Genomic DNA, 451,298 nt, shown 5'->3' with positions numbered 1-451,298 from the left:
GGCACGCGCACCTTCGCGGTGCAGATGCGCGACGTTTTCGTGCCGGACTCGTCGATCATCGCCGATCCGTGCGATGCCTACATCAAGAAGATCCGCGCCGGTTTCGTGCTGTTGCAGGCCGGCATGGCCTTCGGTCTCATCCGCGATTGCATCAACCTGATGCAGCAGGTGAAGGGCCCGCTCGGCCATGTGAACAAATATCTCGACGCGCAACCCGAGCACATTGCCGAACAGCTCGCGGCGATGGAGAGCGCGGTGACGGCCCTGTGCGCCACGCCGTTCGAAACCGATCCCGGCTATTGGCGCGCTGTGATCGAGGCGCGGCTCGCCGCCGGTGAAGCCTCGGTCGCGGCGGCGCATGCCGCGATGCTCCATTGCGGCGCGCGCGGCTATGTCACGACCGGCGCGGCGCAGCGCCGCCTGCGCGAAGCCTACTTCGTCGCCATCGTCACGCCGGCCACCAAGCAGCTCAAGAAGATGCTCGCCGACATGGCGCACTGACGAGGAGCATTGAACGCGTCGAAACGGAAAGGAGAAGCACAGCGGCCCAACGTCAGGCTGGCCCCCTGCGGTCCAAGATGATCACGCCGGGAAGCGTCGAACATCCAGTAGGAGCGACCCATGACTGAGAAAGTGCTCGTTACGCCCTCCGAACTCTCGTCCATGCTGCCCTCGGACGACATCGTCCTGATCGATACGCGCGATCCGGCGACTTATGCCGCCGGCCATCTCCCTGGCGCCGTCAATATCCACGACATCTTCACCTATCTCGCCACCTCGACGCCCGATGGCGTCGCCGCCATGCGCGAGAAGTTCGCCGCCATCTTCGGCGCGGCCGGTCTGTCGGGCAAAGAGACCGCGGTGGTCTACGAGCAGTCGATGAACTCCGGCTTCGGCCAATCGTGTCGCGGCTACGTGCTACTCACCTATCTCGGCTATCCCAAAGTGGCGATCCTGCACGGCGGTTACGCCGCCTGGACGGCTGCCGGCCTGCCGACCACGACCGACGTGCCGGCGCCCGCAGCCGCGAGCTTCGATATCGATCCCAAGGCGGCTTCGATCCTCGTCGATCTGCACGGCATGAAGGCCGCGGTCGCCGATCCCAACATCGTCAAACTCGACACCCGCGACGTCGACGAATGGATCGCCGACTCGTCTTCGCCCTACGGCAAGGACTTTTGCCCGCGCAAAGGCCGCATCCCCGGCGCCGTTTGGATCGAATGGTACCGCATGATGAAGCCGACTTCGGCCGGCCCGATGTTCAAGTCGGCGCCGGAAATCCTTGCTGAATGCGCCAGCGTCGGCGTCACGCCCGATACGCCGGTCGTGCTCTATTGCTTCAAAGGCGCGCGGGCTTCCAACACCTTGGTGGCGCTCAAGGAGGCGGGCATCAAGAACGTCAGCCTCTACTTCGGCTCCTGGAACGAATGGTCGCGCGATCCGTCATTGCCGATCGAGGAGGGGCTGCCTTACAGCGCGGGTCCGTCAGCGGTCGCCGCAGCATAACGGTTCGGGCGCCGGAGTTCGCTTCGGCGTCCGCAAATTCGTCTCGCCAAGCTTATCGTGCCGCCGCATTGCGCGGCGGCACGATGCCGAGGGACTTGATGCGCGAGGCCAGCGTCGTCGGCTTGACGTCGAGCAGTTCGGCGGCGCCGCCCGGCCCGAACACCTTGCCGCCGCAAGCTCCGAGCGCTGCTATGATATTGGCGCGGTCGCGCTCGCGCCGTTCGTCGTCCGTCAGCAAGGTCGGTTTGACGGCGCTCGTGGCGGTCGGCCGCAACGCCCCGGCGCGTGCCGTGCCGACTGCAGCCTTGCCTCCGTCCGGCAGGTCGATCCGCAATCGCCCCGACCGTGCCAAGATGGCGCCACGCTCGATGACGTTTTCCAATTCGCGCACATTGCCGGGCCAGTCGTATTGGGTCAGCTTGCGGGCATCCGCTTCGGTCAGCCGCAAGTCGCCGGTCTTGAGCTTGCGCACCTCGCTACGGACGAAATGCTGCGCCAGAAGCGGGATGTCGTCGCGCCGTTCGCGTAACGGCGCCGAATGAATCGGGAAGACGTCGAGGCGGAAATAGAGATCCTCGCGGAAACGGCCGCGCCGCACCTCTTCCTTGAGTTCACGGTTGGTCGCGGCGATGACGCGGACATCGACCGAGCGGGTGCGCTCCTCGCCGACCCGTTCGAAGCTGCCTTCCTGCAATACGCGCAGCAGCTTGCCTTGCAGTTCGAGCGGAATTTCGCCGACTTCGTCCAGGAATAATGTGCCGCCGTCGGCAAGCTCGAAGCGGCCGACACGGTCGCGCAGCGCGCCGGTGAAAGCGCCTTTGACGTGCCCGAAGAATTCGCTCTCGAAGAGCTCGCGCGGGATCGCCGCGCAATTGACGCGGATGAGCGGCCGGTCGCTACGCCGGCTCGCTTCGTGGATGGCGCGTGCGATCAACTCCTTACCGGTGCCGGATTCGCCGGTGATCAGCACGCTCGCGTCGGTCGGCGCCACCAGTTCGACCTGGCGCAGGATTTTCTGGATTGCCGCCGAGCGGCCGATGATGCCGTGATGATTGCCTTCGAGGCGGATTTCCTCTTGCAGATAGGCGTTTTCGAGTTCGAGCCGCTTGCGGAGGCCATCCATCTCCTCGTGCGCCGCGCGCAACTTCTCATCGGCCTCGCGCCGCTGCGTCACATCGCGAAACACGATCACGGCGCCGACCACGACGCCGCGGTCGCGGATCGGCGTCGATGTATACTCGACAAAGAACGACGAGCCGTCGCGCCGCCAGAACACTTCGTCGACGACATTGTGCACGGCGCCATCGCGGAAGGCCGCATAAATCGGGCAGTGCACTTCCGGATAATGCGAGCCGTCGGGCCGGCTGTGATGCACGATCGAATGCATATCGCGGCCGACGAGGTCTTCGGCCTTCCAGCCGAGCATGCGTTCGGCCGCCGGGTTGACGAAGGTCGTCTTGCCCTCGGCATTGACGCCATAGATGCCTTCGCCGGCGGCGCGGAGGATCAATTGGTTCTCACGCTCGATGTCGCGGAAGACGCGTTCGATGCGCTGCCATTCCGCGATGCCGCCGCGCACGAAGGTTTCCGCCTCCGTGTCGATGGCGCGGCGCTCGCGCGTCGCGAGATCGCCGAGCGTGAACAGGAGCAAGGGACCGGTTTTCCCAGGCAACATGCTGCCGGCGATCTCCAGCGCAATCTCGCGCCCGGAGGCATGACAGGCGGTGAGCGACCGGGTCCAATAGTGGCCTTTGGCCATGACCGCCTGGGAGAAGACGATGAGCGCCGGCCGCTGATCGGGAAAGAGAGCGCTGGCGGCGAAGCGCGCGAGTTCGCTGCGCTCGTGGCCAAGCAGACGGCAGGCGGCCGGGTTGGCATCGCGGATGCGATCGGTGTGCGCCTCGACGACGACCATGGGCTCGCTGCCGCATTCGAAGACAGGACCGTAGACGGTATTGCCGCATATTTCGGCACCGGTAGGAGGCGCTGGCAGCGTCATGAGTGCATCCGCTTCGTCGCTCATACGAGAATTCGTAGGATGCGGTACGAGATTACGTCGACGATGAAATCTCGTAGCGTCCCTTCCAATCTCTTCAGCAAAATCAATGCCGAAACGCGGGGCTTCCTGGTGCAAATCGGTCGCAGGCGCGCTGGCACGCTTGTTGCTGAACTCCCTTTGCCGCGAACAGCACGGCCATTTGGCCGCGAGGGGGAGCTTCGATGTCCATTTTCGACAATCCGTTCGATCCGAAGCGCATGACGGGAGGCTGCACCTGCGGCCACCATGCCGATCAGGCCCAGCACGAGCGCGAGGCGCAGCTCGAGCTCCAGCAGACCTTGGCCAGCGAGGAGAAGCGTTACGAGAACGTCGTCGCCTCGGCGGTCCTCAAGGCCGTCATTCCGGATGCGCCGACTCGGCGCGCCTTCCTGCACTCGGTCGGCGCCTCGACGGCGCTTGCCGCGCTGTCGCAGTTCTTCCCGCTGAAGACCGCGACCGAAGCCTTTGCCCAAGGCGGCCCGCTGGAGAAGAAGGACCTGAAGGTCGGCTTCATCCCGATCACCTGCGCGACGCCGATCATCATGGCCAAGCCAATGGGCTTCTACGAAAAGCAGGGGCTCAATGTCGACGTCGTCAAGACCGCGGGCTGGGCGGTGGTCCGCGACAAGACGCTGAACAAGGAATACGACGCCGCGCACATGCTTTCGCCGATGCCAGTTGCGATCTCGCTCGGCCTCGGTTCGACGCCGCAGCCCTTCGTCGTGCCGGCGATCGAGAACATCAACGGCCAGGGCATCACCCTGGCGATGAAGCACAAGGACAAGCGCGACCCGAAGGAATGGAAAGGCATGAAGTTCGCCATTCCGTTCGACTATTCGATGCACAATTATCTGCTGCGCTATTATCTCGCCGAGCACGGGCTCGATCCGGATACCGACGTGCAATTGCGCTCGGTGCCGCCGCCGGAGATGGTCGCGAATCTGCGCGCCGACAACATCGACGGCTTTCTTGCGCCCGACAACATCTGCCAGCGCGCGATCTATGACGGCGTCGGCTACCTGCACATCCTGTCGAAGGAGATCTGGGACGGGCATCCCTGCTGCGCCTTCGCGGCCTCGAAGGAGTTCATCGCCACGGCACCGAACACCTTCGCGGCGCTCTCGCGCGCTATCGTCGACGCCACCGCCTACAGCTCCAAGGCGGAGAACCGCAAGCAGATCGCGGAAGCGATCGCACCGGCCAACTACATCAACGCGCCGGTGACTGTGCTTGAGCAGGTGCTGACCGGGACCTACGCCGACGGGCTCGGCGGCATCAAGAAGGACCCCAAGCGCGTCGATTTCGATCCGTTCCCGTGGCAGTCCTTCGCAGTGTGGATGCTGACGCAGATGAAGCGCTGGGGCCAGGTCAAGGGCGATGTCGACTACAAGGGCGTGGCCGAGCAGGTGTTCCTGGCGACCGATATGCAGAAGCAGATGAAGGAGATGGGCCTGACGCCGCCGACCGCGACGTCGAAGACTTTCGTCGTCATGGGCAAGACCTTCGACCCGGCCAAGCCCGAGGAGTATCTCGCGTCGTTCAAGATCAAGAAGGCGGCGTGATGCAGAAGGCTGTTGTGGTCTCTTTCCCTCCCCCCGCGAGCACCTGCGAGCGGCGGGGAGGGTCGACGCCGAAGGCGTCGGGGTGGGCGGGCTTCGGTGAGGCGGCTCGCCACCCCCGACCCCTCCCCATCGCTTCGCTCCGCTCCGCGGGGGGAGGGGAGAAGAACCGCCAATGACCCTCTCGCTTTCCCTTCGCGCGGCGATCGTCTCGATTGCGCTGTTCGTTGCCTTCATTCTCGTCTGGCAGGTTGCGGTCAGCGGCAGCGGTCCGGCGGCCAACATGGATCCGGAATACGCCAAGCTGATGGGGGCGACCGCGACGCAGGGCAAATCGGCCATGCCGGGTCCGTTCGACGTCGGAGCGAAGCTCTGGGAGCAGCTGAAGAACCCCTTCTACGACAAGGGGCCGAACGACAAGGGGCTTGGCATCCAGCTTGGCTATTCCATCGCACGCGTTCTCGCCGGCTATCTGCTGGCGGTGCTGTTTGCCATTCCCGTCGGCTTCATGATCGGCATGTCGCCGCTGATGAGCCGCGCGCTCGATCCGTTCATCCAGATATTGAAGCCGATCTCGCCACTCGCGTGGATGCCGCTCGCGCTCTACACCATCAAGGATTCGAGCCTGTCGGCGATCTTCGTCATCTTCATCTGCTCGTTGTGGCCGACCTTGATCAACACGGCTTTCGGCGTCGCCAATGTGCGCAAGGAGTGGCTCAACGTCGCCAAGACGCTCGAAGTCGGTACGTTCCGCCAGGCCTTCACGGTGATCCTGCCCGCGGCCGCGCCGACCATCCTCACCGGCATGCGCATCTCCATCGGCATCGCCTGGCTGGTGATCGTCGCCGCCGAGATGTTGGTCGGTGGAACGGGCATTGGCTACTACGTTTGGAACGAATGGAATAATCTTTCTATTAGTAGTGTGATAGTGGCGATCGTGACGATCGGCGTGGTCGGCATGCTGCTCGACCTGATGCTGGCGCGGCTGACGCGGCTCGTGACCTTCCCGGAGTGAACGCATGACCGACAAGTTCATCTCCATCGAGGGCATCGCGCGGCGCTATCCCAAGGCCGGCGGCGGCGACACCACCATCTTCGAGAACCTGTGGCTCAGCATGGCGCGCGGCGAGTTCGTCTGCGTCATCGGCCACTCCGGCTGCGGCAAGACCACCGTGCTCAACATCCTCGCCGGCCTCGACGCGCCGTCCGAGGGCGCCGTCATCGTCGACAACCAGGCGATCGCCGGCCCGAGCCTCGACCGCGCCGTCATCTTCCAGAGCCACGCGCTGTTGCCGTGGCGCACCGTGCTCGGCAACGTCGCCTACGCCGTCGCCTCCAAGCACCGCCGCTGGAGCGCCGCGCAAATCAACGCCCACGCGCAGCGCTTCATCGACGTCGTCGGCCTCACCGGCGCCGAGCACAAGCGCCCGGCCGAACTCTCCGGCGGCATGAAGCAGCGCGTCGGCATCGCGCGCGCGCTGTCGATCGAGCCGAAGATCATGCTGATGGACGAGCCGTTCTCCGCGCTCGACGCGCTGACGCGCGGCACCTTGCAGGACGAGGTGCGCCGCATCTGCCTCGAAACCGGCCAGACCGTGTTCATGATCACGCACGACGTCGACGAGGCGATCTATCTCGCCGACAAGGTGGTGCTGATGACCAACGGCCCCGGCGCGGTGATCGCCGAGATCGTCGACAACCCGCTGCCCAAGACGCGCGCCCGCGCCGACGTGCACAAGCATCCGCTCTATTACGCCGTGCGCAACCACATCATCGACTTCCTGGTCGCGCGCTCTAAGAGCTTCGACAAAGGCGCGGCCTACGATCCGCGGAACGTGCCCGTGGTGCGCCCGGGCGCGGCACCCGCCGACGTTTCACCGTTCGTCCCCGCGGACGCGGGGACCCAGAGCAACACGGATCGCGCCTCTGGCCCTGGGTTCCCGCTTGCGCGGGAACGAACGGGGTGAGGCTTTGCCCGACGACGAACGTTCACCTTCCCTTGTCACAACGCCGGAGACTCCCATGAAGCGCGAAGACCTCACCGAAAAGCTGCTCGACATCAAGCGCGAGAAGGGCTGGAGCTGGAAGCACATCTGCGAGACGATCGGCGGCATGTCGCCGGTGTTGATCGTCGGCGCGATCCTCGGCCAGCACAAGCTGACCAAGCCGCAGGCGGCGAACGCGGCCAAGCTGTTCGGCCTGAGCAAGAGCGAGGAGGCGATGATCAACGAGGTGCCGATGCGCGGCACCGCGACGCCGATGCCGCCGACCGATCCCTTGATCTACCGCCTCTACGAGCTGGTGCTGGTCAACGGCCCGGCGATGAAGCTGCTGATCGAGGAGGAGTTCGGCGACGGCATCATGTCGGCGATCGACTTCGACATGACCATCGACCGCCAGCCGGACCCGAAGGGCGACCGCGTCAAGCTCGGCATGACCGGCAAATTCCTGCCGTTCAAGTACTACGGCGCGACCGGCAACCAGCAGGCCTATGGGTTCAAGGAGGAGTAGGGGGCTTCCCCGCGCCGCTCGCGCTCTTCACCCTCCCCCTTGTGGGGAGGGTCGCTCACCGAGCGTCGCGAGGTGAGCGGGGTGGGGTAGCAGCGGTGATGCGCTTGTCGCTGCCGCACTCTCGGCGTCATGCCCGGGCTTGTCCCGGGCATCCACGTCTTACAAACCTCTGACCTCGGCGCGGCTCACTCCGCCGCGTGACGGCGCTGCTCGCGCAGGTCCAGCAGTCGGTGAAAAGCGAGCACGCAGACCACAGCAAAGCCGATCATCACGAACGGCCACACCATCGCGAAGATTCCGAATTCTGTCATTCGCGCAATCTCCCGAGCATCGCCAATGCCGACATGTGTAGGCTTACGCCCACGGTGCCACAAGCAAACGCGAGCACCGACACATAAAAAGCTCCAACCGGCAATGACGACAGACCATAAAGCCATGCTGCCGCAGGAGCGAACGCGCCCGCCGCGATCAGCGCCGTGGCGATCGTATTCAGCCAGGAGGCAGTGAGTTTGGTGCGCTCATTGTGAACCAGGAACATGGCAACAACTCAACGATGAGAACGTATCATGAACAATGTTGTCGAAGTTGTCAATGTCCGCGCGTGCTATCGTTGCTGGCCCAAGTTGAAGAGAGCGAGCATGTCAGAGCGGAAGCGCGTCCGACTGTTTCGTGACGGCCGCAACCAGGCGGTCCGTATCCCGGCGGAATTCGAACTACCGGGCGATGAAGCGATCATGTTTGTCGCCGCCGCACTCTCGGCGTCATGCCCGGGCTTGTCCCGGGCATCCACGTCTTGCTGTCTCGAAGACAAGGACGTTTTGCGCGAAGCTTCACTGCTTAAAGCAATGTTCCCGATGCCATTGCAAGAAATGGGGATGCGGACGTTCAGACGTCCGCTGAGGGGCAAACGCGTAACCGCTCTTGTTGATAAGAGCTCGAATGCTATCGGGATCGTTAGCCTGCCGCGAAACGAGAATTTGCAGATCGTCAGCGAGGCTAATCAGCCCTCGGTCGAACATCCAATGCACGGTGCCTGAAAGTGCAATTCCGTTGCTGACGATATCGGGACCGTGGGCTTCAACGGGGCGGATATGCGCTGCCGCGACCTCCGCCCGGCCTCGGCCGTTTATGAGTTTGAGGCCGCTGACGGCGCAACGTTCTGGGTAGGCCCGCAATACGGTCCGGCGAAATATCCGATCGCGCACGATTCGTGACACAGTAAAACTCGTGCGATCGCGGCTCTGCTCGAACTCGAACGGCCTTTGTTCTTCCTGGAGATCGAGCATCGGAGGTGCTTCGCCGACGCGCGGGAGCATAGGCTCGCTGTCGTTCAGGCCCAAGGCGATGATACGATTAAAATCGCTTGGTGAGATTGGCCGGACGGCTGATTGCGCGCGGCCGGAAATCCTTCCTTCTTCGTTTAGAACACCTCGCTCATTCACCACGCCAGATGCGTCGGTGAATGGGACGGGGGTCGCGAAGTCGAGGCAGCTGCCGGGTTCGATGAGTGCGAGGTACATACCGGCCGTTGCCGGATCGGGAATGACCTGCTGGACTTTCGCAATGGCAAAGTAGCCCCGCGTATCGGCCACCTTGCGAGGCTCATAATATATGATCCAATCGCCGACGCAGGCTTGAACACGGCCGAGATATTGACTGGGAAATTGATAACGCTCAGCGGGACTGTCGTTGTAGATCGAATCTGACCGGTGAATTAAAACCCCGTAACCCATGCGCAGTTTATAACCCGGATATCGCAGTCACCCAGTATAGCTGCCGGCTTTCGTTTTTCTTGAAGTTAAGTTGGGCTAACTTCGATCCGTTTTAGCTCGCGCTTCGTCATTCCCTCCCCGAGGGTGATGCGCCACTTTGCGAAACCCGCACTCATGCCATTTGCGCAGGGCGGCAAACCATTGACAATAGAGACATTGAGTAGGCCGGAAAAGTCGCCGTCGGATTTTGCCATAACATCAAGCTGTGTGCCTCGCCGGAGCAGTATCCCTGCCGCAGCGCTATCAACGACGCTTTCTTCATCAACTTCGACTGTCACATTCGGAATCAAAATGCCGCGCCATGAAGTGCTGCCTTCGCATTTGAAACCTGAAAATTGGAATTGCCCATCAAGGCATATGGCGTAAGGGGAGCCGGAAGCGCGTGTAATCAGCATTGCATATTCGTAGGAGTTTCTGGGCCATACAAGTGTCAGTTCTGCCGCGGCGTCTCCGATATAGCCGACAGAAAACTCCGCTGGCGAAAGCATGATTTTATCCCCCCTGTATTCGTTCGATTAGCATCGACCAATACGCTTCGGACGCGCCTTCCTGAGAGAGCTTGGCGCGGTCGCCGCCTGCGCGGGCTATCGTCATGCCGAGCGGGCGGAGGTACATAGCTTGATCGTCAGAATCGACGCTAAGTAGTTCGTTATATCCGTTGCCCATTTCCGACGAAGAATAGGCTATGCCCGAGGCGAACTGGTCACCTAAAAAAACTGTGCACTGCGCAACGGACTTTCCGTTCTTGTATATCTTCGCAGAAAAGCGGTTTGCGTCGATCCGACGAAAGCTGCCCTCGATTCCTGGATTGCGCTGCGACAACTCGGTCAGTGAATTCTCGAAGAACTTCGCCATAAACTCGAAACAATCAATTTTGAAGGCATCTCGGTCGCGCTCGCTAAACTGTTTTGCGACGCGTAGATTGCTGGAGCGGGGAGCGCTATCGATCTTCGGAGCCGGAGCCCCAACTGATCCTGGCGCTTTGTCTCTCGTGATCGTCCCGCGGGGTGCTAGTCGTTCGGCAACTGCGCGCACAGCCTTGGCAACTTCCAATAGGGCTTGGTCGCGGTCTGGAAATTGCGTTATCGGGCGGCCGTCGGGTGGCGTCGCATTTAGCTTTCCGAATGGTGCTCCGTGCCAATCACAGGCTCGCAAGATCACGGGAATGACGACGGCCTCGCCAGCCTCGTGTCGTGCCATCGCGCGAGCCATTTCCTTCTCGTAGCAATAGTTGGAGTCGAGAAAATCGGCGCTGATAAGTAGCAGAATGATATCATCGGTTTCGATGTGATGATCGATTTCCTTGCCAAAGTCTTGTCCGGCGCCGATCCTGCGATCATGCCAGACTTCAATGACTCCTTGGCGCTTAAGAAGGGAGAGTTGTTTTTCTAGTTGATCTCGTAACGCCTCGTCAGCGTGCGAGTAAGAAAAGAAGACGCTAGGCATTGTCGACTCCGACCCCGGTACACGGCGCAACCGCCAGTTCCATTTTCGAACGGGGAGCGCAAGAAATCCAGATCGATGTCCGCGTTATCAGTGCATTTATAAGCTTCGCAGAAGCTTTGAATTGCATCTCTCAGGAAATGACCTATGGGCTTGCTGAGGCTCTTGCTTTAGCTCTGCCAAGTTGACATCTGCATGGGCCTCTCACTCTTTTGCCGGCTGGTAGGTGAACACGGGATCGAATTTTTCGTCATCGTCAAATCCGATCTGCCAAGTTTCGAATACTGCAGCGGGTCCATTGAGTGTGTTTGGATTGATTAGCCCCGTTTTCAATGACACGGCGCTCGGATCAATATGCTCATCAAGAAAGCCAAGATACACATCATCATCAAATTGCATGACGTGGCCAGGTTGGGGAGTTCCGATGCCGTTCCGTAAACGGTTGGGCGCCGCGCCTGTAAAGATGGTCATGCCGGGCTGCTTGTAGACGATCGACGGCGTAGCCTGTCGGCTACTTTGGAGTGCGGGCGGTTGTCCAGCGGTGGATGTTAGAATTAAAATTCGACTATCTGGAGATTGAGGATAAGCGATCTTGATTGCGATCGCGAGATTGTCGGCTGCCATGAACGCGAAGCACTGACCGTTTGGCACGTCAGTCAATCGGGCAGGCATGCCCTTCGAGAATATTTCCATGGAACGCCCCGGTTAGAACTATTGGGAATAGGTAGCGTTAAGCGCCTTGAAGTGACGTCGAACGGAAGCAGGTAGAGAATCAACTAATAGTATATATATAATTGAATTGCACGCCTATCTCCCTCTCTCCTCCACCACTTTGGACATAGCGCAGGTCATCCGTCTGCGGCAGGCTTGTACTTCAGGTTTGGTGGGACGACGCGGCCAACCCGTGGATGGCCGGGACAAGCCCGGCCATGACGCTGCTGCTGACGCCGCCGATGGGGCAGGCCGCTCGCTCCCCCCTCACACCTCCTCCAACATCCACGCCTGACGGCGCTGGCGCCGCCGCTGGCTTTTGCTCATGTTGCGCGGGCGCTGCTTGAGGTCCGCGTATTGGCGGCTCTCGACATAATCCTTCACCGCCGCGCGCGGCGCGGCGTAGAGGTCGACGCCGCCGTCGGCGAGTTCGGCGAGCAGCTTCGGCGCGGGCGCGTCGCCGAGATTGGTGAGCGCCGTCGGGCGCGGGGCCTTGGGCGCGCGCTTGCGCGGCCGCAGCGCCACCTTGGTCATCCGGTAGAGCGCGTAGGCTTCGGCGAGCTTGTCGACGTCGACGTCCGCGCTGTCCTCCAGTTCGCGGACATAGCGTTCGGCGAGCGCCGCGAGGCGCGCGGCAAGCGTGCGCAATTTGAGCTGCGCGCCGGCGCGCTCGCGCGGCACGGTGTCGGTCGCGCGCGGCGCGAACAACGGCCGCGTCCAGCCCTGGTCGCGCGTCCAGCGGCAGATCGAGGCGGCGCCGACGCCGGTCTTGGCGGAAATCTCGCCATAGGTCAGCGCCGTCTGCTCGACGAAATGGCGCACGCGCGCGACCGTGCCGTCGGTGTGCGGGCGGCGCGAACGCTTCGGCCGCGGCCCGGCGATGGCGTCGCGGGCGCCCGGCTTGTAGCGCAGCGCGAGGATCGGACGGGCGAGGGGGTGAAATGTCATTTCTAGGATGTTAAGCCTAGGATGAGGCGGGAGCAAGGGGCCGCTCTTACCCTCCCCCTGGAGGGGGGCGGAGCGCTTCTTTCTTACCCTCCCCCTTGTGGGGAGGGTCGCTCACCGAGCGCAGCGAGGTGAGCGGGGTGGGGGTGATGGCGATTTACAACGACCCCCACCCCGATTGGCCTTCGGCCAATCGACCCTCCCCACAAGGGGGAGGGTGAAGAAAGAAGAAGGGCGAGGGTGAAAGGAAGGAAGGGAGGGCGAGGGTGAGCGCTTACGCCACCGCGTGCGGCGGGATGCGCTGCGCCCAGGGCTGCGCCGTTTCGAACGCAAGAGCGGCGGCGAGCACCTTGGCGTCGGCGTACCACGGGCCGACGATCTGCAGGCCGAGCGGCAGGCCGTCGCGCGAGACGCCGCATGGCACGCTGACGGCCGGATGGCCGGTGAGGTCGAACATGTTGAGATACGGCACCCACGAGGCGCGCATGTCGCCGGCGTCCTGGCCGTTGATGGCGATCGGGTCGAGCGCCTTGTGGTCGGCCGAGAGCGGCGGCCGGCTCATGGTCGGCGTCAGGATCAGGTCGTATGTGGCGAACCAGCCCTGCACCATGCGGAAGTGCGCCGTGCGCTTGTAGGTCGCCTGCAGCAGCTGCTGGCCGCTGTAGGCGCCGCCGGCGCGGATGCCGTCGACGAAGGAGGGGTCGAGTTGCGGCGCGACCTCGTCGATGCGCGCGAAGAAGCGCGCCGCCCAGTTCGATTGCTGCAGGATGCGCCAGGCGGGCTCGGCGTTGTCGATCGCCTCGTCGATGACGTCGACCGTGGCGCCGAGCGCGCGGAAGGCGGCAAGGCTCGCTTCGCACGCGGCGCGCACCTCGTCGTCGAGGAGCGTGTTGCCGATCAGCGGGCGAAACGCAATGCGCAGGCCTTTGATGGGTGTGTCGAGGCTGGCCGTTGCGCGGATGTGGTTAAGGCCGAGCGAATGCGGATCGGCCGGATGCGGGCCGGCGACGACGTCGAGCATGAGCGCTGCGTCGCGCACAGTGCGCGCCATGACGCCGAGATGGATGAAGTTGTTGAAGCCGTCCGGCACCTGGTTGTGCGGGATGACGCCGAGCGTGGGTTTCAGGCCGACGATGCCGGTGCAGGCGGCGGGCAGGCGCGTCGAGGCGCCGGCGTCGGTCGCGAGCGACAAGGGCCCGAGCCCCGCGGCGACCGCGACGGCCGAGCCGCCGCTCGAGCCGCCCGGCGTGTAAGCGAGGCCCCACGGGTTGCGCGTTACGCCGAAGGCCGGCGCGTCGGTCATCAGCTTGTGCGCGAACTCCGACGTCATGGTCTTGCCGATGATGACGGCGCCGGCGTCCTTGAGGCGCTTCACCGCGGCCGCGTCCATGTCGGGCACGTTGTTTTGCATCGTGCGCGAGGCCCAGGTGGTGCGGATGCCGGCGGTGTTGATGATGTCCTTCACCGACACCGGCACGCCGTGCAGCGGGCCCAATGTGTCGCCGCGCGCGACCGCGGCGTCGGCGGCTTTCGCGGCGGCGAGCGCCTCGTCCTTGCAGAGCGTGATGAAGGCGTTGAGCGTTGGCTGGCTTTGCTCGGCGCGGCGGAGGATCTCGGTGGTGACCGCGAGCGACGAGATCTCGCGCGCGCGGATGCGCTGCGCCATCTCAACGGCGGTCATATAGGCAAACGGCGAGGCCGCTGCGGTCATGGGTCTTGGCTCCGAAAGAATGAGAGGCGAGGGGCGGCGGCGCGCCCGCTCACACCGGCAGGCACAGCGCGTTGTCGACGAGCAAATTGTCGTAGACGCAGCGGCGCGCGGCGAGCTTGAGCGCGCCGTTCACGCGCCTGAACGTGTCGTAATAGGTGCCGACCTGATGGATCTTGGCGTCGGGCCGGTCGTACAGCACCTGCAGCACCACATAGTTGGCGCGCGCGGTGACGGTGCCGTCGGCGGCTTCCTCGCCGACCGACTGGTTGGCGATCATGTGCCGCAGATAGCGCGGCGCGAACATCGCGGTCTCCTTCAGGGCGAAGGCGCGGTCGCGGATCATGCCCTTGTTCTCGCAGTAGATGAGACCGACCGGCAGATTGCGGTCGTGGTTCTCGCGCGACAGGATGATGTACAGCGCGTCGTCGGTGAACAGCTCGGCCCAGTCCATCAGCCGCTGCTCGTCGAGCGCGGCGGCATAGACGTTGTTGAAGGTCGTCACCTCGTGCGCCAGCAGCAGCGCGTCGAGGCGGGCATCGCGGTCGGCCATGGCGAGCGGCGGGCGGGTCATCAGGCCTTGCATGATCAGAGCCCCATTTCCTGGCGCCAGTGCTTGTACATCGCGCGGATCGCCGCCTCCGAGATCAGGCTGTCGGCGGTGCCGGTCTCGATGTCCGGATCGAGCTTCACCAGATGCTCGCCGTTCGGCACGTTGAGCATGCCGTCCTGCACGAACTTGATCGCCTCATTGTCTTCGAGGCCGAGGAAGCCGGCCGGCCCCATCAGGTTGCCCTGGCGCAGGCGGTGGCGCGTCATCTCCTCGGTGTCGCCCTCGAAGCCGAACATGGTCCACTTCATGATGAACTCGTTGGGGCCGGTCGGCACGATGTGGCGCACGCCGAGCGTGTTCATCTCGCGCTGGATGATCAGGTTCGGCCAGATGGTCGCCATGGTCACCGACCACGGGCTGTCGAACTCGTCGATGAAGTCCATGAAGCGCGGCTCTTCCAGCGTCATGCCTTCGCGATAAGCGCGCATCTCCTTCTTGGCGTCGCCGGAGACCGCCTTGCCGTCGGACTTGGCCGAGGCCATCACACCATGACGGCCGGTCGGATCGGCCAGCATCAGCGAGCGGTTGCCGGCGACGAGCAGGCCGAACGTCACCAGGAAGGTGTGCAGCAAGGTCGCGTGATACGGGTCCTTGAGGTTCTCGTGATAGAGCTTCCAGTTGCCCGGCAGCGTGTGACGGTAGTAACCGAGCAGCACCGGCTTGCGGCCGTCGAAGGTCGCTTCGAACTCGCGCAGCACTTCGGGCCCGAGATAGTCCGGGAACGACTCCATGTCGTTGCAGTAGGAGGCGAATACGACGCCGCGATGCGTCGTGACGTTCAGCTTGCGCAGCCCATGGTCGGCGTTCTTGAAATCGGCCGGCATGCCGCCCTTGCCGTTGACGCCGCGGCGGAACGGCACGCCGGCGAGATTGCCCTTCAGGTCGTACGACCATTGGTGATAGGGGCAGACGAACTCCTTGGCGTTGCCGGACAGATCGCGGCAGAACTCGGCGGCGCGGTGCGCGCAGCGGTTCTCGAACACGTTGATCGCGCCATCCTTGTCGCGCGCGACGACGACCGGTGTCGGGCCGACATTGGACCGGATGAAGTCGCCCGGATTGGGCACCTCGCATTCGAGTGCGACGAAATTCCAGGTGCGGCCGTGGAAGATCTTCTCGACCTCGCGCTCGTAGATGGTCTGGTCGGTGTAGACCCAGTCCGGGATGCGCGTGAGGCCTTCCTCCGGCCACAGATAGCGTTTGGTCAATGCCAGCGAAGGATGTGCGGTCATGGCGGCCTCCGGGGATGTTTCGTCTGCTTCGTCATCCGCGAGGACGACGGCGGTGGATGCGTCGAGATCGAAAGGCGTTGCGGCTTGCAAGTCGGTGCGCGCCTGACGAATGGCGTCAGGCGCGGAGAAAGCGACGACACCGGTGAGCTTGCCGGTGTCGCGGTCGAGCGTGCGATAGACGGCGCCGGCGGCGGCCTCGATGTCGCCTTCGCGCGCGACGATGTCCCTGGCGCCGATGCTGCCGATCATCTGGATGTTGAGGCCGAACTGATCGGTCCAGAACCACGGCTTCTTGGCGGCGCTGCCGGGTGCCGCGCCGGCGATGGAACGGCCCGCGGCGGCGCCTTGTTCCTCGGCATTGTGCCAGCTTTCAAGCCGCACGCGGCGGCCGCCGTTAGGAATGTGATGCAACGCGCAATCGCCGGCGGCCCAGATGCCGGCAACGCTGGTGCGGCCTTCGGCATCGACGTCGATGCCGCCCGCGACCTTCAGGCCGGCGGAGGCGGCCAGTTCGACATGCGGCTCGAGCCCGATGCCGACCAGCACCGCGTCGACTTCGAGCGTGTCGCGCTCGGTGACGACGCCAAGCTTCCCGCCGCGCTGCGTGATCTCGCGCACCTCGGCATTGCGGCGGACCTCGACGCCGTGAGACTCGGCCAGACGCCGGAAGGCGCGGCCGAGCGGCGCCGGCAACAGCCGCGACATGATCTCGGGCTCGCGTTCGAGCACGGTGACGGCGACGCCGCGCTTGATCGCCGCGGAGGCGAGTTCGAGGCCGATGAAGCCACCACCGACGACCGCGACGTGGGACGCCGAGGCGAGCGCGCGTTCGATGGCGTCGGCGTCTTCGACGGTGCGCAGATGCAAGACACCGGCGCGATCGGCGCCGGGAACGCCGAGACGGCGGGCGCGGCCGCCGGTCGCGATCAACAGCGCATCGTAGGGCAGGCGCGTGCCGCTGCCGAGTTCGACTTGCTTCTGCGCGGCGTCGATGGCGACAACCTGCTGACCGAGATGCAGGCGCACGCCGAGCGCCTCGGCATCGGCCTCGCTCAGCCGCGTGCAGGCGGCGAGGTCGCCGGTGCCGAACAGCATGTCCTTCGACAGCGGCGGGCGTTCATAGGGCAGGTGCACTTCATCGCCGACGAGATCGATCGCGCCATTGAAGCCGGCCGCGCGCATGGCGCGGATCGCGGCGGCGGCGGTCTGACCGGCGCCGACAATGACGGCGGTGGTCGCAGCGGCTGGCGCCGCGGTTTTCTTCTCGGCGGCCGAAACCGGCGGCCGGGCGCCGGGCTGGTCGAGGTCGACGAGGATGTCGTCGCCGTCGACCTTTGCCGCATAAGTGCGCAGGTCTTCCGTCAACGGCGCGCACAGCGCCTTGCCGGTGCGGATGTCGAACTGGCCCTGGTGCAGCGGGCACTCGATCTTGCCGTCCTCGATCCAGCCTTCGGACAGCAGCGCCAGCGCGTGCGTGCAGACGTTGTGCGTGGCGAAGACCGTGCCGCCGAGATTGAAGAGCGCAACCGGCGTTCCGCCGACATCGACGCCGATGACGGCGCCGTCCTTTATCGAACTCAACGATGCCGCACGCTGCCAGGCCATGGGTTCGTTTCCGCGCTTATTGATCAGTGTACATCGTTGTTTCCGGGCGGCAACGGTGCCGCCGCCGCTCGACCACAAGGAATTTATTGCCCCTGCGATTTAGTCAGTGTACCATCATAAAATAGGACACCGCAATCGGAGGAGCGCCGTCATGGCCCAAGAGCCGCTCGCGACCAAAGGCAACTACCTGCACATCTATGACTTCCGCGTGCAGAAGGGCCACGAGGATGAGTTCATCCGGCTGTTCGAGGAGTTCGACTATTCCGACGGCAACCCGATGCACAAATCGGCGGCGCAGGTGAGCGACGGCGTGCTCTGCCGCGACGTCGAGGATCCGCAGCGCTTCTTCCTGATCGCCGAATGGTCGGACATCGAAGAGCACGCGAAGATCCGCAAGATCCTCGCCAACGAGCTCAAGCCGGAATTCATCAAATATATCGAGGGCGGCAAGTTCATCCCGAAATACGTCCAGGTCGTCTCCTCGACGCCCGACGAGATCCTGCAGAAGGCGGCGGGGTAAGCCGGCCGTGGAGCGGCATCTTTATACGTTCTTCCGGTCGTCGACGTCGTACCGGATGCGGATCGTGCTGGCGTACAAGAAGCTCCCCTACGAGGCGCATTACGTCAGCCTGCCGAAGATGGAACATCGGGAGCCGGGCTATCGCGACCTCAATCCGCAAGGCCTGGTGCCGCTGCTGATCGAGGGCGGCCGCAGTCATATCCAGACGATGGCGGTCATCGAGTATCTCGACGAGATCTATCCCGAGCCGCCGCTGATGCCGAAAGATCCGCTGGATCGCGCTTATGTGCGCGCGTTCTCGCAAGTCATCAGCTGCGACATTCATCCGCTCAACAACGTGCGGGTGCTCAAGCGGCTCAAGAGCCAGTTCGGCGCCGACGAGGCGGCGACCAACGAATGGTACGCGCACTGGATCGCCGAGGGGCTCGGCGGCCTGGAGCAATATGTCGCGCAAGAGGGGCGGTCGGGGCGCTTTGCGCTCGGCGACAGCGTGACCATGGCCGATACGTGCCTGGTGCCGCAGATCTTCAACGCGCAGCGTTTCGGCTGTCCGCTCGACGGCTATCCCAAGCTGATGGCGATCTTCGAGGACTGCATGAAGCTGCCGGCCTTCACCGACACGCAGCCGAGCACGCAGCCGGACGCGTTTTAGCCGATTAAGTCGCGGCATCGCCCCGTCATCCTGAGGTGGCCGCCGAAGGCGGCCCTCGAAGGATGGACGGCCAAGGCAGGTCAGCCACAGCGGACTTGCGGTAGGAATCAGGCCGATGTCGGATAGTTCCGACCTCGGTGGCCGTCGCCCTTCGAGGCTCGCTACGCTCGCACCTCAGGGTGACGGAGAGAGTCTGTCTGTAGCCCGGGTGGAGCCAACGGGTCGGCGCGAAGCGCCGCCCGATGACAGGCTTCGCGTAACCCGGCGACGATCGATGGGCTGCTCCCGGATTTGGCTGCGCTCATTCGGGCGAGCGACTGACTCAAAATCCGCTCGTCCCCGCGAAAGCGGGGACCCAGCGCGGCAGTTCAATCCTGATAGGCTCAACTGGAGTCCCGCGTGCGCGGGAATGAGCGGAGGTTGCGGCAGCCTTATCTCAAGATGGCGCTATGCCTTGCTCGGGCTGAAGATGGTGCGGCCGAGATGGTTGTTGCCGTCGATCAGGCGGATCAAGGTGGTGATGAAAGCGTGGCGCTCGGCCGGCAGCAGCGGCTCGAGCAGCCGTTCCTGCGCGCGCTGCATCGCGGCGTACATTTCCTTGGTGACGCGCTTTCCTTCCGGCGTCAGGCGCGCCAGCATCGTGCGCTTGTCCACCTTGCCGCGCCGGCGTTCGATCAAGCCGCGGCGGCTGAGCCGGTTGAGCACATCGGCGGCATTGGTGCGGTCGATGCCGAGTTCGCGCGCGATCGAGTTCTGATCGAGGTCGGGATTGGTCGCGAGCGTGGTCAAAAGCCCGTATTGCACCGGCGTGATGTCGAACGGCGTGCATTCCTCGAAGAACAGCGCGTAATGGATCTGGTGCAGGCGGCGCAGCAGATAGCCCGGTCGCGCCCACAGCGGCATTTCCGACATGAGTGCGCCCGCAACGGAATAATCGCGCGGCTGGCCGGCGCGCGCGACGAGCTTTGCCGGTGCGCCGGCCGGAGCCGACTTAGTACGGCGTTTTGGGCTTGTTGCCATGGGCATTCCTATAGACGTTCGGCCGAACGCCGACGCGCGAGGGTTGAGTCGGAGCAATTGGACGATCCTGGCACGTCCTTTGCAACCATTTGAGGGCGAGTTTCCCGAAGGATGTGGACATGGCAGGTGCGCGGCGAAGGCGTGATCCGGCGCGCTGAGCGGCGGCCGCTGGCGACTTGATAGCGCAGCGAACGGCGAAAGCAAAATCGTCAGTACCACATCATATCTTGTCGAATTCAAAATTGTCGTGTTACCGTGTGCGTGCCGGTGAATGCCAATCGTCTCGTCGAGCAGGGGAAGATGATGTCAGCACGTCATTGGATCGGTTTTGCATTCGCGTTGATGGCCAGTGCCGCGCTTGCGGGCTCCGCCACCGCCGCCGACACGCTGAAGGTTCGGCTCGACTGGACGCCGTGGGGCAATCACGCGCCGTTTCATTTCGCGGCGCAAAAGGGCCTCTTCAAGAAGTACAATCTCGACGTCACGATCGACGACGGCAACGGCTCGGTCGCGACCGTGCAGATCGTCGGCAACGGCGAATACGATGTCGGCCATGCCTCGCTCGCGCCGATGGCGATCGCGCGCTCGAAGGGCCTGCCGGTAAAGGCCATCGCCGGCTTCGTGCAGAAGAACGATATCGGCCTGCTGGTACCGGCGGACGCGGGCATCAAGAGCCCGGCCGATCTCAAAGGCAAGAAGATCGCCTTCACCGCCGGCTCGCTCGAAGCGCCGTTCATCGATCGCTTCCTCGCCGCCGGCAAGCTGACGCGCAACGACGTCGAACTGCTCAACGTCAGCGCCGCCGCCAAGGCGGGCACCTATATGTCGGGCAGCGCCGACGGCGCGCTGTCGTCGGTGCCGTTCTTCCTGCCGGTGGTGTCGGCCAAGCGTAAGTCGACCAGCGTGAACTTCGCCGATTACGGCCTGCAATTCCCGAGCTTCGGGCTGTTCGCGACCGAGAAGTCGATCGAGACCAAGAAGGACGCGCTGCGCCGCTTCGCCAGCGTCGTCGCCGGCTGCTGGGCCTACATCCTGAACGGCCATATGGACGAGGGCGCGCAGGCGATCATCGCCGCGCGGCCGCAGGCCAAGCTCGATCCCGCGGTGCTGCGCGAGCAGATCGAGAATATCAAGGCCTTCTCCAAGACCAAGGCGACGGAGAACGAGCCGTTCGGCATCCAGGCCGCGTCGGACTGGTCGTCGGCGCTGGAGATTCTGGCGGAAGGCGGCCTGCTCGATCAGAAGGTGACGGCGGATGCGGTCTTCACCAACGATCTCATCGACAAGAAGATCGTCGCCGATCTCGCCGCGGGCAAGTTCTAAGTCGCCCGCATGATCCGAGCTTCGGACGTCGTCAAGCGGTTCGGCAAGGGCGACAAAGGCGTCACCGCGCTCGATGGCATCTCGCTCGAGATCGGCGAGGGCGAGTTCGTCAGCCTGCTCGGGCCGAGCGGCTGCGGCAAGAGCACGTTCCTGCGCTGCCTCGCCGGCATCGAGACGGCGAGCGCGGGCACGCTGCTGGTCGACGGCAAGGCGGTCGACGGCCCGCCGGACGGTCTCGGCATGGCGTTTCAGCGCGATGCGCTGCTCGACTGGTTCGACGTGTTGGAGAACGTGCTGCTGCCGGCCGACTTCGGCGGCAAGCGCAAGCGCGATTTCGAGCCGCGCGCGCGCGAACTGTTGGCGATGGCGGGGCTGAACAGCTTCGTCAACGCCTATCCGCGCGAATTGTCCGGCGGCATGCGTCAGCGCGTGGCGATGTGCCGCTCGCTGCTGCTCGACCCGCGGCTGTTGCTGATGGACGAGCCGTTCGGCGCGCTCGACGCGCTGACGCGCGACCAGCTCAACGTCGACCTGCATCGCCTGACGCAGCGGCAGAAGACGACGACGATCTTCGTCACGCACAGCATTTCCGAGGCGGTGTTCCTGTCGACGCGCGTCGTCGTGTTCAGCCCGCGCCCGGGCCGCATCGTCGAGGATATCCGCATCGATCTGCCGCGCGAACGGCGCCTGGCCGTGCGCGAGAGCGCCGAGTTCGCCGGCTATACGCGGCATATCCGCGGGCTGTTCGAGAAGATGGGGCTCATCCATGATTGAGATGCCGTCTGCCTTGTGGTCCGGCTTTCGCCGCTCGTCGGTGCCGCTGCTCGGCGCGCTGGTGTTCATCGTCCTGTGGGAGATCGCCTGCCGATTATTCGCCATCCGGCCGATCCTGTTGCCGAGCCCGACCATGGTGTTGCGCGAACTCGCCGACTCGCCGGCCTGGTTCGCCGAGCAGACCGTCTACACGGTCGGCATCACGCTCGCCGGCTTCGGCGCGGCGGTGGTGTTCGGCGTATTGTTCGCGATCATCATCGTCGAATGGAAATTGCTGGAGCGTCTGCTGTTTCCGCTGTTCGTCGGCCTCAACAGCGTGCCCAAGGTGGCGCTGGCGCCGCTGTTCATCATCTGGTTCGGCGTCGGCGATACGCCGAAGGTCGCTATCGCCTTTCTCATCGCGGTGTTCGCGGTGGTCATCGACACCGCGCTCGGCCTGCGCTCGGTGCCGCCCGACACGCTCGATCTCGCGCGCACCTTGCGCGGTTCGCGGCTGAAGGTGCTGTTGCGGGTGAAACTGTTTTGCGCGATGCCGCATCTGTTCGCCGGCCTGAAAGTCGCGATGTCGCTGGCGCTGGTCGGCGCCATCGTCGGCGAATTCGTCTCCTCGCAGCGCGGCCTGGGCTATGTGATCCTCAGCGCGCAAGGCATGTTCGATACGACGCGCGTGTTCGCGGCGATCGCCATCCTGGCGGTGGTCGGTGTCGCGCTGATCGAGGCGGTCGCCATCGTCGAGCGGCTGGCGATGCCGTGGCATCACAGCGCCGACCGCGGCGGTCACTGATCCAGGTTGCGGCGCAAAAGGCGGTATACCGCCCGAATGTTCGTGCGCTATGGCGTGTCTGCTCGCAGGCTGAGCAAAGGCCTGCTCAAAAAGCGGCTTAACAGCGCATTTTTTGTCGGCGCGCGCCGTTTGACAGTGCCGCGAAAGATCATCAGTATAACCGCATAAATATCCGGCTGGGATGCCAGCCGATAACGAGGGGCTCATGATCCGCGCCATCTTCGATGCAGCCTCGCGGAGCGCCGGCGGCGCAGAGCTTTCCATTCCGGTCGCGCGTGGCGCCTCCGACATCCACGATCTTCGAGCGGTTCTGTGTGCGCCCGGCCGCGCTTCGCGCGGCATTACGACGGCGCCCGTCCGTCTCGGCTGAACGGCCAATTAAAAAAGGGGAGACTTCACGATGCAGCGACGGACATTCCTGAAGAAAGCAGCGGCGGGCCTTGCCGCGACCTCGACGATTGCCGCGCCCGCGGTGGCGCAGACGCCGGGCCAGGTGAAATGGCGCATGGCGACGAGCTGGCCGAAGAGCCTCGATACGATGTACGGCTCGGCCGAAGAGATGTGCAAACGCGTCGGCCAGCTCACCGACGGCAAGTTCACCATTCAATGCTTTGCCGCGGGCGAGATCGTCGGCGGCTTGCAGGTGTTCGACGGCGTGTCGAACAAGACCATCGAATGCGGCCACACGCTGACCTCGTTCTACTTCGGCAAGGACCCGGTCTACGCCTTCGATGCCGGCGTCGCTTTCGGCACCAATGCGCGCCAGCAGGCGGCGTGGATGTATTACGGCGGCGGCCTCGAAGTGCTGCGCGAGATCTTCCTCAAGCAGAAAATGCTGAACTTCCCGTGCGGCAATGTCGGCGTGCAGATGGGCGGCTGGTACCGCAAGGAAATCAACTCGGTCGACGATCTCAAGGGCCTGCGCATGCGCATCGGTGGCCTCGGCGGCGTCGTGCTGCAACGCCTCGGCGCCATTCCGACGCAGATCGCGACCGGCGACATCTATCCGGCGCTCGAGCGCGGCACGATCGACGCCGCCGAATGGATCGGCCCTTACGACGACGAGAAGCTCGGCTTCCATAAGGTCGCGCCGTTCTACTATACGCCCGGCTGGTGGGAAGGCAGCGCCATGATCACCAGTCTGGTCAACGCCGACGCGTGGAAGGAACTGCCGCAGCTCTACAAGGATGCGTTCGAGACCGCGGCGAACGAGCAGAACCTCCTGATGATGGCGAAATACGATTTCAAGAACCCGGCCGCACTCAAGCGGCTGATCGCGGGCGGCACCAAGCTGCGGGCCTTCCCGCAGCCGGTGCTCGAAGCCTGTTTCAAGGCCACGGTCGAGACCTTCAACGAGCTGTCGTCCAAGAGCGCCGACTTCAAGCGCGTCTACGAGCACTGGAAGGATTTCATCAACACCTCCAACCAGTGGTTCCAGGTCGCGGAATATCGCCTCGACGCATTCCGCTATTCGTCGACGAAGTGGTAGAAAAATAGACGCAGGGTTCGCGCGGGCGCTGGTCGTCCGGCGCCCGCGCGATAACATTGCGTCGGCGGCCCACGTTCAAGGAGCAGTCAATGGCTTCGGAGGGAATCGGCGCACGCGTGCGCCGCAAGGAGGACGAGCGGCATTTGCACGGCCGCGGCCGGTTCGTCGGCGATATCGCCATGCCCGGTTTGCAGGAGGTCTCGTTCCTGCGCAGTCCGGTGGCGCATGCGCGTATTCGCGGCATCGCCAAGCCGGCGCAGGGCGATGTGCTGGTCGCCGCCGATTTCACCGGCATGCTGCCGATCGTCACGCGCTCCGCCATTCCCGGATACAAGGTGTCGGACTATCCGTCGGTGGCGACGGACAAGGCCCGTTTCGTCGGTGACATTCTCGCCGTCGCGGTCGCCCGTACGCGGGCCGAGGCGGAGGACGTCTGCGAGACGATCGTGCCGAACCTCGAAGAGCTGCCGCCGATCGTCGATGTCTATCGCGGCCGCGCCAAGGATGCCGCGCTGTTGCACGAGCAGTGGGGCGACAATCTCTTCCTGCAAACGTCGTTCGACAGCGGCCTGAGCGACGAGGTGCTCAACGCGCCGATCAAGGTGACGCGCGAATACAAGACCGCGCGCCAATGCATGCATCCGATGGAGGGCAAGGGCGTCCTGGCCTATTGGGATTTCCAGGCCGACCAGCTCGTCATCGTCACCTCGACGCAGGTGCCGCATCTCATCCGCACGGGCGTTGCCGAATGCCTGCAGATCGACCAGGAGCGGGTGCGCATCGTCACGCCGGATGTCGGCGGTGGCTTCGGCTACAAGTGCCTGTTGCAGCCGGAGGAGATTATCCTCGGCTGGCTGGCGCTGAACCGCAAGGCGGCGTTCCGCTGGATCGAGGACCGGCGTGAGCATCTCACCGCCGGCGCCAATGCGCGCGAGCATCACTATAAGATGACGGCCTATGCCGATGCGCGCGGCCGCTTGCTCGGCCTCGATGCCGAAGTGATGGTCGACACCGGCGCTTACTCGGTGTGGCCGTTTACTGCTTGCCTCGAAGCGGCGCAGGCGGGCGGCAATCTGCCGGGGCCTTACGACTTTCGCGGCTATCGCTGCAGTACCTATTCGGTGGCGACCAACAAGCCGCCGTTCGCGCCTTATCGCGGCGTGGCGCGGCCGGGCGTCTGCTTCGCCATGGAGCTGACCATCGATGCCATCGCCCGCGCGGCGGGCCGTGAGCCGGCCGACGTGCGCGCCGAGAATCTCGTGCCGGCGAGCGCGATGCCTTACACCAACGTGACCAACAAACACTACGACAGCGGCGACTATGTCGCTTCGCTGCGCACGGCGCAGCAGATGATCGCGCTCGATAAAATCCGCGCGCGGCAAAAGACGCCGGAGCCGGACGGTACGCTGATCGGTGTCGGCTTCGCGACCTATACCGAGCAATCGGCGCACGGCACCAAGGTGTTCGCGGCCTGGGGCCTGCCTTTGGTGCCGGGCTACGAGCAGGCGACCTTGAAGCTGACGCCGGATGGCGGCCTCGAAGTGCGCGCCGGCATCGTCACCATCGGCCAAGGGCTGGAGACGACCCTGGCGCAAGTGGCAAGCGAGATCCTCACCATCCCGGTATCGCGCATCAAGGTGAAGCTCGGCGATACGGCGACCACGCCATATTCGACCGGCGCTTATGCCTCGCGCGGCATCGTCATGGCCGGCGGCGCCGTGTCGCGCACGGCGGAGAAATTGGCCGAGCGCATCAAGAGCATCGCCGCGCATCTCATGCAGAAGCGGCCGGAAGAGGTCACGTTCAAGGACGGCCGTATCGAAGCCGGCGGCGCGAGCCTCGACTTCGCCGATATCGGCCGCGCCTGGTACCTGCGGCCGGAGACGTTGCCCGAAGGCGTCGACACCGGCGGCCTCGAAGTGACCGACGGCTATAAGCCGATGGTCGATGGCGGCGTGTTCTCTTACGCGACGCATGCCGCCGTGGTGGCGGTCGATCCGCGCACCGGCATCGTGAAGATTTTGGACTATGTCGTGGTCGAGGACTGCGGCCGTGTGGTCAATCCGATGATCGTCGAAGGCCAGACCTTCGGCGGCGTGGCGCAGGGCATCGGCACCGCGCTGTTCGAAGAGAGCACCTATGACGAGCAGGGCCAGCCTTTGGCCTCGACCTTGATGGACTATCTGTTGCCCGGGCCGACCGAACTGCCGTCGATCCGCATGGCGCACACCGAAACGCCGTCGCCTTACACGCGGCACGGCATCAAGGGCGTGGGCGAGGGCGGCGCCATCGCGCCCGGCGCGACGGTGGTGAACGCGATCAACGACGCGTTGCGCGGCCTCGGCGCGGAAGTGTGCGAAATCCCGGCGACGCCGCGGCGCGTGCTCGAAGCGATCACCGCGGCCCAGAAACAGGCGGCCGCCTGATGAAGCCCGTCGCATTCGATTATCATAAGGCTAGCAACATCGGCGATGCGCTGGCGGCGCTCGGCGCACCGGATGGCGACGCCAAGGCGGTGGCGGGCGGTTGCTCGCTCGGGCCGATGCTTAATCTGCGGCTGGCGCGGCCGGCCAAGCTCATCGATCTGCGCGCGGCGTCCGAGTTGCGCCAGCTCACGCAGGCGCCCGACCGGCTGACCATCGGCGCCTGCTGGACCCATGCCGAGATCGAGGACGGCATCGTCCCGGACGTGACGCGCGGCCTGATGCAAAAGGTCGCGAGCGGCATCGCCTATCGCCCGGTGCGCAACCGCGGCACGATCGGCGGCAGCCTGGCGCATGCCGACCCGAGCGCGGATTGGGTGACGACCATGGCGGTGCTGGACGCCGGCATCCAGATCGGCGGCAGGAACGGCACGCGGCGCGAGAGTGCGCTCTCGTTCATGCTCGGGGCCTATGCGACGACGTTGGCCGCGGACGAACTGGTGACCGCCATCGATGTGCCCGTGCTCTCCGAGCGCGCGCGCTGGGCCTATCACAAGATCTGCCGCAAGACCGGCGAATTCGCGATGGCGATCGGCGCGGTGGTGCATGATCCGGCGCGCGATTATGCGCGCATCGTCTGTGGCGCGGTCGAGGCGCCGCCGCTCGTATTGCCCCGCGCGTCGGCTGCGTTGCGCGAAGGCGTGGACGCGGCGGCCGCCGCGGCGGAAGCCGAAATCGAGGCTCTGCTGTCGGCGCACGACGGCGTCTTCAAGCAGCAACACAAAGTCGCGATCGAACGCGCTCTGGCGGAGCTTGGCCGGTGAACAAAGCAATCGCTCTGACCGTCAACAGCAATCCGGTGACGGCGCAGGTCGCGCCGCGCCTGCACCTCGCCGACTTCCTGCGCGGCGAGCTCGGCCTCACCGGCACGCATATCGGTTGCGAGCAGGGCGTGTGCGGCGCCTGCACGGTGATCGTCGACGGCAAGCCGATGCGCTCCTGCATCATGCCGGCCGTAGCCTGCGATGGCGCTTCAATCGTCACCATCGAGGGCCTCGATCGCGACGAAGTGGCGTCGAAGCTGCGCGAGGAATTCTCGGCGCATCACGGTCTGCAATGCGGCTTCTGTACGCCGGGCATGTTGATCACGTCGCGCGATCTCATCCTTCGCAAGGGCGAATGCGAGGAGGCTAAGATCCGCGAGGAGCTCAGCGGCAATCTCTGCCGCTGCACCGGTTACATGGGCATCGTCGCCGCCGTGAAGGCGGCTTCGGCGGGACGCGCGCCGCAGGCTGCCGCGGCGGTGGCGGCGACCACGCAAGGGACAAGCGCGGCGGTGACTGCCGCGACGACAGCGGCGGCACCGAAAGCGACCGCTGCGCCGATCGTCGCCGCGACCGACGGCTGGACCGAACTGACGGACCGCGTGGTGGTCGCCGCCGATGCCGGCACGACGTGGCAGTTCCTGCACGACATCCCGCGCGTCGCGCGCTGTCTGCCGGGCGCGGAGGTTACCTCGTTCGATGGTCGCAACATTACGGGCCGCATGGTGGTGAAGTTCGGGCCGATCAAGGCGAGCTTCGGTGGCGAAGGCACCGTGACGTTCGACGAGGCGGCGCGGTCCGGCGTGCTGCGTGGGGCGGGGCGCGATAGCGGCTCCGGCTCGCAGGCGAGCGGCGAGGTGATCTACACGCTGGTGCCGGAGGCCGATGGCCGCTGCGCCATCGACATCCGCATGCGCTATCGCATCGTCGGCATGCTGGCGCAGTTCTCGCGCGGCGCATTGGTGCGCGATCTGGTCGGGCGTTTGACCGCGGCCTTCGCGCAGAACCTCGCCGCGGCGATCGGCGGCAGCGAGCGCAAGCCGGCCGAGCTCGGCGTCATGGGCTTGCTTTGGGCGTCGCTGCTGGCGCGTCTGGGCCTTAGCCGAAAGCGCTGAGTCCCGCGCCGACTCTCGCTCCGTCTTCCGCCGGGCGGGCCAGCTACCTAAACCAAAGTATGTACCGCCGCACACGATCGGGTATCGCCGCAAACCTCCAGACAATTGAGGGCGGCGGCCGGTGACATTTAACTCACCGGCACGGTCAACGCGTCGGAGAGAAAGCCGTGCTGATACAGCTTGAGTCGACCCACACTGACTCGTTCATGTTTAACCGGCCCGCCAAGACGGCACCGCCGCCGCGCTACGAATTCTCCCGCCCCATCGCCCACCGCAGCGAGCGAGAGCCCGGCATCGACATCGCGCCGGCGCAGGCGGTGGCCCGCCGTTCCCTCGTCCTGCGCGGCATGACGGCCGAGTTCGTCACCTTGTCGCGCCGCGAGCGCCTGACCTTCAGCTATCGCGGGCCGCGCCATCTGCTGATCGTTCACGAGCAGGGCGTGCGCTTCGAAGGCGAGACGGCGCTCGAAGGCCTGCCGCGATCGTCGCTGCGGGAGTTGCGGCAGAAACTGACCTTCGTGCCGGCAGGGCATGCCTATAGCGAGTGGCAGGATCCCAAAGTGCTGTCGCGCACGAGCTATTTCTTCTTCGATCCGGCGGCCATGCCGGCGCTGCCCGCCATCAACGGCGGAACGGTCGACCTCTCCCCGCGGCTGTTCTTCGCGAACGCCACCTTGTGGGAGGCGGCCTCGAAGCTGGCCGCCATCGGCGAGGCGGACGATCCCGCGAGCCGCAGCTACTGCGAGGCGCTGGGCATCGTCCTGGCGCACGAGATCGTGCGCCTCAGCGCCGCGCCGGAGGCGAACCGCGTGCTGGCGCGCGGCGGTCTCGCCGGCTGGCAGAAGCGGGCCGTCACCGCTTACGTCGACGAGCACCTAGGCGAGCCCATTCCGCTGGCGAAGCTCGCGGCGCTGGCGCGGCTCAGCCCGCATTATTTCTGCCGGGCGTTCAAGCAGTCGTTCGGCGTGCCGCCGCACCGGTATCACATCGTCCGGCGCATCGACCGGGCCAAGGCGTTGCTCGCCGAGCGGACGAAATCGGTCACGGAAATCGGCTTGATGCTGGGTTTCAGCGAGACGAGTTCCTTCACCGCGGCGTTCCGCCGGATCTCGGGGCAGTCGCCGACGGCCTACCGTCGCGATTATACGTGAGCGGGGCGGCCGGCGTTTGAGGGTGGCAAGGGGCGACGGGCAATGGGTATAAAAGGAATAGAAGAAACCGCGTATAATTTAGTGCAATTTTCTGGCTGCGACGAATCTCAGGGCGAGACGATTTATGCCGCGGCATCAACAGACATTGGGTTTTGCCGTGGCTGACGACATGATGCCGCGGCGGTCGCGCACGTCGGCCGCGTTCTTGCCGGCGGTGGCGTTCGTGTTTGCGACGGTGATTTTCGTCGTCGACGCGTTCGTCATGATCGATATCGCCGTTGCCGTGCTCTATGTCACGGTCGTGATCATGTCGATCACGTTCTGCAACCGGCGCGGCGTTCTCGCCGTGTCGGCGGGGTGCATGGCGCTGACGGTGCTGGCCTTCGCGGTCCAGCATTGGGACGAGCCGGTCGGCAACGCGATGGCGCGCTGCGCCGTGAGTCTGCTGGCGATCGCGATTACCACATTCCTCGCATTGGGAATTCAGGCCAGTACGCAAGCCATGCGCAATCAGGCGCGGCTGCTCGATCTGTCCCACGACGCGATCTTCGTGCGCGACCGAAACGACGTGATCACGTTCTGGAATCGCGGCGCGGAAAGCCTTTACGGCTGGCCGGCCGCCGAAGCCATCGGTGCGGTGTCGCACGCATTGCTGCGCTCGCAGTTTCCGGCGTCGAAAGAGAAGATCGCCGAGCAGCTCTTGGAAAGCGGCTTCTGGGAAGGCGACATCGTCCACACCCGGCGCGACGGCAGCAAGGTCACGGTGTCCAGCCGCTGGTCGTTGCAGCGCGACCGGCGCGGCGAGCCGGTCGCCACGCTCGAGACCAACACCGATATCGACGATCGCAAACGCGCACAGGAGAGCCTGGCCGAGGCGCAGGCCGAACTGGCGCACTTGTCCCGCGTCTCGACGATGGGCGAGCTGACGGCGTCCATCGCGCATGAGGTGAACCAGCCGCTCGCGGCGATCGTGACGCGCGGCGAGGCCTCGCTGCGCTGGCTGGGGATCGAGGGGCCGCCCTTCGATCGCGTCAAACGTGGCCTCGAGCGCATGATCGCGGACGCCCAGCGGGCGAGCGGTGTCGTGCGCCGGCTTCGCGCGCTGTCGAGCAAGGAAGGCCTGCGCATGGCGCCGCTCGACCTCAACGAGGCGGTCGAGGAGGCGATCCCGCTCATGCAGCGGGAGATGGGCGCGCACGGCGTCCGGCTGTTCCTCGATCTCGCGGAGGGCCTGCCGGCCATCAGTGGCGATCGCCTGCTGCTGCAACTCGTTGTGGTCAACCTCGGCTTGAACGCGGTGCAGGCGATGGCCTCGGTCGACGGCCCGCGCGAGCTGACCATCCGGACGCAGCGAGACGACGAAAGCCATATCCGTGTCGCCGTCGAGGATTCCGGCCCGGGCTACGATCCGAGCCTCGAGGCCAATCTGTTCAACGCGTTCTTCACGACAAAGTCAGACGGCATGGGCATGGGTTTGGCGATTTCGCGTTCCATCGTGGAAACGCATGGCGGTAAGATCGCCGCGTCGCGAAAGGCGGCCGGCGGGGCGGTGTTCCAGTTCTCATTGCCCTTGAACGTGGAAGCACAGTCATGAATGCGGGCAAAGGGTCTACGGTCAAAGAGGCGGCGGCACAGACCGCGACGGTCCTGATCGTCGACGATGATGCATCGCTGCGGGAAGCGCTGAGTGAGCTGTTCAATTCGGTCGGGCTGGACACGCAGTCGTTCGGATCGGCGGCGGAGTTTCTCAAGGCCAAGCTGCCGGACGGGCCGAATTGTCTGGTGCTCGACATCCGGCTGCCGGGGGTGAGCGGGCTGGAGTTCCAAACGCAACTGGCGCAGGCCAACATCCACATTCCGATCGTCGTCGTGACCGGTCACGGCGATATTCCGATGACCGTACGCGCTATGAAGGCCGGCGCCGTCGACTTCCTGACGAAGCCGTTTCGCGACCAGGACATGCTGGACGCGGTCGCGCGTGCGATCGAGCGCGATCGCAAGCGTCGCGATAGCGACGGCGCGTTGACGACGCTTCGCAAACAATATGGTTCGCTGACGCCGCGCGAACGCGAGGTGATGACCCTGGTCACCAAGGGGTTAATGAATAAGCAGGTCGCGGCCGAGATGGGGCTCAGCGAGATCACGGTCAAGATTCACCGCGGTCATGTGATGCGGAAGATGGGTGCCCGCTCGCTGGCCGATCTCGTTCGCATGGCCGAGAGTCTGTCGTTGCATCCGAGCGCGAATTCGCACGGATAAACGTCTGTATAATTTCAATTTTTCCCATCATCTCCATATTGACGGTATCGACGATGCGATCATGCATTATGGTACCGCTTAACGGCGAGATCGGGAAACGGCTGTGTCTAAACCGCCTATCATATCGATTATCGACGACGACGAGTCGGTGCGCGACGCGGTCGGGGATCTCGTGAGTTCGCTCGGTTTCGACGCCCGCGTGTTTGCGTCGGCCGAGGATTTTCTGAGCTCGGCGGATTATCCACTCACGGTCTGTGTGATCACGGACATGCAGATGCCCGGCATGAGCGGGCAGGATCTCCAGCACAAGCTCGTGGCGGAAGGCCAACTCATTCCCATGATCTTCATCACCGCGTTCCCCGAGGCGCGGACGCGCGACAGTGTGATGGCGAAGGGCGCCTTGGCGTTCCTGGAAAAGCCGTTCGATGGCCGCGTGCTGAGCCAACTGATCCGCCACGTGACTGCGGCCGCAGGCCCGGCGGCCTAGCGCGGTTTGCGCTCCAAACCCAATTGTTTAAATCCGCCGCTTTGTTTCGGTTCTCGCCGCGTGCTCCCGCGTGCCGACGACGGGCCGCGCGGTGCGGGCTACGCGGCCGACCTGCGGGGGGACGAGCACAGGTCGGCCGCTGCCGGTGCCGGTTTGAGGCAGAGGGGGGGATGCCTGACCGGCGATGTAGTGGTCGCCGGGGAGACGATCACTGACAACTCTAATTTAGAGAGTCTGGCGGCGGATGCTTGTCGCGGATTATCGCGATTGTTCTGATTCTCTCATCATGGAGAGGTTCCGCGATGGGCGTGCATCGACTGCGCGGATAAAGGGGCGAGACGGCGTCGTCCGCCGCTCGCCCCTCGCGCATTAGCCTTGGATGAAGGCGAGAATATCCGGATTGATAACGTCCGGGTTCGTGCTGCACATGCCGTGCGGGTAGCCTTTGTAGGTTTTGAGCGTGCCGTTCTTGAGGAGCTTGATCGTCAGCAGCGCGGAGTCGGCGATCGGCACGACCTGGTCGTCTTCGCCGTGCAGGACGAGGACCGGCACGTCGATCTGCTTCAAGTCTTCGGTGAAATCCGTTTCCGAGAAGGCCTTGATGCAATCGTAATGCGCGTTGGCCGCGCCCATCATGCCCTGGCGCCACCAGTTGTCGATCAGCCCTTGCGAGACTTTCGCGCCCGGCCGATTGAAGCCATAGAACGGCCCGGTCGGCACATCGATGAAGAACTGTGCGCGGTTCGCCGCGAGCGCCGCGCGGAAGCCGTCGAACACTTCGAGCGGCAGGCCGCTAGGGTTCTTGTCGGTCTTGACCATGATCGGCGGCACGGCGCCGATCAGCACGGCCTTGGCAACGCGGCCTTTGCCGTGGCGCGCCACGTAACGCGCGACTTCGCCGCCGCCGGTCGAATGGCCGATGTGGACCGCGTCGCGCAGGTCGAGCGCCTCGGCGAGGGCGGCGACGTCGGCGGCGTAGGTATCCATCTCATGGCCGCCTGAGGTCTGCGACGAGCGGCCATGGCCGCGGCGGTCGTGCGCGATCACGCGAAAGCCCTTCGACAGGAAGTAGAGCATCTGGTTGTCCCAGTCGTCGGCGCTGAGCGGCCAGCCGTGATGAAACACGATGGGTTGGCCCTTGCCCCAGTCCTTGTAGAAGATCTCGGTGCCGTCTTTCGTTGTGATGGTCGCCATGATGGTGCTCTCGCGCGTTGGAGGTCGTCGGTGGGCATCGATAGGTGACGCAGCTGCCGCACGTGGCCGTCAGCCTGCCGCGATCGGATCGAATCCGTGCGACGCCATTGTGACCGTTCGGTTAGGACATTCGTCGCCCGCATTCGGCAGCGCCGCCTGCCGATACGGAGTAGGGTGGCATGCGCGTCGCGGCGAGGGCGGCACTTGCCTTGAGTTGCCGATGCTTGCCTAAATGGAGGGCGAGCGGCTGCGGCGGGCGTCGCGGCTGCGCGGCTGCGCGGCGCCGGTGCGCATGCGGAATGAATATTGTATACCCGAGGTTCGCCCGAGAGACCTTCGCGTCGCCACGGCCGAAGGCGCGCGTACCCGCGTTTTGATGAAAAGTTCCCTCGCAGGAAAAGCTGTGTGCATCCGCGACAAGAAGCGAAGCTGTGCGTCGCCACAGCCTCGAGGAGGTTATCATCCGCGCGGGGCGAACGTCGTGGTTCCTTGGAAGAGATAACCTCATGCTTCGCAGCGACAATGATCATATGCCGGCCAGCGAATTGATCGTCACGCGTCCGGTCGACGGCACGATGGTCGTGACCATCGACCGTGCTGCCAAGCGCAATGCGCTCGATGCCAATCTTGTCGAATGCCTGCACGAGGCACTGGATGCCGCGGCGATCGCCAACGCGCATCTCCTATGTTTGCGCGGGGCGGGCGCCTCGTTTTGCACAGGGTTCGATCTGTCCGATCTCGACTCCGAAACGGACGGCGACCTGCTGCTGCGCTTCGTTCGCATCGAGATGTTGCTCAACCGCATCTACAACGCGCCTTTCGTCACGCTGGCCCTGGCGCATGGCGATGTCAGGGGCGCGGGGGCCGATCTATTCGCCGCCTGTGAACGGCGCTTCGTGGTGGACGATGCGCGCTTCTGTTTCCCGGGCGCCGCCCTCGGCGCAGTGGCCGGCATTGGCCGCCTCGTCAGCCGAGTCGGCCGGGACCATGGGCGGGAGATCATGCGCTCGGGCCGGGAGTTGGGCGCGGACGAAGCCTTGGCGATCGGTCTCGCCAGCGGCCTGGTGACACGCGCCGACGTCGATTCGTTACTGACGCGGGAGAGCGCGGCGGCGTCGCGGCTCGATCGCGAGACGGTCGCCGCGTTGCATGCGGTGCGGGCCAGGGACGGCGCCGAGGATCTGGCGCATTTGACCATGTCCGCGGCGCGGCCGGGATTGAAGGACCGCATCCTCGCCTATCGTGAGCGGATGACGCAGCGCAAACAGCAACTCGCACTCGTGCAGCAACGCTTCGTCCAGAGCCCGAGCGTCGGCGGTGGCGACGGCCACTGAGGGCCGCGCAACCGCGTTTATATGACGGGCAAAAGCCGGCGCACGCTGTTGCTACGCTAGGTGCTGCGGTGCGTCATCGTGCGCGTCACGAAGACGCAGCGTGCACCGAGATTAATCAGCACCTGCTCTTGCCTTAGCCTCCGTGCGGCCACTTCGCTTCTATCGCATTGCAATATCTCGGTTTGTGAACATGCAAGCGCACCGTGGTCGTCCGAAAAAGGGGCATGACATCAACGATACTCATCAGTATAGTAATTCAAAACTAGGGCCCTGCGGGAATTCAGCCGCTCGTGCGGGTCTTCAATGACATGACGACGCCTGCGCGTGCATCGCGCGTGGAGGCGATCGTGTCGGCTTGTTGTGCTTGCGGCAAGCGCGCGTGACGGCACGTAAGGTGCCGCAGGCATGCTGCTGCGGACGCACTGTTAATGTCGCGAGGGGAGAGATCGTCGATGCTTCGGGTTACATCTGCCGCCGTGCGCGCCACGTTGTTGGGCGTGTTCATCGTGATGGCCGGCGCCAATGCGCAGGCGCAGGACATTCCGACCATCCGTTTCGGCCGGCAGAGCGCCGCTGAAGACAATCTCTGGCTGATGATGGCCAAGCCCGACCTCGCGCCCAATTACGGCAAAGCCTACAAGGTGGAGTGGTCGCAGTTTCGCGCCTCCGACGTCGCTTTCAAAGCGTTCGAAGCCGGGCAGGTCGACCTGTTCTCGACCAACGCCAATTCGGCCGTGACCGCGGCGACGAACGGCATCGACTTGAAGATCATCGCCAGCCTCAGCCGCGAGTCGGCCAACGGCGCGCACACTTATTGGCTGGGCAAGGTCGACGGCGGTCCGAACTCGATCAAGGATCTCAAGGGCAAGACCATCGGCATTCTCTCGTATCGGACGGGCGTCGAACTGTGGGCGCGTCAGGCGCTGAAGACGGCGGGTCTCAATCCCGATACGGACGTGCAATGGGCGGTGGTGCCGTTCTCTGCCGCCGCCGACGCGGTTCGCTCGGGCCGTGTCGCCGTCGCGGCGGCCGTGGAAGCCTTCGCGCAGCCGGCCTTGGCCAAGGGCGATCTGAAGGTCGTGTTCACCTCCAAGACCGGCGTGCCGTTCGACGAAGAGCTCATCGTCGTCAACGCCAAGCCGTCGTTCCTGAAGCAGCATCCGGCCGCGGTGAAGGCGTTCCTCTCCGACCTTGCCGGGGTGACGAAGTATCTCGCCGAGCACCAGACGGAAGGCCGTCAGGCGCTGCTCGATGCCAAGCTCGTCGTGATGCCGCCCGAAATCTTCATGAAAGTGAAGCCTTACGTCACCGACATGAAGCTGCGGCCCAACATCGACAACCTGAAGAAGCAGCAGGACGTGCTGCTGTCGGCCGGCTTCATCGACAAGAAGATCGACCTCACGCCGATCGTCGATACGTCGTACCTGCCGCAGTAACGATGTCGGCCCCTATTATTGTCGTTCGTGGCCTCGGCAAGCGATTCAGCCGGGGCGGCAAGGACGTCGACGCCATCCGCGATTTCAATCTCGAGATCGCGGAGGGCGAGTTTATCGCCATTGTCGGCCCTTCGGGCTGCGGCAAGAGCACGTTCCTGCACATGGTCGGCGGCTTCGAGTCGATCACAAGCGGCGACCTGCTGATCGAGGGCCGGCCGGTCACCGGCCCGGGCCCGGACCGCGGCGTCGTGTTCCAGGAGTTCGCGCTCTATCCCTGGCGCACGGTCGCCGAGAACATCGCCTGGGGCCTCGAGATCCAGAAGCGCTCGAAGGCCGAGCAGAAGGCGATCGTCGAGCGTCTCCTCGCCAAGGTCGGGCTGACGCATTTCCGCGATCACTATCCGGCCGAACTCTCGGGCGGCATGAAGCAGCGCGTCGCCATCGCCCGCACCCTGGCGTTCGATCCGCGCATCCTGCTGATGGACGAGCCGTTCGGCGCGCTCGACGCGCAGAACCGCGAGCTGATGCAGGAAGAGCTGCAGACCATCTGGAACGAAGCGCGCAAGACGGTGATCTTCATCACCCACGACATCGAGGAGGCGATCTACCTCGCCGACCGCGTGATCGTGTTCTCGGCCCGCCCCGGGCGGACCAAGGCCGACATCCGCATCGATCTGCCGCGGCCGCGCGACATCGACGTCAAGAAGAGCAAGGAATACTTCGACTATCGCAACCAGATCTGGGATCTGCTGCGCGACGAGGTGTTGCGCGCGCGGGCGGAGTTCGCCTGACCATGGCGAAGGAGCGCTATCCCGCCTGGCTCGGCCTGCTGCCGCCGCTGGTCATCGTGGCGGTGTGGGAGATCCTCGGCGACGCCGGGCATCTGCCCGACTATCTGCCGCCGCCGTCGGCCATCGCGCGCCAGACCATGGCGATGCTGGCCAGCGGCGAGCTGTTCCAGCATATCGGCGTCAGTCTTTTCCAGGCGCTTTCCGGCTTTGCGATCGGCGCTTTCTTCGGCGTCACGACGGGGCTGCTGTCGGGCGCGCTGCGGCCGGTCGAGCGCTTCTATGAGCCCCTGATCTCGCTGACCTATCCGGTGCCGAAGATCGCCGCGCTGCCGCTCATCTTCGCCTGGTTCGGTCTCGGCGACATGTCCAAGATCATCATCATCACCGTGTCGGTGTTCTACCCGATCTATATCAGCGCGCTGTCGGGCGCGAAGTCCGTGTCCAAGGTCCACGTCTGGGCGGCGCGCAACATGGGCGCCTCGCGGGCGCAGATCATCTGGCGCGTGCTGCTGCCGACGGCGCTGCCGCAGATCTTCAACGGCCTGCGCATCGGCCTTGCGCTGTCCTTCGTGGTGATGTTCGTCGCCGAGATGGTGGTGTCGAGCGTCGGGCTCGGCTTCCTCATCGTGTTCGCCGAGCAGAACCTGCGCTTCGACATCATGTATGTGGCGATCGTCGCCATCGGCATCATCGGCTTCGGCGCCGACTTCCTGCTGCGGCAGATCGGCCGGCGCGTGCTGGTCGGGCAGATGGCGGCCACGGAGATGCGGCGATGATGATCGTACGCTGGTTCGGCCGCTACTACTCGGTCTTTGTGCTGCTCGCGGTCTATGAGCTGATCGTCCGCCTCGGGCTGGTGTCGCCGCGCCTGTTGCCCAGCCTCGCGGTCATCGGCGACCAGCTCTGGATCTATCTCGCCAACGGCCAGCTTCTCATGCACGCGCAGGTGACGCTCTATCGCGCCTTCGCCGGCTTCGCGTTGGCGCTGGTGGGCGGCGTCGTCATCGGCACGCTGATGGCGCGCTCGCGGCTGATGGAGCGGCTGATCGAGCCGATCTTCTATTTCGGGTATCCGATCCCGAAGATCGCGCTCTACCCGGTGTTCATCTTCGTCTTCGGCCTCGGCACCGGCTCGACCATCGCGCTGATCTTCCTCGAGTGCATCTATCCGATCGCGATCCATGTCCATGCCGGCATGCGTTCGACCGACCGGGTGCTGATCTGGGCCGCGCGCAACATGGGTGCCAGCCAGGCGCAGGTGTTCTGGCGCGTGCTGGTGCCGGCGGCGCTGCCGATCTTTTTCACCGGCCTGCGCATCGCGCTGCCGGTGGCGCTGATCATCACGCTCGTTACCGAGATCATCGGCGAGAGCCGCGGCCTCGGCTATTTCGTGACCTACGCCTCGGCGTCGTTCCAATACGCGCGCGGTATGGCGGCCTTCGTCGTCATCGCGGTGATCGGCTTCGCGCTCGATCGCGCCTTGCAGCTCGTGCGCCGACGCGTCGTGTTCTGGCAGCGCACCGACGTCGAGATCAAATAGACCGTGCTATTTGCGCGGCGGCGGCGGCGCGACGTGGACGTCGACGAGCACCGTCGCGCCGGCACAGGCGGCATCGAACGCCGCGGCGACGACCGCGTCGAGATCCTCGACGCGCGTGACCGGCCCGAAAGACTTGAGGCCATAGGACTGCGCCAGGTTGACGAGATCGACCGGCGGGCCATCGATCGACATGCCGATGAACTTGTTCTCGACCGGGCGATGGCGCTGCTTGGCCACCGTCTCCTGGTGCTCGACGTCGTTATAGAACGAACGATTGTTGTTGACGATGAAGAGGGCGGGGAGCTGGCGCGCGGCCGCGGTCCAGAGCGCCTGGCTGCCCATCAGCAGATCGCCGTCGCCGAGCACGGCGACCGGCAGGCGGCCGCTGCCCTTGAGCGCCAGCGCGGCGCCGACCGTGATGCCCGGCGTCGAGCCGATGCCGCCGCCGCCGTCCCAGCCGATGCAATCGAGCGGATGCATGAAGCGCGTGTGTGCGTCCGGCCAGCCGAAGGTGAGGCGGGTGTAGCAGATGTCGCGGTCGCCGCGCGCGCGTTCGACGCTGGCGGCGAGCGCGGCAATGGTCACCTGACCCGTGGCCGGCGGCGACAAGGGGGCTTTGTCCGGCGCCGCCCAGGTTGCCGCCTTATGTCCGTCGAGGTGCGGCATGAGGGCCGTCACGAAGTCGTCGGGATGGATCGGCAGGCGCAGATCGGCCTCGGGCAGCGGAAAATGATCGAGCGACCAGCCGTTGTGCAGGCGCTCGTCCGGCGAGACGATGATCGTCGGCACGCCGCGTCCGCCATCGGGCCGCGCGGTCAAGGTGCCGGCGACATCGGGCCAGTCGAGGCTGATGATGAGATCGGCATCGGACAAAACGGCGCGCGCGCGCGGATCGGGATATTGCGCCGGCGCCGCGACAAAGGCCTTATGTTCGCTTGGGAAGCCGACGCCGCATTTCTGATCGCAGATCACCAGCGCGCCGGTCGCTGCGGCGAGCGCAACGCGCGCATCCCAGGCCTCCTGGGTACGCCGATGCCGGCCGAGCATAATGACGGGACGGCGCGCGTCGCCGATCATCGCGGCAGCGCGCTTAAGATCGTTATCGCTGGCGGTGGGCGCGCTCGGCGGCGCGAAGCGCTCCGGCAGGGGCGCCGCGATGGCATTCGGGCTGAGCCGGTTCTCCTGGATGTCGACGTCGAGGCAGATATAGACCGGCGCCTGCGGCGTTGCCTGCGTCAGCATCGATGCGCGCGTCAGCGACTGCAACGCCGCGCCGGTGGAGGCCGGCTGATCGTCCCATTTGACGAAGGGCCGGATCATGGCCGCCTGGTCGCGGCTGGTGTGTATCCATTCGATCCAGGGCCGGCGGCGCACGGCATCGACCGCGCCGGTCGCGCCGACGATGAGCATTGGTACGCGATCGGCAAAGGCGTTGAAGATCGCCATCACCGCGTTCATCAGCCCGACATTGGCGTGCAGCACGACGCCCATCGGCTTGCCCGTCACCTTGGCATAGCCATGCGCGATGGCGACGGCCTGCGCCTCGTGCAAGGTGACGATCAGTTCCGGATCGCGGTTGCCGAGGCGGTTGACCACGCTGTCGTGCAGACCGCGAAAGCTCGCGCCCGGATTGATGGCGAGATAGGGCAGGCCGAGCCGGCGCAGGAGATCGGCGATGGGATCGCTGCCGAACAGCGGCGCCTCGTCGGCATTGGTTGCTGGCGCGGCCTGCTCGGACATCGGAACCCCCGTTGACGCTGTGACGAGGCAGGCTGTACGGTCATACGTACAATATGTCAATTTGCGGGACCGCGATGGCCGCCACTTTGAAACGCAGCGACGTGTCGCTCTATCGCCAGCTCGACGCGCTGCTGCGCGAGCAGATCCAGGACGGCGGCTTGCGCCCCGGCGATCGGCTGCCGTCGGAGGCGGAGTTATGCGCGCGCTTCGGCGTCAGCCGCGCGACCGTGCGGCAGGCGCTCGATGCGCTGACGCGCGAGGGCGTGATCACCCGTTCGCCGGGGCGCGGCACCTTCCTGCGCCGGAGCGAGCGGCCCGCCGTGCAGGAGCGCAAGCGGCAGCCGTGGGGCGCCTTCATCGACGCGGCGGCGCAACGCGGCGTTTTCCTGCGTGGCGGTGTGGCCAAGCCGCCGCTGGTCGTGAGCAAGGCGTTGCAACTGGACGAAGCGATAGAGGTGCCTTTCGCCATCCGTGTGCTCGGCGGCGATGAGCGCGCACGCATGGCGGTGAAGAGCTATGTGCTGCCGTCGCTGCAAGCGCTGGTCGACGACTCCGGCCGTTCGTTCGCGGCGCAGGCGCGTAAGCGCGGCAAGCGGCTGCGCGCGGGCAAGGCCTGGATCGAAGCCATTCTTGCCGAACCGCGTTTCGCCATGATGCTGAAGGCGCCGCTCGGCTCGCCGTTGTTGTCATTGTGGTGGATCGATCACATCGACGGCAAGCCAGCGGCGTGTCATCAGATGGTGATGCCGGGCACGGCCTTTGCCGCGGACCTCGCATGACGGGCAGGCCGCTTCTTGCCGCCGGCATGCCGACGCCCTATCGGCCCGGCGCGATGGTCGCGCCGTGTTTTGCGCAAACGCGGCACGCTTTTGCGGCGGGCACCGATACGCCGCGTGCGTTGCTCGAGCGTGGCCTGGAACGGCTCGCTGCGGCAGAGCCTCAGGTGCGGGCCTTTGTCTGTCTCGATCTCGCCGCGGCGCGGGCGGCGGCCGATGCATCGACGCGGCGGTGGCGTGCAGGCAGTCCATTGTCGCTGATCGACGGTCTGCCCTTGGGAGTGAAGGACTGCTTCGACGTGCAGGGCTTTCCGACACGGGTGAACAGCGCGCTGTTCGCCGATGCGCCGCCGGCGCAGGTCGATGCCGCGCATGTCGAAGCGTTGCGCCGCGGCGGCGCGGTCGTGCTCGGCAAGACGGTGACGACCGAACTGACCATGGCGGCGCCGGGGCCGACGATGAATCCCTGGGACTTGCGCCGCACGCCCGGCGGCTCGTCGTCCGGTTCGGCCGCCGCGGTCGCGGCCGGCATGGTGCCACTGGCGAGCGGCAGCCAAGTGCGCGGCTCGGGCATCCGTCCGGCGTCGATCTGCGGCGTGATGGCGATGAAGCCGACCTTCGGCGCCTTGAACCGGCATGGCGGTTTCGATCCATCGCCGAGTCTCAATCATCTCGTCCTGTTGGGCGGACATCTCGACGACATCTGGCAGTCGGCGCATGTGATCACGCAGGACGTCGGCGGTGATCCCGGCCTTCAGCCGCTGGCGGGCGGGCCCGATCTGCCCGCGCCGCGCCGGCCGTCGCGGCTCGCGCGGCAACGCACCTTCGGTTGGTCGTTGACCGACGACGTTTCGAAGCATGCGTTCGAGGCGTTGCTGCTGCGGCTCGCTAACGCTGGTATCGAGATCGTCGCGCCGGAAGCCGGCGACGAACTCGCCGCCTACGAAGACGTGACGGCACGCACGCCCGAATGGTTCTTCGACCTGATGCTGTGGGAAATCCGCTCGCCGATGCGGGCCTGCCGCGACATGCATCCGGACGCGATGAGCGACACCATGCGGGGTCACGTCGCCAAGGCCGAGGCGCTGACGCTGGACGATTATCGCCGGGCGCTAACAGCGCAGCAGGAGTTACGGACGAAACATCGCGCGCTGCGCGGCAAGGTCGACGGCTTCATCACATTGGCGCATATCGGGCCAGGTCAGTTCGGCCAGCCGCTGCTCGGCACGCCCTGGTACAACGACCCGTCGTCGGCGATCGGTGCGCCGACGCTCAATCTGCCGCTGCTGGCGGTCGATGATGCGCCGCTCGGCATTCAGGTGATGGGCTTCGAAGGCGAGGATCGCGATCTCGTCGCGATGGCCCGCTGGATGATGGAAGCGTTGACGCCGTGACGCGCGTCAGCGCGTGCCGTACATGCGGTCGCCGACATCGCCGAGGCCGGGCAGGATAAAGCCCGCCTCGTTGATCGTGTCGTCGACCGCGGCGGTCCAGATGTGCACGTCGGGGTGATGCGCGCGCACGCGCTCGATCGCCTGTGGCGTCGCCAACAGGCAGACGATGCGGACGGCTTTGGCGCCGGCTTCCTTCAGGCGATCGATGGCGGCGACCGCCGAATTGCCGGTCGCCAGCATCGGATGCAGGATCAGCGCGAGGCGTTCGGCCATGTCGTCCGGCGCCTTGAAGAAGTATTCGACCGCGACCAAGGTGCGCGGATCGCGATAGACGCCGACATGGGCGACGCGCGCCGAGGGTACGAGATTGAGCATGCCCTCGAGGAAGCCGTTGCCGGCGCGGCCGACGGGCGCCAGCACCAGCTTCTTGCCGGCGAGCACCGGCGACTTCATGGATGCGAGCGGCGTCTCGACGTCCACCATTTCGAGCGGCAGGTCGCGCGTCACCTCGTAGCAGAGCAGGGTGCCGATCTCGTTGAACAGTTCGCGGAATACCTTGGTCGAGCGCGTCTTGTCGCGCAGCAGCGTCAATTTATGCTGCACCAAAGGATGATCGATAATCGTCACGCCGTTCATGGCTGAAACCTCTTGCGATCAAAAAACCGTGCCGTCGCTGATGACGGTGAGGGGCGGCGCGCCGTCGCCGCGCTTCTCTTTGGCAATCTTGCGTCCCGCGGCCCAGGTGCCGCCCTCGAGCAGCGAGCCGAGCGGGAAATTCGCGGCGGTGACACCGAGGCGCTCGCGCACCAGCGGCAACAGCGCGTCGAGCAGTGCCACGGTGAGGGCGCGCCATTCGACCACGAGTTCGGCGTCGACCGGCAGCGGCGCGTTCGCCTTGTCCGGTTCGCGCAGGGCGATGAGGCCGCTGTCGATAAGCAGGCCGCCGTTGCGATATTCGGCGAGGCCGGTGAGGCCGTCGACATCGGTAATGGCGAGACCGGCCTGCTGCAGCGGCTCGATCAGCGAATAGCTCAGCCACTGCGACAGCTTGTGCAGCGGCATGAGGCCGTTGCTGGCATCGTCGCGCTTGATGGCGCGGTGCCGCCAGGTGTCGCCGAGCGGCACGCCGGCAAGTGTCAGCCGGTTCTGCCAGATGCCGCCGAGATGCAGCAGCAGGCTGCGCAGGATCGCGGGTGCCGGCAGCGTCTTGCCGTCGGCTTGCGCGACGAGATGATCGAACAGGCCGCCGGCGCGGGCCGCGTCCGCCGCGGCGAACACGGCCGCATTGTCGGCCATGGCGCGGCCGAGCCGCGCCAGCAGCGCGGCGCGACCTTCAAGGCCGGCGAGGGGATTGTTCGCGGTGACCTGGAAGCCCTGCGCCAATTCGGCGGCGTTGAGTTGGGCGAGCCGGTGCGCGTCGGCGCGCAAGGGATCGCGCGCATCGGCCGAGAACAGGCCGGCCTCGAACATGCGCAACGAGGCGAGCGCCAGACCTTCCGAGCGGCCGATGGTCAGGCCGGTGGCTTCGTCGCGATAGCGCCAGTCGGGACCGGCGCCCGCATCGAGCAGCACCGAGACGATGGCGAGATCAAAGGCGGCGCGCGCTTGCGCCGCCTGGTCCGGCCATTGCGTCTTTGCTGCGATCTCAGCCCACAGGTCGCGGCCGCCGAATACGAAATGCCGCCAGCGCGCATGCAGCGGCACGCGCAGATCGGGATAATTGCCGCGGATCACTTCCGCGACATAGTCGGCCGTGGCCTTGAGCTTTGCCGCATCGAAACGGAAATGCGGCAAGGCATCGGCGCGCGCCAGCGACAGCATTTCCTGCGCGTGTTCCCGGACCGCGCCCGCCGACAACAGCGAAAGCGCGACGTCCCGCTCGCTTGCGAGCGTATGAGTCTCTGTCGGAATGGTCAGAACTCTTCGAGATTGCGGCCGACGACTGTCTTGAGCTCGGCTTGGCTCGGCACGTGATCGGGCGTGTAGTAGCCGGCGGCCTTCTTGGCCTCGAGCTCCACTTGCGCGTCCGGCGGCACGAGGCCGTCCGGGATCGGCACGCGTTCGCCGATATCGATGCCGGTGGCGACGACCGAGTCGTACTTCATGTTCGACATCGAGACGAAGCGGTCGATGCGGGTGATGCCGAGCCAGTGCAGCACGTCCGGCATCAACTGCTGGAAACGCGCGTCCTGAACGCCGGCGACGCATTCGGTGCGTTCGAAATAGGTCGCCGCCTGGTCGCCGCCTTCCTGGCGCTTGCGCGCATTGTAGACGAGGAATTTGGTGACCTCGCCGAGGGCGCGGCCTTCCTTGCGGTTATAGACGATGAGGCCGGCGCCGCCCGCCTGCGCTTCCTTCACGCATTCGGCGATGCCGTGGATCAGGTAAGGCCGGCAGGTGCAGATGTCGGAGCCGAACACGTCCGAGCCGTTGCACTCGTCGTGCACGCGGCAGGTGAGGCGGCGCTTGGGATCGGCGATCGCCGCCGGATCGCCGAAGATATAGAGCGTGATGCCGCCGATCGGCGGCAGGAACGTGGTGAGATCCGGACGCGTCACCAGTTCTGGGTAGATGCCGCCGGTCTGCTCGAACAAGGTGCGGCGTAGCTTGTCTTCGCTGACGTTGAAGCGTTCGGCGATGCCCGGCAGATACCAGACGGGATCGACCGCCGCTTTGGTCACCGCGATGTCGCCGCTTTCGCGCACGATCTCGCCGTCGGCCTTCACGCCCCATTGCTTGTCGATGAATTCCGGGATCGTCAGCCGCGCTTTGGTGATGGCGATGGTCGGCCGGATATCGGCGCCTTCGGCGATTTCTTGCGCGAAATCCTGCGCCACACGGTGGCCCCAGGGATCGAGCGAGACGATGCGGCCGGGCTCGTTCCATTGCGGGAACGGGCCGATATCGACCACCGGCGCTGTGTTGGTGAGATCCGGTCGGGCGATCGGGCTCAGCGCGCCGGACGAGACGGCCAAGGCGCGGTAAAGCGCATAGGAGCCGCCGTGCGCGCCGATGGCGTTGCGCTCGTTCGGAGAGGAGACGGTCGCGAGGACGGGTCCGCGCTCGCGTGCGTTCGCTGCTCCCCACTTGATCGGGAAACGACCCGGCGCGCGGTGACCGGGATGCGAGGTGAGCCTGATGTGGCTCTCTTTATTCGTGGACATCCAGTTTGCCCCACAAAAGCAAAAAGCCCCTTTCGGCGGGTGCCGAAGAGCGGCTTCAAAAAAATATAATAGGGGTTCCGCGGAAAGTTTCAAGCCCCACCGATGAGGAACGTGAGGCGCGTGTCGCTTCGGTATGCGGCGTGGGGCGACAAATACTGCGCTGCAAAATCCTTGTGCGTGCGATGCTTAATACTTTGCTCTGGTGCCTGCATTTGCGGCAGAGGCCGCAGGTCAGGCCGACGCCGTCCCGACGTAAGCGGCGAGAACCGCTGGGTCGTTGAGGACCGCATCCGGCGCGCCTTCGGCGATCGTGCGGCCGTAGTCGAGCACGTGAATGCGATCGGCAAGGTCGGCGATCATCTGCATGTCGTGCTCGATCCAGATGATCGTCATATTGAGTTCGTGCTTGATGCGCAGAATGAAGCGCGCGAGGTCCTCGCGTTCTTCGCGGTTGAGGCCCGCCGACGGCTCGTCCATCAGGATGACCGAAGGCTCCGACGCCAGCGCGCGGGCAAAGCCAACCACCTTCTGCACGCCGAACGGCAACGAGCCGACCCGCGCATGCCGGTAGCGCTCGAGCTCGACGAGATCGATGATACGTTCGACCGCGGCGCGATGCGCGACTTCCGCGCGCCGTACGCTCGGCAGGAATAGCATCTCGGCGATCGGATTGGTGGCGATGCGCGCGTGCCGGCCGGTGAGCAGATTGTCGACGACGCTCATCTCGGCGAACAGCTCGCCATGCTGGAACGTACGCGCGACGCCGCGTTGCGCGACTTCGTGTGGCGAGCGGCCGATCAGGCTTTGGCCGCGAAAGCTGATGACGCCATCGCCGCGGTAGATGCCGCTGATGCAGTTGAAGACGCTGGTCTTGCCGGCGCCGTTGGGACCGATCAACGCTATCAGTTCGCCCGGCTGCACGGCGAACGACACGTCGTTCAGCACGGTCAGGCCGCCGAAGCGGAGGCTCAGATGCTCGACGGAAAGCTCAGCCATACCATCTCCGGGAGCGGCGATACTGTTTGACGTCGCGATAGGAGCGCCGGGCACTTCCTGTCTGCCCGAGATAGAACTCCTGCACGTCCTGATGGCCTTTCAGCCGCGCACGGTCGCCGTCGAGCACGACGCGGCCGTTCTCCATCACATAGGCGTAGTCGGCGATCTCGAGCGCGGTGGCCGCGCTTTGCTCGACCAGCAGAATGGCGATGCCGAGCTCGTCGCGAATGGCGGTAAGGCGCCGCGTCAGGTCGCCGACGACGACCGGCGCGAGGCCGAGGGAAAGCTCGTCGATCAGCAAGAGGCGCGGCCGGCACATGAGTGCGGCGGCGATCGCCAACATCTGCCGCTCGCCGCCCGACAACAGGCCGCCGATACGCTGGCGCAGCTCGGCGAGGCGCGGGAAGAAGTGAAAGACGATCTCTTCCTGCCGCCGCTGCTCGGTCGCGCCGGCGCGCGGCACCGGCGCGATCAGGTTCTCCGCCACCGTGAGATTGGGAAACACCTTGTCGCGCTCCGGCACCAGCACCAGGCCGCGCTTGGCGATCTCGTGCGGCGGCCGGTTCTCCAGCCGCACGCCCATGAAGCCGATGCCACCCTCGGTGACGCGCGCGTCGTCGATGCCGAGGAAACCGGAAATGGCGCGCAAAGTGGTGGTCTTGCCGGCGCCATTGGTGCCGAGCAGGGCGACGATCTGCCGGTCGGAGACCGACAGGGTGACGCCTTGCACGGCGGTGATCACGCGCTTGTAGACGACCTCGATCTTGTCGACCTGGAGCAGCGGCGTGGTCATTTGCGCGCTCCCGCCAGCGGCTTTTGCTTGAACGGCCAGAGCAGGAAGTAGTCCTGAACGCGCCGCCAGATGCCGACGAGCCCTTGCGGCTCGAAGATGAGAAACAGGATCATCACCACGCCGAAGGACGCGTAGTTCACGGCGAAGATGTCGGCGGCGAGGCTCTGCACGTTCGGCAGCAACTTGAGCAGCGACTCGATCGCATAAGGGAATACGGTGACGAAAGCGGCGCCGAGCAACGCGCCGAGGAGCGAGCCCATGCCGCCGATGATGATCATCGCGACGTATTGGATCGACAGAAAGAGATCGAAGGCCTCGATGGAGACGAAGCCGCGGTAGTAGGCAAACAGGCAACCGGCCACGGTCGTCATGGCGGACGAGACGACGAAGGCGAGCAGCTTGTAACGCGCGACGCTGATGCCCAGCGCCTCGGCGACCGTTTCCTTCGCATGGAGCGCGCGCCAGGCGCGACCGGAGCGGCTGCGCAGCAGGTTAATGCAGATCAGGAGGGTTGCCGCGGCGAAGGCGAGCAGGATGAAGTACCAGATGCGGCCGTCGTTCAAGGCGAAGCCGGCGATGGCCGGCTTGTCGACCATGATGCCGGTCGAGAAGCCGCGTTTGGTCTCGTATTCGCCGCCGAGATAGATGACGATGAAATGCAGCGCCAAGGTCGAGACCGCGAGATAGAGCCCGCGCAGGCGCAGCGACGGCAGGCCGAAGATCAGGCCGAGCACGACGCCGGTGAGTGCCGAGGCGGGCAGCGTGATCCAGAACGGCGCGTTGATCTCGCGCGCGAGAATGCCCGTGGTGAAGGCGCCGGCGGCGATGAGCCCGGCATGGCCGAGCGAGATCTGCCCGGCATAGCCGGTGAGCAGCATCAGCGATAACGCGCCGATGGCGGCGAGAAACACCTGGCAGGCGAGGTCGAGCAGGAACGGCGAGGCGATGAAGGGCAATGCCGTCATGACAACGATGAAGATCGCGAGGCTCACGCGCTCGCCACGCGTCTGGATCAGCGCCAGTTCGTCGGCGTAGTCGGTGCGGAAGTAGCCGGAGGCGCGGGGAAGGGGCCTAAACACGGTCGAGCTCCTCGCGCGTGCCGAACAGGCCCCAGGGGCGGAATACCAGCATCGCCAACAGCACCAGGAACGGCACGACGTCGGACAGCAGCGGGTCGACGTAATAGATGAGCAGCACTTCCGCGGCGGCGACGATCAGCGCACCGGCGAGCGCACCGACGAGGCTGTCGAGACCGCCCACGAGCGCGGCGGGGAACGCCTTCAGACCGATCACCGGCATGGTGGCCGTCAGCCCGGAATCGAGCGCGAGCAGAATGCCGGCGAGCGCGCCGGTCAGCGTCGACAGGCTCCAGGCCAGTGCATAGACGCCGTGCAGATTGATGCCGCGCTGCGCGGCGAGCAACGGGTTTTGCCCGGCCGCGCGCATGCGCATGCCCCAGCGGCCGAAGCGGAGGAAGAAGAATAGCGCGGCATAGACCGCGACCGTGGTGCCGACCAGCGCGGCCGACCACAGCGAGATGTGCGCGCCGCCGGGCAATGTCAGCGACGGGTTGGAAATGCCGAGCGCCTGCGCCGGATATTGCTGCTGTGCCGACCAGACGAGCACGACGAAGCCGCGGATGAGGATGCCGAGCGCGACGGTGGTGAGGATCGCGGCGAGCACCATCTCGCCGGTCATCTTGCGCATGAGGAAGACATAGACCAGCACGCCGACAACGAGACTGAGCACGATGGCCGCGCCGAGCGCCATCACCGGATGGCCGGAGAACAGCGAGGCCGTCGCCAACACGGCGTAAGCGCCGAGCATCATCAGTTCGCCATGCGCCAGGTTGAGCACGCGGCTGACCCGGTAGATCAGCACGTAGCCGCAGGCAATCAGCGCGTAGATCGATGCTAGGACGACGATATTGACGAAGAGCTGCACGAAAGAACTTTCAGATCGTCAGAGGTTGTGAGGCGAGCGCGCCGCTTGTGTTCTTAATCCCTCCCCCTTGCAGGGGGAGGGAAGAAGCCTCGCGTCACTTCACGTCATAGCTCTTCCAGTCCTGCACGCGGGCGATCTTGCTGCCGTCCCATTTGTAGACGCGGTAATAAAGCTTGGTGCGGAAGTGGTTGTCCTTGGTCCATTCGATCGGACCGCCGCGCAGGCCCTTGGTGTCGACCTTCAGGTTCTCCATCGCGCTGCGGATCTTGGCGGGATCGGCCGGCCAGCCGGCGCCTTTGAGCGCCGCCTCGATCGTCATGCCGGCGATCCAGCCCTCGGCCATCGTCGCGGCCGGATATTTCGAGCCGGCCTTCTTCGCCGCGTCCTCGATCTCCTTCTGGATCGGCAGGCCTTCCTGGAACAGCGCGTTGGAATTGACGGTGTAGAACTTGCCGTCCTTGAGGCGCGCGAGTTCGCTCTCGGCCTCGAGATGGCCCCAGGCGACGTAATCGTCTTGCCAGCCAAGCTTGCGCAGCGCCTCGAACGTGCGCACCTGCGTCACCCACGGCGCCCAGGAGTAGACCCAGTTCGGTCCGGAGTCCTTCAGCTTGGTGGCGAAGGGCGTGTAGTCCGCGGTCGGCGGCGGGATCACCTCCTTGTCGACCGGCGTCATGCCCATCTTCTTCGACAGCTCCTCGGCATGATCGATCTCGCCGCGCGACAGCGGAATGGCCATGGCCGAGAAGCCGATCTTGATCGGCCCCTTCGCCGTCGCCTTGATGAAATCGAGCGATGCCTGGCTGTCGTAGTTGGCGGCAAAGCCGGTGGTGCAGAACTGCAGCGGGTCGGCCGGCGGATAGACGCTTTGCGGACACACCGAACTCGCGAACAGGATCGGCACGCCGGCATTCTTGCTCTCGGCGATCGTTGGCGCATAGGTCGACGAGAGGCTGGCATTGAGCAGCAAGACCGCCTTGTCCTGCGTGAGCAGCTTCTTGGCATTGGCCGCGGCCTTCGAGGGCTGCGCGCCGTCGTCTTCGAGGAGAAGCTGGATCTTCTTGCCGTTGACGCCGCCGCGGGCATTGACGCCGTCGATGTAGATGCGCAGCGCGTCCACGGCCGGCGCGTAGGTCGACGACGGCGGCCCAGTGAGCGCGCCGGTGAGGCCGATCACATAGGCGTCCTGCGCCATGGCGGGCAGCGCGACGGCGCCGGCGGCTACCGCACCAAGCAGTGTCCTCTTGAGCATGTTGTCCCTCCCGGTTTCATTGTTATGGTGTCTTGTCAGCCTGCCAGCGCCTGACCGGTGCTTGCCGCGATCAGCCGCTCTTCGCTGTCGTCGTACATGCCGTCGACCAGCGCCTTGAAGCGTTCGTACATCAGGTTGCGCTTGACCTTGCGCGTCGGTGTCACCGGCTCGTTCTCGTCTTCCGGATCGAGCGCCTTCGGCAGGATGCGGAAAGACTTGATCTGCTCGACGCGCGCCAGTTCGCCGTTGCCGCGGTCGATCTCGGCTTTGATCAGCGCTTCGACGCGCGGATGGGCAGCCAGGCTGGTGAAGCCGGTATAGGCGACGTCGTTGGCGCGCGCCCAGTCGGCGACCGTGTCGAAATCGATTTCGACGATTGCGGTGAGATATTTGCGGCCGTGGCCGAACACGACCGCCTCGGCGACATAGGGACTTGCCCGCAGCACGTTCTCGATGAACGAGGGCGAGATCGTCTTGCCGCCGGCGGTGACGATGAAGTCGCGCGCACGATCGACGAGCCGCAGCGCGCCGTCGCGCCATTCGCCGATATCGCCCGTGCGCAGCCAGCCGTCATCGCCTTTGACCGCGCGCGTCGCGTCGTCGTTGTGCCAATAGCCCTCGAACAGATCCGGGCCGCGCACCTGAATCTCGCCCTCGCCGCCCAGCCGCAGTTCGAGCCCGTCGACGACGGAGCCGACATTGCCGGGGCGGGGGAAGGGGCCGCGCTGGCCGGCGACGATGCCGCCGGCCTCCTCGGTCTGGCCGTACATTTCCACCAAGTTGACGCCGTACATATGCCAGAGGGCCATGGTCTCGGCGGGCAGCGCCGCGCCGCCGCTGACGACGAGCTCCAGCCGGTCGAAGCCGAGCTTGTTGAGGATCGGTTTGAACACGGCGGCCTGCACGACGCGATAGAGCGCCTCTTGCGCGGGGGTCGCCTTGCCGGCCCAGCGGCGCTTGGTGTGCGCGCGGGCAAAGCGCATGGCAAGATCGTAGGTCGCGCGCTTCATCTTGCTCGAATTGAGCATGCCGACCAGCACATGCGAGGCGAACTTCTGCAAATAGCGCGGCACGGTGAAGAGGGCGGTGGGCGCGACTTCGAAGAAGGTCGTCGCCATGTCCTCCGGGTCTTCGCCGAAATGCGGCACCAGCCGCGACATCAACGGCAAGGTGATCGCGACGTCGCGGCCGAGCACGTGGCACATCGGCAGATAGACCACCGTGCGATGCGGCTTCTCGCACAAGGTCGGATAATGCGTCAGGACGGTGTCGGTGGCGGCAAGATGCCTGCCGTGCGTGACCAGCGCCCCCTTCGGATGACCGGTGGTGCCGGAGGTGTAGACGATGAAGGCCGGATCTTCGGGCTTGAGGTCCGCGATCAGGGCCTCGAGCCAGGCGAGGCCGGGCTGTTGCGTGGCCGCCAGCATGGCGTCGAAGCGGTGCAGCTTGTCGTGCGCGTAGCCGAACATGGCGGAATCGTCGAGCACGACGATCGCGCGCAGATCGGGCAGCTTGTCGGCCATCGGCAGGATGCGGTCGACATATTCCTGGTCTTCGGCGATGAAGACGCAGGCGCCGCCGTCGCGCATCTGGTACTCGACTTCCGAGGCCGAGGCCGTCGGATAGATACCGTAGACGATGGCGCCGAGCGCCTGCGCGGCGAGATCGCAGATCATCCACTCTTCGCAGACGTCGCCCATGATGGCGAGGCGCTCGCCTTTGCGGATGCCGAGCGCCTGCAACGCGCGCGCGGTATGCGCGACCAGGCGGGCGTAATCGGGCCAGCGGCGTTCGCGGTAGATGCCGAAGTGCTTGGAGCGGAAGGCAACAGAATCCGGAAGCGTCCGCGCACGCTCGCACAACAAGTGCAAAGCGGTGGTGCGGCGCAAGCGTTCTCGATCGACCGTCTTGGACGCGGTCATTCGGCGCTCTCTTCGCGCGTTTCCTCTGGCTAAATTCTATAGCTCAATCGAATTGCGAGTCTATAGCCGCGATTGTCTCAGCGGCGCCGGGGACGGCGCGCCGCTTCCGGCGCATCGATGCCCTGCAGCGCCAATCGCGCGAACTCCTTGGCGATGTGCGAAACCGGCACGTTTTCCTTGCGGTACCAGGTCGTTGCTGCGTTGCACATGCCGAGAATGGCGAGTGTCGTCAGCCGCGGGTCGAGATCGGCGCGGAATTCGCCTTTGGCGACGCCCTCGGCGATCACGTCCTCGAAAATGCGCTCCAGCCCGCGCGACCAGCGGCCGATGCGCTTGCGGCTTTCCGCCGGCAGGAACTTACGCTCGTTCTGGAAAACCTTGACGAAGTCGCGGCGGTCGATCAGCGGCGACAAATGCGAATTGATCAATAAAGTCAGGCGTTCTTGCGCGCTGCCGGGACCGGCGGCGATGGTCTTGGCGGCATCGAAAAAACCTTCCACGCCTTTCAGGCAGACGGCCTCGAGCGCCGCCTCCTTGGACGAGAAGTAGTAATAGAGACTCGCCTGGCGGATGCCGAGCACATCGGCGATGTCCTGCGTGGTGGCGCCGTGATAGCCGCGCTCGGCGAAGACGCGGGCGGCGGCTTCGATGATCTGCGGCGCGCGGCGGCGCTGATTGGCCGCGCGACGGGGGGAGGCAAGGCTGGCGACGCCCATCGGCCGCTTCGCTCCTGAACTGAGGCCCGGAAGCGATGTGCACCGCACAAGGCGACTTCCATCCGAGGCCATTGTCTTTTGCCACGGCGGCGATCTAAATTCTATCTATTGAGCTATAGAAAAATATCGAGGGAGGATGTCATGGCCCCGCTGGCGAAAGGCCGCCCACCGTTCCGCGCCGATCATGTCGGCAGCCTGTTGCGGCCTTCGGCCCTGAAGCAGGCCTTCCGCCGCCATGCCGCCAAGGAAATCGACGACGCGGCGTTCGACCGCATCATGGATCAATGCATCCGCGACGTCGTCGCGATGCAGGAGGAGGTCGGGCTGCAGGTCGTGACCGACGGCGAATTCCGCCGCGGCTCCTATTGGGGCCGTTTCGTCGAGCGGATCGAGGGCTTCGAGATCAAGGAAGCCTCGTTCAAGTTTCGCAATGACCAGGGCCACGAGGTTGCGTTCACCGCGCCCTATGCCAACGGCAAAATCCGCCGCAAGCAACCTCTGGCGCTCGACGAGTACGAATTCCTGCACGGCGTGACCAAGGTCACCGGCAAGATCACGCTGCCGGCGCCGTCGACCATGCACTTCTACCGCTGCAACGATTTCGCCGACAAAGCGGCGTACAGCGACGTCGATGCCTTCTTCGCCGACCTCGCCACGATCTTCAAACAGGAGATCGCGGCGCTGGCCAAGGCCGGTTGCCGCTATATCCAGCTCGATGAAGTGGCGGTGGCGCTGCTTTGCGATCCGGGCATCCGCGACGTGATCGCCAAGTCCGGCATGGAGCCGGACAAGCTGGTCGACCTCTATATCGACAGCATCAATCAGGCGGTGGCCGACTGTCCGCCGGAGGTCGTCGTCGGCGTGCATATGTGCCGTGGCAACTTCAAGGGCCATTATCTCGGCGCCGGCGGCTACGAGTCGGTGGCCGAACGCTTCTTCGCCAACACCAAGGTCAATCATTTCCTGCTCGAATACGACACGCCGCGCGCCGGCGATTTCGCGCCGTTGCGCTTCGTGCCGAAGGGCAAGGGCTTGGTGCTGGGTCTCATCAGTTCGAAGCTGCCGGTGCTCGAGCACGTCGACGCGCTCAAGGCGCGCACCCACGAAGCGACCCGCTACATCGATCTCGACCGGTTGGCGATCTCGCCGCAATGCGGCTTCGCCTCGACTGTCGCCGGCAATCCGGTGACCGAGGCCGATCAGCGCGCGAAACTCGCGCTGATCGTCGAGACGGCGCGGGCGATCTGGGGCGGCTAGCGCGCGTCGCTACCTGTTCTGCGGCGAGGCGAACAATTCGCGCACGACGCCGCGCAGCCAGAGGCTGCCCTGGTCCTTCTCGAAGCGCTTGTGCCAGAACTGCGACACGGTGAAGGAGCCGAAGCCCGGCGGCAGCGTGGCGGGCCGCACCTGGCCGAGCTCGGCGTAGATGTCGCCGAGCTGCCGGGGCACCACGCAGATCAAGTCTGTGTGGCTGATGATGTTCGGCACGGCGAGGAAGTGCGGCACCTGCACGGCGACCTTGCGCTGGCGGAAGGCGCGCGCCAACGCCTGCTCGCGCTTGTCGTTGGCGGCGAGGAAGAGGCTGTCGGAGGCGAGTTCCTGCCGGCCGACGACCAGATGCCATTCGGACGCGAACTGCGCGAGGCTGATGCGTTTGCCGATGCGCGGATGATCGGGCCGCACGATGCCGACGAACTTCTCGTCGAAGAGGTCGTCGCGGATCAGGTCGGCCGTGGTCTCGACCCAGCCGATCGCGAGGTCGATGCCGCCGGACGCGAGCTCGTCATGCACGCGCGGGCGGGCGAGCCGGCGCACCGACAGCCGCACGCCCGGTGCGACCTGCCGCAGCTTTTGAATGAGACGCGGCAGATAGATGATCTCGCCGATGTCCGACATCATCACGTTGAATGAACGCTGCGCCTGGTTCGGTGAGAACGACGTGCCGGTCTGCAGGATGTTCTGCACGGAGTCGAGCGCCTGCGCGACCGACGAGAAGATCTGTTCGGCGCGACGCGTCGGCCGCATGCCGCCGCGCGTGCGGATGAAGAGGGGATCGTCGAGGCTTTCGCGCAGCCGCCGCAGAGACAGGCTGATCGCCGGCTGCGACAGCCCGAGGCGGTCGGCGGTGCGCGTGACATTACGCTCCTGCATCAGTGCTTCGAACACGACGAGGAGGTTGAGATCGATGTTCCGTATATTAATCATGCTAATATTATAAATTGGAACATGCAATTGGACAAATAATAAAAGCGGCGCAAGATAGGCTCAGAAACTGTCTTGGGAGCCTATGATGGCGAAGTACGAAACCTTGAAGGTCGATAAGAATGATGGGGTCGCCATCATCACCTTGAACCGCCCCAGCAAGCGCAACGCGATGAGCCCGACGCTGCACCGCGAAATGACGGAGGCGCTGGAAAGCCTGCGCAATGACGAAGCGGCGCGCGCGGTCGTCATCACCGGCGCCGGCGATGTGTTCTGCGCCGGCATGGACCTCAAAGAGTTTTTCATCGAGCTCAAGGACAAGCCGGCGGAATACGAAGCCGTGTGGAAGATGGCTACCGAATGGCGCGGCCGCACGCTGCGTTATTATCCCAAGCCGGTGATCGCGATGATCAACGGCTTCTGCTTCGGCGGCGCCTTCTCGATCGTCGAGGGTTGCGATCTGGCTTTCGCGGCGGACGAGGCCGTGTTCGGTCTCTCGGAAATCAACTTCAAGCTCTTCCCCGGCGGCTGCGTGTCGAAGTCACTCGCCAACCTGATGCGCCCGCGCGATGCATTGTTCTACGCGATGACCGGCGACAACTTCGACGGCGTCGAGGCGGCGAAGATCGGCTTCATCAACAAGTCGTTCCCCAAGGCCAAGCTGATCGAGGAAACCATGGCCATCGCCCGCAAGATCGCCGCCAAGGATGTGCACGCGCTGCGCGCCACCAAGGAAGGCTATCGCTTCTCGCTCGAAATGACCTGGGAAGCGGCGATGAACTTCGCCATGGCGAAGGAACTGGAGCTGGTGCAGCGCCAGAACGACGCCTGGCGCAAGGAAGGCATCGGCGACTTCCTCAACGGCAAGTATCGCCCCGGTCTCGAGTCGCACCCGGGCTGACAAGAGCGCTCAAGCGCCTGTAGGGAGGTACCAGCCCGGATGCCGCTTCTCCTTGAAGCTTGCGAGGCCTTCACGGGCCTCCTCGCCCGCGATCCAGCGGGCGTGGAGGTCGTGAAGGTCTTCGGCCTGTTCGCCGGCGGCGAACCGGCGCAGCAGCTTCTTGCCGTTGGCGAGGGCGCCGGGCGCGGCACGGAGGAAAGCGTCGGCGGTTTCGTCGACCGCGGCCGCCATCGCTGTTGCGGGATGGACGGCATGGGCAAAGCCGACGCGCAGCGCGACATCGGCGGCGAAGCGCTCGCCGCTCAAGAGATAGCGCCGCAGAAAGCGGGCGCCGAATGCCGGTACGAAAACCGGCATCAGTTCGACCGGCGGAAAGCCGAGGCGCACTTCGGGAATTGCGAAGAACGCTTCCGGCGTCGCGAGCAGCACATCGCAGGACGCGGCGAGCGCAAGCCCCGCGCCGATGCAGGCGCCGTGTACGACCGCGACAGTCGGCTTCGTCAGCACGTTCAGCCGCGTGCAGACATCGACGATCGACACGTCGTGGCTATCGCCGACACCGCCGCTGACGTCGGCGCCGCTGCACCAATGTTTGCCTTCACCGCGGATGACGAGCACGCGCGCGCCCGGATCGGCGTCGAGGCGATCGAACGTCGTCAGCAGCTGCGCGAGCATCTCCGCGTCGAGCGCGTTGCCTTTGTCCGGGCGCGCCAGCGTCAAGCCGACGATGCCGCGACTGCTCTGTTCGATAACGATCTTCGGCCGCGTCATGGGTTGGTTCCGTTCGATGTGACGATGTCGGTTCACAGCAATGAATGCCGGAGGGCATTGCACGCATAACGTATCTGATCGCAATTCAACAAGAACGAATATCGATGGGAGGAAAGTTGATGCAGCCGGTTTGGAGCAAGGTCGCGGGCGCGTGCGCGCTCGTATTCTGTTTGGGCGGCACCGCTGTCGCAGGCGACGGCGTGGTACGCATCGGCGTGTTGAACGATCAGTCGGGCGTTTTCGCCGACAGCACCGGTAACGGCTCGACCATCGCGGCGCGCATGGCGGCGGAAGACTTCGGCGGCAAGGCCGCCGGCATGCCGATCGAGATCATCGCGGCCGATCACCAGAACCGGCCCGACATCGGCGCCGGCATCGCGCGGCGCTGGTTCGATCTCGATCATGTGGACGCCATCGCCGATCTCGGCAACTCGGCGGTCGCGCTCGCGGTCGCGGAGATCGCGCGCGACAAGAACAAGGCGGTGCTGATTTCCGCCGGCGGCACCACGGCGCTCACCGGCAAGAGCTGCTCGCCCAATACGGTGCAGTGGACCTACGATACTTGGTCGCAATCCAACGCCATCGGCACGGCGCTGGTGAAAAAGGGCCTTAAGAAGTGGTTCTTCCTCACCGCCGATTACACCTTCGGCTATAATTTGCGCGACGAGACCAGCAAGGTCGTGCTGGCCAATGGCGGTCAGGTGGTGGGCTCGGTCGCCCATCCGCTCAACAGCTCGGACTTCTCGTCTTATCTGTTGCAGGCGCAGGCATCGAAGGCCGACGTGATCGCGCTTGCCAACGGCGGCAACGACACCGCCAATTCGATCAAGCAGGCGCAGGAATTCCGCATCACCAAGGGCAACCAGGTCCTGGTCGGCCTGTCGATGATGATCACCGACATCAAGGCGCTTGGCCTTGCCGCGGCGCAGGGGCTCTACGTGACCGAGACCTTCTATTGGGATCGCACGCCGGAGTCTCGCGCCTGGAGCGAACGCTGGGCCAAGCGCAACAACGGCCGTTATCCGACCATGATGCAGGCCGGCGTCTACGGCGCGGTGCTGCATTATCTCAAGGCGGTGCAGGCGGTGGGCAGCGTCGATGACGGCGCCAAGGTCGTCGCCGAGATGAAGAAGCTGCCGACCGACGATCCGCTGTTCGGCAAGGGCTATATCCTGCCGAACGGCCGCAAAATCCACGACGCTTACGTGTTCCAGATCAAGTCGCCGGAAGAGTCGAAGTCGGATTGGGATTATTACAAGCTGGTCTCGACCGTTCCGGGCAAGGAAGCGTTCCTCACCCTCGAACAGAGCGGCTGCAAACTGACGAAGTGAGGCGCGGCAAACGCGTCCGTCTGGGAGGCATCGGCCATGAACTTGCGTGATATCATCGTTCGCAACGCGCTGTTGCATCCGAACCGCGATGCGCTCGTCTTCGAGGGCGCTCGCATCACCTATGCGGCGTTCGCCGGACGGGCCTTCCGCCTGGCGAACGCGCTGCTCGGCCTCGGCTTGCGGGCGCAGGAGCGAGTCGCCGTGCTGGCGCCGAATTGCCCGGCCTATCTCGAGACGTTCGGCGCCTGCGAGAGCGCCGGGCTGGTCGTGGTCAATCTCAACCACCGGCTCGCCGCGCGGGAGCTGGTGGCGATCGGGCATGACTGCGAGCCGGCGGCGCTCGTCTTCCACTCGCAGTTCAAGGACCATGCCGAGGCGCTGATGGCCGCCGTGCCGAGCATCCGGCACGCGGTCTGCATCGACGCGCCGCACGGCACGGCGGCGGTTTACGAGGAGATCATACGGCAGGCCGCCGACACCCTGCCGCCGGTCACCCTGCGCGATGAAGATATCGCCTATCTCATCTATACCAGCGGCACGACGGGCAAGCCGAAGGGCGTGATGCTCAGCCATCGCGCCGTGGTCGAGTCGGCGCGCGCCATCGCGCTGGAAACGAGCGCGCGCACCTCCGACACGATGCTGATCGTCATGCCGATGTTCCACATCGGCGGCCGCATCGAGCAGCTGTCGCATACCATGGTCGGCGCCACCATCATCTTGCAGGCGGCGTTCGATCCGGCCGATGTCCTGCACGCGTTCGAAGCGGAGCGGGTGACCTGCGCGCATCTGGCGCCGATCATGGTGCAGCGGCTGCTCGACTGCGCCGAGCTCGACATCGTCGATCGCAGCGCGCTGCGCTCGATCCATTACGCTTCGGCGCCGATGCCGGTGCCGACCTTGCGCCGCGCCGTCGCGGCCTTCGGCCCGATCCTCACGCAGATCTACGGCATGACGGAGTCGATCGTCGCGACGCTGCTGACGCCGGAGCAGCATAGGCTGGAAGGCAGCGCCGCCGAGACGCGGCGGCTGGCCTCGGCCGGCCAGGCGTTTCTCGGCTGCGAGATCCGCATCGTCCGCGCCGACGGCAGCGATGCCGATACGGGCGAGATCGGCGAGATTCTCGTGCGGGGGCCCGGCGTCATGAGCGGCTACTGGAACAACAGCACCGCGACCGCCAACGCGCTGCGCGACGGCTGGTTCTACACCGGCGATCTCGGCTTGTTCGACGACGAGCGCTTCGTCTTCGTCATGGACCGCAAGAAGGACATGATCATCTCCGGCGGCGAGAACATCTATTCGTGGGAAGTCGAGGAGGCGCTGCGCTCGCATGCCGCCGTCGGCGAGGCGGCGGTGATCGGCGTGCCGGACCCGGAATGGGGTGAATCGGTCAAGGCCTTTGTGGTGACGCGGAGCGTGGTGAGCGCCGACGATCTGATCGCGCACTGCCGCGCCAACATCGCCAGCTACAAGAAGCCCAAGAGCATCGAATTCGTCGACGCGCTGCCGCGGCTGTTCAACGGCAAGATCGACAAGAAGGCGCTGCGCGCGCCGTTCTGGACCGAACAGGGCCGGCAGGTCTGATGCTATCGGCCCCGAGAAACGAGGAGACGCGTGAACGCGATGGTGGGAAGCGAGGGCACTGTGTCGCCGTCGGATGACGAGCTCGACGAATTCAGACGCGGATTGCGCCGCTTCATCGAGCGCGAAGTCATGCCGTTCGAGCGCAAGCCGATGAGCGAGGACGAGCGCGGCGCGATCCAGCGCAAGGCGCAGGACGCCGGATTCTGGCTGCTCGACGTGCCGGAAGAGCTCGGCGGCCAGGGCCTCGGCCTCGCCGGCATGTCGGTGTTCTGGCACGAAGTGTCGCGCACCATCGCTGTGCCGGCGCGCGACCACACCTTGTTCGGGCCGACGACCGGTCCGATCCTCCAATCGCTGAAGGGCGAGCAGAAGGCTCGCTATCTCGATCCGGTACTGCGTGGCGAGAAGCAGCCGTGTTTCGCGCAGACCGAGCCCGATGCCGGCGCCGATCCGGCGTCGATGCGCACGCGCGCCGTGCGCCAGGGCAAGGGCTACGTCATCAACGGCGTGAAGCGCTTCATCACCGGCGCCGAAAAGGCGGACTTTGCGCAGGTGATCGCGGTGACTGATCCAGCCAAGGGCGCGCGCGGCGGCATCTCCTGTTTCCTCGTCGACATGAACACCAAGGGCGTGCGCATCACCGCGCGGCATCAGACCATGATGGGCGATGCGCCCTGCGAGATCGTGTTCGAGAATGTCGAGGTGGCGGAAGAGAACCGCGTCGGCGCGGAAGGCGAGGGCTTCGCCACCGCGCAGCGCTGGCTCACCGAGGGGCGTATCCGGCACGGCTCGCGCGCCTGCGGCGTCGCCGAGCGCTGCCTGGAACTGACGCTCGACTATGCCAAGCAGCGCAAGACCTTCGGCGAGCCGCTGGCCGAACGGCAAGGCGTGCAGTGGATTCTGGCCGACTGCTTCACCGAGTTGCATGCGACCAAGCTCATGGTGCGCGACGCCGCGCGCAAGCTCGACGCCGGGCATGACGCCCGCACCGAGGCCTTCATGGTCAAGGTCTATGGCGACGAGATGGGTTTCCGCGTCGCCGACCGCTGCCTGCAACTGCATGGCGGCATCGGTCTCACCACTGAGTTGCCGATCGAGAAGTTCTGGCGCGATCAGCGCAGCTTCATGATCACCGAAGGGCCGTCCGAAGTGCTGCGCACGGCGCTGGCCAAACAGATTCTACGCGAGGGGTTGAAGTGAGACCGAAGAAGCCGCTGAAATCGCAGATGGGCTGGAGCAGCCCGGATCGCATCGTCGTGCGCGGACACGATCTGCCGGGCGAGTTGCTCGGCAAGATCGATCTCGGCTCGATGGCCTTCCTCGAGATCACCGGCCGCCGGCCGACGCCGCAGGAGGCCGAGGTCTTCAACGCGCTGCTGGTGACGTTGGTCGAGCACGGCATGACGCCGCAGGCGATCGCCACGCGGCTCATCAATCTGGCGGCGCCGGAAGCCCTGCAGGGCGCGGTCGCCGCCGGGCTCCTCGGTGTCGGCAGCGTCTTTGCCGGCGGCTCCGAGCAGATCGCCAAGCTGTTGCAGGAGAGCCTGAAGGACCAGCCGGAGGACGCCAACCTCAAGGCGATGGCGACGCGCATCGTGGAGGACTACGCCGCGCGCAAGGCCGTCATCCCCGGCATCGGCCATCCGCTGCACAAGCCGATCGATCCGCGCACGCCGGTGCTGTTCGCCATCGCCGAGCGCAACGGTTTCCGCGGCCGTTACGTGGCGCTGCTCGAGGCCATCAGCGCGGAGGCGGAGCGCCGCCTCGCGCGTTCGTTGCCGATCAATGCCACCGGCGCCATTGGCGCCGTGCTCTGCGAGTTGCAGTTTCCCTGGCGCATCTGCCGCGGCGTCGCGGTGATCTCGCGCGCCGTCGGCCTCGTCGGCCACATCGCCGAGGAGATGCGCAACCCGCTGGCCCGCGAAATCTGGGAGCGCACCGAGGGCGAAGTGTTCGAAACAAAGGACTGAGTCCGAAGAAGCTCAAAACAAAAATCTGGGAGGATGCGATGAAGTTCTTGAAGTATCTGCTGGCGCTCACCCTCATGGTCGGCGCAAGCGCGGCGCAGGCCGACAACTGGCCGAGCAAACCGATCCGCTGGATCGTGCCATATACCGCCGGCGGCGGCACCGACCTGATGGCGCGCGTGCTCGCCGCCCACCTGGAAAAGAAGCTCGGCCAGCGCATCGTCGTCGAAAACCGCCCCGGCGGCTCGACCGTCACCGGCACGGCCGTGCTCGCGCAAGCCGAGCCCGATGGTTACACCATCGGCATGGTGTTCGACTCGCTGGCGATCAACGCCGTGCTCGGCACGCAGACGCCGTACGATCCGGAGAAGGATTTCGCGCCGATCATCAACCTCGCTTACGTGCCGCTGATCTTCATCGTCAATACCAAAGAAGTGCCGATGAAGACACTGCCGGAAGTGGTCGCCTACGCGAAGGCGCATCCGGAGTGGCTCACCTTCGGCACCTTGGGCCCGGGCAGCCCGCATGAGATCGGCTTCGACTGGTTCAAGTCGATGGCCGGCATCAAGGCCGTGGTCGTGCCCTATAAGGGCGTCAACCCGGCGATGCAGGACACCATCGCCGGCCAGATCAAGGCCATGTTCCTCGGCGTTGCCGTCGCCGATCAGTACATTGCGGAAGGCAAGTTGCGGCCGCTGGCGGTGACGAGCGCCAAGCGTCTCGAAAGCGCGCCGGATGTGCCGACGATCGCCGAGCTCGGCTATCCCGACTACAACTACGTCACCTTCTACGGCCTGGCCGCGCCGAAGAACACGCCGCAGCCGATCATCGAACGCCTCAACAAGGAGATCAACGAGGCGTTCAAGGATCCGGATGTGCGCAAGAAGCTCGAGCCGATCGGCGCCATTCTCGTCGGCGGCACGTCGAAGGAGTTCGGCGATTATCTCGCGGCGAACATGATCAAGTTCAGGAAGATCATGAAGCCGACCGCGCAGGCGAACTAATCGACGAAAGGCGTTGTTGTGACCGAAGTGCTCAAAGGTGTGCGTGTCGTCGAGCTGGGGACGATGATCACGGCCCCGCTCGCGGGGCTGATGCTGGCCGATCTCGGCGCCGACGTGATCAAGGTGGAGCGGCCCGACGGTGGCGATCCGTTCCGCAGTTTTCGCGGCGGCGGCGACAGCCCGCACTTTGTCGCCTTCAATCGCAACAAGCGCAGCGTTACGCTCGACCTGCGCAGCAAGGAAGGCCTGGCCGACCTCAACGCGCTGCTGGCCGGCGCCGATGTGTTGCTCGACAACTATCGGCCCGGCGTCATGGATCGTCTCGGGCTCGATGCCGAGACGATCCGCACCCGCTATCCGCGCCTCATCTGGTGCTCCATCACCGGTTTCGGCGCGGATGGTCCCTATAGCGAGCGTCCGGCCTACGACGCTGTCGCGGGCGCCTTGTCCGGCCTTGCGTCGGTGACGCTCGATCGCGACAAACCGGTCGCCAGCGGGCCGACCGTCTCGGACAACGTCACCGGCATGTATGCCGCTTACGGTATCCTCGGCGCGCTCTACGAGCGCGAGAAGACCGGCCGCGGCCGCCGCATCGAGGTCAACATGCTGGAGGCGGCGATGTCGTTCATACCGGACGCCTTCGCCAACCACACCTTAATGCAGATCGACAATCATCCGCGCACGCGCGTCGCCAGCTCGCAGTCTTATGCGTTCCGCTGCGCCGACGGGGCGCTGCTCGCCATCCATTTGTCGTCGCCGCAGAAGTTCTGGGACAGTCTGCTCGGCGTGATCGAGCGGCCGGATCTCGACCGCGACGAGCGTTTCAACAGCCGCGTCGGCCGCGTGCGCAATTATGCCGAGTTGGAGCAAGAGCTCGTCAAAGTCTTCGCCACGAAGGACCGCGCGCATTGGATGAAGCGGCTCGAGGCCGCCGACGTTCCGTTCGCGCCGATCCAGACCATCCCCGAGGTCTTGTCCGATCCGCAGGTGCAGCATCTCGGCTCCTTCGCGCAAGAGGCCGATGCGGCGCGTGGCATGCTGACCATGCTCAAGCGGCCGGTATTGATCGACGGCAAACGCGACCTGCCGCTCACGCCGCCGCCGACGCTTGGACAACACACGGCGGAAGTCTTGGCGGAGCTGCACGCGAGCAAGGACGGCGATCGGCCGGCCACGCCGCCGCAGCAACGCGCGGAACAGAGATAAGTCTAACGCCGGGACGAGGGGAGGGAATTTGACATGAAATGGTTCAGGCTCTTGGCCGCTCTTGTTGTGCTTGTACCGGCGATCGCGGCTCAGGCCGCGGACTGGCCCGACAAGCCGGTGCGTATGGTTGTGCCGTTCGGGGCTGGTGCGACCGCCGACATCATGGCGCGGATCGTGGCGGATAAGCTGGCGGCCGCCATCGGCCAGCCGGTGGTCGTCGAAAACCGCACCGGCGCCGGCGGCAATGTTGGTGCGGCGCTGGTCGCGCGCAGCGATCCGGACGGTTACACCTTGTTGCTGAGCGGCAGTCCGACGCATTCGGTCGGGCCGCATCTGTTCAAGAAGCTGAACTACGAGCCGATGAAGGATGTGCCGCCGGTGGCGATGATCGCCGCCGGCACCAATCTCCTGGTGGTCAAACCTTCGCTGCCGGTGAAGTCGGTGAAAGACCTCGTTGCGCTGGCGCGCAGCAAGTCGGAGCAGTTGACCTATTCGTCCGCCGGCATCGGCACCTCGGGTCATCTTGCCGCCGAGCTGCTGCAGAAGGCGTCCGGCGTCGTCATGCGCCACGTGCCGTTCCGGAGCGGCGCGGAAGCGGTGACCGCCGTCATGTCGGGCGAAGTCGACTTCATGTTCTTCACACTGCCGGCGTTGATGCAGCAGGTCGAAGCGGGCAAGCTGCGGGCGATCGCCGTGACCAGCCTGACGCGTAGCCGGCTGCTGCCGAACATTCCGACCGTGGCGGAGGAGGGCTATCCCGGCTTCGAAGCGTTGGCGTGGTACGCGGTGTTCGCGCCGCGCGGCACGCCCGCGGCGATCACGGCGCGGGTGGGCGGCGAGATCAAGAAGATCCTGGCGATGCCGGACATCGAAGAAAAGATGCTGAAGCTCGGCGTCGAGCCGGATTACATGAATGCCGAGGAGCTGACGCGCTATATCGAAGCCGACTCCAAGAAGTGGGGCGAACTGATCAAGCAGGCCGGTATCGCCGCGAATTGAGAGAGGCTCAACGGCGATGCGTCTGTCCGATCATGCGCTGTTTTCCTATGCGCTGCGCTACGAGCGGCCGGTCCGCTGGAGCGATGTCACCGAACATGCGGCGCCGCTGGTCCTGCTGCGGCTGCGGAGCGACTGCGGCGCCGTCGGCATCGCCGAGATCACGCCGAAGCCGACCTGGTGCGGCGCCACCGCGCGCAGCGTCGCCGCCGCGATCGAGGACATCTTCATCCCGATCATCAAGCGTCTCGATCTGAGCGACGTACCGGCCGTGCGCCGCGCGCTCGATGGCGTGCCGGACAATGCCGCCGCCAAGGTGCTGATCGACAATGCATGCTGGGATCTCAATGCGGCCGCGGCTGGGCGCGCGCTATGGGGCGGACGTGAGCGCATCGAATTGTCTTGGGCGCTGACGCGTCAGGCGCCGCATCTGATGGCGCGCGAAGCGGCGGACATGATCGCCGCCTACGGCTTCCGCACCTTGAAGGTCAAAGGCGGGCAGGGCGTCGATGTCGACCGCGCCGTGATGCGCGAGGTGCGGGCGGCGGTCGGCGACGATGTGCGGCTGTATGTCGATGCCAACGGCGCTTACGGCGTGGCGGAGGCCGCCGATTACGTGAAGGCGATGGCCGATGCCGGCGCGGTGATGGTGGAAGACCCGTGCGGCTTCGTGCCGGATGCACGCTTTCGCGAACTTCAGGCCCGATCGCCGGCGCCGCTGCTGGTGGATTTCGGCTGCACGTCGTTGCGCGATGCGGCGTTGTTCATCGAGCAGGGCGCGCGGGCGCTCAGCGTCAAGCCCGGCCGCTTCGGTCTGACGGTGGCGCGCGACATGTCGCGTCTGGCGGACGCGGCCGGCTGCGCCAGCATCGTCGGCCTCATGGGCGAGAGCGCGCTCGGCTCGCTGGCGGGGCTGCAGTTTGCCTGTTCGCTGAATGCGTCGCCGCTGCCGGCGGAGCTGTCATGGTTTCTCGCAATGCAGGAGCAGATCGTCACGGCCGTGCCGAAGGTCGCCGACGGCCATCTCGAACTGCCGCCGGCGACGTCGATGGCATCGCTCGTCGATTGGGACGCCGTGCAGCGCTGCGCAACGGCAATGCCGTGCTAGAGCAGCTTGCAATTCGGCTGGTCTAACGTCCGCTCATTCCCGCGCGCGGACATCGGGTTTACCCGATGTCCGCCACCTATCGTGCGCAAGTCGGCCACAGCCGACTTGCGATGGGAATCCAGCGCGGCATTTGAAATATCGGTGCTTTTGGCCCCTGGGCCCCCGCTTTCGCGGGGACGAGCGGAACCCGGAATGACTCCGCGTTAGTCGATCGCGTCGAGATCTTCCGGCGTGTTGCCGGACAGCAGATAGGTTTGCAGCGCGACGGCGCGATCGCCGCAGGCGATCATGCGCTCGAGCAGCGAATTGAGCGCACGGAATTCCTCGCGGCTGAGGCAGCCGAATTCGGTGTCGTTGATGCGCCGCTGGATGGGCGCGAGCTTCTCGAGCGCGGCGCGGCCTTTGCTCGACACGGTCAACGTCACGCGGCGGCGATCGACCGTATCCATGGTCTTGTGGATGAGGCCGAGCTGCAGCAGCTTGCGCGTCGTCGTCGTGATGAAGGCGCCGGACAGATGCAGGTGATCGGCGACGGTCTTCACGTTCACTTCGCCTTTCGCGGCGAGGTGCAGAATGGAAATGAGCACGGTGTACTCGACACCCGCCAGCCCCATCGTTTTGCCGTGGCCCGCGCGAATGCGCTCGTGCAGGGCCATGAAGCCGAAGAGATTGTGAACGAGCTGGCGGAACTCGGCGTCGCTGCCATTGACCAGGAGTTCGGGGCGGGAAACCGTCAGCGGAATCGTCGGCGCGCGGCGCGCTCCCTTGCGCGCAGGCGGCTGTGCCTGGGCGCCGGAACGTTTGCGTGCTGGAGCTGCCATTTCGAGACTCTTCCTTGCCACCTTGCCGATAAGCGGCCGTTATGGCCCCGGCTGGGCCGCTGACGTTCCCCCCAAGAACGCCGCCGAAACGGTCGAATCGCCGGCCAGCTCGGCTGCCGCACCGCTTTTAATGACACGTCCGGTTTCGAGCAAATAGGCACGGTCCGCAACCTTGAGGGTTTGCCGCGCCTTCTGTTCGACGAGCAGCACGGTCATCCCCTCCTTGCGCAGATCGGCGATCAGACTGAAGACGAAATCGCTGATCTTCGGCGCGAGGCCGAGCGAGGGCTCGTCGAGCAGCAGCACACGCGGCCGGCTGAGCAGCGCGCGGGCGATTGCCAGCATCTGCTGTTCGCCGCCGGACAGGAGACTCGCCATGGACGTGCGCCGCTGCCCGAGAATCGGGAAGCGTTCGTACATGCGCTCGATGTCTTTCAGCGCGTCGGCCTGGTCGCGGCGGCAGTAGATGCCCATCAGCAGATTGTCCTCGACGCTCATCGAGCCGAGAATGCCGCGCCCCTCGGGCACCAATGCGATGCCGGCGCGCAGATTGCGCTCGGCGCTGTTGGGCGCGAGCGCGCGGCCATCGTAAGAGACTTCGCCGCGGAAGGGCGTCAGCCCGGCGATGGCGCGCACGGTGGTCGTCTTGCCGGCGCCGTTTGCGCCGATCAACGCCACGACTTCCCCTTGCGCGACGTCTAGATCGATGCCGCGCACCGCGCGGATCGGTCCGTAGAACACTTCAAGGCCGCGCACCTTCAGCATGCGGTCTCACTCCCGAGATAGGCATCGAGCACGACGGGATTGGTGCGGATCTCGGCCGGCGTGCCGGCGGCGATGAGCGCGCCGAAGTCGAGCACGTAGAGCTGGTGGCACAGGTTCATGACGAAGGCCATGTCGTGTTCGATGAGCAGAATCGACAGGCCGCGGCCTTGCAGGCGCAGCAGCAGCTGCCGCAGCTCTTCGGCTTCGTCGTGGTTCATGCCGGCCACCGGCTCGTCCAGCATCAACAGCTTGGGCCCGGCGGTCATGGCGCGCGCCATCTCCACCTTGCGCTGCAGGCCGTAAGAGAGCGTGCGCGCGATGCTGTCGCGATAGGTCTGGAGACCGAAAATCTCCAGCGCTTCCTCCGCGCGAGCCCAAGCCTTCGGATCGGCCCAGCGCGACGGCAGGACGCGGCGCAGCATGCTGCCTTGATGCGGCTGGGCGACCAGCAGGTGCTCCCACACGGTCATGCCGGCGAACAGCCGGATGTTCTGGAAGGTGCGGGCGATGCCGGCGCGCACGATGCGGTGCGAGGGCCATTGCGTGACGGACTGGCCGTCGAAGACGACGTCGCCGGCGCTGGCGCGATAGGCGCCGGTGATGACGTTGAACAACGTCGTCTTGCCGGCGCCGTTCGGACCGATGACGCCGACGATGCGGTTCTGCGGCACGGTGAGCGAGACATCCGACAGCGCGCGGATGCCGCCGAACACTTTGCTCACGGTGTCGAGCTTGAGCAGCGCGTCGCTCATGCCGCCGCCCTCCGCTGGAAGGTGAGGCGGGCGATCAGCGCGCGATCGAGAATGCCCTGGCGGCGCGTGAGCAGCACGAGGATGAGCAGCACGCCGAACGCGGCGAGCCGCCAGTCGACCAGGAAGCGCAGCCATTCCGGCAGCATCACCAGCAGCAGTGCGCCGATGACCGCGCCGGCGCCGACGGTCGAGCCGCCGAGGATCACCGCCAGCACGAAGTCGATCGACCGTTCGAAGCCGAAATTGCCCGGCTCGATATAGACGTAATGATGCGCGAACAGGCCGCCGCAGATCGCCGCCACGGCGGCGCCGAAGCCGAAGGCGCCGATCTTCACTGCCGTTGTGTTGAGACCGACCAGGCCCGCGGCGGTTTCGTCGTCATGCACCGCGCGCATTTCCAGCCACAGGCGCGAGCGCTCGAGGATGAGGACCAACAGCAGAATGCCGCCCGCCCACAGCCAGATATAGCCGAGCGAGATGTGCGGCATGCCGCGATAGCCGCCCGAGCCGCCCATCGGTTCGAACACCAGGAAGAAGCTGCGCACCATCTCGCCGAAGCCGAGCGTGGCCATCGCGAGATAGATGCCTTTCAGCCGCAGCGCCGGAAAGCCGACGACGATGCCGATCGCGGCGGCGGCGACGGCTGAGACGAGCAGCGCCGCCGTCACCGGCCAGTGCAGTTCGACCGTCAGGTAAGAAGCGATGTAGGCGCCGATGCCCATGAAGCCGGCATTGCCGAGCGAGAGCTGGCCGGTGGCGAGGATGATGTAGACGCTCAAGGCGCCGAGCAGCAGGATGCCGACGTCGGCGAAGAGACCGGCGTAATATGTCGACATCATCACACGCGCTGCCCGACATCGCTGCGCGCGCCGCCGAGCAGACCTTGCGGGCGCAGAAGGAGAATGAGGATCATCAGGCCGTAGACCACGAGATCGCGTGCCTGCGAACCGCCATAGGCGATGGTGAGCACCTCGGCGATGCCGATCAGCGGCCCGGCGAGCAGCGCGCCCCAGACGCGGGTGGTGCCGCCGATGATCATCACGGCGATCGCCTTGAGGCCGGTGTCGACGCCGATATAAGGCGTGATCGCCGCGTAATGCAGGCTGATGAGCACCCCGGCGGCGCCGGCAAGCGCGCCGGAAATCGCGAAGGCGAGCAGCGTGACGCGCCCGGCCGAGACGCCGAGCAGGCGTGCGACGTCGCGGTTCTCGGCGACGGCGCGCAGGGCGCGGCCGGCCGAGGTCTTCTGAATGAGGAAGGCGACGGCGGCGACCAGCACCACGGCGACGCCGATCACCACGAGCTGCATCACGCCGATGCTGATCGGGCCGAGCGGGATGCGCGTGTCGAACAGTTCGGACGGCAATTGCAGCGGGTCCGAGCCCCAGACATTCGTGACGACGTTCTGCAGGATGATCGAGAAGCCCAGCGTCGACAGCATCGGCGTGATCAGCGGCGCGTCACGCAAAGGCTGATAGGCCACCTTCTCGATGACGATGCCCATGACGGCGGCGCCGAGCATGCCGCCGAGAAGCGCGACCGGCAGCGGCAGATGCGCGGCGATCAGCGCAAAGCCGAGATAGCCGCCGAGCATGAACAGCTCGCCGATGGCGAGGTTCAGAATCGAGAGAATGCCCATGACGAGCGAGAAGGAGAGGGCGATCAACGTATAGACCGCGCCCAATGTCAGGCCGTTCACCAGTTGCTGCAGCAGCATCGTTCCGAGGTCTTCTTGAAATGGCTTGGCGGCCCACAGCATAGGGCCGCTGGTGCGGATGTTCGAGACGAAATCGACCGCTGACGCCGGCAGAGGGGAGGACACTTTCCGGCGCCACGCGGCATGCGCGGCTCGCGTCGGGCGCGAGCCGCGCCGCGACCTTGATCAGCAGCCGCCGTCGGCCGAGCAGCCGGTCACCTTCGTCGACCAGGCGCCCTTTTCGCCCTGCACGATGAAGAAGTGCTTGATGGCGTCGCCGTCGGCATTGAAGTGGATCTGGCCACCGAGGCCTTCATAACCCTTCAGGTTGGCCATGTAGTCGCGCAGCTTGACGCGCTCGGCGGCGAGCTGATCCGGTTTGCCGGTGATGCCGGCCTTCTTCACGCCGTCGATATACATGCTGACGATCTCGTAGATGTTGGCGTCATACATGCTCGGCTCGATTTCCGGCGGCAGGCCCGATTCCTTCTTCAGGAGCGGGGTGACATCGGCGACGAACTTCTCGGCCTTGGCGCCCTTCATGGTGGCGTAGAAGGTTGCCGGGGCGATGACCGGAATTTCCGGCGCGGCCTTGAGGATGGCCGAGGAGATCAGCGGCGTGCCGCCGATCACCGGCTTGATCAGGCCTTGGCGCTTCATCTCGCGGATGACGGTAATGGCCTGGCTGTAGTCGGCGCCGACGACGACGCCGTCGGGGTTGAGCGACTTGAGCTTGGTCACCTGCGCGGAGACGTCGAGATCGCCGGTATTGAACGAGATCAGGTCGTTTTCGTTCGAGACGGTGATGCCTTCGCCTTTGAACACGCCCGGCATGATCTTGGTCGCGATCGAATTGGAGACAGCGTCCTTCGCGTCGTAGATCACCGCGACGGACTTCACGTTGAAGGTCTTCTTGAAGTAAGGCACCGAGGCCTTGGCGAGGATGCCTTCATCGATGGTGTTGCGGAAGGCCCACGGACGATTCGCCTTGGCGACGCCCGGCTTGGACGAGGCCTGCGAGGTCGCGACGACCTCCAACTGGTTGGCGACGGGGAAGCTCACTTCGCAGGCGCTGGAGGTGAGGGGGCCGGCGATCGCCAGCACCTTGTCGTCGCCGGCAAGTTTGCGCAGCGCATTGGCCGCCTGCGCGGGCTTGGCGCCGTCGTCGAGGATGACGAGCTTGAGCTTGGCGCCGTTGATGCCGCCGGCATCGTTGACCTGCTTCTCCAGCATCTTGAGCGTCACGGTGTTGGCGCGGCCCCATTCGGCGAACGGTCCGCTAGACGGCACGACGGCGCCGATCACGATCTCGTTTTGCGCCTGCGCGCCGGCAAGGCCGGTGAGCAGTGCCGCGGCGGCGACGAGGCCGCCGGCAAATGCGTTACGCATTCCGATCATCTTCCATCTCCCGATACGCGCCTTGCCGCCGCTCTTTGCGCGAGCGGTGTTTGCGCTGTGACGTTGTTCTCACTCCGGCGGTCCGATGGGTGTGCCTCCCCACGCCCCGCACAGGAACAAACGCTAACACCGATCAACAAACTTGAAAAGCTTCGTTAGTTAGGCAATTATCGCAGGAAATCGATCTCAATTGCCTATTTCATCGGCAGGGAGCGAGGCCTAAGAGGTCGGGAATCAAGGGCTTTTCGCGTGTCTCTGCGTCAAACGGCCGCTTCGCGCTACGATGTTCGGATGCGCGCGAGACCGACAGGTTCAAGAGGATGGGAAGACCATGAGCGAAGTCAAAACCGGCGCCGACCACATCAAATCGCTGCGCGACGGCCGCACCGTTTATCTCGACGGCAAGCTTGTCGAGGACGTCACCACGCACAAGGCGTTTCGTAATTCGGTTGCGTCGTCCGGCGCGCTGTACGACTTTCAAGCGCGGCCTGAGAACATCGAGCTGATGACCTTTCAGCCGAACGGTTCGAACCGCCGCGTCAATCGCGCCTGGCAGATGCCGCGCAACTACGACGAGATGGTCAAGCGCCGCAAGGCGATGCAGGCCTGGGCCGGCGTGTCGTGCGGCTTCATGGGCCGCTCGCCCGACCACTTGGCGTCGGCGCTGATCGGCCAGCGCATGGGCATCCAGGTGTTCAAGAAGCACAGCGAAGCGCGCGCCAAGGCTTTCGAAGACTATGTGGACTATGCCACCGCGAACGATCTGTTCCTCACTTACGTGATCATCAATCCGCAGGCCGAACGCGCCAAGGACTGGGGCGACCAGGCCGAGGATCTGGTGGCGCGCATCGTCGACGAGGATTCGACCGGCATCACCATTCGCGGTGCCAAGATGCTCGGCACCTCCTCGATCATGGCCAACGAGGTGTTCGTCGCGAATCTGCAGCCGCTCAAGCCGGGGGAGGAGGATCTCGCCTTCTCTTGCGCGCTGCCGATGAATGCCAAGGGGCTGCGCGTGCTGTCGCGCAAGTCCTATGAGGACCACGCCGTTTCGATCTACGACAACCCGATATCGTCGCGCTTCGACGAGAACGACGCGTTGATGTACTTCGACGATGTGAAGGTGCCGTGGGATCGGGTCTTCGTCTACCGCGACACCGACACCTGCCGCGCGCAGTTCCACGACACGCCCGGCCACTCCTATCAGAACTATCAGGCGCAGATCCGGCTCTCGGTGAAGATCGCGTTCCTCGCGGGCCTCGCGCGCCGCATCACCGAGGCGATCGGCACGACCAAGATTCCGGCGGTGGCCGAACAGCTCGGCATGCTGGCCTCGCAGGTCGGCATGGTGAACGCGATGCTGTCCGGCATGGAGGCGTCGGGGTCGCAGTACGGCGAATACTGGATTCCGAACAAGCACTTCATGTATTCGGCGCAGGTCATCACGCAGGACCTCTACCCCAAGGTGATCCAGATGCTGCGCGAGCTCGCCGGCGGCGCGCTGATCATGCTGCCGTCCTCGGTGCTCGACTTCGGCAATCCGGAGATGGTGAAGATCATCGAGAAGACGCAGCGCTCGGCATCGATGGATCCCGAACACAAGGTCAAGTTCATGAAGGCGGCCTGGGATGCGATCGGCTCGGAGTTCGGCTCGCGTCACACGCAGTATGAAATGTTCTATGCCGGCGCGCGCTTCGTGACCTGCGGGCACTCGTTCCGGACTTTCGATTGGAACAACGCCACCGGCCTCGTCGAGGGGCTGCTTGCCGGCTACGACCTGCAAAGCGAGCTGAAGAAAGCGCAGGGCTAGTTGCTGTCATTCCGGGACACGCGCGAAGGCGCGTGGGCCCGGAATCTATACGCAACGCTTCGGATTGCGGAGGCCGGGCTCGTCCGCCTTCGCTGCACTTCGGCGGCCGCCCGGAAATGACACGCCGGATTATTCGAACGGCCGCGTCCGGGGGAAGCGCACCTTCACCAGCCTTCGAAGATGCTGGCGTCGCGCGGCGGCGTATCCTGGAAGCTCGCGTCAAGCCGGCGATAGCGGCCGCCGAAGAAGATGAGCGGCAGGTCTTGCCGATGCGGCGTGGTGCGCAGGCTGACGACGCGGCCGACGAAGATGTCGTGATCGCCGCCGTCGTAGCGTGCGTAGGACTCGCATTCGAACACGGCGAGCGCATTGGGCAGCACCGGCACGCCGGTCTCGCCCTCGAGCACGGTCAGACCGGTCCATTTGTCGCCGAGCGGGCGGGCAAAGCGGTTGGACAGGTCTTCCTGCTGCGCCGACAGGATGTTAACGGCGTAACGTTTGACGGCGGTCCAGGCGGCGAAGCTGTTGGCGCGACGGATGACGCTGAACAGAACCAAGGGCGGCGTGACCGACACCGAATTGAACGAACTCACCGTCATGCCGAGCCGCTCGCCGCTCTCGGTGACAGCGGTCACAATGGCAACGCCGGTCGGAAACGCTCCTAACGCGTCGCGGAAACGCCGGTCATCGAAGCTCACGGCAAGCACTCCCTTGTCTCGCCGGATTATTACCTTCTCCGAAAAGATATGTCACATCGCTTTATCGGCCGGCGCGGCAAGATGAGCGCGCGTGTTCTTTAATGATCCGCCGTGAAGCTCTGCGGAATCTTGCAATGCGCGACGCGCGCCTTGCGCGTCGTTTCCGGCGTGTTGCGGCTGCGGCCGACGAAGCGCGGCACGCCGTTGGTGACGACCGCGCCGACACCCATGATGTCCCCATTGCGTAAGGCGGAGAGGGCGTCGCTCTGCGAGCCGCCGAGGCAGGCGTCAACCAGCACGAGGTCGGCGTCGCGACCGGGCGCGATGATGCCGCTGTTCAGCCGGTAGACGCGCGCATTGTTGCCCGTTGCCATCGCAACCGCGATCTCCGGCGCGACGCCGCCGAGCGAGACGAGGTGGCTCATCGTATAAAGCATGCCGAGCGGCATGATGCCGCTGCCTGTCGGGGTGTCGGTGGCGATCAGCAGACGCTCGTTCTCTCCGGCCTCGGCCAGCAGCTTGGCGACCAGAAGCGTCGTGCGCAGATTGCCGGCGGTGCACACCTGCATCGCCACTTTGGATTCATTGACGAGGCGCGGAAAGTCGGCGTCGGGCATGGCGATGGGGCCGCCATTGACGTGATAGGACACGTCGACGCCGCCCTTGATCACGTGATCGGCCCAGATGCCGGTGGAGCCGGGGATCGACGAGCCGCCGGTGTGCATCATCGACACCATGCCGTGCTTGCGCGCGAGCGCGACATAGGGCGCGTAGTCGTACGGCGTCGCGAAATTGCCGAAGCCGGCCTTGGCGAGCCACACGCCTTGCGCCTGCATCTCGGCGAAGTCGGCGTCGGTAAGGCCCGGCTCGAGAATGACCGAGCCGGCATGCACGCGCATGCCGCCCGGCCGGTAGGTGTCGAACGATTTGCGCGCGGCGATCGCCAGCGCCTTGACGCCGGCAGGATCGCGCGGGCGGCCCGGCACGTGCACTTCCGAGGCGCTGATGCAGGTCGTCACGCCGCCGTGGATGTAGCTCTCGAGGAAGCCGACGGTCTTCTGTCGCGGCGTGTAATCGCCGAAGGTGATGTGCACATGCGAGTCGATGAGGCCGGGCATCACCATCATGCCGCTGGCGTCGATGGCGATATCGCTGTCGCCGGCATCGCCGGTCCCGACCGAGACGATCTTGCCGTCGTCGAGGACGATCGTATCGCCGGTGGCAACCGGCGCGGCGAGGTCGCCGCTGAGGATCTTGCCGATATTGAAGACCGCGACCTTCATCGGATCAGCCCTTCTTCTTGCGCGCCACGACCTCTTCGTGCGTCATGCCGCCGACGCGCGCATTGAGCCGGCCGCGATTGGCGATGCAGAAGATGACGGCGACTTCGTCGGGCATCGGCGCATCCGGCAGCACGATCGACATGCCGTCATAGTGCGAGCGCACGTAGACCTCGTCCTTGTGGTTCATCGGGATGTCGATCGGCGTGCCGGGGCCGCCGACCTTGGTGAACGAGGAAATCCAGGCGTCGCCGCCGCCGATCGCGTCGCGGATCGGATTGGCGAACACGGTGGTCAGCAGCGCGTTGGCGTGCTCCTGTTCGCCGGCGACGCCGACGATGCCGCCCTTGCCGTAGCTCTGCACCTCGTGCGGTCCGAAAGCGGCGAGGGCGATCCGGGCCATCTCGTGGCCGAGCGCGACGCTGTCTTCGATCATCGGCTTGAGGTCTTCGACGTAGCGGCCGGCGAACGGGTTCTCGACCACGGCGACGGCGGCCACGCGCCGCAACGGCTGCGCGGCGCGTTTGCCGGCCTCTTCCTGACGTTCTTCGAGGATGGCGAAACTGCGCCGGATATGAATGGTCACCGCGGTCTACTCCCTGCTTGGCGGCGCATCCTCCCGATTGTCAGACAATCTGTCAATCGCTAGGATGCCCTTATGGACATGCGCGTCGCCGTCACCTCCGTGCTGCAGCAGGCCGTGGAAAAACTGCGCGCCGCCATTCTGGCGGGCGTGTTCGCGCCGGGCGATCGCCTGGTCGAGGCCGATCTGTGCGCCCGGCTCGGCGTCAGCCGGCCGTCGGTGCGCGAGGCGTTGCGGAGTCTCGAGGCGGAGGGGCTCGTCAGCATCATCCCCAACAAGGGCCCGCAGATTCCGGTTCTGAGCTGGGAGCAAGCGGCGGAAATCTACCGCGTGCGTGCCTTGCTCGAGGGCGAGGCGGCGGCTTTATGCGCGTCGCGGGCGGGGCCCGACGCGGTCGCGCGCATGCGCGGCGCACTCGATCTTTTCGCCAAAGCCGTGCGCAGCGGCGATAGCGCGCTGCGCCTCTCGGCGACCGCCGACTTTTACAGCGCGCTTCAGCAAACCGCCGGCAACACGCTGATCGACGATTTGCTGCGGCGCTTGATGGCGCGCATCAATTTCCTGCGCGCGCAATCGATGTCGCGGCGCGATCGCGCGAAATCGAGCCTGCAAGAGATGCGCGCCATCTTCGAGGCGATCGTCAAAGGCGACGCCGATGCGGCGCGCCGCGCGGCCGAGCGTCATGTCGAGAATGCCTCGCTTGCCGCGCGGCAGGCGATCGAGAACGCGGGCGCGACGATACAGTGTCAGCCACAGCGTGGCACAAAGAGCGCCCACCGCGCCCGGCGGTAGGGCGCCGACGCGACGGGCCGTCGATTACGATACGATGCGCGGTTCTTGACGCTGCGACTGATCGATCACGTCGGCAACGGCGCTCCACATCTGAAAGCCTTCGTGATCGCCCTTGGCGTTGAGGGCGGCGGCCGTTTCCCTCGCGCGCTTCACCGCGCTGCCGCGATAGCGTCTGCCGAACTGGCGGGCAAACATCTCGACGGCATCGTTCTTGGTCGGAATCCACATAAGTGACCCCAGAGCCCGTAAACATCGTGGGCATTATGCGATGGCAGGACGCTCACCGGCCTAATTCTTACATGTCAGAATTCTGACATCCATAGGGCAGCTCCTTCAAAACAGCGATAAATTAGTCGTATGCGCGTGGGGGAGGTCGAACAAACGATGATTTCCTTCTTCCGCTCGGCTCTTCGCACTGACTGCGATCTGGCATGTCATATGACACGGTCTGTGCAGCCATCTATGAAGGGCCGCAATCGATTTTGCCAATTGCTCAATACGATAGCCATCAGCGAGGAATTGCTAAGTATTATCGGACATAAGGCATTATCATGCACGATGTGGGCAAATTGTCATAATGGCCCGCTAAATCTGCCGTGAGCTCGAATTCCGCGTTTTGATCTGTGTTAATCGGGTGGGTTCCATGCTCGCATGGGTCCGAGACGCGTATGGTGGCTGGGCTGTGTTGGCCGAGCGTAGACAAGATTGTGTGTGTCATGAGGACTGTGACAGCGCCCGGCATCGCGATGTCCCGGCGATCCAGCGGGGGAGGGCGTCTCTCGGCCCTGTTCTGCGTTGGTCTGATGTGCGCAAGCGTTCTTATCTCCGCGACGATGGCGCAGGAGAAAAGTGAACGCCAAAGCGCGGCCATCGCCTTCGATATTCCCGCGCAATCGCTCGCTACGGCGCTCGAGCTTTACAGCGAACAGAGCGGCGTGCACGTCATTTACAAAAGCGGCTCCAGCGTCGGACGCCGCTCTTCGCCGATAAAAGGTGATTACACGCGTGAGGATGCGCTGCACGGTCTTTTGGGTGCGAATGAGTTGATCGTGCGCTATGCCCGCGCGGATTCCGTTATTCTCTTGAACCCGGCGGAGGCACAGCGCGACGAGCCTCCGGAGCTGCAGCGGGCGACCGCCGATATCGCGCTCGACACATTGCACGTCTCGCGGCCGCAGAACGAGCCGGATCCCAATGCGCTCGCCAGCTATATCGGTGTCATCCAGCAGGATGTGCAACAGGCTTTGCGCAAGCGCGGCAAAGCCTCGTCCGGCAGTTATCGCGTCGGTCTCGAGCTTTGGGTCGATCCGTCGCGTACGATTCAAAAAACGCAGGTCTTCCGGTCGACAGGCGACCGCGAACGCGATTTGGCGGTTGCGGAAGCGCTCCAAGGTGTGGTCATTCGGCAACCGGCACCGGCGCACACGCCGCAGCCGGTCCGTGTCATGATTGTTGTCAGGTCGCTTTGAGTTCGCGTCGTGCCGAGTGAAAAGAACGAAGGCCGAAACGATCCGCTGCCGGCGAGCGTCGAAGCTCAGGCGGTGCGGGTGCTGAGCCGGCACACGGTCGCAATTCCCTCGTTCGATGGCCGGTGGCTGATCGGCATCGTCGTCAGCGTTCCGGTTCTGGTCGGAGCGGGAGTCTATTGGCTTCACCAGCAGCCCGAAGGGACGGCGAGCCGCTCCAACGGGCCGACCGTCGAGGTGCGCCTGTTGCAGGAAGCGCCGCCGGCACCCACACCCGTCGTGGCGCTGCGTCCGACACAAGAGCTCAGCAGCCTGCAAACCGACCCGTTGCTGGACGCGCCGGATCGGGCCATTCCCGAGGAGACTGCCCCGGTCACGCCGGCGCCCGCCGAGCGTCCCTCGATGCCGAACGTGTCGCAACCGCCGTCGGCGGCGACGCCGCGCGCGGCCATTCCGAACGGCGAGGCGACGGCCTTTCAACGGGTGCTTGTCAGTCATATCTCGCGCTACCGCCGCTATCCGTCAGGCGTGCGTTCCGGCCAGATGAGCGGCGTGGTGCAGGTGATGTTCGCCATGCGCCGCGACGGTACCGTCATCGAGACCTGGGTGAGGACAAGCTCGGGCGATTGGCTACTGGATCAGGCGGCGACGGAGACCGTCCTGCGCGCGCAACCGCTGCCGACGATCCCGCCCGATCTTCCCGATACGCTCACGGTTCTCCTTCCTGTGTCCTTCGACGGGCGGTGACCGCGCGATCCGCGCGTTAAGTTTCTGTATAGCGAGGAAGATTTCCGTGGATTTCAGCGCGCATACCAATGTCATCTCGCTGTCATTTGTGATCGCTACGCAAGGCTAAGGGCACCTGCGCGGACAATTTCCGTCGCGCAGATGTGAGTGGGGTAGTTTCAGTGAGTGTGTCGAACCGCAGTATCTTGCAGGCCGTGCTCACTGCCGACTACGACGGCTTGGTGCGGCGTCTCGCCCGCAAATTCGGGTGCGCGGACTTCGCCAGCGAGGTTCTGCACGACACGTTCGCGCATCTCGAGCGCGTGCCGAACACCACGGTCGTGCAAAGCCCCAAGGACTATCTGTTTCGCACCGCCCTCAATGTCGGCAAGAACCGGCGGCGGGCCGAGCGCTATCGCGCGTCGGCGGCGGAGATCGACGCCATCCTGGACGTCGCCGACGAGTCGCCCAGTCCGGCGCAGGCCGTCGAAGCCCAATCCGAAGTCGAAGCCCTGGTGCAGGTGCTGGCCGAGCTGCCGACGCGTTCGCGGCAGATTTTCGAGGCGGCCCTGGTCAACAACAGGCCCTATGCGCAGATCGCCGACGAACTCGGCGTCTCGCTGCGCACGGTGGAGCGCACCGTGCAACAAGCCGTCGAGCATTGCGCGCATCGCCTCGGCCGCGATGTGATGCGCCGTGCAAGCGGGCCGCGCCGGCGCGCCTGAGTACCGCAAGCCATTAGCATTGTTGCTGTCGCGGTCGCCGCAGCGATGGTTGCTGAGGGTTTGCGTTCCTTTGCATCGCTGTTCGGGATAATTTATTCCGCAATCGATTCGGAATACCTCGTCATCAGGTGTCTATTGCATTAAGAAGCCCGCTTGCCGCGACCTATGCGAGGGGGGAGGTCGAATGGATTGCACATTCCGGGGGCTTTGCCCCGTATTTCGAGCGCAGTCGCTTGCCGGTCAATCCCGCTTCATTCTGAGCGGTCAGTGAGCGCATTTGTGAACGGGCACGACGAATCCTCCGAGGATCCGCTGATGCGGGCTGCGATCGCCTGGGTCGTCCGGCTGCGCTCGGGCGAAGCGACGCAGGATGATTTGCAGGCTTTGCAAGCCTGGCGCAAGCAGAGTTCCGAGCACGAGGAAGCTTTTCGACAGGCAGCGCTGTTGTGGCGTGACCTGAAGCAGGCCGCCGACCATCTCGAGCAACAACGGTCGTCGCGTATTGGTGCGCTCAATCCCGCGCGCTGGAGCATGTCCCGCCGAATGTTCGTCGGCGGCGCGGTGGCCGCATCTGTCTCCGCTTATCTTGTCTATGACCCACCGATGGATCTGTGGCCTTCGCTCCGGGAGCTTTCGGCCGACTACCGCACGCGTAAAGGCGAAAGGCAGGATATCGCGCTCGTCGGCGGCGTGACGGCAACGTTGAACACGCTGACCAGCGTTTCCGTATTGTCGTCGCGCGCCGACGATCCGCGGATCGAACTCGTCGGCGGTCAGGCGGCGATCACGGTGCGGCGTCGTGCGAGTGAAAACCCGTTGATCGTGCAATCGCTTGGCGCACGCGTCGTCGCGACCCGGGCGTCTTTCGATATGCGTTGCATCGACGGCCGCCTGTCGGTGACCTGCACCGACGGCCGCGTCGACGTGGAGTATCAGCAGGGCCTGGTTCAGCTTGATTCCGGCAAACGGGTCGATTTCTCGCGCGCTACCGGTCTCGGTCTGGCGTCGCCCGTCGATGCCAACACCGCCACCGCTTGGCAGCACGGCCTTCTCATCGTGCAGGATCGCCCGCTCGCCACGGTGGTTGAAGAAGTGAATCGCTATCGGCCCGGTCGCATCATCATCACCGATGCGACCCTCGGCCGGCGTTTGATGAGCGGCACGTTTCATCTCGAACGCCTTGATAACTTTCCGATTCAGGTCCGCGAGCTGTTCGGCGCCAGCGTGCGCACGCTTCCCGGCGGCGTCGTGCTGCTCGGCTGATCGCGCCGTTAATCGTTCAATTCATAATCGTAAAAAAAGTTTTCCCCGCGCCTGACGGAATAGCCGTCGACCGCGTGTCTTTAAGACATGAGGTTCTCGAAAGCGGCCGCGCTGCCGCCTTCGAGAGCTTGCGGTTATTCGGGCTCGGGGGACGTAGTGACGCGACGGGATTTCGTACTTCGCGGTGAAGGCGCTTTTTCTCAACCTAAAAAGCATCGTCTCTTCGCGCTCGGGCTTGCCGTTGGCGGCCTCGCTGCGGCATTCGCCAATCCGGCCGCCGCGCAGCCGGCCCAGGCCGACTCCGCAGGCGCTTCGCAAGCGGCGCCGGCCGCGCCGGGACAACCGGCGGCCGCCGCGCCCGCGCAACGTTTCGATATCGACGAGTTTCGTGTCGATGGCGCCGACAATCTCGCGCAAATAGATGTCGAAGAAGCGGTCTATCCGTTTCTCGGCCCGAACCGTACGCCGGAAGACGTCGAGAAGGCGCGTGCCGCGCTGGAAAAGTCGTATCACGACCGCGGCTATCAGACCGTCAGCGTCGGCGTTCCGGCTCAGAACGTCGCCAATCGCGTCGTTGTTCTGAAAGTCGTCGAAGGCAAGGTCGGCCGGCTGCGCGTCGTCAACTCGCGCTTCTTCGACGTCAGCAAGATCAAGAAGAATGCGCCGTCGCTGAAGGAGGGCACGCTGCCCAACTTCAACGACGTCACGAAGGACATCGTCGCGCTCAACCAGTGGCCCGATCGCCGCGTGACGCCGGCGCTGCGCGCGGGCGCCGCGCCCGGCACCGTGGACGTCGACCTGAACGTCGAAGACAAGCCGCCGCTGCACGCCAGCGTCGAGTACAACAACCGGCAGTCGCCCAACACGACGCGGACGCGCGTGAGCGCCACGGCGCGTTACGACAACTTCTGGCAGCTCGGCCATTCGTTGAGCGTCAGCTATCAGGTGGCGCCCGAGCGCCGCAGCGACGCGGAAGTCTGGTCGTTCTCCTACCTCGGCCGGCTCACCGACTGGACCAGCCTTCTCGTCTACGGCGTCGACTCCAAGAGCGATGTCGCGACCATCGGCGGCATGAACGTCGTCGGCCCCGGCGAGACGGTCGGCGCGCGCCTCGTCCTCACCTTGCCGATGCGCGAGAACTACTTCCACTCGTTCTCGTTCGGCGCCGACTACAAGCATTTCGGGCAGACCGTCGCGCTCGGTAGCGACGCCTTCTCGACACCGATCACTTATTACCCGTTCACGGCGAGCTACGGCGGCACGTGGCAGCAGGAGAGCTTCCTGACCCAGTTTAATCTGGGCGTGACCGCGAACCTGCGCGGCCCGGGCAGCGATTTCATCGATTACTGGAACAAGCGCGCTTACGCCGACAGCAACTTCGTTCACTTCAACGCGGACCTGTCCCAGACTATCGATCTGCCGGAAGGCATACAGCTCTTCGGCCGCGTGAAGGGACAGCTCGCCAACGGTCCGCTGCTCTCCAGCGAGCAGTTCAGCCTCGGCGGTCTCGACACGGTGCGCGGCTATCTCGAATCCGAGACGCTCGGCGACGACGGCGTCGCCGGCTCGATCGAGTTGCGCAGCCCCGACGTCGGCACCTGGCTGCAGTCTCAGATGAAGGACGAGACCGGGCAGGGCAGCGCGCGCTTCACCGTCATCAACGAGTGGCGGGCCTTCGCCTTCGTGGACGCCGGCACCGTCCGCATTCAGCAGCCGCTTCCCGAGCAGCAAGCGCGCTTCGATTTGTGGAGCGTGGGCGTCGGCACGCGCTTCAAGCTGTTCAGCAGCGTGAGCGGCATGGTCGCTCTGGCAGTCCCCATGATGTCGCAAGGCGAGACGCAAGCACGTGACAAACGCGTCCTCTTCAGCGCGATCGGAGAATTCTGATGTCCCAAAGGTGGCCTTCCATGTTTCGCACTTCTACGATGAAGACAGTTGCCGCGGCGGCTCGACGCGCGAGCCGGCTCGCATTCGCCTCGCTGCTGTCGATGACGGCTTTGACCGGCGCCGCGCAGGCCTGGTGGAACAACGACTGGTCGATGCGCAAGGAGATCAGCGTCGACACGAGCGCGACCGGTGCGAATATCACCGAAGCGATCGGGTCGGCGCCGCTGCTGGTGCGCCTGCATGTCGGCAACTTCCGCTTCGCCGCGGCCAAGGACGACGGTAGCGATCTGCGTTTCGTCGCCGGCGACGATAAGACGCCGCTCAAGTTCCACGTCGAGAAGTACGACTCGCTGCTCGGCGAGGCGCTGATCTGGGTGAACGTGCCGAGCGTTCAGTCGGGCGGCAAGACCAACATCTGGCTCTATTACGGCAATGCCAAAGCGACGGCCGGCGCCGACGCGAAGGGCACGTACGACGCCGACACGCTGCTGGTCTATCACTTCGCGCAGCGCGGCGTGCCCGCGCTCGACTCCTCGGCGTGGGCCAATAATGCGCAGAGCGCGGGTCAAACCGCGGATGCCGCGATCATCGGCACGGGTCTGCGCCTCGATGGCCAGCAGCCGGTGACGCTGCCGGCCTCGCCGTCGCTGGCGATTGCCGACAACAGCGCCTGGACCTGGACGACCTGGTTCAAGGCGGCGGCGCTGCAGCGCAACGCCGTCATCTATAGCCGTCGCGATCGTGGCAACGGCCTCGTCATTGGCCTCGACGACGGCGCGCCTTTCGTCGAGATCAGCGTGAACGGCACGCCGCAGCGCACGACCGCTTCGGCGCCGGTCGCGCCGGGCGGCTGGCACCATCTCGCCGTCGTGGCGACGCCGGGTCTCGTCACCGTCTATCTCGACGGCAATGCTTACGCGACGCTCAATGCCACGCTGCCGGCGCTGAACACGCCGGCGCTCATCGGCGGCGACCGCGTCGCGGCGGCCCCGGCAGCGCCGGCAGCTGTTCCCGCTGCGACACCCGCTGACCAGAGCACGGCCGCGCCGCAGGACGGTGCCGCTGCTCCGGCCGCGCCCGCGGACGGCGCTGCCGCGCCTGCCGTCGATGCCGCGGCGGCCGCTCCGGCCGCAGCGCCGGTTGCCGCGGCGATGCCGGGCTTTGTAGGCGAACTCGACGAGATGTCGATCGCGAAGTCGGCGCGTCCGGCCGGCTTCATCAAGGTCGCCGCGATCAATCAGGGACCGACGCCGTCCAAGCTCCTCAACTTCAGCGTCGACGAGGAAACGTCGAGCTGGCTGTCGGGCTACTTCGGCGTCCTGCTCAAGGCTGTCACGCTCGACGGTTGGATCGTCATCGCCATCCTCATCATCATGGCTCTGGCGAGCTGGGTGGTGATGGTCGAGAAGCATGGCTTTCTCAAGCGCCAGAAGCGCGGCAACGAACTCTTCACGCCCGCCTTCCGCGCGCTCGAGGACGATCTCACCGAACTCGCCACTGAGAGCGCGGTGATTGCCGCCGAGAAGACCGAGAAGAACGGCAAGGCCAAGCAGGACATTCGCCGCCACTCCTCGCTCTACCGCATCTATCTGATCGGCGCCGACGAAATCGCCCGCCGCTTCCCGAGCGACGCCAAGGCCGCCGGCCACGTGCTCAGCGCGGAAAGCATCGCCGCGATCCGCGCCGCCTTGGATGCCGGCCTCGTGCGGGAGATGCAGGGCCTCAACCGCCTGATGGTGATCCTGACCATCTCGATCTCCGGCGGTCCGTTCCTCGGCCTGCTCGGCACCGTCGTCGGCGTCATGGTGACGTTCGCCGCCATCGCGATGTCGGGCGACGTCAACATCAACGCGATCGCTCCCGGCATCGCCGGCGCGTTGATGGCGACCGTCGCCGGTCTCGCGGTCGCGATCCCGGCGCTGTTTGGCTACAACTGGCTGACCCTGCGCATCAAAGACATCACCAGCGACATGCAGGTCTTCGTCGACGAGTTCACGACGAAGATGGCCGAGGTCTACAGCGTCGAACGGCCGCGCCCGCTCGAGCATCACCGCATGGCGGCGGAGTAAGCGGCCATGCAGATCCAAGCCGACAACAAGCCGTACGACGATATCAACGTCACGCCGATGCTCGACCTCGCATACGTGCTGTTGATCATCTTCATCGTGATGACCACGGCGACGGTGCAGGGGATGAAGGTCAACCTGCCGAAAGCCTCCGCTGCGCCGTCTCTGGCGCAGCAGACCACCAAGGCGATCACCGTCGGCAACGACGGCAAGATCTTCCTCGACACCATTCCGGTGTCGCTCACCGAGCTGGAGCAGCGGCTGGTCCAACAGAAGGCGCTTACGCCGGAGTTTCCGGTGGTTCTGCGCGGCGATGCGCAGACGCAGTATCAGAACGTCATGGACGTGCTCGATCTGCTCGGCCGCCTGAACATCACCCAAGTCGGTCTCGCGACCAAGCCGTTGGTGAAGTGAGCGCGCCATGACCGTGCGGACTGCATCGATCCTTACGGCATCCGATCGGGCTGCCGATTCCGTCGCGGCCAATGCCGGCGTGATGTTGCGCATCCGCGCTTGGTTCGCGGCATTGCTTTCGGTGTCGGCCACGCGGCCGTGCCAGAAGAGCGCGCATGAAGACATGTCGCCCACATTTGACGCCGCCGGGCTCATGGATTTCACGACACCGGTCGGAAAGAACGGCACCGTGATCGCATTTCCGCGTTCCAAGAAGATACCGCTGACGCAACTCGCCGACGATCTGCATCGGCGGTTTGTCGCACTCGGTCTGCCGGACCACGCGCCTGTTCAGTTGCGCATCGAAGACGGCGACGAACCCTGCCTTTGGATCGACAGTGCCGCCTATGTGGAGGCCTGCCACAACGGCTTCCGCGTCGTCATCAACGACGTGTTCGACGTCCGCATCACGTTGGAAGCGCGCGATCTCGACTCCATCGCCGAGTTCGTTCGCCATTACATCGTCGCGCGGCTCGACGCGGCGAGCTTGATGCGGGGGCTCTCATGAGTGCCCGCCGCAAAGCGACACCGGAACAGGCTTCTGTCGCGAGCAGCGCGTCGGCGGCGCAGGCGAGCGCGGGAGCCGGTAAGCCCGGCTTCTTCGAGCAGCATCGTGCCGCCATTCTGGCCGGCGTCGGTGCCGTGCTTCTGATCAGCATCGGCGTCGTGCTGTATGTCAGCGGCGACAGCGCGCCGCCAACGCGCAAGGTGCAAGAGTTCACGGTCGTCAACGTGACGCCGCCACCGCCACCGCCACCGCCGCCGCCGCCGCCCGAGCAGCAGCCGCAGCCGGAAGAGCAGAAGATGGTCGAGGCGCCGCCGATCACGGAGCAGGAAGTCAAGCAAGACACCAAGGTCGACGAGCCGAAGGATGCGCCGCCGGACGAGCCGCCGCCGGGTCCGTTGGGGCTCGACCAGGCGCCGACGGGTCCCGGCGACAGCTTCAACCTCGCCGGCAAGCCGGGCGGGCGCGGCCTGCTCGGCGGCGGTGGCGGCGGTGGCAGCCGCTGGGGCTACTACACGGGCGTCGTGACGCGCGAGGTCGAGGCGGCGTTGCGCGCGAATCCAAAGACGCGCAACGGCGTCGGGCAACTGCAGGTCCGCATTTGGACCGATCAGAGCGGCCGCATCGTCCGCGTCCAACTCACCGGCTCGTCCGGCAATCCTGAAATCGACGCTGTCATACGCGGCGAGGCACTCATTGGTCACGCGCTCGGCAGCGCGCCGCCGGCCGACATGCCGATGCCGATCGTCACGCGCATCACGATGCGCCAGGCCAGTTGAGACAAATGCGGGGGTGACTGTGAGGTCGAACAACAACGCGGGCAGTCCGCTGTCCCGAACGGTAACAGTGAAGAACGAGGCTAAGGAATCTATGTCGAAGAAGAAAAAGCGCCGCTTGGGAACATCGCTCGTCGCGGCCTCGCTCTTGATGGTTTCGGTGGCGCCGGTCGTGGCGCAGGACGGGAGCGGCAAGCAGGCCGAACGGCCGACCGTGTCGAAGAAGAAGGCGGTCGCCTCGAGCACGACGGTCAATCTCGTCAACCTTCTGATCGCGCAAGGCACGCTCACGGAAGAGCAGGGCGCGGCGCTGATCAAGCAGGCCGAAGAAGAGGCCTATATCGCGCGCGAAGCCTCGCGCGACGCGACCGTCAAAGCCGACGAAGCCGCCAAAGCCGCGACCGCCGCGGCCGCCGCCGCATCGCCGCCCGGAAGCAAGCGCGTCACCTATGTGCCGGAGGTCGTCAAGCGCCAGTTGCGCGACGATATCCGCAAGGAAGTGATGGCGCAGGCCAAGGCGGAAAACTGGGCGTCGCCGGGCATGTATCCCGAGTGGGCCTCGCGCATCCGCTTCTCCGGCGACATCCGCGGCCGCTACGAAGGCATCTGGTATCCGGGCGGCGGTTATAATTCGCTCGGTCAGATCGTGGATTTCAATGCGATCAACACCGGCTCGCCTTACGACGTGTCGCCTCTGACGCAGACGGATCCGCCGCTCTACAACACGACGCAAGACCGCACCCGGTTCCGGCTGCGAGCGCGGCTTGGCATGGAGGCGGATCTGTACGAGGGCTTCACCGCCGGTTTGCGCATCGGTACGGGTTCGGACAGTGCGCCGACGTCGGGAAACCAGACTCTTGGCGGATCGGGCGGCAACTTTTCGAAATACGCCATCTGGCTCGACCGCGCGTTCGTCAAATTCGAGCCATTCAAGAATCCCGGTCTGACCAAACTGACTGGCATTTCCGGCGCCCCGAACTCGGTTGCGATCAATGTCGGCCGCTTCGACAATCCGTTCTGGTCGCCGACCGATCTGGTCTGGAACACCAATCTCGGCTTCGACGGCATCGCGGGACAGGCGGCCTACGAAGTGCTGCCGGGGTTCACGCCCTTTGTGGTCGGCGGCGCGTTCCCGATCTTCAACACAAGCCTCGATTTCGCCTCGACCCAGGCGGTCAAGTTTGACAGTGCCGACAAGTATCTGTTCGGCGGTCAGCTCGGCTTCAACTGGAATATCGCGCCGGATGTGGGCTTGACCTTCGGTGCCGCGTATTACGACTTCTCGAATGTTCAAGGGCAGCTTTCCAGCCCGTGTGACATCTCTACCCAGACTGCGTGCGACACCGATCACTATCGCCCGTCGTTCGCGCAGAAGGGTAACACCTACATGCCGCTGCGCGATATCGTTCCGCCGGCCGGTTGGGGTGGCGGCGTCTACGCCCAACCGCAGTACTTCGGTCTGGCCAGCGCGTTCCGTCCCGTTACGCTGTCCGCGCGTCTTGATCTTGCGCAGTTCGACCCGATCAACATCCGGATTGATGGCGAATACGTGTGGAACACCGCCTTCAACAAAGACGCGATCAACGGCGTGGCGGTTAACAACCGCGGTCCGGATATCTCCACCAGCACGCCCGGCGCATTCGAAGGCGGCAATTCGGGCTGGATGGCGCGCCTGACCGTCGGCAACACCAAGATCGCCGGCTTCGGCGATTGGAACGCCCATGTCGGGTACAAGTACCTGGAGTCCGATGCGATGATCGACGCCTTCGTCGACAGCGACTTCGGTCTCGGCGGCACCAACCTCAAGGGCTACTTCGTCGGCGGCAATTACGGCCTCGCCAAGAATGTCTGGGCGTCCGCCCGCTGGATGAGCGCGAACGCCATCGCCGGTGCACCTTATGCCGTCGACGTGTTCCAACTCGACCTCAACGCGAAGTTCTGATCATGCGTCATCGCAGTGTCATCATCCTGGCTTTCATGGCTGTCGTGGCTTTGCCAGCCGTGAAGGCGCAGGCCCAATCCGAGACGGACCGTTTGCGCGACGCGTTGCGGAGCGCCACCGCCCAGGTGCGCGCGCTGGAGGATCAGCGAACGGCCGTTCAGGCGCAGCTCGCCGAGGTCACGCGCGCGCGGGATGCGCTCAAGAACGAAGTCGACGCGGCAAAGGCGCAAGTCAAAAAGGTCGAAGCGGATTATCGGCAGGCCGTCCGCGAGTTCAACGATCGGCTCGAGGAGCGCAACCAGACGCTGGAGAAGTGGAAAGAAGCTTATACCGAGGCCGCCACTGTCGCGCGCACCAAGGATAGCGAACGGGCGAAATTCGAGACCGAGTCGAAGACCTACAAAGCGGGCCTGAATGCCTGCACGGTCAAGAACAAGGAACTCGTCAAAGTCGGGCGCGACCTGCTCGAGCGCTACGACAATCTGACGATCGTCGACTCGGTCGTCGCAAAGGAACCGCTGATCGGCTTTCAGCGGGTGAAGGTCCAGAACCTGTTGCAGGACTATGGCGACAAGGTTCTCAATCAGAGGGTTGATCCATGAGTATCTTGATGCAGGCCAAGGCGACGCGACACACGGCACGGTCTCGGTTTTCCGGCGTTGCGGTGTGCGCTCTCGCTTTGGCGCTCGTGTCCACGGTGAGCTTTGCCCAGACGCAGCCGCCGGCTCAGCAATCCCAGAGAGCGAGGTCGAATGCCGCGCCGCATGTCCCCAATGCGCCGTCGGCAGCCGCGCCCGCGTCACAGACAAAGGCCGCGCCAGGCCCCTCCGTCGCAGGAAAGGATCATGGCGCCGCCGATGTCGTGGCGCGGGTCGGCGATCGCGATGTGACCGTCGGCGAAGTGCGTCAATTCGTGGCCGCGTTGCCGCCGCGCGATCAGGCGGTGCTCGCCCAGGACCCGGCACTGCTCAGCCGGACGCTGCGGATGATGCTCGCCAATCAGCTCGTGCTGAAGGAAGCCGTTGCGAAGAAGTGGGACAAGAACCCGGCGGTCGAGGCCCAGCTCGAGCGCGTTCGCGAGCAGGCGGTGGTTGAGACCTATCTGCGTTCGGTTTCGCAGCCGCCGGAGAGCTATCCGGACGACGCCGAGATTCAGAAGGCCTACGACGCGAACAAGACGGCTTTTGTCGTACCGCGCCGCTATCGCCTGTCGCAGATCTTCGTGGCGCTGCCGGCCGAGGCGGACAAGAACGCCGAAGCGGCCGCGCAGAAGAAGCTGGCTGAAGTGCAGGCCAAGCTGAAGGCGGCCAAGCCGGATTTCGTGGCGCTCGCCAAGGAGTACTCGGACGAGAAGCAATCGGCCGAGCAGGGCGGCGAGATTGGCTGGCTGCAAGAGGATCAGATCCGGCCGGAGATCAAGGCCGAGGTCGTCGGTCTTGCCAGCGGCAATGTCAGCGCCCCGATCAAGATGAGCGACGGTTGGCATTTCATCAAGCTGCTCGAGACCAAAGCCGCGGAAACGCGCCCTCTGTCGGAGGTTCGCGAACCGCTTGTGCAGAGGCTGCGGGCGCAGCGCGCGGAAGCGCTTCAACGCGCCTATCTCGCGCAGTTGCTCGAGCGTAATCCGCCCGTCGTCAACGAACTCGGCTTGTCGAAGGTGTTCAGCGCGACCAACGGGCAAGCCGCCGCCACGCGCTAACTCTCGCATTGCGGGATCGCCATCGTCTCATGGAAGGAAGAGTTATGTCGAACAATGAAATGACCACGGGCGGCACCAATGCCGCCGCCGCGACGCTCGCGAGCATGACCGTCGAGTCGCTGCGCGATCTGCTGCAGGACGCCGGTTATCGCGTGGAAACCGTCGGCGAGGGCCGCGCCCGCTTTCTGCGCTCGGCCAGCAACCGCTTCGCCTTCGACATTCGTCCGGGCAGCGCCATTCCGGGCACCACCGACCGCTTCGCGGACGTCGCGTTCGTCGCCTTGCTCGCCGTGCAGGGCACGCTGCCGCTCGATCTGATCAACCGCTGGAACTGCACGCGCCGCTTCGGCCGTCTGTTCCTCGATCAGACGATCCCCGGTCAGGATTTCCTGGTGCTGTCCATGGACAGCTCCTTCGCTGGCGGCGTTTCGGCGCAGCAGATGCGCGTCCAGGTCGAAATTTGGGACAGCCTGCTGCAGCAGTTCGTGCCGTGGCTGCGCGAAGAGCTCAGCAAGGTTGCGCCGAAGATTGACGCCGTTGCGGCCCCGGCATCGGCCGAGAACACGACGCCGTCCGCGGAAGCGCCGGTGCCCGCGGGCGCCGCGGCCTGACGAATGTCGGCGACTGCAAATGCGTTCCGTCGGGCGTGCCTTGGCACGCTCGGCGTGTTCGCGCTTGGTCTTGCTGCGCTGGGATTTGTCTGCGCGGCGCCGCTCGGCGCGCGCGCGCAGATGGCGAGCGCCGATGTCTCACCGGTGCGCGCAGATATGCCGCCCCGGGTGAATGCATCGCTGCCATTGCCGGTGCCGCCGCCGGTCGGCGGGGTCGGCGCCGGTCCGATCGTCGGGCGCGCCGATATCGCGACAATGGTCGAGCGTGACGCGGCGCGGGCGGGCATGCCCCCGGAGGTTGCCGAAGCGATCGCGCATACCGAAAGTTCGTTCAATCCGGCCGCGGTCGGTGGCGACGGCGAGATCGGCGTCATGCAGATTCTGCCGTCGACGGCGCGGATGCTCGGCTTTGTCGGTACGACGCGCGATCTTGCCGTGCCGGAGACGAACATCCGCTTCGGCGTCATGTATTTGGCGCAGGCGTGGCGCCTGGCGAGCGGCGATCTGTGCACGGCCGCCATGAAGTACCGCGCCGGGCATGGCGAGACGCGGTTTTCGTATCTGTCGGTCGATTATTGCCAACGCGTGCGGGCGCGGTTGACCTCGCGCGGGTTCAAAGTCGCGGGCATCGTACCAACGGCGACCTTCGGCCGTTCCGTCGCATCCGGCGGCGGCGGCCGCTGCCGCGGGCGGTGCCTCGGCGGTGCGGGGCGTGGGCCCGATCTCGCCGCGCTCAACAGCAAGCTCAGCGAAATCAGCTTCCGCGTCACAGTTCTCAAGGTGCCGATGCGATGACGAACAAGCCGCAAAAGACCAACGGCGCCGCTGGTGGCCGCAAACAGCGATGCGCACGCGGTCCCTTGGCGCGCGGTTATGCCTGGCTGGCGATGGCCCTGATGAGCATCGTCGGCACTTCGGCAACAACCGGCCAGACGCTGCAATATCGCGATCCGGCCAGCGCACCACCGTCATGGGTGCAGTTCGCCAAGCTGGTGAAGTACAGGTTCGAGGAATGGATCGCCGCGGACGAGCCGGTGGCGGCACGCTTTCGCACTTATGTGAAGGCGCACAGCGGCACGTCGGACGGTCCGCCGCCCGTGTTGACGGTGAGGGCTTGGGTGCGTCCGGACGGGAGCATGGACCGGGTGACCTTCGCCGCCTTTTCGGACCGCGATGCGACAGAGGATCTGCGCACGATCCTGACGCGCGGCAATGTCGGCGAACCGCCGCCGCCGGACATGCTGCAGCCGTTGAATTTGCGGTTCTCTCTGAACGTCAAAGCGAAAGACGACACGCCGCGCTAGAAAGAGAGATGCGAACTCTGCCGTGCGCTTTAAGCGCGCCGTGACGAAACACAGCGCATGATTTGCGCAAGAGGCCGCGCCTGTACGGTGCCAAGCGCCATGAGCGAAGCGGAAATCAGGGACAAGGGCAGGGCGGCGATCGCCGCTTGGGGTGGCGCATTGTTTGCCGTTTTTTTGGCGAGCCCGCCCGCATTCGTTTCTGCGCAGAGCCTTCTGCCTTCAATGCAGGAGCCGCTGAGACCGGCGCAGCGCCTCGCGCGGATCCCGGAGAACGCCGTTCGTTCCGAAACGACGAGTACGGCGTTTTTCGTCAACGGCAGCGGCTATCTGCTCACCGCGCGGCACGCCGTCGAGCGCTGCGCGCGCGTCATTGTCGCAAAGGAAGGCTGGGCCGTCGAAGCGAAAGTCGTCGCCCAATCGCCGGAAGCGGATCTCGCCCTGGTGAAGGCGCCACGCACGCTTGGACTGAACGCCGTGTTTCCGCGCACCGTTGCCGTGTCGCCCAGCGAGCTGGTCTTCGCGTCCGCATTCGATACGTTGCCCGGCAAATTGATCGGCAGCGGCCTCATGGCCAATGCCGTTGTCAGAGCCGATAGCAGCGTCGATGCGCTGGCGATTGAATCGGACGTTACCGTCGGCGCCAGCGGCGCGCCGGTGCTCGACGGTCGCGGCTTGGTGCAGGGTGTCATCAGCCGTCGAACGGCGGCGAACCGGGTCGTCGCAATCGGCGCGCACGCCGTGAAATCGTTTCTGTATGCCCATAACGTCCGTTTTGATCAGGACGACCGGGCGCAAATCGCCGGCAATGGCTCGCGTGCCCATCGCGCGGCGTCCATATCGGCGCGCATTCGTTGTCTGCAGAACTGACGGCCCCATGTGAGACCGTGACAAAGAGACCGGGTGATTCAATGCGCAAATCGATCGTCATCGCTCTTATCGTCGCGGCTTCGCCACTGTCGGGCCGCGCGCAGCAAGCGCCTGCGGCAGCGCCGTTACCCGCCCCGCCGTTGGCCGCGCCGGCGCCGCCGCCGTTGGTTCTGCCGGAGATCGTGATCGGCGGCGAGAAGCGCGACAATCGGCCCTCGGCAGGCTGCGTAGAAGTCCAGACCGGCAATACCCGCGGTTTCAAGTGCCTCAACCAGCAGCTTCAACGCCAGGTCGAGCGGATCAATCCGAGCGTCAATCTGCCGCCAGTCGATGCCAAGTCCTCGGACATCAAGATCGGCATTGTGAACATGCCCGCGGTTCAGCAGCAGTATGGAAGCAACTTCGGCAGGTCGGTCATACCCTTCCGGCCGCCGCTGCCGACCTATACCTCGCCCGTTCGCCGTTAGATGCTGGCATTGCCGCGCGCGTTCTCGGCCGGGCGATAAAGTCCGACCCGCCGGCGGGATGTTCGTGCGCGGACGGCAGGTGATCGCGTTCAGACGCGCAATCATCGGACCGGCTCGATCGACTACGCCCTCGTCATGTCGGCGAAATCGATATGGAAATGGACGGCACGCTGGTCCACCTAAAAGCTGGCGATGTGCTCGTGCAACGGGTTACGATCCATAACTGGATCAACAACGGCAGCGAAGCGTGTGTTATCGCTTTCGTTCTGATCGACGCCCGGCCGGTCATGGCGGGTGGAAGGCGCCTTAAGGCCGAAGGCTGATCTGAACGGAGCTGATCATGCGTGTTATCGCTATCGAAGAGCATTTTATTACGCCGGCGTTCGTGGCCGGGCCTGGGAAAGTCTCGATCGAGCGCTTCAAGACAGGGCGGCCCGGCGGGGCGGCGCTCGTCGATAAGCTTTCGGACATCGGCGACAAGCGCGTTGCCGAAATGGATGCGGGCGGCGTCGACATGCAGGTGTTGTCGCTCAATTCTCCCGGGGTGGAGCAGGCGGAGGCGGCGGAAGCGGTCGCCTTGGCGCGCGACACGAACGATTACCTTGCCGAGGCGATCAAGCGTCATCCGGCGCGCTTTGCCGGCTTCGCATCTCTGGCCATCCAATCGCCGGACGACGCGGCCGACGAGTTGGAGCGCGCCGTGCGGAAACTCGGTTTCAAGGGCGCCAACATCAACGGCCATACCCGCGGCCGCTATCTCGATGACGCGTTCTTCACGCCGATCCTGGCGCGGGCGGAAGCGCTCGGCGTGCCGATCTATCTGCATCCGACCGTGCCGCCACAGGCGGTCGTCGACGCCTCTTATGGCGGGTTCTCGCCGGCGGTGTCAGGCGTGTTCGCCGCGGGCGGCTGGGGTTGGCACATCGAGACGGCAGTGCATGTGCTTCGCCTTATTCTCGGCGGCGTGTTCGACCGTCACCCCGAGCTGCAGGTCGCCATCGGCCATCTCGGCGAGGGCATACCGTTCATGTTGCAGCGGCTGAATAAGACCCTGCCGCCGTCGCTGACCAAGCTGCAGCGGCCCGTGGCCGACTATCTGCGTGAGAACGTGCACTACACCTTCGGCGGCTTCAATTTCATGCCGACCTTCCTCAACCTGCTGCTCGAGGTCGGCGTTGATCGCATCATGTTCTCGGTCGATTACCCGTACTGCACGATGGAAGAGTCGTGCAGCTTCTTGCGGCATCTGCCGGTGAGCGAGGCCGATCGAACGCGGATCGCGCACGGCAATGCGGAGCGATTGCTCGCTCTGTAAGCGCGTTGCGTATTGCGGCGCAGCGGTCGCTTAGAGAACCAAGTCTTCAACAAAAAGAAAAGGAGTGCCGCCATGGCGGCGGCACTCCCCAGGATTATTTCATGACGACGTCCGGAAACCAGATTTCCCCGGACGGGTCGGCTGGAATTTGAATGTCCGAACGGACGGCACTGACCAGCTTGTGTGTCCACAGGAATTGAGCGGGCACGTCGCTGGCCAGCTTATCGACCACCTGGCGGACATAGCCGCAGCGTTCTTTCGGATCGAAGGTCGACCGCACCTTCTCGAAGAGCGCGTCAACGTCTTTGTTGGAGTAGCCGATACGCGGCGAGAGACCCGTCTCGAAATACTGCGACAGAGCGATCGAGGGATCCGCCACTTGGCCGCGCCCCATATAGTAAGCCGGCGACTTACCGGCACGGACGTCGGCCCACAGGTTCGACCACTCCGGCGTCACCAGCTTCACCTTGAAGCCGACGTCGGTCAGCATCTGGCTGATCGCCTCGATGATCTGCCGGTCGGAGATGTAGCGGCCGGTCGAGCCCTGGATCTCGACTTCAGGGCCCCCATTCTTGTAGCCGGCCTCCGCGAGCAGCGCCTTGGCCTTGGCAGGATCGAAATGGATGGCCATCGGCGATGGCTTTTCGTAGCAGATCTGCGCCGGGCCGAGGGCGCCATCGAGCGGATCGGCGTAGCCGAACAGGATGCGCTTTATGATCGCGTCGCGGTTGATGGCGTAAGCGGCCGCCTGCCGGATACGAACGTCATCCCACGGCTTCATCTTGACGTTGAAGGCCATGAACATGATCTCGACCGACGGGCTTGTGACGAGCTTGACCCGATCCTGTCCCTTGAAGCGCGCGACGAGCTGGGGCGGGATTTGGCGCGCAACCTGCACTTCGTTGTTCAGGACGGCCGTCACGCGCTGCTCCGGCTCGCGCATCTGACGGTAGATGACGACGTCGGGAGCGTTCGGGCGGCTCTCCGGCGATGCGCTGTTCTTGCGCAGGACAATGCTCTGGTCGACGTCGAACTTTTCGAGCTTGTAGGGGCCCCAACCGATCGGATGGTCCCGATAGACGTTCTGACCGTATTTCTCATAAAGATCGGCCGGCGTGATGGCGAACTGGCTGAACAGGTCGATGGCGAGCTGGCCGCTCTGCTTGATCGTCTTGATGTCGACGGTGTGGTCGTCGACCGCAATCATCTCCTTCACTTCGAACATCATGAAGCGCTGCGCGCTCGACGGATCTGTCATGATCCGCTTCCAGGAATGGACGACATCGCGCGCGGTTGGCCCCGGGCCGCCGTCCTGCCGCTTCAAGTCGGTCCGCAGATGGAAGCGCCATGTCGTCGGGTCGATCACTTCCCATTTCTCGGCGAGCATCGGCTTGAGCTCTTTGGTGACGTAGTCGAGCCTGCCGAGACAGCCGTAGACCTGACACCAGACGAAATACATCTGCTGCTCGCTCTCGGCGTAGGGGTTCACGTTTGTGATCGTCGCTTGCGACGTTAACGCGAGAACTTTGTCGGCGGCGTCACTTCGGTCTGCGCTTCCGAACGCGATGCCGGCCGCCAACAACGATGTAGCGAGGATTCTGAGCCTCACAGGGCGTCTCCTACTGTTGACAATTTGGTACTAGTCCCATTTACTGTACAAAATTAGGTTTTGCGCAAGTATTCCGGGACTGAATTTTGCACATTTCTCGGGAATGGATGCGCTGACGGACGGGTCGGGGAGGCACGGTTTGGCTGAGAAGAGGATTTGGGAAAGCTTTCTGACCGAGCAGGACCAAAAGGTCCTTGCCGCCGCGGGTTACGGTGCGCCGGTCGGGTTTGGACAGCGGCCTGCGCTGCTGGTGATCGACGTCAGTTACGCCTTTGTCGGCGACAAACCGGAGCCGATCCTCAAATCCATCGAAAAATGGATGAATTCCTGCGGCGAAGTCGGCTGGGAAGCGGTCGGCAAGATCAAGCGGCTGCTGGACGTCGCCCGCCCGAAGGGGATTCCCGTCATCTACACCACGGGCATCTATCGGGAGGATAGCTGGGATCTCGGCTCCTGGCTGTTCAAGAACCCGCGGACGGAAAAGGAATTCGACGGCACCGATTCAAGTTTGCCGGCGGGGCATCGGATCGTGGACGATATCGCGCCGCAAGCGAAGGACCTCGTCATCGGCAAGAAAAAGCCGAGTGCCTTTTTTGGAACACCGCTCACGAGCCATCTCATCCAGCTGCAATGCGACAGCCTGATCGTCACGGGTTTGACGACGTCCGGGTGCGTGCGGGCGACGGTGGTGGATGCCTTCAACTACAACTACCGGATATCCGTCGTCGAAGACGCTTGCGCCGATCGGTCGCAAGCCTCGCACGCGGTGAGCCTCTGCGACATGCATGCGAAATACGCGGACGTCGTTGCCAGCGACGCTGTGGTGAAGCATCTTCAGTCGTTGCCCGACCGCCTGTTCCACCTGCCGGCTGGTGTGGCCGATCCGATGCTGTCGGCCGCTCAGACGCGCTAGAGAGACCGATCCGGAGCGATGGCACCTAGAGCTAGGCTCGATCTATGCTGAAGAACATCGCGTGGCGCCTTTTGGGCGCCATTCCGGTCTTGCTGCTCGTCATGTTTGGCGTCTTCGTCCTGGTCAATCTTGCGCCAGGCGATGCCGCGACGCTGCTGTTGCCCGAAGACGCGACGCCCGAACAAGTGGCCTCGTTCCGGGCGGCGTGGGGACTCGACCAGCCGTTGCTGGTGCAGTTCTGGCGGTTTCTGGTTCGTATCGTGCATTTGGATCTGGGCACGTCGCTACGTTACCAGGACTCGGTCGGCCATCTGATCGCGATGCGACTGCCGGCAACTCTCGAATTGGCCCTGGTCAGTTTGGCGCTTGCGGTCGCGGTCGGCGTGCCGGTGGGCACCTATGCGGCGCTGAAGAAGGGCAAGTTGGGTGACGGCGTCGTCTCCATTTTTGCGGTCGCCGGCGTCAGCGCGCCTTCGTTCTGGACCGGCATCCTGCTCGTTCTGCTGTTCTCCGCGACATTGAACCTGCTGCCATCGGGCTCGCGGCTGCCGTTCGGCGTATCGGTCACGCCGACGACTGGCTTCTATCTGGTGGACACGCTCATTCACGGCGACTTCGACAGTTTCCGGATTGCCGTGCGCCACATCGTGCTTCCGGCCGTGACGCTCGCGTTCAGCATGGTCGGCATCATTGCGCGCATTACCCGCTCGGCGATCGTCGACGTAGGCCAGGAAGAATTCGTCTACACAGCGGTGGCCAAGGGCCTTTCTCGCGGTCAGATCGTCCGGCGGCATCTGCTGCCGAATGCTGCGATCCCGATCAGCACGATCGTCGGATTGGAACTCGGATCGCTCATCAGCGGCACGATCATCGTCGAAGTCATATTCTCGTGGCCCGGCGTCGGCACCTTGCTCTATCAGTCGGTGACGGTCCGCGATACGCAGCTCACGATCGGCGTCGTGCTGGTGTACACCTCCATGTTCATCGTGCTGAATGTGCTGATCGACCTGTTCTACTATCTTGTCGATCCGAGAATGCGTTCGTCCTATGCCAAGGCGCGCGCATGACCAGGTGGCGCTTCCGCGATCCGAAGTTTGTGATCGGCGTCTTGTGCGTTGGCCTCATCGTCGTCATGGCGGCCTTCGGGGATTTTCTGTCGCCGTTCGATGCGCAGCGGCAAAATCTGATGGACGCCATGTTGCCGCCGTTCGACGTCGAGAGCGCCGGGCACATTTTCGGCACGGATCAGTTGGGACGAGATGTGTTCGCGCGGATGGTGTCCGGGGCGCGCGTTTCGCTTCTGATCGCCGCCGTGGTTGTGCTGATCTCAGGCGTCGCCGGGGTCTGCATCGGAGCGGTGTCGGGCTATCTGGGCGGGGTTCGCGACCTCTTCATCCAGAAGATCGTCGAGACTTTCTGGGCGTTTCCGGCGATCCTGTTGGCGATCGCCATTCTCGCGTTGTTCGGTCAGACGCTTCAGAATCTCATTCTGGCGCTCACCCTGCAGCGTTGGATTCCGTATGCGCGATTGGCGCGGGCTCAGACGCTCTCGCTGCGCTCTCGTGAATTCGTGTCCGCGTCCAAGATTCTCGGCGGCAGCACGACCTGGATCCTGCGACGGCACATTTTGCCGAACCTCGTCGCGTCATCGATCATTATCGCCACCTTCAGCATGGCTACCGCCATCATTGCCGAGGCCAGCTTGAGTTTTCTCGGCCTCGGTGTTCCGCCGAGCATACCAACCTGGGGCGGCATGCTGGCAGAGGGGCGGTCTTACGTGACGTCGGCCTGGTGGCTGGCCGTTTTTCCGGGGCTCGGCATCTTCGTGACGGTGCTCGGCCTCAACCTGCTCGGTGACTGGCTCAGAGATCAGTTCGACCCCAAGGAAGACCTCAACCTTGTCTGAGAGCAAACCCGCCCCGCAGCTACCTGCTTCGCGCGACCTCGTTGCCGAAGGCCGCGGCGTCGGCATTTTTCTGCGTCGCGGCGCGGACGAGCTCAAAGTCGTCGACAATTTCGATTTTGCCATCGGCCGCGGCGAGTTTTTTGCCCTGGTCGGGGAGAGCGGGTCCGGCAAGACGATCATCGCCCGCGCCTTGATGCGTCTTTTGCCGCCGACCCGCATGCGCATCGCCGGCTCTTTGCGGCTCGGCGATACCGACGTTGCGAAGGCGGAAGAGAAGACGATGCGCCGACTCCGCGGCCAACGCGTCAGCATGATCTTCCAGGAGCCGATGACGTCGCTCAATCCGATCATGACGGTCGAGGATCAGATCGACGAAGCCATGCGCGTGCATGGCACCGCGAGCAAAGCGGAAAGGGCCGCCCGTATCAGCCAACTTCTGAGCGATGTCCTCTTCCGCAATCCCGATCAGGTGCGACGCATGTATCCGCACGAGCTGTCGGGCGGCATGCGGCAGCGGGTGATGATCGCCATCGCTCTGGCCAACGATCCGACGCTGTTGATCGCGGACGAGCCGACGACGGCGCTCGACGTGACGATCCAGCACGAGATCATGGAGATCCTGGTCGGACTGCGGAATCGCTATTCGCTGAGCGTGCTGTTTATCTCGCACGATCTCGCATTGGTCCATAGCTATGCGGATACGGTCGCGGTCCTTTACGGCGGCACGCTGATGGAGCGGGGACCGACGCGGCAGGTCATCCACGCGCCGACGCACCCCTACACGGCGGCGTTGCTCGCCTGCATGCCGCAGCGGCGGCTGCCCGGTCAGCGTCAGACGGCGATCGAAGGCAATGTGCCGCCGGTGACCGAGTGGTTCCAGGGCTGCCGCTTCGCGCCGCGCTGCCCGCGCCGACAGCCGGTCTGCACGGAAGCCGCCATTCCGATGGTGGCAACGCGAGAGCAGCAGGAGGCAAGATGTCTGTTTCCTCTGACGTGACGCAGAACGACGGCGCGACGCCGCTGCTGTGCGTGCGCGGCATTACCAAGACGTTCGTGCGGAGCGCGCGGTTGTTCGGCAAGCCTGTCGAAACGGTGGCGCTGCAAAACCTTTCCGTCGATGTGAGCGATGGCGAAATTCTCGGCATCGTCGGCGAGAGCGGTTCCGGCAAGACGACGCTCGGCCGGATCATCGTCGGCCTCGACGAACCCGACAAAGGCCAGATAACGATGGCCGGGCGCGTTCTCGTCGATTGCGACGGGGAGAACAGAACCGTCGTCCATGCGTCAAAGCGCGGCATCGGGATGATTTTCCAGGATCCCTATTCTTCGCTCAATCCCCGCATGTCCATCCGGTCCTTGGTGTCGGAGGGCCTTCAGATTGCCGGAACGCTCGGACGTCGCGAGATCAACGATCAGGTCGAGCAATTCCTCACCATGGTCGGGCTGCGGGCCAGCGACGCCGACAAGTACCCGCATCAGTTCAGCGGCGGGCAGCGGCAGCGCATAGGCATCGCCCGGGCCCTCATCATGCACCCGAAGGTGCTGATCGCCGACGAGGCCGTGTCCGCGCTCGACGTCTCCGTGCAGATGCAAGTGCTCAATCTACTGCTCGATCTGCGCGATAAACTTAAGTTCGCGATGATCTTCATCACGCACAACATCGGCGTTGTGGAATACCTTTGCGACCGGGTCGTGGTGATGTCTCAGGGCGAGGCGGTCGAGCGGGGCGAAACGCACGCCGTCATCGACAGTCCGGCGCATGAATATACGCGATCGCTGCTCGAGGCCGTGCCGCGTATTTGAGCGGGCGTCTGGGACGACGGAAGTAGGACGAAAAGTGCAATTTATCACCACGCCCGCTAGGTCGTGCATTATTTGCGATTTGCGCCACACGCTGATGTCTGCCGCCGACCGGCGGCAGACCATGCTTACGCCGTAAACTAGAGCGACGCCGATTGTTCTTGCATCGCCGTCGCCGCTGCCGGACGCGCGGCGCGCCGTTTGACCTTCCAAGGAGCGAACTGACTCGAGAGGTTGAACAGGCGGGTCGCATTCCCGCCCAGGATGTTCCGCTTCTCCTGCTCGTTGAGGAAGGGAAGGTCGTAGATCGTGCTCGGCAGGTCCATGTCCCAGTGCGGGTAGTCCGATGAGTAGAGCAACTGCGACTTGGCATTGATCATCTTGAAGGTCAGTTCCAGCGCCTCTTTGTTGTTCACCATTTCCATCGGCTGCGAGGTGTAGAACATCTCCTGCATGTACTCGCTGGGCTTGCGCTTGAGCGTCGGCGCGTCCGACGAGCGCATCATGAACTCGTTGTCGAAGCGCTGCATCAGGAACGGGATCCAGGCGAGGCCGCTTTCGATCCACACGGTCTTCAGTCTCGGGAAACGTTCCGGCATGCCGTTGAAGATCCAGTTCGCCATGTGCACCATATTGTGCCAGACGAAGCCGAGCGCGTGCACGGAAATGAAGCGATTCATGAGCCGCGTCGACTGATCACCCCAGGTATAGGCGGCGTGGAAGCCAAGCGGCAGGTTGCGCTCCTGCAACGCGGCGAAGGTCTTGATATAGGCGTTGTCGTGCACGCTCTTGTAATGCGTCGACGTCACCATGAATCCGATCACCCCCTTGCGGTCGCCGAACTCCTCGACGATCGACAGGCAAGCCTCCGGATCGTTGAAGGGCAGATAGAGCATCGACGTGATGCGCGGCTCTTCCGTCAGAATCCGGTCGCATAGCCAACGGTTGTAGGCCCGCGCCAGCGCCGTCTCGACGTCGACGCGCGGGCAGGTGGAGATGTTGAGCATCGGCGTCGGGAACATGCAGGCGATATCCACGCCCATGGCGTCCATCCAGCGCCGCATCAGCGTTATATCGCGGTGGATCGTCGGCGGCGTCTTCTCGCGATTGCGTAGCGGATAGCGCGTCACGCGGCCGGTCATCTCCTGATAGGAGCCGTCGATCGACGTAATGCCGCCGCGCGACATGCCCTGGTAGAGCGCCTCTCGGCGCAGCACGGGATCGTCGATGTATTGCGCGATTTCGCTGAAGGCCTCGGTCTCGTAGTGATGCGAATCGACATCGACGATGAGGAAGTCTTCGTAGTGCCGTTGTTCGGCCTGCCGCAGCGCGTTCTTGAGATGCTGCTCGGTGTCGAACGAGGCGCGCGTCGGTTCGACCAAGTGGTTGCCTGCGGTAAAGGTCATTGCTCGCTCCTCGCGTCCTCATGGATGTGCCGGCGCGAGCCGACATTGCTGCAGGCTTGCCACGCCGCGAGCTCGAATACCTCGATGCCGACGGCTTCGAGCACGGCGGTTGCGAAAATCGCTCCGTCGGTCGCCGCCAGGGCATGATTGCCGTGCGTGAGCGCGGGCGTCACGCCGGCCTGCGCTTTCGCGGCGAACACGCGGATGGCTGCGACAAGCGCGCGGCTCAAATCCTCGTCCGCAATGGCCGATAGGCTGTTCGCCTCGAGGCTCGCGTCGCAACGATCGGCGAAAGCGGCCGCCAGACCGGCGAAATCCATCGTTGGATTATCACATAGCGACATAGACGCCCCCGTCGCGAATGGTGACGGGAAAGCGCCTCAGCCGCACCTTGCTGTCGCGCACGTGCTCGCCGGTCCGCAAATGAAACTCGTATCCATGCCAGGGGCAGACGATGTGCATGTCGTCTTCGTCGAGGCGTTGGCCGGTAAACAGACCCTTTGCGTCGAACGTGTCCTCGATCTGCGGAGTGCGCATTCCTTCGCAGGCAGGCCCTCCCTGGTGCGGGCAGACATTCTGGTAGGCGAAATACTCGTCACCTTGGCGGAAGACGCCGATTTCGATCGCGTTCACGGTGACGATGCGGACTTCACCCGTTGGCAGATCGTCGGGGCTGCAGATAAGGTGTTCCATCGTATGGCTCCAGATGATATGGTACCTTATCAATATCGAACGGAGCCTGTCAAAGTCGACGAGGATAGATTGAAGAAAGCTGTGCGCGAGGAAGTGCCCGAAATCGGCATCGGCAAACGTCTACGGCTGGCGCACATGGCTTTCGCGCGCGGCATGCGGGTCGAATTGGCCGAGGCCGGCCTGACCTTCGGCCAGTTCGTTCACCTTGAGCGGCTGTGGAACGAGGACGGGCTGACGCAGGTCGAATTGTCCCGTCGAGTCGGGGTCGAGATGGCGTCTTCCACGTCGGTGTTGGCCGAGCTCGAAAAACTCGGATGGATCCGCCGCGAGCGCGGCGAGGCGGATCGCCGCAAGATCTTCGTCTATCTCACGCGTCAGGGTCGCGAGTTGGCGACGCCGGTGCTGGCAAGGGTCAAAGAGGTCAACCGCACGGCGCGGCGCGGTATCGCCGCAGGCGACATCGCGGCTGTCTTCCGCATTTTGGATGCGATCGCCGCGAACATGAACGACAAGTATCCCGGTGGTTCGGCGCGCTTGGACCGGGATTGAATGCCGGCATGGCGTGCGTAACGCGCGAAGGCGTGCCGCGCCGGAAACGATATGCGCGCTTGCGGCATCGAGTGAGGACGTCAAAGCGTCCGCAGTGCTTCCGGACGAAGCGCAATAAGTTTGTCGCGATAGCATAGCCGGCGTAGCGCTCCGTAGGCGGCGTCGGAACCCTCCGCCTCGTCGCGCGCGCACCCTTGCAAATGCCGGCAAAGGCGGCAGCGAGCCTTCTCAGTCCGACCTTTTCGGGGCAGAGGTCTTGGTGTCGTTCGCTGCGCCTGTCCTTCCTTCCCACAAGAGCATTCATGATGTACCTTCAGTGCGTACATAAGAATGGCACAGACTTTGCAAAGTCTGGCGGTGGTTACAGGGAGAGCAGACAATGGAGCGATTGAGATTTCTGGCGCAAGTCGCCGCCTTGCTGGCGCTCGCCATGATGCCCGCTCACGCGGACGATGCGGCCACTTTTCCAACCAGGGCGATCAGGGTGATCGTCGCGTTTCCGCCCGGAGGCGGTCCCGATCCTCTGGCCAGGATCGTGGCGTCCGGCCTGGAGCGCCGGCTGGGCCAACCGGTGATCGTCGAAAACATGCCGGGCGGCAGCGGCTCGCTGGCGGCGCGCGCGACGGTTCGCGGTGGCCCAGACGGCTACACGCTTTTGTTTGCCGACATGACGTTTATCGTCTCGCCGCACGTGACGGCCAACTTTGGCGTCAATCCGCTCAAGGATTTCGAGCCCGTTGGGCGCGCGGCGACATCGCCGTTTTCGCTTATCGTCTCGGCGGCCGTGCCGGCGTCGAATCTGCCGGAATTCATCAAGCTGGCGAAGACGCACCCGGACGAGGTCATGATCGGTCATGCCGGCATCGGCACGACGCCCTATCTCGGCGCGGTCGCTTTCACCAAGGCGGCCGACATCAAGCCGCGCTTCATCAGCTATAAAGGCATGGCGGACGCCATGACCAACGCGATGTCGGGGATCATTTCCGGCCTTTTTTCCGCCGGTCCCGCGGCCATCAGTTCGTCCAAGAACGATAAGCTGAAGGTGCTCGCCGTGACCGGCGACAAGCGGATGGCGCAGTTGCCGAACATTCCGACGTTCGGGGAGAGCGGCATCACGCTGCGGGGTTTCGAATCCGGGGCCTGGTTCGGTCTGATGGCGCCCGCCGGAACGCCGCCGGGCGTCATTCAAAAGCTTAACACCGCGCTGAACGATATCGCCAACGACAAGACGTTGATGGCGAAGTTCGAGTCGGCGGGTGCCGAGTTCAAGCCGGGGACCCCGCAGGAGTTTCGCGATCAGCTCACTGCGCAGGACAAACTCTGGGGTGCGACGCTGGCTGAGCTCGGTGTGAAGCCGCAGTAACGCGCAGCCCGGAAAGAAGAAGGCGCTCGACGGCGCCTTCTTCTTATCGCTACAGCGTGGTGGTGCCGGAGCCCGTCATGCCGGTGGGGGTACGGTTCACCAGCCGTGCAGCCACACGTCGACTTCGGGCGGCGCTTGCACCGTTTCGGTCGGCTTCAAGTTGGCATACTTGCCGGCATGGAAGATGAGCGGCCGTGTCGCCGTCGCCGTCGCGGCGAAGCGCGTCACTTCGCAGATGAAGATCTCGTGATCGCCGCCGGCATAGGTGGCGTAGGGTTTGCACTCGAACTGGGCAATGGCGCCGGGCAGGGCCGGGCTGCCATTGCCGGTCAGCGCGCCATCGAGGCCCGACCATTTATCCCCGCCAGCGCGCGCGAACCGGTTCGACAACTCGCTCTGGTGCTCGCCGAGGACGAAGATCGCCATCGCTTGCGCGGCTTTCCATTGCGGCAGGCTGAGCGACTTGTTCGCCATGCTGAAAAGCACCAGCGGCGGATCGAGCGACACCGAATTGAACGAGCTGATCGTCGCGCCGATCCGATTGCCCTCGACCGTTGCCGTCACGATGGCGATGCCGGTCGCGAACTGTCCGAGGACGTTGCGGAATTCACGTTGGTCGATGGCCACGGGGCATTCCTTTCGGCGCGACAATCAAGGCGCTGCTCAGGCCTTCCACAGGTCCTTGAACTGCGTCGCCACCACGTCCTCGTAAGTGGCTTGGCCCTTGAGGATGCCGAGGTCGCGCGCGAACGCGTTCATGCCGGCGACGAAGTCTTCGGAGATGGTCGCATCGTAATAGGGCAGGTCGCGGCGGATCAGCTCGGCGATCAGCGACGCCTCTTGCGGCGGAAACAGCTTGTCGCCGATTGCCGTCGCCCGGTTCGGATCTTCCTTCAACGCCTTCTGAGTCGCAACGATCGCGCGCACCATGGCCGCCGCGGTTTCGGGCGACTCCTCGATGAGCTTTTCGCTCGTGGCGATCGACGCCATGGTGTAATTGAAGCAGGGCTTGGGACCGTCGCCACGGCGGATGTCGAGCACGACCGTGCCGATGCCATTCCGCACCGCGACCTCCGTGCCCATGCCGTTGGCCCAGAAGCCGTCGATCTTGCCTTCCTGCAACGCTTTGGCGGCGGTGACGCCGAAGTTGACGCCCGCGCCCATGGCGCCCGGCACCGGCGCGATCTTGACGCCGTCGCGTTCGAGATCGATGCCACCCTCGATCAGAAGACGGCGCAGGCCCATTTCGACCCATGGCGCCGCGCCAATGCTGCGACCCTTGACGACGCTCAAGTCGCCACGCTTGGCCTTGAGGTCGGCGCGCATGACCAGGAACCAATACATGCCCTGCGCTTGCGCAGCGATCAGCTTCACGCCTTTCCATTCGGGGAAGGCGGCGAGCGCCGAGTGCGCGGAGCCGCCGACGATGTCGGTCTTGCCGTCGCGCAGGGCGGCATAGGCTTTGTCGACCGGGAAGATCAACTCGAGTTCGACGTCGAGGCCTTCCTTCTTGAAGAAGCCGAGCTCGACCGCCGCGACGGCCGGAAAGTACGAATTGGAAATGAGGTCTGGAACGGCGAGTTTGAGCTTCACGAACTTGATCTCCTGCTTGTTGCTCTCATTTCCTGCCGAGGCGACCGGACTGTGAGTCGTCGTCCGCGCTTGACGGGCGGTCCACTTATGTACATAACGTACATAAACCGGGACACGGTACACCCGCAAGTCCGATGGTGCGGCCGTGGCGCCGAAACGGCTTCGATCAGAACCGAACAAGGAAATGCGATGACCACGAATGCAGCTCGCGAAACCCGAGTGACCGGTACGCTGCCGCTCCGGACGGGCCGCGAATTTCTGGCGGACCTCCGCCGTCGCAAGCCCTCGATCGTTGTCGACGGGGAAATCATTTCGGACCCGGTGAGCCATCCGGCTTTCAAACAGGGCGCCTACGCGGTCGCCGCCCTCTATGATTATGCCGCTGCGCCTGAAAATCGCGCAGTGATGACCTTCAAGTCTCCGAAGGACGGCGCGCCCGTGCTGCGCGCGTACCAAATCCCGAAGACGCACGCCGATCTGCGCGACAAGCGCATCGCGTCCACGAAGTGGGCGGAGATGACCTTCGGACTCATGGGCCGTACGCCCGACCACGTCGCCGGCTTCTTCTGCGGCTTCGCGGCCAAGCCATCCGTGTTCGCCGCCGGCGGCGACCAGTTCGCGCGCAACGTCGTCGCGTTCTACGAGCATCTGCGCGACACCCACGCTTATGTCACTTACGCCATCGTGCCGCCGCAGATCGACCGCAGCAAACCGGCCAATCTGCAGGAGGATCCGACTCTCTACGCGGGTGTCGTGAAAGAGACGGATGCGGGCATTTACATTTCCGGCGCGCAGCAACTGGCGACCGGCGCCGTCTATTCCGACTACATCCATCTGAGCTGTATCCACCCGCTTCGGCCGGGCGAGGAGAACTATGCGGTAAGCCTTGCCGTGCCGACGGATGCCGAAGGCGTGCGGCTCTATTCGCGCCGTGCGTTCCCGCTGGGGGCGACGGACGCCGCGGAATATCCGCTCACGTCGCGTTTCGACGAGACCGACTCGATGGTCGTATTCGACAACGTATTTGTCCCGTGGGAACACGTTTTCGCCTACCGCAATCTCGAAGTCTGTCGCGATCAGTGGTGGAAGACGCCGGCCCATCTCTACGGCAATCTCCAGGCCCAGGCGCGATACACGACGAAGCTGCGTTTCCTTCTTGGACTTGCCAAGCGCATGAACGAGATGACCGGCAACGACGCGACGCCGCCGGTTCAGGTGATGATGGGCGAGCTGGCATCCTATGCCTCGATCGTCGAGGGAATGCTGAACTCGCAGGAGACGCTCGCCACGACCGACGAAGAGGGCGTGCTGTGGCCGTCGAAGACCGCGCTCTATTCGGTCATGGCGCTGCAGTCCGAAATCAATCCGAAGATGATCGACGTCGTGCGCGAGTTGACCGGCGCCGCGATGATCACGCTGCCGTCGTCCTTCAAGGATTTCGACAATCCTGATACGGCCAAGGACGTCGAGCGGTTCTATAAGTCGGGCAAGGCCGATGCGCGTTCGCGCGTTGCGCTCATGCGGCTCGCCTGGGATTTCATCGGCACGGAGTTCGGCAACCGGCACCAGCAGTATGAAAAGTTCTACGGCGGCGCGTCCTTCCTTGTGAAGATGAACATGTTCAGGTCGTTCGACTTCAAGGGCGCCGGCGAACTTGTCGACAAGGCTTTGAATCTTCCGCCGCTCGCCGATTGATCGGTCGGCATTGAGGATATGAACGGCGTCGGAATCGGTCGATTCCGGCGCCGTCGTCTTTTTATCGGTGCGTGCGGATTGATGCGTATTTCTGCGGCAAATCGCGCACGTATATGCCGCAGGCAGGTCGTCGGCAGCTCAAATAATTGGCTTGACTAAATATGTTCAGATTGTACGCTTTTTGAACATCAAGCGCTGTACGGCGCGAACAAGGCGAATAAGCCAAGCGAGGCGGGGATGAAGTTTCTCAAAAGCATGAGTCTGCTCGCGGCTGCCGCGGTCTCGGCGATGGGCGTTATGTCTTTTGCGGCGCCGGCGGCGCGTGCCAATGATGTGATCCGCATCGGCTATGGACCGTTCTTGTCCGGTGGCGGTTTGTTCATCGCGAAGGAGAAGGGCTACTTCGAGAAGATGGGCATCACCGTCGAGCTGCGACGCTTCGACGATGGCTCGCTCGCGGTGCCGGCGATGATCGCCGGCGAACTGGAGCTGACCAATCTTCCGGCCGCGGCGAATTTGTTCAACAGCATCGCCAAGGGCGCGCCCATCGCGGTGTTCGCCGACTGGGGCAACAATCGCCCGGGCCACGGCTACACGGCGTTTCTGGTGTCGCAGAAGCTTTACGACGAAGGCGTTCGCACGATTCCCGATCTCGCCAAGCTCAAGGGCAAGAAGGTCGGCGTCAGCGCGCTCGGCAGCATCAATCACTACAACGCCGCGCAAATTCTGATGAAGGCCGGCCTCAACCCGGCCAAGGACGTGCAGTGGATCTTCAACGTTCCGCAGCCCGACCTGATGAAGATGCTCGGGCAGGGCCAGGTCGAGGGCAGCGACCTGTCCTACAATCTCGCCGCCTTCGCCAAGGCGAACAAGATGGGCCAGATCATCGCCAATGGCGACGAAATCGCGCCGAACTTTCAGATCGCCGCCTTCGCCGGCCGCAAGGACTTCCTGACGCAGAAGCATGACGTGATGGTGCGCTTCATGGTCGCCTATTTGCAGGGCATCAAGGAGTTCGACGCCGCCGCCGACGCGCCGGACAAGGATCCGCAGATCCTGGATATCCTCGCCAAGTACACGACCCTCAATAAGCCGGAGCTGATCAAGCAGATCGCGCCGCACTGGGCCTATCTCAACGAAGACGGGATGCCGCAGATCGACTCGATCATGCAGATGCAGGACTTCTGGAGCGGCGAGTACTTTCAATACGTGAAGACGAAGGTGACCCGCGAGCAGCTGTTCGACCTGTCGATCGCCAAGGAGGCCAAGGCGAAGTTCGACAAGGAAAAGCCGTTCGCCAAGTAACAAGAATCCGAGTTGCAGGCGCTGCCGCCCGGTCGACGGGCGGCAGCCGATGTTTGGCGAGGAGACGTCGATGACCGAGCGGGTGTGGGACAAGTTTCTGACCGAGCGCGACAAGCAGGTGTTCGCGGCGTCCGGATACGGCGCGCGCGGCGGCTTCGGCAAGCGGCCGGCGCTGTTGGTGATCGACGTCAATTTCGGTTTCGTCGGCGACAAGCCCGAGCCGATCCTCGACTCCATCAAGCGCTGGATGAATTCGTGCGGCGAGGATGGCTGGAAGGCCGTCGCCGCGATCAAGGAATTGCTGGTCGCCGCGCGCGGCAAGGGTGTGCCGGTGATCTACACCACCGGCGTGCGCCGCGCCGACAGCTGGGACGAGGGCGCCTGGGCTTACAAGAACAGCCGGGTCAAGACCGACTACATGGGTCTCAATCCGGGCAAGCTGAAGAGCAATGTCATCATTCCCGACATCGCGCCGGCACCGCAGGACATCGTCATCGGCAAACAGAAGCCGAGCGCCTTCCACGGCACGCCGCTCGCCGACTATCTCGTGCATCTCGGCTGCGACAGCGTGATCTGCACCGGCACGACCACGTCCGGCTGCGTGCGTGCCACGGTCATCGACGCCTTCAGCAAGAACTATCGCGTCATCGTCGCGGAAGAGGGCTGTGCCGACCGCTCGCAGGCCTCGCACGCCGTCAATCTCTGCGACATGAACGCGAAGTACGCGGACGTGATATCGGTGCAAGAGGTGGTCACTTATCTCAATGCGCTGCCGAGCGGCCTGTTCGATCTGCCGAAAGGCGACCCGACCGCGGCGGCGGCCTTCTCGATGCCGGCGGCAGCCAAGGCTTGAGGAGGCGATCCCCTAAGCGGGCGCGCGCATGGCGCGGCGCCGGAAAAGGCAGCGACAAGGTCGGCTATGTATAAAGACTTGCGAGAGTACATCGCGCTGGTGGACGGCATAGGCGCCCTTCGCCGCATCGACGGTGCCGACCCGCGCTTCGAGATCGGCGGCATCACCGAAGTGGCGGCGGGTTCGCCGGAGCAACCGGCGCTGCTGTTCGACAACATCAAGGGCTTTCCAGCCGGCTTCCGCATCTTCTCCAACGCGACGACCAGTTCGCAGCGCGCGGCCTTGGCGCTCGGTCTCGATCCCGGCCTGCGTCCGATCGATGCGCTGAAGGCCTGGAAGGAGCGGCGCAGCAAGCTCACGATGCTGCCGCCGGTGGAGGTCAAGGAAGCGCCGTTCATGCAGAACGTGCAGATCGGCGCCGACGTCGATCTTCATCGTTTTCCGGTGCCGACCTGGCACAAGAAGGACGGCGGCCCCTACATCGGTTCGGGCAGTCTCGTCGTCACGGGTGATCCCGGCTCCGATTGGGTCAATGCTTCGATCTATCGCGTGCAGGTGCATGCGCGCAATCGCGTCACCGTGCAGTTCGACCATCTCGGCCGTCACGGCGCGATCATCGCCAAGCGCTACTGGGATCAAGGACAGCCGTGCCCGATCGTGATCGTCAACGGCCAGGACCCGTCGCTGTTCATCTCGGGTTTCGAGTATTTGCCGGAGGGTGCGTCGGAGTACGACTTCGCCGGGGCGATCAAGGGACAATCGATCGAGATCATTCGTGGCCCGCGCACCGGCTTGCCGATTCCGGCCCATGCCGAAATCATTCTCGAAGGCAAATTGCTGCCGCCCAGCGAAGTGACCTTGCCGGAGGGTCCGTTCGGCGAATTCACCGGCTACTACGCCGCCGATGCGCGCCCCGCCCCGGTCATGGACGTCGAGGCCGTCTACTATCGCGACAATCCGATCCTGTTCGGCTCGCCGCCACTCAAGCCGCCGCGGTTTCATTTTGGTCTGCCGTTTCGGGCCGCCGGCATCTGGGGCAATCTCGAGGCCGCGGGCGTGACCGACATCGTCGGCGCGTGGCAGCACGTGTCGCAGCTCATGACGGTGATCGCGCTCAAGCAGCGTTACGCCGGCCATGCCAAGCGCGCGGCCATGATCGCCGGCGCCAACAGCTACATGGGCCGCATCGTCGTGGTCGTCGACGAGGACGTCGATCCGTCGAACCTCGCCGATGTCATGTGGGCGGTGACGACGCGCTGCGAGCCTTCCGAAGCGGTCGACATCGTCCGCAATGCCTGGAGTTCGTCGCTCGATCCGCGCATCCCGCCGGAGGCGCGCGCGGTCGGCGCGACGTCTCATTCGAAGATGCTGATCGATGCATGCAAGCCTTTCGCCTGGAAGGACGCCTATCCCCCATCGTCGGCATTGATGCCGGACGAGGCGGCGGAGATCGCGGACAAGTGGAAGCACGCGCTCAATCCGCAGAAGTAAGTCGCGTCAGCGTCAGTCGGGTGTGATGAATATCAGTGTCGAAAATGTAAGGCAGGTGTGGCAGAGCCGCGACGGCTCGGAGGTCGTCGCGCTCGACGGGTTCACGCACACCTTCCAGTCCGGTCGTTTCTCCTGCATCCTGGGTCCGAGCGGCTGCGGCAAGAGCACCATGGCGCAGATCGTCGGCGGCATCGAAACCGCGACCAGCGGCAACGTCACGATCGACGGTGCGCACGCCGGCAAGAAGGGCTCGGCTTCGGTGATGGTCTGGCAGAGCCAGAACCTGTTTCCGTGGCGGAGCGTGCTGGACAACGTGGCGTTCGGCCCTGAGATGGCCGGCATGTCGCGCCGCGAGCGCACGGAGCGCGCACGCGAATTGATCAACTCGGTCGGGCTCAAGGGCTTCGAGCGGCATTATCCGAGCCAGCTTTCCGGCGGCATGCGGCAGCGCGTGGCGCTCGCGCGCGCCTTGATCATGGACCGGCCGATTCTGTTGATGGACGAGCCGTTCGGCGCGCTCGACGCGCAAACGAAGATCGTGATGCAGGAAGAGCTGCTGCGCATTTTCGAAGCCACGCGCAAGACGGTGATCTTCGTGACGCATTCGATCGACGAAGCCATCCTGCTCGGCGACGAGGTGGTGGTGATGACGGCGCGGCCGGGCCGCATCAAGGAGGTCCTCCAGGTCGATCTGCCGCGGCCGCGGTCGATCGAAATGGTCAGTACGCCCGCCTTCGGCGCGCTGTTCGACCGTGCTTTTCATCTGATCCGCGACGAGGTCACCAAGGCGATGCAGGAACAAAATGCCGTCGCGGGGGCGCTGTCGTGAGCAAAGTGCGCCGCGCCAATGGGCGTCTTGCCGAGAAGATTTTACCGGCGCTGAGCATCGTCGTCTTCTTGATCGCCTGGCAACTCTTCGTCGATATCAGGCACATCCCGCCGATCTACCTGCCGTCGCCGGTCGCCATTCTTCGCGCGCTGCTCGACATGATCGAGGATGGCTCGCTGTTCTACAATCTGGGCGCGACGCTGCTGCGCATCATGGCGGGCTTCCTGGTCGCGACCGTGACCGGCATTGTCGTCGGCATCATCATGGGCATGTCGCGGCTGTTCGAGCGCATCGCCGACCCGTGGATCGCGGCGCTCTATCCGCTGCCGAAGATCTCGCTCATCCCGCTGCTGATCATCTGGCTCGGCACCGGCGAAGCCTACAAGATCGTCATCAGCGCGGTGACAGCCTTCTTTCCGATCGTCATGAGCACCTATGCCGGTGTGCGCCAGGTCGACCGCGGGCTGGTCAAGGCGGCGATCGATCTCGGCGCCAACCGGCGCCAGGCGCAGATCAATGTCGTGCTGCCGGCCGCCATTCCGACCATCTTCGCCGGATTGCAGCTCGGCATGGGCGTGACGATCATCCTCGTCGTCGCGGCGGAAATGATTGGCGGCTCCAGCACGGGCGGCATGGGAAATCTGCTGATCCAGGCCGGGCAGGTGATGGAAACCGAAAAGGTGTTCGCGGCGCTCGTCGTGCTGACGCTGATGGGCGCGGTCATCATCAAGGGGCAGCAATGGCTCGACCGCCGTTTGGCGCCCTGGGCCAACCATTTGTGAGCCTGCCCATGGATGACGGTTTGTGGCGCTGGAGCGCGGTCGATCTCGCGGACGCAATCGCGGCGCGGCGCGTATCCAGCCGCGAGGCGACGGAGAGCGCGCTGGCGCGGCTCGCGGCGGTCAATCCGCGGATCAACGCCGTCGTCGATGTGCTGGCTGAGGAGGCGCTCGCTGCCGCCGCAGCCGCCGACGCGGCGCTGGCGCGGGGCGAGTCTGGGGGGCCGCTGCATGGCGTGCCGGTCACCGTGAAGATCAATGTCGATTATGCCGGCCGGCCGACGACCACGGGCGTGGTCGCGTTCAAGGACGACATCGCGGCCGCGGACAGCCCGCCGATCGCCAGCTTGCGCGCGGCCGGCGCCGTCATCATCGGCCGCACCAATGTGCCGGCGTTCTGCGCCCGCTTCTTCACCGACAACGATCTGCACGGTCGCACGCTCAATCCGTGGGACGCGGGGCGAACGCCGGGCGGCTCGAGTGGCGGTGCGGCCGCCGCCGTCGCCACCGGCATCGGCGCCATCGCGCACGGCACGGACCGGGCGGGGTCGATCCGTTATCCGGCTTATGCCTGCGGCGTCGTCGGCCTGCGGCCCTCGTTTGGCCGCGTGGCGGCTTACAGCGCCAATCCGTCGGTCGAGGCGACTCTCGCCAGCCAGCTGATGAGCGTGCAGGGGCCGCTGGCGCGCTCGGTCGGTGACGTGGCGCTCGGCTTGCGCGGCATGATGCGCGGGGACGCGCGCGATCCGTGGTGGATGCCGGCGCCGATGCTCGATGAAACGGAGCGGCCGCTGCGCGTTGCGGTGTTCGAAGGCACGGCCGGCGCGGCGGTCGATCCCGCTGTCGCAGCCGCAGTGCGGCGGGCCGCCGGTTGGCTGGCGGAGGCTGGTTGCGAGGTCGCGCCGGCGACACCGCCGGCTGTCGCCGAGTTGGCCGACATGTTCTTCTCGATGGTCAAGACCGAGGAAGGCGAGGGCACGTCGCGCGCCATCGAGCGTCTCGGCGACGACGCGCTGCGCCGCGCGCGTGCGGGGACGATGGCCCGTGCGACCAAGTATACGCTCGAGGCCTATGTCGATGCGCTCGGCCGGCGCACGGCTATCCTGCGTCAGTGGCAGGCGTTCCTGGAGCAACATGACGCGCTGCTGCTGCCGGTGTCCTATCGTGCGCCGCTGCCGATCGACGAAGATCAGAAGGGCGATGACGCCGTCGCGCGGATGATCGACGCGCACGAGCCGATGCTGGCCGTATCGATGCTCGGCCTGCCGAGCTTGGCCATGCCGACCGGCATCGATGGCACGGTTCCAACTGGCGTGCAGATCGTGTCGGGCCGCTTCAAGGAAGCGCTTTGTCTGCGGATTGGCGCCATGATCGAAGCCGCGTGTCCTCCGGCCACCCCGATCGACCCGGCCGGGCCGCTATAAAGCTGTAAGGAAGTGGCCCGGGGCCGCGCCGCAGGACCAAAAGTTGTGGCCCCTGCTGGAATCCCAAACTAATCTAGGCCGCTATTTGGTTGTGATAGGTGCCATCTCGCTCTGCGGTGGCAAAGGGGTCTATGGCTAAGACTGCACGCAAGAAGGCTAACCGGGTTCCTTCGAACGGTGCCGGACCGTTTGTCGTCCCGTCGACGATCTCGAGACGCGACTACTTCAAGGATGGCTCCGACGACTGGTTTCGCGACTCGCTCTATCGATTGGTGCAGGCACTGAGCCGCCTTCTTGTGTGCCGTGAGGCCTTCGGCCGCCGTCTCGGTCTCACCGGTAGCCAATTCACCGTGTTGATGGGCGTGGCCTACCGACAGGGGGACACCGGCATCACCATCGCGGCGTTGGCGAACTACATCGGACTGGCCGCAACGCATGTGACGACCGAGGTCGGCCGCCTCATCCGCAAAGGTCTTCTCGTCAAGCGTCCGAACGCCAACGACGGCCGCAGCGTGCTCATTTCGCTGTCACCCAAAGGCGAGGCCGCCGTCGAGATCGTTTCGCCGATGGTGTGCAAGATCAACGATCTCTTGTTCACGAATATCGATCGGAAACAATTCGATACGACCAACGAATTCGCCAAATTGCTGCTCACCAATGCGGAATATGCCATCGCCGAGATCCGCGTGAGCGAGGCGGACCGCGCCGCCAAATAGTCTTCCCGTCGCGCCCGCTTGACGCCGATAGCTACAGAATTAAGCTAAGAATCGGTTGTTTTGGCGAGGGATGGACTGGCAATGGCGAGCGCGGGCAGCAACGACTGGATGGGCGAGATCGACCGTCCGAACCTTCCCGGCGAATACCCGCTCGGCTGGAAAAGCGATGTCGCCGCGGAAATGCTGCGCCAGCTCGACATTCCTTACGTCGCCCTGAATCCCGGCGCGAGCTATCGCGGCTTTCACGACAGCCTCGTCAATTATCTCGGCAATCGCGCGCCGCAGATGATCGTCTGCCTGCACGAGGACCACGTCGTCGCCATCGCGCACGGCTACGCGAAAGCGACCGACAAGCCGATGGGCGCGATTCTGCATTCCAATGTCGGCCTGATGCATGGCCTCATGGGTCTTTTCAACGCCTTCTGCGATCGTGTGCCGATGATGGTGATCGGCGCGACCGGTCCGGTTGCCCCGGAGAAGCGCCGGCCCTGGATCGACTGGATCCACACGACCAAGGACCAGGCGGCGATGTTACGCAATTATATCAAGTGGGACGACGAGCCTCGCTCCGTCCCCGGTGTGATCGAGGCGTTCCTTCGCGGCTATCAGATGACCGTCACCAAGCCGTCCGCGCCGGTCTATATCTGTCTCGATGCGGGCCTTCAGGAAGAAGGCGTCTCCGGCGAGATCACGTTCCCTGATGTTGCTCGCTACGTGCCCATGACCTTACCCGCGGCGGCGGCCGCGGACGTGCGCACCGTCGTCGACCTGGTGAAGCATGCCAAAACGCCTGTATTCATGTTCGGCCGTGGATCGCGCGAACAGCGCCATTGGGAGGCGCGTGTCGAAGTGGCGGAGCTCGCCGGCGCCTCGGTCATGTCTTCGCAGCGCGAGCGCGCCGTGTTTCCGACGCAGCATGGTTTGCACGTCCTGCCGCCGATGGGGTCGCTGTCGCCGGCGGCCAAGGAGCTCCTGGCTGGCGCGGATCTGATCGTGAGCTTCGATTACCCCGATCTGCAGGGGACGTTGCGGCAGGTCAACCGCAACACCGGCGCCATCGCCGCGAAGGTGGTGAAAGTGTCGCTCGACCACACGCTGCACAACGGCTGGAGCATGGACTATTTCGGCCTTCCGCCCGCCGATCTGGCCATCATGGCCGATCCGGACGCTTTCGCCGAGCAACTGCGCGACGAACTTTCCGCGCAGCTCGGCGGCGTAAAGCGATGGGACGGCCGTTCACGCCGGACGTGGGGGGAGATCGGCTATTCGGAGAACGCCGACGTCGAACTCGTGTCGCGCGATATCGAGGTGGCCCTCGCCGAGGTGCGCGGCGAACGCAAGTTCACGTTGACGCATCTGTCGTTCGGGTGGGACGGCCGCGCCTATCACTGGAACGATCCGCTCGACTATCTCGGTCATGACGGAGGGGCAGGTCTTGGGGCGGGCCCCGGCCTCGCCCTCGGCGCCGCGCTTGCGCTGAAGGACCAAGGGCGTACGGTGATCAGTGTGGATGGCGATGGCGACTTCATGCAAGGCGCGACCGCGTTATGGACGGCGGCGCATCATCAAATTCCCGCGCTGTTCGTGATCAACAACAACCGCTCGAACTTCAACGACGAGATTCATCAGGAAGCGGTGGCCAAGGATCGCAAGCGGCCGCCGGAGAATAAGTGGATCGGCATGCGGATCTCGGAGCCCAATGTCGATATCGCCGCGCTGGCGCGCTCGCAGGGCGTCGAGGCCGAGGGGCCGGTGACCGACCGCCAATCGTTGCTGGCGGCGTTGGAGCGGGGCTTGGCCGTGGTCGCGTCCGGCAAGCCCTATTTGATCGATGTGCTGGTCAAGCCGAGCTACGCCAACAAGCTGGTGACGCGCGGCGATTGAGTCTGCCGGCGGACGAAACAACTGTCGGTGCTTTCGGGAGGAAAACAAAAAGGGCCATCGAGCCTGGTTTGCCGGCGTGTCGTGTAAAGGCGACCTGGCATCCGGTGGACTCGTCTGCAATCCTACTCGATCGTCACGTTAGAGGTTTTCACAATGACAATGTCGCGTCGTGCCTTTGTTAAAACGTCAGCCGCTGCTTCTTTGTCGGTTATCGCCGCCTCAGCAAAGGCTGCGGCCTATCCGACGCGACCCATTACGCTGATCGTGCCCTACGGCGCGGGTGGGCCGACCGACACGATCGGACGCATTATCGCGGAAGGCCTTCGTGAAGCTCTCAACGGCACGATCGTCGTCGAGAACGTGGCCGGCGCATCCGGTACGATCGGCGTAACGAAGTTTTATCGTTCGCCGAACGATGGCTACACGCTTTGCCTCGGCAATTGGCCGACATTCGTGCTCAATGGTGCGATCTTCAAGGCGCCGTACGATGTGACGAAGGATTTCGAGCCGATCGGCCGCGTCGTCACGGATCCGCAGATCATTATTTCGCGACCGGATCTCCCGGCCAACAATCTGAAGGAACTGATCGCCTGGTTTAAAAGCAACGGGGACAAGGCGACGCAGGCGACTGGTGGCACCGGCAGCACGTCGCATGTGGCCGGCATCCTGTTCCAGCACAAGACGGATACTCAGTTCGCCTTCGTGCCGTACCGGCAAGGCGTTGGCGCCGCGATGGTCGATCTGATCGCCGGTCGGGTCGATACCATGTTCAGCGTCGCCGCCAACGCCATTCCGCATCTCAAGAGCGGCGCCGTCAAAGCCTACGCGGTGACGGCGAAAGAACGTCTCGGCATTATGCCGGACATCCCGACCGTCGACGAGGCCGGCCTGCCCGGATTCTACACGGCGAACTGGCATGCGTTGTTTGCGCCGAAGGGCACGCCAAAGCCGATTCTCGAGGCGCTGAATGCCGCACTCGTGACCGCTCTTGCCAATCCAGACATCCGCAAGCGGATGGAAGATGTAGGACAGACCTTGCCGCCGAAAGAGCAGCAGACCCCCCAAGCGCTGACGCAGCTCTTGAAGGACGACATCGCGACATGGTGGCCGGTCGTCAAAGAGGCGGGAATCAAGAACGAATGACGTCGGTCCGATTGCCAATCGTGACGCTCCGAACGCCTGCAACGTCGGCGAATGGTGGAAGCACGATCGGGCCTGCAATCGCGCTATGCGAAGGCGCATGGTCGCAATGCGGCGACGGGCGGGCCTGCGCGGTCTAAGCTGAGGCGTTGGGCACCATGGCGCTGACATCCGGTCGACATTGAAGTCGATGCCCTAAGAAGTGGAAATGAACCAATGTATCGCATGATGGTGGCGGACTACGATTCGCCTTCGTATTTCGTGGCGACCGCCGCGGTGAAGCTCGGTTTCTTCAAACAGGAAGGCGTCGATGTCGAGTTTGTCGCCGAGTATGGCGCCAAGCACGGGCCTGAACGGCTGCGTGACGGCAGCATCCATTTCTTCGGCGGGCCGGCTTTCGCCGGAACCCGGGCGTTCCCGGCCTGGAAGGGCATCAAGCTCGTCGCCGCGCTGGCGCAGCATTCGTACTGGTTCATGGGCCTGCGTAAGGACATCGATATCCCGCGGGGCGACATCAAGGCGCTCAAAGGGCTGCGTATCTCGTCGTCTTTCGCGTTCCCGCGCACCGCGCTGCGGCACATGCTGATCGAAGCCGGTATCGATGTGGACCAGGACGAGGTCCGCATCGTCGAGAGCCTGCCGTCGAAATCGGAATCGCATAGCCGCGACGGCATCAAGGCGTTGCAGGAGAACCTCGCCGACGGATTCTGGGGCAATGGCATGCGTCTCGCGCTCGCGGAGAAGGCGGGTATTGCCAAGCTGCATCTCGATCTGCGCCGGGGCGACGGTCCGCAGGGCGCCCGGCTTTATAACTTCGCGGCGCTGACCATGACCGACGCGATGATTGAAGCCGAACCGGAGGTCGCCGCCGCGGCGGTGCGTGCCATCGTCAAAACGCAGAAGGCGCTCAAGGCCGATCCGTCGCTGGCCAAGAAAGTCGGCGACGAGCTGTTTCCTGGCGAAGAAGCCGAGATGATGCCTGTCCTCGTCGCGCGCGATGCACCTTTTTACGAAGCCGCCATTACGCCCGAGGCCATTGACGGGCTGAATGCGTTCGCTCTTGCCAACGGCCTTTTGGATCGGCCGCTCGCCTACGATGCGATTGTTGCGACCGGTCTGAAGGCCAATTGGCAGGCTTAGATCCGGAGCGATCCCATACCTTTGGTGTGAATTAGGACGTCATCAAAGTGTAATGGAGCCGACCTACCTACCGATCGCAGCTGGTTGCGTTTGGTGTAAAGGGGGCGGCGTTTGATGCCGGATGCGCTCGCGATCGCGCGCGTCCGCAGGGCACGTTCCTGCCGACCGCTTCGTCACGGCTTGGCCTTGATGCTCGCGCTGTCCCCGATGAATGGGGTCAGGGCTTTCGAACGATACATCAATTTCGATCTGGCGCCGCAACCGCTCGGGACCGCCTTGGTGGCATTCGCCAACCAAACGGGCATGACGGCGTTGGTCGATGGCGAGTTGGCCAGCGGCCTGCAATCGTCGTCCGTCATCGGGCGATTTTCGCCTCAGGATGCGTTGCAAGTCCTGCTCGCGGGCACCGGCCTGGTGATCCGTTACGCCGGCGCCAACGCGTTCACGGTCGGCCTTCCGCCGCCCCAGGCGTCCGTCGGCACACAGCGTTCGCCATGGTCGCCGGTGCAGTAATGCGCCGGCGCTTTTATATAACCAGCGTCACTTTATCCGGCTTCTTATACCGGCTTCGTTTGCGGCTGCCTCCGCAGCCGTCCGCTGCGCGCGGAGACGCGGAATGCGGTCGATTGCGCGTTGCGCTTCCGCCTTGTAATCGACGACCGCCTGAGAGGCATCGTCGCGCTGATGTTGGCGGAACTTGAAACGCGCTTCCGCGCGCTCCCTGGCGTCTCGTTCTGATTTGAGCATGCAGAGCGAACGCATGTCTGCGGCGGTTGTTCCCCTAGGACGGCGGAACCATAGAGTTGCGGTCCTACTCATCCGCCCGCAAACATGATGCGTCCGCGCATAAGGCTGCCAAGCGAAAACCTTGCGTCTGCGATCGGCCGAAAGGAACCGACCGTTGTGGAGTCCGTTTCAACTTAGACTTGCTTACACCGGACGCCTTCATAGGGAATGCAGATGTATCACCACGTAAAAAAGCTAATGTACACGGTTCGCGTCGATGAGCCCGATCCAGCTTTCGGAAACATGCTTCTGGAACAGTTCGGTGGGGCTAACGGAGAGTTGGCGGCAGCGATGCAGTACTCGATCCAGGGGCTCAATTGTGAGGACCCGGATCGCAAGGATTTGTTGATGGACATCGGCACCGAGGAGCTGAGCCATTTGGAGATCGTCGGAACGCTAGCCCGGATGCATCTCGCGCCGATGAAGTTTGCCAGAGACGCGGCCGAAGCCGACCCTCTGATCGCGATCGCCGGCGGGGGCGGGGTGAACCTGTTCAATTCGATGGGCAATCCGTGGACGGCGGACTATCTGAAGATTACCGGTGAGCTGGACGTCGACTTGCGCAGCAATATCGCCGCCGAGGCGCGGGCCAAGATCGTCTATGAACGGCTGATCAACTTCTGCGACGACTCAGGAACGAAGGACGCGCTCCAGTTCCTGATGACGCGCGAGATCACTCATATGCGAATGTTTTCGCTCGCGCTCGAAAGCATGGGCAAACCGCCGTTTATGATCGGCAAGATCGCGCCAACCGAGGGGCTGGTCGATCAGATATTCAACGACTCCACCGGGCAGGGGGATCACGGCGAGATAGACGCGCGTGGTCCCTGGAACGAGGGTGAGCCGTGGCAATTCGTTGAATCGCCGGCGATCCAGGCAATGAAAAGCCTCGAGAACGGCGGCGAAGCTGTGCCGGTCCATGCCGAGAGCGCCGAGCTCACCGAGACGGGCCCGATCCAGGATCTTCTGGTTCATCAGCTCCGCGACATCCTCCACGGGGAGAAGCAGCTTCTGAAAGCCCTGCCGAAAATGGCCAATGCCGCACGGTCCGGACAATTGCAGCGGCTTTTCCAGCAACATCTCCAGGAGACCGAAGAACAGGTCAGCCGGCTCGAGGAGTGCCTCTCTCTTCTGGGCGTCACCGCGAGGACGAAGCCGTGCAAAGGCATGATGGGCATCATCGAGGAGGGCGAAGAAATCATCGCGGAGTCGAAGAAGAAGAAGGATCCCGCGGCGGCCGACTTGGCTCTCATTGGCGCGGCGCAACGCGTGGAGCATTACGAAATCTCCGGCTACATCACGGCGCGCAATCTGGCACAGCAACTGAAGCACTCTGCGATCGTTCAATACCTCACGCTTTCCCTGGGTGAGGAGGAGAACGCCGACCAACTGCTCAATCAGGTGGCTCGGCCGCTGATGTCGGCGGCGCGAATGCCATCGGCGGTCGAATAGGTGCTGGGGGAGCGCCGGCAGCCTCCGGCGCTCCGTCGCGGCCAAGCGGGACGGTCGTGATAGAGCGGTCGAGCAGCATAGGACCGAAGTTGACGACCGCCGCGAACAACTTGAAGTCTCAGCGCAAGCGCTGAGAGCCAACAGGACGTAAGTTCTTCGATCGCGCTCGGCGCTTTACGCCTCGCCGAAATGCTCCACCAGGAAATCGATGAACAGCCGTACTTTCATCGTGAGATGACGCGTTGGCGGATAGATCGCATAGAGCGCGATCATGGGGGCTTTGTAGTCGGGCAGGATGCTTCGAAGCGCGCCGCTCTTGAGCTGTTGCTCGGCGAGGAACGCCGGCAGCAGCGCAACGCCTCGATGTTTCACCGCGGCGTCGCGTAGCACTTCCGCATTGTTGGCGCACAGCGTCCAATCCGGCTGGACCCAGTGATCGCCATCGGGACCGGAAAGCTTCCACTGGTTGCCCGTGAGCAGGAAGCCATAGGTGAGCAGCTTGTGTCTGCGAAGTTCGCTCGGGTGCTTGGGCGTGCCGTGCGCCGCGAGGTAGTCGGACGAGGCGCAGACGACGCGTGCGATAGGCATGATCCTGCGGGCGATCAAGCTCGAGGATTCGAGTTCGGCGATGCGCAGTGTGACGTCGAGCCCCTCCTGCACCGGATCAACATGCTCGTCGGTGAGCACGAGTTGGATTTGCAATTCGGGATACAGAGCCATGAAATCGGCGAGCGCCGGGCCGAGCTTGATGGTGCCGAAGGACATGGGCGCGTTCACGCGTAGCAATCCGCGTGGCGTCGATTGTTGATGTGCCACCATCTGATCCGCTGCATCGAGATCGGCGAGGATGGAGAGGGCCCGCTCGAAATAGGCCTGGCCATTCTCGGTGGGGCTCGCCTGCCGCGTGGTGCGGTTGAGCAATTGCACGCCCAGGTCGTTTTCCAGGTCGGCGATGTACTTGCTGACTGCCGAGCGCGAGAGCCGAAGCTGCCGCCCGGCCTCCGAAAAGCTGCCCAGTTCGACCACTTTGACGAAGGCTTTGAGGCTGGAGAGCTTGTCCATGGGCGCCTGACTGATTGTTCTTAAATCATAGACAGTCATACCACAAGTAACGGTATTGTCTCTATTCTGGGTCGCTTTAATTATGGCGGGAGAAGCAAGTTTCCTCGAACCGGCCAGGAGCGATCCTCATGTCAGGTCTTCATCACGTCACCGCCATTGCTGGTAAGGCATTGCGGAATTTCGACTTTTATACCCGCACGCTGGGGCTGCGCTTCGTCAAGCGCACGGTCAATTTCGACGATCCGGGCACCTATCACTTCTATTACGGCGACGAGGCCGGGAAGCCCGGTACCATTCTGACCTTCTTCCCGTGGGAGCAGGCCGCGAAGGGGCGCGCCGGTGTCGGCGAGACGCAACAGACGAGCTTCCGCGTGCCCGCCCGTTCGCTCGGCTATTGGACCCATCGCTTTATCGAGAAGGGTGTCGAGCACCAGGCGCTGGAGCGCCGCTTCGGAGAAAGTGTGCTCACTTTCACCGACCCGGACGGCATGAGTCTCGCCCTTGTCGGCATTCCCGATGCCGAGAACGAGCCGGCGTGGAGCAATGGCGACATCCCGGCGGAGCATGCCATTCGTGGTTTCCACGGCGTGACGTTGCTGCTCGACGACGCGGCGAAGACCGGCGCCGTGCTCACCAACGTGTTCGGCTTCAAGCAGGAAGGCCGCGACGGGTCGGTGATCCGCTTCCGCGCGCCCGACGTGAGGGAAGGAGGCATCGTCGATATCTATGAAGCGAGAGGCTTCCTGCGTGGACGCCAGGGCCGCGGCTCCGTGCACCACATCGCCTTCCGCGCGGCCGATGATGCGCAACAGATGGAGATGGCACGCAAGCTCGTTACCGAGCACGACCTGCATCCGACCGAGCAGAAGGATCGCAACTACTTCCGTTCGATCTACTTCCGCGAGCCGGGCGGCGTGTTGTTCGAGATCGCGACAGACATTCCCGGCTTCGCCGTCGACGAGCCCGTGGAAGCGCTCGGTCAAGCCTTGAAGCTGCCGCCGTTTCTTGAAGGCCATCGCGCCGAGATCGAGAAGTTGTTGCCGGAACTCGAGCAGAAGGACGTCGTGTGATGTCGATCGAGAACTTCATTCATCGTTTCGAACCAGCGGCGGCGGCGGGTCTCCCGCCGTTGCTCCTGCTCCACGGCACCGGGGGTGACGAGAGCGATCTGTTGCCGCTCGGCCGTGCGGTCGCGCCCGGCGCCGCGCTGCTGTCGCCGCGTGGCAAGGTGCTCGAGCATGGCATGCCGCGCTTCTTCCGCCGGCTGGCGGAGGGCGTGTTTGACGAAGACGACGTGCGCCGCCGCGCGGGCGAACTCGCCGCATTCGTGGATGCCGCCCGTGAGCGCTACAAGATCCCGGCCCCGATCGCGCTCGGCTATTCCAATGGAGCCAACATCGCGGCGGCGGTGATGTTGCTGCGTCCGCAGACCTTCGCCGGAGCGATCTTGCTACGCGCCATGGTGCCGCTCGCTACGCCGCCGCACGCCGATCTCGCCGGCAAGCCCGTGGTGATCGTCTCCGGCGCGCAGGACCCGATCATTCCCGCGGCCAACGCGGCAAGGCTCGCGGCACAACTGCGGGAGGCGGGGGCGCGGGTCGAGCACCAGACGCTGCCGTTGGGGCACGGCCTCTCCAATGCCGATCTCACGATAGCGCAGCGGTGGTTGGCGGAAGCAGCCGGCACTCGTGCGCCGGCTGAGTGACATCGAAAGGCGCGGCCATGGGTAAAACCCGGCGATACGGAGATGCGGTGGCGCACAGTCACGGGCTGCGCGAAGCGCCGATGCTGGTTTCCACATCGCCCGGCGCCGCGGCCATGGCCGTCACAAAGATCGTGGTCGGGCACGACGAACTTGGTATGAAGGCGCAGATTCCGCCACAAGATGCCTTTAGCGCGGCGCTTTATCTCACCGACGTGCCTTACAACGAACTGTGGCGTCGCCGCCGGCCTTATCTCAAGCAGGGCTATGCGGCGAACGCGCTGCGCGTCGTGCATCTTGAGGACGAATTATCGACCTATGTCACCCATCCCCATACGGCTTTGTCGTTCTACATTCCGCGCGCCTCGTTCGACTCATTGAATGGCGAGGACGGTAGAGCGCCGGCTTCGATCGTCTGTTCGCCCGGCATCATCGACCCCGCCATGGCGCATCTCGGGCGGGCGCTGTTGCCGGCGCTGGAGCGCCCGAACGAAGCGTCCGCGCTGTTCGTCGATTCTGTCTTCCTCGCGGTGCTCGCGCGGCTCATGTCCAGCTATGGCGGCGTGTCCGCTGCGGCTGCGAAACGGGCAGGGCTTTCCCTGCAACAGGAGCGTCGGGCTATCGACTACCTGACCGCGCACATTGCCGACAACGTGAGGCTCGCCGATGTCGCGGCCGCATGCGGTCTGTCGAGGGACTATTTCATTCGTGCCTTCCGCCGCGCCACCGGTCTTACGCCGCATCGCTGGCTGATGCGCTTTCGCGTGACGCAGGCGAAAGAGACGCTACGCTCGTCCAATCTCAGCCTGGCAGAGATCGCACTGCGCTGCGGTTTCGCAGATCAAAGTCATTTTACCCGCGTGTTCTCGTCATCCGAAGGCATAAGCCCTGCCGCATGGCGCAAGCGTCATAGCGAGTAAACGCGCACGGTGTCATGGTCGACGAGGCGGAGTGGGTGACACCGGCGACACGAGGTGCGTCACCTTTGGCGCGCCGTCGCGCTGAAAGCGATTGACGATGCTTTGTACATCCCGGTCCGCGGCCGTCACGCGCTCGTGCTGACGCAGGTGCTCGATCCAGGAATCCAGCATGAATGTTTCGACGAAACGGCCCGGTGCCGCGACATCCTCGAAGATGCCCCAATCATAGGCGCCGTCGCGGCCGCGCTCCTTCGCAAGATTACCGACCGCGCGCAGGAACTCCGGCCCGTCGCCGGGTTGGATATGATACTCGACAGTGACAAGAACAGGCCCCCGGTCGAGCTCGACCTTGGAGGCGGGAATGACCTCCGGCCAGTGCATCGACGGAGTGAGATCGAGGCCTGCACCCGTCGGCAGCCTCCAGCGCCTGAGAAGCGGAATTGCAAGCAATGCGCCGATCCCGGCGGCGAGATGCGCCGCCGGCAAGCCGATCAAGCCGGCGAGCTTGCCCCAAACCGCACTGCCGAGCGTCAGCGCGCCGAACATGGTGGTTCCGAAGATCGAAAGACCGCGGCCGCGGACCCAGCCAGGCAACGAGACCTGCGCCGCCACATTGAGCGTCGCGATTACGGCGATCCATGCGGCGCCGGCGATGAGGCACGCGATCAGAGCGACTGCCGGTTGCCGCGCCAAAGCGAACAGAACCAAGCTCAGGACTGTGCCGACCGTACCAACAATGACGACGCCGTCGGCCCCCAGCGAACGTTTCAAGCGCGGCAGCGCGAATGCGCCTGCGACGGCGCTCGCGCCGATCGCGCCGAGCAGGATGCCGTAAAGCTCCGGCCCGCCCGCCACCTGATCGCGCGCGACCAGCGGCAACAGTGCCCAATAGGCGCTAGCGAAGACGAAAAATCCGAAGGCGCGGATCAGTGTCGCCTGCAGTTGCGGATTGTGCCGTGCGTGTCTTAGGCCGGCGCGCATCGCGCGGCCGAACTGCTCAGGCGGAAGCACTCGGCCGGCCTCGGGGCGGGGCGGCTTCCACCACACCAACGCTGCGATGACGCCGAGCGTGCTGAGGGCATTGAACCAGAACGGCGCGGCAATGCCCCACACCGCAATGAAGAGGCCGGCCAGAGCCGGGCCGACGGCGCGGCTCACATTCAAGCCAATGCTATTGAGCGCTACCGCAGCGGCCAGTTGTGAGTTTGGAATCAATTGCGGCACGATCGACTGCCATGCCGGCATGATGAGCGCGGCCAGTGTCGCGGCGCAGAAGGAAAATGCCAGCAGCAGAACCGGATCGGCCCGGCCGAGAGCGACCAGGGCGGCGAAAATGGCGACCAGCGCCACTGTCAGGATCTGCATGATGATGAGGAGGCGTCGGCGGTCGACGACGTCGGCGAGGGCGCCGGCGGGCAGGGCGAACAGAAACATCGGCAGCGAGCCGGCGACCTGCACGAGCGACACGACGAACGGATCGGGATCGAGGCCCGTCATCAGCCAGCCGGATGCGGCGTTCTGCATCCAGGTGCCGATATTGGAGACAACCGTCGCGACCCACAGCACGGCAAAGATCGCCGACCGGAAAGGGGCCAGCGAGGATGTCTCGCTGGCTTCCGGAGGGGCGATCGTTGGCGGTTTTGTGGAGTCTGTCATGTCGATAGGGGCTTTCAAGCGGGCCTACATCACCTCTTATCTCGCAGGTCGTGCCACGCGACCAGGAGGAACCCGCCCACCAGACCGAGATGTTCAAAGAACGCATTCTCGACCATGAACCGGTCTGGCTGCGGCAGCGCCCAGAAGCGGTTGGCGACAAAGGTCGCGATCAACGTGAAAACGGCGAGCCAAAGCGCGCCGAACCAGCGGTAGAACCCGGTCAGAACCAACGCGGAGCCGAGAAGTTCGGTCACGATAGTGGCAATGGCGAACGGGACGGCCGGCGCCAGGCCGAAATGCTGTTGCTCGGCCACGGCTGCGCTGAAATCGCCCGCCTTGATCAGCCCGCCCTGCAGGTAGGCCGCACAAAGCCCGAGCAGTGCGATCCAACGTACGGTCGGCGTGGCCGCCCGCGCGAGCGCCGCCGGAAGCCAAGCGTCGCGTTTTTCCAGAGTGCCCATGTTACACCGCCCAACATGCGCAGCCGAGCACGCCCCAGAAGGATTGCAAATCCGAGGTCGGCACCCGGCCCGACAATGCGCGCGCATGGTCATGACCGTGAACGTTGCAGGCGTTGGCGCAGCCGCAGCTCACGGACAAAGTACGCTGATGCGTTGTCGCCTGCAGCTCTGCCCAAGCGCCGTAGCCCCCATAGGTTCGCACGGGCGACCAGTCCGGCATCGCCGGCGGCGGCGCGCCCTCATCAAACGAAGCGAACGGTCCGGCGGCATAGACGACCTTGCCGCCCACCATTGTCAGCTCCGAGGTGATGTCGGCGATCTCGGCCTCCGGGCAGGAGAAGTAATCGCGGTCGGGTACCACCAGATCGGCGAGTTGACCGGTCTCGATACGGCCCTTCTTATTCTCTTCATCGGAGAACCAAGTGACGTTTTCGGTCCACATGCGCAGCGCCGTCTCGCGGTCGAGGCAATTGCGACGCGGATAGATTTGCAGGCCGCCCACGGTCTTGCCGGTCACGAGCCAAGCGAGCGAGACCCACGGATTGTAGGAAGCGACCCGCGTTGCGTCGGTGCCGGCCGAACTCTTGACGCCGCGCGAAAGGATCTTCGCGACGGGCGGTGTCGCCTCGGCCGCGCCGAAGCCGTAGCGCTCGACGAAATATTCGCCCTGATAGGCCATACGATGCTGCACGGCGATGCCGCCGCCGAGCGCCGCGATACGGTCGATCGAACGATCCGAAATGGTCTCCGCATGGTCGAAGAACCAGTGCAGACCATCGAAGGGAATCTCTTCGTTCACGCGTTCGAACACGTCGAGAGCGCGTGAAATCGTCTCGTCATAGGTTGCATGCAGCCGCCAGGGCCAGCGGTTCTGCGCCAGGATGCGCACAACTTCCTCAAGATCGCCTTCCATCTCCGGCGGCATGTCCGGCCGCGGCTCACGGAAGTCCTCGAAATCCGCTGCGGAGAAGACCAGCATCTCACCGGCGCCGTTGTGGCGGAAGTAATCATCGCCTTGCTTGTACTTGGATGTCTTCGTCCAGTTGAGAAAGTCCTCCTTCTCACCCTTCGGCTTTTGCGTGAACAGATTGTAGCCGAGCCGGATGGTGAGCTGGCCTTGTTCGCTCAGCTTCTGGATGACCGCATAGTCGTCGGGATAATTCTGGAAGCCGCCACCGGCATCGATAGCGCCCGTGACGCCGAGCCGGTTGAGCTCGCGCATGAAGTGCCGTGTCGAATTGAGCTGATATTCGAACGGCAGCTTCGGCCCTTTGGCCAGCGTCGCGTAGAGAATGCCGGCATTCGGGCGCGCCAACAGCAGTCCGGTCGGATTGCCGTGCGCGTCCCGCGTGATTTCCCCGCCGGGCGGGTTCGGCGTGTCCTTGGTGTAGCCCACGGCGCGCAGCGCCGCCCCGTTGAGGAGGGCGCGGTCGTAGAGGTGCAGCAGAAACACCGGCGTTTCCGGCGCCACGGCATTGAGTTCGTCGATCGTCGGCAGGCGCTTCTCGGCGAACTGATGCTCGGTAAACCCGCCGACGACGCGCACCCATTGCGGTGGCGGGGTGATCGCGACCTGGCGCTTGAGCATGGCCATGGCATCGGCCAGCGACCGCACGCCGTCCCAACGCAGCTCCATGTTGAAGTTAAGCCCGCCACGGATGATGTGCAGATGATTGTCGATCAGCCCGGGCATCACGCGCCGGCCTTTGAGATCGATCACCTTCGTCGCCGCACCGGCGAGCGGCATCACGTCTTCGTTGCGCCCGACGGCGGCGAACTTGCCGCTCGTGATCGCAACCGCCTGCGCCACCGGGTTGCGGCGGTCGAGCGTTGTCAACGTTCCGTTGTAGAGGATGAGATCCGGGGGCGATGTCATGACTGTTCTTCCGTACCACGCCGCCGCAGCGGCTTATCCTTGCGTTTTGTGAATCGGCTCTTCTGTCGTCGCCGGTGTCGGAGACTGCTGCCCTTTGGGTAAATGTCCGAACACATGCGGCTTCATATGCTGCTGCCAGAACGAATTCAGCGGCTGCTGCAACAAGTGCCCTTTGACGAGCGGCGGAATCTGCTCGCCGACCAGGATTCCGAGGAGCCCCAGCAGCGCGACCACCGGGGGTGCCGGCGAGCGCACCTGGATCAGCGCGTAGAACACGCCGACCAACAAGCCGGCTCCCAGTGAGAAGAGATAGAGCTTCATTGGCGTGCTTCCGTCCACCAGCTATCGGTAGAGCCATTTGGCGATCGCGCGTGTGTAGCGCGGCATGATGACGTAAATGATCAGCGCCACGATGGCTGCGTCGACGAAGAACTGTCGGACATAGGCATGCGTCTTTACCGGCACGAGATCGAATACCGGGTGAAGCAGGAGCGGGATCACGATCGTCAGCGGATAGATCACCGACAGCGTGACCAGGAACTGCTTGTAAGGCGCGGCCCGCTGCGGCTTGGCCTGCGGCGTGAACCAGAATTCGAGGCCGGTCTTGATCTCGACGTGGTCGTCGCCGAGGAAGTGAGGCAGTGCCTCTGCGATGAATTGCTTACGTTCCTTGGAATCCAACCAGCCGCGCAGGTGATCCACCGTGTCGAAATGCAGGACGATCGTGTATTCGGTTGCGCCTTTCGCCGGCCGGATGACGTTGACGCCGCGGTGGCCCGGAAAGTGCGCGGCGGCGGGGACGATCTTGCGAAGCCAATCCTCGTATGCGGCATGATCGTCCGCCTTCACGTCATGGCGGATGACCAGCGTCACCTCGGCGTGATCTTCCATCGGCAGCGCCGGTCCCGGTGGGACCGGCGCCTGGCTGCGGGAGGCATTGTCCACGGTCATACCGCTCCCCGCTATGCGGCGATGCCAGCCTCGCTCGCATGCTCGCCCAGCATGGTCTTGGCGTAGATGATGCCAAGACCGTAGGCGCCGGCGTAGGCTTTCGCCACACTGGTCGTCGCGTCGTAGGTGTCGGCGCGCGCCCAGTCGCGTTGCAGCTCGAGCAGATACTGAACGGAAGTCATCGGCCGTGCGCCGGCCTGCACCATGCGCTCGATCGCGCGCGCATGGGCCTCGTCGGACACGTCGCCGCAGGCGTCGGCGATGACATAGACCTCGAATCCCTGATCGAGGGCCGAGAGGGCCGGGCCAACGATGCATACCGACGTCCACAAGCCGGCCAGTACCACACGGCCCTTGCCGATGCGGTTGACTTCGTCGATCACCGCCTTGTCTTCCCACGTGTTCATCGACGTCCGATCGAAGAACACTCTGTCGGGGAAAGCGGACTTGATCTCGTCGAACATCGGACCGGAGAAGCTCTTCTCGGCCACCGTGGTGGGAATGACCGACACCTTGAAGATCTTGGCGGCGTTGGAGATCAGGGCGGCATTATTGCGTAACAGCACAGCGTCGATCGACTTGGTGGCGAAAGCCATCTGCGACTGGAAGTCGATCAGGATCAGCGTGTGATCGGTCGGGGAGAGCAGGGTCTTTCCCGGTGCGGCTTTAGCGACTGGCATGAGGTCTACCTGGCTTTAAAAGATGACGGTTCAGCTTTTGATGAAGGCTAGCAGATCGGCATTGATGACGTCTGCGTGGACGGTCGGCATGCCGTGCGGAAAGCCTTTGTAGGTCTTGAGTGTGCCGTTCTGGAGAAGCTTCGCAGACAACGGGCCCGAGTCCGCGTAGGGAACGATCTGATCGTCGTCGCCGTGCATGACCAGCACGGGCACTTTGATCTTTTTCAGATCCTCGGTGAAATCCGTCTGCGAGAAAGCAACGATCCCGTCGTAATGCGCGTTCGCGCTCCCCATCATCCCCTGGCGCCACCAGTTCCAGATGACCCCGGGTAGGGCCGTCGCGCCGGGCCGGTTGAAGCCATAGAACGGCCCGGCCGGCAGGTCGTAATAGAACTGGGCGCGGTTCGTGGCGACTTGGACCTGCAATCCGTCAAAGACATCTTTCGGGAGTCCGCCCGGATTGCTCGCTGTCTTCACCATCAGCGGCGGCACCGCCGCGATGATGCAGGCCTTGGCGACGCGGCTGTCGCCGTGCCTGGCAATGTAGTGCACCACCTCGCCACCGCCGGTAGAGTGGCCGACGTGGATCGCGTTCTTCAGATCGAGATGGGCCGTGAGCGCCGCAAGATCGTCGGCATAATGGTCCATATCGTGACCGGTTGCGGTTTGGCTCGAGCGGCCATGTCCGCGTCGATCATGCGCGATCACGCGAAAGCCCTTTTGAAGGAAGAAGAGCATCTGGGCATCCCAATCGTCTGCCGAAAGGGGCCAGCCGTGGCTGAAGACGATCGGCTGCCCGCTGCCCCAGTCCTTGTAAAAGATCTCGGTGCCGTCCTTGGTCGTGATCGTCGACATCTGTGAATGTCCTCGAGGTGTGGGTGAGCGTGCTGTGTGTCGAGCGGCCGCCGGGTAATGCGTGCGCGGAATGGAGTTTGCCAGCGGGCCGCTGATGCTGGCTTGAAGGAAAGCGGCGTCGGTGGAATAAAATCGGCGGCTTCGCGAAACCGTGATTAGGCAACGGACGTCGGCGCCGATTGGGACATTCGCCGCGTCGGAGGGTGGATGTCCTGTTGCGCCGTTCGTACGGAGCCCGCGCTAACTGGCGACCGTTTGTCGCGACAGTTCTGAACCGGTCTGACTTGCTGCGACCAGGTCGGCAACGGAGATAAGCACGAACGCGGCAGCGCTTCCCATGACGGAAGGGGGCGCCTGAGTCCTATCGAACGACAAGCGTACGAACTGCGAGTGCGGCGGCGGATGCCCGGTTTTCGACGCCGAGCTTGGCATAGATCTGCTCCAGGTGTTTGTTCACCGTGCGCGGACTGAGGTCGAGGATCTCCGCGATGTCGCGGTTCGACTTTCCGCGCGCGATCCAGAGGAGGACTTCTGCCTCCCGTTGCGTCAACGAGAGCTTGCGCTTGAGAAGGTCGGCGTCGCTGGCACGGTCTCCCTCGGTCAACCGCAACAGAAATTCGTCAGAGCCGATCGGGCCGATAAAGGATAATTCCACCTTTCTGGCGGTGCCGGCATCCGACAACGCGATCGACTCTGTTGGCGTGCCCGGCTTTTGTTCGGCGCAGTCGTCGAGCCATTTTTGCACGTTCTGCGGGAGTACATATTGCTCGGTCGCGAAATCCTTCAAGGCGGCGCTCAGGAGCTTCACCGTCTGCGGCGTCGACCAGAGCACGTGGCCCCGTCTGTCGGCGGCCATGAGATAGCGGCCGAAAACGTCGAGCGCGGCCTGCGCGCTGTGCGTCTTGCGCGCGTTGACGAGGTGGACGTGGATGCGCGCCAGCAATTCCTCCGGCACGATCGGTTTGGTGACATAATCGACGCCGCCGGCTTCCAGTCCTTTGATGATGTCGCCGGTTTCGGTAAGGCCGGTCATGAAGATGATCGGCACATGCGTCAGTTCTTTCATCTGCCTCAGCCGCCGGCACGTCTCGAAGCCGTCCATGCCCGGCATCACCGCATCCATCAGGATGACGTCCGGCTTGATCTTCTCGATCATCGACAGCGCCTGCACGCCGGCGCGCGCAACGAGAACGGTCTTGCCGGATTCCTCGATGGCATCCGTCAGCATGCGCAGAGTGTCGGGCGAGTCGTCCACGACGAGGACGATGTCGCGGCTGTCAACTTTCAACATGGTCGGTCCGGAGCTCCTCGAGAGCGGCGACGAGACGTTGCAGGTCGACCGCTTCGACCATGGGCGAGAGTTGGGCCACGAAGGATTCGAATGTCGGAGAGGCGAGCTGGATTTCATGGAGCTTGTCCTGAATGCCGCGCAATTGGCCGATACGGCCGAGCTGAATCAGAGCCTCGATATCCACGCGCGGGGGCAGCGGCGACCGCGCCAGAACCGCAATGGCGGCCGGCGCGGTGGCTTTGTCATCCGCGGCGTAAATCCATTCGATGTTGAGCAGCGCGTGGATCTTCTCCAGCAACAGTCGAAGGTCCAGTGGCTTCATCAGATAGTCGTCGTGAACGCGCTCGGGCGCCAGTTCGCGGCTCTTGTCGGGTGCCAGCGCCGAGAGCATGATGATGGCACAGCGCTCAGGTAATATCTTGCGCAGCCGCGTCGTCAGGTCCCAGCCGTCCATGTCCGGCATCGACACGTCGACGAGGGCGAGATCCGGCGCCGTATGCGCGACCAGAGCTAGCGCATCGACGCCGCTCGCCGCCGCGATGACGACGAAGCCGAGCGGGCGTAGCAGCTCTTCGATCAGTTCGCGCTGGGTGTGGTTGTCGTCGACGACGAGAACGGTCTGGCGTGGGCCGGCATAACCGCGCACTTGGTCTTCGATCGTCGATGCGATGCGCGGCCGTGCCACTTCCGACAGAAGCAGCTTGACGGAGAACGTGCTGCCGCTGCGGGGCGTGCTGTCGACGGTGATCTGGCCGCCCATGGTTTCGACCAGGAGCTTGGTGATGGTGAGGCCGAGACCGGTACCGGTCGTCGTGCCGAGGTGGGGCGAGTGGGCGCGCTCGAATGGCTGGAAAATGCGCTCGATGTCGTCCTCGTCGATACCGATGCCGGTGTCATCGATGTCGAAACGCGCGACCTGGTTGCGGTAGGTGATCCGCAGCGTCACCTGGCCTCGGTCGGTGAACTTGATGGCGTTGGACAGGAGATTGATCAGGATCTGCCGCAGCCGGTTCTCGTCGGTGTAGACGACGGCCGGCATGTTCTTGGCCGGCACGAAGTGGAAGTCGATGCCTTTGGCGTGCGCCTGCAGGCGGAACATGTCGACGACCTGGGCAATGAATTCGGCGAAGGCCACTTCATTGCGGTTGAGGTGGAAGCGGCCGGCCTCGATCTTGGAGATGTCGAGGAGGCCGTCGATCAGGCCGGACAGATGCTCGGCGCTGCGGCGCACGACTTTGAGCGCGTCGACGCGCCGGCGCGGCATGTCGGGATCGCGCTCGAGGATGCGCGCGTAGCCCAGGATCGAGTTCAGCGGCGTGCGAAGCTCGTGACTCAGCCCGGCCACGTGCCGGCTCTTGGCGTTGTTGGCCGCCTCGGCGACTTCCTTCGCCTTCTGCAGCTTGGCGTCCGTGCGCCGATGCGCCTCGATTTCACGCATCAGCAGTTCGGTCTGTCGGCGGGTTTCCTCCTCGGCGACGCGCCGGCTGTCGTGCGCCAGCACGAACAGCCAGGCGGCGATACCGCCGACGATGGTGAGGATGAAGAACACCGTCCACAGGGTCGATCTGAGGATCGTCTTGTTGACGAAGGGATCGAACGACACTTGGAAATACACGAACAACAGCACCAGGCCGATGACGCCGGCAAACAGCGACAGCACGCCGCTGTAGTGCCCGACGTCGGTGTTGAGCGTCCGCAGCACCCAAGGCGGCATGAGCTTGTCGAGTATCGCGACCGTCTGGTTGGCGAGCCGCGCGTGCGGCTTGCAGCTGTCGCGGCAGCGCGTCTCCAGCGAGCAGCACAGCGAGCAGATCGGGCCGGAATAGGCCGGGCAATGCGCCATGTCCTCGGCTTCGAAGGTATGTTCGCAGATCGCGCAGCGGATCGATAGTTGGCCGGCCCAATCTCGTCGCGGCGGCCGGGCGATGTAGTACTGCCCGCCGGTGATCCAAGCGATGGCCGGTGCCGCGACGAAAGTGACGGCCAGTGCGACGAAGGGCGCGAGCGGCTCCAACGTCTCACCGAAGAGGCCGAACATGCAGGCGATGCCCGACAGCGTCGCGAGCAGCATGGCGCCGACGCCGACCGGATTGATGTCGTAGAGATGCGCGCGCTTGAACTCGATCATTGGCGGGCTCAGGCCCAACGGCTTGTTGATCACGAGGTCGGCGACGAGCGAGCCGACCCAGCCGATGGCGACCAGCGAATAGAGACCGAGGATGTGTTCCAGCGCCTTGAAGATGCCGAGCTCCATCAGAAGGAGCGCGATGACGACGTTGAACACCAGCCAGACGACTCGGCCGGGGTGGCTGTGCGTCAGCCGGGAGAAGAAGTTCGACCAGGCGATCGAGCCGGCATAGGCGTTGGTGACGTTGATCTTGATCTGCGAGACGATGACGAAGGCGCCGGTGAACACCAGCGCCGCGCTCGGCGAGGAAAACACGTACTGGAACGCGACGAGATACATTTGCGTCGGTTCGGCGGCGCGGTCCGGTGGCACCATCTGCCGCACGGCGAGAAAGGCGAGGAAGGAGCCGGCGAGCATTTTGAGAATGCCCGGTACGATCCAGCCGGGTCCCGCCAGCAGGTTGGCGGTCCACCATCCGCCGCGCTTGCCGCAGGGCTTGGCCGGCAGGAAGCGCAGGAAGTCGACCTGTTCGCCGATCTGAGCCACCAGCGAGAACACGACGGTGGCGCCGGCGCCGAACAAGACGAGGCTGAAATGGTCGGAGCCCTGGCCCGGTGTGCCGGCATAGCGTGTCCATTCGGCGAAGGCCGGCCAGTCGGCCGCGGCGATGAAGGCGAAGGGAAGGAAGTGCAGCGCGAGCCAGATCGGCTGCGTCCATAGCTGAAGCCGGCTGATGAAGGTGATGCCGTGCGTCACCAGAGGAATGACGACCAGCGAGCTGATGACGTAGCCGACCGACAGGGGAATGCCGAAGCAGAGCTCAAGCGCCAGCGACATGATTGCCGCTTCGATGGCAAAGAAAATGAACGTGAAGGACGCGTAGATCAGGGAGGTGATGGTGGAGCCGATATAGCCGAAGCCGGCGCCGCGCGTGAGGAGGTCGATGTCGACGCCGTATTTGGAGGCGTAGTAGGCGATCGGCAGGCCGGTGAGAAAGATGATGGTGCCGACCACGAGGATGGCGCTGGTCGCGTTGGTGAAGCCGTATTTGACGGTGAGGGCGCCGCCGATGGCTTCGAGAGCGAGGAACGAGATGGCGCCGATGGCGGTATTGGCAACCCGGAAGCTCGACCAGCGGCGGGCGCTCTTGGCGGTGAAGCGCAGCGCATAATCTTCCAAGGTCTGGTTGGCGACCCATTGGTTATAGCTGCGCCGAATTCGCACGATTCTTTGCTGCGCAGTCATGTTCACCAGCCTGGTTAAGTGCCTGCCTGGTCCGACGCTCTCTCCCCCATGTTGGCCGTTCTCCCTTTGAAACCTTTATTATTCGGCGTTCTGCCACCGCATTAGGCAACCCGCCGCCCGACCCGCCTCCGGGAGGAGACAGGTGCGCTGCAGCAGCGCCGCCACATCATGTGCCGGGGGTCCCCCGGCTGGTGCGTTCAAGAAGCCCCCACTTCCCAAGCATCTTGGTGCGCGCTTTGACGTAGCCATATACGTCAATCGACGTATGCTGCATTGCATCATTGTCAGTCAGCTTTTTCAACATGGAGTTCGGCTCCATGGGGTCAATTCATTTCGACAGAGGCGTCGCATGTCATTCGAAGAAAAAGGACGGCTTTCGGGTCCATCGCTCTCCCGCCGCCAACTGCTGGCCGGCACGGCTGCACTCTCCGCCGCGGCGCTGGTCGCACCGCAGGCGCTCGCACAAGCGTTCCCGACCGCCAAGGTTAACACGACCGGCCTTGCGGTCACCGACACCGAAGTCACCGTCGGCATTCTGCACTCGGTAACCGGCACGATGGCCATCTCGGAGACCGGCTCGGTGCAGGCCGAGAAACTGGCTATCGAGCAGATCAACGCGGCCGGCGGCGTGCTCGGCCGCAAGATTAAATTCATTCAGGAGGACGGCGCGTCGGACTGGCCGACCTTCGCCGAGAAGGCGAAGAAGCTTCTGGTGCAGGACAAATGCGCATCGGTGATGGGCTGCTGGACCTCCGCCTCGCGCAAGGCCGTGCTGCCCGTGTTCGAGCAGTATAACGGCATGCTGTATTACCCGACCTTCTACGAAGGGCTCGAGCAGTCCAAGAACGTCATCTACACCGGTCAGGAGGCGACGCAGCAGATCATCGCCGGTCTCGATTGGGTGACGAAGGAGAAGGGCGCCAAGACCTTCTATCTGCTCGGCTCCGATTACATCTGGCCGCGCACCTCGAACAAGATCGCGCGCAAGCACATCGAAAACTTCATGAAGGGCACGAAGGTCGTGGGCGAGGAGTACTTCCCGCTCGGCCACACCCAGTTCAACTCGGTGATCAACAAGATCAAGCTCACCAAGCCCGACGTGATCTACGCCATCATCGTCGGCGGCTCGAACGTCGCCTTCTACAAGCAGCTCAAGGCGGCGGGCATCGACCTGTCGAAGCAGACCTTGCTGACCATCTCGGTCACCGAGGACGAGATCGACGGCATCGGCGGCGAGAACATCGCCGGCGCCTATGCCTGCATGAAGTACTTCCAGTCGCTCAAGAACCCGAACAACGAGAAGTTCGTTGCGGCGTTCCACAAGATGTGGGGCGACAAGACGGTGATCGGCGACGTGACGCAGGCCGCTTACCTCGGCCCCTGGCTGTGGAAGCTCACCGTCGAAAAGGCCGGCTCTTTCGATATCGACAAGATCGCGGCCGCCTCGCCGGGCGTGGAGTTCACCGGCGCACCGGAAGGTTACGTGAAGATCCACGAAAACCATCACCTGTGGTCGAAGACCCGCGTCGGCCGAGCCCGCGCCGACGGCCAGTACGACCTCATCTACGAGACCGCGAATCTGGTCGAGCCCAATCCGTTCCCGAAGGGCTACCAGTAAGGACCGGCTCCGGCGTCCCGGCCCGACGCAGCCGGGACGCAGCCACCTCTCATTCGAAATTCCATGACGTGCCGGCATGCTCCGGCGCGAACGGAGTGGTGCGATGTTCGGCTATTCGCTCGGCGAGCTCGGTTCGATCTTTGCGATGCAGGCTTTCGCCGGCCTGATCCTGTTCTCGGTGTTCGTGCTGATGGCGCTCGGCCTCGCCATCATCTTCGGCCAGATGGGCGTGATCAACATGGCGCACGGGGAATTCATGATCCTCGGCGCTTACATGACCTACCTGACGTCGCACGTCTTCCAGACCTATCTGCCCGCCGGTTACCCGGCCTACTTCTTCGTCGCCATGGCCGTCGCCTTCATCGTATCTGGCGCGCTGGGGCTGGCGACCGAATGGCTTCTGATCCGCCATCTCTATGCGCGACCGCTGGATACCTTGCTCGCGACCTGGGGCCTCAGCCTCATCATGCAGCAGGCCTTCCGCTCCATCTTCGGTGCGCGCGAGGTCGGCGTGCAACTCCCCGATTGGATGATGGGCGCCCTGTCGGTGACCGACGTCATCGAAGTGCAGATCAATGGCCTGTTCGTGATGGGGCTCACGCTCATCATCACCGGCGTGGTGGCCTTGCTGCTGTTCCGCTCGCGCTGGGGCCTGCAGGTGCGCGCCGTGGTCGCCAACCGCACCATGAGCGGCGCCGCCGGCATCGATACCCGGCGCGTCGACCGGCTCACCTTCGGCCTCGGCTGCGGTATCGCCGGCATCGCCGGCTCGGCCTTCACGATGATCGGCTCGACCGGGCCGACCGCCGGCCAGCTCTACATCGTCGACACCTTCCTCGTCGTGGTGTTCGGCGGCGCGCAGAGCCTGCTCGGCACCATCGCCTCGGCGTTCACCATCTCGCAGTCGCAGTCGACGCTGGAGTTCTTCCTCACCGGCTCGATGGCGAAGGTGCTGACGCTCCTGTTCGTCATCGGTCTCTTGATGCTGCGGCCGCAGGGCCTGTTCGTCCTCAAGGTCAGAAGGTGATGTGATGCTCATGCTCAAGAACAAGAAAATTGATCTCGAACTTGTCGGCTTCGCGCTGATCGCTCTCCTGATCATCGTCGTATTGCCGCTCACGGTCGACATCTTCCGTCTCAACCTGGTCGGAAAATATCTCACTTATGCCTTTGTCGCGGTGGGGCTCGTCCTGTGCTGGGGCTATACCGGCATCCTGAGTCTCGGCCAGGGCGTGTTCTTCGGCCTCGGCGGCTACTGCATGGCGATGTTCCTCAAGCTCGAAGCCTCGAGCGTCGCCAACACCAAGATCCAGTCGACGCCGGGCATCCCCGATTTCATGGACTGGAACCAGATCACCGAGCTTCCTTTCTTCTGGGTGCCGTTCAAGTCGCTGCCCTTTGCCTTGATCGCGGTCATCGCGGTCCCGGCGATCGCCGCCTTCATCCTCAGCTATGCGATGTTCAAGCGGCGCGTCGGCGGCGTCTACTTCGCCATCATCACCCAGGCGGTGGCGGCGGTGCTGACCATCCTGATCATCGGCCGGCAGGGGTATACCGGCGGCATCAACGGCATCACCGACCTGCGCACCTTGCTCGGCTGGGACATCCGCACCGACGGCGCGAAATACATCCTCTACTTCGTCTGCTGCGCGTGCCTGCTCGGAACGATGTTCCTCGCGCGCTTCGTGCTCGGGTCCAAGCTCGGCCGCCTGCTGGTCGCGATCCGCGACAAGGAGGACCGCGTTCGCTTCTCCGGCTACGACGTCGCCAGCTTCAAGATCTTCATCTTCTGTCTCGCCTCGGCGATCGCCGCCATCGGCGGCGCGATGTTCTCGCTGCAGGTCGGCTTCATGTCTCCGTCCTTCGTCGGCATCGTGCCGTCGATCGAGATGGTGATCTTCTGCGCGGTCGGGGGCCGTCACTCGCTGGTCGGCGCCGTGGTCGGCACGCTCGTCGTCAACTGGGCCAAGACCAGCTTCTCCGAGAGCTTCCCCGAGCTGTGGCTGTTCGCCATGGGCGGCCTGTTCATCGCGGTGGTGCTGGCCTTCCCGCGCGGCCTGGCCGGCCTGTTCACCGATCAGATCCTGCCGCTCATCGGCCGTTACGACCGCGCGCGCGGTGGCGTGCTGCCGAAACCGGCGCCCGCGGAGTAAAGCCCGATGTCCAACAGCACGGATTTTCTGCTCGCGCTCGAAAACGTCACGGTTTCCTTCGACGGTTTCAAGGCGGTGAACGGTCTCAACCTCTACATCGACAAAGGCGAGCTGCGCGTCATCATCGGCCCGAACGGCGCCGGCAAGACGACGGTGCTCGATCTGATCTGCGGCCGCACCAAGGTCTCCGATGGCTCGATCAAGTTCAAAGACCAAGAGATCACCGGCCTCAAGGAGTACGAGATCGTCCGGCGCGGTATCGGCCGCAAATTCCAGAACCCGTCGATCTACGAGGATCTCACGGTGTTCGAGAACCTCGAATTGTCGATGCCGCACGGCCGCAACGTCGCCGGTGCGCTGTTCTGGAAGCGCTCGGAGGAGGTGACCGAGCGTGTGCGCGAGATCGCCGAGATGATCTTCTTGTCCGATCTGCTCGACCGCCGCGCCGAAACGCTCAGTCATGGCCAGAAGCAGTGGCTCGAGATCGGCATGCTGCTGATGCAGGATCCCGAGCTTCTGATGCTCGACGAGCCTGTCGCCGGCATGAGCGTGTCCGAACGCGTCAAGACCGCGGAACTGCTCAACGAGATCATCAAGCACCGCTCGGTGATCGTCATCGAGCACGACATGAAGTTCGTCGAAAGCATCGCGCATCGCGTCACCGTGTTGCACCAGGGAAAGATCCTGGCGGAGGGCGACATGGACACGATCCAGCACGATCCGAAGGTCAAGGAAGTCTATCTCGGTCACTGACGGGAGCGTGCCATGTTCGAAATCAAGAATCTCAACGTCGCCTATGGCCAGAGCGAGGTGCTGCACGGCATCGACCTCGCCGTACAGCCGGGTGAGATCGTCGCCGTCGTCGGGCGCAACGGCATGGGCAAGTCGACGCTCATGAAGTCGTTGATCGGCACCATCCCGTGCCGCTCGGGCGAGGTGCTCATCGACGGCAAGGATGTGTCGGTGCTGCCGAGTCACCAGCGCGTCGCGCGCGGCCTCGCTTACGTGCCGCAGGGCCGGCAGATCTTCGGCACCATGACGGTGCGCGAAAACATCGAGACCGGCCTCGTCGTCACCGGCAAGAGCGACGTGCCGGAGGAAATCTACAGCCTGTTCCCGATCCTGTGGGAGTTCGACAAGCGCCGCGGCGGCAATCTGTCCGGCGGGCAGCAGCAGCAACTGGCGATCGCGCGCGCGCTCGCGAGCGACCCGAAGATACTGCTGCTCGACGAGCCGACCGAGGGCATCCAGCCGTCGATCATCAAGGACATCGCCAAGGTCCTCAAGGATATCCGGCAGTTGCGCAATCTCTGCATCGTCGTCTGCGAGCAGGTGCTGAGCTTCATCCTCGATGTCGCGGACCGCATCGTGGTGATGGAGAACGGCCGGCTCGTTCACGCCACGCCGCGCGCGGAGGTGAACGAAGCGGAGATCGCGCGGTTTCTGGCGGTCTGAGTTCTAAGCGTCGCGGCCTGTTGGGGGGGGCGGCGCAAATTTCGTCCGGTCATAACGGGTTTCGCGAAGGAGCAGGAGAAAATGCCCGATACCTTAATCAAAGTCGATCTGACTGAATCGCCTTACAAGAACGAGATGATCCATAATCGCTGGCATCCGGATATCCCGATGGTGGCGTGGGTCAAGCCCGGCTCCGACTTCATCGTCGAGACCTACGATTGGACCGGCGGCTTCATCAAGAACAACGACTCCGCCGACGATGTGCGCGACATCGACCTGTCGATCGTGCACTTTCTCTCCGGCCCGATCGGCGTCGAGGGTGCCGAGCCTGGCGACCTCTTGGTCGTCGATCTGCTCGACGTCGGCGCCAAGCCCGAGAGCCTGTGGGGCTTTAACGGCTTCTTCTCCAAGAAGAATGGCGGCGGCTTTCTCACCGACCACTTCCCGCTGGCGCAGAAGTCGATCTGGGACATTTCCGGCGTGTATACGCATTCGCGGCACGTGCCGGGCGTGCAGTTCGCCGGACTGATCCATCCCGGCCTCATCGGCTGTCTGCCCGATCCGAAGCTGCTCGAGACCTGGAATAAGCGCGAGGTCGACTTCATCGCCACCGATCCCGCGCGCGTGCCGCCGCTCGCCAATCCGCCCTTCGCGGCAACGACGCACGCCGGTAAGGCCACAGGCGCCGTGAAGGACAAGATCGCGGCGGAGGGCGCCCGCACCGTGCCGCCGCGCGAGCATGGCGGCAATTGCGACATCAAGGATTTGTCGCGCGGCTCGAAAATCTTCTTCCCCGTGTATGTGAACGGCGGCGGCCTGTCGATGGGCGATCTGCACTTCAGCCAGGGCGACGGCGAGATCACCTTCTGCGGCGCCATCGAAATGGCCGGCTGGCTGCATATCAAGGTCGACATTATCAAGGACGGCATGTCGAAATACGGCATCAAGAACCCGATCTTCAAGCCGTCGCCGATCACGCCGAGCTACAACGACTACCTCATCTTCGAAGGCATCTCTGTCGACGAGTGGGGCAAGCAATATTATCTCGACGTTCATATCGCCTATCGCCAGGCATGCTTGAACGCCATCGAGTACCTGACCAAGTTCGGCTATACGAAAGCGCAGGCCTACGCCATCCTCGGCACCGCGCCGGTGCAGGGGCACATCTCCGGCGTGGTCGATATCCCCAATGCCTGCGCGACGTTGTGGCTGCCGACCGACATCTTCGACTTCGATGTGATGCCGAGTGCGGCCGGGCCGATCAAGCACATAAAAGGCGGCGTCGATATTCCGATGTCGCCAGATAAGTAAGATCGCCAGCCTCACACACTGACGTCATCGCCCGCGCAAGCGGGCGATCCAGTACTCGCTGCTGTCCGTGGGCACTGGATGCCCCGCTTTCGCGGGGCATGACAGGCGGCGTCCTTCCTGGAGCTCAACCATGCCTGTTTACGACTACCTCTGCGCGGCCTGCGGTCCGTTCACCGACATGCGGCCGATGGCCGAATGCGACTTGCCGCAGCAATGCCCGGACTGTGGCGATACGGCGCCGCGCGCGCTTCTCACGGCGCCGCATCTGGCGTCGATGGACACCGCCCGGCGCACCGCCTTTGCCACCAACGAGCGCAGCGCGCACGCGCCGATGACGCTGCAGGAGATGAAGGGCAAGCATGGCGCCGGCTGCGGCTGCTGCTCGGGCAAGAAGTCGATGCGCTACACCAAGCGCGGCAAGAACGGGTCCAAGAGTTTCCCCACCAGTCGCCCCTGGATGATCAGCCACTGAATGAGGTTGACAGTATCTTCGCCGATCAGATGCTGTTCCATTTCTCAAGCAGCGATGACGTGCCGCAACAGAGACGATGACGTCACGCGCCATACGTTGAATGCTGCTGCACGGCGACGTCGCGGCTCAGGAGTGCGTCAGCGCCCGGCGGCGGAGCCCCGCCGATGCGTCATCTCACCCGAAGTGTGATGGGCGAGCATTGCAACCGCCGTATCGGCGGCTGAGGGGTCAGCAGGGCAGGACTGCGCGCTGCGAGGTGCGGGCGTGGTTGCGCGCCGCGCGCCAACTCCTACAATCCCAACCCCACGATCACAGCGAGTAGTCCGGAACATTATGCAGAGCTCCAGGTCATTGATTGGGATCATCGGCGCCGGCATCGGCGGACTTGCGGTCGCGGCGGCGCTGCGTGCCCGTGGCTTCAACGTGCGCGTCTTCGAACAAACGTTGAAGTTTGCGCGTGTCGGCGCCGGCATTCAGATGACGCCCAATCCGATGAAGGTGCTGCGCGCGCTCGGGGTCGAGCCGGAACTGCGCCGCATCAGTTTCGAGCCCGTCTCCGGCCTCAACCGTGACTACGATTCGGGGGCCGTGACTAACGAACTGCCGCTGCGAACGGCGATCGAGGACCGCTACGGCGCACCGTATCTCTGCGCGCACCGCGCCGACCTGCACACCGCCATCAAGAACGTTGTGCCGGACGAGGTCATTTCTTTCGGGCGCAAGCTGGCCGGCATCGAACAGGGCGCCTCGTCTGTGACGCTGACCTTCACCGACGGTTCTACGGAAACCGTCGATGCGTTGATTGCGGCCGACGGCGTTCATTCGGTCGTGCGTGACGCCATGCTCGGCAAAGAAGAGCCGCGCTTCACCGGCCGAGTCGCCTATCGCACGACTTTTCCGGCGTCGCTGCTCGGCGACAAGCAGATCGCGCCGTCGCGCACCAAGTGGTGGGGACCCGATCGCCACATCGTCATCTATTACGTCACTGCGAACCGCGACGAAGTCTATTTCGTCACCAGTCAACCGGAAGATGCGGGATGGATGACACGCGAATCGTGGTCGACCAAAGGCGATGTGAACGTGTTGCGCGAGGCGTTCTCGGCTTTTCATCCCGAAGTGCGGCGCGTGCTCGAGTCCTGTCCCGAAGTCTATAAGTGGGCCTTGCTCGCGCGCGATCCGCTGCCGCGCTGGACGGAGGGGCGGGTGGTGCTGCTCGGCGATGCCTGTCATCCAATGCCGCCTTACATGGCGCAAGGCGCCGCGATGGCGCTCGAGGATGCGATCGTACTGGCGCGCTGCCTCGAGGGCGTCGAGCCCGAAGGCTTCGCCACCGCGTTCAAGCGCTACGAATGGACCCGCAAACCGCGCGCGAGCCAGATTCAGCAGATGTCCGGCAAAAACACGTGGATGCAGCACAACACCAATCCGGACTGGGTCTACGGGTATGACGCGGTGACGGCGCCGCTGACCGACAGCCCGGTCGATCCGATGGTCAAGATCGCGTCCTGACGATCTGCTAGCGCTTTAAAAAACTGCTTTAAAAAGAAACGGCGGGGAGGAAATGAGGACATTCGACAAGAAGCGGCGGTTGTTATGTGCCGCCATGCTGCCTGTTGTTGCGGCCTTGAGCGGCGTTGCTGGACTGCCGGCGTCGGCCGAAACCTATCCCGCGCGAACCGTGACGATTGTCGTTCCGTATCCGGCCGGTGGCCTTGGCGACATCCTGCCGCGGGCGATGGCGCAGGTGTTGCAGGAGCAGACCAAGCAGACTTTCATCATCGATAACCGGCCCGGTGCGACGCAGTCGATCGGCACGCGCTACGCCGCGCACACCGCGGCCGACGGCTATACGTTGTTGTTCGGCAGCGTGACGAGCTTGGCGCTCAATCCGATCCTGAAAAAGAATCTGCCTTATGATCCGCTCAAGGACTTCGAGCCGATTGCCCTGACTTTTATGTCGCCGATGTATCTTGTCACGCGGCTCGATTTGAAGGCGAACTCGGTCAAGGAGCTGATCGCGCTGGCCAAGACCGATCCGAAGAAGCTTACCTATTCTTCAGGCGGCGTCGGCTCTTCGTCGCACCTGGCCGCTGAGCTGTTCAACACAATGGCGGGCACGTCGATGACACACGTGCCCTATGGCGGCACGGGCCCCGCAATCCGCGACACGATCGCCGGTGTCGTCGACCTGACGTTCACCGGATCCGGCATGTCCTATGCGAAGCAAGGGCAGGTGAAGGCGCTCGCGACCACTGGCGCTACACGCGCGACGGCGGCGCCTGACGTCCCGACGCTGGCCGAGTCCGGACTTGCGGGCTACGAGGCGAGCATCTGGTTCGGCTTTCTGGCGCCGGCCGGCACGCCGCGGCCGATCGTCGACAAGCTCTACGCGGAGATGAAGAATGCGGTGGAATCCGGCGCCTTGCGCGAAAAATTGCGGGCGACGAACGACGAGGTGGAACTGGTGGTCAAGCCACCGCAGGAATTCCGCGCCTTCATCGGTAAGGAGACCGAGCGCTGGCGCAGCGTGACTCAGGCCGCCCATCTCAAGCCGCAATAGGGCGAACTGAGAGCCAATACTGGACGAGCGCCGATTTAATCGGCGCGCTGGTCCAGGTCGAGCGTTCGCGCGCTTCCGGCCGCCTGTGGAGCCGCGCGGAAATCGTGGCCTTGCCCGCGTCGCCGAAATGTGGCTTAAGGCGATGATAAATAACGTAAAAGTCGCAACTTCATGGATCGTCGTTTTGCCACTGCCCCCATGATGGACTGGTCGGACCGGCACTGCCGGTTCTTCCATCGCCTCATGACGCGCCGGGCGCTGCTCTATACCGAGATGGTGACCACCGGTGCCGTCATTCATGGCGACCGGCAGCGACTGCTCGGCTTCGACTCGGCGGAACACCCCATCGCGCTGCAGCTGGGTGGCAGCGATCCGGCCGCGCTCGCCGAAAGCGCCCGCATCGGCGAGGGCTTCGGTTATGACGAGATCAATCTCAATGTCGGCTGCCCGTCCGACCGCGTCCAGGAAGGCCGCTTCGGCGCCTGCCTGATGCTGGAGCCGCAGTTGGTCGCGGCCAGCGTCGCCGCGATGAAGGCAGCGGTGAAGGTGCCGATTACGGTCAAGTGCCGCATTGGCGTCGACGACCAGGATCCGGAACAGGTGCTGTTCGCCTTCGCCGCGCAGGTGCGGGAAGCGGGTGCCGATGCGCTCATCGTCCACGCCCGTAAGGCCTGGCTGAAAGGCCTGTCACCGAAAGAGAACCGCGAGGTTCCGCCGCTCGATTATGCCATCGTGCATCGGCTCAAGGCGGCGTATCCCGATTGGCCGATCGTGCTCAATGGCGGGCTCGGCAGCCTTGAGCAGGCCCGCGCCAATCTCGGCGGCCTGGACGGCGTCATGCTCGGCCGCGCCGCCTATCAGGAGCCGTGGCGGCTGCTCGGCGTCGATCCCCAGTTCTATGGAGAGGCGGCGCCGTTCGCTTCGGCCAAGGAGGCCGGTCTGGCGCTCATTCCCTATATCGAGCGTGAGATGGAAAAGGGTGTGCGGCTCAATTCGATCACGCGTCATGTGCTCGGCCTGTTCCGTGCCGTGCCGGGTGCGCGGGCTTTCCGCCGTCATCTGGCGACAGAGGCGGTGAAGCCAGGCGCTTCGGCGGCGGTTATGGCTGATGCCCTGGCCTTGATAGTGGACACGCCGGACGAAATGGCGCACATCGCCGCCTGACGTCATCGAGTCTACCTCCCTTATTGTCCGGGGCATCAATCGTGCTGGGTCATCCCATCGGCGAGCTCGTCATGCTCGCCCTCTGGATCGCGGGCGCCGGCCTCGTGGTCGGCGTGCTCGCCGGCTTGTTTGGCATCGGCGGCGGCGCCGTCATTGTGCCGGTGTTGTACGAGGTGTTTCGTGCGCTCGACGTGCCCGAGGACTTGCGCATGCAGATGTGCATCGGCACGTCCATCGCCATCATCCTGCCCACCACCATCCGCTCCTACTACGGGCACAAGAAGAAGGGCGCGGTCATCGCCGAGGTCGTGCGCGTATGGGCGCTGCCGGCGGTGTTCGGCGTCGCGATCGGCGCCGCCACCGCGACCTATGCGCCGTCCTCCGTTTTCAAGATCGCCTTTGTCGTCTTCGCCGCCTTCATCGCGACGCGCATGTTGATTGGCGCCGATCGTCTGAGCCTCGGCACCGAGCTCCCGGGACGCGCGGTGCTGTCCGTCTATGGTTTCATCACCGGTCTTGTCTCGTCACTGGTCGGCGTCAGTGGCGGCGCGGTGGCGAACGCCGTGCTGACGCTCTATGGCCGGCCGATGCATCAGACCGTCGGCACGGCTGCCGGCATCGGCGTGCCGATCACCATTGCCGGCACCATCGGCTACATGCTGGCCGGCTGGCCGCATCAGGCGCAGTTGCCGCCGCTGTCGATCGGTTTCGTTTCGCTGATCGGCTTTGCGCTGATGGCGCCGGTGTCGAGCTACACGGCCAGCTACGGCGTGCGTCTGGCGCACTGGCTGCCGCGGCGGCAGCTCGAGATCGCCTTCGGCATTTTCCTGGCACTGGCGTCGCTGCGGTTCGTCTTCAGCCTCATCGGATGATCGCAAGCGCGTCGCGTTATTTCTTGGCGCTGGGCGTGTTCTCGGCGGCGAAGGCGCGGGCCATCCGGATGGAGTTGGTCGATTCATCCGCCAAGTGCTGAACAAAGCGCGCCAGGATGGCGATATCGGACGGCTTGTTACCGGAAAAAAGCCGGTCGTTTATGCGGCGGAGCAGGGGCGTCAGCTGCGCCAGGATGCTCTTGCCGTCGTCCGTCAACTCGACCAGCACGGCACGCGTGTCGCGCGGATGCGGCTTTTTGGTCAGGAGCCCCTTCTCGACAAGTTCGCCGACCGCCGCGGTTACGTTGGCGGCAGCGACGTGAAGCTGCTTGGCGATGGCGCTGATGCCGACCGTGCCCTTCTTCTGCAGATGCCACGTCGCGAGAACAACGGAGTATTCGGCTGCGCTTAGACCGACCGAACTCGCCAAAGCGCGGCGCAACGAGTGCATGCCGGCAACGGCGGCGAAAAGGTCGGCCACGAATTTACGGAATTCGAGGTCGGATCCATCGACGAGAAACTGCGGCAGGCTGACGGTCAAGTTGGATTTGACGCGTTTCGGAGCCGACCGTCGCTTGGTCTTCGCAGTCGGCCTGCCTTTCGCCATCGCACATCCATTGAATTTGAATCGGCCGGGCCGAATTCGAAAGAGTCGGCCTCTGTATATTACGGGCGGCGAGCGGCTGGAAACCTGCTTTTGGCCAAGCGCGACGCGCTGCCACGTCGCAGGGCGCCCGCTGCGGACAAGGCCGCAGCGGGTGTCTGTTGGCGTTCGTTCAGTAGCGCCTGATCAAAGGAAGCATGGCGCACGAGCCGACGACGCCGGCCGCGACGAGCACCATCAATCCGGCATCGAAGTTGTGCGACGTGCCGATGATCCAGCCCATCAACAGCGGCGAACAGGCGCCGATCAGATTGCCGACGCCGTTGTACACGCCGACGCCGGACGCGGTCACCGAGGGCGGGATGATCTGCGCGGCCATCGCGAACAGCGGCGGCAAGGCCGAGCCCCAGAAGCCGGCGCTGAGCGCCATGATGACGGCGGCGAGGTAGGGGTTCGAGACGAGCGAGACGACGTAGATCAGCGCGCCGGCAAAGAACAGACCGATGAAACACACGAGCGCGCGGCGATCGAGGCGGTCCGAGATGTAGCCGCCGAGAAGCTCTCCGAAGAACATCAGGATGAACGGCAGCGAGGCGAAGAAGCCGAGCGATTTTAGGTCGAAATGGCGCACGGTCTGCAGGTAGGTCGGCAGCCAGGCGTTCAAGCCCCACAGGTAGAGCAGGCAGGCCGAGTTGAAGATGAGGATCATCCAGAAGCGCCAATCGCTCAGGAAGAGGCCGATATTGCCCTTCATGTCGGTTGTGCTGGTTTCGGCGGCGCGCGCTTCTTGTTCGCGGTGGGGCGGCCAGTCGCGCACGAACATGAGCACCAGCGGGACGATGATCACGATGTTCAAGGCGGCCAAAGCATAGAACGAGGCGCGCCAGCCGAACGCGGCGATGAGCGCGATCGTCAGCGGGAAACCGATGGCGGACCCGAGCGGGCTGCCGACCATCCACACCGAGTTGGCGCGGCCCTGTTCGTTCTTCGGAAACCAGCGCTTCACGACTTTGTTGACCAGCGCGAATTGCGGACCTTCGGCAAGGCCCAGCAGCACGCGATAGAAGATCATCAGGGCGTAGGAGCTCGTCGATCCGATCAGCGTCATGAAGATGCCCCACAGGCCGGCGCCGATCGCCAGGCTGCGGCGGGGCCCGTAGATGTCGCCGACGAAGCTCAGGAGGACGCCGGAGACGCCGTAGGCGAACAGGAAGGAGGTCATCAACAGGCCGAGCATCGGCGGGTTGAAGGCCGTGCCGACCGCGTCGTTGAAATCCTTGTTGGTGAACAGGACCGCGATGCTGATGCGGTCGAAGAAACCGGCGATCACGACGAAGAGCAATACGCCGGCGACGAGCCATCGGCGCGCCGCCGCCGGATGCGCCTTCGCGGCGGCACCTGTGTCCAAAGTTTGAGCCATGATCCACTTCTCCCCAAGCCAATCGCCGTGTTCTTCGAACACTTATAGCTATGAAATATAGCTATTGGTCATAGTATGGAACAGGCGGGACGGCCCGTCCAGGCGAACTCGCGGTCAGTCCTTGCCTAGGTTTTGGGCGGTCGCGTGCGTCGGCGTGGCCGCCGGAACGGAACGCTTATGGCCGAGATGGTTCGGGCCTGGCGGGCGTGGGGATGATGGCGCTGCCGTTGTCGCTTGCGGGATCGTGTCGACGGTCCGCCGGAGGGACGGCGGGCGGCGGGGCTAGGGGTAAGCGCGCATGCGCAGCCGGTCGCCGCGCACTTCCCAGCTTTGCAGCCGGTTCATGAAGCTCATGCCGAGCAGGTTGTTCTTCAACTGGCCGTGCTGCACGACCAGCGCCGGCACGCCGCGCTCGATCAGGCTGCCGACGGCGATGCGGTCGAGCGTCACCGAGGCCGCCTTGGTGCGGCCGTTCGCGGTATCGATGTTGACCGTGTAATTGAGCACTTCGATCGGCAGGCCGATGTCGTGCGCGGCCTCCTGCGTCAGCACAACCGAGGTCGCGCCGGTGTCCAGCACCATCGGCACCAGCACGCCGTTGATGTGCGCGCCGATGGCGAAGTCGCCGGTGCGGCCGCGCACGATTTCGACGTCCTGGCCATGGCGGGCGACGTGCCCGGGCATCAGCTCGGCGATCACCCGGTCCGCGGCCTCGCGCAACTCGAAGCGGTAGCTGTAGCCGACCATCAGGAGCAGGCCGACCACCACCCAGAACATGGTGGCCTCCAGCGCCTGCGACAGCCGCTCGCGGAACATCGCGAAGAACAGCCCGGCGACGCCGACCGCGAGCACGACCTTGAGCGCCACGGCGCCGACGTCGTGGCGCAGCAGATTGGCGATCGCGTCCTGGTCGCTGCTGGCGATCAAGGCGGCCAGCGACAGCGCCACGCCCAGCACGAACAGCCAAATGAGGCGGCGGCTCACGAGATCATCCTGTCGCGGCGGCCGGAGCGCGCCCCTGGGCGACGCGGGCCGGCAATTCGTCCATCACGCGCCTCCGCTCGGCCGCGCTCATCGTGCCCCAGGCCGCGATTTCGTCGATGGTCCGGCCGCACCCGCGGCAAAGCCGCGTTTGCGCGTCTATCGTGCAGACTTTGGTGCAGGGCGTTTCGATCATCGCGGTCTCGAGGCGAATCGACCCGAACATAAATATCGCCGCACAGAAGGCAATTGGAGCTTTTTGTCCGCGTTTACGTCCCGGCGCGGAACAAAGGCCGGCGGCTCAGACGACGCTTTTCTTCCGCCGTGAGCACGGGCTCGCCGGGCGGCGTGATCGACGGCGCGTGCTCGGTCATCGGCGCCATCGCCGCGACGACGCGCTCCGGCGGGAAGGTGACGATCACCTCGGTGCCGATGCGCAGCTTGGACTTGAGCACGAACGTGCCGCCGTGCAGATCCACCAGGCTCTTGGCGATCGGCAGGCCGAGGCCGGCGCCCTGTTCGGCCGACTTGATCGAGTTCGAGCCCTGGCCGAACGAGGCGAGGACGATCGGGATCTCTTCTTCCGGAATGCCGGGGCCGGTGTCCTTCACGCTCATGTACTGGCCGCCCGAGGCGGTCCAGCCGACCTTGAGCCAGATCTCGCCGCCCTGCGGCGTGAACTTGATCGCGTTCGACAGCAGGTTGAGGCAGATCTGCCGGATGGCGCGCTCGTCCGCCCACAGCCGGGGCAGATCGTTCTCGAACATCTCGTGGATGGTGATGCCGCGGTTGGTGGCGCGCAGCTTGAGCAGGTGATGGCAGTCCTCGACGATGCCGGCGAGCGACACCGACTCTTCGTTCAGTTCGTAACGTCCGGCCTCGATGCGCGACAGATCGAGGATCTCGTTGATCAGCCCGAGCAGATGCACGCCGGAGTTATGGATGTCCGCCGAATATTCCTTGTAGGCCGGCACGGCGTGCTCGCCGAACACCTCGGTCTTCATCACTTCCGAGAAGCCGAGGATGGCGTTGAGCGGAGTGCGCAGCTCGTGGCTCATCTGCGCGAGGAAGCGGGACTTCGAGATATTGGCCGCCTCGGCGCGGCGGCGCGCTTCGTCCGAGATCGCCTTGGCCTGTTCGAGCTCGCCGATCAGGGCGTCCTTTTCGGCGCGCGCCTGCAAGGTCGCGAGCGTGGTCGAGTAGAGGCGATGCGCCAGCACGGAGAAGTATCCCTGCGCCGTCACGGCCATGGCCGCGAGGATGTAATTGCGCAGTCCGCCATGCAGCACGAAGTCGAGCGCGATGGCCGCGGTGACCGGGAACGTTGCGGCGACCGCCGCGATCGGCAGGCTCGACGACAACATGCTGGACACCGCCACGACGAGCAGCATCACGAACAGCATGAAGGTGCCGGAGGTCTCGTCCACGCCGACGGGGTGGATGAGGATGAACATCCAGGCGAGGCCGTAGAACAGGTCGAGCAGGATGAAGCGCAGACGCCATTTGGGCACGGCGACTTCTGACGGCGGCAGTTTCAGGAACTGCTTGCAGGCGGTGATGATCGCCGCGTGGATGATCAGGACGCCGATGGTCCAGGCGATGGCGGTGATCGCGCCACTCCACAGGCTGGACAGGGCGCCGATGGTCGCGACCAACAGCAGGATGACCAGTCCGGCCGATAGCCGGTTCTGGGCGTACTGGCGCAACAGCTCGACGTCGAAGGCGGGGCGTGTGCCGCTCGAGGAGGTGAGGCGATCCCGCGCCTCGCGCACATATTGCGCGGCGAGCCGGCGCTGCACCGGCGAACTCTCCGGCGGCAGGGCGGTCAGGTCGGGCTGTTCGCCTGGAATCGGCATGAGTTGGAAACGCTGTCACGCAATGAGTCAGCTGGCACCGTCCCTCAAAATCCTTAAGGCCAAGCTTAAGGCTGCGCTAAAAACCCTGGTTAACCGATTTTAACCGGCCTTTGACTCCCATTCGGACGCGTGGTCGTGTGCGGGCCTGGGTCGAAAACGCTTTTTGGAGTCCGGGATGAAGCTCTACGACAGCAAGACGGCGCCGAATCCGCGCCGTACCCGTATTTTTCTGGCGGAGAAGGGTATTTCGGTGCCGACCGAGCAGGTCGACATGATGAAGATGGAGCACAAGACGCCGGAATACACGGCGCTGAACCCGCTGCAGCGCATGCCCGCTTTGGTCCTCGATGACGGCACGATCATCACCGAGTCGATCGCGATCTGCCGCTATTTCGAGGTTCTTCAGCCGGAACCACCGCTGTTCGGGGTGGGGGCCAAGGAAATTGCCATGGTCGAGATGTGGAATAGACGGGCGGAGCTCAATCTTCTCTTCTCTGTCGCGAATGTCTTCCGCCACAGCCACCCGGCGATGAAGGAGCTCGAAGTGCCGCAGGTGCCGGACTGGGCCGAAGCCAACAAACCGCGCATCGTGGACTTTCTGCGCATGCTCGATGCCGAATTGAAAAACCGTGCTTTCGTCGCGGGCGATCGTTTTTCGGTGGCCGACATCACAACGCTTTGCGCCATCGATTTCATGCGGCCGATCCGCATGCCGGTGCCGGAAGAATGCATCCATGTGAAGCGCTGGCACGGCGAGGTGTCGGCGCGGCCGAGCGCGAAGGCGTAGGGACATGCCCCGTTCGTCCCAGCGGAAGCGGGGACCCAGACTTACGAGCTGGATTCCCGCTTTCGCGGGAATGAACGGAGAGGGGGCAAGGCGCAAACATATTCAGGACTGCGCGAAATGAAACTGACCATCGTCGGTTCCGGCGACGCGTTTGGGTCCGGGGGACGCTTCAATACGTGCTTCTGGCTGGAAACGGCCAAAGGCACGCTCGTCGTGGACTTCGGCGCGTCGGCGTTGCCGGCGCTGAAAGCCTTGAAGCACGATCCGAACCGGATCGACGCCGTCGTCCTCTCGCATCTGCATGGCGATCATTTCGGCGGATTGCCGTTCCTCCTGCTCGATGCGCAGTTCCTGTCGCGGCGCGAGAGGCCATTGCTGATCGTCGGTCCGCCGGGCACGCGCGCGCGTCTCGATGCGGCGCTGGAGGTGTTCTTTCCGAAATCGACCGGATCGAAGTGGCGCTTTTCCTGGCGGGTCGACGAGATCGCGATCGGTGTCCCGAGCGATGTACTGGGTCATGCACTCGTCACCGCCGAGGTCATCCATCAATCCGGCGCGCCATCGACCGCGTTGCGCTTGTCGGACGGGGAGAGGGTCTTCGCTTATTCCGGCGATACGGAATGGACCGATGCGCTGCTACCCATCGCCAAGGACGCCGATCTGTTTATCTGCGAGTGCTACGCATACGAAGGGACGAAGATCTCCGGTCACATGACCTGGGAGATCATCAAGGCCCGCCTGGCCGAATTCGGCGCCAAACGCATCATGGCGACCCACATGAATCCGACGGTGTTGGCACGGACCGATGAGTTACGAGCCGCTGGCGTACTGGTCGCCGAGGATGGGCTGAGGCTCGACATCTAGCCCTTTGCGCTCGGCTCGCTTCAATTTCGGTTCAGTCCCGCGAAAGCGGGAATCCAGCAGGCCCTCGTAGACCTGTTATGCCGCGTCTCAATAAAAGCCAGACTGTCCCGCGCGCTTGAGATGGCGCAGGTCTTCCGGCTTTGGCGGTGGTTCCTTCGGTTCGACGATAGCCCTGATGATCGCTCTCGCCACAAAGATAACGAGGGCGATGAACGAACCGAAGAGGGCGAGTATCTCGGCGAAGGCCAGGGCGGTGTAGATAAAAGACATGCGTGCGCAGACGAAACCCGGGATGATCGACGCTCCCTATCTGCTGCGGCCAGCGTTAGCAAGCCGACTTAAGAGCAAGGCTGACCGTTCCCGGCGTCGACGCAGGTGCCAATATCCTGCCGCTATTCCGGCGCAGACAACCGGCGAACGCATGGTTCCTGCGAATATCGGGTCCGCGTGTGCCGCGGACCCGATGCGATTGCGATCCTGCGACTTCTATTTGCGGTCTAAGAGCGCGATCAGGCTCGACGTATCCCAGCGCTTGCCGCCCATCGCCTGCACTTCGGAATAGAACTGATCGACCAGCGCCGTGACCGGCAGATGGGCGCCGTTCTTGCGCGCTTCGCCGAGGCAGATGCCCAGGTCCTTGCGCATCCAGTCGACAGCAAAGCCGAAGTCGAACTTGCCGGCATCCATCGTCTTGTAGCGGTTCTCCATCTGCCACGACTGAGCCGCGCCCTTGGAGATGGTGGCAATCAGCTTCTCGACGTCGAGTCCCGCCTTCTTGGCGAAGTGAATGCCTTCGGACAGACCTTGCACGACGCCGGCGATGCAAATCTGGTTGACCATCTTCGCGAGTTGCCCGGCCCCGGGGTCGCCCATGAGATTGCAGGCGCGTGCGTAGGCCGCGATCACCTTCTCGGCCTTTTCGAACGGACCGGCGTCCCCGCCGCACATGACGGTGAGGACGCCGTTTTCAGCGCCGGCCTGGCCGCCGGACACCGGCGCATCGACAAAGTCGAAACCGCCGCTCTTGGCGGCGGCGTAGAGGTCGCGCGCGACCTCGGCCGAGGCGGTGGTGTGATCGACGAAGATCGTGCCTTTACCCATGGCCGAGAAAGCGCCGTTTGCGCCTAACGTGACTTCGCGCAGGTCGTTGTCGTTGCCGACGCAGCACATCACGAAGTCCTGGCCGGCGGCGGCTGCCTTTGGCGTCGCGGCGGCTTTGCCGCCGAACTGCTTGACCCATTGTTCGGCCTTGGCCGCGGTGCGGTTGTAGACCGTCACCTCGTGACCGCCTTTCGTCTTCAAGTGCCCGGCAATGGGGTAGCCCATCACGCCCAGGCCCAGAAACGCCACTTTCGCCATCATCGCTCTCCTTCGCGAAATCCGAGGGTCGGACCTTACTCGATCTTGAGGTTCAGTTCTTTGGCGAGCTTGCTGAACTTCTCGTCATCGCTGCGGATACGCGCCGCGAATTCGTCGGGCGACAGGATCAGCGGCTGCAGGCTGCCGGACACGTTGATCTTTTCGGCAACGTCCGGCCTCGCGAGGATCTCCTGCACTTGCTTCTGCAGCTTGGCGATGATCGGCGCCGGCGTGCCGGCCGGTGCAAACAGGCCGAGCCAGATGTCGACGGCATAGCCTGGATAGGTTTCACCGATGGTGGGCAGATTGGGGTAGCGCTTGGAGCGTTCCTTGCCGCTGGCGGCCAGTGGGCGCAGGTTGCCGGACTCGAACTGCCCGCCGCTCTCACCGCCGGCGAACAGGACTTGCGTGTCGCCCGCCACCGTCGACTGCATCGCGGGCGAGCCGCCGCGGAATGTGACGTTGAGCAGGCTGAAGCCGGCGCGCTGTTTGAGCTGTTCCATCGCGAAGAAGTGCTGACTGCCGACGCCGCCATTGGCGAAGGAGAGCGGCGGATTGGCCTTCTTCGCGTAGTCCACGAACTCGGAGAGCGTCTTGACCGGCAGCTTCGGATTGACTGCCAGGATGAACTGGTTGGTTGCCACGGTGCTGATCGGCACGAGGTCCTTCATCGGATCGAACGTCATCTTCGCATAGACATGCGGGTTGATGACGATGCCGCTGTCGGCGGCCAGCAGCAGCGTGTAGCCGTCGGCCGGCGATTTCGCGGCGACTTCGCCGGCCAGGTTGCCGTTGGCGCCGCTGCGGTTCTCGATCACCACGGGCTGGCCGAGGGACTGCGAGAGATATTGTCCGACCAGACGCGCCACGATGTCCGGCGCGCCGCCCGGTGGGATCGGCACGATGATCTTGATCGAGCGGTTCGGATAGCTGTCTTGCGCGAAGGCCGGTGCGGCCCAGCCGAGGCATGCGGCCAGGGCGAGCGCGCACAGTCGAGCGATCCTCATGGGGTATCCTCCTTTATTGTCGTCTTTTTGAGTCTTGTCGTCTGAAGCGGTCAGGCGCGCCGCTTTGCGCGGCGCACCAGATAGTCGAAATTGATCTGAAACTGCTCCGGTCGGCTGATGTCGTGCTTGAGCTTCTCGATATCGGCGCGCGGAAATTCCGGCGCCGGATCGCCCGCGGCTTCCGTGAGGAGCTGCACCTGCGCGGCATTTTCCAGCATGATGACGCCGACCACTGTTTCGGCGACGCTCGCGCCGACAACGACCACGCCGTGATTCTTCAGCAGCACGGCGCGGTTCGATGCGAGCGCCTTGGCGACGCCGGCGCCCATGCCGGTGGTGCGGATGAGATTGATGGTGTCCGTGTAGACGCCGACGCTCTCGAAGAACAAGGCGCCGGGCTGGCTGTAGGCGCGCATGGCGCGTCCGGTGGCCGACAGCGCGATGGAATAGGGCGGGTGGGTGTGCAGCACGCAATTGACGTCGGGGCGCGCCTTGAAAATCTCCGAATGGATGTAGACCTCGCTGTGGCGGCGGCTGGTGCCGGCGACGACGTTGCCCTCGAGGTCGATGGTGAGAATGTTCTCCATCGTGATCTCGTCGAGACCGACGCTGTGCGGCTTCATGAAGAAAAGCGAAGGGTTGTCGGGCAGCCGGAACGAGATGTGGCCGCGCGTGAAGTCGTCTTGTCCTTCGCCGACGAGAACTTTGCCCGCCCAGATCAGTTGTTGTTTTATGTCGTCGTGGGTCATGCCGCTCGCGTTTCCTTTTGATTGGGCGCAGCACCGGCGCCGGGCCTGGAAACTGGCATGCGCACGGTGCTTCGCTCAAGCCCGCGGTGACGCAAGCCCGCATTGACGAAAGAGCCGTCTGGCCTATGGTGGCGGCCCGATCCGACCGATAGTTGAGGACAGCCGGCATGGCAGTGACGAAGGAACAGGTTCTGGCGGCTCTGGCCACGGTGAAAACGCCGGGCGTCGAGACGCTGGCGAACTCCCGCGTGCTGTCCGACGTGGTGGTCAGCGACGGCAAGGTGTTCTTTTCGATCACCGTCGACGCCGCCGACGTGAAGGCCTGGGAGCCGGTGCGCGAGGCGGCCGAGACGGCCGTCAGGGGCGTGCCGGGCGTGACCTCGGCGCTGGTGGCGCTGACGGCCGAACGCGCCGCGACGGCCGGTGGCGCGCGTGCGCCGCAGCCTGCACCGGCCGCTGCCAGGCCGGCGCCGCACCAGCACGCTCCGGCAGGGGAGCGGACGCAGTCCGGTATTCCCGGCGTCGACGCCATCATCGCGGTCGCCTCCGGCAAGGGCGGCGTCGGCAAGTCCACCACGGCGGTCAATCTGGCGCTCGGCCTGCGCGACCTCGGTCTCAAAGTCGGCGTGCTCGATGCCGACATCTACGGCCCGTCGCTGCCGAAGCTGCTCGGCATCAAGGAGAAGCCGCAGACCATCGGCGGCAATCGCCTCAAGCCGATCGAGCGTTACGGCCTGACGGTGATGTCGATCGGTTTCCTCATCGACGAGGAAACGCCGATGATCTGGCGCGGGCCGATGGTGATGTCGGCGCTGACGCAGATGATGCGCGAGGTGGAGTGGGGCAAGCTCGACGTGATGGTCGTCGACATGCCGCCCGGCACCGGCGATGCGCAACTCACCATGGCGCAGCAGGTCCCGCTCAAGGGCGCCGTGATCGTGTCGACACCGCAGGACCTCGCGCTGATCGATGCGCGGCGCGGCGTCGCCATGTTCAAGCGCGTCAATGTGCCGGTGCTCGGCGTGATCGAGAACATGAGCTACTTCCTGTGCCCGGAATGCGGCACGCGCTCGGACATCTTCGGTCACGGCGGCGCGCGGCACGAGGCGGAGCGCCAGGGCGTCGCTTTCCTCGGCGAAGTGCCGCTGCACATGGACATCCGCGAGAAGTCGGACGCGGGTCTGCCCGTGGTGGCGACGGATCCTGATGGCCCGCACGCCAAGATCTATCGCGACATCGCCGCCAAGGTGCTGGCACAGATAAAAGGCGGCGGAGCCGGACGCGCCGCGCCCAAGATCGTGATCGAGGCCTAAAGCCAACCACCAGCCCGCTTCAAAACGGCAGGTGCGGCAGCGTTTTTGCGCTGCAGCAGTTTATGTTGCTTTGCACAAAGCATCGACCAAAGGCCAATATCGGCGATTAACGCGTTGCGCATATTGCACCGCGCGTATACAGCGAATGCCAATTCTTCAAGCACGCTGCACATCTCGCAACTGCTTTGGAAGCCTTCTAAGCCCGTCGAGCCGATGGGCAGATCAACGAAAAAAACCGGAGATGGAAGTTATGAAACGCCGACAATTCTTGGGCGCTGCCAGCGCCGGCCTCGCGGCCGCCGCTATTGCCAAGCCCGCGATCGCGCAATCCGCGCCGGAGCTGAAGTGGCGCCTGACCTCGAGCTTCCCCAAGTCGCTCGACACGATCTACGGCGCCGCCGAAGTGTTCGCCAAGACGGTGGCCGAAGCGACCGACAACAAGTTTCAGATTCAGGTCTTTGCCGCCGGCGAAATCGTGCCCGGCCTGCAGGCTGCCGATGCCGTGACCAATGGCACTGTCGAGATGTGCCACACCGCGTCTTATTACTATGTCGGCAAGGACCCGACCTTTGCGCTGTTCACCGCGCAGCCGTTCGGCCTGAACTCGCGCATGCAGACCTCGTGGATGCATTTCGGCGGCGCGCTCGATCTCGCCAACGAGTTCTATAAGAAATACAACTATATCGCTCTCCCGGCCGGCAACACCGGCACGCAGATGGGCGGCTGGTTCCGCAAGGAGATCAAGACCGTCGACGACATTAAGGGTTTGAAATTCCGCACCGCCGGTTTCAACGGCCAGATCTTCTCGAAGATGGGTGCGGTGCCGCAGCAGCTTGCCGGCGGCGACATCTATCCGGCGCTGGAGAAGGGCACCATCGACGCGGTCGAATGGGTCGGTCCCTACGACGACGAGAAGCTCGGCTTCGTCAAGGTCGCAAAATACTACTACTATCCGGGTTGGTGGGAAGGCGGCGCCATGCTGCACAACTTCATCAATCTCGATAAGTGGAACGCGCTGCCGAAGAACTATCAGGCGATCGTGCGCGCGGCCTCCGAGCAGGCGCACACCTGGATGCAGGCCAAGTACGATGCCGTGAACCCGCAGGCTGTGAAGCGCCTCGTCGCGTCCGGCGCGCAGCTGCGTCCGTTCCCGCAGCCGGTGATGGAAGCTTCCTATAAGGCGGCGACCGACACCTATAACGAAGTCGGCGCCAAGAACGCCGATTTCAAGAAGGTCTACGACAGCATGGTCGCCTTCCGCGGCGACGCTTATCTGTGGTGGCAGGTCGCCGAGCTCGGCTTCGACGCCTTCATGGTGCGTATGCGCTCGCACGGCTAAACGCCCAGCATTTGGGCATTTTGCAGCCCCCGTCCGGCTTCCGGACGGGGGCTTTTTGCATCGGCGGCCTGGATTTCCCGAGGGCGGAGGATCATGCTTGCGCGGGGCGAAAAGAGCCCTGTCGAGACTACGGTCTCGTCAAAACAACGATCCTAGGGAGCCACCCATGAAACGTCGTCAATTCATTGCGGCGCTGGGAGCGGGCGCCGCCGCTGCAGCCATTGCCAAGCCGGCTATTGCGCAATCGATGCCGGAATTGAGATGGCGGCTTACGGCCAGTTGGCCGAAGTCGCTCGATACCTTGTACGGATCTTGTGAAAGCTTCGCGAAGTACGTCTCCGACGCGACCGACGGCAAATTTCAAATTCAAACCTTCGCCGCGGGCGAAATCGTTCCGGGTTTGCAGACGCTCGACGCGGTGCAGAACGGCACGGTCGAGATGGGGCACACGGCTTACTACTATTACATCGGCAAGGATCCGACATGGGCGCTGTTCTGCGCCGTGCCGTTCGGTCTCAACACGCGTCAGCAGAACGCCTGGTTCTATGAAGGCGACGGTCAGAAGCTGATGGATGAGTTCGGCGCCAAGTACAACACGTACAATCTCCTGATGGGTAACACCGGCTGTCAGATGGGCGGCTGGTTCAACAAGGAGATCAAGGAGCCGGGCGACTTCAGCGGCCTCAAGATGCGCATCGGTGGCTGGGCCGGCAAGACGTTGCAGAAGCTCGGCTTGATCCCGCAGCAACTCGCGGCCGGCGATATCTATCCGGCGCTGGAGAAGGGCACGATCGACGCAGCCGAATGGGTCGGTCCCTACGACGACGAGAAGCTCGGTTTCTATAAGGTCACCAAGTACTATTACTATCCGGGTTGGTGGGAGGGCGGCACGACCAACCACTTGCAGATCAACCTCGCCAAGTGGAATTCGCTTCCGAAGAACTATCAGTCGGTGATCAGGGCGGCTGCGGGCGCGGTCAACGTCGAGCAGACCGCGCGCTACGACGCACGCAATCCGCAGGCGCTTAAACGCCTTGTCGCGCATGGCGTGCAACTGCGCCCGTTCAGCATGGGCGTGATGGAAGCGTGCCTCAAGGCATCCAACGAGGTGAATGCGGAGACCGCGGCGACCAACCCCGATTACAAGAAAGTGCTCGACTCGATGCAGGCCTACCGCAACGACGAGTATCTGTGGTGGCAGGTCGCGGAATATTCCTTCGACAGCTTCCAGATCCGCAGCCGCACCAAAGGCTGAGTGAGAAGCAACGGATGACGAAGGGGCCGGCGGATAGCCGGCCCCAAGTCGTTTCCGGCCTGCGCGTCCCCCCTGCGACTTTGGTCGAGCTATTTTACACTGGATTCTGCGTAAATGCTCCGTCATGGTTCCAATACCCGCCAAAGAGACGGGAATAGGCGGCCCGGCCAACAGGGCCCACCAGAGGAAACATCCAGACGGAGGAAGTGGGAATGAAGCGTCGTCAATTCCTGAAGACGGCGGGCCTTGGGGCCGCCGCCGCCGGTACGATCGCAGCGCCAGCCATCGCGCAGTCGATGCCGGAGCTCAAATGGCGTTTAACGTCGAGCTTCCCGAAATCGCTCGACACGATTTATGGCGCCGCCGAGATCTTCGCCAAAGCGGTGGCCGAAGCGACCGATAACAAATTCCAGATCCAGGTCTTCGCCGCCGGCGAAATCGTTCCCGGCTTGCAGGCGGCGGATGCGGTGCAGAACGGCACCGTCGAGATGTGCCACACCGCCTCGTACTATTACTTCGGCAAGGATCCGACGTTTGCGTTCGGCACCGCCGTGCCGTTCGGCCTCAACAGCCGCATGCAGAATGCCTGGCAGTTCTATGGCGGCGGCATGGATGTGATGAACGAGTTCTATGGCAAATTCAACATCCACGCCATTCCATGCGGCAATACCGGCTGTCAGATGGGCGGTTGGTTTCGCAAAGAGATCAAGACGCCGGAGGACTTCAACGGCCTGAAGATGCGCATCGGCGGCTTCGCCGGCCGCGTGATCGGAAAGCTCGGGGCGGTGCCGCAACAGATCGCGGGCGGCGACATCTATCCGGCGCTGGAGAAGGGCACGCTCGACGCTTGCGAATGGGTCGGTCCTTACGATGACGAGAAGCTCGGTTTCTATAAGGTGGCCAAGTACTATTACTATCCGGGTTGGTGGGAAGGCGGCGCGATGCTGCACAACTTCATCAACGTTGCGAAATGGAATTCGCTGACGCCGACCTACAAGTCGATCCTGCGCACGGCGAGCGAAATGGCCAACACCGCCATGCAATCCAAATACGATGCGGGCAATCCTGCGGCGCTGAAGCGTTTGGTCGCGGGCGGTGCGGTGTTGCGGCCGTTCTCGGCCGACGTGATGGACGCCTGCTACAAAGCGTCCAATGACGTCTATCGTGAGACCATGGCGACGAACGCGCCGTTCAAGAAGGTGTACGACCACATGATGGCGTTCCGCGGCGATCAGTATCTGTGGTGGCAGGTCGCCGAGTACAGCTTCGACACCTATCAGATCCGCGCCCGCGCGCGCGGCTGAGCGACGATATACAGAATGCGCAAAGCCCCGGAGTTTCGGCTCCGGGGCTTTTTATACGCGGCTCTAAGACTTTCTATTGCATCTTCGGCGGGCCGAGATCGAGCGCCGGCGGCAGATCGATCTGCGGAATTTCGATCTTTACCTTGTTCGGGTCGATCGTCGCACCGACGCCTTTGTAATGCATCACCATCGCGGGGAAGGCGATGACCAGCAGCACCATGATGACCTGGATGATCACGAAGGGCACGGCGCCCCAGTAGATTTGACCGGTGGTCACGCCTTCGGTGCGTTTGCCGGTGATCCGGTCGATGAACGCTTCCTTTGGCGCCACGGAGCGCAGATAGAACAACGCAAAACCGAACGGCGGATGCATGAACGATGTCTGCATGTTCACGCCGAGGATGACGCCGAACCAGATGAGGTCGATGCCGAGCCTCTCGGCGGCGGGCCCGAGCAGCGGAATGACAATGAAGGCGAGCTCGAAGAAGTCGAGGAAGAACGCCAGCACGAATACGAAGGCGTTGACGAAGACGAGGAAGCCGAGCTGGCCGCCGGGCAGCGACACGAGCAGATGCTCGACCCAGATATGGCCGCTGACGCCGTAGAAGGTCAGCGAGAACACGCGTGCGCCGATCAGGATGAAAACGACGAAGGCCGACAGCTTGGCCGTCGACTCGACCGCTTGGCGGATCAGGTCGAAAGACAGCCGCCGCTTCATGGCACCCAGGATAAGGGCGCCGGTGGCGCCCATGGCCCCACCTTCGGTCGGCGTCGCGACGCCGATGAAGATCGTGCCCAGCACCAGGAAGATCAGGAACAGCGGCGGCACCATCACGAAGGTGGTCTGCTGCGCCATGTGCGAGAGGAAGCGGAAGCCGAAGAACCGCGCGGTGGCATAATTTACGATGGCGACCGCAAACGCGAAGATGATGCCAAAGAACATCGTCAACACGACATAGTCGGCGCCGTTTGTGTTCGAATTGCGCATCATGAACCAGCCGAAGAAGGCGCTGATCACGGCCAGGATGCCAAGCGAAACCAAGCCGCGGTCGCCATTGGGTTCGCGGAAGCCGACGGCTTCCAAGGGCAGGCCCGGGGTCGCTTTAGGATAGAAGATGGTGACAAGGAATACGTAGAGCGCGTAGAGGCCGGAGAGCACGAGGCCGGGAATGAAGGCGCCTTCGTACATGTCGCCGACCGATCGGCCGAGCTGGTCCGCCATCACGATCAGCACCAGCGACGGCGGAATGATCTGCGCCAAGGTGCCGGAAGCCGCGATCACGCCGGAGGCGACCCGCCGGTCGTAGCCGTAACGCAGCATGATCGGCAGCGAGATCAGGCCCATCGAGATGACGGATGCCGCGACGACGCCGGTGGTGGCGGCGAGAAGGGCGCCGACGAAGATCACCGCATAAGCGAGACCGCCGCGAACGGTGCCGAACAATTGGCCGATGGTGTCGAGCAGGTCCTCCGCCATGCCGGAGCGTTCGAGCACGAGCCCCATGAAGGTGAAGAACGGGATCGCCAGCAGCGTGTCGTTGTTCATCACACCGTAGACGCGCTCGGGCAGCGCCTGGATGAAGTCAGGCGCGAACTGGCCCAGCTCGATGCCGACGATGGCGAACAAGAGGCCCACCGCGCCAAGGGAGAACGCCGCCGGATACCCGAGCAGTAGAAACACCACCAGGGCGACGAACATGATCGGTGCCATGTTCTCGATGAAGAAAGCTGTCATAGGTTCTCCGGCTGCCCGCTCTCGAACGCGCTTAGCGTTTCTCGACCGCTTCGACGATGTGCTCGACTTCGGCTTCCAGCGTGCTGGTCTGGTTGACGTGCGGGTCCGGGATGAGGCCGCGCATGATGGCAATGCGCTTGATCAGTTCCGAAATTCCTTGAGCGAGCAGCAAGGTGAAGCCGATCATGATGAGCGCCTTTGACGGCCACTGTGGCAGGCCGCCGGCGTTGCCCGACTGCTCGTTGATCTCATAGGAGCGCAGGAAGAAAGGGATGCCGGTAACGATCATCACGACCGTCAGCGGCAGCAGAAAGAACGCGTGCCCGATCACGTCGATGCCGTCGCGCACGCGCTTCGGGAGCATGTTGTTTACGATGTCGATGCGGATGTGCTCATTGGCGAGCAGGGTCCAGGGCGAGCACAGCAGGAATACCATGCTGAACAGCACCCACTGCAGTTCGAGCCACGCATTCGAGGATGTGTCGAAGGCCTTGCGAACGATCGCGTTCACCGCCGAGACCAGCACCGCAGCCAGGATCAACCAGGCGATCCGCCGGCCGAGCCACTGATTTATCGCATCGATCACACGCGTGACCGGCAGAAATGCCTTCAGCAACGCGTCAACAGCGCCCACTCTGATCCCCTCAGTGGCCGATTGCGGCCGTTTTGTCGTTCGTTGCCAGCCCCCCACGGCCGGCCTCGCAGCCGAGTGTGCCAACTAATCCGAACGCGACAGCGCCCGTCAATGCCGAAGTTAGTTGAAGACGCGAGCCCGCGCGCCGTCGCGCGGCGGCCGCGGTGCGATCGGTTGCACTGCACAAAATCAGCGCTGTTCGGGTACTTCTTTGGCGCTTGGCGCGGCGGCGGTTTAGCCGCCGGTCACGCTCATATGCCGCGCGACGGCCGGCCGCTGCTGGCGGCGGTCGATGACGAAGTCGTGGCCTTTCGGCTTGCGGGTGATGGCTTCGTCGATGGCGGTGTAGAGGAGGTCGTCGCTCTCGGAGGCGCGCAGCGGCGTGCGCAGATCGGCGGCGTCTTCATGACCGAGGCACATGAACAGGGTACCGGTGCACGTCACCCGCACCCGATTGCACGATTCACAGAAATTGTGCGTCATCGGTGTGATGAAGCCGAGCCGGCCGCCGGTCTCTTTGACGCGTGTGTAGCGCGCGGGACCGCCGGTGCGATAGTCGATGTCTTCGAGCGTGTAACGATCCGAAAGGCGCGCGCGCGCCAGCGACAGCGGCAAATACTGATCGAGCCGCGACTCCTCGATATCACCGAGGGGCATGACCTCGATCAGCGTGATGTCCATGCCGCGCCCATGCGACCATGCCACCAAATCCGCGATCTCATCTTCGTTGACGCCTTTGAGCGCCACCGCGTTGATCTTCACCTTCAGACCGGCAGCCTGTGCGGCATCGATGCCGGCGAGCACCTTGTCGAGGTCGCCCCAGCGGGTGATGGCGCGGAACGTGTCGGGGTTGAGCGTGTCGAGCGAGACATTGATCCGCTCGACGCCGTGCCCCTTCAACTCGGCCGCATATTTCTCGAGTTGTGAGCCGTTGGTGGTCAGCGTGAGTTCGGACAACGCGCCGCTTTGCAGATGGCGCGACAACGACGACACCAGGTTCATGATGCCGCGCCTTACCAAAGGCTCGCCGCCCGTCAGCCGCAGTTTGCTGACGCCCTTGGCCACGAAGGCGCTGCACAGGCGATCGAGTTCCTCGAGGCTGAGCAGGTCCGCCTTCGGCAGGAAGGTCATGTGTTCGGACATGCAGTAGACGCAGCGGAAGTCGCAGCGGTCTGTGACCGAAACGCGCAGATAGGTAATGGCGCGCTGGAATGGATCGATCAGCGCGCGCGGCTTTACGTCGGCACGGTCGCGTTCGAGGGTCGAAGTTCCGTTCATCAGAGCCATGATTTCACGCGCGCTGTCCCGGTTGCGCGGTTTAGATAAGAACTCTGGCCGATTATGACTACCGGGTCCAGGGCAGGGCCGCTCAATAAAAAACGGCCCGCGACGATCGCGGGCCGTTTCGGCGTCGAAGCAATTGAGATCTTAGCGCGCCGGCGTCGAGGGCCAGGGCGAGGCGGGCGCCTGCTGAGCCGGAGCGGCGGCAGGTGCCGGAGCCGGCGCTGCCGGCTGGGCCGCAGCGGGCTTCGGCGCCGCGGGCTTCTTGGCGGCGGGATGCCGGCGAACCGGCTTCTTCGCTGGCGGCGGCGGGGCCGGGGTGAGTTCGACGACGACCGGGTTCGGCCGCAGGCTCGGTGGCGAACCTGTGTTCTCGATCACCTCGATGTTTTCGGACGCTGGCTGATAGCCGGCGAGGGTGAAGGTCACCGTCAGCGGGCCGGCCGTCGGCAGCGCCAGAGCGCACGGCGTCTTACACGTCTGACCGTTGGAGGTCTTGGCATCGGCTCCCGGCGGCTCGGATTCGAAGCGCACAGTATCCATGGACGGCGCAGGCTTGAATAAATCGCCCAAATCGGAGCTGGACGTACACGCCGCCAGAGCCAGCGCGCCGCCGATAATAGCAATCACTCGATACATGTTCTCAAACCCGTCAACTCGAGCGACACGATCGCTCGCCCGGCACAAGGATACGGTTGAGGTTAAGATGGTGCAACACAGCAACCGTCATTAACCTTAACATTATTAACCATGGCAACACGGCGTGCTCAATGAGTCGAAATCATGGCGAAGATCGCGTCGTTCAGTTGCGAGTAGTGGCTGATCACGCGATCGGGCTCATATTCCGCGACCGGCCGCTCGCTGTAGCCGAAGTCGACCGCGACGACGGGCACGCCGGCGGCGCGCGCGGTACGGATATCGGTGACTGAATCTCCGATCATGACGGCATGGCGCGAATCGCCGCCGGCCGCGGCGATGGTGCGATGCAGTACTTCTGGATCGGGCTTTTGCACACCGAACGTATCCTGCCCGCAGATCGCGGCAAATCGATCGTCCAGTTTGAGCGCGCGCAAGAGCAACAGCGACAGCCGTTCGAGCTTATTGGTGCAAACAGCCAAGCGGCAGCCGCGCGCCGTCAGTTCGTCGAGTGCGTCGATGAGTCCCGGGAAGGGGCGGGACCGATCGGCGATATGATCCGTGTAGTGCTTGATGAAGTCGACGAACAACATCTCGAGCTTCTTCGGGTCGAGCACACGGCCTTCGGACTCCAGGCCGTGTGCGATCATGGCACGCGCGCCGCCGCCGATCATCGCGCGTGCGGGTTCGTAGGGCACCGGCGGCAGTCCCTCGCGCGCGAACACCACGTTGAGGGTGTCGACGAGGTCGGGAGCCGTGTCGATGAGAGTGCCGTCGAGATCGAAGACGATGGTCGGAGCCGTCATGGCCGGATCGCTAGCTGCCGGATGGGGCTCGTGCAAGAGCCAAATACAGCACGGGAATGGTGCGATTTCGGCTATCCTGGCGTGGCGATCGGGGCTAGATAGGCGGGCAAACGCCTAAAGCCATTCCGAGCCTCAGCCGGTCTGATGAACGTAGAAGCCCAGAAGCGCGCCGCTGCCACGCGCGCCGTCGAATTCGTGCGACCCGGCATGCGCTTGGGCCTCGGCACCGGCTCGACCGCGAAGCATTTCGTCGAGCTCGTCGGCGAGCGGGTGCGGGCGGGCCTCGATATTATCGCGGTGCCAACGTCGGAGGCGACCCGCGCCGATGCCGAACGTTACGGGATTCCCCTGACCACGTTGGACGAGACGCCGGAACTCGACGTGACCGTGGATGGCGCGGACGAGATCGGGCCGGGTCTGACCTTGATCAAGGGCGGCGGCGGCGCGCTGCTGCGGGAAAAGATCGTGGCAGCGGCCTCTGGCCGCATGATTGTGATCGCAGACGAGAGCAAAGCGGTAGAGACGCTCGGCCGTTTCCCGCTACCGATCGAAATCGCCCCGTTCGGCTACGGTGCGACGGAAAAAGCTATCCACAGCGCGATTGCCGGCCTCCAGTCGCCGGGCCCTTTGCCGCTGCGCCGGACCAAGGATGGCCATGCTTTCGTCACGGACGGGGGCCACTGGATCATCGATGCCGCCTTGGGCCGGATCGATGATCCAGCCGCCCTGGCGCGGGCATTGGCAGCCGTCCCGGGGGTGATGGAGCACGGCCTTTTCGTTGGCATTGCGCAGATGGCGATCGTTGCCGGCCCCGACGGCGTCCGGATCGTCGAGCGCTGAGAAATTTAAGCGATATGGAGCAATAACGATGCATTTCTTGCAGGCCACTCACCGCGGCGCCCGTTGGGCACTCCTTGCTTTGTCGCTGTCCTGCGCGAGCTCGGCATTCGCGCAACCGCAGCCGTCCGCGGCCGCCATGGCGACGGCCAAGGAGTTGATCACCGTTACCGGCGCGAACACCATCTTCAATCCGCTGATCGCCGGCGTGGTCGAGCAGGCCAAAGTACTTTATCTGCAGCAGGACCCGGCGCTGGCGAAGGATCTCAACGAGATCGCGGCCAACTTGCGTACGCAGTTGGCGCCGCGCTTTACCGAGCTCAACGATGAAGTGGCGCGGCTCTACACCACCGATTTCACCGAGCAGGAGCTGAAAGACATTCTCGCCTTCTACAAGTCGCCGGCCGGCCAAAAGCTGCTGGAGCAGCAGCCGAAGGTGATCGACAACAGCATGAAGTTTGCGCAGACCTGGGCCAACAAACTGTCCGATGAAGTCGTCGCCAAAATGCGCGATGAACTCAAGAAGCGTGGGCACGCGCTCTAGCGTCGCGCGCCGGCAAACATTCTAGGGCGGGCGGCAGCGCAATGGCGGATTTTGACGTCGACCTCTTCGTAATCGGTGCCGGTTCGGGCGGGGTGCGTGCCGCGCGGATCGCGTCCAGTTACGGCGCGCGGGTGATGATCGCCGAGGAGTACCGGGTCGGCGGCACGTGCGTGATCCGCGGCTGCGTGCCGAAGAAGCTTCTGGTTTACGCCTCGCGCTTTGCCGGCGACTTCGAGGACGCGGCCGGCTACGGCTGGACCGTCGGCGAGCCGACCTTCAGCTGGCCGGCGCTGATCGCCAACAAGGACCGCGAAATCATGCGCCTCGAGGCGGCCTATACGGCGACGCTCGAGCGCTTCAAGGTCGAAGTCGTGAAGAGTCGGGCCGTCCTGGAGGATGCGCACACCGTGCATCTCCTGGCGAGCGGCGCGCGCGTGAAGGCCGACAAGATTCTCATCGCCACCGGCGGCTGGCCGCATATGGGTCCGAATATTCCGGGCCTCGAGCATGTGATCTCGTCGAACGAGGCGTTTCATCTGACTGAACTGCCTAAGCGTATCGTGATCCAGGGCGGCGGCTACATCGCGGTCGAATTCGCCTGCGTCTTCGCCGGTCTCGGCAGCGAAGTGACGTTGGTCTACCGTGGTGAGAATATACTGCGTGGCTTCGACGACGACGTGCGCGAGCATTTGCGCAACGAGATGCGCACGCGCGGCATCAATGTCATCTGCGGCCACACCGTCACCGCGGTCGAAAAGGCGGGCGACGAGTTCGTCGTACGGCTTTCCGACAAGACGGCGATCCCGACCGACAAGGTGATGTTCGCCATCGGCCGCCGGCCGAACTGCATGAACATCGGCATGGAAAACCTCGGCATCCGCTGCCACGAGCATGGTGGCATCGAGGTCGACGAGTATTCGCGGACGGCCGTTCCGAACATCTACGCCGTCGGCGACGTCACCAACCGCGTCAATCTGACGCCGGTGGCGATCCGCGAGGGGCATGCGTTTGCCGACAATGTGTTCGGCGGCAAGTCGATCCGCGTCGATCATGCCAACGTGCCGACGGCAGTCTTCTCGGAGCCGGAGGTCGGCGTGATCGGTCTCACCGAGACCCAGGCCCGCGCGACGTTCGACGTGGTCGACGTCTACAAGACCAGCTTCCGGCCGATGAAGGCGACACTCGCCGGCCGGCAGACCCGCAGCTTCATGAAGCTCCTGGTCGATGGCACGACCGACCGCGTGGTTGGCTGCCACATTGTTGGCCCGGACGCCGGCGAACTGATCCAGGCGATCGGAATCGCCGTGCAAATGAAGGCGACCAAAGCCGATTTCGACGCCACCATGGCCGTTCACCCGACGGCGGCCGAAGAGCTGGTGACCATGCGGGAAAAGGCCATCACTTATACCCGGGCCGCGGCCGAGTAGGGCGTGGCCGGTCGCCCCGGACTTCCGCCGGCGGCCAAACACCTTAAATGACAGGAGCTTGGCCGAAGGGACCGCCGGCACGCCGGCCCGGACGGCTTTGCAATTCTGTGGCCTGATCGGCGGTGGGTGTGTATAACCCCGGCCGATCCTGGAGTAAGTGCAATGGCCGAACGTTGGACGCCCGATAGCTGGCGGAAGAAACCGATTCAGCAGGTGCCGGAATACCCGGACCGGCAGGCGCTGGACGACGTCGAAAAGCAACTCGCGACCTTTCCGCCGCTGGTTTTTGCGGGTGAAGCCCGCAACCTGAAGAAGCAGCTGGCGCGGGTGGCTCAGGGGCAGGCTTTCCTGCTCCAGGGCGGCGATTGCGCGGAGAGCTTCGCCGAACACGGCGCCAACAATATCCGCGACTTCTTCCGCGTCTTCCTGCAGATGGCGATCGTCTTGACCTATGCCGGCGCCTCGCCGGTGGTGAAGATCGGTCGCATCGCCGGTCAGTTCGCCAAGCCGCGCTCATCGCCGACCGAGAAGCGCGACGGTATTGAGTTGCCGAGCTATCGCGGCGACATCATCAATGACGTTGCCTTCACGCCGGAAGCGCGCACGCCCGATCCGCGCCGCCAGATGGATGCCTATCGGCAATCCGCCGCGACGCTGAACCTGCTGCGCGCTTTCTCGAAGGGCGGCTACGCCAGCGTCGAGAACGTGCATCAGTGGATGCTGCAGTCGGTGTCCGGCTCGCCGCAGTCGAAGCTCTACGCCGATCTCGCCGACCGCGTCTCGGGCGCGCTGGATTTCATGCGCGCCTGCGGCCTCGATCTCGCGGTCGATTCCACGCTCGGCACCACCGACTTCTTCACCAGCCATGAAGCCCTGCTGCTCGGCTTCGAACAGGCGCTGACCCGCATCGACTCGACGACCGGCGACTGGTACGCGACCTCCGGCCACATGGTGTGGATTGGCGACCGGACGCGCCAGCTCGACCACGCGCACGTCGAATACGCGCGCGGCATCAAGAATCCGCTCGGCCTCAAATGTGGGCCGTCGAGCAAGCCGGACGATCTCCTGCGCCTGATCGACGTGCTGAACCCGGACAACGAGCCGGGGCGGCTGACGCTGATCGTGCGCATGGGCGCCGACAAGGTCGGCGACAACCTGCCGCCGCTGCTGCGTGCCGTGAAGCGCGAGGGCCGCTCCGTGGTCTGGTCCTGCGACCCAATGCACGGCAACACCATCACGTCGGCGTCGGGCTACAAGACCCGGCCGTTCGACCTGATCTTGAAGGAAGTGCGCAGCTTCTTCGCCGTGCATCAGGCCGAGGCCACCCATGCCGGCGGCGTGCATCTGGAGATGACCGGCCAGAACGTCACCGAGTGCACGGGCGGCGCGCGGGCGATCAGCGACGCCGACCTCAACGACCGTTATCACACGGTCTGCGATCCGCGCCTCAATGCCGATCAGGCGATCGATCTGGCCTTCCTTCTGGCCGATCTGCTGCGCAAGGAGCGCGCTGCGGTGACGCAGCCGATGCCGGCGGCGGCCGGTCTCTGACGCCGTCTCCGCAAATTGCGGGGCGGGGCATACGGTAGCGTGATTGCAGGCACGCGGGGCAGGCGATAGATCAAGCGCATGAACGCCCGCCCCACAGATCGTCTTGCGATTGCCGTCGCGCAGCTCAACCCCATTGTCGGCGACGTCGCCGGCAATGCCGAAAAGGCACGACGCGCGCGGCTCGAAGCGGCGGCGCTCGGCGCCGACCTTGTCGTTTTCCCTGAGCTGTTCATTGCCGGCTATCCGCCGGAAGATCTCGTCCTGAAGCCCGCCTTCCAGGCCGCCTGCCGTTCCGCTGTCGAGGCCTTGGCGCGCGAGACGGCGACTCCCGGTCCGGCGATGCTTGTCGGCTCGCCCTGGGTCGACGAAGGCAAGCTCTACAACGCCGTGGCGCTGCTCGATGACGGCGCGATCGCGGCTGTGCGCTACAAGGTCAATCTGCCGAACTACGGGGTCTTTGACGAACGCCGCGTTTTTGCGCAGGGGCCGGTGCCCGGTCCGGTGAACTTCCGAGGTGTGCGTCTCGGCGTTCCGATCTGCGAGGACATCTGGACGGAGGCGGGCGACTACGAAGACGTGGTCGAGACTTTGGCGGAGACCGGTGCCGAGATCCTTGTCGTGCCCAACGGCTCGCCTTACAGCCGCGCCAAGGACGAAGTGCGGCTCAATGTCTCGGTGGCGCGTGTGACGGAAAGCGGCTTGCCGCTGCTCTATGTCAACCAGGTCGGCGGTCAGGACGAACTCGTGTTCGATGGCGCGTCCTTCGCGCTGCAGGCCGACAGTTCGCTGGCGATGCAACTTCCGGCGTTCCGCGAGGCGGTCGTGCTCACCAACTGGTCGCGCGCCGGCAATAGCTGGCGCTGTGAGGCGCCGATCGAGACGGTCGCCGAGGGGGAGAAGGCCGACTATGCCGCCTGCGTGCTCGGCCTGCGCGATTACGTCAACAAGAATGGATTTCCCGGTGTCGTGATCGGTCTATCGGGTGGCATCGACTCCGCGCTGGTGGCGTGCATGGCGGTCGATGCGCTGGGGCCCGAGCGCGTGCGATGCGTGATGCTGCCCTACAAATTCACGTCGCAGGAGTCGCTCGACGACGCGGCTTCGTGCGCGAAGGCACTCGGCGTGCGTTACGACATCGTACCGATTGCCGCCGCGGTCGAAGGCTTTTTGGCTGCCTTGGAGCCGGCATTTGAAAAACTGCCGCGCGACGTCACCGAGGAGAACCTGCAGGCGCGGGCGCGCGGCACGATCCTGATGGCGATCTCCAACAAGTTCAATTTGATGGTGGTCACGACCGGCAACAAGTCGGAGATGTCGGTCGGCTACGCCACCCTCTATGGCGATATGAACGGCGGCTTCAACCCGGTGAAGGACCTTTACAAGACCGAGGTGTTTCGCCTGAGCCGGCTGCGCAATGCCTGGAAGCCCGAGATCGCGCTCGGCCCCGACGGCCCCGTAATCCCCGAGAACATCATCACGCGGCCGCCGACCGCCGAACTGCGCGAGAACCAGAAAGACGAGGACTCGCTGCCGCCCTATGCCGTGCTCGATCCCATCCTGGAACGGCTGGTCGAAGGCGAAGAGCCCATCTCCCGCATCGTCGAGGCGGGCTTCGACAAAGACACCGTCACGCGCATCGAGCGTCTGCTGCACATTGCCGAGTACAAGCGGCGCCAGGCGGCGCCCGGCGTCAAGGTGACGTTGCGCAATTTCGGCCGCGACCGGCGCTATCCGATCACCAACCGCTTCCGCGACCCCGGCACGCCATTGCCGCAACCGGACGAGACATTGCTGCGCGGCAACGGCAAGGCCGGTAAGAAAGAGGCGTTCGATTTCTAGCGGTTGTTAAGCCGCGCCAGAGTCTCGTGCATAGCCGGGCGGCCGATGCAGCACCCTTTGCCCAAGCTCCAGCAAATCCCACCGACGGCCGTATCGGTCGGCGATTACGAGGGCCTTGCGCGCGAGCGCGTCAGCGCGTCCGCATGGGCCTTTCTGTCGGGCGGCGCGACCGACGAGTGGACGGCGCGTGAGAACATTGCGGCGTATCAGCGCCTGACGTTGCGCACGCGGGTGCTCGAAGATCTCAGCGGCGGCAATACGGCGGTGGAGATATTCGGCCAGCGCTTTGCCGCGCCCATCTTGTTGGCGCCAGTCGCCTATCACCGGCTGTTTCATCCCGACGGTGAGCTTGGCACCGTCCTCGCCGCGGCGGCGATGCAAACCGGTGTCGTGGTGAGCACCCAGGCGACGACCTTGATCGAGGACGTCGCGCGGCAAGCGAAAACGCCGCTGTGGTTTCAGCTTTACGTGCAAGCCGACCGCGACCTTACCGCCGCGCTGGTGCGCCGCGCCGAAGCGGCTGGTTACACGGCGCTCGTCGTCACCGTCGATGCGCCGGTCACCGGAATTCGTAACCGTGAACAGCGCGCGGGCTTTGCGCTGCCGTCCGACCTCGAAGCGGTAAATCTGCGCGGCATGCGCGTGCCGAGCATGCAGGCGGTCGATAATGGACAGCTATTGCTTGGCGGGCCGCTGCTCGCGTCCGCCATGACATGGCGGGACGTCGCCTGGCTGCGTTCGCTCACGCGCCTGCCGTTGCTCGCCAAGGGCATCATGACCGCCGAAGACGCGCAGCGCGCGGTCGCCGAAGGTTTCGATGGCATCATCGTCTCCAATCACGGCGGACGCACGCTGGACACCCAGCCCGCCACCATCGATGTGCTGGCCGAGACTGTTGCGGCGGTGGGCGATCGTGTGCCGGTACTCTGCGATGGCGGCGTCCGGCGCGGCAGCGACGTGTTCAAAGCGCTGGCGTTGGGCGCCAAGGCAGTGCTGATCGGGCGGCCTTATGTCTATGGCCTGGCGGCGGCGGGCGCGGCGGGCGTCGCACACGTCATCCGCATCCTGCGCGCCGAGCTTGAAGTCACCATGGCGCTCTGCGGCTGCAAGGATCTGAACGCGATAGATACAGCGCGAATTAGACACGCGCCGTAATCGCGCCCCGATTAGCCGCGGCTTTTGCCGGGGCGCGCCGCCTTCGGCTCGGGCAGGGGATGACGACGGCGATGCGTGGCGGCCGTCCGTGCCGCCTGTTCGTAAATGCCGGTCATCAACTCGAGCGTATGGGCGGAGTCGGCGAGTCGGCCCGTCAGCTTCGGCACGCGCGAGACGGCTTCGATCAACAAGGCCGATCGGATATCGGCGTAGCGCTCGATCACGCGGCGGCCAAGCGCCGTCACGTCGTAGTTCACGCCTGAGCGGCCGCTGCCGGTGCGCGTGATCAGCTTCGCCTTCAGCAGCTTGCGCAGACTGTATTGGATGTTTGGGATGTCTTCGCGATTGGTCATATGCGCCAGGTCGCGAATGGTCTTCGGTCGCTCGTTCATGCCGATGATGTGCAGCAGCGCATTCTCGGGTCCGCTTGCCGAGAACTCGATCACCGAGGCGAGGCACTCCGCCTGCCAGCGGCCGAACGCTTCATAACACCGCATCAGCGCATATTCGATGTCGGCAACGTCCATTTCGAGCGGCGTGCGGGCGAGATGCCAGCCACGGTCTACAGTCGCCGTAACCTCGCTTATCTGCTTATTTTTTCGGCCCATTGGATACCCCCGAGGCACACAATGCCCAGAGCGCTTGCTTGCGTCCACTCGAATTACTGATAGACTATCTATCATATAATCTATCATAGCGTGGGGAGAGTTGCCGATGAGCATGCTTGGAACGCCCGGGTCTAAGACGCAGCCCTTCTTTCTCGGCACGTTTGCCTCGAATTGCTCGGGCGGAATGACCGTCACCAAGGTGCCCGAGCGTTGGGTCAATTCCTGGGACAACAACCTCGAGCTTGCGCGTCTTCTCGACGATGCCGGCATCGATTTCATGCTGCCCATCGCGCGCTGGATCGGTTACGGCGGCGAGACCAACTTCCACGGCGGCGTCCTGGAAACGATCACCTGGGCGACCGGTCTTCTGGCGCAGACCCGCAACCTCACGCTTTTTGCTACCATTCACACAGCTGCCAACCATCCGGTCGTCGTTGCCAAGCAATTGGCGACAATGGATCAGATCAGCGGCAGCCGCGTCGGGCTCAATATCGTCGCCGGTTGGAATAAGCCGGAGTACGAGGCGCTCGGTTTGACGCTGCCCGACGATCATCCGACCCGCTATGGCTATGCCCAGGAGTGGTTCGATATCGTCAAGGCGTTGTGGACCCGCACCGAGGCTTTCGATTGGGACGGCACGTATTTCAAGCTGAAGAATGTGCTCGGCGATCCGCGCCCGTCAAAGCCGATGCCGATCCTCAACGCGGCCGGCTCCGATGAAGGCCGCAAGTTCGCTGTGCGCAATGCCGACTTCCTGTTCACGCCGGCGATCGACTTGGCGCGTTCGAAGGACGAGATCGCGGCCTTGAAGCAGCAGGGCGCCGGCGTCGGCCGCGCGGTCGAGGTGCTCACCTTCTCGCACGTTGTGTGTCGCCCGACCGAGGGGGAGGCGAAGGAGTACCTCGAATATTTCGGCCGGACGAATGCGGACTGGGCGGCCGTCGACAATCTGGTGCGCCTCCAGTTCGCGCATGCGCAGTCGTTCCCGCACGATCTGCTGGCACTCATCCGCGACCGCATGGCGGCGGGCCACGGCGGCTTCCCGCTGACCGGCACGCCGGAGCAGGTGGCCGACGGCCTGACGGCGCTGCACGCCGCCGGATTCCGCGGCACCACCTTGTCGTTCGTCGACTACGCCGAAGAGTTCCCGTACTTCCGCGACAATGTGCTGCCGATCCTGGAGCAGCGCGGCGTTCGCCTCGCGCCGGATGTCGCGCGCTCGGCGGCCTGAGGCGCTGGCGCTGAAGCCTTGCGGCGACAGACCGCTGAGAGCCAAGAGCCAAGCGTTCGATTTCCGATGGCTTACGCCGCGCCTGCCGTGCACCAGCGATAGGTACTCCGCCCGCCGGCTTTGGCGGTGGCGAGCGCAGCATTCGCACGTTGCGATGCCTCATCGGGCGTACAGCCGTCGATTGCTGTAATGCCGATCGAGGCGCCGATCTTGAACATGTGGCCGCCGCAGTCGAATGGGCGGCCCATCGTGCGCACGACGCGAGCGGCTGTCCCATTGACGTGGGTGATCGAGCTTTCCGGATGCAGAAGCACGGCAAAATCGTCGCCGCTCAGCCGCGCGACAACGGCCGCGTCGCCACAAGCCTCGGCAAGACGCTGGGCCGCTTCTTTCAGGCACAGGTCGCCGACCGCATGTCCAAGCGCATCGTTGACGTCTTTGAAGTGATCCAGATTGATCAGCAGGAGAAAGCCGCCGATGCCCTCCGCACGCGCTTTGCAGGCCTCGGCCAGACGCGCTTGGAATTGATTGCCGTTGGCGAGGTTTGTGAGTTCGTCGACGGTAGCAAAATAGTGCTGTCGTTCCGACTGGAGACGCTCTTCGGTGATGTCTTGCTTGATGCCGAAGAGGCCTATGACACGGTCGCCGGCGCATTCGACGCCGGCGGCGATGCGGATCCACCGGCGTTTGCCCTTCGGTGTGACGATCTCAGCGTCCAAAGTGAAACTTTGCCGGCGTTTGATGGCTGGCGTTCTGATCGCTTCAAGCGCCTTGAGCGAATGAGCCGGGTAGCAAAGCAGCGCCTGCTTGCGCACGAGAGGGGACATGCGCGGCAGATCGAATATGTCGTAAGTGCCGGACGACCAGCTCAGGGTCTCGGTGGACAGGTCGCATTGCCAGACGCCGAGACGGCCGGCGGACAAGGCGCGCTCGTAGATGTGGCGGCTCAGCGACAAGGCCTCGTAGTTGCGGACGACGCGCGCTTGGATGTCGACAAGCGAAATCAAACGAGCGAGCGCTGCGGCGCTCGATTCATGTGAATACGGATCGACATCCGCGACAGGCGTCGCACTGCCCATTTTCCCTCGCGTCGACATGTTCCGCCTCGTCCGCGCCGGGCGGAGACTCGGTTTGGTCAATTTACAGTTTATCGTCGGGAAAGCAGGTGCACTAGGCGAGAGCTTATCGCTCGAGCTCAGCCAGGAGGTCGTGCAGGTCGAGGGGGTGGGTGTACATCTTGAGCGACCCGTCCGGCATCTGCGGCCACTGGTCCTTGGGCCGGTCCCAATAGAGCTCGACGCCGTTGTCGTCCGGATCGCGCAAGTAGAGCGCCTCCGAGACCCCGTGGTCGCTCGCCCCTTCGAGCGGGATCTTGGCCACGATCAGCCTGCGCAAGCCGTCGGCGAGGAGCTTCCGGGTCGGGTAGAGGATCGCCGTGTGGTAGAGGCCGGTCGAGCCGGGGGGCGGCGGGGAGCCGCCTTTGCTCTCCCAGGTGTTCAGGCCGATGTGGTGGTGGTAGCCCCCGGCCGAAATGAAGGCGGCGCCCGGCCGCTGGAAGGTCAGCTCGAAGCCCAGGACGCCGCAGTAGAAATCGAGCGCCCGCGTGAGGTCCGCGACCTTCAGGTGCACATGGCCGATCCGCACCCCCGCGTCGATGGGTGGCTGGCGGAGGGCGTTTTCGGGCATTTCGGTCGTCGACATGGGTGCTATCCCTGGCTGGCCGGGCACGGCTTTGCTACCCACATGTATGCCGTGCCTGCGCTAGGATAAAGCGCCCCCTTTCCGTGGATGCTCTAATGACCTCAACGCCGCTGCCGACCTCCATTGACGCCACCGTCGACCTCCTGGCCAAGGCCGGCTACGTGGCCGACCGCTCGCTCGGGACGGTGCTGTACCTGGCGCTGAAGATGGGGCGGCCGCTGTTCCTCGAGGGCGAGGCCGGCGTCGGCAAAACCGAGATCGCCAAGGTGCTGGCGGCGACGCTCGGCCGCAAGCTGATCCGGTTGCAGTGCTACGAGGGCCTCGACGTCTCGGCGGCGGTCTACGAGTGGAATTACGGCGCGCAGATGATCGCCATCCGGCTCGCCGAGGCGGAGGGTGAGGGCGACCGCTCGCGCATCGAGCACGACGTCTTCTCCGAGCGATTCCTGATCAAGCGGCCGCTGTTGCAGGCACTTGAGCCGGACCCGGATGGTCCGCCGGTGCTGCTCATCGATGAGATCGACCGCACCGACGAGGCGTTCGAGGCCTTCCTTTTGGAAGTGCTCGCCGATTATCAGGTCACCGTGCCGGAACTCGGCACGGTAAAGGCGCCGCACCCCCCGATCGTCGTCGTCACCTCCAACCGCACGCGCGAGGTGCACGACGCGCTCAAGCGCCGCTGCCTCTACCATTGGGTCGGCTATCCCGACGCCGCGCGCGAATTGACGATCCTGCGCACCAAGGTGCCGGGCATTGCCAAGAAGCTGTCCGAGCAGGTGGTGGCCTTCGTGCAGGCGCTGCGCAAGGAAGACCTGTTCAAGGTGCCTGGCGTCGCGGAGACGCTCGACTGGGCAACGGCGCTCACCGAGTTGGACGTCGTGGCGCTCGATCCGGCGACCGTGTCCGACACGCTCGGCGTGCTGCTCAAATATCAGGACGACATCGCGCGGCTCGACGGCAGCAAGGTGAAGACGCTGCTCGACGAGGTGAAGGCGGAATTGCGGGCGGCCGAGTAAGCCACTTCGTTTGGAGATGCATGGTGAGTGAGGAGATTGCCCAAGGTTTAGTCCGCAAATCGGAGGGGAAGCGCGGTGGTGCTCTCGATGGCGTCGACCCTGTCGATCCGATAGTTTCCATGGCGCTGACGGACTCGGCAACGTCCGGCTGCAAGCTCGTGGAGGGCGCGGTGGATACAGCCGTTCCCGCGGCGGAAACGGCTGCACACGGCGCTGGCTCGGTGGCGGGCGAAATCGCGGAAAGCGTGATTGACGCCGTCAGCAAGATTTTCGACGGTCTTTGACATGGCGACGGAAACAAACGGCCGCCTCGCCGAAAACATCCTCTACTTCGCGCGCGCCTTGCGCGCGGCCGGCATGCCTGTGGGGCCGGGCTCCGTGCTCGACGCCGTGCAGGCACTCGAGGTGGCGCATGTCGGCAATCGCGACGATTTTTACTGGACCCTGCATGCGGTGTTCGTGAAACGGCGCGAGCACTCGATCCTGTTCGACCAGGCGTTTCGCATCTTCTTCCGCCGGCGCGGGCTGATTGACAAGATGATCGCCTCGATGCTGCCCGAGACCTTGCCGACAGCGCCGAAACCGCCGGAGGCCGGCGCCCAGCGCGTTCAGGACGCCCTGTTCGCGTCCAATAAGGAGCGCGCGGAAGAGCGCGAAGTGGAGGTCGATGCGCGCCTCACGGTTTCGGACCGGGAGGTGTTGCAGAAAAAGGACTTCGCGCAGATGACGGCGGCCGAGATTGCGCGGGCCAAGGATGCGATCGCCAAGCTGGCGCTGCCACTGGACCTTGTGAAGACGCGCAGGCTGGCGCCGCACCGGCTCGGTCATCTGATCGACGTACGCCGAACGCTTCGCTCCAGCATGAAAGCCGGCGGCGCCGTGATCGACCTTAAGTACCTTGGCCCGCGGGTGAAGGAGCCGCCGATTGTGGCGCTGCTCGACATCTCCGGGTCGATGAGCCAGTACACGCGGCTGTTCCTGCACTTCCTGCACGCCATTACCGATGCGCGCAAGCGCGTCACCACCTTCCTGTTCGGCACGCGGCTGACCAACGTCACCCGCTCCATCCGCCAGCGCGATCCCGACGAAGCGCTCGCCGCCTGCGGTGCGAACGTCGCGGATTGGTCGGGCGGCACACGCATTGCGACGTCCTTGCATGCCTTCAACAAGCATTGGGCGCGGCGCGTGCTCGGGCAGGGCGCCGTTGTGCTCCTGATCACCGACGGACTTGAGCGCGATGCCGATGACACGCTATCTTTCGAGATGGACCGGCTGCACCGCTCGTGCCGCCGGCTCATCTGGCTCAATCCGCTTTTGCGCTTCGAGGGCTTCGAGGCGCGCGCCAAGGGCGTGCGGACCATGCTGCCGTATGTTGATGAACTGCGGCCGATACACAATCTGGAGTCCATGACCGAGCTCGTACGGGCGCTCTCGGGCGCGCCGGCCAAGGGCTACGATCCGAAGAAGATGCTGAAGCAGGTTGCCTAGCTTACCTGCGCCTGTCTCCGCGCGCGGGGAGAGGCGAGAAAATCGGAGGTTCATCATGTACGCACGCGACGAAGATATTCTGAAAGCGGCTGAGGATTGGCGCAAAGCCGGGCGCGGCGTGGCCGTTGCCACGGTGGTCGAGACCTGGGGATCGGCGCCGCGGCCGGTCGGCTCCAATCTAGTGATCGACAATGACGGCAATTTCCTCGGCTCCGTCTCCGGCGGATGCGTCGAGGGCGCGGTGGTGACCGAGGCCATCGACGTGATCGACAGCGGCAAGCCGAAAATGCTGGAGTTCGGCGTCGCCGACGAGGCGGCCTGGCAGGTCGGGCTGTCGTGCGGCGGCACCATTCGCGTCTATGTCGAGAAGGTGAGTTAAGTGCAGCTCGATATTCTCCACGCCATCAACGAAGACCGCGCCGCCCGGCGCGTCGTGGTGGTCGTCACCAATGTCGATAACGGGGCGCAGCGTCTGGTACGTGCCGGCGACATCGCCAACGATCCGCTGCGCGACACCATCGAAAAGCGTGTCCGCATGGCCAAAAGCGGCATGGAAGAGACGGCAGATGGCCGTGTCTTCCTCACCGTGCATGTGCCGTCGCCGCGGCTGGTCATCACCGGTGCTGTACACATCAGCCAAGCGCTTGCCCCGATCGCGGCTTTGCTCGGGTACGACGTGACCATCGTCGATCCGCGCACGGCGTTCGCCTCCATCGAGCGCTTCCCCGACGTGAAGGTGATCGCCGAGTGGCCGGATGTCGCGCTGCCGCCGCTCAATATCGATCGATACACGGCCTTTGTCGCGCTGACGCACGATCCGAAGATCGACGATCCGGCGCTCAAGCATGCGCTGGCACGCGACTGCTTCTATATTGGCGCGCTCGGCTCACGGAAGACGCATGCCAAGCGCGTCGCGCGGTTGAAGGAAGCGGGGCTTACCGATCTCGATATCGCGCGCATTCATGCGCCGATCGGTATCGACATCGGCGCTATCTCGCCGCCTGAGATCGCGGTTTCGATCATGGCGGAGATCACGTTGCGTTTGCGCGTGAAGCAGGAAAAGGCGGAAGCGGCATGACGGCATTCGTCATTCCGGGGCGCGCGCCGAAGCCCGTAGGGCGAAGGCGGGCGAACCCGGAATCCAGAAACGAATTTAGAACATGCGGCTGGATTCCGGGTCCGCTCGCGATGCGAGCGTCCCGGAATGACGGGAGCAGTCTATGAAATTCGGCGCCGTTCCGGTTCGTGACGCCGTCGGCGGCACGGCGGTGCATTCCATTCGCGAAGGCGCACTCGTGCTCAAGAAGGGCACGTTGATCGGCGCGGCGGAGGTCGCTGCGCTCGAGGCCGCGAACATCAAGGAGATCGTGGTCGCGCGGCTGGAGCCGGGCGACGTGTCGGAGGACCAGGCGGCGGCCGACATCGCGGCGGCGGTCGCGGGCGAGGGCGTGCGTACCGATAAAGCGTTCACCGGCCGCTGCAACCTCTTCGCCGAAGAGGCGGGCTTGCTGGTTGTCGATAAGGATGTCGTGAACCGGCTTAACCGTGTCGACGAAGCGGTGACGCTCGCGACTTTGACCGCCTACAAGCCGGTGGTGCCGGGTGAGATGATCGCCACGGTAAAAATCATCCCGTTCGCCGTTGCCGGCGGCGCGCGCGATAAAGCCGTGGCCGAAGCGCGCAAGGCGCAGCCGGTGATCCGCGTCGCGCCCTACAGGGTGCGCAAAGTCGGTGTCGTTTCGACTTTGCTGCCGGGTCTGTCGCCCAAGGTCATCGACAAGACGTTGAAGATCACCGCGGCGCGCATCGCGCCGGCCGGCGCGACGATCATCGCCGAGAAGCGCGTGCCCCACGAGCAGGCGGCACTCGCAGCGGCCATCGACGAGCTCTTGAACGCCGGCGCCGAGCTGGTCGTCGTGTTCGGCGCCTCGGCGATCGCCGATCGGCGCGACGTCATTCCGGCCGCGCTCGAGGCCGTCGGTGGAGAGATCGAGCATTTCGGCATGCCGGTCGACCCCGGCAATTTGATGCTGATTGGCCGTGCGCGCGGTCAGGCCGTGCTCGGCGCGCCGGGCTGCGCGCGTTCGCCGAAGGAGAATGGGTTCGACTGGGTGCTGATGCGTCTGCTCGCCGGCCTGCCGGTGTCGCGCGAGGACGTCACCGGCATGGGTGTCGGCGGCCTGCTCATGGAAATCGTCACGCGCCCGCAGCCGCGCGAGGAGAAGGAAGAAGAGAAGGGGCGCCGCATCGCGGCGGTCGTGCTCGGGGCCGGCCGTTCGACGCGCATGGGCGCGGTCAACAAGCTGACCGCCGAAATCGGCGGCAAGCCGCTGGTGCGCATCGCCGCCGAAAATGCGCTCGCTTCGCACGCATCGCCGGTGATCGTTGTCACCGGCCACGAGCGCGAGAAGGTCGAAGCGGCGTTGGCCGGTCTGCCGGTGCAGATCGTGTTCAATGCCGACTATGCCGAGGGGCTCGGTACCTCCCTCAAAGCCGGCATCGCCGCCGTGCCGAAAGATGCGGACGGCGCCATTGTCTGCCTTGGCGACATGCCGCAAGTGGATGCGTCTTTGATCGATCAGTTGATCAATGGGTTCGATCCCGAGCGCGGCGCGCTGGTCGTCGTGCCGTCGATCGGCGGGCTGCGCGGCAATCCGGTGCTCTGGTCGCGGCGGTTCTTCCCGGCTTTGATGGGCATCGCCGGCGATATCGGGGCGCGCAATCTCATCGCCACCTATGCCGAGGCCGTCGTTGAGGTGCCGGTCGCCGGTGCCGCCGCCTTGACCGACGTCGATACCCCTGAGTCCTTTTCCGCCGTCAAGGCTGAAATCGAACGTGCCTGAGACTCCGAATCGTTGATCCGCCGGAGCGACTCATCGTTAGTTCCCGACAGGGTTCGGGTAAGGGACGATGGCGGCTGACACCTATACGCCGGTGATGCGAGCGCTCGTGGCTGCGGCGTTGCTGCTGGGCAGCGCCGCCGTCATGCTCGCCACCATGAATACGGCGCGCGCCGCCGGGGCCCTGGCGATCGGCGCTTGCGGCGCCTATGGCGATGCGTTCGATTTCCGCTCGGTCGACGAGGCGCGGCAGAACGCGCTGTCGAAATGCCGTGGCGACAACTGCCGCGTGGTAACGACGGTTCGGCACGGCTGCGCCGCCTTCGCCGTCGACTTCTCCAATCCGTGCGGCGGCAATGGTTGGGGGAAGGGGCCGCGTCTCGGCCGCACCCAGAACGAGGCGCTGAAGGCCTGTTATACCGACGGCGGCAAGGAATGCGTCATCCGCTCGTTCTTCTGTGACGTGAAGGGTTGATGGCAAACAGCTTGGTATAAGATGCTCCCCTGTCCAAGGGAGCACTCACACCATGCGCGTCAACCGCCAAGTTCGCTTGAGGGCGCGGCCCAACGGCATCCCGCAAGCAGATCATTTCGAGATTATCGTCGCGCCGCTTCCCGAGGTGGGCGACCGGCAGTTCCTCATCCGTAACGACTACCTGTCGGTCGAGCCGGCCATGCGGGGCTGGGTCTCCGCCATTGCCAACTATTCGACGCCCGTGGGTATCGGCGAAGTCATGCGCTCTTTTTCCGCCGGCACGGTCGTCGCGTCGCGCCATCCCGGTTTTGCCGAAGGCGATCGCGTGATGGGCATGTTCGGCTGGCAGGATTATGCGGTGTCGGACGGCAGCAACGTCACCCGCAAGGTGATGGAAGCGGATCTGCCGTTGTCGCTCTCGCTCGGTGTGCTGGGCCTCAACGGGGTGACGGCGTATTTCGGTCTGCTCGATCTCGGTATGCCGCGGCCGGGCGATACGGTCGTCGTGTCGACGGCAGCCGGCGCGGTGGGCTCGGCCGTCGGGCAGATCGCGAAGCTGATGGGCTGCCGCACGGTCGGCATCACCGGCGGGCCGGTGAAGACAGCGTTGTGTCGCGAGGCCTTCGGCTACGATGCGGCGATCGATTATAAAGCCGGCGACATTGCCGCCGCACTGCGTGAGGCTTGTCCGCGCGGCGTCGACGTTTATTTCGACAACACGTCCGGTGCCATCAGCGACGCGGTACTCGCGCAGCTTGCCATCGGCGCACGCATTGTTATCTGCGGCACGGCGTCGGTCGCGAGCTGGGACCCGCCGCCGATGGGGCCGCGTGTGGAGCGCCAGATCCTCGTCAAACGCGCGCGCATGTCAGGCCTGCTCGTGTTCGATTTCGCGCATCGCTATGAAGAAGCCGTGGCCCGGCTCGCCGCCTGGGTGCGGGAAGGGCGGCTGACCTATCGCGAGGACATCGTCGACGGCATCGAGCACTGTCCGGCCGCCATCGCCGAACTCTACCGGGGGGAAAATCTCGGCAAGCGATTGATCCGGCTGGTTCACGCCTAGCGCCGCCGAACGGCCCGCGTCGCTCATCCCCCACAAGTAGGGCGGAGCGGGATACCGGCAAGCACCAAACCAGCCAATTTTCTCCATCTTGCGCGCCGGCCCGATCTGGATTAAATAATGACTGACCAGTCAGTCAGTGGTGGGGGTATGGCGGAACGGCGCAAGGCAGCGAAGACGGCGCCCCGGAAGCGCGAGCAGCGGGTGGAAATCGTCGGCGACAGCGCGCGCGACACGCGTAGCGCGGCGCGGCGGGAGGCCATTCTGGCGGCGGCGCTTGATGAGTTTTCGGCGAGCGGCTTCGAGGCGACGCGCCTTGATGACGTCGCCAAACGCGCCGGCATCGCCAAGGGCACGATCTATCTCTATTTCCGCGACAAGGAGACCCTGTTTCAGGAGCTCATCCGCGAAATGCTGACACCGCTGGTCGGTAGCATCGAAGCGATGGGGGCCGCCGATCTGCCACTGCCGGACATTGCCTCGCACATCGCCGACCTCTTCATGCGCGAGGTCTATGAGACCCGGCGCAAGGACGTCGTCCGGCTGATGATCTCGGAAGGCCGCCGCTTTCCCAAGCTCGCGGAGTTCTACTACCGGGAAGTGCTGTCGCGCATCATCGCCGCCGTGCGCGCGCTGCTCAACCGCGCGGCCGCGCGCGGCGAGGTGGCGCCGGGATTGGTCGAATTTCCGCAGCTCATCGCTGCGCCCGGTTTGATGGCGATCATATGGAACGGTCTGTTCGAGCGCTACGATCCTCTCGATGTTCGAACGATGATGCAGACTCATGTCGAGTTGCTGTTCGGCGCGAGGAGAGAGCCATGACCGTCAGACATGCTCTCATCGCGGCATTCGTCGCGCTCGCGCTTGCCGGCTGTGACAAAAGCAACGAACGTCAATTGCAGGGGTGGGTCGAAGCCGATTTGATCTTCGTCAGCCCGGATGAGCAGGGGCGTGTCGAAGTTCTCAAGGTGCGCGAAGGTGATACCGTCCGCAAAGGCGACTTGTTGTTCACCGTCGACGACGATCTGCAAAAGGCCGATCTCGAAGTGCGCCGAACCGCGGTGGTCAATGCGCAGCAGGCTTTCGACCGTGCCAAGGAATTGCTCAAGACCGCCGCCGGCACCCAGAAGACGTATGACGATGCGGAAGCCGCGCTGCGGCAGGCGAAAGCCAATCTCGAATGGTCGCAGACGCGGCTGGCGCGGCGCACCGCGAACAGTCCGGCCGACGGCACCATTCAGCAGATCTATTACCGGCCGGGCGAGACGGTGCAGCCGGGGCGGCCGGTGTTGTCGCTGCTTCCGCCGGGCAACCTTAAGATACGCTTCTTCGCGCCCGAAACGGAACTGGCGACGGTGAAGTTCGGCGACACCGTCGCGGTGTCGTGTGATGGCTGCGAACCGGGGCTCACCGCCAAGGTCTCCTTCATCGCGCGCAGCTCCGAGTACACGCCGCCGGTGATCTACAGCCTCGAGGAACGCTCGAAGCTCGTCTACATGATCGAAGCGCGACCGGCGCAGCCCGAGAAATTTCGGGTCGGCCAGCCGGTCACCGTCACGCTGCCGGAGGCAGCAACGGAGGCCGCGAAATGAACGGCCACGACATCGTCATCGACGTCCACAACCTGACCAAGAGGTTCGACGGTCGCGCGGTGGTGCGCAATCTGTCGATGCAGGTTAAACGCGGTAGCATCTACGGCTTTCTCGGACCTAACGGCTCGGGCAAGACGACGACGATCCGCATGCTGTGCGGTCTGTTGACGCCCGACGAAGGCACCGGCACCTGCCTCGGCTACGACATCCGCACCGAGACCGACAAGATCAAGAACCGCGTCGGCTACATGACGCAGCGCTTCAGCCTCTATCAGGACCTGTCGGTGCGCGAGAATCTCGAGTTTATCGCGCGCATCTATGGTCTTGCGCGGCCGGCCGCTGCCGCACGGGCCGCAATCGAACGCCTCGGCCTCGCCGGCCGCGAGGAGCAGGTCGCGGGCGAGCTGTCGGGGGGCTGGAAACAGCGTCTGGCCTTGGGCGCTTGCACGTTGTCGAGTCCCCAGTTGCTGTTGCTCGACGAGCCGACCGCAGGCGTCGATCCGAAGGCGCGGCGCGAGTTCTGGAATGAGATCCACGCCTTGGCCAATGAAGGCCTGACCGTGCTGGTGTCGACCCACTACATGGACGAGGCCGAGCGCTGCCACGAGATCGCATACATCGCCTATGGCGAACTTCTGGCGCGCGGCACGGTCGAGCAGGTGATCGAAGGATCGCATCTGACCACGTACATCGTCACAGCCGCCGACGCCAATCTCAGCGATTTGTCCGACGCGCTCAGCCGCACGCAGGGTGTCGACATGGTGGCGCCCTTCGGCACCAGCCTGCATGTCTCCGGCCGCGATGCGGACGCGCTGGAGCGGGCGATCGCGCCCTATCGCGCGCGTGGCGGATTGGACTGGAAACGATCGGAGCCCTCGCTCGAAGACGTGTTCATCGATTTGATGGGCAAGGCGCGGGACAATTTCCAATGATCGATCCGCAGCCAACCCACATCATGGCCGATTCCGACCAGCCCCGCCTGCGCGGCAGGGGATTCTGGCGCAAGACGTGGGCGATGCTGGTCAAGGAGTTCATCCAGCTCAAGCGCGACCGCGTCTCATTCGCGATGATCATCATGATCCCGCTGGTGCAGCTCATGTTGTTCGGCTACGCGATCAACACGACGCCGCGCAATCTGCCCACGGCGGTGCTGTTGCAAGAGCACAGCGATCTGGCGCGCTCCATTCTGGCGGCGCTACAGAACACCAAATACTTCAAGGTCAGCGAGCTGCCGAGCAGCGCGGCGGAGCTCGACCATCTTCTGGCTTCCGGCAAAGTGCTGTTCGCCATCGAAATTCCCGCTAATTTCGAGCGCGCGGTTCGGCGCGGCGACAAGCCTGCCATGTTGGTCGCCGCGGACGCGACCGATCCGGTGGCCTCCGGCTCGGCGTTGTCCGCGCTCGGCCAGGTCATGCAGACGGCCCTGCAACACGACCGCGCCATCCCCGTCACGACGACGTTGCCGTTCGAGATCCGCACGCATGCGCGCTACAATCCGGCCGCCGTCACCCAGCTCAATATCGTGCCGGGCCTGGTCGGCACCATCCTGACCATGACCATGCTCATCTTCACCGCGTTGTCGGTGACGCGCGAGATCGAGCGCGGCACCATGGAGAGCTTGCTGTCCATGCCGATCACGCCGGTCGAAATCATGCTGGGGAAGATCATTCCCTATATCATGGTCGGCTTCGTCCAGGCGTCGATGATCATCGGCATCGGCGTTTTGCTGTTTGGCGTGCCGATCCTCGGCAGTCTCGGTGTCCTGGCGGCGCTCAGCACGTTGTTCATCGCCACCAATCTGTCGATCGGCTACACGTTCTCGACCATCGCGCAGAACCAGCTGCAAGCGATGCAGATGTCGATGATGTTCTTTTTGCCGAACATTCTGTTGTCCGGCTTCATGTTTCCCTTCGCCGGCATGCCGCAATGGGCGCAATATGTGGGCGAGGCGCTGCCACTCACCCATTATCTGCGCATCGTTCGCTCGATCATGCTGAAAGGCTCTTCCGTCTCGGATCTGCACTACGACGCCATGATGCTGTTCGTCCTGATGCTGGTCGCGATGATGATCGCGATTACACGCTTCCGGCGCACGCTCGATTGACATTCAATCTATTGTGTTAAAATTGTGGATATCCATCATTGATTATTTGCAACCTAAAGATTTGAAAATGAAGATGCCTCCCCAGAGGGCGACTCTAAGGGGGATAAAATGCGGGGCGGGACAGTGGTTGCTTTAAGCGGCGCCGCTTTTTTTTTGGCAGGTTGCGCGGAGCCGAGTCTGACGCGGGCGATGAAACAAAAATATGAAATGGATCTGCTCAGGCCGGCGTCAGCGATCTATATTCCGGGGACGCTGGCCCGTGTTCGTGTGGTTTCGCGCGGCTCCGACAGGAACGCACGCGTCGTTTCGCTAAGTCGATTCTGCCGGCCGGGGGGGGCGCTGCCGCTCGCATCGATCACTCCAAGTCCGACCGAAGTGCTGAACATCACTTACAACGTATCTGCCGATAGCTCTGCCAAGGCCGAACTGGAGGCAATTGCGGGAATTGAGTTGAGTTCGGAAGTCGTCGATAAGGTCGACATTTCACTGAAGAATACAAAGATTTATCGGCCGGATGATTTGCAGCTAAAAGCAGCGGTTTCGGCGATCAGGCGATCGGGATGTTCCACGAGCGGAAGGTCGCTCGTGACAGCGGTGCTTCAGGCTGATGTAGACGTCAAGACGACCTTCAAGATCGGCGGCAAAGTATCGGCTTCTCAGAAGCAGGCTATCGGTCGCGTCGTGAGCGCTTCGTTTGGGGCAAATATCACGAGTGAATCGGGCGAAACAAGTACTGGCACCGGTTTGTTTTACGGCATTGAAGTAGACGAAGGCGGGCGTTGACGTTCATTGGCGTACCGACATGCCGAGGCGCAGGTAGGGACTTGCATAGCTTGTGGAGTCGCTGGCCCAGCCCGCTGCCGCCGACCATTCGTAGCCGTCGGCCTTCAGGCCCGTCACGTGGGCGCCGAGCCGCCAATGGCGATAACCGTCGGACGCAAAGTACTGTGCTTCCGGGCCGACATAGAAGTCGCCAATGCCGATAACATCTTCCGGCACGCGCCAGCCGTAAGCGATGCGCGCCGAGTTGTTGGTGGCGATGGTGGAGAGTGACAGATCGCCGGCCAGCATGGTGGCCGGCGTCGGTTCGTACCAGAGCTCGACCGCGAACCGCGCGCCGATATCGGTGCCGCGTAGGCGGTTGCCTGGATCGTCCGGCCAGAGTTTGTGCCGTTCGATATCGAGACCGAAGAAAAACTTAGCCTCTATGTCGCCGCGCTTGATGCGCCAGCCCGGCAGCACTTGGATGACGGCTTCGGCGCCGATTACGTCCGTATTCAAATCCTGGGCGGTGTATCGATAGGCGCCGCCGGACAGCAGCATCTTCAACATGAGGCCGTCTTGTTCGAAGCCGCCGGGCGCGGTCAGAAAGCCGCCATAGGCGAAGACGCCATTGCGCCAGAGGTCGCGGCCGGAAAAGAGAATAACGGTCGGTTCGTCCGGGTCATCGCCGGCGAGGGCGTTGCCCGAAATTCCTAATCCAAGACAGACAATGAAGGCCACGGCGACGGACGTCGCCGCGCATACGCGCCTGACGCACATTGAGGCCCCTTACACGCCTCGAACCGACCGGCAATAGCTTCCACAACCAATCCACAACTTAAGAGGGAAATTCGGCGCCTGTCCATGCGATCATGAGGCTCTATTCACGGGTAACGATCGTATTATTTGGCAAGGCGCCGGGGTGGCTCGCCGAGCGTGCGGTGGATCATCGCCGAGAAGGCGCTGGGGCTGGCGTAGCCGACCGAGCGCGCCGTCTCGGCGACCGAGGCGCCTTCCGACAGGCGGGCCAGGCCATCGATGGCCCGCAGCCGCGCCCGCCATTCGGCAAAGCCAAGGCCGGTCTCCTTGCGGAAGACCCGCGCCAGCGTGCGACGGCTGGCGCCACATGCGTCCGCCCAGCGATCAAGATCCAGATCGATGCTGGAATCGTCGAGGAGGGCGCGGGCAACGCGCAGCGCCCGGGGATCGCTCGGCATGGGCACAGCGAGCCGGCCTTCGCCCAGGCGGCCGAGCTCGGTCAGGATGAGGCGGGCGATGATGCCGCCGCGGCCGTTCTCGTCATAGTCGGCCGGCTCCTCCAAGAGGGCCAGGATCAGTTCGCGCAGCAGGCCCGAGATTTCCGCGAGCGATGGGCTCGCCGGCAGAGCCGCGCAATACGGGGAGTCGATATAGACCGTGCGCATCTCGACGCGGCTGCGCATGACGACCGTATGCGGCCATTGCGGCGGCAGCCACAGGGCGCGGGCCGGCGGCAGGATCCAGGCCGCTTCCGGCGTTTCCACCCGCATGATGCCGCTCGTGGCGTAGGTGAGCTGGCCGCGCCGGTGATGGTGCAGGGGAATGCGATCGCCCGCCGGCCGCGCGCTCGGCAGGACGGCAACCGGGCGGGGGGCGTCGTCCAGGTTCGGACGGTATGGCGAGGTCGCGGTCATGGCCTAATCTCGACGAAACTCGGCCGAACATCGCCAAAAGGCAAGTGTATCGTTGCGACAGATTGTCAATTACCGCAAATGCCGGAAATGCCCATGAACCCGACCGCCATCGACGCGCGGGACGACAGCGCCCGACGCCGCGCCATCGCCTTCCTGAATTGGGCGCACGCCGTCGATCACTTCGTGCTGCTCATTTACCCGACGGTGGTGATCGGGCTGACGGCGGTTTACGGCCGCTCGTATAGCGAGCTCATCGCGCTCTCGAGTGCGGCCTTCATCGCGTTCGGCGTGTTCTCCTTGCCGGCCGGCTGGCTGGCGGACCGCTGGAGCCGCCGCAACATGATGGCGGCCTTCTACATCGGCGGCGGCATCAGTCTGTTGGTGGTGGGGCTGGCGCCAAACCTGATCGTGCTGGCGATCGGCATGTTCGCGCTCGGCATGTTCGCGGCCATCTATCATCCGGTCGGGATGGCCATGCTGATCGAGGCCTCGCAGGCGCGCGGCCGCACCCTCGCTTTTAACGGCGTGTGTGGCAATCTCGGTGTGTCGCTCGCCGCCGGCATCAGCGCCTTCTTGGCGAGCTGGATCAATTGGCGCGCGGCCTTCATCGTGCCGGGTGCGCTCGTCATGGCGAGCGGTTTTGCCTATGTCTGGCTCACGCCCGATGACCGGCACCACGCGAAGAAGCGCAAGTCGGTCGCGACGGTGCCGTTGACGCCGCGCACGGCGATGATCCTGTTCGGCCTGTTCCTGGCTATTTCCATAACCGCCGGCGTCACCTTCAACATGCTGACGATCGCGCTGCCGAAAATTGTTGACGAGCGGCTGGCGACGCATGTGCCGCTCGTGCTTGCCGGAAGCATCGCCACCTTGGTGCTGATCTGCGGCGGCATCGCGCAGCTCTTCATCGGCCGGCTGGTGGAGCGCTTCGCGCCGCACACGTTGTTCGTGGCCGTCACCGGGCTCGGCTTCCTCGGCAATCTCGGCGCGGCCTATTTCGACGGCGTATCGCTGATGGCGGCGCTGGCGGTGTCGATTGCCGCCATCTACGCCCAAGTGACGATCAACGACATGGTGCTGGCGCGCTACACGGCGGATGCCTGGCGCGGCCGGGTCTACGCCGTGCGTTACTTCACGTTGTTCATCAGCGCCGGCTGCGCGATCGCGATGATCTCGCTCTTGCATGACCGCGGAGGCTTCGGCCTTGTGCTCGCTGCCAATGCTGTCATCGCATTCGCGATGTTCGTCGCCACGGTCGGGCTCACGCTCCTGATCGGACAGGTTGAAGCGCGTCACGCGCAACTCCAGGCGGCGGAGTAGTGCACAACGTCATTCCGGACGGCCCGTAGGGCCGATCCGGAATCCAGAACAACGCTCGGGAGAGTGAACTGGATTCCGGGTTCGCGAGCTTCGCTCGCGCCCCGGAATGACTTGAGAGGAAGGGTTCGGGCGATACGGGGTGTTACGCCCGCTCTTTCGGCTCGTCGGCGTCCGTTGCATCGCCGCCTTGTGGAGAGTGAAGAGCCTACCGCGTCACCGCGGCAATCGCCCGAAACTCAGAAACCTATGGCCGCTCGTCCCCACGAAGGCGGGACCCAGGGCCGCTATGAATGACACCGGTCCGCGATGGATTCCCGCTTTCGCGGGAATGAGCGGAGTTCTCGACGGCCTTCGTGCCAAATAAGCAATTGGCACGCTCGTTCAAGACCGAGCCTCTGCATTACTTCGCGCCTGCCGGTTCCTTGTCCCATGCCAGCTTCGGCGCATCCGTACCGGCAACCGAATAGAGCGCGCCCGGCGCGTTCCGCGTCTTCTGGAAGTCCTCCAGTGTCTGGCCGCGCATCGCCGCGTAGATGTGCAGGTTGGACACGCCGACGACCGCGCCCAGCTTCTCCAGCATGAAAAAGCTGACGCCGTAATGGATCATGCCGCGCCAGTCACGGTTGCGGATCAGCGTGCATTCTTCGTCGCTCAATCCCGCCTGCTGGAACGCCTTCTCCGGCGCCGCGAGGAACTCGGCGCGGTGGTCCGGCTTGATCAGGTCATGCAGGAAGCTGTTGATGCGGAATGCCTTGACGCTGCGGGCGAAGGTGAACGGTAGGGTGCCGGCAAGCGTTTCGACGCCCGCCAGTTGGTGACCCATATGGCGGCGATGCTCGGCTTGGATATCGGCCGGCGGCTCGATCGCTTCGTTCTCGTAAATGGCGGTGGCGATGCCGGTCATCGACGGCAGATAGTAGCTGCGATGCAAGCATTTGACGGCGGAAGACAGCGCGCCGCGCATGATCAGCCACATGACGACCTCGGCGCCTTCCATGCCACCGAGCCGCGCGTAATCGGCCAGCGTCATGCGGGTGAGGGCGACCGGGTCTTTCTCGATCATGTCGAGGAAACGCTCGTCCCAGGCGGTGTTGTTGAAGCCGGCGCGCTCGCCGTGCACCTGATGCGACAGCCCGCCGGTCGCGACCAGCGCCACCTTGAGGTCCTCCGGGTAGCTCTCGATCGCCCGGCGCAGCGCTTGGCCCAGCTTGTAACAGCGCGCCGCCGACGGGATCGGAAACTGCAGCACGCCGACCTGCAACGGCACGATCGCACCGGGCCAAGTGGGAGCATGCGGCCACATCATCGACAGCGGCGAGAAGCAGCCGTGGTCGAGCGGCTTGCCTTGGAAGAACGACATGTCGAACTCGTCGGCGGTGAGGGACGCGCCGATGTGATGCGACAGGCCGGCATGGCCGGCGACCGGCGGCAGATCGCGGGCGCCGCCGCCTTCGTCGGCAACGACGTAGCTCTCGCCGATACCGAGCGCGAAGGCTGAATAGTGGTCGAAGAAGAACGAGGTGACGTGATCGTTGTAGATGACGAACAGCACGTCGGGCTTCTTGTCGGCGAGCCATTGCTGCACCGGCTTGAAGGCCTCGAAGATCGGCTTCCAGACCGGGTCGTTCTGCTTGTTGCGGTCGTAGGCAAAGCCAATGGTCGGCGTGTGGGACGCAGCGATCGCACCGATGATCCTGGCCATTTTAGCTCTCCTTTGTCCCGCCCGTCATTCCGGGGCGCGCCGAAGGCGCGAACCCGGAATCCAGCCATTCACTCGGCGCCTAGTTCTGGATTCCGGATCGCCGCGGCGCGGCGTCCGAAATGACCGGCTTCTATAGCTTGATGCAGACGTTCTTGAGCTCGGTGTAGAATTCCAGCGAATGCACGCCGCCCTCGCGGCCGATGCCGGACTGCTTCATGCCGCCGAAGGGCGTGCGCAGATCGCGCAGGAACCAGCTATTCACCCAGACGATGCCGGCCTCGATGCGGCTGGAGACGCGGTGCGCGCGCGCAAGGTTGGTGGTCCAGACCGCGGCGGCGAGCCCGTAATCGAGCGCGTTGGCGCGTTTGACGACCTCGTCTTCCGTGTCGAACGGCGCGATGTGGCAGCAGGGGCCGAAGATCTCCTCGGTCACGGTGGCGGCGCTGTCGGCAAGGCCGGTCCAAATCGTCGGCTGTACCCAGGCGCCATCCTTGAGCGCATCCGGCATTTTCGGTATCCCGCCGCCGCTCACGACGGTCGCGCCCTCGGCCACCGCCTTGGCGTAATACGACAGCACCTTGTTGCGGTGCTCGAGACTGATGAGCGGCCCCATCGTCGTTGCCTTGTCCTCGGGCACGCCGAGCTTGAGCTTCTCGGCCTTGTCCTTCAGCGCGGCGACGAACTTCTCAAAGATCGGCCGCTCGACATAGACGCGCTCGGTGCCGAGGCACACCTGTCCCGCGTTGGCGAAACAGGAGCGCATGGTGCCCTCGATGGCGGCGTCGAAATCGCAGTCGGCGAACACGATCGCGGGGTTCTTGCCGCCCATCTCGAGCGAGACCGGCCGCGCGCCGTCGGCCGCGGCCTTCATGATGACGGCGCCGGTGCGTGTCTCGCCGGTGAAGGTGAGGGCGTTGACGCCCGGATGCCGGGTGAGGAATTCGCCGGCCGAGTTCGGTCCGAAGCCGTGCACCACGTTGTAGACGCCCTTCGGAATGCCGACCGCATTCATGACGTCGCCGAGCAGCGTGGCGGTCTGCGGCGTTTCTTCCGACGGCTTGACGACAACCGTATTGCCGCACGCCATCGCCGGTGCAACCTTCCAGGTCATCAGCAGCAGCGGCAGATTCCACGGGCAGATCACGCCGACGACGCCGACCGGGCGGCGCACCGCGTAGTTGATGGCGCCGGCGCCGTCCGGCGTCGCCATCTCGAAGAACTCGGTCGAGACGTTCTTCACCGTGTCGGCGAAGACCTTGAAGTTGGCCGCGCCGCGCGGAATATCGAGATGGCTGGCGAGACTGACCGGCTTGCCGGTGTCCGCGACCTCAGCCTCCAGAAACTGGTCGAAACGTTTGTTGATCTCGTTGGCCACGGCATACAGCAGGTCGCCGCGCTCGGCCGGGGTGATCTTCCCCCACGGCCCATCGAGCGCTGCGCGCGCGGCTTTCACGGCGGCATCCACGTCCGCTTCCGCGGCTTCCGCGACCTTGGCGATCAACGCGCCATCGACCGGCGTGCGTTTGTCGAAGGTGCGGCCACCCCGCGCGGGCAGGTAATGGCCGTCGATGAAATTCAGGACGTCCTTGACCTTGGGCGCCTGCTCGGGCTGCCCTGGTTTACGCGCGACGTCCAGCATACGATTCCTCCGGCCTTGTTGGGATGGCCGAAGGAAATTGGTTCTCGGCGCAACCGACTGCTTTGATGTAGATCAAGTTATGGTGCGCGGATTCGCATGCCGTCAACGCCGTTAGAAGAGCGGTGGAATCAGGTCCTCGACTTTGACGCGCATGCGATCCTTCACGTGGGCGACGATGCGGCTGCGGTGGCAGGTCGCCGGATCGCGGCAATAGCACAAGAGCGCGATGCGTTTGCCGGATTTGATCAGCCCGATGAGCTCTGCCAGTTCGGCTTGCGGCTCCGCCTTCTTGATGTGCTTCTCGTAGATGCGCGTAAGCGTCGCGCGATCGCCGGCGCGCGCGGCTTGCCGGCCTTCCGCCGGCGTACCGAGTTTTTGCAGATGCACGTAGGCGATGCCGGCGTCGTCCACCGTCGCGGCAAGCTGTCGTTTCGAGAAGCCGGGACGACGTGAGGCGGCGACCGCACGGACATCGACCAGCATGTCGACCTTCGCATGCTTCAGCTCGTCAAGAACGGCAGCCGGCTTTGCTTGTTCGTAGCCGATCGTGAACAGCTGCGGGGTGGACCGTGCGGCCATGAAGTTTCGTCCAGCGCGGGGAAGCGTGTCGAGCCGTCACAAATGTTACGTGTGCGGCTCGATGCCGCAAGCAAAAATTTGCGTGGGAATTCAAACGCCCAAGCATATTCCTTTCGCGGCCTTCGAACTTCTCGACAGAAACCGTCTTTTCTTCGATGCTGCTCTTGTGGCGCGGCATCGCAGAAGCAATTGTGGAACTCGAAATCGAGAGGGGAGCTCCTCATGCGCTTGCAACTTCGCGCTCTAACGGGCCTTGCAACTATTGCTTTAACGATCGCAGCGGCGGCACCGGTCTTCGCGCAGAATCGCCTGCTCAATGTTTCCTACGATCCGACGCGCGAGCTCTATCGCGCCTACAACGATGCCTTCACCAAGTACTGGAAGGAGAAGACGGGCAAGACCATCGCCATCCAGCAATCGCATGGCGGCTCGGGCGCGCAAGCGCGCGCAGTGATCGATGGGCTCGAAGCCGATGTCGTGACGCTGGCGCTCGAAGCCGACATCGATGCGATCGCGCAGAACTCTGGCAAGATCCCGGCGGATTGGCGCGGCCGCCTGCCGCACAACAGCTCGCCTTACACCTCGACCATCGTTTTCCTTGTCCGCAAGGGCAATCCGAAGGGCATCAAGGACTGGGACGATCTGGTGAAGGACGGTGTCGAGGTGATCACGCCAAATCCGAAAACCTCGGGCGGCGCCCGCTGGAACGTCCTTGCCGCATGGGCGTGGGCGCTCCATAAGTACAACGGTGACGAAGGCAAGGTCCGCGACTATGTCGCCGCGCTGTTCAAGCACGTTCCGGTGCTCGATACCGGCGCGCGCGGCTCCACCACGACCTTCGTCCAGCGCAAGATCGGCGATGTGCTGCTTGCCTGGGAGAACGAAGCCTTCCTCGCGCTCGACGAATTGGGCGTCGGTGAGTTCGACATCGTGGTTCCGAGCATCTCGATCAAGGCCGAGCCGCCCGTGGCGTTGGTCGACAAGAATGCCGAGAAGCATCGCACCACGGAGGTGGCCCGTGCTTATCTCGAATATCTGTATAGCGACGTCGGCCAGCAGATCGCGGCCAAGAACTACTACCGGCCGTCCAAGCCGGAGGCCGTTTCCCCGGAGGCCATCAAACGGTTCCCAAGCCTGAAACTAGCGACCATCGACGACCTCGGCGGCTGGAAGATAGTGCAGCCGAAATTTTTCGGCGATGGTGGTATCTTCGACCAACTCTACAAGCCGAAGTAAGCTAGGAGCCATGGCGGACCGGACGGCATTCAGATGGAAGCGGCCAAGCGTCATCCCGGGGTTCGGGGTGACGTTTGGCTTCTCTATGGCCTATTTGAGCTTGATCGTGCTCATTCCGCTTGCGGCGTTGCTCATCCGTAGCGCGTCGCTCGGCTGGGCGGACTACTGGAAGCTGGCGTTCGACCCGCGCACACTTGCGGCGCTGCGGATCAGTTTCGGCAGTTCGTTCATCGCCGCGCTTGTGAACGGCGTATTCGGATTGATTCTGGCCTGGGTGCTGGTGCGCTATCGGTTTCCCGGGAAGCGGCTGATCGATTCGATGATCGATCTGCCTTTCGCTTTGCCGACCGCGGTCGCGGGTATCGCGCTCAGCACATTGTATGCTCCGAAGGGGTGGATCGGGTCGTTGTTCGCGCCGTTCGGCATCAAGATCGCCTACACGCCATCCGGCATCGTGGTGGCGTTGATCTTCATCGGCCTGCCTTTCGTGGTGCGTACCGTGCAGCCCGTGCTCGCGGACCTCGATCGGGAATTGGAGGAGGCGGCCGCCACGCTCGGCGCCAACCGCTGGCAGACGATTCTACGCGTGGTGCTGCCGCCGCTCATCCCGGCGATCCTGACCGGCTTCGCCTTGGCGCTGGCGCGGGCCATCGGTGAGTACGGGTCGGTCATCTTCATCGCCGGCAACATCCCCTTCGTCTCCGAGATTGCGCCGCTCCTGATCGTCATCCGCCTCGAGGAGTTCAGCTACTCGGCGGCGACGGCCATCGCATCGCTGATGCTGGCCATCTCTTTCGCGATGCTGCTCGCCATCAATCTCATCCAGGTCTGGAGCCGGCGGAGGTTCGGTTATGCCGGCTGACTCTCAACGCAAGTCCGTGCCGCCGCCGGCCACGGGCGAGCCTTTCGCATTTCGCACGACGCTGATCGTGGTCGCGCTGGCGTTCTTCGCCATCTTTCTTTTGATGCCGCTGGCCGTCGTGTTCGCCGAAGCGCTGCGTGGCGGCATTGCGGGATATATGAAGGCGATCGGCAATCCCGACACGCTGGCGGCTATCGGCCTGACATTGCTGGTCGCGGTCATCGCCGTGCCGGCGAACATGATCTTCGGCGTCTGCGCCGCGTGGGCCATCGCAAAATTCGAGTTCAAGGGAAAGAGCTTCGTCGTTACGCTGATCGATCTGCCGTTCTCCGTGTCGCCGGTGATCGCGGGTCTCGTTTACGTGCTGCTGTTCGGCGCGAAGGGCTATCTCGGGCCGTGGCTGGACGACTGGGGCATCGAGATCATTTTCGCCGTTCCTGGCATCGTGCTGGCGACGATCTTCGTCACGTTTCCGTTCGTGGCGCGCGAGCTCATACCGTTGATGCAGGAGCAGGGGACCGGGGACGAGGAAGCCGCGCTGTCGCTCGGCGCGACCGGCTTGAAGACCTTCATGTTCGTGACGTTCCCCAACGTCCGGTGGGCGCTTTTGTACGGCGTTCTCCTCTGCAACGCACGCGCCATGGGCGAGTTCGGCGCCGTCGCCGTGGTGTCCGGCAAGATCCGCGGCCTCACCAATACGATGCCGCTACAGGTCGAAATCCTTTACAATGAGTACGCGTTCACGGCGGCCTTCGCCGTCGCTTCGCTCCTCGCGCTGCTCGCGCTCGTCACATTGGCGGTGAAGACCGCCCTCGAATGGCGCTACGGCGATCAGATCGCCGGCAGCAACGGTCACTAAGGCAAGCTAATGGACATTCGTGTCGTCGATGTTCGGAAGGATTTCGACCGCTATCCCGCGCTGCGCGGGGTTTCGCTCGACATCCGCTCCGGTGAATTGATTGCGCTGCTCGGTCCGTCCGGTTCGGGCAAGACGACCTTGCTGCGTCTGATCGCCGGGCTCGAGCACCCGACTTCCGGCATGGTCTTCTTCGGCGACGAGGACGCGTCGCAGAAGAGCGTTCAGGAGCGCAATGTAGGCTTCGTGTTCCAGAGCTACGCCCTGTTTAAGCACCTGACGGTCGCCGACAACATTGCCTTCGGCCTCAAAGTGCGGCCGCGCGACAAGCGTCCCCCCGGCGCCGCGATCCGCAAGCGGGCGAGCGAGTTGCTCGACCTCGTGCAGTTGTCGGGTCTCGAGAAGCGGTTTCCGGCGCAGCTGTCCGGCGGTCAGCGTCAGCGCGTGGCGCTGGCGCGCGCCTTGGCGATCGAGCCGCGCGTGTTGCTGCTCGACGAGCCCTTCGGTGCGCTCGACGCCAAGGTGCGGCGCGAACTGCGGCAGTGGCTGCGCGAACTGCACGACAAGACCGGCCACACCACGGTGTTCGTCACCCACGACCAGGAAGAGGCCTTGGAGTTGGCCGATCGTGTCGTCGTGATGAGCCAGGGGCTGATCGAGCAGGTCGGCACGCCGGACGAAATTTACGACAGCCCGAATTCGCCGTTCGTCTTCTCCTTCATCGGCGAGGCGAGCGAACTGCCGGTGTCGGTGGCGGGCGGCCAGATTCTGTTCGAAGGACATCCGGTCGGCCTTTCGCCGGCCCGTGCGGGAGATGGCGCGGCGCGTCTCTTCCTGCGACCGAACAGCGTCGATCTCGCCGGCGATCGGCCCGACGCGCTTCGGGGCACCGTTGCTTCGGTGCGCCGCAGTGGCGGCTGGCGGCGGATCAATCTGCTGGTCGGCGAGGCCAAGCACCTGGTCGAAATCGAGGTGCCTGCGGACGCCTGCCACGATCTGCCGGACAAGATCGCCTTCCTGCCACGCTATTGGCAGCTCTTTCCAGCCTCTTAGCGCTCGCTCAATCCGACACGCGTTCGATCAAAGCCATCGCCGCCGCCGGCGCGCGCACTTTGGCCTCGTGGATGAAGTAGATGAACGTATCGCGCGGCGCCTTCTTCGGCGCCTTGTCGATGAGCGGCAGATCCTTCGGCGCGCCGCCGCTCGCCCAGGTCTTGGCGCGCTCGGCCCAAGCATCGAGCGCCTTGGGGGGATAACCCGCCTTCAGCTTTTCCTCGCCCTTCTGTAGCCGCGCATAGACGAAATCGCCGGTGATATCGGCGATCTCCGTATAGGTGTCGTGCTCGGCATAACAGATCGCGACATTGGCCTTGCGGCACATGGCGATGAACGCCGGCGCCTTGAAGCTGTCGTGGCGCACCTCGATGACGTGGCGCAGCCTGTGCCCGTCAAACGTCTCCGGCAGCAAATCGAGAAAGCCGCCGAAGTCGGCCTCGTCGAACTTCTTGGTCGGCGCGAACTGCCAGAGCAGGGGGCCGAGCTTCTTGCCGAGTTCGGTGACGCCCGACTCGAGGAAGCGCTTGATCGAGTCACCGGCCTCGCTGAGCACGCGCCGGTTCACGGCGTAACGCGGGCCTTTGAGCGAGAAGACGAAGGTGTCGGGCACTTGGTCGGCCCAGGAGCGGAAGGTCTTAGGCGTCTGCGTGCGATAGAATGTGCCGTTCACCTCGATCGAGGTGAGGTGTTGCCCGGCATATTCGAGTTCGCGCGCATGCGGCAGGCCCTTGGGATAAAAGACACCGCGCCAAGGCTCGTAAGTCCAGCCGCCGATGCCGACATAGATCTTGCCCTGCTTTGTCATGCGCCTGTCACTTCAAGGGGTTAACGTTCGCTTCCAGTGGCGCTGATCTTAACAGGTCAATGCCCGACGGCCACGACGGAATAGCGACGCCGGATGAACGCGCGCTGTTTCGAGTGGTCGTTTTCTTTTGGGCCTCTGCGATGCGCCTAGGCTGCGGGGGCAAGCCGAGAGCTGATGCCGACTCGGTTCATGGCATTCATGAGCGAGATGACGATGGTGAGGTCGCCGACTTCCTTCTCGCTGAACTCGGACTTCACGAGCGCATAATCGGCGTCCGGCGCGCCGGTCTGGGCGATGTTGGTCAGGCTTTCGGTCCAGGCGAGAGCTGCGCGTTCGCGCGCTGTGAAGAACGGCGCCTCTTTCCAGGTAACCAGGCTGTTGAGCCTGCGTTGGTCTTCGCCGGCGCCGATCAGATCGCGCCAATGCAGGTCGACGCAATAGGCGCAGCCGTTGATCTGGGAAACACGCAGGAACACCAGGTCAACCAGCCGGCGGTCGAGGCCCGAGGTCTCGATGTACTGGTAGAGCGGGCCGAACGCCTTGTAGCCGTCGGGCGCGATTTGACGGAGGTTGAAACGCTGCGACATCGCGAACTCCATTGCAAATACTGCTGAACTCAATTACGGATAAAATATATCCGCTTTTTCAGGTCTGGGGTCAAGATGCGGTTGTCGGAAGGTGTGGAGTGGGCGGCGCATAGCTGCACCATGCTCGCGGCATTGCCGGAAGGGCGTGCGCTCGGTCCTGCGGACCTCGCGCTCTTCTTCGACGTGCCGAAGGCCTATCTTGCCAAGCAACTGCAGGCCTTATCCAAGGCCGGCATCCTGACGGCCACCCGCGGGCCGTCGGGGGGCTACCGGCTGGCGCGGGCGACCGACATGATCACGTTGCGGGACATCGTCTTGGCGATCGAAGGTCCTGGGACCTGCTTCCGTTGCCAGGAGATCCGGCGGCGGGGGCCGACCGGTCAGCCGCGCCGCTGCTATCCGAAAGCCTGTGGCATCGCGCGGGCGATGTGGGCTGCCGAGCAAGTGTATCTCGCGGAGCTTGGAAAGGTAACGCTCGCCAAACTTATCGCTGAGGCCGCGCACGAAGTCTCACCCGAGCAGCAGGCTGCCATCAGGCGCTGGCTGGATAAGGCGGCATAGCCCGCGCTGCGCATCCGCAAGCAAAAGGCCCGGAATTTCTCCCGGGCCTTCGCATTTCCGTCTGAAGGATGGACTTAGAAGTCCATGCCGCCAATCGAAGTCGGCTGTTGCCGACTTCGATCACTTAAAGTGAGTGGCGGCTTTATGGACTTCCTTAGAAGTCCATGCCGCCGCCCGGCGGCATCGCCGGCATGGCGTCCTTCTTCTTCGGCAGTTCGGCCACCATCGCTTCGGTGGTGATCAAGAGGCCCGCGACCGAAGCCGCGTTCTGGATCGCCGTGCGCACAACCTTCGTCGGGTCGATGATGCCCTTGGACATCATGTTCCCGTATTCGCCGTTCTGCGCGTCGAAGCCGTAGGAGTACTGATCCTTCTCGAGGACCTTGCCGACGATGACCGAGCCGTCTTCACCCGCGTTGAGCGCGATCTGACGCGCCGGAGCCTGGAGCGCCTTGCGGACGATCTCGACGCCGTGCTTCTGGTCTTCGTTCTGCGTCTTCACCTTCTTCAGCGCCTCGGTGGCGCGGAGCAGGGCGATGCCGCCGCCCGGCAGGATGCCTTCCTCGACCGCGGCGCGGGTGGCATGCATCGCGTCGTCGACGCGATCCTTGCGCTCCTTCACCTCGACCTCGGTCGCGCCGCCGACGCGGATCACCGCGACGCCGCCCGCGAGCTTGGCCAGACGCTCCTGCAGCTTCTCACGGTCGTAGTCCGAGGTGGTCTCCTCGATCTGCGCCTTGATCTGCGCCACGCGCGCCTCGATGTCGGCCTTCTTGCCGGCGCCGTTGACGATCGTGGTGTTCTCCTTGTCGATCGACACCTTCTTGGCGCGGCCGAGCATGTTGATCGTCACGTTCTCGAGCTTGATGCCGAGATCTTCCGAGATCGCCTGGCCGCCGGTCAGGATCGCGATGTCCTGCAGCATGGCCTTGCGGCGATCGCCGAAGCCCGGCGCCTTGACGGCCGCGACCTTGAGGCCGCCGCGCAGCTTGTTGACGACGAGCGTGGCGAGCGCTTCGCCTTCCACGTCCTCGGCGATCAGCAGCAGCGGCTTGCCGGTCTGCACGACCGACTCGAGCAGCGGCAGCAGCTCCTGGAGGCCCGAGAGCTTCTTCTCGTAGACCAGGATGTAGGGATCATCCATCTCCGTGCGCATCTTGTCGGCATTGGTGACAAAGTAGGGGGAGATGTAGCCGCGGTCGAACTGCATGCCCTCGACGACGTCGAGTTCGGTCTCGAGCGACTTGGCTTCCTCGACCGTGATGACGCCTTCGTTGCCGACCTTCTTCATCGCTTCCGCGAGGAACTGGCCGATTTCCTTGTCGCCGTTGGCCGAGATGGTGCCGACCTGGGCGATCTCGTCGTTCGAGGTGACCTTCTTCGAGTTGGTCTTGAGATCCTCGACGATGGCGGCGACGGCGAGGTCGATGCCGCGCTTGAGGTCCATCGGGTTCATGCCGGCGGCAACCGCCTTCGAACCTTCCTTGACGATCGCCTGGGCGAGCACGGTGGCGGTGGTGGTGCCGTCGCCGGCGAAGTCGGCCGACTTCGAAGCGACTTCGCGCACCATCTGTGCGCCCATGTTCTCGAACTTGTCCTCTAGCTCGATCTCCTTGGCGACGGTGACGCCGTCCTTGGTGATGCGCGGGGCGCCGAACGACTTGTCGAGGACGACGTTACGGCCCTTGGGACCCAGCGTCACCTTCACGGCGTTGGCGAGGATGTCGACGCCGCGCAGCATGCGATCGCGCGCGTCAACGGAGAATTTGACGTCTTTAGCAGCCATATGAGTTTGTCCTCTTGGTCGTCATCCTGAGGTGCGAGCCGCGGATGCGGCGAGCCTCGAAGGATGACCGTTCATTGTGGCTGTCATCCTTCGAGGCGCGCTCGAAGCGAGCGCGCACCTCAGGATGACGGGTGGGTGGTTAGGCGGCCTTCTTCTTGCCGGCCACGACGCCTTCGAGCACGCCCATGATGTCGCTCTCCTTCATGATCAGGAGATCCTGGCCGTCGATCTTGACCTCGGTGCCCGACCACTTGCCGAACAGCACGACGTCGCCGACCTTCAGGTCGATGGGGGTGAGCTTGCCGGCCTCGTCACGGCCGCCGGGGCCGACGGCGATGACTTCGCCCTGGCTCGGCTTTTCCTGCGCACTGTCGGGGATGATGATGCCGCCGGCAGTCTTCTGCTCGGCGTCGATGCGCTTGACGACGACACGGTCGTGAAGCGGGCGGAACTTCATGGCAGTCCTCCTAAGTGATTGAGCCGTTGTGAATTTTTTGGTACGGCAGTTCCATTGCCAGTACCTGGGCGGCCAGATGGGTGGCCGATTTGATCCCGCAAGAGGGGTCGGAAAATTTTTTAGCACTCACACCCCGCGAGTGCCAACACTTTCGCCGGCCGCCGAACCTTCGTGGTTAACGGCGCCGTGGGAACCGCCGCAATTGTTCCGGGTTGCTCATGCCCGGCCGCGTCCAGGGCCCGGGCAGGGCTGTTAGCAGATCGTCACAATTGCTGCTAACGCCTTGATTTTACACAGGATGTTCATCTTTTCGGCTTGCAATGACAAAAGCGGGGAAGGGAAACTTTGCAAGTCCGACTCTCTGGAGGGCTGAAATGGTTTCGACGGAATTCCTGAAGCAGGTAAATGGCTACGGTTTGACCACCGCCCACATTTTGTACCGCCGGCCGGACCACCGCTGGCTGCTGCAGTCTTATGTCTGGCAGGAATACGATCTGTTTCCGGAGTTCCCCGAGCTGCACCGTTTCCTCGCGTTCTGGGAGAAGAAACTCGAGGGGCCGCTGCACTCGGTGCAGGTCGCCCATCAGAAGCTGATCAAGCCGGCCGAATTGAAGGCGATCGACAGCGAGTTCAGTCTGCATTGAGCGGCGTTCTTCGTCCTGTTTTCAGACAGCATACTTCTGTCACGCCCGCGAAAGCGGGCATCCAGTACGCCGCAGGCTATCGATAGGGCACGGCGTACTGGATCCCGGCTCTCGCTTGCTACGCTCGCTCGGCCGGGATGACGGCTGCGCAAAGCTCCGCCGCCCGTATTCTTTGCAAGGCGCCGGGTACGCCTCCATTCCTTTTGCCCCCTGAATAAAGAGGGCGACGGCGCGCCGAGCGGCGCGACGTTCGTTCGTGAAGCCGTGCTTCGTCGCCGAAGCACGGGCGCCTTCTCGGCGCGCCATCGCGGCGTCTTCCAACGGCGGGCCGCGCTTTCAACGGAGGCCCATCCAAAGCGTGTGGGACCTCGGTGTCAGCGAGCTCCTCGCAGGGGGTCCTAGTGCCCCCGGGCGGGATCCGCCGCCGCTCGGGAGCTTGGGAGGTGCGTTCGTCTCCCGCCCGCGAGCGCCGCGTCCCGCTCCGCTTTATGACGCCTCATGAAGCGCCCTCAGATGAGCGGGACGATACGCAGTTTAAGGGCGCCCGGAACGATGGGGATTACTTTTTATCCGAGAATCCAAGTGGCTGTTTGTAAAAGGAATTTCGAAAAATCGATGACAATCTGTGATGCAAAGCATTCCAACATTTCGTGCGCGGCGATCGCTTCGGCCATGGTCAATGCGCGCGTGGGGCATTACTTCACACACTCTTCTTCCGACCTCGAACATTCGGCTGCTCTTTGCGCACGTTCTTTCCCCGTTTCGTGTTGATGCTCGGCAATATCGTCACGGGCCTCGCCGTGCTGGCGCCGGCGGGCATGCTGGCCGACCTGGCCACGGGTCTCAATGTCGGCATTCATGAAGCCGGTCTGCTGGTGACCTACGGCGCCGTGGTTCTGTGCATCGGCTCGCCGGTGATGGCGTGGCTGACGACCCGCATCGATCGCCGCGTGCTTCTCGTCGCCACGCTGGCGGTGATGGCTGTCGGCCAGACGTTGTCCGCTTTCGCGCCGAATTACGCGACGATTCTCATCGTGCGCGTCGCCATGCTGACCATCGCCGCGATCTTCACGCCGCAGGCCGCCGCGGCGATCGGCTTGATCGTGCCGGAGAAGGAGCGCTCGAGCGCCATCTCGTTCGTGTTTCTCGGCTGGTCATTGGCGGTCGCCGGCGGCCTGCCGCTGATCACGTTCATCGCCACGCATCTCGGCTGGCGCATGGCGTTCGGCATTCTCGGCGCCGCCGCCGTCGTGGTGGCGCTGCTGTCGTATTTCGCTCTGCCGCGTGGTTTGCAAGGCAAGCCGCTGTCGCTTCTGAGCTTCGCCGAGATCGGACGCAGCAAGCGCATCGTCTCGATTCTCTTGCTCACTTTGGTTCAGACGTCCGGCCAGTTCACCGTCTTCATCTACTTCGCGCCGTTGCTCGTGGCTTTGGCCGGTGCCGACGCCACGACCATCGGCGGCTTCTTCGCGTTGTATGGTGCGACGGGTCTGCTCGGCAACATCATCGCCAGCGCGGTCGTGACGCGGTTCGGCATCGAACGCACCCTCGCGGGCTGTTTGGCGGCGATCGTCATCGGCATGGCTTTGTGGGCGGCCGGCGCTGGTTTGCCTGCCGTGATGGGAATCGGCGTCGGCATCTGGGGCCTCGGCTTCGCCTCGATCAATTCGATGCAGCAGGCGCGCCTGGCGGTGGCCGCGCCCGACCTCACGAGCGCGTCGATCGCCATGAACACGTCGATCCTCTATGTCGGGCAGGCGATCGGCTCGGGTGTCGGCGGCGCCTTGTTCGCCACCGGCCATGTGCATCTCGTCGGCTATACCGGTTTCGCGCTTATCGTGGCCGCCGCCGTGCTGCTCGTCTTCACGTGGCAGCAGCGGCCGGCCGCGCAGCGTTAAGTCAGTCCGCCGGGATGTAGCGAAGGGTTCCGGCGCGACGCGTCGGTTTGCCGGTGTCGTTCGTGTGATTGACGCCGTCCATGACGGGCACCTCGGCGAAATCGAACGGGCTCACCCCATCCAGACAGGCCACGTTGACGGCGTAAAGCGTCGTGTCGGATCGCCGTTGATGGTGCGTGTATATTCCGCAGCGTGAACAGAAGAAGTGCTGCGCCGCTCCGGTGTGGAAACGATAGGTCGTCAGCGCGTCCTCGCCCTGCAGGATCTTGATCCCGCCCATCTCCGCCATGGCAACGACGGCGCCGCGCATCCGGCAATAAGAGCAAGTGCAGCGGCGGATCGAATTGAAGCCGTCGCTGAGCGTCACCTCGAAACGCACGGCGCCGCAATGGCACTGGCCGGTCCGGACATGCGCGTCGTTCGTCATGTGGTCTCCTGTCTCCGTTCGGGTCGCTTCGAAGCCAGCGCGCCGAAACCGGAACAGTCCCTCAGACGGATCGAGTGCCGAGCCGCGAGACCGCCGCGGCCGGCGTGATCGCACGCGCATAGCCGAGCCTGTCGAAGTCGCGCTCATACGCGCGATAGACGCAGTTGGCCAGTTCGGATGTGTAATAGCTGATCCACGGCTTGTGCTTGGATGCGTTGAAGTGTCGGAGCACGGCCGGTCGTGTCGCCGCGGCGATGCCGACATGGTCGAGGACACGCTCGACGTCGGTGTGGAAGCGCTCAGCGCGGCCGACGAAATCCAGGGCGATGCCCGGCATGCTGATGAGATCGTCCTGCAATTGCCAATGGGCGTCGACTCGGCGCTCGGCGGTCGCCGCCGCGAAATGCACGAACTGGGCAAAGGACAAGGTCGCGTCGGCGCCGGCCGGCAAAGACGGATCGACGATGCCGCGCCATGCGAGATAGGTTTCGATAAACGCGTCGCCCGGCACCAGCGGCTTGTTTTGGAACTTGTCGGCCCAGGCGGAAACCAGCCGCGCATAAGGATTGCGCACGAAGGTGAAGCGCAACGTGTCGGGCGAAGTGGCCAATCGATAGAACGACGAGATGCCGATCCGCGCCGGCGTCTGCAATCCCGTATGTCGGCGATTGTGCAGCTTGCGCGCGGCGACCGATCGCCGTCCGTTCAGCGTGGCGAGCAGGGCCTTGACGCTGGTGGAGGCGGATTTCGGCACGCAGACATAGATCAGCCGATGCTGCGGCAGCACGTCGATATGGGCGTTCGGTCTGTAGCCGCGTTCGATCAGCGTGCGGAAGAAGGAGCCCGCGCGGGGATCCGTCAGGCGATCGCGGCAATTGACGATGTGCGCGCGGGCGTTATCGACACAGTAGTGTACGCGGCGGAGAAGACAGGCAGGTGTTTGCAACTTGCGGCTCGACAATTGATCGAGACGCCCCTGAACACCGAATTATCTCTTGCTCGGTGTTCAGGGAAGCAGGAAACAACCGCGTTTACAGAATTTAATATGCCCGAAACACTTTGTTACACGCAGGTTTTTCAGGCTTTTTGCGTTGCCTGGATCGCGCTCCAGATCGACGACGGTGTCATCGGCATCTCGATGTGACGGATGCCGTATTCGGATAACGCGTCGATCACCGCGTTGGCGACCGACGGCAGGCCGCCCGACGTGCCGGCTTCGCCGCAGCCTTTGGCGCCGATCGGATTGCTCTTGGTCGGCACCGGATGATGCGCGACCTCGATCATCGGCGCGTCGTGCGCGCGGGGCATCGCGTAGTCCATGAACGAGCCGCTGACGAGCTGACCGTCGTTGTCGTAGACGGCCTTCTCCAGCAGCACCTGGCCGAGGCCTTGCACCACGCCGCCCTGGATCTGGCCTTCGACCAGCATCGGATTGACGACGGTGCCGAGATCGTTGACCGCGGAATACTTCACGACGCGCGTTTCGAAGGTGTCGGCATCGATCTCGACCTCGGCGATGTGGCAGCCGTTCGGAAAGGCCGACGGCAGCGGATTGCTGAGCGTGTGATCGACGTCGAGCGAGGCGGGCGCGCCATCCGGCAGCTTGAGGCCGCCGCGCAGCTTGGCGGCCAGCTCCATGAGGCCGATCGAACGGTCGGTGCCGGCGATGACGAAGCTGCCGTCCTTGAATTCGATGTCGCCGGCGGAGGCTTCCAGCACGTAAGAGGCGGCCTGCTTGCCGCGCTCGATGACGAGCTGCGCCGATTCAACGATGGTCGCCGACGCGAACATGATCGAGCGCGAGCCGCCGCTGCCGCCGCCGAAGGTGACGATATCGCTGTCGCCTTCCTCGAGCCGGATGCGGTCGAACGGAATGCCGAGCTGGTCGACGAGCACCTGCGCGTAGGCGGTGGCGTGGCCCTGGCCGTAGTCGAGCGTGCCGCAGACGATGGTGACGGTGCCGTCGTCGTTGAAGCGGATGTTGCCGAGCTCCTTGCCGCCGCCGGCGGTGACCTCGAGATAACAGCCGATGCCGATGCCGCGCAGCTTGCCGTTCTTCTTGCTCTCGCGCTTGCGCCGGGCAAAGCCCTTGTAGTCGGCCATCTCCAGGGCCTGCTTGAGCACGGCGGGGAAATCGCCGCTGTCATAGGTCATGTCGGACGCCGCCTTGAAGGGCAGGTCGCGCGGCTTGATCATGTTGCGCTTGCGCAATTCGATGCGGTCGATGCCGAGCTCCGCCGCGGCGATGTCGAGCGCGCGTTCGATGTAATAGTTGCCCTCGGGGCGGCCGGCGCCGCGATAGGCGGAGACCTGCGTGGTGTTGGTGAACACGCACTTGGCCGACACCTCCAGGAGCGGCGTGCGATAGACGCCGACCACGTTTTTCGTGACGTTGAGCGTCGGCAGCATGGGGCCGAACGCGCCGAGATAGCCGCCCATGTCGCCATAGCCGGTCAGCCGGACGGCGAGGATCTGCGCGTTGTCGTCGAACGCGATCTCGACGTTCATGTCCTGCGCGCGCCCGTGGTGGTCCGAGACGAAGGAGCCCGAGCGCTCGTCGGTCCACTTCACCGGACGGCCAAGAACCTTGGCGGCGTGCAGGATGCAGACATATTCGGGATAGACCGGCGCCTTCATGCCGAACGAGCCGCCGACCTGACCGGTGACGACGCGCATTTTCTCGGCCGGGATCTTCAGGATATCCATCAACGCGGTTTTGACGCCGTGCACGCCCTGTGTGCAGGAGGTAAGCGTCCACTTCGCGGAGCCGGCTTCGAATTCGCCGATGGCGACGCGCGGTTCCATCGGCGCGATGATCATGCGCTGGTTGGACGTGCGCAGATGCGTGACGTGCTTGGCCTTGGCGAAGGCCTCGTCGACCTTGGCGGTATCGCCGAAGTGAAAATCGAGCGCGACGTTGTTCGGCACTTCGTCATAGACGAGGGGGGCGCCGGGCTTGCTGGCCGCTTCCGGATCGAGCACGACCGGCAACGGATCGATGTCGACGGCGACCGCCTCGGCGGCGTCCTTGGCCTGTTCGACGGTCTCCGCGATCACGCAGGCGATCGGATCGCCGACGAAACGCACCTTGTCGGCGGCGAGGGCGGGGCGCGGCACGTAGCGGATGGGCGAGCCGTCGCGGCTCTTCAGCGGCACATTGCACTTCAGGCCGCCGTATTCCTTCAGGTCAGCCGCCGTCAGCACGGCGAGCACGCCAGGCATGCCCTTGGCGGTCTCGATGTCGATCCCGCGGATGACGCCGTGCGCCTCGCGCGAACGCACGATCGCCGCATAGGCCTGCCCCGGACGGTTGACGTCGTCGGTATAGCGGCCTTCGCCCTTCACGAGCTTGGGGTCCTCGGTGCGCCGAACCGGCTGACCGACGCCGAACTTGGTGAGCGTGAGCGCGGCTTCGGAGGTACGTTCGTCCATGTCGGGGGCTTTCGGTCGAGAATTGTGCGGCAAACCGTTGAAATAGGGCAGTGCCGCCGGTTCCACAATACGGCATGACGGGACCGAGGGTTGCGTCAGGCACTGACGCTGTTAGACTTTTGATGAAAATGGAACATTGCCGACGCGGCCGGCGGCCCAAGGGCCCGCGCGGCGGTAGAAGGGTTTGGTTTTTATGAGCGGCGAGGCCGGGGATGTCCCAGGCCTCGACCCTGCCATCAATCGGGTGCCGCCGGAGCGGTCCCGGTGGGGTCGGCGGTCGTCTGGCGAACAACGGAACGGCTCCGAGCACGATCGGGGCGGGTCGACTTATGCCGCGCTCGATCTCGGCACCAATAACTGCCGCCTGCTGGTCGCGCGGCCGGCCGGCGACGGGTTCCGTGTCGTCGACGCCTTTTCCCGCATCGTCAGGCTGGGCGAGGGCGTGTCGCTCACCGGCCGTTTGAGCGACAAGGCGATCGATCGGGCGATGGAAGCCCTCGCCATCTGCCGCACCAAGATGAAGAACCGCGGCGTCACGCGCGCGCGGCTGATCGCGACGGAGGCCTGCCGCGCCGCCGAGAACGGCGCCGCCTTCCGCGATCGCGTCGCGGACGAGCTCGGCCTGATGCTCGAGGTGATCGACCGCGAGACCGAGGCCTGTCTCGCCGCCACCGGCTGCACGCCGCTGATCGATCCGCAGGCCGAAGGCGCGGTGCTGTTCGATATCGGCGGCGGTTCGTCCGAACTGGTGCGGCTCGAGCAATCGCAGCGGACGCGGCGCGGGCCGCCGCTGCCGCAGATCCGCGGCTGGGTTTCGCTGCCGACCGGTGTCGTGACGCTCGCCGAGCGCCACGGCGGCATCCGCGTCACGCGCGAGAGCTACGAGCGCATGGTGCAGGAAGTGTTCGGCCTGATCGGTCCGTTCCTGGCCGAGCATGGCATCAGCAATCTGCGCGGCATCCACATGCTCGGCACGTCCGGCACGGTGACGACCATCGCCGGCGTGCATCTCAATCTGCCACGCTACGATCGCAACCGTGTCGACGGCTGCTGGATGAACGCGCAGGAGGTCAACGCGGTGGTCGATCGGCTGCTCGACATGAGCTACGACGAGCGCGCGGCCTCGCCCTGCATCGGTGCCGAGCGCGCCGATCTGGTGCTGGCCGGCTGCGCGATCCTGGAAGCCATTCGCCGCGCCTTTCCGTGCCAGCGTCTGCGCGTTGCCGATCGTGGCTTACGCGAAGGCATGCTGGTGCAGATGATGCGCGACGACGGCGCCTGGGGCGGCGAGCAGGCGGCGGCGTTGTGATTTTCGTCTTTCCGGGCGCGCCGAAGGCGCGGACCCGGAATCCAGCCGAGCAGAGAGCGGTTCTGGATTCCGGGTTCGCGTGCTACGCACGCGCCCCGGAATGACCGAGGACTTTTGAGACATGGCCAAGAAAACCAGCAGCGGCACCCGCGCCATGAAGGTGCAGGTGAAGACCGGCGGCAAGCGCTCGCTGTCGTCGAAGCTGTGGCTGGAGCGCCAGCTCAACGATCCTTACGTCGCGCGCGCCAAGCGCGAGGGCTTCCGCTCGCGCGCCGCCTTCAAGCTGATGGAGATCGACGACAAGGCGCGCTTCCTGAAGAAGGGCGCGCGCGTGGTCGATCTCGGCGCCGCGCCCGGCGGGTGGAGCCAGATCGCCGCCAAGCGCGTCGGCGCGCCGGCCGAAGGCAAGGTGGTGGCGATCGACATTCTCGACATGGAGCCGGTGCCGGGCGTCATGTTCGCCAAGCTCGACTTCCTCGACGCGGCGGCGCCGGACAAGTTGAAAGAGATGCTCGGTGGTCCGGCCGATGTGGTGCTGTCCGACATGGCGGCGAATGCGACCGGCCATGCGCGCACCGATCATTTGAAGATCATGGCGCTGGTCGAGCTTGCGATCGAGTTTGCCCGCGAGGTGCTGGCGCCGGGCGGCGCGTTCCTCGCCAAGGTCCTGCAGGGCGGCACCGAAGCGAACCTGCTGGCCGCGCTCAAGCGCGACTTCGCCAAAGTGCAGCACATCAAACCGCCGGCCAGCCGCGCGGATTCGGCGGAGCTGTATCTGTTGGCGACCGGATTTCGGGGATCCAGCGAGCGCATTTAGCGTGTAGCCCGCATGAGCGCAGCGAAATGCGGGGGGCATTCGATCAGGTCCCGGATTTCGCTTCGCTCATCCGGGCTACAGGATCCGCACTCGTCCGGGCAGCGCTACCGCCACACGTCGCTGAAGGTGGCCTTGCGCGAGGGCTCGGTGCCGGCGCGGTAGTAACGGATTTCCGGCGGCGCGTAATAGGTGCTCGCGCGCCGTTCGGCCGCGCGCCGTTCCACGAGCTTGCGCTTGATCTGACGTTCACGGCGCTCTTCCGCTTCGAACTCGCGCTTGAGCTTCCGTTGATAAGCGCGTTCCTGCGCGGTCATCGTGCGCTCGCGGGCGTTCGGCGGCGGCGCTGGTTCGGTCGCCCGGACTTGCTTGGGCGGCGCTACCGGAGCCGGCGGGACCGCGGCAGCGCGCTGTGGCGCTTCGCTCTTCGCCTTCGGCGCTTCGACCTTGGCCTTGGGCTCGTCGGCTTTGACGTCGGGCTTGGCTTCGAGCTTCGGCTCGCTCTTGGCCTCTACCTTGGCCTCACCCTTCGACTCGATCTTCGGCTCGACTTTGGGCTCGGCCTTGGCCTCGTGTTGCTTCGGCTCGGCCTTGGTTTTGGCGGCGACGCGCGGCTCCGGCTTGCGCATCTGCGGCGGTGGCGGAGGCGGCGGCGTCAGGCGCGCGACAGCCGCGCGTGCGTCGGCGAAATTGGCGTCGCGCGCGACCGCCTGCTTGTAATCGGCAAGCGCCTTGTCGCGCTGATGCTCCTGCTCGCGCGCGAGCCCGCGCTGATAATAAGCCTGGGCATTGCCGGGCTCGGCCGCGATGAGACGGTCATAGTCCTCGGCCGCCTTGGCGTAGCTCTTGATTTCCATCAGCGCCGCGGCGCGGGCGCGCACGACCTGCATGTTCTTCGGCTGCTTGGCGAGCAGCGCATCGTAGTCGCCGATCGCGCCCTGCATGTCGCCGGCCTCCTGGCGCAGCGCGGCGCGTGCGGTCAGCCCGGCGATATTGGCCGGATCGCGCTTGAGCGCCTCGTTCAGATCGGCGAGGGCGCCGTTCTTGTCGCCGGCGGCGTTGCGCAAGAAGCCGCGGTCGAAATAGTCGCTGGTCTGGGCGCTACGCTTGATCGCTTCGCCCAGATCGTCGATGGCATGCGCGGCATCGCCCTTCGACTTGTACAACGCGGCGCGCGCGCGGAAGGTCGCGGCGCCGACCGCGCCGAGATCGATGGCGCGGCTGAGATCCGCCATCGCGCGATCGGGATCGTTCTTGGCGAGATAGATCTGGCCGCGCTCGATGAAGGCCGCGCTGTCCTTGGAGTCGGCGGTGAGCACCTGCTCCAGATCGGGCAGCGCCTTGGCGTAATCCTTCTTGCGCGCGTAAGAGACGCCGCGCAGCGTCAGCGCGTCGCGGTTGCCGGCCTCTAACCTGAGCATGGCGTCGGCATCGGCGATGGCGCCGTTGAAGTCGCCGTCCTCCAGACGCAGATTGCCGCGCACGCGCAGGCCGTTCAGCGTCGGATTGCCTTTCAGCGCGCGCCCGACGTCGGCATAAGCGCGCTTGCGATCGCCCTTGGCGACATAGGCCTCGGCGCGCAGGCGATAGATCAGCGCCTGGTTTTCATCGGCGTCGAGCGCCCGGTCATAGGCCTCGATCGCGCGGTCGACATTGCCCTTCTTGCGCCAGAGCGCGGCTTGCGCGGTCCACGCGTCCAAGCTCTTCGGCTTCAGGCGCGCGGCTTCCTGATAGTCGCGCAGCGCGCCGTCGATATCGTTCGCGCCCTCGCGGGCCTTGGCCCGCAGCATGTAATCGCCGGGGTCCTTGTCGATCTCGATCGCGTGGTCGAAATCGGCGATGGCGCGGGCGTAGTCCTGCTGGCGCAGATACATTTCGCCGCGGCCGCTATAGGGGCCGGAGCGGTTGGCGCCGAGACTGATCGCCTTTTCGTAATCCTCCAGCGCGCCTTGGGTGTTGCCGAGGTCGCGCCGCAAGGTGGCGCGGCTGGTGTAAGCGGAGGCTTCGTTGGGATCGAGGTTGATGGCCTTGTCGTAGTCGGTCATCGCCTGTCCGTAATTGCCGCGCGCGTACCAGGCGTTGCCGCGGTTCTGGTAGGCGGGGGCGAAGTTCGGCGCGAACTGGATGGCGTTGTTGAGATCGCCGATCGCGTGCGCGACGTCGCTGCGATCGAGATAAGCGAGGCCGCGCAGTCCATAAGCGACGCCGAGCGGCTCGCCTTTCAGACGGCCCGACTTCAGCGCGGCGGTGCAGGCCGCGATGCGTTTATCGGCGAGGTTTTCGGTTTGCGTGGCGCAGACGCGCAGGTCGCGCGTGAGCGACGGCGAAGCTTCGACCGCGCCAACAACAAGGATCGCCGCGACAGCGGTCCCCATCAGCAGCCATTGTGCAGTCGCGTTACGCATGTGTGCACTTTACCGGAATAGGCGGGCCGATGTTTTTGACCCAGCTCATTAACCATAGTCAGCCGCAAAATTACGCCGCCGCCAATGTCTTTACAGGGGGCGATATCCAAATATGGTTAACGAGAAGTGGTAATATAGTGGGCTAGCTCGCGCGCTTTTCCTGCGGTTCGGCGGCGACGAGGCTGGGCCGGGCCGACATTTCGGCGCCGGCATCGGGCGCGAGCCGGGCAAAGAAGAACACCGACAGACCGGAAACGACCGCGACCGCGAGGAAGGCGGGCGGGAAGTCGGCGGCGTCGAAGGTGGTGCCGCCGCGCAGATGCAGGGTGAACTCGACCGCCATCGCGCCGACGGCGACGCCCGACGAGATGGCCAGCTGTTGCGCGACGCTGACCAGCGACGTGGCGCGGCCGGCGCGCTGCGGGTCGACCTCGGCGTAAGCGAGGGTGTTGATGCTGGTGAACTGCAGCGAGCGGAAGAAGCCGCCGACGAACAGCAACAGCAGCATCACCCAGATCGGCGTCTCTGCGGTGAAGAAGGCGCAGACGCCGAGGAAGACGGCGCTCACCACCGCGTTGATGGTCATCACGTTGCGGAAGCCGTAGGCGCGCAGGATCCAGGTCGTCGCCCACTTCATGCCGAAGGCGCCGAGCGCGGTCGCGAAGGTGACGAGACCGGATTGGAACGGCGTCATGCCGAAGCCGATCTGCAGCATCAGCGGCAGCAGGAACGGCAGCGCGCCCAAGCCCAGGCGGAAGATGAAGCCGCCGACGACGCTGGAGAAAAAGGTCGGCAGCCTGAACAGCGTCAGATCGAGCACCGGATTGGCGATGCGCCGCGCATGCGCGAGATAGGCGACGATGAAGCAGGCGCCGCCGACGACCAGCGCCACGACGATCCACAACGGCAGGAAGTTCAGGCCGAGCACCGACAGGCCGAAGGCGACGCCGGCGATGCCGAGGCCGGCGAGCACCATGCCGACGAGGTCGAAGCGCTCGCGCTCATCGGCCCTCACGTCGGGGATAAAGCGCAAGGCGAGGACGATCCCGAGCACGCCCATCGGGATGTTGATCAGGAAGATCCAGTGCCAGCTCGCATAGGTGGTGATGAAGCCGCCGATCGGCGGGCCCAGCACCGGGCCGATCAGCGCCGGCGTCGACACCCAGGCCATCGCGCCGATCAGCTCGCGGCGGTCGATGGTGCGGACCAGCACCATGCGTCCGACCGGCGTCATCATGGCGCCGCCCATGCCCTGCACGATGCGGGCGATGACGAAGTCGGTGAGGCTGGACGACAAGGCGCAGCCGATCGAGCCGATCATGAAGACGGCGATGGCGGCGCTGAACACGGTGCGGGCGCCGAAGCGGTCGGCGGTCCAGCCGCTCGCCGGGATGAAGACCGCGAGCGAAAGCAGGTAGGAGGTGACGGCCAGCTTCAGCGCCAGCGGATTGGTTCCGATATCGGTCGCGATCGCCGGGAGCGACGTGGCGATCACGGTCGAGTCCATGTTCTCCATGAACAGGGCGACCGCGATGATCAGCGGTACGATACGGTCACGGCGCATGAACGCGGGATCCCGGCGGGGGCGTTTCGGTAAGCGGCGGCATGTAACGGCGGACAGGGCGATTTGGATAGGGCTGGCCGTTCGCTATCAACCCTGGGGCGAGGGCGGAAGGAAGGCGGAAAGCACCTGTGCGCAGTCATGCCAGCCATCCGCGAATGTCCTAGGAATCGGGAAATTACCGTGCTATCGACCACCGCCAACCCAAAAGCGGGCCGATCGTCGGGCGAGGGAATCCTCTCGCAACGGGCTGTCATAACCCTCCGGCCGGCCGAATGCCCCTGATGCGGGCGACACGGAGTTGGCGATGGCCAGAAACAATCAGAGCCCGCGCGAAGCGCTTACTTTCGACGACGTGCTGATCAGGCCCGGCCTGTCGGAAGTGATGCCGGCGGACGTGGATATCCGCTCGCAGATCACCCGTTCGATCAGCGTCAATTTGCCGATCATCGCGTCGGCCATGGACACGGTGACCGAGACCGAGATGGCCATCGCCATGGCGCAGGCCGGCGGCATCGGCGTCATCCACCGCAACATGGAGCCGGAAGAGCAGGCGGCGCAGGTCCGGCAGGTCAAGAAATTCGAGAGCGGCATGGTGGTGAACCCGCTCACCATCGAGCCGACGGCGAAGCTGCAGGAAGCGCTCGACCTGATGAAGGCGAACCGCATCTCCGGCATTCCCGTCGTCGAGAACGCGTCGAGCAGCAAGCCCGGCAAACTGGTCGGCATTCTGACCAACCGCGACGTGCGCTTTGCCGACGATCCCGAGCAGCGCGTTGCCGAACTGATGACCAAGGACAAGCTCATCACCGTGCGCGAGGGCGTGAGCCAGGACGAGGCCAAGCGTCTCCTGCACCAGCACCGGATCGAGAAACTGCTGGTGGTCGACGATCAGTATCGCTGCGTCGGCCTCATCACCGTGAAGGACATCGAGAAGGCGGTCGCCAATCCGAACGCCTGCAAGGACGAGCAGGGCCGTCTGCGCGTCGCCGCCGCGACCACGGTCGGCGACAAGGGCTTCTTCCGCACCGAGGCGCTGATTGCCGCCGGCGTCGACCTCGTCGTCGTCGACACCGCGCACGGCCATTCGCAATACGTGCTCGACGCGGTCAGCCGCATCAAGCGGCTGTCGAACGCGGTGCAGGTGGTGGCCGGCAATGTCGCCACCGCCGACGGCGCCAAGGCGCTGATCGATGCCGGCGCGGACGCGATCAAGGTCGGCATCGGACCGGGTTCGATCTGCACCACGCGCATCGTCGCCGGCGTCGGCGTGCCGCAGCTCACTGCGATCATGGATTGCGTCGAGGCGGCGCAGAAGACCGGCACGCCGGTGGTCGCCGACGGCGGCATCAAATATTCGGGCGATCTCGCCAAGGCGATTTCGGCCGGCGCCCATGTGGCGATGATCGGTTCGCTGCTCGCCGGCACCGACGAGACGCCCGGCGAGGTGTTCCTGTATCAGGGCCGCTCGTACAAAAGCTATCGCGGCATGGGCTCGGTCGGCGCGATGTCGCGCGGTTCGGCCGATCGCTACTTCCAGCAGGACATCAAGGACAGCCTCAAGCTGGTGCCGGAAGGCGTCGAAGGGCAGGTGGCGTACAAGGGTTCGGCCTCGACCGTGCTGCATCAGCTCGCCGGTGGCCTGCGCGCCGCCATGGGCTATGTCGGCGCCAAGACCATCGCCGCCATGCACGAGAAGGCCGAGTTCGTGCGCATCACCGGCGCCGGTCTGCGCGAGAGCCACGTGCACGACGTGACCATCACCCGCGAGAGCCCGAACTATCCGGGCGGGGTGTAGCCGCGCTTTCCCTCCCGGGGCGAAGCGCGATGAGATAGCGTGCGGGTTCCCTCCCCGACAGGGGAGGGTGGCGCCGACAGGCGCCGGGTGGGGATTGCCATGCCACCATCGCGTGCGCGCGAATTGCGAAAATCAATGACGCCGCAAGAGGTGAAGCTGTGGCTTCGCCTTCGTGAATTGCGCGCCATTGGCCATCATTTTCGGCGGCAGTCGCCGCTGAAGCCTTATGTCGTCGATTTCGAGTGCCGCAAGTCGCTTCTCATCGTGGAGGTCGACGGTCATCAGCACGGTTTCGACGAGCATCGACAACGCGATGCCGTTCGCGACCAGGCGTTGGAGCGGCGAGGATATAAGGTCTTGCGTTTCTCGAACGCGGAAGTGAGCCACGAGATCGAAGGCGTGATGCAAGCCATATATCTGGCATTGACGAATCCCCACCCGGCCGCGCGCATGCGCGCGCGTCCACCCTCCCCTGGCGGGGAGGGATAAGCGCATCTCACACTCTGGCTGGGTGGGATAAAGAGCGCGCGTCCGCCCGACTAAGCTAGGCTCCCCGCGATCGCTGCGATGCCGGCGTCGGCGCATTCTTCGTCGTGCACGCTGCCGGGCGAGCCGGCGACACCGATGGCGCCGATCAGTTCGCCTTTGGCTTGGATCGGCACGCCGCCGCCGACGATGAGCACATCGTTTAGATAGACGAGGTGCGGATCGGGCTCGCCCGAGCGTTCGTCGATGGCCTTCGACGCCTTAGAGGTGCGCGCGTTCATGCTCGCCGCGGTGTAGGCCTTGCGGCGGGCGGAATCGACGAGATGCGCGCCGCCGTCGTCGCTCTTGAGCAGCACGAGCAGGCGGCCGGCGCGGTCGGTGACCGCGACGGCAAAGCGCGGATAGCCGCGCCGGCGGCTTTCCTCGAGCGCAGCCTTGGCGGCGACGAGCGCAAGGTCGACGCCGATATTGTGCTGCGTGAGGATGTCGCCCATCGCCGCCTCACTTGCCGTCGAGGAATTTGACGATCAAATCGACGGTCTGCTTCGGCTGTTCTTCCATGATCCAGTGGCCGGAGTTCTTGACGATGCCGCCTTGGACGTTGGTGGCGACATCGCGCATCACGACCGCCTGGGTATCGCCGAAGGAGTGATCGGCCCCTAACGCCAGCACCGGCATCGGCAGTTTGGTCTTCTGGAATTCGACGTTGTCGGCGCGGTCCTTGGTGTTGAAGGTGGCGAACTGCTCGAAGGCGTAATGCATGTTGCCGGGGCGGGCATAGAGCCGCGCATAGTGCCGGCGGGTGGCTTCGTCGATCGCCTTCGGGTTGGCCGACAGCTCGTTGTAGAAACGGTCGAGATAGATGCGCTCGCGGCCCTTCACGAGGCGGTCGACGTCGGGACCGCGGAAGTTGAAGTGCCAGAGCAGGGGGCTTTTGAGGATCTCGTCCCAGGGGCCGATGCCGGGCAGCGGCGCGTCGATGATCACCCATTTGGTGATGCGCTGCGGATATTGCGCGGCCAGCGCATAGCCGACCATGTTGCCGATGTCGTGGGTGACGAGGTCGGCCTTCTCGACTTTGAGCGCGTCCATCACCTTGGCGATGTCCTGGCCCTGCGTTTTCTTGTCGTAGCCGCCCTTGGGCTGCGACGACAGGCCCATGCCGCGCAGGTCGGGCACGATCACGGTGTGGTTCTTGTAGAGCGCGCGGGCGGCCGGCGCCCACATGTCGCCGGTATCGCCGAAGCCGTGCAGCAGCACGACCGCCGGACCTTGCCCGCCGACGCGGACGTAAAGGGTCGCGTCGTTGGCCTTGATGCGTTCCACGCGGAACGAGGACGGGAAGGATTCCATCCGCGCCTGTGCAGGCAGAGCGGAGAGTGCCGCCGCGGCGCAAAAGGCTGCGGCGAGAACACGGGATGGCGTGCGCATTGAGAGCCCCACTGGTTGAGTAGGGTGACTATACAGGAGTACCGTACAAAGGAAATGACGCCGCTTTTATGCCATGAAAGTCCGGCGACCGCGCACCTGCCCAAGCGATCCGCCTTTTCGTTGCAACCGTCCGAGGTGATGCCGATGCCGATCCCGGTTATTTTGATGCCGCTGTTCGTCGAGGTGCTGCTGACGTTCGGCTTGCTGATCTGGCTGGTGGTTCGGCGGTCGAACGATTTAAACGGGGGCGTGCGACCGGCCGAGATCGCGCTCGGTCAACCGAACTGGCCGGCGCGGACGCTGCAGGTCGGGAACAGCTACGCAAGCCAGTTCGAATTGCCGGTGCTGTTCTATGTCCTGACCATCCTGTCGATCATCACCCGCCACGCCGATATCATCTTCGTCGTGCTCGCCTGGGTCTTCGTGCTCTTGCGCTTGGCCCATGCTTACGTGCACACGACCGGCAACAATGTCCGCGTCCGTGGTTCGCTGTTCGCGGTCGGCATGCTGGTGCTGCTGATCATGTGGGTGATCTTCATCGTCCGCATCCTGCTTGGCTTACCGTAAGGGCGGTTCGCGCCTTTTTCCGTTGTAATCGCCGCCGGCAAAAGCTACGCCGCCGTCATGACACCCGCCGCCCGCGTTTCCGCCGCCATCGAAGTCATCGACGCCATCGAACGTGAGCGCCGGCCAGCCGCCGACGCCCTCAAGAGTTGGGGTTTGGCACATCGCTTTGCCGGCTCGGGTGACCGCGCGGCGATCGCGGGGCTCGTTTACGACGCGCTGCGCCGCCGCGCCTCGAGCGCGCATCTGATGGGTGCGGAGACGCCGCGGGCGATCGTTCTCGGCATGCTCCGGCGCGAGCGCGACCACGACACGGACGCGATCGCCAAACTCTGCGACGGTGCGCGCTTCGCGCCGGCGCCGCTGACGGAAGATGAGCGCAAGCATCTCGATGTCGCCGACCTGTCCGGCGCTCCCGCCCATGTCGCGGGCGATTATCCGGAATGGCTCGATCCGTATTTCAACGCGTCGTTCGGCGACGAACGCGCGGCGGAGGGGGCGGCGCTGGCGTCGCGCGCGCCGCTCGATCTGCGCGTCAACACGCTCAAGGGCGAGCGCGACGAGGCGGCGGCGATGCTTGCCGACCTCAAGCCGGACGCAACGCGCTGGTCGCCCTGGGGCCTGCGCATCCGGCTGTCGGCCGAGGCCAAGAGCCCGCCGATCCATGCCGAACCGGCTTTCCTGAAAGGCTTCGTCGAGGTGCAGGACGAGGGCTCGCAACTCGCGGCCTTGTTCTCCGGCGCCAAGCCGGGCGAACAGGTGCTCGACCTTTGCGCCGGCGCCGGCGGCAAGACCCTGGCCCTCGCGGCGATGATGCAGAGCAAGGGACAGCTCTTCGCCACCGACGACGACAAGCGGCGGCTGGCGCCGATCCACGACCGGCTGAAACGCTCGGGCGCCCGCAATGCGCAGGTGCGCACGCCGAAGTCGATCGGCAGCGAGATCGACGATCTCAAAGGTCACATGGACCTGGTGCTGATCGATGCGCCTTGCACCGGGACAGGCGCCTGGCGCCGCAACCCGGACGCCAAATGGCGGATGCGGCCGGGCGCGCTCGAGCAGCGCGTCAAGGAACAGGCCGAGATTCTCGACCGCGCCCTGACCTTCGTTAAGCCGGGCGGCCGCATCGCCTACATCACCTGCTCGGTTCTGGACCAGGAGAACGGCGCGCAGGTGCGTTCCTTCCTCGGCCGCCATGGCGGCTGGGCGCTGGTGCCGCCTGTCGATGTCGCGGGCGCGCTCGGCGAACGCGCTTTCATGTTCAGCAAGGCCGCGCGGCTTGCGCCCGAAGGTATTCTCATGACACCGCGGCTGACCGATACGGACGGGTTCTTCGTGTCGCTTCTACGTCACACGGGCTGACTTAAAGTTCATTGTCGCGTTCGGGAAACTGAATTCCCCGATTGCGCCGCAATCCCGGCCCAAATTTTCCCGGATAATTTCGTGACTGAGCGTCGCGACGATCTTTCTCATTGAGGCTTCCCTTCCATGCTGGTGGCGACCCGCGATCCCATGCACCATTCGGGAGCGCCCGATCCGTCGTCCCATCGGGATGACCGCATCCATGTGCCGCCGCCGCGCACGGCGCGGGTGTTGAGCCTCCTGCAACTGGCCGGCTCGTTCCTGGCGATCCCGGTCGCGCTCGGCAGCGCCTACTCGGTCTACAACGCCAACTTCTCGCCCGACACGCAGTGCCAGCAACTGCGCGCCAGCATCATCGCGATGATCGACAAGAAGATCGATGCGGCCACCCGGCGCATGCTGGTGCGGCGCGACGTCGAGACCTTCGAGAAGTCGTGCGGCGCGTTCGATCCCGACGCCAAGGCGGCGTTCGTGACGCTGCTGCAGGCCCAGCCGCGCACCGTGCCGGAGCGGCCGGTGGCGGCGCCCAAGGCCGACGTGGCCAAGGCCGAGGCGGTCAAGGCCGAGGCGGCCAAGGTGGAGGCAGCCAAGGCGGAGCCGGTTAAGGCCGAGCCCGCGCGGACCGAGGTGCGCAAAATCGAGATCGCCCGGCCGGAGCCGGTGAAAGCCGAGGCGCCGAAGCCTGAGGTCGCCAAGGCCGAGCCGGTGAAGAGCGAAGCCGTCAAATCCGAGGCGCCGGCCAGGGAAGTGGCGCGCAAGCCGGAGGCGCGGTCGACGGCCGTCGCCAAACAGGCGGCGCCCGCGGCGGCCGAAACCGAAGCGTTCGACCCGGCGGTCAACGATGCGCGCTGGCTCGACGCCGTGCGCGGCGCGCTGGTCTCGCACGACGGTGCCCGCGAGGCTGCCGCGATCATGAAGCCGCGTGCGCCCGCCGAAGAGGCGCCGGCCTTGCGCAGCAGCGTCGCGCCGACGGCAGCGGCCGTGCAGCCGGAAGTGACGGCGCCGGCTTTGCCGCCGGCCACGGCCGTTGGTGAAGCGCCCGCGCCGTCGCAGCGTGCCGCCGCCAGCGGCGACGATCACCCGGTGCCGCCGGGAGCGATCCCCGACCAGCCGCCGCTCGATATCGCGCAGGCGGGCAATGGCGAGAAGCGCTCGTCGAGCTGGATCTCGAACATCCCGCTCGTCGGCCAGATTCTGGATAAGTAGCAGTCGTCCCCGCGCAGGCGGGGACCCATAACCTCTGCACTATCGAGGGACTGCGGCGTATGGGTCCCCGCCTTCGCGGGGACGACAGCAATTACTTCTGCGGCTGCCAGTCGGCGATCGTGATCATGTCGGCTTCGACCTGCCAGCGGCCGATGCGCTCGGGCTTGCGTTCGGCCTGCGTCAGGCGGCCGAGATATTCACGGCGCGGCACTTCGCGGAAGCCCATGTCGCGCGTCGTCGGCGTCATCAGCTTGCCGTCGTTGAAGGCAAAGCCCCAGCGCGCGAGGTGCCAGTTGAGCACCGTGAAGCCGATCTTCGACGTGTTCGACTCTTTCGAGAACTGCGACTCGGTGACGAAGCTGTTGCCGACGGCAAGGCCGTAACCGCCGCCGACCAGATCGCCGCGCTCATTCCACACTTCGAACGAATGCGCGTGACCGGCATCGAAGGCCTGCGCGAAGGCGTGCATGATGCGCGGCGTGATCCAGGTGACGTGCCAGCGCCCCGTGCGCGCGCCGGCGCAGGCTTTGATCACGCCCTCGAAGTCGCGATCGAAGGTGACGGTGTAGCGGCCCTGGCGCATCTGGCGGCGCAGGCGCTTGGCGACGTGGAATTCCTCGAAGAACAGCAGCGAGCGCGTCGGCGGCGACCACCACTTGAGCGGGCCGAGATGCGCGAAGGGATAGAGCCCGCGGCGATAGGCCGACAGCAGGGTCGGCAGCGACAAGTCGTGCACGATGCCGGCGAGGCCGAGCGGATTATCGAGCGCGCGTTCGGGATCGGGCAGCGCGTAATCCGGCGCCATGAACTCGTCGAACGCCATGCGCATCAGCGCCGGCAGGCCGCCGATGCGCGAGGGCATCAGCGCCCAGGCTGTGCCGAGACCCCAGCGCTCCATCGTCTCGAGGAAGGACTCGCGAAACAGCCTGTCGCGACGGGCCGTTCCGGCGGAGGGCGCGACCGGCATTGTCAGGCGCTGGGTCTCGAAAGCCATGGATGCTCCGGCTTCTGCCGGCTGTGAACAAGCCGGATTTCCAGCATTTTCTAAGCATGCATGGGGCTAAAATTGAGTTACCCGGAAGGCAGGAATATGGTTGACGCGTCCTCACGAAGTCCGCAAAACGCCGTCCCGGACGGTGCGCCAAGCCCTAATCCGGCCAATTTTAGGGGCACATAGCCGTCCATGTCCGACACATTTTCCCACGACAAAGTTCTGATCGTCGATTTCGGCTCCCAGGTCACCCAGCTGATTGCGCGGCGGGTGCGGGAGGAAAAGGTCTATTGCGAGATCGTGCCGTTTCAGAAGGCGGAAGCGGCATTCAAGGAGATGAAGCCTAAGGCGGTGATCCTGTCCGGCGGCCCGGCCTCCGTGCACGAGGTGAACGCGCCGCTGGCGCCGAAGGCCATTTATGACGCCGGCGTGCCGGTCCTCGGCATCTGCTACGGCGAGCAGGCGATGGCGCAGCAGCTGGGCGGCAAGGTCGAGGGCGGCCATCATCGCGAGTTCGGCCGCGCCGAGGTGGAAGTGACGTCCGACTCGCCGTTGCTCGACGGCGTGTGGGAGAAGGGCCAGAAGTATCCGGTCTGGATGAGCCACGGCGACCGCGTCACCGAACTGCCGCCGGGCTTCAAGGTGCTCGGCACGTCGCCGAACGCGCCGATTGCCATGATCGGCGACGACAAGCGCAAGTTCTACGCGACGCAATTCCATCTCGAGGTCGTGCACACGCCGCACGGCGCCTCGCTGCTGCGCAACTTCGTGCGCAAGATCGCCGGCCTGTCCGGCGACTGGACCATGCGCGCCTTCAAGGAAGAGGCGATCGAGAAGATCCGCGCGCAGGTCGGCAAGGGCAAGGTGATCTGCGGTCTGTCCGGCGGTGTCGACTCGGCGGTCGCCGCCGTGTTGATCCACGAAGCGATCGGCGATCAGCTCACCTGCGTGTTCGTCGACCACGGTCTCTTGCGGCTCGCCGAGGCGCAGAAGGTCGTGGCGCTGTTCCGCGACAGCTACAACATCCCGCTGGTGCACGTCGACGACAGCGACGTGTTCCTCAAGGCACTCGACGGCGTCGACGATCCCGAACAGAAGCGCAAGATCATCGGCAAGCTGTTCATCGACGTGTTCGAGAAGGAAGCCAAGAAGATCGGCGGCGCCGAATTTCTCGCGCAAGGCACGCTCTATCCCGACGTGATCGAAAGCGTGTCGTTCACCGGCGGGCCGTCGGTGACGATCAAGTCGCACCACAATGTCGGCGGTCTGCCCGAGCGCATGAACATGAAGCTCGTCGAACCCTTGCGCGAACTGTTCAAGGACGAGGTGAGGGCGCTCGGCCGCGAGCTCGGCCTGCCGGAAGCGTTCGTCGGCCGTCATCCGTTCCCGGGGCCGGGCCTCGCCATCCGCGTGCCCGGCGCGATCACCAAAGAGAAGCTCGATATCCTGCGCCTCGCCGACGAGATTTATATCGAGGAAATCCGGAGAGCCGGTCTCTACGACGACATCTGGCAGGCCTTCGCCGTGCTCTTGCCGGTGAAGACCGTCGGCGTGATGGGCGACTTTCGCACTTACGATTACGTCGTCGGCTTGCGCGCCGTGACCTCGGTCGACGGCATGACCGCCGACTTCTATCCCTTCGACATGCGCTTCCTCGGCAACGTCGCGACGCGCATCATCAACGAAGTGAAGGGCGTCAACCGCGTCGTGTACGACGTGACCAGCAAGCCGCCGGGCACGATCGAGTGGGAGTAGGGGGATACATCCGGATAGTTTTGGATACTGTAGCGTAAGTTGCTCCGTCGACAGCACGGAATAGTGATTGAGCGCCATGGCCGACACGCTCGGCAATGCCAGCTTCACTTCTCTGGATCATCGCGGTTATAGCGCGGCGCTGAGAAAGTCGATGAGGCTGAACGGCGCGCGCTCACCCAGGCAAAGGTCCAGTACTCGATGCGCGTCGATGGCGGCGGTCTCGCTACGCGAGAACATCGCCGCCTCATAGATGGTCAGCGCATTCTCGATGTCTCCAGGCCGAGCGGCTATGGCCTCGCCGAGCTCGGCCCCGTCAAGCATCGCCAGGTTTGCGCCGTCGCCGGCCGGCGGCGACAGATGCGCAGCGTCGCCGAGCAGCGTAACGCCTGGCGTGCGATCCCATCGGTGACCAACCGGCAGCGCGTTGATCGCTCGCAGGACCGGCGCCGTGTCGCTGTCGGTGATCAATGTGGTGAGAGCCGACGTCCATCCGTCGAATTCGGCTGCTATCCGGGCTTTGGCAGTTGCCGCGTTGTTGAAGTCGATCTTGGCAAACCACGCCGCCGGTCGCATCAGTTGAACGTAGGTGTGGAGCACGCCAGCCGGCTCGCGGTGCGCGGTGATCCCCTTGCTCGGTTCGAGCGCGAACATACCGCCGGCTCCGACCGCCGCCGCCGTTGCGGGGAAGCGCCGATCAGCGTCATGCAGATAGGTCTCGACGTAGGACACGCCGAGATAGGCGGGTTCCGCGTCTGACAGCAGCGGGCGCACCTTGGACCAGGCGCCATCGGCGCCGACGAGCAACTCGGTCTCTACAGCCGAGCCATCGGTGAACGTGAGCTGGTGACGACCCGCGCCAAGCGACTCGGCGCCAGCGAGCTTTCGCCCCCACCGGACCGTCCCGGCAGGCAAGGAGTTGATGAGTATCCGCCGCAGGTCGCCCCGGAGCACCTCGGGACGCCTGCCATCTCCAGGCTGGTCGAGCAGCACATCGCCGTTTCGATCGAGCGCGCGCGTCGCGTCGCCACCCTCGTGAACGATTGCGCGAAATGCGTCCGTCAGGCCGGCGGCAGCGAGCGCGCGCTGACCGTCGTGTTCGTGAACGTCAAGCTGGCCGCCTTGGGTGCGGGCATGCGGGGAGGGCTCTGCCTCATAGATCGTGACGGGGATGCCGTGAACGTGGAGCACGCGGGCGAGTGTCAGGCCGCCCAGGCCTGCACCGACAATGGTAACGGAAGTGGTCATGGGGCGCCCGGGAATAATTGGAACGTTGTTCCATAGCAGAGATTGGAACGGCGTTCCAGATATGTCATGGTTGGCGCATGTCTAAACGAGCCCAGCGGATCGTGCGGCGCGCTGACGCCCTTTCCAAGGCGCGCATTGTTGAGGCTGCAATCGAGATTCTCGATGCGCGCGGGGAGGCCGCTCTGACATTTCGGGCGCTGGCGACACAGCTGGAGACCGGCAGCGGCGCGATCTTTTGGCATATTGGCGACAGGAACGGCCTGCTTGCCGCCGCGACGGGCGACGTTCTCTCCCGCGCCCTGGCGAAAGTGGCCAAGGAAGCGGCGCCAAGGGCCGCGATCCGCGCCATCGCGCTCGCGGTCTTCGATACTATTGATGCTCACCCTTGGGCTGGCGCTCACCTTTCCCGTGAGCCATGGCATTCCACGGTTGGAGAGATCTTCGAACGCATCGGCGAATGGCTCCAGCCGCTTGGTGTTCCTGTGGATGCACAATTCGACTGCGCCTCGGCGCTGACGAACTACATCCTCGGTGTGGCCGGCCAGAACGCGGCCAACGCCCGCACGCTTCCAGGCGGAACGGATCGCAAAGCGTGGCTGGAGAGCATGGCCACTGGCTGGATTCAGGATGATCCTGACTCGCGTCCATTTCTGCGGCAGGTGGCGGCACAGCTGAGCGAGCATGACGATCGCCAACAGTTCGTCGCCGGCGTCGACTTCATCCTGGCGGGCGCGTGCGCCAAGTGAGACGCCTATCCTTCGGTGGTTGGAGGATTTTTGATGCAGTCCAAACTTTGCCCATTCGCGTAGGTGTCCGATCCTGCCAACGCTGACGGTACTTTTGGGTGTGACATGGGTTTGGACGTCAGATCTGGAATGGCGCACAAAGAGCCGATAGTAGTCGATAGATGGTCTGCGGCGCTGGGGGAAAATTCTTCAACGAAATCTGGATTTGTAAATTCCTGACGGGTCCCGAGCCGGTAGTATTTGAATGGAGAATATTTTCCGCAATGAGTTCAGATGGTTGATATGGCCCCGAACAATCGAGTGGGAGTGAGGGCGAGCGTAGGTTCGGATGCTGCAGGATACTGCGGTGTAGAATCGGCGTTTCCGATGTCGCGATAGATACCGAACAATGTCCGCATGGGGTTCGCTGCCGGGCCGCGTTCGGGCCGCCAGTACGCTAAAGTGGACACCGATCAAAGGCCCAAGGCTTTGCGAGCGAGTTGGCGATCAAGCCAAGGCGAGCATTATCGGTCTCCGGTGCTCCGAGTCAGGATCGCGCGTTCGCGATGTGATCGGTCACCGTGTCGATGAAGGCTCGCAGGCGGTGAAGACGCCTCATGTCCCGATGATAGCCCATCCAGATATCCCGTGTCGGTGGCTCCGCCGGCAGGTTGAGCCTGCGTAGGCCAACCACTTGATTGCCGACGACTTGCGGCAGGACGGCGATGCCGATGCCCTGGCGGCACATGCGACCCTGCACATTCCGGTTGTTCGAACGCAGGACGGGCCGGGCATTTGGGAAGCTTTCCGTGAGCCACGCGATATCCGGGAATTGGCCTGTCGATGTGTCGTGGGTTATGAGCCGAAAACCGGCTCCATCGCCATATATCGGCTCCGGTGAGTCAACCGCCACGTAGACTCCGTAGGCCAGTTGGATCAGCCGACGCTGTACGACATCGGGGCTATCGAAGGGGACAATCCGGAAGGCGATATCGGCCTCTCGCTGAGCGAGGCTGAACAAGCGCGTGCCCGTCAGAATCTCGACATCGACGTGAGGATAGGCCTTCGCATAATCGCTGATGATTGGCGGCAGGACGTAGGCGCCGAACCAATCGGCGGAAGATATGCGCAACGTACCCTGAAGATTTTGCTCCTGCCCGGCGAGCCGCCGTTCCATGGCCAGGGCGCCTTCTTCCATCTGCTCCGCCAGAGGGATGATGGCGTTGCCTTCTTCGGTCAGAATGAAACCGTCGACCGTTCTCTGAAACAACGTATGGCCGGTTGCCTGTTCGAGAGCCCGAAGTCGACGTCCAATCGTTGGATGGCTCAGGTGAAGCGCACGGGCGGCGCCGCCGAGCGTGCCCGATCGAGCCAAGGCCAAGAAAATCCTGACGTCATTCCACTCCATTGGCGCCCCGCACAAAAATGAACGGCGAGCGTACGATACTGTCAGTTATAGAACAAATCTAATCGCCTAAGTTCTCCTCATCCGGTGCGGCCGGTCCGGGCCAGTGGTGCCGGATACGCGGCGCTCGCCCCAACCGATTTCGGACACCACCGCAGAGGAGGCCTCCCGTGGTCACCATGTACGTAACCTATGCAGGCAATGCCGACACGCCATTCGACCGCGAACATTGGATCGGCGTCCATCTCCCGCTCGTGCGCGACTGCTGGGGACCCTACGGGCTCGAACGCCTCGCCGGCTTTTTCCCTCAGGGAGATGGTGGCGGCCTAATCGCAATCGCGACCTGCGTCTTTCGAGACGAGGCAGCCATGGAAGCGGCGTTGGCCTCGCCGGAAACAGAGCGAGTGATGGCTGACGTCGATCTTGTCACCGCCGTCAAGCCACAGCGCACCTTGGATGCTTGATGCGGCTCATGCCCGCATAGGCGTGGCGGTCGATGCCGGATGGAGCGACCTAGATTGGTCAGCGATAGCGAAGTTTACAATCGAGAACGGAAAACACCCGTGAGCAACACAGTATCTCAAGCAGGAAACCTGCCGACCGCTATGTCTGAAGACGATGGCGCGCCACGCGACCCACGTCGCTGGGCGATGTTCGTGATCCTACTGGTCGGCGCGTTCCTACCCCCGCTCGACTTCTTTATCGTCAATGTCGCACTTCCCTCTATCCGAGGGGAATTGGGTGCCTCTTCCTCTGTCGAGCAACTCGTTATTTCCTCTTATGCCGCGCTCTACGCCGTGACACTGACGACGGGCGGGCGGCTTGGTGATCTGTATGGCCGTGGCCGGATGTTTTTTCTCGGCCTGGTCGGCTTTGCCGCTGCCTCGGCGCTGTGCGGCTTCGCATGGTCGCCTTGGGCGCTGATCGCCGGGCGCATATTGCAGGGCGTGACGGCGGCCGTGATGGCGCCGCAGGCTCTCGCCTCGGTGCAGGCGATTTTCCCCGACTCGGAGAAGCCGCTGGCACTCAGCTTTTATGGCGCGGTCTTCGGTCTGGCGGCCATTGTCGGGCAAGTGCTGGGCGGCGTCCTGATTTCGCTCGATCTCATGGGGCTAGGATGGCGGGCGATCTTCCTCGTCAATCTGCCGGTGGCAATCCTTGTCATGCTGTTTGGCATTCCACTGCTGAAGGAAACGCGCGCGCAAAACGCGCGGAAGCTGGACCTTGGCGGCATGACCTTGTCCGTAGTGACGCTGGGCGCGCTGATCGTGCCGCTGATCGAGGGGCGTGAGGCGGGGTGGCCCTTATGGTCCTGGCTGTCGCTGATCACGGTGCCTGTGTTGGCGCGGTTCTTCTGGCGATACGAGAGCAGGCTCGCCCGCGAGGGCGGTGCTCCGCTGCTCGATCCGGCTGCGTTGCGCGCACCAGGGTTGGGCCGCGCACTGCTGATCGCACTGTTGTTCTATGCGATCGGCACCTTCTTCCTGCTGTTCTCGGTCTACTTGCAGAACGCATTGCACACGAGCGCGTTGAAGGTCGGCCTCGTTTTCCTGCCGTTCGGCGCGGGGTACCTGTTGGGCCCGCTGGCGACGCCTTTCGGCAAGCGGCTTCTGGGTGCCTATGTCACTCCGATCGGTATGGGGCTGGAGGTCGTCGGGGTCTTAGGCTTGGCCGGGCTCATCGCGACGACGCCAAACGGCGTGTACCCCGCGCCGGCGCCGCTTGCCGCCGTCCTGTTTGCCATCGGTTTCGGACAAGGGTTCGTGCTGCCGCCCCTGATGCGGATGGTGACCGGGCGCGTCGCGCCGGCCTTTTCCGGGATGATCGCCGGCATCGCCAGTTCGACGTTGCAAGTCGGCACTGCGCTCAGCGTCGCCGTGATCGGCGGGATTTTCTACACCGTGCTCGGCGCACGGACCGATCCGGCGGCCATTACCCAGGCTCTTGTCGTCGCTCTGCTCTGCATTGCGTTCTGCCTCGCCGCCGGCGCCGGACTCGGCGTCACGCTTGTCCAGCGCCGCTCGCCGCCGAGTGAAAGAAATGCAGGGTGGCCATGTGCCGCTGCACTGCGTGCGACGGATGCGCCGAAGTCATGACCGACGATCACCGCGTGTTTCTCCGCGAGCGCATCGTGATGGGCAATTTCCGCACCTACGACTACGTCGTCGGCCTGCGCGGCGCCTGCCGTGGCACGCCGCTTGGCAGCCGGCCGTCGCTAGCACGTGTAAAACGGTTCAGGAATCGGGTCGCGATCCGTGCGCCGCGCGGTTATCCATGCTCCGTAAAGGAGAGTGGCTATGACGCAGTTCACCAAGACGATGGACTCGCCGGTCGGCGCACTGACGCTGATTGCGAACGAGGCCGGTTTGTCCGCCGTGCTGTGGCAGAACGACGATCCCAAGCGCGTGCGCGTCGGCGATCTCGTCGCCGCGCCCGAGCATCCGGTTCTAATCCAAGCCGAACGTGAGCTCAGCGAATATTTCGCTGGCAAGCTCGCGTCGTTCAGTGTGCCGCTCGATGCGACAGGGACGCCGTTCCAGAAGAAAGCATGGGCCGCCTTGCTGACGATTCCCTATGGCGAGACGCGCAGCTACGGCGCGCTGGCGCGCCAACTCGGCAATCCGAAGGCCTCGCGTGCGGTCGGCGCCGCCAATGGGCGCAATCCGCTCTCGATCATTGTGCCGTGTCACCGCGCCATTGGCGCCGACGGTGCGCTCACGGGTTTTGCCGGCGGGCTGGACGCGAAGCGATATCTGCTCGCGTTGGAGGCGGGTAACACCTCGGCGCGCGGGACGGCGCTCAATCACGCTTGTTGATCGCCAGTTGAGCCGCGAAGGCGCGCTTATAGGCGGGCCGCGCTTCGCCGCGGGAGACATAGGCGGCCAAGTTCGGAAATTCATCCAGAATGCCGGATGACTTCAATCGGAGCAGCACCGAAACCATCATCAGGTCGCCCGCGCTGAATGCGCTGTCGAGCCACGCGGCGTCTCCCAAATGGCGGGACAGTTGTGCCAGCCGGGCGCGGATGCGCTCTTCGACTAAAGGCAGGCGCGCCTGCGTCCACGGCCTGTCGCCCTCGTGGATTTTGGCGGTTGTCAATTCGAGGATCGGCGGTTCCACCGTGTTGAGCGCGGCGAACATCCACATGATGGCGCGCGCCCGCGCGTTGGCATCGTCGGGCAACAGTCCCGGATAGTGTTGGGCGATGTGCAGGACGATCGATCCCGTCTCGAAGAGGACAAGATCGCCTTCCTCGTAAGTTGGAATCTGTCCGAATGGATGAAGCGCCAGATGGGCGGGCTCCTTCATCGCTTGGAATGACACAAGGCGAACCTGATAGGGTTGGCCGGCTTCTTCCAGGGCCCAACGAACGCGCGTATCGCGCGCCAATCCCCGGCCGCCATCGGGCGAGCGCTCGAAGGCGGTGATGGTGATGGTCATTGTGCATTCTCCCGACATGAGCCGCGCGGCACGCTTATCCGGCGTGAACACGACCGATCTTCTCGAACCGCTTGATGAGCCTGTCGCGCTTGAGGCGCGAAAGCCGCTGGATCCAGAATATGCCGTCGAGCTGATCGATCTCGTGCTGATGGCATACGGCGCGCAGCCCGCTGGCGTCCTCGCTTTGTGTTTCACCGTCGAGGTCTTGGTAGGTGACGCGGACGCGCGCATGCCGCTCGACGTCCTCGGTGACGCCCGGCATGGAGATGCTGCCTTCCTGATGCACGATCTTTTCCGGTGCCGCGAAGGCGATGCTTGGATTGACATAGGTGCGCGGCGCCTCGCCGCCGCCAAGATCGAGCACCACCACGCGCAGCGGCATGCCGATGTGCGGCGCGGTGATGCCGATGCCGGGGGCGGCCCGCAGCGTGTCGAGCATATCCGCGGCGAGCGCGCGCAACGCGGCGTCGAACGCGGTCACGGGTTCGGCGCGCTGCTTCAGGCGCGGATCGGGAAAGCGCAGGAGAGGGCGGACGGTCATCGCCGTGCATCGTCCAACGCCTGCGGCCGCTGCTGCTTGTCCAGCAGCGACTTGATCCGCTCGGCGTCATCCGGCGTTGCCGGATTGTAGACGACAAGGCTGAGGTCCGTTCGGCCATCGACGGCGAAAGTGGAGAATTCGAAGGCCAGCCGGCCGATCACCGGATGACGGATATGCTTCACGCCGTCGCCATGCGCGCCGTGCACTTCATTGTCGCGCCACATCGCTTCGAACTCGGGGCTGACGCGGCGGAGTTCGCCGACGAGACGCTCCACCTCCGCCGCGGCGCCCGCGCGGGCCGCATCGACTCTGAAGGCGCCCAAGACAAATCGCGCGACGCTCTCCCAATCGTATTGCAGCGCGCGGGCGCGTGGATCCAGAAAGATGTAGCGCAGGATGTTGCGTTGCTCCGGCGGCAACGATCCGTAATCGGTGAGCATCACGGTCGCCGCGCGATTCCACGCGACGACGTCCCAGAGGGCCGTCCTGATCACCGCGGGGCTCGGATCCAGCGCATCGAGCACGCGCTGCAGACGCGGCGTGACGCCGTCGTTCTTTTGATAGCGGGCCTCGGGAGGGCGGCCGAGCCCGAGCAGGAAGACGTGCTCGCGCTCGACGTCGGTCAGCATCAAAGCGCGGGCGATACGGTCGAGCACGTCGGCCGACGGCGCGCCGCCGCGTCCTTGTTCGAGCCACGTGTACCAGGTCGGGCTGATATTGGCGCGCTGTGCCACCTCTTCACGACGCAAGCCCGGCGTGCGGCGGCGCTCGGTCGGCAGGCCGAAGGCCGCCGGGTCGAGCTTCATACGGCGGTCTTTCAGGTAGCTGCCCAGCAGCTTCTCGGTCGCGGCAAGGTCGCTCATGCTGGTAGCAATCTTAATAGGATAACGTCACTACTTTAACATGATACATGATGGGCACAGATGTGTCTCCTACGAAACCGGAGACTTGGCTCATGCGTGTATTTGTGACCGGCGCGACGGGATTTATCGGCAGCGCCGCCGTGAAGGATTTGATTGCGGCCGGCCATCAAGTGATTGGCCTCTATCGCGACGAGGAGAAGGCGGCTGCCCTGGCGGCCACGGGCGCGGAGCCGTATCGCGGATCGATCGCGGACCCCGAGAGCCTCAAGGACGGTGCGGCCCGCGCCGATGGTGTCATCCATTTGGCCTTCAACCACGACTTTTCGCGGTTCGTGCAGAACTGCGAGGACGATCGCCGTGTGATCGCGGCGCTCGCCTCGGTGCTTGCCGGCTCCAACCGGCCGCTCATCGTCACCTCCGGCACGCCGATCGCCAACACCGTGCCCGGCCAGCCGGCGAAGGAAGACAACCCGCCCGCCGGTTCTGGCACTCATCCTCGCGCGGCGTCGGAGGAAGCGGCCCGGGAAGCCGCCGCGAACGGCGTCAACGTTTCGATCGTTCGGCTTCCGCAAGTTCACGACACGCGCCGGCAAGGGCTCATCACGCTATTGATCGACATCTATCGCCAGAAAGGCGTGTGCGCCTATGTCGGCGACGGCCTCAACCGATGGCCGGCAGCCTATGTTCTCGACGTGGCGCGCCTCTACAGGCTGGCGATTGAAAGGGCCGAGCCGAACGCGAAGTATCACGCGGTCGCGGAAGAGGGCATTGCCATACGCGACATCGCGCAAGCCATTGGCCAGCGTCTGCAACTGCCCGTCAAATCCATCGCCGCTGACGAGGCGCAGGCTTACTTCGGCTGGCTCGCGATGTTTGCCGGACACGACATGCCGGCCTCGAGCGCGCAGACGCGGCAAAAGCTCGGATGGCAGCCGACCGGCCCGGGGCTGATCGCGGACCTCGATCGTCTTGCGAACTAGGGCGGACCCGAAGGTCAGTCGAATAAGAGCTGCACTGATCGAGAGCGGCGTTGCCACCGCTCTCGATCTTCGTACACCGTTCACGCGGTCAGCGCATCAACTTCGGCGGCTAAGGCCACGGCGTCGGCGCCAGCGGGAATGCGCATGGGGCTCGACGGATCGTTCGCAGCGCGCCACACCGCCTCAGCCACATCTTGCGCGTGGGTCACTTCGGTCGACTGTCCCCACGCGGCGAAGACGTTCTGTACCAGTTCGGCGTATGGTTCTGGAAACCCGGCCAGCATTCGCGAACGGGCGTTGTCGCCGAAACGGGTCTCCGGCGCCCGGCCAGGCAGCACGATGTTGACCCGGATGTTGAAGGGCGCGAGTTCAAGCGCCATGGATTCGCCGAACGCGTTTACCGCCGCCTTGCTGGCTGTGTAGACGGAGAGCAGGTGAAGCGGTCGCATCGTCACGGTCGACGTCACGTTCACGATGACGCCGGCCTTCCGCTGCCGAAACTGCGGTAGCACTGCCTGCGTCATGGCGATTGTGCCGAGCGTGTTGGTCTCGAAGATCTCGCGGACCGTCTCCATCGGCGTGCCCTCGACGGCGTTCAGGAAGCCGATGCCCGCGTTGTTGACCAGGACGTCGATTGGACCGGCAGCCTCAACGGCCCGACGGATGCTCTCCGCGTTGGTGACGTCCAGCGCAATGACGCGCAGGTTCTGCGAAGGCGGCAGGATGTCTTCACGTGGGCTTCGCATCGTGGCGATCACGTTCCAGCCGCGATCGAGGAAGTAGCGGGCGATCTCGAGACCGAATCCGGATGAGCATCCGGTAATCAGGATGGTCTTCATAACGACTCTCCGTGAATTGTGATCGCCGGAAAGTGGACCTCCTTCGCCGGATTATCTACAATCGAAAGTCCATTAATTGTTTGAGGAAGTCCGGGAATGGCCGACCAGGGTGATCCGCTCGCCGACGTCGTGACACTGCTGCAGCCGGGCGCCCCCTTCTCCAAGCTGGTCACTGGCGTGGGCCGCTGGGCCATTCGCCGTACGGAATTCGGGCGGCCCTTCTATTGCGTGCTGCTCGAAGGAAGCATCCGTCTTTTGGTCGACGGGCACGAACCTATCACGCTCCAGGCGGGCGACTTCGTTCTGATCCCGTCGGCGCAGAGCTTCACGGTATCGAGTCTGGAGCCCGCGGAAATCACGATCGTTGACACGCAGCCGGCCCAGTTAACCGGCGGCGAATTCAGGCTCGGCAAGAAGGATGGTCCGGCCGATGTCCGGATGCTGGTGGGATATTGTGTCTTCGGCTCTGCCGACGCCACTTTGCTCGTCTCGCTTCTGCCTGAACTTGTCGTCGTGCGAGGCGAGACGCGGCTGGCGACCCTGGTCCAACTCGTGAGGGATGAATCCCGCCAGACGCGGCTCGCGCGCGAGGTCGTCCTGGCGCGGCTTCTCGAGGTTCTCTTCATCGAGGCCTTGCGATCCTCCGCCGGATCGGCGGCCTCACCCGGCTTGGTGCGGGGGCTTGCCGATGCGCGCCTCGCGGCGGCGTTGCGGAAGATGCACGAGAATCCGGCCCATGCCTGGACGATCGCGCAATTGGCCAACGAGGCGGCACTGTCGCGCTCAGCTTTCTTCGACCGGTTCAGCCGCGCCGTGGGCATCTCGCCGATGGAGTATCTGCTCGCGTGGCGTATGGCCCTGGCCAAGAACATGCTGCGGCGAAAGGACAGCACCGTTGCCGAAATCGCCGACCGCGTCGGCTATAGTTCGCAAAGCACGTTCACCGTTGCATTCACGCGCCATGTCGGCGTGCCACCTACTCGGTACCTAGCCGAGGGGGTGGGCACGCCGCAGGTCGTCTAAGCGGTGTCAGCCGAACAGGCTGATCCGTTTACGCAGTCGCTTTGAGCTTGTCCTGCGTCTTGGTTTCGAAGTCGCTGGCGTCGTGACGCTCGTGCAACTGCGTCGACGGATCGCCGTTGACGCGGTTGACCATGCGGCCGCGCTTCACCGCCGGACGCTCGAGCAGCATGTCGGCCCAGCGCAACACGTTCTTGTATTCATGCGCGCTGAGGAATTCGGCGCCGTTATACGACCAGTTTTTGACGAGGCCGCCGTACCACGGGAAGATCGCAATGTCGGCGATGGTGTAATCGTCGCCCGCGATATACTTGCTCTCGGCGAGCCGCCGGTCGAGCACATCGAGCTGCCGTTTGGCTTCCATGGTGAAGCGGTCGATCGCGTATTCGATCTTGACCGGCGCGTAAGCGTAGAAGTGGCCGAAGCCGCCGCCGATATAGGGCGCGCTGCCCATCTGCCAGAACAGCCAAGAGAAGCATTCGGCGCGCGCGGCCGGTTCGGTCGGGAGGAGGGCGCCGAATTTTTCCGCGAGATACGTAAGGATCGCACCCGACTCGAAAACGCGGATCGGCTTGGGCCCGCTGCGGTCCATCAAAGCGGGGATCTTGGAATTAGGATTCACCGCGACGAAGCCGGAGCCGAACTGCTGGCCTTCGCCGATCTTGATCAGCCAGGCATCGTATTCCGCGCCCTTGTGCCCGAGCGCCAGAAGCTCCTCGAGCATGATCGTGACCTTCTGACCGTTTGGCGTGGCCAGAGAATAAAGTTGCAGCGGATGCTTGCCGACCGGCAATTCCTTCTCATGCGTCGGCCCGGCGATCGGCCGGTTGATGTTGGCGAACTGGCCGCCGCTCGGCTTATTCCAGGTCCAAACCTTTGGTGGCACGTAATCGGTGGTCTCGGTCATTTCCGGGCTCCTGCCTCGCACGCTGTCGCGTGGGGTTCCTGCGTTCACGGCTGTTCCGCCTAGATAAGGCATTGGCAGCCCAAGGCAACCGCGCGAGGCGCATTGCTGCTCTCGTGCCCGTAACGAAAACGCGGCGGCATTCGCCACATGCCGCCGCGCGATCGTCCGTTTTCGCGTTTCCCAACGGCGCCAGAAGAGGTGGCGATGGCGGCGAGGGACGCGGAGGCGCCTTACGCCGTCGGCTTCATCCCGCCCTGGATGTAGTCGACCATCTGCGTCACCACCGTGCCCCAGCCGTCGTAAAAGCCCATCGCTTCGTGCTTGGTGCGGTTTTCTTCCGTGCCATGGATGGCGGTGGCGACATAGCGCGTGCGCTCGGGGCCGAGCGGCGACAGCTCGAGATAGGCGGTGAAGAACGGGTTGGGCGCCGGCCGGAAGCCGGGCAGCAGCGTGTCGGTGAACACCAGCCGTTCGTTCTCGATGACGTCGAGATAGCAGCCGATGTTGGGAAACTCCTTGCCTTCCGGCGACAGCATGGTCGTGCTGCAAATGCCGCCGGGGCGTACGTCGAGTTCGCATTTCGACACCGACCAGGGGCGCGGGCAGAACCAGTGCTTGAGATGCTCGGGCGTCGTCCAGACCTTCCAGACGAGGGACACGGGCACATCGATCTCGCGCTCCAGCACGAGGTCGAACTTCGGATCGGGCTTAGCCAAGGCTGCTTTCATTTAAGACCTTCCTTCTTCAACTGCAGTAAATAGGCATCGAGCTGGTCGAGGCGGCGTTCCCAAAGCTTGCGTTGCTGGCCGAGCCAATCCTCGGCGAGCTTGAGGCGGTCGGGCGCGAGTTCGTACGTGCGCACGCGGCCTTTCTTCTCGGAGCGAACCAGCCCGCTGCCTTCGAGCACTTTGAGATGCTCGAGCAGGGATGGCATCGCCATCTTGTAGGAGGCGGCGAGTTCGCTGACCGACGCCGGTTTCACGCTGAGCCGTTCGACGACGTCGCGGCGTGTCGGATCGGACAGCGCCCGGAAGATGCCGTCGATCACGGCTGCCGCAGGCCGCGCGGCGTGTTGCTTCATCGCAGGAGTCATGGCGGTCCGTTCCGACGCTCCGGGGTTCGAGGCCGTGACAGTAGGGGCGAGAAATACTTAGGTCAACGCCTAAGTGTTGCGCTAAAGCGTCGCGCCTGTACGCGCGCCTGGCTGGCGGCGCCATCGCACGGCGACCGCGCTGCGTGTGGTCTGCGTCGCGCGGCCAGTGTAGGTATCGGCGACGCCGAAGCACCCGACAGAAAAGTTCGTGACCATTGACTGACACCGACCGACATCAGCCGTCGAGCGTTCCGCTCGTCGACGCAGACCGCACCGCGCTTCCTTCCTATCGTCTTCCCGCGCTCGACCAGGATTTCCTCCTGGGCGATTCCATGCGTGGCGTGCGCTTCATGCTCGAATACGCCAAAGCGGAGGAAGCGTTGCGCGACTGGAGCGTACGCTCCACCATCGTCGTGTTCGGTTCCGCGCGCGTGCGCGAGAACGGTCCGGGTCGTCAGGCCTTCTGGTACGAAGAGGCGCGAACATTCGGCCGTATCGCCTCGGAACGTGGCGGCGCGTTGAAGCCGCACGGCAAAGTTCGCGACAACGTCATCGCCACCGGCGGCGGCCCGGGCATCATGGAGGCGGCCAACCGCGGCGCGGCCGATGCCGGCGCGCCGTCGATCGGTTTCAATATTTCACTGCCGCACGAGCAGGCGCCCAACGCCTATTCGACGCCGGATCTGACCTTCCGCTTCCACTACTTCGCGATGCGCAAGATGCATCTGGCGATGCGCGCCAATGCACTGGTGGTGTTTCCCGGCGGCTTCGGCACGCTCGACGAACTGTTCGAGATTCTGAATTTGCGGATCACCAACAAGGCGCCGCCGGTGACCACCGTCATGCTGGACCGAAATTTCTGGGAGACGGTGATCAACTTCGACGCCTTGATCGACCATGGCATGATCGACCGGGCGGATTGCAGCGTGTTCCGCTATGCGGAGAGCGCCGAAGAGATCTGGGACATCCTCGCGACGACCGACCTCACGGCGCATAGCGGTTGACTCTCACGCCTGCCGGGGCGGGGCGCGGTGGGCCGTCGTCCCGGTGAGGCGTTCACGGGAAACTCATCGCGGCCGGCGGATGGCGCGCACCTTGCCGACGTTGCCGCCGCCGCAGAAGAAGCGATCGCCGCCATCGGACTCGAGTCCGGACACGGCGGTGCCAGGCGGCATCTCAAGGCGCTCGAGCACTTCTTCCGTCTCGGGATCGATGCGCCGCACGTCGCTATCATCGCCTTCCCAGGTGCCGTGCCAGAGTTCGCCGTCGACCCAGGTGACGCCGGTGACGAAGCGGTCCGAGTGCAGCGTGCGCAGGATCGCGCCGGTCTCCGGATCGACCTGGTGAATCTTCCGTTCGCGATATTGGCCGACCCAGAGCGAGCCTTCGGCCCAGGCAAGACCGGAGTCGCCGCCATCGCCGGGCGCCGGAATGGTCGCCAGCACGCGGCCGGTCTTCGGATCGATCTTCTGGATGCCGCTCTCGGCGATCTGGAACAGATGCTTGCCGTCGAACGCCGTGCCGGCATGCGCGGCGACATCGATGGAGCGCACGGTTTTGCCGTTCGCGGGATCGACGGCATTGAGCTTGTCGCCGGTCGCGATCCAGATATTTTTGCCGTCGAACGTGACGCCGCCGACCTTATCGACACCCGGAAAAGGGCCGTACTCGCGGATGATTTCGGCCGTCGCTTTTTTCATGAGGCACATCCTCTCTGCTGTGATGCAGACAACCTAATCGCCCGGCAGCGGCGCGGGGAGTAACAAGGTCGTCGCGAATCCGGGCATCGGCGGCGTCATCCAGCGGCGCGCGCGGCCATGGCCGAGCGCTTGTATCTTACCCGCCGCGGCAAGTTCCTCGAGCGAGCGTTGCACGGTGCGTTGGCTGGCGCCCATGGCCAAGGCCAGCGCCGAACTCGACCACGATTCACCGTCGGCGAGAAAAGCAAGCGTCGCCGCGTGCCTTTCCTCGACGGGGCGCGCCAGCACGACGACGTCGCGCGCGCGGCGCGGCACGAGCGCAAAGCCGTCCTTGGTCGCGCGGATGTCCGCGAGCGTGCGAAGCTTGGTGCGCAGCCGGCCCATTTCGACGCGCAGCCGCGCGCGATGCGATTCATCGGCGCTCTTGCCGCGAAAGGCGTGCGCCACGAGCGCCGTCCGCGGCACGTCCGCGGGCCAGGCTTCGGCAAGCGCGCGGGCGAGCGTGAACAGCACCGGACGCGTGGCCAGCGACACCGTCGTGTGCGCGTCGCGCGCGAGGTGGCGACAGGCGTCGATCACCAAAGCTTTGGAGGCTTGCAGCGCCTCGACGCCGTCGAGCGTGAGGACGCGTTCCTGGCCGCGCGCGATCAGGCGAGCGGCCGGAGTCGTCAGCACGTGTGCCGCGCTTGCGACCTCGGCTGTCAGCGCCGGAATGCGGGCGTCATGCGCTGCCCGAGCGGCGCGGGTCAGCGCAGCGCGTGCGGCCTTCGCCTGTAAGCGCCGCAGCGCGATGCCGGCGGACGCAAGCGCGTGGATGGTTCTCAGCGCCGGCGGCAACTGCGCCGCCTCGATCGCGGTGAGTTTCGCCTCGGCCTCGTCGAGCCGGCCGATGAGCAGCAGGCGGCGGATATCGAGATAACGCGCATGCGCGGCGTTCAGCCGATCGCCGTGCTGTTCGAGGCGCGCCCGCGCGGCATCGAGTGCCTTCGTCGGCCAAGAGAGATCGCGGGAGACAAGCGCGATCTCGGCCTCGGCGATGACGCAGCGCGCGCGGGCGACGGCTTCCTTCGGTCCGAAAGCGCGGGCGGCGCGGCGCACCAACGCTCTGGCGCGGGCAAGGTCGCCGAGCTGCGCCATGGCGATGCCGCGCAAGGCGAGCGCCGGCGCGTCGTCGCGCAGCGCCACGCGGTTCAGCGCGCCGAGAGGATCACCCGCGGCGAGCGCGCGGGCCGCGGCCGTGATCAGCGAGTCCATGCAAATCCCGCCACACTTGTCACTCCCACCGTTCGGGCTCCGATCCCTAGTCTATCCCGCAGGCCCCAACCGGCGCGCCATCTCGCCTGTGAGCACAATGGCGCGCACCCCTGACGAAGGAGATGCATCATGACACAGCATGCGACCGGAACGCGCGAGGAATGGCTGGCCGCGCGGCTCGACCTGCTCGCGGCGGAGAAGGACTACACCCGCCGCGGCGACGAACTGGCGCAACGCCGGCAGGCGCTGCCCTGGGTGAAGGTCGACAAGGACTATCGGTTCGACACCGACAAGGGCAGCGCCACATTGGCCGACCTGTTCCAAGGTCGGTCGCAGCTTCTCGTCTATCATTTCATGTTCGGTCCGGACTGGAAGGCCGGCTGTCCGTCCTGCTCGATGATCGCCGACGGTTTCAACGGCTACACCGTGCATCTCGCCAACCACGACGTGATGCTCTGGGCCGTGTCGCGGGCGCCGCTGGCCAAGCTGCAATCCTACAAGCAAAGAATGGGGTGGACCTTTCCCTGGGCGTCGTCGGCAGGCAGCGATTTCAATTTCGATTTCAGCGTGTCCTTCACCGAGGAACAGCAGTGGGAGGGCACCATCGAATACAACTACCGGCGCGGCGGGCATGCGATGGACCGCGCGCCGGTGCCGCCGCCGGTAGCGAAGTTCGCGGAGACATGCGGCACCGACGCCCAGTCGTATCGGCGCGATCGGCCGGGCCTGAGCGCCTTTGTGCGAGAGGACGGTCAAATCTATCACACCTATTCGACCTACGCGCGCGGCGTGGACGGCATCTGGGGTGTGTATCCGTGGCTCGACCGCGCGCCGAAAGGCCGCAATGAGACCGGCGTCTGGTGGCGGCGTCACGACGAGTACGACAATGGCTGACGCGCATAGCATGCCGGCCTCTGTCGCGGACGAGCGCGGGCCGGGGATTGGAAGGGGCACAGCCGATTGGCTGTGCCTCGCCGCCACGCCGGTGTTCGCCATGATGGCCGTGCTGTCGGCAACTTCCGGCGGCGAGCCAGACCTGCTTTGCGCTGCCGTACACGGCACGTCGCCGCTCAACGGCATGGCGGCGATGTACGCGCTGATGAGCGTTTTCCACCTGGCGCCATGGCTGAGGTTGATCGCGGCGCGTCGCGCTTAAGGGCCCGCCGCTCGTCCGCGTTGCCTTTCCGACGCGCGGGCGATAACACCCGGGCGCCATGCACGATCTTTATTTTGACGACTTCAGCGTCGGTCAGCGTTTTGTCTCGGCGCGCCGGACGGTTACCGCCGACGAGATCGCGGCCTTCGCGCAGGCCTACGATCCCAATCCCTTTCATCTCGACGACGCGCCGGCGCGCGCGGCCGGCTATCCCGGCATCATCGCGTCGGGCTTTCATATGTTGTCGCTGAGCTTTCGCCTGTTCTTCGATCTCAAGCTGTGGGAGACGGCGATCATGCCGTCGCCGGGCATGGACGCGGTGCGCTGGCTCAAGCCGCTGTTGCCGGGGCAGACGATCTGGATCGAGGCGGAGGTGACCGAGGTCATTCCCTCGACCAGCAAGCCGGATCGCGGCATCCTGCGCTTCCGCCACGATACGTTCGCCGAGCCGGGCGAAAAGCTCATGACCGTCGACTGCATGCACCGGCTGCGGCGGCGCGCGTCGGTCTGAGCGCCTTATCGGGCAAAGCCACTCCTGTCTGGGCAAGAAGGATCAAGCGGTCGACGCCGCGTCACCCGACCTTGCGTTGGTTCGACACGGCCGCAGCGCCGGTTCCACCACCAGCGGAGATCATCATGAGAAAGTATACCAAATGGGCCGCGGTTGCCGCCGCCATGCTTTCGCTTGCACTGACCGCGGCGCCGAGCAGCGCCCAACCGGCCGCGCCGACGCCGGTGAAGAACGTCGTGCTGGTGCATGGCGCCTGGGCTGACGGGTCGAGCTGGAGCAAGGTCATCGCGCGTTTGCAGGCCGCAGGCCTTCATGTCACCGCCGTGCAGAATCCGCTGACCTCGCTCGCCGATTCCGTCGCCGAGACGCGGCGCGTTCTCGCGCTGCAGGACGGGCCGGCCGTGCTCGCCGGGCACTCCTGGGGCGGCACGGTCGTCAGCGAAGTCGGTACCGATCCGAAGGTGTCGGCGCTGGTCTATGTCGCCGCGCGCGCGCCCGACGCCGGCGAGGATTTCGTGGCCTTGTCGGGCAAGTTTCCAACCATGCCGGTGCGTGCCGGCGTCGAGACGCACGATGGCTTCACCACAGTGTCGCGCGATGCCTTCCTGAATTACTTCGCAAACGGCGTCGCGCGCAAAGAGGCCGAGGTTCTTTACGCGGTGCAGGAACCGACGGCGGCGAGCTTGTTCGGCGGGCGCACGACGCAGGCGGCCTGGCGTTCGAAGCCGAGCTGGTACGCGGTGTCGAAAGACGATCAGACGATCTCGCCGGATCTCGAAAGGTTTCTGGCGGCGCGCATGAAGGCGAAGACGATCGAACTCAACGCCGGCCACCTGTCGCTGGTGTCGCATCCGCGCGAGATCGCCAACCTCATCCTGGCCGCGGCCGGACATGCCGTGCAGAACTGAACAGGTCATGGTGCGAGCCGACGGAGCGGGAGGCAGCGCACCCGTCGGCCGCTCCGGCGCTGTCTCAGGGCAACGGCAACGACGCCCGCGTCGCACTCAGGATTTCCTGCGACAGCGCCTCGTCGTCGGCAAGACGCGCCAGCATCACGGCGCCGACCATCGAGGCCCATGCCGCGATCGCCGCCTGGCGACGGTCGCTCGCGGTGCGGCCCTTGGCTTCGGCGGCGAAGCGGTCGATCTGACGGCGCAGCGATTCCGTCACGTTATGACGGAGCTCGTCGGAGCCGCGCGCGGCCTCGGTGCCGAGCGAGGCGAAGACGCAACCGGTCTCGCGGTTATCGCGATGCCGAGTGCTGAGATAGCTGTCGGCGTACTTCGCGAGCGGTGCTGACGTCGGGGCAGGCGCGAGCGCGCGCGCCGCGGCGTCGGCGATCAGTGCCTCCTTGGACGGGAAGTAGCCGTAGAACGCGCCGTGCGTCAGCCCGGCCGCCTTCATGATCTCGGCGACCGTGACGCCATCGAAGCCGCGCTGACGGAATAAGCGGGCCGCCGCATCGAGGATCTGCTCCCGATGTTTTGCCACCTGCTCTTTGCTGACTTTCATGTGATCGCCTTTCGTGTCGCCACGTCTTGACAATATACATGACAATCATCAGGAATACAAACATGACGTATATCATGAATAGGAGAGGATCATGGGTAACAAACTACCGGTCGTGCTGATCACCGGCGCTTCGTCGGGCATCGGGGCGGTTTATGCGGATCGTTTCGCCAAACGCGGGCACGACCTCGTGCTCGTCGCGCGCGACCAGGCGCGGCTCGACGCGTTGGCGGGGCGGCTGCGCGCCGAAGCGGGCGTGAAGGTCGACGTGCTGCCGGCGGACCTTGCCGATCGAGACGGGTTGGCGCGGGTCGAAAAGCGTCTGCGCGAAGACGACAACATCGGCATTCTCGTCAACAACGCCGGCATAGCCGCGCCGGGCACTTTCGCGGATTCGGATATCGACGTCGTCGATCGGTTGATCCGCGTGAACATCACCGCGGTGACTCGGCTCACAGCCGCGGTCGTGCCGCGCTTCCTCAAGCGCGGGCAGGGCGCGATCGTCAACATCGCATCGGTATTGGGCCTCGCGCCGGAGGTGTCGCTCGGCGCCTATAACGCAAGCAAGGCCTATGTGCTGACGCTGTCGCAAGGGCTGCAAACCGAGCTCGGCGGCAAAGGTGTCTATGTGCAGGCGGTGCTGCCGGCGGCGACACGCACCGAAATCTGGGAGCGGTCCGAGCGCGACGTGAATAAGCTGCAAGGCGTGATGGAAGTCGGCGAACTGGTCGACGCCGCGCTGGTCGGGTTCGATCGGCGTGAGCCGGTGACGATCCCGCCGCTGCCGGATGCTGGCCAGTGGGACATGTTCGATGCCTCGCGCAAGGCGATGTTGCCGAACCTCTTCCAATCTCACGCCGCACGGCGCTATCAACCGACAGCGTGACCTGCCGCGACGACTTCGGACGCGAAAGAACCTGTGCCAAAAAGGGGTGGCGGGGCTTGGCCCGCTCGCCCCGCACCGGCTTGTGATGATCACGCATCGTGCTGATGACCGGCCGTATCACGAGCGTGAGCGTCGCTGGTAACAAGCAACGAGACATGGGCGACCCAAACGACAAAGCGCTATGTTGGAGAAATAGCATTGCATTTCATTCAATCTGGCGCGGTGGATACGCCGCGCGTTGAATGCTAGGCTGACTGTCGTCACCCAACGGCGGGCAATGTGATGCCATGATTCGATTGGGCCAAAAGTATCAACACTTGGTACACGGCGCCGGCTGCGGCTGTTCCAGCCCCATCCTGCAGCAAGTATCACGCCGTTTGGATACGTTCTCGCGCAGACATTTCCTCGCCAGTGTGGGGGCAGCGGCAATCGCCGGAGCAGTGCCAGGCGCTGCCTCTGCGCAGACCCCGGGCCCGGCCGCCAGAGTTCTCTTCAGGCAAGTTCGCGTATTCGACGGCAAGTCCGATGCGCTGAGGACAGGCGCTCAGATCCTGATCGAAGGAAACAAGATCGCGTCGATCGATACGGCCAACAGCACGCCGCCATCCGACGCCACCGTCGTCGATTGCGGCGATCGTGTTCTGATGCCGGGCCTGATCGATGCGCACTGGCACACGCTGTACGCGGCGGTTCCCTTGCCGGCTCTCATGACGGGCGACCTCGGCTTCGTCTTCGCGGCGTCGACCGCCGAAGCCGGACGCACGCTGCTGCGCGGCTTTACGACCGTGCGCGATCTGGGTGGCCCCGTCTTCACCTTCAAACAGGCGATCGACAGCGGCGTGATACCCGGTCCGCGTATCTTCCCGTCGGGAGCGATGATCACGACCAGCGGCGGCCATGGCGATCTTCGTTTGCCGACGGAGATCCCGCGCAACGAAGGGCGGTTGAGCGTGAGCGAGCTGATGGGTAGCGCCGCGATTGCCGACAGCGTCGGCGACTTGAAGATGCGCATACGGGAGCAGCTTCTCCAGGGCGCCTCGCAGGTCAAGATTGTCGGCGGCGGCGGCGTGTCGTCGCCGCGTAGTCCGCTCGATATGTCGACCTTCAGCGAAGACGAGCTGCGCGCGGCCGTCGACGTCGCCCGGGATTGGAATACATACGTCACCGTCCATGCTTATGCTTCCAACAGCGTTCAGCGGGCCATTGCGGCCGGTGCGGCTTGCATCGAGCATGCGCATCTGATGGACGACGAGACGGCGCGGATCATGGCCGACAAGGGCGTCTGGCTCAGCACCCAGCCGTTTCTGTCGCGGGAGGATGTCGCCCAGCAGACCGGGCCGTCCTACCAGCGCATGCTCCAAGTTTTCGCCGGTACGCCGAAGATCTACGATCTCGTCCGAAAGTACCGGATCAAGACGGCGTGGGGCTCGGATCTTTTGTTCTCGCCCGAACTGATGCCCCGTCAGAACTTCATGCTGACCCATCTGAGCCGATGGTACACCAACGCGGAAACGCTCCGCATGGTGACCTCGGTCAACGCCGAGCTTCTGGCGCTGTCCAATCTCCGTACGCCGTATCCGGGCAAGCTGGGCGTCATCGAGAAGGGCGCATTCGCCGATCTGTTGGTTCTCAACGGCAATCCGCTCGAGAACATTCGTCTGATCGAGGACCCCGGAAAGAATTTGGCCGTCGTCATGAAGGACGGCAGGATTCATAAGAACACGTTGTGATTGTCCCCGCCGCGGCAATCGACAAAAGTCGGGCGGAAATGGCATGGTCGCGTGACGACACGAGGGACATTGCGGCCATGGCTATTACCATCTACGGCATCAAGAACTGCGACACGATGAAGAAGGCGCGCGCTTGGCTGGAGAAGCAGGGCGTCGATTACGCCTTCCACGACTACAAGACCGCCGGCATCGAGCGCGACAAGCTCGAGAAATGGTCGAAAAAGGCTGGATGGGAGGTGCTGCTCAACAAGGCCGGAACGACCTTCAAGAAATTGCCCGACAAGGACAAGGAAGGCCTCACCGAAAAGAAGGCGATCGCCTTGATGCTGGCGCAGCCGTCGATGATCAAGCGGCCTGTGCTCGAGCTCGGCGGCGGCAAGCTTCTGGTCGGCTTCAAGCCGGACGATTATACGAAAGCGCTGGCCGGCTAGCGGCGCCGCGGTCTTTTCGGCTCGCGCGCGTTTGTCTCGTCCACGCCGGCGAGCGCGAACAAAGCCCGCTCGGCTTGCGTCGGCGTGCGTTCCTTATGGCGCAACGCCAGGAAGCGCCGCGGCGGCACGGTGAAGTCGAGGACGGCGAGGGCGCCGGACGAAACGCCCGTTTCCACTGCCAGGCGCGACAGCACGGTTGCCCCGGCGCTGGCCTCGACCGCGCGGCGCACGGCTTCGTTCGACGGCAATTCGAGCACGACATTGAGATCCGGCGCCGCGATGCCGTGCTTCTTCAGCGCCTGCTCGAACAGCGCGCGCGTGCCGGAGCCGCGCTCGCGAAACACCCATGGCATGGCAGTGAGATCGGCGGGCCGCAGTGCCGCGGCCTGCTTTGGCGCGAGCTGCGCGGTGCTCACCACGAGCACGAGTTCGTCTTCGGCGACCGGCGTCACCGCCAGCGTCGGCTCGTCCACGTCGCCTTCGACGAAGCCGACATCGACCAGGCTCTCGCGCACCATGGCCGCCACGGTTTCGGTGTTGCCGATGGTGAGGCTCAGCGCGATGCCGGGATATTCGCGGCGGAAGCGGGCCATCAGCGGCGGCAGCCAGTAATTGCCGACGGTCTGACTGGCGGCGAGGGAAAGCGAGCCGCGCTTGAGGCCGGTGAGATCGGCCAGCATCGTTTCGGCGGCGGCTGCGCGGGCCAGCACAGCGCGGGCTTCGGTCAGGAACAGACGCCCGGCCTGGGTGAGCGCGATGCGTCGGCCGATGCGGTCGAACAGCTTGGTGTCGTGCCGCTCCTCGAGCGCCGTCACCGCGGCGCTGACCGCCGACTGAGTGAGGTTGAGGTCGCGGGCCGCCTGCGTCACGTGTTCGCGTTCGGCCACGGCGACGAAGATGCGAAGCTGCTCGAGGGTCATCCGGCGCCGGTCACGTCGTCATGCGGATGAGCATTAGACTGAACGTCGCGATGAAAAGAAAGGCGGCGAGGCCGAGAAAGAACGGCCGCAGGCCCTTCATGCGCAGCTTGGCGATGTCGGTCTCGAGGCCCATGGCGGCGAGCGCGACCGAGAGCAGGAAGGTCGTGGCGGTGACGATCGCCATCTTGGCCGGCGCCGGGATGGTGACGAAACTGTTGACGATGACGAGCGCGACGAAGCCGACCACGAACCAGGGCAGCGGCACCGGCTTGGCACGGCTGTGCTCGGTGCTGCGCGCGCGCCGCGCCATGAAACCGAGGCCGACGACCACGGGCGCCAGCATCATGACGCGCGAGAGCTTGGCGATGGTGCCGAAGTCGCCGGCCTGCGTACCGTCCTGATAAGCGGCGGCAACGACCTGAGCGATCTCGTGGATCGAGGCGCCGGCCCAGAGGCCGTAGGCGTGCGGCGACAGTCCGAGCAGGCCCGGCAACAGGGGATAGACGAACATGGCGATCGAGCCGAACACCGTCACGCAGGCGACCGCGTAGGCGACGTCTTCGTCCGGCGCGTCGGTCACGGTGTTGGTGGCGATGACCGCCGAGGCGCCGCAGATCGAGGTGCCGGCGGCGATCAGTTCGGCGAGCTTGTTGTCGACGCCCAGCAGACGGCCGACCCATTTGGTGAAGGTGAAGGTGGCGACGAGCGTGATGGCGATGAGCGCGATGCCGGTGGCGCCGACCTCGGCGACCTGCGCGGCGGTCAGTTGCAGGCCGAGCAGGATGATCGCGAAGCGCAACACGCGCCGCAGCGAGAAGGTGACACCGGCCTTGGCGCGCGCCGGCGTGCCGATCAGGTTGTGAAAGGCGATGCCGATGACGATGGCGAGGATCATCGGGCTGAGGATGCCGAGGCCGGGGATCTGACGCAGCGCGAACGCGGCCGCGGCGATCGCACCCGTGAGCAGCAGACCTGGGAGCAAAGCGAGCCAACCGGCGGCCGGCGCGCGGCGGGCAGGCGGATGGCTGGCGTGATGGGCGGTGGTGGACATTGCGTCGCTCCTCTTCGGCTCCGCCGAATTTGGATGCGCGCAAGCGTTCGTTCAAACTGAATATTTCGAATGAAATGTTCGAATGCGTCGAACGAAGTGAAGAGTTTGGGGCGGGATGTGAAAGCTCAGCTTGTAGAACAAAGCGAGAATATCGCGCCGTCGCTAATACGCGATCGGCACGGCGAGCAGGGGACAGGGCGCCTGACGCAGCACGCGTTCGGTGGTCGAGCCGCGCAGCACATCGAGGAAGCCATGGTGGCCTGCGGTCGGCATGCCGATGAGGTCCGCCGACCAATCATTGGCGGCGGCTACGATGGCCTCGACGGCGTCGCCTTGTCCGACGGCCACGGGAAGCTGACGCCGCGGCGCCCCGGGTTGCGGGATCACGGGCGCGTCGCCGCCGACATGCAACAGGCGCTCCTCGGCATCGATGCCGGCGACGAGCTGGGCAAAGGCCATGATGCGGGCCCGCGGTGCCGCCGGCGGCGGCTCGTGATCGATCGGGATTAGCACGCGCTTCAAATGCACTTCGCCGCGTCGTGGATCGATGAAGCCGCGCGCTTTGGCCGGCACGAACAGCGTCACCGAACGGCTTTCGCGCGCGAGCCTTTCCGCGATCGAGCCGCGCAGCCAGCGCGCGACGCCTTGCCGGCCTTCGGTGGCGAGCACGATCAGGTCCGCCGTGTGACGGCTCAGATACTGCATGACGCCGCTCGCCGGAGATTGCGGCTCCAGTTCGACCTTGCGGACGGTCAGTCCGAGCTTTTCGGTCATGGCCGACGCCGGATCGTGCGGGCTGAGCAGGCCCCAATCCGCGAGCAGTTTGCGCACCTGCGGCAGCTGCTCCCACTCGTCGTTCGCATGCGAGGCGGCAACATGGAGGATGGTCAGGGTCGCCTTGGCGGTGAGGGCGATCTTCAGCGCATGCACGAAGGCGGCGCTGCTGGCATCCGAGAAATCGGTCGGGTGGACGATATGGCTGATGGTGGCCATGGAGGCACTCTGTGGGGCGTCACTTCCGCATAGCAGCACGCGGCTGCGATACTTTGCGTCAAATCAACTTACTGAGAGGTGATGTACGGATTCCCAGGGCTTGATCGGGTGCGACAATTTTGCCATCTCCATGGTTGTCGGGGGATAGGTTCTACCTGGAATTTTTCATGACCGAAGTCGTCGCTAAGCCTGCCCGCCAGCCCTGGTACAGCATTCTCTACATTCAGGTCCTGATCGCCATCGTGCTCGGTGTCGTCCTCGGCCACTATTGGCCGGACCTCGGCAAGTCGATGAAGCCACTCGGCGATGGGTTCATCGCGCTGATCAAGATGATGATCGCGCCGGTGATCTTCTGCACCGTGGTGCACGGCATTTCGTCGATGGGCGACCTCAAGCGCGTTGGCCGCGTCGGCGTCAAGACGCTGCTTTATTTCGAGGTGGTCTCGACCCTCGCGCTGGCGATCGGCCTGATCGTCGCCGAACTCCTTCAGCCGGGCGCGGGCTTCAACATCGACCCGGCCACGATGGACGCCAGGGCGGTGGCGACCTACGTCACCAAGGCGCAGCAAGACGGCGTTGTCGCGCATCTGCTCGCGATCATTCCCGACAGTTATATCGGCGCGCTGGCGCGTGGCGACCTGCTGCAGGTGCTGTTGGTCTCGATCCTTTCGGGCTTCTCGATCGCGTTGATGGGCAAGGCGGGAGAACCGATCGCCAAGGCGATCGACCAGGCCGCGCGTGTCTTCTTCGGCATCATCCGTATCGTGGTGCGCGTCGCGCCCGTCGGCGCCTTTGGCGCCATGGCCTTCACCATCGGCGCCTTCGGCATCGGCTCGCTGGCGCGGCTCGCGGCGCTGGTCGGGACGTTCTATTTGACGAGCATCCTGTTCGTGCTGCTGGTTCTCGGCAGCATCGCGCGGCTTTCCGGATTCTCGATCATCCGCTTCATCGGCTACATCAAGGACGAGCTGCTGATCGTGCTCGGCACGTCATCGTCGGAAACGGTGCTGCCGCAGATGATCCAGAAGATGGAGCATCTCGGCGCCTCGCGGCCCGTGGTCGGTCTCGTCATTCCGACCGGCTACAGCTTCAATCTCGACGGCACCAATATCTACATGACGCTGTCCATCTTGTTCCTGGCGCAGGCGACCAATACGCATCTGACCATCTGGCAGGAACTCGGCATCCTCGGCATCGCGATGATCACGTCGAAGGGCGCGTCGGGCGTGACGGGCGCGGGCTTCGTCACTTTGGCCGCGACGCTCGCCATCGTGCCGGACATTCCAATTCAAGCGCTGGCGATCCTGCTCGGCATCGACAAGTTCATGAGCGAATGCCGCGCGCTCACCAACCTGGTCGGCAACGGTGTCGCGTGCATCGTCATCAGCCGGTCGGAAGGCGAACTCGACAAGCACGCGCTGCACGAGGCCATGGCGCATCCCATCTTGGAGGGCGAGGCGCTGGAGCCCGGCGGGGCGAAGGCTTAGCGCCTGTTGGCGGCGCGTGTTTCGGGACTTCGTCATGCCCGGCCTTGTGCCGGGCATCCACGTCTTCGATGCTAGCAAGAAAACATGGATGGCCGGGACAAGCCCGGCCATGACCGGTGGAAAGGCCTAGACCTCACGCCGCGAATTCGAGCACCACGCGGGTGCCGGCGTGCTCCTGGTCGTAACGGATGGTCGCCTTCAGGTTCGACGCCATCGCTTTGATTACCCGCGTGCCGACGCCGGTGCCCTTGGGCGCATCGGTGCCGCGGAAGCCGACGCCATCGTCTTCCACCATCAGCACCAGGCTGGAGTCGGCGCGCCGCAGGAAGATGCGGATGCTGCCGGTGATGTTCTCCGGGTAGGCGTATTTGTAGGCGTTGGTCACCAGCTCGGTGATGACCACGCCGATCGAGACAGCCTTGTCGGTCGGCACCTTCATCTGCGTCTCGACACTGAGCGCGATCTTGTGGTGCTTTTCCTCGGCGTTCATCGCCTCGCTCAGCTCTTGCACGAGGCTCTCGATATAGGCGTCCATCTCGACGAAACGGACGTCGGAGGACGTGTACAGCCGCCGGTGAATGCCGGCGATCGCCGCGATGCGCGCCTGCATCTCCTGCAAGGCGTATTTGGCGCCTTCGTCCGTGACCGCGTTGCCTTGCAGCCGCGCCAGCGACTGCACCAGCGCGAGGGAATTGGCGACGCGGTGATTGACCTCCCGCAACAGCAATTCGGCGCGCTCTTTGGCCTCGCGCACCTCACGCTCGGCGCGCTCTTTTTCGCGCTTCCAGCGCTCCTGGCTGATCGCGGCGCGCACCGACTCGACCAAAAGATCGCGATAGTGTCCCTCGACGTCCTTCCACACATAGTCGACGGCGCCCGCCTTGAGCGCGGCGACCGCGACGCGGGCATCGTCCGACCCGGTGACGTAGATCACGGGCGGCGCGTCTTCGCGCGCCTTGATCGCGCGCAGTACGTCGAGGCCGGTCTCGTGGCCGAGATCATGGTCGAGTGCCACGATATCGATGTCGCCGGCGTCGAGGCGCTGGAGGCCATCTTTGCCGTTCTGGGCATGCTCGATCGCCAACCCCTTTTGCGCCAGCGTTCGCTGCATCAAGCGGCCGAGGCCGGGGTCGTCGTCGATGTAAAGGACGCGGTAGCTATCTGACACGTTCAATCCGCTACGGGCACCTGCATGACCGACAGGAAGAGGCCAAGCTGCCGGATGGCATTGGAGAAGCCTTCGTAATTCACCGGCTTCGTGATGTAGACATTGGCGCCGAGGTCGTAACAGCGCTGAATCTCGCGCTGGTCGTCGGTGGTCGTCAAGATGATCACCGGCGTGCGTTTGAGATGGGGATTGGCCTTCACCTTGGCCAGGATGTCGATGCCGGTCATATCCGGCAGATTGAGGTCGAGCAGGATGAGCAGGGCGCGATTGGCGCTTACCGTGCCCGAACCGTCGGCGCCGAACAGGAATTCGAGCGCCGCCGTGCCGTTGGCGAAAGGCACGATCTCGTTATTGACGCCGGCGCGGCGGATATTGCGCTCGATCAGGCGGGCATGACCTTCGTCATCCTCGATCATCACGATCACGACGGGTTCTGCGCTGTGGGTTTCGGCCATCATGCCCTCATTCTGTGTAAACGTGTCTGCTGTAGCGCGGCAGCCGCACCTTAAACCGGCTACCCTTACCGAGTTCGGAATCGACGGTGATGTCGCCGCCCAGGCGCCGCACCAGGGCGCGGACATGGGCGAGGCCGATGCCTTCGCCGGCCACATCCTGGGTGCCGGCGCGCCGGAATAGCTCGAAAATGCGCTCGTGGTCGTTCGGCGCGATGCCACGGCCGTTGTCGGCGACCTCGATCGTGACACCGCTCAGGTCCTCCTTGGCCGTGATCCGGATGTGTCCGGGCCGGTCCGCGGAGAGGTATTTCACGGCGTTGTCGACGAGATTGCCGAAAACCTGTTCGAGCGCAAGCCGGTCCGAATGGATGACCGGGAAGCGGTCGCCGAGCTCGATGCGGGCGCCGCGCTCGTCGAGCTGGTGCTGGACGCTGGCCGCGGCGGTGGCCAGAAGCGGCGCCAGATCGACCCGTTCCGACCGCAGCTCGCGCCGGCCTTCGCGCGACAGCTTGAGGATGGCGTTGATCAGGCGGTCCATCTTGGTCGTCGAGGCGCGGATGAAGCCGATGGCTTCGGGCAGGTCGGTGGTCGTGACCTCGCGCGCTTCCTCGAGCAGCATGGGGTCGGGTGTCTGGTTGTCGTTGGCCGAGAAGGCCCGTTGCAGCGCCGCGAGACCGGCCTCCATCTCGCTGGTGAAGCCGACAATGTTGACGAGCGGCGCCCGCAGGTCGTGGCTGACGATATAGGCGAAACGCTGGATTTCCTCGTTGGCGCGGGTGAGATCGGCGGTGCGCTCGGCGACCCGCGCCTCAAGGCTCGCATTGGCGCTTTCCACCTCGCGACGGGCCTGCACCAGTTCGCGGGTGTAGCGGCTGGTGGTCCAGATCGCCGTGGCGGCGACCAGGATGATGAGCAGCGAGGCAAAGACAGACACGAAAGTGAGATAGCGCGTGCTCTGCTGCATGGCGGCGAGGCGGTCGCGAACACGCGCGTCGGAGCGTTGGCCGATGACGTTGATCTGACCGCGGACGTTTTCCATGAGGTCGCGGCCGCGGTCCGCGTTGACGACCGCCAGGGCCCCGGCGGTATCGCCGGAGTCGGCAAGGGCCACGGTCTGCGACAGTTCCGCGATCTTGTCGTTGATGGCGGCGGCCAGGCGGGCGGCCTCGGCGGTGCCGTCCGGATCGTCCCTGATCATGTCCTTCAGTCGCCCCAGGGTTTCGTCCACCTGCGGCTTGGCCTTCTCGTACGGCTCGAGGTAGCGCCGGTCGTGCGTCAGCAGATAGCCGCGCTGGCCGGATTCCATGTCCTGCACCAGGCTAAGCAGCGTGGCGGCCAGCATCCGCGTGTTCCGCGCGCGCACCACCTCGTCCGAATGGTCGTTGACGCGCTCGGTCAGCCAGAGCGTCAGACCGACGATCACAAGCAACGAAATGACGCCCGCCAGCATCAGCAGGAAGATGCGGCGGATCAGGGAGATTTCCGTCAGGGCCATGAAGTGTTCTACTACGTGAGCTGCCGCGGGGAACAAGCCGTATATCGCGAATTCTTACCATTTTGCGCGGGAACCTTTTGTTCCGTTGGACGTTGAGCCGCCCTTTTCGCGCCGGGTTCCGGCTGTCCCTCCCTTGATCTTGGGCGGGTTCCCTGCCACATGCGGCGCATGAATAAGCCGCTATCCGCCGCCGATTCCGCTGCTCAGACGCCGATTGCCGCCGAAGTCGAGCGCCGGCGCACCTTCGCGATCATTTCCCACCCGGACGCCGGCAAGACGACGCTGACCGAAAAGCTGCTGCTGTTCGGGGGCGCCATTAACCTCGCCGGACAGGTGAAGGCCAAGCGCGACCGCCGGTCGACCCGCTCGGACTGGATGGCGATCGAACGCGAGCGCGGCATCTCGGTCGTCACCTCGGTGATGACCTTCGATTACGACGGCCGCGTGTTCAACCTGCTCGACACGCCGGGCCACGAAGACTTTTCGGAAGACACCTACCGGACGCTGACCGCGGTCGACAGCGCGGTGATGGTGATCGACGCCGCCAAGGGCATCGAGGCGCGCACCCGCAAGCTGTTCGAAGTGTGCCGGCTGCGCGACATCCCGATCGTCACCTTCATCAACAAGATGGACCGCGAGGCGCGCGATCCGTTCGACATCCTCGACGAGATCGAGAAGACGCTGGCGCTCGACACGACGCCGATGACCTGGCCGATCGGGCAGGGCCGCGATTTCGCCGGCACCTACGACATCGCGAGCGGGGAGATGCGGCTGCTGACCGACGACGGCCGCACGGTCGACCGTCAGCCGCTCGATCTTGCCTCGCTCGCCGCCAAGAACCCGATGCTCGACGCCGAAGCGATCGCGGAAGAGCTGAAGCTGGTGAAGGAAGCCTGCCGTCCTTTCGACTTCCAGGCTTTCCGCGAGGGCCATCTGACGCCGGTGTTCTTCGGCTCGGCCTTGAAGAACTTCGGCGTCAAGGATCTGCTCGATGCGCTCGGCAAGCTGGCGCCGCCGCCGCGCGCGCAGGTCGCCAATACGCGCAAAATCGACGCCCACGAAAATGCGATGACCGCCTTCGTGTTCAAGATCCAGGCGAACATGGATCCGAACCATCGCGACCGCATCGCCTTCGCGCGCCTCTGCTCGGGCAAGCTGCGCCGCGGCATGAAGGCCAAGCTGACCCGCACCGGCAAGCCGGTGACGTTGTCGGCGCCGCAGTTCTTCTTCGCGCAGGACCGCTCGGTGGCGGATGAGGCTTATGCAGGCGACGTGGTCGGCATTCCAAACCACGGCACCTTGCGCATCGGCGACACCTTCACCGAAGGCGAGGAACTGGCATTCCTCGGCGTGCCGAACTTCGCGCCGGAAATCCTCCGCCGCGTGAAGCTCGGCGATCCGATGAAAGCGAAGAAGCTGAAGGAAGCGCTGCAGCAGATGGCCGAGGAGGGCGTCGTGCAGGTGTTCCGCCCGCTCGACGGCGCGCCGGCGCTGGTCGGTGTCGTCGGTCCGCTGCAGCTCGACGTGCTCAAGGTGCGGCTGGCCGAGGAGTATGGGCTCGACATCGGCTTCGATCAGCCGGAATTCCAGCTCGCGCGCTGGATCGCTTGCGACGACCGCAAGAAGCTCGACGAGTTCGTCTCGGCCAACTATTCGTCCGTCGCCGAAGATCTCGACGGCGACAAGGTGTTCATGGCGCGCAACCAGTTCATCCTCGATTATACGCGCGAGCGCGCGCCGGGCCTGGTGTTCAACGACATCAAGGACGTGAAGAAAGAGGCGGCGTAAGGGAGCGTTGCTCCGCCTTTGATCTGTCACCCTAAGATGCCGTCGCGTGGCGACGGCCTCGAATGGCGACGGTCCAAGAGTCTCTGTCCGTCACCCTTCAAGTCCCGCGGAGCTTGTCATCGGGCCGCATTTTGCGCGGACCCATTGGCCCGCACCTCAGAATGACGGCCTTAGGCGTTGCCAGCGCGCACGTCTCACTGAACTCCCATGAACTTGAACGGCGGGGTCGCGACGAAATCCTTGGTCGCGTCGCCGGCAAAGGTGTGGTCCTGGTTCGGCCCGAGGTCCAGTTTCTTCACTTTGCCGGTGTCCTTGGAAAAGTCGATCTCCTTCAGATCGACCCAGAACGTGTTCGGCGTCAGCGCCGACTCGAAGAAATAGAGCTTGCGCTTGTGGTCGACCACGGTGCGCCAGCGCGTCGACGAGATGTTCGGCTGATCCGGCGTGCTGATGCCGAACGGCACCGATGCATTGCGGATGACGCTGAACACGCTCGCCAGCGCCAGGTTCGGGTCTTCGAACCTCGGTACCGCGTTGATGTAGAACGACGCGCGCGCGAAGCGATCGGCCGCGCGGTTGGTGCCGGGCAGCATCACGGTGCCGCCGATCTCCTTCCAATAGGCGTTGAGCGCCAGCTGATGCTCGAACGTGGGCGAGTTGGTCATCACCTGATATTTGCGGTCGTGATGGATGACCAGCTTGCCGCCGATATATTCGAAGATGGCGCTGTCGCCGGTCGCGTCCGAGAGCGACAGATGCAAGGTGGCGAACAGTTTCGTGCCGGGCACGTTGTCGCTGACGATGATGAACGGCTCGCCCTTGAGCGCATCGACAGCTTCCCCGACCGTCGCGAAATTATCGAGCACGTACTGCGCCCAGGCGGCGATGCTTAAACCCGGCTTGCTCGGATCGAATTTCGGATATTCCGATTCCACCAGCCATAGGATATTGGCGACGAGGCCGGCTTCGTTGACGCCGTCGCTCGTCGAAATGTCGTAAGCGGAGGCGATCACGCTGCCGTATTTCGATGTCCATTTGACGGTGTTGGGACCGGTCTCGCCGGTGCGCGCCATGCCGCGCGGGAAGATCCAGAGATTGGTTTGGATATCCTCCCTCCAGTCCATCGAGCGGGCGGTGATGACGATGTCGTTGACGCCGAGATAGACCGCGCGGGTACAGGCGTCGGCGGATGTCACGAACAACGCGGCGGCGGTAACGGAGGCAAGGATCGGCTTCATCAAACGGGACAGCGACATGCCTCGCATCCTTTCAATATCGACTCACATTGCGTCTCATCCACATGAGGCGCCGATAATCTCCGCTGTAATATGGAAACGCGCAAGAGGCGCGCTATGAGATGTGCCTCGCACGTCCTTCGCCGCGGCGGTCGTCATGCTCCTCGACCAGCGCGATCACGAGCGTGGCGCAGAACGCCGCCGCCAGGAGCCAAGAGGAGGTTTCCGCGATGGTCGTCGCCGTCGCTCCCGCAGGGCTGCCTGTCCAGGCGATGCCGACCGCTCCGGCGATCAACGCCGCGATCAGGCATAAAGCCATGATGGCGATCAGGACGATGTTGATTGTCTCGCGTGAGATGTTTCGTATCGCCATACCGAGCCCTCCTCGAGCGCGTCAACGACAAGTCTCACAGTCACCCTATCACGCGCGGCGCGGCAGATAGGTCAGTATCGCTTCCCTATGTTGTGTGCCATTTGCGCTGCCATGGACGCCGGGACGCAATCCCGGCGTGCCGGTTCACGGTGGGGTGGGTAGATGGCTACGGGCGACGGCTTTCCTGCGTCAACCTTTCGACCGCCTCATCGCTCGTCAGAACGTCGCCGAACTGCTGAATGATGGTCTCCAGCGCGGCGCGGTGTTCGTCGTCCGACAAAGCAGCCGTGCAGTCCGACAGCATGACGACCTTGAAGTCGAGCATCATCGCGTCGCGCGCGGTCGACTCGCAGCAGACATTGGTCTTGGTGCCGGCGATCAGCAGCGTGTCGACGCCGAGGTTTCGCAACACGCGTTCCAGCGAAGAGGCGCCCGGCACCAACGCGCTGTAGCGGTTCTTGATGATCGTGATGTCGTCGTTGCCTTGTTCGAGGCCGCTCCAGACCTTCTGCCGGCCGGGGGCGAGGCTTTCCATCGTGCGCTCGCGCACGTCGTCGGCGACGACGTGATTGAAGAAGACTTCCCAATCGCTCTTGCCGTTGGAATGCGTGTTGGCGTGCAGGACCCAGATCACCGGCACGCCCATCGGCCGCAGCCGCCGGGTCAGGCGGTTGAGCGGGTCGACGATGCTGCGCGACACGGCGACTTCCGCCGGGCTGCCCGGCGCGCAGAACGTCTCCTGCATGTCGATAACGACGAGGGCGGTGCGCTGCGGATCGAGCTGGTCGAACCAGTGCAGGCGGCCGCGCCGCGCGACGACACGATCGACGATCTCGGGGCGGATGGAAACGTTGTGCATTGGACCTCGGGGCGGCGCGGCTGCTGAGCGTTGACGGAACGTCTCGCTTACAGCGGCGCGGCGGCTTCAACAATGCCGCCGGCGCATGGCACCCAAGGGAAAACGCGCGCGCCCCGCGCCCGTCGGGCGCGAAAGGCGGAGCGCTTCAATTCACCTTCACGTCCGCGGCCTTGATCACCGGCGCCCAGCGATCGATCTCGGCATTCATCAGCTTGCGGAAATCGGCCGGGCTCGAGCCGACAGGCTCCATCAGCTGCGTGGCGAGCTTGTCGACCACGCTGGGCTGCTTGATGATCTCGACGACGTCCTTGTTGATGGCCTCGACCAGCGCCGGCGGCGTCGCGCCCGGCGCGATCAGGCCCATCCAGGCGTCGGCTTCGACGTCGATGCCGCTTTCCTTCAAGGTCGGCACGTCCTTGAGGAACGGCGAGCGCTTGGCGGTCGACACCGCGAGGATCTTCACCGCGCCGTTGGCCGCCTGCGGCGTCACCGAGATCGCCGGCAAACAACCCATCTGCGCGTCGCCGCGCATGATCGCCGTCATCGCCGCGGGCGAGGCTTGATAGGGGATGTGCACCAGCTTCACGCCGGCCTTGATCGCCAAGGCTTCCATCGCGAGGTGCGACAGCGAGCCGTTGCCGATGGAGGCGAAGTTGTACTTGCCCGGGTTGGCCTTCAGCAGCGCGATGAGTTCGGCGACGGTGTTGACGTTCAGCCCCGGATTGACGGCGAGCGCGCTCGGCTGGGTGATGAGCTGTGTCACCGGCGCGATGTCCTTCTGCGGATCGTAGGGCAGCTTCGAGAACAACAAAGTGTTGATGGCGAGCGGCCCGCCGATCGACACGCCGATGGTCGTGCCGTCGGGCGCGGCTTTCGCCACGGTGTCGGTGCCGAGATTGCCGCTGGCGCCGGGCTTGTTCTCCACCACGAAGACGCTGCCCGGATGCTTCTTGCCGAGGCCCTCGGCGACGAGGCGCGCGACGATGTCAGGCGTCGAGCCGGGACCGAAAGGCACCAGCACGCGCACGGTCTTCGGCGGCCAGCTTGGCGCTTGCGCCTGAGATTGCGCCGGCAACGCGGCGGCGACGAGCAGAAGGGCGGAGAAGGCAAGGCGTCCCAGCATGAGTCGTTTCCTGTTATGCGTCGCGGCCGAGATAGACGCCGCCACGTTCGAGCGTTTCTTGCAGGCGATCGACGGCAATATCCGCACAGGGGCTATTGCCGGCAAGCGAAAGGTGCGCCGCAGTTCCGGCGGCTTCGCCCATGACGAAGCAGCCGCCGGAGACGCGCGCCGCCGATTGGCCTTCATGCGTCATCGACGCGCAGCGGCCGGCGACGAGCAGGTTGTCGAGGCCGGGCGGGGTCAGCATGCGATAGGGCAGGTGATTGAAGCCGCGCGAGCCGGGAATGTCCGGCCAGCGCCAGGCGACGTCGCCGGCGACATGCGCTTCGATCGGCCAGCCATTGACGCCGATGGTGTCGTCGAAGCTGGCGCAGGTGAGCACATCGTCCGCCGTCAACTGATAGCGGCCGGTGATGCGGCGCGTTTCGCGCACGCCGAGCTGCGGCGGAATGTCGACGACATAGGCGTCGGCGAAGCCCGGCGCCTCGCGCTTGAGGAAGGCGAAGAAGTCGAGCGCCTGCTTGCGGCCGTCGATCTCGCCGCGGCTGAATTGAACGGCGTCCGTCGCATCGACGGCGTGGCCGTCGTCGTTCTTCACTTGCGTGACGTTCACGCGCCATTCGATGGAATGCTTCTGCGGCCGCACGATGGCGCCCTTGCGCGGGAAGGTGACGCCGCGCTTGGCGGCTTCGTCCATCAGCGCCGGAATGGTGCGCCAGGCTTCGCCGGCCTTGTCGGCATCGACGCCGTTCAGGCGGAACATCATGCTCGGATAAAGCAGGTCGCCATGCGCGTCGCCCTTCTCGTAAGCGGCGCCGGCGAAGGCGGCGAGATCGCCGTCGCCCGAGCAGTCGATGAAGACGCGGCCGAGGATCGCTTGGCGGCCGGATTTGGTTTCGACCAGCAGCGCCTTGATGCGCCGCTCGTCGTCCATCACCACGCCGGCGGCGAGCGCATGGAAAAGCAGGTCGGCGCCGCGCGACAGCAGCAGATCGTCGGCGGCGCATTTGAAGACGGCGGTGTCGTAAGCTTGGGCGTCGATCTTGCCGAACACGCGGTGCGGCGGATTGAGCCCGCCGAGCCGATCGATCCGACCGAGCAGGTCGTCGGCGACGCCGTGCACCACCTGCTTGATCTCGCCGAAGACGTTGGCGTGCAGGCCGCAGAAATTGGTGACGCCGGCGGCGGTGCCCATGCCGCCGAGAAAGCCGTAGCGCTCGATGAGCAGCACGCGGCGGGCGTGGGCAGCCGCCGCGGCGGCCGCGGCGAGACCGGCAGGGCCACCGCCGAGCACGACGACGTCGTATTCGCCGAAGACCGGCGTGTCGCGCGCGGGTTCGCGCAAATGTGCGGGGGAAGAGGTCATGTCGGCCCTGGCGTTTCCTGAGAAGGGACACCGCATTTACAGACCTGCGGCGCTTGCTGTCGCGACCCTAACCTTCTTCATTTCGGATGAGAATTAGCCGAATTGCGCTATATTCTGACGCAAATCGCGTGAGATCATGGATATCTACCTGAATTTCAAAGCCTTTCAGGCTGTTGCCCAGACCGGGAGTTTCTCCCGGGCCGCTCGGGACCTCGGGCTGGCCGCGTCCGTCGTCACCAAGCGGGTGAACCAGCTCGAAAGCGTGCTCGGCGCGACATTGTTTCGCCGCTCCACCCGCAGCCTCGTTCTGACGGAAGCGGGCGCGCGTTATCTCGACCGTTCGCGGCTGCCGATCGCCGAGTTCGATGCGCTCATCAAAGGTTCGTCGCAGGCCCCCGGCGAGGTCGAAGACTCGCTGCGCATCAAAGCGCCGACGTCGCTGACCGAGTTGCGCTTGCGGCCGGTGTTCGCGGCCTTCCAGGCGGAGTTTCAGAAGATCAGGCTCGAGATCGTGCTGCTCGATCGCATGGTCGATCCGATCATCGAGGGCTTCGACGTATCGATCGGGGCGCATTGGCCGCAATCTTTCGTCGGCGTTGTCGAGCGGCCGTTGTGTCCGCTGCCGCGCGTATTGTGCGCGGCGCCCGCCTATCTCGCGCGGCGCGGCGTGCCCAAAACGCCCCAGGATTTGATCCAGCACGATTGCTTGAGCTTCATTCCCACCGGCAACGATTGGACGTTCATGGGCCCGCATGGCGCGATCACCATCGCCGTGCGGCCGCGCCTGACATCCAATGACGGACAGATGCTCGTCGCGGCGGCGCTCAGCGGCGCCGGCATCGCGATCGTGTCGCGTTACATGACCAACGATCTTATCCGCTCGGGCGAGCTGATGCCGGTGCTCGTCGACTTTCCCATTCCCGATCTCTGGGTCAAAGCCGTCAGCCCGGAGCGTCGTGCGGCCACGCCAGCGGTGACGGCGCTCATCGAGTGGTTGGCCGTATCGCTGGCGGCCCATCCGCCGTGACATGCTGGCACATGCGTCATGCGGCGGCTGGACTTGCAATGAGGGCCACGATCCTCTACTGCGGCGCACAACAATTGGGCAATGTAGCGTGAGCGTGCGATGGGCCTGGGCATCCTCGTTCTCGGATTGGCGATCTTTCACGCGAACCATCTGTTCGTGACCATGCGCGACGCCCGCGCGGGTGTGATCGCGCGTATCGGCCTGCCGTTCTATCGCGTGCTGTTCTCGATCGTGTCGACGGTCGGCCTGGTGCTGATCGTCTGGGGCTTTGCCCAATATCGCGCGCATGGCTGGATCGACGTGTGGCAGCCGCCGTTGTTCATGCGCCACGTCACCATCGGTCTGATGCTGTTCGCGGCCATCCTGCTGGTCGCGACGTTCATCCCGAGCCATATCAAGGCCGGTGCGAAGCATCCGATGCTGGCCGCCGTGAAGATCTGGGCCTTCGCGCATTTGCTGTCGAACGGCGATCTCGGCTCGATCTTGCTGTTCGGCTCTTTTCTGGCGTGGGCGGTTTACGCCCGCATCAACGCGAAACGCCGCGCCGATGTCGCCTTGCCGGTCGCGCCCGCCGGCTGGACCAACGACGTCATCGTCGTCGTTGTCGGCATTCTCGTCTATCTCGCCCTCGGTTACGCCTTTCATCCCGCGGTGATCGGCGTGCCGGTGTTTGGGCAAGCTTGAAGCGAAGGTCAGCATCCATGTCAGTTCAAAGCGATATCAAGCGGTTCACGGCCCCCGACATCCGCGCACGCAAGGGCGGTGAGCCGATCGTGGTGCTCACCTCATATCATGCGCATACAGCCTCGCTCGCCGACAAATATTGCGAAGTGATCCTGGTTGGCGACTCGCTCGGCATGGTGATGCACGGCATGGAGTCGACCGTGCCGGTCACGCTCGACATGATGATCCTGCAGGGGCGGGCGGTGATGCGCGGCTCGCAGCGCGCGCTGGTCGTCGTTGACATGCCGTTCGGCTCCTACGAAGCGTCGAAGGAGCAGGCCTTCATGAGCGCGGTGCGCATCTTGAAGGAAACCGGCTGCGGCGCCGTCAAGCTCGAGGGCGGCAAGCGCATGGCCGAGACCATCCGTTTCATGACCGAGCGCGGCGTGCCGGTGATGGCGCATGTCGGTTTGACGCCGCAGGCAATCAACACGCTCGGGTCGTTCAAGGCGCAGGGGCGCGACGAAGCCGATTGGGCGCCCATCGAGCAGGACGCGCTGGCGGTGGCGCAAGCGGGTGCCTTCTCGGTGGTGCTGGAGGCGATGGCCGAGCCGCTCGCGCGCAAGGTCACCGGCGCGATCCCGATCCCGACCATCGGCATCGGCGCGAGCCCGGCCTGCGACGGACAGGTCCTGGTGATGGAGGACATGCTCGGGCTCTCGCCCCGCGTGCCGAAATTCGTCAAGCGCTACGGCGATCTCGCCGGCGGCATCGAGAAGGCGATCGCCGATTATGCCGCCGAAGTGCGCTCGCGCGCATTCCCGGCGCCCGAGCACACCTACGCGATGAAGAAGAAGTAGCGCGTCATTCCGGGGCGGCAACCAAAGGCGGCTTTAGCCGAGTTTGGTTCTTAAGTGCTGATCTCGGGCAAGCCCGAGATCAGGTGGGCCGGGCTTAGAATCCGTGCGCCGCAGCGCGGTGGTTTATGGATTCCGGGCTCGCGCGCGGGGCGCGCGCCTCGGAATGACGGCCTAACCCCCTGAATCTTAACGATTGTCGCTGCAACTTTTGCCTTGAGCGCGCCACATCGTTAGGTTACGGCCCTTCCCGCGCCCGGTCTCATGGGGTAGGGGGCGTTTTCCGAGCATTTCTGGAGCCGTGCGTGGCCGATATCTTTCATGAAGTCGACGAGGAAGTCCGGCGCGAGCAGCTCAAGCGGCTGTGGGACCGCTACAGCATCTTCCTCATCGCCGGCGCGGTTCTGATCGTCCTCGGCATCGCCGGCTGGCGCGGCTACGAATACTACGTGGGCAAGAAGGCGGCCGAGGCCGGTGCCCAGTTCGAGACGGCGCTGGCGCTGGTCGAGGAAGGCAAGCAGGCCGAAGCCGAAGCGGCCTTCGACAAGATCGCCGCTGACGCGCCGGAGGGCTACCGCGTGCTGGCGCGCTTCCGCGCCGCGGCCAGCCTCGCGACCACCAAGCAGGCCGATGCCGTGAAGGCCTTCGACGCGCTTGCTGGCGACAGCACGCTCGGGCCGCTTTGGCAGGATCTCGCCGGCGTACGCGCCGGCATGCTGCTGGTCGACACCGCGCCGCTCGCCGATCTGCAGAAGCGCCTCGATCCGCTCGCCGAGTCGGGCCGGCCCTATCGTCACAGCGCCCGCGAACTGCTGGCGCTGTCGGCCTGGAAGAACAACGACGCAGCGGCCGCCAAGCGCTACATCGATATGATTGCCGGCGACGCCGAGACGCCGTCCGGCACGCGCCAGCGGGTCGACGTTCTGTCCGCGCTGATCGCCGGCAACGGCAAGAGTTGAGGCCTTCCCATGCGTATCCGTCGTGTTGTCCTTTTGGTTACGCTCCTTGCGGTCGCACCGGTGATCGCGGGCTGCTCGAATTTCGATCCGGACAGCCTCGACGTCTTCAATCTCAACGAGAAGAAGAAGCTGCCGGGTGAGCGCAAGGACCTGTTCCCGAACGGCGTGCCGGGCGTGACGCAGGGCATTCCGCCGGAATATCTCAAGGGCAATACCGCCGAACAGCCCGGCGCCGCGATCAGTGCCGCGTCGGTTTCGCCCTCGGACGAGCAGAAGGCGGCCGCCGCGGCGGCTCAAGAGGCCAAGCCGAAGCCGAAACCGCGCGCGCGCGTTGCCGCGCGGCCACGCGCGAAAGTCAGCGCGCCATCGTCGGCAGCCGCGCCGGCGCAGCAGCAGCAGGCGGCGCCTTGGCCGGATCAGCAGCAACAGCAGCAATCCGGGTCGCCCTGGCCTTCGGCGCAGCCGCAGCAACAGCGGCCGCAACAACAGGCATCGGACCCGTGGGGCGGACCACCGGCCCAGAGCACGACCAGCACCGCGCCCTGGCCGTCGGCACCGCCGCCGGGTACTTTCTCGAAGCAGTAAGGCGAACCCGGCCTTCGCTGCGCGACAGACGTCACCTCGTGCGGTTCGTCTTTTGCCGCGTCGGGTGAACGGATAAAGAAATCCCATGAATTTCACTGTCGCCATTGTCGGCCGGCCGAACGTCGGCAAGTCGACCCTGTTCAACCGGCTGGTCGGCCGGCGTCTCGCGCTGGTCGACGACCGGCCGGGTGTGACGCGCGACCGCCGGGAAGGCGAGGGGCACCTCGGCGATCTCACCTTCACCATCGTCGACACCGCGGGTCTGGAAGAGGCCGGACCGGAGACGCTTTCCGGCCGCATGCGCGCGCAGACCGAGACGGCCATCTCGCAGGCCGACGCCATCTTCTTCATGATCGACGCGCGCGTCGGCCCGACGCCGGTCGACCGTGCCTTCGCCGCGGTGGCGCGCAAGTCCGGCAAGCCCATCGTGCTGGTCGCGAACAAGAGCGAAGGCCTGGCGGGCGAAGCCGGCCGCATGGACGCGTATTCCCTCGGGCTCGGCGACCCCATCCCGGTATCGGCCGAACACAACGAAGGCATGGTCGATCTTTACGACGCGCTGGTCGCGGCGCTGCCGGAGCACACGGCGGTGCAGCGCGAGGAGGCGAAGGCCGCCGCCGAAGGCGCGCATCCGATCCGCGTCGCCATCGTCGGCCGGCCCAACGCCGGCAAGTCGACGCTGATCAACCGCCTCATTGGCGAAGATCGCCTGCTCACCGGTCCCGAAGCCGGCATCACGCGCGATGCCATCTCGGTCGATTTCGTCTGGCACGATCAGACATTCAAGCTCTACGACACGGCCGGCATGCGGCGGCGCTCGCGCGTCGACGAGAAGCTTGAGAAGCTGTCGGTGGCCGATGCGCTCAACGCGGTGCGCTTTGCCGATGTCGTCGTGGTGCTGCTCGACGTCGACAACGCATTCGAGGAGCAGGATCAGCGCATCGCCGATCTGGTCGAACAGGAAGGCCGCGCCCTCGTCATCGCCGTCAACAAGTGGGACCTCGCCGAGAAGAAGCCGGGCGCCATCGGCAAGCTCAGGACGACCGCCGAAGAGAAGCTCATGCAGCTCAAAGGCGTGCCGCTCGTCGCGGTGTCGGGACTGACCGGCGAGGGGCTCGACCGCTTGATGCAGGCGATCCTCGACGCGCACGAAGTGTGGAATAGGCGTATCTCGACGTCGGCGCTGAACCGCTGGTTCGAGGACGTCGTCAGCGCGCACCCGCCGCCGGCCGTGTCGGGCCGTCGTCTCCGGCTCAATTACATCACGCAAGTGAAGACGCGGCCGCCGAGCTTCGTCGTGTTCTGCACGCGCGCCGACGCGGTGCCGGACGCCTATAAGCGTTACTTGGTCAATTCGCTGCGCGACACGTTCGATCTGCCCGGCACGCCCATCCGCATAATGCTGCGCGAGAAGTCGAACCCGTTCGAGCACAAGGCCAAGCGCAAGAACTGAAGCGAAACGGTTTCGTAGACAACCAATATTATTGACGCGCTAACAGGAACCGGGGTCTCGACCCCGCGTTGCCGCTCGGGCGACGAAGTGCGCACGCTCTGTGCGCCTCATCGAGGAAACACGGATGGATAAGAAGATCGCGGGTTTGCTCGGCGCAGTTGCTGCGCTGAGTTCCTTGCCGTCGGCCCAAGCGGCCGCGCCTGCCATCGAGCCGACACATACGGCCGATGCCATGCAGGTTTCGTCATATGCTGACTTGCTGACGCCGGTGCCGAATGCAGTCGCGGTCTTGAAGGCGGACGACGCGGCGCGGGCGCAGATGTCCGCCGACGAAGCGCAGGCGCCTGATGGCGTGCAGGTCGCTCAATACTATTACCACCACCACCACCATCATCATCAGATCTTCATCCGCCGCTATCACCACCATCATCATCACTGGCGGCGTTGGCATCATCACCACCATCATCACCGCTACTACCGTCACCACCACCACCATCATCATAGTCACTACATGATGCTGCAGCGCGATGAGGACGCCTAAGGCGTTCGCGAACTGACGAACGGGCCCGAACGATGTTCGGGTCCGTTTCGTTTCGGCGCTTAGCTGTCGCGCGCCTTGGCCTTGGCGGCGCGCAGGATGTGACGATAAGTGCCGTCGAACACGGTGCTGGTCGAAGACACCCATTCGGTTTCCTTCGACAGCGTGTCGCGGCTGGCGTGGATGCGGCGGCTGCGGACTTCGCGCTCGGCGGCTTCTTCCTCGCTCATCGGTACGAGTTCGAACTCCGGCTCGACCGGCACGAAGATCATTTGCATGAAGGGTTCGCCCGGCCGGAAGATATGCGTCTTGCCTTCCGGCGGCGCCTTGAAGACCACGAACGAAATCATCGGCCACCAGCTCGTGCGCAGCAGCGCCGGCACCGCGAGCGGCACCTCGTCGTTCGGATCGGTATAATAGCGGGGATGCGGCTCGGTGCGCACCGCGGTGTGGTCGCCGGCGTGCAGATCGAGCAGCAGCTGGTAGGTGTAATAGCCCTCACCGAACGTGCGGAAGGGCGGCCATTGCAATCCGTTGTCGGGATCGCCGGCGCCGAAGTCGCCGTCGAGAACGACGCGGCCATCGCGCTTGGTCACGCGCAGCTCGGTATCATAGGGATAGAACAGCTCGATGCCGTACTGCGCGCCCTCCGTGAAGGGCATGCAATGCCAGACCTGTTCGTGGGAGCCGTCCTTGCGAGGTTCGGGTTTGCCGCCCCAACCGGGCATTTCCAGTTTGGTCCGCCGCGGTTTGAGCCGCGGATCGACGAGCCGGTATTTTATGATTTGCATGAAGCCTGCCTGAACTGGCTTCGCCCCGCCAGCAACGTGCCGGCCGGGCCAAAGTTCCCGTTCACGCCGCCGTTCCGCGCTCCCGCTTGTCCGGTGGCGGCGGCGGCGCTGGCGGCACCGTCAGCGCCATGATGACGGCGCCAGCGGCCGACAGCGCCGCGGCGATCGCGAGCGTGACCGCGTAGCCATAGACCAGCGAGCCGGCGCCGGCGGCGAGGGCGATGCCTGCGAGTTGCGCGATGCGGCTCGCCGCGTTGTTGACGCCGGAGGCGAGTCCCTCGTCGGTTTCCGCGACGCTCGACAAGACCGACGCCGTCAACGGCGTGATCAGCACGGCAAAGGCGATGCCGAGCAATGTCATGGGCGCGATGACGCCCCATGTTGTCGATGCTTGCCGGCCGAAGGCGAGCCAAAGGAACGCGGCCGCCGCAAGGGCCGGTCCGGCAATCAGCATTGTGCGCGCGCCGATGGCATCGGCAGCGGCGCCGAACGGACGCGACAACAGTCCAACACCGAGCGTGAAAGGCAGAAGCGCCGCGCCGGCTGCGGCGGGGGACAGTCCGCGCCGGTCGATGAGATCGAACGGCACCAAGAAGAACATGAGCGCGAGGCCCCAGTAGATCAGCAGCGTCGCGATGTTCAGCCCTACGAATGCGCGGTTCCGCGCAAGGCGGGGTGGCGTCATCGGATGCTCGGCCCTGCGCTCCCAGACGCCGTAGGCGATGAATGCGATGAGAGCACCGCCCACGGCGGTCACGGTCCAAACCGCAGACGTGTTGCCTGCCGTGTCGCCGCCGATCTGGCTCAGACCCCAGGCAAGGGCGCCGAGCGCGCCGGCAATAAGGATGGCACCGAGCGCGTCGAAGCCCCGCGGCTCGCGCGCATCGGGCGGCGCGTAAGCGTAAATCAGCGCGACAGCGGCGACCGCCAGGGGCGGGTTGATCCAGAACACCGCTTGCCAGCCGAAGGTCTCGGTCAACCAGCCGCCGAAGACGGGACCCGCCGCGGTTGTGAGCGACGAGGCGGCGGCCCAGACGCCGACGGCGCGGTTGCGTTCTTCCCTCGGGTAAGTGGCGCCGATCAAAGCGAGGCTTGCCGGCGTCAGCAGTGCGGCACCGATGCCTTGGACGATGCGCGCGGCGATCAGCCAGCCGACATTGGGCGCCAGCGCGCAGGCGATCGAGGCGGCGGCGAAGACGAGGCAGCCGACGGCAAGAATGCGCGCCTTGCCGTAGCTGTCGGCCAGCGCGCCGCCGATGAGCGTGAGCGCGGCCAGCACCAGGACGTAGCCGTTGAGCACCCATTGCACCGAGGCGAGGTCCGCGCCGACGGCGGCGCGCAACTTTGGCAACGCCACCGTCAAGGCCGAGCCGTCGACGAATGCCATCGTCGATGCGAGCACACAGGCCGCGAGGACCACGCGGCGGTGATGCGGAGCGATTTCGCGGCCGAGCAGGCGCGGACACGGCTCGGCATCGATCAAGCCGCGACTACAGGGTTCGACGAAAGGCTGCGCCATCGCTCGGTTCTCCATCCGCTCAGATAGAGACAACGCCGGCGATACGCGAGTACACGTTGCTCGATAACGACCTATACAAAAAAAGCCGCCGGTGACCGGCGGCTTTTCATGTGGGTCGCTGGCGCTACTTCTTGGCGCAGATCGCGGTCATCGCCTTGGCCGGTCCGCATTTTGCGGCCGAAGCCTCGATTGTCGGCTGGAGCGGGCTGTCCGCGGCGCACACCGCCGAGGCGATCACTTCGCCGGTTTCGCAGGTCACCGTGCAGCCGGCGGCGCCGCACTGATCGGCGCCGAGTGCGATCACGCGCAGCTTGCTGTCGGCGGTGCCGGCTGCACCGGGATCGCCTTTGTCACCCTTCGGGCCCGGGTCGCCCTTGTCGCCTTTCGGTCCGGGATCGCCTTTGGCGCCGGCAGGGCCTGCCGCGCCCATCATCCCCGGCACACCGGAGTCGCCCTTCGGGCCGGTGGGGCCGGGCGGTCCTTGCGGACCTTCGAAGCAACCTGCCAACAGAAATGCGATCGCGGTCAGTGCCGCTGCGGTCACAATGCGCATGCTCATCCCCCTTTTGCGTAATGCCTGTCTACGCGTTTCCGCGCGCCCCTTTGCCGTGCGCAGAATCGTTCTCATTTTTTGTCAGGCTAACCGGGATGGCAAACGGACAAAACCGGAAAGGCCGCGCTTTGACGCGGCCTTTCGCATGTCGATCTCGTGAAAAGGGAGCGTCGTCCGCTCAAGACGGCGGGTGGAAGGCCAGAAACTTCTTGGCGATGAAGTCGTAGACTTGGCCGCTCTCGGTGCACGCCGGCAGGCAAAGCGGCAGCAACGCTTTGACGACTTCTTCCGGCGTCGGCAGCGTTTCCGGATCGACGCCCGGCCAGCCGGCCGCATACATGCGCGTGCGCGTGGGGCCCGGATTGAAGGCGTTCACGCGGAGATTGGTGGACGCCGTTTCCGCCGCGTAGATTTGCACCATCGTATTGAGCGCGGCCTTGGTCATTGCATAGGGACCGGTATAGGCCTGCGCGCGCCAGCTCAAACCCGAGGTGACGAACACCGCGCGGCCGGCAGTGGAGGCGCGCAGCAGCGGATCCATGGTGCGGATGAGCTGCCAGTTCGCGGTGACGTTCACCGCGAAGAGATTGTCCCAATCCTTCGGTTCGACATGGCCGAGCGGCGACAGGGGGCCGAGCACGCCGGCATTGCCGACGAGGACGTCGAGGCGCTTGTAGCGCTCGTGCAGCGCCAGCGCGAGGCGGGCGATGCCGTCCATGTCCTTCATGTCGACAGGCACCAAGGTAGCGGTGCCGCCGACGGCTTTGATCTTGTCGTCGAGCTCTTCAAGTCCGCCGACGTTGCGGGCGACGGCCACGACATGCGCGCCCGCCGCGGCGAGCTCGAGCGCGAGCGCCGCGCCAATGCCGCGCGAGGCGCCGGTGACGAGGGCGATTTTGTCGGCGAGGGGTTTGGAAGCGTCAGTCATTGTCTGTCATGGCCGGGCTTGTCCCGGCCATCCACATCCTGGTTCTACTGGGAGGGTTTTAAAGACGTGGATGCCAGACGCAACTCGCCTTTAAGCGGGTTTCGCCGCTTAACAGTCACAAGTCGGGCAGGGCGAAGTACTTAAATCGCTTCCGCCAGCAGCGAGAGCTGCTTCTGACTGGGGTCCTGCATCCCCTGGTCGGTCAGCGGCGTCGGATAATCGCCGGTGAAGCAGTGGTCGGTGTATTTCGGCTTGGCCGGATCGCGGCCGGGCTCGCCCATGGCGCGATAGATGCCGTCGACCGACAGGAAGGCGAGGCTATCGGCGCCGATGAACTGGCGCATGCTCTCGAGGTCGTGCGTCGCGGCGAGGAGCTTGTCGGCGTCGGGGGTATCGATGCCGTAGAAGTCGGGATGCTTGATCGGCGGCGAGGAGATGCGGAAGTGCACTTCCTTGGCGCCGGCATCGCGCATCATCTGCACGATCTTGCGCGAGGTGGTGCCGCGCACGATCGAGTCGTCGACCAGCACGATGCGCTTGCCTTCGACGACCGCGCGATTGGCCGAGTGCTTCATGCGCACGCCCTGATCGCGGATCGCCTGCGTCGGCTGAATGAAGGTGCGGCCGACATAGTGGTTGCGAATGATGCCGAGTTCGAAGGGAATGCCGGACTCTTGCGCGAAGCCGAGCGCGGCGGGCACGCCCGAATCCGGCACCGGCACGATCACGTCGGCCGCGGCCGGCGACTCCATGGCGAGTTGCGCGCCCATGGCCTTGCGCACCTCGTAGACCGGACGGCCACCGACGATGGAGTCGGGGCGCGCGAAATAGATGTATTCGAAGATGCAAGGCCGCGCCGCCATCGGCGGGAACGGCTTATGCGACTGGAAGCCGTCTTCGTCGAAGATCACGACCTCGCCGTTCTCGACGTCGCGCACATAGGTGGCGCCGATGATGTCGAGGGCGCAGGTCTCGGAGGCGAGGATCGGGCAGCCGTCGAGCTTGCCGATGACCAGCGGGCGGATGCCGAGCGGATCGCGGGCGCCGACCAGTTTCTTGTTGGTGAGGCCGACGAAGGCATAGGCGCCTTCGAGCTGGCGCAGGCCCTCGATGAAGCGATCGACGAACTGGTTGCGCTGCGAGCGCGCGACCAGGTGCAGGATCACCTCGGTGTCGGTGGTCGACTGCATCATGGCGCCTTCGCGCACGAGATCGCGGCGCAGCTTGATGCCGTTGGTGAGATTGCCGTTATGGCCGATGGCGAAGCCGCCGGCGTTCAGTTCGGCGAACAGCGGCTGCACGTTGCGCAGGATGGTTTCGCCGGTGGTCGAATAGCGGACGTGACCGATGGCGCTGGTGCCGGGGAGGCGGTCGATCACCTCGCGCTTGGCGAAGGCGTCGCCGACGAGGCCGAGCCGGCGCTCGGAGTGGAAGCGGCTGCCGTCGAAGGAGACGATGCCGGCGGCTTCCTGGCCGCGGTGTTGGAGCGCGTGCAGGCCGAGGGCGGTAATGGCGGCTGCATCGGGATGGTTGAATATCCCGAACACCCCGCACTCTTCCCGCAGACGGTCGGCGTTGGGGTCGAACTCCGTAGCGGCCGTCTCAGCGGGGGTGTGCGGGGCTTTTTGCATCACTATCGCGTTCCGGTGGTTCGTGGCGCTGGCGCCGGGACATCCGACCGTTGCTGCGGGTCGGGTGCATCGTCTTGATCTTCCGGCTTGGGCTTCTTCAACCTCTTCAAGATGGTGCTTTCAGGGTCATCCGGCAACATGGACATCAGCCATTGTCCCGTACTTTGCAGCACGACTTTCGACTTGGCCCCGCGCACCCACTCCGGTTGGCTGCGATCGGGCACCAACCAGGCGAAAAAGAGGAAAGCGACGACGACGATGATCAGGCCGCGGCCGAGCCCGAACAGGAATCCGAGGGTGCGATCGAGCGCGCCAACCCGGCTGTCGAGGATCATGTCCGAAATGCGGATGGTGATGATCGAGACGATGAGCAGCGTCAGCAGGAACACGCCGCCGACGGTGACCGCGGTCGCGACCATGTCGTTGTTGAAGTACGTCTTCGCGGTCGGCAGCAGCCGCGCATAAGCGTACAGCGTAGTCAGGGCGGCGACGCCCCAGGCGCCGATCGACAGGATCTCGCGCATGAACCCGCGGATCATGGCGAGGAGGCCCGAGATCAGCATGACCACCAGGAGAAGGATGTCGAGCAACGTGATCGGCATCAGGAGCTCATGCGTTCCGCGGATACGAGCCATACGGGCCTTGCCAAAGCGGAAAAGCTCTGGCGAATCCGGAACCGGCTGAGGTTCCGGAACAGGCCGGCAGTGGCGATCGTAAGTGCTTAATTTCTCGACTGTTTCTACACGAGCCGCCGGTCGGCGCAGAAGTGCCGGAGCCGCTTGTGATGCCCTGTTGTATAGCGGGGCGTCACGAAGCCGTCACCCGTCTTCTCCACCAGATTTGGCGCGCGCCGGCGGCCGCCCGTTGGCGGCAATGTCGGCCACCAGACTTGTGAGGCTGCCGACGTCGCTGACCTGGATGGCGCCATTTGCCTCGGCGCGGGTGGCTTCAGGTACCACCGCCCGCGCAAAGCCAAGCTTGGCGGCTTCCTTCAGACGCGCCGCGCCTTGCGCCACCGGCCGCACCGCGCCGGACAGCGACACCTCGCCGAAATAGACGCCGTCCGCCGGCAGCGGCGCGTTGCACAGCGACGAGACGAGCGCGGCGGCGACCGCGAGGTCGGCCGCCGGTTCCTGGATGCGGAAGCCGCCGGCGACATTGAGGTAGACGTCGTGGCCGCCGAGCCGCACGCCGCAATGGGCTTCCAGCACCGCCAGCACCATCGACAACCGGCTCGAGTCCCAGCCGACCACCGAGCGCCGCGGCGTGCCGAGCGAAGAGGGCGCGACCAGCGCCTGGATCTCCACGAGCAACGGCCGCGTGCCCTCGAGGCCGGCAAAGACAGCGGTGCCGGGCGAGCCGAGGTCGCGCTCGGACAGGAACAGCTCGGACGGGTTGGTGACTTCGCGCAGGCCATCGCCCGTCATCTCGAACACGCCGATTTCGTCGGTCGGGCCGAAGCGGTTCTTGGCCGAGCGCAGCACGCGGAACTGATGCGAGCCTTCGGCCTCGAAGGACAGCACCGCATCGACCATGTGCTCGACGACGCGCGGGCCGGCGATCTGGCCGTCCTTGGTGACGTGGCCGACCAGGATCACGCAGGCCCCGGATTTCTTGGCAAAGCGAATGAGCGTCTGCGCGCTTCCGCGCACCTGCGTCACCGTGCCGGGCGCCGACTCCACCGTATCGGTCCACATCGTCTGGATGGAGTCGATGATCACCAGCTTCGGCAGCTTGCCTTCCGAGATGGTGGCGATGATGTCCTCGACCGAGGTCTGCGAGGCAAGCTCGACCGGCGCATCGCGCAGGCCGAGACGCTCGGCGCGCAGGCGCACCTGCGCCACCGCCTCTTCACCTGAGATGTAGACGACGCGGTGGCCGGCGCGGGCGAGGGCGGCGGTGGTCTGGATCAGCAGCGTCGATTTGCCGATGCCGGGATCGCCGCCGAGCAGCAGCACCGAGCCGCGCACGAAGCCGCCGCCGGTGACGCGGTCGAGCTCACCGATGCCGGAGGCGAGGCGCGGGGCGTCCTGCGTATCGCCGGCCAAAGCCTCGAGCGCGAACAGTCGGCCCTTGCCCGGCTTGCGCGGGCCGGCGGCGCGCTCGGCGCCTTCCTCGGACAGCGTATTCCACTCGCCGCAGGCCTCGCATTTGCCCTGCCAGCGGGGCGAGGCCGCGCCGCAGTTCTGACAGACGAAAGAGAGGGTGCGGCGGGACATCGGAATCGTCCTTGCGATCGTGACTATGACGGTAGTGGTACGGCGAGAACATTACAAGAACATTTACGGCAAAATACATCGCTACCACCGTCAGAAGTCACGATGCGCCGGACCGCAGGATGGTTAACGATGGAACTTGGAACTTTTTGTGTGGGGGACTGTCGTGAAGATCTTTTTGGTAGCACTGCTGGTTTGCGGCCTGCTCGCCTATTCCAGCCAACCGTCGAAGGCCGTGGCGCAGGCACCGGTCGTCGTCGTCACGGGGAGCTCCGCGGTCGGCGCCGGCATATACGTCGCCGGCGGCATCATCGGCCTCGCGGCCCTGCTTTGCGTGTACGACCTCTATCTCAAGTCCAGCGGTCTCAAGAACTGGGACGGTACGCCCAAGAAGGGCCTGACACCGAATTTCCCGTAAGATCGCAAGCGATCGAACGCAAAGGCCGCCACATCGTGGCGGCCTTTGACGTATGCGCGCGCCTTGTGCATCGCCTGCCATTTATATCCGGGTAAATTGACATATCAAATTACCCGGGTATAAATGGGCAATGCAAAAGAACCAGACGCCTCCCCCTCAGGGCACTTCGTGCACCGCCTTTGATCACACGCACCACCTTGCGACCGGGACCTATCCGTCCGTTGCAATCGCCGTGAAAGAACATCTGCGCACGGCAGCCGACGCGTCGGTGCTGATCTTCGACGACAGCAGCGGCAGACAGATCGACTTCGATCTGCGCAGGACAGACGAAGAGATTGCCGCGCGGATCGGCAAGCAGTTTCCTGCGGACACGGCTGCGACGACACGCGCCGTCGGAAGGCCCAAGCTCGGCGTCGTGAGCCGCGAGGTGACTTTGCTGCCCCAACAATGGGAGTGGCTTGCCGAACAGTCCGGCGGTGCATCGGCCACGCTGCGACGGTTGGTGGAAGAAGCGCGCCGCGCGGCGCCTACGCCGCAGGCACGGCTGCGGAAGATTCACGAGCGCACCTACAACTTCATGTCGGCGATGGCCGGAAATCTTCCGAACTTCGAAGAGGCATCGCGCGCGCTGTTCTCGAACGATCGGGCGGCTTTCAAGAAGCTCCTGGACGGATGGCCCGCCGACGTCGTGGCGTATCTCGATCGCCTTTCGACGGACGCTGTAATTCAGGACGTGGTGTGATGAAAGCGACAGAAGTTGTCGAGCGGCGCCGAGCGCTGTTGGCGGATTTCATGCGCGAGGTCTGGTCGAACGGGGACGTTATGCGTTGCGGCGCCTATATCGCTCCGTCGTACACGATCCACCACGACCCCGGCGATGCTTGGGAAAGGCAGACGGTCGATCTTCCAGGTTTTATGGATCGCGTGCGGCTATCGCGGGCGCCCTTTCCGGATCAGCAATTCGATATCCGCGACATGTTCGCTGGCGAAGACAGTCTGGCCATGACGTGGCTCTGGCACGGGACACACAGCGGCGACCTGCCAGGGTTTCCCGCGACGGGGCAGCGCCTCACGATGTCGGGCGCGACAATCTACTACTTCGACCGCGCCAACAGAATTACCGGGCACTGGCAGGTCACTGACAGGCTCGGCATCTACCAACAGCTGCAGCGCGCAAAGCCGCACCCCGCGTAGAGGCGGTGGGCGCCGGCGCTCGTCAGTCGATGCGATACACGCGATGATACCGGCGCCCCAAGCTCGTCAGCACCTCGTAGCCTATGGTGCCGGCGCGATCGGCGACCTCGTCGACCGTGATGTCGCCGCCGATCAAGGTCGCGACATCGCCGCGGCGCACCGCGTTGTCCGGTAGCGCGCTGACGTCGACGGCCAACAAGTCCATCGAGATGCGGCCCGCGATCGGGCAGCGCTTGCCGGCAACGATCGCGTCGGCGCCGGGCGCTTCGTCGCTTGCGCTTGCCGCGCGCAAATATCCGTCGGCGTAACCCACCGCGCAGACCGCGATGCGGCTCGAATGTCGCGCGGTCCATACGGCGCCGTAACCGATGGCATCGCCCTTCGGCACGGAGCGCACATGCAGCACATGCGCATCGAGCCGTACCACCGGCCGCATCGGATTGGCGTGGCCGGGCGTCGGATTGCTGCCATACAGCGCGCCGCCCGGGCGCACCACGTCGCAGTGCGCCGCATTGCCGAGGAAGATGCCGGACGAATTGGCAAGCGAGGAGGGGATGCCCCGATAGAGCAGGCGCACTTCGCGGAAGAGCTTGATCTGCTTCTCGTTGAGCGGATGCGCCGGATTGTCGGCGCAGGCGAGGTGGCTCATGAGCAGCGTGATGCCGTGGTTCTCGGCGCGGATGCGCGGCGCGAGCGCCGCCGCCTCGTTCGGCGTGATGCCGAGCCGGTTCATGCCGGTGTCGACATGCAGCGCCGCGCCGCCGCGCCATTGCTGCGTCGAGCAGAACGTGTCCCATTCGGCGAGTTCGACCAGGCTGCCGATCACCGGGCGCGCGCGCAACGCGGCGAAGGTGGGGGCGGTGCCAGGCAGCAGGCCGTTGAGCACATAGATCGTCGCTTCGCCCGCGACCGCGCGCAGACGCCGCGCTTCGGCCAAGTCGGCAACGAAGAAGGTCTTGCAGCCGGCATGCGAAAGATGCGCGCCGACCTGCTCGAGACCGCAGCCATAGGCATCGGCCTTGACCACCGCAGCGGCTTCCGCCGGCGTCGCGCGCCGCATCAGCGCCTGCCAGTTGGCGGCGATGGCCGACAGATCGATCGTCAATATGCCGCCGGCTTCGGCCGCAGGTGGACCGGCGTCCGGCCGCATTGTGGAAGGATCTGGAAGTTGATTCATGGCCCGGCTTTGGCTGCGCTTTGGGGTGCTTTTAAGGACAGGCGCGAACGAAGCAAATCGTTTTCGAGTCTAGTCCTTTCACGCCCCCAATGCAGCAGGCACCGCCGCCGCATGCGACCGGCGACGGCGCCTGACACCGGCACAAAGACGGTCAGGGTTCGCCCAAATTCAACCGGCGGATCAATTCGCCCTTGAACTTGTAGTCGGCGGCCGTTGCATCGTGGAAGACTTGGCCCGGTACGAACTGCACGATCGCGCCGGTGCTGCCGGCGATCTTATGGACGGCGGGGCTGTCGACCGCCGTCTGGCATGCCTTCTCCAGGCGCTGACGGATCGGTTCGGGCAATCCCTTCGGCGCGAAAACGCCGTTCTGTCCGGGCGGCACCGAGGTCGCAATGCCGATCTCCTTGGCCGTCGGCGCGTCGGGGAAGGCGGGATGGCGCTTATCGGAGAACACGACCAGCACGCGCAGATCGCGGCCAACGATCGAGGAGATCGCGGGCGCGCCGAAGTCGAGATCGCCTTTCATCAGCACGGGCAGGAGATCGCCGTCACCACGGAACGGTACCTGCACCGCCTGGAAGCCGAGCGCGGACGCGGCGTTCTCTACCGATAAATGCGGGATCGAGCCGAGACCAGCATGGCCGTAAGTCAGCTTGTTTGGCGTGCGCTTAGCCGCGGCGATCAGATCGGCGATCGATTTGTACGGCGAGTCCTGGCGCACCGCGATCGAGAATGGATTCTCGAATACCTGGCAGATGTAGTCGAATGAATCGACGTTGTAGCGCACGCCTTTGACGAGGTACGGCGCGTTGGCGATCGGCGTCGTCGGGCCGAAGCCGAGCGTATAGCCGTCGGGAGCCGCCGCCGCGAGATTGGAGAAGCCGAGCGTGCCGCCGGCACCGACTCGGTTGACCACCACCACCTGCTTGCCGAGTTGCTCCGACATCGAGGCGGCGACCGCGCGGCCGACGGAGTCGACGCCGCCGCCCGCCGCGAAGGGCAGGATCATTTCAATCGGCCGTGTCGGCCAATCCTGCGCCGCCGCCGAAGATGCCGCCAAGGCGAGGCAAGCAGCGAGCAGAGTCTTCCGTCCCATGGGTCTTCCCCCTTCATGCGGCGATTTTCTTCGCCAATTATTCAAACGAGCACTTAAAATGTTTGTTTGACTCGTAACGAGGCGGCATAAAGAGGTCAAGCGCGCGCCTCGCTCACACGAGATTTGCCCCATGACCTTCGACGGCCTCGACCACACCCACGATCCCGCTTTGACGAGCTGGGTGACCTCGGCGAACGATCCGCAAACGCCGTTTCCGATCCAGAACCTGCCGTTCGGCGTGTTTCGCCGCCGCGGCTCTGCCGAGCCCTGGCGCGGCGGTGTCGCCATCGGCGATCGCATCGTCGACCTGCCGGCCGTCGCGCACCATTTGCAGGGGTCGGCGCGCGCCGCCGCCGAAGCCTGCGCGGCGCCAAGCCTCAATGGCCTTCTGGCGCTCGGGCCCGCGGCCTGGCAGGCGTTGCGCGTCGCTATTTCGGAAGGGCTGCGCACGGGCGCCACGCTTGCCGCCGAGGCGGACAGGGTGCTGGTCGAGGCGGCGAAGGCGGAGATGGCCGTGCCGACGGCCATCGGCGACTACACGGATTTCTTCGCTTCGATCCATCACGCGCGGCGCACCTCGCGCATCATCCGCGGCGATACCGATGTGCGGCCGAATTTCCATTGGCTGCCGATCGGCTATCACGGCCGCGCATCTTCCATCGTCGTCTCGGGCACATCGGTGCGGCGGCCACGCGGCCAGTTCGTACCGCCCGGCGCGAACGAGCCGATCTTTGCGCCGACGCAGCGGTTGGATTTCGAACTCGAAGTCGCAGCCATTGTCGGCGTCGGCAATGCGCTTGGCGAGCCGGTGCCGATCGCGCAGGCGGAGCAGCATCTGTTCGGCCTCGTCCTCATGAACGATTGGTCGGCGCGCGACATCCAGGCCTACGAGGCGATGCCGCTCGGGCCGTTTCTCGGCAAGAGCTTCGCCACCACGATCTCCCCCTGGATCGTCACGATGGCGGCACTCGCCCCCTTCCGCACCGCGCTTGCGCCGCGTGAGACCGGGGCGCCGAGACCGCCCGCGTATCTCGACCAAGGAGACGCGGCCGCGTGCGCCGGCATCGCGCTCGCGCTCGAGGCGCGCATCGGCACATCGGCGATGCGAGACCGAGGCGTCTCCGACGCTACGGTAACCACGACCGACTTGCGCTCACTTTACTGGTCGTTCGGGCAGATGCTTGCCCATCACACCGGCAACGGCTGCAACCTGCGCATCGGCGACCTCATCGGCACCGGCACCGTCTCCGGCCCCGAGACGACAAGCGCGGCGTGTCTTCTCGAAATCACCGAAGGCGGTCGCAAGCCGGTTGAATTGTCCGCCGGCGAGAGTCGCGTTTATCTGCAAGACGGAGACGAAGTGGTGCTGACGGGATGGTGCGCGGATGGCGTCCATCGCGCGATCGGCTTCGGCGAATGTCGTGGACGCATTGTGCCGCCGCTCGGCTGACAGGACATCCGACCATGTCTTCGTCCTCGCATAAACGTCGCGCCGTTTCGCCCGCCCGCGGCACGACCGTGGAGCAGATGGCAGAGGACACGACCGTTGGGCGAATTCTGGCGGCCGCCGAGATGCTGTTTGCCGAGCAGGGGTTGTCGAAGCCGACGTTACGGACGATCACCGAGCGGGCGGGCGTCAATATCGCCGCGGTGAACTATCACTTCGGTTCGAAGGAGGAATTGATCCTGGCCGTGTTCGAGCGGCTGTCGCAGGGGATCAACGCCCGCCGCGTGGCCGAACTCGAGACACTGCTCGCGGAGGCGGCCGCCCGCGCCAAGCCGCCGCAATTGAGCGACGTGGTCGCGTGCTTCGTGCGGGTCTATGTCGATCCGCGTCCGGAAGAGAACAGCGCGCTCTTCGCCAAGCTCGTGCTGCAGCATCGTGTCGAACCGACGCCGGTAACGCACGCCGTCGTGCGCACGCATTTCGACCCGATGGCGGCGCGCTTCATCGATGCGCTGGCGCTCGCTTGCCCCGGCATCGACAGGGCGATACTCGCCTGGCGCTACATGTTCATGGTGGGGGCCGTCATCGTGACGGTAACGGACCAAGGCGGCGACAACCGGCTGGCCCGCCTGACCGGTGGGGCGGCCGATACGGCCGATCGAGCCGTGCTTGCGGGCGAACTGGTCCGCTTCCTGATCGCCGGCATGGCCGCGTCCTGACCCGAGCAAGGAGAAACGTCATGGTCCAACGCATCGTCGATATTTCGATGCCGCTCGAGAACGATGTGCCGAGCGATCCGCCGCTCGCACGTCCGAAGCTGCGCTACTTCAATCACACCGAAACCTTCGATCGCATCGGCAGCTTTTTTCCCGGTCTGACGCGCGAGGATTTGCCCGATGGCGCGGCCTGGGCCGTCGAACTGGTCGAGATCAGCACGCATAACGGCACGCATCTCGACGCGCCGTATCATTTCCACCCGACCATGGATCACGCGCTGGGCGCGCCCAAACCGGCCATGACGATCGATCAGGTGCCGCTCGACTGGTGCTTCAAGCCCGGCGTGAAGCTCGACTTCCGTCATTTCCCGGCCGGCTACGTGGCAACCGCCGCCGACGTCGAAGCCGAGCTTGCGCGTATCGGCCACACGCTTGCACCGCTCGATATCGTACTGGTCAACACCGCCGCGGCCGCCCGCTACGGCCACGCCGATTACGTCGACAGTGGCTGCGGCATGGGCCGCGAGGCGACGCTCTACTTACTCGAACGCGGCGTGCGCGTGACCGGCATCGACGGTTGGAGCTGGGACGCGCCGTTTAGCGCGACCCGCGCGCGTTATGCGGAGACCAAGGATGCCAAGCTGATCTGGGAAGGGCACAAAGCCGGGCGCGATATCGGTTACTGCCACATCGAGAAGCTGCACGGCCTCGAAGCCTTGCCTGCGACAGGCTTCACCGTGTCGTGCTTCCCGGTGAAAATCCGTGGTGCTTCGGCCGGCTGGACGCGCGCGGTCGCGATCTTCGACGAGTGATCGGCTGTGGCCGCCGGAATCTCACGGCGGCCAGCCCTTACATGTGATGGTCGGGCAGGTGATCGGCGCGCGCGAGCGACGAGAAGCGCGTGACCGAGCCGTCGAAGGCCAGCTCGACCGTGCCGGTCGGGCCGTGACGCTGCTTGCCGATGATGACTTCGGCGGTGCCGTGCACTTTGTCCGCTTCCGCCAGCCACTCCGCGAACTTCTCACGCGCCGCCTCCGACGGCTTGCGCATGTTGTGGTAGTATTCTTCGCGGTAGACGAACATCACGACGTCGGCGTCCTGTTCGATCGAACCCGATTCACGCAAGTCCGAAAGCTGCGGCCGCTTGTCATCGCGGCTTTCCACCTGACGCGACAGCTGCGACAGCGCCATCACCGGCACCTGCAGCTCCTTCGCCAGCGCCTTGAGCCGCGTGGTGATTTCGGTGATTTCCTGCACGCGGTTTTCCGATGAACGCTTGTTCGAGCCGGTCAAAAGCTGAAGGTAGTCGATCACCAGGAAGTCGAGGCCGCGCTGGCGCTTCAAGCGCCGCGCACGCGCCGCGAGCTGCGCGATCGAGATGCCGCCCGTCTCATCGACGTAGAGCGGCACGTTCTGCAACTCGATCGAGTAGTCCTTGATCTTCTCGAATTCGGCTTCGCTGATGCCGCCGCGGCGGATCTGGTTGGACGGGATGCCCGTCTGTTCGGCGATGATACGGGTGGCGAGCTGCTCGGCCGACATTTCGAGCGAGAAGAAGCCGACGACGCCGCCGTTGACCGTTTCCATGTGGCCGTCGGGCTTGACCTCGCCGCGCCACGCTTTGGCGACGTTGTAGGCGATGTTGGTGGCGAGCGCGGTCTTGCCCATGCCGGGACGGCCGGCGACGATGATCAAGTCCGACTTCTGCAAGCCGCCCATCATGCGGTCGAGATCGTCGAGACCGGTGGCGACGCCCGACAATTTGCCGTCGCGCTGGAAGGCGGCGGCGGCCATGTCGATGGCGGTGGTGAGAGCCTGGCCGAAACGCTGGAAGCCGCCGTCGTAGCGGCCGGTCTCGGCGAGGTCGAACAGCTTCTTTTCGGCGTCTTCGATCTGGTGGCGCGGCGAGAAGTCGACCGGCGCGTCATAGGCGACGTTGACCATGTCTTCGCCGACCTGGATCAGCGAGCGGCGGATGAACAGGTCGTAGACGGTGCGCCCGTAGTCCTCGGCGTTGATGATCGTGGTGGCTTCGGCGGCGAGGCGGGCGAGATATTGGCTCACCGTCAGCCCGCCGATGTCGACGCTGGCGTCGAGGAAGGTCTTGAGCGTGACCGGCGTCGCGATCTTGCCGGCGCGGATCAGGTCGCGCGTGAGGGTGTAGAGCTTCTGATGGATCGGCTCGAAGAAATGTTCCGGGTTCAGAAAGTCCGATACCCGGTAGAAGGCCTCGTTATTGACGAGGATGGCGCCCAGCAGGGCCTGCTCGGCCTCGATGTTGTGCGGGGCAGAACGATATTGCGGTGCAGAAGCGTCGAGCTGCTTGCGTGCGACTGATTCGAGAGGGGCCATGGAAATCCTTGTTCCGCCATTTTGACGAAACTTTGGTGGAGCCCTTGCTTACACCATTGCTCTCGGAGAGCGACCGTCGATCGACGGCATCGCCCGCTGTCCACAATCCTGACCACCGAAAAAAAAATGCCTTCACGCTGCTTGAGCGTGAAGGCTTGACGTGGGTGCCGTGCGCTAATAGCGGGTGTGATTATTCCCCCGCCAGCCTTAGGGGCGGCCTGGTCTTGCCCTCGACCCCGCGCAGGCGTTGCTCTTCGCGCATGATGTAGTCGCGCGTCATCGGCACGATGCCTTGCTTCTTGGTGAGCTGGATCTGGAAGTTCATCATGTTCTGCTTGCGGAACGACATTTCCGACGCCGCCAGATAGAACTCCCACATGCGCACGAAGCGCTGGTCGTAGATGCGCTCGACTTCCTCGCGGTGCGCGAGGAAGCGCTCGCGCCATGCCTTCAGCGTCTCCGCGTAATGCAGGCGCAGGATTTCGATGTCGCAGACGAGCAGGCCGGCGCGCTCGATCGCGGGCAGCACTTCCGACACCGACGGAATGTAGCCGCCGGGGAAGATGTACTTGGCGATCCACGGATTGGTGATGCCCGGGCGCTCCGAGCGGCCGATCGAATGCAGCACCATGACGCCGTCATCCTTCAGGAGCTTGGCCGCTTTCCTGAAGAACTCGTCGTAATGGCCGACACCGACATGCTCGAACATGCCGACCGACACGATGCGGTCGAACGGGCCGGGGACGTCGCGGTAATCCTGGAGGTTGAACCGGGCGCGGCTCGTCAGCCCCTTTTCGGCGGCGCGGGCATTGGCGATGCCATGCTGTTCCTGCGAGAGCGTGACGCCGGTCACATCGGCGCCGGAGATCTCGGCGAGATAAAGCCCCAGGCCGCCCCAGCCGCAGCCGATGTCGAGGATGCGTTGACCCGGCTCGATCAGCAGCTTGGCTGCGAGGTGGCGCTTCTTGGCAAGCTGGGCATCGTCGAGCGTTGCATCCGGCGTCTCGAAATAGGCGCAGCTATATTGCCGATCGGCGTCCAGGAAGAGAGAGTAGAGACGGCCATCGAGATCGTAATGGTGCGCGACATTCTCTCTCGCGCGCTTGCGCGGATTGAACTGCGCCAGGCGCCGGCCGAGATAGCGCAGCAGGAACTGCGGTCGCGACCATTGCGGCAGCTCCGCCTGCTGGCCGAGCGCAATCTCAAGCACCTCGGCGATCGTGCCTTCTTCGACGACAAACGTGCCGTCCATATAGGCTTCGCCGAGCTTGAGCTCCGGATCCGTGATCAAGCCCCATTCGGCCGCACGATTTGTGAGACGCACGGCGACTGGCTTGCCGGTGCCATCGCCAAAGGTAAAACTTTGGCCGCTCGATGTGGTGAGTTTGAAGCTCCCCCGACGGAGGAAGGTTCTCAACAGAATTTGGAGCAACCGGTCCATCGGCCGCCTCCATCAATCACAATCCGGGCGCTATACGAGGAGGGTAACTCCGACGGCTAACGTCACCGGTGCCTAAACGTTCGATTGTAGGGATTTAATCGCGCTTTTTAGGCCGCCGCAATGCCACAATTGGGGACGTCGCATGCAATTCTGGTCTGCGGGTCATTAATGTCTATTATACAGTAAGTACCTGTGTTTATCGGGGCGGCAAACGTGAAGTCCAAAGGTCGAGGAATATGATGAGCTTACAGAACGGAATTCGACTAACGTTTGGCTTGGGGCTGCTGTTATTGGCGAATAGCGCCAATGCACAGGATAACCTCGATCAGGGCAAGTCGGGCGCGCAGTTGTTCGCGTCCAACTGTGCGATCTGTCACAAATCGCCGGAAGGTCTCGCCAAAGCGGGCGGTCTGCTCGGGGTGCAGAGTTTCCTGCGGGAACATTACACGGCGAGCAAAGAATCGGCGGCGGTCATCGCGGCCTATCTTCAGTCGGTGGACAAGGCCGCAGGGCCCGCACAGCGAAACGCACCGTCCAAGCGAGCAGTGCGCGGTGACGGAAGCGGCAAGCCGGCGGCGAAGAAGCCCGAAGCCAAACGCGGTGAGGGCAGCTCCGAGAACGCTTCGGAGAAAAAATCTTCCGAAACGAAACCATCGGAGAGCAAAACATCCTCTCGCAAACCGGCGGAATCGAAAGGCGACTCCAAGCCGAGCGAAGCGAAACCGGCTGACGCATCGAAGTCCGAGAAATCGGAATAAGACTACCGGTGTTTTCGGGCGATTGCGTCACCGAACATTAACCGCCGCCGGTTGGCGATGTGAATTCTGCCGCACTGCGGTGAACTATTGACGTCGTGTGCCGTTAAGGTGCCCGACGGGGAGTTCACCACATGCAAGAGCTGATGCTGCTCGTAATGGCAGCGGTCTTTACTGTCGCCATCGTCTTGATCCATCGGGTTACGCCGTAAATCGTGTCACGATGGACGATGACGCAAAAAGGCCCGGCAGCGATGCCGGGCCTTTGCCATAACGACGAGGCAAGCAAGCCTCGCGTATCGATCACTCTTCGTCGGCGGCCTTCTTCTTGCCCTTGGCCTTCTTCGGCGCGGGCTCGGCGTCGGCTTCGGCCTCGGGAGCGGCAGCTTCGGCTTCCTCGTCTTCGCTGCCTTCCTCGAAGAACGTTTCGGCCGTGGCGGCGGCTTCGGCGCGGGCCTCTTCTTCATCGGTACGGCGGACGGTCACGTCCTCGCCACGCTTGATGCGCTCGGCTTCATCGGCGCTGCGCGCGACGATCACGGTGACCGCCACTTCGATTTCCGGATGCAGCGCGATCGGAACCTTGTACTGACCGATCATCTTGATCGGCGCGTTGATCGCGACCTGGCCCTTGGCGATATCGGCGCCTTCCTCGGCGATCAGGCGGGCGATGTCGCGGCTCGTCACCGAACCGAACAGCTGGCCGGTCTCGCTCGCCTGACGCAGCACCACGAAGCTCTTGCCGTCGACCTTCGCGGCGACCTTGCCGGCTTCGCCCTTGGCCTCGAGATTGCGCGTCTCGAGTTCGGCCTTCATGCCTTCGAAGCGCTTCTTGTTGTCGGCCGTGGCGCGCAGCGCCTTGTTGTTCGGCAGCAGGAAATTGCGCGCGAAGCCGTCTTTCACGCGCACGACGTCGCCCATCTGGCCGAGCTTGCCGACGCGTTCGAGCAGGATCACTTCCATTGTCATTACTCCTTCGGATCTGAACTTGGTTGGTTCTTGGGTTTGGTTTCGGGTTGATGTTGAACTCAGGTGATGGTGGAGGCCGGCGGCCCGCGCTTGCTCGCGATGCGCGCCCGCAGGCCGAACAAAGTTTCGACGAGGCCGAGCACGGCGAAAATCAGCACCGGCCAGCCCAATACGGCGAGCGAGGCATAGACGCCGCCGATAATGAAAGGCCGGCTGTTCAGGCTGCGCGTGACGTCGTGCACCACGGCGAGACCGAGCACCGCATGCGCCATGCACAGGCTTGCCGCGACCACGCCGGCGACGATGCCGACGAGGCCGTCGACGAAGCTCAGCACGGTCGCAACGCCGAGCGCGATCGCCGCCGTAGGCGGGAACACCATCGCGGCGATCTCCGGCCAGGGCCGCGTCAGCCGCCCGGAGAATCGCACGATGCGGCCGGCGAGCCACAGATTGACGAGGCTGGTGACGGTGGCCAGCACCGCCGCGGCGGGCGGGATCACCGTGACGAAGAAATCGATGAAGCGCTTGGCGCGCTCCGCGTCCGCCGCCGGGACGCCGTCCCTGCCGGCATCGAGCTGCAGCATGCGGTTGAGCGCGCTGGCAAGCCCGGTCCGGAAGCTCTCGGCGTCGAGGCCGAAATTCGGAATGGCGAACAGCACCACCAGGGCCGCGAGGGCGGCGGCCCAGAGCACCAGGCGGCCGGGCGGATACCATTCGAGCGAAGGCTGGTCGGACGCGCCCGCCGTCGCGGTCAGCGGCCGCGCCAGCAAAGAGAGGTAGGTGAGCCACCAGGCTGGGATGCCGGCGCCGGCGAGGAAAGCGAGAAAGAAAGCGCCGCCGAATATGAGGCCGATCGCGCCCGCCGCGACGATCGCGGCGGTCAGGCTGGCCCAATGGGTCCAGCCGAGCCCGGCGATCATGATCGGCAGCGGTGCGAGATAGAAGAGGATGACGGACAGCCACGAGCCGGACGTTACCGAGGCGAACAGCAAAGCCGCCGCGGCGCCAGCACCAATGCCTATGAGACCGGTCTGCATCATCCCGAGCTGTCCCGCTCCGTTCGAGCGGTTAGAGGCGGAGCCTACGTCCGTCCCAACCATCGGCTTGCCGGATGTCGCCGGAAGCCTCGTTTTAAGGCCTCACCCCGCGTGTCGCGGGATGAGGCTGTTCGTCAAATCCGATTAGCGGATCACGTAAGGCAGCAGGCCGAGGAAGCGGGCGCGCTTGATCGCCTGGGCGAGTTCACGCTGCTTCTTGGCCGACACCGCGGTGATGCGGCTCGGCACGATCTTGCCGCGCTCCGAGACGTAACGCTGCAACAGCTTCACGTCCTTGTAGTCGATCTTCGGCGCATTGGCGCCCGAGAACGGGCAGGTCTTGCGACGGCGGAAGAACGGACGGCGCGCGCCGCCCTGAGCTGCGAGTGCCATTGATTATTCCTCCGTAGCCGCTGCTTCGTCATCTTCGCGGCGCGGACGGCGCTCGCCCCGGTCACCGCGATCGCCGCGGTCACGGTCGCCGAAGCGGCCGCCACGATCGCCGCGCTCGTCGCGGTCACGATCGGACTTACGCAGCATGGCGGAGGGGCCTTCCTCCAGCTCTTCGACGCGGATGGTCAGATAGCGCAGAACGTCTTCCGAGAGGCGCTCCTGGCGCTCGATCTCGTTGAGAGCCGCCGCCGGCGCATCGACGTTGAGAAGCGTCATATGCGCTTTGCGGTTCTTGTTCATGCGGTAGGTGAGGGACTTCAGGCCCCAGTATTCGTTCTTGGAGACCGTGCCGCCCATCTGCGTGATGACGCCGGTGAGCTGGGTGGTCAATTCCTCGACCTGCTGCGCGCTCAGGTCCTGGCGCGCCAGATAGACGTGTTCATAGAGGGGCATGAAATGCCTTTCCCTGTTAGAGCCAAATCCTCGATCCTGGCGCCTAGCCCTTCGAGCCCTTCGGGAAAGGCTCGAAACTGCTCTGAAGGCGGAAACACGGGATGCCGGACCAGACGGTCCTACCGGCTTGCAGCGTCAGACGCTGCCGACCAGTCATCCGTTCAGCTTCCAACCAGGGTCGACGGAACGCGCGGGTTATAAGGATTTCCGCCGGGAATGCAAGGAGAACGCAGGCTGGAACCCGCCTCAGGCGGCGTGTTCGGTGCCGTTTTGTAGCCGGTCGGCGAGCTGGACCGCCAGATCAGCCCCTTCCTGGAGCTGGCGTACCCCTTCCTCGGTCGGGGCGCTTTGGCGGCGCATACGGTTGAGCGCCCCGAGCAATCGATCGAGGTTCGCCGCCAGGAGTTGCTGGCGGAACTGCGGGTCGCTGCGGGCCCGCGAAAGATCGTCGTCGGAGACCAGGGTGCTCATTGGCCGAGTGTCGCTTGGATTAACCAAGGCCTTAACAGGGAAGTCTTTTCGTCCGGTTACCCCACCCGCCGCAAACTGAATGGTTCCGCTCTCGCGCTTGACAGGAGCCGCATGGGCGGTGTCTCTCGGCGCGGTTTTGCTCCCGGGGGGCGGGCATCCGTCAGGATTTTAAAGGGTCGGGGACTGGAGAGGTATGACTGTCGCGTTTGTATTTCCGGGGCAGGGTAGCCAGACGGTCGGCATGGGCAAGGCGCTCGCCGATCAGTTCGCGCCCGCGCGCGCGGTATTTGCGGAAGTCGATGACGCGCTGGGCGCCAAGCTCAGCAGCGTTATTTTCGAGGGACCGCAGGATGTGCTGACCCTGACCGAGAACGCCCAGCCGGCGTTGATGGCGGTGTCGCTCGCGGTCATCCGCGTGCTGGAGGCTGAAGCCGGTTTGAACCTTGCGCGCGATGCGCAATTCGTCGCCGGTCACTCGCTCGGCGAATATTCGGCGCTTGCTGCCGCCGGCACTTTCACCATCGCGGATGCGGCGCGGCTTCTGCGCACGCGCGGCCAGGCGATGCAAAAGGCTGTGCCGGTTGGCGCCGGCGCGATGGCTGCGTTGCTCGGACTCGAATTCGATGCCGCGGCGGCTGTCGCGGCCGAAGCGGCGCAAGGTCAGGTCTGTCAGGCCGCCAACGATAATGGTGGCGGCCAGGTCGTCGTGTCGGGCGATAAAGCCGCCGTCGAACGCGCGGTTGAAATCGCCAAGGGCAAAGGCGCCAAGCGCGCGATGCTGCTGCCGGTGTCCGCGCCGTTCCATTGCGCGCTGATGGCGCCTGCGGCCGACGTCATGGCCGAGGCGCTCGCCAAGGTCACGGTGAGGCCGCCGGTGGTTCCGGTGGTCGCCAACGTATTGGTGAAGCCGATCCAGGATCCGGCCGAAATCGTCAAGGCACTGGTCGCGCAGGTCACCGGGACCGTGCGCTGGAGAGAATCGATTTCCTTCATGGCCCAGGCGGGCGTGAAGACATTCTACGAAGTCGGCGCGGGCAAAGTGCTCAGCGGTCTGGTCAAACGTATCGCCGACGGTGCGACCGGCACGGCGATAGGGACGCCCGACGACGTTGCCGCATTCAAAGCGGCGCGCGCCTAACAGTTTCTAAGGAGCTATTATGTTCGATCTTACGGGCAAGACCGCGCTTGTGACCGGCGCCACCGGCGCTATCGGTGAGGGCATCGCGCGTGCACTGCATCAACAGGGCGCAACCGTAGCGCTCTCCGGCACGCGGCGAGAACAGCTCGAAAAGCTTGCCGGCGAATTCGGCAGCCGCGTCCACGTGTTGCCGTGCAACCTGGCGGACAAGGATGCTGTCGAAGCGCTGGTGCCGTCGGCCGAAGAGAAGATGGAGAAGGTCGACATCCTTGTCGCCAATGCCGGCATCACCAAGGACAATCTGTTCGTTCAGCTCAAGGACGAAGACTGGGACAACGTCATCGCCGTCAATCTGACGGCGACCTTCCGGCTCACCCGCGCGGCCGTTTCCCGCATGATGCGCCGCCGCTGGGGCCGCGTGATCGGCATCTCGTCGGTGGTCGGTTTCACCGGCAATGCCGGGCAGGGCAACTATACCGCATCGAAGGCCGGCATGGTTGGCATGATGAAAGCTGTCGCTGCCGAATACGCAAAGCGTAACGTGACGGCCAACTGCATCGCGCCGGGTTTCATCGCCAGCGCGATGACGGACAAGCTCAATGACAAGCAGCGTGAAAGCATCTTGGCGCGGGTTCCCGCGGGCAAGCTTGGGAGCGCGCAAGACATCGCTGCCGCGGCCGTTTATCTGGCTTCCGAGGAGGCACATTACGTCACGGGGCAGACGATTCACGTGAACGGTGGAATGGCGATGTTTTAATGACAAGGCCTTGGCATTAAAGGGCTTGTCCGGCTACGCTCCCCTGCGCTAGTCAACGGAATTGAAGTGTGGTAACCGAAATTCGGCCCGGCTGGGGCGGCCGATGGCGGAAGTCGCAAGCACCAAGCTTTCGCGATCGGAAGTCGTCTCACCACCGTCAACCACGACGAGGCCTAACCGCGATGGCTGCAGTCCCGAAGCAAGGGCGCGGCCCAATCTAAAAAGCAGAGGTTGAAGATGAGTGACATTGCCGAGCGGGTGAAGAAGATCGTCGTGGAGCACCTGGGCGTGGAGCCCGACAAGGTGACGGAACAAGCAAGCTTCATCGATGATCTTGGCGCCGACAGTCTCGACACCGTCGAGCTCGTTATGGCCTTCGAGGAAGAGTTCGCTTGCGAAATCCCCGATGATGCCGCCGAGACCATCTTGACCGTCGGCGATGCGGTGAAGTTTCTCGAGAAGAACGCCAAGAGCTGAGCCGCGAGCGCGGCGGCTTGAATTTATTCATCAGCGCTGGTCAGGCCGTCGCGTCGCGCAACCGCAGGCAAGGTCACGCAGTCTGCGCCGTGCCGACTGCGTGTGAGATTATTTTCGCTCGGAGCCGGGAATGAGGCGAGTTGTCATCACCGGAATGGGAATGCTCTCGCCGCTCGGTTGCGGCGTGGAGCCGACGTGGTCACGTCTGCTCAACGGTGAAAGCGGCGCCAAGAAGGTCGATACGTTCGAAGTCTCCGACATCGCCGCCAAGATCGCGTGCATGATTCCGCACGGCGACGGCTCGAACGGCACCTACAATGCCGATCAGTGGATGGAGCCGAAGGAGCAGCGCAAGGTCGACCCGTTCATCGTCTACGCGATGTGCGCGGCGCGCCAGGCGCTCGACGACGCCGGCTGGCATCCCAAGACCGAAGACGAGAAGACATCGACCGGTGTGTTGATCGGCTCGGGCATCGGCGGCATTGAAGGCATCGCCGAGACCGCCATCACCATGCACGAGAAGGGGCCGCGCCGCGTCTCCCCGTTCTTCATTCCGGGCCGCATCATCAACCTCGCCTCCGGTTTCGTGTCGATCGAGTTCGGCCTGAAGGGGCCGAACCATGCGGTGGTCACGGCCTGTTCGACCGGTGCCCATGCGATCGGCGACGCCGGCCGCATGATCGCGCTCGGCGACGCCGACGTGATGGTCGCCGGCGGCGCGGAGTCTCCGGTCAATCGGTTGTCGCTGGCCGGCTTCTCGGCGCTGCGCGCGCTGTCGACCGCGTTCAATGATGATCCCACGCGCGCCTCGCGTCCGTACGACAAGGACCGCGACGGCTTCGTGATGGGCGAGGGCGCCGGTGCCCTGGTGCTCGAGGAGCTTGAGCACGCCAAGGCGCGCGGTGCCAAGATCTACGCCGAACTGGTCGGCTACGGCCTGTCGGGCGACGCCTTCCACATCACGGCGCCGTCTCCGGACGGCGATGGCGCCTTCCGCTGCATGAGCATGGCGCTCAAGCGCGCCGGCATCACCGCGGACGAAATCGACTACATCAACGCCCATGGGACCTCGACCATGGCCGACGAAATCGAGCTCGGCGCCGTCGAGCGGCTGGTCGGCAATGCGGCCGCGCGTATCTCGATGTCGTCGACCAAGTCGTGCATCGGCCATCTTTTGGGCGCCGCCGGCGCTGTCGAGGCGATTTTCTCGATTTTGGCGATCCGAGACAACGTGGCGCCGCCGACGATCAATCTCGACAATCCCTCAGTCGAAACGCCGATCGACCTCGTGCCGCACCGGGCGCGCAAGCGTGAAATCAACACCGCACTGTCGAACTCCTTCGGTTTCGGCGGCACCAACGCGTCCGTGATCTTCCGGCGGTATGCGGCCTGAGACCAGGCGGCCTGAAATTCCCTGGTGATACGCCCCCCGCTTTCGCCATAATTTTTTCTAACGTGCGGGAGCTTCTGCTATTTTTCTGGTCCCGCCGCAGCGGGTCGGGGTCCGGGGGGGCTGGACTTGAACCAGGGGTATGCGTGACGGTGATCCGGCCTATCCTGACAGCGGAGGTGTGCGCGTGAATTCCTCTCCGCCGCCGAACGGGGATCGCAATGGTGCGCCTGTGCCGCCGTCGCGTCCGACCGTGCCCAAGAGCCCGCGTGTGGCTTTGGAGCCGGAGCGCATCCCGCCGCCGAAGAAGCATTCCAAGCGCGCCCGTCACCCGCTCGTGATCGCAGGCAATGCGATCTTCATGATCCTGGTCGTGATCTCGGTGACGGTCGGCGCCGGCCTCTATTTCGGCAAGCAGCGTTTCGAGGCGCCGGGTCCGCTCGTCGAGGACAAGGTCGTCAACATCCCCCGCGGTCTCGGCATCAAGGACATCGCGGACCTGCTCGTGCGCGAAGGCGTGATCGATCAGCCTTACGTGTTCATGGGCGGCGTGATCGCGTTGAAGGCACGCGGCGATCTCAAGAGCGGCGAGTATCAGTTCAACAAGCGCGCCAGCGTCGCCGACGTCGTCGACACGATCATCGAGAACAAGGTGGTGCAGCACACCTTGACCATCGCCGAGGGGCTTACTTCGGAGCAGATCGTCGCCAAGCTGCTCGAGACCGACGCGCTCTCCGGCCAGATCAAGGAGATCCCCCGCGAGGGCACGTTGCTGCCGGAGACCTACAAGTTCACGCGCGGCATGAGCCGTGAGCAGCTTATCCAGCGCATGCAGCAGGCCCACAAGCGCGTCCTCTCCGAGGTGTGGGAACGGCGCATGCCGGATATCCCGATCAAGACGCCGGAGCAGTTGGTGACGCTCGCCTCAATCGTCGAGAAGGAGACCGGCAAGCCGGACGAGCGCACGCGGGTCGCCGCCGTGTTCATCAATCGTCTGAAGGCCAAGATGCGGCTGCAGTCGGACCCCACGATCATCTACGGTTTGACCGGCGGCAAAGGCTCGCTCGGCCGTCCGATCATGAAGAGCGAGATCGAGCAGCCGACGCCGTACAACACCTACGTCATCGAAGGCCTGCCGCCCGGGCCGATCGCCAATCCCGGACGGGCCTCGCTCGAAGCGGCCGCCAATCCGGCGCGCACGAAGGAGCTTTATTTCGTGGCTGACGGCACCGGCGGTCACGTGTTCTCTGAGAACTACGCCGAGCATCAGAAGAACGTCGCCAAGCTGCGGGCGATCGAACAGGGCGCCGCGCCGCCGCCGACCGTCACGCCGGCGCCGACGCCGTCTGGACCCACCATCGTCGAGCCGCCGGCGACGACCCCACCCGCCAACGGCCGGCGCAACAACAATCGGCGCTGAGCCGCCTTGTGACGATGCGGGGCCGCCGCTAAGGTCCGCGCGATTTCAGCGCTTTTAAGCAACACGGGATGTCGCGATGGCCTTGTCTAGCATGACCGGATTCGCGCGTGGGCACGGCGTTACCGGTGCCTACGCCTGGAGCTGGGAGATCAAGTCGGTCAATGCCAAGGGCCTCGACGTCCGCTTTCGTCTGCCGCCGGGCTGGGATGCCGTGGAAGGGCCGGCGCGGGCGCGTGCGACCGAGAAGCTTTCGCGTGGCACCGTCTACGTCAACCTCACGGTCGAGCGCAAAGGCGTGGCGCCGACGGTGAAGATCAACGAGCCGGTGCTGAACGCCGTGCTGATGACGATCCACAATCTGACCGGCAGGGTGGATGCGGCGGCGCCGACGCTCGACGGCATTCTCGCGCTCAAGGGCGTGATCGAAGTTACCGAAGAGGACGAGCGCGAGGAAGATCGTCGCGCCGCCGAGAAGGCCGTCATCGCGGGCTTTGAAACGGCGCTCGCGGCGCTCACCGCCATGCGGCAGGAGGAAGGCGCGACGCTCGGCCGATTGCTGTCGACGCGTCTCGACGAGATCGCGGCATTGGCCGCGCGGGCGGAAGCGGCGCCCGGACGCAAGCCGGAAGCAATCAAGGCGCGTCTGGCGGAACAGGTGAATGCACTGCTCTCGACGTCACAGCGCTTCGATACCGATCGCCTCTACCAGGAGGCGATCATGCTTGCGACCAAGGCCGACATCCGCGAGGAGCTCGACCGTCTCGCCTCGCACGTCGCGCAAGCGCAGAAGCTCCTCGCCGAAGGCGGCCCGGCAGGGCGCCGGCTCGATTTCCTGGCGCAGGAACTCAACCGCGAATCGAATACGCTGACGGCCAAGGCCAACGACGTGGAGCTGACCAATATCGGCCTGCAGTTGAAGAGCGTGGTCGAGCAGTTCCGCGAGCAGGTGCAGAACCTCGAATGAGCGACGAAGCCGACATCAGCCGCCGCGGCATCATGCTGGTGCTGTCCTCGCCGTCCGGCGCGGGCAAAACGACGCTGACGCGCAATCTGCTTGAACAGGAGAACAAGGACGATCCGGGCAAGCTGGAGCTGTCCGTCTCGGCGACGACGCGACCGAAGCGACAGAGCGAGATCGAGGGCGTGCACTACCACTTCCTCGACAAAGGCCAGTTCGAGCGCATGCGCGATCGCGACGAGCTTCTGGAATGGGCGGAGGTGCACGGCAACTACTACGGCACGCCCCGCGATCCGGTGGAGAAGGCGCTCAGTGAAGGGCGCGACGTACTCTTCGACATCGATTGGCAGGGTACGCGGCAGTTGCTCGACAAGATGCGCGACGACGTCGTGACGGTGTTTGTGCTGCCGCCGTCGGCACAGGAACTGAAGTCGCGGCTGGTGCGCCGCGCCGAGGACAGCGACGCCGTCATCGCCAAGCGTCTCAAGAACGCGGCGGAAGAATTCCTGCACTGGAACGAGTACGACTATATCCTGGTCAACCGCGATCTCAATAAGAGCTTCGCGCGCCTGCGTGCGATCCTGACGGCCGAGCGGCTCAAGCGCGTGAAGATGCGTAACCTGGAAGACTTCGTCGGCAAGCTGCTCACCGAACTCAAGAGCATCACGCCGTAGCGTTCCTGTCGCGCGCCGCGTAAAGCCGCGCCAACGTCACGAAGCCTTCGACGTCGATCTCTTCCGCGCGCGCGGTCGGCTCGATGCCGGCGGCCTCGAGCAGCGCGTTGGTATCCATGCCCAGCGCCTTGAGGCTCTGCCGCAGCATCTTGCGACGCTGGCCGAAGGCCGCTTCGGTGACCTTCTGCAAAGCCGTCGCATCGCAAGGCAATGGCTCCGGCCGCGGCGTCAGGCGCACGACCGAGGACGTCACTTTCGGCGGCGGCACGAACGCCGAAGGTGCCACGTCGAACAGGATTTTCGCTTCGGTGCGCCAGCCCGCGAGCACGGCGAGACGGCCGTACGATTTGGTGCCAGGCTTTGCAACGATGCGCTCGGCGACTTCGCGCTGGAACATCAGCACCAGCATGTCGTACCAGGGCGGCCACGGTTCGGCGGTGAGCCAGCCGATCAACAGCGGCGTCGCGATATTGTAGGGCAGGTTAGCCACCACGCGCGCGCGTTCGGGCCCGAGCGCTTCGCGGACATCGACTTCAAGCGCATCGCCGGCGATGACGTCGAGACGCCCTTCGTAGCGCGCCGCGATTTCGTGCAGCGCTTCCAGCGCGCGCTCGTCGCGCTCGATGGCGATCACGCGCCTGGCGCCGAGCGCCAGCAGGCCACGTGTCAGTCCGCCCGGACCCGGACCGATCTCCACCGCGGTGACGCTCTCCAGCGGCTCGGCCGCGCGGGCGATGCGTGTCGTCAGATTGAGATCGAGCAGGAAGTTCTGGCCCAAGGATTTCTTTGCCGACAGCCCGTGGCGGCGGATGACCTCGCGCAGTGGCGGCAGGTCGTCGATCTGCGCCATTTTATTGGACGGGTACGAGGGCGGGCGCCGACTCGGTGAGCCGCGCCGCCAGCTTCAGCGCCGCGATCAGGCTGGCCGGATTGGCTGTACCGGTGCCGGCAAGACCGAACGCGGTGCCGTGATCGGGCGAGGTACGCACGAAGGGCAAACCCAGCGTGACATTGACGCCGTGATCGAAGGCAAGCGTCTTGATCGGGATCAGCGCCTGGTCGTGATACATGCACAGCGCGACGTCATAGAGCGCGCGCGCGCGATCATGGAACAGGGTGTCCGCGGGCAGGGGCCCGCGCGCATCGATGCCGTCTGCCTGCAGTTGGCGCACGGCGGGCGCGACAATGTCACGGTCTTCGTCGCCGATGGTGCCGTCTTCGCCGGCATGCGGATTGAGCCCGGCGACGGCAAGTCGCGGCCGCGCGACGCCGAAGCGCCGCTCCATGTCGTGCGCGACAATGCGCCCGGTTCGGACGATGAGATCGGTGGTCAGCTCGGCGATCACATTCCTCAGCGGGATGTGGATGGTGACGGGAACCACGGCCAGCTCCGGTGCCCACAACAGCATGACCGGCATCGCGGCTTGGCCCGTTGCCTCTTGCGCCAGCCGCGCCAGGAACTCGGTGTGGCCAGGATCGGCGAAGTCGGCACGGTAAAGGACGTTCTTGGCGATAGGATTGGTCACCACCGCGGCGGCATCGCCTGCCAGCACGTCGGCGACCGCTCGGCGGATCGATGCGATCGCCGCCGGTGCGCTGGTGTCATCGGGCTTGCCCGGCCGGGCGGTGACCGGTGCATCGAGCGACACAACCGGCAGAGCGCGATCGAATACCGACGCGGCCTCATTCGGGTCTACGCGCTTCAGCGGAACATCAAGCTTGAGCAAACGCGCCCGTTCGGCCAGGAAGTCGAGATCGCCGACGATATAGAAGGGAGGGAGGTGCAGCGTGCGCCGCTTGAGCCAGACCGCCAGCGAAAGATCCGGGCCGATGCCTGCGGGCTCGCCGAGGGTCAAAGCCAGGGGCAGGCCGTCGCTCATTTGTACTCGATCATCGCTTGCTTGCGGATCTCTTCGAGATACTTCTTGGATTCCGTTTCGAAGCGCTTGTTCAAAATCTGCTCGCGCGCCTGGCGCTTGGCCGGCGATTCCGCCGAGCTTTCTTTCTTGGCGCACACCGCGAACATCTGCAGGCCCTGGGGCGTCACTTCGGCCGCCGTCAGACGACCGACTTCCATGGCGCCGAGCATGTCGCGCAACTGCGGGGCGAGATCGCTCGAGGAACGGCTGACCGGCTCACGCACGGCGACGTCCCTGAGCGAGCGGGCCATCGCCAGACCTTGATTGCAGTTGGCGAAGCGTCCGCGCAGGTTCTCCGCTTCCTGGCGCTTGGCCTGAATCACGCCGGGGCTCGCGCCACGTGGGACCACGATCGTCACCGGGTAGAGCGTGTAGGTGTAGGCGACCGTCTGGGCGTCGCTGTCTTTGCTGTCCTTCAACGCGCTGGCGATATCGGCTTCGCCGACCTGCAAAGAGGAAGCGAACTTGCCGCGAACGAGCTGGTTCCAGGTCATCTCGGCGCGGATACGCGCTTTCAATGCCGACGCCGAGATGCCGGCACGCTCCAGCATCTGCGTGAACTGCGCTGAGTTGAGATGTTGGCGGCTTGCCAGGTTTTCGAAAGCGTTGTCGACGTCCCGATCGCTCACCTCCAGGCCGTAGACGCGGGCCTTGGCGATCTTGAGCCGATCGTCGATCAGGTCCTGGATCACCTCCTGGCGGGAGGGGGCCTTTTGACCACCGGTGGCCGCCAGCTTGGTGCGCTGCTGGATATCGAGTTCGGTAATCGGAGAGCCGTTGGCGATGACCACGACTTGGGCGCGGCTCACGCCCGGCAGGATCACGGTCGCGAGCGCCAGTGCCGCGGCCGTGACGCGCGCGGCGCGGCAAAGGGCGGCAGGGGTGAAGTTCGTCTTCCGCATCGATTCATCCATTCGCGTTGGGCGCCCCCCAGCGAAAAACGCGCGTCTGCGTCGCCGTGACTACTGTCCGTTGCCGACCGCTTGGGTGACCGAAGTGCCGCCAAGTGTACGCAGGCTCAGCTGCAGCATGATCGTGTGGTTGTTGGTGACGTTGCCACTGTAAATATAGCTTGTAATGTAATTCACGGCCAAGATGAGGCAATCGTCGACGTAACCGACGCCGATGCGGGTCTGGTCGAACTTCTCGGCGTTGATGTCGTAGCGGGCTCCGCCCAGCAACACCCAGTTGGCATCGAGCTTGTACGTGCCGAGGCCGTAGATGCCCTGACGGCGGTTGAGGAAGCCGAGTTCCGGCTGGGCAGCATAGTCTCCGTACAGCACCATGCCGGTCCAGCGATCGAAGTTCGCGCGGGCTTCGAGTTCGAAGCGCTTGGTCTCAAACGTATCGTGGTCGAAGCGGAAGCGGGACGTGAAGCTGTAGATGCTGTTCGGCTGATACGACACGCGCGCCACATAGTCCGAGCGTGTCGTGTCGAGACCGCTGTTCAGGCCCGTATTGGTCGTGCCGCCATACGAATAGGAGTTCTCGCCGAATAGTTGATAGGACTGTCCGAACAGGGCGTTGACGAAGCCGCCTTTGTTGAACTGCGCCGTGTATTGCACGCCGTAGTTGGCGCGGCCGCCGCCTTCGACGCGGTCCCAGCCGGAGAACTTGTCGACCTTGAATAGGTTGCTGTCGTCGAAGATCAGGCTCTGCGCGTCTTCGTTCGGCCAGCGGCCGATCTGGGTCTCGTTCGGCCGCGCGATGACCTGCGCGATCGGCTCGATGGTCTGCGTGCCCCAGGACTGCACGCTGATGAAGGGGTAGCGATACTCGAGGCCGATCGTCGGCATGGCGCGCACCAGATTGGTGTCGCCGGTGTCGATGTAGTTCGACACGCCCGGGTCGTTCTTGATCTGCATGGCGCCGGCGTCGGCGCGGACCGACGCGAACGGCGTGAAGACTTGGCCGTATTGGTCGGTAATCGTGCGCCGCCAGTGGGTCTCCGCCGAGAAGCGGCTGTAGGTGCCGGGAACGCCGCGCAGCAAACAGTTGCTGGTTGTCTTGAGCGCAGGGTCGGCGGTGATGCCGCACGCGCCGGTATTGAGCGCGGTCGTCGAGATCGCGTCGAAATTCGCTTGATTGCGGGTAAGGCTGGTGAAGTTAGCGTTGAATCCGACCTCGCCGCCGAGAATCGGGCGGTCGAAGGTGTACGTGTAGTCGATTACCGGATGGATGACCGGGATCTGGCTCTGCGCATCGGCCTCCGAGAAGCCGAGATAGTAAATGCTACGCGCGTCGAAATAGCTACGGTTGCCTTTGCCGGCGAGATACAGCTGCGACACGCCTTCGGTCAGCGCGGTCTGCAGTGCATCGACCTGCCGGTAGCGCGACAGGTTCGGGTTGTAATCCTGCAGGAACGTCTTGTCCGAAAGTGCGATGGCGTCCCAGCCGAACGTCCATTTGTCGCTCAGCGCGAACTGACCGGAGCTCTCCACGCTACCGCGCCAATCACGAGCGCCCGGCGTCGAGGTGCCGTCGCTACGGACGAAGTAGTTCGGATCCCACTGCTTGATGCCCGCTGCGCGGATCGAGTATGCGCCGTTCATCAGCCGCTGGCGGAATTCGCCCTGCAGCATCGGCCCCTGCTTCGTCGTGATCATTGGCGCGAAGGTAACGTCGTAGTTCGGCGCCAACGCCCAGTAGTAGGGCACTTCGAGCGACATGCCGAACTTGCCGCTCGAGCCCACGCTCGGCATCAGAACGCCCGTCTTGCGCTTGACCGTCGGATCGGGCGCCGAGAAGTACGGGAAGTACATCAAGGGAGCGCCGAAGAATTCGAGGCGTGCGTCCTCGAAGTACATCATCTTCTCGCCCTGATCGTGGATGATGCGGGCGGCCTTCACCTGCCAGAGCGGCGGCTTCTTCGGGTTGTCCTTACATTCGGCACAGGCGGTGTAGACGCCGTTCTGGAACACCGTGTAGTTGCCGGAGGTACGCTCGGCGCGGGCGGCGGCCAGACGGGTCTGGTCAGGCGTGTCGAGGCGCAGCGAGTCGACGAAGCCGTCGCGATAGTCGTCCGACAGGTCCATGACCTGGCCGTAAGTGACCTTGCCATCCTGCTCGGTCAGGCGGACGTTACCCTCGGCGCGCAGACGCTTGGTCTTCTGGTCGTAGACGACCTTGTCGGCCTCGATGGTCGCGCCGCCATAGTACATCTGGACGTTGCCGACGGCCGAGACCTGATTGTTCGTGTAGTCGTAGTTGATCTCGCGGGCCTGCACGAGCATCTGCTTCGAGTTGGCGCGCTCGACGGCGGACGGCGACTTGGGCAGCGGTCCCGGACGAACAGGGAAGGTCAGCTCCTGGGCGGCGATCGGCGCAGGCGCGAGCAATCCACCGCAGACCAGCAGGCTGAGGACGGCAACAATCCCGGCGGCACCGCGGCGAGACAGCCGGTGCCCTGATGGACGAGTGCTAAGAAGCCCCGCCATCAACCGTCCTCCTGGTACAACAACGCAATAAACCCCGTCAGACCGCCCACAAGCACAGGAACCCAAGCCGCCGCCACCGGGTGGAGCAGCTCGGCCTTGCTAAGGTCTTCAGTCACCTTCGATAAAACATAAAGCAGAAAGCCGGCGGCCACGCCACTTAAAACCATCTTTTGTACCCCGCCGAAGCGGAAGAAACGTAAACTGACCGCCGCTGCAAGGAAAACCATGGCGGCCATCATGAAGGGCCGGGCAAGAAGCTTCTGGAACTGCAATCTATAGCCTGAAGCCTGCAGTCCAGCGTTTTCCGCGATCTTGATATACGACGGCAATTCCCAGAATGGGACGGTCTCGGGCGTGGCAAAGCTTTCCCGCACTTGCTCGGGTGTGAGGTTCGTCTTGAGCTGATACTGCGGGTAACTTGCCGGGCGGGCGCCCAAAGCGAAAACGTGCGCGTCCTGGAGCTCCCACGATTCGGCCTTCAGCTCGGCGGCGCGTGCCTCGATTCGGTTCTTGAAGTGCCCTTCCGTGTCGAAAGTGAAAATGGTGACGCCGCTGAGGGATACGCCCTGGTTGCGGCTGGAAGCGGCGTTGAAGATGGCTTGGCCTTCCGGCGAGCGCTGGCTCAACCAAAAGGCGCCGCCCACGCTGGTCATCGCCTCTGGGTTTTGCCCAAACAGCTCGGATTCGAAGCGCTTGGAGCGCTCCTGCAGGATGGCCGAGACGGGGTTGTAGATCGTGGTGGCGATGGCGCCGAACAGGAAGGCGACCACGAGCGCCGGAGACACGAACTGCCAGGCCGACATGCCCGCTGAGCGCGCTACCACCAGCTCAAGCCGCCGCGACAGATTGAGGTAGCAGGACATCGCCCCGATCAGCACGCAGAACGGCATAATGCGTTCGGTCACCTGCGGCACGCGGAAGAGCGAGGTTTTGGCGACCAGGATCGGCGACACGTTGGGGATGTCGCTCGCGCGGCGCATCAGCTCGATGTAGTCGAGCAGCGCCACCAATGCGAAAATGCCAAAGAACACGAGCAGCACCGAGCTCAGGAAACGCATCCCGAAATAGCGCGCCAGTGTTCCTCCAAGGATCGGCATAGGTCACATCACTGCTGCGGAGCGAAACGCCGCGACAGCCGCTCGGTGATCGCGGCGATGGCATTAGTAAGAAACGCTGGCGGTTCGATGATCAGGCCGCGACGGATCACGAAGAAGCCGGCGACGAAAGCGGCCAGGATGGCGACGTATTGCAAGACCAGAAGCCAAGGCAGGTTGGCGCCGAACACGGTCGAGGTGAAGCCGATCAGCCGCAGCAGTCCGACGCCGGCAACGGCACCGACCATCGACATCGTGCGGCTCTGCCGCGTGGTGCGCGGCGCCCCGAGATAGGCGAAGGCGATCACCGTGAAGGCCAGCGGATAAAGCGGGGCGACCAGCCGGTCATGCAACTCGGCGCGGAATTGCCCCGGCTGCTCTATGTAGAATTGATCGTTCGGGTCGGGCCACAACAGCTGCCAGATATAGCGCTCGCGGATTGAATATTTGACCGCCTGCTGGCCGCCCGCAAACTGCGACAGGTCGAAGGCATAGCGGTCGAACACGACCATGCTCGGGTCGCGTTGACCGACCTCGTGCCGCTGGATCATGCCCTGCTGCAACACAAGGAACGTACCCTTGTCGTTGTCGATCAGGTCGCCGGTGTCGGCGATGACCGTGAGGCGCTCCTTCGGATTGCGGCGATCGTCGAGGAAGATGCCGACCAGCTGCCCGTTGGTGCGGCGCTCGCGGATGTGAATGGTGACCCCGGACTCCATCGAGGTGAACCGGCCGGGCTGCACGATGGTGCTGACAACGTTGGCGCGCACCTCGGTGAGCCAGTCGCGCAACATTCGCAGCCCCTTGGGCGCGAAGTAGGCGCTGATCGATGCCACCAGAATGGAAACCACGATCGCCACATTGAGGAACGCGCGGAAAAGGATCCACGGCGACATGCCTGCCGCGTTCATCACGATGATTTCGGAGTCGGTCGACAGCTTGTTCAGGGAGTGGGCGACCGCGATCAGCAGCGCGATCGGTGCGATCACCAGAACGAGCAGGGGAATGATCAGCCCGGTGATGCCGATGAAGACCAGAATCGTCTGGCCCTGGCTCGTCATAATGTCGATGTCGCGGAGCGCCTGGGTCACCCAGATCACCGCGGTCAGGCTGAGCAGCACGATCGCAAACGCGCTGAACGTCGTCCGAAATATATATCGGCTGATCGAATCCATCCGCGGCGTCACGTCCCCGAATTCAGGCCCATGTCAGACGCGGCGCCTGGCGTCCCCTCGCCATCGCGCAGCGCGCATTATCGTAAACACGGCCCCCGTTACCGTTTACCTTGATCCGTCCACAAAATGGCTGGGCGAAGGCAGAGGCAAGGAAAACATGCATAACAAAAAGTTAAGGCCGGATCGCATGTTAGTCTAACTCCGTGCCTGCCGGCGACGATTCTGGCAAGGCAACTAAGGCGGCCGGCCGCAAAGGCTACCGACGGCCGGCGGCCGTGAGTTGTGAACAGGGCACGAACGGCTCCGTGGAAGGCTTTGCAGCGCGCCCGGGGCGGGTCCATATGGGGCTTACCGCCTGCCTGCGGCACGTCCGTGCCGGCACGTCCCACCGTTTCAAGGAACACAGCACATGACCGACGTCCTGAAGCTCGGATTTGGCCCCTTCGCCGCTCCGGCCCGGGGCACTTTCATCGTCTTCTGTGACGATGGGTTGAAATTCGGGCCCGCCACGCGGAAGGCCCTCGGGGCGGCGGCCGACCTCGTCAGCCGCGCCGCCAAGGCGGAGGCTTTCACCGGCAAGAGCGGGGCCGCGCTCGAGCTCGTCGTGCCCGAGGGGCTCAAGGCGTCGCGCTTGGTCGTCCTCGGCGTCGGCAAAGCAGCCGATTTGAAGCCGCGGGACTTCGTGAAGCTCGGCGGCGTCGCGATGGGCAAGGTGCGGGCAAAGGAGGCCGAGGCCGTCGTGTTCGCCGAATTGCCGTCCGGGCCGATGAAGCCGGAGCAGGCCGCGGAACTCGCCGAAGGCGTTCGGCTGCGAGCCTACGCCTTCGACCGTTACAAGACGAAACGCAAGGAAGACGAGAAGCCAGCCGAGAAACGCACCGTCACGGTCGCCGTTGGCGATGTCGCTACAGCCCGTAAGGCCTATGCGCCGCGCGAGGCGGTGGTCGGCGGCGTGCTGCTGGCGCGCGACCTCGTCAATGAGCCGGCCAATGTCCTCTTTCCGGAGGAGTTCGCCCGCCGTGCGCAGGCCTTGAAGAAGAGCGGCGTCACGGTCGAGGTGCTCAACCTCGCGGCGCTGAAGAAGCTCGGCATGAACGCGCTGCTCGGCGTCGGCCAGGGCTCCACGCGCGAGAGCCGCGTCGTGGTGATGCGCTGGAACGGCGGCCGCAAGGGCGAGGCTCCGGTTGCCTTCATCGGCAAGGGTGTGTGCTTCGACACCGGCGGCATCTCGATCAAGCCGGCCGCCGGCATGGAAGATATGAAAGGCGACATGGGCGGCGCCGCTTGCGTCACCGGCCTGATGCAGGCGCTTGCCGGCCGCAAGGCGAAGGTCAATGCCGTTGGCATCATCGGCCTTGTCGAGAACATGCCTGACGGCAACGCGCAGCGCCCGGGCGACATCGTGAAATCGATGTCGGGGCAGACCATCGAGATCATCAACACCGACGCCGAAGGCCGCCTCGTGCTCGGCGACGTCATCTGGTACGCCCAGCAGCGCTTCAAGCCGAAGTTCATCGTCGATCTCGCGACGCTCACCGGTGCGATCATCGTTGCGCTGGGCCAGGAATATGCCGGTCTGTTCGCCAACAACGACGAACTCGCCGAGCAACTGGCCAAGGTCGGCGAGGCGACCGGCGAGAAGGTCTGGCGCATGCCGCTCGGGCCCGAATACGACAAGATGATCGACAGCAAGTTCGCCGACATGAAGAACACCGGTGGCTCGCGCTGGGGCGGCGCGATCACCGCGGCGCAATTCATCAAGCGCTTCGTCGATGACAAGACGCCGTGGGCGCATCTCGACATCGCCGGCACCGGCTTCGACTCGCGTCAGAGCGACATCAACAAGAGCTGGGGCTCGGGCTGGGGCGTGCGCATGCTGGATCAGCTTGTGGCCGACTACTACGAGAAGTGAGATCGTCCGCATTCTTCGTACGCGGCGCGATCTCGGCGCCGCATTCTCACAGGATGGCTGACTGGCTCAGATCATAGCCGTTGTTTCGATGACCGAAGTTCTCTTCTACCACCTGCAAGGCCAGAAGCCGGAGAACGTGCTGCCGACGCTGCTCGAGAAGTCGCTCGAGCGCGGCTGGCGTGTCGCGGTGCAGGGTGCGTCGGAAGAGCGCATCGATGCGCTCGACGCGCATTTGTGGACTTATCGTGACGACGGCTTTTTGCCGCACGGCACGTGGCGCGAACCGGAAGCGTCGGCGCAGCCCGTGCTGCTGACGGTCAACGAGGGCAATCCGAACGCCGCGAGCGTGCGCTTTCTGATCGAAGGTGCGCTGATGCCGGCGGATGCCGACAGCTATCAGCGCCTTGTGCTGATCTTCGACGGCGAAGACGACGATGCCGTTGCCGCCGCCCGCGGACAATGGACGCAGGCGAAGGCGAGGGGCTTCGAGGCCACCTACTGGCAGCCCGACGAGAACGGCCGCTGGGTCAAGAAGGCCTGATGGGCTCTTGCCTCATGCCTTGCTGATGACGCAAAATTTGTCATAAGGACAAACAGATAGACCTTCCTCTGGGGGAACCGCGTTGCCTTTGCGCCGCCTGCCACTGCATATCGCGCTCGTTTGCGCCGCCGGCATCTCCGTCGCCGGCTGCTCGGGCAGTTCGAATTTTCTCGATAGCAAGAACGAAGGCGGCTTGTTCTCGAAGCCGATGGACGTGTTCGCCAAGCCGGATTGGGCGCGGCCCAGCAGCGCCAATGTGTCGCTGGGCCCGTCGGGTCCGGTGGGCCCGGAAGATCTCGTGAATGCCGACGGCAGCTGCGCCCCGCCGTCCGCCGACGCGGCACAGGCAGCGGCTGCGCCGCCGCCGCCGGCCGCCGGAGCGGTGCCTGATCGGTTGCAACCGGACGGTGTCGGCGCGCCCGCCGCGCCGCAGGTGATGGGGGGCATCGCGCTCGGCATGTCGGAATGCCAGGCGGTGCGCCGCGCCGGCCAGCCCGGCAACGTATCGATCGGCGCCGATGCGAGCGGCGAGCGCAAGGTCGTGCTCACTTACGCCAGTGGGCCGTGGCCAGGCATCTATACCTTCACGTCCGGCCGGCTGAAGACGATCGACATGGTGCCGGAGCAGCAGAAGCCAAGGGCGCCGGCGAAGAAGCCCAAGCGCGCCCGGTCGGCCGCGCATGAGACCGAGCGGGTCTACGTGCAGTAACTCAAGCGGCTTGGTGTTCAGCCCGGAACGTCATCCGCGCGCGGAACCGCGTTGCGGGTGTCGGAAGGCGTCGCGCCGTAACGGCGGCGGAACGCATGATTGAAATACGAGATGTCGCCGAAGCCGGAATCGAATGCGATCGCGCTGATCGTCAGGTGATCGTAGAGACGGCTGCATAGCATGCGATGCGCGAGCGCCAGCCGCTGCTCGAGCACGTAATCGGTGAACGTCGTCGCTTCGTTCTTGAACATGTCGCGCAGCGTGCGCGCCGAGACGGCATGACGCCGCGCCACGCTTTCCGGCGTCAGGTCGCGCGACGTGAGGTTTCTTTTGATGTCCTGTTGGATCGCGCGCAACTGCGCCGCGCGCACGCCGCGCGCACGCCGCGCCGGCCGGCGACGTGGATGCCGTCCGGGCCCGGCCCGAGCAGCAGCGCCGCCAAGTCGTGCATGTGAGTGACGATCGTGCTGCGCAACGCCGGCGTCGCCAAGGCATCGAGATCGCTCATGACGCTGGCATAACGCGTCAGTAGCCACAGAGCGGTGTTGCCCGGGGCGATCGGCCGGGCGATGGCCGCGTCGATGTCGACGAGCATGCCGCTCAGCATCTTTCGCGTGAAGCGGAAGTTGTAGAGCTTGGCGGGGCTATGCCCTTGGAAAACACCCGCTTCGGCGTCGGACGCGAAGGTGGCGGCGCCGCCGGCGATTTGCGTCTCACGGCCCATCTGACTGATCGTGCCGCATCCCTCCGGCGCATAGACCAGCACGATGTCGTCGCTGTCGATCAAGGATGGCGGATGGCGATTTACCGTGGGCGACATCGTACCGGTGGCGAACGAAAAACCCGGCACTGCTTTGATGGTGAAGTCGACCTCGAGCGGATGATCCGGCGATGGGTCGATCTCGAGCCGCATGATCGCGCGGCCATAGACTTCACGAAAGGCTTCGACCGAGTCAGCGCCGGTGAAATCGGCGCTCCGCAGCCGCAAGTTCACGATGTCGTTGCTCAAGAGCCGCCCCTTCTTGAGTTTCCGGCGTGGTGATTATCCCAGAAGTATTCCGGTAAGTCGATGTGAAAGACTTTGCCGCTCAGTCCAAACCGTCTGCCTTTAAGACCAAGTCATCTGCCGTTTGGCCCAAGACGTTTCGCGCCCTGCCGCATACGCTTCGTTACCTCCTGGTATGGAAAGCGATTGCGGTGTCCGTGAAAGCCGATGGCCGCGTCTTCCGGTTTTCGACCGACGACATCCGCGAAAAGGACCGGATCCCGATGTGGCGGGATCTGTTTGCCCGGTCCGTCGTCAAGGTTGATCTCGAACCGCTCGGCGATGCGCCGTTCCGCAGCGAGTCCGTCGTGCATGTCCTGCCGGATGTGACGATCCGGTCATCGTCCGCGTCAGCCGCGATCGTTCATCGGACCAAACCTTTGGTCGCCGACGGCGACGACAACTTCATCCTCGCCGTCATGCGGCGCGGACAGATGGTTGCCGCGCAGAACAACCGCGAAGTGTTCATCGGCGATGGCGGCGCCTATCTGTGGTCCAACGCCACCACGGGATATTCGCGCAATCCCGTCGCCATGGATTTGCTGACGCTTTCGTTCAGCCGGCGCAGTCTGGGCGCGATCGTCGCGGATATCGACAAGATGTTGATGCGGCCATTGCCGGCACAGTCCGAGGCGTTGCGTCTCTTGCTCGGCTATGTCGACGTGCTGCAGAGCCGGCAAGAGCCGATGCCGGCGGACCTTGTTGCGACAAGCGCGGCGCATATCCACGACCTTGCCGCGCTTGCGCTCGGAGCGACCCGCGACGCGGCCGAAATCGCGGCAAGAGGTGGCGTGCGGGCGGCGCGGCTTCTGGCGGTGAAAGCCGATGTTCTTGCCCATCTGGCACGCCCAGGGCTCACGGTCGATGCCATCGCGGCGCGCCACGGCATCTCGCCGCGCTATATCCGCGACCTGTTCGGTGGCGACCACACGACGTTCACCGATTTCGTGCGCGAACAGCGACTGCGCCGCGCCTACGTCATGCTGACCGCGGCCGCGGCTCTGCCCATCGGCGATATCGCTTACAAATGCGGCTTTGGCGATCTCTCGCATTTTAATCACAGCTTTCGTCGCCGCTTCGGCGCGACGCCGTCGGATGTCCGGGCCCGCGCCGCACAAGGCGACGACAATTTTCGTGCCGGTAGCGATTGATCGTCCTCGAGAGCATGTGGCGGGGCAGCAACATCGCGCACTTTTGCCGCCACGTGCCGCCCGGCCCAAACGACTGCGTCGTGCAGCCCAAGCCGCGTGCGTTGCGGTTTCTTAATTTGCCCCAACGGTCGGATTCGCCGCGCGATTTGGGGGCACGATGTTGCGAGTTAATTCAGATGCAGTTGCTTGCCGGGCAGGCGGGGGCGCGTTTCGTATCCGCTTGGCTTTGCTGGCGACGACGGCGTTGTTGTCGGTTCTGGTGCTGACGCAGCCGGCAGCGGCGCAGGCGGTGATCGACGGCGGTGCCTCTGAAACCGTTCCTGGGACGCAGGCGTCGCCGTGGACCGTCGGCGGTCAGCTCACCGTCGGCGACACCGGAGTGGGGTCTCTGTCAATCGGCGCCGGCGGCATCGTCGGCAGCACGTCGGGCATCATCGGCAATCTCGCCGGATCGTCCGGCACGGTCGATCTCACCGGCGCTCCGCCGATCGACACCGCCTCTTGGGGCGCGGGGTCTTCGCTGCTCATCGGTAATTTCGGCCATGGCGTGTTGAACCTCTCGCTGGGCGTGGTCACCGGAAACACGGCTTCCGTTGGCGTCGAAGTCACCGGCCGCGGTGAGGTTTCCTTATCCAACTCATCGATCTGGAATAATGCGGGTCTTGTCACGATTGGCGTCGCCGGCCGCGGCGAGGTGACCGTTGGCGGTGGATCAGCTTTCGGCAGCGGCGGGCTGATTCTCGGTCAGAACGGGACCGGCATCTTGACGCTGGATGGCGCATCGCAGTGGACCGGGACCAGCGGCACGACAGTGATCGGCCTCGACGGCACCGGCACCCTGACAATCGCTGGCGGCTCGAGCGCCTATCTCGATGCAACGTCCATCGGCGAACGGTCGACCGGGACAGTAACGGTGACGGGCGCGGGCTCGCTGCTGCAGACCGGGATAACGGCGATCGGCAACGACGTCGGCGGTTGGGGCCACCTGAATGTGCTTCAGGGCGCCACGATGACGTCGACCCGCGCAACGATGGGCGCTGCTGCCGGATCGAGCGCCTTCGTCACGGTCGACGGTGCTGGATCGAACTGGACCGTAACAAACGAATTGACCGTCGGAGATGCAGGTGGCGCGAACCTGACGATTTCCGGCGGCGCGACCGTTCACGCCGGCTTGGCCCTGATCGGGGCCGGGAGTGGTCTTGGGTCGGTCAATGTCGCCGGCCCCAATTCTCTGCTGCAGTCGGATTTCGCGCTGGTGGTCGGGGCGGGCTTGACTGGCGCCGGCACGGGCTCCCTCGATATTGCAGACGGTGGCCGGGTTATTTCCGGCGGCGACACGGTGATCGGTTTTGGTAACGGGGCGCAAGGCTTTATCGACGTACACGGCGCCGGCTCTTCTCTGAGCATCACCACGGGTGACCTTTTCGTCGCCGGCGATGGCGCCAATGTCGCCCAGGGACGTCTGATTATTTCGGACGGCGCTGCCGTCACGGTGATGGGCGGCACCGGCACGGTGCAGGTCGCCCAGAATGCCGCCTCTGTCGGCGTCATCACCATCGGTGGTCAAGAATTCTGGCCCGGGTATCAACCGCCCGCCGCGCCGGGCACGTTGAATGCCTCGCAAGTGAACCTCGCAACGTCCGGGGCCAGCCTCGAATTCAACCACACCAGCACGAACTACACCTTCGCGCCGATCATCGATGGTCTCGGCACCATCAAGCAGCTCGCCGGCACGACGATCCTGACGGCGGACTCCAGCAACTTCGCCGGCACGACCTGGATTTCCGGTGGCACGCTGGTGGTCAACGGTGCGCTCGGCGGCACGATCGATGTAATGAGCGGCGGCCGGCTGCAGGGTAGCGGAACGATCGGCGACGTCGCCGTATACGGCACCATCGCGCCGGGGAATTCCATCGGCACGCTGAACGTCGCGGGCAGCATCGCCTTTGCGCCGGGGGCGATCTATCAAGTCGAAGCCAACGCCAGCGGACAGGCGGATCGGATCAATGCCACAGGCACGGCGACGCTCAACGGCGCCACGGTGCAGGTGCTCGCCGGGGTCGGCAATTATTCGCCGTCGACGCAATACACGATCCTGACGGCGAACGGCGGAGTCACAGGCGCATTCGGCACCGTAACGTCCAATCTCGCTTTCCTCGTTCCATCGCTGAGCTATGACGCCAACAACGTATTCCTGACCTTGATCCGCGACTCACGCGGTTTCGGCACCATCGGCGTCACGCCGAACCAGGTGGCCACGGGCAATGGCATCGATACGCTCAGCACCGGCAATCCGCTTTACAATGCCGTCTTGAATCTGTCGGCAGACCAGGCGCGGGCGGCCTTCGATCTGCTCTCCGGCGAGGTTCATGCATCCGCGAAGACGGCTTTGATCGAGGACGGCCGCTATATCCGCAACGCCGTAAACGATCGCGTGCGCGCGGCATTCGAGAGCGTCGCCGCGCCGGCCATCATGGCCATGGCCTACGAGGACGGGAAGGGACGTTCTCCCGCGGCGACGAGCCCCGGGCTGGTGGCGTGGGGCACTGGCTTCGGCTCCTGGGGACGCTCGGACGGCGACGGCAACGCCGCCAGTCTGACGCGCTCGACCGGCGGCTTCCTGCTCGGCGTCGATGGCCCCGCTTTCGGGCGGGCGCGTCTCGGCCTTGTCGGCGGCTATAGCCGCACCAGCTTCAACGCGAAGGACCGCTCGTCCTCCGGCAGCAGCGATAACTACTATGCCGGCTTGTACGGCGGCACGCAGTGGGGTGACTTGGCCTTCCGCGTGGGCACCGCCTATACGTGGCACCGCGTCTCGACCAGCCGGTCGGTCTCGTTTCCCGGATTCAGCGACAGCCTGAAGGCGGACTACGAGGCGGGCACCGCGCAGGCGTTCGGCGAACTCGGTTACGGCTTTCGTTACGGCAAGGCCGCGTACGAGCCCTTCGCCAATCTTGCTTACGTCAGCTTCCGCAATGACAGTTTCACGGAGAGCGGCGGCGCGGCGGCGCTTACAAGCGCGAGCGCTACGACGGACACGACGTTCACGACGCTTGGCCTGCGCGGTGCCACCACCTTCGCATGGGGCGCTGCCAACGCCACCGCACGCGGCACGCTCGGCTGGCGCCATGCTTTCGGCGATACCACGCCGGTCAGCACCTTCGCGTTCGCCGGCAGTTCGCCGTTCACAATCGCCGGCGTGCCGATCGCGCGAGACGCCGCGGTCGTCGAGGCCGGGCTCGATTTCGCGCTGTCGCGCGCGGCGCAACTCGGCATCACCTATAGCGGCCAGTTCGGCGCCGGCGCCTACGATCAGATGTTGAAGGGCGCGCTGATGGTGAAGTTCTGAGCGCGGTTAGGCGCTCTCGAGCGCGGCGCTGGCTTCGAGCCAGGCTTCTTCCGTCTCGGCGATCTCGGCGGTGACGGCCGCGCGCGTCTTCGACAGTTCGGCGGCGCGCGCCGGATCGGTGGCGAACAGCGTGCCATCGCCGAGCGTCGCGTCGAGCTTTTCGAGCTGTCGCGTCAACTGCGCGATCTTCTTCTCCGCGTCGGCGATGCGTTTGCGCAGGGGCGCGGTCTCAGCCCGCTTCTCGGCGGCGGCGCGACGCACCTCGGCGCGGTCGGTCTGTGCCGCCGCCTGCTTGGCGTCGTTGGCTTTGTCGCGCGACAGCACGTAACGGCGATAATCGTCGAGATCGCCGTCGAACGGCGCGACTTTGCCGCCGGCGACCAGCCACAGACGATCGGCGCATGCTTCGAGCAGATAACGATCGTGCGAGACCAGCACGACCGCGCCCGGAAAGTCGTTGATCGCCTCGATCAAGGCGCCGCGGCTGTCGATGTCGAGATGGTTGGTCGGCTCGTCGAGAATGATCAGATGCGGCGCGCTGAAGGTGGCGAGGCCCAGCAGCAGCCGCGCTTTCTCGCCGCCCGAAAGGGTCTTCACCTTCGAGTTTGCGGCATCGCCGGAAAAGCCGATGCCGCCGACGCGGGCGCGCACCTTCGCTTCCGGGTCGTCCGGCATCAAAGCGCGCACGTGATCGTAGGGGCTGCCTTCCGGATTGAGTTCGTCGAGCTGATGCTGCGCGAAGTAAGCCACCTTGAGGTTCGCGGCGCGCGTGATATTGCCGCGCATCGGCGCAAGCCGCCCGGCGAGAAGCTTCACCAGGGTCGATTTGCCGTTGCCGTTGGAGCCGAGCAGGGCGATGCGATCGTCGTTGTCGACGCGCAGATTGAGGCCCGACAGCACCACGCGCTCGTCATAGCCGACCGCGACACCGTCGGCGGCGATGATCGGCGGCGATAGCAGTTTGTCGGGCGCGGGAAATGTGATCTCGCGCACGTCGTCGATGGTGAGCGCGGCGATCGGCTCGAGCTTGGCCAGCATCTTCAGGCGCGACTGCGCCTGCCGCGCCTTCGTCGCCTTGGCCCGGAAGCGATCGACGAAGGCCTGCAGATGCTTGCGCTGGGCTTCCTGCTTCTTGATCGCTTTCTGGTCGAGCACCATGCGCTCGGCGCGCTGGCGCTCGAACGCGGTGTAGCCGCCGCGGTAGAGCGTGAGTTTCTTGGCATCGAGCGCGAGGATCTGGTCGACGGCATTGTCGAGCAGGTCGCGATCGTGGCTGATGATGATCAGCGTCGCCGGATATTTCGCGAGGTGGTCCTGCAGCCAGAGCGTGCCTTCGAGGTCGAGATAGTTGGTCGGCTCGTCGAGCAGCAAAAGGTCGGGGACCGAGAACAAGGTGGAGGCGAGCGCGACGCGCATGCGCCAGCCGCCGGAGAACTCAGAGCAGGGGCGCAGTTGATCGGCCGCGGAGAAGCCGAGGCCCGAGAGGATGGCAGCGGCGCGCGCGGGCGCGGAATGCGCGTCGATGTCGACGAGCCGCGTCTGGATGTCGGCGATGCGGTGCGGGTCGGTGGCGGTTTCGGCCTCGGCGAGCAGGGCGGTGCGCTCGCGGTCGGCGGCGAGCACGACGTCGATCAGCGGCTCCGGCCCGTTCGGCGCCTCCTGGGCGAGCCGGCCGATGCGCCAGCGCGACGGGATTTCCACGTGGCCGGTCTCGGCCGGGAGGTCGCCGGTGATGACGTTGAACAGTGTCGACTTGCCCGTGCCGTTGCGGCCGACCAAGCCGACGCGCGCGCCGGGCGTCACCCGCGCACTCGCGTTCTCGATCAATGTGCGGCCGGCAATGCGGACGGTGAGGTCGTCGATGATGAGCATGCGGGGCGCGTTGTGGCCGAGCGGGGCGCTCAACGCAATCCCCATTACGCAGGGTCTGAAGCCGCCGCCCGTGCTACGCACTCGGCGTCATGCGCGGGCATAGCCCGTCGAAGACGGGCGTGAACGCCCTTATGACCCGCGCATCCATGATGGCTCTCAGACGTGAGAGCGCTACGTACATCCTTGCTCGCGGGCAGGCGATATGGATTGCCGGGTCAAGCCCGGCAATGACCGGTGTGTGCGGCTATGCCAACGCCTCGGCGATCGCCTTGCCGCACTCGACGGTGTTGGCCGGGCCCTTCAAGTCGCGCGTGCGCAGCTTGGGTTCGGCCAGCACCTTCTCGATCGCGGTGACGATGGCCTTGGCCGCTTCGCTCTCGCCGAGATGCTCGAGCATCATTGCGCCGGACCAGATCTGGCCGATCGGATTGGCGATGCCCTGACCATAGATGTCCGGCGCCGAACCGTGCACCGGCTCGAACACCGACGGATATTTGCGCTCGGGATTGATGTTGCCCGACGGCGCGATGCCGATCGTGCCGGTGCAGGCCGGGCCGAGATCGGACAGGATATCGCCGAACAGGTTCGAGGCGACGACGACGTTGAACTTGTCCGGATTCATGACGAAGTGAGCCGTCAGAATATCGATGTGGAACTGGTTCCACTTCACGTCGGGATAGCTCTTGGCCATCTCCTTCACGCGCTCGTCCCAGTACGGCATGGTGATGGCGATGCCGTTCGACTTGGTGGCCGAGGTGAGATGCTTCTTCGGCGTGGACTGGGCGAGTTCGAAGGCGAACTTGAGCACGCGGTCGACGCCGACGCGGCTCATCACCGTCTCTTGCACCACGACCTCGCGCTCGGTGCCGGCGAACATTCTGCCGCCGATGGCGGAGTATTCGCCCTCGGTGTTCTCGCGCACCACCCAGAAGTCGATGTCGCCCGGCTCGCGGCCCGCGAGCGGCGAGGGCACGCCCGGCATCAAGCGCACGGGGCGCAAATTGACGTATTGATCGAACTCGCGGCGGAACAGGATCAGCGAGCCCCACAGCGAAATGTGGTCCGGCACTTTGTCGGGCATGCCGACGGCGCCGAAGAAGATGGCGTCATGCTTGCCGATCTGGTCCTTCCAGTCCTCCGGCAACATGCGGCCATGCTTTTCGTAGTAATCGCAGCTCGCGAAATCGAAGTTGTCGAGCTGGAGCTTGAAGCCGAATTTCTTTGCCGCCGCTTCCAGGACACGCACGCCTTCCGGCACGACCTCTTTGCCGATGCCGTCGCCGGGGATGACGGCGATGCGATGGACGCGGTTGGTGCTCATGAGCGTGTTTCCTTAGGTGCGGGTGTCCGGAGGCGCACCTCTCCAAGCACTCCTCTCGGTTGCGTGCAAGCCTTTCCGCGTCATTCCAGGGCGGCGTAAACGTTCGATCTTGTCGTCGTCCCGGCAATCCCGATCGGGGCGCCGCGCCTTCTAAGCGGGATGGCCGGGACATGCCCGGCCATGACAGAAGGGGGCGCGTGACGTGGACGCGCTCAACTCATCGACTTCAGCCCGACCCCCGTCTGCCGCTGGTAGACGATCAGGTCGAAACTCGGGGTCTTGTCGTTGCCGAGGATGGCGCTGAGCAAAGCGTGGGCCTGGCCGCGATGGTGCGTCTGGTGGTTGAAGAAATGGTCGAGGGCTGGTGCCAGCGGTTGCTCGATCGTCTGCGGATTGACCACCGTCTTGTAGCGCAGCGTGCCCGTCAGGTCCGCCTCGCTCAGGCCGTCGATGTAGCGGCCGATCAGCGTGTCCTGGGTGCGCCGCGCGGCCCTCAAGGCCACGAAATCGTCATAGAGAATGGCGTCGAGTTGCGGGGGCTGCGCACCGACGCCGGTGAAGCGGCGCATCCAAACGCGGTCGGCGACCAGGAGGTGGTTCAACGTGCCGTGCAAGGACTTGAAGAAGGCGCCGCGGTCGGCCCGGTATTCGGTATCGGGTACTGTCGCGGCGGCATCATAGAGGCGCTCATTGCACCAGGCGTTGTAGCCGGCGAACATTTGGTAGCGTGATTTCATCACATTCCATGACGTCGGGGAGGGGGCGGGCGGTCCGAACTTGCCGCCCGCAGGGCCCCCCGGTATAAGCCGCCGCGACGCTGGCACTCCAATGAATGTCGGTAAATACTCCCATTAAAATCAGTGAAGGATAACCCGATGGCGCTCGAGCGCACCTTTTCGATCCTCAAACCCGATGCGACCGAGCGCAACCTGACCGGCGCCATCAATGCCATCATTGAGAAGGCCGGTCTGCGCATCGTCGCGCAGAAGCGCGTGCTCATCACCAAGGAACAGGCGCAGCGCTTTTATGCGGTGCACAAAGAGCGCCCGTTCTTCGGCGAACTCGTCGACTTCATGATCTCCGCGCCGGTGGTGGTGCAGGTCCTTGAAGGCGAGAACGCGATCGCCAAGTACCGCGAAGTGATGGGCGCGACCGACCCGGCCAAGGCGGCCGCCGGCACCATCCGCAAGGAGCACGCCCGTTCGATCGGCGAGAACTCGGTGCACGGTTCGGACTCGCCCGACAACGCCAAGGTCGAGATCGCGCAGTTCTTCTCCGAGAACGAGATCGTCGGCTGATCGGGAACTCTTCTCGGGCGATTGCGAACGTCAATCGCCCGAGAGGTTTACCGGGCTACGTAAATTGACGATTATGCCGGCGAGTCTGGCTAGCTTGGCCGGCCGAATTCGCAGGGGTGCGACGTGCAATATTTGGTAGAAAGCTTTTCCCACGCACCGTTCTGGATCGCGCTGGGACAGATCATCTGGATCAACGTTCTTTTGTCCGGCGACAACGCCGTGGTCATCGCGCTCGCGTGCCGCTCGCTGCCGTCGCGGCAGCGCTTCTGGGGCATTCTGCTTGGCGCCGGCGCGGCCGTGCTGCTGCGCGTCTTCTTTACCGTGATCATCGCGCAAGTCATGGCCATTCCGTTCCTCAAGCTCGTCGGCGGCCTTTTGCTGTTGTGGATCGCGATCAAGCTCATCGTTCCGAGCGACGATCACTCCGAGGAGAACGTCAAGGCCGGCGATACGCTGCTGCGTGCTGTTTGGCTGGTGACGGTCGCCGATATCATCATGAGCCTCGACAATGTCATCGCGATCGCGGCGGCGGCGGAGTCGGCGGCGGCGCGCATCGACATCGCCCATGCGCTCAGCATCAAAACCGTGCTGATCGTCTTCGGTCTCGCCACCAGCGTGCCGCTGATCATCGCCGGCAGTGCGCTGCTCATGAGCTTGCTCGAACGCTTCCCGATCCTGGTGTGGGCTGGCGCCGCGTTGCTCGGCTGGGTCGCGGGCGAGATCATCGTCGGCGATGCCGCCATCGTCGGCTATCTCGGCCACGAGGTGGCGGAGGCCTTGCATACGTGGTCCCCGGCCGTGGGCGCCGTCCTCGTGGTGGCGGTGGGCTTCGTGCTGCTCCGCCTGCGCCGGCCTGTGGAAAGCCAGGTCTAGGCACTGCGTCATTCCGACGCGCCCGCCGCCGCCCGCTGGGCGGGGCGGGCGGGACGACCGGCCGGGTCCGGCCGGTTTCCGCCGCCGGGCCGCGATTGGCGCGGGGCCCGGTGGTATCTTCCAAAATGACGCTATAATAACGGTCTCATGAATGAGACCGTCCGGCTGACCCCGACCAAGCGCACCGGCTACTCGGCCTGCCCGCACGACTGTCCGTCGACCTGTGCGCTCGAAGTCGAGCTTCTTGACGCGCGCACCATCGGCCGGGTGCGCGGTTCCAAGGACAACGACTACACCGCCGGCGTCGTCTGCGCGAAAGTCGCGCGCTACGCCGAGCGCCAGCATCACGCGGAGCGCCTGCTGCACCCGCTGCGCCGGGTCGGACCGAAGGGCTCCGGCCAGTTCGCGCCGATTTCGTGGGACGACGCGCTAGATATCGTCGCCGGACAATTCCTGCAGGCCGAACAGCGCCACGGCTCCGAAACCGTGTGGCCGTATTTCTACGCCGGCACGATGGGCCTGGTGCAGCGCGACGGCATCATCCGGCTGCGTCATGCCAAGAGGTATTCCGGCTTTCATTCCACGATCTGCGTCAACCCGGCCTATTCGGGCTTCGCCGCCGGCGTCGGGCGCATCGCCGGACCCGATCCGCGCGAGATGGCGAAGTCCGATCTCGTGGTGATCTGGGGCACCAATCCGGTGAACACCCAGGTCAACGTGATGACGCACGCGACCCGCGCGCGCAAAGAGCGCGGCGCCAAGATCGTGGCGGTCGATATCTATATGAACGGCACGATGGAGCAGGCCGATCTCGCCGTGCTGGTGAAGCCCGGCACCGATGCCGCGCTCGCCTGCGCCGTCATGCACTGCCTGTTCCGTGACGGCAAAGCGGACTGGGATTATCTCGACCGATACACCGATGCGCCGCGCGAGTTGGAAGCGCATCTCGAGACGCGCGATCCGGCCTGGGCATCGGCCATCACCGGCACGCCGGTCGAAACCATCGAGGCGTTCGCGCGGCTGATCGGCGAGCGCAAGCGCGCCTACTTCCGGCTCGGCTACGGCTTCGCGCGCTCGCGCAACGGCGCCGCCTCCATGCATGCCGCGAGTTGCATCCCGGCCGTCACGGGCGCATGGCAGTACGAAGGCGGCGGCGCCTTCCACAACAACGCCGACATCTTTCAACTCAACAAGCGCACCATCGAAGGGCTCGACCGCGCCGACCCGACGAACCGCATGCTCGACCAATCACGCATCGGCGCCATCCTGACCGGCGAGCGCGAGGCGTTGGCCGGCGGTCCGCCGGTGACCGCGATGATCGTGCAGAACACCAATCCGGTGTCGGTTGCGCCGGATCAGAACAAGGTCAAGCAGGGCTTCGCGCGCGAGGATCTGTTCGTCTGCGTGCACGAGCAGTTCATGACGGAAACGGCGCAGGTGGCCGACATCGTGCTGCCGGCGACGACGTTTCTGGAGCACGACGACATCTATCGCGGCGGCGGGCACCAATACATCATTCTCGGACCGAAGCTCGTCGAGGCGCCGGGCGAATGCCGCAGCAATCACGAAGTGATCGGCGCGCTGGCCAAGCGCGTCGGCGCCGAGCATCCGGGCTTCGGCATGAGCCCGCGCGAACTGATCGACGACATGCTGCGCGCGTCTAACCGCGGCACGCTCGCCGAGTTGGAGCCCAACCGTTGGCTCGACTGCCAACCGCCGTTCCGTCAATCGCATTACCTCGATGGCTTCCCGTGGCCGGACGGCAAATTCCGCTTCAAGCCGGACTGGAAGACGGTGCCGTTCCGCAGCCCCTGTCAATCGGGACCGGTCGAGGCGATGCCGCCATTGCCGGATTATTGGCGCGTGGTAGAGGAAGCGGATGCCGCGCATCCGTTCCGGCTCGCGACGTCGCCGGCGCGCGCTTTCCTCAATTCGACCTTCAACGAGACGCCGACGTCATTGGCTAATGAGAAGCGGCCGACAGTGATGATCCATTCGGACGATGCGGCTGAGCAGGGCATCGTGGACGGAGACTATGTCGTGCTCGGCAATACGCGCGGCGAGGTGCGGCTGCATGCGAAGCTGTTCGACGGCGTGCGGCGCGGTGTTCTGATCGCGGAATCGATCTGGCCCAACGCCGCTTATGCCGACGGTTGCGGCATCAACTCGCTCACCGGCGCCGATCCGGTCGCGCCTTACGGCGGCGCGGCCTTCCACGACAACAAAGTGTGGGTGCGGAAGGTTTGAGCGTCATTCCGGGGCGCGAGCGCTTGCTCGCGAACCCGGAATCCAGAAACGAGCGCCGACGTTTCGGCTGGATTCCGGATCGCGCGCTTTGCGCGCGTCCGGAATGACTGTGTGAAGCTTACAGCTCCTTGCCGAGAAAGCGGTCGACCGAGTAGGGACCGCCGCCGCGCAGCGCGATGAGGAAACACACAGCGCCGATCAGCAGAACATATTCGTAACCGCCGGCGCCGGCGGCATAGCCTTTCGAGAAATGGACCGCGAACATGGCGATCAGCATTTCGATGGCAAGCGCTGCACCGAAGAAGCGCGTGAAGAGGCCGATGATGAGGCAGACGCCACCGACGACTTCCAGGAACATGGTGACATAGGCCATGATCAGCGCCGGCTCGAGGCCGTTCTTCGCCATGATGTTGGCGGCGACCGCGCCCGCACCGATCTTGAACTTGACCGAGACGTGCATCAGGAACATGGCGCCGACAACGACGCGCATAAACGTATAGGCGATATCGGTCCAGGTTGCGTAGAAGCCCGCGAGCCCCGGATACAAGAGCTTCTGTTCAGACGTGTTCATGTTTTCTTTCCCCTATTTGGTCGGGGCCTAGCTTGAATCGCCGTCCCCGGCAGCCGTGAACCTACAAACACCGGCGAGGGCACCGAATTCACTTCCGCGTTAGCGGGGGAATTTCTTTGGCAGAAAAGGTCAGGTCGCGCTGTCGGGAACGAGGTAGGCGGCCTCGGGGAACGCCGCCTCGGCGATGCGGCAACGGCCGTTTTCCACACGCACGCGGCCTTCCGCTACCAGCCGCAGCGCCAGCGGATAGATGCGGTGCTCCACTTTTATAACGCGGGCGGCGAGGCTCGCCTCGGTGTCGTCGTCGTGCACCGCCACGGCGCCTTGGGCGATGATGGGCCCGGAATCCATTTCCGGCACGACGAAGTGGACGGTGGCGCCGTGCAGTCTCACGCCCGTTTCGAGCGCCCGCTTGTGCGTATCCAGACCCTTGAAGGAGGGCAGCAGCGCCGGATGGATGTTGATCATGCGCTCGTGCCATTGGCCGACGAACCACGGCGTCAGCAGGCGCATGAAGCCGGCGAGGCAGATGAGCTCGACGGCGTGCTTTTGCAGTTCGGCTTGCAACGCCTGCTCGAAGGCGGTGCGGTCCTTTTTATGGAGCTTGTGGTCGACCACCGCCGTCTTGATGCCGGCAGCCTGCGCCGTGGCCAGCCCGCCCGCGTCCGGGACGTTGGAAATCACCACTGCGATTTCGGCGGGAAAGTTTTTGTCTTTGGCGGCCTCGATCAGGGCCGCCATGTTGGAGCCGCGGCCGGAAATGAGGACGGCGACGCGGCGGCGCGGCATCGCTTAGGCGCTCAGATCGAGCGCGCCGTCATAGACGACGCGCGGTTCGTCCGTCGCGGCGATGACTTCGCCGATGCGCGTTGCCTTTTCGCCGGCGGCGGTGAAGGCCGCCATCACGCGCTCGGCGTCCTGCGGCGCGGTGACGACGATCATGCCGATGCCGCAGTTGAAGGTGCGCAGCATCTCGTTCTGTTCGATGTTGCCGGTCTTGGCCAGCCACTTGAACACCGGCAGCACATCGACGCGCGCAAGATCGACGCGCGCGCCGAGACCCTTCGGCAGCACGCGCGGGATATTGTCGGGGAAGCCGCCGCCGGTGATGTGCGCGAGACCCTTCACCGCGCCGGTGCCGCGGATCGCCGCAAGCGACGACTTCACGTAGATGCGCGTCGGCGCGAGGATCGCTTCGCCGAGGCTCTGGCCGGCCGCGAAAGGTGCCGGTGCATCCCAGGCGAGGCCGGATTTTTCCACAACGCGGCGCACCAGAGAGTAGCCGTTCGAATGCACGCCGGAGGAGGCGAGGCCGATGATGGCGTCGCCTGCCGCGATGTCGGGGCGGGGCAGCAGCGCACCGCGCTCGGCCGCGCCGACGGCAAAGCCGGCGAGGTCGTAGTCGCCGCCGCGATAGACGCCCGGCATCTCGGCGGTCTCGCCGCCGATCAAGGCGCAGCCGGCGTCGCGGCACCCGGCGCTGATGCCGGCGACCACGGCCGCGCCGGCCGCGGGATCCAATTTTCCACAGGCATAATAATCGAGGAAAAACAGCGGCTCGGCGCCTTGTACCACCAGGTCGTTGACCGACATGGCGACGAGGTCGATGCCGATCGTCTCGTGACGGCCGGTCTCAACCGCGATCTTGACCTTGGTGCCGACGCCGTCGGTAGCGGCCACCAGGACCGGATCGGAAAAGCCGCATTTTTTCAGGTCGAACAGGCCGCCGAAGCCGCCGATTTCGGCGTCCGCGCCCGGCCGCGCCGTGGCACGCACCAGGGGCTTGATCAGCTCCACCATGCGGTTGCCGGCGTCGATGTCCACGCCCGCCTGCGCATAAGTCAGGCCGCGCTGTTCTTCTGCCATTTTTCCCTCGTTCGTGTCGGGTCCTACGGAAAAATCGCAAGTCGTGCAATGGTCAGCCGGTCGTTATACTCTGCCGATGGGAATGACGTGCCGCCCGTGGCGGCGCGTCTGCGAGCCGGGACTGCCTTGAGTATTCCGAACCTCATTACGCTGGGCCGCATTCTGCTGGTGCCGATCGTTGTCTGGGCGATCTCGCAGGGGCTGATGTGGCTCGCCTTCGTGCTATTTCTGGCCGCTGGCGTCAGCGACGCCATCGACGGCTTCCTGGCGAAGCGGTTCCACATGACCACGGTGCTGGGGGCGTATCTCGATCCGCTCGCCGACAAGGCGCTGATCGTCTCGATTTACGTCACCCTCGGGGTCAATGGTTACATCCCGCGCTGGCTGGTGATCCTGGTGGTCTCCCGCGACATCCTGATCATCGGCGGCATCATGCTGTCGTGGGTGATGGGCTCGCCGCTCAAGATCAAACCGCTGCTGGTGTCGAAGCTCAATACCGTGGCGCAGATCGTCTTTGCCTGCGTCGTGCTCGCCTCGCTCGGCTTCCGCTTCGACGTGCCGCTGCTGACTCTCATTTTGACCGGCCTTGTGACGGCGCTGACCCTGCTGTCGATCGCGGCCTACCTCGCCGAATGGGTGCGCCACATGAACTCGACCATGACCAGCCCATGAGTATGCCGGCCCCCGAACGCGCCGCGTCACCCGCTCCGCGGCGCTCCGGCGCCTTCCGCAATCAGGTCGGCTTCTGGCTCGCCGCTTTTGCCGTGGTCGTGCTGCTGCTGTGGCTCTTGAGCGAGATCCTGCTGCCGTTCGTCGCCGGCTTCGCGATCGCCTATCTGCTGACGCCGGCCACCGACCGGCTGCAGCGCATGGGGGTGAACCGGGTGGCGGCGTCGCTGCTGCTCATCACGCTGATGGTGCTCGCCTTCGTGCTGATCATCCTGCTGATCGCGCCGCTGCTCGGCAGTCAGCTGGCATCGCTGGTCGAGAACATTCCCGGTTACGTCGGCAAGCTGCAGGGCCTGCTGCGCGATCCGGGCTGGCCGTGGCTGCAGAAGCTGCTCGGCTCGGGTTTGAATTCCGACAAGGGCATGAGCGATCTGGTCACGCAGGGCGTCGGCTGGCTCTCCACTTTCTCGAAGTCGTTGTGGTCGGGCGGGCGCGCGCTGGTGTCGCTGTTCTCGCTCATCGTGGTGACGCCGGTCGTGGCGTTCTACCTGATCTACGACTGGCACCGCATGATCGACACGGTCGACGGCTGGGTGCCGCGGCAGCATCGCGACACCGTGCGCCAACTGGCGCGCGAGATCGACGGGGCGATCGCCGGCTTCATCCGCGGCCAAAGCGCGGTGTGCCTGATCCTCGGGACGTTCTATGCGATCGCTCTGTCGCTCGCCGGGCTTAATTTCGGCCTGCTGATCGGGCTGCTCTCGGGCTTGATTACCTTCATCCCCTACGTCGGATCGTTGACCGGCCTAATCTTGTCGCTCGCGGTCGCGGTCGCGCAGTTCTGGCCGGACTACACCTGGATCCTGGTGATCCTCGGTATCTTCCTCGTCGGCCAGTTCTTCGAGGGCAACCTGCTGTCGCCCAAGCTGGTCGGCGACAGCGTCGGCTTGCATCCGGTGTGGTTGATGTTCGCGCTGCTCGCCTTCGGCTATCTGTTCGGCTTCGTCGGCTTGCTGGTCGCGGTGCCGCTTGCGGCAACCATCGGCGTGCTGGCGCGCTTTGCATTGCGGCGCTATCTGGAGAGCTCACTGTACACCGGCGACAGGGTGGGTTGAGTCTCATGGTGCGTATGTTTGGTCCGCGGCAGCTCGTGCTCGCGCTCGATCACGCCGTGAGCTTCGCGCGCGAGGATTTCCTGCCGGGTCCCTCCAACAACGCGGCGCTGACCTTGGTCGAGCGTTGGCCCGATTGGCCGAACAAGGTCATGGCGCTGGTTGGACCGGAGGGCGCCGGCAAGAGCCATCTCGCCACCATCTGGGCGGAGGTGGCCGGCGCGCGCACATTGTCGGCCAGGCTGCTGGGCGAAACCGATCTGCCATCGACGCTCGTCACGGGCGCGCTGGTGCTGGAGGATCTCCAGCCGGCTGAGCTCGACGAGCGCGCGCTGTTCCATCTGCTCAACCTCGCGCGCGAGGAGGGCGCCTACGTCCTCATCACCGCCCGCGTCGCGCCCGCCAGTCTGACGCTCACCATCCGCGATCTCGCCTCGCGGCTGCGCGCCGTGCCGGCGGTGACGCTCGATGCGCCCGACGATGCGCTGCTGCGTCTGCTCATCGTCAAGCTCGCCGCCGACCGCCAGCTCAATGTCGACGAGCCGGTGGTGAACTATCTCGCCAACCGCATCGAGCGGTCCTTCGCCGCCGCCCGCAGCGCGGTGGCCCGGCTGGACGAGGAGGCCATGCGTCAGCACCGCCCGGTGACGCGCGCCCTTGCGGCGGAACTGTTCCGCGACGTCCCGGCCTGACTTTCTGTGACTTCTTAATGACAAAAGCGCGCGGCGCTTGATTGTGACAGCCGGGACTTGTCATCTGGACGCCATTCTTGACGCCTAAAGCGGCAGCGAGACCCTGGGGCGCCCATGACCGAACGTAGCCAAGCAGTTATAACTGCTGAAGAAATTGCTCAAGATCCGGCGCCAGAGGCCAAGGCGGCCGGGGGCGATCCGTCGTTACGCGCCAGTCCTTTACGGTTCATCAACCGTGAGTTGTCGTGGCTCCATTTCAATCGCCGCGTGCTGGAGGAGGCGGCCAACGCGCATCATCCGCTGCTCGAGCGCGTCCGCTTCCTGTCGATCTCGGCCAACAACCTCGATGAATTCTTCATGGTGCGCGTCGCCGGCCTCAAGGGGCAGGTGCGGCAGGGCATCCTGACGCAGAGCCCGGACGGCCTGACGCCGGCCGAGCAGCTCGCCCGCATCGGCGAGGCCGTTGCCTCGCTGGCGCACGATCAGCAGCAGCGCTGGATCGAGCTGCGTCCGGAGCTCGCCAAAGCGGGCGTGACGTTGGTCGACAACGCGGACCTCAAGAAGAATGAGCGCGCGTGGCTCGAAGAGCATTTCCTCACCCACGTGTTCCCGTTGCTGACGCCACTCGCCATCGATCCGGCGCATCCGTTCCCGTTCATTCCCAATCTCGGCTTCTCGATCGCGTTGCAGCTCGCGCGCGTGAAGGACGGCAAGGCGATGAACGCGCTCCTGCGCATGCCGCAGAAGATCGAGCGCTTCATCCGCTTGCCGACCAGCGGCGATGGCGTGCGCCTGATCACGCTCGAAGGCGCGACGGCGCTGTTCATCAGCCGCCTGTTCCCCGGCTACACCATGAAGGGGCACGGCGCTTTCCGTGCCATCCGCGATTCCGAAGTGGAAATCGAGGAAGAGGCGGAAGATCTGGTGCGGCTGTTCGAAACGGCGCTCAAGCAGCGCCGGCGCGGTTCGGTGATCCGGCTCGAGCTCGATGCCAAGATGCCGCCCGAACTGTGCGGCTTCGTGCAGCGCGCGCTGGCCGTCGCCGACGACGAAGTGTTCATGGTCGACGGCGTGCTCGCGCTCAACGATCTGTCGCAGCTCACGCGCGTCGACCGGCCCGACCTCGAATTCGTGCCGTACAACCCGCGCTATCCCGAGCGCATCCGCGATCATGGCGGCGACTGCTTCGCCGCGATCCGGCAGAAGGATCTCGTCGTCCACCATCCTTATGAATCGTTCGACGTCGTCGTGCAGTTCCTGCAGCAGGCGGCGCGCGACCCGAACGTGGTGGCGATCAAGCAGACTTTGTACCGCACCTCCGCCGAGTCCCCGATCGTGAAGACGCTCGTGGAAGCGGCCGAAGCCGGCAAGTCGGTGACCGCGCTGGTCGAATTGAAGGCGCGCTTCGACGAGGAAGCCAATATCCGCTGGGCGCGCGACCTCGAGCGCGCCGGCGTGCAGGTCGTGTACGGCTTCATCGAGCTGAAGACCCACGCCAAGCTGTCGCTGGTCGTGCGCCGCGAGGGCGGTTCGCTGGCGACCTACGTGCATGTCGGCACCGGCAATTATCACCCGGTGACCGCGCGTATTTATACCGACTTGTCGTTCTTCACGGCGGACCTCGTGATCGGGCGCGACGTGGCGCGCATCTTCAACTACATCACCGGTTACGCAGAGCCGGACGAACTCGAGCGCATGGCGATTTCGCCGATCTCGCTGCGCAAGCGCATTCTCGACCACATCGCGCAGGAAGCCGCCAACGCCAAGGCCGGCAAGCCGGCGGCGATCTGGATGAAGATGAACTCGCTTGTCGATCCCGGCATCATCGATGCGTTGTACGATGCCTCCGCCGCGGGGGTTGAAATCGATCTCGTCGTGCGCGGTATCTGCTGCCTCCGGCCCGGCGTGCCGGGCCTCTCGGAGAACATCCACGTCAAGTCGATCGTCGGCCGGTTCCTCGAGCACGGGCGCATCTATTGTTTCGGCAACGGTCATCAGCTGCCGCATGCGAAAGCGGCTGTGTATATCTCGTCGGCCGACATGATGCCGCGCAATCTCGACCGCCGGGTCGAGGCTTTGTGCCCCATTCTCAATCCGACCGTGCACGAGCAGGTGCTCGGCCAGATCATGGTGGCGAACTTCAAGGACAACGAGCAGAGCTGGAAGGTCTTGCCGGATGGGACGTCGACGCGCATAAAGGCCGCGCCGGGCGAAGAACCCTTCAACGCCCATAAGTACTTCATGACCAATCCGAGCCTCTCCGGACGTGGCAAATCGCTCAAAGACTCGTCGCCCCGCAGCCTCATCCGCCGCCTCGCCGAAGGCGGCACGTAAGCGCGCCATCGAACGCTCCGCCAAGGGCCGGCTCGATCACGGCCCGGCCGTCGCGGTTATCGACATCGGCTCGAACTCGATTCGGCTCGTGATCTATGAGGGGCTGACGCGCGCGCCGACGCCGATCTTCAACGAGAAAGTCTTGGCCGGTCTTGGACGCGAGGTGCAGACCACCGGCCTGTTGGCGCAGGATGCCATCAATTCCGCGCTCGCGGCGTTACGGCGCTTCCGCGGGCTGTGCGACACCCTCAAGGTCAAGAAGATCTGGGCGATCGCCACCGCCGCCTGCCGCGATGCGCGCAACGGCGCGGCTTTCATCAAACAAGCCGAGCGGATCTGCCGCACGACGATCAGCATCCTGTCGGGCAAGCGCGAGGCGCATCTGACCGCGCTCGGCGTGGTCTCCGGCATCTACAAGCCGGACGGCATCGTCGGTGATCTCGGCGGCGGGTCGCTCGAGCTCGTCAACGTGCACGGCTCGCGGGTGAATGCGGGCATCACGCTGCCGCTCGGCGGTCTTGCTCTGCAGGACATCTCGCATCGGTCGATCAAGAAGGCGGAGAAGTTCGTCGAGGACACGTTCAAGAACCTCGACATGCTGCACAGCGGGGAAGGGCGCACGTTCTACGCCGTCGGCGGCACGTGGCGCGCGCTGGCGCGGCTGCACATGTGGCAGACCGGCTATCCGTTCCACGTCATGCACAACTACCGCATTCCGGCGCGCGAGGCGCTGGAGTTCTCGCGGCTGGTGCACCGCGTCGACACCGATACGTTGTCCAAGATCGAAGTGGTGAACGCCGCGCGCCGGCCGCTGTTGGCTTATGCGGCGCTGGTGATGGAAAACCTCATTCGCACGATCAAGCCGAGCGATGTGGTGTTCTCGGTCATGGGCGTGCGCGAGGGACTGCTCTACGAGTTGCTCAAGCCGAGCGAGCGCGCGCTCGACCCGTTGATCTCGGCCTCCGCCGATTTGAACGTGCTGCGCTCGCGTTCGCCGCGCCATGGCGAGGAGCTGATCGCCTGGACCGACGCGTTCATGGCCTCGTCGGGTCTCGACGAGACGGCCGACGAGCGTAGGCTTCGCCACGCCGCCTGCTTGCTCGCCGATATCGGCTGGCGCGCGCATCCCGATTATCGCGGCGAGCAATCGATGAACATCATCGCGCACGGCGCATTTTCCGCGATCGACCATCCCGGCCGCGCCTATCTCGCGCTGTCGATCTATTTCCGCCATGCCGGCTTGAGCGAAGAAGACCTTTCGCCGCGTCTGCGCGAACTGGCCACCGCGCGCATTCTTGACCGCGCCCGCGTCTTGGGCGCCGCCATGCGTGTCGCTTACATTCTCACGGCGGGGCAGGGCGGGGTGCTGCCGAAGACGCCGATGCAGGTGAAGCGCGGGAAGCTCACGCTGTCGCTGCCCGGCCTCTACGGCCAACTGGTCGCCGAGCGTCTGACGTCGCGGCTGCGCCAGCTCGGACGCCTCGTCGGCCGCGAGGTGGAGATCGAGACCTGACCTCGGCGGCTCGTCCGGGAGTCGCTCCCGGCGTGCGCCAGATCAAGCCATGCGCTGCGGCTTTGCCTCTAATCGCCGCCTATCACCGGTGATGGCCATGAGCGAAGCGGCGGCGGCGTGGGCAGGCAGGCGTGGCGCGAGCCCATGGCCGTTCTTCGTTGTCGTCTTCGCCTGGAGCTGGAGCTTCTGGATCGCGGCTGCGGTTCTCGGCCTCAGCGCGCGTACGTTATGGGGGCAGGGGCTCGAACTCGCTGGCCTGCTCGGGCCGATGCTCGGCGGCATCGCCTTCACGCATCTGACGCAAGGCAGCCAGGGCCGCCGCGACTATTGGCGGCGCATCGTCGACGCGCGTCGGATATCCGCGTCCTGGTACGCCGTCATTCTTTTGTTTGCGCCGGTTCTCTGGGGGCTTGCCGCGCTGGTCGATGTGGCCGCCGGCAATGCCATGGCGCTGTCGCAGATCGGCCATGCGATGTCGTCGGCCGTGGCGACCCCGGCCACGGCGCTGTCCCTTCTGCTCTGGACCTTGCTGTTCGGTCCGATCCCGGAGGAATTAGGCTGGCGCGGCTACGCGCTCGACAGCCTGCAGGCCGGGTCGACCGCGGTGAGGGCGAGCCTGATACTGGGCGCGATCTGGGGGCTGTATCATCTGCCGCTGTTCTACCTCGTCGGCACCTACCATGCGGCGCAGGGCCCGTGGTCGCTGTGGTTCTGGCTTTTCCTTGTGCAGGTGATCCCGGTGACCATCGTCTTTACCTGGATCTTCAACAACACGCGCCGCAGCACGTTGGCCGCGATTCTCCTTCATTTCATGATCAATCTGACCGCCCAACTCGCAAATCTGACCGGGCGCACGAATATCATCGTCACCGCGCTGTGGCTCGTCGCGGCGGTCGTCGTGGTGGCGTTGTTCGGGACGGCCACCTTGAGACGCGCGCGCTCTTGACTTGGATCAACGGGATTTCTGCCGCCGCGTCATAATGCGTGCATGGTTACGCGTCGCCTCTGTCTTATCGGCCTCGGTCTCCTTGCCGCGACGGTCGCGCGGGAGGCCGCCGCGCAAAGCTGCGACGACCGTTATCCGTGGACCTGCGGTGGCTATGTGGCGCCGCCAGATTACGGCCGTTCCGGCAGCCCGTTGCGGCGTGGGCCTTTGTCGCTCACACCCGAGCAGCAGCAGGAGGAGCCGGCGCGGTCGCCGTCGGGCGACAGCGTCGACACGCTCGGTCCGGCCGCCCGTGGCCGCTACGCCGCGCTCTACGCGCCGATGCGTGGCGAACGCTTCCCCATTCCCGAGGTCGATCTGTCGGATATCGGGGCGGCGTATCTGCGCCGGGCGGTGATATATCCGACGCGCGAGCAGCCCGGCACCATCGTCATCGATCCCGCGCATCACTTCCTCTATCTCGTGCAGGGTGAGGGCCGTGCCATCCGCTATGGCATCGGCGTCGGCCGCCAGGGCTTCGGCTGGTCGGGCGTTGCCGCCGTGCACAGCAAGCAGGAATGGCCGGACTGGTATCCGCCGAAAGAGATGATCCAGCGGCAGCCCGAAATAAGGCGGCAACTGAGCCAGTTGCAGAGCGGCCTCGGCGTGGCCGGTGGGCCGCGCAATCCGCTGGGCTCGCGCGCCATGTATCTGTGGCAAGGCAACAAGGACACGCTCTACCGCATTCACGGCACGGTCGAGCCGTGGACCATCGGCACCAGCGTGTCGTCCGGCTGCATCCGCATGATCAACCAGGACGTCATCGACCTGTATCAGCGCACGCCGGTCGGCACGAAGGTCGTGGTGCTATCCGCGCGCTGAGCTTCGCCTGTGGGCTCAGGCCCGCGCGGCCCGCGCGCGCATGGCGTTTTCGACCAGCGTCTTGCCCAACGACCAGACGGCGCCCGGCACGCGATGCGCGTCGGCGATCACGGCGTCGAACGAGCGCTCGATCCACGCGCAGTCTTCGTCGTTGATGATCAGCGGCGGCAACAGCTTGATCGTGTGGCTGGCGTGACCCGCCACCTGCGTGAGGATGTGGTGCTCCTTCAACAGCGGAATGACGATGAGTTGGCAGAACAGGCCGCTGTTCGCGGTCTCCAGCAGATTCCACGACGCCTTGAGCTTGAGCGAGCGTGGCGCGCCGAATTCGAGGCCGATCATGAGGCCCTTGCCGCGCACTTCCTTCACCAGCTCGTAGCGCTCGGCCATGCCTTCGAACGCTTTGATGAGGCGGGTGCCCATGCGCGCCGCGTTCTCGACCAGCTTCTCGTTCTCGATCACGTTCAGGGTCGCGAGGCCGGCCGCCATCGCGAGATCGTTCTTCGAGAAAGTCGAGCCGTGCACGACGGCGCGGTCCATGCGGTCGAACACCTTGTCGAAGATCGCCTTGCGCGTGAGCACCGCGCCGACCGGGACATGGCCGCCGGAGAGCGACTTCGACAGCAGCACCATGTCGGGCTCGACGCCCCAGTGCTCGCAGGCGAGGAAGCGTCCGGTGCGGCCGAGGCCGGTCTGGATCTCGTCGGCAATGAATATGGTGCCGTATTTGCGGCAGAGCGCGAGCGCGTCGCGGAGATAATTGTCGTCGGGGACGACCACGCCCTTGCCCTGGATCGGCTCGACGATGAAGGCCGCCTGGGTGCGCGAGGCCAGCGCCTGCTCCAAGGCGGCGAGATCGTTGAACGGCACTTCGGTGCAGCCGGGCAGGAGCGAGCCGAAGCCGTTGCGGAAGATGCCGTCGCCGTTCACCGACAGGGCGCCGTAGGACAGACCGTGGAAGGCGTGGCCGCAATAGACGAGGCCGTCGCGGCCGGTCGCGCCGCGCGCGAACTTCAGCGCGGCCTCGACCGACTCAGCGCCCGAATTGGCGAAGAACACCTTGTCGAGATACGGCGTGTATTTGAGCAGGCGCTCGGCGAGGATGCCGGCGAGCGTCGAGACGTCCAATTGGACGAGGTTCGGCAGGTCGCTGTCGAGGACCGCCTTCAGGGTGTCGCGGACGGTCGGGTGGTTGCGCCCCAGCGCAAAAACGCCGAATCCGCTGAGCAGATCGAGATAGCGGTCGTCCGCGCGGTCGTAGAGATATTGGCCCTGACCGCGCCGATATTCCCGATCGAAACCGATCGTTTGCAGCACCCGGACCATTTGCTCATTGAGATAACGCGCATGAAGCGAGTACCGGTCGGCATCTCGTTCGGCGAGCAAAAGGGCAAGATTCTCGGGGGTCATTAGAAGTTCCGTAGGAGTCGCTCACCATAATGGTGCCGCGGCGCCGGTGATATAGCGCCGCCGGTCGCGAAAGTCATGTTCGGGGGGTGCGACCGGTTCGCCTTGGTTTTTCTTCTCATCGGCTCCGGGAAAGTGTGCGCTCTTTGCCACGCCGACAGGGGGGCGGCGCCCTCGGCAGGGCGGTCGCATTGACGCGCCGGGCGGCTTGGAGTTGATTGGGCTGTGCTGTATAGGGCTGCATAAATGTCGGAATTCGGGGGCGTTGTTGCGGTTACATGTATTGCGCTCGAGGCACGCATCGCGCGCAGTGCGGGGGTAACCGTACTTAGAAAACCATCGTCACAGCTCGGTCCGGCGCTCGAGGCGGCGATCGCCAATGGCGCCACGGGGGTGATCAGCTTTGGTATTGCCGGAGGCCTGAAACCGGGCCTGCGCGCGGGTACGTGCGTCGTGGCGTCAGGTGTGCGCACGGCGGATCGCGTCATCGCCACCGACGCGGCATGGTCGCGGCGCCTGATGGCGGCGATCCCGGACGCGCTGCACGGCGAGGTCTTCGGCTCGGATATCATGCTGTCTCATCCTGTACAAAAGCAGGAGATCCATGCGTCGAGCGGCGCGCTGGCCGTCGACATGGAATCGCACGTCGCGGCGCAGGTCGCCGCCGCGCGCCGCGTGCCTTTCGTCGCCTGCCGAATCATCATCGACGCGGCGCACCGGACGCTGCCGCCGGCCTCTGCCGTCGGTCTGCGGGAGGATGGCACGACCGACATTCTCGCCGTGCTCGGCTCGGTGATGCGCGAGCCGGGGCAGATCCCCGATCTCATCCGTACCGCGCGTGACGCCCGCGTTGCCTGGCGGGCGCTGTGGTCGGCGCGCCACCGGCTGGGGGCAGGGCTCGGCTTTGCCGAGTACGAGGAGCCGGCGCTCAGTCTCGCCGTCGCCTGACGCCGCCGCGAGCTTCGCTGGCTGGAGCGGCGCACTCCGCGCCCTCCGGGACATCGTCTGCCGTACCAGCCGACACGCCTGAGTGCGCTTGCTTCACGCCGTGCAGCGCCGGCGTTCGCCCCATTCTCTGTCTCAATACGATGGACACACCCACGTCGGCGCTGACGCGCCATGCGTGGCGGCACTGCCGGCTATTCGGAGCGGCTGTTTGACCGGCCCATCCAAGTCTGCCAGAAGAAAATCGATGAAAATATAAAAATCGGTTTTTAGGGAGACAGGCCGAAGGCGCCTGATCAATAGCGAACACCACCTCGCTTCCGGACGGGCCACGTGGCCGGCCGCCCGACATCTTCATCCAACAACGAGCACGACATGACAGAGCGCCAGCGCACGCTTGCGGAATTTGAACAGCGTTATCAGGACATGATCGGGGTGACGCCCCCCAAGATCGCCAAACGTCTCAAGCTCAGCATGAGCGTCGATCCCGAACTGCTGGCCGCGCTCGAAGACTGGCGCCAGGCCGCGCTCACGCCCGACGCGCTCGACCAGAAAACCGTGCAGCTGATCTGCTTCGCCATCCTGCTGGCGCAGACTTCCGAAGCGGCCGCCAACCATGCGCGCGCGGCGGTCAAGGTCGGTGCGACACGCGAGGAGTTGCATGCGGCGGCAGGGTTAGCGGCGCTCTTCCGGGGCCTCGCGGCTTTCAACATGGCGGGCGAGATCATCGCCAACTTGTTTCCCGATAAGGGCTGACAACGCTCCGCCACCAAGAAGAAGCAAAGAAAAAGAAATAGGGAGAAGAACAATGCTCAAGAGGATCGCCAAACTGACCGGCGCCATCGCGGTGGCGTCGGTGCTTGCCGGCACAGCGCAGGCCGAGACCTTCCCGGATCATCCGGTGCGCATCGTCGTCGGCTTCGCGGCCGGCGGCGCCAGCGACGTCGCCGCGCGCGTGATCGCGAATGCGATGTCGAGCTCGCTCGGGCAGCAGGTCGTCATCGACAACCGCCCCGGCGCCAGCACCTCGATCGCCGGCGACATCGTCGCGAAATCGCCGCCGGACGGCTACACGCTGTTCCAGGCCGGCAACGCCAACGCCGTGAACGCGATCTCGACGCCGAAGCCGCCGTTCGACGTGCTCACGGCTTTCGCGCCGGTGGGCGTCGCCATCACCTCGCCGAGCGTTCTGGTCGCGCACCCGTCGACCGGCATCAAATCGGTGAAGGATTTGATTGCGGCGGCCAAGGCCAAGCCGGGTGAGATCATGTACGGCTCGTCGGGCGTGTCGGCGGTCTCGCATCTCGCCGGCGAAGTGCTGGCCTATGAAGAGAAGATCAAGCTCACGCATGTGCCTTATAAGGGCAGCTCGCAGGCGACCACCGACCTGCTGGCCGGCCGCGTGCAGATCATGTTCGCGCCGATCTCGACGGCGTTGCCTTTCGTCAAGGACGGCAAACTGATCGCGCTGGCGACCACGTCGCCGCAACGCGACGTGGATTTGCCCGACGTGCCGACGCTGGAGGAAGCCGGCGTCAAGCGCATCGACCTGAGCATCTGGTCGGGCTTCGTCGCGCCGAAAGGCACGCCGGCCGATCGCGTCGCCAAGCTCGGTGAAGCGCTGCAGACCGCGCTTAAGAGCGACGACGTGCGCAAGCAGCTTGCCGCGCACGGCATCAAGCCGGTCATCGGCGCAGGTCCCGACGCGTTCCTCAAGCACATGAAGGACGACATCGAGAAGCTGCAACAAATCAGCGCCGCGACGGGCATGAAGCTCGGCAGCGGCGAATGATCCTTCGCGCCTCGTCGCAACAGGAATAGCAAGAGACAATCCATGCAGACACTCAAGTCGCTCATCCAAGGTGGAGAGCTTGTCGTCGCGCCCGTCGCGCTCAATCCGGTGATGGCGCGCCTCGCCGAAGACGCGGGTTTCAAGGCGGTCTATCTCAGCGGTGGCTCGCTCGGCTGGCTCAAATGCGTGACCGAGGCCAATCTCAGCATCAACGACATGGTCGACGTCGCGATCGACATCCGCGGCGCCACCAAGATTCCGATCGTGCTCGATGCCGGCGGCGGCTGGGGCGAGCCCGTGCACATGCACCGCACCATCGCCCTGTCGGAAGTCGCCGGCTTCGCGGCGATCGAGATTGAAGATCAATATCTGCCGCGGCGCGTGCAGCACCACATCGGCGAGGAAAACCTTATTCCGGCGGAGTCGATGGTCGACAAGATCAAGGAAGCGGTCGCCGCGCGCACCGATCCGAACCTGATCATCATCGGCCGAACCAATGCGCGGCGTCTGCACGGGCTCGACGAGGCGCTGCGGCGCGGCGAGATGTATCACCGGGCCGGCGCCGACATGCTGTTCATCCATTCGCGCGATCCGGAGGAACTGCGGAAGATCGCCGAGCGGCTGCCGGCGCCGCTAATGATGTTCGCGCCGCAGGATGGCTTCGCCTCGTTCGGCATCACGCCGGCCGAACTGACCAAGCTCGGCTATCGTCTCGCCGCGTCGTCGGGCACGGCCTTTGCCGCGATGTACAAGGCGGTGCGGCAGTCCTACGCGGCGCTCGCGCGCGGTGAGGTCGATCCGCTGCTCGGCAAGGGCGGGGCGGTCGCCGAGATGAAGCTGGCGCACGAAACGACCGGCCTGTCGCGCCTACTCGAGATTGAGAAGCGGACGACCCAGCGCGTGGGGTGAGGGCGTCTGCTACGCTCCGCTCGTCCCCGCGCAAGCGGGGACCCAGCGCTGGATTCCCGCTTGCGCGGGAATGAGCGGATACTGACAGCTTAATCAGGAGCTGAACTACTCGCGCTCGACGCCGATGACGCGGCCTTTCTCCACGGCGAGCGCCAGTTTGCCGTGCTTCAGCGCCAATGCCTTCTCGCCGAATAATTCGCGCCGCCAGCCTTTGAGGGAAGGCACGTCGGCCTCGTCGTCGGCGGCGATGCGGTCGAGTTCGTCGACCGTGGCGATCACCTTGGCGGCGACGCCGTGCTTCTCCGCGGTCATGCGCAGCAGCACCTTCAGGAGCTCGACGGTGGCGGCCCCGTTCGGCGCCGGCTTGAAGCGCTCGAGCCGCGGCAAGGTCTTGGGATCGCGCTCGAGACCGCGCTTGACGGCTTCGACGATGTCGGTGCCCCAGCGCGAGCGTTCGAAGCCCTTGGGCATCGAGCGCAGATGGCCGAGCTTCTCGATCGTGGTCGGATGCTGGACGGCGATGTCGCCGATCACTTCATCCTTGAGCACGCGCGAACGCGGCACGTCGCGCGTCTGCGCCTCGCGCTCGCGCCAGGCGGCGACTTCCATCAGCACGGCGAGATCCTTCGGCTTGCGCACGCGGCTCTTGAGCCGCTCCCACGCCCGTTCGGGATCGGCCCGATAGGTCTCGGGCGAGGTGAGGATGTCCATCTCGGCCTCGACCCAGCTGGTGCGCCCGCGCTTTTCCAGATCGCCGGACAGTTTCACGTAGACGTCGCGCAGGTGCGTCACGTCCGAGACGGCGTAGACCATCTGTGCGTCGGTGAGCGGACGCCGCGTCCAATCGGTGAAGCGGTTCGACTTGTCGAGCTGATCGCCGGTGATGCGCTGAACGAGTTGATCGTAGGCGATGGACTCGCCATAGCCGAGCACCATGGCCGCGACTTGCGTGTCGAAGATCGGGTGCGGGATTTTGCCCGCCATGTTCCAGACGATTTCGATGTCCTGCCGCGCCGCGTGGAAGACCTTCACCACGTTTTCGTTGGTGAGCAGATCGAAGAACGGCTTGAGGTCGATACCGGGCGCCAGGGCGTCGATGACCACGGCCTCGTCGGTGGTCGCCATCTGCGCCACGCAGAGCAGGGGGTAGTAGGTGGTCTCGCGCAGGAATTCGGTGTCGACGGTGACGAACGGATGCTGTGCCATGCGCGCGCACACGGCCGCGAGATCGTCGGATGTGGTGATCGCGTCCATCGGGGCCGAGAGCTTAGCTCCATCCAGGTCGGTGGCGACAGCCCGCTTCATCGGCCGCGCACCTTCGGCATGTGGATGAATTCCCACGGGGATGGGAAGGCGCCAACTGGAACTTCAATCAAGGTCGGTTCTCTCCGGGCAAAGGATTCGCGGAGCGCCAGGCGCAACTCGTCCGGCGAGCGCGCGCGGCGCCCGGCGGCGCCGAAGCTCTCCGCGAACTTGACGAAATCGGGATTGGCGAGATCGACGGCGATCAAGCGATTGCCGTAACTCTCCTCCTGGATGCGGCGCACATTGCCGAAATAGCCATCGGCGAAGACGACGGCCGTGAGTGGGATCTTGTGCCGCACGGCGGTGGCGAGTTCGTTGGCGGTGTACATGAAGCCGCCGTCGCCATCGATCGAGATCACCGGCACATCGAGCCGCGCATGCTGCGCGCCGAGCGCGGTGGCAAAGCCCCAGCCGAGATTGTCCTGAAAGCCGGGCGAGAGGAACGTGCGCGGCTTATAGACCGGATAAGCGAGGCGCGCGGCAAAACCGATCTGCGTCACCTCGTCGACCCAGATGCCGTCCTCCGGCAATTCCGCGCGGATCGCCTCGAGGAAGGCAATCTGCGGTGCGAGCTTGTCGAGCCGCGTGCGCATCTTGGCCTGCCGCTCCTGCATCTCGGGCAGGCGCGAGGCGCGCTTGGTGTTGTGCTTGTCGAGCTCGGCGATCAGCTGCTGCAACGTCACCGCCGCATCGCCGATGAGCGCGACCTTCGGCTTGTGCAGCCGGCCGGGCTCCTGCGGGTCCATGTCGACCTGCACGATCTGCAATTGCTTGTCGATGCCCCACTGGCGGATCGGGGTGAGCAGGCGCGTGCCGACCGCGAGCACCGCATCGGCCTCGGCCCACAGCTCGCGGCCGAGCGGCAGCGTCACGCTGAAGGGGCTGCGGCCGTCGATGACGCCGCGGCCGCGCCGGTAGGCGAGCACGGGCGCCTGGAGCAGATCGACGAGCTGGGTGACTTCGGCCGAGGCGTCCTGGGCGCCGCCGCCGACGACGATGAGGACCCGCTTGGCGCCGCCGAGCACCTTGGCGGCGGCGCGGATCTTGGCATCGTCCGCCTTGGGCGGCCGGGGGGCGGCGGGCACCGGCGCTGGCGCGACTTTGCCGCGCTTGCCCCAGACGTCGATGGCGCATTCGAGGACGGCCGGGCCGGGCCGGCCTTTGGCCATGGACTGGATCGCCTTGGCGGTCTTGGACGCGGCCTCGGCCGGGGAGGCGATGTGGGCGTAGTGGTCGACCAGCCGCTTGATCAGGCCGGCCTGGTCGCGGATCTCGTGCAGATGGCCCTCGGCCTTGCCGATAGCGTCCGCCGGGATCTGGCCGATGAGCCCCAGCACCGGGGCATTCATGCCATAGGCCGTCAGCAGGGCGGCCCCGGAGTTCAGGAGGCCGGGGCCGGGGACCACGGCGTAGGCCTGTGGTTTTCCCGTCGCCAGCGCCGCTCCCAGCGCCATATAGGCCGCCCCCTGCTCATGGCGGGTATGGACCACCGAAAGCCGGTCGGCGACGCCGTGAAAGGCGTCGAACAGGTGGTCGTTGTGCACCCCGGGCAGGGCGTAAACCGTCGAAATGCCATGGCCGAGCATGGTTTCGACGGCCGCCTGGGCGGTCGAAAGCTCGGTGGTGGCCGGTTGGGGCTTCTTTTTGGGTGTTTTGGACATATCGGCGTTGGTTGCGTGAGGACCCAATCTGCCCGCTAAAGCCTGAGTCTGTCGACCCCGGGAGCCATGCGGCCTCGCCTTGACAAAGGCCACCCCCCATGCGCTTTTCGCGCGCCTCCACCCCACCCTGACTCGTCGTCGCAACCGGCCTAAAGAGTTGACCATGCATCGTTATCGCTCACACACCTGCGGCGCGCTTCGTGAGGGCGATATCGGCAATAATGTGCGCCTTTCCGGCTGGTGCCACCGCATTCGCGACCATGGCGGCGTGCTGTTCATCGACCTGCGCGACCACTACGGCATCACCCAGGTCGTCGCCGACCCGGACTCCAAGGCGTTCAAGCTCGCCGAGACATTGCGCGCCGAGTGGGTCGTGCGCATCGACGGCAAGGTGCGCCGCCGCCCCGAGGGCACCAACAACGACGATCTGCCGACCGGTCAGGTCGAAGTCTATATCGACGAGATCGAAGTGCTTGGGCCGGCGGCCGAGCTGCCGCTGCCGGTGTTCGGCGATCAGGAATATCCGGAAGACATCCGGCTGAAATATCGCTTCCTCGATCTGCGCCGCGACCGCCTGCATCAGAACATCATGCTGCGCGGGCAGGTGATCGACTCTTTGCGCCGGCGCATGAAGGAAGGCGGCTTCTTCGAATTCCAGACGCCGATCCTGACCGCGTCCTCGCCGGAAGGCGCGCGCGACTTCCTGGTGCCGTCGCGTCTGCATCCGGGCAAGTTCTACGCGCTGCCGCAGGCGCCGCAGCAGTTCAAGCAGCTGCTGATGATCGCGGGCTTCGACCGCTACTTCCAGATCGCGCCGTGCTTCCGCGACGAAGATGCGCGCGCCGATCGTTCGCCCGGCGAGTTCTACCAGCTCGATTTGGAAATGAGCTTCGTCACGCAGCAGGACGTGTTCGACGCGGTCGAGCCGGTGATCCGCGGCGTGTTCGAGGAGTTCGGCAAGGGCCGGCCGGTCACGCAGCGATTCCCGCTGATTCCGTATGCCGAGGCGTTGTCCAAGTACGGCTCCGACAAGCCCGACCTGCGTAACCCGGTCATCATGCAGGACGTGAGCGACGCGTTCCGCGGCTCCGGCTTCAAGATCTTCGCCAACATCCTGGCCAACGATGCCAAGGCCGCGGTATGGGCGATCCCGGCGCCGGGCGGCGGCAACCGCGCTTTCTGCGACCGCATGAATTCGTGGGCGCAGGGCGAAGGCCAGCCGGGCCTCGGCTACATCTTCTGGCGCGAAGGCGAGGAGGGCGGCGCGGGTCCGCTCGCCAAGAACATCGGTCCCGAGCGCACCAAGCAGATCGCCGACCAACTCGGCTTGAAGGTCGGCGACGCGGTGTTCTTCGTCGCCGGTCAGCCGGGCAAGTTCGTCAAGTTCGCCGGCGCGGCGCGCACGCGCGTCGGTGAGGAGCTCAACCTCATCGACAAGGAGAAGTTCGAGCTCTGCTGGATCGTCGACTTCCCCATGTACGAATGGAGCGAGGAAGAGAAGAAGATCGACTTCTCGCACAACCCGTTCTCGATGCCGAACATCGGCGTCGAGGAATTCCTCGCGCTCGATCCGAACGACCACGACAAGCTGCTCGCGCTCAAGGCGATCCAGTACGACATCGTCTGCAACGGCATCGAGCTGTCGTCGGGCGCCATCCGGAACCATCGCCCCGAGGTGATGAAGAAGGCCTTCGCCATCGCCGGCTACGGCGAGGACGTGCTGGAAGCGAAGTTCGGCGGCATGTTGCGCGCGCTCACCTACGGGGCGCCGCCGCACGGTGGCATCGCGCCGGGTGTCGACCGCATCGTCATGCTGCTCGCCGGCGAAGAGAACCTGCGCGAAGTGGTCGTCTTCCCGATGAACCAGCGCGCCGAGGACCTGCTGATGGGCGCGCCGTCGGAAGTGACGGTGAAGCAGCTGCGCGAACTGCACATCAGCCTGAACCTGCCGAAGAAGTAGCGGCGCGTCCGCTCTACGGTTCGCGACGCGGATCGTCGCGGACCACGAGCGACTGGTAGAGGCGCTCGAGGTCCGGCGCGAGCAGTTCGGGCACAGCCGGCAGCGAGCGCGGCTTGGCGCCGGCGCGCATGGCGCGCGATATCGTCACCAGCGCTTGCCTGAGCTTTGCCACGCCGTCATTCGCGGCGAGCGCGGTCGCGACCGCCTGCGTCTGCGCCGGCCCGGCCTCTTCGAGCGACCAGCAGGTGGCGAGGACGTGATAGGCGAGCCGCTGCGTCGCGACCACGGTGGGCCACATGCTCTCGGCGAACTTGCGATCGCGCGCCGTCGCGCCGACGCCGGCCTCGTAAGCGCCGAGGACCGCGGTCGTGCGCATCTGCAACGTCCGGCGCGCCTGCCGCATCGCCGGACTTTTGACGTCGCCCTTGGCGAGAAACTCGACCACCGCGGCGATGGCCGCCAGCGTCTCGACGATCCGCAGCGGCAAAGGCACCGCCAACGCACGCGGTGCGGTCACGAGATGCACCGCAAAGGCGATGAGGCAGCCGACGATCGTATCGCTGCCGCGCTCCCACAGCAGATGCGCGACGTTGCTCTCAACTTGTCCGCCGCTTGCGATCACCAGCGCAGCGGCCGTGATGAAGATCACCGCCACCGCATAATTCCGCACCACGATCATCTCGATCAGGAACTGCAGCACCGCCAAAGTGGCGGCGAGCCAGAGGCCGGTCGGCCCCGCGGCCAGCACGAGCCCGGCCAGCACGAGACCGATCAAGGTGCCGACCATGCGTTCGACGCCCCGCTGCAACGTTCGCGTCCAGTCGAGGCCCTGATGCAGTACCAGCGCGGCGGCGGCCATGCTCCAATAAGCACGCTCCTGGCCGAAGGCGATGCCAACGAGACCGGCGAGGGCGGCCGCCACGCCGACGCGGAAGGCGGCGAGCAGCGCGGGCGATCCCCATCGCAGGCTTTCGCGCAGTGAGTCACGGATACCGAGATGGCCGCGTGGGAATACGTCGGTATCTTCTGGCTCGGGCGGCGGGACGCTGCCCGGTGACGTCACTTCGGTGCCGAGAGCCTTCGCGCGCGCCGCGATGCTCTCGAGCTCTCCGCCCGAACGGCTGGCGTTGATGCCGTCGACGAACAACAGATGCAGTTGGCGGTTGATGCTGCGCAGCCGCGCGAGTTCTTGGTCGCGCGCGGCACGCAGCGGCTGCAGGCCGATCAACGCCGTCCAGGCGTTTTGCAGTGCGAGCGCCGCGACGTGTCGCGCTTCGTCTTCGTTCGGCTTGCCGATCGCCGCGGCGAACCGGGCAACAGCGGCGGCCGCCGCCGTCACCGTCATGCGCTCCGGTCCATGCGGCGCAAGCAGTGCGCCGGACATCTGCACGCACCAGGAGAAGGCGCCGCCGGCGAGAACGAAGACGCCCACCATCCACACGCTCAAATGCCCCGTCGGCACCGCCGTGCCGGCGGCGCAGGCGAGCGCGAACATGTAAGCGCCCGGCGGCCCGGTGCGTAGGGCGTTGCAGAGAAACGTGGCGGCGACGGCGACGAAGAGCACGACCGAGAGCGCGAGGATGTGGAATTCCTGCGTCAGCAGGCCGAGCGTGATCGCGCCCGCGAACGAGAGAGCGATCACCGCCAGCACGATCGCTCTGTTCGCGTAAGGCCGGTCGGTGGCGTAGAGCGCGGTGAAGGCGCCGATCGTTCCCAGCAGACCCGCGGCCACGTCGCCGGCGAGCCAGCCGATGACGACGGGAGTGGTCATGGACACCGCGGCCCGCATCGCCACCGGCCATCGCCGGCCGGCCGGCCGCAAGTGGAACAGAGAGCGCCAGCGGAACAAAGGGGCGCGCGGCGGCGTGGGATGAGTGGGCATGGAAAACAGGGCCGTCCTTGGGCTTTGGCGCGACTAGCACCGCCATAAGCACGGTGTCCAGGGCGCGGCGGGCAGGCGAGGCCCTCCTGTCACCGTCTTGCCAAGATGCGCACAACGGCTTAGGTAAAGACCTGCATCAAGAGTTGGGCATCGCCCGACGCCAACCTGCTTCCCGAGCAAGGTGGCGCTCCCCCGAGGGGAGGATGTGGCCGAACCGGCAACCAAACGGGCTCAGTCACATCCAGGTCGTATCCCGCGCTTGGCGCGCCGAACGTGTACGACTGAGGGTGTCCATGCCGATCAAGATCCCAGACAATCTGCCGGCCCGCTCCGTATTGGAGACGGAAGGCGTCATGGTGATGGCCGAGGCCGAGGCGGTGCGCCAGGACATCCGGCCGATGCGGATCGCGCTGCTCAATCTGATGCCGAACAAGATCAAGACCGAGACGCAGTTCGCGCGCCTGCTCGGCGCTTCGCCGCTGCAGGTCGAACTGACGCTGGTGAAGATCACCAATCACGTGTCGCGCCACACGCCGACCGACCACATCATCTCATTCTATCGCGACTGGGAAGATGTGCGCGGCGACAAGTTCGACGGCTTCATCATCACCGGCGCGCCGGTCGAGACCATGCCGTTCGAGGAGGTGAGCTATTGGGACGAGCTGCGCCGCATCTTCGATTGGACCCAGACCAATGTGCACGGCACCTTCAACATCTGTTGGGCCGCGCAGGCGGCCGTGCATCACTTCCATGGCATGCCGAAATACGCGCTGGCGCAGAAGCGCTTCGGCGTCTACCGGCACAGCAATCTCTATCCGGCCTCGCCGTATCTGCGCGGCTTCTCCGACGACTTCTCGATCCCGGTGTCACGCTGGACGGAAGTGCGGCGCGCGGACATTCCGGCGGGCCGAGGTTTGCGCGTGCTGATGGACTCCGACGAAGCGGGCCTGTGTCTGCTCGACGATCCGCGTCATCGCCACCTGCACATGTTCAACCACATCGAATACGACACGGAGTCGCTGGCCGACGAGTATTTCCGCGATGTCGCGGCGAACAAGCCGATCGCGCTGCCGGTGAACTACTTTCCGAACGACGACGCGCAGCAGAAGCCGCTCAACCACTGGCGCAGCCACGCGCATCTGTTGTTCGGCAACTGGATCAACCAGATCTACCAGACGACGCCGTATGACTTGCGCGATATCGGCGTTGCGTCGGCGGATGCGGGCGTTTCGGCGATCGCGGCGGAATAGCCTTTTGTCGTCCCCGCGCAGACATCGGGTTTACCGATGTCTGCCACTATAGTGCGCAAGTCGGCTATAGAGCGACTTGCGCAGGCGGGGACTATGCTGCCGGGTCATTCCCCGCGAAAGCGGGGAATCCAGTACGTCACAGCAGATCGCCAGGGCGGGGGTTACTGGATTCCGGGTCTCGCTTCGCTCGCCCGGAATGACGGCGTTATTGCACTCTGGCGACCGTCATTTGGATTGCCGGCCATCTTAGTTGTCATTCCGGGCGAGCGAGCGCAGCAAGCGAGACCCGGAATCCAGTATGCCGTGCCGTCTCGATAGACTGCGGCACACCGTTAGTCCCGTCACCCTGAGGTGGCCGCGCTTCGCGCTCGCATCTCAGGGTGACGGGTCTGATGCTGTACGCGGGCTCACTTTTCCGGCAGCGGGATGAACTCGATCTCGTCGCCCGGCACCTTGTCGAAGTGTCCGGCCTTCCAATCGGCCTTCGCCTGTTCGATCCGGTCCTTGCGCGACGACACGAAATTCCACCAGATGTGGCGCGGTCCATCCATCGTCGCGCCCCCGAGGATGACGAACTGCGCGTCGGTGACCGCCTTCACCGTGATCTTGTCGCCCGGCTTGAACACCAACAGCCGTCCCGGCTCGAACGTGTCGCCGGCGATATCGATCGTGCCGTCGACGAGATAGAGCGCACGCTCCTCGTGATCGGCGTCGATCGGCAGACTCGCGCCCGGCCGCATGGCGATGTTTGCGAACATCGTCTCATGCGTCGTCTTCACCGGCGACGTCTTGCCGTAGAGCGAGCCGATGACGACGCGGCCGAACATGTCGTCGTCGCGCACCATCGGGAATTCGTCGACCTCGTGATGCGCGAAAGCCGGCGCCATCTCCTCGTGCGCCGCGGGCAGGGCGACCCACATCTGCAAACCATGGATCGGGCTGCCGGTCGTGCGCAATTCGGAACGCGTGCGTTCGGAATGCACGATGCCGCGGCCGGCGGTCATCAGGTTGATCTCGCCGGGCCGGATCGGCACCTCGGTGCCGAGTGAATCGCGGTGCATGATCTCGCCGTCGAACAGATAGCTGACGGTGGCCAAGCCGATGTGCGGATGCGGCCGCACGTCGAGGCCCTGGCCGACGCGGAATTCAGCCGGACCGAAATGATCGAAGAAGATGAAAGGCCCGACCATGCGCGTCTTCACCGACGGCAGCGCACGCCGCACATAGAATTCGTCGCCGAGATCGGCGCTGCGCGGCACGATCACGTGCGCGATGGCATCGCATTGAAAGGCGTTGCCGGCTTCTGGGTCCTGACCCGGAAAGAAACTCATGCGTGTGCTCCTGCATGCGCCGAGCGGCGCGATTCCGGCGGACCTTAGCGCGCATTGTACGTCCTGCCGAGTCAAGGCCACGCGAGGTGCGGCCCAGTGACACGATATGGTCATATTCACGCGTGCAACGACATTTGCGTTGCGCGACACGAAGCCGCCGGGGAAAGTTTTTCTTGATCCCCTGGGACGCAGCCCTTATGTGGGGACTTGCTGCTTGATACCGCGACCACGGTTCGCTGATAGCGGCATAATCACCTCCGCGAGCCGGCACGCCGGTCTCTCGGGTTCGATCTCTGGTTGGGGAGAGCGGCATGTCGCACAACGCCCTCTTTCGATCGGGGAAGGGCTTGGGGACTCCAGGTACCACCCGTGAAAAAGAAAAAACGAACGCGGCCTCGCTCGAGGCGCGCGATGATCATTTCGTGGTGAAGAACGGCGTGCGCTGCGCCGGCGCGCACCTTATTGTCGATCTCTATCAGGCTGAGCGGCTCGACGACATCGCGCATATCGAAGAGACGTTGCGCGCCTGTGTGGATGCTGCCGGCGCGACGCTGCTGCATATCCACTTGCATCACTTCGAGCCGAACGGCGGCGTTTCCGGTGTGGCGGTGCTGGCCGAGAGTCACATCTCGATCCACTCCTGGCCCGAGCATGGCTACGCCGCGCTCGATATCTTCATGTGCGGCGACGCCGTGCCGGATGCGTGCGTGCCGGTGCTGCGCGCGGCGTTCGCGCCGAAGAACATCGCCGTCAGCGAGTTGTTGCGCGGGCAGGGCGCGACCTGAGGTCATTGCGGACGTCGCGCACGGCGACGATCGGAATCCGGACGTGTAAACTCGAACGGCGTACGTGGAGTCCGGGGTGGCATTCCCGGCATTCGCGGCGCTCATCCGGGCGACGGGGCGGCACACCATGGTCAAGAAGCGCTGGATATCCGAAACGCTGTTCGACGAGCTCGGCTTTCGCATGAGCTACGAGGTCGAGTGCGTGCTGTACGAGCAGAAGACCGCCCATCAGGATCTCGTGCTGTTCAAGCACAAGTTCTTCGGCAAGATGCTGATGCTCGACGGCGCGATGCAGATCACCAGCCGCGACGAATACGTCTATCAGGAGATGATGAGCCACGTGCCGCTGTTCGCGCATGGCGCGGCGAAGGACGTGCTCATCGTCGGCGGCGGCGACTGCGGCATCGCCGAGGAAGTGCTCAAGCACAAGACCGTCAAGCGCCTGACCCAGGTCGAGATCGACGCCTCGGTCGTCGCATTCGCCAAGGAGCATTATCCCGAGTTCACCAGGCCGGTGTTCGCCGACAAGCGCTTCGAGAGCGTCATCGACGACGGTGCCAAGTTCGTTGCGGAAACCGAGCGCCGCTTCGACGTCATCATCGTCGACTCCACCGACCCGCAAGGCCCCGGCGCGGTGCTGTTCACGAAGAAGTTCTACGCCGGCTGCAAGCGTTGCCTCAAAAAAGGCGGCGTGCTGGTGACGCAGAACGGCGTGCCGTTCCTGCAGGCGGCCGAGCTCAAGAAGAGCCTCCGGCATTTCCGCGCCCTGTTCAAAGACGGCACCTGCTACACGGCGGCGGTGCCGACCTATGTCGGCGGGCTTATGGCGATGGGCTTTGCCAGCGACGACAAGACACTGCGGCGCCAGCCCGAGAAGATCGTCGCCGCCCGTTATGCCAAGGCCGGCCGCTTCAAGACGCGCTACTGGACGCCTGCGGTGCAGATCGGCGCTTTTGCGTTGCCGCAGTTTATCGCCGATCTCGTGGCCTCTTGACCGATCGTCCGACATTGCGGCCGGCGACATTAGCAATTTGCTAACCATCCCAGCGTTCGAAGTTCCCTCGCGAGAGGTAAACGCATACGGCGGGGCCTTGAATTAATTGAGCCTTTACAGCGGCGTGGCTCACTACTCCGGCACCGGGAGGGGGCGACGGCTCTAAAGCCGGATGGTGAAGTTGAAGCGCATGTTTGCGCGCCGGACTGTAGCTGCGATCGTTGTCGGTGTTTTGCTCGCGGGCGCACCATTGGTCGTTTTTGACCTTTGGATCGAGGCGATCATCGACCGTCAGGTCCAGAATGAGCTGAGCGGGTCGGCCAAGCGCGCGATCGGGCTCGCGGAGGTTCGCGTGGCTCAAGCGATTACGGCGCTTGACCGCCTCGCTGCCGACGGCGTCGCTTCCTGTTCGCCGCAGCATATTCAGATGATGCGCCAAGCCGTCTTCGCGACCATGCCGGTCAAGGAGATGGAGATCCTTTCGCCGACCGGGCAGACGCTCTGTACGCATCTCGATCTGCCGCTCGGCAAGAGCGAGATATTGTCGAGCGAACCGCTGCCGGCGAATGGCGGATACCTGCTCGAGATCGTGCGCCTCGACAACGGCGGGCGCATGGTGCGGCTGCGCCGTCCTATCGGCGGCGATGGCTCCAGCATCGCCGCGTTGCTGCCGGTTGCGCAGCTGATGCCGCAGGTGAGCCATCAGGGCACTCAATTCGAAGCCTATGGCGAGGTCAGAACCGGCGGCGGCAACATCATCGGCTATGCGGGAAAGCGATTGCCGGCCGGTGTTGCAACTGAGAGCGTCCACTACAAATCCGCCCAGTTCGGTTTCAACGCCGATATCGTCGCGCCGCTCAGCGGGCTGATGACCACTGGCAGCGATTTGAAGTGGTTCGGCATTTATGTCGCGATGGCGATCGCGGTGGTTCTCGGCGCTTTCTGGCTGCTGCTGCCGCGGCGGCGCGAGAACGATCCGGTCTCCGATCTCAAGCGCGCGCTCGCGGCGGGAGAGCTCGTTCCGTACTATCAGCCGATCGTGGACATTCGCTCGGGGCAATTGCGCGGCGCCGAGGTCCTGGTCCGCTGGCGCAAGCCGGACGGCTCGCTGGTCTTCCCAGGCTCCTTTATCCCACTGGCGGAATCGAGCGGCCTCATCCGCGATATGACGCGCGATCTGATGCGCCGCGTTTGCGCCGAGGCGGGAGCCTCGCTCGGCTTGCGGCCGGGGTTGAAGATCTCGTTCAACTTCGCCGGCAAGCTCTTCAGCGACGAGACCATCGTCAAGGACGTGCGCAACATCTTCGCCAATTCGCCGATCAAGCTGTCGCAGGTCGTGCTCGAGGTCACCGAGCGGGACCCGATCGAGAACTTCACCGAGACGCGCCAGATCATCGCGGCGTTACAGGGGCTCGGCGTGCGCATCGCCATCGACGACGTCGGCACCGGCCATAGCGGCCTCTCGTACATGCTCAAGCTCGGCGTCGACATCATCAAGATCGACAAGATGTTCGTCGATGCCATCGGCACGGACCGCAACTCGATGACGATCGTCGAGACGCTCGTCGACCTGGCGCACAACATGCGCATGGACGTGGTGGCCGAGGGCGTCGAGAATTTCGAACAGGTGACGCTGCTGCGCGAGCTCGGCATCCGCTCGGCGCAAGGCTACGTGTTCGCGCCGCCGCTGCCGGGCAGCGCCTTCCTGCAACTCGTCGAGGCGATCGAGCCGCTCGAGACGGCGGAGGCCGCCGCCGCGAAGGAAGCGGCCTGAGCGGCCCTCCGGCGGCGCATTTGATCGCGGCGGGCAACCCCCTTAGAAGGTTCCCATCGAGAGGGTGACGGAGGATGGACCCATGAAACGGACTTTGGCGATTGCGGCCGTGCTGGCGCTGGCGGGTACGGCGTCGCTGCGGCCGGCTGCGGCGCAGGACAATACGCTCGGCGGCGCGATCATTGGCGGCGGTATCGGCGCGATCGTCGGCGGCGCTGCGACCGGCAAGGCTGGCGGCGCTGTCGCCGGCGGCATCATCGGCGCGGCCGCCGGCGCCGCCATCGGCTCCCAGATGGAGCCGCGCGGCCGTTACTACTGGTACCAGGGGCGTTGCTGGCGCAAATACCGTGACGGCAGCTATCACCGCGTGTCACGGGATTATTGCTACTGAGCTGTGCGCAGCGCTGAACGGAAAAAGGGCGGCCCTTGTGGCCGCCCTAGTTATTACGCCACGCGGGAGGAACCTCCGTTACGGGTCGGCATTCCAACGCCGCCGGCCCGCGTGACCGAATGTCGCGTTCAGTGCGACACGCGCCGGGTGATTCGTCAAGGCGCGTGCTGACAGTTGTGTGCCGACCGTTGCGTGCTGACAGTGAATGTCGGGGTGGGGTCCAAAGCGGGCCGCTTGGGCTCAGCCGGCAAGCACTTCCTGCTCGATCGCGCTGATGATGCGCGGATCGTTCGGCTCCATCGCCGAGGCATAGCCGCCGCGCAACTGACCGTCGCGTCCGACAAGATACTTGTGGAAATTCCAGCGCGGCGCTTCCAAGGGCCGCTCTTGCGCCGCCCAGCGGTAGAAGGGGTGAGCGCCCGCGCCCTTTACCGTCACCTTGGCGGTGAGCGGGAAGGTGACATGGTAGCTGTCGTGCGCGGTCTTGAGGATGTCGGCCGCGCCGCCTGGCTCCTGGTTGCCGAAGTCGTTCGACGGCACGCCGAGCACCATCAGTCCTTTGTCGCGGTAACGCGTCCAGAGCGTTTCGAGGCCCGCATATTGGGGGGTGTAGCCGCACAGCGAGGCGGTGTTCACCACCAAGATCGGCCGGCCGGCGTAGGACGAGAGCAGGATGTCGTCGCCATTGAGGCCGGGGAAGGTGAAAGCATAGGCCGAGATGCGGCTCATCTCGGTCCCTCGCGCCAGGCGCGACGTCAGGGCGAGGGCAATGGCGCCCAATACGGTGCGGCGATCAACCATGCCGCCATCATAGCCAAAGCGAACGCGACGTTCCGCGCACAACCGCGTGAACGTCGCGTCCGAGCGAACCGGCCGACGATAGCTAGCGGCTGCTGCGACGGCGGCGCGTATAAGGCGAGCGGTTCGTCGGCTTGAGCGAAATGCCTTCGCGCTGCGCCTTGCCGCGCACCGACGTTTCCGTGCGGCCGAGCTTGAGGCCGATGACGCGGGTCGGCGTGTTCTGACGCGCGAGCTGGCGCAGCGTCCGCACGTCGCCGCTGCTCCAGGTCTTGTTGTTGTTGCGCGTGTAACGGGGGTGAGCTTTGCGCGGCCCCTTGCGGCCGATGGGCGAGCCGGGACGCTGCCAGCTTGCGTTCCGTCGCGCTGTCTTTGCCATGGCTTTTCCTCCAGATGTGAAAAATTACCTGGAGACACAATGCAAAGGACGGAAGGTAAGTTCCGCGTTTGTGTCGGCTCGCTGACAGCCGGCATCAAAAGCCGGCCAGCGCTTCGTCACCGCAGCATCATTATGTGGGCGAGGGTGCGTGCGCTTGGCCGGCTCTTCATCGCTTGCTGGCGTGATCGTGGCGCGTTGACCGCCGGTTCACGCCGCCACTTCTGCTTCAAAGCATACGGTGGTTTCGAAGGCGTAGCCGCAGGCCTCGCACTTCCAAAGATGGCGAACGCGACCACCATCGAGGCTCTCCGACCATTCCGGAATGTAAATTCGATCGCCGCATTGCGCGCATTCGATCACGGGTCGCGAGCGCGCAAATCGTTCAAAATTTCGCAGCAGTTCCATCGGGGCCTCCTCCTCGGATTTTCTTGGCCCCCCTCCCGTCGTTTCGCGCCGACTGTAGCGGCATTGTCCCGACGATGAAGCAGGAGCGCTGACGTAATTTACGTCACGGCCGTGAAGCTAATGCGACGCGACGCCGCATTATGCAGCGACCGAATTTTCCTAGGAGAGGCGTGCGTTCCGTTAGCCGATCAGGTCTTCGTCGGCCAGCAATTCGCGCAACGCCCCGATCGCTTCGATCGCCGTTTCTTCGTCCCTCGCGTCGTCGAGCCGCGCTTTGATCTCGCGCAGCGTCGAGAGCCGCCGTTGATGCAGCATCTCGTCGACGAAGACGCGTGCCTCGTTCAGCGTCGTGAGCTTGCGGTTATGCGGCGTGTCCTTGACGACGATCGGGGGAGCAACGGGAAAATCGAGCATCGAAGCACCTCTGGCGGATGGCCCATGATGAGCGAAAACGGAGTGAGCGGGGCTGGCGTTCCCGCGAGCAGACTGTCGAACGGCGTTGTCCCGGCCTTGATCTTTGTCATCGGCGACCAGGTGTGGCCCGCGGTGGGCCACTTGGCCCTACGCGAACACCATCTTATATGAGGGGCAGTCTCCAGCGCCTTTTAATTGGGATGACCATGACCACAGCCACCAAGACCTTTCCCGTTACCCACACCGATGCAGAATGGCGCAGCCTGCTGACGCCCGAGCAGTATCGCATCATGCGCGGCCACGGCACCGAAATGCCCGGCAGTTGTGCGCTCAACTTCGAGAAGCGCGCGGGTACGTTCGAATGTGTGGGCTGCGGCCAGCCGCTGTTCAAGTCGCAGGTCAAGTTTGAGAGCGGCACCGGTTGGCCGAGCTTCAACGAGCCGTTGCCCGGCGCGGTCGAAAGCGATCGCGATTTCAGCCACGGCATGATCCGCGATGAAGTGCATTGCAGCCGTTGCGGCAGCCATCTCGGCCATGTCTTTCCGGATGGCCCGCCGCCGACGGGCCTGCGCTATTGCATCAATGGCGTGGCGATGAACTTCAAGCCGGCCTGACGACTGACTTGCCGGCATGCCCGATACCGCTTGCCGGAACCGGCCGCGGCGGTGAAAATGACCGCCGTCGGCAGCGGAGCCCGCGATGAGCGATCCTCGCGTCAAGACGCGTCCCAAGACCAGCACCAAACCGAAGGTGCAGCGGCCGCCGCTGTGGAAGGTCATTCTCCTGAATGACGACTACACGCCGCGCGAGTTCGTCGTGCAGGTGCTGAAGGCGGTCTTCCGCATGAACGAGAGCCAAGCCTATCGCGTGATGCTGACGGCGCATCAGAAGGGCGCGTGTGTCATCGCGGTCTATACGCGCGACGTTGCCGAGACGAAGGCAAAGGAAGCGACCGAGCTCGGCCGTGCCAACGGTTTCCCGCTGTACTTCACGACCGAGAAGGAATGACCCGGGCGGTGCGCGGATCGCGGCGCGGGGCCGCACTTAAGGGTTAGTCCGGACTGGCTGGAACTCGCGAATACAGCCATTTCTCCCGCATGAGCGAAGCCCAACCCTTGCCGACGTGTCCGCGCTGCGGAGCCCCGATGCGGCTGGCCCGCAAGGTGCCGGCGGCGTTCGGCCATCCCGAGCTGCGCAGCTTCGCATGCACCGTATGCCGCGAGGCGGTGACGGTTGAGGTGCGGCCGGGAGCCGCTGTCAGCGGCCATAGCATCCAAATTCACTAGAGTTTTCAATAAGCTGTAGGCATCGCGGGAACTTATTTTACACGCGGAGGATGCATGATCGTCGCATTGTATGTCTGCGAGCGATGTATCGATGCGAGACTGGGTCCTGCCGATCGCGCCTATTGCGGCGATCATTTACTTCGCGATCTATCCGCAGCATCTCTACGCCCTGTTCATCTGGGCGGAGCGCTACATTCACTGACCGCCGGCTATCCCGCCTGCGCGTGACGGCGGCGCCAATCTTGCGGCCGCTCGAATGCCCCCTGCCAAAGACCGCGGCCGCTCATGCGCGCTTCCTGTTCGGCCTCCGCGTAGCCATCGTCGTCGAAGCTGTAATTGACGGCGTAGCCTTCGCGCACCAGGACCTGCCCGAGATCGGCCACGGCGCCCGCCGCGCAGACCGCCAATGTGCGACCATAGCGGTCGTGACCCTTCGGCGTGCAAGTGACGGGGCCGCGTCCAATCAGTTCGGTGAGGCGCGCCGCCGCCGCCGCGCCGCAGGCCCAGTCGCGGTTGCGGCCGTCGCGGCAGGTCTGGTTGCGCTCGGGGGCGTCGATACCGACGAGGCGGATGTTGCGGTCGGCGCTGCGCAGGGAGTCGCCGTCGACCACGCGCACGTCGGTCAACGTGTTAGGCCCGGCATCCGACAGCTTGGGCGAAGGCTTGGGCTTGCCGGAAAAGGTCGCCGCGACGATGCAGACGCCGGCGAGCATCAGCAAGCCCGGCAAATACGAGCCGCGGCGCCGCGGCGGCGCCGGGCGCGGCGCAGCGCGGTAGCGATAGGAGCGCGCGGATGAATTCATGCGCGCGAGGCTAGGGTGCGTATGGTTACGAAAGCGTTGTGGCGGCCGGCGTGCCGGCGAAGCGCTCGGCGAGATCCACAAGGCCCTGCGCGCGCTCGCGCGCGTTGGTCTTGAGCGCCGGCGCGATGCGCGCCCGCCAGGCCAAAAACCGCAGGCTCTGCATCAGACCGACGGCGTCCAAGCTGGCGGTGACGAGCAGGTCGGTGTCGTTGGGGCGGCGGGGCACGATCTCGTAGCGCGTGACGGCGCGGTATTCCTCGTCCTCGACCGCCAGCACCAGGTAGCGCGGCTTCTCCACCGTGACGACGCGGTAGTCCCGGTCGGCGGCGTCGCTGCCGCGCACAGCGCGGGTGCGAATGAGGCTGCCGGCGGCGAGCGCACCGGCCGGCTCGCGCTTTGCCTTCGCCAAGGTCCGCATCGCGGTCGGCCATTGCTCGACCGCCTCGAACGCGCGCCACAGGTCCTCCGGCGAGGCGGCGGCGGTCAATGTCTGGGTGACGGTCAGTGGGAAGGCCATGCCGAGCAGGTAGCGGGCCGCGCCGTGCGAGACAAGAGGCCTTAGGCCTCGAGCGAGATGAGCACCGCGGTGTAATGGCAGAGCGCCGCCGCCAGCACGAAGCCGTGCCAGATCGCGTTCTGAAAGCGCAGCGCGCGCCAGACGTGGAAGACAACGCCGACCGAGTAGAGCACGCCGCCGGCAACGATGAGCGCCAATGTCATCGGCGCCAGCGCCGCGGCGATCGGCCCGAGCACGAACAGCCCGCTCCAGCCCATGATGAGATAGAGCGCGATCGAGGCGCGGTCGAAGCGGCCGGGCCACAGCAGCTTGAGCGCGATGCCGGCGAGGGCGGTCGTCCACAACACCGTGAGCACGATGACCGGCGTGAGACCGCCGAGCGGCAGCACGAAGGCGGTATAGGTGGAGGCGATCAGCAGATAGATCGCCGAGTGGTCGAGCCGGCGCAGCCACCATTTGACCGGCGACACCGGCCACAGATTGTACGCCGCCGAAAAGCCGAACATCGCCATGAAGCCGGCGAGATAAATCGCGACCGCCGCGAATTCGACGAAGGTGCCGTGCGCGGCGATGACGAACAATACCGCCGCGCCGGCGATCGCCAGTGCGTTGCCGAGCACGTGAACGACCGCATCGGCGATCATTTCGCCACGATCGTAGTTCCAGGGGATCGGTGCGTTCATGCGCCGTTGCTAGCGGCGTAATGCGGCGAGGAAAGGGCTCTGCGATGTAAGCTCTATGACGAAACGCGATCAATTCAATCCAATGTTACGCCACTCGCTTTGATGATCGCCGCCCATTTCGCGATTTCGCTGTCGAGAAACTTCTGCAGATACTCCGGCGACCGGCGGTCAGCCGCGACAAAGGTGGTGCCGACTTTCTTCAATGCCTCGGCGCTCGACGGCGTGTTCATCAAGTCGAGCGCGGCGGCGTTGAGCTTCTTCACCACCGCGTCGGGCGTGCCCTTCGGCACGAAGAAGGCGCTCCAGAACGGCGCGTCGAAATCCTTCAGGCCCTGTTCGCTGGCGCTGGCGAGATCGGGCAGCAGCGGCGAGCGCTCCTTGCTCAGGATGGCCAGCGGACGCACGGTGCCGCTCGTGATCTGCGGCAGCGCCGCGGCGCCGAGCGCGCAGATGCCGTCGAGGCGGCCGGCGATGACGTCCTGCATGGCGGGGGCCGAGCCGCGATAGGGCACATGCGCGCCCTCGATGCCGGCGGCGGCGAACAATTGCGCGCAGGCAAGATGCGAGCCAGAGCCGACGCCGGCCGAGCCGTATTGCAGCTTGCCTGGATTGGCCTTGCCGTAGGCGATGAACTCCTTGAGGTCCTTCGCCGGCAGATCCTTGCGCACCAGCAGCACGATCGGCTGTTCGGCGACGAGCGCGACCGGCACGAAATCCGCGACCGGGTCGTACGGCAGCTTCTTGTACAGCGCCTTGCTCATGGCGAACGTGTCGATGCCGCCGAGGATGAACTGATAGCCGTCGGGCGTGGCTCTCGCGGCGCGGCCGGTGCCGATCGTGCCGCCGGCGCCGCCCATGTTCTCGATCACGACCTGCTGACCCAGAACATCGCCCAGGCGCGCGGCGAGGATGCGGCCGACCGTGTCGGATGCGCTGCCGGCGGCGAAAGGCACGATCATCGTCACCGGACGCTCCGGCCAGCTTTGCGCGGCGGCGGCGGTGAACGAGAGCGCGGTGACGATGAGAGAACAGGCGAGGCGACGTGCGATCATGAAACGATCCTGCGATGTCAGGGGCGCGTAATGTGGTGGGAGAAGTCGCGCGCCGTCAATCGCCGCGGCTGCACGAATTTACGGCTGGAAGCGCGCCGAAATTGCATCATTCCGATGCAGCGATGTGTGCGACAGACAGCCCACGGGGTGGCTTACCTGAGCGCTTAAGCGACGGCTTACTTGCCGCAATTCCACATGTAGCCGATCGGCGTGTAGGTGTAGCAGGGACCAAAGCCGCCGCCGTTCCAACGGCCGCGATAGAAGCCCGGCCAGGCGGGACCGTACCAATGCGGCCCGCTCGCCCAGTAACGTTCCTCGCGTTCGCGTTCGATCACCTCGGGCGGACGATAGCCGGGCAGGAAGCCGTAGCCGTGCCAGTGGCGCGACACCCGCTTCTTTCTCGTCTTCTTATGCGCACTCTTATGCGCGGGCTTATGCGTCTTCGTCTTCTGTACCGAAGGCTTGCCCGGCGCCGCATCGCTCGCGGCCTGCGCCATCGGCGCCAGCGCGAGCAGACCTATCACAACGCCGGCGATGATCGGCCGCATCGGCCACTCCCCAAAGAACGCGCCCAGGCGGCCATCAACGACCGCTTCGTGTTGGAAGTGAGACGGTCGTTTTTCGTTGTAGGGGAGGGCAAAGGCGCGCTGGCAGATACCACCTGCACAGCGTCAGGCCCGGGCTTGAACCCGGGCATCCATGATGGCTGTCCACGCATGAGGGGCCGCACTTTCCGCCTTGCGCGTTGCACGGCGTCATGGATTGCCGGGTCGAGCCCGGCAATGACCGTGAGCAGAGGCAGGTAGTCTTCGCCTCTGCTATGGTGGTCGCGCAAGGAGCGACACCATGGCCACTGAATGCACGCACACCGACGCCATCCACGACGTGACGCCGAGCGCTCGCGGCTGCGAGGAATGCCTCAAGACCGGAAGCTGGTGGGTGCACCTGCGCCTGTGTCGCACCTGCGGCCATGTCGGCTGCTGCGATTCATCGCCCAACAAGCACGCGACCAAGCACTTCGCGGCAACCGGCCATCCGATCATCGAGGGCTACGATCCGCCGGAAGGCTGGGGCTGGTGTTACATCGACGAGACCGTCGTCGAGCTTGATCACCCGACCCAACAGGTCGGGCCAATCAAGCGCTGGGTGTGATGGCGGAGCGACGCGTCAGGCCTTGGCGGCGGTTTTTTTGCCGGCGGCCTGGGCCTCGGCGGCTTCCTTGCTGAGACGCAGCGCACGCAGGCGCTCCATCCTCTCGCGCGTCGCCACCTGGGCGGCAAGGTATTCCTTCATCGCGATGGCCCCTTCGCGCGCCTGGGCTTCCTTGCGTTTGAAGGCGGTTTCAGCCTTGGCGCGGGCGGCGTCGGTGGTTTGGATCTCTCTCATGAATCTCCATGGTTTGCCGGCTGCCGCCACAAAAGGCGGGCCGTGTTGAAAGCGTAACGCTCTGCGACTACTTCTTTTCGACCGAGACGCCGGCCGGGCCGATGTTGAGCTGTACGCCCTTCGGCTCCTTGTGGTCCTGATAGACCTTGTAACCAAGCGCAGCGACGGCGACGATCAGGCCGCCAATGAGCAAGAACAAAACATTCCGCGAGATCGGCATACGTGGTGCCCCCTGCCATTCCACGCATCAACAACGCGCGGGGCGTAGAAAAGTTCCCAGTGCCTAGGTTTTGCGCGGCGCTGCCGATGCGGCGGTTGTGCCGGCCGCTCCGCCATGCGCCTGCGCCGACAAGCCGGATGCCGAGCGCGGCCTTTGCGCGTCCGACGCTCTATCGCCGCCGGTGAGAATCGTTTGAATGGGCCGCGCGGCGGCGGAAGTAGTTGGTGGAAATGCAAAGCGACGTTGAAAATTATTGCTGCGGTATCGATTTCGGCACCTCCAACTCGACGGTGTGCCTGGCGACGGAGCGGGCGCATTTCCTCGCCGCCGTCGAGAACAGCGACGACACGATCCCGAGCGCCATGTTCTTCAATTTCGCGACCGGGCATCCTGCCTTCGGCCGCGAAGCGATCCGCGATTACATGGCCGGCGAGAGCGGCCGCTTCATGCGCGCGCTCAAGAGCGTGATCGGCCGTCCGATCTTTCACGAGAAGACCAAGATCGGCAAACGCTACGCGACGCTGGCCGACATCCTCGGCCTGTTCCTGCAGCATCTGAAGCGCAAGGCCGAAGCCGAGGCCGATCGCGACCTCGACAGCGTCGTGCTCGGCCGGCCCGTGCAGTTCATCGAGAACGCGCCCGAGGCCGACCGCCAGGCGCAAAGCGATCTCGAGCAAGCCGCGCGCAAGATCGGCTTCAAGAACATCGAATTTCAATTCGAGCCGATCGCCGCCGCGCTCGAATACGAGACGTCGACCACAGGCGAGCAGGTGGTGCTGATCGTCGATATCGGCGGCGGCACGTCCGACTTCTCGATCGTGCGGGTGTCGCCGGAGCGCATCAGACAGGCGGATCGCGCCGCCGACATCCTCGCCAACCGCGGCATCCGCGTCGGCGGCACCGACTTCGACCGGCAGCTGTCGACCGGGCAGGTCATGCCGCACTTCGGCCGCGGCTCGCTCTACGGCAGCAAGAAGCTGGAGATGCCGAAGGCGATCTATTGGGACCTGTCGACGTGGTCGAACATCAATGCGGTCTACGAGCATAAAGTGCTGACCATGCTGCGCGCGCTGCGCAAGGAAGCGCAATCGCCGGCGCTGCTCGACCGCCTGCTGTCGGTGATCGAGAGCCGCTCGGGCCATCGCCTGATCAGCGACATCGAGCGCGCGAAGATCGCGCTGAGCAGCGAGACCGCCGCGAGGCTCGATCTCGGCTATGTCGAGAGCGGCTTTGCCGTCTCGGTCGGCCGCGACGCCTTCGTTGCGTCGATCGCCGAACTGCTGACGCGGATCGAGACCTGCATCGGCGCCACCGTGGCCGACGCGGGGCTGTCGCCGGACAAGATCAACACCGTGTTCCTGACCGGCGGCAGCTCGATGGCGCTGCCGGTGCAGGCGCTGGTGCGCGCGATGTTCGCTTAGGCGGCCATCACCAGCGGCGACGTGTTCGGCGCCGTCGGCAAGGGCCTCGGCCTCGATGCGCGCCGGAAGTTCAGCTAGGGCTGGCGGCGTGACCGCGCCGCGATCTCCTCGCGCTCTTTGAGGTCGGCATCGGCCGCGGCGATCGCCTGTGCCATCGTCATGCCTTCGTGGGCGGCGAAGTGGCACACCTTGGCCAGGTAGATCCGGTCTTCGTCGGAGATATAGCGGCGCCAGCGCTTCATCATGCATTCGTTGGTGTCGCCCCGGCAGGCCCTGTTGCGGCGGCAGACTTTGTGCTCGCACACCTTCCACAGCCCGACGCCCGTGAACAGCTGGCTGCGGGTTTCGAAGAGTTTGCGCCGCTCTTCGGCGGCTTCGCGCGCCCAGGCGAGGCGCGCCTGGCGCGTCGCTTCGTTATCGCCCGGGTGGAAGTGGATCGGGATCTCGATCTTTTCCGGCCGCGGCGGCGACAGTGTCGGTCTGTAGACGATCGATTCAGACATGAGGACGAGCTCCATCGTTCTCGCGGCGCCTGAGCGCGCCCGAGTTTTGGTTGCGTTCGGCCGCCCCCGGCGAAACATACGAGGGGGCGGAGCGCCGAGAGGCGCCAGTATCCAGCCACGCCTGTCGTCCGCCGCGGCCCTGCGGCTTTGGCGGACAGGGCGCGCGCGTCTGGAGCGCCAGACGCGTCGCCTCTCGGCGCACCGCTGCGGCGATTTCTGTTCCCGGGTCCGCGCTTCACGCTGCCGTTGCATCGGTCCGCCCGACACGTTGGCCTGTACGGCCTTGGTGTCGTCGCTCCCGCGGCGCCAGTTCGGCTCATCGCCTGGTCGCGCCTTGGGCCGCGGACGTGTTTGCAACGGCGGCTTGCTAGCAGGCTCCCTGCGCAGGGGTCGTAATGCCCCCAGGACGGGTCCCGAGACCTCCCGAGTGCGGGGTTACGAGCCCCGCCCGCGGGCGCCGCCCCAGCCGTTCCGGCTCAATCGCCGTTCCGGCCCGATGCGGGCCGCGCCGTATCTCCAGCGCCGCCCGTCACCGTTGCTCCGCCTCTGGGACCGTCTCCGGAGACGCCCCTCGTCGAGCAAGGTAGAGGAATTTAGGCATAGAGGGAAAAAGAGCGCAAGATGGATTTGAGAAAATAATCATATGTAGGCAAATGAGCGGCGGGCGAGGGGCGAGCATGAGGGCAGGCAAGCGCGCCGCGCGCGTCATGGCCGGGCATAGCCCGTCGAAGACGGGCATGACGCCCGTGTCCCGGCCATCCACGTTCGCTTGTAGGGTGGGTTGAGCGAAGCGAAACCCACCGACGATCTTTGTCGCAGCGATGGGTTTCGCTGCGCTCAACGCATCCTGCGGACTGTGCGCGGCGATAAGCGCCGGCTTCGTGGTCGAGGTGAGACGGTCACGGCGCCCGCAGCTGCGCCTCGATCGCCGCTTTGTCGATGACCGACCAGACCTCGGCGATCTTGCCGTCCCGGTATTGGTAGAACACGTTCTCGGCGAACGACACGCGCCGGCCGTTGACGGCGAGGCCCATGAAGGTCGCGCGCGGCGTGCAGTCGAAGGCGAGGCGGCTCGCCACGCAAGGCGGATCGGCGACCAGCAATTGAACGTCGAAGCGCAGGTCGGGAATGTCGCGGAAGTTCTGCTCGAGCATCGCGCTATAGCCCGACAGGCCGAGCCGCCGGCCGTTGTGCACGACGTCGTCCTGCACGAAGGAGCCGAGCGCCGGCCAATCCTGCCGGTTCAGGCAGGCGATGTAATCGCGGTAGAGGGCGGCGAGGCCGGCGTCGTTCATGGGTCAGCGTTGCGCTCAGGTGATGAGGCTTCAGCCGGCACAGCAACGGTGTGATGGCACGATGGTTCCGAGGAGGGACGGCGCGCGCCTATATCGCGCTCTCAGCGCGTAGGGTGGGTTGAGCGAATCGAAACCCGCCGACGATCATTGCCACAGCGATGGGTTTCGCTGCACTCAACCCATCCTACGGGCTATGCTCGTATTTTCGTGGGATCAAATATCCCGATAGTACAGCGCTATCGCGTCTTAACCCATCCTGCGGTTGTTGCGATTCAAAGTTGCAGGGGCGTCCGATTTCGGCAAAACTGAGTGCTTGGGTGTGGGGGCGTCCATGCGTTTTGTATTCGTGGTTCTCATAGCCGCGTTGTGTTCTGGCTGCGTAACGGGTGAATCCGTTCAATTCCAAGCTCAGCGCGACCAGCAATCCATTATTCGAGATGGCCAAGCAGCGCTCGTTTCGACCAAACAGAACTCAATTGTGATTGCACGCCCTGCGGCGCGGCAATTTCAAGTCGGCGGACGCCCGGTCTTCGTCCTCGGCATCTACAATCGGTCGAAGCAGCCGCAGAACTTCCTCGTGTCGGGCGTGCAGGTGACGCAGGTCGTCAATGGCGATGTTGCGCGACTGGAAGTCATTACTTACGAGAAGCTCGTTCAGGAAGAAAAGACGCGGCAAGTCTTTGCGGCAGTAGCCACCGGCCTTGCCGCCGGGGCGAACTCGTACAATGCGTCGAGAGCCGGCTATTACAATTCCAATTCGACAGTTTACACGCCGAGCGGCACCTATCAGGTGAGTACGACGGGTTATAGTCCGACCGCGGCTTACATCGCGCAATCCAATGCGAGCGCACAAAATGCAGAGATGATCTCTGCCACCATCGAAACCGGTCAGCGCAATCTTGCTGTGCTCGAGCGGTCAGTCATCAAAGACAATACGCTGATGCCGGGTGAATGGTACGGGGGACAGCTCCATATCGCGCCGCTCGTCAGCACAGACGGCAGCAAGGTCTATACAATTTCGGTGCTCGTCGGTGCCGAGCGGCATGAGATTCAGGTGGCGCAGGGAGCGGCCCGGTAAGTTTACTATTCAAAGCGTGCCGATCGCTCGACTTGATGTAAGGCAAACGGGGGGAGTTGTGCGGAGCGGGGTAAAGAAATTCGCCGAGGCGGCGCTAATTCAGCTGGGCGTCGTGACCTTACTAACATCCCAAATGAATTTGGCGCATTCTGCAGAACAATATGAAATTGAGGCCGCGGTAAACGATGAGCATTTCGTAATCAACGGCGAGAAGTTTGACGCCAAGACTTATTGTATGGGGTGGGAGGAAGGCGACATGGTCATCTTCGTTGACGGCTCCGCTATGGGCGTATGCGTGGCGGCAACGCTGTACAACGTCACACGACGTGAGACATGCGAAGTGTGGTGCGAATGAAGCTGGACACCGCGAATTCAATTGGCGGATTACGCTGCGCTAATCCGCCCTACGGGCTACGGTTGCTACCTTCCAGCACGGTTAAATTCGTGGAAAGCGCGTAGTCACACAGATTCTTTCAAATCCTTTGCCGCGCGAAATGCGACCTTCTTCGACGCTTTGATCTTGATCGCCTCGCCGGTAGCAGGATTACGTCCCATGCGGGCAGCGCGTTTACGCACCTGAAGAATACCGAGGCCGGCGATTTTGATGCGCTCACCCTTCTTCAGGTGTTTTGTAATCATGACGACGAGGTTGTCCATGAGCTCCAGGCCCTGCTTTGTTGTGAGCTGGTGAGCTTCTGAAAGTGCGGCAGCCAGCTGTCGGGTCGTGACAGGTTTAGTCGCTTTGACAGCTCTTTTGGGCCCGCCCCAGTCGGTGCCTTTTGCCATGGAATCTCCTACCGGAGCCGGAGAAAGATTGTGACCAGCAGAGAAACTGCCGCGCAGATAGTCAGAATAATTTTCAAATAGAAAAAGCCCATTCGTAAGCGATATAGCCAAGTGTTACGATCGTACTGAAAGTCATCGGCGTTTGAATCTTCGATGCGCGTCAATGTTTGGCGTAGCAGCCGATAGGCAGAGAGATATTGGCCCATTTCACACAAGAGCGCAGAAAGACAAAGAAGAAATATTATTCGTGAGTCGCTAATCGATAACCTAAGTTTCTCGGGTAAGGAGCTCGTTATTAGCAGCGACCAAGTAGTGCCTAGAGTGCCGAGGTTTAAAGTCCAAACTTGGCTACTGATCTTCTCGGTAACCCAATCTAAATCCTTAAGTAGGTTTTCTTTTTTTGCCATGGCAACAATCAATCTAAAAAAAATAGAATTTGAATTCGAGACTGGTCCAGCTAAACGACCCAAAGCTTTCTAGAGCTTAGTAAGGATTTCGGCGTCCATACTGGCCCGTGTACGGATTATAGTTTCCACGCGTGCCGTAATTGTCGAGCGTCGTATTGTTTGGGTTTGTTTGGTAGTGGCCGCCGACGTAGTTGCCGTTCTGCTGCACGTGCGGCGCAACGTAGTGCGAACTTGGATTCGAGCCCGTTCCGTACGAGCTGCCAAAGCCACCGTAGCTATTGCTGCGATTTGAATTGTAGAGCTGCGCATGCGCGCTTGCGCTCGTGACAAGCAAAGTGAGTGCACAAAGTGCCAAAACTTTCATGATTTCCTCCCCCCATCTTCCACCGTCTAATGAGTGGTTGTGATAAGGCTAAAACTCGCGCTAATGCCTGTAAAGAGAAAAGGCGGCCTTTCGGCCACCTTTCTTATTCGTGGATGGCCGGGACAAGCCCGGCCATGACGCTGCGGAGTGTGCGGGCAACTGACTTTTAATCAGCTGCTCCGGCTGCTCTCACGAACACCCCGTCGTTGACCCGCACGTATCACACTTCATGCACGTGCCATTCCGCACCAAGGTGAAGTTGCCGCATTCGCCGCAGGCTTCGCCCTCGTAGCCCTTGGCGCGTGCTTCGGCGCGCTTCTCGATCGCCGCGGCTTTGGCGTGCTGCTTGGCGTCGGCGATGGAAAGCTCGGCGACTTCCTCGACGCGCGCCTCCAGCTTCTCGGCGGGCGAGAGCTTGTGCTCGGGCTCGGCCTTGAGCGCGGTGGCGCCGGCGGCGTGCAGCGCGGTGACGACGCTGGCGCTCGCCACGGCCGGCTGGCCTTGCACCACCTGCAGGCGGTCGGTGCGCGAACGCGTCAGGCCCTTCGACACATATTGCGAGGCGGGGGCGGGGCGGCCTTCCTCGACGCCCTTGCCGAGCGCGTCGAACTGGCCCTCGGTCGGATCGACATGCGCGAGGTCGAAGCGCTCGAGATACGAGACCGCGAGCTCGCGGAACACGTAGTCGAGGATCGACGTCGCGTATTTGATCGAGTCGTTGCCCTGCACCGGGCCGGCCGGCTCGAAGCGGGTGAAGGTGAAGGCGTCGACATACTCCTCGAGCGGCACGCCGTATTGCAGGCCGAGCGACACCGCGATCGCGAAGTTGTTGATGAAGGAGCGCAGCGCCGCGCCTTCCTTGTGCATGTCGATGAAGATCTCGCCGAGGCGGCCGTCATCGTATTCGCCGGTGCGCAGGTACACCTTGTGGCCGCCGACGACGGCCTTCTGGGTGTAGCCCTTGCGGCGGTCGGGCATGCGCTCGCGCTCGCGCAGCACGGTGACGCGCTCGACGATCTTCTCCACCACCTTCTCGGTGAGGCCGGTGACGCGCGCCGCCGCCGACTTCTCGAGGAACACCTCGACCTGATCGTCGTCGTCCTCCTCGTCGGCGATGAGCTGCGAGTTCAAGGGCTGCGACAGCTTCGAGCCGTCGCGGTAGAGCGCGTTGGCCTTGAGCGCCAGCTTCCACGACAACAGGTACGCGGACTTGCAATCCTCGACCGTGGCGTCGTTCGGCATGTTGATGGTCTTGGAGATGGCGCCCGAGATGAACGGCTGCGCCGCCGCCATCATGCGGATGTGGCTCTCGACCGAGAGATAGCGCTTGCCGGTGCGGCCGCACGGATTGGCGCAGTCGAACACCGGATAGTGCTCGGCCTTGAGGTGCGGCGCGCCCTCGACGGTCATCGCGCCGCAGACGTGGATGTTGGCGGCTTCGACCTCGCGCTTGGTGAAGCCGATCGCGGCGAGCAGGTCGAAGGTCGGCGAGGCGAGGTCTTCGGCGGCGACGCCGAGCTTCTCGCGCACGAAGTCTTCGCCGAGCGTCCACTTGTTGAAGGCGAACTTGATGTCGAACGCGGTCGGCAGCGCCTTCTCGACCTTGGCGATGGCCTCGTCGGTGAAGCCCTTGGCCTTGAGCGTCGTGTGGTTGACGGCCGGGGCCTGGGCGAGGTTGCCGTGACCGACGGCGTAAGCCTCGATCTCGGCGATCTGCGCCTCAGTGTAGCCGAGCGTGCGCAGCGCCTCCGGCACGGCGCGGTTGATGATCTTGAAGTAGCCGCCGCCGGCCAGCTTCTTGAACTTCACCAGCGCGAAGTCGGGCTCGATGCCCGTGGTGTCGCAATCCATGACGAGGCCGATCGTGCCGGTCGGCGCGATCACGGAGGCCTGCGCGTTGCGATAGCCGTTCTTCTCGCCGAGGCTGAGCGCCTTGTCCCAGGCGGCCTTGGCGTGCGCGATCAGCGCTTGATCGGGGCACGAGGCGTGGTCGAGCGGCACCGGCGGCTGCGACACCTTCTCGTAGCCCTGGCGTTCGCCATAGGCGGCGCGGCGGTGGTTGCGCATCACGCGCAGCATGTGCTCGCGGTTCTTCTTGTAGCCGGGGAAGGCGCCGAGTTTCTCGGCCATCTCGGCCGAGGTGGCGTAGGAGATGCCGGTCATGATGGCGGTCAGCGCGCCGCAGATGGCGCGGCCGGCATCGGAGTCGTACGGGATGCCGGAGGTCATCAGCAGCCCGCCGATATTGGCGTAGCCGAGGCCGAGCGTGCGGAATTCGTACGACAGCGTCGCAATTTCCTTGGACGGGAACTGCGCCATCAGCACCGAGATTTCGAGCACGACGGTCCACAGCCGCACGCCGTGCTCATAGCCCTCCACATCGAAGGCGCCGGTCTTGGCGTCGCGGAAGGTGAGGAGGTTCAGCGAGGCGAGATTGCACGCCGTGTCGTCCAGGAACATGTATTCCGAGCACGGATTGGACGCGCGGATCTCGCCCGAGGCCGGGCAGGTGTGCCAGTCGTTGACGGTCGTGTGGTACTGCAGGCCCGGATCGGCCGAGGCCCAGGCGGCGTAGCCGATCTTCTCCCACAGTTCGCGCGCGTCGACGGTCTTGGCCGTCTTCTTGGTGCGGCGGAACGTCAGGTCCCACTTGCCGTCGGCTTCGACGGCCTTGAGAAACTGGTCGGTGACGCGCACCGAGTTGTTCGAGTTCTGGCCGGAGACGGTGAGGTAGGCTTCGCTATCCCAATCGGTGTCGTAGATCGGGAAGTCGATGTCCTTGTAGCCCTGCTTGGCGAACTGGATGACGCGCTTGATGTAGTTGTCCGGCACCTGCGCCTTGCGCGCGAGCTTGATCTCGCGCTTGAGCGCCGGGTTCTTCTCCGGCGAGAAGCAGTCGTCGCCCGAGCCCTGGCAGTTCACGCAGGCCTTGAGCACGGCCTTGAGGTGCCGCTGGTTGACCTTCGAGCCGGTGACGAGCGCCGCCACCTTCTGCTCTTCCATGACCTTCCAGTCGATGTACTTCTCGATGTCGGGGTGATCGACGTCGACGATCACCATCTTGGCGGCGCGGCGCGTCGTGCCGCCCGACTTGATGGCGCCCGCGGCGCGGTCGCCGATCTTGAGGAAGCTCATCAGGCCCGACGACTTGCCGCCGCCGGACAGGCGCTCGCCTTCGCCGCGCAGGTTGGAGAAGTTGGTGCCGGTGCCCGAGCCGTATTTGAACAGGCGCGCCTCGCGCACCCACAGGTCCATGATGCCGCCCTCGTTGACGAGGTCGTCGCTGATGGACTGGATGAAGCAGGCGTGCGGCTGCGGATGCTCGTAGGCCGACTTCGACTTGGTCAGCTTGCCGGTCTGGAAGTCGACGTAATAGTGGCCCTGGCTCGGACCGTCGATGCCGTAGGCCCAGTGCAGGCCGGTGTTGAACCACTGCGGCGAGTTCGGCGCGCACATCTGCGTCGCCAGCATATAGCAGAGCTCGTCGTAGAAGGCCTGCGCATCTTCCTCGCTGTCGAAGTAGCCGCCCTTCCAGCCCCAGTAGGTCCAGGTGCCGGCGAGACGGTTGAACACCTGCTTCGACGAATGCTCGCCGACATAGCGCTCGTTCTCGGGCAGCGCGGCGAGGGCGTCCTCGTCGGCGACCGAGCGCCACAGGAACGAGGGAACGGAGTTCTCTTCGACCTTCTTCAGCCGCGCGGGCACGCCGGCCTTGCGGAAATACTTCTGGGCGAGAACGTCGGACGCGACCTGCGACCAGAATTCCGGCACCTCGACATTGTCGAGCTTGAACACCACCGAGCCGTCCGGATTCTTGATCTCGGACGTGGTCAGCCGGAATTCGACACCTTCGTAGGCGGTGCGCGCGTCTTTGGTAAAGCGCCGTTCGATCCGCATTCTTCTAGCCCCTTCAGTTGGCCAGGCGGTTCGTCACCCGGCCCATTATATCCCGGCAGCCCTGTCCCGGCCTGCCTTGTGACTGCTCAGTTCTCGCTCGACGCATACCCTGCACGTAGGTGCCGCCCGGGCCTTTCGCCGCCCTTGTCGACACGTCTTGCCCTCTGCCTGCCAAGCGCAGACGACCCCGGGCCCAGAACGCCATTTCTGGCGTGGGTGAGCACTGTCAGAGCCGTTTTGGAGGTCCAGGCGGAACTTCAAACTCACCCGCGCCGGACTGACCGAAAGCTAAGGGGACTCGCTGCACCCGTCAACAAGGGATAGCCGCCAAACCTGAATCAAACACTAAATCTTGTGTCGTGTGCCTGAAATAGAGGGAAAAGGCGTCGCGTGTCCGAGGGCAGTATTGTGCCCCTGACCCGCGGGGAAAAGCCCTTTTCGGCGACCGGAAATGGCCCGGCGCGGATGACGAAAAAACGACCGAAAATCGGGCTTTGCAGCTTCCCCACAGGCAAGTTTCTGACGCGCGGAGGCGGGGAAAAGCCCGGGAGAAGTCCGGCGCAACGGGTTCCGGAGTCGCTGATTCTCGATGCTGAGTCAGGCCCTTAAACCGAGCCCGAAGGGTGTGGGCAACTGCCGCGACGCTTCTCCTCTGTGTGAATTGATTGCAGCCTGCGGGCGGCGCACGTTTTGGATCGCTTTTGTTCCATGAGGCAGGCGGTCGAACGGTCCCAGGGCGCCAAAAGGAAAAAGGCGGACCCCGCGAGGGGCCCGCCTTTACCGGCACTGTCATCCTTGGGCGGCTTGGCGTCGCGATAGGCGCGCTGCCGATTTCGTGGGCATCAAATGCCACATAAAACGGCCGAGCGCAACTCAGGAAGGATACGGAATTGGCTTTCGCTCGCCGTTGAGCCACCGGCGGCGGCGCGATTGTCGCGCACGTGGCTGTGTTGGGACGCGCGGAGCGCTGGGCGATTCCGTTGGACGACGCGGCAATGCCGCGTCCGCTTCGCTCACGAAGCAACGGCGTGCCGCAAACACTGCGACGGTTGTGAATTTCGAGGCCGACGCCTCGCAGGTTGACATTAACGCTGATCTTGCGCCCTGATGCCATCTAACGGTGTCATTGTACGCTGTCGTTAAGTTGAAATGGAATGCGATGAGGCTGGGAATAACGCGGAGCGCGGTCGAATCTGTGCGGACGACTCGCGGCCATCGACCGATTTGTATCGATGACAATTGGCCCGTTGCGGTAAGTCAGAATTGGTCTGCATCGTTGCGCAGCGGTCTCTTGCGCACCACCTCGCTGGTCGCGCTGGCCTTCATGTCGGCAACGGCGATACCGGCAGTCGCCGAGGCTGCCGACTGGATCGGCGGCACATCGACCGATTGGTTCACGGCCGGTAACTGGTCGGCCGGCGTGCCGACCCGCAGCGACGCTGTAACAATCGATACAGCCACGCCCAATCCGACGGTGATCGGCGGGGCCGCGCAATCGTCAGGGGTTATTGTCGGCAATGCCGGTACTGGCACGCTGACGATCCTGAACGGCTCTTTGATCAGCGGTTCTGGGACTATCGCGTTCGGCGCCGGTTCGAACGGTACCGTGACGGTCTCTGGCTCGTCCTGGTCCGCCCTTTCGTCGCTCGATGGTTCCGCCCTTCCGATCACTATCGCCACTTTCGGCCGCGGCACGCTGACGATCCAGAACGGCGGCAGCGTCTCGGCTTCGACCTTGAACATTGCCAGCCAGGTCGGTTCGACCGGTACGCTCAACATCGGTGCTGCACAGGGCCAAGCCGCGGTGGCGCCAGGCGCGCTGATTGCATCGGCAGTCGTGTTCCGCGCAGGCACCGGCCAGATCGTCTTCAACCACACCGGCTTGAATTATTCGTTCGATCCCACCGTCTCCGGAGCGGGATCGGTGCTGGTGGAGGCGGGCAAGACCGTCCTGACAGCGAACAGCACCTACACCGGCTCCACCACCGTCGATGGCGGCATTCTCAGCGTCAATGGATCGATTGCATCCTCATCGCTCACGACGGTGAACGCAGCTGGCGCCCTCGGCGGCAATGGCGTCGTCGGCAACACGGAGATCAACGGCGGTACGCTGGCGCCCGGCAATTCAATCGGGCTTTTGACCGTACAGGGCAACCTTGCTTTCTCGGCGCCCTCGAACTACCTGGTCGAAGTGTCGCCCGCCAATGCCGACCGTACCAATGTCACCGGCACGGCAACCCTCGGCGGCGCCACTGTGAACGCGGTGTTCGCACCTGGCAGCTATGTCACCAAGCAGTACACGATCCTCAACGCGACCGGTGGCGTCAACGGCGCCTTCAACGCGCTGGTCAATACCAACCTGCCGGCGAATTTCACGTCCGCGTTGAGCTATGGTGCCAACGACGTCTTCCTCAATCTGACGCTGCATTTCGTTGACCCGAACAATCCTGGCCCGAACTATGGCGGTGGCCTCAACACCAACCAGCAGAACGTCGCCAACACGCTGACCAATGTCTTCAACACGAGCGGCGGCATTCCTCTGGCATTCGGCGCGCTGACGCCGGCGGGACTTTCGGTCGCCGCGGGCGAACTCGGCACCGGTGCGATCCAGTCTTCGATGAAGGCCGACGATCTGTTCCTCAACATGTTGATCGACCCGGCCAGCGCCGGCCGTGCCGGTAGCTTTGTCGTGCCGGACAACATCAACGACGCAACGCTGTCCTACGCCGGCAAGCGCTCGGCTGCCGCCAGCGAGGCGTTCGCGATGGCGACCAAGGCGCCGCTGCGTGCCGAGCCCGTCAACCGCTGGAGCGTGTGGGCGGCTGTCTATGGCGGCTCGGAAACCGTCGGCGGCAACGCGGCGGTGGGATCGCAGGACACCAGCGCGCGTCTCTGGGGCGTCGCGGCGGGCGCCGATTACAGGCTCTCGCCCGATACGCTTGTCGGTTTTGCGCTCGGCGGGGGCGGTACGTCCTATTCGCTGGCCAATGGCTTCGGCTCGGGCTCAACGGATATGTTCCAGGCCGGTGTCTACGGCCGGCACGCATTCGGTCCGGCCTACATCGCCGCGGGGCTCGGCTATGGCTGGCACGACGTCACCACCAGCCGCACCGTTGCGCTCGCCGGTGTCGACATGCTCGAAGGCCGCTTCCGCGCCAACAGCTTCTCCGGCCGGTTCGAGGGCGGTTATCGTTTTGCGACGCCATTCGTCGGCCTCACGCCCTATGCCGCGGTGCAGGCGATCAGCTTTAGCATGCCGTCTTATGCCGAGCAGACCCCGTCCGGCGGCAGCCTGTTTGCGCTGAACTACGCGGCACAGACCACGACCGACAGCCGCACCGAACTTGGTTTGCGGGCGGACAAATCACTCGCGGCGAGCGATGGCGTGCTGACGCTGCGCGGCCGTCTGGCATGGGCGCACGACTACAAGCCCGATCGCACCGCGAGCGCGGCTTTCCAGTCGCTGCCGGGCACCAGCTTTGTTGTGAACGGCGCGCGTCCGGATGCCGATTCCGTGCTCGTCAGCGCCGGCGCCGAACAGAAGTGGCTCAACGGCTTTTCGCTTGCCGCAACGTTCGAAGGCGAGTTTTCCGGCAACGTCACCAGCTGCGCCGGCAAGGGCGTCGTCAAATACACCTGGTGAGGCCCGCTGCTAGTTGCGGCCGCCGACCGCCTCTCGCTCTTTGCCGTCATTGCCGAGCCGCAACGCCGCATCGTCCTGCGCGCTGACTTCCATGCGCCGCAGCGGCAGTGCCTCGGGATGTTCGCGCTGCAGGAAGTCGACCAGCTTCTCGCGGATCTCGCAGCGCAGATTGAAAGCGGCGCCGGCCGACGGCGCGCTGGCGAGGCAGCGCAATTCGATGGTCGCTTCCTTGGCGTCGGTCACCTGCAGATTGATGACGCGCCCGTCCCAGTTACTCGATTGCTTGACGATCTCGTCGAGCTTGTCGCGGATGCGCGCGACCGGCGCGCGGTAATCGACATAGATGAAGGCGGTGCCGATCAAGGCCGACGTTTCGCGCGTCCAGTTCTGGAACGGCTTTTCGATGAAGTAGGTGAGGGGCAACACCATGCGCCGCCAGTCCCACAGTCGCACCACGACATAGGTCGAGCCGATCTCCTCGACATTGCCCCATTCGTTTTCGACGATGACGGCGTCTTCGAGCCGGATCGGCTGCGTCATCGCGATCTGCACGCCGGCGATCAGGTTCGACAGCACCGGGCGCGCGGCCAGACCGGCGACGATGCCGGCGACGCCGGCCGAGGCGAAAAGGCTGACGCCGTATTGGCGAACCGCGTCGAACGTCATGAGCGCCGCGCCGGCGGTGATCAGCACGACGACGCCTTCGACCGTGCGCAGGAGGATGCGCACCTGCGTGTTGTGCTTGCGCGCGAGCAGGTTGTCGTCGACGTCGAGGCGGAAGCGGCGCAGATAGACATCGGCGCCGATGTTGAGGGCGACGATCGCGGCCCAGCCGATCAGGGCGATGATGGCGATCAGCAGCACCCGCGCGATGATGCCGGCGGTGTCCGAATCGAACGGCGCCACCGGCACGGCGACCAGCAGCGCCAGGATCAGGACGGAGAGGCGCGTGACCCCGCGCAGGCGCGTGACGATCGAGAAAATATTGGGATAGCGCGGCGCCAATGTGCGGCGGACCACCTTGCGCAAAAGCCGGTGGACGGCGAGGGCGATGACCACGGCCAGTGCCAGAATTAACACGGCGGTGACGGGATTAGGCAGCCAGTACAGCCAGTCTTTGACTTGGATGAGTGCCAGTCTCAACGAATCCATGCGGCCTCATGTAACGAGAGCGGGGTGCAGGGATGGTGGGCGGCCCGGCGGCGGCGCCCTGGACACGGGAGCGGTGAGGTGGCAGAACGCCAACCGTCCCACAGCGGTTAATGCACGGCGGCGATGAAAAGTTTCCTTCTGAAACTGTTCACTTGGTGGAATTCGCAGACATTCGGAACCCAGTTCTGGACCTGGATGTACGGCGAAAAGGTCGGCGAAGACGAATTCGGCAACCAATATTATCGCACCAAGGGCGGCAAGATCGATCCGACGCTGCTCTTCGAGCGCCGCTGGGTCATCTATAACGGCTACGCCGAGGCCTCGACCGTGCCGCCCTCGTGGCACGGCTGGCTGCACCACACCGTCGACACGCCGCCGACCGAGGAAGATTACAAGCCGCGCGCCTGGCAGAAGCCGCATCGGCCGAATCTGACCGGCACGCCGGGCGCCTACCGCCCGCCGGGGTCGACCTTGGCGCAAGGCCGCCGTCCGAAGGCGACCGGCGACTACAAGGCCTGGAGCCCGGAGGGCTGAGCCCTCCAACCCGGCGTCCGGCAGGCTGAGCCTGCCGGCGCGTCGATTCATTCATGCGATGACGCGCACCGCGCGGGACACGCCGTCCCGCGGCGGTTTGTTTTTTTGGAGCAGGACCGTGGCGGACGAACCCAGCAAGGCCGAAGGCGCCTCGGCCTTATCGTCGGGCATGTCGTTCGGCCTGACCTTGCTGTTCGCGGTCGCCGCCGGCGCCGCCGTCGGCAATCTTTATCTCGCGCAACCGCTGCTCGCCGAAATCGCCCAGACCTTCGGCGTGCCCGCGGGCTCTGGCGGATTGCTCGTGACGATGACGCAGGCCGGCTACGCGGTCGGCATCTTCCTGATCGTGCCGCTCGGCGACACGCTCCAGCGTCACCGTCTGATTCCGGCGATGATGATCCTGTCGGCGCTGGCGCTGATCGCCAGTGCCTTCGCGCCGAGCTTCACCTTGCTGCTGGCCGCGCTTGCCGCCGTTGGGCTGACGACGGTGGCGGGGCAGATCCTCGCGCCTTTGGCCGGCGATCTCGCCAAGCCCGAGCAGCGCGGCCGCGCCGTCGGCACGGTCATCTCCGGCGTGCTCGTCGGCATTCTGGTGTCGCGCACGATCAGCGGCTTTCTCGCCGACGCGTTCGGCTGGCGCGCGATCTATCTCTGCGCGGCCGTGTTGATCATCGTGCTGGCGATTTTGCTGGCGCGGGCGCTGCCGGCGTTGCCGCCGCGGCCGGCCGTGCCTTATGGGCGGCTGCTGCGCTCGATCTTCAGCACCATCCGCGCGCACCGCGCGGTGCAGGTGACGCTCGTGCTGGGCGCGACCGTGTTCTCGGTGTTCACGATGTTCTGGACCGGGCTGACATTGCTGCTCAGTGCGCCGCCGTTCTCTTACGCGGCGAGCGAGATCGGGCTGGTCGGCCTGGTCGGACTGGCCGGCGCGCTCGCCGCGCGCCGCGCCGGCTGGCTGCACGACCGCGGCTGGTCGGTGCCGTCGACCGGCGGCGCGCTGGTGCTGGCGCTGGTGTCGCTCGCCATCTCGGGTTTCGGCGCCACGTCGATCGCCATCACCTTGATCGCCGTCTTTCTGATCGACATCGCCATCCAGGCGCTCAACGTGCTCAATCAGACGCGCTTGTTCGCGGTCGATCCAACGGCCCGCAGCCGGCTCAACACCGCCTATGTGTCGTGCAACTTCATCGGCGGCGCGATCGGCTCGAGCCTCGCCGGCGTGCTGTGGCACATCGGCGGCTGGTTCGCGCTCACGCTCGGCGGTGGCGTTCTGATCGGCTTTGCGTTCCTGGTGTGGGCGACGCAGCGGCGGGCGCTGACGCTCAAGTAGAGACGCCGGCCAGCGGCGCGGGACGCGCCGCCCGCCGATGCACCCCCGCGTTCGTTACTGTGAGCCCTCGAGCTCCAGCTTCCGCACCAGCGAGCCCCATTTCTCGCGTTCGCTGACGAGATAGATCTCGGTGTCGGCGAGCGAGGGCGGATCGATCGGCAACAGGCCGATCGTCGTCGCCTTCTGCTGCATCTCCGGGTCGCTCATGATCTTCTTCATCTCGGCATGCAGCTTCTCGACGATCGGCTTGGGCGTTGCCGCCGGCGCATAGAGCATGTGCCACGACACGGCTTCGAAGTCGGGCGCGTTGGCGGCCTTGGCGAAGGGCGGCACGTCGGGCAGTGACGGGATCGGCGTCGAGGACGACACCGCCAGCGCCCGCAATTTGCCGTCGCGGATCAGCGGCAGAGTGGCGCCGGCTTCGGCAAAGCCGAGCTGCACGTGATTGGCGACGATGTCGGCGACCGATTGCGGCGTCGAGCGGTAGGGCACGTGCGTGAAATTGATGCCGAAGCGCTGCTTCATGTATTCCATCGACAGATGCTGGGCGACGCCGGCGCCGGGCGAGGAATAGCTGAGCGGCTTTTCGCTTTTCTTGGCGAGTTCGATCAGCTCCGGCACCGTCTTGGCCGGCAGATCCGGATTGACCACCAGGATGAACGGCGACTTCACGTAGAACGACACCGGCACGAAGTCGGTGAGTTTGTACGGGATCTTCTTGTACAGCACCGGATTGATCGCCATCGCCGAGGATGTCGAGACCAGCAGCGTGTAGCCGTCGGCGGGCGCGGTCGCGACGTGGCTCGCTGCCAGCATCAAGGCGGCGCCCGGCCTGTTCTCGACGATCACCGGTTTGCCGAGCGAGGCCTGCAGCTTGTCGGCATAGAGACGGACCAAGGCGTCCATGCCGCTGCCGGCGGCGAGCGGTACCACGATGGTGATGGGACGGTCGGGATAGGTTTGCGCGCCTGCCGGCGCCAGGCCGGCCGCGAGCGTCGCGGCCAACAGCAGGCAGAGTCCGAGTATCCGTTTCATTTGAGCATGTCCCCCCTGAGCATCTTTATTTGTTGTTCGAACGATGCCGGTTCCGATCAGGCCCGGCAAGGCGTCGTTTCGCCACCCGCGCGGCCGGGGGTGGGGAAGGGGCCGGCGCGCCCTTCCGCCGCCGCATTCCCCGTGTTAACCGGGCGCTGGTTTGAGGGCGGCCACTTTCACGCGCCGGCCCCAAGGGGACGATCCCGGTTTATGGCGCGACCCAGGCTCTCAGTCTGCATTTTGACGCTCGCCACGCTGGCCGCCGCGACACCGGCGCTGGCGCAATTCGGCTCGATCTTTTCCGATTCGCCGCCGCGGCCGCCGGCCAACGTGCCGGGAGGCGGGCGCGACGACCGCTATCCGCCGCCGATCTATCGCGAAGAAGACGATGAGCCGCCGCCGCCGCCCTCGCGGCAGGCGCCTTATTACTCCAATCAGCCGTCGCGCATGCCCGCCGCAGCGCGGCCCGACGTGCCGCCGGCGCAGCCTTTGCCGGCGCCGATGGCGCTGCCGCCGTCGAGCCGTCCGGGTGGCGGCACCATCCAGTCGCAGGATCTGGCGCCGCCGCCGGGCGCGACCATGGCGCCGCTACCGGGACAGGTGCGGCCGCCGGCGCCGGCCGGCGAGCAGCCGCAGCAGCCGACCCAGGCCAACACCAATCCCAACCCGAACCCCAATCCGAATCAGCCGGCCGATACCGCGCCGCGGCCGGGCGACGAGGTGGTGGTCGAGCCGCCGCCGCAGCGCATCGCCAATCCGACCGCCGTGTTCTCCGGTCTCGACAAGATCACCGGCCGCATCATCTCGTTCGACGTCGCCATCAACGAGACGGTGCAGTTCGGCGCGCTGCAGGTGACGCCGCGCGTGTGCTATTCGCGGCCGCCGACCGAGACGCCGAACACCGACGCCTTCGTCGAGGTCGACGAGGTGACGCTGCAGAACGAGATGAAGCGTATCTTCTCGGGCTGGATGTTCGCGGCGAGCCCCGGCCTGCACGCGGTCGAGCACCCGATCTACGACGTGTGGCTCACCGACTGCAAAGGCGCGCAACCGCCGTCGGTCGCGGAAGCGGCGCCGGACGATCAGGCCAAGCCCGCGGCGCGTCCGACACAGCCGCGCCGTGCGCAGCCGGCGCAACGGCCGCCGCAGGCCGGACAGCAGTTCGTGCCGGCACAGCCGCGCGCGCAGCAACAGCAGCCGGGCTTCGTGCCGGCGTTGCGGTAATTGCTGTCATTCCGGACGCGCGCACAGCGCGCGATCCGGAGTCCAGTCGCAAGCTCAATCGTTGTTCTGGATTCCGGGTTCGCGCGTCGAAGTGGCGCGCGCCCCGGAATGACGGCTCAATGCGCGCTCTCGATGATCGCCAGCGCCTCGGCGCCGGTGATCGGCCGCTCCGTCGGCAACACAGCGAAGTCCGCTTCGCCGGCGAGCGCTTCTTCCAGCATGCGGTGATAGCGGCGCTTGGGCACTTCGACCGCGCCGAAGGTCTTCAGATGCGCGGTGACGAACTGCGTATCGAGCAGGCGGTAGCCGCCGGCCTTCAGGCGCGCGACGAGATGCACCAGCGCGACCTTGGAGGCGTCGGTGGCGCGGTGGAACATGCTCTCGCCGAAGAAGGCGCGGCCGAGCGAGACGCCGTAAAGACCGCCGACCAGCGCCTCGCCGTCATAGACCTCGACGGTATGACAGGCGCCGGCTTCGAACAGCGCGCGATAGATGCGGCGGATGCGGGCATTGATCCAGGTCTTGCCGCGGTCGGGTTTGGGTTCGGCGCAGCCGTCGATCACGGCATCGAAGTCGCGGTCGACATGGACCGTGAAGGGCGTGGTCCGAACCGTGCGGGCGAGGCGGCGCGCGACGTGGAAGCCCTCGAGCGGCAGGATGCCGCGCATTTCCGGCTCGATCCAATAGAGCGCCGGGTCGTCGGCGCTCTCGGCCATCGGGAAGATGCCGCAGGCATAGGCCTTCAGCAGCACTTCCGGCGTGATCTCGACAAAGGCGGTGTCGCGGCTGGCCATGGTCCTGCAATCCTAAGGCGCTCGGCGGCGGCCTCAAAGTGCGATCGAGGCGACGTTAACGCTTCGCTCATCATAATGGCTTCAAATTGCTGAAAGCTTGAGTTTCTTTAGCCAAGTTCCGCGTTCTCCCGGCGTAGGTTGTACGCGGCGAGGGAGCCCAATGGTACACACGGACCATCCCGTTTCGGTCCTGCTGGTCGAGGACGAGGTCCTCATCAGCATGCTGGTAGCCGATACGCTCACCGAGAACGGCTTCGACGTGCATGAAGTCAGCACCGCCGACGAAGCACTGCGCTATATCGATCAGGGTGGGGTGGTGGACGTCTTGTTCACCGACGTGAACCTGCCGGGATCGATGGACGGCCGCGAGCTTGCCGCTCGCGTGCGCGCAAGGCGGCCCGGACTGCCGGTGGTCTATGCGTCCGGCCGTTACGACAACCGCGATGTCAGCAAGCTGGTGCCGCACTCCGTGTTCATGACCAAGCCGTATAACCCGAACGATGTCTGCACGCTGCTGACGCGGCTGACACACGGCGACGACGACCGCGCGCACTGACGCGGTCGTGCGTGCGGCTGTTCGGTTGCGCGGGCGGCATAAAGAGATCGTAAATTCGGACGTCGCCGCGCTGCTCTCAGCATCGGAACGTGTAAAGTAGCGCACGATAATTCCTGGCGGTGCCGCCGTCGCATGGCGGCCATACGCCGCCCATCGCGACAATCGATGCGGGCCCAGTACGGCGTTCGCAATGCGCAAGACCAGCGTCTTCCTTCCCATTCTCACCTTTGCGATCGCCGTGGCGATTTTCGTGCTCGACACGGTCACCCGCACCGAAATCACCGCGTCGATGCTCTACGTATCGGTCGTGCTGCTTTCCGTGCGCTTCTGCACGACGCGCGGCACGGTGGTCGTGGCCGCCATCTGCATGCTGATCACGCTCGGCAGCTTTCTGTTGACGACGCGGTACCGGCTCGACTGGTCCTATCCGGTGCTCATCAACACCGGCATGAGTCTCGTCGTTCAAACGGTGACGACCTATCTCGCGCTCAAGATCGAGGCCGTGCGCGACGCCGCGCGCGATCTCGCCGAGACCAACCAACTGCGCGACGCGCTGCTCGGCTCGGTGTCGCACGAACTGCGCACGCCGCTCACCTCCATCGTCGGCGGCGTCTCGGTGCTGGCGGACGCGCCGTCGCTCGCGCAGGACAAGCGCCTGACCTCGCTCGCCAAGGGCATCCGCGACGAGGCGATGCGGCTCAATGCCGACATCCAGAACATGCTCGATGCCGCGCGCATCACCAGCAAGGGTCTGCAGGCGCGCCAGGACTGGACCGAGCCGAGCGACGTCATCGGCGCGGCCATCGACCGCGTCGCCAACCGCTACGGCCGGCGCATCGAGTTCGAGGGCGCGCAGAACCTGCCGCTCGTTCATCTCGATCCGGTGCTGGTGGAGCAGGCGCTCGGCCAGATCATCGCCAATGCGGCGAAGTTCTCCGCGGCGGACTCCAAGATCATCGTCACGGCCGAAGTCGAAGACAAACAGCTCGTCGTGTCGGTCGGCGATAAGGGCGTCGGTCTCACCGCGGACGAGAAATCGCACATCACCGAGCGCTTCTTCCGCGGCGAGCGGCATCTCGGCAAGATCCCCGGCTCGGGACTCGGACTGTGGATCGCCGACACGTTCATCGGCGCGAGCGGGGGTTGGCTCAAGGCGCTGAGTGCCGGCGAAAACCAGGGCACGACGATGCAGGTGGTCTTCCCCAACATCCGCTATGTCGACGAGACGGATATTCCACCGCAGGACGCCTGACGTCGCAGTGCGGCTTTAGAGTCCATTAACCATAAATGTCCCATATATTCCGGGCTTTTCGAGGTCAGGGGGAAGGGGCACGCATGACCGCGGCGATCGGATCGAGCACCGCTGGCAGCACCACGAGTGCTTACAGCGCCACGAATACGAGCGCAGCGGCGGATGCCGCTTCGTCGACGTCAAGCAATACCGATGGCGGCCGCGACAGCGACTCGGTCACGCTCTCGGATACGGCAAAAGCTTATCTCGCCACGACCGCGGCGTCCGATACATCGGAGACGTCGACTGCGCCCGATTTGGCCGCGCAGGCGCGCGCCTGGTTCGACGAGCAGTACGGCAAGCTCGGCGTCACCTCGCCGCTGATCGATGGCGAGGTCGCCGTCGATTTCACCGGGCAGAGCCGCGCGACGCTTGCGGCGGTGGCCGCGAACGCGAAGGGCCTGTTCAGCCCGGACGAGCAGAAGGCCGCCGCGCAGGCGCTGCAATCCCGGTTCGAGAGCGCGATGGCCTCGCATGTTGTGCTCGCGCGCCACACCGGCGACTACGCAAGCCTGTATCAGGCCGCATCCGATTATCTCAACGCGGCGGGCGATGACGAGCGTTCGACCGTTGCCTGGAAATTGCAGAGCCAGGCGCTCGCGCAAGGGCTGACCGCCGCATCCAAGAGCTGGGGCAAGGCGCCCGATACCGGCAATGTCGACGACCCGGTGCGCGCGCTGCTCGACAAGACCGCGCAGAGCACCGCGACCGCGGATGCCGGCGATCCGGCAAGCCTTGCCGCCCAGGCGCGGGCGATGCTCGACGCGCAGGCCAACAAAGCGCGCGACAGCGGCACCGAGCTGGTGTTCGACAAGGCGCGGCGCGTCGGCACGCAAGTCGACTTCTCCAAGTTCGACAATCAATCTTTGGCGCTGGTCGCCCTGAACCAGGATGGTTCGTTCTCGGGCGAAGAAGCGCGCGCCGCCCGCAAGGAGCTCGATCAGCGCAACCGCACGACGCTGATGAATGCCTTCGATCCGTCGAATGGCGGCGGCGTCGCCGGCGCCTCGCTTGCGCTCTTGTCGTTGTACTCGGGCATGAGCGCGGCCGAGAAGGCGGCGCTCGGCTACGGCGATCGCGTGCAGAACCAGATCGTCCAGAGCTACCGGACGATCTCGATGCTGCAGCAGAGCACGGCCGACAGCAGCGCCGGCTCATCGGCGACGCCGAGCCTGAGCTCGTACTTCTAGAGCGTATCTCGTTTAGCTGAAATTCCCTCACATTCCGCTCGCCCCCGCGAAAGCGGGGGCCCAGGGGCCAAGAGCACCGATATTTCAAATGCCGCGCTGGATTCCCATCGCAAGTCGGCTTTAGCCGACTTGCGCACTATAGTTGGCGGACATCGGGTAAACCCGATGTCCGCGCGCGGGAATGAACGGTGGGGCGGCGTCCGAGCTATGGGCCGGAACGCCGCGTCCCGATTATTGCGTTGCCGCCTTGCGCAGCTTGCGGACCTCGTCGTCCGACGGCAGCAGCTTGCTGCCGTCGATATATTCGTTCGAGGTCATCACGCCTTTGCCGTCCTTCAATCCAAGCGGGCCGACATAGAGCCCGAACGTCGCTTGATGATCGAGCGCGCGGAAAGTGACGTTGCCGACAGGCGTACCGAACTGCAGGCCCTCGAAGGCGGTGGCGAGCTTCTCGGAGTCGGTCGATCCGGCCTTCTTGATGCCGGCCGCGACCGCCTCGATCGTCATATAGCCGACCAGCGAAGCGATGCGCGGATAGTCGTTGTAGCGCTTCTGATAGGCGTCGAGGAACGCGGTGTGTTCCGGCGTCTTGATGGCGTACCAGGGATAGCCGGTGACGTACCAGCCGACCGGCGCTTCGTCCTTGAGCGGGTCGAGATATTCCGGCTCGCCGGTCATCGGGCTGACCACGGCGACCTTGCCGAAGAATCCGCGCGTCGAGCCGTCGCGCACGAATTTGGCGAGGTCGGCGCCGAACAGCGCGTTGAACACGGCGTCGGGCTTGGCATCGGTCAGCGCTTCGACCACCGCGCCGGCGTCGATCTTGCCGAGCGGCGGGGCGACGTCGGCGACGAATTCGACGTCGGGCTGCGCCTGCTTGAGCAGGGCCTTGAAGGTCGCGACGGCGGACTGACCGTATTCGTAGTTCGGATAGACGAAGGCCCAGCGCTTGCGCTTGAGGCTCGACGCGTAAGGCACCAGCGCCGCGGCGTAGCTGTAGGTCGTCGTGCGCAGGCGGAAGGTGTAGCGGTTGCCCGAGTCCCAGATGATCTTGTCGGTCAGCGGCGCGGAGGCCAAGAAGAAGATCTTGTGCTGGCGCGCATAGTCGGTGACGGCGAGGCCGACATGCGACAGGATCGTGCCGGTGAGGAAGTCGACCTTTTCGTTGAGCCGCAATTCCTCGGCCATGCGCACGGCTTCGCCGGGATTGGCGCCGTCGTCGCGCGAGATGACTTTCAGTTTCTTGCCGAGCAGGCCGCCTTGCGCGTTGATCTCGTCGACCGCCAGTTCCATGCCCTTGCGATAGGGCTCCATGTTGGCGGCCATGGCCTTGTAGCTGTTCAGGTCGCCGATCTTGATGACGTCCTGCGCCAAAGAGGGCGCAGCGAGCGCGCTCGCGAATAGCAGGCTGCACAGGGCCGTTGCGACGGGCCGGACATTCATGACGTTCTCCTCGTGTGATACGGGTTGAGCGAAGATGTGCCGGCCGGCGCGGCGCATCGCGAATTTACAACGGCTCAGGCCGCCGAAGCGTCTCCCGGATGCGGGCCGCGCTCGGCCTCGATCATCTGCTCCACGGCCTTGCGCATGCGGATGGGCGAGGCGTCGATGGCGATGCGCAGCGGCCGGGTCTGCCGCGGCTCCTTCTCGTTCTTATGGATCGCTTCGAGGATGACCTTGTCCTCGTCGAAGGCGAGGCGGAATTGATCGATCATCGCCTGCGTCGTGGCCTCGTCGGTGGCGAAGTTCTTCACGAACAGCCAGTGGTCGATGCAGCGTTCGGTATCGACCGGCGTGATGAAGTGGCACGCGAAGATCTGCAGGCTGTTGTCGCGGTTGCCGTCCGGCGCGCCGGTGCCGGTCGGCGCGCTGCCGAAGTCGATGATGGCGGTGCTCGGCGGCGTGTAATGGTAATAGTGCCAGCGATCGACATTGCCGGTGAAGTTGCCGAACTTCTTGAACAGCGGGATGGCCGGCGAGTCGACGATCCAGCGCCAGGTGACGATCTTGTCGCCTTGCTTCTCGCTGTGCACCGGGATGTCCTCGCTCGAGGCGTTGCCGAGCGTCGACAAATGCACAAAACTCACATGCGCCGGGTCGCACAGGTTGTCGGCGAGGTTGAGGTAGTGGCAGTCGATGGCGAGCGCGTCGCCTTCGACCGAACTCCAGGCGGCATCGTGATATTGCGGCACGTCGGGGATCTTGACCGGATCGGCGAGGGCCGGATCGCCCATCCAGATCCACGCCAGGCCCATGTTCTCGACCACCGGATATGCGCGCACGCGCGCATTGTTCGGGATCAGCGGCTGGCCGGGAATGCGCGTGCAGGCGCCGCTGCAATCGAAAGTCATGCCGTGATAGCCGCATTCGATCGCGTCGCCTCTGAGGCGGCCCATCGACAGCGGCGCCAGCCGGTGCGGGCAGGCGTCGTCCAGCGCGGCGACGCCGCCGTTCTCCAGCCGGTAAAGCACCACGAGCTTGCCGAGGATGCGCCGCTGCGCGAGGGAGCGCGACACGTCGCGCGACCACGCCGCCGGATACCAGGCGTTCAGAACGAAGTCCTTCTCCATCGCGGGTTCCCCGTCGCGCTTGTTATTTAATGTAGTGCTTACATAATTAAAATCTGAGCCCGGATGGCCCGCCTGTCAACGTCAAAATGCGACCAATTCGCAGGCGCCGGACCATGGGAAAAGCGCGGGATTGCCCTGTTCGCGGCGGCCGGTGCATAGAGAAGTTGCAGAGCGCGTCGCGGAGTCGGTGGCCGAACGTGCCGCGGATTGCGTGTGGCGTGGGCCAAAGCGGGTGACGAAACGCATGTCGGAGCAGATCGCGGGGACGCCGAAAGCGGCGGTGCGGCGCACGGACAAGAAGCGCAAGCGCGGCCGGCCGAAGGCGCGGCCCAATGGCGGCGGGCCCGATATGCGCGCCACCATCCTGCAAGCGGCGGTGAAAGTGTTCGCCGAACGCGGGCTCGGCGGCGGGCGCGTCAATCTCGTGTCGCGCGCCGCGCGCTCGAACGATCGCATGCTCTATTACTATTTCGGCAGCAAGGAGCAGCTCTACGTCCAGGTGATCGAAAAGATCTACCGCGACATGTGGGAGGCGGAGAGCCAGCTCGATCTCGACCTGACGCAGCCGGTCGCGGCGCTCCGGCACATCGTGCAGTTCACGATGAACCACTATCTCGCGCATCCCGAACTGGTGACGCTGCTCAACAACGAGAACCTCTACAAAGGCAAGCACGTCTCCAAATCGAAGGCGATGAAGGAACTGTCGTCGCCGGCGCTCGATCTGATGGAGAAGGTGTACAACAGCGGCGTGAAGCAAGGCGTGTTCCGCAAGGGCATCGCGCCGCTACACATCTATCTGACCATCCTCGCGCTCAATTACTTCTACGTCTCCAACCGCTACACGCTCTCGGCCTTCCTCGGCCACGACCTCATGGGCGACGACCTGCCGCATTGGCGCGGTTGGGTGGAGGACGTGGTGCTGCGGGCGCTGGAGGCTTAGCGCGCGAAGATGTCGAACTCGCTCGCTGCGGGCTCTCTTCACCTCTCCCATAGGGAGAGGTCGACGCGCGTTAGCGCGTCGGTGAGGGGTTACAAAGTCCGAGAGTCGTGCCCCCCCCCTCATCCCAACCCTCTCCCCAGTCGAAGTCGGATATATCCGACTTCGACCACTTATAATGCCGAACTCGGGTAAACCCGAGTTCGGATGGGAGAGGGGGCCGGCCGTGCCCGCGGCAAAGACAATCTAATGCAATCGCGCTTTAACGTTTCGCTCTCGTCGTATTCAACGCCACCGCGGTGCGGACGAGGGCCTTGAACGCCGCCGCGTCGATCGTCTCGCCTTCTGAAATGTCGATCGCGCGCCGCACATTGCCGTCGAGGCTGGCATTGAACAGGCCCGCCGGGTCTTCGAGCGCGGCTCCCTTGGCGAAGGTCAGCTTCACTTTATCTTTGTAGGTCTCGCCCGTGCAGACGATGCCGTCGTGTTCCCACACCGGCACACCCATCGGGTTCGAGGGCTTGCGCCACTTCACGGCTTCGACGATCGCCGGATCGGCTTCCTTGATCAGCTTGCGCAGCCGCGCCAGCGTCTCGCCGCGCCAATCGCCGAGCGCTTTGATCTTCGCGTCGATCGATTGCGCCGGAGTGGCGTCGCCACCCGCGTCCTTCGCGAGGCTCGTTCTCTTTTTCATAGCGCCGCTTGCCGCTACTGATTGATCTCGGGCTCGACGAGACGCGCGAGGTTGCGCAGCGACTCCTGCCAGCCGAGATAGCAAGCCTCGGCCGGAATGGCGTCGGGGATGCCTTCTTGCACGATGTTGACCTCGGTGCCGACCATGACGGCCTTGAGCTCCACCGTCACTCGCATCTCGCCCGGCAGATTGGGATCGTCGAACGTGTCCGTGTAACGCACGCGCTGGCCGGGCACGAGTTCCTGGTATTCGCCGCCGAACGCATGGCTCATGCCGGTGGTGAAGTTGCGGAACGACATCTTGAAGGTGCCGCCGACCTTCGCGTCGAGATGATGCACGCTGCAGGTGAAGCCATTCGGCGGTAGCCATTTTGCCAGCGCATCGGCCTCGATGAAGGCGCGATAGACCTTTTCCGGCTTCGTCGTCAGGACGCGATGCAGTCGAACGGTGCTGGGCATGGCTGTTTCTCCCGGAGTGTTTTCTCGCCGCGATGGATCGCGACGTTGCCGCGCAATGATAATACGCTGCCGCGCAAAACGCAGCCCGGGAATGCGGCGTGGATGTTATCCGCTGCGCCATTTCGCTGCATAAGGCAGGGCGAACATGTAGAGGCCCGTGAACAGCAGCAGGAACAACGGCGGCAGGGGAGAATAGACCACCCAGGCGGGCGGCTGACCGAAAGACATCGCGACGAAATTGGCGATGACCGCCAGCGTGAAGATGATGGACAGCCAGCGGTGAAGCTGCCGAATCCGGACGTTCATAGGACCTCCGCAAGGATGGGGTGGAGCGGAACTTCGCCGCGTTATGCCGGCCGCGCCACGACCTGTTCGAGCTTGTCGAGGAACTGCCGCCATCCGGCATGCGCGCCGCCGTAAGCCTGCTTCTGGTCGGGCCGGAAGCCCTTCTGCTCCATGCGCAGGTGCGTGCCGGTGCGCGTCGGCGTGAGCGTGAAGGTCACGACGCTGTGCAGATTGTAGGCCGCGTCGTCATGCGCGAAATTCCAGGTGTAGGCGAGCGTCTTGTGCGGCTCGACTTCGAGCACCTCGCAATCCAACACGCCGCCCCATTCGCCGCGCAAATTGAAACGGTGGCCGACGACCGGCGCGAAGTCGTTCTTCATCAGCCATTCCTCGACAAGATGCGGCTGCGTCAGCGCGCGCCAGAGCTTTTCCGGCGGAAAGGGAAACTCCCGTTCGACGACGACGGAGCGGGTGTCGGCGGCGCGATCGTTCATTGGTCCATCCTCTTGAGCAGGTTTTCGAGCCGGTCGAACCGGTCTTCCCAGAACCCGGTCATTTGGCTGGTCCAGTCGATCAGCGGCGCGAGCGCCTTGAGCTGCGGGCTGTAGTGAGTCTGGCGGCCTTCGTGACGGTCGCGCACCAGGCCCGCCCGTTTCAGGATGCCGAGATGTTTGGAGACGACCGGTTGCGAGACCCCGGCGCGCGCCGTCAGGTCGCCGACCGTCTTCTCGCCTTCGCGGCACAGCCGCTCGAAGATCGCGCGCCGTGTCGGATCGGCGAGCGTCCTGAACAGCACATCGTGGGCCTTCGACATGCGCAATCCATACCCCGTTGGCTATGGATTGATGTATAGCCGTACGGCTATGGATGCGTCAAGCGCGCCGCAGGGCCGAATCTCAGCGTGGCGCGGCGCGGAACGAGGTGGGCGGGCCGCCGAAACGCTTGCGGAAACAGCGGTTGAAGTAGGGCGCCTCGCTGAAGCCGCAGCAATAGGCGATGTCGGCGATGGTCATCGCGTCACAGGCCGGATCGCCCAACATGCGGCGCGCTTTTTGCAAGCGCAGTTCCGTGACGCGTTCGACGAAGCCGGCGCCGGTGTCGTGCAAGAGGTCCTGCACATAACGCAACGACAGGCGGAGCTTGTGGGCCACCATCCCAGGTGAGAACCCAGGCTCGGCGAAGCCAGCCTCGATCTCCGCAATCACCGCCCGCAGGCGCGCGGCGCGCAGGCCGCGCGAACGAGCCAACGCGGCTGTGTCGCGGTCGCTGTCTAGGGCGAGGGCGATCAGGTCCAGCAGCGATTGCCCGACATGCTCGGCAAGGGCTGGATCGTTGTCGATCGCTCCGGCGCGGTGCAGAAAATCGGCGTAGTGCCGTAAATGGGTCATCGCCTCGTTCCGCGGATCGAGCGGCAGGGCGACGAGATCTTCGACATTGCGAATGAGCGCCTGCAGCCGGCTGCGCGAGACCGTGAATGCCATCCAGCGATGGTCTTCACCGAAGTGGCAATCGCCGTTCTCGTAATAGTTCAGAAGCGCCGGCATGCCGGGCTGCACCAGCGTCTCGCGACCACGCTGTTGGACGGTGACCGGATGCTCGCCGCGATTAAAGAACAGGAACAGTTCGTCTCGCGCGTCCAACCGCAGCTCATGCTTCGTGCGCCGTACGCGTCTGAGGGCGCCGTCGAACCAGCCAGCCGCAATCGTGCCGAATTGTGCGAACTCGAGATGCGCCGCAAAGGGGCGATCCTCGGCGCGCGCGGCATCGAGCAGGCCGTACTGCGCGGCATAGAGATCGCGCCACAGCGCGAAGCGGTGGGCATCGTCCAGTTGGCCGGCAAACTGGTCGGTCGAGAAGACGATCTTTCCCATCGCGCTGTCTTTAGATTGTCGGGAGCGGTGAAAGTCTACCTTTGCCCGGCGCGCGGCATTTTGAAAGCCAATACTTACCCCAGGCTTTCCGAAAGCTTGCGGCATCCAACGAGGCTGCGTTACGCGATGCCGAATGGGTGCGATGTTTCGTCGCGACGTGGCGCAAACAACACAAGCGGCGCAAACCATCCGCGAAGTGCGCATAAGTCCAAAGTCTGCGCGCCGAGGAGCAACGCGGTGGCCCCTTGTCTGCGGCACGATGGTCGCGGGAATCACGCCGTCGTGTGACGTTCAAGGGACTTACAATGACCATGAATAAAGTGATCGTGGCCGCTGCCGCCGTTCTCCTGTCTGCCGGCATGACGCCGGTCTCTGCCGCCGATATCGCGCCGGCTTCGACAGTGCTCTCGCCTGCGCGTGCGGCGACGTGGACCGGGTTCTATGCAGGGGTGAACGCCGGCTATGCCTTCGGCACGGCGGACACCATCCTCAGCGTTTCCTCGGCGACATTGCCGTTCTCGTCGGACTATGATGGCTTCGTTGGCGGCGTGCAGCTCGGTTACAACTGGCAGGCCGGCCGGGCAGTATTCGGCTTCGAAGTCGATTTGCAGTATGCCGACGCCAGCGGCAGCGCATTGTTGCCGACAACGACCGTCACCGCCAAGAACGCGCTGGAGTGGTTCGGAACGGCGCGTGGCCGCCTCGGGATCGCCTTCGATCGGGTCATGCCGTACGTCACCGGCGGCTTTGCCTTCGGCAAGAACAAGCTCGAGATCCACGATGTCGTGAGCGGAACCCGTGTCGAGGACACGGCGACGCATCGTGGCTGGACGTTTGGCGGCGGCGTGGAAATCGCGGTGCGCGAGAATTGGAGCGCCAAGTTCGAGTATCTGCACGTCGATCTGGGCGAAAAGAACAACTATCTCGCCGACATCATTGGCGGCACGGGTTCGGCGTTGAAGCCCGATCTGAAGTTTGGTCTGGCCCGCGCCGGGCTCAACTACCGGTTCTGATCTGCGGGCGGGCGAACGTCGCGTTCGCCCGCGTTGGCTCGCTCAGGCGCGTGTTCCTGGCGATGCGGCCGCCGTCAGGACGACAGCGGCTCGCTCTGCATGCCGCCGCTCGCGAGGAACTGCTCGAGCCAGTGGATGTGATAGTTGCCGTCGATGATGTCCGGCTCGGCGAGCAGCGCTCGGAACAGCGGCAGCGTCGTCTCGATGCCGTCGACGACGACTTCGTCGAGCGCACGCTTGAGCCGCATCAGGCATTCCTGCCGCGTCTTGCCGTGCACGATCAGCTTGCCCACTAGCGAGTCGTAATAAGGCGGGATCGAGTAGCCCTGATAGACCGCCGAGTCGATGCGCACGCCGAGACCGCCGGGCGGGTGATAGTGCAGGATCTTGCCGGGCGAGGGCCGGAACGACACCGGGTTCTCCGCATTGATGCGGCACTCGATGGCGTGACCGTGGAAGCGGATGTCGCTCTGCTTCAAGGTCAGCTCGGCGCCGGCGGCGACGCGGATCTGCTCGAAGATCAGGTCGATGTCGGTGATCATTTCGGTCACCGGATGCTCGACCTGGATGCGCGTGTTCATCTCGATGAAGTAGAACTTGCCGTCCTCGTAGAGGAATTCGACCGTGCCGACGCCGAGATAATTGATCTCGCGCATCGCCTTGGCGACGACCTCGCCGATCTCGTCGCGCGCCTTGACGTTGAGCGCGGGCGAGGGGCTTTCCTCGAGCACTTTCTGGTGCCGGCGTTGCAGCGAGCAGTCGCGCTCGCCGAGATGGATGGCGTGGCCCTTGCCGTCGCCGAGCACCTGGATCTCGATGTGGCGCGGCTTTTCCAGATACTTCTCGATGTAGACGGCGTCGTCGCCGAAGGCCGCCTTGGCTTCGCTGCGCGCCGTCGACAACGCGGTCGACAGGTCGGCGGCCGTGCGCGCGACCTTCATGCCGCGTCCGCCGCCGCCGGCCGCGGCCTTGATCAGCACCGGATAGCCGATCTCGTCGGCGATCTTCTTGGCTTCGGCGTCGGACGACACGCCGCCTTCGGAGCCGGGCACAACCGGAATGCCGAGGCGCTTGGCCGTGCGCTTGGCCTCGATCTTGTCGCCCATGATGCGGATGTGCTCGGCCTTCGGGCCGATGAAGGCGAGGCCGTGATCGGCGAGGATCTCGGCAAAGCGCGCGTTCTCCGACAGGAAGCCGTAGCCGGGATGCACGGCGTCGGCGCCGGTGATCTCGCAAGCGGCGAGGATCGCCGGGATGTTCAGATAGGAGTCCTTCGCCGCCGGCGGGCCGATGCACACGCTCTCGTCGGCGAAGCGCACATGCATGGCGTCGGCGTCGGCGGTCGAATGCACCGCCACGGTCGGAATGCCGAGCTCCTTGCAGGCCCGCAGGACACGCAGCGCGATCTCGCCGCGATTGGCGATGAGGATTTTATCGAACATTGCAGATGTCATGCCCTGCGAAAGCGGAGCATCCAGTATTCCGTGTGGCTTCGGTTGTATGCATTCGCTTCGTCTGTGGTTACTGGATCGCCCGCTTTCGCGGGCGATGACAGAAGAGGACTACTCGATAATCACCAGCGGCTCGCCGAACTCGACCGGCTGCCCGTCCTCGAACAGGATCTGGATCACGGTGCCGCCGCGCGGGGCGGGGATCTGGTTCATCGTCTTCATGGCTTCGACGATCAGCAGCGTCTCGCCGGCTTTCACCTTGCTGCCGATCTCGACGAACGGCTTGGCGCCGGGTTCGGGCGCGGCATAGGCGGTGCCGACCATCGGCGAGGTGACGACGCCGGGATGCTTGGCCGGATCGAGCGGCGCCGCGGCGGATTCACCGACCGGCTGCGGGATCGCGGCCGGCATGGCACGCGCGGGCACGACGACCGTCGGCGCGGCCGCCGCGCCACGGGCAACGCGGATGCGCTGGCCGTCCTGCTCGATTTCGATTTCGGTCAGACCCGTCTCGTCGAGAAGCTTCGACAGCTCCTGGATGAGTTCGCGGTCGACTAAGGTCTTTGCCGATTTGGCCATCGATGATCCGTCTTGAAGAGAGAGATGACGCGGCTGGCGAGAGCCGCGCTATTGCTTGTCCTTGGCGCCGACGATGCCGGCGAGCCCGATGATGCCGAGGCGATAGCTGTCGACGCCGAAACCGGCGATCACGGCCTTGGCCGCCTTCGATACATAAGAGTTCTGACGAAAGCTTTCACGCGCGTGGATGTTCGTCATGTGGATTTCGATCGTCGGCACCTGCACGGCGAGCAGCGCGTCCAGAATGGCGATCGACGTGGTGGTATAGCCGGCCGCGTTCAGCAGGATGCCGGCGGCGCCCTTGGCCTTCGCCTCCTGGATCCAGGTGACGATCTCGCCTTCGTGGTTGGACTGGCGGAACACCACGTCGAGGCCGAAGCGCGCGGCGGTAGTGGCGCACAGTTTTTCTACGTCGGCGAGCGTGGCATGCCCGTACTTCTCCGGCTCGCGGGTGCCGAGCAGGTTCATGTTGGGCCCGTTGAGGACGTAGACGGTCTGCGGCATGGGGGTCCGGCTGGTGGGCGCCCCGCTTTGGAGGCGCGAAACTGCGCCGCTTTATAGGGGGAGCGGGGGGTGAGGGGAAGCCCGGACGGTGGGTAAGGCGTCAGGGGCGTTGGCCGGTCCCGGCCGTGGTCGCCGCCGCCCAGTCCACCACTTCCTTGAGCGCGGTCAACCTTTTGGCCCCGGTCGACCGGCTGGCGGCGAAGATCTCCATCTGCCGGTCGGCGCTGGTGCCCCCGGCCAGGATCGTGTCGAGGTGGCGGATCTCGGCCTCGCAGCCGAGCGCCATCATGTCTGGCGCGACGAGGTCGACGATCTGCTCCAGCCAGTCGTCGGCCGAGAGCGGCGAGCGCGAGAACGGATCGACGAAGGTGGCGTGGATGCCGTAGCGCTGCGCATGCCACTTGTTCTCCTGCGTGATGGCGCGGCCGACCCGGTCGAAGCCGGCGTTCAAAGCGCGGTCGCGGTCGAGCGCGCGCGTCAGGCAGCGGAAGAGGGCGGCGATGGCCAGCGCATCCTCGAGCCGCGTGCAGCTGTCGGCGATGCGCAACTCGATGGTCGGATGCGCCAGCGAGGGCCGCACCGCCCACCAGATGTAGCTCGCGTCGGGGATGATCCGCGCCCAGGTCAAGGCCGCGATGTATTCGTCGAACTCTTCCTTGGTGGGCAGCAGCTCGGGCAGGCCGGTGCGCGGCAATTCATCGTAGGCGGCGAGACGATAGCCATGGAGGCCGGTGCGTTGGCCCTGCCAGAACGGCGACGATGTCGAGAAGGCGAGCAGCAGCGGCAGGAACGGCGTCATGCGCGCGATGAGATTGACGCGGGCATCGACGTCCGGCACCGCGACATGCACGTGCATGCCGCACAGCATGTTGCGGAAGCCGATCATCTGCAGATCTTCGATGATCGCGTCGTAGCGATCCTTCGGCGTGATCTCCTGCTCCGGCCAATAAGCGAGCGGAAAGGTGCCCATCGCCGCGACGCCGAGCCCGTAGGCCTTCGCGGTCTCGCTGAGCACGTGACGATAACGTGACAGGTGCCCGCGCGCTTCGTTCATCGTCGCGCAGATGGGCGACACCACCTCGATCTGCGACTGCAGCATCTCGGTGGTGACGTGCTTGCCGAGTTCTTTCTGAACGTGGCCGAGGAATTTCTTGTTAAGGCGGCGCACCGCCCGACGCGTCTTAGCGTCGAATACGAAGTATTCCTCTTCGATCCCCAATGTGTACATGGCCGCTTACAACGGAAATCATGGAACATTGTTCCCGCGCACCGCAGTGCGAAATCGGCGGATCAGCGCTTGGCAGTGACGACGAAGGCGTGGATGCGGCCGCTTATCGGCCCTTCGCCGAATCGTTCGGCCAGCGCGGCGGCCGCAACGTCGGTCGCGCGCTCGAGGCCCTCCGCGTCACGCGCGACGATCTCCATGCGCAACGGGGTGCCCTGACAATAGGCGATCGCGGGATCGCGGGCCGAGCCGGCCTTGCTTGTCGCGCCCACCGCCTCGATGGTGACGTCGGCAAAGCCGGCATCTGCGAGCTCCGCCGCGATCCGTCTCGTATCGTGATAGCCGTGCGGCGTGCGCGCCAGGAAGCAAGGCGGATCGGCGGGGAAGACGCCGGCCAAGCACTGCGTCACGACATCGGCGAAGTCGTTCTCGGAAATGCGATCCCACACGCTGAACAGGAACAGTCCGCCGTCATTCAGCACGCGCCGCGCTTCGCGATAGGCTTGGACCTTGTCGGGAAAGAACATCGCACCGAACTGGCAGGCGACGACATCGAAGCTCTGCGCGTCGAAAGGCAGCGCCATGGCGTCCGCTTGCTGCCATTGAATGCGCGCGCCGTCGGGCTGGCAGGTCTTGGCGAAGGTCAGCATCGGTTCGTTGAGGTCGGTCGCGACAAGGCGCGTGTCCGGCAGCATCGCTGCGATGGCACGCGTGACCACACCGGTACCGGCCGCGACCTCCAGCACTGAGCGCGGCCGCGCTTGCGCGACGCGGCGGGCAAGGTCCTGCGCGTAAGGTTCGAAAATCAGCGGCACCATCATCCGGTCGTAGAATTCCGGGACCGATCCGGCGAATACGGTGTCTTGCGCTGCCACGGCCGGGCTCCTATCGCGAGCGATCTCCGTCCGATAATCACATGATAATCCTGTGGTGCTGTCCAGCCTGGTTTTGATCGGCCAGTTGCGCGAGGCGAGCGGCCGCGGGCACGAAAAAGGGAGGCGTACATCGTACGCCTCCCTCGATTTCGTCACGCCTGTGCCGGCGAAAGCGTGCTTAGCAGCTCGCCTTGCCGCAGCGGGCGTTGTTGATGCCTTCCTGCAGCGAGGGCAGGCCGACGGCGCCGACGATCACCTTGTCGCCGATCACGTAGCTCGGCGTGCCGTTGAGGCCGAGCGCTTCGGCGACCTTGAAGTTTTCCTGCAGGGTCGTCTTCACCTCGGGGCTCTGCATGTCCTTCTCGAGCTGCGTCATGTTCATGCCGATCTCCTTGGCGACGGCGAGCGCGCGGGCGCGATCGGCCTGGCCACGGCCGCCGAGGAGCTTCTGGTGGAATTCAAGATACTTCTTGCCGGACTTGTCCTGCATGCGCACGGCGACCGCGACCTGCGCCGCTTCGACCGAGCCCGGTCCGAGCACGGGGAATTCCTTGAGCACGATCTTCAGGTTCGGATCGCCCTTCAGCAGCGCCATCATGTCGTCCATGGCGCGCTTGCAGTAGCCGCAGTTGTAATCGAAGAACTCGACGAAGGTGACGTTGCCCTGCGGATTGCCCAGCACCACCTGGCGCGGCGAGGAGAACAGCGCATCCGCGTGCTCCTTGACGGCGTCCTTGTGCTTCTCGGCTTCGGCGGCGGTCTGGCGCTTTTCGAGTTCGGCCATCGCCTCCTGCAGCACTTCCGGATGGGAGACGAGATAGTCGCGGACGATCTTTTCGATCTCGCCACGTTGTCCGTCGTTGAATTCGGCGGCGCGCGTGGCGTGCGGCGCGGCGATGGCCAGCATCGCGGCGCAGACGGCGGCGAGGAGGCGCGGGCTCTTGATCATGAGACGTGGTCCTTTGCGGGTGGTCAATTGCCGGCTCTGATATTGGCCGGTTTGACGTTGACGATATCGTCGGCGCGCACCCAGGCGGGTGAGCCGACGGGGAGACGGGTCTTGGCGCGTGTGGCGAGCTGACGCGCGGTCACGAGGTCGCCGCTCGTGAAGGCCGCTTGCGCTGAGGCAAGATCGGCATTGGCAAGATCGCCTTTGCGGCCATAGGCCATGGCGAGCTGGGTGTAGGCGGAGGGTACGTCGGGATCGCGGCTGACGGCGTTGCGCAGCAGGCCGACGGCCTCTTCGGCATAGGCCTTGTTGCTGGTCGCGTTCAACGCCTGCGCCAGCATGACGTCGATCAGCGGCGCGTGGTGCGACATCTGAGAGGCTTGCCGCAGCGGCGCCACCGCCTCGGCGGGCCGGCCGCCTTCCAGCAGCGCCTGACCCTTGAGTTCGTGGAAGTAGGGATTGCCCGGCTGCGCGCTGATGAGCCCGTCGATCATGGCGATCGCCTGGCGCAGGTCGGAATGCCGGTAGGCGGAGATGGCGCGGGCGTAACGCGCGGGCAGGCTGGTGTCGCTGAGCGGATAGCGGCGCGCGACCGTGCCGGGGTTCTCGAGGAAGCCGGACAGTTTGGCGCGCATCATGTCGTGCCGCATCTGCAGTTCGGGCGGATCCTTGCGGTCCCAATAGGGACTGGCTTTCGCCTGCGTCTCGAGCGCGGCGACGCGGTCGGTCGGCATCGGATGCGACTGCAGATAGGGATCGACGTATTTCGACGCGAACAGGTTCTCGCTGGCCAGACGCTTGAACAGGTCGACCATGCCGCGCGGCGACTGGTGCGTGGCGTTGAGGAATTTCAAACCGGCGTGGTCGGCCTGGTCTTCCTGCGTGCGCACGTAAGCCAGCAGCGAGCGCTGGATGGCGGATTGCGGCGCCATGATCGCCGCCATGCCGACGTCGCCGCCGCCGCCGCCGGCGCGGGCACCGGCCGCGAGGGCGCCGATGCCGGCGAGCAGGGCGATGATGGACGCGGTCTGGGCGCTGGCGAGCTGCTCGCGCAGGCGCTGCAGATGGCCGCCGGCCATGTGGCCGGTCTCGTGCGCGAACACGCCGATCACCTCATTCGGCGTCTTGGCGTCGAACAGCGCGCCGGCGTGGACGAAAATGTGGCGCCCGTCCATGACGAAGGCGTTGAACGAACGGTTGTTGAGAACGACGACCTTGACGTTCTGCTTGGCAAGACCGGCGGCGCGCAGGATCGGCGTCGCGTAATCGCGCATCAGCTGCTCGATCTCGGTGTCGCGGATGATCGGCATGCCACGCGTCGCACTCTGCGCGCGCGCGGGCGGCGCGGCCGGGCCCACGGATGTGAGCGCCACGGCGACGGCGGTGGCCATCGCCAGAGCGCGGGCTGCTGGCGCCCCGCGCCGGCGGCTGATAGGTGTGCCTTTACTAGTCATATTCCCGCTTTTACCGGCTGGGCGCGAACCTAGTGACACGCCTTCGGGCGGTCAACGCGAGGCCCGATCACGAGTGAGTCAGGGCACCGTTAGCGCTTAGGAAGGCCGGGGAATACGGCGACAGCGGGGCGGGACCCAAAGGCTTCGAATTCGATGCTCGACGTGGCGAAACGGCTCTTGATTCCCTCCAAACGCAGCGATGTGCCGCCGTTTATCGTCATGGACGTCATGGCGGCGGCGGCCCAGCGCGAGGCCGAGGGCGCGCACATCATTCATATGGAGGTCGGCCAGCCCGCCGCGCCCGCACCGGCGACCGCGCGACAGGCCGCCGCGGCGGCGCTTGCCGTCGGCCGGCTCGGCTACACCGAGGCGCTCGGCATGCCGTCGCTGCGGGCGCGAATCGCCCGGCACTATGGCGAGACCTATGGGTTCGATCTCGATCCGGCGCGGGTGGTGGTCACGACCGGTTCTTCCGGCGGCTTCATCCTGGCGTTCCTGGCGATGTTCGAGCCGGGCGACCGGGTGGCCCTCGCCAATCCCGGCTATCCGCCCTATCGCCACATTCTGACTGCGCTCGGCTGCGAGCCGGTGCTGATCGAGACCGATCCGGAGACGCGCTGGGCTTTGTCGCCCGAGCGGCTGATCGCCGCGCACCGCCAGAAGCCGCTCAAGGGCGTGATGGTGGCGAGCCCGGCCAATCCGACCGGCACCATGATGGATGCCGCCTCGCTCAAGGCGCTGATCGACACGGCGGAGGCGGAGGGCATCCGCGTCATTTCCGACGAGATCTATCATGGCCTCGATTATGCGTTTCGCGCCGAGACGGCGGTGAAGCTGTCGCCGTCGACCGTGGTGATCAACTCGTTCTCGAAATACTTCTGCATGACCGGCTGGCGCATCGGCTGGCTGGTGGCGCCGGAGCCTCTGGTGCGGCCGATCGAGCGCTTGCAGCAGAACCTCGCCATCTCGGTGCCGACCATCGCGCAGATCGCGGCGGAAGCCGCGTTCGACGGGCGCGAGGAGATGGAAGCGGTCAAGCACGGCTACGAAGAGAACCGCCGCATCCTCACCGAGGGCCTGCCCAAAGCGGGGCTCGACAAGTTTCTGCCGGTCGACGGTGCATTCTATCTCTACGCCAACATCGCGCGCTTCTCCGACGACAGCCTCGACTTCGCCAAGCGCATGCTCAACGAAGCGGGCGTCGCGGCGACGCCCGGCATCGACTTCGATCCGATCGACGGTCGGCATTACCTGCGCTTCTGCTACGCCGGCTCGGCGCAGGAGATGCATGAGGCGGTGCGAAGGATTGGGAGTTGGCTGAAACGGTGACGGCAGGGCGTATGGGGCCCCATCGCAAGTCGGCTTTAGCCGACTTGCGCACTGTCGGTGGCAGACATCGGGTAAACCCGATGTCTGCGCGCGAGGACGACAGAGAACGCAAAGCTTCACATTCGACGCGCGGTTACTGGGCCGCCGCGTCGAGCGCTTCGAGCACCGCGTACGCCGCGGTGACACGCGCCGGAATTGGAAAATTCTTGTTGGCCAGCATCACCAGACCGATTTTCTTGGCCGGCACGAACAGCGCATAGGCGCCGAAGCCATTCGTCGAGCCGGTTTTGTTGAACAGAGTCGGCCCCGAAGGCGTCTGCGGCGCGCCGAACTGCGTCGTCGCATTCGGCTGCTGGATCATCGCTTCGGAGTTGCCCGCCAACAGCCGGTCCAGCGTGACCGGATAGGCGTATTGCTCCCACCCAAGCCCTTGCACCATGTCGCCCGTCTTGAAGTAACCGATATGCGTTCCTTCGACGGCCCGCCGCATCGAGGGCTCGAGCGTGTCCGGACGGATATTCGCCTCGACGAAGCGGATCAAATCGGCCGCCGAGATTCTGACGCCGTAGGTTTCGGAATCGAAGACGCCCGGATTGGCGCGGATCGGCTTGTTCGCTTTGTTGTAGCCCCACGCATAATCGGCCATCGCCGCCTGCGGGACGCGGACGTAGGTGTGATTGAGACCGAGCTTGGGGAAGACATCGGTCTCCATGATCTGCGCGTAGTCGCGCTTCATCGCCAGAGCGGCGAGGTGGCCGAACAGGCCGAGGCTCGGGTTGGAATAACGTCGTTGCGTGCCCGGCGCGGCTGACGGCTGCCACTGCTGGAAGTAAGCGATCATATCGCGGTCGTTTTTGACCGGGCCGGGAAATTGCAAGGGCAATCCGCCGGCCGTGTAGGTGCCGAAGTTGAGCACGGTGGCTTTGTCGATGGGTTTGCCCTGAAGCGCGGGCATGTATTTGCTGGGATGGTCCTCGAGCGACAGCTTGCCGAGCGTCAGCGCGTAAGAGGCCACGGTCGCAGCGAAAGTTTTGCTGACCGAGCCGATCTCGAACAGCGTGTCCTTGGTCGGCGGCGTCTGCTTCTCCTTCGAGGCGACGCCATAAGCAAAGAAATGCTGGCGCCCGTTGACCGTCACGCCGAGGACGATGCCGGGCACGTCATATTGCTTCAACAACGGGCGGACGGCCTGATCGACGGCGGTGGTGAGCTTTTGAGGAGCGTCGGCCGCCTGGACGGTGACCGGGAGCAGACAGGACGACAGGGCGGCCAAGACGGACGCCATCTTCACGACAGGACTCAAGGGCTTCCTCATGTTTTGCCAACGGCGCGCAAGAGCGCTAGCGGCACGGAGGAAGCGGGGCCATTGTGGTGATTGCGAGACGCATGACTCTGTCATCCCCGCGAAAGCGGGGATCCAGTACGCCGTGTGCTATCGATAGGCTGCGGCGTACTGGATCCCGGGTCTCGCGGAGCCTGTCATGGGGCCGCGCTTCGCGCGGACCCATTGGCTCGCCCGGGATGACAATTGCCTCAAAACTCCACGTCGAGTTCGACGACTTCATCCGGCTCGGCTTTGGCGCCGTCGATCCATTCCTGCATCGCCGGCAGGTTCATGATCGTCTGCGCATAAGCGGCGCAATCGCTGTCGAGCTTCACGTCGTAGGTGAGGAAACGCGTCACGACCGGCGCGAACATGGCGTCAGCCATGCCAGGCGAGGGGCCGAACAGGAACGGGCCGGCGGCTTTGGCCAGACACTCGCGCCAGATCGACACGACGCGATCGATGTCGGCTTGCGCGCCGACCCAGACCTTGAAGCCCGGATGATGCGCCTTGATGTTCATCGGCAAGGCTGAGCGCAAATTGGTGAAGCCGGAATGCATCTCGCCGGAGATCGAGCGGCAATGCGCGCGCGCCGCGCGGTCCTCCGGCAGGAGGCCGGCTTGCGGCAGGATCTCGTTGAGATATTCGGCGATCGCCAAGGTGTCCCACACTTTGATGCCGTCATGCGTCAGGCACGGCACCAGGAACGACGGCGACAGCAGCAGCAATTCGGCGCGGGTCGAGGGATCGTCGCTGTTGACGATCTGCTCCTCGAAATCGAGGCCGGCCATCTTGCACAACAGCCAGCCGCGCAGCGACCAGGAGCCGTAGTTCTTGCTGGCGATGGTGAGGGTAGCCGTGGCCATGGGGCGCTAATGTCCCTTGTCAGTCGTGACCCGGCGCTGAGAGCTTAGACGAAAGCACAGGGCGTTCAATAGTTTCTCGCGCCGAAAGAGCGGCGTGGCCGATCTTTCGGCGCGGCGTCAAACGCGTCCGTTGTCGGGACGCCCGTGGCGGTATTGCAGCCACAGCAGCAGAAAGCCGAACAGCGGAATGAGGATGTCCGTCCAGAAGATCAGGCCGGCATTACCGGGCGCGAAATTGTGGGCGGCGATCATCTGGCGCACATGCCCGGCCGCCGCGCCGAGCGTGAAGATGCTCGGGCCGAGAATGGCGGCCAGCCGCATGTCGAAGCTGCGGAAGGCGGCGAGAAAGCCGACCGCCGCGAAACCGAGGCTGGCGACGGCCACCTCGAACTGAAACGGGCTGTCGGCCCAGCCGATGAAGCGGGCGGTCATCTCGCCGAAAAAGGCGTGCATGACGAAATTGTAGAGGTTGCTCAAGCCGATGCTGAACAAGACATGCCAGGCGAGCAGCTTGTCGATCACCCGCGCCGCAGTGCGGGGACGGCCGGCGCGGGCGATGCCCACGGCGGCGGCAAGCAGCCCCAGGACGAAGAAAGTGAGGGTGAAATTGGTCAGGACAATCCTGATCGTGTCGGCAATGACGCCAGCCATGGGCTGTTTGGCTCCTGAATAACACCTCTCGGTACCATAAAGACGGCAGTCAGGGCGGACGCGCCGGCCTGTGCCAACCGCACTTTTTTGTCTCGCAGCGCAACATTTTATGTTTTAGGCTGCTGTCGCGGTCTGCCGGGGCCGCCGGGGAATGAATGCTTTATCAGGCGTATCAAGCGCATTCCGACATCATGATGCCGGTGCGCTCGCTAGCCAGCATGGCCGCGACGACACTGGGCGCCTATATGAACGGCGTGCGGCCGGCCGCGCTCAGCAATCTCACGGCTGCTTACGAGTTGATCTCGCGCGCGGGGCTGACCCATACGCGCCCGCCCTACGGCATCGATACGGTGACGGTCGGCAACGAAGAGGTCGCCGTCACCGAGGAAGCGGCGGACGTCACGCCCTTCGGCACGCTGCTGCATTTCAAGAAGGCGACCACGCAGGAGCAGCCGCGCGTTCTGTTGATCGCGCCGCTGTCGGGCCACTTCGCGACCTTGCTGCGTGCCACCGTGCGCACGTTGCTCGCCGAACATGACGTCTACATCACCGATTGGCACAATGCGCGCGACGTGCCGCTCGAAGCGGGCCGCTTCGGCTTCGACGATTATGTCAGCCACGTGATCCGCTTCCTGGAGAAGATCGGTCCCGGCGCGCATATGGTGGCGGTGTGCCAGCCTTGCGTCGCCGCCCTGGTGGCGGCGAGCGTGATGGCGCAGGGCAATCATCCGGCGCAGCCGCGTTCGATGACGCTGATGGCCGGGCCGATCGATACGCGCGTCAATCCGACCAAGGTCAACGAACTCGCCAAGGCCAAACCGATCGACTGGTTCGAGCAGAACCTGATCGCGCGCGTGCCGTTCCGGCATGGCGGCGCGGGCCGGCGCGTCTATCCCGGGTTCGTCCAGCTCACCGCTTTCATGAGCATGAACATCGACCGCCACATCAAGGCGCATCAGGAGCTCTATCAGAACATCGCCAAGGGCGAGACCGCCAAGGCCGCGCAGACCAAGGCCTTCTATGACGAGTATTTCGCGGTGCTGGATCTCACGGCGGAGTTCTATCTCGAAACCGTGCAAATGGTGTTCCAGGAACATCTCTTGCCGCTCGGCGAACTGACCTATGAGGGCCAGAAGGTGGAGCCGGCGGCGATCAAGCGCACGATGCTGTTCACGGTGGAAGGCGAGAAGGACGACATCTGCGCCGTCGGGCAGACGCTCGCCGCGCACGATCTGTGCGCGAGCCTGCGGCCCTATCGCAAGAAGCATCACATGCAGGCCGGCGTCGGCCATTACGGCGTGTTCTCCGGACGGACCTGGCAGAACCAGATCTATCCGATGGTGAAGAACGTCATCCTGCAGAGCGAGTAGGGCGGTCTACTTCTTGAAGCCGCCGAGCACGGCCTTCATGCGGGCGCCGCGCTGTGTGTCCGGGCCGAGCGGGTCGGCGCCTTCCGGGTTGAGCTTGCGCTCGCAATTGACGTAGCCGTCCGGCACCACCGCGCCGGTGAAATTGTCGAAGCGGTGGACTTCGCAGTTGGGGCCTTTGACCGGCACGTAAGTGATCGAGCCGATGCGGAAGTCATCGATGGTCGGGGCGGGCTCCGCCGCCTCCTGCTGGGCAGGCCGCGTATTGATGAGGCCGGCAAACCAGCCGCCGAGACCGGCCGTGACGACGACCAGCGTGAACAGGACGCACAGGCTCATGACCTCGATGCGCTGCCGCGCCGAGATCGCGCTGCCGCGTCGCAGGCGTCCTCGCAAGCTCTTCACGGGTTGCGCGTTTGCCACGTAGGTGTCCGTCCGGTGTTGCTGGCGGACGGTAACGGCCGGTCATTGAGGAATGCTGAAGAGAATATGCACACTTTGTGGCAGGGCACCGCCGTGGCGGGTCCGCGGCCGCGCGCGCCCAAAGCACAGGCCTAGAATGGCAAATGGCGGCGGGCTGACACCGCAGGGCCGAGGCCAACGGCTTGCAAAGCAAACGCGCGGCGCCTCACGGTGGAAGCGCCGCGCGTGGCATCATAGCGCGACTATTCGTTTTCTTCGGCCGGCTCGCTCGCGGCGGCCGGCGCCGCCGGCTTCTTGGCGGCGGTGGGCTTGGCGCCGCCCTTCTTCATCGCGTCGCGGCGCGCCTGCGGCTCGTAATTGCCGCCGGCCATGCAACGCTTGATGAAAGCCTGCTGCTTCGCGCCGGTGAGGTTCTGGCTCTCGGCGCCGACCTTGCAGGTCTCCATCTTCTCTTCCTTGGTGGCGGCCGAAGCCGGCACGGCCAGGAGCAGTGGCAGGAAAGCAGCGGCGATCAGCGTGCGGGACGTCATGCGCGGGTCCTTGTTCATGCGGTGGCCTCTCTCTAGCACGGCTTGCCGCGCCTGTGACGGCACGCTGGATGGCGGCGGATTAGACAACGTTATCAGTCGGTTATCGGCCGCACGACCGCAGGTCGACCGTGCTTTCAGGTCGGTTGCCCGACCATATACGGGGATTCGCACGTTTGCGGAATTCAGTGGTAGTGCGGAGGTAGGGCTAAAACGTCGCGCAAGCAGGCGCGCGACACGGCGCCGGCATGTGTCGACTGCTGGATGGCAACAGGACGCGCCCATGACGCGTCTGCGTCCATGACGCGTCCTGCGATGACCGCGATCGCGGGCTCAGAAGAACGCCAGCGTGCGGATCTCGATGCTCTCGCGCGGGCGCGCGTTGCGCGGCGCGCTCGGATCGTCGAACGAGGTGTGCGCGGTCCAGCGGGCACGGCCGTCCTTGGCCGAGTCATAGACCTTGAACACCAGCGCCTCGTCGCGCGCCTGCCGCGGGAACCAGAACCATTTGTGCTTCGGATTGTACGCGACGGCGTAGGTCTGACCGATACGGTTGGGATAGCGCCGTTCGGACAGGATGAAATCGTCGAATGAGACGGTGCGCGCGTCGGCGATGGCGAGCGGGTGGTTCTCGATCGGATAGCGGATCGGCCGCCAGGCCTGGATGATGGCGAAGCGACGCTTGAGCAGCTCCTCGGCTTCATCCGGCAGAATGTCGCGGACGCGCTGCGGGCCCGACCATTCGGTGTAGTCGTTGTGGGCGCGCTGCACGACCTCGCGGATCTTGTGCTGTTCGCGCAAGCCATCGTCGGCGGTGCGCAAGGTGTGGTCGAAGACGACGACGCGCTTGGCGCCGCTCTCGGCTTTGATGAGCTCGATCACCTCGGGGTAGTAGACACGCTTGATCTCGTCGGCATCAAGGAAGTTCTGCATCTTCGTGTCGTGACGCACGAAGCGGAAGCCGTCCACGTCGAGCTTGAACTCATCGACATGCGGCCGGCCGTTGTGCATGACGACCTTGTGCGGATCGATCTTGCCGCCGCTTTTGACGTCGAGCGTGCCGCCTTCGCTCGTGGTCCCGGTGAAGACCTCGGTGCCGTCGTTGACGAGATAGTTGATCGTCGGCTCGATGGTCTGCGGATAGGTGTCGGCTTCGGCGAGTGCGGACATGGGCTGTCTCCGGCGTTGTTGCCGGAGAATCTAGGCAAGTCGCGCGAAAGCGACAATCACAGATTAGCGAGCGACCGTTTTGTTCTACCGCAGGGCCGCGGCGATGTTGCCGCCATCTACGGTGGTGATATCGGCGGTGGTTTTCAACTCCAGCGCCTGATGCAGGAAGGCCTGGGCGACGTCCTCGGCGGTGACCTCGCGGCCGAGCAAGTTCCCGCTCATGTAGTCCTTCTCGGTGAGGCCGCGTGCCTGCGAGCGCGCCTTGATGAAATCGTCGGTGAGCAGGCCGGAACGGATGCGGTCGGCATTGACCGCGTTGGCGCGGATGCCGTCGGCGCCGTAATCGAGCGCGTATTGGCGCACGAGGAACAAGGTCGCCGCCTTCGGCAGACCGTAGGGCCCGAAATTCGGTCCCGGATTCACCGCCTGCTTGGAAACGTTGAACAGCAGGCAGCCGCCGGTGCCCTGCGCGCGCATGATCTTCACCGCCCCCTGCGCCATCTTCTGATGCGCGAAGAAGTTCAGCTCGAAGCTCTGGCGTAGCACGCTCTCGTCGACCTCGCCGATCTTGCCCTGCCAGGCGGCGCCGGCATTGGAGACGAGAATGTCGACGCCGCCGAAATGCGCGGCGACCGCCTCGAAGGCTTTGGCGACGGACGCCGCGTCGGTGACGTCGCATGGCACGGCGAGCGCCGCGCCGCCGATGGCCTTCGCCTTGGCTTGCGCCGCGGTGAGATCGCGATCGAGCAGCGCGACTTCGGCGCCGGCTTGCGCGAAGGCTTTCGCCGTCGCCGCGCCGATGGCGCCGCCCGCGCCGGTGATCACCGCGACTTGTCCGGCCAGCGGCAACGGCTTGGCGCTGCCGAGCTTGGCCTGTTCGAGCGGCCAGTATTCGCAGTCGAACATGTCGGCTTCCGAAATCGACTCGAAGCGGCCGGTGGCTTCGGCGGCGGTGATGGCGTCGACGGCGGCTTCGGCTAGGTCGGCCGCGACACGCGCGTCTTTCTTGCTGGTGCCGAGACCGAACAGGCCGAGGCCCGGCACCAGGATCACGCGCGGCGCGGGGTCGAGCATGATGCGATCGCCGCCGACGCGCGCATTGTTGCGCGCGAAGTAGTCTTCATAGTGCTTGACGAAAGTGGCGACGGCGTCGCGCACCTGCGCGCGGAAATCGGCTTCCCGGCCGGCGCGGGGCGCGGGCGCGATGAGCGGCCAGTTCTTGGTGCGGATGGTGTGGTCAGGCGTGATGACGCCGGCCTGGCTGTAGCGCGACACATCGGCGCCGTTGACGAAGTTGAGGACAGCGGCGCCGCTGCGGAAGTCGAGCACGAAGCGTTTCCATGCCCCTTCGGTCTTGGCATCGGGGAGGGCGCAGGCGCCGCGCAGGATCGGCGCGATGTCGGTTTGCGTCGCGACCTGCTGCGGCAGTTGCGCCGAGACGAACACCGCCTTGCGGCCGCGCGCGAGATACTCCTCCGCGCGCGTGACCATCGCGATCATGCGTTCATAGGCTTCGCGCGCGTCGGCGCCGAAGGTGAAGATGCCGTGCTTCTCGAGGATCAGCCCCTCGACCGACGGATCGGCATCGAACGCTTCGGCCGACTTCTTGGCGAGACCGAAGCCGGGCAGGATGTAGGGCACGAGGCCCATGCGGTCGCCATAGACTTCGCGCGCCCGAGCCGGGCCATCGGGTTGGTCGATGAGGCCGAGCACGGCGGCCGAGTGGGTGTGGTCGACGAACTTGTGCGGCACGAAGGCGTGCAGCAGCGTTTCGACCGAAGGATTGGGTGAGGCGGGATCGATGAGGTTGGCGCGTTGCACGCGCACCATCTCGTCATCCGACATGGCCTTGCGCGCGCGCAAACGCTTGAGCGCGTCGAGCCGCACCGCCGGCATGCCAGGAGGGTCGATCGTCGCCATGTCCCAGCCGGAGCCTTTGACGCAGAGCACGTCGGTCTCCTCGCCGTTGAGATCCGTCACCCGCGTCTTCACCGAGGTGTTGCCGCCGCCATGCAGAACGAGTTGCGGATCGCGGCCGAGCAGCCGTGTCGTATAGACGCGCAGAGCGAGGTCGGCGCCGATGCCGGCTTTGCCGTAGCGGGCAATGGCTTCCTTCGCGTCGGCATCGTTCCAGGCGGATTTCATCAACACATCCTCTCACGCTCGGCATGCTCGCTGTCGCGGGCCGACGCCTTATACCCGAATGCGGGGCGCCGATCATCGTTCGCTGACGACGCCGGCGCGTCTCACGCGTCGGCCGAGTCAGCAAAATGCCCGCGGCGGTGAGCCGCGGGCATTATTCATTGAAAGCTATTGTCGATCAGCCCTTGTCGCCGAGCAGGCGACGGCCCCACCAGCCGCGCTTCGGCGCCGCCGGCTCTTCGCCCGTGCTGGAGACGACGGGGGTCGGCGCCTGTATCTCCACCGGCGCGGGCGCCGGCGGCGGGAGCATCACTTCCTCGGACGTCACGATCGGCGCCGGCTCGCGCACCGTCGAACGGCGGCGCGGCGCAGCTTCCGGCGCGGGCGCGCTTTCGGCGACAGGCTCCGGGGCAGGGGCGGCGGCTTCGGCCTCGCCATGCACCGGTGTCGGTTGCGCGAAGGGCGGAGCGATGACGCTCGCATCCTCGTCGCTGAGCACCGGATGCGACACGCCGTCGGCCGTCTCGTGCACGCCTTCTTCGTAAGACGCGGCCTGCTCGCCCTCGCGCGGCTCGGTGCCAGGGAGTCCATCGCCACGATGGCGATTGCGGCGGCCGCCGCGGCGTCCGCGCCGGCGGCGACGGCGATCGCCGTTTTCGCCTGCGGCGCCTTCCTCGCGGGCTTCCTGCGGCGCTTCCGCGTCCAGGCCTTCTTCTTCCGGCGAGCCGCCGTCGTGATCCTCATGCGCGACGGCATGTTCGGCGGCGGTCTCTTGCGTGAACGGCTGAGCCTCGCGCGGCGCTTCCTCGCCGCGGCCGCGGCCACGGCCGCGTCCCCGCCGGCGGCGGCGGCGGCGCTGATCGCCGCCCTCGCGGGTCGCCTCGGATTCGCCTTCGGCGGCTTCCGCCGTTTCGCCGGCTTCTTCCTCGCCTTCCGTCTCGGCGAATTCTTCTTCCTCGCCCGCGTAAGCTTCCGGCTCTTCCTCCTCCGGCACGATCAATTCGGGCTGCGCCTGCGCGGCGAGGGCGCGCGCGGCTTCGGCCGTGTGCACCTGCTCACCGCGATCGACGATGTAGGACTGCTGCGCGTTCACGCCGGCATCGGCGGACACAGTGATGGTGATGCGGAAGCGCTCTTCCAGCGCGCGCAGATGGGCGCGCTTGTGGTTGAGCATATAGAGCGCGACCTCGGAACGGGTGCGCACGATGAGGTTATGCGTGGCGCCCTTGTTGAGCATCTCCTCGACGGCGCGCAGGCACTGCAACGCCACCGACGAGACCGAGCGCACGTGGCCGGAGCCGCCGCACACCGGGCACTTCTCGGTCGACGACTCCAGCACCGACGTGCGGATGCGCTGACGCGACATCTCCATCAGGCCGAAATGCGAGATGCGGCCGACCTGGATGCGCGCGCGGTCGTGCTTGAGCGCGTCCTTTAGCTTGCGCTCGACCGTGCGGTTGTTGCGGTTCTCGTCCATGTCGATGAAGTCGATGACGATGAGCCCGGCGAGATCGCGCAGGCGCAGCTGCCGCGCGACTTCCTCGGCCGCCTCGACGTTGGTCTTGAGCGCGGTGTCCTCGATGTGATGCTCGCGCGTCGCCCGGCCGGAGTTGACGTCGATCGCGACCAGCGCTTCGGTCTGGTTGATGACGATGTAGCCGCCGGAGCGGAGCTGCACGATCGGCGAGAACATGGCATCGAGCTGGCTCTCGATGCCGTAGCGCGTGAAGAGCGGCTGATTGTCCTTGTAGAACTTCACGTTGCGCACGTGGCTCGGCATCAGCATGCGCATGAAGTCGCGCGCTTCGTTGAAGCCTTCCTCGCCGGAGACGATGATTTCGTCGATGTCCTTGGAATAGAGATCGCGGATCGAGCGCTTGACCAGCGAGCCTTCCTCATAGACGAGCATCGGCGCGGTCGACTTCAGCGTCAGGTCGCGCACCGTCTCCCACAAGCGCAGGAGATATTCGAAGTCGCGCTTGACCTCGCTCTTGGTGCGCGCCGCGCCGGCGGTACGCAGGATCACGCCCATGCCTTCCGGCACTTCGAGCTCCTGCGCGATTTCCTTGAGGCGGTTGCGGTCTTCGGCCGAGGTGATCTTGCGCGAGATGCCGCCGCCACGCGCGGTGTTCGGCATCAGCACCGAATAACGGCCGGCGAGGGAGAGATACGTCGTCAGCGCCGCGCCCTTGGAGCCGCGCTCTTCCTTGACGACCTGCACCAGCATTACCTGCCGGCGCTTGATGACTTCCTGGATCTTGTACTGCTTGCGGAAGCGCGGCACGCGCTCCTGCACTTCCTCGAGCGCGTCGGCGCCGCCGACGGATTCGACCACTTCTTCTTCGTGTTCGTGCTCGTCGTCGCCGTGCTCGTCCTCGTCGCCTTCGGCGGGCGCGCGTTCACGCGCTTCGGCCGGCGCGGCTTCATCGCCGTTAGCTTCGGCGGCTGCTTCGACCGGTTCGTCGAGATGATCGCCGGTCTCGGCGTGTTCTTCGTTGTGCTCGGGCGTCAGCGCGGGCTGCGGCTCCGCCTCGGGCGCGACCGGCGCGGTGGTCACTTCGAACAGCGGCGGCTCGACGATTGCCGTTTCGGGCGCGGGCGCTTCGACGGGCGCCGGTTCGGCAGGGGCGGCTTCGCTGGCGACCGGTTCGGCGGTCTCCGGCGCATGCGACGGCGTCTCGAATGCAGGCGTCGGTTCGGACAAGGTCGATGCGGTTTCGTTTAGGTCCGCCTGCGCCGCCGCATCGAGGCCGCTCTCGGCGGCGTTGATGTCGGTCGTCTCGGCGGCGGCGTCCGGCGCCGTCCCGTCCTCGCCGGCGATCGCCTCGCTGCGCACGGTGTCGCGGTTGCGGTCGCGATGGCGCTCGGAGCCGCGATTGCGGTGACGCCGGCCGCGACGCTGCGAGCGGTTCTCGTGTTCCTGCTCGGCGGAGCGGTGGTCTTCTTCCTCCTGCGCGAGCAGCGCCTGCCGGTCGGCGACCGGGATTTGATAGTAATCGGGATGGATTTCCGAGAAGGCGAGGAAGCCGTGGCGGTTGCCGCCGTAGTCGACGAACGCCGCCTGCAGTGACGGTTCTACGCGCGTGACCTTGGCAAGGTAGATGTTGCCGCGGAGCTGCTTGCGGTTAGCACTCTCGAAGTCGAATTCCTCGACGCGGTTGCCGCGCACGACAACCACCCGGGTCTCCTCGGGATGGGTCGCGTCGATGAGCATTTTGTCGGCCATGGGAAAGTCTCACTAGGCCACGTGTTCGCATCCGCTCGCGCGACGTTGACGGCGCAAAGCGGTACGGAAGAGGGGTGGCCTGACTGGTGTGGAGGGAAAGGATCGCGCCTTCACGCGGCAATTCGGCGGGGTCCATAGCAAGCCGCACCGTCACGATCTTGTCGCGAAAGCGGGGGACCTCGAATTGCCTTTGCTGCAGCAGTGGCAGCATAAAATTGCGACCCGTATGACTTCTGGCCGCGCCTCAAACAAGGCGCCGCCCAGGTTTCTCGTCGCTCACGGTTTAAAATTGCGCCCGGTCCATATGACCGAACGCTGATCCGGCTGTCCTTCAGAAGGGATTCGGCTCGTCTTGCCTGGCCGTCCGCCGACCTCCTCGAGGGGGGCGGTCCGGGACTCAAGCGCGCCGGAGGCCCGAACGCGGCACAACCGGAACTCGGTAACCGTCAGCACCTTTTACATACGGCCCTAAGCCTTTGAAGGCAAGGGAAGGTTCGGGACGGCGTCGATCTTGTTTCTATTGATACAATACGATATATATTATGCCAATAGATAGGAATTATAGGTATGGTTCGCCTTCTAACCGCACCCCTAGAGGAGCCCAGCACCGGTTCGGTCACCCAGGCCGAAGCGGCCGCGATGATTCGAGCGGTTTTTAACCTCTTTCGGCTGTGGAATGTCTCGGACGCCCAGGCGCGGGTGCTGCTCGGCCAACCGAGCCCCTCGACCTTCTACCGTTGGAAGCGGGGGGAGGTCGGCGCGGTTCCGGCCGATACGGTCTGGCGGCTCGGCGATCTCATGGGCATCCACAAGGCGCTGCGTCATCTCTTCACCGAGCCCGAGCGGGGCTATGCCTGGGTGAAGCGCCCGAATACGGCCTTCGGCGGCAAATCGGCGCTCGATCGCATGCTGGCCGGCGCCCCCAGCGACCTCACCGCGGTCCGCGACTATCTCGACGCCGAGCGGGGCGGGTGGTGAACGAGGCTCCCCCGGTTGCCGACGTGGAGTGGCCCGTCAGTCATCGCATCGTGCGCACGATCTATCCGCCGGTATGGCTGTTCGAGGACATCGCGCCGCCGGAAGACTGGGACCTGATCGCCAGCGCCGAGGCGAAGACCAATCCGCGCGTGCGCGAGCAGATCGGCGACCTCACATTGGTGCCGCGCGAGCGCCGCGTGGCCGGGCCGACGGCCAGTCTGGTCATGGCGGCCTTCACGCATGTGTCGCGCGCACGGCCGAGCCGCTTTTCCGACGGCAGCTACGGCGTCTGGTATTGCGGCGACCGCTTCGCGGTGGCGCTGGCCGAAACCGCCTACCATTTCGAGCGCTTCATGGCCCGCACGGCGGAGCCGCCCGCCGACGCACAATATAGAGAGTTGCAGGCGCCGATCGCCGGCACGCTGCACGATCTGCGCGGGGAAGGCTTTGCCGACAGTCTCGATCCCGAGAGCTACGCGGCCTCGCAACGTCTGGCGTTGCCGCTCAAGGAACAAGGCAGCGACGGCATCGTCTATCCGAGCGTCCGCTGGCCGGCAGGCGAGGCGGCCGCTCTCTTTTATCCGGATCTGGTGCAGCTGCCGGTCACGCAGGCCCGGACGCTGCAGTATCACTGGGACGGACAGCGGATGACGCGCTATTTCGTCGTCGGCGACGAAGACTGGCAGGCGTGGCCGGCGCGATAGGCGTCGCCATCCGAACACACCGTGCCGCTCAACCGCTCTGTCACTTAAGTTCCGTTAACCGAAGCGGTCCCTAATGGGTTAGAAGGGGCGGAAAGGGTCCGGATTCGTGACATTCCGCACGCTCTCCATCGTCGCTGCCCTGGGCGTCGCCTTGGGCGCTGCTTTGCTGACTGCGCCGGCCGCGCGCACGGCGGAGGGCGTCGATTCGCGCGCGCTGCCGGCGCCGGGCACGACGCAGGAGGCGCCCGCCGCGACCGATGTGCGCGTCGGCGGCGACGACAAGCAGACCCGCTTCGTCCTCGATCTCACCCAGAAGATCGATCTGGCGGCGTTCACGCTCGCCGATCCCTACCGGGTGGTGATCGACATTCCGCAGGTGGTGTTCAAGCTGCCGGCCAAGGCCGGCGATCAGGGCCGGGGGCTGGTGAAGGCGTTCCGCTACGGCCTCATCATGCAGGGCGGCTCGCGCATCGTGCTCGACGTCAAGGGGCCGGTCCGCATCGACAAGGCGTTCACGCTCGCCGCCACCGACGGCCAGCCAGCGCGTCTCGTGCTCGATCTCGCCGCGACCGATCGCGACAGTTTTCTGCGCACCATCGCGCTCGCCAACAAGCCGGCGCGCCCGGCGACCCGCAACAACGAGCCGCCGGCCAAGGACTCGGACGATCCGCGGCCGCTCATCGTGCTCGATCCGGGGCACGGCGGCATCGACACCGGCACCAGGGGCCTCGACGGCGAGAACGAGAAGGACATCGTGCTCGCCTTCGCGCAGACGCTGCGCGACAAACTCACCGCCACCAAGAAGTACCGTGTGGTGATGACGCGCGACGACGACACCTTCATTCCGCTCAACGAGCGCGTCCGCTTCGCGCGGCAACGCGGCGCCGCGCTGTTCATCTCGGTGCACGCCGACTCGTTGCCCAAGCGCGAGGGGCAGGCGGAGGGCGCCACCGTCTATACCTTGTCCGAGCACGCGTCCGACGCCGAGGCGGCGCGCTTGGCCGAGTCGGAAAACCGTGCCGACGTGATCGCCGGCGTGGATTTGACGGCGGAGCCGGACGATGTCGCCAATATCCTGGTCGACCTCGCCCAGCGCGAGACCAAGACGTTTTCGCTGCAATTCGCCAAGTCGGCCGTCAACGAGCTCAAATCGACGGCCCGGCTGCACAAGCATCCCTTGAAGTCGGCCGGCTTTGTCGTCCTGCGCGCGCCGGACGTGCCGTCGGTGCTGGTCGAACTTGGCTATATGTCGACCCGGGACGACTTGAAGCAACTCACGTCGCCCGTCTGGCGGGACAAGACGGCCGATGCCATGGTGCAGGCGGTCGACACCTTTTTTGGCCCCCGAATTGCGGCCGGGGCGAGCGGGAGGGGGCGGTGACGGTATTTTTGCAACGGCCGGGGATGGCTGGGCGGCGAGGGCTCTACCGGCCTCAGTTTCAACATAAAACCACGCGACCAACGGCTAATGCTGCGCTGTCAGTGGCAAGCGGCGGCAACGGCTTGGCGGCGAGCAAATTGCCAGATAAGCGATCCACTGCGCGCTGGGGCGCGGTCGGCGTCCGCTGGCCGGAACGACGCGGGACACGTCACGCATGAAGCTATTTTTGCGCTTCTTAGGCTTCCTGTTCACGGCAGGAACCATCCTGTTCGTGGTCGGCGTCGCCGGCGCGGCCGGTCTGCTGTGGCATTTCTCCAAGGACCTGCCCGACTACTCGCAGCTGCAGGATTACGAGCCGCCGGTGATGACCCGCGTGCACGCGGGCGACGGCTCGCTGCTTGCCGAATATGCGCGCGAGCGCCGGCTCTATCTGCCGATCCAGGCGGTGCCGAAGCTGGTGATCAGCGGCTTCCTCGCCGCCGAGGACAAGAACTTCTATGAACACGGCGGTCTCGATTTCACCGGCATCGCGCGCGCGGCGCTGAGCTACGCGCAGAACTTCGGTTCCAACCGCCGTCCGCAGGGCGCTTCGACCATCACGCAGCAGGTCGCCAAGAACTTCCTGCTGACGAACGAAGTCTCGCTCTCGCGCAAGGTCAAGGAGGCGCTGCTCGCGCTCAAGATCGAGCGCACCTATTCGAAGGACAAGATCCTCGAATTGTATCTCAACGAGATCTATCTCGGCATGGGCGCCTACGGCATCGCCGCCGCTTCGCTCGTTTACTTCGACAAGTCGGTCAACGAACTGACCATTCCCGAAGTCGCCTATCTCGCTTCGCTGCCGAAGGCGCCGAACAACTACAATCCGTTCCGCCAGCGCGAGCGCGCCATCGAGCGCCGCAACTGGGTCATCGACCGTATGGCAGAAGCGGGCTTCATCAAATCCGCCGATGCCGAGAAGGCAAAGAAGACGCCGCTCGACGTGACGACGCGGCCGACCGGCACGCGCACGTTCGCCGCCGAGTATTTCGCCGAGGAAGTGCGCCGCGAACTGTACGAGCGCTACGGCGAGAAGAAGCTCTATGACGGCGGCCTGTCGGTGCGCACGACGCTCGACACCAAGCTGCAGGTGCTGGCGCGCAAGACGCTGACCGACGGCCTGGTCAAATTCGACGAAGCGCGCGGCTGGCGCGGGCCTGTCTCGAAGATCGATCTTGCCGGCGACTGGGGCGTCAAGCTGGCCGACGTGAAGGCGCTGGCCGATGTCGCGCCGTGGCGGCTCGCCGTGGTGCTGGAAGTCAGCGATCAGTCGGCGCGCGTCGGCTTGCAGCCGGGCCGCGATCCGGGCGGTTATGTCAGCAAGGAACGCGAGGTCGGCATTCTGCCGCTCGAAGGCGTGAAGTGGGCCAAGACCAGCGGCAAGGTCCCGAGCAAGGTCAGCCAGGTCCTCAACGCGGGCGACGTGGTCTATGTCTCGCCGGCGAAGAGCGACGGTCAGTTCCGCCTACAGCAGGTGCCGGAAGTGTCCGGCGCCATGGTGGTCGAGGACCCGCAGACCGGCCGCGTGCTGGCGATGGTTGGCGGCTTCTCCTACGACCAGAGCCAGTTCAACCGCGCGACGCAAGCGCTGCGCCAGCCGGGCTCATCGTTCAAAACCTTCGTCTATGCCGCCGCGCTCGACAATGGCTATACGCCGTCGACTTTGGTGCTCGACGCGCCGCTCGAGATCGATCAAGGCGCCGGCCAGGGCGTGTGGTCGCCGCAGAACTACGAGGGCAAGTTCTTCGGACCCTCGACGCTTCGCTTCGGCATCGAGCATTCGCGTAACGTCATGACCGTGCGCCTCGCGCAGGACATCGGCATGCCGATGATCGCCGACTATGCCAAGCGCTTCGGCATCTATGACGATCTGCCGCCTTATCTCTCGTTCGCGTTAGGCGCCGGCGAGACGACGCTGCTGCGCATGGTCACCGGCTATGCGATGCTCGACAATGGCGGCCGGCGGGTGAAGCCGACGCTCATCGATCGCATCCAGGATCGCTACGGCCACACCGTGTACCGGCACGACGAGCGCGAGTGCATCGGCTGCGATGCGCCGAAGTGGAACAACCAGCCTGAGCCGTCGCTGATCGATCGCCGCCAGCAGGTACTCGATCCGATGACCGCCTATCAGATCACTTCGATGATGGAAGGCGTGGTCATCCGCGGCACCGCCGGCGGCGTCGGTTTCCAGAAAGAAGTCGCCAAGCCCGTGGCCGGCAAGACCGGCACCACCAACGACGAGAAGGACGCCTGGTTCATCGGCTATACGCCGGACATCGTCGTCGGCGTTTATCTCGGCTACGACAAGCCGCGCCACCTCGGCCGCGGCGCGACGGGCGGTCATCTTGCCGCGCCAATCGTCAAGGATTTCATGAAGGTCGCGCTCGCCGACAAGCCGGCGGTGCCGTTCCGCGTGCCGCCCGGCATCAAGCTGGTGCGCGTCGATCCCAAGACCGGTGTCCGCGCCGGTCCCGATACGCCGCGCGCGATCCTCGAGGCGTTCAAGCCCGGCACCGCGCCGCCCGACAACTATTCGGTGGTCGGCTATGGCGGTGGCGATGGCAGCGGCGCCGACGGCGGCGGCCGTCCGTGGGGGCAGGGCGTGTCGCCCGACGCCGATCGCGCGGTGCGCTCCGGCACCGGCGGGCTGTACTGAAGCGCGTCGCTATTCAAAGAAAATTTGCACGTAAGCTGCGTCAAACTCCGCTCGTTCCCGCGAAAGCGGGAATCCAGGGGCTTTCGGATTTGCAGCGTAGCGCTGGCTTCCCGCTTTCGCGGGAATGAACGGAGAGTGTTTCAACCTAACCGTAAACTGCTTTAGCTCCGATATGACGCGAGCCGCCGTTGCCGTGGACGGCGGCTCGCGCGGTCATCGCGGCCGTGATGGAGAACGGCCGCGCGACCAAGCGCTCAGAGCTTCTTCAGCGCGCCTTCCAGCAGATCCATCATGCGGATCACCCAGGCCCGCGTCTCCGCTTCATCCTCGAAGTCCCGGTTCGCATGCTGGGCGATACGTTCCCAATCGAACGTCGGCGACAGCAGCACGTCGCGGCCTTGTTCGAGGACTTTCGCGAACGCAGCCCGCTTCCTTTCCGTCAGCCCCGCCACCGCCGCCTGCTCGTCCGTGAGGCGGAGCAGGTCGGCGTCGGCGAAGCTCCCGACGAGATAGCCGTAGAATTCGAGGTGGTCCGTCAATTGCAATAGCCGTTGGCCGCAGGGGTTGGGAACGCGGTCAGAAGATAGCAGGTCGCGTCGCCGTTCGCCTCGAACACCATGCAGAAGTACGGTGTGTTGAAAACGTTGGCGGGCGCCTGGCGTGTCACGACCCTGCCGATCGTGCCACCCGCGTTAACGGCGACCGAACGACGGTCGCCCTCATCGGCGCCGTTGGCCCAGACGTTGAGAGCATTGCGCTGGTTCGCCAAGGCCAAGGCCTGCGTGATCGTGGTCTGCGCGGCGGTGTAGTTGGCCGCCGGAGGATCGCTCGCCGGGAAGCTGCCGGCGGCCCGTGGTCCGCGGCGTCCGTTGACGCGGTCCATCAGTTGCTGGTCGGATTGGCCGACATGCTTTGCGATCGTGTGGCCGCCGGCATTTTCCTGTTGCTGCAGCCAATCGTTCGGAAAGTTGTCGGGGATGCATTGGGCGTGAGATGCAGCCGTCAGGGCGATAGCGCCGGCAACGAACGTTGCGACGGCGAGAGAGACACGAATGCGTGACATGGTTTGGCTCCATTTGAGTTGGGTGACAGGGACGGAGCGCGAGAGGACAAGGCCTCTTGCGCAGGAGCAGTCCGTCCGTGCGAGAACCGCGCGCGCATGCCTTGATGCGTTGCGCGAATAACGCCGTCTGCCCATTTGCCCGACGGATCCGGAGCCCCCGACCCGTCGCCTCCGTTACGCATGCGTAACGATCTCGCGTTGTTCCTTCTGCGTCAGAGTTGTTCGAGCCGCGCTTCCAGCAAGTCGATCATGCGGGTCAGCCACGCGCGCGTTTCCGCTTCGGATTTGAAGTGGCGGTTCGCGCTGCCGCCGATGCGCTTCCATTCGAGGGTGGGCGCCGCGAGAACGCGGCGCCCTTCTACGAGTATTTCCAGATAGGCTTGGCGCGATTCCGCGGACACCTCGGCCACGGCCGCTTCTTCATCCGTTTGACCGGCGAGATCAGCGTCGGCGAAATGGGCGGCGAGGTAGCCGTAGAACGAGTCGAGCGTGCTCAATGGCAATACCCATGTAACGCAGGCGTCGGGAACGAGGTCAGAACCCTGCAACCTCCCACACCGTTCGCGCGCAGGATCACGCAATAGGTCTGCGTGTCAAAGACATTTGCGGGCTGCGTCTGCAGTGCGACTCGGCCGATCGCGGCGGCGGCCTGCAGTTCCTCGGCACGCGGTGCATTGGCGTGTGCCGTGGCCGCCCAGTTGTTGATGGTCTGGCGCCGGGGCGCCAAGCCCTGAGCGATCGTGGCCTGGGCCGCAAGATAGCGCGGATCGGGCAGGGCGCTCGCCGGATAGGAGCCGGCGGCGGCGATATTCGGGCTGTTGATGAGCCGCTGCGTCAGCTGCCCGTCGGTCTTTCCGACGTGACGATCGATCGTGTGGCCGCCGAGATTTTCCTGCTGCTGCAGCCAGTCGTTCGGAAAGATGTCGGGCACGCACTGCGCATTGGCAGGCACTGCGAGCGCAATTGTGCCGACGATCAGCGCAGCCGTGGCGAGCGAATTTCGAAAGCGAGACATGATGGAGGCTCCGTTGCCGTTTGCTGACGAGGACGGGGCGCGAGAGGACAAAGCCTCTTGCGCAGGAGCAGTCCGTCCGTGCGTGCCGTGCACGCATCGTTCGATGCGTGTTCGATCATCGCCGTCTGCTCATTCGCTCGACGGATCCGGAGCCCCTGACCCGTCGCTAATCGCTGCGCGGCGCGCGCAGCGGTCGTGTGCCAGTTACTTCTGATCGTATTTGTACTGGCAGGTCGCGATGGCGTTGCGGACCGCCTGGATCGCCTGATCGTGACCGGTGTCGGATGTGCTGAAGCATTGCGACACGTTCATGCGTGCCGCGAGACACTGCTGGTTGATCATCAGACGATTGTGCAATTCCGTTTTGTCGCTAGCGTCGATGCTGCCGCAAGATCGCGGTTGGTCGCAGGTCGGATGCACGTTCGCCTGGCGCAAGCGGCATTCACCCGCCGTGCACAAGTCGGCGCTGTCGCAATCGGCGAGGGCCGCTGTAGACGACAGCACAGTCAGCGAAAGAGCGCCGAGGACGAGGGCGATTGGTGCGAGAGAAGTTCGAACACGTAACATGGCGTCACTCCGTTCATGGGGATGAGAGGAGCGCGCACGAGCCCACCGCGCCGAAGCGCGTCACACAGCGCGGGGGCTCGCGGCGAGGACCGCCGGGGGGATGAGCGGCACTCGCAAGCGCGGTCAGTTCGTCGTCAGACGAGGCCCTGCGCGAGGGTCCAGTTGTTGCCGCTGTCGAGCGTCGCGGTCATGCCGTAGACGTTGACCGGGAACGGCACCGCCTCGGAGTTCACCATGGTCTGCGTGTCGACCACCTGGCCCGGCTCGAACGAGCCGAAGCTGATCCAGTACTCCGGGTGGATGGTGAACACGGCGGCGAAGTTCGGCTCGGCCGATACCGCGTGCGTCGGCTGGCCGGACATGCCGATGCCGATGTTGGCGGCGCCCTTCGGGATGGTGCCGTCGCAGTCGATGGTGAGCGAGCCGGCGGCGCCGGTGTTGCTGGGCGTGCCGAACTGGAATGCGTTTTCGATGTCGGTGAAGTTGACGAGGTTGGCCGTCGTGAGGTCGGCCGCGATCACCTGCTGCGCCTTGTAGGTGATGCCGGGCTTCAGCGTGCCCTGCTCGGACCAAGTGAACGAGTAGTTGATCGACCAGGTGAAGTCGACGTCGACACCGTTGGCCACGGGCTTGGCGAACCAAGCGAGCGTGTAAACGTAGGGCGTGTTGACGTCGATGCCCTGCTGATAGCAGAGGAAGTCGTGTTGGCTTCCGCTGCGGTTCTTGAAGCGCAGCGTGTAGTTCTGGGCAGCCATGGTGCTGTCTCCTGCATCCGGGTTGAGGGACCGCGCGCGAGGGCGCGGGCTGTGCGCTGTCGTCTTCCCGGCGGAGCAGGCGGGCGGGGCGTGGCCCCGCGCGTCTGCGCTTTGGCGAAGACCGAAAGCGTTCCCTTTTGCGGAGACGGGCTGCGTGGCTCGGGCTCGCGCAGGCGGCCCGGCAGCAGGATGAGGGAGTGATGTAACTCTAGGTTGTATCGATTGAATTTATTCGAGGTGCGGCTGTAATAGCGCTTGACGGCACGCAAGAAGCGTGTTCTAAAAAGGAACGTTTTTGCGACAGTATAACTAAATAATTATATTGGTTATTCTCTGATGACTCTCAAAATTGTAAGTAGTGAGTGCGGCCAGAGTAGACGTAAGCGTGACCATGCGTATCGGCTATGCGCGCGTTTCTACGGATGAACAGTCAATCGACTTGCAAGTCGATGCATTGAAGCGTTTTGGCTGCGAAATTATATTTAAAGACGAAGGTCATTCGGGCGCGAGCCGCAATCGTCCCGGACTGGAGCAATGCCTTTCACAACTCAAGGTTGGTGACGATCTGGTTGTGTGGAAGCTCGACCGCCTCGGCCGCTCGCTACCGCATCTCCTTGAGGTCGTGAACGATCTCGACCGGCGCCGCATCGGCCTGGCGTCGCTGTCGGAGGCGATCAACACCGGGTCGCCCGGCGGCGTCCTGGTCTTCCACATCATGGCGGCACTGGCGCAGTTCGAACGCGCCTTGATCTCCGAACGCACCAAGGCCGGCATGGTGTCTGCGCGCGAGCGCGGCCGGCATGTCGGACGGCCGCGCAAGCTCGACGACGGCAGCGTCATCGCCGCTATTTCCGAAGCCGATGGCAAGCCCGGTGGTGTCGCCCATGCGGCGACGCGGCTGGGCGTGAGCCGCGCGACGGTCTACCGCGCGCTCAAGCGCGTGGCCGTTGCGTCGTGATGCTGTCGTTAGATCAGCCCCGGCTGAAGGATCCACTTATTGGCGACATCGAGCGTCGCCGTCATGGCGGTGACATTGGGCGGGAAGGCGAGTGGCGTGGCCTTGATCAGGGCCTGATCGTCGAGTGTTTGACCGGGCGTGAACGATCCGAAGCTGATCCAGTACTCGGGCTTCACGGTGAAGACGGCGGCAAAGTTCGGCTCGGCCGCGACGGCGTGCGTGCCCAGACCGGACATGCCGATGCCGATCATGACGGTGCCGCTCGGGATGGTGCCATCGCAGTCGATCGTGAGGACACCGGCCGCCCCGCCGCCTGTCGTTGGACCGAATTGGTATGCGCCGTTGGACGATGTCAGGGTGACGAGGTTCGCCGAGATCGGGTCCGCGGGTGCGGACTGCTGCGCTTTGAACGTGATGTCGGGCGTCACCGCGCCTTGCTCGAACCAGACGAAGCAACAGTTGGTGGTCCAGGTGAAGTCGAGGTCGACGCCGCTCGCCAGGGGCCGGACCAGCCACGCGAGCGTTGCGATCGAGGGCGTATTGGGGCTGACGCCGTGCTGGAAGCAGAGGAAGTCGTATTGCGCGCCGCTGCGGTTTCTAAAGCGCAGACTCAGCTTTTCATCCGCCATGGCGCGTCCCCCGCTGTAGATGGCTATTACTATTGGTTGTATAATTATCGGATGCAAGCGATCTTGGTCGCCCTGGCGGGGCCGGCGGGCGCAAAGGTTGCGCGATCGGCCTGAGATCGTTACATCCGCACACGGAAACGGTGCGTCGTGGCGACGCCACGAACGACAACGGACTTGGAAGGCGATGCGCGCGGAAACCCAGAATCTGGTCGAAGAAATCAAGCAGTCGGTGCGGCTGCTGAGGAGGCATCTTTGACGTCGATGCCGCGCAACGGCGTCTCGCCGAACTAAACAAAGAGTCCGAAGACCCCAATTTCTGGAACGACTCCTCGCGTGCCCAGCGCCTGATGCGCGAGCGCGACGCGTTGGAAGACCAGCTCGGCTCCATCGGCCGCATGGAGCAGGCGCTCGAGGACAATCTGACGCTGATCGAACTCGGCGAAGCCGAGAAGGATGAAGCGACGGTTGCCGAGGCGGAGGCCGAGCTCAAGAAGCTCAAGGCCGAAGTGGCGCGCCGCGAGCTCGAGGCGCTGCTCTCGGGCGAGGCCGACGCCAACGATTGCTATCTCGAAGTCCATGCCGGTGCCGGCGGCACCGAAAGCAACGACTGGGCCGGCATGCTGCTGCGCATGTATGTGCGCTGGGCCGAACAGCACGGCTACAAAGTCGACTGGCTGGAAGAGAGCGAAGGCGAGGGCGCCGGCATCAAGTCGGCGACCGTGCAGATCAAGGGCCGCAACGCCTATGGCTGGCTCAAAAGCGAGAACGGCGTGCATCGCCTGGTGCGCATTTCGCCGTTCGACTCCAATGCGCGCCGTCATACGTCGTTTGCCAGCGTCGTCGTCTATCCGGTGGTGGACGACCGCATCAACATCGAGATCAACGAGGCTGACGTGCGCATGGAAGTGATGCGCTCAGGCGGCGCCGGCGGTCAGCACGTCAACAAGACCGAGTCCGCGGTGCGCCTCATTCACGAGCCGAGCGGCATCGTCGTGAAGTGCCAGCAGGACCGTTCGCAGCATCGCAACCGCGCGATGGCCTGGGACATGCTGCGCGCCAAGCTGTTCGAGATCGAGGTCAAGAAGCGCGAGGACAAGGCCGCCGCCGATCAGGCCGCCAAGACCGATATCGGCTGGGGCCATCAGATCCGCTCTTACGTGTTGCAGCCCTATCAGATGGTGAAGGACCTGCGCACGGGCGTGTCGACCTCCAACACCGGCGGCGTGCTCGACGGCGATCTCGACGAATTCATGCAGGCGGCCTTGGCGCAGAAGGCGTTCGGCGGCGGCCCGGGACAGATCGAGGACGTCGAGTAGGCGATCGGCGGGTGGGCCGTGACGGCCCGCTTGCGATCAGCCTTCCGCCTTCTCCGCGCGCAAACGCGCCCGCACATACAGATTGTACAGCGCGCCCGCGGCCGTCACGACGCTGGTGGCGATGAACACCGCACGCATGCCGAAATGGCCGCCGACGAAGCCGCCGGCAAGGGGCCCCGCCACCTGTCCGACGAATTGCGAGGAGACGGCATAGCCGAGCATGCCGCCGACGGCGGTGACCGGGACGTTGTGGCGGATGACGCTGGTGATGCCGGGCAGGAGGCCGCCCAGCGCGAGTCCCATCAGAAAGCGCAAGGCGATGAGCTGCCAGCCGCTGGTCACGAAAGCCTGCGGCACGAGCAGCACGGCCGATGCGGCGATGCAGGCGATCAGCACGTTCCAATGGCCGACACGATCGGCAAGCCGGCCGAGGCGGGAGGCGGACAGAACGCTGCCGAGCGCGGTCGCCGACATCGCAAGGCCGGCGACCAGCGTCACATGCGTCTGATCGTCGACCAAGGTCGCGACATAGACCGTGATGATGGGTTCGATCGACATGTTGGCGAACATCAGCAGGCAGCCCGTGACCAGCATCGCGATCACCGGCCGCTTGTCGGGAATGGCGCGCCACGTGCCGCTGCGCTTCTCGTTCTTGGTGGCCGGGACGCGCTTTTCCTCCTTGATGAGGAAAGCGGTGGCGAGGAAGGCGATGAAGATCAGGCCGCCGGTCGCGAAGAAGATCGTGCGTATCGGCATGAAGGGCGGCAGGATGCCGCCGATCAAGGGGCCGACCAGGTTGCCGGCCATGATGCCGGACGACAGTACGCCGAGCGCCCAGCCGGTGCGCGCCTTCGGCGTCTACGTCGCGACCAGGAAGTTCGAGCCCGACGCGTAACCGCCGAGCACGCCCACGAGCAGGCGCAGCAGGACGAGCTGCCAGATGTTCTGTGCGATGCCGAGCAGCGAGATCGAAATGGCCATGCCGAGGCTGGCGCGCACGAGCATGATCTTTCGGCCGTAGAGATCGGCGAGGCGCCCCCAAATCGGCGCGAAGAACGACGCCGCGAAAAACGTCGCACCAAAGGCGATGCCCGACCATTGCACGATCGCCGCATGGCCTTGGACGCCGAGTTCCTCGACATAGAGCGGCAGGAACGGCAGCAGCAGCGTCATGCCGAGAATGGTCGTGAACGAGCCGAACACGCAGACCCACAGGTTGCGTTGCCAAGCCGTCTCGCCGTGTATCTCACGCCGGCTGGCGTCGTCTCCGCTCGCTTCGTTTGGCAATGTGCCGGCGCCCGTGGTGCTTCCCATGTCGCGCGCCTTGTCGCAGGAACGGCAGGGCCGGACAACGCGCGATGCTGCAATGCAGAGAGGAAAATAACGAGTAACTCTCGGCGCGAAGCCGGCTCGCCCGCGCCACGCCGGGCCACGTCATTGGTCGCGGGCATAAAGTTCGACCGCGGACGGCGGGGAGGAGCCGCCGTCCGCGGTCGACGAGAGCGGCCGTGAAGCTGAATTCAGTTCAGGCTGATCTTGGCTTCCTCGACGATCGGCCGCCATCTGGCGATTTCGTGGGCGACGAGGTCGCGAAGCTGCTCCGGCGTGCCGCCCACCGGCCGCAGGCCGAGCGGGGCGAACTTCGCTTTCACCGCGTCGTTCTGGACGTAGGCGTTCACGATCGCGTTGAGCTTGGCAACGACCGGCGCGGGCAGCGCGGCGGGTCCGACCAGCGCGAACCAGGCCACGGCCTCGAAATTGGTGAAGCCGCTCTCGGCGGCCGTGGGCACCTGCGGCAGCAACGGGCTGCGCTGCGGTGCGAGTACCGCGAGCGGCGTCATCTTGTTGTCCTTCACCTGCGGCACGTAAGCGGTGATGAAGTCCGAGCCGATGTTGATCTGGCCGCCGAGCAGGTCGGTGATCAGCGGCGATGAGCCCTTGTAGGCGATGATCGTCACTTTGACGCCCGCCTGACGTTCCAACATCGCGACCGCGAAATGACCCAGCGTGCCATTGCCCGGCGTGCCGACGTTGAGCTTGCCGGGGTTCTTCTTGGCGTAGTCGATCAGCTCGGCCATCGATTTGATGGGCGTTTGCGTCGACGCCACCATGATCAGCGGCGAGTCGGCGACCTGGACGATCGGCGTGAAATCCTTCTCGGGATCGAAGGGCAGATCCTTGTAAAGCAGCTTGTTGTTCGCGCCCGGGCCGGGCGTCGTGAACAGCAGCGTGTAGCCGTCGGGCTTGGCGCGGGCGACAGCGGCGCCGCCGATATTGCCGCCGGCGCCGGCGCGGTTGTCGACGATCACCTGCTGCTTGAGCTTGTCGCTCAATTCGGCGGCCACCAGCCGCGCCACCACGTCGGCGGAGCCGCCCGCCGGAAACGGCACGATCATCGTGATCGGGCGGGTCGGCCATTCTTCGGCTTGCACCGCCACCGATGCCGTGACGGCAAGGGCCGCCGCGCCGAACGCGATGCAGAATCTGCGCGTAATCGACATGTCTTCCTCCCTCGGGTGCCAGGCCGGTTGATCCGGCCGCGTTTAATTGTGGAGTCTCAGTTTACCGCTGACGGTGCCGGCGCGGCGTCGAGATCGAGCAGCGCGGCGGCGTTCGAACTGATGAGCTTGCGGATATCGGCCGCAGGCATTTGCAAATCGAGCAGCGTCTTGACGATCTCGCGATAACCGTCGACGGGGCGGGGCGAGCCGACCAGCCCCAGGTCCGAGCACAGCAACGTGCGATCGACGCCGGCGACCGCGATCAGATGCGCCAGCTTGTCCGGGCCATATTTCTTGGCGCGGCCTTCGACGAACATGCAGATCGAATGCTCCATGTAGACGCCGAGCTTGACCAGTTCGCGGATGTCGTCGTCGGTGGCGCCGACGATGTAGGTCGGATGATTGACGATCATCTTCCTGACGCCGCGGCGGCCCGCTTCCTCGAACACGATCAGGAGCTCGGATGCGGGCAGATGGCCGCCGGCGAGGATGATGTCGGCCTCGGCGATGAGATCGAGCACCTGCTTGGTGGCGTCTGTGAGCTTGCCGTTGGCGTCGAGCGCGCTCAAGGGGATCGGATCGAGCATCTTCTGCGCGGTCTTCGGAAAGGTTTTTGCCTGACCGGCGATCTGCTTGATGTGGTTGTCGGCCGATAAGGTCGGCATCCAGACGATCTTGGCGCCGATCTTTGCGGCGTGGTCGACCGCATGCGGATTGATGCCGCCCGAGGCGTTGTTGAGGGCAATGCCGGAGAACAGCTGCACGCCCGTATCGGGGAACAGCTTTTCCAAGAGCAGCGCGTGCGGCGTGCCCAGATAGAAGTGATCCTTATAGACGAGCGCCCTGAAGCGGGCCGCGGCGCAGTCCATCATCGCCTCGTGATGATCGAGAATGCGCGGCATCGCCGCCGGGCCGCTGTGGCAATGCAGATCGACGGCGCCGACCAGCAGATCGGCGACCTCCTGGTTGCGGGCGTTGTCGGCGGCGGATGCGGCAGCTTGCATGTTGATGTACCTGTCGTGCTTGGAAGAGGGCGCGCTATGCCTTGGCCGGCAGCGGATAATCGTCGGCGTTGAGCACCCAGCCCGGCTTGGCGGAGAAGTCCATGCGCGGCGGCGAGAAGATGTCGACCAGCTGGTTGACGCCTTCACCGACCGCGCGCGAGGTGTGGATCGCTGGCGGCGGGATGACGGCGATCGACGGCGATCCGCAGTATTCGTGATCGTCGTCGCGCCAGTTGTTCATGTTGGTCGTCCACGGCCAGCGGATGTCGTGGATGTAGGCGCCCTCGAGCGCGAGCGAGCATTGCTCGAAGTCGTCGTGATGGTGCGGCGACAGCTTGGTGACGTCGCGCGGACCGTTGCGGACGTCGAGGTAGTTGATCATGAAGGTCGTGCAGCGGAAGATTCGGCCGAAGCGGCCGCCTTGCTGCTTGACGTCGAGGCTGTAGCTTCGGATGCGATAGCCGTCGCGCGGTGTCGGCCACGGCTCGAAGGGCGGAATGTTCGGATGCGGCGCCGCGAACGAGTCGGCATTCGAGCATTTGGCCGTCAGGTCGGTCGCGCGTGAGGTGATCAGGCGGACGATGCGGCCCTTGGTCAGCACCTTGATCGTGCTGTTGCCCGGCGGAATGAAGGCGACCGAATAGCCATCGACGATCTTGGTTTCGCCATTGGCGCTGATTTCGACCTTGGTCGTCGGCTCGGGGACGATGAGCGCGTATTCGTCCACCTGGCTCTCACGCGTGAAGACGGCGCCGGCCTCGGCCTCGCTGTAGGCGACGACGTAGTTTTGGCCGCGCGCGTACCAGGTGCGCCCGCTCGCATCGTCTTCCTGCGGCGCGGTCTCGTAGAACTTGGCGTAGTCGGCGGCGGCAAATTCAGTGGCGACCTTCGGCGCGGCGGCCGCAGGGGCGAGCGCGGCGCGCGGGTCGGATACGTCATACATGGCGGTATCTCCTCTGCCGGGGGCGTTGGCCGCGCGGCGTCATGACTGCAACGAAGCGAATTCCGAATGGGCTTGCGCGGCGGCGCGCCGCATGAAGGACTGGTCCGTCGACACGATGAAGGCCGAGGCGCCCAGGGCCTTGAACGGCTTGGCCTCGGCGGCAGTGCCGACCATGACGCACACCGGCTTGCCGGCCTTGCGCGCGGCGGCGGTGATGCGCTCGACCGCGTCTTGCACCTGTGGCGCGTCGTTCTTCGGCGCGCCGAAGGCGGCGGTGAGGTCGCCGCGGCCGATGAAGACGCCGTCGAGCCCGTCGACCGCGACGATGGCGTCGATCTCGTCAAGCGCCTCGGGGTCTTCGATCATCGCGATGACGGTCGTGCTCTTGTCGGCGGCGTCGATGTTCGTCCACATCGGCGTGCCGCCGTAGCGGGCGGCGCGCACCGATCCTGAGTAGCCGCGCTTGCCGCCGCGAAACCGACAGGCGGCAACAATCTCGCGCGCTTTGGCCGCCGAGGACACGTGCGGCACGAGCGCGCCGACGGCGCCGCAATCGAGCACCGACAGGAGGCCGTCGGGGGAGGAGACCCGCACGATGCCGGCGATGTTCGACGCCCGTGCGACGCATAGCATCGTGTCGATGGTCTCGCGGTTGATCGGAGCATGCTCTTCATCGATGACGATGAAGTCGTAACCGAGATCAGCCAGGATTTCGGTTGCGTGGATCGTCGGCGTCTTGACGAAGGTGCCGATGAGCTGTTCGCCGGCGGCAAATCGCTGGCGGAATTCCGAAGGCTGCGGTCGCAGCGTTGGCATGGCGTCTCCTCGTCGGCGTCTTGGCGGGCCCGGGTTTCCCGTGGCGCGGCGCGCCAGTGCCGGGCGCCCGCGCAATATTGGTAGTGGCGGCCGGGGCGGCGGTGTGAGAAATTCCACGGCGTTTCAAGATGTGAAACGGAAGCGAACGCCGATGCCTTCCTACGCGCCCGTCAAATCCGTGCTGAAGACGCTCGATCTGCTCAAGGAGCTCAACCGGCAGAACATCAATTCGGTCGACAATCTGCATCGCGCGTTGGGCCTGCCGAAGCCGACCATCGTCCGTCTCCTGGAGACGCTCATCGCCGACGGCTACGTCACCAACGACAAGCGTCAGGGCGGCTATCGCATCACCTCTCAGGTGCAATCGCTCAGCTGTGGATTTCAGGGCGACGCGCCGGTGGTGGAGGTCGGGCGGCCCTGGGCGATCGATTTCACCCGGCGCTATCGCTGGCCGGTCGCCATCGCCGTCCTCGACAAGGACGCCGTATCCGTGCGCTTGAGCACGATCGCCGACAGTCCGGTGTCGCCGATGCACGCCACCATCAATCGGCGCTTGCAGTTGCTGACGCGCGCGCTCGGCCGCGCCTATCTCGCCTTTTGCCCGCGGTCGGAACGCGACCTGCTCTTGAGCTTCCTGATGAAGTCATCCGACCCGGAGGATGCGGGCGCGCGCGACCGCAGGACGACACTCGCCATGCTGCGCCGCGTCCGCGCGCTCGGCTTTGCCGAACGCTCGCCCGTGGTCGAGCCGACGTCGTCCACGACCCTGGCGGTGCCCATCATGCGCGGCAAGAACGTGCTCGCGACACTCGGCATGACCTATTTCCGCTCGGTCATGTCGAACAAAGAGGCGCATGGCCGCTACATTCCGGCCCTTCAGGAGACGGCGCGGAACATCGAGAAGAGCGTCGTCGCGCTCGACCGGCAATCGACGCGGCGCTAGCGGATCGTCGGGCGTGGCCGGCGCGGGGTAGACTTAGGGCGACATTGCGATTCGTGCCGGCGGAGCGATGCCGTCGCTGAAACGGAAACCGGGCAATGCGGACATTCCCGAAGTCCCGCGTCGATGCGCTGACGGACGGCATTTTCGCGTTCGCAATGACATTGCTCGTGCTTGAACTGCGATTGCCGCCGGAACTGCCGGTCCACGACAGCGCTGCCCTGATCGCGCAATTGCGGGCGCTGACGCCGCAGTATCTTGCGTACGTCATCAGCTTTTTCGTTCTCGCGGCGCAATGGCGAGGCGCGATCGAGCTGCGCCGCGCCGAAGAGACCACACGCGAGGCGCTCAGTTGGTGGACGCTCTATCTGTTCTTCATCACATCGGTACCGTTTTCGACCAGCGTCGTTGGCCGACATGGCGATCTGGCGCCGGCGGTATGGCTCTACGCCGCCAACATGATCGCCGTCGCCACGCTCTCGCTCAGGCTGCGGATGTTGGAGGTGCTGCCGGAGCATCGCGAGCGGGCGAGCGCCGGCAATCTCCGGATCTGGCTGTTCATCGTGACGGCGCTGTTATCGATCGTGGCGAGCCTGATCGTGCCGGGACATGCGATGTATGCCTATTTCCTGAATTTCCTGAGTTGGCCGCTCTCGCGCTGGCGCCGGCTCGAGTCGTAACGCGTCGGGCGCTTCCGTGTCGCCCGGAAATTGCGACCTGCAAGGGCGGACTATGACGCCTGCGGCGGTCATGCGATCATGCGGGCATGAACGATCTTCTGATACTGGCCGGCGACCCGGCCGCCTGGGCTGCCCTCGCGATGCTGATCGTCATGGAGGTCGTGCTCGGCATCGACAATCTCATCTTCATCGCCATTCTGACCAACCGCCTGCCTGAACATCAGCGCGCGCTCGGGCGTCGTCTCGGTATCGGGCTCGCCCTTATCTTGCGACTCGCATTGCTCGGCTCGGTCGCCTTCATCGTCACGCTGACCGCGCCGCTGTTTTCCGTGTTCGGGCAGGGTCTGTCGTGGCGCGACCTGATCCTGATCGCCGGCGGCTTGTTCCTGATGTGGAAGGCGACGAAGGAAATCCACCACCGCGTCGATCCGGATCCCGGGCCGGATATGTTCGACCGCAAGGACGTCACGCTCGGTTTCGCGTCGGCGCTCGGTCAGATCGTGATGCTCGATCTCGTGTTTTCCGTCGATAGCATCATCACCGCCGTGGGCATGACCGAGCACATCGAGATCATGGTCATCGCGGTCGTCGTCGCCGTGCTGGTCATGATGCTGGCGGCCAATCCGCTCGCCAATTTCATCAATGCCAACCCGACCATCGTCATGCTCGCGCTCGGCTTCCTCCTGATGATCGGCATGACGCTGATCGCGGAGGGCTTCGGCGCGCATGTGCCCAAGGGCTATGTCTACGCGGCGATGGCGTTCTCCGCGCTGGTCGAGGCGCTCAACATGCTCGAGCGGCGCGCACGCAGGCGGCTCCGCTCCTAAGCGTCGGCCGGGCGGCCCAAAGCGTGACGTAATGCTGGCAAGTCGTTCTGGCGCTTTGGGCCGGCGGCGGGTCGGGCGGGTCGTTGTCATTCGCCGGACGGCACATGATATGTGCCGTCCGCACCAAACGCGCCCGTGGGCGCTGAAGCGCGACGTTGACCACGGCGCGCCTTCAGCCGAGCTGAGCGCCTTGGCCCGGTTCGTTGCCCGAACCGCGGCGCCGGGCGCCGAATTTGCGCCACCGGGAACGGCCGCGCCGCGGAATGTCCGCTTGCGCATCCAGCATGCGCAAGGCGTCCATGATATCGTCCCAACGCACGGTCCGCCCCACGGGCGTGATGCGCAGTTCCGGCGCCGCCTCGACGGCGCAGGCATCGGATGCCCACGAGGCCAAGATGGCGCGCTTCTCGTTCAGGGTGAGATCCTTATCGCGCACCACATCCAGCGGATGGGCGAAGGCATTGGCGGGGTGCAGAAGCGCGTCGAAGTCGAAACGGTTCTCGCGTGCAAGAGACGGTTTGTTCGCAGAGTGATCCATGGCGGTTCTCCATCGTCCGCGGGTCCGGCACGGCCGGTCGCGGCCGTGCCGTTGCCGCAGGAGACTCTCGTTGGGACGCTTAGGCGGCCCTTGAATGCTCGATGGTGCGGACTTTGTCGTCGCTGACGGCCTTGCCGCTCGCAATCTCGATGCGGCGCGGCTTCATCGCCTCCGGCAGTTCGCGCACGAGGTCGATCTGAAGCAGACCATTATCAAGCGATGCGCTCACGACCTCGACGTAGTCGGCCAGATTGAAGCGCCGCTCGAACGATCGCCCAGCGATGCCACGGTAAAGATATTCGCCGTTGTCCTGCTTCTGCTCGGCCCGGCCGGCGATCGCCAGCACGTTCTGGTCAACGGTGACGCTGATCTGTTCGGGCGTGAAACCGGCGACCGCCAGCGAGATGCGATAGCCGTTCTCACCGGTGCGTATGATGTTGCAGGGCGGATACTGGTCCTCCGGCTCGACGCGGAGGCTCTGATCGACGAGGTCGAAAAGGCGGTCGAAGCCGATGCTCGTCCGCCAGAAGGGATCGAGGTTCAGGGTTCTCATAGCCACATCCTCATTGAGCAACATGGGAATGAGCAGCGCGCCGGACACCCGCCAGCGCCCGCACCGGGCCCTTAAAGCGCCCGGCGGCCAACGAGGTAGGATGACCGAGGAAGATTTCAAGAGGCGGCGTAACGTCTCGCTGCCGGCCGCTAAGCTATTGACGCATAAGAATGTCGGGAGGGTCAGAGCAGACCGAGCTTGGCGCCGGCCTTGAGGAACCGCTGCGGGTCGACCGGCTCGTCGTTGATGCGCGTTTCGTAGTGCAGGTGAGGGCCGGTGGAGCGGCCGGTCGAGCCGATGCGGCCGATAATCTGGCCTATCCGCACCTGCTGGCCGACTTTGACTTCGATGGCGGAGAGATGGCCGTAACGGGTGGCGAAGCCGTGGCCGTGCTCGATCTCGACCATGTTGCCATAGCCGCCTTCGCGTCCGGCGACCGAGACTTTTCCGGAGGCCGTTGCATAGACCGGATCGCCGGTGTCGCCGCGCATGTCGAGGCCGGTATGCATCGCCGGCCGCCGAAGAAACGGATCGAGACGCACGCCGAAGGTCGAGGACAGTTCGATCTCGCCCGTAATCGGTTTACGCACGGGCACCGTGGTCAGGGTGTTGGTGTAACGGTCGAGCTGCGCTTTGGCGACATTGATACGATAGATCTGGCGTTCGAAGTCGCCGGCCGTCGGGTGCAGCGGCTTCACCGGCACGAACGGGCCGCCGACGCCGCGCGCCGGCGCCTTGCCGACATTGACGCCGAGTTCACTGAGAACGCTGTGCAGACGTGCGGCTTTGCCTTCGACGCGATCTTCGGCTTCGGACAGGGCGGTGGTCTGGCGCTTCTCGACCTTGTCGAGCGAGAGCGAGACGCGCGCCAGCGTGCCTTCGAGGCCGCCGGCCTTGGCACGGCTCAGCGTACGGGCGTCGTCGGTCGCCGCATCGCGCCACTGCAACTGGTCCGGCGGCGCCATGAAGGTCATGCTTTCGCCGGTCAGCGACGAGGAGCGGAGCTTTGGCGCAGGCGCTTCCGGTGTCGGCTGCGTGCGCGCGGGCTTGACCGTGCCGGTGGTGAGCGAGTCGGCGGTGAGAGAATTGGTGCGCTGTTCGAGCGTCGCCTGGCGCTTCAGCAGCGCATTGAGCTTCTGTTCGAATTGTTCTTGGTCCAGCAATTGCCGGCTGGTGATGCGGTCGACCTGCGCGCGCAACTCGGCGATGCGGTCTTCGTAAGCGAACTGCATCTCGGCCTGGCGGCCGATCAAGCGGGTGAGCACGTCCTCGCGGAAAGCGAAATAGGTGCCGGTCGCGATCGACCATACCGCCATCACCACCAATGTGCCGACCACGATCCAGAAGGCCACCGGCCCGATGCGCACCTGCCGCCCATGATGGGTCAACGTGTAGTCGTGCGAGGCGCGCGGGACCTGCCGCGACATGGCAGCGGCAGTTAAGGGACGGGCGCGGGCCGCCTGGATATGCGGGTGATGGGACGAATAGGACGAGTACGACATCGACGCTCCACAAGGGCGCCGCCGGCGCGAACGCGCGACGGAACCAACGCGTCGATATCAATCCGATATGGTTAAGAATCCCGTAAGGCGATTCGGTTGTGAATATAATTCTCTCGTCAGGTCAGTGGATTACCGGTTCCGCAGGTAACGCGCGGCTCAGAGCGCACGCGCGGCCGCGAGGACGTCATCGGCATGGCCCTCGACCTTCACTTTCGGCCAGACCTTGGCGATGCGGCCGGTCTTGTCGATCAGGAGAGTCTTGCGGATGACGCCCATGAACTTACGCCCGTACAGGGACTTCTCGCCCCAGGCGCCATAGGCGGCGAGCATTTCCTTCGCCTCGTCCGAGGCGAGGGGGATGGTCAGCTGATGCTTGTCGCGGAACTTGTCCTGGGCCGCGACCGGGTCGGCGGAGACCCCGAGAATTTCGGTGTCGGCTTTGGCAAAGGCCGCACGCAACTTGGAGAAGGCAATGGACTCTTTTGTGCAACCGGGCGTGTTAGCCTTGGGATAGAAATAGAGGACCAGATTGCGCCCCTTGAAGTCCTTCAGTGAAACCGTCCCGCCGCCGTCGCGCGGCAGCGTAAAGGCTGGGGCTTTTTCGCCCGGCTCGAGTTCATCGGCCAAGTGCTTTCCATCCTTGGATTTTTTCGCCATGCGCCTTCCTTTCGTCGCTTTCCGCCGGTCAATGTCGGCATGCCATTTGCGCCTCTGGGGCGCAACGGGGCGGGGGCTCCGACGGGCAGTCATTCTTGTGCAAGGCGCGGGCGCTTTCGTCGGACCGGAGCGATCAGACCGTAGGGCATGAAAGGCAGGGAGCAGCGACACCGGAGCGAGAAGACCGCGCATCTGCCCCGCGCCCTTGAGGGGGTGCTCGGGGGGTGCAGTCTTGTCCGCGATGCATTGCTCTGGTTCTGCCTGCATCCTTGGCTGCGCCGCTTCGTCGTCGGGGTCGGCGTTCTGGTCGTGCTGCTCGCCCTGGGCCTCGGCGGTCTGTGGTGGCGACTGAGCAACGGGCCGATCGAACTCGATATCGTGACGCCCTGGCTCAAGGCGGCGATCGAACAGAATTTTGGCGGCAAGCACACTGTTACCGTCGGCGGCACGCAGATCGAGCGTGACGAGAACGGCCACACCTCGCTGCGTCTGCGCGACATCGTCGTGCGCGATACCGATGGCACCGTGGTCGCCAGCGCACCCAAGGCCGAAGTCGGCATCTCCGGCCGCAGTCTTTTGTCAGGCGAGTTGCGCGCGTCCAGCCTCAATCTGGTCGGCGCTGAAATGTCGGTCCGCATCGAAACCGACGGCGGCGTCACCGTCTTCGCGGGGGCGGACAAGCGGCCGATCGCGACCGCAGCGCCGCCGTTGACGCCGCCGCCGCCGCCGACACCGGCGGACCCCGCCGTCGGGGCGAGCCCGGCGGTCAAGACCGGCCTGCAGGAGTTCGCCGAAGCGCTCGCTTTCGTCGACAATGTCGGCAGCGGCGACCTCGACGATCTGCGCCAGATCGGCCTCAAGGACGGCCGCCTCGTGGTCGAGGACCAGCGCAACGGCAAACGGCTGAGCTTCGAGCGCATCAATGTGAGCCTGACGCGCCCGAGCCAGGGCGGCATCATCTTCAAGATCGAGTCCGCCAGCCCCGAGCGGCCGTGGAATCTGACCGCCGCCATGCGCCCGCTCGAGGACGGCGTCCGCGCCGTCGGCATCGAGGCGCGGCGGATCTCGACCCGCGACATTCTGCTGGCGCTGCGGCTCAACGACGATTCCGTCGATGCGGATCTGCCGCTGTCGGCCAGCATCCGCGCCGAAATCGCGGCCAATGGCATGCCGCAGATGATCCAGGGGCAACTGCTCGCCGATGCGGGCACGATCGCCGATCACGCCGACGAGCGGCGCAACATCCATCTCGACCGCGCCGAATTCCGTCTCAATTGGGACGCGCGCCGCAAGAGCCTGATCGTGCCGTTCCAGATCCAGGCCGACGGCAATCAGTTCACCATGCGGGCGACGGTGGAAGCGCCCGCCGAGGGCAGCACCGCCTGGACGATGACGCTCGCCCGCGGCGACGCGGTGATCGATCCGATCATCTTCGGCGCAAACCAGCACGATCAGGAAAGTCTGGCGCTCAACCGCGCCAATGCGCGCCTGCGCATCGATCCGGCGCGCAAGCGCATCGATCTGGAGCAGGGCGATTTCCGCCGCATCGATACGCGGCCCTCGCTCAACTTCGGCGTCGCCGTCACCGGCAGCTTCGACTTCTCCACACCCGATCCGCAGCTCGCCTTCGGCGTCGCCGCCAACCGCATGCCGATCGCGGTGATGAAGCGCGTCTGGCCCGTCTTCGCGGCGACGGATGTGCGCAGCTGGGTGCTCGATCACATTTCGAGCGGCACCGTCGAACGCATCCTGATCGCCGGTAATGCGCCTCTGTCGCAATACGACGAGAAGGGCCCGCCGATGGCGGAGGAGGCGTTGTCGGTCGACGTCGAGACCAGCGACACCACGTTGAAACCGGTCCCGGACCTGCCGGCGATCCGCGACGCCGACCTGACCGTGCGTATCACCGGCGGTAGCGCCAGCGTCAATCTCGGCCGCGGCACCATCGATGTCGACCAGGGGCGCAAGCTCAACATCGCGAGCGGCGTGTTCGAAATAGCCGACACGCATCAGAAGCCGTCGAAGGCGCGTGCCACCTTCCGCATCGACGGCACGGTTCCGGCGGCGGCGGCCTTCCTGTCGAGCGATGCCATGCGGCAAACCATCGGCCTTTCGCTCGATCCCGCCTCCAGCCGCGGCACTCTCGCCGCGCAGGTCGCGATCAATTTCCTGATTGGCAAGACGGCGCCACCCAATTCGCTGAGCTATGTCGTCAATGCCGATCTCACCAATTTCGCGGCCGACAAGCTGCTGATGGGGCAGAAGATCGAAGCCGCCGCGCTCAAGGTGGTCGCCTCCAGCGACGCTTACCAGATCAAGGGCGACGTCAAGATCAACGGGACACCGGCCTCGATCGAGGTCCGCAAGCAGAAGCGCGATGCCGACGCCGAGCTCAAGCTTACGGCGACGCTGGATGAAGCCGCCCGCAAACGGTTGGGACTCGATCTTGGCAGCGCGCTGGTCGGCGGCATGCCGATCAGGCTCATCGGCCGTGTCGGCGACAACGTCACCGACGAGCGCATGACCGTCGATGCCGATCTGACGCCGGTGAAGATCGACAATCTGCTGCCGGGCTGGACGAAGGGGGCGGGCAAGGCGGCACGCGCGACCTTCACGCTGATCAAGTCGGCGAAGAGCATGCGCTTCGAGGATCTGCTCATCGACGGAAACGGCGCCAATGTGAAGGGCGCGCTCGAAGTCGACAATAGCGGCGACCTGATGAACGCCAACTTCCCGGTGTTCAGCCTGTCGGAGGGCGACAAGGTCACGGTGAAGGCCGATCGCGGCAACGACAATGTGCTGCGCGTCGTCGTGCGCGGCGACGTCTATGACGGCCGCGGCTTCGTCAAGGCGTCGATGGCCGGCTCCAGCGAAAAGAGCAAGTCCAAGTCGCCCGACATCGATCTCGATATCAAGATCGGCACGGTCGCCGGTCACAACGGCGAAACGTTGCGCGGACTCGATCTCAAGCTCGGGCGCCGCAACGGCAACATTCGCAGCTTGTCGATGAGTTCCAAGATCGGCCGCGACTCGCCTTTGATCGGCGATCTGCGGCTGCGGGCGCGCGACAACCATCAGGTCGTTTATCTCGAGACCGACGATGCCGGTGCGCTGTTCCGCTTCACCGACATGTATCCGCGCATGTTCGGCGGCCAGATGTGGGTGGCGATGGACCCGCCGAACGCCGAGCAGACGCCGCAGTTCGGCACCTTGTTCATCCGCAATTTCGTCGTGCGCGGCGAGCCGGCGCTCGACAGCGTGGTGTCGAACGCGCCGAACGGGTCAGGCAAGGGCTCGGTCGATTTCAGCGAGATGCGCGCCGACTTCACGCGCTCGACGGGCAAGATGTCGATCCGCGACGGCATCGTGCGCGGACCGCTGGTCGGCGCCACCGTCGAAGGCAACATCGACTACGTGCGCGACGAGGTGCATCTGCGCGGCACCTTCGTCCCGTTCTACGGCCTCAACAACATGTTCGGGCAGATCCCGATCGTCGGGCTGTTCCTTGGCGGCGGCAGCAATGAGGGTCTCGTCGGCATCGCTTACGAGGCGACCGGACCGCCCGGCGCGCCGCGCTTGATGGTCAATCCGGTGACGGCCATCGCGCCCGGTTTGTTGCGCAAGTTCATTCCGTCACCGGGTTCGTTCGATCCGAGCTTCGTGCCGCCCGCGCCGACGAGGTGACGAGCAGGTAGGGTGCGCAAAGGCGCGCTTGCGCCGTGCGCACGTCCGACGTCGTGCCACGCACTCAGCGTCATGCCCGGGCTTGACCCGGGCATCCATGAAGCTTCGCCAATTCTGAGAGCCGTACGTACCGCACCGGTGGTTGCACGGCTTCATGGATTGCCGGGTCAAGCCCGGCAATGACCGCGGGGGAGAGGCCGGCTCGCCAAGACTCTCACGTCGGCTTGAGCAGTATATGTTTCTTCTTGCCGAGCGAGAGCTTGATCACGCCTTCGGGCGTCAGGTCCTTCGCCGACAACGTCGACTTTTCGTCGGTGACGGTAACATCGTTCACCTTGAGACCGCCTGCTTTAATCCGTCGACGAGCTTCACTCGTCGATGACACCAACGTAGACGAAACGAAGGCGTTCAGTACGCGCAACAAACCGGGCGCGATGGCCGTCACCGGATTGACCATCAACCGCGGTGGGCCGGTCGCGCAAGTTCATTCCGTCGCCGGGCTCATTCGATCCGAGCTTCGTGCCGCCGGCGCCGACGCGGTGAGCTTAAGGTTGCAAAGGCGTGTCGACAATGCAGGGCGCGGCCACGCACTCAGCGTCATGCCCGGGCTTGACCCGGGCATCCATGAAGCTTCTCCAATTCTGAGAGCCGTACGTTCCGCACCGGTGGTTGCACGGCTTCATGGATTGCCGGGTCAAGCCCGGCAATGACCGCGGGGGGAGAGGCCGGCTGGCCAAGACTCTCACGTCGGCTTGAGCAGTATATGTTTCTTTTTGCCGAGCGAGAGCTTGATCACGCCTTCGGGCGTCAGGTCCTTCGCCGACAACGTCGACTTTTCGTCGCTGACGGTGACGTCGTTGACCTTCAAGCCGCCGGCCTTGATCTGACGGCGGGCGTCGCCGTTCGACGACACGAGCCCCGTCTTCTCGGCGAAGGCGACGAGCACACCAATGCCGTTATCGAGCTCCGCGCGCGCGATCTCGATCGTCGGCAGGCTCTCGGCGAGCGCGCCTTCCTCGAAGGTCTTGCGCGCGGTCTCGGCCGCTTGCTCGGCGGCCTCGCGGCCGTGCATCAGCGCGGTCGCTTCCGTCGCCAGCACCTTCTTGGCCTCGTTGAGTTCGGCGCCCTTGAGCGCGCCGAGCCTGGCGATCTCGTCGAGCGGCAGGATCGTGAACAGCTTGAGGAAGCGCGTGACGTCGCCGTCCTCGGTGTTGCGCCAGAACTGCCAGTAGCCGTACGGGCTGACGAGATCGGCATTGAGCCACACCGCGCCGGCCGCGGTCTTGCCCATCTTGGCGCCGGAGGCGGTGGTGATCAGCGGTGCCGTCAGCGCGAACAGATGCGCATTGTTCATGCGGCGTCCGAGATCGATACCGTTGACGATGTTGCCCCACTGATCGGAGCCGCCCATCTGCAGCGTGCAGCCGTAACGCTTGTTCAGTTCGACGAAGTCGTAGGCCTGGAGGATCATGTAGTTGAATTCCAGGAACGACAGTTCGTGCTGACGCTCGAGCCGCAGCTTCACCGAGTCGAACGACAGCATGCGGTTGACCGAGAAGTGCCGGCCGACGTCGCGCAGGAAGTCGATGTAATTGAGCGTATTCAGCCAGTCCGCATTGTTGGCCATGACGGCGTTGCCGCCTTCGGCCTCGAACTTGAGGAACTTGGAGAACGTCTTGCGGATCGAGGCGAGGTTCTCGTTGATGACCTCGTTGGTCAGCACGCGGCGCGTCTCGTCCTTGCCGGACGGATCGCCGACGCGCGTGGTGCCGCCACCCATCAGCGCGATCGGCCGGTGGCCGGTCTGCTGCAGCCAATAGAGCATCATGGTCGGCAGCAGATGGCCGATGTGCAGCGAGGGCGCCGTGCAGTCGTAGCCAATATAGGCCGTGATCGTGCCTTCCATGGCACGCTGATCCAAAATCTCCGGCTCGGAGACCTGGTGGATGAAGCCACGCTCGGCAAGAATGTTAAGAAATTCAGACTTATAGGCGCTCATAGACGTCACTCGGCAGGCGGGTCGCTTCCCTCGGGCGGGTGGTGTAACAGGTCCAGGGCTGGATTCAACCGACGGGACGGTCGTTTTGGGGGCTGGGGTGGTGCGGGCGATCGGGCTGATGAGCGGCACCTCGCTCGACGGCGTCGACGTGGCCTTGATCGAGACCGACGGCGAACGGATCGCGGCCTTCGGGCCGGTCGGCTACCGGCCTTATTCCGAAAGCGAGCGGGATCTCCTGCGGGCGGCGCTCGCCGAGGGCGCCAAACTCAACGACCGCTGGGCGCGGCCGGGTGTGCTGAAAGAGGCCGAGGCCTTCGTCACCGCGGCGCATGCGGAAGCGGTCGAGACGTTTCTGCGCGACAACAGCATCGCCGACGTCGACATTGTCGGCTTCCACGGCCAGACCGTGATCCATCGCCCCGAATTGCGCCTCACGGTACAGATCGGCGACGGCCCGGCGCTGGCGCGCCGGTTGAAGCTGCCGGTCGCGTACGATTTCCGCGCCGCCGACGTCGCCGCCGGCGGACAGGGCGCGCCGCTGGTGCCGATCTTCCATCAGGCTTTGGCCCGCGGACTCTCGCATGCGCATCCGATGGCGGTGTTGAACGTCGGCGGCGTCGCCAATGTCACGTGGGTCGACGGTGGCGACCCGGTCGCTTGCGACACCGGACCGGGCAATGCGCTGATCGACGACTTCATGCGCGCGCGCACCGGCCTGCCGCTCGATCGCGATGGCGATCAGGCATCGCGCGGCCGCGTGGACGAAACGTTCGTTGCGCGCGTGCTCGATCATCCGTTCTTCGATCAGCATTGCCCGAAGTCGCTCGACCGCAATGCCTTTGCTTTCGCCAATATCGACCTGCCGGGTTTCACCGTCGCGGACGGCGCGGCGACTTTGTCGGCGCTTACGGCGGCGAGCGTGGCGCGTGTCGTGCCGCATCTGCCGGCGACGCCGAAATCGTGGATCGTCTGCGGCGGCGGCGCGCACAACCCGACATTGATGCGTATGTTGACCGAGCGGCTCGCACCGGCGACGGTGGAAACCGCCAATGCGGTCGGCTGGTCGGCGGATTCGATCGAGGCGCAGGCTTTCGCTTATCTTGCCGTGCGCACGCTCAACGATCTGCCGATCACATTTCCAAAAACAACCGGCGCGCCGCAACCGATGAGCGGCGGCGTCGTTGCAAGACCATAAGCATAGTGGAGGCCGTAAGGATGAAGAGTTTCGATTTGACCGGACGCATCGCGTTCGTCACCGGCGGCAATGGCGGCATTGGGCTCGGCATGGCCGAGGGCCTGGCGGCCGCCGGCGCGACCGTGGTGATCGCCGGTCGCGACAAGAGCAAGGCGGAAGCGGCGCTGAAGGCGTTGCGCGCGCATGGCGGTGAAGCCGATTTCGCGACGCTCGACGTCGTCAGCGAGCAGTCCTGCAAGGATACGATCGGGCAGGTGGCGTCACGCTTCGGCCGGCTCGATATCCTGATCAACAATGCCGGGACGTCCGTGCGCAAGGCGCCGGAGCAGGTCACCGCCGCCGAATGGCATCAGGTGATCGATACCAATCTCACCAGCGCGCTGCTGTGTTCGCAAGCGGCGTACCCGCACATGGCGAAGGCCGGCGGGGGCAAGATCATCAATACCGGTTCGGTGATGTCGATCCTGGCGTCGGGATGGAGTGCGCCTTATGCCGCGAGCAAGGGCGGCATCGTCCAGCTTGCGCGGTCGTTGGCGGTCGCCTGGGCGAAGGACAACATCCAGGTCAACACCATCCTGCCGGGTTGGATCGACACCGATATGTCGCGCGGCGCCCGCAAGCAGGTCGAGGGGCTCGACGAGCGCGTCCTGGCGCGGACCCCGGCCGCGCGCTGGGGCAAGCCGGAAGACTTCGCCGGCATCGCCGTGTTCCTGGCGTCGGCCGCGTCGGACTTCGTCACCGGCACGGCCATTCCGATCGACGGTGGTTATACGGTGCAGATGTGAGGTGATGTCGTCCCGGCCAAGCGAGCCTTCGCGAGCGCGAGCCGGGACCCATACGCCGCAGCCTTTCGATAAGGCATAGAGTAGGGTCCCCGCCTTGGCGGGGACGACAGATCAGGGTAGGGACGACGGATTGTCCGATAACGACCGGCTCAGGCCGCCGGCTTGCGCTCGGGGGTCTTGAGCCGCTTGTCGAGATATTGACCGATCGAGGTCAGCAGCGGCTCGACCTTGCCGTCGAAGAAGTGGTTGGCGCCGGGCAGCACCTTTTGCTCGATGACGATGCCCTTCTGCGTCTTCAGCTTCTCGACCAGCGTGTTCACGTCCTTGGCCGGCACCACCGCGTCCTTGTCGCCGTGAATGATCAGGCCCGACGACGGGCAGGGGGCGAGGAACGAGAAGTCGTAGAGGTTGGCCGGCGGCGCGATCGAGATGAAGCCCTCGATCTCCGGGCGGCGCATCAGCAGCTGCATGCCGATCCAGGCGCCGAACGAGAAGCCGGCGATCCAGCAGCTCTTGGCTTCCGGATTGATGGTCTGCGCCCAGTCGAGCGCGGCGGCGGCGTCCGACAGCTCGCCGGTGCCGTGGTCGAACGAACCCTGGCTGCGGCCGACGCCGCGGAAGTTGAAGCGCAGCGCCGAGAAGCCGCGGTGCACGAACTGATAGTAGAGCTGGTAGATGATCTGGTGGTTCATCGTGCCGCCGAACTGCGGATGCGGGTGCAGCACGATCGCGATCGGCGCGTTCTTCTGGCGGGCAGGATGGTACCGGCCCTCGATGCGACCGGCGGGACCCGTAAAGATGACTTCAGGCATTCTGAATAACCTCGAACCAAGCTGCCGCTATATCTAGTGTCGGCATTCGATGGGCACCACATCCGGGCAAAGCCCGGGCGACGGCGGTAAGACCGGTCTCAGATTAGAATTATTCTAATTATATGATTTCCAGTGTTCACCGTCGCAACACAGGCTATAAGCTGCCTGGATCGGAACGACGGCTTCTAGCATGAAGGCCAGGGCAAAAAGCAAGCTTTTTGCGGGGCCTAGGAGCCGAACGGTAATTTGGTACTGGCAGGCGGTATGAGCGAGCGGGCTTACTTTGACTGGAACGCGACGGCGCCGCTGCGAGCGGTAGCCCGCGATGCCATGGTCGAAGCGCTGGCCGAGGGTGGCAACGCGTCCTCCGTCCATGCCGAGGGCCGCGCCGCCCGCGGACGCCTGGAAAAGGCACGGGCCCAGGTCGCCGCGCTGGTCGGCGCCGACGCGAAGAGCGTCATTTTCACGAGCGGCGCGACCGAGGCGAACGCCCTGGCCCTGACGCCGGCGCTGGAAGCCGGCGGCCGCAAGGCGCCGCGCGACCGGCTGTTCGTGTCAGCCGTCGAGCATCCGTCCGTGCTGGCCGGCGGCCGCTTTGCGCCGGAGCAGATCGACACCCTACCGGTCGATGCGAACGGTCTCGTCGATCTCGACGCCCTGACGGCCATGCTCGCCAAGGCCGAGCGCCCGCTGGTCTCGGTGCTTCTCGCCAATAACGAGACCGGCGTCATCCAGCCCATCCGCGTCATCGCCGACATTGTGCATGCCGCAAACGGCCTGCTGCATGTCGATGCCGTGCAGGGCGCCGGCCGCATTCCGTGCGACATGGCCGCGCTCGGCGCCGACTTGCTCAGCCTGTCCTCGCACAAGCTCGGCGGCCCGCAAGGCGCCGGCGCGCTGGTGCGCCGAAGCGACATCCATATGGCCGACCCGCTGATCCGGGGCGGCGGTCAGGAGCGGGGCTACCGCGCCGGCACCGAGAATGTTCCGGCGCTCGCCGGATTCGGCGCCGCCGCCGAAGCCGCCCGAACCGCGCGCGAGGGTGACTCGGTCCGCATGGCCGCGTTGCGCGATCGGCTGGAAGACGGCATCACGGCCGCAACGCCGGAGGCCGTCATCTTCGGCGCCGCCGCGCCGCGCCTGCCAAATACGAGCCTCGTCGCGGTTCCCGGCCTCAAGGCCGAGACCGCACTAATCGCCTTCGATCTCAAGGGCATAGCCTTGTCGTCAGGCTCTGCCTGCTCGTCCGGCAAGGTGCAGGCCTCGCATGTGCTGGCGGCGATGGGCGTGGAACCGGCGCTGGCTTCCGGCGCCCTGCGCATTTCGCTCGGCTGGGAGACCGCCGAAACAGATGTCGAAAAGCTGCTAACTGCTTGGAATACGGTGGTTTCGACCTTACTTAAGAGACAACCGAACATCGCCGCCTGAGGCGGTATCACCCCGGAACCGATCGCGACGAACGAAGCGAACCGACCATAACCGACAAATCCAACCCGCGGTCCTTGCAACCGTGAGCGGAGGGAAGAATGCCGGCTGTACAAGAGACCGTCGATCAGGTCCGCCTTATCGACGTCGACCAGTATAAGTATGGATTCGAGACTGTCATCGAATCCGAGAAGGCCGAAAAGGGCCTGACCGAAGACACCGTCCGGTTCATCTCGGGCAAGAAGAACGAGCCGGAGTGGATGCTCCAGTGGCGGCTCGAGGCGTTTCGCCGTTGGCTGACCATGCGCGAGCCGACCTGGGCGCGCGTGAAGTATCCGAAGATCGATTATCAGGACATCTATTACTACGCCGCGCCGAAGCAGAAGGCGGGGCCGACGTCGCTCGACGAGGTCGATCCGGAGATTCTCAAGACCTACGAGAAGCTCGGCATTCCGCTGAAGGAGCAGGAGATCCTCGCCGGCGTGCGCAAGCAGGGCGAGCCTTCGACGCTCGACGACGACGAGATGACGGGCGGCGAAGCGCGCGGCCGCGTCGCGGTCGACGCCGTGTTCGACTCGGTGTCGGTCGCCACCACCTTCAAGGATGAACTGAAGAAGGCCGGCGTGATCTTCATGCCGATCTCGGAGGCGATCCGCGAGCATCCCGACCTGATCAAGAAGTATCTCGGCTCGGTCGTGCCGACCTCCGACAACTTCTTCGCGACGCTGAACTCGGCGGTGTTCTCCGACGGCTCGTTCGTCTACGTGCCGGAGGGCGTGCGCTGCCCGATGGAGCTGTCGACCTATTTCCGCATCAACGAGAAGAACACCGGCCAGTTCGAGCGCACGCTGATCATCGCCGACAAGGGTGCTTACGTCTCGTATCTGGAAGGCTGCACGGCGCCGATGCGCGACGAGAACCAGCTTCATGCCGCGGTGGTCGAGCTTGTCGCGCTCGACGATGCCGAGATCAAGTATTCGACGGTGCAGAACTGGTATCCGGGCGATGCCAACGGCAAGGGCGGCATCTTCAACTTCGTCACCAAGCGCGGCGACTGCCGCGGTGCGCGCTCGAAGATTTCGTGGACGCAGGTCGAGACTGGCTCGGCGATCACCTGGAAATATCCGAGCTGCATCCTGCGCGGCGACAATTCGCGCGGCGAGTTCTATTCGATCGCCATCTCGAACGGCTATCAGCAGGTCGATAGCGGCACCAAGATGATCCATCTCGGCAAGAACACGACGAGCCGGATCATCTCCAAGGGCATCTCGGCGGGCCGCTCGAACAACACCTATCGCGGGCTCGTTTCGGCGCATCGCCGCGCGACCGGCGCGCGCAACTTCACCAACTGTGACTCGCTGCTGATCGGCAACGAATGCGGCGCGCATACGGTGCCGTATATCGAGGCGAAGAATTCGTCGGCGACCTTCGAGCACGAGGCCACCACCTCGAAGATCTCGGAAGAGATGCTGTTCTATTGCCAGAGTCGCGGCATGTCGGCGGAAGAGGCGACGGCGCTCGTCGTCAACGGCTTCGTCAAGGACGTGTTGCAGCAGTTGCCGATGGAGTTCGCGGTCGAAGCGCAGAAGCTGATTTCGATCTCGCTCGAGGGGTCGGTTGGATAAGTCGCGGGCCGTCATCCTTCGAGGCGCGTAAGAACGCGCACCTCAGGATGACGGGTCAGAGGTTGTGCCGTCATCCTGAGGTGCGAGCGAAGCGAGCCTCGAAGGATGGCGGCCTCGAAGAAAGAGATGTTTGATGTCGTTGCTTGAAATCAAAAACCTGCATGCCGAGGTCGAGGGCAAGAAGATCCTCAACGGCCTGACGCTGACCATCGAGAAGGGTCAGGTCGCGGCCATCATGGGGCCGAACGGCTCGGGCAAATCGACGCTCGCTTACGTGCTCGCCGGCAAACCCGGCTATCAGGTCACGTCGGGCGAAGTGCTGCTCGACGGCGAGAACATCCTCGGCATGGCGCCGGACGAGCGCGCGGCCAAGGGCGTGTTCCTGGCCTTCCAGTATCCGGTCGAAGTGCCGGGCGTCGCCACCATGACGTTTCTGCGCACCGCGCTGAACGCGCAGCGCAAGCTGCGCGGCGAGGGCGAACTGTCGACGCCGGCTTTCATGAAGCTGGTGCGCGATACTTCGGCCAAGCTCGGCGTCAGCCAGGAGCATCTGCGCCGCGCAGTGAATGTCGGCTTCTCCGGCGGCGAGAAGAAGCGCAACGAGATTCTGCAGATGGCGGTGCTCGAGCCGCGGCTTGCTGTGCTCGACGAGACCGATAGCGGTCTCGACATCGACGCGCTCAAGGTGGTGTCGGAAGGCGTCAATCGGCTGCGCTCGCCGGAGCGTTCGATGATCGTCATCACGCACTATCAGCGGCTATTGAACTACATCGTGCCGGATGTCGTGCACGTGCTGGCCAAGGGCCGCGTTGTGAAGACCGGCGGCAAGGAACTGGCGCTCGAGCTCGAGGCCAAGGGCTATGCCGAGTTCGTAGGCGAGGCGGCGTAATGCAATGGCGTGCCACTTTCACGGCGTCATGCCCGGTCTTGTGCCGGGCATCCACGCCTTACTTTTCTAAGCCGATCAAGACGTGGATGGCCGGGACAAGCCCGGCCATGACGACTGAGAGGTTTGCGCACGATGGCTGACGTCACTCCAATCAAGACTCCTGCCGAGCAGGCGCTGAGCGCGGCTTTCGCGGCCGCGCGCGCGAAGCTGCCGGGCGAAGGCGCGCTCGCCGCGCTGCGCGAGGATGCGATCCGCGCTTTCGAGGCGCGTGGCCTGCCGCACCGGCGCGTGGAAGAGTGGAAATACACCGATCTGCGGGCGCTGCTGCGCGAGGCCAATCCACTGGCGCCGGCGCCCGATGCGGCGGCGAAGGCGCGCGGCAAAGAGGCGGGGGAAGTTCTCGCCGGGGTCGAGACGCGCAAGCTCGTCTTCGTCGATGGCGCCTTCGTGCCGGAATTGTCCGACCTGACGGCGGAGCCGGGATTGACCGTCGGCTCGCTCGCCGATGCGCTTGCCAAGGGCGACGCGCTGCTGACGCAGCATCTCGGCAAGACCTATCCGACCGACGATGTCGCGGTGGCGCTCAACACCGCCTTCATGGGCGATGGCGCGGTGATCCGCATTGCCGCCGGCGCCGAGATCAAGCGGCCGATCCATCTCGTTTTCGCCGCCGGCTCCGATACGCCGAGCGCCGCTTTCGTGCGATCGCTGATCGTGGTGGAGAAGGGCGCAAAGGTTGTGATCATCGAGGATCACGACAGCGCCAATACGCAAGTCAACGCCGCGCTCGAACTGATCGTCGGTGACGAGGCGCAGGTCGACTATCTCAAGCTCACGCAGGCGCGCGCGGTGCATGTGGCGAGCCTGCTCGCCAAGGTCGGCGCACGCGCGCTGTTCCGCGGCTTTGCGTTCACCGCCGACTCGAGCGTCGTGCGCAATCAGAGCTTCGTGCATTTTGCCGGCGAGAACAGCCATGCCGCCATCCGCGGCGTCAGCCTGTTGGCCGGCAAGGAGCATGTCGATACGACGCTGATGATCCGTCACGCCGCGCGCGGCTGCGAGAGTCGCGAATTGTTCAAGACGGTGCTCGACGATGAGAGCCATGGCGTGTTCCAGGGCAAGATCGTGGTCGAGCCGCACGCGCAGAAGACCGATGCGCGGATGATGACGCGGGCGCTTCTCTTGTCCGACACGGCGGAAGCCGACAACAAGCCGGAGCTGGAGATCTTCGCCGACGACGTGGCCTGCGGCCACGGCGCCACGGCCGGTGCGCTCGATCTGGGTCTCAAGTTCTATCTGATGTCGCGCGGCATCTCCGAGAAGGAGGCCGAGGCGCTGCTGATCCAGGCTTTCATCGGCGAGGCGGTGGAGGAGGTGGCGCAGGAAGGCTTGCGTGACGCGCTCATGGCCGCGGCGGTGAAGTGGCTGGAGGCGCGGCGATGAGGCGGTCCCCTTGCTCCATTCGTCCCCGCGAAAGCGGGGACCCAGCGCGGCGGATCGAAACGCTCTGCGTGTGGCCCGTGGGTTCCCGCTTGCGCGGGAACGAACGGGTGAGTGGCCGCTCCGAAGGAAAGTCGTGACATGCACCCGGCAGTGAGTAACGGCTCCTACGACGTCGCCAAGATACGCGCCGATTTCCCGGCGCTGGCGATGTCCGTCTATGGCAAGCCGCTTGTCTATCTCGACAATGCCGCCTCGGCGCAGAAGCCGCAGAGCGTGCTCGACCGGCTGACCAAGGCCTATACCTACGAATACGCCAACGTGCATCGCGGCCTGCACTTCCTCGCCAACGAAGCGACCGAGGCCTATGAGGGCGCGCGCGAGAAGGTGCGCGCCTTCGTCAATGCGTCGCGCACCGAGGAGATCATCTTCACGCGCAACGCCACCGAGGCGATCAACCTCGTCGCCTATACGTTCGGCAAGGAGCGTATCAAGGAAGGCGACGAGATCGTGCTCTCGATCATGGAGCACCATTCCAATATCGTCCCCTGGCATTTCCTGCGCGAGCGTTACGGCGCGGTGATCAAGTGGGCGCCCGTCGACGACGAAGGCAATTTCCTCTTCGAGGAATTCGAAAAGCTGCTTGGCCCGCGCACCAAGATGGTGGCGATCACGCAGATGTCGAATGCGCTCGGCACGGCCGTCCCGGTCAAGGACGTGGTGAAGGCGGCGCATGCGCGCGGTATTCCGGTGCTGGTCGACGGCGCGCAGGGGTCGGTGCATCTCGACGTCGACGTGCAGGACCTCGACTGCGACTTCTACGTCATGACCGGCCATAAGCTGTACGGCCCGACCGGCATCGGCGTGCTCTACGGCAAGTACGCGCATTTGGCCGCCATGCCGCCGTTCAACGGCGGCGGCGAGATGATCAAAGAGGTGGGGCAGGACGTCGTCACCTACGGTGATCCGCCGTACAAGTTCGAGGCCGGCACCCCGGCGATCGTGCAGGCGATCGGGCTCGGCGCGGCGCTCGACTACATCCAGTCGATCGGCAAGGCGCGCATTCGCGCGCATGAGCACGCGCTGGTCGCCTATGCGCACGAGAAGCTCGGCGCCATCAACTCGTTGCGCATCTTCGGCCAGGCCAAGGGCAAAGGGCCGATCGTCTCGTTCGAGCTGAAGGGCGCGCATCCGCACGATGTCGCGACCATCATCGACCGTTCCGGCGTCGCCGTGCGCGCCGGCACGCATTGCACGATGCCGTTGCTCGCCCGCTTCGGCGTGACCGCGACCTGCCGGGCTTCGTTCGCTCTCTACAACACCAAGGAGGAGATCGACGTGCTCGCCGCGTCGCTCCTCAAGGCGCAGGAATTCTTCGCATGACCGAAGAGACCACCGTCACCCGGCAGACCGCCGACACGCCGGCCGCCGTCGAGAAGCCGCCCCAGAACGCCGCGGTTTCCGCGTCGTCGGCGCTGCCGCAGGCCGAGCTCGATCAGCTCACCGACAACATCGTCGGCGCGCTCAAGACCGTGTTCGACCCGGAGATCCCCGCCGACATCTACGAGCTCGGCCTGATCTACCGCGTCGATATCGCCGACGACCGCACGGTCAAGATCGATATGTCGCTGACCTCGCCCAACTGCCCGTCGGCGCAGGAACTGCCGATCATGGTCGAGAACGCCGTGTCGAGCGTGCCCGGCGTGAAGGAAACCAAAGTCGACGTGGTGTGGGATCCGCCGTGGGACCCGAGCCGGATGTCGGACGAAGCCCGACTCGTGCTCAATATGTGGTGACGTGGATGCCGAAGCTGGATCGCGTGCTGGAAACCTGCCTCTACGTCGACGACCTGGAGCGGGCTGCCCGGTTTTATGAAGAGGTGTTGGATTTGCCGCGCCTTGATGGCGATGAGACCCGGTTCCGTGCCTATGACGTTGGCGGACAGAGTGTGCTGTTGTTGTTCCTCCGCGGCGGCACGCTGAAGCCGGTGACGCTGTCGGGCGGCACGGTGCCGCCGCACGACGGCAGCGGGCCGCTGCATTTCGCCTTCGGTGTGGCGGCTGATGCGCTGCCGGCCTGGGAGCAGCGCCTGAGCGACCATGGCATCGCCGTGGAGAGCACAGTTGATTGGCCGCGCGGCGGCCGCAGCATCTATGTGCGTGATCCGGATGGGCACGCCGTCGAGTTCGCCACGCGCGGGCTATGGTCGACGTACTGAGAGGCACCGAGCTTTAACGAAGACGCTTGAGTGACTACTTGAACTTTGAGCGACGATCTGCCGGGCCTTTAACCCGGTCGGAGAGGAGAGCGGAATGGCTACTGCAAGACCTCGACCCCAGGTGATGCGGCTGACGGAAGCGGCCGCCGCGCGTATCAAGGACGTGATGAGCCGCGCCGACAGGCCGGTCGCGGGCGTGCGCGTCGGCGTCAAGAATGGCGGCTGCGCCGGCATGGAATACACCATGGAATATGCCGACGAGATCAAGCCGACCGACGAGGTGGTCGAGGACAAGGGCGTCAAGCTCCTGATCGATCCCAAGGCGGTGCTGTTCCTGCTCGGCACCGAGATGGACTTCAAGACCGAGAAGCTGTCGGCGCAATTCGTCTTCAACAATCCGAACCAGACCTCGGCCTGCGGCTGCGGCGAGTCCGTGCAGATCACGCCGGCGAGCGAGCAGGCCGTCGGCGCCCGCTGAGCCGTGGACGCCGACTTCATCCGCGATCTGTTCCGGGAGTTCGGCGCGGTCCAGATTCGCCGCATGTTCGGCGGCGCCGGATTGTGGGCGGACGACGTGATGTTCGCGCTGATCACGCGCGACGTCATCTACCTCAAGGCGGATGACGAGAGCATCGCCGCCTTCGAGGCCGAGGCCTGCACTCCCTTCAGCTACACGACTAAGAACGGGCGCCACACGCTGACCTCGTACTGGCGGCTGCCGGAGCGGCTTTACGACGATCCGGAAGAACTCGCCGTCTGGGCGCGGCGGGCCCTTGGCGTCGCGCGCGCCAAAGCCGTCGGCAAGAAGGCTGCAGGCAAGAAGGCCGGCGGCCAGGCGCGGTCCGCTGCGAAAGCCGGCGTCAACAGCAAGCGCGCGAAGACGACCAAAACAGCGGCCAAAAAAGCAGCCAGGAGCGCTGCCAAGAAGACGACCAGGAAAGCTGCCAAGAAGACGACCAGGAAAGCTGCCGAGCGAACGGCGACAGCCAACGTCGGGCAAAAAAAATTTGATCGTATCGCCCTGGGCTGTGAACGGCGGACCATCTTACCTTGACTGGACGGCGCCTCTGCCACGGAATGCCGCGGGGCGAGGTCGAGGCTTATGGCGTGGCGGTTATTGTTGTTGGCGTTGCTGGTCGCCGCCTGCGCCGGCGGTTCTGCGGCGGCCAAAAGCGGGCCATCCGGCAAAAACACGCAGTTGTCCTGTAAAAAGTCCGACGACAAAGGCGCGGGCGCCAAGGCCGCGGTCTCGGACGACGATGAAGACGATGAGGATGAGGGGGACGACGATGAGGGCGTCCGCTTCGAGGTCGCCGGCGCCTGCGCCAAGGTGACCGGCGGCGTCTCCTACACCTATCAGCAGGCGAGCCAGACGGCGTCCGGACTGCCGGTCTTCGTCAACAGCAACGGCACGGTGACCGCCGGCTCTTTCTCGAACACGGTCTCCGCCAATATCGGCCTCGAGATGACGCGCGCGACGCCGGTCGGCGCGCTCAAGACGACCGTCTCGGCTGACTGGTCCAAGGCGACCGGCGACGGCACACAGAACGGCAGCGGCAAGGTTTCCGGCTGGAGCGCCGGCCTCGACAACAAGCTCGGCCTATTGACGGTCGGCTACACCGGCACGCTGATGAGCTTCTGGGAAGGCGACTTTCTGACCACC

Annotated in this window: 438 protein-coding genes, 4 pseudogenes and 1 riboswitch (2 of these 443 cut by a window edge); of the genes and pseudogenes, 236 read left to right on the top strand and 206 right to left on the bottom strand. The window is 64.7% G+C overall.

Features of this window, described 5'->3' with window-relative positions:
• Positions 1-501, top strand: the end of a protein-coding gene (locus tag DW352_RS09775) for an acyl-CoA dehydrogenase family protein (protein WP_115690738.1). The gene continues 621 nt to the left of window position 1, outside the view; the window shows 501 of its 1,122 coding nt (coding positions 622-1,122); the start codon falls outside the window, past its left edge; it ends in the stop codon at positions 499-501.
• Positions 502-621: 120 nt separating this feature from the next.
• On the top strand, positions 622-1,506 hold the full coding sequence (locus DW352_RS09770; protein WP_115690736.1) for a sulfurtransferase: 885 nt from the start codon (positions 622-624) through the stop codon (positions 1,504-1,506).
• A 52-nt stretch (positions 1,507-1,558) separates the two neighbouring features.
• Here DW352_RS09770 and DW352_RS09765 read toward each other — a convergent pair whose 3' ends face one another.
• Positions 1,559-3,421 carry a sigma 54-interacting transcriptional regulator gene (locus tag DW352_RS09765; RefSeq protein WP_245434463.1) on the bottom strand — a complete coding sequence of 621 codons (1,863 nt, stop codon included), beginning with the start codon at positions 3,419-3,421 and terminating at the stop codon, positions 1,559-1,561.
• A gap of 305 nt (positions 3,422-3,726) precedes the next feature.
• Here DW352_RS09765 and DW352_RS09760 point away from each other — a divergent pair, with 305 nt between their 5' ends.
• The 4 genes from DW352_RS09760 (at position 3,727) to cynS (ending at position 7,614) form a co-directional block, all read left to right on the top strand.
• Positions 3,727-5,106 (top strand): CmpA/NrtA family ABC transporter substrate-binding protein, encoded by a 1,380-nt coding sequence (locus tag DW352_RS09760; protein ID WP_115690734.1) that lies wholly within the window; start codon positions 3,727-3,729, stop codon positions 5,104-5,106.
• A gap of 172 nt (positions 5,107-5,278) precedes the next feature.
• Positions 5,279-6,118, top strand: coding sequence for a nitrate ABC transporter permease (ntrB, locus tag DW352_RS09755; RefSeq protein WP_115690732.1), 840 nt, complete (start codon positions 5,279-5,281; stop codon positions 6,116-6,118).
• Positions 6,119-6,122: 4 nt separating this feature from the next.
• Complete coding sequence (locus DW352_RS09750) at positions 6,123-7,070, top strand: ABC transporter ATP-binding protein (protein WP_115690730.1); 948 nt, start codon at positions 6,123-6,125, stop codon at positions 7,068-7,070.
• Between the two features lie 55 nt (positions 7,071-7,125).
• On the top strand, positions 7,126-7,614 hold the full coding sequence (gene cynS / locus DW352_RS09745; protein ID WP_115690728.1) for a cyanase: 489 nt from the start codon (positions 7,126-7,128) through the stop codon (positions 7,612-7,614).
• 185 nt (positions 7,615-7,799) lie between these two features.
• Here the strand turns inward: cynS and DW352_RS27475 are convergent, their stop codons facing one another.
• Entirely contained in the window at positions 7,800-7,925 is a 126-nt protein-coding gene (locus tag DW352_RS27475) for a hypothetical protein (RefSeq protein ID WP_281011445.1), read from the bottom strand.
• Positions 7,922-8,152, bottom strand: coding sequence for a hypothetical protein (locus DW352_RS09740; protein ID WP_115690726.1), 231 nt, complete (start codon positions 8,150-8,152; stop codon positions 7,922-7,924). The genes DW352_RS27475 and DW352_RS09740 overlap by 4 nt, the downstream gene beginning before the upstream one ends.
• Before the next feature lie 100 nt (positions 8,153-8,252).
• On the opposite strand from DW352_RS09740, the pseudogene DW352_RS27310 reads away from it, so the two are divergent.
• A pseudogene (locus DW352_RS27310) lies at positions 8,253-8,351 on the top strand (antitoxin); the annotation flags it as partial.
• Between the two features lie 93 nt (positions 8,352-8,444).
• Here the strand turns inward: DW352_RS27310 and DW352_RS09730 are convergent.
• The 8 genes from DW352_RS09730 to DW352_RS09700 all read right to left on the bottom strand — a co-directional run bounded on the left by DW352_RS09730 (position 8,445) and on the right by DW352_RS09700 (position 17,643).
• Positions 8,445-9,347 carry an HNH endonuclease gene (locus DW352_RS09730; RefSeq protein WP_115690724.1) on the bottom strand — a complete coding sequence of 301 codons (903 nt, stop codon included), beginning with the start codon at positions 9,345-9,347 and terminating at the stop codon, positions 8,445-8,447.
• 65 nt (positions 9,348-9,412) lie between these two features.
• Positions 9,413-9,874 (bottom strand): hypothetical protein, encoded by a 462-nt coding sequence (locus DW352_RS26755; RefSeq protein ID WP_162826886.1) that lies wholly within the window; start codon positions 9,872-9,874, stop codon positions 9,413-9,415.
• A 4-nt stretch (positions 9,875-9,878) separates the two neighbouring features.
• A complete protein-coding gene (locus DW352_RS09725; RefSeq protein WP_115690722.1) occupies positions 9,879-10,832 on the bottom strand; it encodes a toll/interleukin-1 receptor domain-containing protein in 954 nt (317 codons plus the stop codon).
• Between the two features lie 201 nt (positions 10,833-11,033).
• Positions 11,034-11,522, bottom strand: a complete 489-nt coding sequence (locus tag DW352_RS09720) for a hypothetical protein (protein WP_115690720.1) — start codon at positions 11,520-11,522, stop codon at positions 11,034-11,036.
• 285 nt (positions 11,523-11,807) lie between these two features.
• A complete protein-coding gene (locus DW352_RS09715; RefSeq protein WP_115690718.1) occupies positions 11,808-12,488 on the bottom strand; it encodes a hypothetical protein in 681 nt (226 codons plus the stop codon).
• A 271-nt stretch (positions 12,489-12,759) separates the two neighbouring features.
• Positions 12,760-14,196, bottom strand: coding sequence for an amidase (locus DW352_RS09710; RefSeq protein ID WP_115690716.1), 1,437 nt, complete (start codon positions 14,194-14,196; stop codon positions 12,760-12,762).
• A gap of 49 nt (positions 14,197-14,245) precedes the next feature.
• Positions 14,246-14,767, bottom strand: coding sequence for an aromatic-ring-hydroxylating dioxygenase subunit beta (locus DW352_RS09705; protein WP_115694338.1), 522 nt, complete (start codon positions 14,765-14,767; stop codon positions 14,246-14,248).
• Between the two features lie 14 nt (positions 14,768-14,781).
• The gene (locus DW352_RS09700; protein ID WP_115690714.1) at positions 14,782-17,643 is read right to left on the bottom strand and encodes an FAD-dependent oxidoreductase; all 2,862 of its coding nucleotides are present in this window, start codon (positions 17,641-17,643) and stop codon (positions 14,782-14,784) included.
• A gap of 151 nt (positions 17,644-17,794) precedes the next feature.
• Between DW352_RS09700 and DW352_RS09695 the strand changes: the two genes are divergently transcribed.
• Positions 17,795-18,163 carry a putative quinol monooxygenase gene (locus DW352_RS09695; protein WP_115690712.1) on the top strand — a complete coding sequence of 123 codons (369 nt, stop codon included), beginning with the start codon at positions 17,795-17,797 and terminating at the stop codon, positions 18,161-18,163.
• Positions 18,164-18,170: 7 nt separating this feature from the next.
• Positions 18,171-18,815, top strand: coding sequence for a maleylacetoacetate isomerase (gene maiA / locus DW352_RS09690; protein ID WP_210209958.1), 645 nt, complete (start codon positions 18,171-18,173; stop codon positions 18,813-18,815).
• A gap of 447 nt (positions 18,816-19,262) precedes the next feature.
• On the opposite strand, the gene DW352_RS09685 is transcribed toward maiA, so the two are convergent.
• The gene (locus tag DW352_RS09685; protein ID WP_210209957.1) at positions 19,263-19,835 is read right to left on the bottom strand and encodes a MarR family winged helix-turn-helix transcriptional regulator; all 573 of its coding nucleotides are present in this window, start codon (positions 19,833-19,835) and stop codon (positions 19,263-19,265) included.
• A 300-nt stretch (positions 19,836-20,135) separates the two neighbouring features.
• Between DW352_RS09685 and DW352_RS09680 the strand changes: the two genes are divergently transcribed.
• The 12 genes from DW352_RS09680 to DW352_RS09625 all read left to right on the top strand — a co-directional run bounded on the left by DW352_RS09680 (position 20,136) and on the right by DW352_RS09625 (position 32,464).
• Positions 20,136-21,158 (top strand): ABC transporter substrate-binding protein, encoded by a 1,023-nt coding sequence (locus DW352_RS09680; protein WP_162826885.1) that lies wholly within the window; start codon positions 20,136-20,138, stop codon positions 21,156-21,158.
• A 9-nt stretch (positions 21,159-21,167) separates the two neighbouring features.
• Positions 21,168-21,932: an ABC transporter ATP-binding protein gene (locus tag DW352_RS09675; protein ID WP_115690706.1), complete on the top strand. Its 765-nt coding sequence runs from the start codon at positions 21,168-21,170 to the stop codon at positions 21,930-21,932.
• A complete protein-coding gene (locus DW352_RS09670) occupies positions 21,925-22,716 on the top strand; it encodes an ABC transporter permease (RefSeq protein WP_210209956.1) in 792 nt (263 codons plus the stop codon). The genes DW352_RS09675 and DW352_RS09670 overlap by 8 nt, the downstream gene beginning before the upstream one ends.
• A gap of 205 nt (positions 22,717-22,921) precedes the next feature.
• Complete coding sequence (locus tag DW352_RS09665; RefSeq protein ID WP_162826884.1) at positions 22,922-23,086, top strand: hypothetical protein; 165 nt, start codon at positions 22,922-22,924, stop codon at positions 23,084-23,086.
• Between the two features lie 30 nt (positions 23,087-23,116).
• Positions 23,117-24,205: a TRAP transporter substrate-binding protein gene (locus tag DW352_RS09660; protein ID WP_115690700.1), complete on the top strand. Its 1,089-nt coding sequence runs from the start codon at positions 23,117-23,119 to the stop codon at positions 24,203-24,205.
• An 89-nt stretch (positions 24,206-24,294) separates the two neighbouring features.
• Complete coding sequence (locus tag DW352_RS09655) at positions 24,295-26,631, top strand: xanthine dehydrogenase family protein molybdopterin-binding subunit (protein ID WP_115690698.1); 2,337 nt, start codon at positions 24,295-24,297, stop codon at positions 26,629-26,631.
• Positions 26,631-27,452 carry an FAD binding domain-containing protein gene (locus tag DW352_RS09650; protein ID WP_115690696.1) on the top strand — a complete coding sequence of 274 codons (822 nt, stop codon included), beginning with the start codon at positions 26,631-26,633 and terminating at the stop codon, positions 27,450-27,452. The genes DW352_RS09655 and DW352_RS09650 overlap by 1 nt, the downstream gene beginning before the upstream one ends.
• Entirely contained in the window at positions 27,449-28,567 is a 1,119-nt protein-coding gene (locus tag DW352_RS09645; protein ID WP_115690694.1) for a xanthine dehydrogenase family Fe-S subunit, read from the top strand. Before DW352_RS09650 ends, DW352_RS09645 begins: the two co-directional genes overlap by 4 nt.
• A 167-nt stretch (positions 28,568-28,734) precedes the next feature.
• Positions 28,735-29,718, top strand: a complete 984-nt coding sequence (locus tag DW352_RS09640; protein WP_162826883.1) for an AraC family transcriptional regulator — start codon at positions 28,735-28,737, stop codon at positions 29,716-29,718.
• A gap of 157 nt (positions 29,719-29,875) precedes the next feature.
• The gene (locus DW352_RS09635) at positions 29,876-31,312 is read left to right on the top strand and encodes a sensor histidine kinase (protein WP_245434387.1); all 1,437 of its coding nucleotides are present in this window, start codon (positions 29,876-29,878) and stop codon (positions 31,310-31,312) included.
• Positions 31,309-31,977, top strand: coding sequence for a response regulator transcription factor (locus tag DW352_RS09630; RefSeq protein ID WP_115690688.1), 669 nt, complete (start codon positions 31,309-31,311; stop codon positions 31,975-31,977). Before DW352_RS09635 ends, DW352_RS09630 begins: the two co-directional genes overlap by 4 nt.
• A 103-nt stretch (positions 31,978-32,080) precedes the next feature.
• The gene (locus DW352_RS09625; RefSeq protein ID WP_115690686.1) at positions 32,081-32,464 is read left to right on the top strand and encodes a response regulator transcription factor; all 384 of its coding nucleotides are present in this window, start codon (positions 32,081-32,083) and stop codon (positions 32,462-32,464) included.
• 369 nt (positions 32,465-32,833) lie between these two features.
• On the opposite strand, the gene DW352_RS09620 is transcribed toward DW352_RS09625, so the two are convergent.
• Positions 32,834-33,658, bottom strand: a complete 825-nt coding sequence (locus DW352_RS09620) for an alpha/beta fold hydrolase (RefSeq protein ID WP_115690684.1) — start codon at positions 33,656-33,658, stop codon at positions 32,834-32,836.
• A 506-nt stretch (positions 33,659-34,164) separates the two neighbouring features.
• Between DW352_RS09620 and DW352_RS09615 the strand changes: the two genes are divergently transcribed.
• The 5 genes from DW352_RS09615 to DW352_RS09595 all read left to right on the top strand — a co-directional run bounded on the left by DW352_RS09615 (position 34,165) and on the right by DW352_RS09595 (position 38,759).
• Entirely contained in the window at positions 34,165-34,992 is an 828-nt protein-coding gene (locus tag DW352_RS09615; protein WP_210209955.1) for an enoyl-CoA hydratase/isomerase family protein, read from the top strand.
• A 452-nt stretch (positions 34,993-35,444) separates the two neighbouring features.
• Positions 35,445-36,428, top strand: a complete 984-nt coding sequence (locus DW352_RS09610; RefSeq protein ID WP_162826882.1) for an ABC transporter substrate-binding protein — start codon at positions 35,445-35,447, stop codon at positions 36,426-36,428.
• 2 nt (positions 36,429-36,430) lie between these two features.
• On the top strand, positions 36,431-37,219 hold the full coding sequence (locus DW352_RS09605; protein WP_115690680.1) for an ABC transporter ATP-binding protein: 789 nt from the start codon (positions 36,431-36,433) through the stop codon (positions 37,217-37,219).
• Between the two features lie 2 nt (positions 37,220-37,221).
• Entirely contained in the window at positions 37,222-37,995 is a 774-nt protein-coding gene (locus tag DW352_RS09600) for an ABC transporter permease (protein ID WP_115690678.1), read from the top strand.
• Positions 37,992-38,759 carry an ABC transporter permease gene (locus tag DW352_RS09595; RefSeq protein WP_115690676.1) on the top strand — a complete coding sequence of 256 codons (768 nt, stop codon included), beginning with the start codon at positions 37,992-37,994 and terminating at the stop codon, positions 38,757-38,759. The genes DW352_RS09600 and DW352_RS09595 overlap by 4 nt, the downstream gene beginning before the upstream one ends.
• 6 nt (positions 38,760-38,765) lie before the next feature.
• Here the strand turns inward: DW352_RS09595 and DW352_RS09590 are convergent, their stop codons facing one another.
• On the bottom strand, positions 38,766-40,499 hold the full coding sequence (locus DW352_RS09590) for a thiamine pyrophosphate-binding protein (RefSeq protein ID WP_115690674.1): 1,734 nt from the start codon (positions 40,497-40,499) through the stop codon (positions 38,766-38,768).
• 74 nt (positions 40,500-40,573) lie between these two features.
• Between DW352_RS09590 and DW352_RS09585 the strand changes: the two genes are divergently transcribed.
• On the top strand, positions 40,574-41,278 hold the full coding sequence (locus tag DW352_RS09585; RefSeq protein ID WP_115690672.1) for a GntR family transcriptional regulator: 705 nt from the start codon (positions 40,574-40,576) through the stop codon (positions 41,276-41,278).
• The gene (locus DW352_RS09580; protein ID WP_115690670.1) at positions 41,275-42,669 is read left to right on the top strand and encodes an amidase family protein; all 1,395 of its coding nucleotides are present in this window, start codon (positions 41,275-41,277) and stop codon (positions 42,667-42,669) included. The genes DW352_RS09585 and DW352_RS09580 overlap by 4 nt, the downstream gene beginning before the upstream one ends.
• Before the next feature lie 6 nt (positions 42,670-42,675).
• Here DW352_RS09580 and upp read toward each other — a convergent pair whose 3' ends face one another.
• The 10 genes from upp to DW352_RS09530 form a co-directional block, all read right to left on the bottom strand.
• The gene (gene upp, locus DW352_RS09575; RefSeq protein WP_115690668.1) at positions 42,676-43,305 is read right to left on the bottom strand and encodes a uracil phosphoribosyltransferase; all 630 of its coding nucleotides are present in this window, start codon (positions 43,303-43,305) and stop codon (positions 42,676-42,678) included.
• Between the two features lie 18 nt (positions 43,306-43,323).
• Positions 43,324-44,490: a DUF1688 family protein gene (locus DW352_RS09570; protein WP_115690666.1), complete on the bottom strand. Its 1,167-nt coding sequence runs from the start codon at positions 44,488-44,490 to the stop codon at positions 43,324-43,326.
• A gap of 92 nt (positions 44,491-44,582) precedes the next feature.
• Positions 44,583-45,833: a GTP cyclohydrolase II gene (locus DW352_RS09565; protein ID WP_115690664.1), complete on the bottom strand. Its 1,251-nt coding sequence runs from the start codon at positions 45,831-45,833 to the stop codon at positions 44,583-44,585.
• A gap of 231 nt (positions 45,834-46,064) precedes the next feature.
• Positions 46,065-46,829 carry an ABC transporter ATP-binding protein gene (locus DW352_RS09560; RefSeq protein ID WP_115690662.1) on the bottom strand — a complete coding sequence of 255 codons (765 nt, stop codon included), beginning with the start codon at positions 46,827-46,829 and terminating at the stop codon, positions 46,065-46,067.
• On the bottom strand, positions 46,822-47,622 hold the full coding sequence (locus DW352_RS09555) for an ABC transporter ATP-binding protein (RefSeq protein ID WP_115690660.1): 801 nt from the start codon (positions 47,620-47,622) through the stop codon (positions 46,822-46,824). The genes DW352_RS09560 and DW352_RS09555 overlap by 8 nt, the downstream gene beginning before the upstream one ends.
• On the bottom strand, positions 47,619-48,701 hold the full coding sequence (locus DW352_RS09550; RefSeq protein ID WP_115690658.1) for a branched-chain amino acid ABC transporter permease: 1,083 nt from the start codon (positions 48,699-48,701) through the stop codon (positions 47,619-47,621). The genes DW352_RS09555 and DW352_RS09550 overlap by 4 nt, the downstream gene beginning before the upstream one ends.
• On the bottom strand, positions 48,694-49,566 hold the full coding sequence (locus DW352_RS09545) for a branched-chain amino acid ABC transporter permease (RefSeq protein WP_115690656.1): 873 nt from the start codon (positions 49,564-49,566) through the stop codon (positions 48,694-48,696). Before DW352_RS09545 ends, DW352_RS09550 begins: the two co-directional genes overlap by 8 nt.
• A gap of 94 nt (positions 49,567-49,660) precedes the next feature.
• On the bottom strand, positions 49,661-50,815 hold the full coding sequence (locus DW352_RS09540; RefSeq protein WP_162826881.1) for an ABC transporter substrate-binding protein: 1,155 nt from the start codon (positions 50,813-50,815) through the stop codon (positions 49,661-49,663).
• 35 nt (positions 50,816-50,850) lie between these two features.
• Entirely contained in the window at positions 50,851-52,737 is a 1,887-nt protein-coding gene (locus DW352_RS09535; RefSeq protein WP_115690652.1) for an AMP-dependent synthetase/ligase, read from the bottom strand.
• 77 nt (positions 52,738-52,814) lie between these two features.
• Positions 52,815-53,453 (bottom strand): TetR/AcrR family transcriptional regulator, encoded by a 639-nt coding sequence (locus DW352_RS09530; protein WP_162826880.1) that lies wholly within the window; start codon positions 53,451-53,453, stop codon positions 52,815-52,817.
• A gap of 141 nt (positions 53,454-53,594) precedes the next feature.
• Here DW352_RS09530 and DW352_RS09525 point away from each other — a divergent pair, with 141 nt between their 5' ends.
• Entirely contained in the window at positions 53,595-54,710 is a 1,116-nt protein-coding gene (locus DW352_RS09525; protein ID WP_115690648.1) for a 5-methyltetrahydropteroyltriglutamate--homocysteine S-methyltransferase, read from the top strand.
• 9 nt (positions 54,711-54,719) lie between these two features.
• Here DW352_RS09525 and DW352_RS09520 read toward each other — a convergent pair whose 3' ends face one another.
• Positions 54,720-55,658 (bottom strand): LysR family transcriptional regulator, encoded by a 939-nt coding sequence (locus DW352_RS09520; protein WP_115690646.1) that lies wholly within the window; start codon positions 55,656-55,658, stop codon positions 54,720-54,722.
• An 85-nt stretch (positions 55,659-55,743) separates the two neighbouring features.
• On the opposite strand from DW352_RS09520, the gene DW352_RS09515 reads away from it, so the two are divergent.
• Positions 55,744-56,556 carry a p-hydroxycinnamoyl CoA hydratase/lyase gene (locus DW352_RS09515; protein WP_115694335.1) on the top strand — a complete coding sequence of 271 codons (813 nt, stop codon included), beginning with the start codon at positions 55,744-55,746 and terminating at the stop codon, positions 56,554-56,556.
• 9 nt (positions 56,557-56,565) lie between these two features.
• Here the strand turns inward: DW352_RS09515 and DW352_RS09510 are convergent, their stop codons facing one another.
• On the bottom strand, positions 56,566-57,327 hold the full coding sequence (locus tag DW352_RS09510) for an enoyl-CoA hydratase-related protein (RefSeq protein ID WP_115690644.1): 762 nt from the start codon (positions 57,325-57,327) through the stop codon (positions 56,566-56,568).
• A gap of 119 nt (positions 57,328-57,446) precedes the next feature.
• On the opposite strand from DW352_RS09510, the gene DW352_RS09505 reads away from it, so the two are divergent.
• Genes DW352_RS09505 through DW352_RS09470 form a run of 8 tightly spaced genes read left to right on the top strand, consistent with a single transcriptional unit; the run spans position 57,447 to position 66,520 of the window.
• Positions 57,447-58,658, top strand: coding sequence for an ABC transporter substrate-binding protein (locus DW352_RS09505; protein WP_115690642.1), 1,212 nt, complete (start codon positions 57,447-57,449; stop codon positions 58,656-58,658).
• A gap of 36 nt (positions 58,659-58,694) precedes the next feature.
• Positions 58,695-60,239, top strand: coding sequence for a class I adenylate-forming enzyme family protein (locus DW352_RS09500; RefSeq protein WP_115690640.1), 1,545 nt, complete (start codon positions 58,695-58,697; stop codon positions 60,237-60,239).
• A gap of 39 nt (positions 60,240-60,278) precedes the next feature.
• Positions 60,279-61,439, top strand: coding sequence for an acyl-CoA dehydrogenase family protein (locus tag DW352_RS09495; protein ID WP_115690638.1), 1,161 nt, complete (start codon positions 60,279-60,281; stop codon positions 61,437-61,439).
• Positions 61,436-62,209 (top strand): citryl-CoA lyase, encoded by a 774-nt coding sequence (locus DW352_RS09490; RefSeq protein WP_210209952.1) that lies wholly within the window; start codon positions 61,436-61,438, stop codon positions 62,207-62,209. The genes DW352_RS09495 and DW352_RS09490 overlap by 4 nt, the downstream gene beginning before the upstream one ends.
• Positions 62,210-62,247: 38 nt before the next feature.
• Entirely contained in the window at positions 62,248-63,210 is a 963-nt protein-coding gene (locus DW352_RS09485) for a Bug family tripartite tricarboxylate transporter substrate binding protein (protein WP_115690634.1), read from the top strand.
• A gap of 18 nt (positions 63,211-63,228) precedes the next feature.
• Positions 63,229-64,416 carry a CaiB/BaiF CoA transferase family protein gene (locus DW352_RS09480; protein WP_245434386.1) on the top strand — a complete coding sequence of 396 codons (1,188 nt, stop codon included), beginning with the start codon at positions 63,229-63,231 and terminating at the stop codon, positions 64,414-64,416.
• A 33-nt stretch (positions 64,417-64,449) separates the two neighbouring features.
• Entirely contained in the window at positions 64,450-65,415 is a 966-nt protein-coding gene (locus DW352_RS09475) for a Bug family tripartite tricarboxylate transporter substrate binding protein (protein WP_115690632.1), read from the top strand.
• A gap of 16 nt (positions 65,416-65,431) precedes the next feature.
• Positions 65,432-66,520 carry a mandelate racemase/muconate lactonizing enzyme family protein gene (locus DW352_RS09470; RefSeq protein ID WP_115690630.1) on the top strand — a complete coding sequence of 363 codons (1,089 nt, stop codon included), beginning with the start codon at positions 65,432-65,434 and terminating at the stop codon, positions 66,518-66,520.
• 203 nt (positions 66,521-66,723) lie between these two features.
• Here the strand turns inward: DW352_RS09470 and DW352_RS09465 are convergent, their stop codons facing one another.
• Genes DW352_RS09465 through DW352_RS09440 form a run of 6 tightly spaced genes read right to left on the bottom strand, consistent with a single transcriptional unit; the run spans position 66,724 to position 71,943 of the window.
• Complete coding sequence (locus tag DW352_RS09465) at positions 66,724-67,341, bottom strand: MarR family winged helix-turn-helix transcriptional regulator (protein WP_115690628.1); 618 nt, start codon at positions 67,339-67,341, stop codon at positions 66,724-66,726.
• A 39-nt stretch (positions 67,342-67,380) separates the two neighbouring features.
• Entirely contained in the window at positions 67,381-68,106 is a 726-nt protein-coding gene (locus tag DW352_RS09460; protein WP_115690626.1) for an ABC transporter ATP-binding protein, read from the bottom strand.
• Complete coding sequence (locus DW352_RS09455) at positions 68,100-68,858, bottom strand: ABC transporter ATP-binding protein (RefSeq protein ID WP_115690624.1); 759 nt, start codon at positions 68,856-68,858, stop codon at positions 68,100-68,102. Before DW352_RS09455 ends, DW352_RS09460 begins: the two co-directional genes overlap by 7 nt.
• A complete protein-coding gene (locus DW352_RS09450; RefSeq protein ID WP_115690622.1) occupies positions 68,855-69,697 on the bottom strand; it encodes a branched-chain amino acid ABC transporter permease in 843 nt (280 codons plus the stop codon). The genes DW352_RS09455 and DW352_RS09450 overlap by 4 nt, the downstream gene beginning before the upstream one ends.
• Positions 69,697-70,680: a branched-chain amino acid ABC transporter permease gene (locus DW352_RS09445; protein WP_162826878.1), complete on the bottom strand. Its 984-nt coding sequence runs from the start codon at positions 70,678-70,680 to the stop codon at positions 69,697-69,699. Before DW352_RS09445 ends, DW352_RS09450 begins: the two co-directional genes overlap by 1 nt.
• A 60-nt stretch (positions 70,681-70,740) precedes the next feature.
• The gene (locus tag DW352_RS09440; RefSeq protein ID WP_162826877.1) at positions 70,741-71,943 is read right to left on the bottom strand and encodes an ABC transporter substrate-binding protein; all 1,203 of its coding nucleotides are present in this window, start codon (positions 71,941-71,943) and stop codon (positions 70,741-70,743) included.
• 340 nt (positions 71,944-72,283) lie between these two features.
• Here DW352_RS09440 and DW352_RS09435 point away from each other — a divergent pair, with 340 nt between their 5' ends.
• On the top strand, positions 72,284-73,762 hold the full coding sequence (locus DW352_RS09435) for a 4-hydroxyphenylacetate 3-hydroxylase family protein (RefSeq protein WP_115690616.1): 1,479 nt from the start codon (positions 72,284-72,286) through the stop codon (positions 73,760-73,762).
• A 164-nt stretch (positions 73,763-73,926) separates the two neighbouring features.
• On the opposite strand, the gene DW352_RS09430 is transcribed toward DW352_RS09435, so the two are convergent.
• From DW352_RS09430 to DW352_RS09420, 3 genes are all read right to left on the bottom strand, one after another.
• Positions 73,927-74,460: a flavin reductase family protein gene (locus DW352_RS09430; protein ID WP_245434385.1), complete on the bottom strand. Its 534-nt coding sequence runs from the start codon at positions 74,458-74,460 to the stop codon at positions 73,927-73,929.
• A gap of 98 nt (positions 74,461-74,558) precedes the next feature.
• Positions 74,559-75,743 (bottom strand): amidohydrolase family protein, encoded by a 1,185-nt coding sequence (locus DW352_RS09425; protein WP_115690614.1) that lies wholly within the window; start codon positions 75,741-75,743, stop codon positions 74,559-74,561.
• 4 nt (positions 75,744-75,747) lie between these two features.
• Positions 75,748-76,326: an amino acid synthesis family protein gene (locus tag DW352_RS09420; protein WP_115690613.1), complete on the bottom strand. Its 579-nt coding sequence runs from the start codon at positions 76,324-76,326 to the stop codon at positions 75,748-75,750.
• Between the two features lie 72 nt (positions 76,327-76,398).
• Here DW352_RS09420 and DW352_RS09415 point away from each other — a divergent pair, with 72 nt between their 5' ends.
• Positions 76,399-77,115: a GntR family transcriptional regulator gene (locus DW352_RS09415; RefSeq protein ID WP_115690612.1), complete on the top strand. Its 717-nt coding sequence runs from the start codon at positions 76,399-76,401 to the stop codon at positions 77,113-77,115.
• Between the two features lie 24 nt (positions 77,116-77,139).
• On the opposite strand, the gene DW352_RS09410 is transcribed toward DW352_RS09415, so the two are convergent.
• Positions 77,140-77,343, bottom strand: coding sequence for a hypothetical protein (locus DW352_RS09410; RefSeq protein ID WP_115690611.1), 204 nt, complete (start codon positions 77,341-77,343; stop codon positions 77,140-77,142).
• 440 nt (positions 77,344-77,783) lie between these two features.
• On the opposite strand from DW352_RS09410, the gene DW352_RS09405 reads away from it, so the two are divergent.
• The 19 genes from DW352_RS09405 (at position 77,784) to DW352_RS09320 (ending at position 95,187) form a co-directional block, all read left to right on the top strand.
• Positions 77,784-78,584: a TonB C-terminal domain-containing protein gene (locus DW352_RS09405; protein WP_115690610.1), complete on the top strand. Its 801-nt coding sequence runs from the start codon at positions 77,784-77,786 to the stop codon at positions 78,582-78,584.
• 9 nt (positions 78,585-78,593) lie between these two features.
• Positions 78,594-79,328, top strand: coding sequence for a TonB family protein (locus tag DW352_RS09400; protein WP_115690609.1), 735 nt, complete (start codon positions 78,594-78,596; stop codon positions 79,326-79,328).
• A 161-nt stretch (positions 79,329-79,489) separates the two neighbouring features.
• Positions 79,490-80,032, top strand: coding sequence for an RNA polymerase sigma factor (locus DW352_RS09395; protein WP_162826876.1), 543 nt, complete (start codon positions 79,490-79,492; stop codon positions 80,030-80,032).
• 267 nt (positions 80,033-80,299) lie between these two features.
• Positions 80,300-81,295 carry a FecR family protein gene (locus DW352_RS09390; RefSeq protein WP_245434384.1) on the top strand — a complete coding sequence of 332 codons (996 nt, stop codon included), beginning with the start codon at positions 80,300-80,302 and terminating at the stop codon, positions 81,293-81,295.
• Positions 81,296-81,382: 87 nt separating this feature from the next.
• Positions 81,383-83,182 (top strand): ShlB/FhaC/HecB family hemolysin secretion/activation protein, encoded by a 1,800-nt coding sequence (locus tag DW352_RS09385; protein ID WP_115690607.1) that lies wholly within the window; start codon positions 81,383-81,385, stop codon positions 83,180-83,182.
• A 20-nt stretch (positions 83,183-83,202) separates the two neighbouring features.
• Entirely contained in the window at positions 83,203-85,251 is a 2,049-nt protein-coding gene (locus DW352_RS09380; protein ID WP_115690606.1) for a DUF2341 domain-containing protein, read from the top strand.
• 6 nt (positions 85,252-85,257) lie between these two features.
• A complete protein-coding gene (locus DW352_RS09375) occupies positions 85,258-85,662 on the top strand; it encodes an ExbD/TolR family protein (RefSeq protein ID WP_115690604.1) in 405 nt (134 codons plus the stop codon).
• A gap of 7 nt (positions 85,663-85,669) precedes the next feature.
• Positions 85,670-86,209: a hypothetical protein gene (locus DW352_RS09370; protein WP_115690602.1), complete on the top strand. Its 540-nt coding sequence runs from the start codon at positions 85,670-85,672 to the stop codon at positions 86,207-86,209.
• Positions 86,206-86,985 carry a TonB C-terminal domain-containing protein gene (locus DW352_RS09365; protein ID WP_115690600.1) on the top strand — a complete coding sequence of 260 codons (780 nt, stop codon included), beginning with the start codon at positions 86,206-86,208 and terminating at the stop codon, positions 86,983-86,985. Before DW352_RS09370 ends, DW352_RS09365 begins: the two co-directional genes overlap by 4 nt.
• 91 nt (positions 86,986-87,076) lie before the next feature.
• Positions 87,077-88,924, top strand: a complete 1,848-nt coding sequence (locus DW352_RS09360; protein ID WP_115690598.1) for a putative porin — start codon at positions 87,077-87,079, stop codon at positions 88,922-88,924.
• Between the two features lie 2 nt (positions 88,925-88,926).
• The gene (locus DW352_RS09355; RefSeq protein ID WP_245434382.1) at positions 88,927-89,526 is read left to right on the top strand and encodes a hypothetical protein; all 600 of its coding nucleotides are present in this window, start codon (positions 88,927-88,929) and stop codon (positions 89,524-89,526) included.
• On the top strand, positions 89,523-90,623 hold the full coding sequence (locus tag DW352_RS09350; protein ID WP_115690596.1) for a peptidylprolyl isomerase: 1,101 nt from the start codon (positions 89,523-89,525) through the stop codon (positions 90,621-90,623). The genes DW352_RS09355 and DW352_RS09350 overlap by 4 nt, the downstream gene beginning before the upstream one ends.
• A gap of 44 nt (positions 90,624-90,667) precedes the next feature.
• A complete protein-coding gene (locus DW352_RS09345; protein ID WP_245434381.1) occupies positions 90,668-91,234 on the top strand; it encodes a YbjN domain-containing protein in 567 nt (188 codons plus the stop codon).
• Between the two features lie 3 nt (positions 91,235-91,237).
• On the top strand, positions 91,238-92,029 hold the full coding sequence (locus DW352_RS09340; protein ID WP_245434380.1) for a lytic transglycosylase domain-containing protein: 792 nt from the start codon (positions 91,238-91,240) through the stop codon (positions 92,027-92,029).
• On the top strand, positions 92,026-92,538 hold the full coding sequence (locus tag DW352_RS09335) for a hypothetical protein (protein WP_245434379.1): 513 nt from the start codon (positions 92,026-92,028) through the stop codon (positions 92,536-92,538). Before DW352_RS09340 ends, DW352_RS09335 begins: the two co-directional genes overlap by 4 nt.
• Before the next feature lie 222 nt (positions 92,539-92,760).
• Positions 92,761-93,405 (top strand): S1 family peptidase, encoded by a 645-nt coding sequence (locus DW352_RS09330; protein WP_115690594.1) that lies wholly within the window; start codon positions 92,761-92,763, stop codon positions 93,403-93,405.
• A gap of 41 nt (positions 93,406-93,446) precedes the next feature.
• Positions 93,447-93,872: a hypothetical protein gene (locus DW352_RS09325; protein WP_115690592.1), complete on the top strand. Its 426-nt coding sequence runs from the start codon at positions 93,447-93,449 to the stop codon at positions 93,870-93,872.
• A 158-nt stretch (positions 93,873-94,030) separates the two neighbouring features.
• The gene (locus tag DW352_RS26750; RefSeq protein WP_162826875.1) at positions 94,031-94,195 is read left to right on the top strand and encodes a cupin domain-containing protein; all 165 of its coding nucleotides are present in this window, start codon (positions 94,031-94,033) and stop codon (positions 94,193-94,195) included.
• A 17-nt stretch (positions 94,196-94,212) separates the two neighbouring features.
• Positions 94,213-95,187, top strand: a complete 975-nt coding sequence (locus DW352_RS09320) for an amidohydrolase family protein (protein ID WP_115690590.1) — start codon at positions 94,213-94,215, stop codon at positions 95,185-95,187.
• A gap of 94 nt (positions 95,188-95,281) precedes the next feature.
• Here DW352_RS09320 and DW352_RS09315 read toward each other — a convergent pair whose 3' ends face one another.
• A complete protein-coding gene (locus DW352_RS09315; protein ID WP_162826874.1) occupies positions 95,282-96,676 on the bottom strand; it encodes an ABC transporter substrate-binding protein in 1,395 nt (464 codons plus the stop codon).
• 223 nt (positions 96,677-96,899) lie between these two features.
• Between DW352_RS09315 and DW352_RS09310 the strand changes: the two genes are divergently transcribed.
• The 5 genes from DW352_RS09310 to DW352_RS27305 are packed head-to-tail and all read left to right on the top strand — an operon-like array spanning position 96,900 to position 101,418.
• Positions 96,900-97,709 (top strand): isochorismatase family protein, encoded by an 810-nt coding sequence (locus DW352_RS09310; RefSeq protein WP_115690586.1) that lies wholly within the window; start codon positions 96,900-96,902, stop codon positions 97,707-97,709.
• Positions 97,710-97,753: 44 nt separating this feature from the next.
• Complete coding sequence (locus DW352_RS09305) at positions 97,754-98,776, top strand: ABC transporter permease (RefSeq protein WP_115690584.1); 1,023 nt, start codon at positions 97,754-97,756, stop codon at positions 98,774-98,776.
• Positions 98,773-99,615: an ABC transporter permease gene (locus DW352_RS09300; RefSeq protein ID WP_115690582.1), complete on the top strand. Its 843-nt coding sequence runs from the start codon at positions 98,773-98,775 to the stop codon at positions 99,613-99,615. Before DW352_RS09305 ends, DW352_RS09300 begins: the two co-directional genes overlap by 4 nt.
• A complete protein-coding gene (locus DW352_RS09295) occupies positions 99,608-100,612 on the top strand; it encodes an ABC transporter ATP-binding protein (protein WP_162826873.1) in 1,005 nt (334 codons plus the stop codon). Before DW352_RS09300 ends, DW352_RS09295 begins: the two co-directional genes overlap by 8 nt.
• Positions 100,591-101,418, top strand: a complete 828-nt coding sequence (locus DW352_RS27305) for an ATP-binding cassette domain-containing protein (protein ID WP_115690578.1) — start codon at positions 100,591-100,593, stop codon at positions 101,416-101,418. Before DW352_RS09295 ends, DW352_RS27305 begins: the two co-directional genes overlap by 22 nt.
• Positions 101,419-101,555: 137 nt before the next feature.
• Here the strand turns inward: DW352_RS27305 and DW352_RS09285 are convergent, their stop codons facing one another.
• The 3 genes from DW352_RS09285 to DW352_RS27620 are packed head-to-tail and all read right to left on the bottom strand — an operon-like array spanning position 101,556 to position 103,514.
• On the bottom strand, positions 101,556-102,821 hold the full coding sequence (locus tag DW352_RS09285; protein ID WP_115690576.1) for an amidohydrolase family protein: 1,266 nt from the start codon (positions 102,819-102,821) through the stop codon (positions 101,556-101,558).
• Positions 102,818-103,141 carry a hypothetical protein gene (locus DW352_RS09280; RefSeq protein ID WP_115690574.1) on the bottom strand — a complete coding sequence of 108 codons (324 nt, stop codon included), beginning with the start codon at positions 103,139-103,141 and terminating at the stop codon, positions 102,818-102,820. Before DW352_RS09280 ends, DW352_RS09285 begins: the two co-directional genes overlap by 4 nt.
• A 10-nt stretch (positions 103,142-103,151) precedes the next feature.
• Positions 103,152-103,514, bottom strand: coding sequence for a Rieske (2Fe-2S) protein (locus DW352_RS27620; protein ID WP_115690572.1), 363 nt, complete (start codon positions 103,512-103,514; stop codon positions 103,152-103,154).
• A gap of 3 nt (positions 103,515-103,517) precedes the next feature.
• On the opposite strand from DW352_RS27620, the gene DW352_RS09270 reads away from it, so the two are divergent.
• Together DW352_RS09270 and DW352_RS09265 are read left to right on the top strand one after the other, a co-directional pair.
• The gene (locus tag DW352_RS09270) at positions 103,518-104,063 is read left to right on the top strand and encodes a MarR family winged helix-turn-helix transcriptional regulator (protein WP_115690570.1); all 546 of its coding nucleotides are present in this window, start codon (positions 103,518-103,520) and stop codon (positions 104,061-104,063) included.
• 379 nt (positions 104,064-104,442) lie between these two features.
• On the top strand, positions 104,443-105,426 hold the full coding sequence (locus DW352_RS09265) for a Bug family tripartite tricarboxylate transporter substrate binding protein (RefSeq protein WP_115690568.1): 984 nt from the start codon (positions 104,443-104,445) through the stop codon (positions 105,424-105,426).
• 96 nt (positions 105,427-105,522) lie between these two features.
• Here DW352_RS09265 and DW352_RS09260 read toward each other — a convergent pair whose 3' ends face one another.
• Positions 105,523-106,053, bottom strand: coding sequence for a flavin reductase family protein (locus tag DW352_RS09260; protein WP_245434377.1), 531 nt, complete (start codon positions 106,051-106,053; stop codon positions 105,523-105,525).
• A gap of 36 nt (positions 106,054-106,089) precedes the next feature.
• On the bottom strand, positions 106,090-107,019 hold the full coding sequence (locus DW352_RS09255; protein WP_115690566.1) for an ABC transporter substrate-binding protein: 930 nt from the start codon (positions 107,017-107,019) through the stop codon (positions 106,090-106,092).
• Between the two features lie 189 nt (positions 107,020-107,208).
• On the opposite strand from DW352_RS09255, the gene DW352_RS09250 reads away from it, so the two are divergent.
• From DW352_RS09250 to DW352_RS09185, 13 genes are all read left to right on the top strand, one after another.
• Positions 107,209-108,714, top strand: a complete 1,506-nt coding sequence (locus DW352_RS09250; protein WP_115690564.1) for a 4-hydroxyphenylacetate 3-hydroxylase family protein — start codon at positions 107,209-107,211, stop codon at positions 108,712-108,714.
• Between the two features lie 237 nt (positions 108,715-108,951).
• The gene (locus tag DW352_RS09245) at positions 108,952-110,019 is read left to right on the top strand and encodes an ABC transporter substrate-binding protein (RefSeq protein ID WP_115690562.1); all 1,068 of its coding nucleotides are present in this window, start codon (positions 108,952-108,954) and stop codon (positions 110,017-110,019) included.
• A 70-nt stretch (positions 110,020-110,089) separates the two neighbouring features.
• Entirely contained in the window at positions 110,090-110,872 is a 783-nt protein-coding gene (locus DW352_RS09240) for an isochorismatase family protein (RefSeq protein WP_115694327.1), read from the top strand.
• Positions 110,873-110,938: 66 nt separating this feature from the next.
• Positions 110,939-112,363 carry a UbiD family decarboxylase gene (locus DW352_RS09235; protein ID WP_115690560.1) on the top strand — a complete coding sequence of 475 codons (1,425 nt, stop codon included), beginning with the start codon at positions 110,939-110,941 and terminating at the stop codon, positions 112,361-112,363.
• Between the two features lie 25 nt (positions 112,364-112,388).
• A complete protein-coding gene (locus DW352_RS09230) occupies positions 112,389-113,192 on the top strand; it encodes an ABC transporter ATP-binding protein (protein WP_115690559.1) in 804 nt (267 codons plus the stop codon).
• Positions 113,189-113,974 carry an ABC transporter permease gene (locus DW352_RS09225; protein ID WP_115690558.1) on the top strand — a complete coding sequence of 262 codons (786 nt, stop codon included), beginning with the start codon at positions 113,189-113,191 and terminating at the stop codon, positions 113,972-113,974. Before DW352_RS09230 ends, DW352_RS09225 begins: the two co-directional genes overlap by 4 nt.
• A gap of 8 nt (positions 113,975-113,982) precedes the next feature.
• Positions 113,983-115,395: an amidase gene (locus DW352_RS09220; RefSeq protein ID WP_115690556.1), complete on the top strand. Its 1,413-nt coding sequence runs from the start codon at positions 113,983-113,985 to the stop codon at positions 115,393-115,395.
• Between the two features lie 131 nt (positions 115,396-115,526).
• Complete coding sequence (locus DW352_RS09215) at positions 115,527-116,111, top strand: MarR family winged helix-turn-helix transcriptional regulator (protein ID WP_115690554.1); 585 nt, start codon at positions 115,527-115,529, stop codon at positions 116,109-116,111.
• Positions 116,112-116,192: 81 nt separating this feature from the next.
• Positions 116,193-117,995: a thiamine pyrophosphate-binding protein gene (locus tag DW352_RS09210; protein ID WP_115690552.1), complete on the top strand. Its 1,803-nt coding sequence runs from the start codon at positions 116,193-116,195 to the stop codon at positions 117,993-117,995.
• A gap of 201 nt (positions 117,996-118,196) precedes the next feature.
• Complete coding sequence (locus tag DW352_RS09205; protein ID WP_245434376.1) at positions 118,197-119,138, top strand: Bug family tripartite tricarboxylate transporter substrate binding protein; 942 nt, start codon at positions 118,197-118,199, stop codon at positions 119,136-119,138.
• A 213-nt stretch (positions 119,139-119,351) separates the two neighbouring features.
• Complete coding sequence (locus DW352_RS09200; RefSeq protein ID WP_115690548.1) at positions 119,352-120,275, top strand: ABC transporter substrate-binding protein; 924 nt, start codon at positions 119,352-119,354, stop codon at positions 120,273-120,275.
• Positions 120,276-120,464: 189 nt separating this feature from the next.
• Complete coding sequence (locus tag DW352_RS09195) at positions 120,465-120,788, top strand: STN domain-containing protein (RefSeq protein ID WP_162826870.1); 324 nt, start codon at positions 120,465-120,467, stop codon at positions 120,786-120,788.
• Between the two features lie 447 nt (positions 120,789-121,235).
• On the top strand, positions 121,236-122,513 hold the full coding sequence (locus DW352_RS09185) for a DUF892 family protein (RefSeq protein WP_115694326.1): 1,278 nt from the start codon (positions 121,236-121,238) through the stop codon (positions 122,511-122,513).
• A gap of 174 nt (positions 122,514-122,687) precedes the next feature.
• Here DW352_RS09185 and DW352_RS09180 read toward each other — a convergent pair whose 3' ends face one another.
• On the bottom strand, positions 122,688-123,575 hold the full coding sequence (locus DW352_RS09180) for a LysR family transcriptional regulator (protein ID WP_115690542.1): 888 nt from the start codon (positions 123,573-123,575) through the stop codon (positions 122,688-122,690).
• Positions 123,576-123,703: 128 nt separating this feature from the next.
• Between DW352_RS09180 and DW352_RS09175 the strand changes: the two genes are divergently transcribed.
• Genes DW352_RS09175 through DW352_RS09165 form a run of 3 tightly spaced genes read left to right on the top strand, consistent with a single transcriptional unit; the run spans position 123,704 to position 126,197 of the window.
• Positions 123,704-124,645, top strand: coding sequence for a ring-cleaving dioxygenase (locus DW352_RS09175; RefSeq protein ID WP_115690540.1), 942 nt, complete (start codon positions 123,704-123,706; stop codon positions 124,643-124,645).
• Positions 124,645-125,280 (top strand): alpha/beta hydrolase, encoded by a 636-nt coding sequence (locus tag DW352_RS09170; RefSeq protein ID WP_115690538.1) that lies wholly within the window; start codon positions 124,645-124,647, stop codon positions 125,278-125,280. Before DW352_RS09175 ends, DW352_RS09170 begins: the two co-directional genes overlap by 1 nt.
• 47 nt (positions 125,281-125,327) lie before the next feature.
• Positions 125,328-126,197 carry an AraC family transcriptional regulator gene (locus DW352_RS09165; protein ID WP_162826869.1) on the top strand — a complete coding sequence of 290 codons (870 nt, stop codon included), beginning with the start codon at positions 125,328-125,330 and terminating at the stop codon, positions 126,195-126,197.
• Positions 126,198-126,209: 12 nt separating this feature from the next.
• Here DW352_RS09165 and DW352_RS09160 read toward each other — a convergent pair whose 3' ends face one another.
• The 9 genes from DW352_RS09160 to DW352_RS09120 form a co-directional block, all read right to left on the bottom strand.
• On the bottom strand, positions 126,210-127,853 hold the full coding sequence (locus DW352_RS09160; RefSeq protein WP_115690534.1) for an MFS transporter: 1,644 nt from the start codon (positions 127,851-127,853) through the stop codon (positions 126,210-126,212).
• 29 nt (positions 127,854-127,882) lie between these two features.
• A complete protein-coding gene (locus tag DW352_RS09155) occupies positions 127,883-128,314 on the bottom strand; it encodes a DoxX family protein (protein WP_115690532.1) in 432 nt (143 codons plus the stop codon).
• Position 128,315: 1 nt separating this feature from the next.
• Positions 128,316-130,190 (bottom strand): amidohydrolase, encoded by a 1,875-nt coding sequence (locus DW352_RS09150; protein WP_115690530.1) that lies wholly within the window; start codon positions 130,188-130,190, stop codon positions 128,316-128,318.
• A 33-nt stretch (positions 130,191-130,223) separates the two neighbouring features.
• The gene (locus DW352_RS09145) at positions 130,224-130,511 is read right to left on the bottom strand and encodes a DUF1427 family protein (RefSeq protein WP_115690527.1); all 288 of its coding nucleotides are present in this window, start codon (positions 130,509-130,511) and stop codon (positions 130,224-130,226) included.
• Positions 130,512-130,532: 21 nt separating this feature from the next.
• Positions 130,533-131,141: an antibiotic biosynthesis monooxygenase gene (locus DW352_RS09140; protein ID WP_115690525.1), complete on the bottom strand. Its 609-nt coding sequence runs from the start codon at positions 131,139-131,141 to the stop codon at positions 130,533-130,535.
• A gap of 11 nt (positions 131,142-131,152) precedes the next feature.
• Positions 131,153-131,821, bottom strand: a complete 669-nt coding sequence (locus tag DW352_RS09135) for a hydrolase (protein ID WP_115690523.1) — start codon at positions 131,819-131,821, stop codon at positions 131,153-131,155.
• A 30-nt stretch (positions 131,822-131,851) separates the two neighbouring features.
• Positions 131,852-132,676: an alpha/beta fold hydrolase gene (locus tag DW352_RS09130; RefSeq protein WP_115690521.1), complete on the bottom strand. Its 825-nt coding sequence runs from the start codon at positions 132,674-132,676 to the stop codon at positions 131,852-131,854.
• A gap of 361 nt (positions 132,677-133,037) precedes the next feature.
• Positions 133,038-133,967: a response regulator transcription factor gene (locus DW352_RS09125; protein ID WP_115690519.1), complete on the bottom strand. Its 930-nt coding sequence runs from the start codon at positions 133,965-133,967 to the stop codon at positions 133,038-133,040.
• Positions 133,954-137,340, bottom strand: a complete 3,387-nt coding sequence (locus tag DW352_RS09120) for an ATP-binding protein (RefSeq protein WP_115690517.1) — start codon at positions 137,338-137,340, stop codon at positions 133,954-133,956. Before DW352_RS09120 ends, DW352_RS09125 begins: the two co-directional genes overlap by 14 nt.
• Positions 137,341-137,689: 349 nt before the next feature.
• On the opposite strand from DW352_RS09120, the gene urtA reads away from it, so the two are divergent.
• The 11 genes from urtA (at position 137,690) to DW352_RS09065 (ending at position 148,945) form a co-directional block, all read left to right on the top strand.
• Entirely contained in the window at positions 137,690-138,958 is a 1,269-nt protein-coding gene (gene urtA, locus DW352_RS09115) for an urea ABC transporter substrate-binding protein (protein WP_115690516.1), read from the top strand.
• Positions 138,959-139,061: 103 nt separating this feature from the next.
• Positions 139,062-139,985, top strand: coding sequence for an urea ABC transporter permease subunit UrtB (gene urtB / locus DW352_RS09110; RefSeq protein ID WP_115694325.1), 924 nt, complete (start codon positions 139,062-139,064; stop codon positions 139,983-139,985).
• Between the two features lie 10 nt (positions 139,986-139,995).
• Entirely contained in the window at positions 139,996-141,111 is a 1,116-nt protein-coding gene (gene urtC, locus DW352_RS09105; protein WP_210209992.1) for an urea ABC transporter permease subunit UrtC, read from the top strand.
• Between the two features lie 6 nt (positions 141,112-141,117).
• Positions 141,118-141,864 carry an urea ABC transporter ATP-binding protein UrtD gene (gene urtD / locus DW352_RS09100; protein WP_115690514.1) on the top strand — a complete coding sequence of 249 codons (747 nt, stop codon included), beginning with the start codon at positions 141,118-141,120 and terminating at the stop codon, positions 141,862-141,864.
• 12 nt (positions 141,865-141,876) lie between these two features.
• Positions 141,877-142,566, top strand: a complete 690-nt coding sequence (urtE, locus tag DW352_RS09095; protein WP_115690513.1) for an urea ABC transporter ATP-binding subunit UrtE — start codon at positions 141,877-141,879, stop codon at positions 142,564-142,566.
• A gap of 81 nt (positions 142,567-142,647) precedes the next feature.
• The gene (gene fmdA / locus DW352_RS09090) at positions 142,648-143,877 is read left to right on the top strand and encodes a formamidase (RefSeq protein WP_115690511.1); all 1,230 of its coding nucleotides are present in this window, start codon (positions 142,648-142,650) and stop codon (positions 143,875-143,877) included.
• Between the two features lie 130 nt (positions 143,878-144,007).
• On the top strand, positions 144,008-144,349 hold the full coding sequence (locus DW352_RS09085; protein ID WP_115690509.1) for an FmdB family zinc ribbon protein: 342 nt from the start codon (positions 144,008-144,010) through the stop codon (positions 144,347-144,349).
• Between the two features lie 351 nt (positions 144,350-144,700).
• Positions 144,701-145,858, top strand: a complete 1,158-nt coding sequence (locus tag DW352_RS09080; RefSeq protein ID WP_245434375.1) for an FAD-dependent monooxygenase — start codon at positions 144,701-144,703, stop codon at positions 145,856-145,858.
• Positions 145,859-145,910: 52 nt separating this feature from the next.
• The gene (locus DW352_RS09075; RefSeq protein ID WP_115690505.1) at positions 145,911-146,909 is read left to right on the top strand and encodes a Bug family tripartite tricarboxylate transporter substrate binding protein; all 999 of its coding nucleotides are present in this window, start codon (positions 145,911-145,913) and stop codon (positions 146,907-146,909) included.
• Between the two features lie 171 nt (positions 146,910-147,080).
• Positions 147,081-148,073, top strand: coding sequence for a tRNA dihydrouridine(20/20a) synthase DusA (dusA, locus tag DW352_RS09070; RefSeq protein ID WP_115690503.1), 993 nt, complete (start codon positions 147,081-147,083; stop codon positions 148,071-148,073).
• Positions 148,074-148,114: 41 nt separating this feature from the next.
• A complete protein-coding gene (locus DW352_RS09065) occupies positions 148,115-148,945 on the top strand; it encodes a sulfite exporter TauE/SafE family protein (RefSeq protein ID WP_245434374.1) in 831 nt (276 codons plus the stop codon).
• A gap of 16 nt (positions 148,946-148,961) precedes the next feature.
• Here the strand turns inward: DW352_RS09065 and DW352_RS09060 are convergent, their stop codons facing one another.
• The 5 genes from DW352_RS09060 to DW352_RS09040 form a co-directional block, all read right to left on the bottom strand.
• Positions 148,962-149,552, bottom strand: a complete 591-nt coding sequence (locus DW352_RS09060; protein WP_115690501.1) for a MarR family winged helix-turn-helix transcriptional regulator — start codon at positions 149,550-149,552, stop codon at positions 148,962-148,964.
• A 169-nt stretch (positions 149,553-149,721) separates the two neighbouring features.
• The gene (locus tag DW352_RS09055) at positions 149,722-150,969 is read right to left on the bottom strand and encodes an MFS transporter (RefSeq protein WP_162826868.1); all 1,248 of its coding nucleotides are present in this window, start codon (positions 150,967-150,969) and stop codon (positions 149,722-149,724) included.
• Between the two features lie 282 nt (positions 150,970-151,251).
• Positions 151,252-151,746, bottom strand: a complete 495-nt coding sequence (locus tag DW352_RS09050; protein WP_115694323.1) for a TIGR02281 family clan AA aspartic protease — start codon at positions 151,744-151,746, stop codon at positions 151,252-151,254.
• Between the two features lie 211 nt (positions 151,747-151,957).
• Positions 151,958-152,146: a DUF1289 domain-containing protein gene (locus tag DW352_RS09045; protein WP_245434373.1), complete on the bottom strand. Its 189-nt coding sequence runs from the start codon at positions 152,144-152,146 to the stop codon at positions 151,958-151,960.
• A 73-nt stretch (positions 152,147-152,219) separates the two neighbouring features.
• The gene (locus DW352_RS09040) at positions 152,220-153,806 is read right to left on the bottom strand and encodes a sensor histidine kinase (protein ID WP_115690495.1); all 1,587 of its coding nucleotides are present in this window, start codon (positions 153,804-153,806) and stop codon (positions 152,220-152,222) included.
• Between the two features lie 175 nt (positions 153,807-153,981).
• Between DW352_RS09040 and DW352_RS09035 the strand changes: the two genes are divergently transcribed.
• Positions 153,982-154,593, top strand: a complete 612-nt coding sequence (locus DW352_RS09035; protein ID WP_115690493.1) for a glutathione S-transferase — start codon at positions 153,982-153,984, stop codon at positions 154,591-154,593.
• Between the two features lie 117 nt (positions 154,594-154,710).
• Complete coding sequence (locus DW352_RS09030; protein ID WP_115690491.1) at positions 154,711-155,457, top strand: MBL fold metallo-hydrolase; 747 nt, start codon at positions 154,711-154,713, stop codon at positions 155,455-155,457.
• Between the two features lie 87 nt (positions 155,458-155,544).
• On the opposite strand, the gene DW352_RS09025 is transcribed toward DW352_RS09030, so the two are convergent.
• The 4 genes and pseudogenes from DW352_RS09025 to DW352_RS09010 all read right to left on the bottom strand — a co-directional run bounded on the left by DW352_RS09025 (position 155,545) and on the right by DW352_RS09010 (position 158,572).
• The gene (locus DW352_RS09025; protein ID WP_115690489.1) at positions 155,545-155,727 is read right to left on the bottom strand and encodes a hypothetical protein; all 183 of its coding nucleotides are present in this window, start codon (positions 155,725-155,727) and stop codon (positions 155,545-155,547) included.
• A 216-nt stretch (positions 155,728-155,943) separates the two neighbouring features.
• Positions 155,944-156,840, bottom strand: a pseudogene (locus DW352_RS09020) (NAD(P)-dependent oxidoreductase); the annotation flags it as partial.
• Between the two features lie 11 nt (positions 156,841-156,851).
• Entirely contained in the window at positions 156,852-157,823 is a 972-nt protein-coding gene (locus tag DW352_RS09015; RefSeq protein WP_115690487.1) for a Bug family tripartite tricarboxylate transporter substrate binding protein, read from the bottom strand.
• A gap of 50 nt (positions 157,824-157,873) precedes the next feature.
• Positions 157,874-158,572, bottom strand: a complete 699-nt coding sequence (locus tag DW352_RS09010; RefSeq protein WP_115690485.1) for a class II aldolase/adducin family protein — start codon at positions 158,570-158,572, stop codon at positions 157,874-157,876.
• Positions 158,573-158,739: 167 nt separating this feature from the next.
• Between DW352_RS09010 and apbC the strand changes: the two genes are divergently transcribed.
• From apbC to DW352_RS08990, 4 genes are all read left to right on the top strand, one after another.
• A complete protein-coding gene (apbC, locus tag DW352_RS09005; RefSeq protein ID WP_115690483.1) occupies positions 158,740-159,885 on the top strand; it encodes an iron-sulfur cluster carrier protein ApbC in 1,146 nt (381 codons plus the stop codon).
• 250 nt (positions 159,886-160,135) lie between these two features.
• Positions 160,136-161,224 carry a TRAP transporter substrate-binding protein gene (locus DW352_RS09000; protein WP_115690481.1) on the top strand — a complete coding sequence of 363 codons (1,089 nt, stop codon included), beginning with the start codon at positions 160,136-160,138 and terminating at the stop codon, positions 161,222-161,224.
• Between the two features lie 166 nt (positions 161,225-161,390).
• The gene (locus DW352_RS08995) at positions 161,391-162,479 is read left to right on the top strand and encodes a TRAP transporter substrate-binding protein (protein WP_115690479.1); all 1,089 of its coding nucleotides are present in this window, start codon (positions 161,391-161,393) and stop codon (positions 162,477-162,479) included.
• Between the two features lie 212 nt (positions 162,480-162,691).
• Entirely contained in the window at positions 162,692-163,783 is a 1,092-nt protein-coding gene (locus DW352_RS08990; RefSeq protein ID WP_115690477.1) for a TRAP transporter substrate-binding protein, read from the top strand.
• 73 nt (positions 163,784-163,856) lie between these two features.
• Here DW352_RS08990 and DW352_RS08985 read toward each other — a convergent pair whose 3' ends face one another.
• The 5 genes from DW352_RS08985 to DW352_RS08965 form a co-directional block, all read right to left on the bottom strand.
• On the bottom strand, positions 163,857-165,518 hold the full coding sequence (locus DW352_RS08985) for a TRAP transporter large permease (protein WP_115690475.1): 1,662 nt from the start codon (positions 165,516-165,518) through the stop codon (positions 163,857-163,859).
• Between the two features lie 31 nt (positions 165,519-165,549).
• Positions 165,550-166,131, bottom strand: a complete 582-nt coding sequence (locus tag DW352_RS08980) for a TRAP transporter small permease subunit (RefSeq protein WP_115694321.1) — start codon at positions 166,129-166,131, stop codon at positions 165,550-165,552.
• A gap of 255 nt (positions 166,132-166,386) precedes the next feature.
• Positions 166,387-167,430 (bottom strand): GTP 3',8-cyclase MoaA, encoded by a 1,044-nt coding sequence (moaA, locus tag DW352_RS08975; protein ID WP_115690473.1) that lies wholly within the window; start codon positions 167,428-167,430, stop codon positions 166,387-166,389.
• A 150-nt stretch (positions 167,431-167,580) separates the two neighbouring features.
• Positions 167,581-167,976 carry a PEGA domain-containing protein gene (locus tag DW352_RS08970; protein WP_245434372.1) on the bottom strand — a complete coding sequence of 132 codons (396 nt, stop codon included), beginning with the start codon at positions 167,974-167,976 and terminating at the stop codon, positions 167,581-167,583.
• A 224-nt stretch (positions 167,977-168,200) separates the two neighbouring features.
• Complete coding sequence (locus DW352_RS08965; protein WP_115690469.1) at positions 168,201-168,875, bottom strand: HAD-IA family hydrolase; 675 nt, start codon at positions 168,873-168,875, stop codon at positions 168,201-168,203.
• Between the two features lie 144 nt (positions 168,876-169,019).
• Between DW352_RS08965 and rpiA the strand changes: the two genes are divergently transcribed.
• The 6 genes from rpiA (at position 169,020) to DW352_RS08935 (ending at position 176,228) form a co-directional block, all read left to right on the top strand.
• The gene (gene rpiA, locus DW352_RS08960) at positions 169,020-169,715 is read left to right on the top strand and encodes a ribose-5-phosphate isomerase RpiA (protein WP_115690467.1); all 696 of its coding nucleotides are present in this window, start codon (positions 169,020-169,022) and stop codon (positions 169,713-169,715) included.
• 28 nt (positions 169,716-169,743) lie between these two features.
• Entirely contained in the window at positions 169,744-170,256 is a 513-nt protein-coding gene (locus DW352_RS08955; RefSeq protein WP_115690465.1) for a DUF2059 domain-containing protein, read from the top strand.
• Between the two features lie 41 nt (positions 170,257-170,297).
• On the top strand, positions 170,298-171,683 hold the full coding sequence (gor, locus tag DW352_RS08950; protein WP_115690463.1) for a glutathione-disulfide reductase: 1,386 nt from the start codon (positions 170,298-170,300) through the stop codon (positions 171,681-171,683).
• Between the two features lie 162 nt (positions 171,684-171,845).
• Positions 171,846-173,234 (top strand): class II 3-deoxy-7-phosphoheptulonate synthase, encoded by a 1,389-nt coding sequence (locus DW352_RS08945; protein WP_115690461.1) that lies wholly within the window; start codon positions 171,846-171,848, stop codon positions 173,232-173,234.
• A gap of 78 nt (positions 173,235-173,312) precedes the next feature.
• The gene (locus DW352_RS08940; protein ID WP_115690459.1) at positions 173,313-175,073 is read left to right on the top strand and encodes an NAD+ synthase; all 1,761 of its coding nucleotides are present in this window, start codon (positions 173,313-173,315) and stop codon (positions 175,071-175,073) included.
• A gap of 45 nt (positions 175,074-175,118) precedes the next feature.
• The gene (locus DW352_RS08935) at positions 175,119-176,228 is read left to right on the top strand and encodes an alpha-hydroxy acid oxidase (protein WP_115690457.1); all 1,110 of its coding nucleotides are present in this window, start codon (positions 175,119-175,121) and stop codon (positions 176,226-176,228) included.
• 11 nt (positions 176,229-176,239) lie between these two features.
• On the opposite strand, the gene DW352_RS08930 is transcribed toward DW352_RS08935, so the two are convergent.
• Positions 176,240-176,836, bottom strand: a complete 597-nt coding sequence (locus DW352_RS08930; RefSeq protein ID WP_115690455.1) for a winged helix DNA-binding protein — start codon at positions 176,834-176,836, stop codon at positions 176,240-176,242.
• 106 nt (positions 176,837-176,942) lie between these two features.
• On the opposite strand from DW352_RS08930, the gene DW352_RS08925 reads away from it, so the two are divergent.
• Entirely contained in the window at positions 176,943-178,067 is a 1,125-nt protein-coding gene (locus tag DW352_RS08925) for an LLM class flavin-dependent oxidoreductase (RefSeq protein ID WP_210209950.1), read from the top strand.
• A gap of 71 nt (positions 178,068-178,138) precedes the next feature.
• Here the strand turns inward: DW352_RS08925 and DW352_RS08920 are convergent, their stop codons facing one another.
• Positions 178,139-179,164: a diguanylate cyclase domain-containing protein gene (locus tag DW352_RS08920; RefSeq protein ID WP_115690453.1), complete on the bottom strand. Its 1,026-nt coding sequence runs from the start codon at positions 179,162-179,164 to the stop codon at positions 178,139-178,141.
• 85 nt (positions 179,165-179,249) lie between these two features.
• Positions 179,250-179,768 (bottom strand): VOC family protein, encoded by a 519-nt coding sequence (locus DW352_RS08915; protein WP_425374642.1) that lies wholly within the window; start codon positions 179,766-179,768, stop codon positions 179,250-179,252.
• 95 nt (positions 179,769-179,863) lie between these two features.
• On the opposite strand from DW352_RS08915, the gene DW352_RS08910 reads away from it, so the two are divergent.
• The 13 genes from DW352_RS08910 (at position 179,864) to DW352_RS08850 (ending at position 191,126) form a co-directional block, all read left to right on the top strand.
• Positions 179,864-180,784 carry an AAA family ATPase gene (locus tag DW352_RS08910; protein WP_115690451.1) on the top strand — a complete coding sequence of 307 codons (921 nt, stop codon included), beginning with the start codon at positions 179,864-179,866 and terminating at the stop codon, positions 180,782-180,784.
• A 23-nt stretch (positions 180,785-180,807) separates the two neighbouring features.
• Positions 180,808-181,068, top strand: coding sequence for a hypothetical protein (locus DW352_RS08905; protein WP_162826867.1), 261 nt, complete (start codon positions 180,808-180,810; stop codon positions 181,066-181,068).
• Between the two features lies 1 nt (position 181,069).
• Positions 181,070-182,272, top strand: coding sequence for a vWA domain-containing protein (locus DW352_RS08900; RefSeq protein WP_115690447.1), 1,203 nt, complete (start codon positions 181,070-181,072; stop codon positions 182,270-182,272).
• Between the two features lie 55 nt (positions 182,273-182,327).
• Positions 182,328-182,651, top strand: coding sequence for an XdhC family protein (locus DW352_RS08895; protein WP_115690445.1), 324 nt, complete (start codon positions 182,328-182,330; stop codon positions 182,649-182,651).
• The gene (locus DW352_RS08890; RefSeq protein WP_115690443.1) at positions 182,652-183,350 is read left to right on the top strand and encodes an XdhC family protein; all 699 of its coding nucleotides are present in this window, start codon (positions 182,652-182,654) and stop codon (positions 183,348-183,350) included. It begins immediately after the preceding gene.
• A 142-nt stretch (positions 183,351-183,492) separates the two neighbouring features.
• Complete coding sequence (locus tag DW352_RS08885) at positions 183,493-185,115, top strand: NTP transferase domain-containing protein (RefSeq protein WP_115690441.1); 1,623 nt, start codon at positions 183,493-183,495, stop codon at positions 185,113-185,115.
• A 67-nt stretch (positions 185,116-185,182) separates the two neighbouring features.
• Positions 185,183-185,587 carry a DUF4189 domain-containing protein gene (locus DW352_RS08880; RefSeq protein WP_245434371.1) on the top strand — a complete coding sequence of 135 codons (405 nt, stop codon included), beginning with the start codon at positions 185,183-185,185 and terminating at the stop codon, positions 185,585-185,587.
• A 52-nt stretch (positions 185,588-185,639) separates the two neighbouring features.
• Entirely contained in the window at positions 185,640-186,650 is a 1,011-nt protein-coding gene (locus DW352_RS08875) for an NADP-dependent oxidoreductase (protein ID WP_115690439.1), read from the top strand.
• Positions 186,651-186,767: 117 nt separating this feature from the next.
• Positions 186,768-187,469: a TetR/AcrR family transcriptional regulator gene (locus tag DW352_RS08870; protein WP_245434370.1), complete on the top strand. Its 702-nt coding sequence runs from the start codon at positions 186,768-186,770 to the stop codon at positions 187,467-187,469.
• Complete coding sequence (locus DW352_RS08865; RefSeq protein WP_115690435.1) at positions 187,466-188,239, top strand: HlyD family secretion protein; 774 nt, start codon at positions 187,466-187,468, stop codon at positions 188,237-188,239. Before DW352_RS08870 ends, DW352_RS08865 begins: the two co-directional genes overlap by 4 nt.
• The gene (locus DW352_RS08860; protein WP_115690433.1) at positions 188,236-189,171 is read left to right on the top strand and encodes an ABC transporter ATP-binding protein; all 936 of its coding nucleotides are present in this window, start codon (positions 188,236-188,238) and stop codon (positions 189,169-189,171) included. The genes DW352_RS08865 and DW352_RS08860 overlap by 4 nt, the downstream gene beginning before the upstream one ends.
• 23 nt (positions 189,172-189,194) lie before the next feature.
• On the top strand, positions 189,195-190,343 hold the full coding sequence (locus DW352_RS08855) for an ABC transporter permease (protein WP_115694317.1): 1,149 nt from the start codon (positions 189,195-189,197) through the stop codon (positions 190,341-190,343).
• 108 nt (positions 190,344-190,451) lie between these two features.
• A complete protein-coding gene (locus DW352_RS08850) occupies positions 190,452-191,126 on the top strand; it encodes a hypothetical protein (RefSeq protein ID WP_115690431.1) in 675 nt (224 codons plus the stop codon).
• 3 nt (positions 191,127-191,129) lie between these two features.
• On the opposite strand, the gene bcsS is transcribed toward DW352_RS08850, so the two are convergent.
• Entirely contained in the window at positions 191,130-191,885 is a 756-nt protein-coding gene (gene bcsS, locus DW352_RS08845; protein WP_115690429.1) for a cellulose biosynthesis protein BcsS, read from the bottom strand.
• A 122-nt stretch (positions 191,886-192,007) separates the two neighbouring features.
• Complete coding sequence (locus DW352_RS26745; RefSeq protein WP_162826866.1) at positions 192,008-192,778, bottom strand: AraC family transcriptional regulator; 771 nt, start codon at positions 192,776-192,778, stop codon at positions 192,008-192,010.
• 93 nt (positions 192,779-192,871) lie between these two features.
• On the opposite strand from DW352_RS26745, the gene DW352_RS26740 reads away from it, so the two are divergent.
• Entirely contained in the window at positions 192,872-194,098 is a 1,227-nt protein-coding gene (locus DW352_RS26740) for an MFS transporter (protein WP_162826865.1), read from the top strand.
• Positions 194,099-194,498: 400 nt separating this feature from the next.
• On the opposite strand, the gene DW352_RS08835 is transcribed toward DW352_RS26740, so the two are convergent.
• The 3 genes from DW352_RS08835 to DW352_RS08825 all read right to left on the bottom strand — a co-directional run bounded on the left by DW352_RS08835 (position 194,499) and on the right by DW352_RS08825 (position 198,018).
• Complete coding sequence (locus tag DW352_RS08835) at positions 194,499-195,800, bottom strand: gallate dioxygenase (protein WP_115690425.1); 1,302 nt, start codon at positions 195,798-195,800, stop codon at positions 194,499-194,501.
• Positions 195,801-195,930: 130 nt separating this feature from the next.
• Complete coding sequence (locus DW352_RS08830; protein ID WP_115690423.1) at positions 195,931-197,439, bottom strand: 2-hydroxymuconic semialdehyde dehydrogenase; 1,509 nt, start codon at positions 197,437-197,439, stop codon at positions 195,931-195,933.
• Between the two features lie 111 nt (positions 197,440-197,550).
• The gene (locus tag DW352_RS08825) at positions 197,551-198,018 is read right to left on the bottom strand and encodes a DUF488 domain-containing protein (protein WP_115690421.1); all 468 of its coding nucleotides are present in this window, start codon (positions 198,016-198,018) and stop codon (positions 197,551-197,553) included.
• A 222-nt stretch (positions 198,019-198,240) separates the two neighbouring features.
• Between DW352_RS08825 and DW352_RS08820 the strand changes: the two genes are divergently transcribed.
• From DW352_RS08820 to DW352_RS08805, 4 genes are read left to right on the top strand one after another with little or no spacing between them, the layout of a single operon-like run.
• Entirely contained in the window at positions 198,241-199,254 is a 1,014-nt protein-coding gene (locus DW352_RS08820) for a sulfate ABC transporter substrate-binding protein (protein WP_115690419.1), read from the top strand.
• A 10-nt stretch (positions 199,255-199,264) separates the two neighbouring features.
• Entirely contained in the window at positions 199,265-200,116 is an 852-nt protein-coding gene (gene cysT, locus DW352_RS08815; RefSeq protein WP_115690417.1) for a sulfate ABC transporter permease subunit CysT, read from the top strand.
• Positions 200,106-200,975 carry a sulfate ABC transporter permease subunit CysW gene (gene cysW, locus DW352_RS08810; protein ID WP_115690415.1) on the top strand — a complete coding sequence of 290 codons (870 nt, stop codon included), beginning with the start codon at positions 200,106-200,108 and terminating at the stop codon, positions 200,973-200,975. Before cysT ends, cysW begins: the two co-directional genes overlap by 11 nt.
• Positions 200,976-200,984: 9 nt before the next feature.
• Entirely contained in the window at positions 200,985-202,025 is a 1,041-nt protein-coding gene (locus DW352_RS08805; RefSeq protein ID WP_115690413.1) for a sulfate/molybdate ABC transporter ATP-binding protein, read from the top strand.
• Between the two features lie 7 nt (positions 202,026-202,032).
• On the opposite strand, the gene DW352_RS08800 is transcribed toward DW352_RS08805, so the two are convergent.
• The gene (locus DW352_RS08800) at positions 202,033-202,833 is read right to left on the bottom strand and encodes a DUF72 domain-containing protein (RefSeq protein WP_115690411.1); all 801 of its coding nucleotides are present in this window, start codon (positions 202,831-202,833) and stop codon (positions 202,033-202,035) included.
• 146 nt (positions 202,834-202,979) lie between these two features.
• On the bottom strand, positions 202,980-203,420 hold the full coding sequence (locus tag DW352_RS08795) for a carboxymuconolactone decarboxylase family protein (protein ID WP_115694316.1): 441 nt from the start codon (positions 203,418-203,420) through the stop codon (positions 202,980-202,982).
• 75 nt (positions 203,421-203,495) lie between these two features.
• Here DW352_RS08795 and DW352_RS08790 point away from each other — a divergent pair, with 75 nt between their 5' ends.
• Entirely contained in the window at positions 203,496-203,981 is a 486-nt protein-coding gene (locus DW352_RS08790; RefSeq protein WP_115690409.1) for an RrF2 family transcriptional regulator, read from the top strand.
• Positions 203,982-204,135: 154 nt separating this feature from the next.
• Here the strand turns inward: DW352_RS08790 and groL are convergent, their stop codons facing one another.
• Together groL and DW352_RS08780 are read right to left on the bottom strand one after the other, a co-directional pair.
• Positions 204,136-205,767 (bottom strand): chaperonin GroEL, encoded by a 1,632-nt coding sequence (groL, locus tag DW352_RS08785; RefSeq protein WP_115690407.1) that lies wholly within the window; start codon positions 205,765-205,767, stop codon positions 204,136-204,138.
• Positions 205,768-205,906: 139 nt separating this feature from the next.
• A complete protein-coding gene (locus DW352_RS08780; RefSeq protein WP_115690405.1) occupies positions 205,907-206,224 on the bottom strand; it encodes a co-chaperone GroES in 318 nt (105 codons plus the stop codon).
• A 374-nt stretch (positions 206,225-206,598) separates the two neighbouring features.
• Between DW352_RS08780 and DW352_RS08775 the strand changes: the two genes are divergently transcribed.
• On the top strand, positions 206,599-206,868 hold the full coding sequence (locus DW352_RS08775; RefSeq protein ID WP_115690403.1) for an usg protein: 270 nt from the start codon (positions 206,599-206,601) through the stop codon (positions 206,866-206,868).
• Between the two features lie 740 nt (positions 206,869-207,608).
• Complete coding sequence (locus DW352_RS08770; protein WP_342634900.1) at positions 207,609-208,766, top strand: MFS transporter; 1,158 nt, start codon at positions 207,609-207,611, stop codon at positions 208,764-208,766.
• Between the two features lies 1 nt (position 208,767).
• Here the strand turns inward: DW352_RS08770 and DW352_RS08765 are convergent, their stop codons facing one another.
• From DW352_RS08765 to DW352_RS08755, 3 genes are all read right to left on the bottom strand, one after another.
• Entirely contained in the window at positions 208,768-209,193 is a 426-nt protein-coding gene (locus DW352_RS08765; RefSeq protein ID WP_115690401.1) for a GFA family protein, read from the bottom strand.
• Positions 209,194-209,254: 61 nt separating this feature from the next.
• Positions 209,255-210,139, bottom strand: coding sequence for a sulfotransferase family protein (locus tag DW352_RS08760; protein WP_162826864.1), 885 nt, complete (start codon positions 210,137-210,139; stop codon positions 209,255-209,257).
• 131 nt (positions 210,140-210,270) lie between these two features.
• Complete coding sequence (locus DW352_RS08755; protein WP_115690397.1) at positions 210,271-212,625, bottom strand: xanthine dehydrogenase family protein molybdopterin-binding subunit; 2,355 nt, start codon at positions 212,623-212,625, stop codon at positions 210,271-210,273.
• Positions 212,626-212,818: 193 nt separating this feature from the next.
• On the opposite strand from DW352_RS08755, the gene DW352_RS08750 reads away from it, so the two are divergent.
• Both DW352_RS08750 and DW352_RS08745 read left to right on the top strand, forming a co-directional pair.
• Positions 212,819-213,934 carry a Ppx/GppA phosphatase family protein gene (locus tag DW352_RS08750; protein ID WP_115690395.1) on the top strand — a complete coding sequence of 372 codons (1,116 nt, stop codon included), beginning with the start codon at positions 212,819-212,821 and terminating at the stop codon, positions 213,932-213,934.
• A 121-nt stretch (positions 213,935-214,055) separates the two neighbouring features.
• Positions 214,056-214,751: an RlmE family RNA methyltransferase gene (locus DW352_RS08745; protein WP_115690393.1), complete on the top strand. Its 696-nt coding sequence runs from the start codon at positions 214,056-214,058 to the stop codon at positions 214,749-214,751.
• 104 nt (positions 214,752-214,855) lie between these two features.
• On the opposite strand, the gene DW352_RS08740 is transcribed toward DW352_RS08745, so the two are convergent.
• Positions 214,856-217,153, bottom strand: coding sequence for a tetratricopeptide repeat protein (locus DW352_RS08740; RefSeq protein ID WP_115690391.1), 2,298 nt, complete (start codon positions 217,151-217,153; stop codon positions 214,856-214,858).
• 142 nt (positions 217,154-217,295) lie between these two features.
• The gene (locus DW352_RS08735) at positions 217,296-218,717 is read right to left on the bottom strand and encodes a DHA2 family efflux MFS transporter permease subunit (protein ID WP_115690389.1); all 1,422 of its coding nucleotides are present in this window, start codon (positions 218,715-218,717) and stop codon (positions 217,296-217,298) included.
• 304 nt (positions 218,718-219,021) lie between these two features.
• Here DW352_RS08735 and guaB point away from each other — a divergent pair, with 304 nt between their 5' ends.
• Positions 219,022-220,512, top strand: a complete 1,491-nt coding sequence (gene guaB, locus DW352_RS08730) for an IMP dehydrogenase (RefSeq protein WP_115690387.1) — start codon at positions 219,022-219,024, stop codon at positions 220,510-220,512.
• Between the two features lie 99 nt (positions 220,513-220,611).
• Positions 220,612-221,001 carry an endonuclease domain-containing protein gene (locus DW352_RS08725; protein ID WP_115690385.1) on the top strand — a complete coding sequence of 130 codons (390 nt, stop codon included), beginning with the start codon at positions 220,612-220,614 and terminating at the stop codon, positions 220,999-221,001.
• A 50-nt stretch (positions 221,002-221,051) separates the two neighbouring features.
• Here DW352_RS08725 and DW352_RS08720 read toward each other — a convergent pair whose 3' ends face one another.
• Positions 221,052-221,492 (bottom strand): GlcG/HbpS family heme-binding protein, encoded by a 441-nt coding sequence (locus DW352_RS08720; RefSeq protein WP_115690383.1) that lies wholly within the window; start codon positions 221,490-221,492, stop codon positions 221,052-221,054.
• A gap of 7 nt (positions 221,493-221,499) precedes the next feature.
• A complete protein-coding gene (locus DW352_RS08715; RefSeq protein WP_245434369.1) occupies positions 221,500-222,429 on the bottom strand; it encodes an alpha/beta fold hydrolase in 930 nt (309 codons plus the stop codon).
• A gap of 144 nt (positions 222,430-222,573) precedes the next feature.
• On the opposite strand from DW352_RS08715, the gene DW352_RS08710 reads away from it, so the two are divergent.
• From DW352_RS08710 to DW352_RS26735, 3 genes are all read left to right on the top strand, one after another.
• Positions 222,574-222,996, top strand: coding sequence for an MAPEG family protein (locus DW352_RS08710; protein ID WP_115694314.1), 423 nt, complete (start codon positions 222,574-222,576; stop codon positions 222,994-222,996).
• A 57-nt stretch (positions 222,997-223,053) separates the two neighbouring features.
• Positions 223,054-224,355, top strand: a complete 1,302-nt coding sequence (locus tag DW352_RS08705; protein WP_115690379.1) for an RsmB/NOP family class I SAM-dependent RNA methyltransferase — start codon at positions 223,054-223,056, stop codon at positions 224,353-224,355.
• A gap of 126 nt (positions 224,356-224,481) precedes the next feature.
• Positions 224,482-225,561 (top strand): hypothetical protein, encoded by a 1,080-nt coding sequence (locus tag DW352_RS26735; RefSeq protein ID WP_162826863.1) that lies wholly within the window; start codon positions 224,482-224,484, stop codon positions 225,559-225,561.
• 91 nt (positions 225,562-225,652) lie between these two features.
• Here DW352_RS26735 and aat (DW352_RS08690) read toward each other — a convergent pair whose 3' ends face one another.
• Positions 225,653-226,555 carry a leucyl/phenylalanyl-tRNA--protein transferase gene (gene aat / locus DW352_RS08690; protein ID WP_115690375.1) on the bottom strand — a complete coding sequence of 301 codons (903 nt, stop codon included), beginning with the start codon at positions 226,553-226,555 and terminating at the stop codon, positions 225,653-225,655.
• 189 nt (positions 226,556-226,744) lie between these two features.
• Here aat (DW352_RS08690) and guaA point away from each other — a divergent pair, with 189 nt between their 5' ends.
• The gene (gene guaA, locus DW352_RS08685) at positions 226,745-228,307 is read left to right on the top strand and encodes a glutamine-hydrolyzing GMP synthase (RefSeq protein ID WP_115690373.1); all 1,563 of its coding nucleotides are present in this window, start codon (positions 226,745-226,747) and stop codon (positions 228,305-228,307) included.
• Positions 228,308-228,433: 126 nt separating this feature from the next.
• Here guaA and DW352_RS08680 read toward each other — a convergent pair whose 3' ends face one another.
• Positions 228,434-229,552: an FAD-dependent oxidoreductase gene (locus DW352_RS08680; protein ID WP_115690371.1), complete on the bottom strand. Its 1,119-nt coding sequence runs from the start codon at positions 229,550-229,552 to the stop codon at positions 228,434-228,436.
• A gap of 77 nt (positions 229,553-229,629) precedes the next feature.
• Between DW352_RS08680 and DW352_RS08675 the strand changes: the two genes are divergently transcribed.
• The gene (locus tag DW352_RS08675) at positions 229,630-230,298 is read left to right on the top strand and encodes a TetR/AcrR family transcriptional regulator (protein WP_115690369.1); all 669 of its coding nucleotides are present in this window, start codon (positions 229,630-229,632) and stop codon (positions 230,296-230,298) included.
• 526 nt (positions 230,299-230,824) lie between these two features.
• On the opposite strand, the gene DW352_RS08670 is transcribed toward DW352_RS08675, so the two are convergent.
• On the bottom strand, positions 230,825-231,685 hold the full coding sequence (locus DW352_RS08670; protein WP_115690367.1) for a LysR family transcriptional regulator: 861 nt from the start codon (positions 231,683-231,685) through the stop codon (positions 230,825-230,827).
• Positions 231,686-231,861: 176 nt separating this feature from the next.
• On the opposite strand from DW352_RS08670, the gene DW352_RS08665 reads away from it, so the two are divergent.
• The 3 genes from DW352_RS08665 to DW352_RS08655 all read left to right on the top strand — a co-directional run bounded on the left by DW352_RS08665 (position 231,862) and on the right by DW352_RS08655 (position 234,498).
• On the top strand, positions 231,862-232,146 hold the full coding sequence (locus DW352_RS08665) for an EthD family reductase (protein WP_245434460.1): 285 nt from the start codon (positions 231,862-231,864) through the stop codon (positions 232,144-232,146).
• 99 nt (positions 232,147-232,245) lie between these two features.
• Complete coding sequence (locus tag DW352_RS08660) at positions 232,246-233,778, top strand: MFS transporter (protein WP_342634899.1); 1,533 nt, start codon at positions 232,246-232,248, stop codon at positions 233,776-233,778.
• Positions 233,779-233,979: 201 nt separating this feature from the next.
• A complete protein-coding gene (locus tag DW352_RS08655; protein ID WP_115690361.1) occupies positions 233,980-234,498 on the top strand; it encodes a methylated-DNA--[protein]-cysteine S-methyltransferase in 519 nt (172 codons plus the stop codon).
• Here DW352_RS08655 and DW352_RS08650 read toward each other — a convergent pair.
• Genes DW352_RS08650 through DW352_RS08640 form a run of 3 tightly spaced genes read right to left on the bottom strand, consistent with a single transcriptional unit; the run spans position 234,482 to position 236,527 of the window.
• Positions 234,482-235,123: a glutathione S-transferase family protein gene (locus DW352_RS08650; protein ID WP_115690359.1), complete on the bottom strand. Its 642-nt coding sequence runs from the start codon at positions 235,121-235,123 to the stop codon at positions 234,482-234,484. The genes DW352_RS08655 and DW352_RS08650 overlap by 17 nt on opposite strands.
• 34 nt (positions 235,124-235,157) lie before the next feature.
• Positions 235,158-235,664: a peptide deformylase gene (locus DW352_RS08645; protein WP_115690357.1), complete on the bottom strand. Its 507-nt coding sequence runs from the start codon at positions 235,662-235,664 to the stop codon at positions 235,158-235,160.
• Positions 235,661-236,527: a helix-turn-helix transcriptional regulator gene (locus DW352_RS08640; protein ID WP_115690355.1), complete on the bottom strand. Its 867-nt coding sequence runs from the start codon at positions 236,525-236,527 to the stop codon at positions 235,661-235,663. The genes DW352_RS08645 and DW352_RS08640 overlap by 4 nt, the downstream gene beginning before the upstream one ends.
• A gap of 92 nt (positions 236,528-236,619) precedes the next feature.
• On the opposite strand from DW352_RS08640, the gene DW352_RS08635 reads away from it, so the two are divergent.
• The gene (locus DW352_RS08635) at positions 236,620-237,507 is read left to right on the top strand and encodes an SDR family oxidoreductase (RefSeq protein WP_115690353.1); all 888 of its coding nucleotides are present in this window, start codon (positions 236,620-236,622) and stop codon (positions 237,505-237,507) included.
• An 80-nt stretch (positions 237,508-237,587) separates the two neighbouring features.
• Here the strand turns inward: DW352_RS08635 and DW352_RS08630 are convergent, their stop codons facing one another.
• Positions 237,588-238,346 carry an SDR family oxidoreductase gene (locus DW352_RS08630; RefSeq protein WP_115690351.1) on the bottom strand — a complete coding sequence of 253 codons (759 nt, stop codon included), beginning with the start codon at positions 238,344-238,346 and terminating at the stop codon, positions 237,588-237,590.
• A gap of 96 nt (positions 238,347-238,442) precedes the next feature.
• On the opposite strand from DW352_RS08630, the gene DW352_RS08625 reads away from it, so the two are divergent.
• Entirely contained in the window at positions 238,443-239,369 is a 927-nt protein-coding gene (locus DW352_RS08625; protein WP_115690349.1) for an AraC family transcriptional regulator, read from the top strand.
• Between the two features lie 28 nt (positions 239,370-239,397).
• On the opposite strand, the gene yghU is transcribed toward DW352_RS08625, so the two are convergent.
• The 3 genes from yghU to DW352_RS08610 form a co-directional block, all read right to left on the bottom strand.
• On the bottom strand, positions 239,398-240,273 hold the full coding sequence (yghU, locus tag DW352_RS08620; RefSeq protein WP_115690347.1) for a glutathione-dependent disulfide-bond oxidoreductase: 876 nt from the start codon (positions 240,271-240,273) through the stop codon (positions 239,398-239,400).
• 230 nt (positions 240,274-240,503) lie between these two features.
• Complete coding sequence (locus DW352_RS08615; RefSeq protein ID WP_115690345.1) at positions 240,504-241,001, bottom strand: SRPBCC family protein; 498 nt, start codon at positions 240,999-241,001, stop codon at positions 240,504-240,506.
• Positions 240,998-241,366: an ArsR/SmtB family transcription factor gene (locus DW352_RS08610; RefSeq protein WP_245434368.1), complete on the bottom strand. Its 369-nt coding sequence runs from the start codon at positions 241,364-241,366 to the stop codon at positions 240,998-241,000. Before DW352_RS08610 ends, DW352_RS08615 begins: the two co-directional genes overlap by 4 nt.
• A gap of 215 nt (positions 241,367-241,581) precedes the next feature.
• Between DW352_RS08610 and DW352_RS08605 the strand changes: the two genes are divergently transcribed.
• Positions 241,582-242,370 carry an LOG family protein gene (locus tag DW352_RS08605; protein WP_425374641.1) on the top strand — a complete coding sequence of 263 codons (789 nt, stop codon included), beginning with the start codon at positions 241,582-241,584 and terminating at the stop codon, positions 242,368-242,370.
• A gap of 63 nt (positions 242,371-242,433) precedes the next feature.
• On the opposite strand, the gene DW352_RS08600 is transcribed toward DW352_RS08605, so the two are convergent.
• Positions 242,434-243,066 carry a Vgb family protein gene (locus tag DW352_RS08600; RefSeq protein WP_115694312.1) on the bottom strand — a complete coding sequence of 211 codons (633 nt, stop codon included), beginning with the start codon at positions 243,064-243,066 and terminating at the stop codon, positions 242,434-242,436.
• A 33-nt stretch (positions 243,067-243,099) separates the two neighbouring features.
• Positions 243,100-244,320, bottom strand: coding sequence for a helix-turn-helix domain-containing protein (locus tag DW352_RS08595; RefSeq protein ID WP_115690341.1), 1,221 nt, complete (start codon positions 244,318-244,320; stop codon positions 243,100-243,102).
• A 129-nt stretch (positions 244,321-244,449) separates the two neighbouring features.
• Between DW352_RS08595 and DW352_RS08590 the strand changes: the two genes are divergently transcribed.
• The 4 genes from DW352_RS08590 to DW352_RS08575 all read left to right on the top strand — a co-directional run bounded on the left by DW352_RS08590 (position 244,450) and on the right by DW352_RS08575 (position 246,895).
• A complete protein-coding gene (locus tag DW352_RS08590; RefSeq protein WP_115690339.1) occupies positions 244,450-245,214 on the top strand; it encodes a DUF899 domain-containing protein in 765 nt (254 codons plus the stop codon).
• A complete protein-coding gene (locus tag DW352_RS08585) occupies positions 245,207-245,476 on the top strand; it encodes a hypothetical protein (protein ID WP_425374640.1) in 270 nt (89 codons plus the stop codon). Before DW352_RS08590 ends, DW352_RS08585 begins: the two co-directional genes overlap by 8 nt.
• Before the next feature lie 58 nt (positions 245,477-245,534).
• Positions 245,535-245,987 (top strand): MaoC/PaaZ C-terminal domain-containing protein, encoded by a 453-nt coding sequence (locus DW352_RS08580; RefSeq protein WP_115690337.1) that lies wholly within the window; start codon positions 245,535-245,537, stop codon positions 245,985-245,987.
• 164 nt (positions 245,988-246,151) lie between these two features.
• Positions 246,152-246,895, top strand: a complete 744-nt coding sequence (locus tag DW352_RS08575) for an alpha/beta fold hydrolase (RefSeq protein WP_115694310.1) — start codon at positions 246,152-246,154, stop codon at positions 246,893-246,895.
• 64 nt (positions 246,896-246,959) lie between these two features.
• Here the strand turns inward: DW352_RS08575 and DW352_RS08570 are convergent, their stop codons facing one another.
• Positions 246,960-247,499, bottom strand: coding sequence for a TetR/AcrR family transcriptional regulator (locus DW352_RS08570; RefSeq protein ID WP_115690335.1), 540 nt, complete (start codon positions 247,497-247,499; stop codon positions 246,960-246,962).
• 91 nt (positions 247,500-247,590) lie between these two features.
• Between DW352_RS08570 and DW352_RS08565 the strand changes: the two genes are divergently transcribed.
• From DW352_RS08565 to DW352_RS08555, 3 genes are all read left to right on the top strand, one after another.
• The gene (locus DW352_RS08565; RefSeq protein WP_115690333.1) at positions 247,591-248,382 is read left to right on the top strand and encodes an SDR family NAD(P)-dependent oxidoreductase; all 792 of its coding nucleotides are present in this window, start codon (positions 247,591-247,593) and stop codon (positions 248,380-248,382) included.
• A 287-nt stretch (positions 248,383-248,669) separates the two neighbouring features.
• Positions 248,670-250,112, top strand: a complete 1,443-nt coding sequence (locus DW352_RS08560) for a metal-dependent hydrolase family protein (RefSeq protein ID WP_115690331.1) — start codon at positions 248,670-248,672, stop codon at positions 250,110-250,112.
• A gap of 77 nt (positions 250,113-250,189) precedes the next feature.
• Positions 250,190-250,543, top strand: coding sequence for an ArsC family reductase (locus tag DW352_RS08555; protein WP_115690329.1), 354 nt, complete (start codon positions 250,190-250,192; stop codon positions 250,541-250,543).
• Here the strand turns inward: DW352_RS08555 and DW352_RS08550 are convergent.
• The 3 genes from DW352_RS08550 to DW352_RS08540 all read right to left on the bottom strand — a co-directional run bounded on the left by DW352_RS08550 (position 250,540) and on the right by DW352_RS08540 (position 253,507).
• Positions 250,540-251,463, bottom strand: a complete 924-nt coding sequence (locus DW352_RS08550) for a LysR family transcriptional regulator (RefSeq protein WP_115690327.1) — start codon at positions 251,461-251,463, stop codon at positions 250,540-250,542. The two genes, DW352_RS08555 and DW352_RS08550, sit on opposite strands and share 4 nt — an antisense overlap.
• Positions 251,464-251,473: 10 nt before the next feature.
• On the bottom strand, positions 251,474-252,514 hold the full coding sequence (locus DW352_RS08545; protein ID WP_115690325.1) for a YeiH family protein: 1,041 nt from the start codon (positions 252,512-252,514) through the stop codon (positions 251,474-251,476).
• A gap of 162 nt (positions 252,515-252,676) precedes the next feature.
• Positions 252,677-253,507, bottom strand: coding sequence for a universal stress protein (locus DW352_RS08540; protein ID WP_115690323.1), 831 nt, complete (start codon positions 253,505-253,507; stop codon positions 252,677-252,679).
• Positions 253,508-253,674: 167 nt separating this feature from the next.
• Between DW352_RS08540 and DW352_RS08535 the strand changes: the two genes are divergently transcribed.
• Complete coding sequence (locus DW352_RS08535; protein ID WP_115690321.1) at positions 253,675-254,994, top strand: dicarboxylate/amino acid:cation symporter; 1,320 nt, start codon at positions 253,675-253,677, stop codon at positions 254,992-254,994.
• A gap of 133 nt (positions 254,995-255,127) precedes the next feature.
• On the opposite strand, the gene DW352_RS08525 is transcribed toward DW352_RS08535, so the two are convergent.
• From DW352_RS08525 to DW352_RS08515, 3 genes are read right to left on the bottom strand one after another with little or no spacing between them, the layout of a single operon-like run.
• Entirely contained in the window at positions 255,128-256,105 is a 978-nt protein-coding gene (locus DW352_RS08525; protein WP_210209990.1) for a histidine kinase dimerization/phosphoacceptor domain -containing protein, read from the bottom strand.
• 59 nt (positions 256,106-256,164) lie between these two features.
• Positions 256,165-256,578 (bottom strand): response regulator, encoded by a 414-nt coding sequence (locus DW352_RS08520; RefSeq protein ID WP_115694308.1) that lies wholly within the window; start codon positions 256,576-256,578, stop codon positions 256,165-256,167.
• Positions 256,579-256,624: 46 nt separating this feature from the next.
• Positions 256,625-258,112, bottom strand: a complete 1,488-nt coding sequence (locus DW352_RS08515; RefSeq protein ID WP_115690319.1) for a sensor histidine kinase — start codon at positions 258,110-258,112, stop codon at positions 256,625-256,627.
• A 159-nt stretch (positions 258,113-258,271) separates the two neighbouring features.
• Here DW352_RS08515 and DW352_RS08510 point away from each other — a divergent pair, with 159 nt between their 5' ends.
• Positions 258,272-259,900 carry a peptide chain release factor 3 gene (locus DW352_RS08510; RefSeq protein ID WP_115690317.1) on the top strand — a complete coding sequence of 543 codons (1,629 nt, stop codon included), beginning with the start codon at positions 258,272-258,274 and terminating at the stop codon, positions 259,898-259,900.
• 194 nt (positions 259,901-260,094) lie between these two features.
• On the opposite strand, the gene DW352_RS08505 is transcribed toward DW352_RS08510, so the two are convergent.
• The 5 genes from DW352_RS08505 to DW352_RS08485 all read right to left on the bottom strand — a co-directional run bounded on the left by DW352_RS08505 (position 260,095) and on the right by DW352_RS08485 (position 264,856).
• Positions 260,095-261,138, bottom strand: coding sequence for a linear amide C-N hydrolase (locus tag DW352_RS08505; RefSeq protein WP_245434458.1), 1,044 nt, complete (start codon positions 261,136-261,138; stop codon positions 260,095-260,097).
• Positions 261,139-261,250: 112 nt separating this feature from the next.
• On the bottom strand, positions 261,251-261,508 hold the full coding sequence (locus tag DW352_RS08500; RefSeq protein ID WP_115690313.1) for a hypothetical protein: 258 nt from the start codon (positions 261,506-261,508) through the stop codon (positions 261,251-261,253).
• Positions 261,509-261,674: 166 nt separating this feature from the next.
• Positions 261,675-262,367 carry an isochorismatase family protein gene (locus DW352_RS08495; protein ID WP_115690311.1) on the bottom strand — a complete coding sequence of 231 codons (693 nt, stop codon included), beginning with the start codon at positions 262,365-262,367 and terminating at the stop codon, positions 261,675-261,677.
• 145 nt (positions 262,368-262,512) lie between these two features.
• Positions 262,513-263,487, bottom strand: coding sequence for a Bug family tripartite tricarboxylate transporter substrate binding protein (locus tag DW352_RS08490; protein ID WP_115694307.1), 975 nt, complete (start codon positions 263,485-263,487; stop codon positions 262,513-262,515).
• A gap of 16 nt (positions 263,488-263,503) precedes the next feature.
• On the bottom strand, positions 263,504-264,856 hold the full coding sequence (locus DW352_RS08485; RefSeq protein WP_115690309.1) for an FAD-dependent oxidoreductase: 1,353 nt from the start codon (positions 264,854-264,856) through the stop codon (positions 263,504-263,506).
• A 136-nt stretch (positions 264,857-264,992) separates the two neighbouring features.
• Between DW352_RS08485 and DW352_RS08480 the strand changes: the two genes are divergently transcribed.
• The 7 genes from DW352_RS08480 to DW352_RS08450 all read left to right on the top strand — a co-directional run bounded on the left by DW352_RS08480 (position 264,993) and on the right by DW352_RS08450 (position 270,941).
• Entirely contained in the window at positions 264,993-265,883 is an 891-nt protein-coding gene (locus DW352_RS08480) for a LysR family transcriptional regulator (RefSeq protein WP_115690307.1), read from the top strand.
• A gap of 99 nt (positions 265,884-265,982) precedes the next feature.
• The gene (locus tag DW352_RS08475) at positions 265,983-266,567 is read left to right on the top strand and encodes an NnrU family protein (RefSeq protein ID WP_115690305.1); all 585 of its coding nucleotides are present in this window, start codon (positions 265,983-265,985) and stop codon (positions 266,565-266,567) included.
• Between the two features lie 17 nt (positions 266,568-266,584).
• Positions 266,585-267,406: a 3-methyl-2-oxobutanoate hydroxymethyltransferase gene (panB, locus tag DW352_RS08470; RefSeq protein ID WP_115690303.1), complete on the top strand. Its 822-nt coding sequence runs from the start codon at positions 266,585-266,587 to the stop codon at positions 267,404-267,406.
• Between the two features lie 302 nt (positions 267,407-267,708).
• The gene (locus DW352_RS08465) at positions 267,709-268,362 is read left to right on the top strand and encodes a tetratricopeptide repeat protein (RefSeq protein WP_115690301.1); all 654 of its coding nucleotides are present in this window, start codon (positions 267,709-267,711) and stop codon (positions 268,360-268,362) included.
• A 9-nt stretch (positions 268,363-268,371) separates the two neighbouring features.
• Positions 268,372-268,947, top strand: coding sequence for a hypothetical protein (locus DW352_RS08460; protein ID WP_162826862.1), 576 nt, complete (start codon positions 268,372-268,374; stop codon positions 268,945-268,947).
• 85 nt (positions 268,948-269,032) lie between these two features.
• The gene (gene der, locus DW352_RS08455; protein ID WP_115690297.1) at positions 269,033-270,400 is read left to right on the top strand and encodes a ribosome biogenesis GTPase Der; all 1,368 of its coding nucleotides are present in this window, start codon (positions 269,033-269,035) and stop codon (positions 270,398-270,400) included.
• Between the two features lie 124 nt (positions 270,401-270,524).
• A complete protein-coding gene (locus tag DW352_RS08450) occupies positions 270,525-270,941 on the top strand; it encodes a hypothetical protein (protein ID WP_115690295.1) in 417 nt (138 codons plus the stop codon).
• Between the two features lie 59 nt (positions 270,942-271,000).
• Here the strand turns inward: DW352_RS08450 and DW352_RS08445 are convergent, their stop codons facing one another.
• From DW352_RS08445 to radA, 7 genes are all read right to left on the bottom strand, one after another.
• The gene (locus DW352_RS08445) at positions 271,001-271,729 is read right to left on the bottom strand and encodes a hypothetical protein (RefSeq protein ID WP_115690293.1); all 729 of its coding nucleotides are present in this window, start codon (positions 271,727-271,729) and stop codon (positions 271,001-271,003) included.
• Positions 271,730-271,790: 61 nt separating this feature from the next.
• Positions 271,791-273,248 carry an MFS transporter gene (locus DW352_RS08440; protein ID WP_115690291.1) on the bottom strand — a complete coding sequence of 486 codons (1,458 nt, stop codon included), beginning with the start codon at positions 273,246-273,248 and terminating at the stop codon, positions 271,791-271,793.
• A 124-nt stretch (positions 273,249-273,372) separates the two neighbouring features.
• Positions 273,373-273,801 carry a hypothetical protein gene (locus DW352_RS08435; RefSeq protein ID WP_245434366.1) on the bottom strand — a complete coding sequence of 143 codons (429 nt, stop codon included), beginning with the start codon at positions 273,799-273,801 and terminating at the stop codon, positions 273,373-273,375.
• Between the two features lie 178 nt (positions 273,802-273,979).
• The gene (locus DW352_RS08430) at positions 273,980-274,729 is read right to left on the bottom strand and encodes an SDR family NAD(P)-dependent oxidoreductase (RefSeq protein WP_115690287.1); all 750 of its coding nucleotides are present in this window, start codon (positions 274,727-274,729) and stop codon (positions 273,980-273,982) included.
• Between the two features lie 140 nt (positions 274,730-274,869).
• Entirely contained in the window at positions 274,870-276,360 is a 1,491-nt protein-coding gene (purF, locus tag DW352_RS08425; protein ID WP_115690285.1) for an amidophosphoribosyltransferase, read from the bottom strand.
• Positions 276,361-276,362: 2 nt separating this feature from the next.
• Positions 276,363-276,962: a CvpA family protein gene (locus DW352_RS08420; protein ID WP_115694306.1), complete on the bottom strand. Its 600-nt coding sequence runs from the start codon at positions 276,960-276,962 to the stop codon at positions 276,363-276,365.
• A gap of 216 nt (positions 276,963-277,178) precedes the next feature.
• Positions 277,179-278,579, bottom strand: coding sequence for a DNA repair protein RadA (radA, locus tag DW352_RS08415; RefSeq protein ID WP_115690283.1), 1,401 nt, complete (start codon positions 278,577-278,579; stop codon positions 277,179-277,181).
• A gap of 163 nt (positions 278,580-278,742) precedes the next feature.
• Here radA and DW352_RS08410 point away from each other — a divergent pair, with 163 nt between their 5' ends.
• The 3 genes from DW352_RS08410 to DW352_RS08400 all read left to right on the top strand — a co-directional run bounded on the left by DW352_RS08410 (position 278,743) and on the right by DW352_RS08400 (position 280,188).
• The gene (locus DW352_RS08410) at positions 278,743-278,994 is read left to right on the top strand and encodes a hypothetical protein (protein ID WP_115690281.1); all 252 of its coding nucleotides are present in this window, start codon (positions 278,743-278,745) and stop codon (positions 278,992-278,994) included.
• A gap of 130 nt (positions 278,995-279,124) precedes the next feature.
• On the top strand, positions 279,125-279,736 hold the full coding sequence (locus tag DW352_RS08405; protein WP_115690279.1) for a DUF2239 family protein: 612 nt from the start codon (positions 279,125-279,127) through the stop codon (positions 279,734-279,736).
• A complete protein-coding gene (locus tag DW352_RS08400; protein WP_115690277.1) occupies positions 279,736-280,188 on the top strand; it encodes an ester cyclase in 453 nt (150 codons plus the stop codon). The genes DW352_RS08405 and DW352_RS08400 overlap by 1 nt, the downstream gene beginning before the upstream one ends.
• 22 nt (positions 280,189-280,210) lie before the next feature.
• Here DW352_RS08400 and alr read toward each other — a convergent pair whose 3' ends face one another.
• Positions 280,211-281,365, bottom strand: a complete 1,155-nt coding sequence (gene alr, locus DW352_RS08395) for an alanine racemase (protein WP_115690275.1) — start codon at positions 281,363-281,365, stop codon at positions 280,211-280,213.
• Positions 281,366-281,516: 151 nt separating this feature from the next.
• The gene (locus DW352_RS08390) at positions 281,517-282,464 is read right to left on the bottom strand and encodes a tripartite tricarboxylate transporter substrate binding protein (RefSeq protein ID WP_162826860.1); all 948 of its coding nucleotides are present in this window, start codon (positions 282,462-282,464) and stop codon (positions 281,517-281,519) included.
• Between the two features lie 130 nt (positions 282,465-282,594).
• On the opposite strand from DW352_RS08390, the gene fahA reads away from it, so the two are divergent.
• Genes fahA through DW352_RS08375 form a run of 3 tightly spaced genes read left to right on the top strand, consistent with a single transcriptional unit; the run spans position 282,595 to position 285,439 of the window.
• Positions 282,595-283,914 carry a fumarylacetoacetase gene (fahA, locus tag DW352_RS08385; protein WP_115690271.1) on the top strand — a complete coding sequence of 440 codons (1,320 nt, stop codon included), beginning with the start codon at positions 282,595-282,597 and terminating at the stop codon, positions 283,912-283,914.
• Between the two features lie 14 nt (positions 283,915-283,928).
• On the top strand, positions 283,929-284,630 hold the full coding sequence (locus tag DW352_RS08380; RefSeq protein WP_210209948.1) for a TetR/AcrR family transcriptional regulator: 702 nt from the start codon (positions 283,929-283,931) through the stop codon (positions 284,628-284,630).
• 20 nt (positions 284,631-284,650) lie between these two features.
• Complete coding sequence (locus tag DW352_RS08375; RefSeq protein ID WP_115690267.1) at positions 284,651-285,439, top strand: cyclase family protein; 789 nt, start codon at positions 284,651-284,653, stop codon at positions 285,437-285,439.
• Between the two features lie 37 nt (positions 285,440-285,476).
• On the opposite strand, the gene DW352_RS08370 is transcribed toward DW352_RS08375, so the two are convergent.
• Both DW352_RS08370 and DW352_RS08365 read right to left on the bottom strand, forming a co-directional pair.
• Positions 285,477-286,979 (bottom strand): replicative DNA helicase, encoded by a 1,503-nt coding sequence (locus tag DW352_RS08370; RefSeq protein WP_115690265.1) that lies wholly within the window; start codon positions 286,977-286,979, stop codon positions 285,477-285,479.
• A gap of 190 nt (positions 286,980-287,169) precedes the next feature.
• Positions 287,170-288,420 carry a cyclopropane fatty acid synthase gene (locus tag DW352_RS08365; RefSeq protein WP_115690263.1) on the bottom strand — a complete coding sequence of 417 codons (1,251 nt, stop codon included), beginning with the start codon at positions 288,418-288,420 and terminating at the stop codon, positions 287,170-287,172.
• A gap of 239 nt (positions 288,421-288,659) precedes the next feature.
• Between DW352_RS08365 and DW352_RS08360 the strand changes: the two genes are divergently transcribed.
• Positions 288,660-289,178, top strand: a complete 519-nt coding sequence (locus DW352_RS08360; RefSeq protein WP_162826858.1) for a hypothetical protein — start codon at positions 288,660-288,662, stop codon at positions 289,176-289,178.
• Positions 289,179-289,478: 300 nt separating this feature from the next.
• On the opposite strand, the gene rplI is transcribed toward DW352_RS08360, so the two are convergent.
• From rplI to DW352_RS08335, 5 genes are all read right to left on the bottom strand, one after another.
• Complete coding sequence (rplI, locus tag DW352_RS08355) at positions 289,479-290,138, bottom strand: 50S ribosomal protein L9 (RefSeq protein ID WP_115690259.1); 660 nt, start codon at positions 290,136-290,138, stop codon at positions 289,479-289,481.
• 65 nt (positions 290,139-290,203) lie between these two features.
• The gene (locus tag DW352_RS08350; protein WP_162826857.1) at positions 290,204-291,184 is read right to left on the bottom strand and encodes a DUF2232 domain-containing protein; all 981 of its coding nucleotides are present in this window, start codon (positions 291,182-291,184) and stop codon (positions 290,204-290,206) included.
• A gap of 141 nt (positions 291,185-291,325) precedes the next feature.
• Complete coding sequence (gene rpsR / locus DW352_RS08345; RefSeq protein ID WP_115690255.1) at positions 291,326-291,574, bottom strand: 30S ribosomal protein S18; 249 nt, start codon at positions 291,572-291,574, stop codon at positions 291,326-291,328.
• A 3-nt stretch (positions 291,575-291,577) separates the two neighbouring features.
• A complete protein-coding gene (gene rpsF / locus DW352_RS08340) occupies positions 291,578-292,027 on the bottom strand; it encodes a 30S ribosomal protein S6 (RefSeq protein WP_115690253.1) in 450 nt (149 codons plus the stop codon).
• 246 nt (positions 292,028-292,273) lie between these two features.
• Positions 292,274-292,498, bottom strand: a complete 225-nt coding sequence (locus DW352_RS08335) for a hypothetical protein (protein ID WP_115690251.1) — start codon at positions 292,496-292,498, stop codon at positions 292,274-292,276.
• A 193-nt stretch (positions 292,499-292,691) separates the two neighbouring features.
• Between DW352_RS08335 and fabD the strand changes: the two genes are divergently transcribed.
• The 7 genes from fabD (at position 292,692) to gmk (ending at position 299,312) form a co-directional block, all read left to right on the top strand.
• The gene (gene fabD, locus DW352_RS08330) at positions 292,692-293,636 is read left to right on the top strand and encodes an ACP S-malonyltransferase (RefSeq protein ID WP_115690249.1); all 945 of its coding nucleotides are present in this window, start codon (positions 292,692-292,694) and stop codon (positions 293,634-293,636) included.
• Between the two features lie 19 nt (positions 293,637-293,655).
• Entirely contained in the window at positions 293,656-294,393 is a 738-nt protein-coding gene (gene fabG / locus DW352_RS08325; protein WP_115690247.1) for a 3-oxoacyl-[acyl-carrier-protein] reductase, read from the top strand.
• Positions 294,394-294,630: 237 nt separating this feature from the next.
• Positions 294,631-294,870 carry an acyl carrier protein gene (locus DW352_RS08320; protein WP_115690245.1) on the top strand — a complete coding sequence of 80 codons (240 nt, stop codon included), beginning with the start codon at positions 294,631-294,633 and terminating at the stop codon, positions 294,868-294,870.
• Between the two features lie 130 nt (positions 294,871-295,000).
• Complete coding sequence (fabF, locus tag DW352_RS08315) at positions 295,001-296,263, top strand: beta-ketoacyl-ACP synthase II (protein WP_115690243.1); 1,263 nt, start codon at positions 295,001-295,003, stop codon at positions 296,261-296,263.
• Between the two features lie 268 nt (positions 296,264-296,531).
• Positions 296,532-297,680, top strand: coding sequence for an endolytic transglycosylase MltG (mltG, locus tag DW352_RS08310; protein ID WP_245434365.1), 1,149 nt, complete (start codon positions 296,532-296,534; stop codon positions 297,678-297,680).
• A 76-nt stretch (positions 297,681-297,756) separates the two neighbouring features.
• Positions 297,757-298,644 (top strand): YicC/YloC family endoribonuclease, encoded by an 888-nt coding sequence (locus DW352_RS08305; RefSeq protein ID WP_115690239.1) that lies wholly within the window; start codon positions 297,757-297,759, stop codon positions 298,642-298,644.
• Positions 298,641-299,312 (top strand): guanylate kinase, encoded by a 672-nt coding sequence (gene gmk / locus DW352_RS08300; RefSeq protein ID WP_245434364.1) that lies wholly within the window; start codon positions 298,641-298,643, stop codon positions 299,310-299,312. Before DW352_RS08305 ends, gmk begins: the two co-directional genes overlap by 4 nt.
• On the opposite strand, the gene rsmA is transcribed toward gmk, so the two are convergent.
• From rsmA to lptF, 6 genes are read right to left on the bottom strand one after another with little or no spacing between them, the layout of a single operon-like run.
• Positions 299,302-300,162: a 16S rRNA (adenine(1518)-N(6)/adenine(1519)-N(6))-dimethyltransferase RsmA gene (gene rsmA / locus DW352_RS08295; RefSeq protein WP_115690237.1), complete on the bottom strand. Its 861-nt coding sequence runs from the start codon at positions 300,160-300,162 to the stop codon at positions 299,302-299,304. The two genes, gmk and rsmA, sit on opposite strands and share 11 nt — an antisense overlap.
• Position 300,163: 1 nt before the next feature.
• Complete coding sequence (gene pdxA, locus DW352_RS08290; RefSeq protein WP_115690235.1) at positions 300,164-301,192, bottom strand: 4-hydroxythreonine-4-phosphate dehydrogenase PdxA; 1,029 nt, start codon at positions 301,190-301,192, stop codon at positions 300,164-300,166.
• The gene (locus tag DW352_RS08285) at positions 301,189-302,133 is read right to left on the bottom strand and encodes a SurA N-terminal domain-containing protein (protein ID WP_162826856.1); all 945 of its coding nucleotides are present in this window, start codon (positions 302,131-302,133) and stop codon (positions 301,189-301,191) included. Before DW352_RS08285 ends, pdxA begins: the two co-directional genes overlap by 4 nt.
• Positions 302,134-302,193: 60 nt before the next feature.
• Complete coding sequence (locus DW352_RS08280; protein ID WP_115690231.1) at positions 302,194-304,668, bottom strand: LPS-assembly protein LptD; 2,475 nt, start codon at positions 304,666-304,668, stop codon at positions 302,194-302,196.
• Entirely contained in the window at positions 304,668-305,765 is a 1,098-nt protein-coding gene (gene lptG, locus DW352_RS08275) for an LPS export ABC transporter permease LptG (RefSeq protein WP_162826855.1), read from the bottom strand. The genes DW352_RS08280 and lptG overlap by 1 nt, the downstream gene beginning before the upstream one ends.
• An 8-nt stretch (positions 305,766-305,773) precedes the next feature.
• On the bottom strand, positions 305,774-306,937 hold the full coding sequence (lptF, locus tag DW352_RS08270; RefSeq protein ID WP_115690229.1) for an LPS export ABC transporter permease LptF: 1,164 nt from the start codon (positions 306,935-306,937) through the stop codon (positions 305,774-305,776).
• 409 nt (positions 306,938-307,346) lie between these two features.
• Between lptF and DW352_RS08265 the strand changes: the two genes are divergently transcribed.
• From DW352_RS08265 to DW352_RS08255, 3 genes are all read left to right on the top strand, one after another.
• Complete coding sequence (locus DW352_RS08265) at positions 307,347-308,849, top strand: leucyl aminopeptidase (RefSeq protein WP_115690227.1); 1,503 nt, start codon at positions 307,347-307,349, stop codon at positions 308,847-308,849.
• Between the two features lie 88 nt (positions 308,850-308,937).
• Positions 308,938-309,390 carry a DNA polymerase III subunit chi gene (locus DW352_RS08260; protein ID WP_115690225.1) on the top strand — a complete coding sequence of 151 codons (453 nt, stop codon included), beginning with the start codon at positions 308,938-308,940 and terminating at the stop codon, positions 309,388-309,390.
• An 82-nt stretch (positions 309,391-309,472) separates the two neighbouring features.
• A complete protein-coding gene (locus DW352_RS08255) occupies positions 309,473-310,099 on the top strand; it encodes a hypothetical protein (protein WP_162826854.1) in 627 nt (208 codons plus the stop codon).
• Positions 310,100-310,116: 17 nt separating this feature from the next.
• Here the strand turns inward: DW352_RS08255 and DW352_RS08250 are convergent, their stop codons facing one another.
• Both DW352_RS08250 and DW352_RS08245 read right to left on the bottom strand, forming a co-directional pair.
• Positions 310,117-310,392 (bottom strand): helix-turn-helix transcriptional regulator, encoded by a 276-nt coding sequence (locus DW352_RS08250; RefSeq protein ID WP_162826853.1) that lies wholly within the window; start codon positions 310,390-310,392, stop codon positions 310,117-310,119.
• Between the two features lie 11 nt (positions 310,393-310,403).
• Positions 310,404-311,108, bottom strand: a complete 705-nt coding sequence (locus DW352_RS08245) for an AraC-like ligand-binding domain-containing protein (protein WP_115690218.1) — start codon at positions 311,106-311,108, stop codon at positions 310,404-310,406.
• Positions 311,109-311,296: 188 nt separating this feature from the next.
• Between DW352_RS08245 and DW352_RS08240 the strand changes: the two genes are divergently transcribed.
• Positions 311,297-312,295 carry an AraC family transcriptional regulator gene (locus tag DW352_RS08240; protein WP_115690216.1) on the top strand — a complete coding sequence of 333 codons (999 nt, stop codon included), beginning with the start codon at positions 311,297-311,299 and terminating at the stop codon, positions 312,293-312,295.
• A gap of 220 nt (positions 312,296-312,515) precedes the next feature.
• Positions 312,516-315,644 (top strand): autotransporter outer membrane beta-barrel domain-containing protein, encoded by a 3,129-nt coding sequence (locus tag DW352_RS08235; RefSeq protein WP_162826852.1) that lies wholly within the window; start codon positions 312,516-312,518, stop codon positions 315,642-315,644.
• Positions 315,645-315,650: 6 nt separating this feature from the next.
• Here DW352_RS08235 and DW352_RS08230 read toward each other — a convergent pair whose 3' ends face one another.
• The 3 genes from DW352_RS08230 to DW352_RS08220 form a co-directional block, all read right to left on the bottom strand.
• Complete coding sequence (locus DW352_RS08230; RefSeq protein WP_115694303.1) at positions 315,651-317,516, bottom strand: ABC-F family ATP-binding cassette domain-containing protein; 1,866 nt, start codon at positions 317,514-317,516, stop codon at positions 315,651-315,653.
• Positions 317,517-317,760: 244 nt separating this feature from the next.
• Entirely contained in the window at positions 317,761-318,837 is a 1,077-nt protein-coding gene (locus DW352_RS08225; protein WP_115690212.1) for a tartrate dehydrogenase, read from the bottom strand.
• 212 nt (positions 318,838-319,049) lie between these two features.
• A complete protein-coding gene (locus DW352_RS08220; protein WP_115690210.1) occupies positions 319,050-319,574 on the bottom strand; it encodes a DinB family protein in 525 nt (174 codons plus the stop codon).
• 138 nt (positions 319,575-319,712) lie between these two features.
• Here DW352_RS08220 and ndk point away from each other — a divergent pair, with 138 nt between their 5' ends.
• From ndk to DW352_RS08205, 3 genes are all read left to right on the top strand, one after another.
• Complete coding sequence (gene ndk, locus DW352_RS08215; protein WP_115690208.1) at positions 319,713-320,135, top strand: nucleoside-diphosphate kinase; 423 nt, start codon at positions 319,713-319,715, stop codon at positions 320,133-320,135.
• Between the two features lie 123 nt (positions 320,136-320,258).
• A complete protein-coding gene (locus tag DW352_RS08210; RefSeq protein WP_115690206.1) occupies positions 320,259-321,008 on the top strand; it encodes a TerC family protein in 750 nt (249 codons plus the stop codon).
• Between the two features lie 147 nt (positions 321,009-321,155).
• Positions 321,156-323,255 (top strand): molybdopterin-containing oxidoreductase family protein, encoded by a 2,100-nt coding sequence (locus DW352_RS08205; RefSeq protein ID WP_115690204.1) that lies wholly within the window; start codon positions 321,156-321,158, stop codon positions 323,253-323,255.
• Between the two features lie 118 nt (positions 323,256-323,373).
• Here the strand turns inward: DW352_RS08205 and DW352_RS08200 are convergent, their stop codons facing one another.
• The 3 genes from DW352_RS08200 to purM form a co-directional block, all read right to left on the bottom strand.
• Entirely contained in the window at positions 323,374-323,826 is a 453-nt protein-coding gene (locus DW352_RS08200; RefSeq protein WP_115690202.1) for a DoxX family protein, read from the bottom strand.
• Between the two features lie 129 nt (positions 323,827-323,955).
• Positions 323,956-324,615, bottom strand: coding sequence for a phosphoribosylglycinamide formyltransferase (gene purN / locus DW352_RS08195; protein WP_115690200.1), 660 nt, complete (start codon positions 324,613-324,615; stop codon positions 323,956-323,958).
• Between the two features lie 3 nt (positions 324,616-324,618).
• Positions 324,619-325,692: a phosphoribosylformylglycinamidine cyclo-ligase gene (gene purM, locus DW352_RS08190; RefSeq protein ID WP_115690198.1), complete on the bottom strand. Its 1,074-nt coding sequence runs from the start codon at positions 325,690-325,692 to the stop codon at positions 324,619-324,621.
• A 126-nt stretch (positions 325,693-325,818) separates the two neighbouring features.
• Between purM and DW352_RS08185 the strand changes: the two genes are divergently transcribed.
• The 7 genes from DW352_RS08185 to DW352_RS08155 all read left to right on the top strand — a co-directional run bounded on the left by DW352_RS08185 (position 325,819) and on the right by DW352_RS08155 (position 333,819).
• Positions 325,819-326,364: a CDP-alcohol phosphatidyltransferase family protein gene (locus DW352_RS08185; protein WP_245434363.1), complete on the top strand. Its 546-nt coding sequence runs from the start codon at positions 325,819-325,821 to the stop codon at positions 326,362-326,364.
• Positions 326,361-327,476, top strand: a complete 1,116-nt coding sequence (locus DW352_RS08180; protein WP_115690194.1) for an AI-2E family transporter — start codon at positions 326,361-326,363, stop codon at positions 327,474-327,476. Before DW352_RS08185 ends, DW352_RS08180 begins: the two co-directional genes overlap by 4 nt.
• A gap of 5 nt (positions 327,477-327,481) precedes the next feature.
• Positions 327,482-328,165 carry an HdaA/DnaA family protein gene (locus tag DW352_RS08175; RefSeq protein ID WP_115690192.1) on the top strand — a complete coding sequence of 228 codons (684 nt, stop codon included), beginning with the start codon at positions 327,482-327,484 and terminating at the stop codon, positions 328,163-328,165.
• 114 nt (positions 328,166-328,279) lie between these two features.
• Positions 328,280-330,499, top strand: a complete 2,220-nt coding sequence (locus DW352_RS08170; protein WP_115690190.1) for an RNA degradosome polyphosphate kinase — start codon at positions 328,280-328,282, stop codon at positions 330,497-330,499.
• Complete coding sequence (gene ppx, locus DW352_RS08165) at positions 330,432-332,012, top strand: exopolyphosphatase (protein WP_425374639.1); 1,581 nt, start codon at positions 330,432-330,434, stop codon at positions 332,010-332,012. Before DW352_RS08170 ends, ppx begins: the two co-directional genes overlap by 68 nt.
• Before the next feature lie 97 nt (positions 332,013-332,109).
• Entirely contained in the window at positions 332,110-332,958 is an 849-nt protein-coding gene (locus DW352_RS08160) for a CPBP family intramembrane glutamic endopeptidase (protein WP_162826851.1), read from the top strand.
• Between the two features lie 42 nt (positions 332,959-333,000).
• A complete protein-coding gene (locus DW352_RS08155) occupies positions 333,001-333,819 on the top strand; it encodes a L,D-transpeptidase (protein ID WP_115690186.1) in 819 nt (272 codons plus the stop codon).
• 15 nt (positions 333,820-333,834) lie between these two features.
• On the opposite strand, the gene DW352_RS08150 is transcribed toward DW352_RS08155, so the two are convergent.
• Positions 333,835-335,229: an aspartate aminotransferase family protein gene (locus DW352_RS08150; protein ID WP_115690184.1), complete on the bottom strand. Its 1,395-nt coding sequence runs from the start codon at positions 335,227-335,229 to the stop codon at positions 333,835-333,837.
• 243 nt (positions 335,230-335,472) lie between these two features.
• On the opposite strand from DW352_RS08150, the gene DW352_RS08145 reads away from it, so the two are divergent.
• The 4 genes from DW352_RS08145 to DW352_RS08130 all read left to right on the top strand — a co-directional run bounded on the left by DW352_RS08145 (position 335,473) and on the right by DW352_RS08130 (position 338,872).
• Complete coding sequence (locus DW352_RS08145; protein WP_115690182.1) at positions 335,473-336,174, top strand: phosphorylase family protein; 702 nt, start codon at positions 335,473-335,475, stop codon at positions 336,172-336,174.
• A 330-nt stretch (positions 336,175-336,504) separates the two neighbouring features.
• Entirely contained in the window at positions 336,505-336,927 is a 423-nt protein-coding gene (locus tag DW352_RS08140; protein ID WP_162826850.1) for a carboxymuconolactone decarboxylase family protein, read from the top strand.
• 52 nt (positions 336,928-336,979) lie between these two features.
• Positions 336,980-337,963, top strand: a complete 984-nt coding sequence (locus tag DW352_RS08135) for a Bug family tripartite tricarboxylate transporter substrate binding protein (protein WP_115690178.1) — start codon at positions 336,980-336,982, stop codon at positions 337,961-337,963.
• Positions 337,964-338,005: 42 nt separating this feature from the next.
• Positions 338,006-338,872, top strand: coding sequence for an isocitrate lyase/PEP mutase family protein (locus DW352_RS08130; protein ID WP_115690176.1), 867 nt, complete (start codon positions 338,006-338,008; stop codon positions 338,870-338,872).
• A 105-nt stretch (positions 338,873-338,977) separates the two neighbouring features.
• Here the strand turns inward: DW352_RS08130 and rnd are convergent, their stop codons facing one another.
• On the bottom strand, positions 338,978-340,126 hold the full coding sequence (rnd, locus tag DW352_RS08125; RefSeq protein WP_115694301.1) for a ribonuclease D: 1,149 nt from the start codon (positions 340,124-340,126) through the stop codon (positions 338,978-338,980).
• A 47-nt stretch (positions 340,127-340,173) separates the two neighbouring features.
• Entirely contained in the window at positions 340,174-341,838 is a 1,665-nt protein-coding gene (locus tag DW352_RS08120) for a thiamine pyrophosphate-dependent enzyme (protein ID WP_115690174.1), read from the bottom strand.
• Positions 341,839-342,001: 163 nt separating this feature from the next.
• On the opposite strand from DW352_RS08120, the gene aspS reads away from it, so the two are divergent.
• Positions 342,002-343,798 (top strand): aspartate--tRNA ligase, encoded by a 1,797-nt coding sequence (gene aspS, locus DW352_RS08115; protein WP_115690172.1) that lies wholly within the window; start codon positions 342,002-342,004, stop codon positions 343,796-343,798.
• A 13-nt stretch (positions 343,799-343,811) separates the two neighbouring features.
• Here aspS and DW352_RS08110 read toward each other — a convergent pair whose 3' ends face one another.
• On the bottom strand, positions 343,812-345,569 hold the full coding sequence (locus DW352_RS08110; RefSeq protein ID WP_162826849.1) for an FUSC family protein: 1,758 nt from the start codon (positions 345,567-345,569) through the stop codon (positions 343,812-343,814).
• A gap of 239 nt (positions 345,570-345,808) precedes the next feature.
• Positions 345,809-345,915: riboswitch (SAM-I-IV-variant riboswitch) on the top strand.
• A gap of 58 nt (positions 345,916-345,973) precedes the next feature.
• Here DW352_RS08110 and metA point away from each other — a divergent pair.
• Positions 345,974-346,930 (top strand): homoserine O-acetyltransferase MetA, encoded by a 957-nt coding sequence (metA, locus tag DW352_RS08105; RefSeq protein ID WP_115690168.1) that lies wholly within the window; start codon positions 345,974-345,976, stop codon positions 346,928-346,930.
• A gap of 407 nt (positions 346,931-347,337) precedes the next feature.
• On the opposite strand, the gene DW352_RS08100 is transcribed toward metA, so the two are convergent.
• Entirely contained in the window at positions 347,338-348,261 is a 924-nt protein-coding gene (locus DW352_RS08100; RefSeq protein ID WP_115690166.1) for a pirin family protein, read from the bottom strand.
• 311 nt (positions 348,262-348,572) lie between these two features.
• On the opposite strand from DW352_RS08100, the gene speD reads away from it, so the two are divergent.
• Both speD and speE read left to right on the top strand, forming a co-directional pair.
• Positions 348,573-349,046, top strand: a complete 474-nt coding sequence (gene speD / locus DW352_RS08095) for an adenosylmethionine decarboxylase (protein ID WP_115690164.1) — start codon at positions 348,573-348,575, stop codon at positions 349,044-349,046.
• Between the two features lie 76 nt (positions 349,047-349,122).
• Positions 349,123-350,040, top strand: coding sequence for a polyamine aminopropyltransferase (gene speE / locus DW352_RS08090; protein ID WP_342634898.1), 918 nt, complete (start codon positions 349,123-349,125; stop codon positions 350,038-350,040).
• Between the two features lie 40 nt (positions 350,041-350,080).
• Here speE and DW352_RS27300 read toward each other — a convergent pair whose 3' ends face one another.
• Positions 350,081-350,479 carry a hypothetical protein gene (locus tag DW352_RS27300; protein WP_245434523.1) on the bottom strand — a complete coding sequence of 133 codons (399 nt, stop codon included), beginning with the start codon at positions 350,477-350,479 and terminating at the stop codon, positions 350,081-350,083.
• Here DW352_RS27300 and DW352_RS08085 point away from each other — a divergent pair.
• Positions 350,468-351,814, top strand: a complete 1,347-nt coding sequence (locus DW352_RS08085) for an EAL domain-containing protein (protein ID WP_425374638.1) — start codon at positions 350,468-350,470, stop codon at positions 351,812-351,814. The two genes, DW352_RS27300 and DW352_RS08085, sit on opposite strands and share 12 nt — an antisense overlap.
• Before the next feature lie 82 nt (positions 351,815-351,896).
• Positions 351,897-352,205 (top strand): glycine zipper domain-containing protein, encoded by a 309-nt coding sequence (locus DW352_RS08080; RefSeq protein ID WP_115690160.1) that lies wholly within the window; start codon positions 351,897-351,899, stop codon positions 352,203-352,205.
• 240 nt (positions 352,206-352,445) lie between these two features.
• On the opposite strand, the gene DW352_RS08075 is transcribed toward DW352_RS08080, so the two are convergent.
• The 4 genes from DW352_RS08075 to DW352_RS08060 form a co-directional block, all read right to left on the bottom strand.
• Positions 352,446-353,006, bottom strand: a complete 561-nt coding sequence (locus DW352_RS08075) for a glutathione peroxidase (protein WP_115690158.1) — start codon at positions 353,004-353,006, stop codon at positions 352,446-352,448.
• An 82-nt stretch (positions 353,007-353,088) separates the two neighbouring features.
• Positions 353,089-353,382: a hypothetical protein gene (locus DW352_RS08070; protein ID WP_245434361.1), complete on the bottom strand. Its 294-nt coding sequence runs from the start codon at positions 353,380-353,382 to the stop codon at positions 353,089-353,091.
• Between the two features lie 207 nt (positions 353,383-353,589).
• The gene (locus DW352_RS08065) at positions 353,590-353,787 is read right to left on the bottom strand and encodes a hypothetical protein (protein ID WP_115690156.1); all 198 of its coding nucleotides are present in this window, start codon (positions 353,785-353,787) and stop codon (positions 353,590-353,592) included.
• A gap of 180 nt (positions 353,788-353,967) precedes the next feature.
• Complete coding sequence (locus DW352_RS08060; RefSeq protein WP_115690154.1) at positions 353,968-354,201, bottom strand: hypothetical protein; 234 nt, start codon at positions 354,199-354,201, stop codon at positions 353,968-353,970.
• A 206-nt stretch (positions 354,202-354,407) separates the two neighbouring features.
• Between DW352_RS08060 and msrB the strand changes: the two genes are divergently transcribed.
• Together msrB and clpS are read left to right on the top strand one after the other, a co-directional pair.
• A complete protein-coding gene (gene msrB / locus DW352_RS08055; RefSeq protein WP_115694299.1) occupies positions 354,408-354,815 on the top strand; it encodes a peptide-methionine (R)-S-oxide reductase MsrB in 408 nt (135 codons plus the stop codon).
• Between the two features lie 85 nt (positions 354,816-354,900).
• On the top strand, positions 354,901-355,209 hold the full coding sequence (gene clpS / locus DW352_RS08050) for an ATP-dependent Clp protease adapter ClpS (protein ID WP_115690152.1): 309 nt from the start codon (positions 354,901-354,903) through the stop codon (positions 355,207-355,209).
• Between the two features lie 487 nt (positions 355,210-355,696).
• Here clpS and DW352_RS08040 read toward each other — a convergent pair whose 3' ends face one another.
• The 5 genes from DW352_RS08040 to DW352_RS08020 form a co-directional block, all read right to left on the bottom strand.
• Positions 355,697-356,290 carry a thermonuclease family protein gene (locus DW352_RS08040; RefSeq protein ID WP_115690148.1) on the bottom strand — a complete coding sequence of 198 codons (594 nt, stop codon included), beginning with the start codon at positions 356,288-356,290 and terminating at the stop codon, positions 355,697-355,699.
• A 25-nt stretch (positions 356,291-356,315) separates the two neighbouring features.
• Entirely contained in the window at positions 356,316-356,807 is a 492-nt protein-coding gene (locus DW352_RS08035) for an SRPBCC family protein (protein ID WP_115690146.1), read from the bottom strand.
• Between the two features lie 41 nt (positions 356,808-356,848).
• A complete protein-coding gene (trhA, locus tag DW352_RS08030; protein ID WP_115690144.1) occupies positions 356,849-357,490 on the bottom strand; it encodes a PAQR family membrane homeostasis protein TrhA in 642 nt (213 codons plus the stop codon).
• A gap of 74 nt (positions 357,491-357,564) precedes the next feature.
• Complete coding sequence (locus tag DW352_RS08025) at positions 357,565-358,542, bottom strand: Bug family tripartite tricarboxylate transporter substrate binding protein (protein ID WP_115690142.1); 978 nt, start codon at positions 358,540-358,542, stop codon at positions 357,565-357,567.
• A 176-nt stretch (positions 358,543-358,718) separates the two neighbouring features.
• Entirely contained in the window at positions 358,719-359,090 is a 372-nt protein-coding gene (locus tag DW352_RS08020) for a hypothetical protein (protein WP_115690140.1), read from the bottom strand.
• Positions 359,091-359,388: 298 nt separating this feature from the next.
• On the opposite strand from DW352_RS08020, the gene DW352_RS08015 reads away from it, so the two are divergent.
• The gene (locus DW352_RS08015) at positions 359,389-359,694 is read left to right on the top strand and encodes a UBP-type zinc finger domain-containing protein (protein ID WP_115690138.1); all 306 of its coding nucleotides are present in this window, start codon (positions 359,389-359,391) and stop codon (positions 359,692-359,694) included.
• Positions 359,695-359,709: 15 nt separating this feature from the next.
• Here the strand turns inward: DW352_RS08015 and DW352_RS08010 are convergent, their stop codons facing one another.
• A complete protein-coding gene (locus DW352_RS08010) occupies positions 359,710-359,928 on the bottom strand; it encodes a hypothetical protein (RefSeq protein WP_115690136.1) in 219 nt (72 codons plus the stop codon).
• 67 nt (positions 359,929-359,995) lie between these two features.
• The gene (locus DW352_RS27050; protein WP_170153517.1) at positions 359,996-360,148 is read right to left on the bottom strand and encodes a hypothetical protein; all 153 of its coding nucleotides are present in this window, start codon (positions 360,146-360,148) and stop codon (positions 359,996-359,998) included.
• Positions 360,149-360,378: 230 nt separating this feature from the next.
• Here DW352_RS27050 and DW352_RS08005 point away from each other — a divergent pair, with 230 nt between their 5' ends.
• On the top strand, positions 360,379-361,569 hold the full coding sequence (locus DW352_RS08005; RefSeq protein WP_245434360.1) for an Hsp70 family protein: 1,191 nt from the start codon (positions 360,379-360,381) through the stop codon (positions 361,567-361,569).
• A gap of 74 nt (positions 361,570-361,643) precedes the next feature.
• Here the strand turns inward: DW352_RS08005 and DW352_RS08000 are convergent, their stop codons facing one another.
• Both DW352_RS08000 and DW352_RS07995 read right to left on the bottom strand, forming a co-directional pair.
• Positions 361,644-362,087, bottom strand: coding sequence for a hypothetical protein (locus tag DW352_RS08000; protein WP_115690134.1), 444 nt, complete (start codon positions 362,085-362,087; stop codon positions 361,644-361,646).
• 884 nt (positions 362,088-362,971) lie between these two features.
• A complete protein-coding gene (locus DW352_RS07995) occupies positions 362,972-363,367 on the bottom strand; it encodes an ester cyclase (protein WP_115690132.1) in 396 nt (131 codons plus the stop codon).
• A gap of 331 nt (positions 363,368-363,698) precedes the next feature.
• Between DW352_RS07995 and DW352_RS07990 the strand changes: the two genes are divergently transcribed.
• Together DW352_RS07990 and DW352_RS07985 are read left to right on the top strand one after the other, a co-directional pair.
• On the top strand, positions 363,699-364,445 hold the full coding sequence (locus DW352_RS07990; RefSeq protein ID WP_162826847.1) for a hypothetical protein: 747 nt from the start codon (positions 363,699-363,701) through the stop codon (positions 364,443-364,445).
• Between the two features lie 58 nt (positions 364,446-364,503).
• Positions 364,504-364,800, top strand: a complete 297-nt coding sequence (locus tag DW352_RS07985) for a hypothetical protein (protein ID WP_210209947.1) — start codon at positions 364,504-364,506, stop codon at positions 364,798-364,800.
• 104 nt (positions 364,801-364,904) lie between these two features.
• Here DW352_RS07985 and DW352_RS07980 read toward each other — a convergent pair whose 3' ends face one another.
• From DW352_RS07980 to DW352_RS07975, 3 genes are all read right to left on the bottom strand, one after another.
• Positions 364,905-365,231 (bottom strand): HU family DNA-binding protein, encoded by a 327-nt coding sequence (locus DW352_RS07980; RefSeq protein ID WP_115690128.1) that lies wholly within the window; start codon positions 365,229-365,231, stop codon positions 364,905-364,907.
• A gap of 483 nt (positions 365,232-365,714) precedes the next feature.
• Positions 365,715-366,002, bottom strand: a complete 288-nt coding sequence (locus tag DW352_RS26730; RefSeq protein ID WP_162826846.1) for a hypothetical protein — start codon at positions 366,000-366,002, stop codon at positions 365,715-365,717.
• Positions 366,003-366,191: 189 nt separating this feature from the next.
• Complete coding sequence (locus tag DW352_RS07975; RefSeq protein ID WP_115690126.1) at positions 366,192-369,899, bottom strand: vitamin B12-dependent ribonucleotide reductase; 3,708 nt, start codon at positions 369,897-369,899, stop codon at positions 366,192-366,194.
• A gap of 1,291 nt (positions 369,900-371,190) precedes the next feature.
• Between DW352_RS07975 and DW352_RS07970 the strand changes: the two genes are divergently transcribed.
• Entirely contained in the window at positions 371,191-373,542 is a 2,352-nt protein-coding gene (locus DW352_RS07970) for an autotransporter family protein (protein ID WP_162826845.1), read from the top strand.
• 9 nt (positions 373,543-373,551) lie between these two features.
• Here the strand turns inward: DW352_RS07970 and DW352_RS07965 are convergent, their stop codons facing one another.
• On the bottom strand, positions 373,552-374,694 hold the full coding sequence (locus tag DW352_RS07965; protein ID WP_115690122.1) for a mechanosensitive ion channel family protein: 1,143 nt from the start codon (positions 374,692-374,694) through the stop codon (positions 373,552-373,554).
• A gap of 123 nt (positions 374,695-374,817) precedes the next feature.
• Between DW352_RS07965 and DW352_RS07960 the strand changes: the two genes are divergently transcribed.
• The gene (locus tag DW352_RS07960; RefSeq protein ID WP_115690120.1) at positions 374,818-375,228 is read left to right on the top strand and encodes an NADH:ubiquinone oxidoreductase subunit NDUFA12; all 411 of its coding nucleotides are present in this window, start codon (positions 374,818-374,820) and stop codon (positions 375,226-375,228) included.
• 118 nt (positions 375,229-375,346) lie between these two features.
• Complete coding sequence (locus tag DW352_RS07955; RefSeq protein WP_245434359.1) at positions 375,347-376,558, top strand: MFS transporter; 1,212 nt, start codon at positions 375,347-375,349, stop codon at positions 376,556-376,558.
• Positions 376,559-376,612: 54 nt separating this feature from the next.
• Here DW352_RS07955 and DW352_RS07950 read toward each other — a convergent pair whose 3' ends face one another.
• Positions 376,613-377,593, bottom strand: coding sequence for a Bug family tripartite tricarboxylate transporter substrate binding protein (locus tag DW352_RS07950; protein WP_115690118.1), 981 nt, complete (start codon positions 377,591-377,593; stop codon positions 376,613-376,615).
• 210 nt (positions 377,594-377,803) lie between these two features.
• On the opposite strand from DW352_RS07950, the gene DW352_RS07945 reads away from it, so the two are divergent.
• Positions 377,804-378,817 carry a DUF2155 domain-containing protein gene (locus DW352_RS07945; protein ID WP_115690116.1) on the top strand — a complete coding sequence of 338 codons (1,014 nt, stop codon included), beginning with the start codon at positions 377,804-377,806 and terminating at the stop codon, positions 378,815-378,817.
• Between the two features lie 116 nt (positions 378,818-378,933).
• On the opposite strand, the gene aat (DW352_RS07940) is transcribed toward DW352_RS07945, so the two are convergent.
• Positions 378,934-379,611 (bottom strand): leucyl/phenylalanyl-tRNA--protein transferase, encoded by a 678-nt coding sequence (gene aat, locus DW352_RS07940; RefSeq protein ID WP_115690114.1) that lies wholly within the window; start codon positions 379,609-379,611, stop codon positions 378,934-378,936.
• Positions 379,612-379,771: 160 nt separating this feature from the next.
• Between aat (DW352_RS07940) and DW352_RS07935 the strand changes: the two genes are divergently transcribed.
• From DW352_RS07935 to DW352_RS07925, 3 genes are all read left to right on the top strand, one after another.
• A complete protein-coding gene (locus DW352_RS07935) occupies positions 379,772-380,167 on the top strand; it encodes a response regulator (RefSeq protein ID WP_115690112.1) in 396 nt (131 codons plus the stop codon).
• Positions 380,168-380,357: 190 nt separating this feature from the next.
• Complete coding sequence (locus tag DW352_RS07930) at positions 380,358-381,419, top strand: sensor histidine kinase (protein ID WP_115690110.1); 1,062 nt, start codon at positions 380,358-380,360, stop codon at positions 381,417-381,419.
• 83 nt (positions 381,420-381,502) lie between these two features.
• The gene (locus tag DW352_RS07925) at positions 381,503-382,648 is read left to right on the top strand and encodes a hypothetical protein (protein ID WP_115690108.1); all 1,146 of its coding nucleotides are present in this window, start codon (positions 381,503-381,505) and stop codon (positions 382,646-382,648) included.
• Positions 382,649-382,879: 231 nt separating this feature from the next.
• Here the strand turns inward: DW352_RS07925 and DW352_RS07920 are convergent, their stop codons facing one another.
• Both DW352_RS07920 and DW352_RS07915 read right to left on the bottom strand, forming a co-directional pair.
• Complete coding sequence (locus tag DW352_RS07920) at positions 382,880-384,091, bottom strand: ABC transporter substrate-binding protein (RefSeq protein WP_115694296.1); 1,212 nt, start codon at positions 384,089-384,091, stop codon at positions 382,880-382,882.
• 74 nt (positions 384,092-384,165) lie between these two features.
• Positions 384,166-385,218 carry an aromatic ring-hydroxylating dioxygenase subunit alpha gene (locus DW352_RS07915; RefSeq protein ID WP_115690106.1) on the bottom strand — a complete coding sequence of 351 codons (1,053 nt, stop codon included), beginning with the start codon at positions 385,216-385,218 and terminating at the stop codon, positions 384,166-384,168.
• A 244-nt stretch (positions 385,219-385,462) separates the two neighbouring features.
• Between DW352_RS07915 and DW352_RS07910 the strand changes: the two genes are divergently transcribed.
• A complete protein-coding gene (locus DW352_RS07910; RefSeq protein WP_115690104.1) occupies positions 385,463-386,158 on the top strand; it encodes a TetR/AcrR family transcriptional regulator in 696 nt (231 codons plus the stop codon).
• Between the two features lie 259 nt (positions 386,159-386,417).
• On the opposite strand, the gene DW352_RS07905 is transcribed toward DW352_RS07910, so the two are convergent.
• From DW352_RS07905 to DW352_RS07880, 6 genes are all read right to left on the bottom strand, one after another.
• Positions 386,418-386,849: a DUF1801 domain-containing protein gene (locus tag DW352_RS07905; RefSeq protein WP_115690102.1), complete on the bottom strand. Its 432-nt coding sequence runs from the start codon at positions 386,847-386,849 to the stop codon at positions 386,418-386,420.
• Positions 386,850-386,863: 14 nt separating this feature from the next.
• Positions 386,864-387,307 (bottom strand): SRPBCC family protein, encoded by a 444-nt coding sequence (locus tag DW352_RS07900; RefSeq protein ID WP_115690100.1) that lies wholly within the window; start codon positions 387,305-387,307, stop codon positions 386,864-386,866.
• A gap of 105 nt (positions 387,308-387,412) precedes the next feature.
• Positions 387,413-387,613, bottom strand: a complete 201-nt coding sequence (locus tag DW352_RS07895; RefSeq protein ID WP_115690098.1) for a hypothetical protein — start codon at positions 387,611-387,613, stop codon at positions 387,413-387,415.
• A gap of 41 nt (positions 387,614-387,654) precedes the next feature.
• Positions 387,655-388,086, bottom strand: a complete 432-nt coding sequence (locus tag DW352_RS07890; RefSeq protein WP_115690096.1) for an SRPBCC family protein — start codon at positions 388,084-388,086, stop codon at positions 387,655-387,657.
• Positions 388,083-388,406, bottom strand: a complete 324-nt coding sequence (locus tag DW352_RS07885; protein WP_115690094.1) for an ArsR/SmtB family transcription factor — start codon at positions 388,404-388,406, stop codon at positions 388,083-388,085. The genes DW352_RS07890 and DW352_RS07885 overlap by 4 nt, the downstream gene beginning before the upstream one ends.
• A gap of 82 nt (positions 388,407-388,488) precedes the next feature.
• Positions 388,489-389,568: a helix-turn-helix transcriptional regulator gene (locus DW352_RS07880; RefSeq protein WP_162826844.1), complete on the bottom strand. Its 1,080-nt coding sequence runs from the start codon at positions 389,566-389,568 to the stop codon at positions 388,489-388,491.
• Between the two features lie 200 nt (positions 389,569-389,768).
• Between DW352_RS07880 and DW352_RS07875 the strand changes: the two genes are divergently transcribed.
• Positions 389,769-390,476, top strand: a complete 708-nt coding sequence (locus DW352_RS07875) for an outer membrane protein (RefSeq protein WP_115690090.1) — start codon at positions 389,769-389,771, stop codon at positions 390,474-390,476.
• A 74-nt stretch (positions 390,477-390,550) separates the two neighbouring features.
• Here DW352_RS07875 and accC read toward each other — a convergent pair whose 3' ends face one another.
• The 7 genes from accC to DW352_RS07840 form a co-directional block, all read right to left on the bottom strand.
• Complete coding sequence (gene accC / locus DW352_RS07870; protein ID WP_115690088.1) at positions 390,551-391,918, bottom strand: acetyl-CoA carboxylase biotin carboxylase subunit; 1,368 nt, start codon at positions 391,916-391,918, stop codon at positions 390,551-390,553.
• Positions 391,919-392,038: 120 nt separating this feature from the next.
• A complete protein-coding gene (accB, locus tag DW352_RS07865) occupies positions 392,039-392,506 on the bottom strand; it encodes an acetyl-CoA carboxylase biotin carboxyl carrier protein (RefSeq protein WP_115690086.1) in 468 nt (155 codons plus the stop codon).
• Between the two features lie 48 nt (positions 392,507-392,554).
• The gene (gene aroQ, locus DW352_RS07860) at positions 392,555-393,010 is read right to left on the bottom strand and encodes a type II 3-dehydroquinate dehydratase (RefSeq protein ID WP_115690084.1); all 456 of its coding nucleotides are present in this window, start codon (positions 393,008-393,010) and stop codon (positions 392,555-392,557) included.
• 100 nt (positions 393,011-393,110) lie between these two features.
• Positions 393,111-394,238: a carboxylate-amine ligase gene (locus tag DW352_RS07855; RefSeq protein ID WP_115690082.1), complete on the bottom strand. Its 1,128-nt coding sequence runs from the start codon at positions 394,236-394,238 to the stop codon at positions 393,111-393,113.
• Positions 394,239-394,300: 62 nt separating this feature from the next.
• Entirely contained in the window at positions 394,301-395,110 is an 810-nt protein-coding gene (locus DW352_RS07850; protein ID WP_115690080.1) for a class I SAM-dependent methyltransferase, read from the bottom strand.
• A 178-nt stretch (positions 395,111-395,288) separates the two neighbouring features.
• Positions 395,289-396,056, bottom strand: a complete 768-nt coding sequence (locus DW352_RS07845) for a DsbA family protein (RefSeq protein ID WP_425374654.1) — start codon at positions 396,054-396,056, stop codon at positions 395,289-395,291.
• A gap of 26 nt (positions 396,057-396,082) precedes the next feature.
• Positions 396,083-397,450 (bottom strand): M48 family metalloprotease, encoded by a 1,368-nt coding sequence (locus DW352_RS07840; protein ID WP_245434358.1) that lies wholly within the window; start codon positions 397,448-397,450, stop codon positions 396,083-396,085.
• Between the two features lie 216 nt (positions 397,451-397,666).
• On the opposite strand from DW352_RS07840, the gene DW352_RS07835 reads away from it, so the two are divergent.
• Positions 397,667-398,842 (top strand): pyridoxal phosphate-dependent aminotransferase, encoded by a 1,176-nt coding sequence (locus DW352_RS07835; protein ID WP_115690076.1) that lies wholly within the window; start codon positions 397,667-397,669, stop codon positions 398,840-398,842.
• A 133-nt stretch (positions 398,843-398,975) separates the two neighbouring features.
• On the opposite strand, the gene ampC is transcribed toward DW352_RS07835, so the two are convergent.
• The 3 genes from ampC to DW352_RS07820 all read right to left on the bottom strand — a co-directional run bounded on the left by ampC (position 398,976) and on the right by DW352_RS07820 (position 401,683).
• Positions 398,976-400,157, bottom strand: coding sequence for a class C beta-lactamase (gene ampC, locus DW352_RS07830; RefSeq protein WP_425374637.1), 1,182 nt, complete (start codon positions 400,155-400,157; stop codon positions 398,976-398,978).
• Positions 400,158-400,375: 218 nt separating this feature from the next.
• A complete protein-coding gene (locus tag DW352_RS07825) occupies positions 400,376-401,032 on the bottom strand; it encodes a glutathione S-transferase family protein (protein ID WP_115690074.1) in 657 nt (218 codons plus the stop codon).
• 117 nt (positions 401,033-401,149) lie between these two features.
• The gene (locus tag DW352_RS07820; protein WP_115690072.1) at positions 401,150-401,683 is read right to left on the bottom strand and encodes a DUF6790 family protein; all 534 of its coding nucleotides are present in this window, start codon (positions 401,681-401,683) and stop codon (positions 401,150-401,152) included.
• Positions 401,684-401,838: 155 nt separating this feature from the next.
• Here DW352_RS07820 and DW352_RS07815 point away from each other — a divergent pair, with 155 nt between their 5' ends.
• The gene (locus DW352_RS07815; protein WP_115690070.1) at positions 401,839-403,053 is read left to right on the top strand and encodes a polyhydroxyalkanoate depolymerase; all 1,215 of its coding nucleotides are present in this window, start codon (positions 401,839-401,841) and stop codon (positions 403,051-403,053) included.
• Between the two features lie 6 nt (positions 403,054-403,059).
• Here DW352_RS07815 and DW352_RS07810 read toward each other — a convergent pair whose 3' ends face one another.
• From DW352_RS07810 to DW352_RS07790, 5 genes are all read right to left on the bottom strand, one after another.
• Complete coding sequence (locus DW352_RS07810; RefSeq protein ID WP_115690068.1) at positions 403,060-403,455, bottom strand: hypothetical protein; 396 nt, start codon at positions 403,453-403,455, stop codon at positions 403,060-403,062.
• Positions 403,456-403,715: 260 nt separating this feature from the next.
• Positions 403,716-404,003, bottom strand: coding sequence for a PsiF family protein (locus DW352_RS07805; RefSeq protein ID WP_162826842.1), 288 nt, complete (start codon positions 404,001-404,003; stop codon positions 403,716-403,718).
• Between the two features lie 330 nt (positions 404,004-404,333).
• Positions 404,334-405,170 carry a CmcJ/NvfI family oxidoreductase gene (locus DW352_RS07800; RefSeq protein WP_115690064.1) on the bottom strand — a complete coding sequence of 279 codons (837 nt, stop codon included), beginning with the start codon at positions 405,168-405,170 and terminating at the stop codon, positions 404,334-404,336.
• Positions 405,171-405,254: 84 nt separating this feature from the next.
• Complete coding sequence (locus DW352_RS07795; protein ID WP_115690062.1) at positions 405,255-407,315, bottom strand: bifunctional aldolase/short-chain dehydrogenase; 2,061 nt, start codon at positions 407,313-407,315, stop codon at positions 405,255-405,257.
• 175 nt (positions 407,316-407,490) lie between these two features.
• Positions 407,491-410,538 (bottom strand): Rne/Rng family ribonuclease, encoded by a 3,048-nt coding sequence (locus DW352_RS07790; protein WP_115690060.1) that lies wholly within the window; start codon positions 410,536-410,538, stop codon positions 407,491-407,493.
• Between the two features lie 567 nt (positions 410,539-411,105).
• Here DW352_RS07790 and DW352_RS07785 point away from each other — a divergent pair.
• The 4 genes from DW352_RS07785 to DW352_RS07770 all read left to right on the top strand — a co-directional run bounded on the left by DW352_RS07785 (position 411,106) and on the right by DW352_RS07770 (position 416,299).
• Positions 411,106-411,516, top strand: a complete 411-nt coding sequence (locus DW352_RS07785; RefSeq protein WP_115690058.1) for an MbcA/ParS/Xre antitoxin family protein — start codon at positions 411,106-411,108, stop codon at positions 411,514-411,516.
• Positions 411,513-412,220, top strand: a complete 708-nt coding sequence (locus DW352_RS07780; RefSeq protein ID WP_245434356.1) for an RES family NAD+ phosphorylase — start codon at positions 411,513-411,515, stop codon at positions 412,218-412,220. The genes DW352_RS07785 and DW352_RS07780 overlap by 4 nt, the downstream gene beginning before the upstream one ends.
• A 106-nt stretch (positions 412,221-412,326) precedes the next feature.
• Positions 412,327-413,601: an N-acetylmuramoyl-L-alanine amidase gene (locus DW352_RS07775; RefSeq protein WP_170153516.1), complete on the top strand. Its 1,275-nt coding sequence runs from the start codon at positions 412,327-412,329 to the stop codon at positions 413,599-413,601.
• A gap of 214 nt (positions 413,602-413,815) precedes the next feature.
• Positions 413,816-416,299, top strand: a complete 2,484-nt coding sequence (locus tag DW352_RS07770; RefSeq protein WP_115690054.1) for a penicillin-binding protein 1A — start codon at positions 413,816-413,818, stop codon at positions 416,297-416,299.
• Between the two features lie 254 nt (positions 416,300-416,553).
• Here DW352_RS07770 and DW352_RS07765 read toward each other — a convergent pair whose 3' ends face one another.
• From DW352_RS07765 to DW352_RS07740, 6 genes are all read right to left on the bottom strand, one after another.
• Positions 416,554-416,838, bottom strand: a complete 285-nt coding sequence (locus DW352_RS07765) for a hypothetical protein (RefSeq protein ID WP_115690052.1) — start codon at positions 416,836-416,838, stop codon at positions 416,554-416,556.
• Positions 416,835-417,362, bottom strand: coding sequence for an RNase A-like domain-containing protein (locus tag DW352_RS07760; protein ID WP_115690050.1), 528 nt, complete (start codon positions 417,360-417,362; stop codon positions 416,835-416,837). The genes DW352_RS07765 and DW352_RS07760 overlap by 4 nt, the downstream gene beginning before the upstream one ends.
• Before the next feature lie 212 nt (positions 417,363-417,574).
• Positions 417,575-417,859, bottom strand: coding sequence for a hypothetical protein (locus DW352_RS07755; protein WP_115690048.1), 285 nt, complete (start codon positions 417,857-417,859; stop codon positions 417,575-417,577).
• Positions 417,856-418,377 carry an RNase A-like domain-containing protein gene (locus tag DW352_RS07750; RefSeq protein WP_115690046.1) on the bottom strand — a complete coding sequence of 174 codons (522 nt, stop codon included), beginning with the start codon at positions 418,375-418,377 and terminating at the stop codon, positions 417,856-417,858. The genes DW352_RS07755 and DW352_RS07750 overlap by 4 nt, the downstream gene beginning before the upstream one ends.
• A gap of 204 nt (positions 418,378-418,581) precedes the next feature.
• Positions 418,582-418,944, bottom strand: coding sequence for a hypothetical protein (locus DW352_RS07745; RefSeq protein WP_115690044.1), 363 nt, complete (start codon positions 418,942-418,944; stop codon positions 418,582-418,584).
• A 134-nt stretch (positions 418,945-419,078) separates the two neighbouring features.
• Positions 419,079-419,699, bottom strand: a complete 621-nt coding sequence (locus tag DW352_RS07740) for a hypothetical protein (RefSeq protein ID WP_115690042.1) — start codon at positions 419,697-419,699, stop codon at positions 419,079-419,081.
• A 391-nt stretch (positions 419,700-420,090) separates the two neighbouring features.
• Between DW352_RS07740 and DW352_RS07735 the strand changes: the two genes are divergently transcribed.
• Positions 420,091-420,657 (top strand): recombinase family protein, encoded by a 567-nt coding sequence (locus tag DW352_RS07735; RefSeq protein ID WP_115694292.1) that lies wholly within the window; start codon positions 420,091-420,093, stop codon positions 420,655-420,657.
• Positions 420,658-420,665: 8 nt separating this feature from the next.
• Here DW352_RS07735 and DW352_RS07730 read toward each other — a convergent pair whose 3' ends face one another.
• On the bottom strand, positions 420,666-421,286 hold the full coding sequence (locus tag DW352_RS07730) for a hypothetical protein (protein ID WP_115690040.1): 621 nt from the start codon (positions 421,284-421,286) through the stop codon (positions 420,666-420,668).
• Between the two features lie 184 nt (positions 421,287-421,470).
• On the opposite strand from DW352_RS07730, the gene prfB reads away from it, so the two are divergent.
• Positions 421,471-422,602, top strand: a protein-coding gene (gene prfB, locus DW352_RS07725; RefSeq protein WP_115690038.1) for a peptide chain release factor 2 whose coding sequence is annotated in 2 segments (ribosomal slippage) — positions 421,471-421,539 and positions 421,541-422,602 — 1,131 coding nt in all. Because the reading frame shifts where the segments join, the coding sequence is not laid out codon by codon here.
• A 36-nt stretch (positions 422,603-422,638) separates the two neighbouring features.
• On the opposite strand, the pseudogene DW352_RS07720 reads toward prfB, so the two are convergent.
• From DW352_RS07720 to DW352_RS07700, 5 genes and pseudogenes are all read right to left on the bottom strand, one after another.
• A pseudogene (locus DW352_RS07720) lies at positions 422,639-423,916 on the bottom strand (MFS transporter).
• A gap of 206 nt (positions 423,917-424,122) precedes the next feature.
• Positions 424,123-425,103, bottom strand: a complete 981-nt coding sequence (locus tag DW352_RS07715) for a Bug family tripartite tricarboxylate transporter substrate binding protein (protein WP_115690036.1) — start codon at positions 425,101-425,103, stop codon at positions 424,123-424,125.
• A gap of 56 nt (positions 425,104-425,159) precedes the next feature.
• A complete protein-coding gene (locus tag DW352_RS07710) occupies positions 425,160-426,107 on the bottom strand; it encodes a DUF6282 family protein (protein ID WP_115690034.1) in 948 nt (315 codons plus the stop codon).
• Positions 426,108-426,141: 34 nt separating this feature from the next.
• Positions 426,142-427,050, bottom strand: a complete 909-nt coding sequence (locus DW352_RS07705) for a cupin domain-containing protein (protein WP_115690032.1) — start codon at positions 427,048-427,050, stop codon at positions 426,142-426,144.
• 39 nt (positions 427,051-427,089) lie between these two features.
• Positions 427,090-427,866, bottom strand: coding sequence for an HpcH/HpaI aldolase family protein (locus DW352_RS07700; protein ID WP_115690030.1), 777 nt, complete (start codon positions 427,864-427,866; stop codon positions 427,090-427,092).
• Positions 427,867-428,017: 151 nt separating this feature from the next.
• Between DW352_RS07700 and DW352_RS07695 the strand changes: the two genes are divergently transcribed.
• The 3 genes from DW352_RS07695 (at position 428,018) to DW352_RS07685 (ending at position 430,313) form a co-directional block, all read left to right on the top strand.
• A complete protein-coding gene (locus DW352_RS07695) occupies positions 428,018-428,809 on the top strand; it encodes a DNA-binding transcriptional regulator (protein ID WP_162826841.1) in 792 nt (263 codons plus the stop codon).
• A gap of 95 nt (positions 428,810-428,904) precedes the next feature.
• Positions 428,905-429,486 carry a TMEM175 family protein gene (locus DW352_RS07690; protein ID WP_115690026.1) on the top strand — a complete coding sequence of 194 codons (582 nt, stop codon included), beginning with the start codon at positions 428,905-428,907 and terminating at the stop codon, positions 429,484-429,486.
• A gap of 86 nt (positions 429,487-429,572) precedes the next feature.
• Positions 429,573-430,313, top strand: coding sequence for a TerC family protein (locus DW352_RS07685; protein ID WP_115690024.1), 741 nt, complete (start codon positions 429,573-429,575; stop codon positions 430,311-430,313).
• A 172-nt stretch (positions 430,314-430,485) separates the two neighbouring features.
• On the opposite strand, the gene DW352_RS07680 is transcribed toward DW352_RS07685, so the two are convergent.
• From DW352_RS07680 to DW352_RS07665, 4 genes are all read right to left on the bottom strand, one after another.
• Positions 430,486-430,851 carry a hypothetical protein gene (locus DW352_RS07680; RefSeq protein WP_115690022.1) on the bottom strand — a complete coding sequence of 122 codons (366 nt, stop codon included), beginning with the start codon at positions 430,849-430,851 and terminating at the stop codon, positions 430,486-430,488.
• Between the two features lie 79 nt (positions 430,852-430,930).
• Entirely contained in the window at positions 430,931-431,404 is a 474-nt protein-coding gene (locus DW352_RS07675) for an Hsp20 family protein (RefSeq protein ID WP_115694291.1), read from the bottom strand.
• Between the two features lie 182 nt (positions 431,405-431,586).
• Positions 431,587-432,831, bottom strand: a complete 1,245-nt coding sequence (locus DW352_RS07670; protein ID WP_342634897.1) for a peptidoglycan DD-metalloendopeptidase family protein — start codon at positions 432,829-432,831, stop codon at positions 431,587-431,589.
• A gap of 231 nt (positions 432,832-433,062) precedes the next feature.
• Positions 433,063-433,533, bottom strand: coding sequence for a peroxiredoxin (locus DW352_RS07665; RefSeq protein WP_425374636.1), 471 nt, complete (start codon positions 433,531-433,533; stop codon positions 433,063-433,065).
• A gap of 276 nt (positions 433,534-433,809) precedes the next feature.
• Between DW352_RS07665 and DW352_RS07660 the strand changes: the two genes are divergently transcribed.
• On the top strand, positions 433,810-437,247 hold the full coding sequence (locus tag DW352_RS07660; protein ID WP_162826840.1) for a DUF3971 domain-containing protein: 3,438 nt from the start codon (positions 433,810-433,812) through the stop codon (positions 437,245-437,247).
• Between the two features lie 214 nt (positions 437,248-437,461).
• Here the strand turns inward: DW352_RS07660 and DW352_RS07655 are convergent.
• Positions 437,462-437,668 (bottom strand): annotated as a pseudogene (locus DW352_RS07655) (S4 domain-containing protein); the annotation flags it as partial.
• A 321-nt stretch (positions 437,669-437,989) separates the two neighbouring features.
• Positions 437,990-439,246: a tyrosine--tRNA ligase gene (gene tyrS / locus DW352_RS07650; RefSeq protein ID WP_115690014.1), complete on the bottom strand. Its 1,257-nt coding sequence runs from the start codon at positions 439,244-439,246 to the stop codon at positions 437,990-437,992.
• Between the two features lie 118 nt (positions 439,247-439,364).
• On the opposite strand from tyrS, the gene DW352_RS07645 reads away from it, so the two are divergent.
• Both DW352_RS07645 and DW352_RS07640 read left to right on the top strand, forming a co-directional pair.
• Entirely contained in the window at positions 439,365-440,441 is a 1,077-nt protein-coding gene (locus tag DW352_RS07645; protein WP_245434355.1) for an anhydro-N-acetylmuramic acid kinase, read from the top strand.
• A 20-nt stretch (positions 440,442-440,461) separates the two neighbouring features.
• Complete coding sequence (locus DW352_RS07640; RefSeq protein ID WP_115690010.1) at positions 440,462-441,226, top strand: SDR family NAD(P)-dependent oxidoreductase; 765 nt, start codon at positions 440,462-440,464, stop codon at positions 441,224-441,226.
• Between the two features lie 149 nt (positions 441,227-441,375).
• On the opposite strand, the gene DW352_RS07635 is transcribed toward DW352_RS07640, so the two are convergent.
• Positions 441,376-442,038, bottom strand: coding sequence for an alpha/beta hydrolase (locus tag DW352_RS07635; RefSeq protein ID WP_115690008.1), 663 nt, complete (start codon positions 442,036-442,038; stop codon positions 441,376-441,378).
• A gap of 264 nt (positions 442,039-442,302) precedes the next feature.
• Here DW352_RS07635 and DW352_RS07630 point away from each other — a divergent pair, with 264 nt between their 5' ends.
• The 10 genes from DW352_RS07630 to DW352_RS07585 form a co-directional block, all read left to right on the top strand.
• The gene (locus DW352_RS07630; RefSeq protein WP_115690006.1) at positions 442,303-443,466 is read left to right on the top strand and encodes a cysteine desulfurase family protein; all 1,164 of its coding nucleotides are present in this window, start codon (positions 442,303-442,305) and stop codon (positions 443,464-443,466) included.
• Between the two features lie 98 nt (positions 443,467-443,564).
• Positions 443,565-445,088: a Fe-S cluster assembly protein SufB gene (gene sufB / locus DW352_RS07625; RefSeq protein ID WP_115690004.1), complete on the top strand. Its 1,524-nt coding sequence runs from the start codon at positions 443,565-443,567 to the stop codon at positions 445,086-445,088.
• 133 nt (positions 445,089-445,221) lie between these two features.
• Positions 445,222-445,977 carry a Fe-S cluster assembly ATPase SufC gene (gene sufC, locus DW352_RS07620; RefSeq protein WP_115690002.1) on the top strand — a complete coding sequence of 252 codons (756 nt, stop codon included), beginning with the start codon at positions 445,222-445,224 and terminating at the stop codon, positions 445,975-445,977.
• Positions 445,978-446,109: 132 nt separating this feature from the next.
• Positions 446,110-447,420, top strand: a complete 1,311-nt coding sequence (gene sufD, locus DW352_RS07615) for a Fe-S cluster assembly protein SufD (RefSeq protein WP_115690000.1) — start codon at positions 446,110-446,112, stop codon at positions 447,418-447,420.
• A gap of 138 nt (positions 447,421-447,558) precedes the next feature.
• The gene (locus DW352_RS07610) at positions 447,559-448,800 is read left to right on the top strand and encodes a cysteine desulfurase (RefSeq protein ID WP_115689998.1); all 1,242 of its coding nucleotides are present in this window, start codon (positions 447,559-447,561) and stop codon (positions 448,798-448,800) included.
• Positions 448,797-449,213 (top strand): SUF system Fe-S cluster assembly protein, encoded by a 417-nt coding sequence (locus DW352_RS07605; RefSeq protein WP_115689996.1) that lies wholly within the window; start codon positions 448,797-448,799, stop codon positions 449,211-449,213. Before DW352_RS07610 ends, DW352_RS07605 begins: the two co-directional genes overlap by 4 nt.
• Before the next feature lie 5 nt (positions 449,214-449,218).
• Entirely contained in the window at positions 449,219-449,635 is a 417-nt protein-coding gene (locus tag DW352_RS07600) for a VOC family protein (RefSeq protein WP_115689994.1), read from the top strand.
• Positions 449,636-449,729: 94 nt separating this feature from the next.
• The gene (sufA, locus tag DW352_RS07595) at positions 449,730-450,113 is read left to right on the top strand and encodes a Fe-S cluster assembly scaffold SufA (RefSeq protein WP_115689992.1); all 384 of its coding nucleotides are present in this window, start codon (positions 449,730-449,732) and stop codon (positions 450,111-450,113) included.
• A 3-nt stretch (positions 450,114-450,116) separates the two neighbouring features.
• Entirely contained in the window at positions 450,117-450,689 is a 573-nt protein-coding gene (locus tag DW352_RS07590; protein WP_245434354.1) for a TfoX/Sxy family protein, read from the top strand.
• Positions 450,690-450,737: 48 nt separating this feature from the next.
• Positions 450,738-451,298, top strand: the 5' portion of a protein-coding gene (locus DW352_RS07585; RefSeq protein WP_115689990.1) for a DcaP family trimeric outer membrane transporter. Its footprint extends 729 nt past the window's final position; the window shows 561 of its 1,290 coding nt (coding positions 1-561); it begins with the start codon at positions 450,738-450,740; its stop codon lies beyond the right edge, outside the window.

The organism is Pseudolabrys taiwanensis (assembly GCF_003367395.1).
GTDB lineage: Bacteria > Pseudomonadota > Alphaproteobacteria > Rhizobiales > Xanthobacteraceae > Pseudolabrys > Pseudolabrys taiwanensis.
This window is presented reverse-complemented; position numbering and strand designations above follow the sequence as displayed.

Coding starts and splice junctions, on each gene's coding strand:
- DW352_RS09770 (WP_115690736.1), top strand. CDS start 622: ATGACTGAGAAAGTGCTCGTTACGCCCTCCGAACTCTCGTCCATGCTG.
- DW352_RS09765 (WP_245434463.1), bottom strand. CDS start 3,421: ATGGTCGTCGTCGAGGCGCACACCGATCGCATCCGCGATGCCAACCCG.
- DW352_RS09760 (WP_115690734.1), top strand. CDS start 3,727: ATGTCCATTTTCGACAATCCGTTCGATCCGAAGCGCATGACGGGAGGC.
- ntrB (WP_115690732.1), top strand. CDS start 5,279: ATGACCCTCTCGCTTTCCCTTCGCGCGGCGATCGTCTCGATTGCGCTG.
- DW352_RS09750 (WP_115690730.1), top strand. CDS start 6,123: ATGACCGACAAGTTCATCTCCATCGAGGGCATCGCGCGGCGCTATCCC.
- cynS (WP_115690728.1), top strand. CDS start 7,126: ATGAAGCGCGAAGACCTCACCGAAAAGCTGCTCGACATCAAGCGCGAG.
- DW352_RS27475 (WP_281011445.1), bottom strand. CDS start 7,925: ATGACAGAATTCGGAATCTTCGCGATGGTGTGGCCGTTCGTGATGATC.
- DW352_RS09740 (WP_115690726.1), bottom strand. CDS start 8,152: ATGTTCCTGGTTCACAATGAGCGCACCAAACTCACTGCCTCCTGGCTG.
- DW352_RS09730 (WP_115690724.1), bottom strand. CDS start 9,347: ATGGGTTACGGGGTTTTAATTCACCGGTCAGATTCGATCTACAACGAC.
- DW352_RS26755 (WP_162826886.1), bottom strand. CDS start 9,874: ATGCTTTCGCCAGCGGAGTTTTCTGTCGGCTATATCGGAGACGCCGCG.
- DW352_RS09725 (WP_115690722.1), bottom strand. CDS start 10,832: ATGCCTAGCGTCTTCTTTTCTTACTCGCACGCTGACGAGGCGTTACGA.
- DW352_RS09720 (WP_115690720.1), bottom strand. CDS start 11,522: ATGGAAATATTCTCGAAGGGCATGCCTGCCCGATTGACTGACGTGCCA.
- DW352_RS09715 (WP_115690718.1), bottom strand. CDS start 12,488: ATGACATTTCACCCCCTCGCCCGTCCGATCCTCGCGCTGCGCTACAAG.
- DW352_RS09710 (WP_115690716.1), bottom strand. CDS start 14,196: ATGACCGCAGCGGCCTCGCCGTTTGCCTATATGACCGCCGTTGAGATG.
- DW352_RS09705 (WP_115694338.1), bottom strand. CDS start 14,767: ATGACCCGCCCGCCGCTCGCCATGGCCGACCGCGATGCCCGCCTCGAC.
- DW352_RS09700 (WP_115690714.1), bottom strand. CDS start 17,643: ATGGCCTGGCAGCGTGCGGCATCGTTGAGTTCGATAAAGGACGGCGCC.
- DW352_RS09695 (WP_115690712.1), top strand. CDS start 17,795: ATGGCCCAAGAGCCGCTCGCGACCAAAGGCAACTACCTGCACATCTAT.
- DW352_RS09685 (WP_210209957.1), bottom strand. CDS start 19,835: ATGGCAACAAGCCCAAAACGCCGTACTAAGTCGGCTCCGGCCGGCGCA.
- DW352_RS09680 (WP_162826885.1), top strand. CDS start 20,136: ATGATGTCAGCACGTCATTGGATCGGTTTTGCATTCGCGTTGATGGCC.
- DW352_RS09675 (WP_115690706.1), top strand. CDS start 21,168: ATGATCCGAGCTTCGGACGTCGTCAAGCGGTTCGGCAAGGGCGACAAA.
- DW352_RS09670 (WP_210209956.1), top strand. CDS start 21,925: ATGATTGAGATGCCGTCTGCCTTGTGGTCCGGCTTTCGCCGCTCGTCG.
- DW352_RS09665 (WP_162826884.1), top strand. CDS start 22,922: ATGATCCGCGCCATCTTCGATGCAGCCTCGCGGAGCGCCGGCGGCGCA.
- DW352_RS09660 (WP_115690700.1), top strand. CDS start 23,117: ATGCAGCGACGGACATTCCTGAAGAAAGCAGCGGCGGGCCTTGCCGCG.
- DW352_RS09655 (WP_115690698.1), top strand. CDS start 24,295: ATGGCTTCGGAGGGAATCGGCGCACGCGTGCGCCGCAAGGAGGACGAG.
- DW352_RS09650 (WP_115690696.1), top strand. CDS start 26,631: ATGAAGCCCGTCGCATTCGATTATCATAAGGCTAGCAACATCGGCGAT.
- DW352_RS09630 (WP_115690688.1), top strand. CDS start 31,309: ATGAATGCGGGCAAAGGGTCTACGGTCAAAGAGGCGGCGGCACAGACC.
- DW352_RS09620 (WP_115690684.1), bottom strand. CDS start 33,658: ATGGCGACCATCACAACGAAAGACGGCACCGAGATCTTCTACAAGGAC.
- DW352_RS09615 (WP_210209955.1), top strand. CDS start 34,165: ATGCTTCGCAGCGACAATGATCATATGCCGGCCAGCGAATTGATCGTC.
- DW352_RS09610 (WP_162826882.1), top strand. CDS start 35,445: ATGCTTCGGGTTACATCTGCCGCCGTGCGCGCCACGTTGTTGGGCGTG.
- DW352_RS09605 (WP_115690680.1), top strand. CDS start 36,431: ATGTCGGCCCCTATTATTGTCGTTCGTGGCCTCGGCAAGCGATTCAGC.
- DW352_RS09600 (WP_115690678.1), top strand. CDS start 37,222: ATGGCGAAGGAGCGCTATCCCGCCTGGCTCGGCCTGCTGCCGCCGCTG.
- DW352_RS09595 (WP_115690676.1), top strand. CDS start 37,992: ATGATGATCGTACGCTGGTTCGGCCGCTACTACTCGGTCTTTGTGCTG.
- DW352_RS09590 (WP_115690674.1), bottom strand. CDS start 40,499: ATGTCCGAGCAGGCCGCGCCAGCAACCAATGCCGACGAGGCGCCGCTG.
- DW352_RS09585 (WP_115690672.1), top strand. CDS start 40,574: ATGGCCGCCACTTTGAAACGCAGCGACGTGTCGCTCTATCGCCAGCTC.
- DW352_RS09580 (WP_115690670.1), top strand. CDS start 41,275: ATGACGGGCAGGCCGCTTCTTGCCGCCGGCATGCCGACGCCCTATCGG.
- upp (WP_115690668.1), bottom strand. CDS start 43,305: ATGAACGGCGTGACGATTATCGATCATCCTTTGGTGCAGCATAAATTG.
- DW352_RS09570 (WP_115690666.1), bottom strand. CDS start 44,490: ATGCTGTCGCTGGCGCGCGCCGATGCCTTGCCGCATTTCCGTTTCGAT.
- DW352_RS09565 (WP_115690664.1), bottom strand. CDS start 45,833: ATGTCCACGAATAAAGAGAGCCACATCAGGCTCACCTCGCATCCCGGT.
- DW352_RS09560 (WP_115690662.1), bottom strand. CDS start 46,829: ATGGCTGAGCTTTCCGTCGAGCATCTGAGCCTCCGCTTCGGCGGCCTG.
- DW352_RS09555 (WP_115690660.1), bottom strand. CDS start 47,622: ATGACCACGCCGCTGCTCCAGGTCGACAAGATCGAGGTCGTCTACAAG.
- DW352_RS09540 (WP_162826881.1), bottom strand. CDS start 50,815: ATGCTCAAGAGGACACTGCTTGGTGCGGTAGCCGCCGGCGCCGTCGCG.
- DW352_RS09535 (WP_115690652.1), bottom strand. CDS start 52,737: ATGACCGCGTCCAAGACGGTCGATCGAGAACGCTTGCGCCGCACCACC.
- DW352_RS09530 (WP_162826880.1), bottom strand. CDS start 53,453: ATGGGCGTCGCCAGCCTTGCCTCCCCCCGTCGCGCGGCCAATCAGCGC.
- DW352_RS09525 (WP_115690648.1), top strand. CDS start 53,595: ATGGCCCCGCTGGCGAAAGGCCGCCCACCGTTCCGCGCCGATCATGTC.
- DW352_RS09520 (WP_115690646.1), bottom strand. CDS start 55,658: ATGATTAATATACGGAACATCGATCTCAACCTCCTCGTCGTGTTCGAA.
- DW352_RS09515 (WP_115694335.1), top strand. CDS start 55,744: ATGGCGAAGTACGAAACCTTGAAGGTCGATAAGAATGATGGGGTCGCC.
- DW352_RS09510 (WP_115690644.1), bottom strand. CDS start 57,327: ATGACGCGGCCGAAGATCGTTATCGAACAGAGCAGTCGCGGCATCGTC.
- DW352_RS09505 (WP_115690642.1), top strand. CDS start 57,447: ATGCAGCCGGTTTGGAGCAAGGTCGCGGGCGCGTGCGCGCTCGTATTC.
- DW352_RS09500 (WP_115690640.1), top strand. CDS start 58,695: ATGAACTTGCGTGATATCATCGTTCGCAACGCGCTGTTGCATCCGAAC.
- DW352_RS09495 (WP_115690638.1), top strand. CDS start 60,279: ATGGTGGGAAGCGAGGGCACTGTGTCGCCGTCGGATGACGAGCTCGAC.
- DW352_RS09485 (WP_115690634.1), top strand. CDS start 62,248: ATGAAGTTCTTGAAGTATCTGCTGGCGCTCACCCTCATGGTCGGCGCA.
- DW352_RS09475 (WP_115690632.1), top strand. CDS start 64,450: ATGAAATGGTTCAGGCTCTTGGCCGCTCTTGTTGTGCTTGTACCGGCG.
- DW352_RS09470 (WP_115690630.1), top strand. CDS start 65,432: ATGCGTCTGTCCGATCATGCGCTGTTTTCCTATGCGCTGCGCTACGAG.
- DW352_RS09465 (WP_115690628.1), bottom strand. CDS start 67,341: ATGGCAGCTCCAGCACGCAAACGTTCCGGCGCCCAGGCACAGCCGCCT.
- DW352_RS09460 (WP_115690626.1), bottom strand. CDS start 68,106: ATGCTGAAGGTGCGCGGCCTTGAAGTGTTCTACGGACCGATCCGCGCG.
- DW352_RS09455 (WP_115690624.1), bottom strand. CDS start 68,858: ATGAGCGACGCGCTGCTCAAGCTCGACACCGTGAGCAAAGTGTTCGGC.
- DW352_RS09450 (WP_115690622.1), bottom strand. CDS start 69,697: ATGATGTCGACATATTACGCCGGTCTCTTCGCCGACGTCGGCATCCTG.
- DW352_RS09440 (WP_162826877.1), bottom strand. CDS start 71,943: ATGCGTAACGCATTTGCCGGCGGCCTCGTCGCCGCCGCGGCACTGCTC.
- DW352_RS09435 (WP_115690616.1), top strand. CDS start 72,284: ATGAGCGAAGTCAAAACCGGCGCCGACCACATCAAATCGCTGCGCGAC.
- DW352_RS09425 (WP_115690614.1), bottom strand. CDS start 75,743: ATGAAGGTCGCGGTCTTCAATATCGGCAAGATCCTCAGCGGCGACCTC.
- DW352_RS09415 (WP_115690612.1), top strand. CDS start 76,399: ATGGACATGCGCGTCGCCGTCACCTCCGTGCTGCAGCAGGCCGTGGAA.
- DW352_RS09410 (WP_115690611.1), bottom strand. CDS start 77,343: ATGTGGATTCCGACCAAGAACGATGCCGTCGAGATGTTTGCCCGCCAG.
- DW352_RS09405 (WP_115690610.1), top strand. CDS start 77,784: ATGGTGGCTGGGCTGTGTTGGCCGAGCGTAGACAAGATTGTGTGTGTC.
- DW352_RS09385 (WP_115690607.1), top strand. CDS start 81,383: ATGAGGTTCTCGAAAGCGGCCGCGCTGCCGCCTTCGAGAGCTTGCGGT.
- DW352_RS09380 (WP_115690606.1), top strand. CDS start 83,203: ATGTTTCGCACTTCTACGATGAAGACAGTTGCCGCGGCGGCTCGACGC.
- DW352_RS09375 (WP_115690604.1), top strand. CDS start 85,258: ATGCAGATCCAAGCCGACAACAAGCCGTACGACGATATCAACGTCACG.
- DW352_RS09370 (WP_115690602.1), top strand. CDS start 85,670: ATGACCGTGCGGACTGCATCGATCCTTACGGCATCCGATCGGGCTGCC.
- DW352_RS09365 (WP_115690600.1), top strand. CDS start 86,206: ATGAGTGCCCGCCGCAAAGCGACACCGGAACAGGCTTCTGTCGCGAGC.
- DW352_RS09360 (WP_115690598.1), top strand. CDS start 87,077: ATGTCGAAGAAGAAAAAGCGCCGCTTGGGAACATCGCTCGTCGCGGCC.
- DW352_RS09355 (WP_245434382.1), top strand. CDS start 88,927: ATGCGTCATCGCAGTGTCATCATCCTGGCTTTCATGGCTGTCGTGGCT.
- DW352_RS09350 (WP_115690596.1), top strand. CDS start 89,523: ATGAGTATCTTGATGCAGGCCAAGGCGACGCGACACACGGCACGGTCT.
- DW352_RS09345 (WP_245434381.1), top strand. CDS start 90,668: ATGTCGAACAATGAAATGACCACGGGCGGCACCAATGCCGCCGCCGCG.
- DW352_RS09340 (WP_245434380.1), top strand. CDS start 91,238: ATGTCGGCGACTGCAAATGCGTTCCGTCGGGCGTGCCTTGGCACGCTC.
- DW352_RS09335 (WP_245434379.1), top strand. CDS start 92,026: ATGACGAACAAGCCGCAAAAGACCAACGGCGCCGCTGGTGGCCGCAAA.
- DW352_RS09330 (WP_115690594.1), top strand. CDS start 92,761: ATGCAGGAGCCGCTGAGACCGGCGCAGCGCCTCGCGCGGATCCCGGAG.
- DW352_RS09325 (WP_115690592.1), top strand. CDS start 93,447: ATGCGCAAATCGATCGTCATCGCTCTTATCGTCGCGGCTTCGCCACTG.
- DW352_RS26750 (WP_162826875.1), top strand. CDS start 94,031: ATGGACGGCACGCTGGTCCACCTAAAAGCTGGCGATGTGCTCGTGCAA.
- DW352_RS09320 (WP_115690590.1), top strand. CDS start 94,213: ATGCGTGTTATCGCTATCGAAGAGCATTTTATTACGCCGGCGTTCGTG.
- DW352_RS09310 (WP_115690586.1), top strand. CDS start 96,900: ATGGATGCGCTGACGGACGGGTCGGGGAGGCACGGTTTGGCTGAGAAG.
- DW352_RS09305 (WP_115690584.1), top strand. CDS start 97,754: ATGCTGAAGAACATCGCGTGGCGCCTTTTGGGCGCCATTCCGGTCTTG.
- DW352_RS09300 (WP_115690582.1), top strand. CDS start 98,773: ATGACCAGGTGGCGCTTCCGCGATCCGAAGTTTGTGATCGGCGTCTTG.
- DW352_RS27305 (WP_115690578.1), top strand. CDS start 100,591: ATGTCTGTTTCCTCTGACGTGACGCAGAACGACGGCGCGACGCCGCTG.
- DW352_RS09285 (WP_115690576.1), bottom strand. CDS start 102,821: ATGACCTTTACCGCAGGCAACCACTTGGTCGAACCGACGCGCGCCTCG.
- DW352_RS09280 (WP_115690574.1), bottom strand. CDS start 103,141: ATGGATTTCGCCGGTCTGGCGGCCGCTTTCGCCGATCGTTGCGACGCG.
- DW352_RS27620 (WP_115690572.1), bottom strand. CDS start 103,514: ATGGAACACCTTATCTGCAGCCCCGACGATCTGCCAACGGGTGAAGTC.
- DW352_RS09270 (WP_115690570.1), top strand. CDS start 103,518: ATGGCTCCAGATGATATGGTACCTTATCAATATCGAACGGAGCCTGTC.
- DW352_RS09265 (WP_115690568.1), top strand. CDS start 104,443: ATGGAGCGATTGAGATTTCTGGCGCAAGTCGCCGCCTTGCTGGCGCTC.
- DW352_RS09250 (WP_115690564.1), top strand. CDS start 107,209: ATGACCACGAATGCAGCTCGCGAAACCCGAGTGACCGGTACGCTGCCG.
- DW352_RS09245 (WP_115690562.1), top strand. CDS start 108,952: ATGAAGTTTCTCAAAAGCATGAGTCTGCTCGCGGCTGCCGCGGTCTCG.
- DW352_RS09240 (WP_115694327.1), top strand. CDS start 110,090: ATGACCGAGCGGGTGTGGGACAAGTTTCTGACCGAGCGCGACAAGCAG.
- DW352_RS09235 (WP_115690560.1), top strand. CDS start 110,939: ATGTATAAAGACTTGCGAGAGTACATCGCGCTGGTGGACGGCATAGGC.
- DW352_RS09230 (WP_115690559.1), top strand. CDS start 112,389: ATGAATATCAGTGTCGAAAATGTAAGGCAGGTGTGGCAGAGCCGCGAC.
- DW352_RS09220 (WP_115690556.1), top strand. CDS start 113,983: ATGGATGACGGTTTGTGGCGCTGGAGCGCGGTCGATCTCGCGGACGCA.
- DW352_RS09215 (WP_115690554.1), top strand. CDS start 115,527: ATGGCTAAGACTGCACGCAAGAAGGCTAACCGGGTTCCTTCGAACGGT.
- DW352_RS09210 (WP_115690552.1), top strand. CDS start 116,193: ATGGCGAGCGCGGGCAGCAACGACTGGATGGGCGAGATCGACCGTCCG.
- DW352_RS09200 (WP_115690548.1), top strand. CDS start 119,352: ATGTATCGCATGATGGTGGCGGACTACGATTCGCCTTCGTATTTCGTG.
- DW352_RS09195 (WP_162826870.1), top strand. CDS start 120,465: ATGCTCGCGCTGTCCCCGATGAATGGGGTCAGGGCTTTCGAACGATAC.
- DW352_RS09185 (WP_115694326.1), top strand. CDS start 121,236: ATGTATCACCACGTAAAAAAGCTAATGTACACGGTTCGCGTCGATGAG.
- DW352_RS09180 (WP_115690542.1), bottom strand. CDS start 123,575: ATGGACAAGCTCTCCAGCCTCAAAGCCTTCGTCAAAGTGGTCGAACTG.
- DW352_RS09175 (WP_115690540.1), top strand. CDS start 123,704: ATGTCAGGTCTTCATCACGTCACCGCCATTGCTGGTAAGGCATTGCGG.
- DW352_RS09170 (WP_115690538.1), top strand. CDS start 124,645: ATGTCGATCGAGAACTTCATTCATCGTTTCGAACCAGCGGCGGCGGCG.
- DW352_RS09160 (WP_115690534.1), bottom strand. CDS start 127,853: ATGACAGACTCCACAAAACCGCCAACGATCGCCCCTCCGGAAGCCAGC.
- DW352_RS09155 (WP_115690532.1), bottom strand. CDS start 128,314: ATGGGCACTCTGGAAAAACGCGACGCTTGGCTTCCGGCGGCGCTCGCG.
- DW352_RS09150 (WP_115690530.1), bottom strand. CDS start 130,190: ATGACATCGCCCCCGGATCTCATCCTCTACAACGGAACGTTGACAACG.
- DW352_RS09145 (WP_115690527.1), bottom strand. CDS start 130,511: ATGAAGCTCTATCTCTTCTCACTGGGAGCCGGCTTGTTGGTCGGCGTG.
- DW352_RS09140 (WP_115690525.1), bottom strand. CDS start 131,141: ATGACCGTGGACAATGCCTCCCGCAGCCAGGCGCCGGTCCCACCGGGA.
- DW352_RS09135 (WP_115690523.1), bottom strand. CDS start 131,821: ATGCCAGTCGCTAAAGCCGCACCGGGAAAGACCCTGCTCTCCCCGACC.
- DW352_RS09130 (WP_115690521.1), bottom strand. CDS start 132,676: ATGTCGACGATCACGACCAAGGACGGCACCGAGATCTTTTACAAGGAC.
- DW352_RS09125 (WP_115690519.1), bottom strand. CDS start 133,967: ATGTTGAAAGTTGACAGCCGCGACATCGTCCTCGTCGTGGACGACTCG.
- DW352_RS09120 (WP_115690517.1), bottom strand. CDS start 137,340: ATGACTGCGCAGCAAAGAATCGTGCGAATTCGGCGCAGCTATAACCAA.
- urtA (WP_115690516.1), top strand. CDS start 137,690: ATGTCATTCGAAGAAAAAGGACGGCTTTCGGGTCCATCGCTCTCCCGC.
- urtB (WP_115694325.1), top strand. CDS start 139,062: ATGTTCGGCTATTCGCTCGGCGAGCTCGGTTCGATCTTTGCGATGCAG.
- urtC (WP_210209992.1), top strand. CDS start 139,996: ATGCTCAAGAACAAGAAAATTGATCTCGAACTTGTCGGCTTCGCGCTG.
- urtD (WP_115690514.1), top strand. CDS start 141,118: ATGTCCAACAGCACGGATTTTCTGCTCGCGCTCGAAAACGTCACGGTT.
- urtE (WP_115690513.1), top strand. CDS start 141,877: ATGTTCGAAATCAAGAATCTCAACGTCGCCTATGGCCAGAGCGAGGTG.
- fmdA (WP_115690511.1), top strand. CDS start 142,648: ATGCCCGATACCTTAATCAAAGTCGATCTGACTGAATCGCCTTACAAG.
- DW352_RS09085 (WP_115690509.1), top strand. CDS start 144,008: ATGCCTGTTTACGACTACCTCTGCGCGGCCTGCGGTCCGTTCACCGAC.
- DW352_RS09075 (WP_115690505.1), top strand. CDS start 145,911: ATGAGGACATTCGACAAGAAGCGGCGGTTGTTATGTGCCGCCATGCTG.
- dusA (WP_115690503.1), top strand. CDS start 147,081: ATGGATCGTCGTTTTGCCACTGCCCCCATGATGGACTGGTCGGACCGG.
- DW352_RS09060 (WP_115690501.1), bottom strand. CDS start 149,552: ATGGCGAAAGGCAGGCCGACTGCGAAGACCAAGCGACGGTCGGCTCCG.
- DW352_RS09055 (WP_162826868.1), bottom strand. CDS start 150,969: ATGGCTCAAACTTTGGACACAGGTGCCGCCGCGAAGGCGCATCCGGCG.
- DW352_RS09050 (WP_115694323.1), bottom strand. CDS start 151,746: ATGTTCTGGGTGGTGGTCGGCCTGCTCCTGATGGTCGGCTACAGCTAC.
- DW352_RS09045 (WP_245434373.1), bottom strand. CDS start 152,146: ATGATCGAAACGCCCTGCACCAAAGTCTGCACGATAGACGCGCAAACG.
- DW352_RS09040 (WP_115690495.1), bottom strand. CDS start 153,806: ATGCCGATTCCAGGCGAACAGCCCGACCTGACCGCCCTGCCGCCGGAG.
- DW352_RS09035 (WP_115690493.1), top strand. CDS start 153,982: ATGAAGCTCTACGACAGCAAGACGGCGCCGAATCCGCGCCGTACCCGT.
- DW352_RS09030 (WP_115690491.1), top strand. CDS start 154,711: ATGAAACTGACCATCGTCGGTTCCGGCGACGCGTTTGGGTCCGGGGGA.
- DW352_RS09025 (WP_115690489.1), bottom strand. CDS start 155,727: ATGTCTTTTATCTACACCGCCCTGGCCTTCGCCGAGATACTCGCCCTC.
- DW352_RS09015 (WP_115690487.1), bottom strand. CDS start 157,823: ATGAGGATCGCTCGACTGTGCGCGCTCGCCCTGGCCGCATGCCTCGGC.
- DW352_RS09010 (WP_115690485.1), bottom strand. CDS start 158,572: ATGACCCACGACGACATAAAACAACAACTGATCTGGGCGGGCAAAGTT.
- apbC (WP_115690483.1), top strand. CDS start 158,740: ATGGCAGTGACGAAGGAACAGGTTCTGGCGGCTCTGGCCACGGTGAAA.
- DW352_RS09000 (WP_115690481.1), top strand. CDS start 160,136: ATGAAACGCCGACAATTCTTGGGCGCTGCCAGCGCCGGCCTCGCGGCC.
- DW352_RS08995 (WP_115690479.1), top strand. CDS start 161,391: ATGAAACGTCGTCAATTCATTGCGGCGCTGGGAGCGGGCGCCGCCGCT.
- DW352_RS08990 (WP_115690477.1), top strand. CDS start 162,692: ATGAAGCGTCGTCAATTCCTGAAGACGGCGGGCCTTGGGGCCGCCGCC.
- DW352_RS08985 (WP_115690475.1), bottom strand. CDS start 165,518: ATGACAGCTTTCTTCATCGAGAACATGGCACCGATCATGTTCGTCGCC.
- moaA (WP_115690473.1), bottom strand. CDS start 167,430: ATGAACGGAACTTCGACCCTCGAACGCGACCGTGCCGACGTAAAGCCG.
- DW352_RS08970 (WP_245434372.1), bottom strand. CDS start 167,976: ATGGATACTGTGCGCTTCGAATCCGAGCCGCCGGGAGCCGATGCCAAG.
- DW352_RS08965 (WP_115690469.1), bottom strand. CDS start 168,875: ATGACGGCTCCGACCATCGTCTTCGATCTCGACGGCACTCTCATCGAC.
- rpiA (WP_115690467.1), top strand. CDS start 169,020: ATGAACGTAGAAGCCCAGAAGCGCGCCGCTGCCACGCGCGCCGTCGAA.
- DW352_RS08955 (WP_115690465.1), top strand. CDS start 169,744: ATGCATTTCTTGCAGGCCACTCACCGCGGCGCCCGTTGGGCACTCCTT.
- gor (WP_115690463.1), top strand. CDS start 170,298: ATGGCGGATTTTGACGTCGACCTCTTCGTAATCGGTGCCGGTTCGGGC.
- DW352_RS08945 (WP_115690461.1), top strand. CDS start 171,846: ATGGCCGAACGTTGGACGCCCGATAGCTGGCGGAAGAAACCGATTCAG.
- DW352_RS08940 (WP_115690459.1), top strand. CDS start 173,313: ATGAACGCCCGCCCCACAGATCGTCTTGCGATTGCCGTCGCGCAGCTC.
- DW352_RS08935 (WP_115690457.1), top strand. CDS start 175,119: ATGCAGCACCCTTTGCCCAAGCTCCAGCAAATCCCACCGACGGCCGTA.
- DW352_RS08930 (WP_115690455.1), bottom strand. CDS start 176,836: ATGGGCCGAAAAAATAAGCAGATAAGCGAGGTTACGGCGACTGTAGAC.
- DW352_RS08925 (WP_210209950.1), top strand. CDS start 176,943: ATGAGCATGCTTGGAACGCCCGGGTCTAAGACGCAGCCCTTCTTTCTC.
- DW352_RS08920 (WP_115690453.1), bottom strand. CDS start 179,164: ATGTCGACGCGAGGGAAAATGGGCAGTGCGACGCCTGTCGCGGATGTC.
- DW352_RS08915 (WP_425374642.1), bottom strand. CDS start 179,768: ATGTCGACGACCGAAATGCCCGAAAACGCCCTCCGCCAGCCACCCATC.
- DW352_RS08910 (WP_115690451.1), top strand. CDS start 179,864: ATGACCTCAACGCCGCTGCCGACCTCCATTGACGCCACCGTCGACCTC.
- DW352_RS08900 (WP_115690447.1), top strand. CDS start 181,070: ATGGCGACGGAAACAAACGGCCGCCTCGCCGAAAACATCCTCTACTTC.
- DW352_RS08895 (WP_115690445.1), top strand. CDS start 182,328: ATGTACGCACGCGACGAAGATATTCTGAAAGCGGCTGAGGATTGGCGC.
- DW352_RS08885 (WP_115690441.1), top strand. CDS start 183,493: ATGAAATTCGGCGCCGTTCCGGTTCGTGACGCCGTCGGCGGCACGGCG.
- DW352_RS08880 (WP_245434371.1), top strand. CDS start 185,183: ATGGCGGCTGACACCTATACGCCGGTGATGCGAGCGCTCGTGGCTGCG.
- DW352_RS08875 (WP_115690439.1), top strand. CDS start 185,640: ATGCGCGTCAACCGCCAAGTTCGCTTGAGGGCGCGGCCCAACGGCATC.
- DW352_RS08870 (WP_245434370.1), top strand. CDS start 186,768: ATGACTGACCAGTCAGTCAGTGGTGGGGGTATGGCGGAACGGCGCAAG.
- DW352_RS08865 (WP_115690435.1), top strand. CDS start 187,466: ATGACCGTCAGACATGCTCTCATCGCGGCATTCGTCGCGCTCGCGCTT.
- DW352_RS08860 (WP_115690433.1), top strand. CDS start 188,236: ATGAACGGCCACGACATCGTCATCGACGTCCACAACCTGACCAAGAGG.
- DW352_RS08855 (WP_115694317.1), top strand. CDS start 189,195: ATGGCCGATTCCGACCAGCCCCGCCTGCGCGGCAGGGGATTCTGGCGC.
- DW352_RS08850 (WP_115690431.1), top strand. CDS start 190,452: ATGCGGGGCGGGACAGTGGTTGCTTTAAGCGGCGCCGCTTTTTTTTTG.
- bcsS (WP_115690429.1), bottom strand. CDS start 191,885: ATGTGCGTCAGGCGCGTATGCGCGGCGACGTCCGTCGCCGTGGCCTTC.
- DW352_RS26745 (WP_162826866.1), bottom strand. CDS start 192,778: ATGACCGCGACCTCGCCATACCGTCCGAACCTGGACGACGCCCCCCGC.
- DW352_RS26740 (WP_162826865.1), top strand. CDS start 192,872: ATGAACCCGACCGCCATCGACGCGCGGGACGACAGCGCCCGACGCCGC.
- DW352_RS08835 (WP_115690425.1), bottom strand. CDS start 195,800: ATGGCCAGGATCATCGGTGCGATCGCTGCGTCCCACACGCCGACCATT.
- DW352_RS08830 (WP_115690423.1), bottom strand. CDS start 197,439: ATGCTGGACGTCGCGCGTAAACCAGGGCAGCCCGAGCAGGCGCCCAAG.
- DW352_RS08825 (WP_115690421.1), bottom strand. CDS start 198,018: ATGGCCGCACGGTCCACCCCGCAGCTGTTCACGATCGGCTACGAACAA.
- DW352_RS08820 (WP_115690419.1), top strand. CDS start 198,241: ATGCGCTTGCAACTTCGCGCTCTAACGGGCCTTGCAACTATTGCTTTA.
- cysT (WP_115690417.1), top strand. CDS start 199,265: ATGGCGGACCGGACGGCATTCAGATGGAAGCGGCCAAGCGTCATCCCG.
- cysW (WP_115690415.1), top strand. CDS start 200,106: ATGCCGGCTGACTCTCAACGCAAGTCCGTGCCGCCGCCGGCCACGGGC.
- DW352_RS08805 (WP_115690413.1), top strand. CDS start 200,985: ATGGACATTCGTGTCGTCGATGTTCGGAAGGATTTCGACCGCTATCCC.
- DW352_RS08800 (WP_115690411.1), bottom strand. CDS start 202,833: ATGACAAAGCAGGGCAAGATCTATGTCGGCATCGGCGGCTGGACTTAC.
- DW352_RS08795 (WP_115694316.1), bottom strand. CDS start 203,420: ATGTCGCAGCGTTTCAACCTCCGTCAAATCGCGCCCGACGGCTACAAG.
- DW352_RS08790 (WP_115690409.1), top strand. CDS start 203,496: ATGCGGTTGTCGGAAGGTGTGGAGTGGGCGGCGCATAGCTGCACCATG.
- groL (WP_115690407.1), bottom strand. CDS start 205,767: ATGGCTGCTAAAGACGTCAAATTCTCCGTTGACGCGCGCGATCGCATG.
- DW352_RS08780 (WP_115690405.1), bottom strand. CDS start 206,224: ATGAAGTTCCGCCCGCTTCACGACCGTGTCGTCGTCAAGCGCATCGAC.
- DW352_RS08775 (WP_115690403.1), top strand. CDS start 206,599: ATGGTTTCGACGGAATTCCTGAAGCAGGTAAATGGCTACGGTTTGACC.
- DW352_RS08765 (WP_115690401.1), bottom strand. CDS start 209,193: ATGACGAACGACGCGCATGTCCGGACCGGCCAGTGCCATTGCGGCGCC.
- DW352_RS08755 (WP_115690397.1), bottom strand. CDS start 212,625: ATGGACGAACGTACCTCCGAAGCCGCGCTCACGCTCACCAAGTTCGGC.
- DW352_RS08750 (WP_115690395.1), top strand. CDS start 212,819: ATGAGCGGCGAGGCCGGGGATGTCCCAGGCCTCGACCCTGCCATCAAT.
- DW352_RS08745 (WP_115690393.1), top strand. CDS start 214,056: ATGGCCAAGAAAACCAGCAGCGGCACCCGCGCCATGAAGGTGCAGGTG.
- DW352_RS08740 (WP_115690391.1), bottom strand. CDS start 217,153: ATGCGTAACGCGACTGCACAATGGCTGCTGATGGGGACCGCTGTCGCG.
- DW352_RS08735 (WP_115690389.1), bottom strand. CDS start 218,717: ATGCGCCGTGACCGTATCGTACCGCTGATCATCGCGGTCGCCCTGTTC.
- guaB (WP_115690387.1), top strand. CDS start 219,022: ATGGCCAGAAACAATCAGAGCCCGCGCGAAGCGCTTACTTTCGACGAC.
- DW352_RS08725 (WP_115690385.1), top strand. CDS start 220,612: ATGCCACCATCGCGTGCGCGCGAATTGCGAAAATCAATGACGCCGCAA.
- DW352_RS08720 (WP_115690383.1), bottom strand. CDS start 221,492: ATGGGCGACATCCTCACGCAGCACAATATCGGCGTCGACCTTGCGCTC.
- DW352_RS08715 (WP_245434369.1), bottom strand. CDS start 222,429: ATGCGCACGCCATCCCGTGTTCTCGCCGCAGCCTTTTGCGCCGCGGCG.
- DW352_RS08710 (WP_115694314.1), top strand. CDS start 222,574: ATGCCGATCCCGGTTATTTTGATGCCGCTGTTCGTCGAGGTGCTGCTG.
- DW352_RS08705 (WP_115690379.1), top strand. CDS start 223,054: ATGACACCCGCCGCCCGCGTTTCCGCCGCCATCGAAGTCATCGACGCC.
- DW352_RS26735 (WP_162826863.1), top strand. CDS start 224,482: ATGCTGGTGGCGACCCGCGATCCCATGCACCATTCGGGAGCGCCCGAT.
- aat (WP_115690375.1), bottom strand. CDS start 226,555: ATGGCTTTCGAGACCCAGCGCCTGACAATGCCGGTCGCGCCCTCCGCC.
- guaA (WP_115690373.1), top strand. CDS start 226,745: ATGTCCGACACATTTTCCCACGACAAAGTTCTGATCGTCGATTTCGGC.
- DW352_RS08680 (WP_115690371.1), bottom strand. CDS start 229,552: ATGACCACTTCCGTTACCATTGTCGGTGCAGGCCTGGGCGGCCTGACA.
- DW352_RS08675 (WP_115690369.1), top strand. CDS start 229,630: ATGTCTAAACGAGCCCAGCGGATCGTGCGGCGCGCTGACGCCCTTTCC.
- DW352_RS08670 (WP_115690367.1), bottom strand. CDS start 231,685: ATGGAGTGGAATGACGTCAGGATTTTCTTGGCCTTGGCTCGATCGGGC.
- DW352_RS08665 (WP_245434460.1), top strand. CDS start 231,862: ATGTACGTAACCTATGCAGGCAATGCCGACACGCCATTCGACCGCGAA.
- DW352_RS08655 (WP_115690361.1), top strand. CDS start 233,980: ATGACGCAGTTCACCAAGACGATGGACTCGCCGGTCGGCGCACTGACG.
- DW352_RS08650 (WP_115690359.1), bottom strand. CDS start 235,123: ATGACCATCACCATCACCGCCTTCGAGCGCTCGCCCGATGGCGGCCGG.
- DW352_RS08645 (WP_115690357.1), bottom strand. CDS start 235,664: ATGACCGTCCGCCCTCTCCTGCGCTTTCCCGATCCGCGCCTGAAGCAG.
- DW352_RS08640 (WP_115690355.1), bottom strand. CDS start 236,527: ATGAGCGACCTTGCCGCGACCGAGAAGCTGCTGGGCAGCTACCTGAAA.
- DW352_RS08635 (WP_115690353.1), top strand. CDS start 236,620: ATGCGTGTATTTGTGACCGGCGCGACGGGATTTATCGGCAGCGCCGCC.
- DW352_RS08630 (WP_115690351.1), bottom strand. CDS start 238,346: ATGAAGACCATCCTGATTACCGGATGCTCATCCGGATTCGGTCTCGAG.
- DW352_RS08625 (WP_115690349.1), top strand. CDS start 238,443: ATGGCCGACCAGGGTGATCCGCTCGCCGACGTCGTGACACTGCTGCAG.
- yghU (WP_115690347.1), bottom strand. CDS start 240,273: ATGACCGAGACCACCGATTACGTGCCACCAAAGGTTTGGACCTGGAAT.
- DW352_RS08615 (WP_115690345.1), bottom strand. CDS start 241,001: ATGAAAGCAGCCTTGGCTAAGCCCGATCCGAAGTTCGACCTCGTGCTG.
- DW352_RS08610 (WP_245434368.1), bottom strand. CDS start 241,366: ATGACTCCTGCGATGAAGCAACACGCCGCGCGGCCTGCGGCAGCCGTG.
- DW352_RS08600 (WP_115694312.1), bottom strand. CDS start 243,066: ATGAAAAAAGCGACGGCCGAAATCATCCGCGAGTACGGCCCTTTTCCG.
- DW352_RS08595 (WP_115690341.1), bottom strand. CDS start 244,320: ATGGACTCGCTGATCACGGCCGCGGCCCGCGCGCTCGCCGCGGGTGAT.
- DW352_RS08590 (WP_115690339.1), top strand. CDS start 244,450: ATGACACAGCATGCGACCGGAACGCGCGAGGAATGGCTGGCCGCGCGG.
- DW352_RS08585 (WP_425374640.1), top strand. CDS start 245,207: ATGGCTGACGCGCATAGCATGCCGGCCTCTGTCGCGGACGAGCGCGGG.
- DW352_RS08580 (WP_115690337.1), top strand. CDS start 245,535: ATGCACGATCTTTATTTTGACGACTTCAGCGTCGGTCAGCGTTTTGTC.
- DW352_RS08575 (WP_115694310.1), top strand. CDS start 246,152: ATGCTTTCGCTTGCACTGACCGCGGCGCCGAGCAGCGCCCAACCGGCC.
- DW352_RS08570 (WP_115690335.1), bottom strand. CDS start 247,499: ATGAAAGTCAGCAAAGAGCAGGTGGCAAAACATCGGGAGCAGATCCTC.
- DW352_RS08565 (WP_115690333.1), top strand. CDS start 247,591: ATGGGTAACAAACTACCGGTCGTGCTGATCACCGGCGCTTCGTCGGGC.
- DW352_RS08560 (WP_115690331.1), top strand. CDS start 248,670: ATGATTCGATTGGGCCAAAAGTATCAACACTTGGTACACGGCGCCGGC.
- DW352_RS08555 (WP_115690329.1), top strand. CDS start 250,190: ATGGCTATTACCATCTACGGCATCAAGAACTGCGACACGATGAAGAAG.
- DW352_RS08550 (WP_115690327.1), bottom strand. CDS start 251,463: ATGACCCTCGAGCAGCTTCGCATCTTCGTCGCCGTGGCCGAACGCGAA.
- DW352_RS08545 (WP_115690325.1), bottom strand. CDS start 252,514: ATGTCCACCACCGCCCATCACGCCAGCCATCCGCCTGCCCGCCGCGCG.
- DW352_RS08540 (WP_115690323.1), bottom strand. CDS start 253,507: ATGGCCACCATCAGCCATATCGTCCACCCGACCGATTTCTCGGATGCC.
- DW352_RS08535 (WP_115690321.1), top strand. CDS start 253,675: ATGACCGAAGTCGTCGCTAAGCCTGCCCGCCAGCCCTGGTACAGCATT.
- DW352_RS08525 (WP_210209990.1), bottom strand. CDS start 256,105: ATGCAGCGAACGCTGGCGCAAAAGGGGTTGGCGATCGAGCATGCCCAG.
- DW352_RS08520 (WP_115694308.1), bottom strand. CDS start 256,578: ATGATCGAGGATGACGAAGGTCATGCCCGCCTGATCGAGCGCAATATC.
- DW352_RS08515 (WP_115690319.1), bottom strand. CDS start 258,112: ATGGCCCTGACGGAAATCTCCCTGATCCGCCGCATCTTCCTGCTGATG.
- DW352_RS08510 (WP_115690317.1), top strand. CDS start 258,272: ATGCGGCGCATGAATAAGCCGCTATCCGCCGCCGATTCCGCTGCTCAG.
- DW352_RS08505 (WP_245434458.1), bottom strand. CDS start 261,138: ATGAAGCCGATCCTTGCCTCCGTTACCGCCGCCGCGTTGTTCGTGACA.
- DW352_RS08500 (WP_115690313.1), bottom strand. CDS start 261,508: ATGGCGATACGAAACATCTCACGCGAGACAATCAACATCGTCCTGATC.
- DW352_RS08495 (WP_115690311.1), bottom strand. CDS start 262,367: ATGCACAACGTTTCCATCCGCCCCGAGATCGTCGATCGTGTCGTCGCG.
- DW352_RS08485 (WP_115690309.1), bottom strand. CDS start 264,856: ATGACCTCTTCCCCCGCACATTTGCGCGAACCCGCGCGCGACACGCCG.
- DW352_RS08480 (WP_115690307.1), top strand. CDS start 264,993: ATGGATATCTACCTGAATTTCAAAGCCTTTCAGGCTGTTGCCCAGACC.
- DW352_RS08475 (WP_115690305.1), top strand. CDS start 265,983: ATGGGCCTGGGCATCCTCGTTCTCGGATTGGCGATCTTTCACGCGAAC.
- panB (WP_115690303.1), top strand. CDS start 266,585: ATGTCAGTTCAAAGCGATATCAAGCGGTTCACGGCCCCCGACATCCGC.
- DW352_RS08460 (WP_162826862.1), top strand. CDS start 268,372: ATGCGTATCCGTCGTGTTGTCCTTTTGGTTACGCTCCTTGCGGTCGCA.
- der (WP_115690297.1), top strand. CDS start 269,033: ATGAATTTCACTGTCGCCATTGTCGGCCGGCCGAACGTCGGCAAGTCG.
- DW352_RS08450 (WP_115690295.1), top strand. CDS start 270,525: ATGGATAAGAAGATCGCGGGTTTGCTCGGCGCAGTTGCTGCGCTGAGT.
- DW352_RS08445 (WP_115690293.1), bottom strand. CDS start 271,729: ATGCAAATCATAAAATACCGGCTCGTCGATCCGCGGCTCAAACCGCGG.
- DW352_RS08440 (WP_115690291.1), bottom strand. CDS start 273,248: ATGGCGCAGCCTTTCGTCGAACCCTGTAGTCGCGGCTTGATCGATGCC.
- DW352_RS08435 (WP_245434366.1), bottom strand. CDS start 273,801: ATGCGCATTGTGACCGCAGCGGCACTGACCGCGATCGCATTTCTGTTG.
- DW352_RS08430 (WP_115690287.1), bottom strand. CDS start 274,729: ATGACTGACGCTTCCAAACCCCTCGCCGACAAAATCGCCCTCGTCACC.
- purF (WP_115690285.1), bottom strand. CDS start 276,360: ATGCAAAAAGCCCCGCACACCCCCGCTGAGACGGCCGCTACGGAGTTC.
- DW352_RS08420 (WP_115694306.1), bottom strand. CDS start 276,962: ATGCCGATCACGTTGCTCGACATCCTTCTCCTGGTGGTCATGCTGATC.
- radA (WP_115690283.1), bottom strand. CDS start 278,579: ATGTCCCGCCGCACCCTCTCTTTCGTCTGTCAGAACTGCGGCGCGGCC.
- DW352_RS08405 (WP_115690279.1), top strand. CDS start 279,125: ATGCAAAAGAACCAGACGCCTCCCCCTCAGGGCACTTCGTGCACCGCC.
- DW352_RS08400 (WP_115690277.1), top strand. CDS start 279,736: ATGAAAGCGACAGAAGTTGTCGAGCGGCGCCGAGCGCTGTTGGCGGAT.
- alr (WP_115690275.1), bottom strand. CDS start 281,365: ATGAATCAACTTCCAGATCCTTCCACAATGCGGCCGGACGCCGGTCCA.
- DW352_RS08390 (WP_162826860.1), bottom strand. CDS start 282,464: ATGGGACGGAAGACTCTGCTCGCTGCTTGCCTCGCCTTGGCGGCATCT.
- fahA (WP_115690271.1), top strand. CDS start 282,595: ATGACCTTCGACGGCCTCGACCACACCCACGATCCCGCTTTGACGAGC.
- DW352_RS08380 (WP_210209948.1), top strand. CDS start 283,929: ATGTCTTCGTCCTCGCATAAACGTCGCGCCGTTTCGCCCGCCCGCGGC.
- DW352_RS08375 (WP_115690267.1), top strand. CDS start 284,651: ATGGTCCAACGCATCGTCGATATTTCGATGCCGCTCGAGAACGATGTG.
- DW352_RS08370 (WP_115690265.1), bottom strand. CDS start 286,979: ATGGCCCCTCTCGAATCAGTCGCACGCAAGCAGCTCGACGCTTCTGCA.
- DW352_RS08365 (WP_115690263.1), bottom strand. CDS start 288,420: ATGGACCGGTTGCTCCAAATTCTGTTGAGAACCTTCCTCCGTCGGGGG.
- DW352_RS08360 (WP_162826858.1), top strand. CDS start 288,660: ATGAGCTTACAGAACGGAATTCGACTAACGTTTGGCTTGGGGCTGCTG.
- rplI (WP_115690259.1), bottom strand. CDS start 290,138: ATGGAAGTGATCCTGCTCGAACGCGTCGGCAAGCTCGGCCAGATGGGC.
- DW352_RS08350 (WP_162826857.1), bottom strand. CDS start 291,184: ATGATGCAGACCGGTCTCATAGGCATTGGTGCTGGCGCCGCGGCGGCT.
- rpsR (WP_115690255.1), bottom strand. CDS start 291,574: ATGGCACTCGCAGCTCAGGGCGGCGCGCGCCGTCCGTTCTTCCGCCGT.
- rpsF (WP_115690253.1), bottom strand. CDS start 292,027: ATGCCCCTCTATGAACACGTCTATCTGGCGCGCCAGGACCTGAGCGCG.
- DW352_RS08335 (WP_115690251.1), bottom strand. CDS start 292,498: ATGAGCACCCTGGTCTCCGACGACGATCTTTCGCGGGCCCGCAGCGAC.
- fabD (WP_115690249.1), top strand. CDS start 292,692: ATGACTGTCGCGTTTGTATTTCCGGGGCAGGGTAGCCAGACGGTCGGC.
- fabG (WP_115690247.1), top strand. CDS start 293,656: ATGTTCGATCTTACGGGCAAGACCGCGCTTGTGACCGGCGCCACCGGC.
- DW352_RS08320 (WP_115690245.1), top strand. CDS start 294,631: ATGAGTGACATTGCCGAGCGGGTGAAGAAGATCGTCGTGGAGCACCTG.
- fabF (WP_115690243.1), top strand. CDS start 295,001: ATGAGGCGAGTTGTCATCACCGGAATGGGAATGCTCTCGCCGCTCGGT.
- DW352_RS08305 (WP_115690239.1), top strand. CDS start 297,757: ATGGCCTTGTCTAGCATGACCGGATTCGCGCGTGGGCACGGCGTTACC.
- gmk (WP_245434364.1), top strand. CDS start 298,641: ATGAGCGACGAAGCCGACATCAGCCGCCGCGGCATCATGCTGGTGCTG.
- rsmA (WP_115690237.1), bottom strand. CDS start 300,162: ATGGCGCAGATCGACGACCTGCCGCCACTGCGCGAGGTCATCCGCCGC.
- pdxA (WP_115690235.1), bottom strand. CDS start 301,192: ATGAGCGACGGCCTGCCCCTGGCTTTGACCCTCGGCGAGCCCGCAGGC.
- DW352_RS08285 (WP_162826856.1), bottom strand. CDS start 302,133: ATGCGGAAGACGAACTTCACCCCTGCCGCCCTTTGCCGCGCCGCGCGC.
- DW352_RS08280 (WP_115690231.1), bottom strand. CDS start 304,668: ATGGCGGGGCTTCTTAGCACTCGTCCATCAGGGCACCGGCTGTCTCGC.
- lptG (WP_162826855.1), bottom strand. CDS start 305,765: ATGCCGATCCTTGGAGGAACACTGGCGCGCTATTTCGGGATGCGTTTC.
- lptF (WP_115690229.1), bottom strand. CDS start 306,937: ATGGATTCGATCAGCCGATATATATTTCGGACGACGTTCAGCGCGTTT.
- DW352_RS08265 (WP_115690227.1), top strand. CDS start 307,347: ATGACCGACGTCCTGAAGCTCGGATTTGGCCCCTTCGCCGCTCCGGCC.
- DW352_RS08260 (WP_115690225.1), top strand. CDS start 308,938: ATGACCGAAGTTCTCTTCTACCACCTGCAAGGCCAGAAGCCGGAGAAC.
- DW352_RS08230 (WP_115694303.1), bottom strand. CDS start 317,516: ATGCTCATCATCGACGACCTCACCGTCCGCATTGCCGGCCGCACATTG.
- DW352_RS08225 (WP_115690212.1), bottom strand. CDS start 318,837: ATGAGCACCAACCGCGTCCATCGCATCGCCGTCATCCCCGGCGACGGC.
- DW352_RS08220 (WP_115690210.1), bottom strand. CDS start 319,574: ATGAAATCACGCTACCAAATGTTCGCCGGCTACAACGCCTGGTGCAAT.
- ndk (WP_115690208.1), top strand. CDS start 319,713: ATGGCGCTCGAGCGCACCTTTTCGATCCTCAAACCCGATGCGACCGAG.
- DW352_RS08205 (WP_115690204.1), top strand. CDS start 321,156: ATGAATGAGACCGTCCGGCTGACCCCGACCAAGCGCACCGGCTACTCG.
- DW352_RS08200 (WP_115690202.1), bottom strand. CDS start 323,826: ATGAACACGTCTGAACAGAAGCTCTTGTATCCGGGGCTCGCGGGCTTC.
- purN (WP_115690200.1), bottom strand. CDS start 324,615: ATGCCGCGCCGCCGCGTCGCCGTCCTCATTTCCGGCCGCGGCTCCAAC.
- purM (WP_115690198.1), bottom strand. CDS start 325,692: ATGGCAGAAGAACAGCGCGGCCTGACTTATGCGCAGGCGGGCGTGGAC.
- DW352_RS08180 (WP_115690194.1), top strand. CDS start 326,361: ATGAGTATGCCGGCCCCCGAACGCGCCGCGTCACCCGCTCCGCGGCGC.
- DW352_RS08175 (WP_115690192.1), top strand. CDS start 327,482: ATGGTGCGTATGTTTGGTCCGCGGCAGCTCGTGCTCGCGCTCGATCAC.
- DW352_RS08170 (WP_115690190.1), top strand. CDS start 328,280: ATGACCGAACGTAGCCAAGCAGTTATAACTGCTGAAGAAATTGCTCAA.
- DW352_RS08160 (WP_162826851.1), top strand. CDS start 332,110: ATGAGCGAAGCGGCGGCGGCGTGGGCAGGCAGGCGTGGCGCGAGCCCA.
- DW352_RS08155 (WP_115690186.1), top strand. CDS start 333,001: ATGGTTACGCGTCGCCTCTGTCTTATCGGCCTCGGTCTCCTTGCCGCG.
- DW352_RS08150 (WP_115690184.1), bottom strand. CDS start 335,229: ATGACCCCCGAGAATCTTGCCCTTTTGCTCGCCGAACGAGATGCCGAC.
- DW352_RS08145 (WP_115690182.1), top strand. CDS start 335,473: ATGTCGGAATTCGGGGGCGTTGTTGCGGTTACATGTATTGCGCTCGAG.
- DW352_RS08135 (WP_115690178.1), top strand. CDS start 336,980: ATGCTCAAGAGGATCGCCAAACTGACCGGCGCCATCGCGGTGGCGTCG.
- DW352_RS08130 (WP_115690176.1), top strand. CDS start 338,006: ATGCAGACACTCAAGTCGCTCATCCAAGGTGGAGAGCTTGTCGTCGCG.
- rnd (WP_115694301.1), bottom strand. CDS start 340,126: ATGGACGCGATCACCACATCCGACGATCTCGCGGCCGTGTGCGCGCGC.
- DW352_RS08120 (WP_115690174.1), bottom strand. CDS start 341,838: ATGTCCAAAACACCCAAAAAGAAGCCCCAACCGGCCACCACCGAGCTT.
- aspS (WP_115690172.1), top strand. CDS start 342,002: ATGCATCGTTATCGCTCACACACCTGCGGCGCGCTTCGTGAGGGCGAT.
- DW352_RS08110 (WP_162826849.1), bottom strand. CDS start 345,569: ATGACCACTCCCGTCGTCATCGGCTGGCTCGCCGGCGACGTGGCCGCG.
- metA (WP_115690168.1), top strand. CDS start 345,974: ATGCCGATCAAGATCCCAGACAATCTGCCGGCCCGCTCCGTATTGGAG.
- DW352_RS08100 (WP_115690166.1), bottom strand. CDS start 348,261: ATGAGTTTCTTTCCGGGTCAGGACCCAGAAGCCGGCAACGCCTTTCAA.
- speD (WP_115690164.1), top strand. CDS start 348,573: ATGTCGCACAACGCCCTCTTTCGATCGGGGAAGGGCTTGGGGACTCCA.
- DW352_RS08085 (WP_425374638.1), top strand. CDS start 350,468: ATGATGCGCCAAGCCGTCTTCGCGACCATGCCGGTCAAGGAGATGGAG.
- DW352_RS08080 (WP_115690160.1), top strand. CDS start 351,897: ATGAAACGGACTTTGGCGATTGCGGCCGTGCTGGCGCTGGCGGGTACG.
- DW352_RS08075 (WP_115690158.1), bottom strand. CDS start 353,006: ATGGTTGATCGCCGCACCGTATTGGGCGCCATTGCCCTCGCCCTGACG.
- DW352_RS08070 (WP_245434361.1), bottom strand. CDS start 353,382: ATGGCAAAGACAGCGCGACGGAACGCAAGCTGGCAGCGTCCCGGCTCG.
- DW352_RS08065 (WP_115690156.1), bottom strand. CDS start 353,787: ATGGAACTGCTGCGAAATTTTGAACGATTTGCGCGCTCGCGACCCGTG.
- DW352_RS08060 (WP_115690154.1), bottom strand. CDS start 354,201: ATGCTCGATTTTCCCGTTGCTCCCCCGATCGTCGTCAAGGACACGCCG.
- msrB (WP_115694299.1), top strand. CDS start 354,408: ATGACCACAGCCACCAAGACCTTTCCCGTTACCCACACCGATGCAGAA.
- clpS (WP_115690152.1), top strand. CDS start 354,901: ATGAGCGATCCTCGCGTCAAGACGCGTCCCAAGACCAGCACCAAACCG.
- DW352_RS08040 (WP_115690148.1), bottom strand. CDS start 356,290: ATGAATTCATCCGCGCGCTCCTATCGCTACCGCGCTGCGCCGCGCCCG.
- DW352_RS08035 (WP_115690146.1), bottom strand. CDS start 356,807: ATGGCCTTCCCACTGACCGTCACCCAGACATTGACCGCCGCCGCCTCG.
- trhA (WP_115690144.1), bottom strand. CDS start 357,490: ATGAACGCACCGATCCCCTGGAACTACGATCGTGGCGAAATGATCGCC.
- DW352_RS08025 (WP_115690142.1), bottom strand. CDS start 358,542: ATGATCGCACGTCGCCTCGCCTGTTCTCTCATCGTCACCGCGCTCTCG.
- DW352_RS08020 (WP_115690140.1), bottom strand. CDS start 359,090: ATGCGGCCGATCATCGCCGGCGTTGTGATAGGTCTGCTCGCGCTGGCG.
- DW352_RS08015 (WP_115690138.1), top strand. CDS start 359,389: ATGGCCACTGAATGCACGCACACCGACGCCATCCACGACGTGACGCCG.
- DW352_RS08010 (WP_115690136.1), bottom strand. CDS start 359,928: ATGAGAGAGATCCAAACCACCGACGCCGCCCGCGCCAAGGCTGAAACC.
- DW352_RS27050 (WP_170153517.1), bottom strand. CDS start 360,148: ATGCCGATCTCGCGGAATGTTTTGTTCTTGCTCATTGGCGGCCTGATC.
- DW352_RS08005 (WP_245434360.1), top strand. CDS start 360,379: ATGCAAAGCGACGTTGAAAATTATTGCTGCGGTATCGATTTCGGCACC.
- DW352_RS08000 (WP_115690134.1), bottom strand. CDS start 362,087: ATGGAGCTCGTCCTCATGTCTGAATCGATCGTCTACAGACCGACACTG.
- DW352_RS07995 (WP_115690132.1), bottom strand. CDS start 363,367: ATGAACGACGCCGGCCTCGCCGCCCTCTACCGCGATTACATCGCCTGC.
- DW352_RS07990 (WP_162826847.1), top strand. CDS start 363,699: ATGCGTTTTGTATTCGTGGTTCTCATAGCCGCGTTGTGTTCTGGCTGC.
- DW352_RS07980 (WP_115690128.1), bottom strand. CDS start 365,231: ATGGCAAAAGGCACCGACTGGGGCGGGCCCAAAAGAGCTGTCAAAGCG.
- DW352_RS26730 (WP_162826846.1), bottom strand. CDS start 366,002: ATGAAAGTTTTGGCACTTTGTGCACTCACTTTGCTTGTCACGAGCGCA.
- DW352_RS07975 (WP_115690126.1), bottom strand. CDS start 369,899: ATGCGGATCGAACGGCGCTTTACCAAAGACGCGCGCACCGCCTACGAA.
- DW352_RS07965 (WP_115690122.1), bottom strand. CDS start 374,694: ATGGATTCGTTGAGACTGGCACTCATCCAAGTCAAAGACTGGCTGTAC.
- DW352_RS07960 (WP_115690120.1), top strand. CDS start 374,818: ATGAAAAGTTTCCTTCTGAAACTGTTCACTTGGTGGAATTCGCAGACA.
- DW352_RS07950 (WP_115690118.1), bottom strand. CDS start 377,593: ATGAAACGGATACTCGGACTCTGCCTGCTGTTGGCCGCGACGCTCGCG.
- DW352_RS07945 (WP_115690116.1), top strand. CDS start 377,804: ATGGCGCGACCCAGGCTCTCAGTCTGCATTTTGACGCTCGCCACGCTG.
- aat (WP_115690114.1), bottom strand. CDS start 379,611: ATGGCCAGCCGCGACACCGCCTTTGTCGAGATCACGCCGGAAGTGCTG.
- DW352_RS07935 (WP_115690112.1), top strand. CDS start 379,772: ATGGTACACACGGACCATCCCGTTTCGGTCCTGCTGGTCGAGGACGAG.
- DW352_RS07930 (WP_115690110.1), top strand. CDS start 380,358: ATGCGCAAGACCAGCGTCTTCCTTCCCATTCTCACCTTTGCGATCGCC.
- DW352_RS07925 (WP_115690108.1), top strand. CDS start 381,503: ATGACCGCGGCGATCGGATCGAGCACCGCTGGCAGCACCACGAGTGCT.
- DW352_RS07920 (WP_115694296.1), bottom strand. CDS start 384,091: ATGAATGTCCGGCCCGTCGCAACGGCCCTGTGCAGCCTGCTATTCGCG.
- DW352_RS07915 (WP_115690106.1), bottom strand. CDS start 385,218: ATGGAGAAGGACTTCGTTCTGAACGCCTGGTATCCGGCGGCGTGGTCG.
- DW352_RS07910 (WP_115690104.1), top strand. CDS start 385,463: ATGTCGGAGCAGATCGCGGGGACGCCGAAAGCGGCGGTGCGGCGCACG.
- DW352_RS07905 (WP_115690102.1), bottom strand. CDS start 386,849: ATGAAAAAGAGAACGAGCCTCGCGAAGGACGCGGGTGGCGACGCCACT.
- DW352_RS07900 (WP_115690100.1), bottom strand. CDS start 387,307: ATGCCCAGCACCGTTCGACTGCATCGCGTCCTGACGACGAAGCCGGAA.
- DW352_RS07895 (WP_115690098.1), bottom strand. CDS start 387,613: ATGAACGTCCGGATTCGGCAGCTTCACCGCTGGCTGTCCATCATCTTC.
- DW352_RS07890 (WP_115690096.1), bottom strand. CDS start 388,086: ATGAACGATCGCGCCGCCGACACCCGCTCCGTCGTCGTCGAACGGGAG.
- DW352_RS07885 (WP_115690094.1), bottom strand. CDS start 388,406: ATGTCGAAGGCCCACGATGTGCTGTTCAGGACGCTCGCCGATCCGACA.
- DW352_RS07880 (WP_162826844.1), bottom strand. CDS start 389,568: ATGCCGCAAGCTTTCGGAAAGCCTGGGGTAAGTATTGGCTTTCAAAAT.
- DW352_RS07875 (WP_115690090.1), top strand. CDS start 389,769: ATGACCATGAATAAAGTGATCGTGGCCGCTGCCGCCGTTCTCCTGTCT.
- accC (WP_115690088.1), bottom strand. CDS start 391,918: ATGTTCGATAAAATCCTCATCGCCAATCGCGGCGAGATCGCGCTGCGT.
- accB (WP_115690086.1), bottom strand. CDS start 392,506: ATGGCCAAATCGGCAAAGACCTTAGTCGACCGCGAACTCATCCAGGAG.
- aroQ (WP_115690084.1), bottom strand. CDS start 393,010: ATGCCGCAGACCGTCTACGTCCTCAACGGGCCCAACATGAACCTGCTC.
- DW352_RS07855 (WP_115690082.1), bottom strand. CDS start 394,238: ATGTACACATTGGGGATCGAAGAGGAATACTTCGTATTCGACGCTAAG.
- DW352_RS07840 (WP_245434358.1), bottom strand. CDS start 397,450: ATGGCCACCGCCGTCGCCGTGGCGCTCACATCCGTGGGCCCGGCCGCG.
- DW352_RS07835 (WP_115690076.1), top strand. CDS start 397,667: ATGCTCGACGTGGCGAAACGGCTCTTGATTCCCTCCAAACGCAGCGAT.
- ampC (WP_425374637.1), bottom strand. CDS start 400,157: ATGAGGAAGCCCTTGAGTCCTGTCGTGAAGATGGCGTCCGTCTTGGCC.
- DW352_RS07825 (WP_115690074.1), bottom strand. CDS start 401,032: ATGGCCACGGCTACCCTCACCATCGCCAGCAAGAACTACGGCTCCTGG.
- DW352_RS07820 (WP_115690072.1), bottom strand. CDS start 401,683: ATGGCTGGCGTCATTGCCGACACGATCAGGATTGTCCTGACCAATTTC.
- DW352_RS07815 (WP_115690070.1), top strand. CDS start 401,839: ATGCTTTATCAGGCGTATCAAGCGCATTCCGACATCATGATGCCGGTG.
- DW352_RS07805 (WP_162826842.1), bottom strand. CDS start 404,003: ATGACGTCCCGCACGCTGATCGCCGCTGCTTTCCTGCCACTGCTCCTG.
- DW352_RS07800 (WP_115690064.1), bottom strand. CDS start 405,170: ATGTCCGCACTCGCCGAAGCCGACACCTATCCGCAGACCATCGAGCCG.
- DW352_RS07795 (WP_115690062.1), bottom strand. CDS start 407,315: ATGAAATCCGCCTGGAACGATGCCGACGCGAAGGAAGCCATTGCCCGC.
- DW352_RS07790 (WP_115690060.1), bottom strand. CDS start 410,538: ATGGCCGACAAAATGCTCATCGACGCGACCCATCCCGAGGAGACCCGG.
- DW352_RS07785 (WP_115690058.1), top strand. CDS start 411,106: ATGGTTCGCCTTCTAACCGCACCCCTAGAGGAGCCCAGCACCGGTTCG.
- DW352_RS07770 (WP_115690054.1), top strand. CDS start 413,816: ATGAAGCTATTTTTGCGCTTCTTAGGCTTCCTGTTCACGGCAGGAACC.
- DW352_RS07760 (WP_115690050.1), bottom strand. CDS start 417,362: ATGTCACGCATTCGTGTCTCTCTCGCCGTCGCAACGTTCGTTGCCGGC.
- DW352_RS07750 (WP_115690046.1), bottom strand. CDS start 418,377: ATGTCTCGCTTTCGAAATTCGCTCGCCACGGCTGCGCTGATCGTCGGC.
- DW352_RS07745 (WP_115690044.1), bottom strand. CDS start 418,944: ATGTTACGTGTTCGAACTTCTCTCGCACCAATCGCCCTCGTCCTCGGC.
- DW352_RS07740 (WP_115690042.1), bottom strand. CDS start 419,699: ATGGCTGCCCAGAACTACACGCTGCGCTTCAAGAACCGCAGCGGAAGC.
- DW352_RS07735 (WP_115694292.1), top strand. CDS start 420,091: ATGCGTATCGGCTATGCGCGCGTTTCTACGGATGAACAGTCAATCGAC.
- DW352_RS07730 (WP_115690040.1), bottom strand. CDS start 421,286: ATGGCGGATGAAAAGCTGAGTCTGCGCTTTAGAAACCGCAGCGGCGCG.
- DW352_RS07715 (WP_115690036.1), bottom strand. CDS start 425,103: ATGTCGATTACGCGCAGATTCTGCATCGCGTTCGGCGCGGCGGCCCTT.
- DW352_RS07710 (WP_115690034.1), bottom strand. CDS start 426,107: ATGCAAGCTGCCGCATCCGCCGCCGACAACGCCCGCAACCAGGAGGTC.
- DW352_RS07705 (WP_115690032.1), bottom strand. CDS start 427,050: ATGTATGACGTATCCGACCCGCGCGCCGCGCTCGCCCCTGCGGCCGCC.
- DW352_RS07700 (WP_115690030.1), bottom strand. CDS start 427,866: ATGCCAACGCTGCGACCGCAGCCTTCGGAATTCCGCCAGCGATTTGCC.
- DW352_RS07695 (WP_162826841.1), top strand. CDS start 428,018: ATGCCTTCCTACGCGCCCGTCAAATCCGTGCTGAAGACGCTCGATCTG.
- DW352_RS07690 (WP_115690026.1), top strand. CDS start 428,905: ATGCGGACATTCCCGAAGTCCCGCGTCGATGCGCTGACGGACGGCATT.
- DW352_RS07685 (WP_115690024.1), top strand. CDS start 429,573: ATGAACGATCTTCTGATACTGGCCGGCGACCCGGCCGCCTGGGCTGCC.
- DW352_RS07680 (WP_115690022.1), bottom strand. CDS start 430,851: ATGGATCACTCTGCGAACAAACCGTCTCTTGCACGCGAGAACCGTTTC.
- DW352_RS07675 (WP_115694291.1), bottom strand. CDS start 431,404: ATGAGAACCCTGAACCTCGATCCCTTCTGGCGGACGAGCATCGGCTTC.
- DW352_RS07670 (WP_342634897.1), bottom strand. CDS start 432,831: ATGTCGCGGCAGGTCCCGCGCGCCTCGCACGACTACACGTTGACCCAT.
- tyrS (WP_115690014.1), bottom strand. CDS start 439,246: ATGAGCGCCTATAAGTCTGAATTTCTTAACATTCTTGCCGAGCGTGGC.
- DW352_RS07645 (WP_245434355.1), top strand. CDS start 439,365: ATGAGCGGCACCTCGCTCGACGGCGTCGACGTGGCCTTGATCGAGACC.
- DW352_RS07640 (WP_115690010.1), top strand. CDS start 440,462: ATGAAGAGTTTCGATTTGACCGGACGCATCGCGTTCGTCACCGGCGGC.
- DW352_RS07635 (WP_115690008.1), bottom strand. CDS start 442,038: ATGCCTGAAGTCATCTTTACGGGTCCCGCCGGTCGCATCGAGGGCCGG.
- DW352_RS07630 (WP_115690006.1), top strand. CDS start 442,303: ATGAGCGAGCGGGCTTACTTTGACTGGAACGCGACGGCGCCGCTGCGA.
- sufB (WP_115690004.1), top strand. CDS start 443,565: ATGCCGGCTGTACAAGAGACCGTCGATCAGGTCCGCCTTATCGACGTC.
- sufC (WP_115690002.1), top strand. CDS start 445,222: ATGTCGTTGCTTGAAATCAAAAACCTGCATGCCGAGGTCGAGGGCAAG.
- sufD (WP_115690000.1), top strand. CDS start 446,110: ATGGCTGACGTCACTCCAATCAAGACTCCTGCCGAGCAGGCGCTGAGC.
- DW352_RS07610 (WP_115689998.1), top strand. CDS start 447,559: ATGCACCCGGCAGTGAGTAACGGCTCCTACGACGTCGCCAAGATACGC.
- DW352_RS07605 (WP_115689996.1), top strand. CDS start 448,797: ATGACCGAAGAGACCACCGTCACCCGGCAGACCGCCGACACGCCGGCC.
- DW352_RS07600 (WP_115689994.1), top strand. CDS start 449,219: ATGCCGAAGCTGGATCGCGTGCTGGAAACCTGCCTCTACGTCGACGAC.
- sufA (WP_115689992.1), top strand. CDS start 449,730: ATGGCTACTGCAAGACCTCGACCCCAGGTGATGCGGCTGACGGAAGCG.